The organism is Streptomyces sp. NPDC001904 (genome assembly GCF_040297005.1).
Classification (GTDB): Bacteria; Actinomycetota; Actinomycetes; order Streptomycetales; family Streptomycetaceae; genus Streptomyces.
The window spans coordinates 115,344-519,740 of record NZ_JBEOYI010000003.1; the positions used below are offsets into that span (position 1 = coordinate 115,344).

Sequence of the window (404,397 nt, forward strand, 5' to 3'; positions counted from 1 at the left end):
CTGTGCTGCTTCGGACAAGGTGGCGGCCTCTCTCGCTCTTTTCCGTGAACGCAGGTTCTCACCTCACGCACCTCGGCCAAATATCCCATATCTAGGTCGCACATCTTGTTGGTTTTGACCTATAATGCACTATTTGCGGCTCGATAACGCGGAAACATGGGATGTTACGTTGGTGCGCATGCCGCAGACTGCCGACCAGACAACCGCCACCGCATCCGCGACCCCGGCCACCGACAACCCCGCACCGCCCGTCGCGGGACTGCTCGCCGCGGGCATCCTGCTGATCGCCATGAATCTGCGGCCGGGCGTCGTCGCGGTCTCGCCCGAGCTGGACGCGATACGCGCCTCCACGGGCCTGAGCGGTTCCATGGCGGGCCTGCTGACCACCCTGCCGATCCTGTGCTTCGGGATCCTCGCCCCCTTCGCCGCGAAGCTGGCCCGCCGGATCGGCATGACGCGGGCGCTCGGCGCGATGATGATGCTGCTCACGGCGGGCATCGCCCTGCGCCTCGCACCCGGGCTGCCCGCCCTGTTCGCCGGGACGGCCCTGATCGGTGCGGCGATCTCGCTCTCCAACGTCCTGGTGCCGAGCATCATCAAGCGCCATTTCCACCGGCACACCGGCCTGATGATGGGCCTGTACTCGGTCGCCCTGTTCTGCGGCGCCGCCCTCGCCGCCGGGGTCACGGTGCCGCTGGGCGACGCGCTCGGGCTCGGCTGGCGCGGCGCGATCGGCGTCTGGGCCGTCCTGTCCGCCCTCGCCCTGCTGCTGTGGGTGCCGCAACTGCGCCGCCCCGACGTCCCGCCCGCGGCGGCGGCCACGGCGTCCACCGCCCGTACGCCCCTGCGGCGTTCACCACTGGCCTGGCAGGTCACCCTCACCATGGGTCTGCAGTCGCTCCAGTACTACGCGTGCGCCGCCTGGATCCCCGCGATGCTCACCAGTGAGGGCATGTCGACCGCGGAAGCGGGCTGGATGCTGTCCCTGATGAGCCTCGTCGGCATCGCCGGCTCGCTCGCCTTCACCGCGCTCGTGGGGCGCCTGCGCAACCAGGTCCCGTTCGCCGTCGTCGGCACGCTCCTCTTCCTCGGCTCCCTCATCGGCCTGATCGTGGCGCCGGTCGGCGGCGCGTACGCGTGGATGCTGATGCAGGGCTTCGGCTCGGGCCTGCTGATCAGCACGGCGCTCGCGGTGATCGTGCTGCGCTCCCCCGACGCCGCGCGGGCCGCGGAGATGTCCGGCATGGCGCAGGGCGTCGGCTATCTCCTCGCGGCGGCCGGTCCGTTCCTGCTGGGCGCGCTGCACGACGCGACCGGCGGCTGGACGGTGCCGCTGACGCTGCTCGCGGTGCTGTGCGTGCCGATGGGCATCGCCGGAGTGGGCGCCGGCCGGGTCCGCCACCTCGACGCCTGACCGCCGAGGGCCGCGCGAGCGCCACGTGGAGGGGGCTTTGCCGCTGCTCCCACCGTGCGGGGGATAGGATTTGCGGCCAGGGTTCCGCAGGAGCCGTGCACGCACAGGTGTGGCCGGTGAGGCTCGATTTCGGGGGTGCGCCGATGGAGTTCGACGTGAGGACCGGCCCGTGGGGCATGAGCCGGGTGCCGCGGTGACGCCCGTGGAGGGGCCCGCCTCCGGCGGTGCTCCGGCGCCCGCCGCCGCCAAGCCCCCGCTGCCGATCCGCTACCCGGACGCCTCGCGGCCGAACCCGGGCCGCCGCCGGCCCGCCTCGGCCGCACGCGCGAAGTCCGGCGGGGGCGCGGCCCCGGCGTCCGTACCGCCGCCGGCTCCCGCGCCGGAGAGCGACGACGCGCCCGCCGGCCCCCTCGACGCGGCGCCGGAACCCGATCCGGTCAGCCCTTTCGACGCCCGGCCCGAGCCCACGACGACTGACGCCGCGTCAGCACCCGTACGGCCCGCACCGGCACAGCCGGACACGGCGACGATCACGTTCTCGACGCAGGCACTCGCACCGCCGGTGGACGCCGAGCCGACGCCCGTACCGTCACCCGACCCCTCAGCCGCCCCTCCCACACCTCCCGGACAGCCCCCGGCGCCCGTGCCCCACAGCGCGGTACCCGCGGTGCGCCCGCGCACGGCCGCCCCCGCGGTCCCCTTCCCCGCGCCCGAATCCGTGCCCACCGTCGATCCGCGGCTGACGCAGGCCGTCGGTCGGCCCGTGCACGGGGACTCCGTGGCGCGGCGGACCGGACAGTCGATCCGGCGGCTCGCCGCGCCCAAGGCGCAGGCGGGCGGCGCGGAGGCGCGTCTCGCACGGGAGTTGCAGGTGCCTCTCACGTCGGGGCGGGTCGTCGCCGTGACCTCGATCCGCGGCGGAGTCGGCAAGACGACGACAGCCGCGCTGGTCGCCAGGACGCTCCAGCGCGAACGGCAGGACCCGGTCCTCGCCCTGGAGGCGGACGCCGCGCTCGGCACGCTCGCCGTGCGGCTCGGCGCGCCGACGGTGCGCTGGTCCATCACGGAGCTGGCGCAGATCCTGACGCCGGAGATGCATCTGCTCGACATCACCGGGTATCTGGTGCCGCTGCCGGACGGCGGCTGGCTGCTGCCCGCGAGCCAGGGCCGGGTGGGTCCCCCGCTGGACATCCCCACGTACCGCACCGTGACGCTGGCCCTGCGCCGCCACTTCGCGGTGACCGTCGCGGACTGCGAGACGCTGCCCGGCGAGGTCGCGCGGACCGCGATGGACACCGCGCACGCCCGTGTCGTCGTCGCGCCGATGACGGTCGAGGGCGTCGGCGGCACCCGGGTGGTGCTCGACTGGCTGTCCGGGCTGCCGCACTCCGCGCTGTCCTCCACGGTCGTGGCGCTCACCTCGGGCACGCCCGACCAGAACCTCGATCTCGGCACCGCCATGGGACACCTGCGGGAGACCGGCGTCGGGGTGGTCCACCTGCCCTACGACCGCCACCTCGCCGCAGGCGGCCCGATCCGCGAGGAACTGCTCTCCACGGCGACCCGCCGGGCGACCGCCCAACTCGCCGCCGAGGCGCTCCACCGGGCGGCACGGGCCCGGTGACCACCCCGCGTCCGCTGCCCCCGCAGAGCCTCGTCACGTCTCACACTTCGGCGCGGGCCAGCAGCCGGGCGGCGGTCTGCGCGAAGGCCCGGACAGTGCGCGGGCGCAGCCGGCCGAGCCCGGGAAACCCGGGGTCCACGAACGCCGTATCGAACAGCACCTGGATCAACTGATCCTTTCTGACTCCGAGTCGATGCGCGAGGACAGCGAGGTCCAGGCCCGATGAGGGTGCCGACGAGCCGATGACGAGCACCAGTGCCTCCTCCACCAGTTCCTCGTGGCCGCGCGCCCGCAGCTCGGTCAGGAGCTGTCCGCTCCACTCCGAGGCGGCCGCTCCGTACATGCAGCACATGACGAGCGAGTCGGTCAGCTCCAGGACGGGTTCGACCCACTCTCCGAGGCGGCGCGCGCCCCAGTCGGTGAGCACCGCCGAGTAGTGCGGTGCGGCGGCGCCGACAAGACGCGCGTACTCCTGGGCGTGCGTGGGGCTCGGGGTGAAGTGCCCGACGCGGTGGGCGACGACCTCGAGGCCGGTCGGCAGCCGGGTGGTGAGGGCGCTGACCGCGTCGTACGAGGCGCCCGGGGGCAGCGACCCGGCATCCCGGAACGTCGCGGGGTTGCGGCCGCCGGGCAGGTAGGTGGCGAGGGCGCCGGCCTCCGGGGCGCCGTCGAGGGCGAGCACCGGGCGGCGGCGCACGGCCGCGATCAGGGAGCCGAGCGTGATGGTGGCCGTGGAGCGGCCGCTGTACGGATGCGCGCCGATGAGGGTGATCCGCGGCCCGTGGCCGAGCGGGATGCGCAGGGCCGCGATGAGTTCGTCGTCCTTCGCCGTGCCGAAGCCGCGCCACATGTTGCGCAGTCCGGGCCCGCGCGGCCGGTCACCGGTCCCCTGCTGGGGGGCCTCGCCGGGCTGCGGTTCCTCCAGCGGTACGCGCACCAGCGGCAGGTCGGCGTGGACGACTCCGCTGCTGTCGCTGAGGGTGAGGTAGCGGGCCAGCAGGTCGGCGACGTCGCCCGCGCGGGGCCTGTTCTCCGGATCGTCGTCGAGGCAGCGCCCGATGACGCGGCGCAGCGACTCCCAGGTGTCGCCCTGCCACAGCTCCATGTCGGTCGACAGGCCGGGGCGGTTCAGGCGCGGCCTGCTGCCGATGAGCTGGAGCAGTTCGCCGAGCGCGCGGATGTTGTCGGCCCGGGCGTGCGGCCGGCCGGCGCCGTGGTGCTCGCCGTCGATGACGCAGTCCGACAGGTCGCACAGGATCACCGACCGACGGCGCACCAGGACGTTCTCGGGGTTCAACCGCTGGGGGACCACGCCGTTGAGGTGGCAGATGCTCAGCGCGCTGGCCAGTTGGTGGCTGACGGCGAGGCTCTGGAGCAGGTCGAAGGGCGGGTGGCCGTCCTCCAGGGCCCGGCCGAACACCTCGCTCAGCCGGGGCGGCTGAGCGCCGGGCGCGTCGTCGTCGGCGAACAGTTCCATGGCGAGCCACGGTGGTTGCGCGTCGAGTCCGGTGGCGAGTAGTCGCGGCGCGTGCCGTCCGGCGAGCCGGCGCAGCGCCTCCGACTCGGCGCGCAGCAGCCGGTCGGCGTCCGGCCGTGCGTCGGGGCGCGAGGTGCGCACGACGAGATGGCCGCCCTCTTCGTCGCGGGCGAGGTAGGCGATGGTGCGGCGGCCCCGGCGCCGGCCGAGGAGTTCGTACGGGCCGATACGGCCGGGGTCGTCGCCGGTCAGCGCGGACCAGTCGTCGGTGGTGCCGGTAGCCCGGTCGGACAGGTCCCCGGCGCCGGTCTCCGCGAGTCGTCGGGCGCCCACACCGAACCGCCGCAGCAGTCGCTGCTCCACGGTGCTGAACGCGCGATGCGCGGCGGGGATCACGGCGATGCCGTCGGGCTGGACGAGCCAGGCGGGGAAGTCGGCGTTGCGTCCGGCGAGTTGTTCGAGCTGGCTGCCGATGCGGCGGCCGGTGCGCAGGAGTTCGGCGTGCGGCACCGAGTCCAGGAGGACCTGCCGGGCCTCCTCGGTGAACTCGAAGACGCGGTGCTTGGGGAGCGGGTCGGACACAGGGGCCGGGTGCGGCCGGACCAGCCCGCCGAGGAACACCTCGGCCAGATGGGAGGTCCTGGCGTGCCACGGCACGGCCTGCTGCACGAGGTGCATGACGGGGACGGAGACGGGGGCGACCGCCGCGAGATGGGCGGCGAGCCGGTACGCCTCGGGGGTCGCCGAGTCGCGGAAGTGCTGGACGCTCTCCCTGTCCTGCGCGCCGGGGTGTCCGCCGGAACCCGCCGGCGACAGGAGCGGCAGTTCGACGGTGGTGCCGGGCGAGGCGAGCAGCGCCGCCCAGTCGGCGAGGGATTCGGCGGTGGGTTCGAGGACCGGTACGGGGACGTCGTCGAACGGGGCCAGGTCGCGGGGCAGGATCCGGTCGGTGACGATCCACGAGGTGTTGGCGCCACCGATCCGCCGCGTGGTGGCCTGCCAGCGCTCGGCGCGGATCCCGGACGACTCCCACAGAGGCGGCGGCAGGGTGTGCAGAAGAGCGACGGGGCCGCGCCGGGCCCAGGTGGCGAGGGTGCGGTGCAGGGCGCCGCTGCGCCAGGCGGCGCCCATGCCGTCGCTGACGGCGAGGACGAGGGTGCGTCCCGAAAGGTCGAGCAGGGAGGCCGGGGACACGGTGGGGCTGCGCCGGGCGAACGGTCTGGTGTGCAGCCGGGGCGAGGTGGCCGACCTGCTGTCGAGGCCGAGGACACGCACGGAGGCGAAGGCGCCGAGGCGCAGCATCAGTGTCTTCAGCTCGGCGGTGATCTTGTGCCACAGCAGCATGGAAACACCGTCGTCGACGACGAGGACGAGGCTGAGCCAGCGCTCGCGCGCGGGCCGCAGTACGACGTCGGGCAGCAGCGTCTCGGCGAGCGCGGCGGCGGTGCGGGCCTCGTCGATCTCCATGCGGTGTCGGCTCGGGTGCCGACGGCGCAGCGGGCGAAGAGCGCGGCCCACCGCGAGCTCGTCAAGGAACGCGCCGCTCTCCGGGATGCGCAGCGGGCGGGCCCTGCGCTGTTCATCGGTCCGTCCGCCGAAGGTCCGGGTGCGGCGGGGCGGCAGCAGGTCGGGAGTGGGCAACGGCCGTGCGGCGGCGAACAGTTCACGCTCGGCGTGCGGTGCGGGTGCGGTGGCCGGCCCGCTCTCGGGCACGCTCGGCACGACCGGAACGGGCGGGGCGGCCTGCCGGTCGGGTTCCTCGGCGGGCGGGGGCGCGACGTGCCGGCGCAGCGGTGCCTGCTCGGCCGGCAGGCGGCCGGCGAGCCAGAGCACGTCGAGTGCCTGCTGCACGTCGAGGTCGACGCCGGCTCCGGACAGTACGCGCAGCGCCTCCGCAAGCCGGTCGCCGAGCACCGGGTTCTCAGTCACCGCGGCACACCGTCAGACCGTGCCGGTCAGCTGATGGAGCACGGCGTCGAGCAGGCCGCGGGCGTCGATGTCGACGCCGCCACCGCGCAGGAACACCGCGTTCAGGAGCTGGTCGGTGGCGAGTTCGTGGGCGGCGCGCCGGTCCAGGAACTGGCGCAGGATCTCCTCGGCCGACTCGAGGGCGCCGGGTCCGAGGTGAGCCTCGACGATGGCGCGCAGGCGGTCCTCGTCGGGGACGGGCAGGTCGAGGCGGATGCAGCGGCGCAGGAAGGCGGGCGGGAAGTCCCGTTCGCCGTTGCTGGTGATGACGACGACCGGGAACTCCGCGCACTGCACCTGCCCATGACGGACCGTCACGGTCTCGCGGTGGTCGGCGGTGTGCACCTCGACGCTCTCGATGTCCTCAGGGAGCCGGACCAGTTCGGGGATCTCGAAGACGCCGTCCTCGAAGACGGTCAAGAGGTCGTTGGGCAGGTCCACGTCGCCCTTGTCCATCTCGTCGATGAGCAGTGCCCGCGGCCGCCGCCCCGGCACGAGCGCGGTGCCCAGCGGACCGAGCCGGATGAACGTACCGATGGAGGGTTCCGCCTCGCCCCGGTCCCGGCTGAGCGTCGTCTCGCGCAGCCGGCCGATGGCGTCGTACTGGTAGAGCGCGTCCTGGACCGACGAGCGGCTGTTGACGGGCCAGCGCAGCAGTTCCCCCAGGCCGAGTTCGGCGCTGACGGCGTAGGCGAGGGACGACTTGCCGGTGCCCGCGGGGCCGGTGACGAGGAGCGGCCTGCGCAGGTGCAGGGCCGCGTTCACGACATCGGCGTGCTCCTTGCTGATCAGGTACGGCAGGGGCGTGGCGCCCGACGGTTCGCCGCTCTCGGGGGTGAAACGGCGCCACGGCGGGGCGGGCGGCAGGGTGACGGTGCGCTGTGAGCCGTCGCCGCGGAACAGCCGCCAGTCTGCATCGGGTTGCGTGCTCATGGGTGGGGTGATCCTCTCGCGGTGTCATTCGGACGCGGTGGCATACGGACACAGACGTACGAGGGTGGGCGAAGGTTGACCCCGGGGTCCCCCGGCCCCCGGCTCCCCCGACTTCATTCCCTGTCCCGTCGTGGTCTCACCCCGGCCCCTCGCCCGGTTCGGACAGATGCAGCCGCGGCATCGTGCGATCGGCATCGGCCCAGGCGAGGACCGGGCGGCCCGGGTGGTCGGCGGGGGTGCTGACGGTCTTGGCCCGGTAGGCGCGCACGCCGTCGGGCAGGTCGCGGGTCTCGACGCAGTCGATCTGTTCCAGGGCGTGCGAGCCGTGCCCGGGCCCCCGGTCCCACACCACGACCGGGACGCCGACGGCGAGACACACCTGGACGATCTCGTCGCGGACCGTGTCGGAGACGTCGACACAGACCCGTACGGCGTCGGTCTCGTCCATCAGCCGGCCGTAGATCTTGCGCTTGTCCAGGCCGTCGCCGCTGAATCTGAGGGTGGTGCCCTGGTCGAGCCGCTGCCAGCGGCGGCGCCACTCGGGCAGGAACCGCTCGTGTTTGCGGAGCAGTTCGGGGCAGTGCACGACGAGCGGGAACTCGGCACCGAGCACTCCGGGCACCAGGTCGTCGGGGCCGCTGCCCTCCCATTCGTCGACCGGCAGATTGAGCCCGGCCCGGTCCACGAGCGCCTCCACCATGGGGCGCCGGTCGTCGGTGCCGGAGAGGTCCAGCGACTCCAGGACGTGCAGCAGTTCGCGGGCCGCCTCGGCGCCGGTGTACGAGGCGGTGGAGTCGGTGGACAGCTGGCGCGGGCCCGCGCCCTCGTCGTACCAGGTGCGCAGCCGGAACCGCTCGCGGCCGGCCTGTGTGATCTCCACGAGGAGCCGCGCCCGGTCGGAGCGGCTCCGCAGTTCCACGGCCCATTCCTCGCCGTCCGCCCGACGCTCCAGGAGGGCCGCGCGCGGAATGCCGAGGCGGGTGGCGACAGCGCCGGTCCACAGCCGCAGGCCGACCTGTTCGGTGGGGCTGTAGGTGGCGGCCAGGTATTCGACGACCCGGAGCAGGCCGGGCACCCGCGGTTCGCCCTCGGCGGACCGGCTGTCGCCGTCGAGCGGTTCGAGCTGGTCGACGAGGGCGTCGAGGGTGCCGCCGTCGAGGCGTCCGGCGGCCTTGGGCAGGGCTCCGCGCACGGCCTCGCCCAGCCGGCGGGCCGCCTGAGGACCGAGCGTCAGCAGGTGGCGGTGGAGCTGGGTGTGCTCACGCTCGGACAGCAGCCGGGGCCCCGGCGCCATCCGGCCCGCGTCGAGGGCCTCGTCGGCGGCCCGCGGATCGCGGCGGCGCAGGGTGTGGCTGAAGGCGGCCAGGGCGCGAGGGGAGGTGAGCAGGAAGCCGACGAACTGAGCGACGGTGGGCGCCGTGATGGTGCTGCGCGGCACCATGCCGCAGGTGCGGGCGAGGTCGACGGCGGCCCCGAGCCGGGTCTCGGGTGAGGGGAAGGTGCTGTTCAGCGCGTCGGTGAGGAGGATGAACGCGGTGTCGTGCGGATCCGGCTCCGCCTCGGGCCGGGTGTCGATGGCGCCCACGGCCCGCAGTTCGCTCTCGATCCGCTGCCAGGGGATGGCCCAGCTGCGCCGACTGTCCGAGTGCAGGAAGGCCGCGGCGACCAGGCCGGTCCAGGCGGAGTGCCCCTCCGCCCACAGCGGGCCGCCGCTGTAGGCGGGGCCGATGGCCATGCCGGTCGGCGCACCGTCGACCCAGCCGAACCGGCCGTCGTAGGAGGTCACACAGCCGTCGGCGAAGGTGGCTCCGTGCGCGCCGCCGTGCCAGGCGCGGACTGCCTGGCCCTGCTCCATCGCCCGGCGCCGTGGCGGCTTCGGCAGCTGCCGTCCGTCGGTGTCGAGGCGCAGCACAGCGAGGTCGCCGAGCCAGTCGGGGTCCACGCCGGGGCGTACCGGGCCGCCGTCGTCCGTACGGCGCGGCGGGATCCAGTAGGCGACGTGGGCCTCGTACATCTGCCAGGAGCCGGTGAGCAGCCCGATCCTGACCGACCGGTGGCCCGGCGAAGAGACCTCGAACTGGGGCCGCTCCAAGGCGTCGTTGACGACGTGCGCGCAGGTGAGCACCAGGTGCGGGGCGAGCAGGACACCGGCGCCGACGGCCTTGTCGCCCTGGACCGCCTTGACCGCGACCTTGGCGTGGTGCGCGCCCCGAACGGACGCTCCGTCGTCCGGCAGGAACCAGCTCATGGGTCAGCCCGACGACGGTGCGGGTGCCCAGGTCGCGGTCACGTTCAGATGGGCCTGTCCGGTGGCTCCGACGATACCCAGCTTGAGGTCGCCGCCGATCTGGAGGCCGAAGCTGACGCTGATCTCCGAAGGTGGCACGGGCGTGCCGGTGACGACGCCGTGCACCTCTTCGATGAGTGTGCCGAGCGGGCGCAGCGCCTGGTGCAGGGCGCCGGTGGCCAGCGCGGCCACGGCCTGCCCGCCCCGCGAGACGGCCACCGCCGCTCCCATGCCGTCGGGCAGGTCGGGGGCGTCCGGGTCCGGCGTCCGGCCGCCGACCGCGACGACGGTCGGTTCGGCGAGCAGGAAGCGGACCGGTGTGCCGTCCTCAAGTTCCAGGGTCGGCAATTCCGTTGAGGGAGCCATGCGCCTCATTGTGCCGACAGGGGACGGTGCCGGGGAGCGGATGGGGCGGCACGGTTACTAGATCGATGCCTTTGCCTCCGGAGTGTGCCTCCGGCTCAACACCCCTGCGACGTCGGCTCGATGGTCACCTTCGCCCGCCGGTCGGCGATCCGCACGTCGCTGTACTCGGTGTGCGGCACCCGGAACCAGACGTCGTCCTTGCCGGTCGTGACCTGAGCGCCGGACACGTCGTCGAGCCGCACGCACCAGTGCTCGCGGCGCACGACGCGGGTGTACCTCTCGGTGCCGCGGCGCACCTTGTGGCAGTCGCGGTCGGTCTCGGTCGTGTACCAGGTCCTGGTGCGGCCCTTACTGCGCTTGGTGTGCTTGACCCGGTGGGTGTCGGTCTCGCACTTCCTGACGTAGTGCGGCCGGGTGGAGGTGGCGGTCCTGCGGGTGACGTGGCGTTCGATGTCGCGCACGCCGGTGACCTTGGTGCTCTTCGCCTTGCGGGGCGTCTGCTGGTCGACCGTGACGCTGCCCGTCCTGCCGCTGCCCGACGACGGGGACGCCTCGCCGGTGTCACCGCCGCCGCACGCGGTGAGCGTGACGACGAGCGCCAGGGTGAGTCCGGCCAGTGCGGGGCGCCGCTTCACGGACGTAGCTCCTCTTCCTGTACACGTCAGGTCCGCGGAAGCGTATCCGATCATGGGCGACGGCCCCGCACCAGGTCCGTCAGGCGTACGTCTCGAACTCGGCGACCTTCGGGGTCCCGGTGGCGCCGGTGATCTCGAAGGTGATCTTCTTCAGGGAGGCGGCCGGGAAGGAGACGGTGCCCGCGCCGCTGCCGGTCTTCAGGACCGCTCCGGTGTCGGCGTTCAGCAGCCGCCAGGTTCCGATGGCGCCGGTGGCGCCGGCGGCCTCGCGGATGCGGACGGAGGAGACGGTGGTGGCCGAGCCCCACTTGACGGACACCGCGCCGGTCGTGCCGGACGGCGACCAGTAGGTGCTCGGGTCTCCGTCCCGTACGTTGCCGTAGCTGGTGCCGGACGCCTTGCCGGTGCCGTCGGCGCCCGCGGCGAGGCTGAGATTGGTGCCGCCGGGCTCGGTCGGCTCCGGCGTGGTCGGGCTCGCCGTCGGGGTGGCGGTCGGGTCCGGGCTCTGCGGGGAGCAGCTGCCGTCCGACACCTTGAGACCGGTGCCCGCGCCGGCCGTCCGGGTCACCACGTCGGGCACGCAGTTCGCGGCGTCGAGGGTGTACGCGTACGGGACGGAGACCGTGGTGTTGGAGACCGGGTCGGGCCCGGCCGGGTCGGTGTCGTCACCCGGCGACGACCAGGTCACGTTGTCGAAGATGTTGCCGCTGACCTGCCAGTATCCGGCCAGGTCGGTGTAGAAGGTGCCGAGGACGTCCTTGGAGTCCTTGAAGTAGTTGTTGTCGACCTTGGCCTTGGCGCCGACGCGGGAGTTGATGCCCGACTCGTTCAGGCTCACGTAGTAGTTGTTGTAGATGTGGGCCGTGCCGCCGCGCAGCAGGGGTGCGCGCGAGTCGATGTTCTCGTACAGGTTGTGGTGGAAGGTGATGAAGCTGCTGTCGATGTCGCTGTCGCTGGAGTTGATCAGGCCGCCGCGGCCCGAGTTGCGCAGCGTGCTGTACGACAGGGTGACGTAGCGGGTGTTGGCCTTCAGGTCGAAGAGTCCGTCGTAGCCGTCGGACTCGCCGCCGGAGGCGAGGAGGTCGACGTGGTCGACCCAGACGTTGTGGACGTCGTTCTCCATGCCGATGGCGTCGCCGCCGTTGGAGGTGGGGCTGCCGGACTTCTTGACGTTCCGGACGGTCACGTTCTGGATGATGATGTTGCTGGACTCCCGTACGTGGATGCCCAGTTGGTCGAAGACGGCGCCGTTGCCGACACCGACGAGGGTGACGTTGCTGATCTGCTTGAGCTCGATCACACCGGCGGCGGTGTTGCAGCTGTCGCCGGACACCTTGGCGGTGTTGGCGTGGTTGATGGTGCCTTCGACCTCGATGGTGATCGGGGTGTCGCTCGCGGCCCGGCCGCACAGGGCCTCGTGGATCTGGGTTCCGGTGGTGGCCCTGACCGTCGTCCCGCCGGCGCCGCCGGTGGTGCCGCCGTTCTGGGTGGCGTAGCCGGAGGCGCTGCCGGCCGCGGCCGCCGATGCCGAGGGCATCGACAGGACCGCTCCGGTGGCGGCGGCCACGCCCATGGCGGCCGCCACCGCGTAGATCTTCCGTGCGACTCGTCGTCTCATGCTGGTGTCCCTGTTCCTACTCGGATTCCGGATGGTGCTCCTGGGCGCCGGGGTCGGCACCGCGGGATGGAGCAGCTGTGCCGGATCCGGAAGCGGCAAGGCGCTTCCACGGGACGGATCGTCACAGAAACAAAGCGCGGAGAAAGCGCTTTCTGGCGGCGAGAATAGGGGCCCGCCGTGCCGCCCGCAAGGTGCCGGACGCACGTCGCCGCCCTCGCGGCTCGGGCGATCTACGCCCGGCTCGACGGTCCGAACTCGGCCATCGCGGCCCCCACCATGGCTTCCAGGCGGTCGTGGTGCGCGCCGCGCCAGTACACCCGGGCGCACAGGTCGCACTGCGCGAAGACGTCGTAAGCGGCCCGGGTGCCGCCCTGGAGCCGGTCGGCGACCTCCTCCTTGCGGGCTTCGGACAGGGTGCCGTTGCAGGCGGCGCAGCGCGTCCAGGGGCGGAGTTCGGGCGCGAACCTGCCGAGGACGTCGCGGAGTTGGTCGTCGGGACGGTCGCTGTAGACGTAGGCGCCCGCCCACAGCTCGCGGCGGCGCAGCAGTCCCCGGTCACGGCTGAGCATGACCCGCTGTTCGGCGGCGGAGCGGGCGGCGAGTGCCGGGTCGCCGATGTCGACGGCCTCGTACGCGGTGTCGACGCCGAGCAGCCGCATGCGGCGGGCGAGGGTGCCGAGGTGGACGTCGAGGAGGAAGCGGAGCGGGGCGCCGGGCACCTCCTGCGGCCGGGTCACGGCGCGCACCTCGGCCCGCTCCCCCGCCGCCGGGATGTGCGCGGCGCCCGTCTCGGCGCCGTCCACGAGCAGCGTGCCGACCTCGGTGAGCGGCACCCCCAGCGACTCGACGACGTGCCCGAGCGTGGAGACGCCGTCGACCGCGAGCGGGGCCGGTGCTCCGCCCCGGAAGGCTCGCGGCACGAAAAGGCCCAGTTCGGGGGCGACTTGGACGAGGATCTCCGGACCGTTCATCGGCACAGAATGCCACGTTGACGCGAAGAGGGGTTCCGGGCGGCGGGTTGCGGGACAGATAGGCGTACGGAGCACACGCACGCCCCGGCCGGGGATCCGAGAGAAGGCGAGCACCCATGACCGAGCATCCGCGCGGCCTGCCGTCCATGTTCCTGGACAGCAGCACCTCGTCGTTCACCCGCTTCGTCGAGCACGTCGCCCCGCACACCCTGCCGTGGAACCGCGGCACGGGACCGGTGCACGACGTGCCGCACGGCACCACCGTGCTCGCGCTGACCTTCGACGGCGGCGTCCTGATGGCCGGTGACCGCCGGGCCACCATGGGCAACGTCATCGCCCAGCGCGACCTGGAGAAGGTGAGCCGGGCGGACGACCACACGGCGGTGGCGTTCGCCGGGACGGTCGGACTCGCCAAGGAACTCGTCCGGCTCTTCCAGCTGGAACTCGCGCACTACGAGAAGCTGGAGCGCCGCTCGCTCACCCTCAACGGCAAGGCGCAGCGGCTGGCCGCGATGATCCGCGACCATCTCGCGGAGGCGATGCAGGGCCTGGTCGTGGTCCCGTTGCTCGCCGGGTACGACACGGCACGGGGGGTGGGCCGCGTCTTCAGTTTCGATGTCACCGGCGGCCCGTACGAGGCGGTCGGCTTCCACTCGGACGGGTCCGGATCCCCTTATGCGCGCGGGGCGTTGAAGAAGCTGTACCGGCCGGGTCTGTCCGCGGCGGACGCCACGACGGTGGCCGTCCAGGCGCTGTACGACGCTGCGGACGACGACTCGGCGACCGGTGGCCCCGATCTGAGCCGGCACATCTATCCGTCGGTCGCCCTGGTCACCGAGGAGGGCTACCGGCAGGTGCCGGAGGCGGAGGTGCGCGCCGTGGCGGCGTCGGTCGTGGCGGCCCGGTCGGGGGCGCCGGAAGGTCCGAGGGCGCCGCTGCTCTGAACGGGGGCGGCGGGCCGATGCGCGCAACTCCCCTGCGGAATCGCGGGGACCGGCATCCATTCCGAGCTCCTGGCCAGGGGCGGGGTGTACGCCGGTCTTCGGCCGGCCGCCCGAGCGGTTCCCGTTTCGGGGCGCGTACGTGCCCGCGCGTGCGACGGCGGCTTCGGCGATCACTTCCCTCACCGGGCCGCTTCGTCCGGGGCGACGGGCAGGACCGCCGTCGCCCCAGTCGCGCGCGGGACGACTCCGACGCCCGGCGGCATGCGGTCGGTCGATCGGGCACAAGGCCGACGTCCGGGCCGCCCCGGTCCGTGCAGCCCGGTGAGAGGATGCGGGGCCGAGGGAGAGGAGCCGGGGCGGATGGGGCGCGCGGAACGGGAGGTTGTCGCGGGTGGTGTGCGGCTGCACGCGGCGGCGCGGTCGCTGCTGGACGATCACGAGCGGGCGGTGCGGGCCGCGCGGGAGGCGCTGGCGCCGCTCCTCGACGACGAAGTGACGCAGACGCTCGACGCGATGCCGGTGTCCCGGCTCCAGGAGGCGACCGAGGGCAGGCTGCGCCTCGACCCCGTCGAGGCGAGCGGGCTGCGCACGGTCCGGCAGGTGCTCGACGCCGGGCCCGGACGGCTCCAGCAGATCCCCGGCGTGGGACGCGTGACGTCCGTCCATCTCCTCGGCGCGGCGCGGCGCCTCGCGGACGCCGTGCGCGAGAGCGCCGCCGTGCACATCGACGTGGACCGGCCCGAACCGCGCACGACGGCGCTCGTCGCCGCCCTGCACGTCCTGGTGGCGGCGGGCCCGGACGGGCGGCGGGCCGTGACCGAGGCCGGCGCCCTCGCCCGGCGGCTCGGCCCGCTCCTGGAGACGGCGCGGCCCGTCGCCGGCCGGCTGCGGATGCTGGTCGCCGGACGGGACGGGCGGACCCGGGCGCTGGCGGCCGTGGCCGAGGTGCGCGGGACCACCGAGGAGGCGGCGCGGGCGGGCACCGGTGAGCTGCTGGCCCAGGCGTCCGTGGACCTGCTGCGCGGGCCCGCGTCCGAGGCGGCCGCCTGGGTCGACTTCGAGCTGCGCGCCGCCGAGTACTACGGGGTGCTCGGGGAGATCGCCGGGCAGGCCCCCGACACAGCCGCCGCCGAGGGGTTCCTGCCCGCCGGCATCGCCGACGAGGTGCGCACGCAGCAGCTCACCGACACCGGGCTCCGGGTGTCGCTGCGCGGCTACCAGACGTTCGGCGCGCGCTTCGTGCTGGCCCGGCGCCGGGTGGTCCTCGGCGACGAGATGGGCCTGGGCAAGACCGTGCAGGCACTCGCCGTGCTCACCCATCTCGCCGCCGAGGGGCAGAGCCACTTCATGGTGGTGTGCCCGGCCGGGGTCCTGGTCAACTGGACGCGGGAGATCGAGACGCGCAGCCGGCTGCGCGCCGTCCCGCTGCACGGGCCGGGACGGCAGGACGCGTTCGCCGACTGGAAGGGGCGCGGCGGTGTCGCCGTCACCACCTTCGACGCCCTGCGCGGATTCCCCGTGCCCGGCGGCGGCGAGCTCGGCATGCTGGTCGTCGACGAGGCGCACGCCGTGAAGAACCCGCGGACCCTGCGCGCGCAGGCGGTCGCCGGGTGGGCGGCGCGCTGCGAGCGGGTCCTGCTGATGACCGGCACCCCGATGGAGAACCGGGTCACGGAGTTCCGCAGCCTGGTGCGGATGCTGGACCCCGGGCTCGCGGACCGGCTCGACACGGAGGCCGGGCTCTCCGGTTCGGTGGCCTTCCGCACCGCGGTCGCCCCCGTCTATCTGCGCCGCAACCAGGACGACGTCCTGACCGAGCTGCCCAGCCTCCAGCACACCGACGAGTGGGAGGAGCTGAGCGCGTCGGACGCGCGGGCCTACCGCGAGGCCGTGGCCGCGGGGAACTTCATGGCGATGCGCCGCGCCGCCTACGCCCGCCCCGAGGGGTCCGCCAAGCTCCAGCGGCTGCGCGAGCTCGTGCGGGAGGCGGGTGAGAACGGCGCCAAGGTGGTGGTGTTCTCCTACTTCCGCGATGTGCTGGACGCGGTGCACGACGCCCTGGAGGCCGACAACGACGCCGAGGGCGCCGAACCCCCCGGCGGCGGACCGGTGTTCGGCCCGCTGACCGGAGGCGTGCCGCCCGCGCGCCGGCAGGCGCTCGTCGACGCGTTCTCGGCCGCGCCCGGGCCCGCCGTGCTGGTGGCGCAGATCCAGGCGGCGGGGATCGGGCTCAACATCCAGGCCGCGTCCGTGGTGATCCTGTGCGAGCCGCAGATCAAGCCGACCCTGGAGCACCAGGCCGTCGCACGGGCGCACCGGATCGGCCAGGTCCGCTCGGTGCGGGTGCACCGGCTGCTCGCGCCGGGCGGTGTCGACGAGCGCATGGTGCGGATCCTCACCACCAAGGACCGGCTGTTCGACGCGTACGCCCGGCGCAGCGCCACGGCGGAGGCGAGCCCGGACGCGTTCGACGTGTCGGACGCGGAGCTGGCCCGGCGGATCGTGGCGGAGGAACGGGCCCGCCTCGGCGTGCGCGACGAGACCTAGCCGTCGCGGGCGCGGCGTCCGCTCACGCTCCGCTGTCGCCCGCGAGACGCCGCGCGCTCCGGCGCACCGGCACCCGCGGGCGACGACCCAGTTCACGCCCCGTTCCCCGAACGACCATGCCTCCGGCACCTCTTACGAGTGATAACTGCCCGTGATGGTGAACCGGGGCGCCGTCGGTCCGCATCATCACCCATGTCCGCATCCGCACCACCTGCCCGTACGGCAGGGCCGACGAGGGGGAGACCATGGGATCCGACCGGGGGCACGGGGTCACGCACCGTGACGACCCGCACGACGCGCAGCTGAGCGGTCTGTTGACACGCAGGAGACAGGCCCTGGGGCTGACCGTGGAGCAGGCGGCTCGCGCCACGGGCCTGGCGGAGCACCGCTACACCGCGCTGGAGCGGGGTGCGGGGCACGGCATCGACCTCGGCGGCCTCAAGCGCGTGGCGGGCGGTCTCGGTCTGACCGGGCAGCCGCGCGAAACCTTCCTGCTGCTCGCGGCGGACCCGGACGTCACCGCGTACGACCTCGTGGAGCGGCGCCGACCCAGCATCGAGGAGCTGGCCCACATCGACCTGATGGAGCCCAACCCGGCGCTGATCACGGACCACGCGTGGAACGTGCTGGCGGCGAACGCGTCGGTGGCGCGGCTCCTCACCGACCCGGCCGAGGCGCCGGACGGGGACCGCAATCTCGTGCTGTGGACGCTCACCGACGGCGCGGAGCGGCGGTTCGCCGACATCGACGAGGTCCGCGCGGACGCCGTCGCCCGGGTCCGCGGGGCCCTCGCCCAGATCCCGGCCGACGCCCCCTTGCAGGCGCTCGCGGGCCGGATCACCGCCGATCCGTTGGGGGCGAGGCTCTGGCGCTCGCGCTCACCCCGGCTGCCGGCCGAGGCGTCGGCGCGGCGGTTGCGGCATCCGCTGTACGGCGAGGCGTCGGTCCTGGTGACGACGTCACGGCTGCCCGGCGGGCTGCAGTTGATCGTGCATCACGCGGCGCATCTCATCCAGAGCCCGGCGCCCCGTTGATCGGGGAGATTTCCGGTTTGCCGTCGCGACCAGCCACGACGGTGGCGCGCCTGGCGGACGGGCACGAGGGAACCGGTGCTACTTGACGCGCATCTCGCACCGCATCCGGCGGTCGTGCCCCACCTCGCGCACGGGACCCGTCAGGGTGAGCGGCACCGTGTGGTGGACGTGTTCGGCGGAGGCGGCGATACGCAGTTCGAGGGCGCCGGGTTCGACGGTGCGGCGGCCGTCGGCGCCGGTGTACGCGGCGAGGTCGGCCGGGAAGGTGGCCCGGACCTCGGCGCTCGCCCCGGCGTCGAGCGGCACCCGGGCATAGCCGACGAGCCGCACCTCGGGGCGGGCGACGGTGCCCACGGGGTCGTGCAGGTAGAGCTGGACGACCTCGGTGCCGGGCCGGTCGCCGGTGTTGCGGACGGTGAGCCGGAGCGTCGTCTCGCCGTCGGTGGCGAGTTCGGGGCTGTCGCAGTGCGGCGCGTCCCAGCTGAACGTCGTGTACGACAGACCGTGGCCGAAGGGGTGCAGCGGTGTCGGGTCCACGGTGCTGGGATCGCCGTGCCGGCCGAGCGGCGGTGCCAGATACGGGGCGGGCTGCCCGCCGGGACGGCGCGGTACGCCGACGGGGAGCCGTCCGGACGGGTCGACGCGACCGCTCAGCACACCGGCGACGGCGGCGCCGCCCTCCTGACCGGGGAAGAACGCCTGCACGACGGCGGCGGCCCGGTCCGCCCAGCGCCCGAGCGCGTAGGGCCGGCCGCTGAGCACGACGACGACCGTGGGTGTCCCTGAGGCCAGCGCGTCATCGATGATCTCCCCCTGACCGTAGGGGAGTTCGAGGTCGGCCGCGTCGCAGCCCTCCCCCGAGGAGCCGCGCCCGAACAGCCCCGACCGGTCGCCGACCACGGCGAGGCAGATGTCCGCGTCCGCCGGATCGGCGACGAACTCGGCGCCGGGCAGCTCCGCGCGCAACGCCTCGGCGAGGGTCAAAACTGCGACACCCGCCGGAAGTTCGGGGTGGTGGACGCCGACGTGGCGGGGGAACGTGTAGCAGCCGAGCATCGCCGCCTGCTCGTCGGCGAGCGGGCCGACGACGGCGAGGCGCGGGGTGCTGGGCAGCGGCAGGATCCCGGAGTCGTTGGCGAGCAGCACCACCGACTCCTCGGCGAGGCGCCGGGCGATGTCCCGCATGTGCGGCGGGTCGAGGTCGACGGGGGTGTCGCCGGAGACCGGTTCCCAGTCCGGGTCGAGCAGGCCGAGTTCGCACTTCTGGGTCAGGACACGCAGCGCGGCCCGGTCGAGGAGCGCGTCGGCGGGCCGGTCGCTGATGTCGACGCAGCGGGCGGCGGGCAGTTCCACGTCCACACCGGCCGTGAGGGCGAGCCGGGCGGCGTCCGACGCCGACTCCGCGACGCGGTGCGCGGACTCGAGGAACGACAGGCCGAAGTAGTCGGAGACCACCGTGCCGGTGAACCCCCAGGTCTCGCGCAGGAGTTGGGTGAGCAGCTCGGTGTTGGCGTGGCCGGGGACGCCGTCGATGTCGTTGTAGGCGGGCATCACGGACCGGGCGCCGCCGTCACGGACCGCCATCTCGAACGGCGGCAGCAGGACGTCGGCGAGCTCGCGGGGTCCGACCGACGCGGGCGCGTGGTTGCGGGCGGCGCGCGAGGCCGAGTAGGCGGCGAAGTGCTTGAGGGTGGCGACGATGCCGGCGGCCTCCAGACCGCGGACGTAGGCGGTGCCGATGGTGCCGACGAGGTAGGGGTCCTCGCCGATGGACTCCTCGGTGCGGCCCCAGCGCGGATCCCGGACGACGTCGAGGACGGGGGCGAGCCCCTGGTGGACACCGACCGCGCGCATCGACGTACCGATCGCCTGCGCCATGTCGGTGACCAGGGCGGGATCGAAGGTGGCGCCCCACGCCAGCGGGGTCGGGAAGACGGTCGCCCGCCAGGCGGTGAATCCGGTGAGGCATTCCTCGTGGGCGAGGGCGGGCAGGGCGAAGCGGTTCCCCGCGCGGATCGTGCGCTGGAGCGCGGCGAGCCGGGCGGCGCCCTCGGCCGGTTCGACGGGCACGGTGCCGAAGGGGCGGGTCAGATGCCCGAGCCCGTACGGCAGGAGACCGTCGAGGGCCGCGCTGCGGTCGGCGTAGGCGTGCTGTCCGGGGGCGACCTCGACGGCGTCGCCGTCCGGTTCGGTGCCGAGCCACACGCTGGACAGCTGGGCGGCCTTCTCCTCGGGGGTCATCCGGGCGAGCAGGTCCGCCGCCCGGACGTGGGCGGGCAGTGCGGTGTCCTGCCAGGGCTCGACCATGGAACTCCTCAGGTACGGGATGTGCGGAAAGCGGCGGCCTGCGGCGGGGGTCAGCCCTTGGTCGCGCCCATCGTGATGCCGCCGATCAACTGCCGTTCGGCGACGGCGTAGAAGGCGAGCGCGGGCACCATGGACAGGACGAGGTAGGCGAAGACGCGGGCGGTGTCGGCCGAGTACTGGCCCTGGAACTGCTGGACGCCGACGGGGATCGTCCACCAGGTGGGTTCGCTGAACACCAGCAGCGGCAGCAGGAAGTTGTTCCAGCTGGTCACCACGGCCAGGACGGAGACGGTGCCGAGCGCCGGCCGGGCCATCGGCAGCAGGATCCGCCAGAAGAAGCCCAACGCCGAGCAGCCGTCGAGGGTGGCCGCCTCCTCCAGTTCGCCGGGGATCTCCCGGAAGAAGTTGCGCAGAATGACGATGGTCATGGGCAGGCCGAACGCGGCCTGCGGCAGGATCACGCCCCACGGGTTGTCGAGCAGCCCGAAGGTGCGCAGCAGCACGAACAGCGGCAGGATCGCGACGGCGAACGGGAACATCAGGCCGACGGTGAACAGCGTGAAGAGGAACTCGCGCCCGCGGAAGACGAACCGGGCGAGGGCGAACGCGGCGAGGGCCGCCACGGCGACCGTCAGGGCCGTCGTGCCGACGGCGATCAGCGTCGACGAACCGAGTGCCCGCCAGAACGCGCGGTCCTCGAGGATCGACGTGTAGTTGTGGACCACCCACGGCGAGGGCAGGCCGAAGGTGTTCCCGGAGAGCTGGTCGGTGGACTTGAACCCGGAGACAAGCGCGTAGAGCAGCGGCGTGATCATGACGACGCCGATCACCCACACGGTCACGTAGAGCGGGACCGAGCGCAGCCTGCGCCGCCGCGCGGCGGCCCGTGCGGTGAGTGTGATCCCGGGGGCCGACCGTGTCGGCTGCGTCGCCTGCGTCACCTGTGGCGTCTGTGGCGTTTTACCCGTCTCTGTCGTCATCGGGCACCTCGCATGTTCGTGAGGGCTCCTTCGGTGTCGCGGCGCAGCACATAGCGCTGGTAGAAGACCGCGAAGACGAGGCTGATGAGGAACATGACGAGGGAGATCGCGCTGGCGTAACCCATCTGGTAGCGCTTGAAGCCGTACTGGAACATGGTGACCGCCATCGTCTCGGAGTGGTGGTCGGGCCCGCCCTGGGTGGCGACCCACACCAGGTCGAAGAGCTGGATCGCGCCGATCACCGACAGGAAGACGCTCATCCTGAGCGTGGGACCGAGCAGCGGCAGGGTGACGTTGCGGAAGCGCTGCCAGGCGTTCGCGCCGTCGATGCGGGCAGCCTCGGTGAGTTCGGGCGGGACGCCTTGCAGTCCGGCCAGGTAGAGCATCATGTGGAAGCCGAAGTACTTCCAGGTCATGACCAGGAAGAGGGTGGCCATGACGGTGTTCTGGCCGGAGAACCACAGCCCGCCGACGCCGTCGAGGCCGATCGTGCCGAGCACCTTGTCGGCGAGTCCGCTGTCCGGCGCGAAGATCATGCTGAACAGGACGCCGGTGATGACCTCCGACAGCACGTAGGGGGCGAAGAACAGCATCCGGTAGACGGCGCGGCCGCGCAGCTTCTGGTTGAGGAGCACGGCCATGGCGAGCGCGAACGGCAGTTGCAGGCCGAGCGAGAGCAGGACCAGCAGCAGTCCGCGCCACAGGTCGCCGAGGAAGACCGGGTCCTGGAAGAGGCGGCTGAAGTTGCCCAGGCCCGCGAAGTCCGAGGGCGAGCCGAATCCGCCCCAGTTGAACAGGGAGACGTATCCCGCGTACAGGATCGGGAGCATCACGAAGACGGCGAAGAGGATCAGGCCGGGGACGGTGAACAGGAAGGCGGTCAGCCAGTCGCGCGCCCGCCGGGCCAGGGGCCGCCGGTTCCCCTCCTGACCGGCCGGCGGCACCTTGCTCACGGCGGGGCGCGGGCCCTCGGTGCGGGACGAGGAAGTCATCGTCATCTACTGGCTCTTGGCGACCTGGGTGATGGAGCGGGTCACCTGCTCCGGGGATCTGGAGCCCGCGATGAGGGCGGCCACCGAGTCGTTGACCTCCTGGCCGACGGCCGGCGGGTAGGCCTGGTCGAGATAGAGCTGGAAGCCGGTGGCGGCGTTCAGCAGGTCGGAGACGGCCTTGAGGTTGGGGTCGGTGAGGGCGTCCTGGGCGGCCTTGTTCACCGGGATCACTCCGGCGCCCTTGACCAGCTCGCGGTTGGTGCCGGCGCTGACGAAGAACTTCAGGAAGTCGACGGCCTCCTTCGGGCCGCCCTTGCGCAGCGCGTAGCCGCCGCCTCCGCCGAACACGTCGGTGGCCTTCCCCTTGCCGCCGTCGACCGACGGGAACGGGAAGAAGCCGAGGTCGTCGCCGATGCCCTTGCCCTCGGCCTCCTGCGTACTGGGGGCCCACTGGCCCATCAGCTCCATCGCCGCCCGGGCGTTTCCCATGGTGGCGGCCTGGCCGGTCGGGCCCGCGTACGCGGCGCCGAGGAACCCCTTCTGGAACGGCTTCAGTTCGGCCAGTTCCTCGAGGTGTTCGCCTGCCTTCACGAAGTCGTCGCCGGTGAAGTCCTTGGCGTCGGCGGCCTTCTGCATGCCGTCGATCCCGGCGATCCGGATCGCCAGATAGGCCCAGTAGTACATGCCGGGCCACTTCTCCTTGCCGGCGAGGGCGATCGGGGTGACGCCCGCGGTCTTCAGCCTGCGCACGGCGTCGAGGAACTCGGTCCAGGTCCCGGGCGGGCCGTCGATCTTCGCCTTCTCGAAGAGCGCCTTGTTGTACCAGAAGCCGACGGCGCCGATGTCGTTCGGGACGGCGTACGTCCTGCCGTCGAACTCGTAGGCCGCCCGCGCGGCGGGCACGAGTTCGTCGATCCAGTCCTTGACCTGGTCGGTGACGTCCTCGGTGAGACCGGCGTCGATCTGCTGCTTGAGCACCCCGCCGCCCCAGGTGTTGTACAGGTCGGGCAGCTTGCCGGAGCTGACCAGGGCCGTCATCTTCGACTTGAAGGCGTCGTTCTCCAGGGTCACGACCTTGATCCTGACCTTGGGGTGCGCCTTCTCGAACGCCTTGGCCTGCGCGGCCCACAGGCTCTTGCCGGGGTCGTTGGTCTGGATGTGCCACCACTCGAAGACGGTCCGGCCCTGGCTGTCGGTGCCGCCGGAGTCGGAGCCCCCGCAGGCCGTGAGCACGGCCGTGCCCAGTCCGGCGACGGAGACCACGCCGAGGAACCGGCGGCGGGAGAACGAGGACGAGGACGACGGAGCAGTGGCTGGCATGGCACACCTTCCGGAAGCGATCCGAAAATTATCGGGAGATGGCCACGGAAGTTACGGGCATGCGACGGGGGTGTCAACGCCCTTGACGAAAAGGGCCGTTGACACCCCCGGAGTCCCTCGCCACGGAGGGCGGCGCCTCAAGTGGCGCGCGGGGCCGCCGTGCTGGCCCTGACCACGAGTTCCGTCGCCAGTTCCACGCGCGGCGAGGCGGGTTCGACGGAGCGCGCCAGGTCGAGCACCGCGCGGGCCGCCAGCTTGCCCATGTCGGAGAGGGGTTGGCGGACCGTGGTGAGCGGCGGCGAGCACCAGCGGACCTCCGGCAGGTCGTCGAAGCCGACGACGCTCAGGTCCTCGGGCACGCGCAGACCGCGCCGGCGCAGCGCCTCGATCGCGCCGAGCGCCATCTGGTCGCTGGACGCGAAGACCGCGGTGGGCGGGTCGGCCAGGCCGAGGAGGTGGTCGGCGCCGGTGAACCCGGACTCGTGGTAGAAGTCGCCGGGCACGATCAGTTCGTCGTCCACCGGTACGCCCGCGACGTCGAGCGCGGCGCGGTAGCCGTCGAGCCTGGCCCGTGAGCACAGCAGCCGCGGCGGGCCCGCGATGAAGCCGATCCTGCGGTGCCCGAGCGCCAGCAGATGCTCGGTCGCGGCCATGCCGCCCGCCCAGTTGGTCGCGCCGATCGTCGGCATCTCCGAGGTGGGCGACCCGGCCGGGTCGATGACCACCAACGGCACACCCAGGCGCCGCAGTTCGTCGTGCAGTCCCGGTTCGAGCACGGACGTCACGAGGATCACGCCGTCCGAGGCGCGGGCCCGCAGATTGGTCATCCACTGGCGCGCGTCGCCCGCCCGGTCGTGGATCGCGGAGACGACCGTGCCCACGCCCTGCTCGTGCGCGACCTCCTCCACGCCCCGGATGATCTCGACGGCCCAGGGGCTGTCCAGGTCGTTGAAGACCAGGTCGAGCAGGGCCGCGCGGTCGCCGGGCGCGGGCGGGCGGCGCCGGTAGCCGTGCCGGTGCAGCAGGTCCTCGACGCGGGCCCGGGTGGCGGGCGAGACGTCGGAACGTCCGTTCACGACACGGGAGACGGTGGGCACGGACACCCCGGCCTCCCGTGCGATGTCGGTGATCGTCACCTTGGCCGGCCCGTCCGGGCGCCGCGTGGCTGTCCTGCGCTGAGCGCCTTCCCCGGCCACGTTCCCCACCTCCGTCGACAACTCCGCCCGGAAGAGGCTCCGGGCGCCTTGCGGAGAACCGTAGGACACGCGGCGGACGGGCGGCTGCACACGGCGACGACGCTACCGGAAGTGTTCCAAAAGTTCTCGGCCAGTGTGCCGACGCCGGAATGTCCGGCTTCCGGTTAGCGTTGGCCGATATTGGCATCGGCCGATATCGGAACGTCCCGCGGCGGAAGGCGGCCCACAGTGCACGGCGAGTACAAGATCCCCGGCGGCAAGCTGGTCGTGGTCGATGTGGAGGTGGCCGACGGTGTCCTGAGCGAGGTGCGGGTCGCCGGCGACTTCTTCCTGGAGCCCGACGAGGCGCTGCCCGCGATCGACGCCGCGCTGACCGGCGCCCCGGCCGACGCGGACACGGCGGCGCTGGCCGCCCGGATCGACGCGGCGCTGCCCGCCGGGACGGTCATGCTCGGCCTGACCACCGAGGGTGTCGCCACCGCCGTGCGGCGCGCGCTCGCCCGCGCCACGGACTGGCGGGACTTCGACTGGCAGCTGATCCACGACGCCCCGCAGTCCCCCGTGCTGCACATGGCCCTGGACGAGGTGATGGTCGAGCAGGTCGCGCTCGGGCACCGTCCGCCGACGCTGCGGGTCTGGGAGTGGGACCGCCCGGCGGTGATCATCGGCAGTTTCCAGTCGCTGCGCAACGAGGTGGACCAGGAGGGTGTGGCGCGGCACGGGGTGGACGTCGTGCGCCGGATCTCGGGCGGCGGCGCGATGTTCGCCGAGCCTACGTCCACGATCACGTACTCGCTGGCCGTGCCCGAGTCGCTGGTCTCCGGGCTCTCCTTCCAGGACAGTTACGCCTATCTCGACGACTGGGTGCTCGGCGCACTCGCCGACATGGGCATCAAGGCCTGGTACCAGCCGCTGAACGACATCGCGACGGACGTCGGCAAGGTCGCGGGCGCCGCGCAGAAGCGGGTGGCCGCCGGGCAGGGCGCGGTGCTGCACCACGTGACCATGTCCTACGACATCGACGCCGACAAGATGGTCGAGGTGCTGCGCATCGGCCGCGAGAAGCTCTCCGACAAGGGCACGAAGAGCGCCAAGAAGCGCGTCGACCCCCTGCGCCGGCAGACCGGGCTGCCGCGCGAGGAGGTCATCGCCCGCATGATCGACTCGTTCCGGGGGCGGTACGGGCTGACCGACGGCGAGGTCACCGGGGCCGAGCTGGCGCGGGCCGAGGAACTGGTGCGCACGAAGTTCGGCACCCCGGAGTGGACCGCGCGGGTGCCGTAGCGCCTGCCGCCCCGGGCGGGAGATGAACGAGCGGGTACGCGACCCGCTACATGCAACCCACCGGCTCGTCCCTCCCCGGCCAGCGCTCCACGGCGCCGTCGGCGTCGCGCACGTACGCCCGCGACTTGTCCGGTGCCAGCCACAGTTCCCGGCCGTCGTGGCGGTAGCCGGTGTCGACGGCGTCGGCGGGCAGCGGCACGTCATTCGCGTACGTCGTCGTCAGTCCGTCGAGATCGGCCAGTTTCCGCTCGGGGTCACGAAGGAACTGCCGTCCGCGCAGGCGCCCGTCGTCGCCGCGGCCGAGGGTCAGGAACTCCACGGACTGCCAGTCGCAGTGCTCGGCGCCCATCCAGCCGACGACCTTCGCGGTGGACACGGCCCTCCCCCGCGTGTCCTGCCACACCATGACCGACAGCCGCGCCCGCTCGCGGGCCCGGTACTCCGACGGGTCGCACGCCGCGTGCGTCTCCGCGAACCAGCCGCGCCGGTCCTCGGCCACGATCACGGCCGCCCGGGTGCGGCCCGCGACGTCGTACGAGTACAGGACGCGGTGCCCGCTGCGAGCCTCCACCCGGTAGCCGCGGTCGGGCATCTCGTAGAAGCCGTCCGCCGCCTGCCGGGCCAGGGCCTCGGCCGCCGATCCGGCCCCGTCGTCACCCGACCCCTCGTCGGCGAACGCCCCCGCCTCGTGGGGTCGGCCCGTGCACTCCAGTGTCAGCAGGGCCGCGCCGCCGCCCTCCAGGGGGCTGTCCTCGCCGACCCGTTCGGGTGTCTTCGCCTTCAGCGGACCGCTGTACGGCGTCGCGGGCGCCGCCGGCTTCGCCACGATCAGCCCGTCGGGCACCTCGGTGCCGCACGCCGTGAGCGCCAGCAGGCCGACGGCGGCCGGAACCGCCCGGCGCAGTGCATTGCGCATCGTCGTACCACCCTCCCCGCACGGCGCCCGGTGCGCCGTCCCGCCCTGGGACGCGGGAGGGAGCCGGAACGTTCAGCCCGTCACGGGCGGACCTGGATCACGGCGTGCGTCCCCGCGGTGCGCCAGGCGCCGTCCGGGGCCGCCGCGTCGAGCGCCCGCTCCGCATCCGCGTCGAGCCCCACGATCACCTGCGACTTCAGGGTGCGCAGCGCGGCCACCGGACCGGGGAAGTACGCGGTGCGCCCGGCGAACGGCGTGGTCGGGGGCCAGAGCCGGTCGCCCACCAGGCGGCGGTAGTTGAGATCTCCCTTGAAGAGGGTGACGGTCGCGCGGGCGAAGTCGGCCCGCAGGTCGTCGGGCATGTCCGCGTAGGGCAGCGGCGCGCAGGAGAACGGGTGGGCGCGCACCTCGAGCACCCCGTCGCGCATCGCCGTCCAGAGCCGGGTGCCCGCCGCGTGCGCCGCGGTGTGGGCCTCGACCGCGGTCAGATGGCGCAGCGCGTCGAGGACGTCGGCGGTCGTGGCGTCGGAGACGTAGTACGGGTACGGCTTGACGTGGAGGACGACGCGGGCGGCCCGGCCGTGGTGCAACAGGTGGTCGGCGAGCAGCAGATCGGGGACGAGTTCGCGGCCCGCGTTGTCGGCGACCAGGTACACCGTGTTCGGGGCCCCGGCGGGCAGCAGCCGCCACAGGGCGGCGGAGTCGTCGACGATCACCGGTGACTCGGTCCCGCCGTCGCCCGGCGTCCCGGCTCCCATCCGGAAGCCGAGGTCGGCGCGGTTGCCCCACAGGGAGCCGTGCAGCAGCGCGGCCGCCTGTTCGTCGAGCGGCCGTGCGGCGATCCGGTCCAGGGCGGCGCGCTCCGCGTCGGCCTCGGCGGTGTGCAGCTCGGCCAGTTTGAAGGGGCGGAACGGATCGACGCCCTGCCACGGCCCCGGGCCGAAGTAGCCGACGGCGTCGAGGAGTCTGCGGTAGAAGTAGCTCTCGGCCCACAGGAACGGCGTCTGGAGCCAGGGCCGGCCGATGTGCTCCGGCGCGCCCCAGACGTCCCACCACGCCCGCCCGGGCGCGTCGGCGGCGAGGGGCCCGATCGCTCCCCCGGTGCTCTCGCGCAGCAGCGCGTCCAGGGCGCGGCGCTGCTCGGGCGGGTACGGGAAGGCGTCGAGCAGCCGTCGGACCAATGCCGGGTTCCGATCGAGGAACACGCCGCGGGGGAAGGAGCCGGGCTCGTCGCTCACGACGACCGGGGCGTCGGGGGTGGGATCGGGCAGCATGCGGCCTCGTCGTACGTCGTCCTGGGCGGGTGGTGGAACGCCGATGCTACGGGCCCTCCACCAGCTCGCGGAGGCGATCGAGGTCGGCGGCGACCGTGTCCGCGTCCCGCTCGAAGTCGGCGTCGCTCGTTCCCGGCTGCCGGCGGAGGGTGAAGACGACCTCGCTCTCGTCACCGTCGGGGATCACCCGGACCGGGTTGTGGAAGGTCTCCCCGGACGGCAGCGTGACGTGGTGATCGAGGACGCCCAGGTCGTTGCGCGGCACGAAGCTCACGACGACCCGTCCCAGCGGGGAGGAGTCGGCGACCCACTGGCCGTCGACCTCCTCGATCGAGGCGCCGAGGCCATGGGCCCACGCGGGGAGGTTCAGCGGGTCCGCCGCGTAGGCGTAGACCTCGTCGGCCGTGCGGTGGATGTGCACGCCGAGGTGGCGTGACGTTCTGTCGGCGCTGTTCATGGGGCGATGCTAAGGGACCGTCCGCGCTGTCTTCTTGAACGAATCGGACCGGGGCGCGCCGGACGCCCCGGGAAGCGTCGAGTACCGTCCTGGGAGAGAACGCGCAGGTGAGTGAGTTGCGCTGAACAGCCCGGGGGGGCCATGAACAGGAAAAGTGCCCAGGACACGCACGTGGCGGCGCACGGGATCACGCACGGGGTCGAGGGGCAGCCCGACTGCTGGACGCGCGCCGCCGAGCTGGCCGTGCGGCACCGCGCGGTGCTGCCGCGGCGCGGCGAGCGGGTCGCGGTCGTCGGGTCCGGGGCGTCGTACGCGATGGCCCAGGCGTACGCGGCGCTGCGCGAGGCGGAGGGACACGGCGAGACCGACGCGTTCAGCGCGTCGGCGTTCCTGTACGGCCGTGAGTACGACCGCATCGTGGCCCTCACCCGCACCGGTACGGCGCCGGTGATGCAGCGGCTGCTCGGCAAGGTGCACGACAGCGTGCCCAGCGTCGCGATCACCGCTTCGCCCGACGCGCCCGGCATCGCCGACCACACGCTGCGCCTGGACTTCGCCGACGAGCCGCGGGAGGCGATCGCCACCCTCTTTCCCACCACCGTGCTCGCCCTGCTCCGGGCTCACCTGGGCGAGAACCTGGACGACGCCACCGACGACGCCTACGAGGCGATCGAGGAGTCACTGCCCCAAGTGCTGCTCGGGGCACGGCAGTTCACCTTCCTCGGCTCCGGCTGGACGTACGGCATCGCGGAGGCGGCCGCACAGCTGATGCGGGACAACGCGGGCACCTGGGCGCAGGCCTACCAGGAGCCGGAGTACCGCCCGCGGCCCGCCGGGCCGGGGCAGGAACAGGGCGAGGTCACGTGGGTGTTCGGCGACGTGCCCGAGCAGCTCGCCCAGGCGGTGCGCGAGGCCGGCGGCACGCTGGTGTCGTCCGCCCGTGACCCGCTGGCCGAACTGGTCCGGGTGCAGCGGCTCGCGGTCGCCGGAGTGGCGCGGCCCGCGACCTGAGCCGGAGGCGTCAGCTCAGGGGGTGGCCCACGATGCTGTACGTGACGGCAGGGACGTCCTGCGTCGCGTAGAAGTGGCCGACGCGGGCGTCGAAGCGGGCGCTGTCCCCCGCCTCCAGGTGGTGGCGCACGTCGTCGACGATCAGGTCCACCCGGCCGGACACGACCATCACGTACTCGACGGAACCGGCGCCGTGCGAGCTGAGCTGGCTCTGCGAGTGCGGGTGGAGGCGGGAGCGGTAGATCTCCGTACGGCCGTGGCCGGGGGCGGCGAACAGGAGGTTCACGCTCGTCTCGCCGTCGGGCTCGTCGAGTTCGCCGGCCCGCACGATGTGCGGGGGCAGCAGGGAACGTCGCAGCAGGTCCGCCGGGTCGGTGCCCAGCGCCGCCGCGATCCGGTGGAGCACGTCGAGGGTCGGATTGGCCTCGGCGCGCTCGATCTGGGAGAGCAGCCCCTTGCTGACGCCGGTCGCGGCCGACAGCTCGCGCAGGCTCCAGCCTCCGGCCAGGCGGCGCCTGTTGAGGTTCACCGACAGGGCGTCCCGCGCCCCGTCGGACGCGGCCGCCGCCGGGGCACCGGCCGCCTCGGCGGGGACGGCGGGCGTCGTGGGAACCGTGGGCACCGTTTCTCCTCGGCAACTGGCCTGCACGCCGGGGCCGTACAGGGAACATGTGCTGGTCAGCGTCAGTCTAGGGGGTCCGGCGACGGTTGTTCAGCCGGCTGCGGCGAGCATCCTCCGGGTCCACGCGTGGCGGGGCCGGTCCAGGACCTCGGCGGCCGTTCCGTGCTCCACGAGTTCCCCGCGGTACATCACGGCGACGTCGTCGGCGATCTGCCGGACCACGCCGAGGTCATGGGTGATGAACAGCACCGCGAACCCTTGTGCGCGGCGCAGATCGGCCAGCAGGTTGAGGAGTTGGGCCTGCACCGAAACATCGAGGGCGGCGACCGCCTCGTCGCAGATCAGCAGCTCCGGGCGGACAGCCAACGCCCGGGCGACGGCGACGCGTTGGCGTTCACCGCCGGAGAGCACGCCCGGTCTGCGGTCGGCGTAGTGGCCGGGCAGGCCGACCTGGGCGAGGAGTTCGGCGATCAGGGCGGTCGCCTGCTCGGCGCGGGCGCGGCGGCCGGTCGCGTCCAGCCGCCCGGCGGCGGACAGTGCCTCGCGCAGGGTGGTGCCGACGGTGCGCAGCGGGTTGAGGGAGGAGTACGGGTCCTGGAAGACGATCTGCACCCGGGAGGCGAGCGCGGCCCGCTCGGCACCGGCCGGGCGGCGGCCGGGGGTCAGCGGGACGCCGCCGACCTCGGCGGCGCCCGAGGAGAAGGTCTCCAGGCCGACGGCGATCCTGGCCAGGGTGGTCTTGCCCGATCCGGATTCGCCGACGAGGGCGGTGACCCGGCCGCGCGCCACGCTCAGGGAGACGTCACGGACGGCGGTGTGCCGCTGCCCGCCCGAGCCGAAGGTGCGGTGCACGCCCTGGAGCCGCAGGGCCGGGCTGTCGTCGGCGGGTGCGCCGGTGCGCGCCTCCGCGAGGGCGGTGGCCTGCGGGCGGGGCGCGGCGAGCCGGTCACCGAGTTCCGCGGCGCGGACACAGGCGTTCTGCCTTCCGCCGGATTCCTCGGGCCACAGGCGCGCCGGGGTGGTGCGGCAGACGGGGGCCGCGTGGGCGCAGCGGTCGGCGAAGGGGCAGCCTGCGCCCCGGCCGCCGGGAGCGGGCACGGATCCCGGAATGACGGGCAGCCGCTCGTAGCGCTCGCGAACGGACGGCTCCGCAAGCAACAGACCCTGTGTGTAAGGGTGTTGGGGATCCGCGCCGAGTTCGGCGGAGCGGCCCTGCTCCAGAACGGAGCCCGCGTACAGCACGTAGACCCGGTCGCAGGAGGAGAAGGCGACCCGCAGGTCGTGGGTGATCAGGACGAGGCCCATGCCCCGGTCGCGCTGGAGGCCGCGCAGCAGATCGAGGACGGCCTGCTGGTTGGCGGCGTCGAGGGCGGTGGTGGGCTCGTCGGCGATGAGCAGTTCGGGGTCGCCGGCCAGGGCGGCCGCGGCGGCGACGCGCTGGCGCATGCCGCCGGACAGTTCGTGCGGGTAGCGGTCGGCGGTCTCGGGGCCGAGGCCCACCTCGGCCAGGCGCGCGGCGACCTCGGCGCGCCGGGCCGCGCTCCGGGCCCGGCGTCCGGTGGCTCCGATGAGGGCGGGCAGGTCGGGGCGGAGCCCGTCGGCGATCTGCCGGCCGCAGGTCAGCTGCGGGTGCAGCATCGTGAACGGGTCCTGCATGAGCAGCGTGACGCGGCGTCCGCGCAGTGCGTGCCGGGCCCGCTCGGGCAGGTGCCGGACCTCCTCGCCGCCCAGCCGTACGCTGCCGCCCGCGACGGCGGTGCCCTCGGGCAGCAGGCCCACCACGGCGCGTGCGGTGAGGGACTTGCCGCTGCCGGACTCGCCGACGACGGCGACGCTCTCGCCCGGCCCGACGCGCAGGTCGATCCCGTCGAGGAGGGTGACGGGGTCGCCGGGACCGGCGGTGGCGATCACGCGCAGGCCGCGGACGTCCAGCAGGGGGCCGCCTCCGGTGGCGGTGGTCCGGCCGGGATCCGTCGCCTCGGACGGCTGAGACATCAGGACCTCCGGTCGGAGAAGATTTCGAAGAGCCGGTCGCCGAGCAGGTTCAGCACCACGGCGGAGACGACGATGGCGAGCGCGGGAGCGAGCGCGGCGGACGGGTTGTCGTAGAGCAGCGTGCGGTTCTCGGCGAGCATCCGGCCCCAGTCGGGAGCCCCGGGCGGCACGCCCAGGCCGAGGAAGGACAGGGACGACAGGGCGACGATGGCGCCGGCGAAGTTCAGCATGGTGTTCGCGACGACCACCGGGAGCACGTTGGGCCAGATGTGCCGGACCATCACGGTGGTGCGGGACAGTCCGAGGGTCTCGGCCGCCTCCACGTACGCGCGGTGGCGCTGTTCCAGGACCGCGGACCGGACGAGGCGGACGTCGCCCGGCGAGGTCAGCACCACCAGGACGGTGACGGCCAGCAGATAGCCCCCGCCGCCGATGCCCGCCACGACCAGCGTGACCAGGAGGGCGGGCAGGGCGAGGAGCAGATCGGCCCAGCGGCGCACGAGGACGTCGGTGAGGCCGCCGAGATACCCGGCGGTCAGGCCGAGGACATTGCCGATGACCATCGATCCGAGGGCGACGAGGGCGGCTCCGGCGAGCGTCGAGCGCGCGCCCGCGACGACCATCTGCGCGATGTCCCGGCCGAGTTCGTCGGTGCCGAGCGGGTGCGCGCCGTCCGGCATGGCGGCGCCGGTCAGCAGGTCCTGCGCCGCGAAGTCGGGGAAGATCCACTGCCCGGCGATCGCGGCGAGGGCGAGCAGCAGCACGACCGCCGCGCACACGAGGGTGAGCGGCGCGGGCCTGCGGCGCCGGCGGCGGACGGGTGTGCGGGGGGCTTCGGTGAGGGTGTCGGTGGTCATGCCTGCCTCTTCGCGCGGCGGGGCGCCGTCGGTGCGGGACGCAGCCGCGGGTCGGCCAACGGGTGGAGGAGATCGGTGGCGAGGTTGGCCAGACAGATCAGTGCGGCGATCAGCAGCGCCTCGGCCTGGACGACCGGCACGTCCCGGAACGTCACCGACGAGACGAGCAGTTGTCCGAGCCCCGGCAGGGCGTAGACCTGCTCGACCATCACGGTGCCCGCCAGCAGGTAGGCGAGGACCAGGCCGATGCCGGTGGTGACGGGTACGACGGTGCCGCGCAGGACGTAGCGGGTGAGGACGGTGCGGGTGCGGACGCCGCGGGCGCGCGCGAAGGTCACGTGCTCCCGGTCGAGTTCGCGGATCACCGCCGTGCGGGTCAGTTTGAGCAGCACACCCGTGACGGCGAGGCCCAGGGTGACGGCGGGCAGGACCAGGTGGAGCAGCCGGTCGCCCGCGCCGCCGTCGCCGGTGCCGTAGGCGGGGAACCAGCCGAGGAGCAGCGAGAACACGTAGATGAGGACCAGTCCCCCGGCGAACGCGGGCGTGGACAGGGCGACGACACCGAGGCTCTGCGCCACCCGGTCGCTCGTGCGACGGGCGCGCAGCCCGGCGAGCACGCCGAGGGGAAGTCCCACGAGGAGTGCCACGGCGAAGCCCAGCAGGACGAGTTCGACGGTGAGCGCGAGCCGGTCGCCGAGCACCGCGGAGACGTCGGCGCCGGTGCGGATGGAGACCCCGAGGTCACCGCGGACGGCGTCGAGCAGCCAGTGTCCGTACTGTGCGGCCAGCGGTTCGTCGAGCCGGTACCGGGCGCGTACGGCGGCCAGCGCGTCCGGGGTGGCGTTGCGGGCGCCGAGCAGGGTGCGGGCCGGGTCGCCGGGCGCGAGCCGCACCAGGGCGAACACGGCAACGGACAGCACGGCGAGCAGCGCCGCGGTCCCGGCGAGCCGGCGGGCCACGTAGCGCCAGGGCAGTGCCGTGCCGAGCCGCTCGCGCAGCCGGGGCGCGGGCAGCGGCCTGCCGTCGAACGACGCGCCGGTGGCGGGGAGTTCTGCGGTCACGGGGTCCGGTCCTTCGCAGGGTGGGCGGTGTCCTCGCCGACGACGTGGCGGGCGAGCCAGGCCTCGGCGCGGGCCGCCGCGTCGAGGAGGTGCGCGGGGTCGGTGAACTCGTGGCCCTCGCCGGGGTAGACGTGCAGTTCGACGGGGGCCGCGCCGCCCCGGCTCCAGGCCCGGTACAGCTCGTGGGCCTGGGAGACGGGGGTGACCCGGTCGCGTTCGCCGTGCAGCACCAGGACGGGGATGTCGGGTGCCGGGCGGAAGACGGGCGAGTTCGCGACGAGCGCGGCGCGGCCCTCGGGTGTCCGGGCGTCGCCGATGCCGTAGGTGTGCTCGTAGCCGCCGCCGATGTTCGAGGTGTGGGCGAAGCTGAGCCAGTCGGTCGGCGCGGAGACCACGACGGCGGCGCGGAAGGCGCCGCTGCGGGCGGCCGTGGCGGCGAGGTGTCCGCCGTAGCTGTGGCCGAGCACGGCGGCTCTGCCGGGTGCGGCCTCGCCGCGCTCGACGGCGGCGGTGACGCCGGTCAGCAGGTCGTCGAGGTCGCCGCGGCCGAGGTCGCCGACGACGCCGAGGGCGTGGTCGAGTCCGTAGCCGCTGCTGCCGCGCACGTTGGGCAGCAGGACCAGCCAGCCCGCCGCGGCGAGCGCGGGGGCGAGGCCGAGGACGTCGCCGGGGGCGTGTCCCGCGGACCACTGCCAGGACGGACCGCCGTGCACCAGGACGGCCAGGGGGCGGGGGCCCGTCCGGCCCATGCCGGGGGCCGGGGTGCCGGGCGCGTCGAGCAGGAGACCGTGCACGGGGCGGCCGTCGGCCGAGGTCCAGGAGGTCTCGCGGGTGCGGACCGGGGCGAGTGCGGTGTGCGCCGCGGCGTGCGGGTTGAGCCCGGTGACGGGACGCCAGGACCACGCGTCGGGACCGGCGGTGGCCGCCACGACGGCCTGAGGCGGGCGGCCGGGGGCGTCGAGGACGGCCGCGGCGAGCGTGCCGTCGGCGCTGAGCGCGAGCGCGGGCTGGAAGGCCGGCCCGCCGAGCACGGCCTGTTCCTGCCACACGGTCGTGACGTCGGCGCCGCCGTCGGCGGCGGGGTCGAGGCGGACGCGTGCGATCCGGCTACCGGTTCCGGCCCAGCCCGCCAGCAGGAGCCGGTCCGCCGCGTGCGGGTCGGGGAGCAGCCAGGTGGCGTCCTCGGCGGCGGTCGGGCGGGTGACGGTGCCGTCGGCGAGGTCCACGAGGACCGGTCGCCCCGCGACGATGGAGATCCCCTCGACGACGACGGCGCGCCGGCCGTCCGGGGTCAGGGCGGGGGCGGCCAACTGCCCTTGCGGTGCGTAGAGGGTGCGGGTGCTGCCGTCGGTGAGGTCGACGTGGGCGAGCCGGCCGCGGTAGTAGCCGCTCGGCAGGTTCTCCGGCGAGACGGTCGCGACCGCGCGGGGGCCGCCGCGCCAGGCGACGTTCCACACGGTGAGGCCGGGCGGGCCCGCCTCGCGCAGAACGACGGTCTCCGGCTGGGCGGGCAGCGCGGCGTGCAGCAGCCGTCGGCGTCCGGCGTCGGGCCGGAAGGACTCGGGGGCGGGGTTCCGGCCCAGCCGTACCGGAAGCCCGAGGTGCATGCCGTCGCGCTCGGCGCCGTCGTCGGCGACCAGCAGCAGCACCTCGCTCCCGTCGTCGGCGACGAGCAGGTCCTCGGTCTCGCCGGGGATCGACGCGAGCGTCGTCGTACGGCCGTCGAGGGTGTCCCAGAGGGTCAGCGCGGGCAGTGCGGCCGGGGTGTCGGACCCGGTGACGAGCAGCAGGGTGCGGGAGTCGGGCAGCCAGCGCGGGAACTGTCCGGCGAGGGTGCCGCCCGTCTCGCGTCCGTCGGCCTCCACGAGGCGGACGTGGGTGCCGCCGGATCCTGCGACCGTCACCGCCACCTGCCGCCCGTCGGGGCTCGGCCGCGCCTCCAGCGGATGGTCGAGGTCGAGCACCGCCTCCAGCACGCGCCGCACCGCGGCTGCCGCGGGCCGTTCACGGACGGGCCGTTCGCGGACGGGAGAGGGGGCGGGGCGGGGCATGCTCGTTCCGTTCGTGGTGCCGGATGGGGTGCGTGTGCCGGGCGCGGGAGGGGGTGAGGAGTGCACCCGGCACACGCGGTCGAGGGGGCGGTCCGGCCGTCGGGCCGGGGCTCGGACGGTCGGTCAGGCGGTCTTCTTGACGCGGGCCGCCCAGGGTCCGACGAGGGCGAACGCTCCGGGCTCCTCGAGCACGTACTCGGGCGCGAGGGCCGTGGCCGTCTGCGCCCACCACAGCGGCAGGTACGGCAGTTCGGGCGCCGCGTCCTGGAGCGCGCCGAGGAGCAGGCGGCCGCGCTCGGCCTTGTCGGTCTCGGTCCTGGCGCGGGCCAGCGCGTCGTCGACGTCGGCGTTCTCGAAGTGCGGCAGGTTCGTCGCCGAGGCCGCGCTCGCGAGGTAGGAGTCCGTCAGCTCGGCCGGGTCGCCGGTCACGGGGAAGTACCACAGGAACTGCAGCGGCTTCTTGCCCGGCACCAGATCGGCGATCCACTGCTCCAGCGTGACCTCCTTGACCTTGAGCGTGATGCCCAGCTCCTTGAGCGCGTCGGCGAGGGCGAGCGCCGCCTTGCCGAGTTGCGGGCCGCTGTTGGGGTACGAGAGGTCGAGGCTGAAGCCGTCCTTGTGCCGCGACTTGGCCAGCTCGGCCCGGGCGGCCTCGATGCTGTGGTCGAAGGCGGGCAGCGCCGCGTAACCGCGCTTAACCTTGCCCTCGTCGAGCAGGTCGCCCCACATCTGCGGGGACACGAGCGTCGAGGCGACCTCGGCCTTGCCGTGCAGGATGCCGCGGACCATGCCGGACCGGTCGGCGGCGTACGCGAACGCGCGGCGCACGTGCACGTCGTCGAAGGGGGCCTTGGCGGTGTCGAAGGCCAGCGCGACGACGGAACGGTCGCCGGTGTAGGTGACCTCGGCCGTCGACTCCCAGCTGCGGGCCTCGTCGGAGGGCAGGTTCAGGGCTCCGTCGACGGAACCGGACTTCATGGCCACGAGACGGGTGCCCGCGTCGGGGATGAACGACAGCTTCAGCGTCCGCACCGAGGGGGTGTCGCCCCACCAGGCGCCGTTGCGCTCCAGTTGTACGTGGTCGTCGGGCACGAAGGAGGTCACCTTGTAGGCGCCGGTGCCGAGGAGCAGGGTCTTGGCGGTGCCGACCTTGCCCTTGTTCTCGGCCAGGAACGCCTTGCTGCTGATGAGCAGGGTGCCGGGTGTCGGCGTCCAGGCGAACGCGGCGTCCGCCGCCTTGAGCCTGATCGTGATCTCGCGGTCGCCGGTGGCCTTCACCGAGGCCACGTTCGCCCAGGCGTAGGCGAGGGCGCTGCCCTCGGCGCGGGCGGCCTCGATGGAGGCGATGACGTCGTCGGTGGTGACCTCGGCGCCGTCGGAGAACGCGGCGCCGGAGCGCAGTGTGTAGACGTACGTCTTGGCGTCGGGCTGCTTCCAGGACGCGGCGAGCCCGGGCTCCAGCTCTCCGGTGGGGCCCACCGCGAGCAGGGACTCCTGGACGAGCGCGGCCACCAGGTAGTTGAGAATGCCGGCCTCACGGCTGATGTCCAGGCTGGAGAGCGACGAGGGCAGCGCCAGGGTGAGCTTCTCGACGGGCGTGTCCGTGCCCCGGGCGGCCGTCCCGCGGGCGCCGCCGTCCTTGCGCTGGGGCGAACACGCGGAGACGACCACGGACGCGGCGAGCACACCGGCGCCCGCTCCCGCCACCCGCAGCACTCCACGCCTGCTGAACCGTCCGCCCACCTCGGAGTTCACCGTGTCCACCTATCGCCACTGACTCGCGCGTCCACTGCGCGAGCCCATCTGGGCGTGGACGGTATACGCAGGGCTTGGGGGATGTCAAAGGTCGGCTTATCGACTTCAGAGGGGCCGACGGAGGGGGCCAGCAGACGGGCGGGTGGGCGCGGATGGGCGGGCAGCAAAAAGCCCCGGCCGGGAGTGATCCCGGCCGGGGCCTGTCGAAAACTGAGTACTGCTGGTGTCCGAGGGGGGACTTGAACCCCCACGCCCGATAAAGGGCACTAGCACCTCAAGCTAGCGCGTCTGCCATTCCGCCACCCGGACAAGGTGTCGGCGCTCACGGGGCGTTGCCCGCGGCGACACGGACAACGATACCAAGACTTCGGAGCACCTCTCACCTGCATAAACACCCACCCTGGAGGGCTTCGGCGCAAACGCAGAAGTGCCGACCGGAATCTCTTCCGATCGGCACTCCCGGCCGCTGTCGCGGCTCTGTGTGTCCGAGGGGGGACTTGAACCCCCACGCCCGATAAAGGGCACTAGCACCTCAAGCTAGCGCGTCTGCCATTCCGCCACCCGGACAAGGTGTCGGCGCTCGCGAGGCGTTGCCCGCGGCGACATGGACAACAATACCAAGACTTCGGGGCGCCCTTCACCCGTGTATCCGCCCACCGGGAGCCCGCCCGGCACCCCTTTACCGTGTGTGATCACTTGGTCGCGTCAGCGCACGGAAAGGGGCTTCGACCTCGGGTTTCGTCGTCGGTGGGCGGATCTCCCGCTAGGCCGCCGGCCGAGTGGTCACGGCATCAGGTGGTAGTCGGGGAAGTTCCCCGGCAACCGCTCCCCCGCCGGCCCCTGCGTGACGGCGCGCACCAGCAGCTCCCCGCCGACGAACGCGCCGCGCCAGGACGCCCCGAAACCGCCGAACAGCTCGTCCCGGTCGCCGCGCGAGCGGGGCTTGCCGTGGCCGACCTTGAAGGCGCGGATCTGCGGGGCGAGCCGCTCGTAGGTCTCCTCGTCGTCGGTGGAGAGGGTCGCGACCAGGGCGCCGTTCGACGCGTTCATCGCCGCGAGCAACTCCGCCTCCGTGTCGACCAGCACGATGGTGTCGACCGGGCCGAAGGGTTCGGCGTGGTGCAGCGGTGAGGACGGGGGCGGGCCGAGGAGTGTCACCGGGTGGACGTAGGCGCTGGTGTCCTGGCCGGGCAGGAAGCGGTCCGGGTCGGGAGCGGCGCGGTGCAGCGGCACGGCCCCGCGGTCGATCGCCTCGCCGACCTGGTCGGTGAGTTCCTTGGCCTTGGCCGTGTTGATGAGCGGGCCGAAGTCGAGCTGCGGGTAGGGGTCCTCGGCGTTCTCGACGGCGAGCGGGTGTCCGACGCGCAGGGTGCGTACCGCGGGCAGGTACGCGGCGAGGAACGCGTCGAAGGCGTCACGCTGCACGACGAACCGCGGGTAGGCGGTGCAGCGCTGCTTGCCGTAGTCGAAGAGCTTGGGGATCACGGCCGCCAGCCCGTCCCAGTCCGTGTGGTTCCAGATGCCCCAGGTGTTGAGTCCTTCCTGTTCGAGGATGTGCCGCTTGCCGAGGTCGGCGACGGCCGTGGCCACGGCGGCGCCGGTGTCGCGTCCGCCGACGAAGGAGACGCAGCCGATCTCGGGCGCCCGCACCAGCGCCTGGGAGAGCTGCCCGCCGCTGCCGCTGACGAGCGTGACGGGAATCCCCTCGCGGGCGGCGAGGGCGCAGGCCAGGGTCAGACAGGAGACACCGCCGTCGGTCGGGGTCTTGGCGATGACCGCGTTCCCTGCCAGTGCCTGCACCAGCATGGCGTGAACGAGCACGCTCATCGGATAGTTCCAGCTGGCGATGTTGGAGACCGGTCCGGCCAACGGCGTGCGGTCACCGAGGAGTTCGTCGATGCCGTCGACGTACCAGCGCACTCCGTCGATGGCCCGGTCCACGTCGGCCCGGGCGAGCCGCCACGGCTTTCCGATCTCCCAGACGAGGAGCAGGGCGAGCAGGTCGCGGTGCTGGGTGAGGGCGTCGAGGGTGGCGGCGACGCGGGCGCGGCGCTCGGGCAGCGGGACGTGCCGCCAGGCGCGGTGCTGGTCGAGGGAGGCGCGTACGGCCTGGTGGGCGGTGTCGGCGTCGAGGCGCGGCGGGCCGACGACGGGGCTGCCGTCGACGGGGGTGGTGGCGGGCAGCGTACGGCCGTCGGCCTGCCATTCGCCGTTCCAGAAGTTGAGGACACGGTCGTCACGGAAGGCCTCGGGGGCCGCGCCGAGGCAGCGCTGCCAGGCGTCGTTCCAGGACGTTCCTGCTTTGAGGGTGGTTGCCATTGCGTTCGGTCTCCGCTCACGGTGCACAGTCGGGGCGGGCGTCTTGCTGGCTGTTGGTGCTGTGGACGGGAGGTGCCCGCTGGGCACCTCCCGTATGCCAAGGACCGTACGGGGAACGGCGGCCGGCACGTATGAATCGCGTCACTCGCCGTCGGCGAGGCGTTCCGTCACGAGCCGGGCCGTCTCGGTCGGTGTCGAACCGACCCGTACACCGGCCTCTTCCAGCGCCTCCTTCTTGGCCTGAGCGGTGCCGGAGGAGCCGGAGACGATGGCCCCGGCGTGCCCCATGGTCCTGCCTTCGGGGGCGGTGAACCCGGCGATGTAGGCGACGACGGGCTTGGTGACGTGGTCGCGGATGTACGCCGCCGCCCGCTCCTCGGCGTCACCCCCGATCTCCCCGATGAGGACGACCAGTTCGGTCTCCGGATCGTTCTGGAACGCGCCGAGGCAGTCGATGTGGCTGGTGCCGACGACGGGGTCGCCGCCGATGCCGACACATGTCGAGAAGCCGATGTCCCGGAGTTCGTACATGAGTTGGTAGGTGAGGGTGCCGGACTTGGAGACGAGTCCGATCCGGCCGGGTTTGGTGATGTCGGCGGGGATGATGCCCGCGTTGGACCCGCCCGGTGTGATCAGGCCCGGGCAGTTGGGCCCGATGACGCGGGTGCCCTTGCTCCGGGCGTACGCGTGGAAGGCGACGGAGTCGTGCACCGGGATGCCCTCGGTGATGACGACGGCGAGGGGGATGCGGGCGTCGGCGGCCTCGACGACGGCGGCCTTGGCGAAGGCGGGCGGCACGAAGATGACGGTGACGTCGGCGCCGGTACGGGCGACGCCGTCCGCGACGCTGCCGAACACGGGGACGGTGCGGTCGTCGAAGTCGACGGTGCGGCCGGCCTTGCGGGGGTTGACTCCGCCGACCACGTTCGTGCCCGCGGCGAGCATGCGGCGGGTGTGCTTCATGCCTTCGGCACCCGTCATGCCCTGGACGAGGACCCTGCTCTCCTTGGTGAGATAGATGGCCATGTCCCGGCTCCTCAGTCGGTGTCGGTCGCGAGTTCGGCGGCGCGGCGCGCGGCGCCGTCCATGGTGGTCGCCTGCTGGATCAGCGGGTGGGCGCGGGCGTCGAGGACGGCACGGCCGCGGGCGGCGTTGTTGCCGTCGAGCCGGACGACGAGCGGCTTGGTCAACCGGACGCTGTCCAGGGCACGGACGATGCCGTCGGCGACCGCGTCGCAGGCGGTGATGCCGCCGAAGACGTTCACGAGGACGGATCTCACGGACGGGTCGGAGAGGATGACGTCGAGTCCGTCGGCCATCGTGCGGGCCGAGGCGCCGCCGCCGATGTCGAGGAAGTTGGCGGGGCGGGCGCCGCATCCGGCGACGACGTCGAGGGTGGACATGACCAGTCCGGCGCCGTTGCCGATGATGCCGACCTCGCCGTCCAGCTTCACGTAGTTCAGGCCCTTGGCGGCGGCCTCCGCCTCCAGGGGGTCGTGATGCGTGGCCTCCTGCGCGCCCCAACGCTTGCGCCGGAAGCGGGCGTTGTCGTCGAGGGTGACCTTGCCGTCGAGCGCGAGGATCTGCCCCTGCGCGGTGCGCACCAGGGGGTTCACCTCCACCAGGACGGCGTCCTCGCGGGTGAGGACGTTCCAGAGGCGTACGAGGACGTCGACGGTCTGCGGTGGCAGGCCGGCGGCTGCGGCGATCCGGGCGGCCGTGGCCGTGGTGACGCCCTCCGCCGGGTCGACCGGGATCCGGGCGACGGCCTCGGGCCGTGCGGCGGCGACCTCCTCGATCTCCGTGCCGCCCTCGGCGGACGCGATGGCGAGGAAGGTGCCGGCGGCACGGTCGAGCACGTAGGAGACGTAGAACTCGTCCGCTATGTCGACCGGTTGGGCCAGCATCACCGTGCCGACGGTGTGGCCCTTGATGTCCATCCCGAGGATCTGGCGTGCGGTGAGCTCGGCGGCGGCCGGGTCGGCGGCCATCCTGACGCCGCCCGCCTTGCCCCGTCCACCGGTCTTGACCTGGGCTTTGACGACGACGCGCCCGCCGAGCCCGCGGGCGATCCCGCGCGCTTCCTTCGGGGAGTCGGTGATCTCCGCGCGCGGCACCACGATGCCGTGTTCCGCGAAGAGTTCCCTTGCCTGGTGTTCGTACAGGTCCATTTCGGCTCCTGATCTGAAAGTGCCGCACGCCCCCTGGACACCACCCACCGGATGCGGGATAACAAGGTTCATACAGTATTCGTCGACTGTATGCAATGTACGAGCGACGCACGAGAGCCGTGCTCCAGCCGTGCAGAACCTCGGCCGAAGCGGCTCGCCAATCCCCTACGAAGGGACGGGATTTCGCCATGCCCCAGTCGTCCACCGCGGACAACGGCCAGGAGCAGATCTCCGGAGGTCATCTGGTCGCCAAGGCACTGAAGGCCGAGGGGGTGGAGGTCATCTACACCCTGTGCGGCGGCCACATCATCGACATCTACGACGGTTGCGTCGACGAGGGCATCGAGGTCGTCGACGTACGCCACGAACAGGTCGCCGCCCACGCGGCGGACGGATACGCGCGGATCACCGGCAAGCCGGGATGCGCGGTGGTCACGGCTGGCCCCGGCACCACGGACGCCGTCACCGGTGTCGCGAACGCCTTCCGCGCGGAGTCACCGATGCTGCTCATCGGCGGTCAGGGAGCGCACACGCAGCACAAGATGGGCTCGCTGCAGGACCTGCCGCACGTCGACATGATGACGCCGATCACCAAGTTCGCGGCGACGGTGCCGGACACCGCGCGCGCGGCCGACATGGTGTCCATGGCGTTCCGCGAGTGTTATCACGGGGCGCCCGGGCCCTCCTTCCTGGAGATACCCCGTGACGTGCTCGACGCCAGGGTGTCGGTGGACAAGGCGCGCGTCCCGAAGGCGGGTCACTATCGCGCCTCCACCAGGTCGGCCGGCGATCCGGAGGCGGTCGAGAAACTCGCCGACCTGCTGGTGCACGCCGAGAAGCCGGCGATCCTGCTCGGCAGCCAGGTGTGGACGACGCGCGGCACACAGGCCGCCATCGAGCTGGTGCGCGCACTGAACGTGCCCGCCTACATGAACGGTGCGGGCCGCGGCACCCTGCCGCCCGGCGACCCGCACCACTTCCAGCTGTCGCGCCGCTACGCGTTCTCCAACGCCGACCTCATCGTCATCGTCGGCACACCCTTCGACTTCCGGATGGGCTACGGCAAGCGGCTGTCGCCGGACGCGACCGTCGTCCAGATCGACCTCGACTACCGCACCGTCGGCAAGAACCGCGACATCGACCTCGGGATCGTCGGCGACGCCGGCCTGGTCCTGAAGTCCGTCACCGAGGCCGCCTCGGGACGGATCAACGGGGGTGCCACCCGGCGCAAGGAATGGCTCGACGAGCTGCGCGCCGCCGAGCAGACCGCCATCGAGAAGCGGCTGCCGAACCTGCGCTCCGACGCCTCCCCCATCCATCCGTACCGCCTGGTCAGCGAGATCAACGACTTCCTCACCGAGGACTCGATCTACATCGGCGACGGGGGCGACATCGTCACCTTCTCCGGTCAGGTCGTCCAGCCCAAGTCGCCCGGACACTGGATGGATCCGGGACCGCTCGGCACCCTCGGTGTCGGCATCCCGTTCGTCCTCGCCGCCAAGCAGGCGCGGCCCGACAAGGAGGTCGTGGCGCTCTTCGGCGACGGCGCGTTCTCCCTCACGGGCTGGGACTTCGAGACGCTCGTGCGCTACGACCTGCCCTTCGTCGGGATCGTCGGCAACAACTCCTCGATGAACCAGATCCGGTACGGCCAGAAGGCCAAGTACGGCGACGCGCGCGAGCGGGTCGGCAACACCCTCGGCGACGTCCACTACGACAAGTTCGCCCAGATGCTGGGCGGTTACGGCGAAGAGGTCCGCGACCCGGCCGACATCGGTCCGGCGCTGCGCCGCGCGCGCGAGTCGGGCAAGCCGTCCCTGATCAACGTCTGGGTCGATCCGGACGCGTACGCCCCCGGAACCATGAACCAGACGATGTACAAGTGAGGTGAGTCCCTCGTGACCAAGGCCCTCGAAGGCATCCGCGTCCTCGACATGACCCACGTCCAGTCGGGCCCCTCCGCCACCCAGCTCCTCGCGTGGCTCGGCGCCGACGTCATCAAGCTGGAGGCACCGACCGGGGACATCACGCGCAAGCAGTTGCGCGATATTCCGGACGTCGACTCCCTGTACTTCACCATGCTCAACTGCAACAAGCGGAGCATCACCCTCAACACCAAGTCCGATCGCGGCAAGGAACTCCTGACCGAGCTGATCCGCCGGTCGGACGTCATGGTCGAGAACTTCGGGCCGGGCGCCGTGGACCGCATGGGCTTCACCTGGGACCGCATCCAGGAGATCAACCCGCGGATCGTCTACGCCTCCATCAAGGGCTTCGGTGAAGGCCCGTACACCAACTTCAAGGCGTACGAGGTCGTCGCCCAGGCGATGGGCGGATCGATGTCCACCACCGGCTTCGAGGACGGACCCCCGCTCGCCACCGGCGCGCAGATCGGCGACTCGGGCACCGGCGTCCACGCCGTGGCCGGCATCCTGGCCGCCCTGTTCCAGCGGGAGAACACCGGGCGCGGGCAGCGGGTGAACGTCGCCATGCAGCACGCGGTCCTCAACCTGTGCCGGGTCAAGCTGCGCGACCAGCAGCGGCTCGCACACGGGCCGCTCGCCGAGTATCCGAACGACGACTTCGGCGACGAGGTGCCCCGCTCCGGCAACGCGTCGGGCGGCGGTCAGCCCGGCTGGGCCGTGAAGTGCGCGCCGGGCGGGCCCAACGACTACGTGTACGTCATCGTGCAGCCGGTCGGCTGGGAGCCGCTCACCCGGCTCATCGGGCGCCCGGAACTCGCCGACGATCCCGAGTGGGCGACTCCGGAGGCGCGGCTGCCGCAGCTCACCAAGATGTTCCAGCTGATCGAGGAGTGGTCCTCGACGCTGCCCAAGTGGGGCGTCCTGGAGCAGCTCAACGCCCACAACATCCCCTGCGGGCCGATCCTGTCCACCAAGGAGATCATCGAGGACGCCTCCCTGGCGGCCAACGAGATGGTCGTCGAGGTGCCGCATCCGCAGCGCGGGACCTTCACCACCGTCGGCTCCCCGCTCAAGCTCTCCGACTCCCCCGTGGACGTCAGCAGTTCGCCTCTGCTCGGTGAGCACAACGAAGAGGTCTTCATCGGCGAACTCGGCCTCGGTGACGAGGAGCTGCGCCTGCTCAAGTCGAACGGGGTGATCTGATTGATGGCCGAGGACAGGACGCTCACGGTGCGGGCGCTGGTCGACACGGTGCGGGCCGAGGGACGCACGGCGCTCACCGCGCCCGAGGGCAAGGTGATCGCCGACGCGTACGGGATAGCCGTCCCCGGCGAGGAGCTGGCGGCCGATGTCGACGAGGCGGTGGCGGCAGCCGCCCGCTTCGGCAAACCGGTGGTGCTGAAGATCGTCTCCCCCGACATCCTGCACAAGACCGACGCGGGCGGCGTCGTGGTGGGGGTGGAGGGCGCTGCCGACGTCCGGGCCGCGTTCCACCGGATCATCGACAACGCGCGCGCGTACGCGCCGGACGCCCGGATCGAGGGCATCCAGGTGCAGGAGATGCTGCCGACCGGCAACGACACCCAGGAGGTCATCGTCGGGGCGGTCACCGACCCGACGTTCGGCAAGGTCGTCGCCTTCGGGCTCGGCGGTGTGCTGGTCGAGGTCCTGAAGGACGTCACGTTCCGGCTCGCGCCCGTCGACGCCGACGAGGCCGTCGGGATGCTCGACTCCATCAGGGCGGCCGAGGTGCTGCGCGGAGTGCGCGGTGCCCGGGGCGTCGACCGGTGGGCGCTCGCCGAGCAGATCCGCCGGGTCTCCCGGCTGGTCGACGACTTCCCCGAGATCGCGGAGGTCGATCTCAACCCGGTGATCGCGACGCCCGAGGGCGCGGTCGCGGCGGACATCCGGGTGATCCTCTCCGAGGGCACGGCCGCACGGCGGCGCACCTACACGCGCGAGCAGATCCTGACCAGCATGCGGCGTCTCATGCAGCCGCGGTCGGTGGCCGTGATCGGGGCCTCCAACGAGCAGGGGAAGATCGGCAATTCGGTGATGCGCAACCTCGTCGACGGCGGCTTCTCCGGGGAGATCCATCCGGTGAACCCCAGGGCCGATGACATCCTGGGCCGCAAGGCGTACAAGAGTGTCACGGACGTCCCCGGTGAGGTGGATGTGGCGGTCTTCGCGATCCCCGCCAAGTTCGTGGCAGCGGCCTTGGAGGAGGTGGGGCGCAAGGGTGTCCCGAACGCGGTGCTGATCCCTTCCGGCTTCGCGGAGACCGGTGAACAGGCGCTCCAGGACGAGATCGTGGCGATCGCGGAGCGGCACGGCGTACGGCTCCTGGGGCCGAACATCTACGGCTACTACTCGACGTGGCAGGACCTGTGCGCCACGTTCTGCACCCCGTACGACGTGAAGGGCGGGGTCGCTCTGACCTCGCAGTCCGGGGGCATCGGGATGGCGATCCTCGGCTTCGCGCGCACCACCAGGACCGGTGTGTCGGCGATCGTGGGCCTCGGCAACAAGTCGGACCTGGACGAGGACGACTTCCTCACCTGGTTCGGCGAGGACCCGCACACCCAGTGCATCGCGATGCATCTGGAGGACCTGAAGGACGGGCGCGCCTTCGTGGAGGCCGCTCGGGCGACGGTGCCCAGGAAGCCCGTGGTCGTCCTGAAGGCGGGCCGTACGGCGGCCGGTGCGAAGGCCGCCGGGTCGCACACGGGCGCGCTCGCGGGCGACGACGCCGTGTACGACGACATCCTCCGGCAGGCCGGCGTCATCCGGGCGCCCGGGCTGAACGACATGCTGGAGTACGCGCGGGCCCTGCCCGTGCTGCCCACACCGCAGGGCGACAACGTCGTGATCATCACCGGCGCGGGCGGCTCCGGGGTCCTGCTCTCGGACGCGGTGACGGACAACGGACTTCACCTCATGGAGATCCCGGACGATCTGGACGCCGCCTTCCGGGCCTTCATCCCGCCCTTCGGCGCCGCGGGCAATCCCGTCGACATCACGGGCGGCGAACCCCCGTCGACGTACGAGGCGACGATCCGGCTCGGTCTGGAGGATCCGCGCATTCACGCGCTCGTGCTCGGCTACTGGCACACCATCGTCACCCCTCCCATGGTCTTTGCGGAGGTAACGGCCCGGGTCGTGGCGGAGTTCCGGGAGCGCGGCGTCGAGAAGCCGGTGGTCGCCTCGCTGGCCGGGGACGTCGAGGTCGAGGAGGCGTGCCAGTACCTGTTCGAGCGGGGCGTGGTCGCCTACCCGTACACGACCGAGAAGCCGGTCGCGGTGCTCGGGGCCAAGTACCGGTGGGCCCGCGCGGCGGGGCTGATGGGGGGCGGTCGATGAGGTGACCCGTGGTGGGTCCGCCGGCGGTGCGCGTCGGGCGGACCCAGGACCCGTGCGCGCACGAAAGCAATGTGGACAGGGGGCGCTGGCCAGATCTTTCGACGCAAGGGGTGCGACCGTCATGACGACCACCGACCTATCCTCGTCCGGCCCCGTCAGGGAGGTGAGGGACGAGAACGGCCGCCTCTACCGGATCGGACAGACCGATCGGGACATCCTGGGGCGACCACGATGGACCATGGTGCTCTTTCCCTGGATGGGGGTGCTGGGCATCAGTTCCTCGGAGTACGCGTTCACGTCGGCCGAGGACACCCTGCACGAGGCCCACCTGTGGGACAGCGGGCACATCTTCTGGCTGATGGGTGTCTGGATCTTCTTCCAGGCTGCCGTGGCCTTCCCCGCCGGGCAGTTGCGGGAGAGCGGAAGGCTCCCGGCCCGGTACGCGATGATGCTGGGCGCGTGCGGCACGTTGTGCGGCTATCTGTCCCTGGCCTTCGCGCCGCATGTGACCGTCGCCTATCTCGGCTTCGGTGTGTTCAGCGGTATCGGGGCCGGCCTGGTGTACGCGACCAGCGTCAACATGGTCGGCAAGTGGTACCCGGAGCGCAAGGGTGGCAAGACGGGTCTGGTCAACGGCGGTTTCGCCTACGGCTCGGTGCCCTTCGTGTTCGTCTTCACGTCCTTGATGGACCTGTCGAACTACCAGGGCGTCCTGGTCATGGTCGGTGTGATCTGCTGCGCCGTGGTGGCCTTCGCCGGCTGGTTCCTGAAGGACCCGCCCAAGTACTGGTGGCCCGCGCACGTGGACCCGCTGAAGGTGACCGACGACCCGCGTGTGCGGCGTGCGCTGAGGAAGAATCCGCCCGCCGTGCACCAGTACACCCCGCGCGAGGCGGCCCGCCGGCCCGTGCTGTGGATGATGTGGTTCTGCCTGCTGTGCACCGCCGGAATCAACATCTACGGCATCGCCATGCAGGTTCCGTTCGGCAAGGAGATGGGGTTCGCCGGCGGCATCGTGGCCACCGCGATGTCGCTCAAGGCCATCGTGAACGGGACCGGCCGCGGCGTGATCGGCTGGATCTCGGACCGCGCCGGGCGTCGCAACACATTGGTCATCGTCTGTCTCGTCCTGGGGACGGCGCAGTTCGGTGTGTTCGTCTCCGGAAACATGGGCTCGATGCCCTTCTTCCTGTTCTGCTCGATGGTCTCCGGATTCGGCGGTGGAGCGATCTTCCCCTTGTTCGCGGCCATGACCGCCGATTTCTTCGGCGAGAACAACAATGCCTCCAATTACGGCATGGTCTACAGCTCGAAGCTGATCTCCGGCCTGGTGGGTGCGGGCGGCGGGGCCTTCCTCGTCGACGCCTGGGGATATGGCGGCGCCTTCGCGTTCGCCGGTTCCATCGGACTCGGCTCGGCCGTGCTCGCACTCTTCCTCAAGGCGCCCGGCAGGCCCACACCCCGGAGGCAGCGCCGGATCGTACCCAACCCGCAACCGCTCGGTGAGGAGATGGCTTGATATGACGGCGGAGCCCATCGCCGCAGGAGATTCGAGATCGTCGACCGGTGCCACGTATCGAGAGATCACCGATGAGAACGGCCGCGTCTACCGCGTCGGAGAGACGGACCGCGACATCCTCGGCCATTCACGGAAATTCATGGTGTACCTGCCATGGGTCGCGATGATGGCCATCAGCGTTTCCGAGTACGCGTACGGCTCGGCGGAGGACACCCTGTCCGCCGCGCACGGCTGGACCCAGTCGAACACCTTCTGGATCCTGAGCGTCTGGGTGTTCTTCCAGGCCGGCATCGCCTTTCCGGCAGGGTGGCTGCGGGAGAAGAACATCCTGCCCGCCAAACGGGCCGTCATGATCGGCGCGTTCATGTGCATGATCGGCTTCATCGCACTGTCGCACATGAACGATGTGTGGCTCGCGATCCTGGGGTTCGGCGTCATCGGCGGACTGGGCTCCGGCCTCGTCTATTCGACCTGTATCAACATGGTCGGCAAATGGTTCCCGGAGCGGAAGGGCGGAAAGACCGGTTTCGTCAACGGTGGCTTCGCCTACGGTTCGCTGCCCTTCATCTTCATCTTCAACTACGCCTTCGACACCTCCAACTACCACCGTGTGCTGGACATGATCGGCGCGTACGTCCTGGTGGTCGTTCTGGTCTGTGCGTTCTTCTTCCGGGACCCGCCGAAGAACTGGTGGCCCCACGACGTCGATCCGCTCGACAAGTCCGGAACGAGCAAGCGGGCCAGGTCGCTGGCGAAGAATCCGCCCGCGGTGCGCCAGTTCACCCCGATGGAGGCCGTCAGGACCGGAATGCTGCCGATCATGTGGTTGAGCCTGGTGCTCACCGCGGGTGTGTCCATCTTCGGCATCTCGTTCCAGGTGGACTTCGCCAAGGAGGTCGGTTTCGGACCGTTGGTCGCCGCCTCCTCGATGGGTGTCATGGCGGTCATCAACGGCATCGGCCGAGCCGTCGTCGGCTGGCTGTCGGACATCTGGGGGCGCAAGAGGAGCCTGGTCTTCGTGATCGTCGTGCTGGGTCTCGCCCAGTTCGGCGTCATCTGGGCCGGTGACATCAAGAGCGAGTGGCTGTTCCTGTTCTTCGCGTTCCTGTCCGGCTTCGGCGGCGGCGCGTTCTACCCGATGTTCGCGGCCCTGACCCCGGACTACTTCGGCGAGAACTACAACGCCACCAACTACGGGCTCGTCTACAGCGGCAAGCTGATCAGCGGCCTGTTCGGAGGCGGGCTCGGCTCGATGGTGGTCGCCGCGTGGGGCTACAACGGGGCCTACGCGCTGGCCGGTGGGATATCCATGGTGGCGGCCGCCTTCGCGCTGTTGCTGCGCCAGCCGGGGCGCAAGGAGGTGGAGCCGGCCGTGACCCGCGGCTGAGTCGGACACCGCACGGCAGAGGGCCCGGCGATTCGGCCGGGCCCTCTGCGCGCCTCTCACGCGCGTGGTGCGGCGATCACTTCTTGCGCAGGGCCGCCAGGTTGCCGTAGCCGATCTTCGCGTGCTTCAGGGACTGGCCGGGGTCCGTGCCGGACGGCGCGTTGTCCTGCTCGACCATGGGGTTGTGGTAGTTCTTCGCGCCGACCCGGCTGAAGAACGTCTTGTAGTCGATGACTCCGGTGCCGAAGGGCACCATGTCGTAGCCCTCGCCACTGGTGTCGTTGCGCGTTCCGTCCTTGGCGTGGAAGAGCGGGTAGCGCTTGGTGTGGCTGCGGACCAGGGCCGCCGGGTCGAAGACCTTCTTCCGCTGGGACCCGTCGTGCGCCGTGTAGGTGTGGAACTTGTACTGGGCGACGTGGGCCCAGTAGATGTCCATCTCCAGCCACACGGTCTTCGGGTCGGTGACCTTGAGGAAGTGCTCCAGCTTGCGGGTGCCGGAGCTGCGCGTCGGCCGGCCCTGCGCGTCCAGCGGTCCGCCGTCCAGGAGGAAGCCGTAGGCAGCGTCGTGGTTGTGGGTGTAGAGCTTGATCCCGGCACGGCGGGCGATCTCACCCAGGGCGTTCCACTTGTCGGCGGCGACGTCCCAGTCCGCCTTGTACGAGCTGCCGGTGGGGTCACCTCCGGTGCCCATGTGGTCCATGCCGAGGATGTTCGCGATCTCCAGATGCTTCTTGAAGGTGTCGAGGTCGGGCTGGGTGAACGGCCAGGACGACGGGATGAAGCCGTGGTTCCCCTGCGCGCGCAGTCCGTACTCGTCGAGCCAGGAGCGCAGCAGTCTGGCGCCCTCGACCGATTCGAGGTTGGCGCCGCCCGGGGCGTTCGCGTGCTGGCCGTAGCCCGCGAACTCGACCTGGCGGTAGCCGTAGCGGGCCAGTTCCTTGAAGACCTCGCGGAATCCGGAGGGCAGTTCGGAGGCGAGCGGGTCGCGGCCGGTGGCGTCGCGCACGGTGTAGAGGATGATGCCGCGCTTGTCGGCCGGCACCAGCTCCTGGCCCCGGCCGTGTCCGTGGCCGTGGTCCTCGTGCCGGGGCTGGGCGAAGGAGGGCGCGGCGCCGAAGACGGGGGCGGCGATCGCGCCCGCGCCGACGGCGGTGCAGGTGCTGAGGAAGCGGCGCCGGTCGATGCCGAGGCGTCGTCTGAGGGCGTCGTCGGTGGCGGGAGCGGCAGGAGTGGCAGGGACGTCGTGGAAGTCGGTCACGGGTGCCTCTTTCCGTTTCTCGTGCGGGACGGGTGCGGATGCGCCGGGCGCTCTTTCGCTGTGCGGGTCGGACGCCACTGGCGTGTTGTCGGTGGCGTGTGCTTCACTCTCTGTAATCGCTCCTCTGCGGGTGGGGCTGGGGAGGGCGTATGCCTCAGCCCAGGCCTGCCAGTTCCAGGAGCAGGGACTTCACTGCGGTCGCGGGGACGCGGCCGGGGAACGCATGGGGGGTGGAGCTGATGAGGACAGGTCCGTCGTCACTGTCGGTGTCTGCGGGAAGGCGGCCGTGGCTGCCGCGAATAGGTGACGGGTCGAGCGGGACGACCGCCATCCGGTAGCGCAGGCCGAGCTTCTTGCGTGCGAGCGCGCTCGCGGCCTTCACCTTGACGTAGGGGTCGTGGGGGTCCATGAACAGTTCGACCGGGTCGTAGCCGGGTTTGCGGTGGATCTCGACGAGCTGCGCGAAGTCGGGCGCGCGGGCGTCGTCGAGCCAGTAGTAGTACGTGAACCAGGCATCGGGTTCCGCGACGGCGACGAGCTCCCCGGACCGCGGGTGGTCGAGGTGATGGGCCTTCTTGCCCTCGTCGTCGAGGAGTTGGTCGATGCCCGGCAGGCCGTCGAGGGCCGCACGGGTGGCGTCGAGGTCCTCGGGGCGGCGCACGTAGATGTGGGCGATCTGGTGGTCGGCGACGGCGAAGGCGCGTGAGGCCATCGGGTCGAGGTACTCCATGCCGTCCTGCGTGTGCACTTCGAGCAGGCCGGCCCGGCGCAGCACCCGGTTGATGTCGATGGCTCGTTCGACGCGGGTGATGCCGTACTCGGACAGGGCGACGACGGTGCGGCCCTCGGCTTTGGCGTCGTCGAGCAGCGGGGCGAGGGCGGTGTCGAGTTCGGCGGCCGCCCGGTGGGCGCGGGGGTCGTCGGGGCCGAAGCGCTGCAGATCGTAGTCGAGATGAGGGAGGTAGCACAGGGTCAGGTCCGGGTGGCGGGTGGCCATGACGTGACGGGTGGCGTCGATGATCCACTGGCTGGAGACGAGGTCGGCGCCCGGACCCCAGAAGTGGAAGAGGGGGAACGTGCCGAATTTCTCGGTGAGTTCGTCGTGCAGGGCCGGGGGCCGGGTGTAGCAGTCGGGTTCCTTGCGGCCGTCGGCGTAGTAGACGGGACGGGGGGTGATGGTGATGTCGGTGTCGGCGCCCATGGCGTACCACCAGCAGATGTTGGCGACCGTGTAGCCGGGGTGGGCGCGGCGGGCGGCGTCCCAGAGTTTGTCGCCGGCGACGAGGCCGTTGTGCTGGCGCCAGAGCAGGACATCGCCGAGTTCGCGGAAGTACCAGCCGTTGCCGACGATGCCGTGCTCGCTGGGCATGGTGCCGGTGAGGAACGTGGACTGGGCGGCGCAGGTCACCGCGGGCAGCACGGTGCCCAGGGCCGCACGGGTGCCGGACTGTCCGAGGGCCTTGAGGTGCGGCATGTGGTCGAGCAGCCGCGGGGTGAGGCCGACGACGTCCAGGACGAGGAGGGGCGTCGGCTGGGAGGGCGTGTCCGTCATGGCAGTTCCTTCAGGCCGAGGTCCGTCAACAGGTCGCGGGCGAGGGTGAGTTCGGCGGCAATGCCGTCGGCGAGCTGGGGGCGGGCCCGGGGACGCAGCTGGGGCGGGAGCGCCTGCCAGGTGTAGGTCTCGACCTCCAGGTGGCGGGTGAGCGGGTGCGGGCCGCCGACGAGGTGGGTCAGCGTGTCCTTGAGGACGTCGAGTGTGGAGGTGAGCGGGGCGGCGGGAGCCGCGTGCAGGGGGACGTGGAAGTGGGCGCGCCAGGCGGAGCCGTCCGGCAGTGCGGCGCCGTCGAGGGCGGGGCCGAGGTCGTCGGTGCCGCGCAGTCCCTGGGCGGTGAGGGTGCGGGTCTGGTGCAGGAAGCGGGGCTCGTCGAAGGCGGCGAGCGCTTCGCGCACCGCGGGTGTCCGGGGCTGTTCGGCGTGCAGGGCGGCGGAGAGCTGGGATTTGACGACAGGGAGACGTGCGGCGGCGAGGCCGTCCAGCGCGGTCTTCGGGTCTTCGAAGGAGGTGGCGAGGTGGCAGGTGTCGAGGCAGAGGCCGATGCGGTCGGGCCGGCCGACGGCGGTGAGCGGGGCGATGGCGTCGGCGGTGGTCTCGACGACGCAGCCCGGTTCGGGTTCGAGGCCGATCCGGATGGATCGTCCGGTGAGTTCTTCGAGGGCGTCGAGGCGTTCGGCGAGGGTGACGAGCGCGGTACGGGCGGTGTCGGCGCGCGGGGTGTCGTAGGCGGTGCGCCAGGCCAGCGGGAGAGTGGAGATGGTGCCCTCGGTGACGTCGGCGGGCAGCAGTTGGGCGAGGAGGCGGGCCAGGTCGCTGGTGTGGGCGAGGCGTTCCGGGTCGGCCCAGTCGGGCCGGTAGACGCGGTACTTGACCTCTTCGGCGCCGAAGCCCTCGTAGGGGAAGCCGTTGAGGGTGACGACTTCGAGGCCGCGCCGTTCGAGTTCGGTGCGCAGTCCGCGCAGTGCCGCCGGGTCGGTGATCAGGGAGCGGGCGGCGTCCTTGGCGAGCCACAGGCCGATGCCGAGCCGGTCGCGGCCGAGGCGGCGGCGGACCGGTTCGCAGTGGTCGCGGAACTGCGCGAGGACGCCGTCCAGGGTCTCGGCGGGATGCACGTTCGTGCAGTAGGCGAGGTGGACGGTGGAACCGTCGGGGTGGCGGAAGCGCATGGGTCACGCTCCGCCGCGGAGGATGGAGTTGCCCTCGTGCGTGGGCGACGGTGGTTCGGTGGCGTCGAGCTGGAGTCGGCCGCTGAGCGCGTAGAAGGCGACGGGGTTGCGCCACAGGACCAGGTCGACGTCGTCGTCGCCGAAGCCGGCCTTGAGCATCGCCTCGCCGACCCGCCGGGTCTTGAGCGGGTCGCTCTTGCCCCAGTCAGCGGCGGAGTTGACCAGGACCTTCTCGGTTCCGTATGTGCGCAGGATCTCGACCATGCGGTCCTCGTCCATCTTGGTGTCCGGATAGACGGAGAAGCCGAGCCAGCTCCCGGCCTCCTTGGCGTCCTTGACCGTGGTCTCGTTGAGGTGGTCGATCAGGACCCGGTCGACCGGCAGCGCGGACTCCCGGACGACGTCGAGGGTGCGGTGCAGGCCGGTGAGTTTGTCGCGGTGCGGGGTGTGCACGAGGGCGGGCAGTTCGTGGTCGGCTGCGAGTTGGAGCTGGGTGGCGAGGGCGGTGTCCTCGGCGGGGGTCATCGAGTCGTAGCCGATCTCGCCGACGGCGACGACACCGTCCTTGACGAGATAGCGCGGAAGGGCGTCGAGGACCGGGGTGCAGCGGGGGTCGTTGGCCTCTTTGGGGTTGAGGGCGATCGTGCAGTGGTGGGCGATGCCGTACTGCGCGGCCCGGAAGGGCTCCCAGCCGAGGAGCGCGTCGAAGTAGTCGAAGAAGGACGCGGGCGAGGTGCGCGGCTGGCCGAGCCAGAAGGCGGGTTCGACGAGGGCGCGCACGCCCGCCTCGTACATGGCCTCGTAGTCGTCGGTGGTGCGCGACGTCATGTGGATGTGGGGGTCGAAGATGCGCATCAGGACTCCTTCGCCGTGGGGGCTGCCGGGGAGGTCAGGGCGAGGACCCGGGGCAGGTCCGTGGGGACGGGCCGGCCTGCGGCCGTGCGTTCCTGCGCGAAGTCCCCCAGCATGCGGGCGAGTTCGGCGTCGCCTCGGGCACGTTCGCGCAGTGCGGCCACGGTGTCGGTGGGCACTCCGGTGAACAGGCATTTGAGGACGGCGTGCCGCCACGCGTGCGCGGGCAGGTGCTCGGCGGCGTACGGGCCGACGGCGGCGGCGACCAGACGGGTGTCGTTGGTGCGCAGGGCGTCCTCGACGAGGGGCAGGCCCTCGGGTCCCGGGACGAGCTGGGGCAGGGCGTGCAGGACGGCACGGCGTTCGGCGGCGGTGCCCTGCGCGTACAGACGGGTGAGGGTGGCGGTGCCGGCACGGGCTGCGTGCAGCAGCAGGACGCGGGCGGTGTCGGCGTGGTCCTGGCCGGTGCGCCGGCCTGCTTCGGCGAACCGCGCCTCCCAGAGCGTGGGTTGTGCGTCGTCGGCTGCGGGGTCAGTGGCCGCGGCTTCGTCGAGGGCCTGGTCGAGCCAGGCGCGGGCGGCCCCGGGCAGTGCGGTGTCGAGGTGGGCCCGGAGGGTGGCGATGGTGGTGGTCGGTCCGCTCATGCGCTGCCGCCTCCTTGCGCCGCGGCTCGGAGGAACGAGAGGGATTCGGCGGCGAGGCGCGGGCCCGCATGGGAGTGGCGGGGCAGTTCCACGACGGTCAGGCCCTGGTAGCCGGTGGCCGCGAGCGCGTCGAGGAGGGGCGGGAAGTCGATCTCGCCCTCCCCGAAGGGCAGGTGTTCGTGGGCACCGCGGCGCATGTCCTCGATCTGGACGTGGCGCAGCCAGGGCGCCGCCGCGCGCACGCAGTCGGCGGGAGGTTCGGGCTCCAGGCACTGGCAGTGGCCGAGGTCGAGGGTGAGGCCGAGCGCGTCGGGGCTGCCGAGGGCGCGGCGCAGGTGGTGGAAGTCGGCGAGCGTGGCGAGGAGATGTCCGGGCTCGGGTTCGATGGCGAGCGGGATCCCGGCGCCGTCGGCCGCGTGCAGGACGGGGTCGAGGGCGTCGGCGAGGCGCTTCCATGCCGTGTCCCGGTCGGTGTCGTCCGGGGTGATGCCGCTGAAGCAGTGCACGGCGTGCGCGCCCAGGTCGGCGGCGACCTGGATCGCGCGGAGGAGCAGGCGGACCCGGGCGGCGCGGGCGTCCGGGTCGGGGTCGAGGAGGGAGGGGCCGTGTTTGCGGCGTGGATCGAGGACGTAGCGGGCGCCGGTCTCGACGGTGGCCGTGAGGTGGTGGCGGTGCAGGGTGCGGGCGACCTGGCGGGTGCGGGCCGCGAGGTCGGGGGCCAGGGGGTCGAGGTGCATGTGGTCGAGGGTGAGCCCGACGCCGTCGTAGCCGAGGTCGGCCAGGAGGGCGAGGGCGTCGTCGAGGCGGAGGTCGGTGAGGCCGTTGGTGCCGTAGCCCCAGCGTGGGGTGGCGGACTGCGCGGTGTGGGTCATGTGACGCTCACCTTCTTCGCGAAGCGCCGGGCGAGGGGGGCGAGGGCGGCGGTGAGGAGGGCCGCTGCCGGGGCTCCGGCACGGGCCGTCAGGGCTGCCTGGAGCGGGATCATCGCGCGGATGCCGGCGCCCACGGCGCGCTGGGTCAGGGGTGGCGAGGGGTTCAGCGCGGCATGGAGGAGAGGGCGGGCGGCGGTCAGGGCGTACGCGGTGGGACCCGGTAGGCCGAGGGGGGCTGCCGCGCCTCGGCCTACCGGGGTTCTGAGGAGGGCGCCGGCCAGGGTGGCGGTGGTGGCCAGGGCCGCTGCCGGGGCGAGAACGTTGCCGCCCGTCGTCTCGTGGCGGGACACGGCGGTGACGGCCGTGGTGTGGACGGTCATGGTGAGCGCCGCGCCGGTGGCCGAGCCCAGGGGCCTCGCTCCGTCGTTGTGGGAGGCGCCCGCTCCGAGCAGGACGTCGAGGCCGCGGGCCGCGCCCATGGCGACCGGGCCTGCGGGAGTGCGTTTCAGGCCGAGGTCGTACGCCCAGACGGTGGCGGCCAGCGCGGTCGAGATCGCGGCGGGCAGTCGCCCTGCCCGGGCGGCGAGTCCCACGCCCGCCGCGGTGAACGCTCCTGCCGCCAGCAGGGCGGCGCCGGGGCGGATGCGGCCGGAGGGAATGGGCCGGTGGGGCCGGTCGACGGCGTCCTCCGCGCGGTCCGCCCAGTCGTTGAGGGCCATGCCCGCCTCGTACAGACACAGGGAGGAGCCGATGGCCAGGAAGGTGCCGCGGCTGGGGCGCGCGTTCACTGCGGCGGCGCCCACGAGGGCGTCGCCAGGGACGGTGAACAGGGCGGGGAGGCGTAGGAGTTCGGCCCACGCGCGCAGGGCCGTCCGGCTCATCGGGCGTCTCGCAGGCGGTCCGCGAAGTCCACCAGTGCGGCGTACTGCTCGCCGAGTGCGGCTTCCGCCCCGGGGTCGGGGTCCTTGAAGTAGAAGCCCAGTTCCGGGCGCGGTCCGGTGAGTCCGGTGGCGTGCGCGCGCAGCAGGAGCCGGGCCAGGTCGATGACGAGGGGCGCGGCGAGCGCGGAGTCGCAGCCCTGCCAGGTGGTCTGAAGCACCATGCGGGCGCCGAGGAAGCCGTCGAAGGCGATGTGGTCCCAGGCGGTCTTCCAGTCGCCGAGGGCGGGGACGTCGTCGATGTGGACCTGGCCCTGTGGGGCGGCGCCGAGGGTGTCGGCGAGGACGCGTTCCTTGCCCGCGTTCTTGGCGGCGGCCGCAGCGGGGTCCGCGAGGGCGGCGCCGTCGCCGCCACCGAGGAGGTTCGTGCCGGACCAGGCGCGGACGGCGAGGGCCCGGTGCAGGAACATCGGGCCGAGCACGGAGCGCAGGAGGGTCTGCCCCGTCTTGCCGTCGCGGCCCGCGTAGGGGACGGCGGCTGCTGCGGCGGCGTCTGCCAGGGCGGGGTGGTGCAGGCCCGACGAGGGGGTGAAGTTGGCGTAGGCGCAGCCGGCCCGCAGAGCGGCGGCCGCGTAGAGGGAGCTGGGCGGCAGGGTGTCGCCGGTGGGGACGGGTTCGGTGGAGGCGACGTTCACGACGACGGCGCCGGCGAGGTGCTGGTCGCGGACGAAGGCAACGATGTCGGCGGCGAACGCGTCGATCAGCTCGTCCTGCGAGCGGGGATCGTCGTGGCCGGTCAGCGGGCCACCGGGCCTGATCTCCCGGTCGGCGGTGGCGAGTTCGGTGTGGACGGCGGCGGGCAGGCCGTGCGGCAGGACGCCGCCGTCGGCGAGGTGCTCGGCGCGTTTGGGCAGCGGGCAGTCGACGGTGTCGTGACCGCCGAAGACGAGGGACGACAGCGGCGGGAGGCCGCAGGAGAGGAAGGGGGTGGTCTCGGTGACCATGCCGGTCGGCGGGTGGAGTCCGGCGGCGACGGCGGCACAGCCGGCGATCGCGGTCGTGGCGACGGAGCCGCGTGCCCCGATGAGCCAGACACCGAAGCGGGGGGTGGGGGTGGGGAGGGACGGTTCGGCGGACATGGGCAGCCTCCTTGTCGTACGCGAACCGGGGGTGGTGCGAGAACCGGCCGGAGTGTGCGGGGTTCTGCGCCCGGGCGAGTGCCGGGCGAGGCGGCGGGCGGAGGTCCGGCGTCCTCCGCCCGCCGCCGTTCGGGGTGCCCTAGTCGGGCAGTTCCTTGAGCTGGATGTTCCGGTAGGAGACCTGGTCGTCGGCGCCGTGGTTCTGGATGCCGATGTAGCCGTCGGTCAGGCTCCGCTCGGGGTCCTTGTTGGTGAAGTCGTTGATCTTGACTCCGTTGAGGAACACCTGGAGGCGTTCGCCCTGGACCTTGATCTCGTAGGAGTTCCACTGGCCGGGCGGGCGCAGGACCGCGTCACGGGCCTTGATGTTCGCCGCCTTGAAGGTGTAGATCGACCCCGTGGTGCGGTCGGGGGCGTCGGTGGCGTCGATCTGGATCTCGTAGCCCTTGTTCACCGCGGACCAGGGGTCGTCGGAGGCGGGGAAGCCCACGAAGACACCGGAGTTGTCGTCGCCCCGCATCTTCCAGTCCAGCTTGAGGGAGTACGACTTCAGCTCCTTGGCCTGGTACCAGAGCAGGCCCATGCCGCCCTCGGACTCCAGGGTGCCGTCCTTGACGTTGAACTTGCCGGGGCCCGCCTGCTTCCAGCCGTCCAGGGACTGGCCGTTGAAGATCGGCCGGTGGTCCTTGTTGGGCTTGCAGTCCGCCTTGGCCTGGCCGGTGGCGTACTTCAGGCCGCCGAGCAGGTGGGTGCGGAAGGCGTCGTCGGCGTAGGACTCCTTGGTGTGGCCGAGGCCGGTGTAGAAGGAGCGGCCGCCGCCGTAGCTCTGGCACCAGGCGATCGGGTGGTCGCCCTTCATGTTTCCGCCCGAGTAGGTGGTCTCGTCGAGGGTGGCCAGGACGTGGACCTTGTCGCGCGGGTTGGTGCGGTAGTTGTACAGCTCGTCGGTGCGCTCCCAGGCGTCGTCGAGGTGGGCCGTCGCCGGGTTGGTCTTGTCCTCGACGCGCACGGTGGCCTTCTGGATGGCCGGGTGCGAGTCGAAGTAGGCGCCGACGAGGCCGCCGTAGTACGACCAGTCGTACTCGGTGTCGGCGGCGGCGTGGATGCCCATGTAGCCGCCGCCCTTGGCGATGTACTCCTCGAACGCCTTCTGCTGGGCGTCGTTCAGGACGTCACCCGTGGTGGACATGAAGACCACCGCGTCGTAGCGGGCGAGGTTGTTGGTGGTGAACTGGGCGGCCGACTCGGTGGCGTCGACGGTGATGTCGCTCGCCGAGCCGAGCTCCTTCAGGGCGGCGATGCCCTCGGGGATCGCGTCGTGGCGGAAGCCGGCCGTCTTGGAGAAGACGAGGACCCGCTTGGCGCCCTTCACGGGGGCGTCGCTGGAGATCTCGAAGTCGTCGACGTCGTAGAGCGCGCCGTCACCGCCCTTGAAGACGAGGTACAGGTCGGTGGTCTTCTTCGGGACGTTCTTCAGCGCGACGTCGACGTTCTGGAAGGTGTCCCAGCTGCCGGTGACCGGGACGGTCGTGGAGCCCAGCAGGGTGCCGGTCGGCGAGCCGGTGCGCACCTCCAGGAAGCCGCCCGCACCGGCGGACGAGACCCGGGCGGTGAGCTTCTTGGCCCCCGTGAGGTTGTAGGGGGTGAAGGAGATCCAGTCGCCGTCGTTGATGTCGCCGACGGTCTTGCCGCCGTTGGCCGAGGTCTTGCTCTGCTGTGTGGTGCCCTGCTGCTTGCCGTAGTGCTCGGCCTGGCGGTGGCGCGGCTGGAGCTGGACCTGGTCGTGCGTGGTCAGCGCGGTCTGGCCGCCGCCCCCGCCGTCGGTGTACTCGGCGTCGAGCACGCCGTAGATGTTGGCGTTCGGGTCGTGCTCGGAGTCCGCGGGCACGGTGATGGTGCCTTCGCAGCCCTTGACCGAGGTCAGCTCGTGGGCGTGGTTGTCATGGCCCAGGAGGTAGCGCACGGTGACCTTGGAGCAGTCGATCGTGCCGTCCTCGGGGTCGCTGACGGCGACCTTGAAGGGGATCGTGTCGCCGAACTTGAACAGCGAGCCGTTCGCCGGGGACTGGAACTTCACGCTGGGCGCCGTGTTGCCGACGACCACGCGGACGTTGGCCGAGCCGGTGCGGCCGGTGCCGTCGTCGCCCGTGACCGTCACCGTGTACGTGCCGTCCTTGCGGTACGTGTGACTCGGGTTCGCGCCGGTCCCCTTGGAGCCGTCGCCGAAGTCCCAGCTGTAGGTGATGGGGTCGTCGTCGGCGTCGGTGCCGGTCGCCGTGAACGTGGTGCGCAGCGGCGACTGGCCGGACGTCTTGCTGGCCTTGGCCTCGACGATCGGCGAGTGGCCGCCGGTGGCGTTCTCGATGCGGTACAGCGCCGAGTTCTCGTCGCCGCCGAACCAGGAGAGGCCGTAGTCGAGGACGTACAGGGCGCCGTCGGGGCCGAAGGCGCTGTCCATGACCTGGGTGCCGGTCCACGGGAAGTCGTTGATCTTCGAGACCTTGCCGTCGCCGTCCTGCTCGATCCGCTTGATCCACTGGCGGCCGAACTCGCCGGCGAAGAAGTCGCCGTCGTACTCCTCGGGGAACTTCACCGGGGAGTCCAGGTCCGCGTCGTAGCGGTAGACGGGACCGGCCATGGGCGACTCGGAGCCGGAGCCGAACTCGGGGACGCTGCCGCCGTCGTACGGGATCCAGGCGGCCTGGGCCGGGGGCAGGTCGGTGATGCCGGTGTTGTGCGGCGAGGTGTTCTTCGGCGCGGCGCAGTCGAAGGTCTCGCCGGAGGCCTTGGTGGCGAAGTCGTAGTCGACGTAGGCGTCGTTGTCACCGGTGCAGTACGGCCAGCCGAAGTTGCCCGCCTTGGTGATCTTGGCGAACTCGACCTGGCCGGCGGGACCGCGCTTGGGGTCGGCCGCTCCGGCGTCGGGACCGTAGTCGCCGACGTAGACGGTGCCGGTGGGCTTGTCGACGCTGATGCGGAACGGGTTGCGGAAGCCCATCGCGTAGATCTCGGGGCGGGTCTTCTCGGTGCCCGGCGCGAAGAGGTTGCCCTCGGGGATGTCGTACGTTCCGTCGGCCTTCACCTTGATGCGGAGGACCTTGCCGCGCAGGTCGTTGGTGTTGCCGGAGCTGCGCTGCGCGTCGAAGGCGGGGTTGCGGTCGGCCCGCTCGTCGATCGGGGTGTAGCCGTCGGAGGCGAAGGGGTTGGTGTCGTCGCCGGTCGACAGGTACAGGTTGCCGTCGGCGTCGAAGTCGATGTCGCCGCCGACGTGGCAGCAGGTGCCGCGCGAGGTCTTGACCTCGATGATGTTCTTCTCGCTGGCCTTGTCGAGGGTGCCGTCCTCCTTGAGGACGAAGCGGGCCAGCCGGTTCACGCCGTCGAACTTGGCGAAGTCGGCGGCCGTGCCGGTCTCCGGAGCGTCCCCGCTCGGGGTGGAGAGCGGCGGCGCGTAGTAGAGGTAGATGAACCGGTTGTCCTTGAAGCCCGGGTCGACGCCGACGCCCTGGAGGCCCTCCTCGTCGTGGCTGTACACGTCGAGCTTGCCGGCGACGGAGGTGCTGCCGCCCTCGTCGGTCAGGCGCAGGGTGCCGTCGCGCGAGGTGTGCAGGACGCTGCGGTCCGGGAGCACGGCCAGCGACATGGGCTCGCCGGTCTCGTCGGCTCCCTTGGCCAGGGTGACCTGCTGGAAGTCCGATGCGGCGGCGGGCTCGTCGGGGTGGTCCGGGTGGGCGCTCGCCGTTCCGGGCACGGCCAGCGCCAGGGACGAGCCGATCAGTACCGATCCGGTGAGCAGGGCGAGGCCGGTGCGGAGCCTGGAGTGCCGGGTGGGCCCGTTGCGGGTTCTGCTGCGGGTTCTGCTTGTGCTGCTGTGCACGAAAGTCCCTCCGGGAACGGGGTGGGCCGTATGGGATGGGTGCGTAGACGTGCGGTGCGGGCGCCGGGGTGCGCCGTCACCCCGGAAGGTTCATCTAGGCCATGTACACGGCAGGAAGTTAGCCGCGTTTGTCTTTGCCGGATAGACCTTGTGCGCGGATTCGTTTTGCTTTCTCCTGCGCCTGGACAAAGGAGGTTTCGGGCAGGCTTCAGCGACTGCACGGCCGTTGTGGCTGGTCGCGCAGTTCCCCGCGCCCCTTACGGGGCGCTAGTTGCCGAAAGCCGCGTCGAAAGAGGCGGTCGGCGGCTCGAAATCGAGCCGCTTCAGAAACGTCAGAGCCTCGGGGGCGCCCTGGAGGCGGTCCATGCCCGCGTCCTCCCACTCCACCGAGATCGGGCCCTCGTACGCGACCGAGCGGAGCATCCGGAACACGTCCTCCCAGGGCACGTCGCCGTGTCCGGCCGAGACGAAGTCCCAGCCGCGGCGCGGGTCGCCCCACGGCAGGTGGGAGCCGAGACGGCCGTTGCGGCCGTCGAGCCGCCGGCGGGCCTCCTTGCAGTCCACGTGGTAGATGCGGTCGCGGAAGTCCCACAGGAAGCCGACCGGGTCGAGGTCCTGCCACACGAAGTGCGAGGGGTCGAAGTTGAGGCCGAAGGCCGGGCGGTGGTCGACCGCTTCGAGCGCCTTCTGCGTGGTCCAGTAGTCGTACGCGATCTCACTCGGGTGGACCTCGTGGGCGAAGCGGACCCCCTCGGTGTCGAAGACGTCCAGGATCGGGTTCCAGCGCGTCGCGAAGTCCTCGTAGCCGCGCTCGATCATCGCCTCGGGAGCGGGCGGGAACATGGCGACCAGGTGCCAGATCGACGACCCGGTGAAGCCGATGACCGTGTCGACGCCGAAGGCCGCCGCCGCGCGGGCGGTGTCCTTGATCTCGGCGGCGGCTCGCTGCCGGACGCCCTCGGCGTCGCCGTCGCCCCAGATGCGGGCGGGCAGGATCGCCTGGTGGCGTTCGTCGATGATGGCGTCGCAGACGGCCTGGCCGACGAGGTGGTTGGAGATCGCCCAGCACTTGAGCCCGTACTTGTCGAGCAGCGCGTGGCGGCCGTCGAGATATCCGGGATCGCTCAGCGCCTTGTCGACCTCGAAGTGATCGCCCCAGCAGGCGAGTTCGAGGCCGTCGTAGCCGAAGTCGCGGGCCAGGCGACAGACCTCCTCCAGGGGCAGGTCCGCCCACTGACCGGTGAACAGGGTGAACTGGCGTGGCACGGGTGGGCCTCCTCAGACCGGTACGGGGGTGTAGACCGAGTTCTTCGCCGCGCTCTCCTCGACGGCGGCCAGCACGCGCTGCACCTGGAGCCCGTCGGCGAACGACGGGGCGGGCCGGGCGCCTTCGGCGATGGCCCGCACCAGGTCGTGGGCCTGGTGCACGAAGGTGTGCTCGTAGCCGAGACCGTGGCCCGGCGGCCACCACGCCTCCAGGTAGGGGTGCTCGGGTTCGGTGACGAGGATGCGGCGGAAGCCCGCGCTGACACCGGGTTCGGTCTGGTCGTGGAAGAAGAGTTCGTTCAGGCGCTCCAGGTCGAAGGCGAGCGAGCCGCGCTCGCCGTTGAGTTCGACCTTGAGGGCGTTCTTGCGGCCGGTCGCGAAGCGGGTCGCTTCGAAGGAGGCGAGGGCGCCGGAGGCGAAGCGGCCGGTGAAGAGTGCCGCGTCGTCGACGGTGACCTGACCGAGGCCCGACTCCCCTCCCCCGGGGCCGCCGGCCGCCGAGAGACCGGTCGAGGCACCGGCCAGGAGGGGGCGCTCACGGACGAACGTCTCGGTGAGCGCCGACACCCCGGCCACCGGCTCGCCCGCGAGGAACTGGGCGAGATCCACGGCGTGCGCGCCCAGGTCGCCGAGGGCGCCCGAGCCCGCGTACGGCTTCTGCAGCCGCCAGGTTAGCGGGAACGAGGGATCGACGAGCCAGTCCTGGAGATAGCTGACCCGCACGTGCCGCAGCGTGCCGAGGCGCCCCTCGGCGATCATGCGGCGGGCCAGGGCGATGGCCGGGACCCGGCGGTAGTTGAATCCGGTCATCGCCACCTGACCGCGCCGCTCGGCACGTTCGGCGGCCTCCGTCATCGCCTGCGCCTCCTCGACGGAGTTGGCGAGCGGCTTCTCGCACAGCACGTGCTTGCCCGCCTCCAGCGCGGCGATGGCGATCTCCGCGTGGCTGTCGCCGGGCGTGCACACATCGACGAGGTCGACGTCGTCGCGGGCGATCAGCGCCCGCCAGTCCGTCTCCGCCGCGGCCCAGCCGAGCCGGTCGGCCGCGGTGCGCACGGCCTGTCCGTCGCGGCCGCAGACCGCGGCGAGGCGCGGGGCGAGCGGCAGGTCGAAGACGCGGCCCACGGTGCGCCACCCCTGGGAGTGGGCGGCGCCCATGAACGCGTAGCCGACCATGCCGACGCCGAGGACGGGCTTCGGGTCGCCGGGCGTCGCCGGCTTCATCTCCGTGTCGTCGTCACCGCCCGGTTCACGGGCCGTCGTGCCGGTGCTGCTTCCTGCCATGCCGAAGTCCTCCTCGTCCACGCCGGGTTCGCCTGATGCGCCGTGCCCGCGGGCCGCATCACTTGAAGCCGGTGGACATGTACTTGTCGATGTTCGACTCGTCGACGACGGCCGAGTACAGGGTCACGTGGGCCGGGATCTCGAACTCGGCCATGCCGCCGATCCCCTTCCCCTGGCCGAGGGCGCGGGCGAGGTCGATGGCGGACGCGGCCATCGTGGGCGGGTACAGGACGGTCGCCTTCAGCACGCCGCGCCCGCTCTTGATCGCCTCGAACGCGGAGAGGGCGCCCGCGCCGCCGACCATCAGGAAGTCGTCGCGGCCGGCCTGCTCGATGGCGCGCAGGGCGCCGACGCCCTGGTCGTCGTCGTGGTTCCACAGGGCGTCGAAGTTCTTCTGCGCCTGGAGCAGCTGGGACATCTTGGCCTGCCCCGACTCGACCGTGAAGTCGGCCGCCTGGCGGGCCACCTTCTTGATGTTCGGGTAGTTCTTCAGGGCATCGTCGAAGCCCTGGGTGCGCTGCTTGGTCAGTTCGAGGTTGTCGAGGCCGGCGAGCTCGACGACCTTGGCGTTCTTCTTGTCCTTGAGCTTCTCGCCGATGTAGTTGCCGGCCGACAGGCCCATGCCGTAGTTGTCTCCGCCGATCCAGCAGCGGTACGCCTGCGGGGTGTTGAAGATCCGGTCGAGGTTCACGACGGGGATCCCCGCGCGCATCGCCTTCAGGCCGACCTGGGTCAGCGCCTTGCCGTCGGCGGGCAGCACGACGAGGACATCGACCTTTTTGTTGATGAGGGTCTCGACCTGGCCGATCTGGGCGGCCGTGTCGTTCGAGCCCTCGGTCGCCTCGAGCGTGACGTCGGAGTACTTCTTGGCCCGCTCCTTGGCGTTGTCGTTGATCGCGTTGAGCCAGCCGTGGTCGGCCTGCGGGCCCGCGAACCCGATGGTGACCTGCTTGCCCGGCTTGCTGTCCGCGACCGGCTGGTCCGCGGGCTTGCTGCCGCCGTCGCTCTTGTCGCTCGGCTCGTTGCTGGTGCAGGCCGTGAGCAGCCCGCCCGCGGTGACCGCGGCGGCCGCTCCGAACAGGAGGCTTCTGCGGCTCGACACGCTTGTCGGCTCTGGCATGGCGTCGTCCCTTCCCGGACTCATGAGGTGGTGTTGGCCGTACGTCGCTGGAGCAGCACCGCGGCGACGATGATCGCGCCCTTGGCGATCTGCTGCGTCGCGGTCTCCAGGTTGTTCAGCGCGAAGATGTTCTGGATCGTGATGAAGATCAGGACGCCGAGGACGGAGCCGACGATGCTGCCGCGGCCGCCGGTGAGCAGGGTGCCGCCGATGATGGCGGCGGCGATGGCGTCGAGTTCGTACAGGTTTCCGTTGGTGTTCTGGCCCGATCCCGCGAGGACGAGAAGCAGGAACGCGGCGATGCCGCAGCACAGGCCGGACAGCAGGTACAGGTACAGGCGCTGCCGGCGTACGTCGATGCCCGCCAGCCGGGCCGCCTCGGGGTTGCCGCCGACCGCGACGGAGCGGCGGCCGAACGTGGTGCGGTTCAGGACGAGCCAGCCGATGACGGTGACCGCGGCGAAGACGAGGACCAGCGGCGGGATGCCGAGGAGGTAGGAGTCGCGCTCACCCAGCTTCAGCACCGAGTCCACGGTGATCATCTGCGTCTTGCCGTCGGTGATCTGGAGCGCGAGGCCGCGGCCGGACGCCAGCATGGCCAGGGTGGCGATGAAGGGGACGATGCCGCCGTACGCGACGAGGAGGCCGTTCACCAGGCCGCAGCCGACGCCGACGAGGATCGCCGTGAACAGGATGCCGACGAAGCCGTACTCCTGGGTCGCCACGGTGGAGGCCCACACACTGGCGAGCGCCACGATCGCGCCGACGGAGAGGTCGATGCCGCCGGAGATGATCACGAAGGTCATGCCGACGGTGACGACGCCGATGACGGAGGCCTGGGTCAGGATCAGCTGGACGTTGTCGCCGTCCAGGAAGCTGTCGGGCTGGGTGACTCCGCCGATGACGATCAGAGCGGCCAGGACGCCGAGCAGGGACAGGGTGCGGATGTCCATGCGGAGGGCGCCCAGGGTGCGGGGGCGCGTGGTGGCGGCGGCACGTTTCGGCTCCGCCGGGCGGGTGGGTGAGGCGGGCTGCGTCATGGTGCCGGGTCCCTTCTTGTGGGGTGCGGCTCGGGGGTGGGGTGTCGGGTGCCGGGTGCGGGTGGGGTGGGGCTGGTCGCGCAGTTCCCCGCGCCCCTTGCGGGGGCGGGCTGTCCGTTGTCGGGTGCGCGTTGTACGTGGTTGCTCGCGCAGTTCCCCGCGCCCCTTGCAGGGGCGGGCCGTCCGTTGTCGGGTGCGGGTCGTGCGTGGTTGCTCGCGCCGTTCCCCGCGCCCCTTGCAGGGGCGGGCCGTCCGTTGTCGGATGCGGGTCGTGCGTGGTTGCTCGCGCCGTTCCCCGCGCCCCTTGCAGGGGCGGGCCGGCCGTTGTCGGATGCGGGTCGTGCGTGGTTGCTCGCGCCGTTCCCCGCGCCCCTTGCAGGGGCGGGCCGGCCGTTGTCGGATGCGCGTTGTACGTGGTTGCTCGCGCCCCCTGCGGGGGCGGGGCGTGCGTGGTTGCTCGGGCGCCCTGCGGGGCGTCTCACGTCGGTGCGCCCTCCATCACCAGGTCCAGGACACGGTGCTCGGTCAGGTCGCGGGCCGGGGCCTCGTGGACGACCGTTCCTTCGCGCAGGACCAGGACGCGGTCGGCCAGGCCCAGGACTTCGGGGACCTCGCTGGAGACCAGCAGGACGCCGAGGCCCTCGTCGGCCAGGCGGCGGATCACGGCGTAGAGCTCGGCGCGGGCGCCGACGTCGACACCGCGGGTGGGCTCGTCGAGGAGGAGGACCTTGCAGCCGCGCAGCAGCCAGCGGGCGAGAACGGCCTTCTGCTGGTTGCCGCCGGACAGGGTGCGGACGGGGACCGAGGGGTTGTCCGGGCGGAGATGGAGCTCGCGGGTGGCCTCCAGCGCCGCCGTGCGCTCTCCGCGCCGGTCGAGCCAACCGCCGCGCGCGAAGCGGGACATGGAGGAGACGGAGACGTTGCGCGTCACCGATTCCAGCATCAGCAGGGCCTGCGCCTTGCGTTCCTCGGGGGCAAGGCCGAGGCCCGCGCGGACCGCGGCCCGGACACTGCCGGTCCGCAACTCTCGTCCGTCGACTGTGACCTGACCGGACGTCGGTTTCCGGGCACCGTAGATCGTCTCCAGGATCTCGGAGCGGCCGGAGCCGACCAGACCGGCCAGACCGACGATCTCGCCGGGGCGCACGTCGAGGTCGAGGGGCGCGAACTCGCCTGCGCGGGAGAGGTTCCGCGCCCTCAGGACCGGCTCGGCGGTGGCGGCCGCGGCCGGCCTGTCCGGGAAGACGTACTCCACGGTGCGGCCCGTCATGAGGGCGACCACGTCGCGGGTCGGGGTGTCCTTGGCCGGGAGTCCGTCGGCGACCGCGCGGCCGTCCTTGAGGACCGTGACCCGGTCGCCGATGCGGCGGATCTCCTCCAGGCGGTGCGAGATGTAGACGACGGCGACGCCGTCCGCGGTGAGGTTCGCGACGATGCGGAAGAGGTTGTCGACCTCGTCGGGGTCGAGCGCGGCCGACGGCTCGTCCATGACGATCAGGCGGACGTCGTGGGAGAGGGCGCGGGCCATGGAGACGATCTGCTGCCCGGCCGCCGGCAGATCGCCGACCAGGGTGCCCGGGTCTATCTCGCCGTGTCCGAGCCGCTTGAGCAGAGCGGCTGTCGAGGCCTTCGCGTCGCGGCGGCGCACGACGAACCCGCCTGCCGTCGGCTCGTGGCCGAGATGGACGTTCTCCGCCACCGACAGGTGCTGGACCAGGTCCAGCTCCTGGTAGATGGTGGCGATGCCCAGCCGCATCGCGGCGATCGGCGAGCGCAGAGTAACCGTATCTCCGCGCCAGGTGATGGTTCCCTCGTCGGGCTGGTGGGCGCCGGCGAGGACCTTGATGAGGGTGGACTTGCCCGCGCCGTTCTGGCCGAGCAGGCAGTGCACTTCGCCCGCGCGGACCTCCAGGTCCACGCCGTCGAGGGCGCGGACACCGGGGAACGACTTGGTGATGCCGGACATGGTGAGCAGCGGCAGTTCTGATGCCGGTGGTTCCTGTGGTGCCTGAGATGCCGATGGTGCCGTGGGTGCCATGGCGGTTCCCCCATGAACGGGTGCGGGCCGGGTTCAGGGCAGAGCAGGGCGGAACAGGGTGCGACGGAACGACGTGCGGCGGAGCAGGGTGCGGCAGGGCAGGGCGGAGCAGAGCGCTGTACTGGGGTGCCGGTCCCGCGCGGAGTGTGCGGGGAGATGTCTACGCGGGTGAGAACAGATGGTCGCTGATCAGACGGGCGCCGCCGATGACTCCGGCGGTGGGGCCCAACTCCCCCAGGACGATGGGGAGATTGCCGGTGGCCAGCGGAAGTGACTGGCGGTAGACCTGGGTGCGCAGCGCGGCGAGGAGGGTGTGACCGAGTCCGGTGACACCGCCGCCGATGACGACCAGGCCGGGGTTGAAGAAGCTGACGAGCGAGGCGATGACCTGGCCGGTGCGGTTGCCGCCCTCGCGGATCAGATCGAGGGAGGTGCCGTCACCGGTGGCCGCCGCGACCGCGACGTCGGACGCGCTGAGCCGGCCCGCCGCCTCCAGCCGGGTGGCCAGTTCGGGTGAGCGGCCGTCGCGGGCGGCCTCCTCGGCGTCGCGGGCGAGCGCCGCGCCGCTGAAGTAGGCCTCCAGGCAGCCCTTGTTGCCGCAGGCGCACTGGCGGCCGTCGGGCTCGACCTGGATGTGGCCGATGTCGCCCGCGGAGCCGGTCGTACCGCGGTAGACCTCGCCGCCGACGACGATGCCGCAGCCGATGCCGGTGCCGATCTTGACGCAGAGGAAGTCGCGGGCAGTGCGGGCGACGCCCGCGTGCTGCTCGCCCATCGCCATCAGGTTCACGTCGTTGTCGACCATCACCGGGCAGCCCAGGTCCTGACTGAGTGCCTCGCGGACCGGGAAACCGTCCCAGCCCGGCATGATCGGCGGGGCGACCGGGACACCCTCGGGGAAACGGACCGGGCCGGGCACGCCGATGCCCGCCCCGTCGAATCCCTCGGCGAGTCCGGACGCCTTCAACTTGGCCGCCATGGCGAGGACTTGTTCGAAGACCGCGACCGGTCCCTCGCGGACGTCCATGGGCTGGTTGATGTGCCCGAGCACCTCCAACTCGGCGTTGGTGACCGCGACATCGACGGAGGTCGCTCCGATGTCGACGCCGAGGAAGCGGAGTTCGGGGGCGAGCCGGATGTTGTGGGAGCGACGGCCGCCGCGCGATGCGGCGAGTCCGTCGGCGACCACGAGTCCGGTCTCCAGGAGCCGGTCCACCTCGACGGCCAGCTTCGACCGTGAGAGGTCGACCTGATCGCCCAGCTGGGCACGGGAGTTGGGCCCACCGTCACGCAGCAGTCGCAGCAGTCGCGCCTGGTGCGCGTTCGCGGGCCGAGCCGTCATGCGCCTCACGTGCCCCTCCCCGCTTCTTCGGGCTCCGTCGGACCGTCGCTCGTGTCCGCCGGCGTCGTGCCCGGCAGCTCCGTCCGGCTTTCGATGGGGAACGTAGCAGTGGCTGCCGGGAGTGGGAAGAAGTTGCGCAGTAATTACCCGCGACTTTTTCCCGTCACAGGACAAAGCCCGGTCGAGAACAGGCCGGAGAGGGCCGGGGTCGGGGTGGAGGATCTTCGCCGGGTGCGGGTCACCCGCGCACGGTTCCCCGCACTCCCGGCCGAACGTCAGTCGCGGTCCCGGTGGTGGTAGGTCTCCCGGGTGTGCTCCGTGTGGGTGCGCATGACCGCCGTCGCCCCCGACTCGTCGCGGGCCGAGATCGCCGCGATGAGTTCGCGGTGTTCGATCCAGGACTGCTTCCCGCGCTGCCGGGCGACCGGCTGGTAGTACCAGCGGACCCGGCGGTCGACCTGGCCGGCCAGTTCGGCGAGGACGACGTTGCCCGCCAGCTCCATGACCTTCGCGTGGAACTCGGCGTTCGTCGCGACGACCAGGTCCACGTCCCCCTCGGCCACGGCCCGCTCGCCCTTGGCGCACAGGTCCTCGAGGGCGGTGATCCCGGCCTTGCCCGCGTTGGCCGCCGCCAGTCGGGCGGCCTCGGTCTCCAACAGCGTACGGACCGCGAGGAGTTGGTCGGCCTCCTCCTCCGTGGGCTCGTGCACGAAGGCGCCCTGGGCCGGGCGCAGGTCCACCCAGCCCTCGGTGTTCAACCGCTGCAGGGCCTCACGCACCGGCTGGCGGGAGACGCCCAGATGTCCCGCGAGCTCGCTCTCGACCAGGTGCTGACCGGGCTGCAGCGCGCGCGTGGTGATGAGCTCCAGCAAAGCCTCGTAGACCCGCTCGCGCAGCGGTCCGGGGCGCTCCAGCTTGGGCACGGCCCCCTGCGGCAGTCCTGTGGACAACATCGCGGTCCCCCTCCTGGGCTTCAGACCATGGCTTCACACCATCCGGCGGGCCCGGTTCCGACGGATTGTCTTTGGAATACAGTTTACCGAGCACAATCGCTACGGCCAGGGACAGTTGGCCTCGTCACATCCGGGCGCCCCGAGTACCCCTGAAACCCGTACGTCAAGGGCAGCGCACGACCTGTCCCGCATAGGAGAGGTTCCCGCCGAAGCCGAAGAGCAGCGCGGGCGCCCCGCTCTCCAGCTCACCGCGCTCGACCAGCTTGGACAGGGCCATCGGGATGCTCGCGGCGGAGGTGTTGCCGGAGTCGACGACGTCCCGGGCGATCACCGCGTTCACGGCGCCGATCTTCTCCGCGAGGGGTTCGATGATGCGCAGGTTCGCCTGGTGCAGGACGACGGCGGCCAGTTCGGCCGGGGCGAGTCCGGCCCGCTCGCAGGCCTCGCGGGCCAGCGGCGGCAGGGAGCGGGTGGCCCAGCGGTAGACGGACTGGCCCTCCTGGGCGAAGCGGGCGGGTTCGCCCTCGATCCGGACCGCGTTGCCCATCTCCGGGACCGAGCCCCACAGGACCGGGCCGATGCCGGGCTCCGTCCCGTCCGCACACGGCTCGATCACGACGGCACCCGCGCCGTCGCCGGTCAGCACGCACGTGGTGCGGTCGGTCCAGTCGGTGACGGCGGACATCTTGTCGGCGCCGACGACCAGGGCGCGCCGGGCGGCCCCGGCCCGCAGCGTGTGGTCGGCGGTGGCGAGGGCGTGCGTGAAACCGGCGCACACGACGTTCAGGTCGAGGGCGGCCGGGGACGGGACGCCGAGGCGGTGGGCGACGCGGGCCGCCGTGTTGGGCGAGCGGTCGACGGCGGTGGACGTCGCGACGACGACCAGGTCCACGGCGTCGGCGGTCAGGCCCGCCGCGGCCAGCGCCTTGGCGGCGGCGTGCGCGGCGAGCTCGTCGACCGGTTCGTCGGGGCCCGCGATGTGCCGGGTGCGGATGCCGACGCGCGAGCGGATCCACTCGTCGTTGGTGTCGACCATGCCCGCGAGGTCCTCGTTGGTCAGGATCCTGGCGGGCTGATAGTGGCCGATGCCGACGATGCGCGAACCGTTCATGGAGGGTCCCCTCATGTGCCTTGCCCGCGGGCCCTGTGTCCCCGTCCGAGCTGCGGACATTCCAGTCTGGTCAGCGACCGGCGAGTAACCGGTGACGTATGCGACAGGAATGCGGGGCAAGGCTTGGAGAGTTCCGACCGATTCAGCCCGTGAACAGCTGCGTGGCCTTTTGCACCAGTTCGTACAGACCGTAGGCGAGCGGGGCGCCCACCCACAGCCAGGCGACGGCGATGAGGGTCCGGCGCCTAGGCGGATTGCTGCTGGTCGCGGGCGGTGGCTGCGTCATCGGAGGACTCCCTGGGGGCGGGTACGTGGTGGTGACGGGCGTGGACCGGGCGGACGAGTTCGTTGGCGACGAAGCCGACGACGAGCAGGCCGATCATGATGAAGAGCGACAGCCCGTAGAGAGACGCGCCGTGCTTGCCCGCGCTCTCCTGGGTGTCGGCGATCCGGTTGACGATGAGCGGGCCGAGGACGCCGGCCGTGGACCAGGCCGTCAGCAGGCGGCCGTGGATGGCGCCCACCTGGTAGGTGCCGAAGAGGTCCTTCAGGTAGGCGGGGACGGTCGCGAAGCCGCCTCCGTAGAAGGAGAGGATCACGAGGGCGCAGAGCACGAAGAGGGGCTTGGACGTGTCGCCCCACAGGGCGATGAGGAGGTACATCAGGGCGCCCGCGCCGAGGTACAGGCGGTACACGTTCTTGCGGCCGACGAGGTCCGAGGTGGAGGACCAGCCGATGCGGCCCGCCATGTTCGCGGCGGAGAGCAGGGCGACGAAGCCCGCGGCGGCCGACGCCGACACCGGGGTGCTGGAGTCCTGGAAGAAGTCGGTGATCATGGGCGCCGCCTTTTCCAGGATGCCGATCCCGGCGGTGACGTTCATGCACAGGACGATCCAGAGGCACCAGAACTGGGGAGTGCGGATCGCCTGGTTCGCCGACACCTGCGGGCCCGTGGGGGCTGGTCGCGCAGTTCCCCGCGCCCCTGAGGGGGCGCCTCCCGGCACCCTGATCAGCAGCACGCCCAGCGACATGAAGACCGCGTACACCACGCCGTGCACCAGGAACGCCAGCTCCAGGCCGCCGTTGCCCGAGCCGAACGACTCCAGCATCTGGGCGCTCCACGGGGACGCGATGAGCGCGCCGCCGCCGAAGCCCATGATCGCGATGCCGGTGGCCATGCCGGGGCGGTCGGGGAACCACTTGATGAGCGTGGAGACCGGCGAGATGTACCCGATGCCGAGTCCGATGCCGCCGACGAAGCCGTAGCCGAGGACGATCAGCCAGAACTGCTCGAGTCCCGCGCCCAGCGCGGAGATCAGGAAGCCGGACGAGAAGCAGCCGAGGGCGACGCCCATCGCCCAGCGCGGTCCGTTGCGTTCGACGAGCGTGCCGCCGAACGCGGCGGACAGCCCGAGCATCACGATGGCCAGCTGGAACGGCAGCGCGCTCTGCGTGCCGCTCACGTGCAGGGCGTCCTCGACGGCGGGTTTGAAGACGCTCCAGGCATAGGCCTGGCCGATGGACAGATGGACCGCGAGGGCGGCCGGGGGGACGAGCCAGCGGCTCCAGCCGGGGGGTGCTACAGGGGGCCTCATGATCCAGAACCGTAGGCAGGACAAGGGGAGTTAGGAAGAGGGCGTACGGGATTGGTCGACCGTATGCAATGAACCTGCACATCCGTGCGCGGAGCCTTGTCGGCCCAACTTCCATACTGTAGACAATATTCCATCGGCTCCATCGATGAGTTCCCTGAGATTCGGCTCCTCCGGACCGCCACCGCCCGTGCGAGCGGAGCGGATCCGGCACCCTCGACCGAACGGAGCGCTCCAGTGAAAGTCGCAGTCCTCGGCGCCGGAGCGATCGGCGCCTATGTCGGAGCCGCCCTGCACCGCGCGGGCGCCGATGTCCATCTCGTGGCCCGCGGACCGCACTTGGCGGCCATGCGGCGGGACGGTGTCCGGGTCAGCAGCCCGCGCGGCGACTTCACCGCCCGGGTGCACGCCACCGACGACCCCGCCGGCATCGGCCCGGTCGACCACGTCTTCCTGGGCCTGAAGGCCACCTCGTACGCGGCGTGCGGGCCGCTGATCGAGCCGCTTCTGCACGATCGTACGTCGGTGATCGCGGCGCAGAACGGCATCCCGTGGTGGTACTTCCACGGGCACGGCGGCCCGCACGACGGGCACCGGCTCGACAGCGTCGATCCGCAGGGCGCGGTCAGTGCGGTGCTCGCGCCCGAGCGGGCGATCGGCTGCGTGGTGTACGCCGCGACGGAGCTGGCGGCACCGGGCGTCGTCCGGCATCTCGAAGGCACCCGGTTCTCCGTCGGGGAGCCGGACCGGAGCGCATCGGCGCGGTGCGCGGAGTTCAGCGCCGCGATGAGGGCCGGTGGCCTGAAGTGTCCCGTCGAACCCGATCTGCGCGCCGACATCTGGATCAAGCTGCTCGGCAACATCTCGTTCAACCCGATCAGTGCCCTGACGCGCGCCACGATGCGGCAGATGTGCCGGCACGGCGGCACCCGCCGGGTCGTCGAGATCATGATGGCCGAGACGCTGGCCGTCGCCGCGGCCCTCGGCTGCCGGCCGGACATCTCCGTCGAGCGCCGCCTCGCCGGCGCCGAACGGGTCGGCGACCACCGCACCTCCACCCTCCAGGACCTGGAGCGCGGAAAACCGCTCGAACTGGACGTGCTGCTGGCCGCGGTGGTGGAGCTGGCCGGCCTCACCGGCGTCGAGGTGCCGACCCTGCGCACCGTGCACGCCCTCTCGGATCTGCTCGCCCACGGCCTGAGGAGGGACGCCGCATGAAGCAGAGTCGCCGCGACCGCACCCCGAAGAACTACACCCGGCTCACCCGGCCGCTGCTGCGCGAGACGCCGGGCGACCGTGGCTCCCCCTTCCGGACCGCGACGTGGGACGAGGCGCTGGACGCAGCGGCGGCCGGGTTCCGGCGGGCGCGGGCCGCACACGGTCCGGACTCCTTCGCGATGCTGTCCTGCGCCCGCGCCACGAACGAGATGAACTTCGTGGCGCAGAAGTTCACCCGGGTCGTGATGGGCACCAACAACGTCGACTCCTGCAACCGGACCTGTCACGCGCCGAGCGTGGCCGGTCTCTCCGCCGTCTTCGGCTCGGGCGGCGGCACGTCCTCGTACGAGGAGGTCGAGCACACGGACCTCGTCGTGATGTGGGGCTCCAACGCCCGTTTCGCCCACCCGATCTTCTTCCAGCACGTCCTGCGGGGCATCCGCAACGGCGCCCGGATGTACGCCGTCGACCCGCGCCGCACCTCGACCGCCGAGTGGGCGGAGAGCTGGCTCGGTCTCAACGTCGGTACGGACATCGCGCTGGCGCACGCCGTCGCCCGCGAGATCATCGCCGCCGATCTGCACAACAAGGCGTTCGTTGAACGGGCGACGACCGGGTTCGAGGAGTTCAAGGCGCTGGTGGAGCCGTGGACGCCGAGCCTCGCGGAGAAGGTCACCGGCGTCCCGGCCGCGGCCGTCAAGGACCTCGCGCACGCCTACGCGACCGCCGAACGCGCCCAGCTGTGCTGGACGTTGGGGATCACCGAGCACCACAACGGGACCGACAACGTCCGCGCGCTGATCAACCTCGCGCTGCTGACCGGGCACGTCGGCCGGTACGGCGCCGGGGTGCAGCCGCTGCGCGGGCAGAACAACGTGCAGGGCGGCGGCGACATGGGCGCCATCCCCAACCGGCTGCCCGGCTTCCAGGACATCCTCGACGACGGGCACCGGCTGAAGTTCGAGCGGGCCTGGGACACCGTCATCCAGCCGCGCTACGGCATGACGCTCACCGACATGTTCGAGGCGATGGAGCACGGCTCCCTGCACGCCGTGTACTGCATCGGGGAGAACCCGGCCCAGTCGGAGGCCGACAGCGAGCAGGCGGCGCGCCGGCTCGCCGCGCTCGACCATCTGGTGGTGCAGGACATCTTCCTGACCAGGACCGCGGAGATGGCAGACGTCGTACTGCCCGCCACCGCCGCGTGGGCGGAGACCGAGGGCACCACGACCAACAGCGAGCGGCGGGTGCAGCGGGTGCGGGCCGCGCTGCGGGCGCCGGGTGAGGCGCGTGAGGACATCGGCATCATCTGCGACGTGGCCGCGCGGCTCGGCCACGACTGGAAGTACCCGGACGCGGAGACGGTCTGGAACGAGCTGCGGGCCCTGTCCCCCGACCACTTCGGGATGACCTACGACCGGCTCGACGCGCACCAGGGACTGCAGTGGCCGTGCCCGGACGTCGACGACGTGCCGTCCTCCTACCTGCACGGGCGGCTGTGGGAGGCCGACCCGGAGCGGAGGGGCCGCCGCGCGCCGTTCGGGCTCGTCGAGCACGATCCGCCGGTCGACCTGACCGACGAGTCGTACCCGATCCGGCTGACCACCGGCCGCCGCCTCGACTCGTACAACACCGGTGTGCAGAGCGGGAGTTTCGCCTCGCCGCTGCGCCGCGGCGAGTACGTCGAGCTGTGTCCGGAGGACGCCGAGCGGTACGGGGTCGTGGTCGGTGAGCAGGTCCGGGTGTCGTCCCGGCGCGGTGTGGTGACCGCGCCGGTCTGGATCGATCCGGGGCTCCGTCCCGGGCTCGCCTTCATGACCATGCACTTCCCCGACGAGGTGGACACCAACGCGCTGACGATCGAGGCCAACTGCCCGATCGCCGGGACGGCGGAGTTCAAGGCGTCGGCGATCCGGATCGAGAAGCCGGCCGCACCGGAAGTGAGGGGCTGACCGTGGATCTGCGCTTCGGGGACAGCAAACCGACGGACGAGGAGCGGGCGGCGGTCGACGCGCTGCTCGGCCCGCCGACCTCCGCGTGGGAGGCGCCCTCCGGCGAGTGGGCCGACCGGCCGGACGCCGACCTGCGGTGGGCCAGGGGTGGGCGTGCGGCACGGGACCGGCGCGATCTGCTGCTGCCGGGGCTGCACGCCGTCAACGACCGGGTGGGGTGGATCAGCGAGGGCGCGCTCGCCTATCTGTGCCGGCGGTTGACGGTGCCGCCGTCGGAGGCGTACGGGGTGGCGACGTTCTACTCCCTGTTCTCCGTGCGGCCGCGGCCCGCCACGGTGCTGCACGTGTGTACCGATCTGGCGTGCGCGCGGATGGGGGGTGCCGATCTTTGTACGTCGTTGAAGGCGCGGGGCGGGGTTGTCGTCGAGGAGTCGCCCTGTCTCGGGGTGTGCGAGCGGGCGCCTGTCGCTCTGCGCGTGGCGGCCGGAAACCCTGGTTCCGCCGAGCATGTGTCGCTGCCGCGGGGCTCCGCTCCTCAATCGCCGGAGGGGCTTGATTTTGCTGAGCTTGAAGAAGCGAAGCTGCCCCAGGCCGGTGATCCCGGGCTGATCCTTCTCCGGCGGGTCGGGGTCGTCGATCCCGCCGGCCTCGACGACTACCGGGCCCACGGCGGGTACACCGCCCTGCGGCGCGCCTTCGCGCTCGGGCCCGCCGGGGTGATCCGGGAGGTCACGGACGCCGGGCTCGTCGGGCGGGGCGGGGCCGCGTTCCCGACGGGGCGCAAGTGGCAGGCCACGGCCGCGCAGCCGGACGGGCCGCACTACCTCGTGTGCAACGCCGACGAGTCCGAGCCCGGCACCTTCAAGGACCGGGTGGTGATGGAGGGCGACCCGTACGCGCTCGTCGAGGCGATGACGATCGCCGCGTACGCGACCGGCGCCCACCACGGCTATCTGTACCTGCGCGGCGAGTACCCGCGTGCCCTCGCCCGGATGACCCACGCCGTCGAACAGGCCCGTGCGCGCGGCCTGTTGGGCGACGACGTGCTCGGGCAGGGGTTCGCCTTCGACATCGAGATCCGGCGCGGCGCGGGCGCGTACATCTGCGGTGAGGAGACGGCTCTGTTCAACTCCATCGAGGGGTACCGGGGCGAACCGCGCACCAAACCGCCGTTCCCGGTGGAGAAGGGGCTGTTCGGGAAGCCGACGGCGGCGAACAACGTCGAGACGCTCGTCAATGTCCTGCCGATCCTGACTCTGGGCGCCGAGGCGTACGCGGCCATCGGCACCGGCCGCTCCACCGGGCCCAAGCTGTTCTGCGTCTCCGGCGCCGTCGCCCGCCCCGGCGTCTACGAACTGCCCTTCGGCGCCACCCTCGGCGAGCTGCTCGCCCTCGCCGGGACGCCGGACCCGCTGCGGGCGATCCTGCTCGGCGGTGCGGCGGGCGGCTTCGTGCGCCCCGACGAGCTGGACATCCCGCTGACCTTCGAGGGCACCCGGGAGGCGGGCACCACGCTCGGCTCGGGTGTCGTCATGGCCTTCGACCACGCGCTTCCGCTGCCCAGGATCCTGCTGCGCATCGCCCAGTTCTTCCGCGAGGAGTCGTGCGGGCAGTGCGTGCCGTGCCGGGTGGGCACGGTGCGCCAGCAGGAGGCGCTGCACCGGATCGCCGAGAAGCGGGGCATCGACGCCGAGGACGACCTCGCACTGCTGCGTGAGGTGGGGCGGACCATGAAGGACGCCTCGATCTGCGGTCTCGGCCAGACCGCCTGGAACGCCATCGAGTCCGCCGTCGACCGTCTGGGGGCGTACGCATCATGACGACCGTGCCGCTGGGGATCCCCCGGCGCCTGCTGGAGTTCACCCTCGACGGGGAGCCGGTGCGCGCGCCCGAGGAGAGCACGCTCCTCGACGCGTGCCGCGCCGCCGGGAAGGACGTCCCGACCCTGTGCCAGGGCGACACCCTCACCCCCAAGAACGCCTGCCGGGTGTGCGTCGTCGAGGTGGAGGGCGCACGGACCCTGGCGCCCGCCTGCTCGCGCCGGGCCGAGCCGGGCATGGAGGTCCGCACGGACACCGAGCGGGTCAGGCACAGCCGCAAGGTCGTCCTCGAACTCCTCGCGTCGAGTGTGGATCTGTCGACAACTCCCCATGTCGCCGGCTGGCTGAAGGAGTACGAGGCGAAGCCCGGCCGGTTCGGTCCGGACGCGGCCCGCCTCGGCGAGGAGCCCCGGGTCGACAACGACCTCTATGTGCGCGACTACGACAAGTGCATCCTCTGCTACAAGTGCGTCGACGCCTGCGGCGAGCAGTGGCAGAACTCCTTCGCGATCTCCGTCGCCGGGCGTGGTTTCGACGCCCGGATCGCCGTCGAGCACGATGCCCCGCTGACCGCCTCCGCCTGTGTGTACTGCGGGAACTGCGTCGAGGTCTGCCCGACGGGCGCGCTGTCGTTCAAGTCGGAGTTCGACATGCGCGCGGCCGGCACCTGGGACGAGGCGGCGCAGACGGAGACGACGACGGTGTGCGCGTACTGCGGAGTCGGCTGCAACCTCACGCTCCATGTGCAGGACAATGAGATCGTGAAGGTCACCTCGCCGCACGACAACCCGGTGACCCACGGCAACCTCTGCATCAAGGGCCGCTTCGGCTACCAGCACGTACAGAACCGGGACTGATCAAGACATGGGACGAGTCACGGAACGGCGCAAGGTCATCCGGGTCAGGGGCGGGCTGGTCTCGTCCCGGCCGGACACACTGGTCGCCGAGGAACCCCTGGAGATCCGGCTGAACGGCAAGCCGCTCGCCATCACCATGCGCACGCCGGGCGACGATTTCGCGCTCGCGGCCGGTTTCCTGGTCAGCGAGGGGGTGCTGGCCGGCGCCGACGATCTCCAGAACATCGTGTACTGCGCGGGCGCGACCCAGGACGGCTCGAACACGTACAACGTGGTGGATGTCCGGACGGCCCCCGGGGTCGTGCTGCCCGACATCACGCTCGAACGCAATGTGTACACGACCTCGTCGTGCGGGCTGTGCGGCAAGGCCAGTCTGGACGCGGTGCGCACGACGGCCCGCTTCCCGATCGACGACACTCCCCCGGTGCGGCTCACGCCCGGCCTGCTGGCCTCGCTCCCCGACCGGCTGCGCGAGGCGCAGCGGGTGTTCGACCGGACCGGGGGGCTGCACGCGGCGGCCCTCTTCGACGAGGCGGGCACGCTCGTCGACATAAGGGAGGACGTCGGGCGGCACAACGCCGTCGACAAGCTGGTCGGACGCGCCCTGCAGAACGGCGATCTGCCGCTGTCCCGGTCGGTCCTGCTGGTCTCCGGCCGCGCCTCCTTCGAGCTGGCGCAGAAGGCGGTCATGGCGGGCATCCCGGTGCTCGCGGCGGTCTCGGCGCCGTCCTCGCTCGCCGTGGACCTGGCCGCCGAGACCGGACTCACGCTGGTCGGCTTCCTGCGCGGCGCCAACATGAACGTGTACGCGGGTGAACACCGGCTCGACCTGCGGGTTCCGGCCGCGTCGAGCTGACGCGGAGCCCGTGGCACGAAGGACGGGGTCCCGGTGCGACGGGGAGCGCCCCCTGCGTCGGCCGGGCCCCGTCTTTGGGCGTGCCCGGTCCGATGCCCCTCGTTTGTCACTCGTTCGGGGAAGCGGCCAATCCGGACGGCGGAGGGCGCCGGATTACTGGCGACGGGGACAGAGCGTCCTCGCTGACCAGAACTCTGAGGGATCGTCATGCAGACTCGAGTACGCCGTGCCGCCGTCGCAGTCGCCGCCGCGGCCATGCTTCCGCTGGCCCTGACCGCCTGCTCGGACAGCGACTCCAAGGACAAGGCCTCCAGCTCCTCCTCGGCGGCCTCCGGCTCGTCGGACAAGGCCAGTCCCTCCGGGGGCGCGTCGGCCATGAGCGAGCCGTTCGGTCCGGCCTGTTCCTCCGTCCCCAAGGAGGGCTCCGGCTCCTTCGACGGTATGGCCAAGGACCCGGTCGCCACCGCCGCCTCGAACAACCCGGCCCTGTCCACGCTGGTCACCGCCGTGAAGAAGGCCGGCCTGGTCGACACGCTGAACAACGCCCAGAACATCACCGTGTTCGCCCCGACCAACGACGCCTTCGCCAAGATCCCGAAGGCCGACCTGGACAAGGTCCTCAACGACAAGGCCCAGCTCACCAAGATCCTGACGTACCACGTGGTGGGCCAGAAGCTGGCGCCGAAGGACCTGGAGAAGGGCTCGTTCCCCACGCTGGAGAAGTCGAAGCTGACGACCGCCGGCTCCGGCGAGTCCTACAAGGTCAACGGCACGGCCAACGTGGTCTGCGGCAACGTGAAGACCGCGAACGCCAACGTCTACATCATCGATTCGGTCCTGATGCCGAAGAGCTGACGCCGACGCCTGCCCCGGCCGTCCCGGCCGGGGTGCGGCCCGGTGCCCCGTCTGCCTCGGTCTCCTTCAGATCCTCGGGGTCCTTGGCGCGGCGCTTGGCGAGGACCGCGCAGACCATCAGCTGCATCTGGTGGAAGAGCATCAGCGGCAGCACGGCGAGCGAGGCGTGGGCGCCGAACAGGACGCTCGCCATGGGCAGTCCGGAGGCCAGCGACTTCTTCGACCCGGCGAACTGGATCGCGATGCGGTCGCCGCGGTCGAAGCCGAGCGCCTTCGCTCCGTACCAGGTCACCACCAGCATCACGGCGAGCAGCACCGCCTCGACGGCGAGCAGCCCGGCCAGCCGGACGGCGCTGACCTGGTGCCAGATGCCCTGGACCATGCCCTCGCTGAACGCCGTGTAGACGACGAGCAGGATGGAGCCGCGGTCCACGTAGCCGAGCACCTTCTTGTGGCGGGTGAGGAACCCGCCGACCCAGCGGCGCAGCAACTGGCCCGCGACGAACGGCACCAGCAGTTGCAGCACGATCTTCACCAGGGAGTCCGCCGAGAAGCCGCCGCCGCTGTTGCCGAGCAGGGCCGCCGCCAGCAGCGGGGTGATCACGATGCCGGCGAGCGAGGAGAAGGAGCCCGCGCAGATCGCCGCCGGGACGTTGCCGCGCGCGATCGAGGTGAACGCGATCGAGGACTGGATCGTCGACGGCACGAGGGTGAGGAAGAGCAGGCCCTCGTAGAGGTTCTGCGGCAGCAGCGCCGGAACGAGACCGCGGGCGGCGAGGCCCAGCAGCGGGAACAGGACGAAGGTGCAGGCCAGGACCGTGATGTGGAGCCGCCAGTGGCGCAGGCCGTCCATCGCCTCACGGGTCGACAGGCGTGCCCCGTAGAGGAAGAAGAGGAAGGCGACGGCGGCGGTCGAGGCGCCGGACGCCACGTCGGCCGCGGCACCGCGAGCGGGGAGCAGGGCGGCGACGCCCACGGTCCCGATCAACGCCAGGATGTAGGGGTCGATCGGCATCCAGGACGGCCAGCTCAGGCGTTTCATTGGTTCCTTGCTCTCGGTTCATGTCGTGCCCTCTCCATCCTCCACCCCTCCCGCTTGATCGGGAATCCGGTATACCGCTCTGACTGTGATCGTGCTCCGTGATGAGCGCGGGTAGGGTCGGACCATGTACGACCCCGGGCAGCTGAGGACGTTTCTGGCCGTCGCGCAGACGCTGAGCTTCACGCAGGCCGCGCGCCGGCTCGGCCTGCGGCAGTCGACGGTGAGCCAGCACGTGCGCCGCCTGGAGGACGCGACGGCGCGGACCCTGTTCACCCGGGACACGCACTCCGTGGAACTCACCCCGGACGGGGAAGCGATGCTCGGGTTCGCGCGCCGGATCCTGGAGGTGCACGAACAGGCCGCCGCCTTCTTCACGGGGACCCGGCTGCGCGGGCGGCTGCGGTTCGGCGCGTCGGAGGACTTCGTGCTGACCCGGCTGCCGGAGATCCTGGAGGCATTCCGGGTCGAACACCCCGAGGTGGACCTGGAGTTGACCGTCGAGCTGTCCGGGACCCTGCACGAGCAGCTGGACGCGGGCAAGCTCGATCTGGTCCTCGCCAAGCGGCGGCCCGAGGACCCGGGCGGGCAGTCCGTGTGGCACGACCGGCTGGTGTGGATCGGCTCGGAGCGGCTGCGCATCGATCCCGAGCGGCCGGTGCCGTTGATCGTGTATCCCCCGCCGGGCATCTCCCGGGCGCTCGCCCTGGAAGCCCTGGAGCGGCACGGGCGGGCGTGGCGCATCGCCTGTACGAGCGGTTCGCTGAACGGGCTGATCGCGGCGGCCCGGGCCGGGCTCGGGGTGATGGCGCACTCCCGGGGACTCATCCCGCCGGGCCTCGTGCGGGTGCCCGATCGGGCGGGCTTGCCGGAGCTCGGCGAGGTCGATTTCGTGGTGCGGGGGGCCGCCGAGCGGGGGCCGGGGGCCGTGCTGGCCCAGGCGATCCTGGGCGGCGGGGAGCGGTTGCACCGGGCTGCCGGGTAGGCGTCGGCTGTTCGACTGCGGGTCGGTAGGGGCCGGTCGACCCGCTACCACCTGGCCGGAGGCCGATAGGTCAACTGCTTCACGCGCCGCAGGTAAGGCGCCGTCTCCACATGCTCCACCCCCTCCAGCCGCCCCAGCTTCCCGCTCACGTACCGGTAGAAATCAGCCGTGTCACGGGCCAGCGCCGTGGCCACCAGATTGGACGGACCGGCGGTGGCGGCCGCGTGGGCGATCTCGGGGTGGTCGGCCAGCGCCCGGCCGACGTCGTCGAGGTGGCGCGGCGCCGCGGTGATCCAGAGCATCGCGGTGACCCCGTAGCCGAGCCGCTGGGTGTCGTACTCGACGTCGATGAAGAGCGCCCCGGACGCCAGCAGCCGGCTCAGCCGTCGTTTGACCGCCGACTCGGAGCGGCCCGTGGCGCGCTGCAGTTCGGGATAGGTGGCGCGGCCGTCGCGGCGCAGGGCGGCCAGCAGCGGGGCGTCCTCCGGGGTGAGCGACACCGGCTCCGGCGCGGTGGGCGCCGCGGGACGCAGCGCCGCGATCCGGTCCGGGGCGAGCGGGCCGTACTTGCGCAGCCAGCCCTCGGGCCCGCCGAAGAAGCGGTGCAGCACCTGGTGCGCCCGGATCTCCACGATGTGCGGGGTGCGCGGCAGCTTGCCGAGGAGCAGGTCCTCGTGGTCGCCGGGGGTGCGCGGCACCGTGCCGCAGACGATCTCGGTGCCGCCCGAGGTCAGGCCGATCCAGGAGGTGTCGGGGCGGCGGGCCAGCGCGGCGGCGATGGTCTCGGCCCCTTCCGGGGCGCACCGCAGCCGCAGCATCCAGTTGTCCCGTCCGAGGACCTGGCTGTCCTGGAGGCCGACGACGCGCAGGCCGCCGTCCGCGACGAGTCTGCGGTAGCGGCGGGCCACGGTCTGGTCGGAGACGCCGAGCACCTCCGCGATCCGGCTGAACGGCGCCCGTCCGTCCGCCTCCAGGGCCTGGAGGATACCGAGGTCCAGGTCGTCGAACGGGGTGGATTCCATGGTTCGGCCTCGCCTCGGTGTCGGATTCCGTCGCTTCGGGGCGGATGATCACGACGGTCGGCCGCCCCCGGCTCATCGTACGGAGCACTACGACCTCCGATGAGAACCACGACGAAAGGTGACCACCACCATGCGTACCTGGGGGCCCCTGACAGCGGTCTGCCTCAGCACTTTCATGCTGCTGCTCGACGTGACGATCGCCGTCGTCGCACTGCCGGACATGGCGGGCGCGCTGCACGCCTCGCTCAGTGATCTGCAATGGGTGATGGACGGCTATGCGCTGGCGCTGGCCGCCCTGCTGCTCGGCACCGGAGCCGCCGCCGACATCCTCGGTCGGCGGCGCGTGCACGTGGTCGGGGTGGTCGTCTTCGCGGCCGCCTCCCTGGTGTGCGGGCTCGCGGGCGGTCCCGCGACGCTCGTGGCGGCCCGGGTCGTGCAGGGGCTGGGCGCGGCCGCGATGTTCGCGACGACCCTGCCGCTCATCGGCGCCGTCTACCAGGGGCGGCAGCGCTCCGTGGCGCTCGGCGCGTTCGGCGCGGTCAGCGGTGGGGCGGCGGCGATCGGGCCGGTCCTCGGCGGACTGCTCACCGAGGGGCCGGGGTGGCGGTGGATCTTCTGGGTCAATCTGCCGGTGAGCGTCGCGGCGGTGTGGCTGACGCTGCGCCACGTGCCCGAGTCGCGCGGGCCGAAGGAGCGGCGGATCGACTGGTGGGGAACGGCGGCGTTCGCGGCGTTCGCGGGCACGGCGACGTACGGCGTGATCCGGGCGGGCGAGCGGGGCTGGGGCGATCGGGGGGCCACCGTCTCCTTCCTCGCCGCCGCCGTGGCGCTGGTCTGCTTCGTGGTCGTCGAGCGGCGCTGCGCCCATCCCATGCTGGACCTCGGGCTGCTGCGCCGGCCCGCCTTCGTGGGCGTGATGGTGGGCGCCTTCGCGTTCAACGCGGCCGCGTTCGGCGTGCTGCCGTACACCTCGCTGTGGCTGCAGACGCTGCTGGGGATGAGCCCGGTCCACGCCGGTCTGGTCTTCCTGTCCCTGTCGGGGGCCTCGATGGTGGTGGCGATCATCGGGGGCAGACTGCTGCACGGGGTGCCGGCCCGGATCACGGTGGGCGGCGGGCTGCTCCTCATCGGCGTCGGGACCTGCTGCCAGGCCGTGCTCGGCACCGGGTCGACCTGGACCGCGCTGATCCCCGGACTGCTGCTCGCCGGGGTGGGCGTGGGCCTGGTCTCGCCCGGGATCGCGGGCGCCGCGCTCGCCACCGTGGAGCCCCGGCGGGCCGGGATGGCGGGCGGCTCCCTCAACACCTTCCGGCAGCTGGGGTACGCGCTGGGCATCGCCGTCTTCGGCACGGTCGTCATCTCCCGGATGCAGGACACGCTGCCGAGCGGGGCGGCACACGCGCTCGCGGGCGGCGGAGCGGACGGGCTGCGCGGGCAGGTGTCGCGGCGGGCGCTGCACACGGCGTTCGCGCACGGGCTCAACTCCGCGTCGGTGCTGGCCGGTTGTGTGGCGATCGGCGCGGGATTCCTGGTGCTCGTCCTGGTACGGTCCCCCCAGGCGCCGATAGTGGAACCGACCGCTCCGTCCAAAAACACGGCCCCCGCGCCACGGTGATCCCGGTGTCCTCCCCGTACAGATTCGGTGGAGACGGATGGGAGACCGATGACGAACCGTGAAGAGCGCCGGGAGATTACGCCACCGAAACTTACTGAAAGGTAAGTAATCTGTCCCGCCGCTTCCCTTGTGGCCGCATTTAAACGGCTGACCTGTGCATATTCCGCGCGCCCCCGGTGAGACGAACCCTCTCCCGCCGGGGCGCGCGGTCCGGTACCGTCGCCGACGCTGTGCGGAGCGCCACTAGGAGCAACATTGCGTGAGTTCACCACCCCCGCTCTGGCGTCGGCACCGCCGGTGGGCGGCCTGGCCGACGCCGTGTTCGACCATGCGCTGGACGACCCGGACCATGTCGCCTTCGGGCGCAAGGACGCCGAGGGCCAGTGGCGCGACGTGACGTCGGCCGAGTTCCGGGACCAGATCCTGGCGCTGGCCAAGGGCCTGCTCGCGCAGGGCATCAGATTCGGCGACCGGGTCGCCATCATGTCCCGTACGCGCTACGAGTGGACGCTGTTCGACTTCGCGCTGTGGACCATCGGTGCCCAGGTCGTCCCGATCTACTCGACGTCCTCGGCCGAGCAGGTCTTCTGGACGCTGTACGACGCCCAGGTGGCGGCGGCCGTCGTGGAGCACGAGGACCACGCGATGACCATCGCCACGGTCATCGACAAGCTTCCCCATCTGCACCGGCTGTGGCAGCTGGACGGCGGCGCGGTGGAGGAGGTCAGCGCGTCCGGCACGCACATCGACGACGAGACGGTGCACCGGCACCGCAAGGCGGTGACCCCGGACTCCACCGCCACGATCATCTACACGTCGGGCACGACGGGCCGCCCCAAGGGCTGTGTCATCTCGCACGCGAACTTCATGTTCGAGGCGGACACCATGGTGGCGCGCTGGGAGCCGGTGTTCGCCTCCAAGCGGGAGCGGGTGGCGTCCACCCTGCTGTTCCTGCCGCTGGCGCACGTCTTCGGGCGGATGGTGCAGGTGGCGGCGGTGCGCGGCGGCGTGAAGATGGGACACCAGCCGCAGCTGAACGCGGCCGCGCTCCTGCCCGACCTCCAGGCCTTCCGTCCCACGTTCATCCTCGCGGTCCCGTACATCTTCGAGAAGGTCTTCAACGCCGCCCGCAGAAAGGCCGAGAAGGAGGGCAGATCGGGCGCCTTCGACAAGGCCGTCGAGTGTGCCGTGAAGTACGCGGACGCGCAGGAGGCGAAGGCGTTCGGCACGGGTTCGGGCCCGTCCGCGTCGCTGCGCATGCAGCACTCCCTCTTCGACAAGCTCGTCTACTCCAAGGTGCGCGAGGCGATGGGCGGCCGGATCCGGCACGCCATGTCCGGCGGCAGCGGCATGGACCGCAGACTCGGGCTGTTCTTCGCCGGCGCGGGCGTCGCGATCTACGAGGGGTACGGGCTGACCGAGTCGACGGCCGCGGCCACCGCCAATCCGCCGGAGCAGACCCGCTACGGCACGGTCGGCCAGGCGATCCCGGGCACCACCGTGCACATCGCCGACGACGGTGAGGTGTGGCTGAACGGCGGCAATGTCTTCCAGGGCTATCTCAACGACCCGAAGGCGACCGACAGCACCCTGCACGACGGCTGGCTCGCCACCGGCGACCTGGGCATGCTCGACGAGGACGGCTATCTGACCATCACCGGCCGCAAGAAGGAGATCCTCGTGACCTCCGGCGGCAAGAGCGTCTCGCCGCAGCAGCTGGAGGAGCGGGTGCGCGACCATCCGCTGGTCGCCCAGTGCATCGTCGTCGGCAACGACCGTCCGTACGTGGCCGCGCTCGTCACGCTCGACGCCGAGGCCGTCGAACACTGGCTCGGCATGCGCGGCAAGCAGATGATGCACCCGGCGGAGCTGGTGCGCGAGCCGGACCTGGAGATGGAGGTGCGGCGTGCGGTCGTGGCCGCGAACACGCTGGTCTCGCAGGCCGAGTCGATCCGCACCTTCCGGATCCTGGCCCACCAGTTCAGCGAGGAGCACGGCCTGCTCACGCCGTCCCTGAAGCTGAAGCGCAAGGCCATCGAGACCGCCTACGCGGCGGAGGTCGAGGCGCTCTACCGGGGCTGACCTCCGGCAGGCACCGATCCGGACCTTCCCGTACGTTCGTCAGTGAGGCACCCGGAACCTGCGGAAGGCCGAACGATGAGCAGCGCACCCCCCGCGACCCCCAGCGGCGGCTACGGGCCGTCCGGCGGCGAGCCCTCGCACGAGCCCTACCACCACCCCACGGCGGGCTGGGGAGCGGCGAAGTCCGTGGGAAAGGTGCTGGCGAAGGCGAAGGAGCCGGTCAGCAGCGCGCGGATCATGACGACCATGAACCATCCGGACCGCGGTTTCGACTGCCCGGGGTGCGCCTGGCCCGACGACCAGCACGGGCTGACGCTCGACCTGTGCGAGAACGGCATCAAGCACTCCACCTGGGAGATGACGCCGAAGCGCGCGGGCGCCGAGTTCTTCGCCCGGCACACGGTGACCGAGCTGGCCGAGTGGCCGGATCACGACCTGGAGGACCAGGGGCGGCTGGTCGGCCCGCTGGCGTACGACGCGGAAACCGACCACTACGTGCCGGTGTCGTGGGAGACCGCCTTCGCACTCGTCGGCGAGACGCTGCGCGGCCTCGACTCCCCGGACCGGGCGCTGTTCTACACCTCGGGCCGGCTGAGCAACGAGGCGACGTTCCTCTACCAGCTCTTCGCCCGCGAGTTCGGCACCAACAACCTGCCGGACTGCTCGAACATGTGCCACGAGGCGAGCGGCCGGGCGCTGACCGCGGCGCTCGGCACCGGCAAGGGCACCGTCGACCTGAACGACCTCGACCAGGCGGACGCGCTGTTCGTGATGGGCGTGAACGCCGCGTCGAACGTCCCCCGCATGATCACCACGCTCGCCCACGCCTACGACCGCGGGGCACAGATCGTGCACATCAATCCGCTGGTGGAGGCGGCGGCGGGCCGCACGATCGTGCCGCACGAGTTCGCCGCGATGGCCACCTTCAGGGCGACCAGGACCGGCACCCTGAACCTCCAGCCGCGCATCGGCGGCGACCTGGCCCTGCTGCGCGGTATCGCCAAGCACGTCCTGGAGCGCGCCGAGCGGGACCCGAAGGCGGTCGACCGGGAGTTCCTCGACCGCTTCACCGAGGGCTTCGAGGCCTACCGCGACCTGTGCGCGGGGACCGAGTGGGCGGACCTGGAGGCGGCGAGCGGCCTGACCCGCGACGCCATGGAACAGGCCGCCGAGGTCTATCTCGGCTCCTGCCGTACGGTGATCAGCTGGTGTCTCGGCATCACGCAGCAGGAGCACGGCGTCGACACGGTCCGGGAGATCGTGAACCTCTTGCTGCTGCGCGGCAACATCGGGCGGGAGGGCGCGGGCCCCTGCCCCATCCGCGGGCACAGCAACGTCCAGGGCAACCGCACCTGCGGCATCGACCACCGCCCGAAGAAGGAGTTCCTGGACCGGCTCGCCGAGGCGTGCGGCATCGACCCGCCGCGCGAGCCGGGCCTGGACACGGTGCGCGGCATCGAGGCGATGCACGCCGGTGAGGCGACGGTGTTCGTCGGCATGGGCGGCAACTTCGTGCGGGCCGCCCCGGACCCCACGTACACCGAAGAGGCCCTGCGCGCCTGCGAGTTGACCGTCCAGGTGTCCACCAAGCTGAACCGCTCGCACCTGGTGCACGGGCGCAGGGCGCTGATCCTGCCCTGCCTGGGCCGCACCGAGAAGGACCTCCAGGAGGGCGGGCCGCAGGCGGTCTCGGTCGAGGACTCGATGAGCATGGTGCACCTGTCGCGGGGCATGAAGCGGCCCGCGTCGTCGCATCTGCTCTCCGAGCCCGCGATCATCGCCCGGATGGCGCGGGCCGTGCTGCCCGGCTCCGCGACGCCGTGGGAGGAGTACACCGGCGACTACGACCGGATCCGCGACACCATGCAGCGTGCGCTCGACGGGTTCGAGGACTTCAACCGGCGGGTGCGCGGGCCGCACGGGTTCCGGCTGCGCCAGCCGGCCCGGGAGCGGATCTTCCAGACGCCGTCCGGCCGCGCCGAGTTCTCGCTCGCGGCGCTGCCGGATCCCAGCCCCGGCGAGGGCCTGCTGACCCTGGCGACGGTCCGCTCGCACGACCAGTGGAACACCACGATCTACTCCTCCGACGACCGCTACCGGGGTGTGCGCAACCTGCGCACGCTGGTCTTCCTCAACGCGGACGACATGCGGGAACGCGGCCTCGCGGACATGGACCTCGTCGACATCACCTCGGTGGCCCGGGACGGCTCGCGGCGGTCGGTGCGCGGGTACCGCGCGGTGCCGTACGACGTGCCGCGCGGCTGCGCCGTGGGCTACATGCCGGAGCTCAACGTCCTGTGCGCGATCGGCGACTTCAGCCCGCAGAGCGACCAGCCGCTGATGAAGCATCTGGCGGTGGAGGTGCGACCGCACTGCATCTGACGGTTCATCAAATTGCGGCGTCCCGGTTATTGACGGTTCGTCAGGTCGGACACAGAATCACCCTCACTTCGACGGAGGGGGCCCGACCGTGTCGCGACCGATCCGCGCCATCACCGCCACCGTGGCGGCACTCCTGCTCGCCACCGCCTGCAACTCCACCGCCACCAGCTCCTCGCCGGACGGCAAGGGCACGTCGGTACGGGGAGTGAGCGACGACGCCGTCAAGGTAGGCGGCATCGTCTCGATGACGACCGCGAGCGGGTACAGCAAGAAGGACACCGATCTGGGCGCGAAGGCCCGCTTCGACCGCGCCAACGCGGAGGGCGGGGTCAACGGCCGGAAGATCGACTACCTGGGCGCGGAGGACGACGGCCAGGACCCGGCGAAGAACCTGGCCGCGGCCCGCAAACTGGTCCAGCGGGACAAGGTGTTCGCGATCGCGCCGATGAGCTCGGTGACGTTCTCCGGGGCGGACTTCCTGCAGAAGCAGAAGGTGCCGACGTTCGGCTGGGGCACCCTGCCGTCGTTCTGCGGGCCGACCTACATCTACGGCTTCGGCGGCTGCATGGTGCCGATGCCGGGCGGCACCATCTCGCAGACCTGGCCGGAGGGCCTCAAGCACGTCACCGACGGCTCGAAGGGGAAGACGGTCGCGATCCTCGCCAACGACAACGACGCGGGCACCTTCGCCATCCGCACCTACCGGCAGTCGTTCGCGTCGGCGGGCTACAAGGTGACGTACGCCAAGGCCTCGGTGCCCGCGACGTCCGTGCCGAGCGACTGGTCCGCGTACACGAAGGAGCTGCTGCGCAGCGACGGCGGCAAGGCGCCGGACGTGGTCGTCTCCGTCATGCAGACCCCGTACAACATCGGGCTGTTCACCGCCGTCAAGCGCACCGGCTTCACGGGCGTGCTCACCGATCCGACGGACTACGACCCGGGGCTGCTCGCCAAGAGCGCGACGAAGCAGGCGCTCGACGGGGTGCACGTGCTGCTGTCCTTCGAGCCGTTCGAGTCCGACTCGCAGAAGATGAAGCAGTTCAAGGCCGACATCGAGAAGGCCGCGGGCAAGAAGGTTCCGCTGAACATGCACATGGTCACCGGATACATGAGCGCCGACCTCCTCCTCGCCGTCGCGCAGAGGGCCGGCAAGGACCTGACCGTGGCGTCGTTCCAGAAGGCGGCGGACGGGTTCTCCGACTCGGGGACGCTCGTGGGGAGCCGCCGGCTGCCCGCCGGGCAGAAGGAGTCGTTCGGCTGCGGCGCGCTGGTGCAGCTCAAGGGCGGGGCGTACACGGTGTCGTCGCCGTTCAAGTGCTACGCCCCGATCCCGTTCAAGTAGGTCCGCCTGAAGGGCTTCTCGCATGACCGACCTGCTTGCCTTCGTCCTGAGCGGGCTCGTGTCGGGCGCGCTGTACGCGCTGCTCGCCACCGGACTCGTGCTCTCCTACTCGGCGTCGGGCCTGTTCAACTTCGCGCACGGCGCCACCGCCTATCTCTGCGCGCTCGCCCTCTACGAGCTGCACTCGGGCTTCGGCTGGCCCGCGGTGCCCACCGCGCTGCTGCTCGTGCTGGTCATGGCCCCCGCGCTCGGCTGGGGGCTCGACCGGCTGATGTTCCGCAGACTGGCCCGGGTCGGGGAGACCGCGCAGATCGTCGCCACCATCGGGCTGCTCGTGGCGCTGCCCGCGCTCGGCCTGTGGGTCGTCGAGCTCCTCGACGACGCGGGCGCGGCCGTGCTGCCCGCCGAGAACCAGTTCGGGCTGCCCGGGGTCGGTCCGAGTCCGGCGAAGAACTGGCCGCTCGTGAACGGCGTCGGCATCGACTCCGATCAGCTGATCACGTGGGTGACGACCGCCGTCGTCGCGCTGGGCCTGTGGGTCCTGCTGCGCCGCACGACGCTGGGGCTCCGGCTGCGGGCCACGGTCGACAACCGCACGCTGGTCGAGCTGCGCGGATTGAGCGCCGACCGTCTCTCGTCGGTGGCGTGGATGCTGTCGTCGGGCCTCGCGGGGCTGGCCGGCGTGCTCGCCACTCCCCTGCTCGGCCTCTCCGCGCACGACTTCACGCTCTTCCTGTTCGTGTCGGCGACGGCCGCGGTGCTGGGCCGGTTCCTGTCCGTGCCGGTGGCCTTCGCCGGCGGGCTCGGGCTCGGGGTGCTGCAGAACCTGGTCGCCGGGTACGCCTCGTTCGCCGAGAAGATCACCGGATTCCGGACCGCGGTGCCGTTCCTGATCCTGTTCGCCGGGCTGCTGCTGCTCACCCGGCGGCAGCGCACGGCGGGCACGGCCGCGGTGGACGCGCCGCCCGTGGACTATCTGGCGGGCAGGCCGTGGGCGCGGCGGTGGGGGCCGTGGGCGGTGGCCGGCGCACTGCTGGGCGTCGCCTTCTACACCGTCACGACACCCTTCTGGAGCGGGATCCTCGCCCAAGGGCTCGCGATCTCCCTGGTGTTCATGTCGTTCACCGTGGTCACCGGGCTCGGCGCGATGGTCTCGCTCGCGCAGGCCACGTTCGTGACGGGCGCCGCCCTGGTGGCCGGGCTGCTGATGAGCCACGGGGTGCCGTTCCTCGGGGCGGCGCTGATCGGGACGTGCGCGGCGGCCGCGCTCGGCGCCCTGGTGGCGCTCCCCGCGCTGCGGCTCGGCGGGCGGTCACTGGCCCTGGCGACGCTCGCCCTCGCCTTCCTCGCCGACCAAGTGCTGTTCCAGACGGGCTGGTTGCGCAACGGCGACACCGGGTGGGAGGTGCCCCGGGCCGTCCTCGGACCGGTCGACCTGAGCGACGACCGGGCGATGGGTGTGGCGATGCTGGTGCTGTGCGCGGCGGCCGTGGCGGGGCTCAGCGCGCTGCGCGGCTCGCGGGCCGGACGGGCGATGCTCGCGGTGCGCTCGGCACCGGCGGCGGCGATGGCGTCGGGGGTGTCCGTCGTCCGCACCAAGCTGCTGCTGTTCACCCTCTCGGCGGGGCTCGCCGGGTTCGGCGGCGTGATGTACGCGTCGTACAACACCCGCATCACCGCGACCGACTTCACGGCGATGACCGGCCTGATCTGGCTCGCGGTGGTGGTCGCGGCCGGGGTGCGACGGCCGCAGTTCGCGGTGGTCGCCGGGCTCACCTTCGCCGTCGTCCCGCATCTCGTCAGCGACTACGTGACCGATTCGGCGCAGCTCCCGGTGATCCTGTTCGGCCTGGCCGGTCTCGCGCTCGCCAACGATCCGGACGGGTACTGCGCGGCGTTCTCCGTGCGCAGGCACCGGCGCCGCGCGAGCGTCACGGTGACACCGGAGCCGGTCTCCGACGCCGGCCCGGACCCGGAGGCCGCCCTCCAACTCGTCGGCGTACAGGCCGGATACGACGGCGCGCCGGTCCTCCGGGGCGTCGGCCTCACCGTCCGCCCTGGAGAGATCGTGGCGCTGCTCGGGCCGAACGGCTCCGGGAAGTCGACAACCTGCAAGGTGGCGGCCGGACTGCTCGCCCCGGTCCACGGGCAGGTGTACGTCGCCGGCGTCGCGGCCGGACGGCAGGGGGCGGTGCGCCGGGCGCGGGCCGGAGTGGTCCTGGCGCCGGAGGGCCGCGGCATCTTCCCGTCCCTGACGGTCGACGAGAACCTGGCCCTGCGACTGCCCCGCAAGCAGGACCGGTCGGCGGTGTACGAGCGCTTCGCCGCTCTGGCCGGGCGGCGCGCGGTCGCGGCCGGATCGCTCTCCGGCGGCGAACAGCAGCTGCTCGCACTGGCGCCGCTGCTGCACGCCCCGCCGCGCGTCCTCATCGCGGACGAGCCCTCGCTCGGCCTCGCACCCCGCGTGGTCGACGAGGTGTACCGGCTTCTCGCCGAACTCCGCGACGCGGGCACCGGGCTGCTGCTCGTGGAGGAGAAGGCGTCGGAGATCCTCGGCGTCGCGGACACCGTGGCGTATCTCGCACAGGGCCGGGTCACCTGGTGCGGGCCGCGCGCACAGGTCGAGACGGAGCGGCTCACGGACGCCTACCTCGGGATCGCCGCGGCCAGGGAGGCGGAGCGCTCATGAGTCACGTACTGGAGGTGGAGGGCGTCGGCGTGCGGTTCGGCGGCGTACGCGCCCTCGACGGCGTGGACCTGCGCCTCGCGGCCGGTGAGGTGTGCGGACTGATCGGGCCGAACGGCGCGGGCAAGACGACGTTCTTCGACGTCGTCTCGGGGATCCGGCGGCCGGACGCGGGCCGGGTGCTGCTCGACGGTGCGGACATCACCCGCCGCTCCCCCGTGTGGCGGGCGCGGCACGGGATGCGCCGCACGTTCCAGCGCCAGCAGCTGTTCGGGCAGCTCACCGTCGCGGACCAGCTGCTCGTCGCGCAGGAGTGGCGGCGCGGCGGCGCGGACGCCGGGCATGCCCGGAAGCTGCTGGAGGCGTGCGGGCTCACCGACGTCGCCGGCGCGTGGGCGGGCACGCTGCCGGTCGGCCGGGCCCGCATGGTGGAGCTGGCGCGGGCCGCCGCGGACCGGCCTCGCGTGCTGCTCCTGGACGAGCCGGCCTCGGGCATGACGGCCGGGGAACGGGAGCTGCTCGCGTCCGTGGTGCGCGGCCTCGCCGAGGAGTCCGGGTGCGCGGTGCTGCTCGTCGAGCACAACGTGGCGTTCGTGATGGAGCTGTGCGCGCGGGTCGTGGTCCTCGACCTGGGCGCGGTGCTCGCCGAGGGCACCCCGGAGGCGGTCCGGGCGGACCGCAGGGTGCGCGACGCGTATCTGGGGGCACAGGAGAATCACTCCCCGGTCAAGAGGTGATCCCGCGCAGGAATGCGCGTGGGCCCGTGATCGTTGACCATGGGAGTACGACTGTTGACTCACAACGCTAAGGAACGACACCTCGTGAGCAAGGTTCCCCCGATCATCCTGAACAACGGCGTCGAGATGCCCCAGCTCGGCTTCGGCGTGTGGCAGGTGCCGGACGACGAGGCCGAGCGCGCCGTCGCCACGGCGCTTCAGGCCGGGTACCGGAGCATCGACACCGCCGCGATCTACGGCAACGAAGAGGGCACCGGCAAGGCGATCGCCGCGTCGGGCGTGCCCCGCGAGGAGCTCTTCGTCACCACCAAGCTGTGGAACGCGGACCAGGGCCACGACGCCACGCTCCGCGCCTTCGACCAGTCCCTCGACAAGCTCGGCCTCGACTACGTGGACCTGTACCTGATCCACTGGCCGCTGCCGTCCAAGGACCTGTACGTGGACACGTACAAGGCGTTCGAGAAGATCTACGCGGACGGCCGCGCCAAGGCCATCGGCGTGTCGAACTTCCTGCCCGAGCACCTGGACCGGCTGACCGCCGAGACCTCGGTCATCCCCGCGGTCAACCAGATCGAGCTGCACCCCCACCTCCAGCAGCGCGTCTCGCGCGAGCGCCACGCGGAGCTGGGCATCGCCACCGAGGCGTGGTCCCCGCTCGGCCAGGGCAAGGGCCTCCTGGAGGTTCCGGCCATCGTCGCGATCGCCCAGAAGCACGGCCGCACCCCGGCCCAGGTCGTCCTGCGCTGGCACATCCAGCTGGGCAACGTGGTGATCCCGAAGTCCGTGACCCCGTCGCGCATCGCGGAGAACATCGACGTCTTCGGCTTCGAGCTGGACACCGAGGACCTCGGCGCGATCTCCGCGCTCAACGAGGACCGGCGGCTCGGCCCGAACCCGGCGGAGTTCGACGTCAGCTGACCTCCCGCCGTGGACATCCGGGGCCCCGGCACGAGCACCGCGTGTGCTCGTGCCGGGGCCCCGCCGCCGTTTCAGCCCTTCACGGCGGTGTGCACCGTGTGCGCCACCAGCAGGAACACGTCCTCGCGGCGGTACAGGCCCAGCTCGTCCTCCGGGTCGAGCAGGCGGTCGAGGGCCGCGATGTCGTCGGCGGCGAGTGCCTCCTCGTAGACACCGCGGCGCCGCTGCCACATGTCGACCAGCATCTCGCGGCCGGCCGCCGACAGGGGCGCCGGAAGGTCGAGCAGGAACGTGCGGGACTGCGCGCCCTTGAGCCCGGCGGCGGTCAGGAGGGCCGGCCAGTCCTCGACGTGCTGCTCGGCGCCGGGCAGCGAGCGGCGCATCTCGTCGAACCACTCGTCCTCGATGGCGTCCGCCCGCGTCTCCAGGCCGGGGCGGCCGAAGCCGAAGTCGCGGGGCAGGCTGCGCAGCGGCAGACCGCCCTCGACGAGGGCGAGGGTCCCGCCGGGGGTGAGGCGGTCGGCGAGCGCGGCGATCGCGGCGCGCTGGTCGCCGACGTGGTGCAGGGACCGCGCGGCCCAGATCAGGTCGGCGTCGGGCAGCTCGTCCACCGCGTCGGGCAGCTCCACCCGCAGGGTGCCGGTGCGGTCGGCGAGACCGGCCGCGGCAAACCGCTCGGTGGCCCGGGCGAGCAGGGCCTCCTCCGGGTCGGCGGCGATGATGCGCGCCTGCGGGAACGCCTCGGCGAGTTGCAGCGAGACCGCGCCGGGGCCCGCGCCCGCGTCGACGATCAGGCCGGTGCCGCCGGGCCGCGACGCGCGCAGCCAGGACAGGGCCTCGGTGTAGAGGGGGGCGTAGACCTCCGCGCCGCGCTCCAGGTGCGGGATCATCTGGGACCAGTCCATGTCCTGGGTGCCGTGCTTGTGCGCGTGACCGTGCCCGTGTCCGTGGCCCTGCTCGTGTCCGTGGTCGTGGCCGTGTGCCATGTGTGCGTCTCCGCCCTTCGTCCCGCTGTGGTGCCGGTGGTGCCCGTGGTGCCCGTGGTGCCCGTGGTGCCCGTGGTGCCCGTGGTGCCCGTGGTGCTTCCAGCGTGCGCGGGCCCCGCCGCGACAGGCAAGCCGAGTTGCCGAATGCGCAAAGCGGGGCCCGCGGCCGGCCTACTGGACCGGCGGGTAGGCGTTCTTCAGCAGCTCCTGGAACTGGGCGGAGAACCAGTGCCCGGACACCGGCGCGTTCGGCAGCGCCCCGGACAGGTGGTTGTTGTTGCGTGGGTTACCGGTGTACGTGGGGTCGCACATCCGGTCGAATCCCTTGCCCTCGTCGTTGTCGATCGCGGTGCTGGAACCGTCCGACTCCCCCGGCGGCTTCATCCACACGTACGCGTCGATGCCGGTGGCGGGGTTGGCCTGCGGGCGTTCGCCGAGTCCGGCTCCGGACTGGTTGCACCAGTTCCCGAGGTGGATGCGGCGGTCGTAGCGGCCCCCGTCGACATAGGTGTCCACGCTCGTCCTGGCGCCCGGTCCGGTGGGCCTGGCCGAGCCGCCCCAGCCGTTGCGGGAGGTGTCGATCAGCATGCCGAGGTTCTGGTCGAAGCCGAGGGAGACCAGCTTGGTCCGCATGGCCTGGGCGTACGACAGCTCGTCGGTGTAGCGGTTCCAGTCGACCCACTTCGACTGGCGGACCGAGACGCCGTTGACCGAGTCGTCGATGCCGAAGTGGTCCTCCTTGAGGGCGCTGTAGTTCGCCGTGTTCACGATGAAGCCGTGGACGTCGGACAGCTGCGCGCCGTTGCTCGACGCGGTGGTCCTGAACAGTTCCGCGGAGGCCCCGAAGTTGTCGTCCCAGCCGAGCCAGCCGTGGTGGCCCGCGTCGATGTAGTTGTAGACGTTCGGGATGGCGCCGAGCTTGTCGAGGGCGTACCCGACGCCCTTCTGGTAGTTGCCGTTGGCCTTCATGACGTCGCAGTTGGGGGTGGCCGTGGCACGCCCGCTGACGTTGGTGACGAGGTTGGGCAGCGAGTCGATCTCGATCGTCGTGACGATGCGCAGGCCCGCGTACTTGGGGTCGGCGAGGATCGCGGCGATCGGGTCGATGAAGTCGCTCTTGTACTTGTCGATGTCGTTCGGACCGAGTTCGCCGTTGGAGGCGAGCGCGGCGCAGTCGCGGCCGGGGAGGTCGTAGACGACGAGCTGGACGACCTCCTCGTTGCCGCCCTTCTGGGCGAGGGCGGCGTCCAGGTGGTCGCGCAGGCCCATGCCGTCGCCGACGCCGTCGATCGCGGCGATCCGGTCGAGCCAGACTCCGGTGGGCTGGTTCGCCACCGCGCTGCCGCCGGGCTCGGCGGCGGCCTTGGCCTTCCACTCCGGGTTCACGTAGACCTTGGCGCCCGCGTACGGGTTGTCGACGCGGCCGCTCGGGCCGGTCGGGTCCGTGGGATCGGTCGGGTCGGTCGGATCCGTCGGTCCGCTGTCCTCGTTGCAGGTGACGCCGTTCAGCTTGAAGGCGGCGGGCACGGCGTTGGCGCCGCTGTACGTGCCGTTGAAGCCGAAGGAGGTGGAGCCGCCGGTGGCGAGGGTTCCGTTGTAGGACAGGCTCTTGGCGGTGACGGCGGTGCCGGACTGGCTGATGTCCGCGTTCCAGCCGCTGCTGACCTTCTGGCTGCCTGCGAAGGACCAGGTGAGGTTCCAACTGCTCACCGCGGCGCCGTTGTTGGTGACGGACACGGAGGTGGTGAAGCCCGTGTCCCACTGGTTCTGGACCTTGTAGTCCACGGTGCAGGCGGCCGCGGCCGCGCTGTCGGGGGCGGCGACGGCGGTGCCGACGCAGGCGGCGCCGGAGAGGACGAGCGCCGCGGCGAGCGCGGTACTGCCTCTCAGTCTCGTGCGGCTGTTTCCGGTACGGCTCATGGTGTGGGGTGTCCCTTTCCGGTTCTCTTCATGGGTCGGGTGTCGATGGCGCGGGTCAGCCCGTGAGGGCTTGCAGGTGGTTGCGCAGACCGGCCCCGAACGCGGTCGGTGTGCCGTCGTAGTCGCTGATCAGCGAGGGTCCCGAGGCGCAGTCCCAGGTGTTCCAGGTCCAGCCGAGGTACGACAGCCTGCGGTCGTCGAACCACTTCATGACCCGGTCGATGAAGGCGTGGGAGCAGGTGTTCTCGCCGATCTCCCCGGCCACCAGCGGCACTTGGGCCGCGACCGGCGCGAGCTGCTCGTCCCAGCAGCTCTCACTGGCGCAGGTGTTGAAGTTGTAGACGTGGTAGGCGGCGGCGAGATTGCCGGCCGGATCGGTCGGCTTGTGGGCGAGCCACTGCCGCAGGTCGTTGGAGTAGGCGAGGCCGCCGATCAGGATGAGGTTGCCGGCGCCCGCCGTGCGGACGGCGTCGACGAGGTCCTGCATGCCCGCGACCTCGTAACCGATGCCGGGGCAGGTGCCGCCGTCCTTCCAGCAGGCCCATGCCTGGTCCAGGGTGGAGGTGGCACGGTCCGGGTACGGTTCGTTGAAGAGGTCGAAGGCGACCGCCGGGTCGTCCTTGTAGGCGCCGGCCACCGACGACCAGAAGGCGGGGGTGTACTGCGCGTCCGGCATCGGCTTCTGGCAGGTGGCGTGGGTGTCGGAGCAGCCGGCCGAGTTCCCGGTGTACTGGCCGTAGGACCAGTGCAGTTCGAGGATCGGCGTCATGCCGTGCGCCTCGACCTTGGTGACCAGGTCCTTGATCGCTGCCTGGTAATCGGCACCTCCGTACTCGGGTTTGATGTTGTCGAGGCCGAGCCAGCACTCCTCGTTGAGCGGGATGCGGACGGCGTTCGCCTTCCAGTCGGCGATGGCCCGCACCGACGCGTCGTCCACGGGTCCGTCGAAGATCCCGTATCCCTGGACGCACATGAACTCGCCGCCGGAGCGGTTCACGCCGAGGATCCGGCGCGTGGCCCCGCTGGTGGCGTCGACCAGCTTGTTCCCCGACGCCTTCAGGGCCGGGGCGGTGCCGTCACCGGGATCCGTGGGATCGGTCGGATCCGTCGGATCGGTGATGTCCTCGTTGCAGGTGACGCCGTTCAGCTTGAAAGTCCTGGGCACCGTGTTGGCTCCGGACCACGACCCGATGAATCCGGCCGACACGCTGCCGCCCGAGGCGAGCGCGCCGTTCCACGACTCGTTGGCCGCGGTCACCGTCGAGCCGGATTGGGACCACTTGGCGCTCCAGCCCTGGGTGATCTTCTGTCCGTCGGCGAAGTCGAACGACAGGCTCCAACTGTCCTTCGGCGCACCGTTGTTGGTGACCTTCACGGCGCCCTGGAAGCCGCTGTTCCACTGCGAGGTGACGGAATACTCCACCGAGCAGGCGGGTGCGGCCGCGGACGCGGATCCGGTCAGGGGAACGAGCGCGGCCGCCGCGAGTGCGGCGCACGCCCACAGTGACACGTAGCGCGGAGGGTGTCGCATGAGCGACTCCTTGCAGCTCGGGCGCGACGGCGGAAAGCCGGCGCGTCGACTGATGGAATCGCTCCCACTGGTTGCTGGTGGACTGTAGAGAAGGAACTGCCGTCAAGCAACAGAGGCGTTACGGAAAAGTACTGTCGAATTAATTCGACTCTTCAAGTCTCTTGACCCTCATTTGACTCCTCATCATCCTGGGAGCGCTCCCACTGGTTCATAGGTTCACCCCCACCAAGAGAAGGACCAGGGCATGCCCAAGAGACGGGCCCGGCGGCCATGGACCGCTGTCGCGGCGGCACTCGCACTACCGCTCGCTACTCTCGCCGCACTCCCAACCACCGCTGAGGCAGCGGCAGTTGAGTGCAGCGTCGACTACAAGACCAACGACTGGGGATCCGGCTTCACCACCGATCTGACGATCACCAACCGAGGCTCGACGGCGATCGACGGCTGGAACCTCACCTACTCCTACGCCGGTGACCAGAAACTCACCAATGGCTGGAACGGCGCATGGTCGCAATCCGGCAAGAACGTGACGGTCAAGGACGCCGGATACAACGGGAAGATCGCGGCGGGCGCCGCCGCGAGCACCGGGGCGCAATTCACCTACAGCGGCTCGAATTCAGCCCCCACGAATTTCGCGATCAATGGCACGACCTGCGCCGGAGCCCACCAGCCACCGGTCACGGTGCTCACCAGCCCCCAGGCCGGTGCGGTCTACACAGCGGGTGACCCGGTCCCGCTGGCGGCGACCGCGGCGGCGGCCGACGGGGCGGGCATCACCAAGGTCGAGTTCTACGACGACACGACGCTGCTCGGCACCGACACCACGTCCCCGTACGGGCTGGGCGCGGACTCGCTCGCGGCCGGCACGCACTCGCTGTACGCGAAGGCGTACGACGGGAAGGGCGCGTCCGGCGAGTCGACACCGGTCGGCATCACGGTCGCGGCGGGCCCCGCCGTGTCGGTGACTCCCTCCCAACTCGGCGTCCAGCAGGGTAAGTCGGGCACCTTCGACGTGAAGCTGTCCACGAAGCCCTCGGCGAACGTGACCGTCACGACGGCCCGCACGGCCGGCAACACGGGCCTGTCCGTCTCGTCCGGTGCGGGCCTCACCTTCACGCCGTCGAACTGGGACACGGCGCAGAAGGTGACCGTCGCGGCGGACTCCTCCGGCACCGGCGCCGCCACGTTCACGGTCAGCGCGCCCGGCCACACCAAGGCGACGGTCACGGTCACCCAGCTCGCGGCCGGCACGGAGTACGACACGCGGTTCCTCGACCTCTACGGGAAGATCACCGACCCGGCGAACGGCTACTTCTCGCCGGAGGGCATCCCGTACCACTCGGTGGAGACGCTGATCGTCGAGGCGCCGGACCAGGGCCACGAGACGACCTCCGAGGCGTACTCGTACCTGCTGTGGCTCCAGGCCATGTACGGCAAGGTCAGCGGCGACTGGTCCAAGTTCAACGGCGCCTGGGAGATCATGGAGAAGTACATGATCCCCACGCACGCGGACCAGCCGACGAACTCGTTCTACAACGCGTCCAAGCCCGCGACGTACGCGCCCGAGGAGGATCTGCCGTCGCAGTACCCGGCGAAGCTGGACCCGTCGGTGCCCGTCGGCACGGACCCGATCGCGGCCGAGCTGAAGAGCGCGTACGGCACCGACGACGTCTACGGCATGCACTGGCTGCAGGACGTCGACAACACGTACGGCTACGGCAACGAACCCGGGAAGTGCGAGGCGGGCCCGACGGCGACCGGGCCGTCCTACATCAACACCTTCCAGCGCGGCGCGCAGGAGTCGGTGTGGGAGACGGTTCCGCAGCCCACCTGTGACGCCTTCAAGTACGGCGGGAAGAACGGGTACTTGGACCTGTTCACGGGCGACTCGTCGTACGCCAGGCAGTGGAAGTACACCGACGCGCCGGACGCCGACGCGCGCGCCGTGCAGGCCGCGTACTGGGCCGACGTGTGGGCCAAGGAGCAGGGCAAGGGCTCCGCGGTGTCGGCCACCGTCGGCAAGGCCGCGAAGATGGGCGACTACCTGCGCTACGCCATGTTCGACAAGTACTTCAAGAAGGTGGGCGGCTGCACCGGCCCGGCCGGCTGCCCGGCCGGGACCGGCAAGGACGCCTCGCACTATCTGCTGTCCTGGTACTACGCGTGGGGCGGCGCCACCGACACCTCGGCGGGCTGGGCCTGGCGCATCGGCTCCAGCCACACGCACGGCGGGTACCAGAACCCGCTCGCCGCGTACGCCCTCTCCTCCTCCGCCGATCTGAAGCCCAAGTCGGCGACGGGACAGCAGGACTGGGCCAAGTCGCTCGACCGGCAGCTGGAGTTCTACCGCTGGCTGCAGTCGGACGAGGGTGCCATCGCGGGCGGTGCGACGAACAGCTGGCAGGGGCGGTACGCGACGCCTCCGTCCGGCACGCCGACCTTCTACGGCATGTACTACGACGAGGCGCCGGTCTACCACGACCCTCCGTCGAACCAGTGGTTCGGCTTCCAGGCGTGGTCGATGGAGCGCGTCGCCGAGTACTACCAGCAGACGGGCGACGCCGACGCGAAGGCGGTCCTGGACAAGTGGGTCGACTGGGCCCTGTCCGAGACGACGGTCAACCCGGACGGCACCTTCCGGATCCCGTCCACCCTCCAGTGGTCGGGCAAGCCGGACACCTGGAACGCGTCGAGTCCCGGCGCCAACACGTCACTTCACGTCTCCGTCGCCGACTACACGAACGATGTGGGCGTGGCGGCGGCGTACGCGAAGACATTGACGTACTACGCCGCCAGGTCCGGTGACGCGCAGGCGAAGTCGACGGCGAAGGCGCTGCTCGACGGCATGTGGGAGAACGACCGGGACGCGCTCGGCGTCGCGGTGCCCGAGACGCGGGCCGACTACAGCCGGTTCGACGATGCGGTGTACGTGCCGTCCGGCTGGACCGGCACCATGCCGAACGGCGACGCGATCAACTCGTCGTCGACCTTCTCCTCGCTGCGCTCCTTCTACCAGGACGACCCCAACTGGCCGAAGGTCGAGGCCTATCTGGCGGGCGGCGCGGCACCGACGTTCACGTACCACCGGTTCTGGGCCCAGGCGGACATCGCGCTCGCCATGGGTTCGTACGCGGAGCTGCTCGAGTAACGCCCCGCCCTGCAGCGGCTCCGTGCACAGAGGAGCCGGGCGGCCTCCCTCCCCGGAGGCCGCCCGGCCACCGCACGTTCCCTCTCCCCCTCCCCATCCCCCTCCATCCCGGGACCCTCCATGCCACGACCACGTCATGCCCGCAGACCGCGTACGCGTCTCCTGCTGACCTCCGTACTGACCCTCACCGCAGGCTTGTTGACGGGCACTCAGGTGGCCACGGCGGCCGAACCGAGGGCCACCGCGGTCGCCGCCGACACGTACACCTGGAAGAACGCCCGCATCGACGGCGGCGGCTTCGTCCCCGGCATCGTCTTCAACCGCTCCGAGAAGAACCTCGCCTACGCCCGCACCGACATCGGCGGCGCCTACCGCTGGAACCAGGACACCGCGTCCTGGACGCCGCTCCTGGACTCGGTCGGCTGGGACGACTGGGGCCACACGGGCGTGGCCTCCCTCGCCACCGACGCCGTCGATCCGGACAAGGTGTACGCGGCCGTCGGCACGTACACGAACGACTGGGATCCGGGAAACGGCGCGATCCTGCGCTCTGCCGACCGCGGCGCCACCTGGAAGAAGACGGACCTGCCCTTCAAGCTGGGCGGCAACATGCCGGGCCGCGGCATGGGCGAGCGGCTCGCGATCGACCCGCACGACGACAAGGTCCTCTATCTGGGTGCGCCCAGCGGCAAGGGCCTGTGGCGCTCGACGGACGCGGGGGTGACCTGGTCGCAGGTGACGTCCTTCCCGAACGTCGGGAACTACCGGCAGGACCCGTCCGACACCTCCGGCTACGCCTCGGACAACCAGGGCGTGGTCTGGGTGACGTTCGACGAGTCGTCGGCGACGGGCGCGGACCGCACCCGGACGCTCTACGCCGGGGTGGCCGACAAGGACGACTCCGTCTACCGCTCGACGGACGCGGGCGCGACCTGGGAGCGGGTGGCCGGCCAGCCGACCGGCCACCTCCCGCACAAGAGCGTGCTCGACGCCGAGAACGGCTATCTGTACATCGCCTACAGCGACAAGGGCGGGCCGTACGACGGCGGCAAGGGCCAGGTGTGGCGGTACGCGACGAAGACCGGCGCGTGGAAGGACATCAGCCCGGTCGCCGAGGCGGACACCTACTACGGCTTCAGCGGTCTGACGATCGACCGGCAGCACCCCGGCACGGTGATGGTCTCGGGCTACAGCTCCTGGTGGCCGGACACGCTGATCTTCCGCTCCACGGACAGCGGCGGCACCTGGACGAAGGCGTGGGACTACACGTCGTACCCGAACCGCGCGAACCGCTACACGATGGACGTGTCGTCGGTGCCCTGGCTGACGTGGGGTGCGAACCCGTCCCCGCCCGAGCAGACGCCGAAGCTGGGCTGGATGACGGAGGCGCTGGAGATCGACCCGTTCGACTCGGACCGGATGATGTACGGGACGGGCGCGACGGTCTACGGGACCGAGGACCTCGGCAAGTGGGACGCGGGCGGCACGTTCACCATCAAGCCCATGGTCAAGGGGCTCGAGGAGACGGCCGTGAACGACCTGGCCTCGCCACCGTCCGGCGCGCCGCTGCTGTCCGCGCTCGGCGACATCGGCGGCTTCCGGCACACGGACCTGACGAAGGTCCCGTCGATGATGTATACCTCCCCGAACTTCACCTCCAGCACGAGCCTGGACTTCGCGGAGAGCAAACCGGACGTGGTGGTGCGCGCCGGGAACGTCGACTCGGGCGCGCACGTGGCCCTCTCCCAGGACAACGGCGCCAACTGGTACACGGCCGGAACCGACCCGTCGGGCGTCACCGGCGGCGGCACGGTCGCGGTGTCGGCGGACGGCGGGCGGCTCGTGTGGAGCCCGGACGGTGCGGGCGTGCAGACGGGCACGGGGTCGTCGTGGGCGGCGGCGAGCGGGGTGCCGGCGGGCGCGGTCATCGAATCGGACCGGGCCGACGCATCCACCTTCTACGCCTTCAGGTCCGGTACCTTCTACGCGAGTTCGGACGGCGGAAAGACCTTCACGGCAAAGGCCTCCAGCGGGCTGCCGACGGACGGACCGGTCCGCTTCAAGGCGGTGCCGGGCGCGAAGGGTGACATCTGGCTGGCCGGAGGCTCGGCGTCGGGCGCGTACGGGCTGTGGCACTCGACGGACGGCGGCGCCACGTTCACCAAGCTGTCGAACGTGCAGCAGGCCGACACCATCGGCTTCGGCAAGGCCGCGCCCGGCGCGACGTACCGGACCCTGTATGCGAGCGCAAAGATCGGCGGGGTGCGCGGCATCTTCCGCTCGACGGACACGGGCGCCACCTGGACCCGGGTCAACGACGATGCCCACCAGTGGGGTTGGACCGGCGCGGCGATCACCGGTGACCCGCGTGTGTACGGCCGGGTGTACGTGTCGACCAACGGGCGGGGCGTCGTCTACGGCGACACGGCCGACGTCCCCGGCGACGGCGGCGGCTCCCCCGGCACGCCGACGGCAGCCTGCACGGTCACGTACAAGGTGACGAACGAGTGGTCGGGCGGCTTCCAGGCGGACGTGACCCTGACCAACACCGGCTCGGCCGCCTGGAACGGCTGGTCCCTCGACTGGACCTTCGCCGACGGCCAGAAGGTCTCCCAGCTGTGGAACGCGTCGTACACCCAGGCCGGCACGGCGGTCACGGCGAAGAACGCGAGCTGGAACGGGACGGTGGTGGCCGGGAGTTCGGTGGCGTTCGGGTTCACGGGGTCACGGCCGGGGGCGGCGAACGGGAAACCGACGGCCTTCCGGCTGGACGGCCAGAACTGTTCGGTCGCCTGACGGCTCCGGAGCCGCCGGAACAGTGGGCGGGGCGCGCACCGCCAGCGATGCGCGCCCCGCGCCGACACTCTCGTGCGTCTACTCTGCCCACACAGGTGGGTCTTCTCCTTCTGCCTCGGCAGTCTGGCACTCCGCAATGCGCTGCCTGAGGGTTTCGCTCTTCTCGAAGCCGTGAGGCAGGTCGGTCGACCGGAAGATATCGGCTTGGGCGAGTTGGTCGACTTCGATCCCCTCCGCCCATTCCAGGTTCACGTTGCTCAGATCCACCGCGAACAGATCCGCGTCCTTGAGGTCCGCCCCGTCGAGGACCGCTCCGCCGAGCAGGGCGGAGCACAGTTCCGCCCTCTGCAACTGCGCATGCGACACATTGGCCCCTCGCAGGTTCGCCCCCGCCAGTCTCGCTTCGGCGAGGTTCGCCTCGGACAGATTCGCCACGGCCAGCAGGGAGTCCCTCAGGTCGCCAAGTCCTAGGCGGGCAGTGCTGAGATCTGCCTCCATGAGGTTGGCTCCGCGGAGCGAAGCCTCTTCGAGGTCGGCGTGGCGCAGAGTGGCGCTGTGCAGATGGGCGCCGTCGAGATTCGCCCGCCTCAGGACGGCATCGCCGAGGGTCGCCCCGCGGAGATCTGCCTTCACGAACACGGCGCTGTCGGCGACGGCCGGGGTCGGTTCGCTCTCCCGCTCCCCGTCACCCACGGCAGGATGCGGGTGCGACAGCTTGTCCCTCACGTGAGTTCCGCCTGCTGCTCGTCCCGCTTCTGGGTCTCGCGCAACGTCGTCTCGAACTGCTTCTGATTCTCGGCGACTTGTTGCTGAGCGTGCTCGAACTGCTGCCTTTCGAGCAGGTGCTTCTTGCGGGTGTAGTAGAGCCCGGCCGCGGTGAAGCCGCCCACCGCGACCGCCACGAGCATGGTGCGGAAGCCCGTGACGATGGCTCCGGCACTGGAGACGAGCTCACCGTGCTCCCTGAGGTGGCGGCCTTCGATCCACCAGGGTCCCCAGACGAGGAGCACGATGAAGGCGGCGGTGCCCGTGGCGGCTGTCACCCACGCCCATCGTGGGTGGCGTTCCCGCCACGGCACGAGTGTCTCGGCGTCTCCGTCGTCATGCTCGGCATGATCTCTCCCTGCGGCGTGCGGCATGCGCCGGACGGGTTTGTTCAGAGGGAGAGTTGAGCTTGCTCGATCGGGGCCGCCGACGAGGCCCTACTGACTGCGGCTCGGCAGTTCGAGACACTCGGGCATGACACCAGAAGAACGGAACGGTCTCCTCAGGGAGTTTCGCCGCTACATCGACACCGCAACCGGCGCGCACGAGAACCCGATGCAGGCCGAGACGCGCGCTGTGTTCGCCACATCAGCCGTCGCGGTCTCACTCCTCCTGGCCGCCGACTCCATGGCCGAGCTGGCGAGCAAGCTTCCACCACCGCAGGAGGGGTGACGGGCGCAGACCACCGAGGGCGCACCTTGGAGGGCCACTGCCCGTCGGCTCTGGCTCTCCTCTGCGACCACTGTATGCATGAGCCTGAGGGGGATGCGCCGTCTGTTCCTCACAGCAGAGGAGTTGGCACTAGCGGGACCGGACTTCGAACTCGTTCGGCATTCACACTTTCATCACAACTTCGTCACTGAACCCTCATGCCCCGTGCATCCACACCTACCGTCATGGGTCACCGCACATCCCATGGGGGTCTCATGTCGTACAACCAGCCGCCACCGCATGCGCCGTTCCACGGCCCCGTTCCCCCGGGGCCGGTCATGCCGGGGCCCGGCTTTCAACCGCCGACCGGCCCGAAGTGGGCGAAGAAGCGCTTCGTCATTCCTTCCCTGGTCCTCGCCCTGGTCATCGGTGTGGGTATCGGCGCGTCCGGGGGCGGCAACGAGAAGGCTTCCGCCGACGCGAAGCCTGCGCCGACCGTCACCGTCACCGAAGCGGCCGGGGAGAAGGGCGGGAAGGCCGAGCCTGCTCCGACGGTGACGGTCACCAAGACCGCTGAGCCCAAAACCGAGGCGCCCGCGGAGAAGCCTGCCGCAGACAAGGTGCCTTCGGGGAAGGTCGTGTTCAAGGTGTGGGGGTCGGCACCGTCAGGAGTGTCGACGACCTACGGCAGCGACAGCGACAACCGCAATGGGGCCGGGCTTCCGATGACGAAGACTCTGTCTGTCGAGGATGACGCGCTCTACTTCCACGTCTCGGCGCAGTTGCAGGGCGGCGGCGACATCAACTGCTCTGTCACAGTGGACGGTCACACGAAGAAGGGACATGCGTCAGGCGGGTACAACATCTGCATGGCGCAGGTGAACAGCGACTTCTCTGGCGGATGGAACTAGGGCGCGTATCCAGTTGTGATCGATCTGCACGCACCGAGCTTGATCTGCCCGGTCGGCGTCGAACGACGCGCCGTCCGGGTCGGCGCCGGGCCGGCGCTCAGTTGCCGTCCGCGTACAACTCCGTCAGAGCCTTCGCCGTCGCCGTCAGGCGCCTCCGCAGCTGGACCGGTTCGAGGACCTCGATCGCCGATCCGAGCCTGAGGAAGTCGTCGTGCGCGTGCCCGATCGACTCGATGGGCAGCACGGCCCGGGTCCAGCCGTCGCTCTCGGTGCGGCCCGTGGCGCGGGCGGCCCGCGCGGCGGGGCCGGTGAGGCGGTCGGCCGCGCCGGGCGCCAGACGCACGACGGCGTCCCCGGAATGCAGACGGTGGTGGAAGTCGTCCTGGTAGGTCCGCCAGTAGGCGGCCAGGTCGAACCCCTCGGGGGCCATGAACTCCTCGTCGGTGACCTGCACTTCCAGGATCTGGTCCACGCGGTAGGTCCGTGGTGGGCCGCTTCCCGCGGACGCCACCACGTACCAGCGGCCCGCCTTGAGGACCAGCCCGTACGGCTCCAACGTCCGCTCCACGTCGGTGGGTTCGCGCCAGCGGCGGTAGACGACCCGGAGGACCCGCCGGTCCCAGACGGCGGACGCCACGGTCGGCAGGTGCTCTGTCGCCTCCTCCTCGGCGTACCAGCCGGGCGCGTCCAGAAGGAAGCGTGCGCTGATCCGGTCGGCGTGCGAACGCAGTTCGGCGGGGAGCGCGGCCCGCACCTTGAGCTGGGCGGCGGCGAGCACCGGGCCGAGCCCGAGGTCGGCGGCCGGTCCCGGCGCCCCGGACAGGAAGAGGGCCTCGGCCTCGTCCGTGGTCAGCCCCGTGAGCCGGGTGCGGTAGCCGTCGAGGAGGCGGTAGCCGCCGGCGTGCCCCGCGTCCCCGTACAGCGGGACACCCGCGGCGTGCAGCGCCTCGATGTCCCGGTAGACGGTGCGGACGGAGACCTCCAGCTCGGCCGCCAGCTGTCCGGCCGTCATCAGGCCCCTGGTCTGCAGCAGGAGCAGGATCGAGAGGAGCCTGCCGGCTTTCATGTGGACTTCACTGACACAGGATGTCAGTGAAGCGGCCTTAGCGTCCCGCCATGGCCTTCGAGGAGAAACTGCTGACCGTGCCGCCGCCCGTCGAGGTGGCGGGCCGTCGTATCAAGCGCTACCACGTGACCGCCGACCCGAACGGCATCGCGCCCGATGTAGAGGAGGCGGCGTACGCGATCCTGCCGTCGCTGCTTCCGGAGCCGGACGGCACGCCGCCCGCCACGTTCGTCGTGCTGCACCGGGGCGGCGACGACGGCGCGTACCTCAACGCGTACAGCTGGGTGTGGGACAACGTCCTGCACTTCCGGGGCGCCGCCGCGGGTCAGCCGGTGCTCGGCTGCCCGGACCGCGACCCGGCCCACTTCGTCCTGACGGAGTCGTCGGACCGGCCGTGGATCGGCTGCGTGTGGGAGCTGCCGCCCCTGCTGCACGAACGGGACGCCTGGGTGCGGCACTTGCTGACCCCCGAGCGGCCCGACCTCGACGCCTACCTGCACGACTCGCTGCCCGCGGGCACGACCGGAGGACGTTCATGAGCACCGCCCACGACTTCGACTTCTTCTTCGGTGAGTGGGACGTCGCCCACCGTCGGCGCCGCGCCTTCCTCGACCCCGACAGCGGCTGGGACGAGTTCGGCGCGACGAGCAGCTGCCGCCCTCTGTTCGGCGGGGCGGCGAACATCGACGAGATGGTGGTACCTGCGCAGGGCTGGACAGGTCTGACCCTGCGCCTGTTCGACCCGGTGACCCGGCTGTGGTCCCTGCACTGGTCGACCGACCGCACGGGCCGCCTCTTCCCACCGGTGACCGGGCAGTTCGCGAAGGACGGGTACGGCGAGTTCTTCGGCGACGACACCCACGACGGGAAGGACGTGCGGGTGCGTTTCGCCTGGTCGGGGATCAGCGCGACGACGGCCCGCTGGGAGCAGGCGTTCTCCGTCGACGAGGGTGCGACATGGCTGGCGAACTGGTCGATGGACTTCACCCGGCGCACCGCCGAGGTGGCGGGAGCACGCGAACTCCCTTGACTTCGCGTGCGCTTCAAGACGTTGACTCCCCTCTCGTGGCCCGGCGCGCACTCGGTGGCCGGACCTTCCGACAAGGGGGAACTCCCATGAAGTACCGCACGATCGGCGGCGACCCGGCGCATCGCCGCGAGGTCAGTGTGCTCAGCCTCGGCGCCATGCTGCTGGGCACGGTCACCGACGAGAAGACGTCGTTCGCGATCCTCGACCGGTACGTGGAGGCGGGCGGCACGTTCATCGACACGTCCGACAACTACGCGTTCTGGGTCGACGGCACGGTCGGCGGCGAGAGCGAGACGCTGCTCGGCAACTGGCGGCGCAGCCGGGGCATCGGTGACGAGGTCGTCATCGCCACCAAGCTGGGCGCGGCTCCGCTGGCGCCGGGCACCGGCTACATCGACAATCCCGAGGGGCTGTCGGCGGCGGCGATCCGCTCGGCCGTGGAGGGCAGCAAGGCCCGGCTCGGCGTCGAGCGCCTCGATGTGCTGTACGCGCACATCCCGGACCCGAAGGCCGAACTCCACGAGACTGTAAGCGAGTTCGGGGCGCTGGTGCGGGAGGGGACGGTGGGCCTGCTCGGGGTCTCCAACCACTGGGCCTGGCAGGTGGAGCGGGCGCGGGCGATCGCGCGCGGCGAGGGGCTGGCCGGGTACGAGGTGCTGCAGTACCAGCACAGCTATCTGCGGCACCGGACCGATCTGCCGAGCGAGCTGTCGCCGGACGGGGTGTGCGCGACCGCCGACGGCAATCTGCTGAGCATGGTGCGGGCCGAGCGGGACCTCGCGCTCGTCGCCTATTCACCGCTGCTGGGCGGCGCGTACGTGCGCGAGGACAAGCCGCTGGGCGCCGGGTACGACCACGGCGGCCGGGAGGCGCGGCTCACCGCGTTGCGGGAGGTCGCCAAGTCGTCCGGCGCGACGGTCAACCAGGTCGTCCTGGCCTGGATGCTGGGCGCAGACGTGCCCGCGATACCGCTGGTCGGCGCCTCGTCGGTCGCCCAGCTGGAGGAGAGCCTGGGCGCGGTGGACCTGGAGCTGACCGAGGAGGAGCGGGCACGCCTGGACTCCGCCTGAGTCGCCGCCTGAGTCGCCGCCTGAGCCCTCGGTCTCCGGGGTCCCTTGCCCCTCCTCACCTAAGGTGTCACCATTGGTCCGAAATTGGTTCGCGATCGACCGACGGCACGACGGAGGACGTATGGGGACGGGCACGAGGCGGGCGGGCGGAGCGCTCGCGATCGGTGCGGCGGTCGCGGGCCTGGGTGCGGGTGCGAGCTGGCTGTGGCGGAACCAGGCGACCGTCGCGTTCTCCCGGCCGGTCAACGAGTGGGCGTTCACGCACATGTCCGCGGTGCTGCCCACCGAGTCGGTGCCGCGGGCGTCGGTACCGCGGCCCCTGCCGTTCGAGCCGGGCCTGCGCGGATTCACGTACGAGCACGAAGGCGCGCGGCGCACCCTGGCGGAGCTGCACGCGCGCACCCACACGACCGGGTTCGCCGTGCTGCACCGCGGTGCGCTGGTGCACGAGGAGTACCCGGGCCGGTTCGCCTCGCCGCGGGCCAGGTTCCAGCTGTTCTCACTGACCAAGTCGGTGACGTCGCTGCTCATCGGGATCGCGCTGGAGGAAGGGACGGTCAAGGCACTGGACGACAAGGTCGTCTCGTACCTTCCGGAGCTGGCGGGCAGCGCGTACGACGGACCGACGGTCGAGGATCTGCTGCACATGAGCAGCGGGGTGGAGTTCGTGGAGGACTACGCCGATCCCGAGTCGTCGTTCGCCCGGTTCGAGCAGGCGGTGTCGGGCGGCGGCTCGCTGCTCGGCCTGGTGCGCTCGCTGCCCCGCGCCGCGGAGCCCGGCGCCACCTTCAACTACTCGACGGTGGACTCCCAGGTCCTCGGCTGGGTCCTGGAGGCGGCGACCGGCACGACCCTCGCGCAGTACGCGCACAGCCGCCTGTGGAGCCGGATCGGCACGGAGCGGGACGCGTACTACTTCCTGACCCGGGGCCGCCCGCGCACCGCGCTCGGCGGCGGTTCGCTGAACGCGGCGGTGCGGGACATGGCCCGGGTGGGACTGGTGATGGCGCGCGGCGGCGAGCTGGACGGACGGCGGATCGTGCCCGCCGCCTGGGTCGAGCGCAGCCGCGGCGCCGGCCTCGCGCACCTGGCGCCCGGGGCCCTGGGGCCGGACCTCCCCCGGCACTACGGGTACGCGAACCAGTGGTGGACGCTCGACGGTGAACGCCGGTCGTTCACCGGGATCGGCATCCACGGGCAGTACCTGTGGGTCGACCCCGACGCCGATGTCGTCGTGGTGAAGACCAGCGCCTGGAACACGGCGGAGGACGAGGACAAGGACGCGGAGACGGTGGCGGCGCTGACCGCGCTGGTCGCCCGTCTCGAGGCGGGCGCCTGAGCACCGGGGCGGCGGACGCCGGTCGATAGGATGACGGACATGAGCGCATCCCGGGCGAAAGCCGCACCACAGGCCGCGGCCCGGCGCGGCCGCCCGCCGTCCACCTCGCTCAATCAGGGCGTGATCCTGGACGCCGCCCTCGCCCTCGTCGACCGGGAGGGCCCCGACGCCCTGACGCTGCGCCGCCTCGGTGCGGACCTGGGCGCCAATCACACGGCGGTGCTGCGGCACTTCGCGGGCAAGGACGAGATCCTGCTCGGGCTCGCGGAGCGGCTGGTCCAGGAGGCGATGGACGGCTTCGCCCCGTCCGGTGGCTGGCGGCACACGCTGGAGTCGCTGGCCCGCCGGATGCGGGCGGCCTGTCTCGCCCATCCGCGGGTGGCCGTGCTGGTCGCCACCCGGGTCGCACGGCGCGACGCGGAGTTCCACGGCGCGGACGTGGTCGTGGGCGCTCTGCGCTCGGCCGGTTTCGGGGACCGGGACGCGGCCCGCTACTACCGCTCGCTGGTCGACACCGCTCTCGCCCTGGCCGCGTACGAGGCCTCGGTCGTCGCGCTGGGCAGCGCCTCCCGGGAGGGCGACCGGCTGGCGTGGCGGCGCGAGTACCTGGCCGTCTCGCCGGACCGCTATCCGGATCTGGCCGCGGTCGCCCCGCACCTGGCCGCCGCCGACGAGGACGACCAGTTCGAGACGACCCTCGCGCTGCTCCTGGACGCCGTGGAGCTGCGGGCCGCGCGGCTCTGACCCGACCCGCGGCTCAGGAGACGCCGTGACCGGGCGCCAACTCCTCCACCCTGCGGGCCAGTTCGAAGTCCTTCGCGGTGACGGCGCCGCCCGCGTCGTGGGTGTGCACGGCGAGGGCCACCGTGTTGTAGCCGAGGGTGAGGTCGGAGTGGTGGTTCAGCTCCTCCTGGGTCTGGGCGATGTGCACGACCAGGGCGGTCGCCGCGAAGTGGCTGCCCAGGCGGTAGGTGCGGGTGATCCGGGCGCCGTCGAGCGACCAGCCGGGCAGCTCGGCGAGGCGGTCCTCGATCTCCTTCTGGGAAAGCGGCTCTGTAGGCATGCCTCCAGCCTGCCATCCCTTGCCGTTACGGTCTCCCCATGACGACCAGGACGACGGTGGCGCGGCGCGGGAACACGTCCGAAGTGGGCCGGCTGCTGCGCGGCTGGCGCGAGCGGCGGCGGGTCAGCCAGCTGGACCTGGCGCTGCGCGCCGACTCCTCCGCGCGGCACATCAGCTTCGTGGAGACGGGCCGCTCGCGCCCCAGCGAGGAGTTCCTGCTCCGGCTGGCCGAGCACCTGGACGTACCGGTGCGGGAGCGCAACGCGCTTCTGCTGGCGGCCGGTTACGCGCCGCGCTTCGCCGAGACGTCCCTCGACGACCCGTCGCTGGGCGCGCTGCGCGCGGGTCTCGACCAGCTGTTGCGCGGCTACGAGCCGTATCCGGCGCTGATCGTCGACGCGACGTACGACGTGGTCGCGGCGAACCGCGGTGTCGCGCTGCTGCTGGAGTCCCTGCCCGAGCACCTGCTGGCGGCCGAGCCGATGAACGCGATGCGGCTCACGCTCCACCCGGAGGGGCTCGCGCCGCGGATCCGGAATCTGCGCGCCTGGCGCGGGCACCTTCTCGCGCAGATGGAGCGGCAGATCGCGCTGGCCCGCTCCCCGGCGCTGCGCGCGCTGTACGACGAGGTGGCCGCCTATCCGGTGCCGGAGCGGGACGGGGATCCCGGGCCGGCGGACGGCGTCCCGTACTTCGCGCTGCCGATGATCATCGAGCACGACGGGCAGGTGCTGTCGTTCGTGTCGTCCATCTCGACGTTCAACACACCGATGGACGTCACCGTCGCCGAGCTGGCCGTCGAGACCCTGCTCCCGGCAGACCCGGCGACGGTCAAATATCTCCGGCGCAACGCCGGCTGACCGTGCGCGCGCCCTGACCCGTCCGGCCCAGTGCCGGGGACACCCGGCCCGGATCCGGCCTCCCCGGCAACCCGTACGGACCTCAGCGCATGTGCTCCCGCCGCCCCGCCCCTACCGTGCGAAGGACGGATACCGAGGGAGCAGACGGTGACTGACACGACGGGCGCCCCGGCCGAGCCGGACGTGGCGCTGCTGAAGGCCGGCCGGTTCTTCCGGCGTGGGAAGGCCGCCGAGGACCTGCACAGCGTGCGGATCGAGGGCGGCAGGGACGGGGACGTCTTCTACCGGGACCGGTGGAGCCACGACAAGGTCGTGAACTCCACGCACGGCGTGAACTGCACCGGCTCGTGCCGGTGGAAGGTGTACGTCAAGGACGGCATCATCACCTGGGAGACCCAGCAGACGGACTACCCGAGCGTGGGCCCCGACCGTCCCGAGTACGAGCCGCGCGGCTGTCCGCGCGGGGCGGCGTTCTCCTGGTACACGTACTCGCCGACGCGGGTGCGCTACCCGTACATCAGGGGCGTGCTCCTGGAGCTGTACCGGGAGGCGAAGGCGCGGCTGCGGGATCCCGTGCTCGCCTGGGCCGACATCCAGGGGGACCCCGAGCGCCGCCGGAGGTACCAGCAGGCGCGCGGCAAGGGCGGCCTGGTGCGGGCCACCTGGGACGAGGCCGTCGAGATCGTCGCCGCCGCGCACGTCCACACCATCAAGACGTACGGGCCCGACCGCGTCGCCGGCTTCTCCCCCATCCCCGCGATGTCGATGGTGTCGCACGCGGCGGGCGCCCGGTTCATGTCGCTGATCGGCGCGCCGATGCTGTCGTTCTACGACTGGTACGCGGATCTGCCCGTCGCCTCTCCGCAGGTGTTCGGTGACCAGACGGACGTCCCCGAGTCGGGCGACTGGTGGGACGCGGCGTACCTGATGATGTGGGGCTCGAACGTCCCGGTCACCCGGACCCCGGACGCGCACTGGATGGCGGAGGCCCGCTATCGCGGCCAGAAGGTCGTCGCCGTGTCGCCGGACTACGCGGACAACACCAAGTTCGCCGACGAGTGGCTGCACCCGCACCCGGGGACCGACGGGGCGCTCGCCCTCGCCATGGGGCACGTCATCCTCAAGGAGTTCTTCGTCGACCGTGAGACGCCGTTCTTCACGGACTACGTCAAGAAGTTCACCGACCTGCCGTTCCTCGTGACGCTGGACGAGCACGACGGCGCCTTCGTCCCGTCGAAGTTCCTGCGCGCCGCCGACCTCGGTCAGGGCGGCGAGGGCGCCGAGTGGAAGACGGCGGTGCTCGACGAGACGACCGGGCAGCCCGTCGTCCCGAACGGCTCGCTCGGTTTCCGCTGGACCGAGTCGGGCGCGGGCAAGTGGAATCTCGAACTGGGCAACATCAAGCCGCAGTTGAGCCTGCACGGCAGCGATGTGGCGAGCGGCGTCGAGGTGCTGCTGCCGCGCTTCGACACCGACGGCGGCACACACGGGCAGGGGCGCGGCGACACCGTGCGGCGCGGCGTGCCCGCGACGCGCCTCGGCGGCCCCGACGGACCACTCGTCACCACCGTCTTCGATCTGCTGCTCGCCCAGTACGGCGTCGGGCGCGACGGTCTGCCCGGCCAGTGGCCCTCGTCGTACGAGGACGGGGACTCCCCCGGCACGCCCGGCTGGCAGGAGGCGCACACCTCGGTGCCCGCCGCGAAGTGCGTGAAGATCGCCCGGGAGTTCGCGCAGACGGCGGAGAAGTCGCGCGGCCGCTGCATGATCCTCATGGGCGCCGGCACCAACCACTGGTTCCACTCGGAGACCATCTACCGGGGCTTCCTCGCGCTGCTCCAGCTCACCGGCTGCCAGGGCAGGAACGGCGGCGGCTGGGCGCACTACGTGGGTCAGGAGAAGTGCCGCCCGGTGACGGGCTGGGCCTCGCTGGCCTCCGCCAACGACTGGTCGCGGCCGCCCCGGCAGATGATCGGCGCCGCGTACTGGTTCCTCAACACCGACCAGTGGCGCTACGACAAGTTCGGCGCCGACGTGCTCGCCTCACCGCTCGGCAAGGGCGCCTTCGAGGGCATGACGGGCGCCGACTGCCTCTCCCTGTCGGCCCGTTCGGGCTGGATGCCGTCCTATCCGACGTTCGACCGCAACTCGCTCGACCTGGGCGAGCAGAGCGTCGAGGACACCGTCGCCGAACTCAAGGCGGGCAGCCTCAAGTTCGCCTGCGAGGATCCGGACGCGCCCGAGAACTGGCCGCGCGTCCTGACCCTGTGGCGGGCCAATCTGCTCGGCTCGTCCGCGAAGGGCGCCGAGTACTTCACCAAGCACCTCCTCGGCACCCACTCCTCCCTGCGTGCCGAGGAGGCCTCACCCGACGAGCGGCCCACGACGGTCACCTGGCGGGACGAGGCGCCGGAGGGCAAGCTCGACCTGCTGCTCTCCCTCGACTTCCGGCAGACGTCGTCGACGCTGCTGTCCGACGTGGTGCTGCCCGCCGCGACCTGGTACGAGAAGCACGACCTGTCCTCGACGGACATGCACCCCTACGTGCACTCGTTCACCCCGGCCGTGGACCCGCCGTGGCAGGCCCGCACCGACTTCGACACGTTCAAGGCGCTCGCGGAGAAGCTGAGCACGCTGGCCGCCGACCATCTGGACACCCGCAAGGACCTGGTGGCGGCGCCGCTCCAGCACGACACCCCGGGCGAGATCGCGCAGCCCGGCGGGGTCGTCCTGGACTGGCGCAAGGGCGAGTGCGAGCCGGTGCCCGGCAAGACGCTGCCGAACCTGGTCGTCGTCGAGCGGGACTACACGGCGATCGGCGCGAAGTTCGGCTCGCTGGGCCCGCTCGTCGAGCAACTGGGCCTGCCCGCCAAGGGCATCACGCTCAAGCCCGACCAGGAGGTCGAGGAGCTGCGCGAGCGCAACGGCGTGGTGCGCGGCGGGCCCGCCGACGGGCGGCCCCTCCTCGACACGGCGGTGAAGGCCGCGAACACCATCCTCGCCCTGTCCGGCACCACCAACGGGCGGCTGGCCACCCAGGGCTTCCACACCCTCGAAGCCCGTACCGGGCAGGGCATGGCGCACCTGTCCGCCGAGCACGAGGGCAAGCGCGTCACGTACGCGGACACCCAGGCCGCCCCGGTGCCGGTGATCACGTCGCCGGAGTGGTCGGGCAGCGAGTCGGGCGGGCGCCGCTACACCGCGTTCACCCTCAACACCGAGCACCTGAAGCCCTGGCACACGCTCACCGGCCGCCAGCACTTCTTCATCGACCACGACTGGATGCACGAGCTGGGCGAGGCGCTGCCCGTCTACCGGCCGCCGCTGGACATGAACCGGCTGTTCGGCGAGCCGAACCTCGGGCCCGACGGCGAGAAGGAGGTGACGGTCCGTTACCTCACGCCGCACAACAAGTGGTCGATCCACTCCGAGTACCAGGACAACCTGTTCATGCTCGCCCTGTCCCGCGGCGGGCAGTCGATCTGGATGTCGCCGCAGGACGCCGACTCCATCGGCGTCAAGGACAACGACTGGATCGAGGCGGTCAACCGCAACGGTGTGGTCGTGGCCCGCGCGATCGTCTCGCACCGGATGCCGGCCGGCACGGTCTACATGCACCACGCGCAGGAGCGCACGGTCAACGTGCCGAAGGCCGAGACGACCGGCAAGCGCGGCGGAATCCACAACTCGCTCACCCGGCTGATCCTCAAGCCGTCCCATCTCATCGGCGGTTACGCGCAATTGAGCTGGGCGTTCAACTACCTCGGCCCGACGGGCAACCAGCGAGACGAAGTCACCGTCATCCGGCGCCGCTCGCAGAAGGTGGAGTACTGAACCCATGCGCATCATGGCTCAGATCGCGATGGTCATGAACCTCGACAAGTGCATCGGCTGCCACACCTGCTCGGTCACCTGCAAGCAGGCGTGGACCAACCGCAACGGCATGGAGTACGTCTGGTTCAACAACGTCGAGACCCGCCCGGGGCAGGGCTATCCGCGCCGCTACGAGGACCAGGAGAGGTGGCGCGGCGGCTGGGAGCTGAACAAGAAGGGCGCCCTGCAGCTGAAGGGCGGCGGCCGCTTCAAGAAGCTGCTCGGCATCTTCTCCAACCCCAAGCTGCCGGAGATCAAGGACTACTACGAGCCCTGGACGTACGACTACAAGAACCTCACCGACGCCCCGCTCGGCGACGACTACCCGGTGGCGCAGCCCCGCTCCCAGATCACCGGCAAGCCGATGAAGATCGAGTGGTCCTCGAACTGGGACGACAACCTGGGCGGCGCGACGCAGTACGGCGACCTCGACCCGATGGTGGAGAAGACCCGCCAACAGGCCGCGGACAAGGTGAAGTTCGCCTTCGAGCAGACCTTCATGTTCTATCTGCCGCGGATCTGCGAGCACTGCCTGAACCCCTCGTGCGTGGCGTCCTGCCCGTCCGGCGCGATGTACAAGCGCGAGGAGGACGGCATCGTCCTGGTCGACCAGGACCACTGCCGCGGCTGGCGGATGTGCGTGACGGGATGCCCGTACAAGAAGGTCTACTTCAACCACCGCACCGGCAAGGCCGAGAAGTGCACGATGTGCTACCCGCGCCTGGAGGTCGGGCTGCCGACGGTCTGCTCGGAGACGTGCGTGGGCCGGCTGCGCTATCTCGGCGTCATCCTCTACGACGCCGACAAGGTGACCGAGGCGGCACAGACCAAGGACGAACACGCGCTGTACGAAGCACAGTTGGGCGTCTTCCTGGATCCGGAGGACCCGGAGGTGCGGCGCGCGGCCGAGCAGGCGGACATCCCCCACGACTGGATCGAGGCGGCCCGCCGCTCACCGGTGCACGCGCTCATCAGCAAGTACAAGGTGGCGCTCCCGCTGCACCCGGAGTACCGGACGATGCCGATGGTCTGGTACATCCCGCCGCTCTCCCCCGTCGTCGACGCGCTCACCGAGACCGGTCACGACGGGGAGGACGTGGCGAACCTGTTCGGCGCCATCGACACCCTGCGCATCCCCCTCGAATACCTGGCGGAGATCTTCACCGCCGGTGACGTGGCGCCCGTGCGCTCCTCCCTGGAGAAGCTGGCGGCGATGCGGTCCCACATGCGGGCCATCAACCTCGGCGACCGGCCCGACCCCGCGATCTCCGAACAGGTCGGCATGTCGGCGGCGGAGATCGAGGAGATGTACCGGCTCCTCGCCATCGCCAAGTACGAGGACCGCTACGTCATCCCGACCGCGGCCATCGGCGACGCGCAGCGTCTGGAGGAGTCCGCGCTGCCGGACTCCTGCTCGCTCGACTACGAGGACGGCCCCGGCATGGGGGGCGAGGGCCCCTTCGGCGGCGACTCCGGTTCCACGACCGGCGGCCGCAAGCTGCTGCCCGTCGTGTCCGTGGAGAGCTTCCACCTCACCAAGAACCGCCAGACCAGCGACGACCCGGAGGACACCTGATGACCGACCGGACCTCTCTGTTGTTCCAGGCGGCCGCGCTCTGTCTCACCTACCCGGACGAGGAGCTGTACGAGCGGCTGCCGCTGGTGCGCGCCGCCGCCCCGGAGCTCGCGCCGTTCGTCGACCACGCCGAGGCCACCGCGCTCCCGGAGCTGGCCGCGCACTACGTGCAGGTCTTCGACTTCAAGAACCGGCACAGCCTGTACCTCACCTGGTGGCGCGACGGCGACACGCGCAGGCGCGGGATGTCGCTGGTGGAGATGAAGGAGATCTACCGCGAGCACGGCCTGGAGTTCACCGGCGAGGAACTGCCGGACTATCTCCCCGCGGTCCTCGAGTTCTCCGCGCAGGCGGGCTCGTTCCTCCTGGAGGAGCACCGCAGCGGCATCGAGCTGCTCCGCCTCGCCCTCACCGAGCACGGCACCCCGTACGCGACCGTGCTCTCCGCGGTGTGCCGGGCGCTGCCGGGCGCCTCGCCCAAGGACCGGGCGGCGGCCCTCGCGCTCGCCCGCTCCGGCCCGCCCCGCGAGGAGGTCGGCCTCGAACCCTTCGCGACCCTGCCGCTGATGGTGAAGGAGCACGCCCCGTGACCACCCTGATCTGGGGCGTCCTGCCCTATGTCGCCGTCGTTCTGCTCGTCGTGGGCACGATCTGGCGCTACCGCTACGACAAGTTCGGCTGGACGACCCGCTCGTCCCAGGTCTACGAGTCGAAGCTGCTGAACATCGCCTCGCCCGTCTTCCACTACGGCATCCTGTTCGTCCTCGCGGGCCATCTCGTCGGGCTGTTCATCCCGATGTCGTGGACCGAGAAGGTGGGCGTCAGCGAGCACACGTACCACATGTTCTCGCTGATCGGCGGCACGTTCGCGGGCGTCCTGACGGTCTGCGGGATCTTCATGCTGCTGTTCCGGCGCCGCTTCAAGGCGCCGGTGTTCCGTGCCACCACGCGCAACGACAAGCTCATGTACCTCGTGCTGCTCGCCGCCATCGTGCTCGGCATGACCGCCAAGCTCACCCACGCCTCGGGCGACGGCTACAACTACCGCGAGTCGATCGGGCCGTGGTCCCGCAGCCTGTTCACCCTCAGTCCCGACATCGATCTGATGCACGGGGTTCCGGTGCTCTACCAGATTCACGCGGTAGTGGGCATGTCACTGATTGCGCTGGTACCGTTCACCCGGCTCGTGCACATGTTCAGCGCGCCGGTGCAGTACCTGTTCCGTCCGTACGTGGTCTACCGCAGCCGCGACCCGCGGCGCCTGGCCGCCAGGCCGGAGCGACGGGGGTGGGAGCGCACCGGCTCCTGATTCCTGATTCCTTGGGGGCGTGGAGAGGTGAGTGAACGTCGGCCCGCCCCCACCGTGGGCCAGGTCGTCCTCGGCAGACGCCTGCGCGACCTGCGGGAGACGGTGGGGCTCAAGCGGGACGAGGCGGCCCGCGCGCTGCGGGTCACCGCGGCGACGATCCGCCGGATGGAGACCGCCGAGGTCGCGCTGAAGATCCCGTACGTACAGATGCTGCTGGAGCTGTACGGGGTTCCCGAGCAGGAGATCGAGGCGTTCGTCGCGCTCGCCGAGGAGGCGAACCTGCCCGGCTGGTGGCAGCGCTACCACGACGTCCTGCCGGACTGGTTCAGCCTGTACGTCAGTCTCGAAGGAGCGGCGGAGATGATCCGCTCCTACGAGCCGCACTTCGTGCCGGGGCTGCTGCAGACCGAGGAGTACGCGCGGGCGGTCTTCGACGCCGGCACGGTGGGCCGCTCCACTCCGGCCGACATCGAGCGGCACGTGGCGCTGCGCATGGCCCGCCAGTCGCTGCTGACCCGGGAGGACGCCCCGCACCTGTGGGTCGTCATGGACGAGACGGCGCTGCGCCGGCCGCCCGGTGACGCGGCGCTGCTCCGCGGCCAGCTGGACCGCCTGATCGAGACGGCCCGGCTCCCCCATGTGACGCTCCAGATAGCCGAGTTCGCGACGGGCCCGCACCCGGCGACCTTCGGTCCGTTCACCCTGTTCCGGTTCCCGGTCCGCGAGCTGCCCGACATGGTCTTCAGCGAGTACGTGACCGGCGCCCTGTACCTGGACTCCCGGGAGGAGGTCGGCGCGCACCTGGAGGTCCTGGACCATCTGGCCGCGCAGGCGGCCGGCGCGGAGCGGACGCTGGAGCTGCTGCGGAAGATGCGGGCCGAGCTGTAGTTCCGGCGAGAGTTCAGGCCGCACCCCCTTCCTCGCCTTTCCCGTCGTCGACGATCTCGGCATCGACCACGTCGTCGGACGGCGCCCGGGACGCGTCCCCCTCCTCCGGAGAACCGCCGGAGGCACGCGCGTACATGGCCTGTCCGACCTTCTGACTGACGGTGGCCAGCTTCCGCACGCCGTCGCGGAGGGCCTGCGTGTCCGGCGGCTCGGCGGCCAAGGCTTCTTTCAGCTCCTCGACGGCGGCATCGACCTCTCCCCGTACCTCCGCAGGAACCCGGTCGGCGTTGTCCCGCAGGAACCGCTCCGTCGAATAGACGAGCTGCTCGGCCTCGTTGCGGGTCTCGGCCGCCTCGCGCCGCTTGCGGTCCTCGTCGGCGTGCGCCTCGGCCTCCCGCATCATGCGGTCGATCTCGTCCTTGGGCAGGGCCGATCCCCCGGTCACGGTCATCTTCTGCTCGCGGCCCGTCGCGAGGTCCTTCGCCGATACGTGCATGATCCCGTCGGCGTCGATGTCGAAGGTGACCTCGATCTGCGGGACACCGCGCGGCGCGGGCGGCAGCCCGGTCAGGTCGAAGACGCCGAGCTTCTTGTTGTAGGCGGCGATGTCGCGCTCGCCCTGGAAGACCTGGATGCCGACGGAGGGCTGGTTGTCGGCGGCGGTGGTGAAGGTCTCCGAACGGCGGGTGGGAATGGTCGTGTTGCGCTCGATGAGCCGGGTCATGACGCCGCCCTTGGTCTCGATGCCCAGGGACAGGGGTGTCACGTCGAGGAGCAGTACGTCCTTCACGTCGCCCCGGATGACACCGGCCTGGAGCGTGGCGCCGACGGCGACGACCTCGTCGGGGTTCACGCCCTTGTGCGGGTCCTTGCCGGTCAGTTCCCGCACCAGTTCGGTGACGGCGGGCATCCGGGTGGAGCCGCCGACGAGGATCACGTGATCGATGGCGGACAGCTCGATGCCCGCGTCCTTCACCGCCTGGTGGAAGGGCTTCTTGCACCGGTCGAGCAGATCGGCGGTGAGCTCCTGGAACCGGGCGCGGGTCAGCTTCTCCTCGAGGTGCAGCGGACCGTCCGCGGAGGCCGTGATGTAGGGCAGGTTCACCGTCGTCTCGCTGGACGAGGACAGTTCGATCTTCGCCTTCTCGGCGCCTTCGCGCAGCCGTTGCACGGCCATCTTGTCGCTGCCGAGGTCGATGCCGTACGCGTTCTTGAACTGCCGGACGAGGTGCTCGACGACGCGCTGGTCCCAGTCGTCGCCGCCCAGCCGGGTGTCGCCGTTGGTGGCCTTGACCTCGATGACGCCTTCGCCGATCTCCAGGAGCGAGACGTCGAAGGTGCCGCCGCCGAGGTCGAAGACGAGGACCGTCTGCTCGTCGCCCTTGTCGAGTCCGTAGGCGAGGGCGGCGGCGGTCGGCTCGTTGATGATGCGGAGCACCTTCAGACCGGCGATTCCCCCGGCTTCCTTGGTGGCCTGCCGCTGGGTGTCGTCGAAATAGGCGGGCACGGTGATGACGGCGTCGGTGACGTCCTCGCCGAGGTAGGCCTCGGCGTCGCGCTTGAGCTTCTGCAGGACGCGGGCGGACAGTTCCTGAGCGCTGTACCGGCGTCCGTCGACGGCGCCGGTCTCCGGGTAGTGCCAACCGCCGTCGCCCATGTGGCGTTTGACGGAGCGTGCGGTGCGCTCGACGTTGGTGACGGCCTGCCGCTTGGCGACCTCCCCCACCAGCACGTCCTTGTTCTTCGCGAAGGCGACCACGGAAGGGGTGGTCCGGGCGCCCTCCGCGTTGGCGACGACGGTGGGTTCACCGCCCTCCAGCACGGCCACCACCGAGTTCGTCGTGCCGAGATCGATACCGACCGCACGCCCCATGACGCGCCTCCTGTCCCCTGGCGTGGCCCGCTCATGTCGTCCTGCTGTTCAGCACAGAACGTGAGCGGGCCTACGTCAAGGGACCGGGCGGTCAGGCTCGGGAGACCTGCCCGTTCGCGAAGTAGGCACGCAGTCGGGCGTCGAGCGCAGGCACGTCGTACGGGGTGCCTGCGTCGCGGAGCGAGCGGGTGGCCAGCGCGCCCGCGGCAACGCTCATCCGGGCCGCCACCGGATCGGTGTCGGTGGCTCCGCCGTCGCGGGCGAAGCGGCAGAACTCGCCGATGATGCTCTCGTCGGCGCCGCCGTGCGAGCCGGAGGCGTCCGGGACGCGGTGGACGACGTCGGCGTCGGCACGGTAGCCGCTCGGGCCGGTGTTCCAGACGCGTACTTCGTCGCCGGGCCGGTCGCCGAAGTTCTCCAGGCGGCCCTCGGTGCCGATGACGGTGTAGTTGCGGAAGTAGTCCGGGCTGAAGTGGCACTGCTGGTAGGCGGCGATGACGCCGTTGTCCAGGCGCATGTTCATCACCGACACGTCCTCGACGTCCACCACGTGGTGCAGGTCCTTGCGTGCGGTGGGCGGCCAGTCGAACTCCCGGAGCCAGCCGTCGGGGCGCGGGGTGTCCGGCGCCCGGCGCGGCAGGTCGCCGTAGACCATCAGGTCGCCGAGGGCGTTGACGCGGGTGGTGTAGCCGCCGGCCAGCCAGTGCACGACGTCGATGTCGTGCGCGGCCTTCTGGAGCAGCAGCCCCGTGGTGCGGCGCCGGTCGGCGTGCCAGTCCTTGAAGTAGTAGTCGCCGCCGTAGCTGACGAAGTGCCGTACCCAGACGGTCTTCGGCTCACCGATGTCGCCGCGCGCGATGATGTCGCGCATGGTGCGCACGACACCCATGTGGCGCATGTTGTGGCCCACGTAGAGGCGGGTGCCGGTCTCGTACGCGGTGCGCAGGATCGTGTCGCAGCTCTCGACCGAGATGCCGAGCGGCTTCTCCACGTAGACGGGCTTGCCCGCGCGCAGCGCTTCGCAGGCGATGGCCTCGTGGGTGTCGTCGGGGGTGGCGACGATGACGGCGTCGACGTCGGGGCTGTCGAGGAGGCTGCGGTGGTCCTCCACCGCCACGGCCCCCTCGTACCACTCGGGGACCCTGGCCCGTACCGCCGGGTCGAGGTCGGCGGCGGCCGCCACCACCGAGCCCCGGCCGGGGCGGTGGGCGGCGGTCGCGAGGTTGCGGCGCAGGCCGAGGCCGATGACGCCGATACGGAGGTCGTCGCTCACTTGGTGCCCTTCGTGATGGCCTGCTCGTACTCGTGTCGCATGGCGTCGCCCGCGGTGCGCCGCCACTTGGGCAGGACTTCTTTCCGGAATGAGGAGAGGGACTTGCGGCCCGCGACGATGTCCTTGATGGCCGTGTTCACCTCGTCGCTGGCCGACGCACCCTTCTGCGCGAAGGTGTCGGAGAAGTAGCCGGTGGTCGGGTTGGCCCTGGCTATCTTCATCAGCTCGGTCTGCGCCTGGTGGATGGAGCGCGTGACGTCGGGCTTGTTCGGCAGGTAGAGGCTCTCCGGAGCGTTGCCGAAGAAGGTGATGGCCTGCCGGGTGGTGAGCACCTCGGCATTGCCCTTCTGCGTCAGCGACACGTCGCCGCTCGCGGACCGCTTGTGGTGGGTGCCCTCCAGCCCGTTGTCGAGGAAGAGCCGCTCCTCGGTGCCCATGGGCGCGCTGAGGTAGTCGAGCACCTTGAGCAGGGTGGGGATACGGGACTTGGGGACGTTGTTGTTGATGGCGGTGAAGCCGACGGAGCCGTAGCCGAAGCCCCACGTGGGCGTCATGCCCTGCTCGGCGGCGAAGGGCACGACGACCTTCTCCGGCCAGTCGTACATGGCGCTGTCGTTGAGGAAGCCGGGGAAGGACTGCACGTGCAGGCCGAGGAAGCCGCCCTCCATCTTCTCCAGGGTGGTGGTGAGGTTGGGGTCCGGCCAGAAGAGCTGTGCGCGCCGGCACTTGAGGGCGAACTCGATGCCGGCCATGAACTCGTCCGTCTCGAACGAGTGGGTCAGCCGGCCGCCGTCGAGGCGCCAGCCGTTGGGGGCGCCGTGCCAGTAGGCGAACTGCTGGGCGTGGTTCACGTACGCGGGCTCCAGCACGTACTTCTTGCGCCTGGTGTCCAAGAGGTCCTTCGCCTTGTCGAGGAAGTCCTGCGCGCTGTCGAACCGCGGGCCGCCGACCGGCTTCCAGAAGTCCTCGTTGGCGACGTAGACCTGGCCCATGCGGCCGTACGGGACCGCATAGCCCCAGATCCGGCCGTTGATGACGGCCGTTTTCCAGGCGTACTCGGGGATGTTGGCGAGGTTCGGGTACTTCTTGACGGCGTCGCCCGACAGGTACGGCGTCAGGTCGTGGAACTTCGCGCGGAGCAGGTCGGGGACGTTCTTCAGACCCTGGTTCGGCGGGAACCACATCAGGTCCGGCAGATCGCCGCCCGCGACGGTGGCGTTGAACTTCTCGCGGTAGACGCTGTCCGCGCCGAGGCCGTTGACGATGGTCAGGCGCAGCTCGGAGCCGAGGCGCTTGTTCAGCTCCTGCCAGTACGCGTTGCGGTTCATGGCCGGCGCCGGGGTCGTGAAGGTCTCCGTCAGGCAGGTGATCGCCTTGCCGTCGCCCGGCGCCTCGGTCACGCTCTTGACCAGGTCCTTCGGGTAACGCAGATAGGCCGGGTCCAGTCCTTGGGCGTTGCCCGCGAGGTCGGGGGCGGGCACCTTCGCCGGTACGTACGTGGGCAGCTTCAGCGTGGCGGACGCCTCCGCCCCGCCCGACTGCACGCCGCCGTCGCCGCACGCGGTGAGCAGGCCGCCGCCCGCGACGGTCAGTCCGGCGGCACCGGCGGCGCCGAGAAACCCTCTGCGATCGAGATTGCGGGAAGGCATGGTTCTCCTAGGGTGCGGTGAACGAGGGGAAGAGGAGCGCGAGGTGACGAGACGTCAGGCGGGTCAGGCCTTGACCGCTCCGGTGAGCACGCCCTTGACGAAGTACTTCTGCAGGAAGGGGTAGACCGCGACGATCGGCAGCACGGCGAGGATGAGCACCGCCATGGACAGCGCCGTGGTGGCCGGCAGGACGCTCACGCCGAGCGCCTTGGCGTTGAAGGTGTCGCCCTGGATGACGTACGAGCGCAGGATGACCTGCAGAGGCAGCTTGTTGGAGTCGTTGATGTAGAGCATCGCGTTGAAGAAGCTGTTCCAGTACGTGACGGCGTAGAACATGCCGACCACCGCGATGACCGCCTTGGACAGCGGCAGCACGATCCGGCACATGATCGTGAGTTCTCCCGCGCCGTCGAGCCGGGCCGCTTCGTGCAGTTCGTCGGGGATGCCCTGGAAGAAGGCCCGTACGACGATGACGTTGAAGGCGTTGAGCATGATCGGCAGGATCATGGCGCCGTAGGAGTCGATGAGGCCGAGCTCCTGGACCACCAGGTAGCTGGGGATGACGCCGGGCGTGAAGAGGAACGTGCCGACGACCACGAGCAGCAGTGGCTTGCCGCCGAACGTCTTCGGCCGGGACAGGCCGTACGCCAGACAGACCGTGCACAGCAGGCTCAGGGCGGTGCCGATGACGGTGACGCCGACGCTGACGAGTGCGGCCCGGGTGACGACACCGCCGGCCAGGACCACCCGGTACGCCTCCAGGGTCGGGTGCTGCGGGAAGAGCACGTAGCCGCCGTTCGCGGCGAGTTCGGCCTTGCTGGAGAGGCTGGTGCCGATCGCGAGCAGGAACGGGTAGCCGACGGCCACGATCATCGCGAGGATGACGATGAGCTTCAGGGCCTGTCCGGCGGGGCTCGGCCGTTCCATCCAGGCCGGCCGGTCCGGGCGGCGCCCGCCGCGCAGGAAGCGCGGGGCGAAGGTGGTGCTCACTGGTAGACCCCCTGCTCGCCGAGTCGGTGGGCGACCTTGTTGGCGACCACGATCAGGACGAATCCGATGACGCCCTTCATCAGGCCCGCGGCCGTCGACATGCCCCAGTCGCCGTCCACGACACCGTGGAAGTAGACGTAGGTGTCGAGCACTTCGGAGGCGTCCGCCCCGACCATGTCCCGCTGGAGCAGGACCTGTTCGAAGCCGACGGAGAGGATGTCGCCGAGGCGCAGGATGAGCAGCATGACCATCACGGGACGGATGCCCGGCAGGGTCACGTGCCACATGCGGCGCAGCCATCCGGCGCCGTCCATGGCCGCCGATTCGTAGAGCCCGGGGTCGATGGAGGCCATCGCGGCCAGGAAGATGATGGCTCCCCAGCCCGCGTCCTTCCAGATGGACTCCGAGGTCAGGAGCAGCATGAACGTGTCGGGGTTGTTCATGATGTTGCCGACGTGCACCCCGTGGTCGTTCAGCACGCTGCTGATGGTGCCGACGCCCCCGAACATCTGCTGGAAGAAGCTGACCACGACGACCCACGACAGGAAGTGCGGCAGGTAGACGATGGTCTGCATCAGGCGCCGGGTCCTGGTGCTGATCAGCGAGTTGAGGAACAGCGCGAGCAGGATCGGCGCGGGGAAGTAGAGCAGGAGCTGGACGGTGCTGATCTGGAGGGTGTTCCACACCGCCGTCCAGAACTCGGGCTCCTGGACCAGGGCCTGGAAGTTGTCCATGCCGACCCAGAGGCTGTGCATGAAGCCCAGGTACGGCTGGTAGTCCTGGAAGGCCGTGATGTTGCCGGCCAGCGGCAGGTAGAAGAAGACGGCGAAGTACACGATGCCGGGCACGCACAGGAGCAGCAGCGTCCTGTCGCGCCGCAGCCGCTGTCGGACCGTGGGCTTGCGCGCGCCCGACCCGGTATCGGAGTCCTGCAGTGCGTCTGGTGGGTCGGCCGGCCGGGACATGGCCTGGCCGGGCGATGTGGTCGCGGGCGACGTCACATACACCTCCGGCATCGAGGGTGGCGGGGTGGGGCCGCGGGGCGTCGACACCGGCCCACGAGGCTGGCTGAATCTTGCACCACCCGAGCCGACTGTGACAATAGGTGCTTGAAATAGCCTCCAATCTTGCAGTTTCAATCACGGGACTTTTTCCGGCGCGGCTCCGGCACGCCGACGCCCCGGACCCGAGGGATGGGTCCGGGGCGCGGTCGAGCCCGGCTGATGGTGCGTCAGGCGGTCAGTTCAGCTTGGCCGTGAGGGTGATCGTCGTGCCGGTGAGCGCCTGGCTCACCGGGCAGTTCTTCTTGGCGTCCTCGGCCGCCGCCTGGAAGTCCTGCTCGTCCAGGCCGGGGACGGTGCCCTCCACGACGAGGTGGATGCCGGTGATGCCCTCGCCCGGCTGGAACGTCACGTCGGCCGACGTGACCAGGCGGGTGGGCGGGGTGCCGGCGCCGGACAGGCCGTGCGAGAGCGCCATCGAGAAGCAGGACGAGTGCGCGGCCGCGATCAGCTCTTCGGGGCTCGTCTTGCCGTTCGCCTGCTCGGCGCGGGACGGCCACGACACCGGCTGGTCGCCGATGCCGGACGAGTCGAAGGTGACGGTGCCGGTGCCCTTGAGCAGGTCGCCTTCCCACACGGTGTGCGCGGAGCGCGTGGTAGCCACGTTGGTTCCTTTCGGTGTCCGATCTGGTGTGCCCTCATCCGACCACAGATCCTGCGCTGAGGCTGGTTGCGCGGGTTTGTCGGTCGGCTGCGGTCGGTGGGGCCGGCCGCGCGGATTGTCGGTCGGCTGCGGGCCGGTGGGGCTTCTCGCGCAGTTCCCCGCGCCCCTGAGGCAGGCGCTTCGCGCCGCCTCCCCTTGAGGCTGCGCTGAGCGCGCCTCTCTCGCCGGTGGGCCTCGACACCGCTGATGAGACGGCGCACGAAGTGCGCGTCTCAGGGGCGCGGGGAACTGCGCGACCAGCCACGACGCGAGCCGCGCGTGGCGGACTAGCCAGGGCTGTCCAGGGGGGTGGGAGCCGCGCGGTCAGCCACCAGCGGGGATGACAGCGGGACCTGCGGGCCGTGGCTCTCGCGCAGCCAGCGGCGCAGCACGCGGTGGATCTGCTCGGCGCCGACGAGTTCGGCACCGTCCTCGACCGGCTCGGACAGGGTGAGCGGCGACAGCAGGAAGGGCCGGCCCTGCGCGCCGCCGAGACCGCCGTGCGAGCCGATCTGTTCCTCGAAGGCGAGCACCTCGCCCTCGAGCGGGTCGTACATGGAGTTGACCATGATGTCGGCGGTGTGCGGGAAGGAGTGGGTGCGGCGCACGGCGTCGGCGGCGCCGGGCCCGAAGTCGGCGAGCGGCCCCTGCCCGTCGGTCAGCTCGGCGACCGCCACCTCGGCACCCTGCGCGCCGAGCACGAGACCGTCGTGCTCCTCGCTGCGGACGAGGAGGAATCCGATGCCGGGATGGTTGGCGAGGGTCGCGAGCAGCGCCGGATGGCGGGCGTCGATCTCCTCCTTGCTCATCCGGTGGGGGACGTCGGGGAAGGAGACGAGACCCAGGTTCCCGGAGGCGAGCACGACGGGCTCGCTGTGCTTGTCGCCGCGCCCGGCACCGGCGCCCTCCTCGACCGGCCGGTGCAGCGCGGCCCGCACCGCCGACCGGGCCTCGGCGCCGGAGCGGGTGCGTCGTGCCCTGCGCGGCACGGGCAGCCCGCAGCCGGCGCGGACCAGGTCCTGGAGGGTGAGTCCGTAGCGGGAGCGGAAGGTCTCGCCGGGGCTCTGACCGTGGTCGGACAGCAGGACGATGCGGTACGGGCGCGGCGCGTGCTCGGCGACCTTGGCGAGCAGCGCGAGGGACCGGTCGAGGCGCGTCAGCACCTGCTGGGCGTCGCGGCTGAAGGGACCGGAGTGATGGGCCACTTCGTCGTAGGCGACCAGGTCGGCGTAGACCGCGCTGCGCCCGGCGAGCATGTCGCCGATGACCGCCGCGACGACGACGTCCCGCTCGACGACGGTCGCGAACGCCCGGATGAACGGATACAGCCCGCCCCGGGAGACGCGCGGGCGGCGCTCGCGGATCAGGGCGTGCGTGGACTGGCCGATCTCGCGGCCGACCTCGGCGCAGAAGGACAGGGCGGTGCGGACGGCGTTCGCGGGGTCGGAGAAGTAGGCGAAGTATCCGGCGCGGGAACGGTTCTCCTTGCCGCGCCGGGCGGCCACGGACAGCACCAGGGCGACCTGTTCGGCGCCGCCGCTGAAGAGGTTGCCGCGGCTCGCTCCGTCGACGGTGAGCAGGCCGCCGTCGCCGGTGCGCTCGATGGCGCGGCGCTGCAGTTCGGCGGCGCTGGTCGGCCGGTTGGAGACCTGGATCTCGCCGGTGTCCTTCTCGTACCAGCGGAAGGCGGGCACGTCCTCGTTCGAGCCGTGCAGGATGCCGAGCTGGCTGGCGCCGGTCTGGCTGGACCAGTCCGTGCGCCAGGGGGTGAGGCGGTGCCCGCCGTCGCGCAGCCAGCCGCCCACCGTCGGCATCACGTCGTCGCGGGCCATGCGGCGCAGCACCTCGTGGCCGACGCCGTCGAGCTGGAGGAAGAGGGTGCCGGGGGTGGGCGGGCAGGCTCCGGCACCGTCGGCCCTGCGCCGTCTGCGGGCGGCGAGCCGGTAGAGGCGGCGGCGGTAGGCGTCGTCGTCCCGTACGGCGAGGGCACCGCCGGTGGCGGAGGCGACGGCCGACATGACGGCGGCCACGACGACGGCGGTCTCCGGGCCGACCTCTCCCCGGTTCTCCGGGACGAGCTTGAGGGCGAAGAGGAGCAGCGCGCCGTTGAGGAAGAAGACGACGAGGCCGAGCACGAGGGCCGGGACCAGCAGCAGGGCCCGGACCAGGAGGGGCCAGACGAGCGCCGAGAGCACGGCGAACGCACCGGCGGCCCAGGCCGCGGTGAGCGCGACCCGGGTGAGGCTGTCGCCGTTGTCCGACTGGAGCTGGAAGTCCGGCAGGAGCCCCGCGAGGATCATCATCGTGAGAGTGCTCGCCACCCAGACGGTCAGCGACCGCCAGCCCTGGCTCGCCGCTCGCCGCCACCGGCCTCCGGCCACGGTCCCGCTCCCCTCACCCTGTGCGTGCACATCTTGTTCCGAGTAAGGGTTTCATACCATTTGCGACTAGCAGCCGTCGTATCCGGCCGTGGGCATCGACAGGCGGCGGTGCACCCGTGCCTTCATGTCGGCGTCGTAGTGCGGCTCCGCGAGCCCCGCCCGCTCCAGGGGTACCCCACGCCGCACGCACTCCGCGGAGAAGGCGTCCACCGAGCGCAGCGCCACCCGCAGCACCCGGTCGCTGGGCGCGACGAACGCGTCGACCAGGCCCGCGTCGACGTCCGCCCAGAGTGCCTCGTGGTCGGCGCGCAGCGCGTGCACCAGGAGCTGCCGCGTGACGACATAGCCCCGGTCGGCGGCCCAGCGGGAGCACATCGCGTACTGGCTGCGCGAGTCCACCAGGAAGGGGTCCGCGTCCAGCTGCTCCAGCGGGGTCAGGCCGGCGATGGCCATGACCCGTACCGCTGCCCCCTGCTCCGTGCCCATGGTGTCCCCCTCACCTCGTGCTTTCGCCGACGACCCTACTCCTGCACGTAGGCTCGGGGCAGTCGCACGAAGGAGGCAAGGGGTGCCGGTGGAGATCACCTGGTGGGGTCATGCCACCTGCACGGTCGAGGACAGGGGCACGCGCGTCCTCACGGATCCGCTCTTCGCGCGCCGCCTCGCGCATCTGCGGCGGCGCCGCGGCGCTCCCCCGCCGCCCAGCGCGGCCCTCGCCGACCTGGTCCTCGTCTCCCATCTGCACGCCGACCACCTGCACGTTCCGTCGCTGGCCCGGCTCGCGCCGGGGACCCGCGTCGTGGTGCCGCGGGACGCGGTCCGCTCCGTGCCGGGGCTGCGGCGGCTGCGCACGCTGAAGATCATCGAGGTGGACGCGGGCGACCGGATCGAGGCGGGGAACGTCGTCGTACGCGCCGTGCCCGCCGACCACGACGGACGGCGGCTGCCCGTCGGCCCGCAGCGCTCCCCCGCGCTCGGCTACCTCGTGGAGGGCGACGCGCGGACGTACTTCGCGGGCGACACCGGGCTCTTCGAGAACATGGGCGACGCCGTGGGCGAGGTGGACGTGGCGCTGCTGCCGGTCGGCGGCTGGGGCCCGTATCTGGGCGCGCACCACCTCGATCCGGCGCGGGCCGCCGAGGCGCTGGCCCGGATCGCGCCGCGCGCCGCGGTGCCGGTGCACTACGGGACGTACTGGCCGATCGGGATGGACGCGGTGCGGCCGCACGAGTTCCACACGCCCGGTGACGAGTTCGTCCGCCAGGCCGCACTGCGCGCGCCCGGCGTGGCGGTGCACCGGCTCGGCCACGGCGAGAGCGTCCGGCCGGAGGTGGCGGACCGGTGATCCTCGCGGCGACGGCGGTCGTGACGCCGGAGTCCACGCAGCAGGCCGTGGGCTATCCCACCCTCTTCCTGCTCGTCGCCATCGGCGCGCTGGTGCCGGTGGTGCCCACGGGCGCACTGGTGAGTTCCGCGGCGGTGGTGGCCTTCCACCAGACGCTGCCCTTCGCACTGCTGCTGGTGTTCGGGGTGGCGGCGCTCGCCGCGTTCCTCGGGGACCTCGCCCTGTACTGGCTCGGGCGGCGCGGCATGCACTCGAAGAACGGGTCGAAGTGGCTGGAGGCCATCCGCTCGCGGGCGCCGGAGGAGCGGCTCGCCCAGGCGCAGGACAAGCTGGCCGACCACGGGGTGATGGTGCTCGTGCTGTCCCGGCTGGTGCCGGCCGGCCGGATCCCGGTGATGCTGGCGTGTCTGCTGGCGAAGATGCCGCTGCGGCAGTTCGCGCGCGGCGACATCCCGGCGTGCCTGGCCTGGGCGGCGACGTACCAGGTGATCGGGATCCTCGGCGGTTCGCTGTTCGACGAGCCGTGGGAGGGCGTGGTCGCGGCGATCGGGCTGACCGTGCTGGTCAGCGCGGTCCCGACGGTGTGGCGGAAGGTGCGTGGGCCGTCGTCAGGCAGCCAGCACGCGTGAGCCGCCGACGGGGAGGTCCCACAGGTCGGTGCACGGCAGGCCCGCCTTCTCCCAGGCGGCGCGCAGCCGGGTGAGCGGCTCCAGGACGGGCTCGGCGGACAGCAGGAACGTCGCCCAGTGCATGGGCGCCATGAAGCGGGCGCCCACGTCCCGCGCCGCCTGCACCGCGTCCTCCGGCGAGCAGTGCACGTCCTCGAGCCACCAGCGCGGGTCGTACGCGCCGATGGGCATCAGGGCGAGGTCGATGCCCGGATAGCGCAGGCCGATCTCGCGGAACCAGTGGCCGTAGCCGGTGTCGCCCGCGAAGTAGAGGCGCTGCCCGTCGCGGTCGGTGAGGACCCAGCCGCCCCACAGGCTGCGGCAGGTGTCGGTGAGGGTGCGCTTGGACCAGTGGTGGGCCGGTACGAAGTCGAAGCGGACGCCCCGCAGTTCCGCGGCCTCCCACCAGTCGAGCTCGGTCACGCGGGTGAAGCGGCGGCGGGTGAACCAGCGGCCGAGCCCCGCGGGGACGAGGACGGGCGTGTCGCGCGGGAGTCTGCGCAGGGTGGGCCAGTCCAGGTGGTCGTAGTGGTTGTGGCTGATGACGACCGCGTCGACGGGCGGCAGGGCGCTCCAGGCGACGCCGACCGGGGTGATCCTGGCCGGGGTGCCGAGGATCTTGCGGGACCAGACCGGGTCGGTGAGCACGGTCAGGCCGCCGATGCGCACCACCCAGCTGGCGTGGCCGGCCCAGGTGACGGCGACGGTGCGGGTGTCGACGTCCGGCAGCGGACCGGGGGCGAACGGCAGGCTCGGGATGTCGGCGAGGCTCTCGGCGGGCGGCCGCACCTTGCCCTCGCGGGCGAACCGGGCGAAGGCCCGCAGGCCGGGCAGCGGTGCGGTGAGGCGGTCGGCGAACGACTTGGGCCAGCGGCGCGGCACGTCCGCGATCTCTCCGCCGCCGAGCGGCCGCGGCTCGACGAGGGGTCTGGCGGGCGCGGTCTCGGCCCGCCGCCCCGCGCTCTCGTCGGCCGTCGCTCCGGTCGCCTGCGTCATCGCTCGGACTCCCATCCTTCGCCGGCCGCACCCGTGCCCTCCGGGCCCGCGCGGTCACCGAAGTCGCACAACTCGTCGAGCACCGACTCGACCATGCTCAACGCCCTTGCCACGTGCGGCAATTCCAGGGGGTCCGGTGAGGTGAGGGACGCCCTGCGCTCGTCGGGGGTCGAGCCGAGCAGCGGTCCCGTGCCGAGGCGGCAGCGCAGCGCCCCCAGGTCGTCGCCGAAGCGGTGGCCGCCGGGCACGGGCAGGCCGAGCCGGAAGGTGAGGTCGTCCTCCAGGTCCTGGGCGTCCGTGACCCCGTGGGCGGACAGGCGGGGGCGCAGCGGCTCCAGGTCGACGTACAGGTGGCGGCCCGCCCGTGGCGGCCGGGACAGGCCGCCGGCGGCGAGCACGATGTCGTGCAGGGCCGTGGCCACCCGGCCGTGCAGGGCGACGGCGGCGGCCCGGCGGGCGGTGACCTCGACGCCCTCGTCCAGGACGTACGTGGCCGCTGCCGCGACCGGCGCCGACAGGCTCGCGCCGGTCGCCGTGAGGATGTCGAGGACGCGGGCGGCGAGCCGGTCGCCCTCGGGGGTGGGCGGGAACCGGGCACAGGCCGCGGGCAGGGACGGCGGCAGATAGCCGCCGGTGAGATCGGTGAGGACGGTGACCTGGGCGGGGAACATCTCGGCGGGGCTGAACAGCAGGGTGTCCTGGCCCGGGTGCAGGGTGTCGCGCCAGGTCTCGTCGCTGACGACGTGCAGTCCCTCCCCGACCGCGGCCTCCACGGCCTCGTGCAGCACTTCGGGCGGTGGCACGGTCGCCGTCGGGTCGTCGGCCGGCGCGACCACGAGCAGCCGGGGGTCACCGCCCTCGGCTCTGACCCGGCGGACGGTCTCCAGCAGGGCGTACGGGTCGGGGACGCCGCCGCACTCGGCGGGCGTCGGCACGGAGAACACCTCGCGGTCCAGGAGCCGGGTCTGCGGGGTCCACCAGGCGGGGCACGGGCGCGGCACCAGGACGTCGCCGCCGAGCGCGGCGGTGAGCGCGAGCAGCAGCGGGGCGCCGCCCGGGGCCGCGACGACCTGGGCGCGGCCCGGGCGCAGGCCCCGGCGTTCGCCGTGGCCGCGGGCCGCTTCCAGCAGGGCGGGTGGGCCGCCGGGCGGTTCGGGGTGGGCGCGGGCCGCGGAGGCGGCGACCACCGCGGCGAGTTCGGGGAGCACCGGCAGTCCGGGGTCGGGCAGCGGCGGCCCGTAGCGCACGGGGCCGCGTCCTTCGCCGGGGTGCGCTGGCCGCATCGTGCCTCCGTGCCGTGTCCGTCGCGGTGACCTTCCTGCCCCCAGCCTCACATTCCGAGCCCACCTTCGCGCGCCGTCGTCCGTCCGCGGCCCCGGTGGGGGCTGGTCGCGCAGTTCCCCGCGCCCCTGAAGGCATGCGCTGCGCGCAGCCTTCCCCTGAGGCTGCGGCTCAGCCGCGCCTCTCTTGAAAGATGCCGCACGAAGTGCGCATCTCAGGGGCGCGGGGAACTGCGCGGCCAGCCACGACGATGGAGGAACCCGGCGACGGATCCGCACCCCCACGGCGCCTCACCGGGTCAGCGCCGCGAACTCCCGCTCGAGCCCCCGCCCCCGCCGCTCGACGACAGCGGACGCGACCTCGGTCAGTTTCCGGTTCGCCGCCTGCGAGATGCGGCGCAGCACGGCGAACGCGGCGTCCGCGTCGCACCCCAGCGCATGCATGACGATCCCGCACGCCTGATCGACGACGGGCCGGCTGCGCAGCGCGGCGCCCAGCTGGTCCAGTTCCGCGAGGGCCGCCCGGTAGGAGCGGTCGCGGACCATGCAGGTGGCGGCGAGGTCCCCGAGGGCGCGCACCGGGCCGTGCGGAGCGTCGACGAGGGTGCCGGGGCGGAAGCTGTACAGGCTGAGCGTGACGGTGAGATCCGCGCTGCGGAACGGGAGGGTCACGCTGGAGCGCACGCCGGAGTCGAGCGCGACCGCCCGGTAGCGCGGCCAGCGCCGGTCCCGCAACAGGTCGGTGGCGCCGACCGGGGTGCCGCGCTCCTCGGCGACGGGTATGGGCCCCTTGCCCGACCGCAGCTGCACGGAGACCAGCGCGGTCAGGTCGGGATGGGTGGCGGCGGCGGGCCGCTCACCGGCGCCGTCCCACGCGGTCGCGACGGCCCCGCAGCAGTTGGCCGTGCAGCGCACGGCCTCCTCCGCGAGCTCGGACAGACGCCGGGCCGGCAGTCCCGGCTCGGGCGCCTCGGGGACGAACCGCAGAGCCTCTTCGTTCCGGTCGGCCTCGCGCATCGGAGAACGCCTCCTCACCGGTTCGGCTTCCCGCACCCGGCCCCGGGAAACAGCTCTCCGGGATAGGTTCTCGGCATGGCGCGGACGGACGAGTTCGGTGAGGAGCTGGCGGACTTCGTACGCAGGGTAGGGGAGTTGAAAGCGGCACGTTCCGTGTCGGCCGACGACCTGCCCGCCGTCCTGGACGCCGCGCTCTTCGAACTCGACCACGCGGTCAGCTCGTTGCTGCCCCGGTACGGGCAACTGGCCTCGGAGGGCGGCGGATCCGGCGGGCGCCCGGTCTCCACCGACCGGCAGGAACAGCAGTTGCTGCGCGCCGTGTTCCAGCGGCTTCCGCTGCCGGTGGCGCTCGTGGACCGGGAGTGCGTGGTGCGCCGTCTCAACTTCGCGGCGACGAACTTCACCGGGGTGCGTGCCGGGTACGCGAGCGGCCGGCCGCTCACCGGGCTGCTCGCGCACGCGGACCGGGCCGCGTTCCGCTCGCAGGTCGCGGCGGTGGCCCGGGGCGAGGGGGACCGCGGGATGACCGTGCATCTCCAGCAGCGTGCGCACGAGCCGGTCCGGGCGACCCTGACGGGCCTGCGCCCGGGCAACGAGCCGCGCGCCACCGTCCTCGTACTGCTCCAGCCCGCCGACGGCGGCTCCGTGACCGTCCGGCACGGCGACGACGGCTCCTCCGTGCCGGTCCCCGACCTCACCGAGACCAGCCGCCATCAGGCGGTGGTGGACCTGCTGGACGCGATGACGCGGGAGTTGCTGGACGCCCCGGCCGGCGATCCGCCCGGGGTGCTGCGGCGTGCCGCCCGGGTCCTGCACGCCCGGTTCGCGGACTGGGTGGTGGCCGACGCGGGAGCCGCCCGCCTCACCCGGGCCCGTGTGCTGGGCGCCGACGACGCGGCGGTGCGGGACATCGCCGCGCAGGATCCGGCCACCGCCCCGCTCGTCGTGGAGGCCGCCCGCGGCGGGGCGCCCGCGCTGCTGGTGCGCCCGGAGGATCCGCTGGCCCTGGGCACGGACGCGTCCGGTGCCCCGGTCCTGGTCCGTGCCGACGTCACCTCGCTGCTGTGCGTTCCGCTGATCCCGTCCCCCGGCGAACCGGTCGAGGGCGTGCTCACCCTGTTCCGGTCCGCGGGGCGCCCGGCGTTCTCGATGGCGGAGGCGCAGGCGCTGGACGTGATGTCCCGGCACATCGCGCTGGCGATGCGCCGATGACCGGCACGGTCGCGTCCGCCCGACGGCCGCCCGGTACGCGCTAGGCGGCGTCGGCGAGGACCTGGTCGCGCAGCCGGTCGCAGCACCGGCTGATCAGCCGGGACACGTGCATCTGCGAGATGCCCAGCTGCTCGGCGATGCGGCTCTGCGTCATGTCGCCGAAGAACCGCATGTACAGGATCCGCTGCTCCCGTTCGGGCAGCTCGGCGATCCGCGGCTTGACGGCCTCCCGGTCGACGACGGTGTCGAGCGCGGGGTCGACGGCGCCCAGCGCGTCGGCCAGCGAGTAGCCGTCGTCGCTGCCCGGCAGCTCCGCGTCGAGGGAGAGCGCGGAGAAGCTCTCCAGGGCTTCGAGACCGGAGCGGACCTCGTCCTCGGTCAGTCCGGCGCGCTCGGCGATCTCGCCCAGTGTCGGCGCCCGCCCCGAGATGGTCTGGGACAGTTCGTGCTGCGCGGACCGGACGCGATTACGCAGGTCCTGGACCCGACGCGGTACGTGGAGGGTCCACATGTGGTCCCGAAAATGGCGCTTGATCTCGCCGGTGACCGTGGGGACGGCGTAGCTCTCGAAGGCGTTGCCGCGCTCCGGGTCGTACCGGTCGACGGCCTTGACCAGGCCGAGCGCGGCCACCTGCCGCAGGTCGTCGAGGGACTCGCCGCGGTTGCGGAAGCGGCCCGCGAGCCGGTCGGCCATCGGCAGCCAGGCCTCCACGACCGTACGGCGCAGCTCGGTGCGCTCGGGGCCGTCGGGCAGGTCGCAGAGCCGGGTGAAGGCCTCGGCGGTGTCGGGCGCGTCGTCGTGCGGGTGCCGCTGCCCCGGCCTGGCCGGGTGCACGGATGCGTCGGTGGACGTACGCATGGTCGCAACTCCCTGGATGGTGCGTCGGGGTGCCTTGGCGGTGGTCACCGTGGGAGTCACGCCCCGGAACGGAGTCGGACACACCCGGGGCGGGTCCAGCGTGCGGCTGGCCCGGGGCGGATACGCGGCGCGCACCCGTCCGTCCCACGGACGTGCCTCCTGTCCGAAGCACTCACTTTCGCCTGCCCCTGCCCTGCCCGGACAAACACGGCCCCGTGCGCGCGGATCCCGCCGGGCGACCCGGACCGGGCGAAGCGGGAGGTGTCAGCGGTGGGCACTCGGGTACGCGACCGCGCACCGCCCAGACACAGGAGGGACAGATGCAGCGAGGCAGCGACCGGCTCAGCGCGCACCGCGACGACGAGATGAAGCACGAGTTGCAGGGGCTCTTGCGGTCCGGACATCCCACGCGGACCGCCGAATGGCACGATCCGGAGCCGGTGGCCGACGACGATCCCGAAGTGGCGGGCGGCCCGGTGCTGCCCGGTCAGGGTCCCGGCCGGCTCGAAGCGCTCCGGCTGGAACTCGGGCGGCTGCTCGGCCGTACGTCGTTCCCGGCGGCGCCGGAGCCGCTCGCGCGGACGCTGCGCGAGCGGTCCGCGCCGGACGGACTCGTCGACCGGGTGGCCGCGCTGCCACCGGACGCGACGTTCGGTACGGCGTCGGAGCTGGCCAGGGCCCTCATCGCCGATCAGGAATCCGGCCGCCAGGAGTGAAAGGCTCCCGACCGGGTACCGCGGCCGGGGTCACGGACCAGCCCGACGGAGCAGAGAGGCCGGGGCCATGGCCGATGTGGTCAGGGACGTCATGACACCGGGCGTCGTCGCGGTACGCCCCGACGCCTCGCTCGTGGAGGCCGCGCAGCTGATGCGGGCCCAGGGCATCGGTGATGTCCTGGTGGCGGACGAGGCGGGACTCGTCGGAGTGCTCACGGACCGGGACATCACGGTGCGCGCCGTGGCCGACGGCGCGGACCCGCTGACCGTCAGCGCCGAGGCCGTCTGCACTCCGCGCCCCGTGGCGGTCGGCCCGGACGACCCGGTGTCGGCCGCGGTGACCCTGATGCGGGAGCACTCGGTGCGCCGCCTTCCGGTCGTCGAGAACGGCCGGGCGGTCGGCATGGTGAGCCTGGGCGACCTGGGGGACCGCTCCCCCGGGCCCGCCCGGCGCACCGCACGCACCGCGCAGAAAGATCCATTCGTACAAGGGAGTTGAGCAACTGATGCGCATCGCGTTCCTGGTGGCACCCGAGGGCGTCGAGCAGGTGGAGCTGACCGACCCCTGGCAGGCCGTGCGGGACGCGGGCGGCGAGCCCGTGCTCGTGTCGACGCGCCACGGCGAGGTGCAGGCGTTCCACCACCTCGACAAGGCGGACACCTTCCCGGTCGAGAAGACCGTCGCCGATCTCGCCGCGACCGGCGCCGAGGGCTTCGACGCGCTGGTGCTGCCGGGCGGGGTGGCCAACCCCGACCAGCTGCGCACCGACCCGGACGCGGTGGCCTTCGTCCGGGACTTCTTCACGCGGGGCCTGCCCGTCGCGGCGATCTGCCACGCCGCATGGACGCTGGTCGAGGCCGACGTGGTGCGCGGCCGCACGCTGACGTCGTGGCCGAGCCTGGCCACCGACATCCGCAACGCGGGCGGCACCTGGGTCGACGAGCAGGTCAAGATCTGCACCGCCGGCCCGAACGTGCTGGTCACCAGCCGCCTACCGGACGACCTCAAGGCGTTCGACGCGGCACTGCTCGAACAGGTCAGCGGCGTCTGAGCCACGGCCGTCAGCGGCGCCTGGGGATCCAGAGGGAGTCGCCGTCCACCGCGCGCAGCGTGGTGGACGGGACCTGGCCGTACGTGGCCCGGTACTGCTCGGCGAACCGCCCCAGGTGCCCGAATCCCCAGCGGTGGGCGATGTCGCTGACCGACGCCGAGCGCGGGTCCGCGGCGAGCAGATCGGCGTGGGCCCGCTCCAGGCGGACCGAGCGCAGATACGCCATCGGCGGCATCCCCACGTAGCGGGCGAACGCCTCCTGGAGCCACCGCACGCCGACCCGCGCCTCGCGGGCGAGTTCCGTGGTGGTGAAGGGGTGTTCGGGGCGTTCGCGCATCGCGTCCATGGCGCGTTTGACCGGGGCGGGGCGCAGTCCTCCGACGGGCCGCTCCATCGCCTCGCGCCAGGGATGGTCGGCGCTCAGCAGCAGGCCGTTGACGACGGCGTCCCGCAACGGCGCCGCCACCAGAGGGTGTTGGAGCAGATGGACGTCCTCGTGGAGGTCGTCCACGAGCGTGCCGATGAGCCGCGACCAGGCCCGGCCGCGTCCGCGTGTCAGGTCCAGGCCGGGGTCGAGGACGAGCGGCCCGCGCAGCGGCCGGCCCGTCAGTTCTTCCACCCGCCGCTCCAGCAGCTGCCGTTCGATCTTCAGGGCGACGATCCGGCCCTCGCCGGTCCACTGGTCCACGGACGTGTTGCCGACCGGCTGGAACACGGCGGCCGCGCCGGGCAGGGTGTGCTGTCCGGGCCCGCTCGCCTGGTGCCAGGAGAAGGCGGCGCCGACCGGGATGTTCACGTGGTAGGAGCCCAACTCCCCGCAGCGCACCCGGACATCGGCGCCGCATCTGAGGTCGCCGACGGTCAGCCCGCCGAGTTCGAGCACGTCGAACGCGGCGTCGAACCGTTCGGGCCGGGACAGCACGTCCAGCCGGTTGCTGTAGAAAGCGGTCTTGATCGCTTCCATGGCCTGGTCGACGTCTTCCGTCCGCAAGGACGTTCTCGCCACCCTGACTCCCTGTGATGACCTGTCATGACGCGTCGTGCACGCGGGGATCCCGTGCTCCGGTTCGTCCGCCGACCCAGCAGCGTACGACCGCCGCAGGTCTCTGGCGACGACGCCTGCAACGGGCACCGGTCCCCCACCGCCCCCCTATCGTCCCGCATGCCGGACCGTGTGAGGTGACAACCCCCCTTTCACCCGTGCGGGTCGCCTCCCGACTGCCCTGAGGCACGCGGGGTACTCGCTCCCGAACGCGGCATTCCGCTCCACCGCGCACACGATCTCCGGGAGACAGACATGGACCTCGCGTTCCTCACGCCGCTGTGCGACCGGCCCGGACCCTGGGCGTCCGTGTACGTCGACGCGGCCCGCCACCGTGCCTGCACCGCCGAGGAGCGCACGCTGGAGTCGCTGGGGGTGCAGCGGGCGCTCGCCGGCGCCGGGGCCGACGAGGCCACCTGCCACGCGGTGCGGATGGCCTTCGACGAGCTGCGGCACGCTTCCGAGCCGGTCGGGCGGGCGATCTTCGCCACCGGCGGCGAGGTGGTCCTCGATCCGCCGCTGCGGACGGCGCCGCCGGGTACGTCGGTGCGCTGGGCGGCGCTGCCGCACACCGCTCCCCTGCTGGACCTGGCCGGGGCGGACCCGCTGTGCCTGGTCGCGCGCATCGACCGGGACGGGGTGACCCTCGCGCTGTGGCCGGACCACCGCCACGAGACGGAGCGGCACGTTCCGCTCCGGGCGGCGGACGGCTGGGAGCACGGGGCCGCCGAGGTCGCCGAGGCCGCCGAGGCGATCGTGCGCCGTCAGGACGGGACCGGGGCCGACCTCGTGGTCCTGATCGGCGACGAAGCCGAATGCGCCGCCGTGCGCGAGCGGCTGCCCGCGGCGCTGCGGGAGCGGGCGCTGCGGGCCGGCCCCGGCGCGGGCGGCGGGCGGCTCGACGTGGCGCTGCCCCGGGCCCGCGCCGCCCACGAGGCGGAGCTGTTCGCCGCCGCGCGCAGCCGCGGCGAGGAGGCCGCGGAGGGCGTGCCCGCGCTGGTCGACGCGGCGCGCGAGCACCGCATCTCGCAGCTGCTGATCCGGGCCGACGGGCCCGACGCGCAGCGGCCGGTCTGGGTCGGCGCCGAGCCCGACCAGGTCGGGGTGGAGCGGGACGAGCCCGCGGTGCTCGGGGCGCGGGACGCGGTGCCCGCGCGGGCCGACGACGCGCTGCTGCGGTACGCGGCCGCCGCGGGGGCCGAGGCGGTGTCGGTGGCGGGCACGGACCCGGCCGCCGGACCGGCCGGCGGCCTGGGGGCGCTGCTCCGCTGGGACGGCTGAGCGGCACCGTGCACCCAGGCCCTAGCGGGCGCGCTCCACCCGGCGCTCGTCCCAGACGGGCTCCGTGGTCTCGCGGACCTTGCCGTCCGAGCCGAAGACCAGGTAGCGGTCGAAGGCACGGGCGAACCAGCGGTCGTGGGTGACCGAGAGGACCGTGCCGTCGAAGGACTCCAGGCCCTCCTGGAGCGCTTCGGCGGACTCCAGGTCGAGGTTGTCCGTGGGCTCGTCCAGGAGCAGGGCGGTGGCGCCCTCCAGTTCGAGGAGCAGGATCTGGAAGCGGGCCTGCTGGCCGCCCGACAGCCGCTCGAAGTTCTGTTCGGCCTGGGCCGTCAGCTCGTAGCGGCGCAGCAGGGACATCGCGGCGCCGCGGTCCTTCGCGTGGTCGCGCCAGAGGATGTCGAGCAGCGGGCGGCCCTGGAGTTCGGGGTGGGCGTGGGTCTGCGCGAAGTGGCCGGGGACCACGCGCGCGCCCAGCTTCCACGCGCCGGTGTGCGCCACCGAGTCGTCGCCGGCCAGCAGGCGCAGGAAGTGGGACTTGCCCGAGCCGTTCGAGCCGAGGACCGCCACGCGTTCGCCGTAGAAGACCTCCAGGTCGAAGGGTTTCATCAGGCCGGTCAGCTCCAGGCCCTGGCAGGTCACGGCGCGCACGCCGGTGCGGCCGCCCTTCAGGCGCATGGTGATGTCCTGCTCGCGCGGCGGCTCCGGCGGCGGGCCCGCCTCCTCGAACTTGCGCAGCCGGGTCTGCGCGGCCGCGTAGCGGGAGGCCATCTCGTGGCTGACCGCGGCGGCCTGCCGGAGGTTGATCACGAGCTTCTTGAGCTGGGCGTGCTTCTCGTCCCAGCGGCGGCGCAGCTCCTCGAAGCGGGCGAAGCGCTCGCGGCGGGCCTCGTGGTAGGTGGCGAAGCCGCCGCCGTGCACCCACGCGTCGGCGCCGCCGGGGCCGGGCTCGACGCTGACGATCTTCTCGGCGGAGCGGGCGAGCAGCTCACGGTCGTGGGAGACGAAGAGAACCGTCTTGCGGGTCTCGCGGAGCTTCTCCTCCAGCCAGCGCTTGCCGGGGACGTCGAGGTAGTTGTCCGGCTCGTCGAGGAGCAGGACCTCGTCCTGGCCGCGCAGCAGCGCCTCCAGGACCAGGCGCTTCTGCTCGCCGCCGGAGAGCGTGCTCACCGCACGGAACTGCGCCTTGTCGTAGGGGACGCCGAGCGCGGCCATGGTGCACATGTCCCAGAGCGTCTCCGCCTCGTAGCCCTGGACCTCGGCCCAGTCGGCGAGCGCCTGGGCGTAGCTCATCTGGGCAGCCTCGTCGTCGACCGTCATGATCGCGTGCTCGGCCTCGTCGACCGCCCGGGCGGCCTCGCGGAGCCGGGGCTGGGCGACGGAGACGAGCAGGTCACGGACGGTGGTCTCGTCGCGGACCGAGCCGACGAACTGGCGCATCACGCCGAGACCGCCGCCGACCGTGACGGAGCCGCCGTGCGGCTGGAGCTCGCCGGAGATCAGGCGGAGCAGGGTGGTCTTGCCCGCGCCGTTCGGTCCGACCAGGGCGACGACCGCGCCCTCGCCGACCCGGAAGGAGACGTCGCCGAGCAGCGCCCGCCCGTCCGGCAAGTAGTACTCGAGGTGCGCGGCTTCCAGATGTCCCATGATCCCGCATTGTGGACGCCCGTGCGGGTGACGGGCAAATGAATTGGCAGGCCGGAGCCGGGTGCGGGACCCGGCACGGGGTAACCGTCGTGACATGTGTGCCGACTTCTTCGCCGACCTCATCTCGCCCACGCCGAACGTGACCAAGCCCGGCCCGTCCCTGCGGGGGCGGCTCGCCGCGCTGGACCGGCGCGTGTTCGAGTTCGCCGCCGGCTCGAACTGGCCCGGTGCCGAGCGGGTCCTGCCCCGGCTCAGCCGGGCCGCCAACCACGGTGTCCTCTGGTTCGCGATCGGCGGCGCCCTCGCCGTGAGCGGTTCGCCGAAGGCCCGCCGGGCCGCCGTCCGCGGTGTCGCCTCGCTGGCCGTGGCGTCGGCGACCATCAACACGCTCGGGAAGCGGTCGGTGCGCCGCGCCCGGCCGGTCCTCGACCCGGTCCCGCTGGCCAGGCGGCTGAAGCGGCAGCCGTTCACCACGTCGTTCCCCTCGGGGCACTCGGCGTCGGCCGCCGCCTTCGCGACGGGGGTGGCGCTGGAGTCGCGGGGGCTCGGCGCGGCCGTCGCGCCCCTCGCGTTCTCCGTGGCCGCCTCCCGTGTCTACACCGGCGCCCACTTCCCGGGCGACGTGCTGGTGGGCGCCGCGCTCGGGGTGGGTGCCGCCTATGCCGTACGAGGTCTGGTGCCGACGCGCGACCAGATGCCGTCACCGGGGCGACCGCTGGTCGACGACGTGCCGGTGCTGCCGGGCGGCGAGGGACTGGTGATGGTGGTGAACACGAAAGCGGGGACGCCGGAGAAGGTGAAGGTGCTGCGCGACGCGCTGCCCGCGGCGGAGTTCGTGGAGTTCACCGGCGGCGATCTCGTCCCGGTCCTCCAGAAGGCCGCGTCGCACGCCCGCGCGCTCGGCATCTCCGGCGGTGACGGCTCGGTGAACACGGCGGCGCGGGTGGCCCTGGAGCACGGGCTGCCGCTGGCGGTGCTGCCCGGCGGCACCCTCAACCACTTCGCGTACGACCTCGGCGTGGAGGACGCGGGCGACCTGGTGCGGGCCGTCCAGGGCGGGGACGCGGTAGCGGTCGACGTGGGGCGCTTCCACTCGGCGGAGACCTCGGGGATCTTCCTCAACACCTTCAGCCTGGGTGCCTACCCGGAGCTGGTGCACGAGCGCGAACGCTGGTCGGCGCGGGTGGGCGGGCGGCTGGCCGACGTGCTGGCCGCCGTGCACGTGCTGCGGCGCGACCACCCGCTGAACGTCCGCATCGGCGGCAGCGACCGGAAGCTGTGGCTGCTGTTCGCGGGCAACTGCACCTACCGCCGGATGGGCCTGACGGCGGGCCGGCGCGCGTCCCTGGCGGACGGGCTGCTGGACGTGCGCACCGTCGGCGGCGGCCGGCTGCCCGGCTTCCGCCTGCTCGCGGCGGCCCTGTCGGGCCCGCTGTCCCGCTCGCCGTTCCACACGGCGACCCGGATGACCCGGCTGCGGGTGGACGGGATCACGCCGGGCACCCCGCTCGCCTTCGACGGTGAGGTGAGCCCGTGCGGACCGGTGCTGACCATCGAGAAGGAGCACGAGGCGCTGCGCGTGTACCGCCCGCTGACCATACTGTGAGACACGGGTCTCATCATCCGGTTGCCCGGCGTACGGTGAACGCATCGCCCGGGGCGTCCGCCCCGGGCGGCAGCCACACCGTTTCACCCCAACCGTGAAGGGATCGGGCCATGTCGCAGGAGACCGCCGTGTACACCCACGGCCACCACGAGTCCGTGCTGCGTTCGCACACCTGGCGCACCGCCGCCAACTCGGCGGCCTACCTCCTCGGCTCGGGCGTGCTCCGGCCGGACCTGAGCGTCCTGGACATCGGCTGCGGGCCGGGCACCATCACCGCCGATCTCGCCGAGCTGGTGCCCCAGGGGCGGGTGATCGGCGCCGACATGGCCGAGGGCATCGTGGCGCAGGCCCGGGCGACGGCGGCCGAACGGGGCCTGACGAACACGGAGTTCACCACCGCCGACGTGCACGCGCTGCAGTGGGACGACGACACGTTCGACGTGGTGCACGCGCACCAGGTGCTGCAGCACGTCGGCGATCCGGTGCAGGCGCTGCGGGAGATGCGGCGGGTCGTGAAGCCGGGCGGGATCGTCGCGGCCCGGGACTCCGACTACTCGGTGTTCTCCTGGTATCCGCGGCTGCCCGGCATGGACGACTGGCTGGATCTGTACCGCCGGGTCGCCCGGGCCAATGGCGGGGAGCCGGACGCCGGCCGCTTCCTCAAGTCGTGGGCCATGGAAGCCGGATTCGCCCAGCAGGACATCGCGTGCTCGGTGGGCGCGTGGTGCTACGCGACCCCGGACGAGATCGCCTGGTGGAGCGGTCTGTGGGCGGACCGGACCGTCGCCTCCGCGTACGCCGACCGTGCCACGGAGGGCGGGCACGCGACCGCCGACGAGCTGGCCGCGGTCTCCGCCACCTGGCGGGAGTGGGGTACGCATGCGGACGCCTGGTTCGCCGTACCGCACGGGGAGATCCTGGCGCGCAAGTAGGCGCACTTCAGGGAGTGTTCGGGGCCCGGAGGACCGGCGCCCCTGCGGTCCGGGGCCGGTGTACGGGCCCCGGACCGCAGGTCGTGACGGGCCTGCCGGAGCATCAGGGCGCCACGTGCCGCTCCACCAGCAGGGCGACGGCGGCCACGAGGGACCCGGCGTCGATCCCGGCCGCCCTCAACTGCTCCTTCGGTGCAGCGGACCCGGGCATCCCCCGTACTCCCAGCCGCACGAGCCGGGGCGCCGGGCTCCCGTCCGAGAAGGCCTGGGCGACGGCGTCCCCGAGGCCGCCCTCCTCACGGTGGTCCTCCACGGTGACCAGGCACCCGGTGGCCCGCGCGGCCTCCCGCAGCGCCTCCCGGTCCACCGGCTTCACCGAGTACGCGTCGATCACCCGCACCGGGATCCCGGCCGCCGCCAGCTCGTCGGCCGCGGCCAGCGCCTCGTGCACGGTGGTCCCGGCGGCGACGAGCGTGACCCGGTCGTGGTCCGAGGAGCGCAGCACCTTGGACCCGCCCACCGGGAACTCCTCGTCCGGCCCGTAGACGACCGGTCCCGCCCCGCGCGACGTCCGCAGGTAGCGCACCCCGCTCAGATCGGCCATGTGCCCGACGAGCCGCGCCGTCTGGTTGGCGTCGCAGGGGCAGAGCACCGTCGACCCGTGCACGGCGCGGAACATCGCCAGGTCCTCCAGGCCCATCTGGGAGGGCCCGTCCTGCCCGATGGCGACACCCGCGTGCGAGCCGACGAGATTGATCCCGGCCCCGCTGACCGCGGCCATCCGCACGAAGTCGTGCGCCCGGGTCAGGAACGCGCCGAACGTGACCGCGAACGGCACCCAGCCGCGCGCCGCGAGCCCCACGCCGGCCCCGACGAGCTGCTGCTCGGCGATGTAGCACTCGAAGTACCGGTCGGGATGCTCCTTGGCGAAGAGCTCGGCGCGGGTCGAGTCGCCGACCTCGCCGTCGAGCGTGACGACGTCCCCGCGGGCGGAGCCCAGCGCGGCGAGGGCCTCGCCGAAGGCGTCGCGGGTGGCCACCTCGTCGCCGACCTCGTAGCGCGGCAGGTCGAGACGGCCGCTGCGCACGGCGTGCAACGCCCGTGCGGCGGGCGGCGCCTGGACCTGCACGCGGATGCCCCGGTCACCGCCCAGTTCGGCGACGGCCGCGGCGGCGTCCGGCAGCGGTTTGCCGTGCATCCCCTCCCGGTCCTCGACGGAGCGCACCCCCTTGCCCTTGACGGTGCGGGCGAGGATCGCGGTGGGCCGCCCGGTGGTGGCGGCGGCCTCGGCGTAGGCGTGGCCGATCCGGGCGCTGTCGTGCCCGTCGATCTCGATGGTGCGCCAGCCGAACGCGCGGAAGCGGCGCGCGTAGGCGTCCAGGTCGTGGCCGTGCCGGGTCGGTCCGCGCTGGCCTAGCCGGTTCACGTCGACGATCACGGTGAGGTTGTCGAGCTGCTCGTGACCGGCGTGCTCGGCGGCCTCCCACACCGAGCCCTCGGCGAGTTCGCTGTCGCCGCACAGGACGTAGACGCGGTAGCCGACGCGGTCGAGCCGTTTGCCGGACAGGGCTATACCGACGCCGACCGGCAGGCCCTGCCCGAGCGAGCCGGTGGCGGTCTCCACCCACGGCAGCCGCCGGGGCGTCGGATGCCCTTCGAGACGGCTGCCGAGGGCACGGAAGGTGAGCAGTTCGGCGTCGTCGATGACCCCGGCCGCCTTGTACGCCGCGTACAGCAGGGGCGACGCATGTCCCTTGGAGAGGATGAAGCGGTCGTTGCCCGGATGGGCGGGGCGTTCGAAGTCGTAGCGGAAGTGGCCTGCCAGAAGGACGGCCAGCAGATCGGCCGCGGACATCGACGACGTGGGATGCCCGGATCCGGCGGCGTCGGCCGCACGGACCGAGTCGACCCTCAACTGCCGCGCCAGGTCCTGCATCTCGGTCGCGGTACGGGCGGGTGCGGGCGTGCGCGTGGTCACGGTGCTCCTCCATCGGGCGGGTTGCTTGACGGGGCGTGGGGCGGGGACTCGGCGGGGGCGTCGGGCATCCGCGCGAGTTCGGGTGACGCCGTGTCGAGGGGGACGGACCAGGACCGCACGAGCCCCAACTGGACTGCCTGGCGGGGCAGTACGGCGTCGAGGAGCCAGTCGGCGGCGACCCGGACGCGGTTGCCGGGCAGCGCGGCGAGGTGGTAGCCGCGGGTGACGGCGGCCGCGAGCGGGCCGGAGAGCGGGACGCCGAACGGATTGGCGGCGGCCGCGGCGCCGCCGAGGTCGACGGTGAACCCGAGGTCCTTGTGCCGGTAGGCGTGGCGCTGCCCGCGGCCGAGGGATGCGGCGACGTTGATCCCGGCGGTCCGCCCCTGCCGCCAGGCGTGCTGCGCGGTCATCGGGGTGTACTCCCCCGGCCGCGCGAGGTCGGGGACGGCGGCCGCGTCCCCGCAGGCGAAGACCTCGGGGTGCCCGGGCACCGTCAGATACGGGTCGACGAGCAGCCGGCCGTGCTCCAGCGGCCTGCCGAGGCCGGCGACGAGCGGATCGGGGCGTACGCCGACGCACCACACCAGGGTGCGGGTGCCGACGAACCGCCCGTCGTCGAGGAGCACGCCGTCCGCGGTGGCCTCCTTCACCGAGGTCTCCGTACGCACCTCGACGCCCCGCTCGCGCAGCACGCGTCCCGCGGTGCGCGACAGGTGCTCGTCGAGTTCGGGGAGCAGGCGCGGCGCGATGTCGAGCAGGATCCAGCGCGGCCGCACCCCGTGGGGCAGCGGCCGTTTCCGCACCAGGGCGTCGGTCAGCAGCACGCCCTGCGCGGCGACTTCGGTGCCGGTGTAGCCACCGCCGACCACGACGAAGGTGCAGCGCGCCCGGCAGGCCTCGGCGTCGGGCGCGGCGGCGGCCAGCTCGATCTGCCGGGTCACGTGGTCGCGCAGGTAGAGCGCCTCGGGCATGCCGCGGAAGCCGTGCGCGTGCTCGGCCACGCCGGGGACCGGGAGCAGCTTGTTCACGCTGCCGACGGCCAGGACGAGGCGGTCGTACGCGAGCGTCCCGCGCCCGCCCTCGGGATCGGTGTACGAGACGGTCCGCCGGTCGAGATCCACCCCGTCGGCCTCGCCGAGCACGAGGCGGGCGCGCGGCAGCGTCCCGGACAGCGAGACCGTCACCCGGCGCGGCTCCAGCGTTCCGGCGGCGACCTGCGGCAACAGTGGCAGATACAGGAAGTAGTCGGTCGGATTGAGCAGGGTGACCTCGGCCGCGCGCCGGGCCACCCGGGTCAGCACGCGGGCGGCACGGTACCCGGCGAACCCGGCACCGACGATCAGGACACGGTCCAAGCGATCCATGGCGCGCGGGTACCCTTCCCGCGCACCCCGTAACGGCCGCGAAATCGCCGCGCGGCAGCGCTGCCGAATAGCCACCGAAGAGCCACGGAGGAAGCCCCGTGAACACCGAACCCGAACCCGCCCCCGCGACCGCAGAGACCCGCCAGGACCGGCTCGACCGGGGCATGGAGACGCTGAACCGGATCAGCGGCGACTCCGGCCGCCGCGTCCTGGACTCCCTCGCCGACGTCAGTCCCGAGCTCGCCCACCAGATCGTCGCCTGGGGCTTCGGCGAGATCTACAGCCGCCCCGCGCTGCCGCCCCGCGACCGCCAGCTGGTCACCCTGGGCATCCTGACGGCCCTCGGCGGCTGCGAACCGCAGTTGGAGGTGCACGTCAACGCCGCTCTCAACGTCGGGCTGACCCCCGAGGAGATCGTCGAGGCGCTGCTCCACGCGGCGGGCTACGCCGGTTTCCCCCGGGCGCTCAACGCGACCTTCGTCGCCAAGAAGGTCTTCGGCGAGCGCGGCCTGCTGCCCGTGGACCAGACGTAGTCGGCCAAGCCGATTGCCGGTCAACGGAGTTGGTGGCGCGTGCGCGGCAATCATGAAATCGTGGCAAGCCCGAAGAGAGCCGGTCGGAGAGGTGGCACGGGCCAAGCCATGGAGATCCTGGGCACCACGCTGCGCGTCTGCGTCGCCGATCCGGCGATGCTGGAGTCGACGGTCACGTTCTACGAGCGCCTGACGGGCAGCAGAGCGATGCGATTCGAGCGTGGCGGCGTCTCGGTGGCCGCGGTCGGCTGCTTCCTGCTGATGAGCGGTCCCGCGACGGAGCTGGACGTGCTGCGCAAGGTGGCGGCCACGATCGCGGTGCCCGATGTCGACGAGGCGTACGCCCTGCTCACCGCGTCCGGCGCGAAGGTCCTCGCGGGCCCGGTGCCGAGCCCGGGAGGCCGCAATCTCATCGCGCTGCACCCCGACGGATCCGTCTTCGAGTACGTCGACCGGCAGGCGCCCGCCGAAGGGTGAGGGCGGCCCGGCCCACGTATCCTCGGCCGGAGCACGACGGGTGAGGACGCTGGGACGGTGGAACGGTGCAGGTGACGGCGAGCGGTGGCGGAACACCCGCGGGACAGCCGGTGGGACAGCCGGTGGGACAGGGGCGTACGTCCCTGAGCGCGCAGGCGCGCGAAGCGCTCCGGCAGCGCATCGTCGACCGCCGGTACCCGATGGGGGCACGCCTCGTCGAGCGCGAGGTCGCCCAGGAGCTGGAGATGTCCCGCGTCCCGGTGCGCGAGGCCCTGCGCGCGCTCGTCGCCGAGGGGCTGCTCGAACTGCTGCCGCACAGCGGTGTCCGGGTCCGCAGCCTGGAGCGGGACGACGTACGGCATCTGTACGAGGTGTGGGAACCCCTGGCCGTCCAGGCGTCGCGGCTCGCGGCCCGCGCCGTGGCGGACGCGGCACCCGGACGTCCGCCGGGCCTCGACACGCTGCTGGGATGCCTGGAGCGGGCCGAGCGGGCGGCGGACGACGCCGAGGGCACGCAGGAGGTGGCCGCGCACACGGCGTTCCACGAGGAGGTCGTGGCCCTCGCCGGCAATCCGCTGCTGTCCCGCACGATGGATCAGCTGAGCTGGCAGCTGCAGCTGGTGTTCGGGCTGCGCGCGGAACCGGCGCACATGCGGGCCCAGCACACGGACATGTACCAGCGCATCGCGGCGGGCGACGCGGAGTCGGCCGCCGCGAGCACCCTGCTCCATGTCCGCGACAGCCGCGCGGTGGCCTTCAAGTCCCTCTTCGGCGAAGAGGCCTAGGATCCGTCCGGGGTCCCCGGGCGCATCCGGAAGTCGTGGCGTGCCGGAAGCGGTTCGCCCGGTGCCACCGTCTCCCACAGCGCGCCGATCGACTCCGCGCCCTCCCGCAGGTCCGCCACCTCGAACCCGGCGTCGAAGGCGGTCCGCGCCCCCGCCATGTCCCCTTCGTCGGCGAGCAGTTGGGCCTCGATCAGCCTGAATCGGCCCTGCTCGCGCGTGCTCTCGTGCAGCCGGGTCCACACCGCGCGGGCCGCCTCCACCCGTCCCACCGCCAGGAGCGCCGCGATCGCCTCGCGCCCCAGGGCCGCGGTGGCGGCCACCCACGTCTCCCCGTCGTGCCGCCGCTCCGCGCACAGGTCGTCGAAGGCGGCCGCGTACCGGTCGGCGGCGCGCTCGGGATGTCCGCCCTCCTCGTCGGCGACGGCCAGGCAGCGCAGCAACGGCCATTCGGACGGGGCCAGTTCGAGGGCACGCTCCCAACTGCGCACGGCCTGCGCCCGGTCCCCCGCGTGCCACTGGGCGACGCCGAGGTGGTACTCGGACAGCGGGCGGGCCGGTGCCGTCTCCAGCATGTCGCGCCAGGCCGGGGCCACGAGGGTCGGTCCCGGCGGGCCGACCCGGCGCTGCTCGGGAAAGTCCCCGCTGTCCAGCAGCTCGCGCCAGGGGACCTGCGCCTCGCCCAGCGTCGATTCGTCGAACGGAGTGCCCGGCAACTTCCAGCCGGTGCGCAGCAGTTCGAGCGCACCCCAGCCGGATCCGACGGCCAGCCGTTCGCCCGGTTCGGCGTCGGCGACCGCGGTCCGCCACGCCTCGTGGGCGGCGTCGACGTCGGCCCGTGGCAGCGCCTCCGCCAGGCGCCGCTCGACCTCGTCGGTCACGGCGCCCCACTCCCCGGCCGGCTCGTGCGAGGTGCTGAGCGGGCCGTACGCCTCCAGCCAGCTGAACTCGCCCTCGGCCTCGAGGCGTACGTGCTCCAGCTGGGTGCGGGCGAGCCCGGCCTGGATCTCCGCGTAGCCGCCGGTACCGGGTTCGGTCAGCCACTCCTGCCAGCGCCGGCCGCCCGGTCCCGAGCCCCACACGAACAGCTTCCGGCCGCGCAGCAGATCGGTCGACGTCTGCACGAGCCCGTGTCCGGTGTCGTCGAGGGCGGCGATCCAGCGGCGCCGCCCGTCGGGCACCTCGTAGAAGTAGTCGGCGGGGTAGCCGCTGTTCAGCGGCCGGGTGCGGTCCACGCCGTCGTGGTCGGGGACCGGCACGGTGCGCAGCGTGCGCTCGTACCCGAAGTGCCAGGCCTCGTCCGCGGGCACGACCACCCGGCGCTCCTCCGGTACGGCGATGTTGGACCACCAGTACACGGGTGCGGCCTTCTCGTGCGGGTTGCGCACGCGCACGCCCACGTACAGGAAGTCGGAGTCGTCGGGCAGCCACAGGTCCACCTGGAACGGCAGGTCGCGCAGCCGCTCCCACTCCCACAGGCGCAGCATCTCACCGCCGTCGGGGGCGGTGACGCGCGCGGCGTGCAGGGGTGCGCAGGACAGGGCGGTGTGGCCGGTCGCGCCGATGTTCCATTCGATGCCGCCGGAGAACCAGGCGCCGTTCAGCGCGAAGTTGGCGGGCTGCAGCACCGGGTTGCGGTAGAGGAGTTCGCGCTCGCTCGGCTTGTGGAACAGGGAGGCGACGCGGCCGCCGAGGCCGGGGAGCACGGTGACCCGCAGCCGTTCGTTCTCGATCACGATCGCGTCGAGGTCGAGCGGGGCCCGCGCGCGCCCGTACCCGTCGCGTATCCGCTCGGGCAGCACGCTGCGCAGCGGCCGGTAGCCGACCTGCCTGGCCATGTCGAGCGGCAGGCCCGCCCTGGTCCGCTCGTCGAGTTCGTGCGTCTCGTCGAGGGGCCGCAGCGGCGGCAGCGGGTTCACGGGGCCCACCGGCGCGCCCGGCAGCGTCAGCACCTCACGGCGGATCTCGGTCATGGGGGAGCCTCTCGTCGCCAGGGGGCGCCGCCCGCCCCGATGACCATGGAACAGCGTCATCGGCGAGCTGGCCAGGGGCTGCTCCGGTCAGGATTGCGCAAAGGCCGCCGGCGCCGATATTCCGGGCGCCCCGCCCGCTGATCGACGTACGCTGACGGCTTCCGGACGCCCGGGCGAGATCCCGGCACCCGCCACCCGAGGAGCACGACCCGTCATGGCCGAGAACCACACCTACCGCGTCATCGTCCGCGCCACCTTCGACGGCCTCACCGCCGACGCCAGGGAGCGGCTGCTCGCCGAGGTGGCCGAGCACGAGGGCATCGCGGGGATGCGCTTCGGGCCCGAGGGTTCACTCGCGTACGACCGCACGCTCAAGGCCTTCTCCCTGCGCTACGTCATCGAGTCCGACCCGGACGACGGCGACGAGATGGCGGGTGCGCTCGCGGAGGAGAAGGCCGAGGAGTACCTGCGGGAACGCGGTTACGGGCACGGCGGGCTGCGGTGGACGGTGACCGACATGGACACCATGAAGGTCAACCGGAAGTCGCGGCGGTAGCGGCCCCGGGACCGCGCACCATCTCCGCGGTGATCGCCCACCGCTCGTGGTCGCGCCAGGCCCCGTCGATGAAGAGGAAGTCCGGCGAGAACCCTTCGAGCCGGAACCCGGCGCGGCGGGCCAGCGCGATCGAGGCCGTGTTCGCCGACTGCGCGTTGATCTCCAGGCGGTGCAGGCCGAGCGGTCCGAACGCGTGCCGGACCACGAGGGCGAGCCCCTCGGACATCAGCCCGCGCCCGGCGGCGTGCGCGAAGGCGCCGTAGCCGAGGGCGCCGCTTCGGAAGCCGCCCTGCACCACGTTGTTGATGTTGATGAACCCGGCGATGGCCCCGCCGTCCCGCTCGCACACCAGGAACCCGTGCTTGGCCGGATCGTCGATGAGCCCGCCCGCGTAGCGCGCGTAGGCGTCGGTGCTGTCGGGCGGGAAGAGCCAGGGCCGGTGCAGTGCGCGGCTCTCGCGCGAGCGTGCGACGAACTCGTCGGCGTCGGTGAGGGCGAAGGGGCGGATGCCCACCCGAGCGCCTTCGGCGGCAAAGGAATGATCATCGGTCATCGGCCCAGCCTACGAAGCGGCTAGACGGTGGCCGCCCGGGGACACTTCTCGCCGTTCTTGACGACACCGACGCGCACCCCTTCGTCGCCGATGGTGCGGCCCACGGCCGGGTACTGGCTGCACACCTTCCAGCTCATCGGCCACAGCACGTGCCGCTTCTGGCCGCTGACGTCCTTCACGTCGACCCGGGTGCGGTAGTCGACCGTCGAGAAGACGTGCATCAGGCCGCGCCCGCGCAGCTCCGGCATCCGCTGGCCGTCGGCCGCGACGGCGGCGCCCGCCGACACGGTGAGGGCGAGGGCCGCCCCCGCGGTCACGGTCGCCACGCGTCGCCGCACGGCCCGGGTCATCACCTGCGCGGTCACCTGCGTCCCCGCCGCGCCACGAAGTAGCCGCCGCAGATCCCGCCGATGACCGCGGTGATCAGCAGGGCCAGGTACAGCGGCATGGACACCTCGGGGATGATCATGCGGATCTTCACGTGCCGGGTGTTCTCGAAGATGAAGACCAGCAGGAGGACGAAGAGGACCAGCATCCCGATCCTCGCCGGCGTGAACGCACTGGAGCCCCCGCTCTTCGCGGTGCTCGCGGTGTCCTTCGGGCTCATCGGTCGTCCTTCCGTCGGTGTCCCCGGAGGCCGTCGCCGCCTCCCCGCCCAGCATGTGCGGGGAGGCGGCCATCCCGCACCGGCCGAGGGCCCGTACGGGTGACGGACCGCCCGGGCGGTCTACGGAACGACCGGCAGCTCCACCGTCCCGGTGTCCTCGGGGGCGCTGGTGACGGTGACCGGCTTGATGCCCTTGTTGCCGCCGTACGCGTCGTCGCTCGCGGCGATCACGAACTGGATGCGGTGCCCCTGCTCGTAGCGGTGCACGATGCCGGGGAGGGTGACGGTGAAGGGGCGGGTGACGTCGGGGACCCGCACGGGCGCGACGAGCCGGTGCACGAGTGTCTTCGTGCCGTCGGGCGCGACGTCGTAGAGCTTCGCGAAGAGGACGAGCTTGTCGGCGGCGTCGCCGGAGTTCTGGACCCGTTCGGTCTTCGGGGAGATCACCTTGAGGGTGGCCTTCGGGGAACCGACGACGTCGGTGGCCGCGGTCAACGGCTCGGTGGTCCAGTCGAGGTAGGTGCCCCTGGTGTCGCGCGGGGCCGGGTCGGGCAGGCCGATCGTCCCGGCGAGCGAGGACTCGGAGTGGCTGGTGGGGATGAGCCAGTTGCGGTACTCGCGGCTGCCGCGGGCGACCTTGGCGCGGTTGTCGACCAGCTTGCCGTCGCCGGACAGGTACAGCTTCCGGGTCGGCGCGGGGACCGCGGAGGCGGTGCCGTAGGTGTGGTCCGGGTCGCCGATCCAGTCGCGGTAGTAGGCGAAGGCGGGTCCGGTGTCGACGCCCTGCTTCTGCTGGAGGTACCGGTCGAACCAGGCGAGGACGCGCCGCCCGACGTAACTCGTCTCCAGGTTGCCCTCGGACAGGTTCAGCTCGCCACTGGCCGGATCGGTGAGCCCGCCGCTGTGCCCCCACGACTGCCAGATCATCTTCGCCGTCGTGCCCTGCTCGCGAAGGGTGTCGTACGTGGCCGTGGCCTCGTTCAGATTGAACAGGGTGTCCGTCTGGCCCTGGACGAGCAGGGTGGGCGCCTGGACGCTCTTCAGGTACGTCACCGGGGAGACGCTGCGCGCGTAGGCGAGCAGGGCCGCCGTCTTGTCGGCCGGGTACGCGCCGGAGTTGAGGGTGCGGATCGTCTCGCAGGCGTCGTCGACGAAGTGCAGACAGGTCAGCTTGTTGATGCGGGACGGGTCGAGGGACGGCGAGAGCAGCGGCTGGCCCTCGCCGATCAGGTAGAAGCCGTTGGTCCACTGCCACTTGAAGACGCCGGGCACGGAACGGTCCGCGGCGTTCTGCGGGTCGAGCGAGTAGGCGAGGTCGTTCCACGTGATGAGCGGGACGAGCGCGTCGACCCGGTGGTCGACGGAGGCCGTCGCCAGCTGGACGGCGCCCCCGTAGGAGCCGCCGATCATGCCGACCCGCGGGTCACCCTTCTTGTCGGTCGTCACGTAGTCGACGGTGGTGCCGTCGTCGGCGGCGCGGGTGCCGGCCAGGAAGTCGACGAGGGCGGAGGCGGCCTTGCCGTCGATGCGCGGGTCGTCGAGGGAGACCAGGCAGCCGGACTTGCCGAAGCCGAGCCCCGAGTAGGCGAGTCCGACGTAGCCGCGCTGGGCGAAGGCCTTGGCGGTGTCGCCGGTGCTGTCGGACTTGTTGCCGCCGAAGCCGTTGGTGGTGAGCACGGCGGGTGCCGGGTGCGCGGCGTCGGCTCCGGCGGGCCGGTAGAGGTCGGCGTCCACGGTGCAGGTGCGGTCACCGGTGTCGACGGTGAACTTCAGCGCGGAGACGGTGTACGGGCCGTCGGTCACGGTCGGCGGCGCCGCGTGGGCCGGGGCGGTGGTCAGGGTCAGCGCGGCGATGGCGCCGGCGCTGACACTGGCTAGCAGGGTGGCGCGGGATCTTGGCACGGTGTGACGACCTCCACGGTGACGTTTTACCGACCGGTAAGTACGCGGGCGGGGTCATCGTGTGACGCGTGTCAGTTACCGGTCAATCCACGTGCACCGGGATTTTCTGTGAAGGGGCGTCCGGTAGTTGGGCGCGTGACGGGTGAGCGGTGGCTGGTCGCGCAGTTCCCCGCGCCCCTGAAACGAGCTCCGCTCGTCCAGGGGAGGCTGCGCGAAGCGCATGCCCCAAGGGGCGCGAGATCAGCTCAGAGCCGGCTCGTCCAGGGTCAGAACGCCGGCCCCGGCATCCAACACACCGGCCACCCCGAACGGAACGGTCAGCGCATCGTCCCCGTGACCGAACCCGAACGCGTCGACCACGGGAACCCCGAGCCCCCCGAGCCGGTCGGTGAGCAGCGCGTCCAGACCCGGATCGTCGCACTCGGCCCAGGACCCGAGCAGCACCCCGGAGACCCCCTCGAACCAGCCCGCGCGCAGCAGTTGGGTCAGATACCGGTCGAGGCGGTACGTCTCCTCGCCCACGTCCTCCAGGCACAACAGCCCGCCCCGGGCCGAGCGCCGGGCGAACGGCGCTCCCAGGTCGGCGGCGAGCAGCGACAGGCATCCGCCGAGCGTGACCCCCCGGGCGACGCCGGGCACCAGAACCCGGCCCCCGCCCGGAGCGGCGACGACCCGAACCGTCTCCGGCTCGAACAGCGTCGCCCGCAGATGCTCTTGCGCGCGGGCGCTCTTGAGGAAGTCGGCGGCGGCCACCATCGGCCCGTGCAGCGTGCTCACCCCGAGCCGCACCGCGAACGCCTCGTGCAGCGCGGTGATGTCGCTGTACCCGACGAACACCTTGGGCCGCGCGGCCCGCATCGCCGTCCAGTCGAGCAGGTCGACCATCCGCTGGGCGCCGTAGCCACCCCGGGCGCAGAGCACCGCGTCCACCTCGGGATCGCACCAGGCACGCTGGAGGTCGGCGGCGCGGTCGGCGTCGGTCCCCGCGAGGTAGTCGAACCGGTCGTCCACGTCGAGGACGTGGGGCGCGAGGACCGGCTCCAGATCCCAGCCGCGCAGGATGTCGAGACCGGCCTGGACCCGGTCCTCGGGAACCGGCCCGCTCGGCGCGACGACGGCGACCCGGGCGCCGGGGGTGAGGCGGGCCGGGCGTGTCAGGGGCTGGGTCACTTGGTCAGCTCCAGGGCCGGGATCCCCGTCGGGTGCAGGCCGAACACCTGCGCGTACAGGGAGAGTTCGGCCTCCAGGGCGCGGACCATGGTGTCGGAGCGCCGGAACCCGTGGCCCTCGCCCTCGAAGGTGAGGTACGCGTGCGGGACGCGCCGCCCCTCGCTCTCCATCCGGGCGAGGAACCGCTCGCACTGGATGGGCGGGCAGATCACGTCGTCGAGGCCCTGGAGGAGCAGGAAGGGGGCGGTGAGCCGATCGGCGTGCTCGGACGGGGAGCGCTCGGCGTACCGCGCGGGGACGGCGGCGAGCGGGCCGATCAGCGTCTCCAGGTAGCGGGACTCGAAGTCGTGGGTCTCGCCCTCGGCCCAGCCGGTGAGGTCCAGGATCGGATAGCTGATGGTGCCGCAGGCGTAGACGTCCGTACTGGTCAGGGAGGCGGCGCTGGTCCAGCCGCCGGCGCTGCCGCCGCGGATGGCGAGCCGGCCGCGGTCGGCGGTGCCCTCGTCGGCGAGGGCGAGCGCGACCGCCGCGCAGTCCTCGACGTCGACGACGCCCCACTGCTCGCGCAGCCGGTTGCGGTACTCCCGGCCGTATCCGGTCGAGCCGCCGTAGTTGACCTCGGCGACGCCGATGCCGCGCGAGGTGAAGTAGGCGATCTCCAGGTCGAGGACGAGGGGCGCGTGTCCGGTGGGGCCGCCGTGCGCCCAGACCACGTACGGCGGGAGTTCGTCGTCGGGGGCGGCGTGGGTGGGGCTGTGCGGCGGGTAGATGTGGGCGTGGATGTCGCGGCCGTCGGGGCCCTCGAAGGTGCGGATCTGGGGCTCGGGATAGTAGGCAGGGTCGACGGGGTCGGCGTGCGCGGAGCCGATCACGCGGGTGCGTCCGGTGCTGGTGTCCAGCTCGACGACCTCGGTTCCGGTGCGCGGGCTCGCGGCGACGCCGATGACCCGGGTGCCGTGCACGGCGAGCGACGAGGCCCAGGCGGTCCAGGGGCCCGCGGCGTCGACGACTTCGCCGGTCGCGGGGTCGAGGATGCCAAGCGAGGTGGCGCCGACGCCGTGCACGACGGCGATCAGACCGGCGTCGAGCGGCTTGAACCAGCTCAGGCCGATCTTCCACAGCGGGCCGCCGAACTCCTCCTCGCGGGGGCACAGTCCGTGGGTGGTGGAGAGCAGCGCGGGCGTGCCGGGGGTGGCGCCGGGGGCGGGCCCGGCGGCGATCTCCATGCGGTACAGGTTCCACCAGCCGCCGCGGTCGCTGGAGAACAGCAGGGCGCCGTCGGGCGCCCACTCCACCTGGCAGACGGATTCCTCGGTGCCGCCCGCGACGCTCCGCGCGGGACCGAACGTGCCGTCGTCGGTGACCTCCGCGAGCAGCAGGTCGGTGCCGTCCCACGGCATCCGCGGGTGGTCCCAGGCCAGCCACGCGGCGCGCCGGCCGTCGGGCGAGAGCCGGGCGCCGGTGACGAACCGGTGAGCCCGGTGAGCATCGTCGGTGAGTTCGCGCACCGCGCCGCGGTCCTCGGCCGCCGAGCCGTCGAGCGGCACGGCGGCGATCACGCGTCGCACGTCGCTCGGGCCCTGCCCGGTGAACTCCTCCAGGACGCACCAGACCTCGCCCCGGTCGAGGTGGAGCTGCGGGTCGACCCAGCGCAGTCCGCCGCCGATGTCGGAGACCGGGGTGAGCGGGCGCGGGGCCCGCTCGGGCACGGCGGGCTCGTACGCGTACATCCGCTGGTCGGCGAAGTCGACGAAGACGAGCAGGGGTCCCTCGGGGCGCTCGGCGCCGGCCCAGGGGCGGCCGCCGTACTCGATGACACGGCTGCGCACGTTCCACGGCGCGGGCAGCACGGACTCCTCGGCGCCGTCCGGCCTGCGCCGCACCAGCGCTCTGCGGCCGCCCTCGGCCGGCCGCGGCTCGGTCCACCAGGCCTCGTCGCCGACGAACCCGACGTACTCGGGCTGCCCGTCGTGCGCGGCGGCCAGCGCCGCGTCCAGCGGCGACGGCCAGGAGCCGTACGCCTGGGTCTGCACCATGTCGTCCCCGCCCCCCATTGGTTCTGAGGCCCCCATGTTCTTCGCGTCCGCCATCTTTTCCTAGTCCGTCTTCTGTTCTTCGGGCTTCTGTTCCACGGGTTCAGGCCGTCCGCAGGAACCGGTCGAGGACGCGCACGCCGAAGTGCAGTGCCTCCACCGGGACCCGCTCGTCGACGCCGTGGAAGAGCGCCTGGTAGTCGAAGCCCTCGGGGAGCTTGAGCGGGGCGAATCCGTAGCCGGTGATGCCGAGCCGGGAGAACTGCTTGGCGTCCGTACCGCCCGACATGCAGTACGGGACGACGTGGCCCTCGGGGGCGAACGCCTCGACCGCGGCACGCATCGTGCGGTAGGTGGGCGAGTCCACCGGTGCCTGGAGGGCCACCTCCCGGTGGTGGTACTCCCAGTCGACGTCCGGTCCGGTGAGCAGGTCGAGGGTGGCCCGGAACTCGTCCTCGGTGCCCGGCAGATAGCGGCCGTCGACGTGTGCGGTGGCCTCGCCGGGAATCACGTTGATCTTGTATCCGGCGGACAGCATCGTCGGGTTGCTGCTGTTGCGCACGGTCGGCGCGACGAGGTCGGCGGCCGGTCCGAGCGCGGTGAGCAGCGCGTCCATGTCGAAGCCGGGCGCGTCGAAGTCCGGCGCGGAGATGTCGTACACGGCGGCCATCTCGGCGAGGGCGGCGCGCACGGTCGGGGTGAGCCGCAGGGGCCACTGGTGGTCGCCGATGCGGGCGACGGCGGCGGCGAGCCGGGAGACCGCGTTGGCCCGGTTCACCTTGGAGCCGTGGCCGGCCTTGCCGCGTGCGGTGAGCTTGAGCCAGCCGGTGCCGCGCTCCCCCGCCGCGATCGGATAGAGCTGCGTGCCCCGTCCGTCGTGGAAGGTGAAGGCGCCGGACTCGCTGATGCCCTCGGTGCAGCCCTCGAAGAGGTCGGCGTGCCGATCGGCGAGGAAGCCGGAGCCGTCCTCGGCGCTGGCCTCCTCGTCCGCGGTGAAGGCGATGACGATGTCGCGCCGCGGCCGGAATCCGACGCGGGCCCATTGCCGTACGGTCGCGAGGATCATCGCGTCCATGTTCTTCATGTCGACCGCGCCGCGGCCCCAGACCACGCCGTCGCGGACCTCCCCGGAGAACGGGTGGACGCTCCAGTCGACGGCCTCGGCCGGTACGACGTCCAGGTGGCCGTGGACCAGCAGGGCGTCGGCGGTCGGGTCGGTGCCCTCGATCCGGGCGACGACATTGCCGCGGCCGGGGGTGCGCTCCAGGATCGTCGGGCGCAGGCCCGCCTCGGCCAGCTTGGCGGCCGCGTACTCGGCGGCGGGGCGCTCCCGGCAGTCGCCGCCGCCGCGGTTCGTGGTGTCGATGCGGATCAGCTCGGAGGTGAAGGTGACGACCTCGTCGAGGGCCTGCTGGTCCACTTCGGCGATCGTCCCGGTCCCTGCGGTCTGCTCAGCCATACTGTTCCTCCACCGCGGCCGAGGCGATCGTGGTGACCGCCTTGAAGGTGCGGATGCCCTCGTACATGGTCTCGTGGGTGTACTCGATCCTGCGCTCGCCGACGCGCTCCACGCCCGGCACGACGGTCGACGCCATGGCGAGGTGCTCGGCGTCGAACTCGACCTCGACGGTGAACGGGCCGCCCCGCACCGGCTCGTGGCGCACCGCCAGGGAGGCGGCGTCCTCGGCGGCGGCCCTGATGTCGGCGGCCGTCCGCGCCGGGGTGCGGCACACCGCCGCGTACCGCGAGACGTGGTCCTTGACGGCGACCTTGCGGGCCTCGGGCGCGTAGCCGAGCGCGTCGTCGCAGGCGTGGTCGTCGCCGGTGACGAGGACGACGGGGACGCCGTACTCGGCCACCACGTGCGCGTTCAGCAAGCCTTCGCTCGCGCGCACGTCGTTCACCCACACGCCCGTGATCTGGTTCGCCAGGTAGGTGTGGGCGAGGACGCCCTCCATGCCGGCGCCCGCGTGATAGCCGATGAACGCGATGCCGTCGACGTCGCCGTGCTGGACGCCCTCCACCATGGAGAGCGACTTGTGACGGCCCGTCAGCATCTCGGCGCGCTCGTCGAGCTGCTCCAGCAGCAGATTGCGCATCGTCCAGTGCGCTTCGTTGATGAGCACCTCGTCGGCGCCGCCGTCGAAGAAGCCGAGCACCGCCGCGTTCACGTCCGAGGTGAACATCGAGCGGCAGCGCTCCCACTGCGGTGTGCCCGGCAGGACGTCGGCGGGCCAGGTCACACCCGTCGCGCCCTCCATGTCGGCGCTGATGAGGATCTTCATGCCCTGCACCGTACGCGGATCCGGGCGCGGCTCACCAGACCTGTGGATAACTCCCAGGGGTATAGACCAATGTCTCACCCATGAGGCGGTGTTGTGCCTCGTCAGAAGCCCGGCCGGCCCCCGGGGACCCGGCGGCCGGCGTCCGAAGCGCCCCGTAAGGGGCGCCGGCTAATCCTCGTGGCCCAGCTGAAGATCGCGCTCGGTGCGGCCGCCGCCCGCGACCTGGAGAACCGTGGCCACCGGCGGATATCCGGCGGCGATGACCGTGTACTCCCCCGACGACAGATCGACGAAGCGGAAGGTGCCGTCCGGGCCCGTGGTCAGGGTGTCGACGACATTGCCCGCGGCGTCGAGCAGGGTGACCCGGGCGTCCTCCACCACGCGCCCGCCCCCCGCGCGCACCGTGCCGCGCAGCACCGCGCCGCCGGCCAGTTCCACGTCCTGCCGGGTCTCCCGGGAGGCCATGACGGTGACGGGAAGCGCGGCGGGCCGGTAGGCGGGAGCGCTGGCCGCCAGCGTGTACTCCCCCGCGACCAGGTCGGTGATGACGTAGCCGCCCTCACGGCCGCTGCGGGTGGTGGAGACGACCTCGCCGTGCACGTTCGTCAGCGTGACGGTCGCGTCCCGTACGGGCGTGCCGTCCGCGGTGAGGACGGAGCCCGCGAGCCGGCCGGCGCCGCCGAGGACGACGTCGAGTTCGACGGGACGCTCGCCGACGGTCACCGTGACGGCCTGCGGCTGGTGGCCGCCGGCCGCCGCGATCAGGACGTAGGAGCCGGCGCCGGGCGTCGACAGGGCATAGCGGCCGTCCTCGCCGCTGGCGCCCCGCCCGATCTGGGTGCCGCCGACGTCGATGAGGGTGAGTGCCGCGCGCGGCACGACCGTGCCGTCGGGGTGCTGCACGGTGCCGCACACCGGGACACCGGCGGCGTACGTCAGGGCACGCTCCTGCGCGGGGACGACGGGCTGCGGGGACGGGGAGGGGGCGGCACTGGACAACAGCGGGGTCTCCTTGAGGAAGAAGGCGAGGACCAGGCCCAGGAGCAGGACCGGCACCAGGTAGAGGAAGATCCGGGGCATCGCGTCGGCGTACGCCTCGATGTACGGGGTGCGCAGCGCCGGGGGCATCGCGTGCACGAGCTGCGGAGTGATGGACTCGGCGTCGGGCAGGTCGCCGCCGCGCGGCAGCCGGTCGGCGAGCGCGTCGCCGAGCCGGTTGGCGAAGAGCGTGCCGAAGATCGCGGCGCCGACGCTGCCGCCGATCTGCCGGAAGTAGTTGTTGGCGCTGGTCGCCGTGCCGAGGTCGGACGCGCGGACCGAGTTCTGCACGGCGAGCACCAGCACCGGCATGATCAGGCCGATTCCGGCGCCGAGCACGGCCATGTAGACGCTGTACTCCAGGCGCGGGGTGTCGACTTCGAGGCGGGACAGCAGGAACATGCCGAGGGTCGACAGGGCGCCGCCGAGGACCGGGTAGATCTTGTAGCGGCCGGTGTGGCTGATGAGCTGGCCGGAGATGATCGAGGCGCCGACGACGCCGCCCATCATGGGGAGCATCAGCAGGCCGGACTCGGTTGCGGTGGCGCCGTCGACCATCTGCAGGAAGGTCGGCAGATAGCTGGCCGCGCCGAAGAGCGCGACGCCGACGACCATGCCGACCAGGCCGCTGAGGTTGAAGACCGAGTCGCGGAACAGCCGCAGCGGGATCAGGGGTTCGGCCGCGTACTTCTCGGCGACGACGAACAGCGCGCAGGAGACGACGGCCCCGGCACCGAGCCCGATGATGACCTTGTCGCCCCACGCGTACTCCGTGCCGCCCCAACTGGTCAGCAGGACCAGGCAGGTCGACGCGGCGGCGAGCAGCAGTGCGCCGAGGACGTCGAGGCGGGCCCGCTTCGTGGGCTTGGGGAGCTTGAGGACCACGGCCGTCACGGCGAGGGTGACGAGCCCGAAGGGGACGTTGATGTAGAAGCACCAGCGCCACGAGAGGTGGTCGGTGAAGTAGCCGCCGAGCAGCGGGCCCGCGACGGAGGCGAGGCCGAAGGCGGCGCCGATCAGGCCCATGTAGCGGCCGCGTTCGCGGGGCGGGACGATGTCGCCCATGATCGCCTGGACGCCGATCATGAGGCCGCCCGCGCCGACGCCCTGGACGGCGCGGTACGCGATGAGCTGGTCCATGTTCTGCGCGCGGCCCGCGAGCGCGGAGCCGATGACGAAGACGGCGATGGCGAACTGGAAGACGCCCTTGCGGCCGAAGAGGTCGCCGAGCTTGCCGTAGATCGGCAGGCCGATGGTGGAGGTCAGCAGGTAGGCGGTGATCGCCCAGGACATCTTGTCGAGGCCGTGCAGCTCACCGACGATCTTCGGCAGCGCGGTGGCGACGATCATCTGGTCGAGCGCGGCGAGCAGCAGGGCCAGCATCAGCCCGACGAAGACCATGCGCACCCGGCTCGGGCTGAGCCCGTGGGCGGGCAACTGCGGCGCGGCCTCGGCCGGTCGGACCTCCGTCCGGGATTCCGTCGGGAGATCGGTCACCGGCGGCTCGGGGGCGGCACGCCGCTCCCCGGCCGCCTCGGTCACCAGCGTCGTCGTGCCCACCTGCAGCTCCCCTCGTCACTCTTGCGCGCCCATTTCTCGCATTGCGCGACAACGGGGAGCAAGCGCGACGAATCGCTGTTCAGGCGGGCCTGATGGACGTATGCGCCGGTCGGAGCCCTACGGCGTACAACCGGCGCGAAACGAGAACCACTCGAATCGGTGAGCACCGCACGGACATGCGGGGCGCCCGCCGCGGCGGGCGCGCCGGCAGGAGTTCCGGCGGACGCGCCGACGGGTGGGCTACTTCTCGACCTCGGCGGCCAGGTTGGCGAGGAGGGCGTCGTAGATGCGGCCGAGCCCCTTGGGGGCGAAGGTCTTCTCGAAGAAGCCGCCGATGCCGCCCGCGCCGTTCCAGACCGTCGAGACGACGACGCGGGACTTGCCCTCGCCGGCGGGGGTGACGCGCCAGGTCGTCACCATCGACGAGTTCCGGTCCGTCTCGACGAGCTCGCCCTCGGTCGGCTCGCTCACGTCGAGCAGGCAGTCACGGACGCGCTTGCTGGTGGCCTGGAGCTTCCAGTGCACGACGGTGCCCTCGCCGTCGCCGCCCTTCTGGACGTCGTACTCGCTGAAGTGCTCGGGCAGCAGCTTCTGACGGGTGCCGTTGTAGTCGGCGAGGGCGTCGAACACGTCGTCCGGCTTCGCGGTGACGACCCGCTCCGTGGTGGCCTCGACCTGCGCCATGACTCTTCCTCCAGCACTTGGTTCTTCCGGGTCCTGCACGAGTGGTGCCAAGCCAACCACCCCGCCCGCCAGCCGCCAAAATCGGGGTTCGCACGATCAAGGGAACATGTGTTCTATTCTGTGGCCAGTGCTACCGAGGAGGCGTCATGCGCTGGGAGAACCTCACCGGACTCAGGGACGAGCCCATGGACCACGGGCGGGCCGGGGACGCCGCGCTCTTCGGTGCGGACGCGGTCGTGACCCGCACCGTCGACACCCCGGAGTTCAGTGGTGTGACGTTCCACGAGATCCGGGCCCGGTCCATCGTGAACCGGGTGCCGGGCGCGTCCCGGATGCCGTTCGAGTGGACCGTCAATCCGTACCGGGGCTGCACCCACGCCTGCGTCTACTGCTTCGCGCGCAACACGCACAGCTACCTGGACCTGGACACCGGGCTCGGCTTCGACAGCCAGATCGTGGTGAAGGTGAACGCGCCGGAGCTGCTGCGCCGCCATCTCGCCTCGCGCCGCTGGCACGGCGAGCACATCGCGATGGGCACCAACGTCGACTGCTACCAGCGGGCCGAGGGACGCTACCGGCTGATGCCCGGGATCCTGGAGGCGCTGCGGGACTACGCCAACCCGTTCAGCATCCTGACGAAGGGCACGCTGATCCTGCGCGATCTGCCGCTGCTGCGGCAGGCGGCCGAGGTGACCGACGTCGGGATCTCCGTCTCGGTGGGCTTCGTGGACCAGGAGTTGTGGCGCACCGTCGAGCCGGGCACGCCCGCTCCCGAGCGCCGGCTCGATGTCGTACGCGCCCTCGCGGACGCCGGGATCGGGTGCGGGGTGCTGATGGCGCCGGTGATCCCGTTCCTCGGCGACCACCCGGACCAGCTGCGGGCGACGGTGCGGGCGATCGCGCGGGCGGGCGCGACCTCCGTCACCCCGCTCGTGCTGCATCTGCGGCCGGGGGCACGGGAGTGGTTCATGGGCTGGCTGGCGCAGCACCACCCCCACCTCGTACGGCGCTACGAGCGGCTGTACGCGGAGGGCTCCTACGCGCCGAAGTGGTACCAGCGGCGGGTGACCCGGCAGGTGCACGAGCTGGCCGAGGAGTTCGGCATCGGGCCCTCGCGAGCGGCGGCGCGGCGGCGGATCCCGGAGCGGGAGGCGCCCACCGAGGCGGAGACCGGCCCCACCCAGCTGTCTCTCCTCTGACATCTCTGACGCCGGGTCACCCACCCATGGGCGTCCGGGGCCTGGGTGCAATCGGGTCAAGTTCCGCAGAACGGATTCTTCTGGGCGGGGTTTCCGGGAACATGCAGCCGGGAGCCGTGGATTCGCGGCCTTGCCCCTCTCCGCCTCGGGAGGCCCCATGAAGAAACGCGCAGGAGCCCTGTGCGGGATCGCCGCCCTGGCGGCAGCCGCGATCGTCACGCCCGCCGCCGACGCCGCACCCGCCCCGGCGACGCCGCACATCACCTGGAAGAAGTGCGGCACCCCGGACCAGCCCACTTTGCAGTGCGGGTCGTTGAAGGTGCCGCTCGACCACGCCAACGCCTACGGGCAGTGGATCAGCATCGCCCTGTCACGGATCCCGCACACGGCGAAGACCTCGCAGGGTCCGCTGCTGGTCAATCCGGGCGGCCCCGGCGGCAGCGGGCTCTCGCTCGCCGGGTTCGTGGCGACGAGCCTGCCGAAGAAGGTCGCCGCGCAGTACGACGTGATCGGGTTCGACCCGCGCGGGGTCGGCAAGAGCGAACCGGCGCTCGACTGCGAGCCCGGCCACTTCGACCCGGTGCGGCCGTCGAGCGTGCCGACGACGCGGGCGATCGAGCGGACCAACACCAAGCGCGCGGCCGCCTTCGCCCAGGCCTGCGAGTCCAAGTACCACGATGTGCTGCCGTACATCGACACGGTGAGCACCGCCAAGGACATGGACCTGATCCGGGCGGCCCTCGGCGCGCGGAAGATCAACTACTTCGGTTACTCGTACGGCACCTACCTGGGCGCGGTCTACGCGAAGCACTTCCCGGAGCGGGTGCGGCGGCTCGTCCTCGACTCGATCGTCGACCCGGACGGCGCCTGGTACCGGGACAACCTCGACCAGGACCTCGCCTTCAACACCCGGCACCAGGCCTTCATGGCGTGGGTCGCCAAGTACGACGCGACGTACCGGCTCGGCAAGGACCCGGCGAAGGTCGAGGCCAAGTGGTACGCGATGCGCGACGCGGTCACGAAGAAGCCGGCCGGCGGCACGGTCGGCGCGGGCGAGCTGGAGGACACGTTCCTGCCGGGCGCCTACTACAACGGCTACTGGCCCCATCTCGCGGAGGCGTTCTCCGCGTACGTGACCAAGAAGGACGCTGACGCGCTGGTCGGCGCGTACGAGAACTTCGGCGCGGTCGACGCCGCGGGCGACAACGGCTACAGCGTCTACACGGCCGTGCAGTGCCGGGACGCCGCGTGGCCGCGCGACTGGCGCCGGTGGCACCGGGACAACGCGGCGATGAGCACGAAGGCGCCGTTCTCCACCTGGAACAACGCCTGGTACAACGCGCCGTGCGCGTCCTGGCCGGTCCCGCCGCTGGAGCGGGCCGACGTCGGCAACGACGCCCTGCCGCCGGTGCTGCTGTTCCAGGCGACGGACGACGCGGCGACCCCGTACGAGGGCGGCGTGCGCGTCCATCAACTCCTGCGCGGCTCCAGCCTGGTGGTGGAGCAGGGCGGCGGCAATCACGGGATCACGCTCAGCGGCAGCACCTGTCTGGACGGGTACCTGTCCGCGTATCTGGCGACCGGGAAGGTGCCGCGCGGCCACGGCATCGCCGACGCGGTGTGCCGGAAGCTGCCGGACCCGAAGCCGCTGGCGACCCGGGAGACCGCACCCCGGGGCGCGACGAGCGGCGCGGCGCTGCACCGGCTGCTCGGGTTCCGGACCCGCTGACCGGGAGCGTGGACGGCGGGTGAGGAGGGGCCCGTGGCGCGAGTGGGCCCTATCCCCGGGGCAGCCTGGCCAGGGCCGCCTCCGCCGCCATCGCGAGCCTCGGATGCGTGGCCGCCTCCTTGAGTACCTCGCGGGCCCGCGGGTCCGCGAGGCTGCCCAGGCCCTCCACGCAGGCCAGGGCCACCTTGCGGTACGGGTCGTGCGGGGCGAGGCGGCGGCGCAGGGTGGTGATCAGGGCCGGGGCGGACTCGGGGGCGCGCAGCTGGGTCAGCAGGCGGACCGGGTGCAGGGCGTAGGCCACGCGCAGCTCGTTCGTGGCGAGGGCCGCCGCGGCGCGGGCCGTGCGCGGGTCGCCGAGGACGGCGAGGGCGTGCGCGGCACCGGCGCAGCGCTCGGGATCGCGGTGATTGAGCAGCAGGATCAGGGACTCGAAGGCGCGGCGGTCACCCGCTGTGCCGAGCCGGTGGGCGGCGAACTCACGTGCCCACAGAGGCTGTTCGGGCGCCGTGAGGACCGCGGCCAGCGCGTCCGGGTCGTCCGTGGCGGCGAGCTGCTCGAAGGCGGGGGTGCCGCCGGATTCCTTCCGGATGCGCTCTGTCACCGTTCGCGACTCTTCGTCCATGTGTCGAGGCTACGTCCCCCCGGGCCTGCGGCGACATAGATCACACAGACTCGTCAACGACGAGGGCTGGCGCGCTCGTTACTCGCCGGTTAATCTCATGTGAGCGGGGCACACTTCCCGCAGCACACCTCTCGGTGGCCTGGTGACGCAGCCGCCGCGAGTGTTCGTCGGTTCGGTACGACACGGCTTGGGACAGGGCCGGTCGGTTCCACCTCCGCGCCGCGCGTGGGCTCTTCGCGCGTGGCTCTCCTCACACGAGTCCGGGCATCCGCATCGCCCGCTCAGCTCCCGTACGCCGCACGCCCGTTGGCGTGGCCGTGTGCGCCCCTCGTCGTCACCCTCACTTCCTGGAGTCCCCGGATGGACGCTCCTCTGTCCCGTACCGCCCTTTTCCCGACGGTCGCCGTCGTCGGCCTCGGCACCATGGGCACCGGCATCGCCGAGGTCCTGGCCCGCGCAGGCCGCGAGGTCATCGGCATCGACATCAGCGAGGCCGCCACCGCGCAGGCCGTCGCCTCCCTGGAGGCCTCCACGGCGCGTGCGGTGCGCCGGGAGCACCTCACCGAGCAGGACCGGGCCGACCTCCTCGCGCGGTTCCGTACGTTCACCGATCTGCAGGCCGCGGCCGACGCCGACCTCGTGATCGAGGTGGCCCCGGAGTCGTACGAGATCAAGCAGCAGATCTTCCGCGAACTGGACGGGATCGTCCGCCCCGACGCCATCCTCGCGACCGGGACCAACGCGCTGTCCGTGACCCGGCTCGCCGCCGACTCCGCGCGCCCCGAGCGCGTCCTGGGCCTGCACTTCTTCAACCCGGCGCCCGCGATGAAGCTCGTCGAGGTCGTCTCGTCCGTGCTCACCGCGCCGGCCGCCGTGGCCGCCGTCACCGACCTGGCGCTCGAACTGGGCAAGGAGCCGGTGGCCGTCGGCGACCGGCCGGGCTTCGTGGCCGACGGGCTGCTGTTCGGCTACCTCAACCAGGCCGCCGCGATGTACGAGGCCAAGTACGCCTCCCGCGAGGACATCGACGCCGCGATGCGGCTCGGCTGCGGGCTGCCGATGGGGCCGCTCGCCCTGCTCGACCTGATCGGCATCGACACCGCCCGGACCGTCCTCGACGCCATGTACGCGGAGTCCCGGGACCGGCTGCACGCCCCCGCGCCGATCCTCAAGCAGCTCAGCGAGGCCGGTCTGACCGGGCGCAAGACGGGCCGCGGCTTCTACACGTACGAGGAGCCGGGCAGCTCCGTGGTGGTGCGGGACGCGCTGACGCCGCTGACCGACGCCCTCGCCGCGCCCTTCCGCACCGTCGAGTCCGTCGGTGTCGCGGGCTCGGGGACCATGGCCTCCGGGATCGCCGAGGTGTTCGCGAAGGCCGGGTACGCGGTCGTGCTCGCCGCCCGCAGCGAGGAGAAGGCGCAGGCGGCCAAGGCCCGGATCGGCAAGTCCCTGAAGCGCTCTGTCGACAAGGGCCGGATGACGGCCGAGGCCGCCGAGGCGACGCTGGCCCTGATCACCCCGGCCGGTTCCTACGACGCCTTCGCCGACGTCGACCTCGCGCTCGAGGCCGTCGCCGAGGACCTGGAGATCAAGCAGCAGCTGTTCGCCACGTTCGACAAGGTGTGCAAGCCGGGCGCGATCCTGGCGACGACCACCTCCTCGCTGCCGGTGGTCGCCTGCGCCCGGGCCACCTCGCGGCCGCAGGACGTGATCGGGATGCACTTCTTCAACCCGGCGCCCGCGATGAAGCTCGTCGAGGTCGTGCGGACCGTGCTGACGGCCGAGGACGTGCACGCGACCGTCCGCGATCTGACCCTGAAGGTGCGCAAGCACCCCGTGGACTGCGGGGACCGCGCCGGATTCATCGTGAACGCTTTGCTGTTCCCGTACCTGAACAACGCGGTCAAGATGGTGCAGGAGCACTACGCGTCGCTCGACGACATCGACGCCGCGATGAAGCTCGGCGGCGGCTACCCGATGGGTCCGTTCGAACTCCTCGACGTGGTGGGCCTGGACGTCTCGCTCGCGATCGAGAAGGTGCTGCACCGCGAGTTCCGCGACCCGGGCCTCGCGCCCGCGCCGCTCCTGGAGCACCTGGTGGCCGCGGGCTGCCTCGGCCGCAAGACCGGCCGTGGCTTCCGCGAATATGCCCGGCGCTGAGCCGGGAGCGGAGTCGGGGGCCGGTTGGGGCGGGCTGCTCGGAGCATCGGGCGGCCCGTCAACCGGGGAGCGTTTTGGAACGTACATGCAGTACGTTCGGGTCATGACGCCCGCTGCCAAGGCCGACCGGTCCTCCCGTACATCCGCCACGAGCGCCGTTGCCGGCGGCTCGGAGGCTCCGGAGAGCGCGGCGAGCAGCCGGGCCGCGGCGCAGCGGCTCAAGATGCGCCGCGAGCTGGCGGCGGCGGCGATGGAGCTCTTCGCCACCAAGGGGTACGAGGCGACGACGGTCGACGAGATCGCGGCGGCGGCCGGGGTCGCCCGCCGCACCTTCTTCCGGCACTTCCGCTCCAAGGAAGAGGCGATCTTCCCGGACCACGACGACACCCTGGTGCGCGCCGAGGCCGTGCTGAACGCGGCACCGCCGCACGAGCACCCGCTGGACACGGTGTGCCGCGGCATCAAGGAAGTCATGAAGATGTACGCCTCGTCGCCGACGGTGGCCGTCGAGCGGTACCGGCTGACCCGCGAGGTGCCGACGCTGCGCGAGGCCGAGATCGCCTCGGTCGCGCGGTACGAGCGGCTCTTCACGCGCTATCTCCTCGGGCACTTCGACGAGGAGGCGCATCACGACGGCAACGACGACCCGCTGCTCGCCGAGGTCGCCGCGTCCGCCGTCGTGACCGCCCACAACCACGTGCTGCGGCGCTGGCTGCGGGCCGGTGGGCAGGGTGACGTGGAGACTCAGCTGGACCACGCCTTCGCCATCGTGCGGCGCACGTTCGGTACCGGGATCGGCGCCGGCCGCACCCCCGCCGCCGAGGCCGTCCCGGCCGCGCAGGTGTCCCACTCCGGCGAGGTCCTGGTGACGGTGGCCCGCACCGACGCGCCCCTCTCCGAGGTCATGCGCACCATCGAGGAAGCTCTGCGCGACCGGTAGGGGGGTCGTCGTCCGACTGACGGCCGGTGGCCGCTTCTCGCGCAGTTCCCCGCGCCCCTGAGGCAGGCGCTTCGCGCCGCCTTCCCCTCAGGCTGCGGCTTCGCGCGCCTCTGTTGATGAGATGGCGCACGCAGTGCGCATCTCAGGGGCGCGGGGAACTGCGCGACCAGCCCCCACCGGGCCCGCGGACGAAGACGAGACCTCAAGGCGTCTGACATGGCACGCAGTGCCACGTCAGACGCCTTTCGCATACCCCGACCCACGCTCACCGCACCCCCGTGATCGATCATCGATCCCCCGGACCAGCCACAACCCCACTCTGACCTCGAATGATCGATCATCGCTCGCCTGAAGCGTAAAGATTTCATCTGAGCGAAACCAATGGCACGCAGTGCCTTGCCAGCTGTCACGGTGTGCCATACGTTGAAGGTGTCCGGGCGGCCGGCGGACGGAGAACTTCCGGAAGCCGACTGTCCCCGCGAGCCACGGCCCGCGCGCCCGGACGCCTGCGTCACAGGCACCCTTCCGCGCCACACCAAGCGCTGCCGGAGCACCACCCCGCCGAACCGACGGCACACCCCTCATCAGCACCACCGCAGCCCCTGTACAGCCACACCCCGACCAGCGTTCCCTCAACGCTCTTCGCCGGAGGCAACACCGTGAAGGACATCCTGGACGCGATTCAGTCGCGGACCGCCACGTCTGCCGACTTCGCCGCTCTGCCGATCCCCGACTCGTACCGCGCGATCACCGTGCACAAGGACGAGACGGAGATGTTCGAAGGACTCACCACGCGCGAGAAGGACCCGCGCAAGTCGATCCACCTGGACGAGGTCCCGGTGCCCGAGCTCGGTCCGGGCGAGGCGCTCGTGGCCGTCATGGCCTCCTCCGTGAACTACAACTCGGTGTGGACCTCGATCTTCGAGCCGCTCTCCACCTTCGGGTTCCTGGAGCGCTACGGCCGCACGAACGACCTGGCCAAGCGGCACGACCTGCCGTACCACATCATCGGCTCCGACCTCGCGGGCGTCGTCCTGCGCACCGGCCCGGGCGTCAACACCTGGCAGCCCGGTGACGAGGTCGTCGCCCACTGCCTCAGCGTCGAGCTGGAGTCCTCGGACGGCCACAACGACACGATGCTCGACCCCGAGCAGCGCATCTGGGGCTTCGAGACCAACTTCGGCGGCCTCGCCGAGATCGCGCTCGTCAAGTCCAACCAGCTGATGCCGAAGCCGGGCCACCTCAGCTGGGAGGAGGCGGCCGCTCCCGGCCTCGTGAACTCGACCGCCTACCGCCAGCTGGTCTCCCGCAACGGCGCCGGCATGAAGCAGGGCGACAACGTCCTGATCTGGGGCGCGAGCGGCGGCCTCGGCAGTTACGCGACGCAGTTCGCGCTGGCCGGCGGCGCCAACCCGATCTGTGTCGTCTCCAGCGACCAGAAGGCGGACATCTGCCGCTCGATGGGCGCCGAGGCGATCATCGACCGCAGCGCCGAGGGCTACAAGTTCTGGAAGGACGACCAGACCCAGGACCCCAAGGAGTGGAAGCGCTTCGGCAAGCGCATCCGCGACCTGACCGGCGGCGAGGACATCGACATCGTCTTCGAGCACCCCGGCCGCGAGACCTTCGGCGCCTCCGTCTTCGTCACCCGCAAGGGCGGCACCATCACCACCTGCGCCTCCACCTCGGGCTACATGCACGAGTACGACAACCGCTACCTGTGGATGTCGCTGAAGCGGATCATCGGCTCCCACTTCGCCAACTACCGCGAGGCGTGGGAGGCCAACCGCCTGATCGCCAAGGGCAAGATCCACCCGACCCTGTCGAAGGTGTACTCCCTCGAGGACACCGGCCAGGCCGCACACGACGTGCACCGCAACGCCCACCAGGGCAAGGTCGGCGTGCTCTGCCTGGCCCCCGAGGAGGGCCTGGGCGTGCGCGACCACGCCAAGCGTGCCCAGCACATCGACGCCATCAACCGCTTCCGCAACATCTGAACCGACGGAGGTTCACCGGCTCATGACTGAGCGTCAGAAGGACCGGCCGTGGCTGATGCGCACCTATGCCGGTCACTCCACGGCCGAGGCGTCCAACGAGCTGTACCGCCGCAACCTCGCCAAGGGCCAGACGGGTCTGTCGGTCGCGTTCGACCTGCCGACCCAGACCGGGTACGACCCCGACCACGTCCTCGCCCGCGGCGAGGTCGGCCGGGTCGGCGTCCCGGTGTCCCACCTCGGTGACATGCGGCGCCTGTTCCAGGACATCCCCCTGGAGCAGATGAACACCTCGATGACCATCAACGCCACGGCCATGTGGCTTCTGGCGCTCTACCAGGTCGTCGCCGAGGAGCAGGGCGTGGACATCGCCACGCTCCAGGGCACCACGCAGAACGACATCGTCAAGGAGTACCTGTCGCGGGGCACCCACGTGTTCCCGCCGGGACCCTCGCTCCGGCTGACGACCGACATGATCGCCTACACGGTGTCGAACATCCCCAAGTGGAACCCGATCAACATCTGCTCGTACCACCTTCAGGAGGCGGGGGCCACACCGGTCCAGGAGATCGCGTACGCGATGTCCACCGCCATTGCCGTTCTCGATGCCGTACGCGACTCAGGGCAGGTCCCCGCCGAGAAGTTCGGGGACGTCGTGGCCCGTATCTCCTTCTTTGTGAACGCGGGAGTCCGCTTCATCGAGGAGATGTGCAAGATGCGGGCGTTCGGGCGGATCTGGGACAGGATCACGCGCGAGCGGTACGGCATCGAGAACGCGAAGCAGCGCCGCTTCCGGTACGGGGTGCAGGTCAACTCCCTGGGGCTGACGGAAGCCCAGCCCGAGAACAACGTCCAGCGGATCGTCCTGGAGATGCTGGCCGTGACGCTGTCGAAGGACGCGCGCGCCCGCGCCGTCCAGCTCCCGGCCTGGAACGAGGCGCTGGGCCTGCCCCGGCCCTGGGACCAGCAGTGGTCGCTGCGCATCCAGCAGGTCCTCGCCCACGAGAGCGACCTCCTGGAGTACGAGGACATCTTCGCGGGCTCGCACGTCATCGAGAAGAAGGTCGACGAGCTGGTCGCCGAGTCCTTCGCCGAGATCGACCGGATCCAGGAGATGGGCGGCGCGATGGCCGCCGTCGAATCGGGCTATCTGAAGTCCCAGCTGGTCTCCTCGCACGCCGAGCGCAGGGCGCGGATCGAGGCCGGCGAGGAGAAGATCATCGGTGTGAACTGCTACGAGGGCACCGAGCCGAACCCGCTCACCGCCGACCTGGACACCGCCATCATGACGGTGGACCACGGGGTCGAGGCGGGCGTGATCGCGGCCATCGACCAGTGGCGCACCACCCGTCAGGAGTCGACGGACCGCCAGGGCATGGGCGACCCGTTCCACTACCCGACCACCCAGCAGGCCCTCGACCGCCTCAAGGAGGCCGCCGAGGGGACGGAGAACCTCATGGAGGCCACCCTCGAGTGCGCCCGCGCCGGGGTCACGACCGGCGAGTGGGCCGGGGCGCTGCGCGAGGTGTTCGGCGAGTTCCGGGCGCCCACGGGCGTCTCGTCGGCGCCGGTCGCGGTGACCGCGGAGGAGGGCACCCCTCTCGCCCTCGTCCGCGAGAAGGTCCGCCGCACCGGGGACGAGCTGGGCGGCAAGCTCCGGCTGCTGGTCGGCAAGCCGGGACTGGACGGCCACTCCAACGGCGCCGAGCAGATCGCCGTCCGCGCCCGCGACGCCGGGTTCGAGGTGGTCTACCAGGGCATCCGCCTCACCCCCGACCAGATCGTGTCCGCCGCGCTCGCCGAGGACGTGCACTGTGTCGGCCTGTCGATCCTCTCCGGGTCGCACGCCGAGCTGGTGCCCGACGTCCTGGAACGGCTGCGCGAGGCGGGCGCCACCGACATCCCCGTGATCGTCGGCGGCATCATTCCGAACGCCGACGCCGAGGAGCTGAAGCGGGCGGGTGTCGCCGCCGTCTTCACCCCCAAGGACTTCGGCATCACGGAGATCATCGGCCGTATCGTCGACGAGATCCGGAAAGCGAACCACCTCGACCCGTTGGAGGTCCCCGCATGACCAGCCCCGTGAACCGCCTTCGGCCGCGTCGCTCCTGCCTCGCGGTCCCGGGAAGCAACCCGCGCTTCCTGGAGAAGGCCCAGGGTCTGCCGGCCGACCAGGTCTTCCTCGACCTGGAGGACGCCTGCGCGCCGCTCGCCAAGCCGGAGGCGCGGCACACCATCGTCAAGTTCCTGAACGAGGGCGACTGGACGGGCAAGACGCGCGTCGTGCGGGTCAACGACTGGACGACCGAGTGGACCTACCGCGACGTCGTGACCGTCGTGGAGGGCGCGGGCCAGAACCTCGACTGCATCATGCTGCCGAAGGTGCAGACGGCCGACCAGGTGGTCGCGCTCGACCTGCTGCTGACCCAGATCGAGAAGACGATGGGCTTCGAGGTCGGCAAGATCGGCATCGAGGCGCAGATCGAGAACGCCCGGGGCCTGAACAACGTCAACGCGATCGCGGAGGCCTCCCCGCGCGTCGAGACGATCATCTTCGGCCCGGCCGACTTCATGGCGTCCATCAACATGAAGTCGCTGGTCGTCGGCGAGCAGCCGCCCGGCTACGGCGCCGACGCCTACCACTACATCCTGATGAAGATCCTGATGGCGGCCCGCGCCAACGACCTCCAGGCGATCGACGGCCCCTACCTCCAGATCCGCAACGTGGACGGCTACCGCGAGGTCGCCCAGCGCGCCGCGGCGCTCGGCTTCGACGGCAAGTGGGTGCTGCACCCCGGCCAGGTCGAGGCGTCGAACGAGATCTTCTCGCCGTCCCAGGAGGACTTCGACCACGCCGAGCTGATCCTGGACGCGTACGACTACTACACGTCCGAGGCGGGCGGCAAGAAGGGCTCGGCGATGCTCGGCGACGAGATGATCGACGAGGCCAGCCGGAAGATGGCGCTGGTCATCTCCGGGAAGGGACGCGCGGCCGGCATGCGGCGCACGTCGAAGTTCGAAGCCCCGGAGGCGTGACGACCATGCAATTCGGCCGCACCTACGAAGAGTTCACCGTCGGGGACGTCTACAAGCACTGGCCCGGGAAGACGGTCACGGAGTACGACGACCACCTCTTCTGTCTCCTGACCATGAACCACCACCCGCTCCACCTGGACAGCAACTACGCCGAGAGCACGACGGACTTCGGGAAGAACGTCGTCGTCGGCAACTACGTCTACTCGCTGCTCCTCGGCATGTCCGTGCCGGACGTCTCGGGCAAGGCGATCGCCAACCTGGAGATCGAGTCGCTCAAGCACGTGGCGCCGACCTTCCACGGCGACACCATCTACGGCGAGACGACGGTCCTCGACAAGACGCCCTCGAGGTCCAAGTCGGACCGCGGCATCGTCCACGTGGAGACCAAGGGCTACAAGCAGGACGGCACGCTGGTCTGCGTGTTCCGCCGCAAGGTGATGGTGCCCACCGAGACGTACATCAAGGAGCGCGGCGGCGAGCAGCCCGGCCGCCCGGAACTTCGGGAGAGCAAGTAACCATGAGCCGACTCGCCCAGACCCACGGCCTGAACGACGTGCAGCAGGAGATCCTCTCCACCGTCCGGGACTTCGTGGACAAGGAGATCATCCCGGTCGCGACCGAGCTGGAGCACCGCGACGAGTACCCGCAGGAGATCGTCGACGGGCTCAAGGAGCTGGGCCTGTTCGGTCTCATGATCCCCGAGGAGTACGGGGGTCTGGGCGAGTCGCTGCTCACGTACGCGCTGTGCGTGGAGGAGATAGCGCGTGGCTGGATGTCGGTCTCCGGCATCATCAACACGCACTTCATCGTCGCCTACATGCTGAAGCAGCACGGAACGCAGGAGCAGAAGGAGCACTTCCTGCCGCGGATGGCGCTCGGCGAGGTGCGTGGCGCGTTCTCGATGTCCGAGCCGGGCCTCGGTTCCGATGTGTCGGCGATCACGTCGAAGGCGGTCAAGGACGGCGACGAATACGTCCTGAACGGCCAGAAGATGTGGCTCACCAACGGCGGGACGTCAACGCTTGTGGCCGTTCTCACGCGAAGTGACGAAGGTCATCCCGAGGGCACGGCCCCGCACAAGTCGATGACGACCTTCCTGGTGGAGAAGGAGCCCGGGTTCGGTGAGGTCCGGCCGGGCCTGACCATCCCCGGGAAGATCGACAAGATGGGTTACAAGGGGGTCGACACCACCGAACTCATCATGGACGGGCTACGTATTCCAGCCAATCGTGTGCTGGGGGGCTCCACCGGCCGAGGGTTTTACCAAATGATGGACGGTGTCGAAGTCGGCCGCGTTAATGTGGCGGCGCGTGGCTGCGGCGTCGCTCAGCGTGCATTCGAGCTGGGTGTCGCTTACGCCCAGCAACGACACACTTTCGGAAAGCCCATCGCTCAGCACCAGGCGATCCAGTTCAAGCTGGCCGAGATGGCTACCAAGGTGGAAGCCGCCCATGCGATGATGGTGAATGCAGCACGCAAAAAGGACTCGGGGGAACGAAACGACCTCGAAGCGGGAATGGCGAAGTACCTGGCCTCCGAATACTGCAAAGAAGTCGTGGAGGACGCGTTCCGTATTCATGGCGGGTACGGGTTCTCGAAGGAGTACGAGATCGAGCGCCTGTACCGCGAGGCTCCGATGCTGTTGATCGGCGAAGGTACCGCCGAGATCCAGAAAATGATCATTGGACGCCGTCTGCTCGAGGAGTACAGGTTCCAGGGCTGAGTCCTTCCGATGTGTCCTAGTTGGGGGTATTTTCTTCGCGAAGAAGATCACACCCCGTAGGCGCTCTTCGGCCGAGCCTCACTGCCTGATGTCGCTTCCTGGCTTGCCCAGTTGTGGCTCGCAACCGATACCATCCCGGGAAAAGCCGCCGTCCCCCCGTAACCAGCGCGGCCTCATCCGCTACGAAGGTCATCCATGCCCCACAGCCAAACCTCTGCACCACGCGACGGCTTCCTCGGTGGTCGCCTTGCGCGCGGAGCATCGCCGTGGCTTCTTCCGACCGTCGCCACGGCCGCACTGAGCCTGGCGCGCTCGCGTCGTTCCAAGAAGGCCGCAGCACTCGCCGTCCCGACCACCGCTCTGGCGGCCGGCATGCTGTGGTTCTTCCGCGACCCCGAGCGCGAGATCGCCCCGGGCCGGGTCATCTCCCCGGCCGACGGTGTGGTGCAGAGCATCATGCCGTGGAAGGACGGTCGCACCCGTGTCGCGATCTTCATGAGCCCGCTGAACGTGCACGTGAACCGCGCTCCCCTCGCGGGCACGGTGACGTCGGTCGAGCACATCCCCGGTGGCTTCGTTCCCGCCTTCAACAAGGAGAGCGAGAACAACGAGCGGGTGGTGTGGCACTTCGACACCGAGCTCGGTGACATCGAGATGATCCAGATCGCCGGTGCCGTCGCCCGCCGTATCGTTCCCTACATCCCTCAGGGCACGAAGGTCGAGCAGGGCGAGCGCATCGGGCTGATCCGCTTCGGGTCGCGCGTCGACATCTACCTTCCCGAAGGGGTCGAGGTCGACGTCGAGGTCGGCCAGAAGACGACAGCGGGGGTGACTCGCATTGACCGTGACTGATTCCGAGGCCCAGACCTGGGCAGGTGACGCCGCCGACGGCGGTGACGATGCGGAGGAGATGCCGCTCTCACTGCGTCTGTCGATAGCGGACACCCTGACGCTCGGCAACGCCACGTGCGGCTTCATGGCGGTCTACTTCACGACGACCGGCATCCTGATCCCGCACATCCAGGGCAGCAACGACTCCGGCATGGCCCGGCACTCCGCCGCGACCGCCGTGATCCTGATGCTGGCCGCCGCGATCTTCGACCTGTTCGACGGTCTGGTGGCCCGCAAGCTGCGTTCGTCGCCGATGGGCGCGGAGCTGGACAACCTCTCCGACCTCATCAGCTTCGGCCTGGCGCCCGCCTACTTCGTGCTCGTCTACGGCATGGTCGCCGACGACGCGCACCAGAGAGTGGCGGCGGTGGGGGCCATCGTGGTCCTCCTGGCGGTCGTCCTGCGCCTCGCGCGCTTCTCGTGCGTGACGGTGAAGGACGGCACGTTCCAGGGCATGCCGTCGCCGTTCGGCGCGCTGACGGTCGTCTCGATCGTCCTGCTGGAGCTGCCCTTCGTGGCGACGCTCCTCGCGATCATCGGCACGGCGTGGCTGATGGTGAGCCGGGTCGAGTACCCGAAGCCGCGCGGCCGCCTCGCCGTCGCGATGCTGTCGTGGATCGTGCTGAGCATGGCGCTGCTCGCGGCCTGGGCGTTCGACGCCCCCGGCGGCCAGCTGCTGCTCCAGACCGGCTGTGCGCTGCAGCTGGTGCTCGGCGCGGTCATCCCGCTGTTCGCCACGGCCCGCCGGGTGAACAACTTCCGCGACAACCGTCGCGAGGCGCGGGCGACGCAGCTGCCGTAGTCCCGCGGACGCATGAGGAAGGGCCCCGAACCGACCGGTTCGGGGCCCTTCCTCGTGCGCGGCCGGGGTCAGCCGGCCGACGGGGCGTAGTCCTTGGCCTCCTCGGCCTCGCCCGCCTCACGGACGACCTTCATGCCGCCGACGGCCGTCTTGTCGGGCTGGAGGATGACCGACTGGCGCGAGGACGGGGCGTCGGGGTCGGTGAAGTCCTGTGCGGTGCCGAAGCCGTTGTCGAAGGACTTCAGGGTCAGCAGCGCCTTGTCGACTCCCTCCCGGGTCAGGTCCTTGTCGGCGCAGGCCTTCTTCAGGGCGTCGCCGAACGCGGACGCGGCGGTCCAGCCGGCGACGACGCCGTTGTCCAAGGAGTCCTTCGGGTACGCCTTCCGGTAGTCGGCGACGAGCTTCTTCGCCTCCGGGGTGTCGGCGCCGATCGGCAGCGACGGCGAGGCGACCCAGTAGTTCTTCATCAGGGCCGGGCCGGCCTGGGTGGCGAGCAGCTGGGGCGCGAACGCGGAGTTGTTGCCGATGATGGGCGCGGCCAGCTTCGCCGCCGCCGCGACCCCGACGAGCGAGGCCGCCTGGCGCGGGCCCGCGCTGATCACGATGCCCTTGACGCCGGCCTTCTTCAGGGCGGCGACCTGGGCGGTCATGTCGTTGTCGGTGGGCTTGATCTTCTGCTCGACGACGGTGAGCCCGGCCTTGTCGGCGATGAACTTGGAACCCTTGAGGGCGTTCTCGCCGTAGTCGCCCTCGAAGTAGACGTGCCCGAGCTTGTCGCCCTTCTTGAGGCCCTTCTCCTTGATCAGGAAGTCGACGGCGTTGATGGTCTCGTAGTCGTACGTCGATCCGATGACGCGGACGTAGGGATCGCCGAGCAGATTCGCCGACCAGGCCTGCGGCAGGACGAGGGCCTTGTCCTGGCCTATGCGCTTCTCGACCGCGGCGACGAACGGCGAGCCGATGAACTGGGTGAAGCCGAGCACGTCCGGCTCCAGCTCGGTGTAGCCGGCGACGGCCTTCTGCGGGTCGTAGCCGTGGTCGCGCACGGTCAGCTTGAGCTGGTAGCCGCAGATGCCGCCGGAGGCGTTGGTCTGCTTCACGTACAGCTGCTGCGCCTGGGTGACGCTCTTGCCGAGCGTGGCGTAGACGCCGGTCATGTCGGTGAGGACGCCCAGATTGATCGTCTTGCCGGAGATGCCCTGGCCGGTCTTCACCCCGCCCGCGCTCTGCTTGTCGCCTTCGTTGTCGTCCTTCGCCTTGGAACTGCAGGCCGCCGTGAGGGCCAGCAGCCCCGCCACGGCTGTCGCCGTGAGGGTGCGGGTACGGGTGTTCATGCGTCCTCCTGAGGGTGTTTCCGGGCGCGCCGGGCGGCGATCCGGACCAGGCCACCGGGCAGAAAAAGGACCACTGCCACGACGGCGGCGCCGTAGAGGTAGCGGGATGCCTCGCCGGGGGCGATGCCGCCGGTGCCGGGAGCCGAGACGAGGGGCAGTGCGTCGCTGTAGCGGGTGAGGAGCTGGGGCAGCAGCGAGACGAACGCGGCGCCGACGACCGCGCCCGCCACCGAGCCGAGACCGCCGATGACGATCATGGCGAGGTATTCGAGGGAGAGCGTGATGCCGAAGTAGTCGGGGACGGTGCGCTGGAAGACCAGGGCGAGCAGTACCCCGGCGAGGCCCGCGTACATCGAGGAGAGCACGAAGACGGCTCCCCGGTAGCGGGCGACGGGCACGCCGAGGACTCCGGCGGCGATGCGGTGGTCGCGGAGGGCGTTCATGGCCCGTCCCGGGCGTCCGCGCAGCACGCCGCGGGCGAAGAGCCCGCAGCCGAGCAGGAGTACGAGCCCGAGGTACCAGAGCTTCTCGGCGGAGCCGAACGGCACGCCGGCGAGGGTGAGTTCGCTGTCGTCGAAGGAGAGGCCGAAGAGGTTCATGACGGGCACGTCGCGGCCGTTGGCGCCGCCGGTGAGGTCCTCGGCGTTGAACAGCACGTGCTGCCCGATGAAGATCAGCGCGAGGGTGGCGATGCCGAGGTACGCGCCCTGGAGCCGTCCCGCGATGGGGCTGAACAGGCCGCCCGCCACCCCCGCGAGGAGCACGGCGAGCACGGCGGCGAGCCAGGGCGGCAGCCCGAGTCCTTCGACGGTCTGTCCCTCCTCCCCCGCGAACACGCAGTAGCCGTACGCGCCGACGGCGAGGAAGAAGGCGTGGCCCATGGAGAGCTGGCCGGTGGCGCCGGTGAGCAGGTTGAGGCCGATGGCGCCGATCGCGGCGGCCATAGCGAACAGTCCCGCCTGGAGCCAGAACCGGTCCACGTAGAACGGCAGGGCGACCAGGACGAGAGCGAGGACGCCTGCCACATAGATACGGCGGCGCGCGCGGAGCCCGCGGGACGGTGCGGCGGGGGTGGCCCGGGCCGGGGCGAGCGTGTCAGACACGGGCGAGCTCCTTGGTGCCGAAGAGTCCGGAGGGCCGCAGCAGGAGGATCGCCGTCATCACGAGGTACGGGGCGAGGTCGCCGAGTCCCCGTCCCATGAAGGCGAGTTCGCTCTGGTAGCCGGTGGCGAGGGACTCGGTGACGCCGACGATCAGGCCGCCGACGAGGGCGCCGGTGGTGGAGTCGAGGCCGCCGAGGATGGCGGCGGGGAAGGCCTTCAGGGCGGCGAGCGAGGTGGCCCGTTCCAGGCCCGGGGTGGGGAAGACGGTCAGGAACAGCGCGGCGACGGCGGCGAGGGCGCCCGCCACGGCCCACGCGCCGAGCGACACCCTGCCGAGCCGTACGCCCATCAGCGCGGCCGTCTCGCTCTTCTCGGCGGCGGCCCGCATCGCGACGCCCCAGGAGGTGTAGCGGAAGGTGAGCAGGAAGGCCGTGATGAGCAGGGCCGCGGCGACGAACGCGGCGATGCGGGTGTGGGCGATCGAGATGCCGCCGACGGTGAGCACGGCGTCGCCCCACGGGTCGCCGAGGGTGAGCACGTCGGTGCCGAGGCGGCGGGTGAGTTCGGTGGTGAGCAGGATGTCGACGCCGATGGTGACGATGGCGAGGACGCTGTGGTCGTGGCCGCGGTAGCGGCGCATGACGAGGAACTCGACGGCGGCGCCGACGACCGCGGCGGCGGCGATGCCGACGCCGAGCGCGGGCCAGAAGCCGATGTCGTCGTGGAGCGAGGCGGTGACGTAGCCACCGGCGAGGAGCAGCGAGGCGTGCGCGAAGTTCACGACCTCGGTGGCGCGGAAGATCACCACGAAGCCGAGGGCGATCAGGGCGTAGACGGAGCCCATCGAGACGCCGTTGAGAAGCAGTTCGAGGAAGGAGCTCATGCGGCGCTCTCCGGTTCTTCGGGCGCGCCCAGGTACGCCTGGATCACCGCCGGGTCGTTCTGGACGGTCGCCGGGGGTCCCCCGGCGATCCGCTTTCCGAAGTCGAGGACGGTGACCTCGTCGGCGAGGCGCATGACCACTCCCATGTCGTGTTCCACCAGGACGATCGAGATGCCGAGGCTGTCGCGGACGCCCGCGATCACGGCGGCGGTGCGGCGCCGCTCGTCGGCCGTCATGCCGGCGACGGGCTCGTCGAGGAGCAGCACCTTCGGTTCCATGCACAGGGCGCGGGCCAGCTCGGCGAGTTTCTGCGCGCCGTAGGGCAACGCGCCCGTGTACGTGTCGAGTTGGTCGGCGATGCCGACGAACTCGGCGATCTCCCGGACGCGTTCGCGGTGCGCCCGTTCCTCGCGGACGGCTGCGGGCAGCCGCAGCCCCGCCGCGACGAACCCGGCCCGGGTCAGCCGGTGCCGCCCGAGCAGCAGGCTGTCGGCGACCGTGGTGCGCGGCGGCAGCGCGAGGTTCTGGAAGGTCCGGGCGACGCCGAGAGCGGCGATCCGGTGCGGGGGCAGCCCGGTGAGCTGCGTGTCGCCGAGGTGGACGGTGCCGGAGGTGGCCCGGTACACCCCGGACAGGACGTTGAACGTGGTGGACTTCCCGGCGCCGTTGGGTCCGATGACGGCGTGCACGGTGCCGGGTTCGACGGTGAACCCGATCCCGTCGAGCGCGGTGAGCCCGGCGAACCGCACGGTCAAGTCCCGCACGTGGAGCGGCAGTACATCACTCATCGGCCGGCACCTCCCCAGGCCCGCAGCACGGGCGCTTCCCGGACCGCGCCGGAGGCATCGGCGACGGCGTCCTCGTCGACCACCCCGAGATACCGCCGCCGCACCTCGTCCGACCCGGCCAGCTCGTCGGCGGGCCCGTGCAGCGCGACCTCCCCGACATCGAGCACGTACGCGTAGGAGGCCAGGCGCAGCGCCAGCGCGGCGTTCTGTTCGACGAGGAGCACCGAGACCCCTTGAGCGTTGATCTCGCGGATGGTGTCGGCGATGCGGGCCGCCATGAGCGGGGCGAGCCCGAGCGACGGCTCGTCGAGGAGCAGCAGTCTCGGCTCGGCCATGAGGGCGCGGCCGACGGCCAGCATCTGCTGTTCGCCGCCGGAGAGCAGCCCGGCCCGCTGCTGGGCCCGGTCGGCGAGGACCGGGAAGAGGTCGTGCACGCGGCGCAGCGCCGCCGCCTTCGCGGCCCGCGAGCCGGTCGATCCGAGGGCTCCGGCGCGCAGGTTGTCCGCGACGGTCATCCGCGCGAACACCTGCCGTCCCTCGGGCACTTGGCAGACCCCGGCGGCGACGATCCGGTCGGGCGTGAGCCCGCTGACGCGCCGCCCGCCGAACCGCACCTCGCCCGACGTCACGGCGCCGCCGTGGAAGTCGAGGGTGCGCGAGATCGCCCGCAGCAGCGTGGACTTGCCCGCGCCGTTGCCGCCGAGCACGGCGACGACGGCGCCCTGCGGCACGTTCAAGGTCACGTCGCGCAGGGCGCGTACGGGTCCGTAGCCGACGGATACGCCGTCGACGGCGAGCCCGGCTGCTTCATCTGCATCGGTCGCATCGGTCACTGTGTGTGTCCCTCCCTGGACCGGTACGGGACCGGTGGCGCTCACGACAGCACCGCGCGGGCGGCCCGTCCACGGGCTGCCGGTGAAACGCTGCGCAGGCCCAGCGCCCGCCCGTCCCCGTTGTGCGCGCGCACAAGACCCCGTGTCAGGGGCCTGCCGGACAGCCGCCCGTGATGGCATCCTCCGCATCAGCGAACGAGTCCTTTGCCGTCGCTTTACGGGCTGTTGGGGAGGGACGATGGGCGGACGCAGGAACCGCACCGGACAGGACTGGAAGCTGCTCAGGGAGGCGTGCACGACCCTTCTCGACCGGGTGCCCGAGCTGGTCGACGAGCATCTGCGGCAGCTGTTCGCATACTCGGACGTGTACGCACGGGTGCTGCCGTACGACGTTCAGTGGCGGGAGGCCGAGGAGGCCGTCCGGATCGGCGTCGAGACGATCACGGCGCCGCGGGACGCGCCGCGCCGGGATCTGGCGTACGCGGAGGAGGCGGGCCGGCGCCGGGCGGGCCAGGGCCTGCCGCTCGACCTGCTCGTGCACGCGTACCGCAACGCGGGCTATCTGGTCTGGGACGCGCTGATGGAGAGCGCGGGCGGCGAGCCCGAGCGGCTGAAGGCCCTGATGCGGTCGGCGACCATGGTGTGGGCGGCGGTGGACGCGCAGGCCGCGGCGGCCTCGGAGGCGTACCGGGCGACGGAGCTCGAACTGCGCCGCCGCACCGACGAGCAGATGCAGGCGCTGCTCGACGCGCTCCTCGAGGGCCGTCCGGCGCCGGGGCTCGCCGCGCGGGCCGCGGCCGGGCTCGATCTTCCCGAGCACGGCCCGTACGCCGTGGTGGTGCTGCGGGTGGAACGCCGGGACAGCCGGGAGACGTTCCACCGCCGGGTCCAGGACCCGGACTTCCGGTTCGTGTGGCGGATGCGGGCCGACTGCGAGGTGGGCGTGGTGGCGCTCGGCGCGGGCCGCACCCTCGACGATGTGGCGGTGCTGCTCGACGGGCGGTGCCCGGGGCCCGGGGGGCTGAGCCCGGTCGTGCGCGGGCTCGGCGAACTGGGGCATGCGCGGCGGCTCGCCGAACTCGCCCTGCGCACCTGTCCGCCGGACACCACGGGCGTCGTGCGGCTCGACCATCGCATGCCGACGGCACTGGTGGTGAGCCAGCCGGACCTGGCGCAGCGCCTCGTCGCCGGTGTCTTCGGCGAACTCCTCACGCTGGAACCGGCCGATCGTGCCGTGCTGCTGGAGACGCTGGACGCGTGGCTGGCCTGCGAGGGTTCCGCCGGGCGGGCGGCCGGTCGTCTGTACTGCCATCGGAACACGGTCTTCAACCGGTTGCGGAGGCTTGAGCAGTTGACGGCGCGGTCGTTGTCACGGCCGCGGGATCTCATGGAGATGACCTTGGCGCTGGATGCGTACCGGTTGTCGTCGGGGGCCGGGACGTCTTAGGGGGTGCCGGGTCGGGTGCGCCACCGTCGTGGCTGGTCGCGCAGTTCCCCGCGCCCCTGAGGCAGGCGCTTCGCGCCGCCTCTTCGGACGAGATGGCGCACGAAGTGCGCATCTCAGGGGCGCGGGGAACTGCGCGACCAGCCCCCACCGGCCCGCGGACGAACGGCACACCCCAGGGCGCGCCCGCGCGGGCGAAGGGCGGGTGACGGCTCAGCGCAGGAAATCGTCGGCGATGCGCTCGGCCAGGTTCTCCAGGATGGGACCGGCCTCGGCGATGCACCGGGCCACATCGGGCTCCAGCTCCGTCAAGGCGTAGGCCCGACGGATCCCGGCCCGCCCCAGCGCCTCCGGCGCAAGAGCGAGCCGCCCGCAGACGGCGACGACCTCGACACCGGCGGCCCGCGCCGCCGAGGCGACCCCGGCGGGCGCCTTCCCGTGCAGGGTCTGCTCGTCGAGCGACCCCTCACCGGTGATCACCAGCGTGGCACCGGCCAGCGCGGGCGCGAACCCCAGCACATCGAGCATGACCTCGATGCCGGGCCGGAAGCGCGCCCCGAGCCCGACCAGAGCGCCGTAACCGATACCCCCGGCGGCCCCGGCCCCCGGCGCCTCGGCATGCTCCAGCGCGGCGGCACCCACCGACTCCGAGAGCACCTTCGCGTAGTGGCCCAGCGCGGCGTCCAGCTCGGCGACGTCCTCCGGCGAGGCCCCCTTCTGCGGCCCGTACACGGCGGGCGCGCCCTTGGGACCGGTCAGCGGATTGTCGACGTCGCTGGCGAGGACGATGTCCACGTCGGCCAGGCGCGGGTCGAGGCCGGAGAGATCGGCGGAGGCGAGCCCGGCGAGCGCACCGCCGCCGGGACCGACCGGCGCACCGGAGCCGTCGAGGAACCGTGCGCCGAGCGCGGCCAGCATCCCCGCGCCGCCGTCCGTCGTGGCGCTGCCCCCGACGCCGAAGACGATCGTGCGGACCCCCGCGTCGAGCGCGGCCGCGATGACCTCGCCGGATCCGTACGTCGTGGCCGTCAGCGGCGCGAACTCGCCCTCGGGCAGCAACTGAAGCCCGGACGCCTCCGCCATCTCCACCACGGCCGTGCCGTCGCGCAGCGCCCACGCGGCCGTCACCTGCTCGCCGAGCGGCCCCGTGACCCGCGCCTCGCGGCGCTCGAATCCGGCCGCGACCGCCGCCGCGACGGTGCCGTCCCCGCCGTCCGCGACCGGCACGGACGCGACGGTCACCTCGGGCGCCACCCGGCGCAGACCGGCCGTCACACGCTGTGCGACCTGCACCGCGGTGAGCGACCCCTTGAACTTGTCCGCCGCGATCAACACGTGCCGCGCGGCCTGTGCAGCGTCCGCCACCTTGCTCCCCTTGCTGTTCGGGCCTTGCTCGCGTCAAGGCAGTCGCGCCGCTGCGACCTTAACCGCAGGAGGGGTCCGCTGCCCATGGTCGTCCGGCCAGCGGAACGGTCCGCATGATCCTTATCTGCTGTTATTGCAGGACATACCGGGGCGTCACGAGCAGCTGAACGATCGATCAAGCGGCCCCGCACGACGTCCGTCCCCGCGCGGGAGGGACGCCGTGCGGCGAAACGGGTACACCGCAGTCATGACGCAAACGAGCCCCCCGCTCCCCGAGCCCGTCCTCGCCGACCGCGTGCTCGGCGGCTGGCTCGGCCGGATCGCGGGCAACATGCTCGGCAAGCCGGTCGAGCAGGGCGAGGTGTGGACCCGCGAGCGCATCGACCGCTACCTGCGCCAGGCCGAGGCCCTGCCGCTCACCGACTACCTGCCCGAACCTCCGTCGCGGGAGATGGAGTCGGCGCTGCGCTCCGAGTGGCGGGCCTGCGTCCGGGGACGCATCCACGGCAGCTGCCGGGACGACGACGTGGACTACGCGGTGCTGGGTCTGCACCTGCTGGAGACCCACGGTTCCGCCTTCACGACGGAACAGGTGGGCGAGTTGTGGCTGTTGCGGCTGCCCTACCTCCAGACGTTCACGGCGGAGCGCGCGGCCTACCGCAATCTCGTCAACGGACTGAAGCCGCCGCTGACCGCCACGTACGACAATCCCTGCCAGGAGTGGATCGGCGCCCTGATCCGCGCGGACGTCTTCGGCTGGACCTGCCCGGGCGCCCCGCGCCGCGCCGCCTCCCTGGCCCGCCGCGACGCGGTCCTGTCGCACACGGGCAACGGCGTGTACGGGGCGATGTGGGCGGCGGCCCTGGTGGCGGCCGCGTTCACGGCGCCGGCGCCGCGGGCCGCCCTCGACGCGGCGCTCACGGTGATCCCGGCGAGCAGCCGTCTGGCGCGTGTCGTGCGCCGGGTCATCTCGCTCCACGAGTCGCGGCTGACCTGGGAGCAGACGCTGGCCACGGTCGAGGAGGAGACCGCGGGGCTCGGCTGGATCCACACCGTGCCGAACGCCGCGGTGATCACGGCCGGGCTCCTGTACGGCGACGGCGACTTCACGCGCACCGTGACCCTGACGGTGCGCGGCGGTCTCGACACGGACTCCAACGGCGCGACGGCCGGTTCGGTCGCCGGGGTGCTGTGCGGGGCGGACGCGATCCCCGCGCGGTGGACCGAGCCGCTGGAGGACCGGGTGCGCAGCGCGGTCTTCGGGTTCGACGGCGCACGGATCAGTGAACTGGCGCGGCGGACGGCCGCGTTGGCGGAGACCTGAGGGGGCGCGTCGTTCCGGGAGCGGGGGCGGCGGGTTCTAGAGTGAACCGATGACAACCCTCGACTACGCCACCTACATCGCCGGACTCCCGCGGGTCCTGGCCGGCGCCGCCGTTCTGTTCCGCGACAGCGAGGAGCGGATCCTGCTGGTCGAACCGAACTACCGGGACGGCTGGGCACTGCCCGGCGGCACCGTGGAGTCGGACACCGGGGAGAGCCCGCGGCAGGGCGCGCGCCGCGAGACGCTGGAGGAGATCGGGCTCGACGTCGCGCCGGGGCGGCTGCTCGCCGTGGACTGGGTGCCCGGCACCGGGCGGCCGCCGCTGGTGGCGTACCTGTACGACGGCGGCGTGCTGGCCGCCGAGCAGATCGAGGCGATCCGGCTCCAGGAGGAGGAGCTGCTCTCGTGGCGGTTCGTGGCCCGCGACGACCTGGACGCATATCTGCTGGGGTCGCTCGGGCGGCGGGTGCGTTCGGCGCTCGGCGTGCTCGACCGGGGCGCCGGGGCCGTGGAGCTGGAGTGCGGCGAGCCCGTCACGGGTTGATACATCCCCTGAATTCCCCTACCGCCCTTTTTCGGATCGCCGATCTACGCGCGTTGACAAGTCGTACGCGTCCGGGTGAGCCTGGCCGGAACAGCTTTTCCATCCGGAGCAAAGGGGCTCAAGACGGTGGCCAGGAAGATCATCCTCGACTGCGACCCGGGGCACGACGACGCGGTCGCGATGCTGCTCGCGCACGGCAATCCCGACATCGATCTGGTCGCGGTGACCACGGTCGTCGGCAACCAGACCCTGGAGAAGGTGACCCGCAACGCGCTGTCGGTCGCGGCGATCGCCGGGATCACCGGGGTGCCGTTCGCCGCCGGCTGCCCGCGGCCCCTGGTCCGTGAGATCGAGACGGCGCCGGAGATCCACGGCGAGACCGGGCTCGACGGGCCCGAGCTGCCCGCGCCCGCCTTCGCGCTCGACCGGCGGCACGCCGTCGACCTCATCATCGACACCGTGATGAGCCACGAGCCGGGCGAGATCACCCTCGTGCCGACGGCCGGCCTGACGAACATCGCGCTCGCCGCCCGCAAGGAGCCCCGCATCGTCGAGCGGGTCCGTGAGGTCGTGCTGATGGGCGGCGGCTTCCACGAGGGGAACTGGAGCGCGGTCGCCGAGTTCAACATCGTGATCGACCCCGAGGCCGCACACATCGTCTTCAACGAGAAGTGGCCGCTGACCATGGTCGGCCTCGACCTCACCCACCAGGCCCTGGCGACCCCGGCCGTCGAGGAGCGGATCCGGGCGGTCGGCACGAAGCCCGCCGCGTTCGTCCTCGAACTGCTCGACTTCTTCCGCGAGGCCTACCGCGAGAACCAGGGCTTCGAGCACCCGCCGGTGCACGACCCGTGCGCGGTCGCGTACGTCATCGACCCGAGCGTCATGACCGTACGGAAGGCGCCCGTCGACATCGAGCTGCGCGGCGCGCTCACCCTCGGCATGACCGTCACCGACCTGCGCTCCCCCGCACCCGCCGACTGCCACACCCAGGTCGCGGTGGAGCTGGACCACGGCCGATTCTGGGATCTCGTCGTGGACGCCCTCGTCCGCATCGGAGAGCCCACCGGCGGGACCACGGACGAGACGGCCGGAGAGACCGGAGTGAGCACCGCGTGAACGTCGCCGCCTCCCCCCACACCCCGGCCGGCGGCTCCGGCGCGGGACGCCCGGTCCGGATCGGCGCGCTCATGGTGGCGCTGCTCGCGGCCAGCTTCGCCTTCCAGCTGAACGCCTCGATGCTCAGCCCGGCGCTGGCGACGATGGCGGACGAGCTGCACACCACCGCGTCGGCGGTCGGCGTCACCCAGACGGCCTTCTTCACGGCCGCCGCCCTGTTCTCGCTGTTCCTGCCGCGCCTGGGCGACCTGATCGGCCGCCGCAAGGTGCTCACCGGGATGATGGTCCTGATGGCCGTCGGCTGCGTCGTCTCGGCGCTCGCCGGGTCCGTCGGCATGCTCGCCGTCGGCCGCGTCGTCCAGGGCGCCTCGGGTCCGACCATCCCGCTCGCGCTGATCATGCTGCGCGTCGAGGTCCCCGACCCGAAGAAGTACGGCACGCTCATGGGCGTCGTCACGGCCGTCAACGGCGGCATCGCCGGCGTCGACTCCTTCGCGGGCGGCTCGCTGGCCGAGCACGCCGGATACGCGTCGATCTTCTGGGTCATGACCGGCTTCGCGCTCGTCGCGGCCCTGCTCGTCCACCTCTTCGCCCCGGAGTCGCGCGCCGAGCTGCGCCCGCCGATGGACTGGCCGGGCGTCGCGCTCCTCGTCGTCTCGGTCGGCGCCCTGCTGATCGCGTTCAACGAGGCGGGCAAGCTGGGCGACGCGAACTGGCCGCTCGCCGTCGGCCTGCTGGTCCTCGCCGGGCTCGCCTTCTGGGCGTTCTGGCGGATGGAGACCCGCGCCGCGCACCCCCTCGTCACCACGGGCCTGCTCAAGCGCCGGGCCACCTGGTCGCTGCTCCTGTCGACGATGCTCACCATGACCGGCGTCTTCGCGATCATGAACGGCCTGCTGCCGGGCTTCGCGCAGGACACCTCGGTCGGTCTCGGCCTGGGCGCCGAGGGCGCCACCTGGTGGACGCTCACCCCGTACGCGCTCGCGGGCCTCGCCATGGGCCCGGTCTCCGGGCGGCTCGCGGCGACGTACGGCTACGGCCGGATCCTGCGCGCCGGGCTGATCGCCACGGCCGTCGCCACCGTCCTCGCCCTGGTGACCCTGCGCACGGACTCCGCCGGGCTGCTGCTGGCCGTGTCGATCCTGCTGGGCATCACCTACGCGGGCACGGTCAACATCATGCTGAACGGCTTCGGCATCGTGCTCTCCCCGAAGGAGAACCCCGGCTTCCTGCCGGGCCTGAACGCGGGCTGCTTCAACCTGGGCGCGGGCCTGAGCTTCGTCGTCCTGTACGCGGCCATGGACGCGGTCGCCCCGTCCGGCTCGACGTCGGTCGGCGGCTACAGCGCGGGCGTGATCGCGGGGCTGGTCCTCATCGTGGCGGCCCTGCTCGTCTCGACGCTGATCCCGAAGCCGGTCGACGCGGAGGCGACGGGCTGACCTACCCTCGGCGTCATGACCACGTCGCAGCCGCTCGTCGCGATCCTCACCGGCGCCGGAATCAGCACCGACTCCGGTATCCCCGACTACCGGGGGCCGAACGGGGTGTGGCGCAAGGATCCCGACGCCGAGAAGCTCGTCACGTACGACTACTACATGAACGACCCGGAGATCCGGCGCCGCGCCTGGCAGGTGCGGCGCGGCGGGGGCACCCTCGCCGCCGAGCCGAACGCCGCCCACCGCGCGATCGCGGACCTGGACCGCTCCGGCGTCCCCGTGCGGGTCGTCACGCAGAACGTCGACGGGCTGCACCAGCGCGCCGGGCTTCCCGCCCGCAAGGTGCTGGAACTGCACGGCTCGGCTCGGGAGTTCGTGTGCACGGGGTGCGGGGAGCGCGGGCCGATGGAGGCGGCGCTGGCCCGCGTGGAGGCGGGTGAGGACGATCCGGGGTGCCTGGTCTGCGGCTCGGTCCTGAAGTCGGCGACCGTCATGTTCGGCGAGAACCTGGACCCGGTGGTGCTCGCCGAGGCGGTCGCGGTCACCAAGGCGTGCGAGGTGTTCTTCGCGGTCGGCTCGTCGCTCCAGGTGCATCCGGCCGCGGGCCTCGCGGGTCTCGCGGCCGAGCACGGCGCCCGTCTGGTGGTGGTGAACGCCGAGCCGACCCCGTACGACGACGTGGCCGACGAGGTCGTACGGGAGCCGATCGGGACGGCGCTGCCGCGGCTGCTGTCCCACGTGCGGCGCGGCCCCGGGGGCGCGGTCTAGAAGAGCGCGGTGCCCCGCTCGAAGTCGAGCAGGCGGCGCTTGCGGTCGAGGCCGCCGCCGTAGCCGGTCAGGTCGCCGTTCGCGCCGATGACACGGTGGCAGGGGACGATGACGCCGACCGGGTTCTTGCCGTTGGCGAGGCCGACGGCGCGCGAGGCGTTGGGCTTGCCGAGGGCGGTGGCCAGTTCGCCGTAGGTGCGGGTCTCGCCGTACGGGATCCGCTGGAGCTCGGCCCAGACGGACCGCTGGAACGGCGTGCCGGCCAGGGCGAGCGGCAGGTCGAACGTGGTCAGCTCGCTCTGGAAATAGGCGTTCAGCTGGTCGATGACGGCGCCGAAGGGACGCTCGTCGCGGACGCCGAAGGTCTCCTCGGCGGGGCGGTGGCGCTGGTCGGTCATGTAGAGGCCGCAGAGGGTGCCGTCGGCGGCGACGAGCGTGAGCGGCCCGTACGGGCTGTCGACGACGGTGTGCTGTTTCCGGGTGGACACGATGGACATGACGTACATCCCTTACGCGGGGAGGAAGTTGATCGGGTGGTCGTCGGTGGCCCACAGGTACTGGGTCGCGTACGCCCGCCAGGGGCGCCAGGCCGCGGCCCGTGCGGTGAGCGCCGCCGGGGTGTGGGGCAGGCCCAACTGCTGTGCGGCGCGCCGCATTCCGAGGTCGCTGGGCAGGAAGGCGTCGGGGTCGCCGAGGGCGCGCATCGCGATGGCCTCGACGGTCCAGGGCCCGAAGCCGGGCAGCGCGGCGAGCCGGGCGCGCGCCGCGTCCCAGTCGGACTCGGGGCCCAGCGTCAGCTCCCCGTCGGCGAGTTGCCGTACGAGCGTGAGGAGCGTGGCGCGCCGGCTGCGGGGCAGCGCGAGGGTCTCCGGGTCGAGCGAGGCGAGGGCGGCCGGGGCCGGGAAGAGGTGGGTGAGCCCGCCCTCCGGGTCCTCGACCGGCTCTCCGTGGGCGAGGACGAGACGGGCGGCGTGGGTGCGGGCGGCGGCCGTGGAGACCTGCTGCCCGAGCACGGCCCGCACGGCGAACTCGGCCTCGTCGACGGTGCGCGGCACCCGGCGGCCCGGCGCCTTGTCGACGAGCGGGGCGAGCAGCGGGTCGGTGCGCAGCCGGTCGTCGACGGCGACCGGGTCGGCGTCGAGATCCAGCATGCGGCGGCAGCGGCTGATCGCCACGGTGAGGTCGCGCTGGTCGGTGAGGACGAGCCGGCAGCCGATGTGGTCGGGGCCGGGAGTGAGGCTCACGATGCCGTGCCCGTACGGCAGCCGGAGGGTGCGCCGGTAGGCCCCGTCGCGCCACTCCTCGACGCCCGGCACGGCGGTCGCGGCGAGGTGGCCGAAGAGGTTGTCGGGGTTGAGGGGCTTGCGGAACGGCAGCCGCAGGGTGAGCGCGCCGGGGGTGCTCGTCCGGCTGTGCGGCGCGCGGGTGCGCAGTTCGCTCGGGGTGAGGGCGTAGACCTCACGGACGGTGTCGTTGAAGGCGCGGACGGAGGAGAAACCGGCGGCGAACGCGATGTCGGCCATGGGCATGCCGGTCGTCTCGACGAGCAGTCGCGCGGTCTGGGCGCGCTGCGCGCGGGCGAGGGCGAGCGGGCCCGCGCCCAGCTCGGCGAGGAGCTGGCGCTCGATCTGCCGCTCGCTGTACCCGAGCAGCCGGGCGAGCCCCGGTACGCCGTCGCGGTCGACGACGCCGTCCCCGATGAGGCGCATCGCGCGGGCGGTGAGGTCGGCGCGCCGGTTCCACTCCGGGGAGCCCGGGCTGGTGTCGGGCCTGCACCGCTTGCAGGCCCGGAATCCGGCCTGCTGGCAGGCGGCGGCGCTGGCGTAGAACTCCATGTTGCGGGGCTTGGGCGGCACGACCGGGCAGCCGGGCCGGCAGTAGATGCGGGTGGTCTTGACGGCGGTGAAGAACACCCCGTCGAACCGGGTGTCCTTGGCCTGCACAGCCCGCACACACCGCTCGAAGTCGGTGTGCATGGCGACGGCCCGAGCCTGTTCGGTGGACATGTCTCAAGCATCGACCATGGTGAGGGTCTTGGCTGGCGGAAATCCGACATGGACGTGAAGCGCCCCGTCAGGGGCGTGGGGGAACTGCGCGACCAGCCACGACGAGAGCCGCGCCCGCCGACAGAACAGGCCCCCGCAACGGCGCCTGGGCGCCCTGAACCCCAGCCCCGTCAGCCCAGGAACTCCGCAAAAGCAGCCCGGGCCCCCTCGTCGAACACCACGAACCGCACCTCCCGCACAGACCCGGGCGGAGCCCCCCGCACGGCCTCGACAGCGATCCGTGCCCCGTCCTCCACCGGCCAGCGATAGATCCCCGTGGAGATCGCCGGAAACGCCACGCTCCGGACCTGGAGCTGCTCGGCGACCTTCAGCGACTCCCGGTAGCAGGAGGCGAGCAGCTCGGAGCGGTCCTCGGTCGGGGACCAGCGCGGGCCGACGGTGTGGATGACGTACCGCGCCGGGAGCCGCCCGGCGGTGGTGGCGACGGCCCGGCCGGCGGGCAGGCCCTTGCCGTAGTGGGAGGCGCGGAGCCTGCGGCACTCGGCGAGGATCTCGGGCCCGCCGCGGCGGTGGATGGCGCCGTCCACTCCCCCGCCGCCGAGCAGCGACGAGTTCGCGGCGTTCACCACGGCGTCCACGTCCTGCTCGGTGATGTCGCCCCGGACGAGGACGAGCCGGGGCCCCTCGGGCGTACTCATGTCGCGCGCAGCCTGCGCCAGACGGCCTTGGCCGCGTTGTGCCCCGACATGCCGTGCACGCCGGGGCCGGGCGGCGACGCGGACGAGCAGATGAAGACGGCGGGGTGCGGGGTCGTGTACGGGGACAGCGACAGCTTGGGCCGCAGCAGCAGCTGGAGTCCGCTGGCGGCTCCGCTGGCGATGTCACCGCCCACATAGTTGGCGTTGCGGACGGCGAGCTCCGGCGGGCCCGCCGTGGCGCGGGCGAGCACCAGGTCCCTGAAGCCCGGTGCGAACCGCTCCAGTTGGCGCTCGACGGCGTCCGTCAGGTCACCGTCCCAGCCGTTGGGCACGTGCCCGTACGCCCAGAAGGTGTGCTTGCCCTCGGGGGCGCGCGTCGGGTCGACGACGGTCGGCTGGACGGTGATGAGGAACGGCGACTCGGGCGCCCGGCCCTCGCGCGACGCGGCGCGCAGGGCCTTGGCGATGTCACGGCGGTACGGTCCCACCTGGACGGTCCCGGCCGTGCGGGCCTCCTCGGCGGTCCACGGCACCGGGCCGTCGAGCGCGTAGTCGACCTTGAAGACGCTGGAGCCGTAGCGGAAGCGGTCGTAGTAGCGGCCGAGGCCCGCGATCCGGGCCAGGGCGGTGGGTGAGGTGTCGAAGATGTAGGCGCGGGCGGGCGGCAGGTCGTCGAGCCGCTTCACCTCGTAGTCGGTGTGGATCGCGCCGCCGAGGTCCTTCAGGTATCCGGCGAGCGCGTCGGAGATCGCCTGGGAGCCGCCCCGGGCGAGCGGCCAGCCGCGCGCGTGGGCGGCGAGCGCGAAGACGAGGCCGATGGCGGAGGTGGCGAAGCCGCCGAGCGGGGCGATGACGTGCGCGACGAGGCCCGCGAAGAGGGCGGCGGCCCGGTCGTCGCGGAAGCGGCGGGTCAGCCAGGTCGACGGCTGGAGGCCGACGAGGCCGAAGCGGGCGAGGGTGACCGGGTCGCGCGGCAGCGCGCTGAGCGGCAGCGACATGAAGTCGCGGACGAGGGTGTCCCAGTGCGGCAGCAGCGGCTCGACGAGACGGCGGTACGTGCCCGCGTCGCGCGGCCCGAAGGAGGCGGCGGTCTCGGCGACTGAGCGGGACAGCACGGCCGCGGTCCCGTCGGGGAACGGGTGTGCCATGGGCAGTGGGGCGTGCACCCACTCCAGGCCGTACCGCTCCAGCGGCATCGCCCGGAACGCCGGGGAGTTGATGCCCAGGGGGTGGGAGGCGGAGCACGGGTCGTGGCGGAAGCCGGGCAGCGTCAGCTCCTCGGTGCGCGCGCCGCCGCCCACGGTGTCCTTGGCCTCGAACAGGGCGACGGAGAATCCGCGCCTGGCCAGTTCGACGGCAGCGGTCAGCCCGTTGGGCCCCGCACCCACCACGACGGCGTCGAGCATCGACGGCACCTTCGGACTCCTTCGTCAGCCGATGGCCACTGCTCGGACAGGATATGCCGGGCCACCGACAACGCCGGGTGCGGGTGGCGTGCCGCGAGGGTCGCGCTGGTCAGGCTCCTTCGGCCAGCAGCCCCTTGATCCGCTCCGCGGTGGCCGCGTCCCGTGCCGCCGTGAAGGGCAGCGCGTTGCCCCCGGTGATGCGGAACGGGAGGCCGTCGCGCGTGAGGTGGGCGCCGCCCGCCTCCTTGACCAGGAGCAGTCCGGCCGCGTGGTCCCAGGCCAGCTCCCAGCTGAAGGCGAGGGCGTCGAGGGCGCCGCGGGCGACGGCCAGGTACTCCAGGCCGGCCGAGCCGCAGGGACGCGGGGCGATGCCGTCCGTGCGCAGGCCGAGCAGGGCCCGCTTCTGCGCGTCGGTGGTGTAGTCGGGGTGCGAGGTGGCGGTGCGGAGGTCCTGGCCCGGCTCGGGTGAACCGGCGTGCAGCACCCGGCCGTTGAGCCGTGCGCCCCGGCCGCGGACGGCGACGGCGAACTCGTCGAGCGCGGGCGCCCAGGTCCAGGAGGCGAGCACCACGCCGTCGAGCACGAGCGCGACGAGGGTGCAGAAGCCGGGGTCGCCGTGGACGAACTGGCGGGTGCCGTCGACCGGGTCGACGATCCAGACGGGGGCGGTGCCGCGTATCTGCTCGTAGCGCGCGGGGTCCGCGGCGACGGCCTCCTCGCCGACGACGACGGAGCCGGGGAGCAGGGCGGGCAGTTCTCGGGTGAGGTGTTCCTCGGCCCGCTTGTCGGCGACGGTCACGAGGTCGTGCGGGGCGCTCTTCTCCTCGATCTCGTGGGAGGCGAGCTGCCGGAAGCGCGGGGTGATCTCGGTGGCGGCCGCGGCGCGGACGATCCGCTCCACGTCGGTCAGGAGCTGGTCGGTGACCTTGCTGGTCAGAAAGTCGTCGATGCTTTCCGTCGTTGTCTCGATCATGCCTCCATGAGAACACGCCCCACTGACAACGCGTACCGAGGAGGTGAACGAGGGGTGGACTCACCGTGAAATCGGCGGTCCCACCCCTCGTGGCCCGCGGCGCCGGTCAGCGGCCGACGGCGTACCCCTGCATCCCGCGCGGGTTCGCCGCCGCGAGAAGGACGCCGGTGCGCGGGTCGCGGGCGACCGCGCACAGGCGGCCCTCGGACCAGGCGTCGCCGACGGTCACGTCGTGGCCGCGGCGGCGCAGCTCGGCGATGACGTCCTCGGCCATGCGGGACTCGACGGTCACCGATCCCGGGCGCATGCCGCGCGGGAAGAAGGAGCCGGGGAAGGAGTCGTTGTGCCAGTTCGGGGCGTCGATGGCGCCTTGCAGGTCGAGCCCGCCGCGGACCTCTCCGCCCAGCGCCACGGCCAGGAAGAAGTGCAGCTGCCACTGGTCCTGCTGGTCGCCGCCCGGGGTGCCGAACGCCATGACGGGGACGCCGTCCTTCAGGGCCAGGGACGGGGTGAGCGTGGTGCGGGGGCGGCGGCCGGGGGTGAGCGAGTTGGGCAGGCCCTCGTCGAGCCAGGCCATCTGGAGGCGCGTACCGAGCGGGAAGCCGAGTTCGGGCACGACCGGGTTGGACTGGAGCCAGCCGCCGGAGGGGGTGGCGGCGACCAGGTTGCCCCAGCGGTCGACGATGTCCAGGTGGCAGGTGTCGCCACGGGTGCCGCCGTCCTTGGCCACGGTGGGCTCTCCGGCACCCGCGCCCGCGACGCCCATCGCGTCGAAGCCCGCCTCGCCGGAGGCGACCGCGTGGGCGTGCGCGCTCAGCCGGGGCTCGGCGCCGAGGGGGCTGCCGGGGCGCAGGTCGTGGGAGGCCTTCTCGGGGTCGATCAGGGTGCGGCGGGCGGCGTTGTAGTCGTCCGACAGCAGCGCGTCCACGGGGACCTGCTCGGCGTCGCCGTACCAGGCCTCGCGGTCGGCCATGGCGAGCTTGCAGCCCTCTATGAGCAGGTGGACGTAGTCGGCCGACCCGTAGGCGGGCAGTTCCGGCGGGAGCAGGGCGAGCTGCTGGAGGAAGGCGGGGCCCTGGCTCCAGCCGCCGGCCTTGCACAGGGTCCAGCCGTTCCAGTCGTAGGTGGCCGGGGCCTCGTAGGTCGCCTCCCAGGAGGCCAGGTCCGCGAGGGTCAGGGTGCCGGTGTGGCGCTCGCCGCTGGTGTCCATGGTCGGCCGCTGCGACTGGCGGACCAGCGCCTCGGCGATGAAGCCCTCGCGCCAGATGCGGCGGGCCTCCTCGATCTGCGCGACGCGGTCGGAACCGGCGGCCTCGGCCTCGGCCGTCAGCCGCTTCCAGGTGGCGGCGAGCTGCCGGTTGCGCAGCAGTTCGCCGGGGCGGGGCGCCTTGCCGTCGACGAGATAGACCTCGGCGGACGAGGGCCACTCGGTCTCGAACAGCTCGCGCACCGTCTCGACGGTCTGGCCGACGCGCTCGACGGGGGCGTGGCCGTCCTCCGCGTAGCCGACGGCGTACTTGAGGACGTCGGCGAGGGACTTGGTGCCGTGGTCCTTCAGGAGCAGCATCCAGGCGTCGAAGGCGCCGGGCACGGCGGCGGCGAGCGGGCCGGTGCCCGGGACCAGGTCGAGGCCGAGCGCCTTGTAGTGCGCGACGGTGGCTCCGGCGGGGGCCACGCCCTGGCCGCACAGCACGCGGACCTCGCCGCCCTCCGGCGCGATGATCATCGGCACCTCGCCGGCCGGGCCGTTCAGGTGCGGCTCGACGACGTGCAGGACGAAGCCCGCGGCGACGGCCGCGTCGTAGGCGTTGCCGCCGTCCTCCAGGACCGCCATCGCGGACTGGGAGGCGAGGTAGTGCGTGGAGGACACCATGCCGAAGGTGCCCTGGAGGGTCGGCCGGGTGGTGAACAAGAAGGCTCCTAGCGGGTGGCGGTGCGGGTGTTCGGGATCGTACGAGAGGCCGCGTCCGGGGATGTGCCGTCGTCGGCGACCAGGTGGCAGGAGACCTCGCGGCCGCCGGCAGCGCTTTCGAAGGTCCGCAGGGCCGGTACCTCGGTGCGGCAGCGGTCCACGGCGAGCGGGCAGCGGGTGTGGAAGCGGCAGCCGGGCGGCGGGGCGAGCGGGCTGGGCAGTTCGCCGCTGAGGACGATGCGTTCCCGGGTGCGCTGGGTGACCGGGTCCGGGACCGGCGCGGCCGAGAGGAGCGCCTGCGTGTAGGGGTGCTTGGGGTCGGCGAACAGCTCGCGGGTGGGGGCCTGTTCGACGATCTGGCCGAGGTACATGACGGCGATCCGGTCGGCCAGGTACTCGACGGCGGCCAGGTCGTGCGTGATGAACAGGCAGCCGAAGCCGCGGTCGCGCTGGAGGTCGGCGAGCAGGTTGAGGACGGAGGCCTGCACGGAGACGTCGAGCGCGGAGGTCGGCTCGTCGGCGACCAGCAGATCGGGGTCGACGGACAGGGCGCGGGCGATGGAGATGCGCTGGCGCTGGCCGCCGGAGAGTTCGTGCGGGTGCCGGTCGGCGTGCTCGGGGCGCAGTCCCACCTGGGCGAGAAGTTCCCGTACGCGCGCGTGGGCGGCCTCTTTGTTCTTGGCGATGCCGTGCAGGCGCAGCGGTTCGGCGACGATCTCGCCGACGGTCATCCGCGGGTCGAGCGAGGAGGACGGGTCCTGGAAGACCAGGTGGAAGTCCTTGCGCAGGGGGCGCAGGGCGCGCCGCGACAGGGTGGTCACATCGGTGCCGTTGATGCGGACGGTGCCGCCGGTGGGCTCGTCGAGGCGGACGGCGCAGCGGCCCACGGTCGACTTGCCGCTGCCGGACTCGCCGACGAGGCCGACGACCTCGCCGCGCCCGACGGTGAGGGTGACGCCGTCGGCGGCGCGCACGGTGCCGCCCGCGCCCGCGAAGTGGCGTTCGAGGCCGGTGAGTTCCAGCACGGGGGCGGTGCTCATGAGGCGGTCTCCTGGAGGGTGTGCGGGTGCCAGCAGGCGGCGCGGTGCGCGGCGTCCGCCCCGGCGTCGGCGACGACGGCCTTGAAGCCGGGGCGCGCGCCCGTGCAGGTGTCGTCGGCGCGGGCGCAGCGCGGCGCGAACGTGCAGGCGTCGGGCTGTGCGTCGAGGCTCGGCACCAGTCCGGGGATCTCGGGCAGCCGGTCCTTCGGGGTGCCGGGGCGCAGGACGGCGGAGAGCAGCCCGCGGGTGTAGGGGTGCCGGGGCGCCGCGAACAGCTCGTCGGCCGGTGCCTGTTCGACGGGACGGCCCGCGTACATGACGAGGACGCGGTCGGCGATGTCGGCGACGACGCCGAGGTCGTGGGTGATGAGGACGATGGCGGTGCCCAGCCGTTCGCGCAGCGACTTCAGGACGTCGAGGATGCCCGCCTGCACGGTCACGTCGAGGGCCGTGGTCGGTTCGTCGGCGATGAGCACCGACGGGTCGCAGGCGACCGCGATGGCGATCATCACGCGCTGGCGCATGCCGCCGGAGAGCTGGTGCGGGTACTCGTCGACGCGCTGGGCCGGAGCCGGGATGCCGACCAGGTCGAGGAGTTCCACGGCACGCGCGCGTGCCTCCTGCCTGCTCAGCCCCTGGTGGCGGCGGAGCACTTCGCCGATCTGCCGGCCGATGGTGAGCACCGGGTTCAGGGACGTCATCGGCTCCTGGAAGATCATCGCGATGTCCTTGCCGCGGATCCTCCCGTACGCCTTGTCGTCGGCGCCCGCCAGTTCCCGCTCGCCGAGCCGGATCGAGCCGGAGACGTGCGCGGTGGGCGGCAGCAGTCCCATGACGGCCATCGAGGTGACGGACTTGCCGCAGCCGGACTCGCCGACGACGGCGAGGACCTCACCGGCGTGCAGGTCGTAGGAGAGGTGGTCGACGGCGTGCACGGTGCGGGTGTCGGACACGAAGGAGACCGACAGGTCCCGCACGCTCAGAACCGGCTGGGTCATCGGGTGGCTCCACGGGGGTCGAGGACGTCGCGCAGGCCGTCGCCGAGCAGGTTGAACGCCAGGGTCGCGGCGACCACGGCGAGGCCGGGGAAGACCGCCATCCAGGGCGCGGGCGCGAGGAAGGACTGGGCGGAGGAGAGCATCACGCCGAGGGAGGGCTCGGGCGGCTGGACGCCGAGGCCGAGGAAGCTGAGCAGGGCCTCGCCGATGATGGCGGCGGGGATGCCGACGGTGGCCTGCACGGTGAGCGCGGACGTCGCGTTGGGCAGGATGTGCCGGAACAGGACGGTGGCGTCGCCGCCGCCGTTGGCGACGGCCGCGGCCACGTAGTCGACGTGCTTGAGGCGCAGCGTCTCGGCGCGGGTGATGCGGATGACGGCCGGGATCTGCGAGATGCCGATCGCGATCGTCGCGTTGGTCAGCGACGGGCCGAGGACGGCGGCGAGGCCGACGGCGAGCACCAGGAACGGGAAGGCGAGCATGGTGTCGGTGACCCGGGACACGACGCTGTCCGCGATCTTCCCGTAGTAGCCGGCGAGCAGGCCGAGGGGGACGCCGACGAGGAAGGCGAGGACCACGGCGAGCACGCCGACCTGCATCGAGGCCCGCGCTCCGTAGACGACCCGGGAGAGCTGGTCGCGGCCGAGGTCGTCGGTGCCCAGCCAGTGGGTCCAGCTCGGCGCGCCGAGCACGTGGTCGAAGTCGGGCCGCGCCGGGTCGTAGGGGGCGACGAGCGGGGCGAGCAGCGCGGCGAGGACGAAGACCAGCGCGATGACGGCGCCGGTCATGGCCAGCTTGTTCCTGCGCAGTGCGCGCAGCTTGGCGTTCCCGGTGGCCCGGGCGCGCAGTCCCGTGAGAGCGAGCGTGGTCACCGGGCACCTCCGAGCCGGATGCGCGGGTCGATGACCGAGTACGCCACGTCGACCAGCAGGTTGATGAAGATGTACGCGAACGAGGTGACGAGGACGACGCCCTGGAGGGTCGCGTAGTCACGGGTGAAGACGGCATCGATGGTGAGCTTGCCGAAGCCGGGGAGGACGAAGATCTGCTCGGTGACGACCGCGCCGGAGATCAGGTGGCCCAGTTGGAGGCCGAGCACGGTCACGACGGTGACGAGGGAGTTGCGCAGGGCGTGCCCGCCGACGACCTCCCGGCGGGAGAGTCCCTTGGCGCGTGCCGTGCGGACGTAGTCGGCGGAGAGCGAGTCGAGCATGGCGGCGCGGGTCTGCCGCATGACGACGGCGGCGAGCCCGGAGCCGAGCACGATCGCGGGCAGCACCATGCGCCGCAGGTTGTCGACGGGGTCGGTGCCGAAGGGGACGTAGCCGGAGGCCGCGAAGACGGGGACGGCGATGGCGAACGCGAGCACCAGGACGATGCCGAGCCAGAACGTCGGGATCGAAAGGCCCAGCAGGGCTAGGGCGTTGGCGATCCACTCGGCGGGCCTGCCGCGCCGTACGGCGGCGACGATTCCGGCGCCGATCCCGAGGACGATGGCCAACAACAGTGCGAGGGCGGCGAGTTCGAGGGTGACGGGCAGCGCTTCGCCGATGGCGTCGGCGACCGGCAGGCCGGTGCGCGAGGAGGTGCCGAGGTCGCCCTGGAGGGCGTGGCCGATGAAACGCCCGTACTGGACGACGATGTTGTCGTCGAGGCCGTACTCGCTGCGGATCGCGGCGAGCGCCTCGGGGCTGCGCTCCTCACCGGCGAGGGCGAGCGCCGGGTCGCCGGGCAGGGCGCGGATGCCGGTGAAGACGACGATCGAGACGAGGAAGAGGGTGATGAGGGACTGCCGGACGCGGGTCAGGACGTACTTGGCCATCGGGTGACCGGCGAGCGGTCCGGGCTTCTTCAGGGACATCTGGGCGGTCGTCACTTGGCGTACCCCGCATCCTTCACGCGGATCAGGCCGTCGCCGTAGACGTGGATGCCCGCGACGTCCTTCCCTGCGACGACGTAGTTCTTCTGGCGGTAGAGGTAGATGAGGGCGTGCGCGGCGTTCACCCGGCGGGTCAACTCGGCGTAGATCCGGTTGCGTTCGCCGGTGTCGGACTCGGTGCGGCCGCGCGCGATGAGGGCGTCGACCTTCGGGTCGCCGTAGCCGTAGGCGTTCATGGCGCCCCGTGTCTGCAGGAAGCTGGCGATGTTGCCGTCGGGGTCGAGCCGCCCGGACCAGCCGCTGTTGAAGGCCTGGTACTGGCCCGCGTCGGTCTCCTCCAGCATCGTCGCGTACTCGGTGGGCCGCAGCGTGACGGCGAAGCCGGCGTCCTTGGCCATGGCCTGGATGACCTGGCCGATGCGGCTCCACTCGGGGGTGGTGGAGGTCTTCAGCTCGATGTGCACCGGCGTCTTCACCCCCGCCCGCTTCAGCAGTTTCCTGGCGGCGGCCACATCGCGCTCGGGGCACCGCGACGCGCGTACGCCGGGCGCGATCGCCGACTCCGGGGAGACGGGCCCGCAGGCGGGCTCGTACATGCCCTGGAAGACGACCTTGTTGATGAGGTCGCGGTCGATGGCCAGGTCGAAGGCCTCGCGGACGCGGACGTCGCCGGCGAGCGGGCTGTCGATCGTGCCGGGCTTCGCGCCGAGGCCCTTGACGTTGCCGACGTTGATGCCGATGCCCTGGTAGCCGAGCGAGGGCGAGTTGAACAGCTGGAGCTTCGCGTCGGTCAGTGCGCTCTTCACGTCGACGGGGCCCATCTGGTCGCCGACCTGGACGTCGCCGGAGCGCAGGTTGGCGAGGCGGACACTGCCGTCGGGGATCGGCTTGTAGATCACCTTGTCCAGATGGACGGCGTCGGCGTCGTAGTAGTGCGCGTCCTTGGTCAGGACGATGCGGTCGCCGCCGACGCGCTCGGAGAAGGCGAACGGGCCGACGCACGAGGGGTGGTTGGTGAAGTTCTTGCCGTACTTCTTGAGCGCGGTCGGCGACATCACCATGCCGGCGCGGTCGGCGAGGACGGCGGTCAGCGGCACGTAGGCCTGCTTGAGGGTGAGCTTCACGCTGTACGCGCCGGTGGCCTGCGCCGACTTCAGCGGCGCGAGTTCGGTGGCGCGCGCGGAGCCCGGGAGGTCGCGGTGGCGCAGCAGCGAGGTGACGACGGCGTCCGCGTCCAGCTTGGTGCCGTCGCTGAACGTGGCGTCCTTGCGGACGTCGAAGGTGACGGTGCGGCCGTCGGCGGAGACCTTCGGCCGGGCCGTCGCGAGCTGCGGGACGATCTCGCCGTCGGCGTCGGTGTCGTAGAGCTTCTCGCACATGCCCGCGAAGACGGTGCGGCCCACGAGGGTCTGGGCGAGGGTCGGGTCCAGCTTGTCGGGGTCCGCGTTGAGCGCGACCGTGAGGGTGCCGCCGTCGCGTACGGGGCGGTCGTCGGTCATGCGCTCCCCGCCGACGTCGGTGGCCGAGGACTGCAGGGAGCCGCAGCCCGCCGTCAGGGACATCACCAAGGCAACTGCCGTGCAGGCAACCGCTGTTCGGCGCACGAGGGCATACCTCCGCCAGGGAAGGGGATCCGCAGGGGCCCATGACGGATCACGGGACGCCTGTGGGCGATCAAGGAATACCGCAGAACGTATTTCGCATACAGTCCGCAGGACAAGGGGGTTGTCCGGATGCCGGACCGCTTTCTGTGAAGATTGAATGAGTGGACCCGACATCCAGGGAGAAGAAGTCCGAGAACGGACAGGGCCCGGGCCGAGTCCATCGACTCGGCCCGGGCCCGGGCGGCTCAGCGGGGGTGGCGGGTCAGCTGTCCACCCAGCCGTGCTTGCGTCCGCTCTGCACCAGCTCGCGGCGGATCGTCAGGATCTGCTCGCCCGTCAGGGAGGGGGCGGCGCGCAGCAGCAGCTCGGTGACCTCGTTGGTGAACTCGTCGACGCGCAGCACGTCGCAGAGCACGTCGTCGCCGTCGGCCGAGCCGTGCCGGCCGCCCGCCACCGGCACGGACGCGCCCTCGGCGAGCTGGACCGAGGACGCCTTCGGGCCGCGGTCGCCGTCCTCGATGTCGAAATCGACCTTCAGCCCGATGCGCAGATAGGACTCGGGGATGAGGAGGTCGTTCACATGCAGGAAGACGTCCTCACCGCCGTCGTCCGGAGCGATGAACCCGTAACCACGCGCCCCGTCGAAGCGCACCACACGACCAGCGACCACCCTGACCCCCAACCACCACGGCGGACCCGGCGTCCGCGCCCTCAGCAACCTTCGTTTCGGATCCTAGCGGGCGGCTCTCAGCGCTCGTGCCAGGCCGTCGTGCCGAGTCGTCCGGTGCTGCCGAGGTCGAGCGGCGGCTCGGGGGTGACCGTCCGGGCGGCGCCGGCGATGCCCGGATCGACCGTCACACGGTCGACGGTGACGGGCGGGTTCGTCGTGTCGGCGTAGGTGTTGCGCCAGGCCAGGACGGAGATCGCGCTCTCGCCGCGGCGAAGTGTGAGGCGGTGCGGTCCGGGGTCCGCCACCGCGTCGGTGACCTGTCGGGTGCCCCGGAGGACGCGGACGCTCTCGATGGGGGTGCCGTCGGACTCGGCCAGCCGCAGTCGCGGATACCCGGAGAGCGCGACCGTGCCCGTGCCGCAGTTGGTGAGGGTGAGCCGGAGGGCCCGCAGCCCCAGGGCGGCGTCGGCCGCACCCGCCGTGATCCGCACCCCGGAGCCGGGGCAGGGGCCGGTCGGCGCGGCGGTCGTGGGCGGCGCGGTCCGGACCGTGCCGTACTGCGGCGCGCTGGGGTCGAGCTTGTCGAGGTGCACCCGGCCGAGGTCCGTGCCGCTGCTCGACGGCGAGGCGGCAGGCCCCGCGGGCGCGGCGTCGCCGGACGTCTGTGTGCCGCACCCCGTCACGAGCAGCGCGGCGGCGGTGAACCCAGCGGCGCGCGTGAGGACGGCCCTCCCCCTGATCATCATGGGCCGATCCTAGGCGGCTCCTTCCCCGGCGCCCCGGGCGCGTGCGGTCACCAGGCCCGATTCGTAGGCGAACACGACGAGTTGCGCCCGGTCCCGGGCGCCCAGCTTGGTCATGGCGCGGCTGATGTGCGTCTTGGCGGTGAACGGGCTGATCACCATGTGCGCGGCGATCTCCTCGTTGGTGAGGCCGCGGGCGGCGAGCGCGGTGACCTCGCGCTCGCGCGGGGTGAGGTGTTCGAGGCCGGGGGCCGTCGCCCGGTCCGGTGGCCGTGCGACGAACTCGCCGATGAGGCGGCGGGTGACGGACGGCGACAGCAGGGCGTCGCCGCGTGCCACGACCGCGACACCGGCCAGCAGGTCGTCGGGCTCGCTGTCCTTGAGCAGAAATCCGGAGGCGCCCGCGCGCAGCGCCTCGAAGACGTATTCGTCGAAGGCGTAGTTGGTGAGCATGACGACGCGCACGGCGGCAAGGGCCGGGTCGGCGGCGATCCGGCGCGTCGCCCCGATCCCGCTCTCGCCCGGCATCTGGACGTCCATGAGCACGACGTCCGGCACGGTCTCCCGCACGAGCGCGACCCCGGCCGCGGCGTCCCCGGCCTCCCCGACGACCTCGATCCCGTCCTCGGCGTCGAGCAGCGCCCGGAATCCGGCCCGCATCAGCGCCTGGTCGTCGACGAGCGCGACCCGGACGACAGGGCCGGCCGGGCGGTGCGGCGCGGTGTCGGTCACGGGGCGGCCCCGAGCGGCGTGCGGTGCGGGGCGGCGCTCCCGGTCCCGGACGGGACCGGGCCGTCGGCGCCGCCGGGATCCGTCGGCAGCACCGCGCGTATCTCGAACCCTCCCCCGGCGCGCGGTCCCGCCGTCAGCGTGCCGCCGCCCGCCGTGACGCGCTCCCGCATGCCGGTCAGGCCGGTGCCCTCGGCCGCCGGGCGGTCCTGGTCCGCCGTGCCCTCGTCCGTCACCCGCACGGTCACCTCGGTCTCCCCGTAGGCCAGCCGCACGTCGGTGCGGGCGGCGCCGCCCGCGTGCCGTGCCACGTTCGTCAGGGCTTCCTGCACGATGCGGTAGACCGTGCGGTCGAGGTGCGGCGGCAGGGTTCGCTCGCGGCCGGTGACGGTGAGCGTGACGGGGATCCCGGCCGAGCGGGCGCGCTCCACGAGCAGCGCCGGGGTGCCGGTGGGCTCGTCGGTGCGCAGCACGTCGAGCGTCGCCCGCAGTTCGCGCATCGCCTCACCGCTGGCCTCCTGGATGGCGAGCAGCGCGGGAGGTATCTCCTCGCCGCGCTTGCGGGCCAGGTGCACCGCGACCCCGGCCTGGAGCTTGACGATGGAGATGTTGTGGGTGAGGGAGTCGTGCAACTCCCGTGCGATGCGCAGTCGTTCCTCTCCCGCGCGGCGCAGTGCGGCCTCCTCGCGGGTGCGCTCGGCCTCCAGCGCGCGCTGTTCGGTCTGATGGAGGTACGCCTGCCAGTTCTTGTCGGCGAGGCCGGTGACGACCGCGCACAGGAACCACCCCGCGAGCAGCATCGCCCGGCCGGTGGCCCCGTCGGCGGCCAGGGCGTCCCGCGTGATGTACACGGCGAGGAATCCCCCGGCGACGGCCGCGCCGAGCGCCCGGTGCCCCGCGCGGGAGGCGGTGTGCACGGCCGCGATCACCGGCAGCGCGGCCAGCGGCCCGGGGTGCGCGGCCACGACGTACGCCGTGGTCGGGGCGGCCGACCCGAGCAGCACGGTGCGGGGCGCGTGCCGATGGGCGGCCAGGATCGCGGCGGCCGCCGCCATCAGCGCGTACCCCGCCGGTGGTGCGCCGTCGCCGAGCGCGGCCCCGAGGACCACCACCGTGCCGATGACGACGGCCAGTGCCGCGTCGGCCGCGTACGTCCGCATCCCGATCCCCCTCGTCAGGCCCCGCTCCCGCTCACGTCCCCCTGCTCGTTCCGAGGCTAGAGGCCGCCACCGACATCGGCGTCCGCCGCGAGGACGGGAGCGGCGGTCCGCCTACTCCCCGGGGAGTAGGCGGGGTTGGGCTCCGGCGTACGACGCCGGGGGCCGGGGCGCGGGGCGAGTCTGGGACCCGTTCCGCAGCAGCCGCACCGCATCCTCCAGGAGTCCTCATGTCCGGCCCCTACCGCTACACCGAACCGCCCTCCCCCAAGTCCGCCACCGGCACCACGGCGGCCGTCTACGCGCAGGCCGACGCCGACTTCGGCATCCCGAAGCCCGCCACCCTGGTCGTGCTCGCGTCGGCGCCCGAACTGCTCGCGCCCACCTGGTCGCTGCTGCGCGAGTCGCTGATCGCGGGCAGCGGTTCGCGCGCCGACCGGGAGCTGGTCGCGGCCGGTGTGTCGCAGGCGAACCGGTGCCCGTTCTGCGTGGACGCGCACGCCGTGCTGCTGCACGCGCACGGCGACCCGGCGCTCGGTGAGGCGGTGGCCCGCGGCACGGATCCGGGTGACGAGCGGGCGGCGCGGATCCTCCGGTGGGGCCGGGACACCCGGGTCCCCGGCGCGCCCGCTCTCGCGCCGCCGCCGTTCCCGCGCGCGGACCTCGCGGCGCAGCTCGGCACCGCGCTCGCCTTCCACTTCATCAACCGGATCGTGTCCGCCCTGCTGACCGAGAACCTGCTGCCCGCGGGCGCCCAGCGCTGGCGGGCGGTGCGCGCCCTCGCGGGCCGCGGTGTCTCCGGTGTCGTCCGGGCCGCGCACGCTCCGGGCAGGTCCCTGCCGCTGCTCGACGCGCTGGAGCCCGGGCCCGGCTGGGCGGCAGGCAGCCCGGTCGGGCCCGCCTACGCGGCGCTGCGCACGGCCGCCACGAAGGGCGCCGGGCTGCTCGACGACGCCGACCTCGGCCTCGTGCAGCAGACCGTCGCGCGCTGGGACGGCACGCATCCGCCCGCCGTGTGGCCCGGGCTGCCGGACCGCGAGGAACGACCCGGCGCACGCCTGGCGCTGCTCGCCGCGCTGGCGCCGTACCGGATCACGGACGCGGACGTCGCGGCGTGGCGGGTGCCGCCGTACACCGATCACTGCCTGGTGCATCTCGTCGCGTACGGGGCGTTCGCCGCCGTGGACCGGATCGAGTCCGCGCTGCCCGCCGCCCTCGTCGGCCGCTTGGAGACCCGATGACCGTCACCGCCAATCACCGGCAGGCCCACGCCTGGAACGGTCCGCTCGGCCGGCACTGGGCCGCGCAGGCCCGGCGGTTCGACGCGCTGCTCGGCGAGGCCGACGAGGCCCTGTTCGCCGCCGCGGCGATCGGCCCCGGCGACCGGGTCCTCGACATCGGGTGCGGGGCGGGCGCGACGACCCGCGCCGCGGCCCGGCTCGCGGCGCCGGGGCACGCGGTCGGCGTGGACATCTCCGCCCCGCTGGTGGACCGGGCGCGGGCCCGCACCGCCGAGGAAGGGGTGCCGGGCGCGTCGTTCGAGCTGGGGGACGCGCAGGCGCACCCGTTCCCGCCGGGCGGCTTCGACGTGGCGATCAGCCGCGGCGGGGTGATGTTCTTCGAGGACGAGGCGGCGGCGTTCGCGAACGTGGCGCGGGCGCTGCGCCCGCGCGGACGGCTCGTCTTCGTCTGCCCGCGCCGGCCGGGCCCGGACTCCGAGGAGGGCGCGGCGCTGGCCCTGTTCGCCCGGCACCTCGCCGAGGGCACCGAGGGCCCGGCGGCGCCGGACCCCGACGTCCACGCGGCGTATGCCGCGCACTCGGCGATGGCGTCGCTGTCCGAGCCGTACCGGGTCCATGCGGCGCTGCACCGCTCCTTCACCGGGATCGCGGTCAATCCGCTGGACGTCCACACCCACTGGGGTGATTCGCCCGCCGACGCGGTCGACTTCCTGCTGTCGCGCGCGCCCCGGCGCCGCGTGCCCGCCGCGACGCGCGCCGTGCTGGAGGACACGCTCCGGCCGTACGCGACCCCGCGCGGAGTGCGGACGCGGGCGGGGGTGTGGCTGGTGTCGGCCGTACGCCGGGACGATGCCCGAGCGTGATGCTCAGGTGACAGAAGTAGCGGTACCGGTCGCACAGCAACCCGTGTGAGACTGGCTTCCCCCACCCCACCCCCGACGTAAGGGACGTACACCGTGCGTTCTCTCCCGCTCCCGGTCACCCTGGCCGTCCGGCTGCTGCCCGTCGGCATCCTCGCCTGTGTCGGCTGGGCCTGGTCCACCGGCCCGATGTCCGAACCCGCGGCCAAGGACACGCACGACGCGGCGCCGCAGGCTTCGGACGCCCCGTCGAGCCCCAGCGCGAGCGTGGCGGCGAAGTCGTACGCGAAGCCGCCCGCGCCCTGCGGCACCGTCGCGGCCAAGACGGTCTCCTCGCTGGTGCCGGGGGCGAAGACGGCCGGCAAGGAGCTGTCGGCGACGGACGAATCGGTTCGCCGCGGCTGCTCCTGGAGCGCGCTGAAGGGGTACGACTACCGCTGGCTCGACGTGTCCTTCGAGGTGAAGGGCTCCGACACGCTGGCGCAGCAGGCGTACAAGGACGACAACAGCGACTCGAAGGCCAGTTCGCTCGCCGGCCTCGGGGACGAGGCCCGGGTCACGAGCTCGCTCACCACGAAGGACAAGCAGGACACCCGCGAGTCCGTGGTGACGGTCCGCAAGGGCAATGTGCTGGTGACCGTCACCTACAACGGCAGCGACTTCGAGTCCAAGGGCGCGCCGGCGAACGACACCATGATCAAGGGGGCCCGGAAGGCGGCCGGGGACGCGGTGGCCGGCCTGGGTTCCGCGGGCTGACCGACCGTCCCGCACCCCGCGGAGGACTGCCTCTCACGCCGCCCTCCTCCCGTCTGTGCGTCCCACGTAACCCCTGTCGTCGGGCGTCGGAGACAGCCGCGTAACGGACCCTTCGTACGGTCGGAACCGGACGGCCGAGCACATCGGCGCGGAACGATCATGAAGGGGCGGGGTGCCTGTGGCCGCGCCGGACTCGCGGGAGAGCAGTGCGGAGCAGGTGCGGACGGTGTGCTCGTACTGCGGTGTGGGCTGCGGTCTCGTCCTCGACATCGGGGTGGGAGCGGACGGCCGCCGTACGGTACTGAGGGCGTCCGGCGACAAGAAGCATCCGGCGAACCGCGGCCGGCTGTGCACGAAGGGCGCGACCACCGCCGATCTGCTCGCCGCCCCCGGCCGCCTGACGACCGCACTGGTGCGCCCGGCGCGCGACGCGGCCCAGGCGCCGGTCGCCGTGGACACGGCGGTGCGGGAGACGGCGCGGCGGCTGCGCGCCGTCGTCGACACGCACGGCCCCGACGCGCTCGCCTTCTACGTGTCGGGCCAGATGAGCCTGGAGGCGCAGTACTTGGCGAACAAGCTCGCCAAGGGGTTCGTGCGCACGAACCAGATCGAGTCCAACTCCCGGCTGTGCATGGCCAGTGCGGGCACCGGCTACAAGCTGTCGCTCGGGGCGGACGGGCCGCCCGGCTCGTACGAGGATCTCGACCGGGCGGATGTCTTCCTCGTCATCGGCTCCAACATGGCCGACTGCCACCCGGTGCTGTTCCTGCGGATGATGGATCGGGTGAAGGCGGGCGCGAAGCTGATCGTCGTCGATCCCCGGCGCACCGCGACCGCCGCCAAGGCCGACCTCTTCCTGCAACCGCGGCCGGGCACGGACCTTGCGCTGCTCAACGGCCTGCTCCACCTGCTGCACGAGAACGGCCACACGGATCCGGACTTCATCGCCCGGCACACCGAGGGCTGGGAGGAGCTGGTGCCGTTCCTCGCCGGCTACTCCCCCGCCGCCGTCGCCGAGGTGACCGGGCTCGCCGAGGACGACCTGCGGACGGCGGCCCGGCTGATCGGCGAGGCGGGCGAGTGGACGAGCTGCTGGACGATGGGGCTCAACCAGTCCACGCACGGCACCTGGAACACCAACGCGCTGATCAATCTCCATCTGGCGACGGGCGCGATCTGCCGTCCGGGCAGCGGACCGTTCTCGCTGACCGGGCAGCCGAACGCGATGGGCGGCCGCGAGATGGGCTACATGGGGCCCGGTCTGCCGGGCCAGCGGTCCGTACTCGTCGACGCGGAGCGGGAGTTCGTCGAGGACCTGTGGGAGCTCGACCGCGGCACGCTGCGCGCCGACGGCGTCGGCCGGGGCACCGTGGAGATGTTCCGGAGGATGGCCGACGGCGACATCAAGGCGTGCTGGATCATCTGCACCAACCCGGTGGCGTCCGTCGCCAACCGCCGCACGGTCATCGAGGGCCTGGAGGCGGCGGAATTCGTCGTCGCGCAGGACGTGTTCGCCGAGACGGAGACGAACGCGTACGCCGACGTGGTGCTGCCCGGCGCCCTGTGGACGGAGACCGAGGGCGTCCTCGTCAACAGCGAGCGCGGCCTCACGCTCGCCCGGGCCGCCGTCGATCCGCCCGGCGAGGCGCGGGCGGACTGGGAGCTGATCGCGGCCGTCGCCCGGGAGATGGGGTACGCGGACGGGTTCTCGTACACGAGCGCCGAGGAGATCTTCGAGGAGCTCAAGCGGGCCTGGAACCCGGCGACGGGCTGGGACCTGCGCGGGGTGAGCCACGAGCGGCTGCGCGCGACGCCCGTGCAGTGGCCCGCCGCGCGCGCGGACGGGCCCGAGCGCAATCCGATCCGCTACGTCGACGAGGACGGCGTGCCGACGTTCCCGACGGCGAGCGGACGTGCCGCCTTCCACGCCCGGCCGCACATACCGGCGGCGGAGATGCCGGACGACGACTACCCGTTCACGCTGAACACCGGTCGGCTGCAGCACCAGTGGCACACGCTCACCAAGACGGCGAAGGTGGCCAAGCTCAACAGGCTGAACCCCGGGCCGTTCGTCGAACTGCACCCGCTCGACGCGGAGTCGCTCGGGGTGCGGGACGGCGACGCGGTGGAGGTCGCCTCGCGGCGCGGCCGGGCGGTGCTCCCCGCGGTCGTCACCGACCGCGTGCGGCAGGGCTGCTGCTTCGCGCCGTTCCACTGGAACGACCTGTTCGGCGAGTACCTGAGCGTCAACGCCGTCACGAACGACGCCGTCGACCCGCTGTCGTTCCAGCCCGAGCTCAAGGTGTGCGCGGTGTCGCTCACGAAGGTGGCGGCGGCCCCGCCCGCCGAGACGCCACGGCCCGAAGCGGCCTCCTCCGTCGGGCCGTTCGGCCTGGAGACCGCACCGCCCCCGGTGCTCTCCGCGCAGGAGCGGCAGTATCTGGTCGGCTTCCTCGCGGGGATCCCGTCCGGAACGCCGGGAGTGCCGGTGCTGCCGTCGTCGGCGCCGTTCAGCGCCGAGCACGCTCTGTGGGTGAACGGGGTGCTCGCGGGGATGTACTCGCGTGCACCCGAGCCGGCCGCATCGGTGTCCCGTCAGCAGATAGTCGTCCTGTGGGCGTCGCAGACGGGGAACGCCGAGGACTTCGCGGGCGTCACCGAGCGCCGGCTCACCGCCGCCGGGCACGCTGTCTCCCTCGTCGGCATGGACCGGGCCGATCTCGGCGCCCTCCCGGCCGGCGCAGATCTGCTTCTGATCACCAGCACTTTCGGCGACGGCGACGCTCCCGACAACGGCGCCGGGCTCTGGGAGACGCTGGCCGCACCCGACGTCCCGCGCCTGGAGGGCCGCCGCTACGCCGTGCTCGCCCTCGGCGACTCCTCCTACGACGACTTCTGCGGACACGGCCGCCGGCTCGACCGACGGCTCGGCGAGCTGGGCGCGCTGCCGCTCGCGCCCCGCACGGACTGCGAGCCCGACTACGAGGACTCGGCGCACGCCTGGCTCGACCACGTCCTCGCGGCACTCTCCGCCCCGCCGGAACCCGCCCCGGCAGTGGCCGCCGCCCCCAGGACCGGCGCGCGGCGACCGGCCCGGCCCGTCCCGGTCACCGCGCGCCTCACCGGCAACCGCCTGCTGAGCGGACCCGGTTCGGGCAAGGAGGTGCGCCGGTTCACCTTCGACACGCGGGACAGCGAGACCCCGTTCACGTACGAGGCCGGGGACGCGCTCGGTGTCCGGCCGCTCAACTCCCCCGACCTGGTGGCGCAGTGGCTGACGGTCACCGCCCTCACCGCGCACACCGAGGTCACCCTGAAGGACATCGGCCGCGCCCCGCTCGACGAGGCCCTGCTGCGCCATCTGGACATCACCCGCATCACCCCGGACCTGCTGCGCTTCGTCACCGAACGGGCCCGCGATCCAAGGGAGTTGAAGAAGCTGCTGCGGCCGGACAACAGGGACGGACTCGCCCGGTGGTCGTGGGGGCGGCAGGCGATCGACGTCGTCGCCGAGCACGCGGTGAAGGCCGACGCCCAGGAGTGGGCCGACGTCCTCGGCCGCCTCCAGCCGCGCCTGTACTCCATCTCGTCGAGCCCACTCACCGATCCGCGGCTGGTCTCCCTGACGGTCTCCGTCGTGCGCTACGAGAACGCCGAAGGCCGGCCGCGGCAAGGGGTGTGCTCCCCGTTCCTCGCCGACGCCGCGCCCGGCACCGCCGTCCCGGTCCACGTGAAGGCGGCCCCGGCCTTCCGCCCGCCGGCCGACTCCGCGACCCCGACGGTGATGGTCGGCCCGGGCACCGGGGTGGCGCCCTTCCTGGGCTTCCTCGACCAGCGCCGGGTGCTCGGCCACCGCGGGCCCAACTGGCTCTTCTTCGGCGAGCAGCACCGCGCCACCGACTTCTACTACGAGCAGGAGCTGGCCGCGCACCTCGCCGACGGCACCCTCACCCGCCTGGACACCGCGTTCTCCCGCGACCAGCGCGCCAAGGTGTACGTGCAGGACCGGATGCGCGAGCACGGACCGCAGTTGTGGTCGTGGCTGCAGGACGGCGCCCGGTTCTACGTCTGCGGCGACGCCTCGCGCATGGCCAAGGACGTCGACCGGGCACTGCGCGACATCGCGGTGGCCCACGGCGGGCTCGACGAGGCGGGGGCGACGGCGTACGTGAAACAGCTCGCGGCCGACAAGCGGTACGTCCGCGACGTCTACTGAGACTGCCTGGAGTCCCCAACTCGGCTACCTCCAGGGCCCGTTGGAGGAGCGGACGATGAAGGTGTGCGCCAGACGATGATCGGCGATGAGAGGCGCAGCCAGCCCGGTGACGAGCGGCGACGCGCACCAGGACGACATCAGCGAGCGGATCGTCTACGTCGCCGGGGTCGGACGCAAGGAGTAACGGCCACGGGAACCGTCATGTGACCGCCTGCAGCTCCGCGCGCGCGGTCCGCCGGGCCGCGGCCCGGTCGGGGTCGAGCGCGGGGACGGCCGCGAGGAGTGCCTTGGTGTACGTCTCCCGGGGGTGGGCGTACACCTGCTCCACCGGTCCTTCCTCCACGATCCGGCCGTGCCGCATCACGGCGACCCGGTCGCTGACCTGCCGTACGACGGCGAGGTCGTGCGCGATGAAGACGAGGGACAGACCCAGCTCCTGCTGCAACTCGGCCAGCAGCGAGGTGACATGGGCCTGCGTGGTCACGTCGAGGGCGGACACGGCCTCGTCGCAGACGATGAGGTCGGGCTCGGCGGCGAGGGCCCGGGCGATGCCGACGCGCTGGCGCTGGCCGCCGCTGAACTCGTGCGGATAGCGGTCGTAGTGAGCGGGGTCGAGACCGACCCGGCGCAGCAGCCCGGCGACCCGGGCGCGGACGGCGGCCTCGTCGCGCTGTCCGCCCGCCCGGAGCGGGTCGGCGACCGACTCCCCGATGGAGCGGCGCGGGTTGAGCGAGGAGACGGGGTCCTGGAAGACCATCTGGACCTTGGCCCGGCGGGTGAGATCGCCGGAGGTGGGGTCGAGCAGTCCGACGAGGATGCGGCCGAGGGTGGTCTTGCCGCTGCCGCTCTCCCCGACGACGCCGAGGGTCTCGCCGCGGTGGACGGTGAGCGAGACCCCGTCGACGGCGGCGTGCGCGGCCGCGCCCCGGCCGAAAACGTGCCGGATCCCGGTCGCCTCGACGAGCGGCTCCCCCGTGTCGCCGGGCGGCGCAGGCCGCTCGTCCCGCGGTGCGTCGCCGTCCGGGATGCGCGGTACGGCCGACAGCAGTGCCCGCGTGTACGGCTCGCGCGGGGCTCCGAGGACCTCGCGCACCGGGCCCCGCTCGACCGCCCGCCCGTGCTGCATGACGAGCACGTCGTCGACCGACTCGGCGGCGACGCCCACGTCGTGCGTGACCAGGATCAGGCCCATGCCGGTCTCCTGGCGGAGCTGGTGCAGCAGGTCGAGGATCTGGGCCTGCACGGTGACGTCCAGGGCGGTCGTCGGCTCGTCGGCGATGAGCAGCCGGGGTTCGCAGGCCAGGGCCATCGCGATCAGGGCCCGCTGCCGCATGCCGCCGGAGAACTCGTGCGGCCTGGACCGGGCGCGCCGCGCCGCGTCGGGGATCCTGACCCGGTCGAGGACCTCGACCGCGCGGGCCCGCGCCGCCCGCCGGGAGACCCGGTGGTGGACCCGGTACACCTGGGCGATCTGGTCGCCGACCCCGTAGTACGGGTCCAGCGAGGACAGCGGGTCCTGGAAGACCATCGCCGCCCTCGCGCCCCGCAGGGCCCGCAGCTGTGCGTCGTCGGCGGCGTTCACGTCGACGCCGGCGACCTCGACGCGGCCGGTGACCCGGGCGCCGGTCCCGCGGTGCAGGCCCAGCAGGGCGTACGCCGAGGCGCTCTTGCCGGAGCCCGACTCGCCGACGACGCCGAGCGCGCCGCCGGGTTCGAGAGTGAACGAGAGGTTCTCCACGGCCCGTACGTCGCCGAAGGAGATGGAGAGGTCGGTGACTGAGACGAGGCTCATGCGAGCACCACCCGTCGGTCGGCCAGCGCCTGGAGGACATCGGCGACGGCGTTGGCGAGGACGACGAAGAACCCGGTGACGAGCACCAGGCCGACGACGACCGGAAGGTCCACGTTCTTGACGGCGTCGACGAGTTCGCGGCAGATCCCCGGGATCCCGAAGAGGGACTCGGTGAGGACGGCGCCGCCGAACATGGCACCGACGTCGAGGGCGCCGAGCGCGATCACCGGGGCGAGCGCGCCGCGCAGCGCGTGCCGGCGCACCAGGACCCGCTCGGCGACCCCGTAGGCGCGGAAGGTGCGCACATGGTCCTCGGCGAGGGTCTCCAGCATCGCCGCGCGGGTCATGCGGGCGTACGGCGCCGCGGAGACCAGGGCCAGCGAGATCCAGGGCAGCAGCAGGTTCCACGCCCATTGTTCGGGATCGTCGGTGAGCGGCACGTAGTCCGGGAACGGCAGGATCTGCAGCGCGGTGACCAGGACGATGATGAGCAGCAGGCCGATGACGAAGACCGGGGTCGCCATGCCGGCCAGGGTGATCCAGGTGAGGATCCGCTCGGTCGGCCGGCCGCGCCGCCACACCGAGAGGATGCCGGTGCCGACGCCGAGCAGCACCCACAGCACGGCGCCGCCGAGGACGAGCGAGGCGGTGGCCGGGAGCTTGGCGAGGATCAGCTGGGTGACCTGCTGGTCGCTCTGGTAGGAGAGGCCGAGGCAGGGCGCGGGGCAGTGCAGCACGCCGGTGCCGGTGGAGTAGTCGCGGCCGGCGAAGAGTGCCTCGACGAAGTGCGCGTACTGCAGGTACAGCGGATCACCGAGGTGCAACTGGGCGCTGACCTGGGCCACTTGCGCGGGCGAGCAGCGCGGACCGCAGGCGATCTGGGCGACGTTGCCCGGGGCGACGTAGAAGGCCGCGTAGACGACGACGCTCAGTGCGAAGAGCACGAAGACCGCGCCCGCGGCGCGCCGGAGCAGGAATCCGGTCATGCGTCCGCCTCCTTCTTGCGGCCGGTGCCGATCCGCAGCCGGGACGCGGCGCGCGGGTCGAGTGCGGTGCGGACGCCCTCGCCGAGGACGGTCAGCGCCAGCACGGTGACGAAGAGCAGCACGGCGGGGATCAGCAGATAGGTGGGCGCCGCCTGGTACCAGGTGTCGGCGTCGCTGAGCATCTGCCCCCAGGACGGTGTGGGCGGTTTGATGCCGACGCCGAGGAACGACAGGGCGGCCTCGACGACGATGTTCGACGGGAAGAGCAGGACGGCGTAGGTGATGACGGGCGCGCCGAGCGCGGGCAGCAGTTCGCGGCGGGCGACCTGCCAGGAGCTCCAGCCGCTGAGCCGGGCGGCGGCGACGTGGTCGCGCGACTTGAGCGACAGCGTCTGGGCCCGGACGATCTTGGAGATGCCCGACCAGCCGATGAGCCCGACCACCACGGCGATGAGCACGGGGCGCGGGAACCCGGCGGGGACGACAGCGAGCGCGCCGAGCGCGATGACCATGATGGGCAGCGCGACCACGACGTCGGTGATGCGGCTGAGGACCTGGTCGACGTACCGGTTGCCGAGACCGGCCGCGAGGCCGATGCCGGTGCCGATGACGACCTGCAGCAGGGTCGCGGCGAGCGCGACGCCGAGCGAGACCCGCGCTCCGTACACGACTCGGGCGAACAGGTCGCGGCCGGTGAGGGGTTCGACGCCGAGCCAGTGCTCGCCGCTGATCCCGCCGAACGAACCGAGGGGCACGCCGCCGCTCGCGGAGTCGACGAGGGCGGGGTGGTACGTGGTCGGGTTCTGCCCTTCGAGGGCGCTGAGCAGCGGCGCGGCGAGAGCCACGACGACCAGGAGGGCGACGATCGCGGCGGCGATCAGGGCGGAGCGGCGGGCGCGCAGCCGCCGCCAGAAGGGACGGCCCCCGGAGGCGGGGGCGGCCTCGGCCGCCCCCGCCTCGTCGGCCTTCTCCGCTTCCGTGAGAAGTGCTTCGGACATGGTTACTTGACCGCTGCCTGGGAGACGTCGAGCACACCGGTCCAGTCGCTGATGACGACGTTCTTGACGTCGGCGCCGTACAGGCGCTTGTAGACCGGGTGGAACAGCGGCACGGTCAGCGCCTGCTCACCGACCTTCTCGTCGAGCGCGCCCCACCGCTGTGCGGCGGCCTTCAGGTCGGTCAGCTTGTTGATCTCGTCGATCTCCTTGTTGACCGAGGAGTCGTCCAGCTGGGCCGAGTTGAAGTTGTAGCCGTTCTTGACGATCTGCCGTCCGTCGAAGATCGGCGCGAAGAACGGGCCGCCCGACGGCCAGTCCGCTCCCCAGGCGCTGAGGAAGAAGCCGGGCTCGCTCTTCACGTTGTAGATCGTGTCGGAGTACTTGGTGTCCTCCAGGCCCTGGAGCTTCACGGTGATGCCCGCCTTCGCCAGTGCCTCCTGGACCGCGGTGGCTATCTCGGGGCTGGTGGAGAAGTTCTTGGCGTTGGAGTGCGTGAGGGTGACGGTCAGGCCCTTGGCGTAACCGGCCTCCTTCAGCAGTTCCCTGGCCTTGGCCGCGTCGCCGTTCTTCCCGGCCGGGAAGTGGTCGTACGGGGTGTACCCGAAGGACTTCTGGTCCGGCAGGAACGTCGTGGCGGGCTCGGCGAGCGAGGAGCCGCCGGCCGCGTTGACCACGGAGGACCGGTCGATCGCGTAGGCGATGGCCTGGCGCACCTTCGGGTTGTCGAACGGCTTCACCTTCGGGTTGAAGGCGAGGTAGTTGGTGTAGCCGAAGTGGCCGGTGCCGACGCGGGCGGCGAGGTCCTTGTCGCCGCTGACCTTGGCGAGTTCGGCGGGGCCGAGGTTGGTGTCGGTGGTGACGGCGGCGGCGTCGGCGCCGCGCGAGGCGGAGAGCCGCTGGTTGATGACGGCGGAGTCGAGCCCGGACCGCACGTCGATCCTGTCGGGGTAGGCCTTGCGCTCCTTGTCGGTGGCGGCCGACCAGTACGGGTTGCGCTCCAGGACGAGCCGCTCGCCGTCGCCCTCGTTCTCGACGACCTTGTACGGGCCGGAGGACAGCGGGTGCTCCTCGTACTTGGTCCCCTTGTCCTTGGCCCGGGGCACCGGGGTCGTCTGGGTCTGCGTGGCGAGGTAGGGGAACTCGCCCTCGCTCTTGTCGAGATGGAAGACGACGGTCTTCTCGTCGGGTGTCTCGATCGAGTCGAGGCCCTTCTTGTCCTTGTACGGACCCTGGTAGTCGGCTCCGCCGATCAGCCAGTCGCGCAGGTAGGGCGCGCCGCCGGACAGCTCACCGGCGAACGATCTCTCGATCCCGTACTTGATGTCGGCACTCGTGATCTTCGTGCCGTCCTCGTACTTCAGCCCGTCCTTGAGGTGGTACGTCCACACGGTGGCGTTCTTGCTGGGCGTGCCCAGGTCGGTCGCCAGGTCGGGCACCACCTTGGCGCCGGCCGCGCCGTCCTCGCGGTTGCGCGTGGTGAGCGTACGGAAGACGAGGGAGGGGATGTTGCCGCCGCCGGAGGTGTAGAGCCGCGCGGGGTCGAAGTCCTCCTGGGGAATGCTGTTGAGGACGGTGAGGGTGCCGCCCTTCTTGGGCGCGCCCGCGGCACCGGAGCCGGAGGCCTTGCCGTCCTGGGGGCCGCACGCGGCCGCGCCCACAGCCACGACGGAGACGGCCAGGGCCGCTGTCAGGCGGCGCGATATGACGGACGGTTGGCGCATGGGAGGTGACCTCTCGGAAGTCTGGCTGCGGGGATGTTGCGCGCAGGCAGCGGCGAGAGCGATCACACGGGAACGACCGGAGGATGAGACGACCGACCGGAATACGGGATGCTGACGTGCCTGCGAGGGATTTCGCGCGCTCGGGCGGGCGTCAGCAACAGTGCACGTCGGAGACACAGTGCCGGGTCACACCGATGAGAGCCAGCTCAATGGCGGCTTGCTCAGGGGTGACGGCGCTGCGGGACATGTCGAGGAATATGGCGCAACGCCGAGAGGGAGTCAACAATTATCGAGACAGGCGTCCCACATAGCGGACGCCCGACCGGCTTAGGCGGTCCCGGCCGCCGCCTCGGCCCGCACTCGGAGCCGCGCGGACGGGAAGCGACCTTCCCCGTCCCACGCGTCACCGCACCCCCAAATCCCCTTCCTGCCGACGGTTTTGACGACCCGCGCGGAATCCGGGCCGCCGCATCGGCAGCTTCCCGGGCGACACGGCGACACGGGGCGGACGTGTGCCATGTCACACACGGAGGCCGCGCCCTAGACCCGCTGCCGCCCGCCCGCCATCAGCGCGACGTACACGATCAGCGAGGTCCCGAGTCCCACGGCCCAGCCGTAGTCGGCCAGCGGCTTCAGGAACGGGACGATGCCGTCCACCGGGAACGGCCCGGCCTTGTCGCCCTTCGCGTCGAGCGTCGAGTACGACCCGCCGACGGCGAGCAGGCCGCCGACCGCGAAGGCCACGACGGCCCGCCAGTTCCAGCCGCCCGAGTACCAGTACCGGCCGCCCTCCACATACAGGTCGGCCAGGTGCAGCACGGTCCTGCGGACGATCCAGTAGTCCGCGATGAGGATGCCGGCGACCGTGCCGAGCAGCCCGCCCACGACGCCGAGCCACGTGAAGATGTAGAGCTCGGGCGTCGAGGTGAGCTTCCACGGCATCACCAGGACACCCACGACGCCCGTGATGATGGCGCCGGTGCGGAAGTTGATGACCTTCGGCGCGAGGTTCGCGAGGTCGTACGCGGGTGAGACGACATTAGCGGCGATATTGACCGAAATCGTCGCCACGAACACGGTGATGAGCGCGAACAGCAGCCCGAAGACATTGTCGGTCTTTCCGGCCAGCGCGACCGGGTCCCAGATGGGGACGCCGTACACCTTCTCGGAGCCGGCCGTCACCAGCACCGACATGAGGGCGAAGAGCGTCATGGTCGTGGGAAGACCCAGAGTCTGCCCGAGGACCTGCGCTCTCTGTCCCTTCCCGAACCGCGTGAAGTCCGGGATGTTCAGCGACAGCGTCGACCAGAAGCCGATCATGCCCATCAGGCCGGGGAAGAAGACCTTCCAGAAGTCCGGGCCCCAGCCGACCTTCGACGGTTCGTGCAGCAGCGGGCCGAACCCGCCTGCCTTGTTCGCTATCCAGATCAGCAGTACCAGCGCGCCGACGAGGACGAACGGCGCCGCCCAGTTCTCGAAGCGGCGCAGGGTGTCCATCCCTCGGTAGATGATGGCCAGTTCGAGGACCCAGAAGATGACGAAGCACAGCCACAGGGTCCACGGGTAGCCGCCGATCCTCCCGGCGTCCGCCCAGCCGCCGAACAGCTTCCCCAGCAGCACGAAGATGCCCTGGCCGCCGATCCACGTCTGGATGCCGAACCAGCAGCAGGCCACCGCCGCCCGCACCATGGCCGGCAGGTTCGCGCCCCGCACCCCGAACGAGGCCCGCGCGAGGACCGGGAAGGGGATGCCGTACTTGGGCCCCGCGTGCCCGGTGAGCAGCATCGGCAGCAGCACGATGACGTTGGCGAGGGCGATGGTCAGCACCGCCTGCTTCCAGTCCATGCCGAGCGCCACCAGCCCCGAGGCCAGTGTCCAGGACGGGATGCAGTGGGCCATGCCGATCCACAGGGCCACGAAGTTGTACGTCGTCCAGCGGCGCTCGGCGAGCGGTACCGGGCGCAGATCGTCATTGGCGTAGCGGCTGCCCGCCGGGTAGGCGTCGGCGGGCAGTTCCACCGCGGGGTGCGGTGATGGGGCCGTGTCGGTCATGAGGCAGTCCGTTCTAGGGAGGTGAACGAGAAAGAGCGGCCGTGCGGAAGCCGTGAACTGCCGTGCTGTGTGGGGAGGTGGAGCGTGGGGGTAAGGGGACGGGCGCTGTCATGCGGTCAGCGCGGGGATGATGTCCTGCCCGTACGCGTCGATGGCCTTCTCCTTCGCGTCGTGCATCGCGTACAGCGCGAACTGGTCCACGCCCAGCTCGCGCAGCGCGCGCAGCTTCTCGATCTGCGCGGACGCCGGGCCGATGAGACAGAACCGGTCGACGATCTCGTCCGGCACGAACCGGGTGTCGGGGTTCCCGGAGCGGCCGTGGTGCGCGTAGTCGTAGCCCTCGCGGGACTTGATGTAGTCCGTCAGCTCGTCCGGCACCATGCCGGAGTGCGCACCGTACTTGGACACCAGGTCGGCGACGTGGTTGCCGACCATGCCGCCGAACCAGCGGCACTGCTCGCGGGCGTGGGCGAGGGCCTCGGGCGAGTCGTCGTCCGTCACGTACGCGGGCGCGGCGACGCAGATCTTCACGTCCGACGGGTCCCGGCCGGCCGCGACAGCCGCGTCCCGCACCGCCTGGACCATCCACCGGGTCAGGAACGGATCGGCGAGCTGCAGGATGAAGCCGTCGGCCTCCTCGCCGGTCATCTTCAGCGCCTTCGGGCCGTACGCGGCCATCCACACGGGAAGTTCGGCGCCGGGACGCACCCACGGGAACTGCACCACGGCGCCGCCGCCGAGGTCGGCCTCGTCGCCGCGGGCGAGCGCGCGGATGACCTTCATCGCGCCGCTGATGCGCGCGAGGGTGTTCGGGGCGCGGCCCGCGACGCGCATGGCGGAGTCGCCGCGGCCGATGCCGCACACGGTGCGGTTGCCGTACATGTCGTTGAGGGTCGCGAACGTGGAGGCGGTGACCTCCCAGGTCCGGGTGCCGGGGTTGGTCACCATCGGGCCGACGATCAGCCGCTCGGTCTCGGCGAGGATCCGGCTGTAGATGACGAACGGCTCCTGCCAGAGCACGCACGAGTCGAACGTCCACCCGTACGTGAACCCGGCGCCCTCCGCCCGCTTCATCAGCTCCACGACCCCGGAGGCCGGCGGGTCGGTCTGCAGAACGAGTCCGAAGTCCATGATGTGATCCCTCGCTTGCTCAGATCAGGTTCAGTTCAGGTACTGACAGGTGGAGCGCGGGGTGTACGTGCCGTGTCCGGCGCGGCCCGTGAACTCCCGTTCGGTGATGACGAGTTCGCCGCGCGAGAGGACCGTCTCCACACGTCCGGTCAGGTGCTTTCCCTCGTACGCGGAGTAGTCGACGTTCATGTGGTGGGTCTCGGCGCTGACGGTCTGCTCGGCGTGCGGGTCGTAGATGACGATGTCCGCGTCGGCGCCGGGCGCGATGGTGCCCTTCTTCGGGTACAGGCCGAACATCCGGGCCGGGGTCGCGCAGGCGATCTCGATCCAGCGGCGGCGGCTGATGTGCCCGTCGACGACGGCCTGGTGCAGGAGGTCCATCCGGTTCTCGACGCCGGGCATGCCGTTGGGGATCTTCGAGAAGTCGCCGCGGCCCAGCTCCTTCTGGCCGGTGAAGCAGAACGGGCAGTGATCGGTGGAGACCACCTGGAGGTCGTTGGTGCGCAGGCCGCGCCAGAGCGCCGCCTGGTGGTCCCTGGGGCGCAGCGGGGTGCTGCACACGTACTTCGCGCCCTCGAAGTCGGGCTCGGCGAGGTTGTCGGTGGACAGGAACAGGTACTGCGGGCAGGTCTCGCCGAAGACGTTCAGGCCCTCGTCGCGGGCGCGCGCCAGCTCGGCGAGGGCTTCCTGCGCGGAGACGTGGACGACGTACAGCGGCGCCCCGGCCACCTGGGCCAGCTTGATCGCGCGGTGGGTCGCCTCGGCCTCCAGGAGGGCCTTCCTGACCTCGCCGTGGAAGCGGGGGTCGGTCTCGCCGCGGGCGAGGGCCTGCTCGACGAGGACGTCGATCGCGATGCCGTTCTCGGCGTGCATCATGATCAGCCCGCCGTTCTCGGCGGCCCGCTGCATGGCGCGCAGGATCTGGCCGTCGTCGCTGTAGAAGACGCCCGGGTAGGCCATGAACTGCTTGAAGGAGGTGACTCCCTCCCCCACCAGCAGGTCCATCTCCTTCAGCGTGTCCTCGTTCACGTCGGAGACGATCATGTGGAAGCCGTAGTCGACGGCGCACTGCCCGTCCGCCTTGGCGTGCCAGGCGTCCAGGCCCTCGCGCAGACTGTGGCCCACGCTCTGGATCGCGAAGTCGACGATGGTGGTGGTGCCGCCCCAGGCGGCGGCCCGCGTCCCCGTCTCGAAGGTGTCCGCGGCGAACGTGCCGCCGAACGGCATCTCCATGTGGGTGTGCGCGTCGACGCCGCCCGGGATGACGTACTTCTGGCTCGCGTCGATGGTGCGCGCGTCCGTCCAGGACGCGGCGGTGTCGCTGCCGCTGGCCGCGAGGGCCGCGACGCGGCCGTCCTCGACGAGGACGTCGGCGTGCATCTCGTCGGCGGCGGTGACGACGAGACCACCGCGGATGACGGTACGGACGGCGCTCATGTTCTCCTCCAGAAGTGCGGCGGTCTTACGGGCGGGTCAGGGGCTCGTACGCCTGCGGGGCACGGTCCCGGTAGAACTGCCAGCGGTCGCGGACCTCGCGCAGTTTGGCCAGTTCAAGGTCGCGCACGACGAGTTCGGGCGCCTTGTCGTCGGCGACCTCTCCGACGAACTGGCCCTCGGGGTCGACGAAGTAGGACGTTCCGTAGAAGTCGTTGTCGCCGTACTCCTCGACGCCGACGCGGTTGATGGCGCCGACGAAGTACTCGTTGGCGACGGCCGCCGCCGGCTGCTCCAGCTGCCACAGGTAGCGGGACAGGCCGCGCGAGGTGGCCGACGGGTTGAAGACGATCTGGGCGCCTTCGAGTCCGAGCGCGCGCCAGCCCTCGGGGAAGTGGCGGTCGTAGCAGATATAGACGCCGATCTTGCCGACGGCGGTGTCGAAGACGGGCCAGCCGCTGTTGCCCGGGCGGAAGTAGAACTTCTCCCAGAAGCCCTTCACCTGCGGGATGTGCGTCTTGCGGTACTTGCCGAGGTAGCTGCCGTCGGCGTCGATGACGGCGGCGGTGTTGTACAGGACGCCCGGCTGCTCCTCCTCGTACATGGGCAGGACGAGGACGATGCCGTGCTCACGGGCCAGGTCCTGGAAGCGGCGGACGATGGGACCGTCGGGGACGGCCTCGGCGTAGGCGTAGAACTCGGGGTCCTGCACCTGGCAGAAGTACGGGCCGTAGAACAGCTCCTGGAAGCACAGGACCTGGGCGCCCTGCGCGGCGGCGTCACGAACGGCCTGCTCGTGCACCTTGATCATGGATTCCTTGTCGCCGGTCCATGCGGTCTGGAAGATCGCGGCGCGGATCACGGGGCTCATCAGGGCCTCCAGCGTGGCGGGATGCTCAGCGGGTCCCCCGACCCGCTTGGGTGTGCCCACGACGATAGGAAGGCGGGGTGCCGCCGCCGAGTTGCACCGTGTCACGTCCGCCGCCGCGTGTCGTTGCACCGTGTCACGCCTGCTGTGCGTCGTGCGCGAGGAGCGCGATGTGGACGGACGCGGCCTGTTCGAAGTCGTCGAGGTCGATGCCGAGCAGGGTCTCGATGGCTTCGAGGCGGCGGTAGAGGGCGGGGCGGCTCATGTGGTGGAGCTGGGCGGTGCGGGACTTGTTGCGGCCGGTGGCCAGGTAGGTGCGCAGGACCGGCAGCAGGGCGTCGGTGTCGTCCGCGCACAGCAGGCCGTCCAGTTCCCGCTCCGCGAACGCCTGGACGCGCGGGTCGTCGCGCAGCAGCCGCATCAGGCCGCGCAGCCGTACGTCGCCGAGGCGGACGACGGCGGGCAGCCCTGATGACGATGCTGCCCCGGCGACGGCGTCGGCGACGTGCAGGGCCTCCTGGAGGGCCGCGGGCACCTCGTCCCAGGTGGTGCGGTCGGGTCCGGCGGCGATCACCGCGGGCTCGCCGGTCTCGGCGTGCAGCCGGGCGGCGAAGTGGGCGGTGAGTGACTGCGCGGCCTGGTCGCGGGCGAGGCTGAGGAGGACGGCCGTGGCACCGTCGGCGACCTCGGCCACCAGCGCGGACAGGCCGAGCAGCCGTACCACGCGGTCGAGTTGGGCCGCGCCGCGGTCGCGGACGACGAGCGGGACGAAGGTACGGCGGTTCACGGGGAGGCCCGCCGCCCGGGCGCGCGGCAGGAAGTGGCGGGCCGGGGCGGTGCCCGAGATCAGGTCGGCCAGCAGGCACCGCGCGGACTGCTCCTCCCAGGTCGCGGACCCCGCGCCGGCGAGCATCCGGTGCAGGACCAGTGCCTCGGCGGCGCGGTCGGCGAGGAGACGGCCGGTGGCGCCGTCGCCGCGGTAGCCGCACAGGACGACCGAGCCCCAGCGTTCGCCGCGTCCGCCGAGGTCGGCGCGGAGCCAGCCCTCGCCGTCGACGCCGCCCGGCTGGCGGGCGATCCGCTCCCAGTCGCGCAGCACGTCGTCGACGGCGGGACGCTCGCCCGCGGTGGCCAGGACACGGTGGGCGAGGTTGGTGACGAGCACCGGGCAGGCGCTGTGCGCGGCGACCTCGTCGAGCAGGGCCTGGAGCGGGGCGCCCGCCGTGATCAGCCCGGTGAGGGCGGTACGGATGCCCTCGGAGAGGCTGACGGCCGCGAACTTCCGCCGCACCAGGCGGGACTGGACCTCCTCGGTGAGTTCGGCGAAGGGGAAGGGGCGGTGCAGGACGACCATGGGCAGGCCGTAGCGCTCGGCGGCGCGGCGCATGTCCTCCGGCGGGGACGGGAAGGCCCGGCCGAGGCCGAGGACCAGGGCCGAGGCCTCCGCGCGGTGCAGGGACTCGATGTACGCGGTCTGCGTGTGCGCGTCGCCGGTGAGGAGGACGCCGGTGGTGAGGATCATCTCGCCGCCGGTGAGCATGACGCCGACGTCGGCGGCCTCCGCCACGTGGACCCAGCGGACGGCGCGGTCGAGGTGGTGCGCCGCCGCGACCACCTCCGGTTCGCCGGCCGCGATGCGTTCCAGGGCGAGTATCTGGCGGACGGACAGGGCGTGTTCGGTGCCGGGTGCGGTGGTCGGCATCGGGCCTCCTCGCCGTGGGGGTTCTGTTGACGGCCGAGTGCGGGTTCGTCGTGGCTGGTCGCGCAGTTCCCCGCGCCCCTACGGGGCTTCTCGCAACGCCCCTTCCAAGATCGCGGCGCCTTCCTCTGCCTCCGCGACTGTCAAGGACAGCGGCGGTGCGATGCGCAGGACGCTCGTGTTGTGGCCGCCGCCCTTGCCGATCAGCAAGCCCGCCTCGCGGCAGGACTCCAGGACCGCGGTCGCCGCCTCGGGGGACGCCTCGTCCGTGCCCGGCCGTGCCAGCTCGACGCCGATCATCAGGCCCCGGCCGCGCACGTCCCGTACGGCGGGGACCTGCGCGGCGATGGCCCGCAGCCGTTCGATGAGGAGGCCGCCGACGCGGCGGGCGTTGCCCTGGAGGTCGTGTTCCAGGAGGTAGGAGAGGTTGGCGAGGCCGGCGGCCATGGTGACCGGGGAGCCGCCGAAGGTGGAGATGGAGTTGGCGTCGAGGCAGTTCATGACGTCGGCGCGGGCGACGACACCGCCGATCGACATGCCGTTGCCGATGCCCTTGGCGAAGGTGAGGAGGTCGGGCGGGCCGGCCTGGTCGTGCGCCTGCCAGCCCCAGAAGTGGTCGCCGGTGCGGCCCCAGCCGGTCTGCACCTCGTCGGAGATCCACAGGATGCCGTGCTCCCGCAGCACCTCGCGGAAGCGGGCGTACAGGCCGTCGGGCGGGGAGGTGAACCCGCCGACGCCCTGGATCGGCTCGGCGATCAGGGCCGCCACGTCCCCGCGGGTCTGGCCGAGCATGTCGCGCAGGTCGGCGACGCAGGCGTCGGTGAACTCGGCGTCGGACAGCGCCGCGTACGGGCCGCGGCTGCGGACGCCCCCGTGGACGTAGAGGGTCTGCAGCGGGGACAGGCTCGTCGGCGACCAGCCCTTGTTGCCGGTGATGCCGATCGCCGAGAAGGAGCGGCCGTGGTAGCTGTTGCGCATCGCCAGGATCTGGTTCGAGCGGCGGTACGCGGTGGCGAGCATCAGCGCCGTGTCGTTGGCCTCCGTGCCCGACGTGGTGAAGAAGACCCGGGCGTCCGGGATGCCGGACAACTGGGCGACGCGCTCGGCGAGTTCGACCATCGGCCGGTCGAGGTAGAGGGTCGACGAGTGGATGATCCGGGACGCCTGCTCGGTGACGGCCTTCGTCACCTCGGGCAGGGCGTGCGCGGTCATCGTGGTGAGGATGCCGCCGAAGAAGTCGAGGTACCTGCGTCCCTCGGCGTCCCAGACGTGGCGGCCCTCGCCGTGCGTCAGCTCGATCGGATCGGCGTAGTAGAGGGCCAGCCAGTCCGGCAGGACGGCGCGATGACGGGCGTGCAGGGAGGTGGTGTTCACGGGTGCGGCGTCCCTTCGTCGATCACGGCTCGGGCGGGGTGCGCGGGTTCGTCGGGGGCTCGGGTCAGGGCTGGACGAGGCCCTCGTAGGCGTCGGGGCGGCGGTCGCGGTAGAACGCCCACTGCTGCCGTACCTCGTCGATGAGGCCGAGGTCCAGATCCCGGACGAGAAGCTCCTCGGTCTTGTCGCTCGCGGCGTCGCCGACGAGCTGTCCGCGCGGGTCGACGAAGTAGGAGGTGCCGTAGAAGTCGTTGTCCCCGTACTCCTCGACGCCGACGCGGTTGATGGCGGCGACGAAGTACTCGTTGGCGACGGCCGCCGCGGGCTGCTCCAGCTGCCACAGGTAGGCGGAGAGTCCGCGCGAGGTGGCCGAGGGGTTGTAGACCAGCTGGGCGCCGTTCAGCCCCAACTGCCGCCAGCCCTCCGGGAAGTGGCGGTCGTAGCAGATGTAGACGCCGATCCGGCCGACGGCGGTGTCGAAGACCGGCCAGCCCAGGTTCCCCGGCTTGAAGTAGTACTTCTCCCAGAAGCCCTTGACCTGCGGGATGTGGTGCTTGCGGTACTTGCCGAGGTAGCTGCCGTCGGCGTCGATCACGGCGGCGGTGTTGAAGTAGAAGCCGGACTGCTCGACCTCGAAGACGGGGACCACGACGACCATGCCGGTCTCGCGGGCGAGGGCCTGCATCCGGGTCACGGTCGGGCCGTCGGGGACGGGCTCGGCCCAGCGGTAGTGCTCCGCCTCCTGGACCTGGCAGAAGTAGGGGGCGTTGAAGACTTCCTGGAACCCGATGATCTTCGCGCCCTGCCGGGCCGCCTCGCGGGCGTGCTCCTCATGCTTGGCGATCATGGATTCGGTGTCGCCCGTCCAGGTGGCCTGGACGAGTGCGGCGCGTACGACGGGGGCCATGAGCCGCTCCTTTGCCTGATCCTCTACGCCCGTAGACCGGGTCGTAGAGGGACGAACGTAAGCCCACCCGGGAGGCTTGCCAAGACCATCGTCGTTAACCCGCTGGATCGATCTCGTTTCTCAGCCGGGCGGGTCAGCGGCGTGGGGCCCCGCGGGTGGCGTCCGGCTCAGGCGGCGTGCCCCGCCAGGCGCAGCGCGTGCAGCACGTCGCGGTGGCGCTCGTCGGTGACGGCGCGGGCCGCGTCGAGCACCAGCGGGACGAGGCGGCCGGGGTCGCACAGCGCGCTGCGGGCCGCCTCCTCGGGGGTGCGGGTGCGTACATAGGCGTCGAGCAGGATCCGGGCCTCGCGCCGCCGTCCGTCGGCGTCGAGTCCGGCGACCGCCGCCCCGATCACCTCGGGCGGACGGCCCACGCCCTGCCGCAGCACCTGGTGTCCGTCGGCACCGCGCCCCGCCGCGGCGAGCGCGTCGGCGGCGTCGACCAGCCGGGCCGGAGGCAGCGACGCGGCCTCCCACAGCAGCGTGGCCCAGTCGGCGTCGAGCCCGGCCCGGTGCAGTTCGGCGGCGAGCAACGGGAGGCGGGCAGCGGGCCAGTTCGCGGCCTCCACGAGGAGGATGTGCGCCTCGCCGCTGCGCGCGGCGGCGCGCAGTTCGAGCAGGGTGCCGACGGTGGCGGCGATGTCCTCGTGGGCGGCGGCGTCGAGGGACCGCGGGGTGCGCGGCGCGGGCGCGGTCTCGTCCTGTGCCCCGGCGAAGCGGGCGCCGGTGGCTGTCGCCGGGGCCGCCGGGAGCGGCGCGTCCGGGGCAGGGCGCTCCTCCGTCTCCACGTCGAGGCCCGCGAAGCGGGCGCTGCCCCGGGGGCGGCGCTTCTTGGACTTGGCGGGCCCGGCCGGCTCGGCGGCGGGCCGGGAAGCCTCCGCGGCCCCGGTGGCGGGCCCGGCCGAGCCGTCGGATGCGGCCGTCCGGGGTGGGGCCTGCGGCTCCGGTTCCACCACGACTCGGCCCAACTCCTGGAGCCGGTAACGGAGTTCCGTGATGCGTGCCGTCGCCCGGTCGTGGTCGTCCCGCGCCCAGGCGAGGTCCCGCCGGGCCGACTCGGCCTGTTCGTATGTGGTGGCGGAGTCGAGGAGGCGGCCCAGGTCGCGGCGGCGCTCGGTGGCGTGGCGCTGCTCGCGGGTCATGGCGTCGAGGTGGGCGAGCAGCGCGTCCCGGCCGCCGGGGGCCGCGTCATGGGCGCGGACGGCCGCGCGGTGCAGGGTGCGGGCGCCGGCCGCCTCGTGGTCGGCGCGGTCCGGGCCGTACTGCGCGGCGACGTCCTGGAGCAGCGCCTCGACCACGTCCCAGGGCGGCACCTCGGCCCCGTCGAGGCAGGCGCGCAGCCCCTCGGGGTCACGCTGCCAGAAGACGCCGAACCAGCCGGCCCCCTGATCGATCCGGGTCACGAGTCCGCGCAGGTATGCCGCGAACTCCCTGCGGGGCGTTGCCAGTTGCCCCACGTCCGTCGTTTCCGTCACGTGCGCCCCGCCGATCCTCGCGCCCCCTGGAGCCTGTCGCTCCGGAAGGAAACACCCGGCGTGTTACGGGGCGGCTACGCGGACTTTTCAGGCGGGCACCAGCGCGCAGTGCACCACCAGCTCGTCCATGGACAGGCCCAGCTCGCGGGCGACGGCGGCGATGGTGAAGAACGCCGGGGTCGGCGCACGCCCGGTCTCGATCTTGCGCAGCGTCTCGACGGAGACGCCCGCTCCCGCGGCGACCTCCGTCATGCTGCGCTCGCGCCGCGCCTCGCGCAGCAGCCGGCCGAGCCGCTCGCCGCGCTCGCGCTCTTCAGGGGTCAAGGGGGTTCGGACCATGACGAGAGTCTACCTGAGATCCGATTCCTATACCGGATTTCTGTACCGGATAGAAATACCGGTATAGTTATTGGCATGGTGGAACTCAAGACGGACACACAGATCGACGCGATGCGTGAGGCGGGCCGCGTCGTGGCCCAGGCACTGACCGCGGTGCGCGACCACGCCGCCGTGGGCGTGAGCCTGCTGGAGCTGGACGAGGTGGCACGCGAGGTGCTGGACAAGGCCGGGGCGGGTTCGCCCTTCCTGCACTATCAGCCCACGTTCGCGACGACCCCGTTCCCGGCGGTGATCTGCGCGTCCGTGAACGACGCGATCGTGCACGGCATCCCGACGGCCGACCGGCTGCGCGACGGCGACCTGGTCTCGATCGACTGCGGCGCCCTGCTCGACGGCTGGGCCGGCGACTCCGCCATCAGCTTCGTCGTGGGCCGGGCGCGCCCCGAGGACGTGACCCTCGTCGAGACCGCCGAGCGGGCCCTGGCCGCGGGCATCGGGGCGGCCGTCGTGGGCAACCGCATCGGCGACATCGCGCACGCCGTCGGCCGGCTCTGCCGCACCGCCGGATACGGCATCCCGCAGGACTTCGGCGGGCACGGCATCGGCCGCCGGATGCACGAGGACCCGGGCGTGCCGAACGAAGGACGGCAGGGCCGCGGCATGGTGCTGCGCCACGGCATGGTCCTCGCCATCGAGCCGATGCTGATCGGCGGCGGCAAGGACGACTACCACGAGGCGCCGGACGGCTGGACCCTGCGCACGAACGACGGCTCGCGCGCCGCCCACGCCGAGCACACCGTGGCGATCACCGACGCGGGGCCGCGCATCCTGACGACGCTCTAGGCCGGACAGGACCTAGGCAGCAGGCGGGACGAACGGGCGGTCCTGCCGGTCGAGCACGTCCACCACGTAGAGGACGGCCGCGTGCGGGGGCTGGGCGAGGCCGCCCCGGGTCGCGGTGAAGCCGGGCCAGTAGTCGGCCGGTACGGCGATCTGGAGGCGGCTGCCGACACGGACGCCCCTCAGCGCCTCGTACATCCCGGGCAGCGCGGCCCGCCGGCCGACGACCATGCCGCTGGGACCGCTCGTTCCGTACGAGCAGCGGAACGGCCCGGTCCTCCCCCACTGCCAGCCCGAGTAGTTCACGACGGCGACATCGCCGTCCTGCACGACCGGTCCCCGGCCCTCGGCGACGGTACGGACGTGCAGCCTGCGCGGCGCGGCCCCGCCCCAGTCGGCGACCCGGGGCGGGGCGCCGTCGGGAAAGTCCACGACCGGCGTCCCCTCGCTCGCCGCCCCGGAACCCGGCGTGCCGCCCTCGGTGACGGGCACCCGCTGGTCGAGGTCGTAGCCGCCGATCAGGTCGAACACGGCGATCGTGGGGCCGGTGCTCCTCTCCGCGGGGGTCACCGTGAGCACCCGGCTGCCGCCCCTGCGGCCGACCAGGGCCCGTTCCCAGGTGCGCGCGGCACCGGCGCCGTCGAGACGCACCGTCCGCGGCTGGGTCAGGCTCCAGGACGACACGAGTCCCTTCGCGCCCTCCCAGCTCGTCATCTCCACATCGGTGACGGCGACCTGCCCCTTCCGCACCTCGGGGCCGGTGCCGTCGCGCAGCACCGTGGTCCGGGCCTCCTCCGGCGCGGGCAGGTCCGGGACGGTGATGGTGGGCCGGATGCCGAGGGCGCCCGTGACCCGGGGGACGTCATCCGGTTCCTGAGCGGCGCAGGCGACTGCCGCGAGGGCGGTCAGAGCGAGGGCGGCGCCGGTGCGCACGGCCGTCTTCGAGGGCACGGGTGACCTCCTGTGGGGTGGGGTTGCCGCTCCGGAGCCTCCCCGTGCCGGGCGCCGCGACGGCGCACCCGTGGGCCGACACACCGGTCGGCGTACGCCCCACGGGTGTACGCCGACCGGCCGGAACCCCTCACGGTGCCCACCGTGGCGATCCGGCCCGCGGCGCATCGCCCCCGCCGTCCCCGCGCCCTCACCCGGACGGCGCCACGAGTCCCAATTCGTAGGCGATGATGACCAGTTGCACCCGGTCGCGGGCGTCCAGCTTGGTGAACAGACGGGCCACGTGCGACTTGGTCGTGGCCATGCTGATGACGAGTTCGTCGGCGATCTCCTGGTTCGAGCGGCCGAGCCCGACCAGGGTGAGCACTTCGCGCTCGCGCTCCGTGATCCCCTGGACGGAGCGCGGCGGCCGGGCCGCGACGGGCCCCGGCCGCCCCACGAAGTCCGCGATGAGCCGCCGGGTCACCCCGGGCGCGATGAGCGCGTCCCCGGCCGCCACCACGCGCACGGCGGCCAGGATGTCCTCCAGCTGCATGTCCTTGAGGGCGAAGCCGCCCGCCCCGGCCCGCAGCGCCCCGTACACGTAGTCGTCCTCGTCGAAGGTGGTCAGGACGAGGACCCGGCTGCCGCTGTCGCCCGCCGTGATCCGCCGGGTCGCCTCGATGCCGTCCATGCCGGGCATCCGCAGGTCCATGACGACCACGTCGGGCCGGAGCGACGCGGCCAGTTCGACGGCCCGCGCGCCGTCGCCCGCCTCGCCGGCCACTTCCAGGTCCTCGGTCTCGCCGATCAGGACGCTCAGCCCGGAGCGGATCAGCGGCTGGTCGTCGACGAGGAGCACGCGTACGGTCATCGGCCGGCCTCCGGCAGCGGTATGCGGGCCGTCACCCGGAAGCCGCCCTCCGGCCCCGGCTCCGCGCTGAACTCGCCGTGCAGCAGGCTGACCCGCTCCCGCATCCCTGTGATCCCCATGCCGGGGACGGTAGCCGAGCCGCCGGTGCCCGCGTCGTCGATCTCCAGGACGAGCGCGTCGGCGCTCCACCGGACGTCGACGCGGCAGGCGTCGACGTGCGCGTGCTTGACGACGTTGGTGAGGGACTCCTGGACGATGCGGTACGCGGCCAGCTCGATGTCCGACGGCAGCGGCCGCTCGGGGCCGGTGCGCACGACGTCGACCCTGACGCCCGCGTCCCGGCCGGTGGCGGCGGCGAGCGCGTCGAGGTCGCCGAGCCCGGCGGCCGGAGCGAGCGGCGCGGTGCCGTCCGGGTCGGCCTCGCGCAGCGCGACGAGGGTGCGGCGCAGTCCGGCGAGAGTCTCCCTGCTGGTGTCCTCGATCGCCGACAAGGCCTCGCGCGCCTCGCGGGGACGCGTCTCCACGACCCGGGCGGCGACTCCGGACTGGATCGCGATGACGCCGATGCTGTGGGAGACCATGTCGTGCAACTCCCTTGCGATGCGCAGCCGTTCGGCGGTGACGGCTTCGGTGACCGCCTGGGTGCGCAGCGCGTCGGCGTGGGCGCGGCGCTCCCCCGCGAGCAGTCCGACCATGCAGGCGACGAGGAGGGCGAGCACGGCGACGACGGCACCGCCGATCATGTTCTCGGGCCGGACCAGAAAGCCGATCCCGGCGGCCTGGACGACCAGGGAGACGGCGATCCCGGTGTACCACTGCCACCTCGGCCGGGTGGCGATCAGATAGCCGAGCGCCACATCGGCCGCCCCGAACGCCAGCAGGGTCACCTCCCGCGAACCGCCCCAGTACCCGCCGGTCGGCTGGGCGAACGCGGCGACCAGCGTCCCGAGGAGGATCACCGCAAGGCCCGTCAGCGGCGTCCGGCGCACCACTCCCGCGAGCAGCACCGCCGACAGGGCGACGCCGAGGGCGCGCACCTCGGGCGCGACGAACGAGAAGCCGAACAGGGCCAGGGCGACGGCCGGCGGGTAGAGGGCGAGGCCGCCCCAGGCGGCGCCGCGGGAGGTGGAGGTCGTGTTCACACCGGTGAGCCTACGAAGACGGGGCCACGCACACATCGGCCCACGGGATGCATCCCGTGGGCCGATGTCCGCCGCGTGTGTCACGGACCGTCACTTGCCGGGGGTGACCACCATCGCGGAGCCCCCGCCGCGCCGCACCTTCTCGGCGGCGGCGAGCCACTTGCCGCCCGGGAGCCGCTGCACACCGGTGGCGGCCCCGATCTCCGGGTTCGGCTTGAAGGAGTGCCCGATGGCTTCGAGCTCGCCGCGCAACGCGCTGTCGTACAGGCCGGGTTCGAGTTCGGTCTGCGCGGCGTTGCGCTGACTGGCGCGCGGTGCCGCGATGGCGTCGACGAGGGGCAGCCCGCGGTCGAGGAACCCGGTGAGCGTCTGCAGCACGGTGGTGATGATGGTGGCGCCGCCGGGTGAACCGACGGCGACGACCGGCCGGTCGTGCCGGTCGAGCACGATCGTCGGGGAGATCGACGAGCGCGGCCGCTTGCCGGGGCCCGGCAGGTTCGGGTCGTGCACGTCGGGGCTGGCCGGCGCGAAGGAGAAGTCGGTCAGCTCGTTGTTGAGCAGGAAGCCGCGGCCCGGCACGGTGATGCCGCTGCCGCCGGTCTGCTCGATGGTGAGGGTGTAGGAGACGACGTTGCCCCACTTGTCGGCGGTGGTGAGGTGCGTGGTGTTCTCGCCCTCGTACGTCGTCGGCGCCGCCTTGTCACCGGCCTTGCCGCACTTGCCCGGATGCCGGGGATCGCCGGGTGTGACCGGGCTGGTGAGCACCGCGTCGTCCTTGATGAGGCAGGCCCGCGAGTCGGCGTACTTCTGCGACAGCAGTTGCCGGGTGGGGACGTCCTCGAAGGCCGGGTCGCCGACCCAGCGGCCCCGGTCGGCGAACGCGATCCGGCTGGCCTCGATGTAGTGGTGCAGGTACTGGACGGCGGACGCCTTCGAAAGGTCCGTACGCTCCAGGATGTTGAGTGCTTCGCCGACGGTGGTGCCGCCGGACGACGACGGCGCGATCGAGTAGACGCCGAGCCCGCGGTACGAGGTCTTCGACGGGGCCTGGAACCTGGCGCGGTACGCCTTGAGGTCCTTCGTGGACAGCTTGCCGGGGCGGGCCACGTAGTCCGACCCCGCGTCGACCGGCGGCTTGGCGACCGTCCTGACGATGTCGTCGCCGATGTCGCCCCGGTAGACGGCGCCCATTCCCTCGCGGCTCAACTGCGCGTAGGTGCGCGCCAGATCGGGGTTCTTGAAGGTGGATCCGACGACCGGGAGCCGCCCGTCCGGCAGGAACAGCTTCGCCGTGTCGGGGAAGTCGCGGAAGCGGGCCTCGTTCGACGCGGTCTGCGAGCGGAAGGTGTCGTCGACGGTGAAGCCGTCGCGGGCCAGTTTCTCGGCGGGCTTCAGGACCGTGCCGAGCCGTCGGCTGCCCCAGGCGTCGAGCGCCGACTGCCAGGTGGCCGGGGTGCCGGGCGTGCCCACGCTCAGCCCGCTCGTCACGGCGTCGGTGAAGGCGAGCGGCTTGCCGTTCTCCAGGAAGAGATCGGAGCCTGCGGTGAGCGGCGCGGTCTCCCGGCCGTCGATCGTCCGGACCTCGCGGGACTTGGCGTCGTAGTAGACGAAGTAGCCGCCACCGCCCACGCCCGACGAGTAGGGCTCCGTGACGCCGAGGGCGGCGGCGGTGGCGACGGCGGCGTCCACCGCGTTGCCCCCGTTGCGCAGGACCTCGATGCCCGCGGCCGAGGCGTCCGCGTCGACGCTGGCTACGGCGCCGCCGTAGCCGACGGCCACCGGCTGCTTCGTCGGGACGGCGGACGCGGCTCCGGCGGAGGGCGGCGCGGCCGCGCCGACGGCCACCATGCTCGCCGCCACCGCGCACAACGACAGATTCCGCCCAACTGAACGTCTCATCGGTACCTCCGGTCAACAGCGGTTCGCGCAGCGTAACTTGACTTCCGCTACCCGTCAGGACCCTCTCGAACACCGGTGCGTCGGTTGGCTAGAGTGCGCCCCCATGACTGACGACGTGCGCACCATCGTCCTCGGCCTGATCGCGGCGGGCCTCTGCGTCTCGCTGGGCTGGGTCGCCCGCACCCATCTCTGGCGGCGCAGGCTCCGCCGCAAGCAGACCTTCTTCGGACTGCCCGCCAACTCCGAGTCCCTGCTGGTGGTGAACCGGGACGCGGGCGGCCCCGAGCTGACGGTCAAGCGGCACGACGTCTTCGCCCTCCTCGAACTCTCCGCCGTCATCAAGGACTGCGGCGCCCACGCGCAGATCGTCGCCCACGACACGGCCCAGCAGGGCTTCGGCGAGCGCACGGAGTTCTGTGTCGGAGGGCCGGGGTCCAACCGGCGGATGGCGGCGCACATGGTGAGTCTGCTGCCCGGGATCCGGGTGAACACCGATCCCGAGCCGGGCCCGGACCGCGGCGCCTTCCAGATCGGCACCGAGCGCCACCGCCTGGAGCCCGGCAGAGCCGAGTACGTGATCCTGGCCCGGCTCACCGCCGGGGAGGCGGGGGACGCCGGCCTGGCCAGACCGGTGTTCCTGTGCTGTGGGCAGCTGCCCATCACCCATCAGGCCGCGACCCGCTATCTGGCCCGGCACCACGAGCGCCTTGCGCGCAAGTACGGCGGCGGGTCGTTCGTGCTGCTGCTGAAGGTCGTCAACTCGGGGGCCTACGGCCCGGACGTCGTCGAGCTGGTGGCGGATGTCACGAAGGCGGCGCAGACTCCGCTGCCCGCACCGGCGGTGCCGCCGCGCAGTTCCCACCGCGCGGAGAAGTAGCGCGGCCGCTGTGCGGTCCCGGCGGCCCACGGACCAAGGGAGCGGTGCCCCTGTCGCGTACGAATGCGACAGGGGCCCGCTCGGCCTCGGCAAGCAGGCCCGCTTCCGTCCGGCGCAGCTGACCTTCTCCCCGTACGCGCGGGGAGTGATCTCCGGCTGTCGCTGGGCGGAAACCGCCGATGCTCTGGCTACTGCCTGCCCGGCAGCAGCGTCCCTGGTTCGGCCGGCGCGACATCGGCGGCCTCGGTCTTGGGACTGCGCCGCTGCCGCCTGGCCACCCACTGGGCGAACCACGACAACAGCATGCACATCCCGATGTAGATCGGAGAGATCACCATCACCACAGGGATGAAGGGCAAATCGTAGTCGAGGTTCGACGCGATCAGCTTCCCGGCGTGGAGGAACTCCTCATAGGTGATCAGATAGCCGAGCGAGGTGTCCTTCAGGGCGACCACGAGCTGGCTGATGATGGCGGGCAGCATGGCCCGTACGGCCTGCGGTACGAGCACGTGCGCCATGACCTGCGTCTTGCGCATCCCGAGCGCGTAGGCGGCCTCTCGCTGGCCGCGCTCCACGGAGTTGATGCCGGAGCGGAAGACCTCGGCGAGGACGGAGCCGTTGTACAGGGTCAGGCCCGCGACCAGGGCGGGCAGCGGCTCGACCTTGAGGGCCACGTAGATGAAGAAGATCATCACGAGGACCGGCATGGCGCGGAAGAACTCCACGCACAGCGTGGCGAGCCAGCGCACCGGCTTGTGGTCGGACAGCCGTCCGACGGCGAGCACGGTGCCGAGCACGAGGGAGAGCACGGCCGAGAGGGCGAACGCCTTCAGCGTGTTGCCGAGGCCGCGGAGCAGCAGTTCCTGGATGCCCTTGTACTCGAAGGGCGACCACTTCGTGGCCGTGAACTGGTCGGTGTCGAAGAGCAGGTACAGCAGCCAGGCGACGAGCCCGAGCACGACGAGGGTGGAGATGAGCCCGTACACCTTGTGGCGGCGCTCGGTGTTCGGCCCGGGAATGTCGTACAGGGCGGTGGCGGAGTGGTCGAGTGCTTTCATCGGGCGACTCCCCAGCGCTTTTCCAGGACGTTGAAGAGCGCGCTGATGGCGAGCGTGATGATGAGGTAGCCGAGCGCGATCCAGACGAACGTCCAGATGATGTTGTAGCCGAGTTCGCTGAGCGTCTTGTACGTGCCGAGCAGTTCGACGACGCTGAACGCACCGGCGATGGCCGAGTTCTTGGCGAGCGCGATCAGCGTGGAGCCGACCGGCGGGATCACCGACCGGAAGGCCTGCGGCAGGATCACGGTGGTCAGCGTCTGCCCGAAGGTCATGCCGAGGCTGCGGGCGGCCTCGCCCTGTCCCCGGGGCACCGTGTTGATGCCGGAGCGCAGCGCCTCGCAGATGAACGCGGAGGTGTAGCAGCCCAGCGCGAGCACCGCGAACAGCTGGAAGGGCAGCACCAGGCCGAAGCGCGGCAGGCCGAGCAGCACCGCGAAGAACAGCAGGGTCAGCGGGGTGTTGCGCAGGACGGTCACCCAGGCGGTGCCGAAGACGCGGAAGGAGCCGACGGGCGCGACGCGGAACGACGCCATCACGAAGCCGAGCACCAGCGCGAGGACCGAGGCGTAGACGGTGAGCTCGACGGTACCGAGGAAGCCCTTCCAGTACGTCGAGAAGTTGTCGGTCAGGACATTCATGGGACGCCTCCTCAGTTCGCCGGGTAGCGGTCGACGGGCGGTGGCTTCGGCGCGGCCTCGCCGGACAGGCCGAGCGTGGCCTCGAACGCCTTCTTCCAGTCCCCGTTCTTCTCGCGGGCCTCCAGGGCGTCGTCCATGGCGAACCGGAGCGCGGTGTCGCTCTTGGGCAGGCCGATGCCGTAGGGCTCCTCGGAGAACGGCTTCCCGGCGATCTTGAGCTCGTCGGGCGCCTTGGCGGCGAAGCCGAGCAGGATCGCGTCGTCGGTGGTGACCGCGTCGACCTGGTAGGTCAGCAGGTTGTCGACACAGATGGAGTAGGTGTCGTAGGCGACGAGGTCGGCCTTCGGGTAGTCGGCCTGGATGCGCTGGTACGGGGTCGAACCGGCCGCCGAGCAGACCCGCTTGCCCGCGAGGTCCTGGGGTCCGCGGATGTCGTCCTCGTCGGTGCGCACGAGCAGGGACTGGCCGGCCATGTAGTAGGGCCCGGCGAAGCCGACGAGCTTCTTGCGGTTGTCGTTGATGGTGTAGGTGCCGACGTAGTAGTCGATCTGCCCGTTCTGCAGGGCGGTCTCGCGGTTGGCGGAGGCGATCGTCTTGAAGCGGATCCGCGCCGGGTCGAGCCCGAGCGAGGCCGACATCATCTTGGCGATCTCGATGTCGAAGCCGGAGTAGACGCCGTTGGCGGGGTTCTTCTCACCGAGGTAGGGCTGGTCCTCCTTGGCGCCGACCACGAAGTGGCCGCGGCTCTTCGCCCGCTTCCACGTCTTCGAGTCGGGCAGGGAGAACCCCTGGGCGATCTGGTACTTGGGGAGTTCTTCGGCGGAGGGGCCCTTGGTGGGCGGGCTGCCGTCCTTGCCGCAGGCGGTGGCGGCCGAGGCCGTCACCAGGAGCGCGGCGAGCAGCCGGAGCGACTTGGCGATCATGTGGTGCTGCACTCCCCCGTCAGTGCTTGAGGATCTTGGAGAGGAAGTCGCGGGCGCGCTCGCTCTCCGGGTGGGTGAAGAACTCCTCGGGGGCGCGGTCCTCGACGATCTTTCCGTCGGCCATGAAGACGACGCGGTCGGCGGCGGTGCGCGCGAAGCCCATCTCGTGGGTGACCACGACCATCGTCATGCCGTCGCGAGCCAGCTGCTGCATGACCTCCAGGACCTCGTTGATCATCTCGGGGTCGAGGGCCGAGGTCGGCTCGTCGAAGAGCAGGGCCTTGGGGTCCATGGCGAGTGCGCGGGCGATGGCCACGCGCTGCTGCTGGCCGCCGGAGAGCTGTGCGGGGAACTTGTCGGCGTGCGCGGCGAGCCCGACCCGGTCGAGGAGTTCGCGGGAGCGCCGGTCGGCCTCGTCCTTCTTCCGCTTTCTGACCTTGACCTGGGCCAGCGAGACGTTCTGGAGGACGGTCTTGTGCGCGAAGAGGTTGAACGACTGGAAGACCATGCCCACTTCGGCCCTGAGCTGCGCGAGCGCCTTGCCCTCCGCGGGCAGCGGCCGGCCGTCGAGTCTGATGGTGCCCGATTCGATGGTCTCCAGCCGGTTGATCGTCCGGCAGAGCGTCGACTTGCCCGACCCCGAAGGGCCGATGACGACGACCACCTCCCCCTTGCCGACGGTGAGCTCGATGTCCTGGAGGACATGCAGCTCCCCGTAGTACTTGTTCACGTCACGCAGCTCGATCAACGGATCGACGGCCATGGCAGTCCCTGCCCACTCATCGCTGTGTCGGTCCGCGCAAACTACCCACGCCGATTTGGGACTTAATGGACGACACGCCCGTATGAGCATTAACCGTATTTGCTGCTCAGCCACATGGTCAGGACTCGGCGGCCTCCGCGTAGAACTGCGACAGCTCGGGCGCCCCGCTCTCGGCCCAGTCGTGCCCCGCCTCGACCACGTCGATCTCCCGGCCGGACGCCAGGCGCACCACCGGCTGCCCGTTGGGCCAGATCACCCAGGCCGCGCCGGCGACATGGTGGACCATGATCGTGCCCAGATAGAGGCCCGCGTCATTGCCGAGCCAGTGCAGTACGTCCTCGTCCTCCCGCCAGCGCGGCACGAGTTGGTCCAGGGCCGCCAACGAGGCGACGGAGTCGTCGAGTTCCACTCCGGCCTCCTCCGCCTGGGCGCGCAACAGCTCGCATTCGCCGAGCAGTTCGGCGACACCCTCGGCGTCGACACCCTCGGCACCCTCGGCACCCTCGGCACCCTCGGCACCCTCGGCACCCGGACCGAACACGACGATGGGGGTGTTCCCGTGCCTCTTGCGCCACTGGTCCACGAAAGGGATCTTCATACCGACCAGCGTCGCATTCGGCGCCGTCGGCGCACCACAGGCGCGCGGGCCAAGGTGTCCGGCCGTTCGCGGGGAGTTCACCGCCACGTCGGCCGCACCTCATTGACGCGTCCCTGACGCATCTTTACGTTCGGGGCGCACCAGTCACGGCACGCACACCGACGGAAGGGAGCCGGCCGTGCGCCGACGCACCTGGGGAACAGCCGTCCTGCTGGCCGTCTGCGCGGGGCTGGCCCCCGCCACGACGGCGCGGGCGGCACCGCACGGACCCGGGCCGCTCCCGCTGGAGCGGCTCTTCGACAACCGGGCCGTGAGCGACGACGCCACGCCCGGCGAGGCGGACTTCGACGGTGCGGGCGCTTCGCTGTCCGCGCAGGACCTCGCCGCGTCGGGCTGGACTCCCGGCCGCGGCCTGGGAGTTGACGGCGCGCGTCTCACCTGGCCGCGCTCGGCGGGGAAGGGGCTCGACAACGTCGTCGCGGACGGGCAGCGGGTCCGGGTGCCCGGCCGCGGCGACGCGCTCGCCTTCCTGGTCGCGGGCACCGGCGGCGACGCGACGGGCGCGGGCGTCGTGCGGTACGCGGACGGCTCACGGTCCGCGTACACGCTGACCGCGCCGGACTGGCGGACGGGACCGCTCGCGACGAAGACGGTCGCGCTGGCGCACCGGAACACCCCGGAAGGTCAACTGGCCGAAAAGACACGGCTGTTCGTGGTGAGCGTGCCGGTGCGGGCCGGGCGGGACATCGCGTCCGTGGACCTGCCGCGGGCCACGGGCGCCGCACTCCATGTGTTCGCCCTGTCCGTGCGCGCGCAGCCGCGGGGATGGACGGGGAGCTGGTCGGCGTCGCCCGCCGGGTACACGGTGGTGGGCCCGTGGAGCGACAGCACGGTGCGGCTCGTGGTGCACACCAGCGCGGGCGGGCCCCGGGTGCGGATCCGCCTGGAGAACACCTTCGCGCCGTCGCCCGTACGGATCGCGAGCGCGTCGGTGGCGGTGCAGGAGTCGGGGGCCGCGGCGAGGAGCACGCCGGTGCCGCTGCGGTTCCGGGGCGCGTCCGGCACCCAACTCCCGGCCGGGACACAGATGTTCAGCGACCCGGTCGACTTCGACGTACCGGCCGCCGCGAACCTCCTGGTGAGTTTCCATCTGCCGGATCCGGTGGTCTCGGCGCCCGTGCACAGCCAGGCCCTCCAGACCGGCTACGTCAGCGGGCCCGGAGACCACGCGAGCGAGGCGGCCGGGTCGGCGTACACGTCCACGATCGCGTACTGGCCGCTGCTCACCGGGGTCGACGTGGGCGGTGGTCCAGGGTCGGTGGTGCTGCTCGGGGACTCCATCACCGACGGCGTGAAGTCGACGCAGGACGCCAACCACCGGTGGCCCGACGTGCTGGCCGCACGGCTCCTCGGACAGTCGAAGGTGCCGCGCTACGGGGTGCTGAACCAGGGGATCTCGGCGAACAAGGTCGTCACGGACCGGTACCCCGGTGACGGGATTTCCACGGACACCGGCGGGGTGAGCGCCCTGCACCGGCTGGACCGGGACGTGCTGGCGCAGACGTCGGCCCGTACCGTCGTGGTGTTCCAGGGGATCAACGACCTGCGCTGGGGTGCCACGGCGGAGCAGGTCGGGGCCGGGCTGCGGGAGATCGTGCGGCGGGCCCACGCCCGCGGGCTGAAGGTGATCGGGGCGACGATCACGCCCTGCGAGGGCGAGGTGCTGTGCCCGGCCGCCGTCGACGCCGAGCGGGTCGCCGTGAACACGTATCTGCGCGGGCCGGACTCGCCCTTCGACGGGCTGGCCGACTTCGACGCCGTGGTGCGCGACCCGGCGCATCCCGCCCGGATGCTGCCCGCCTACGACAGCGGGGACCATCTGCATCCGGGCGACTCGGGCCTCGCGGCCCTGGCCGACTCGGTCGACCTGCGGATGCTGGTGCCGTGACGCGCTACGCGGCGGCGGGGCCCGGCTTCTGGACGAGCAGGGTTCCCTGCCGGCCCTGGGTCGCGCGCTCGAAGTCGTCCGGCTCGCGGACCAGGCGGGCCTGGACGACGAATCCGGCCGCTTCGAGGTGCCTCTCGACCTCCTCGGGCGAGCGCCAGTAGACGTCGAGCGAGAGGTCGTGGCCGTAGGCGTGATCGAGATGGCGGATCAGGTCGCCGATCTTGTAGCCGACCAGGAGGTGGCCGCCGGGGGCGAGGACGCGGTGGAACTCGGCGAAGATCGTCGGGAGTACCTCCGGCGGCGTGTGCACCGTCGAGTACCAGGAGACGATGCCGCTCAGCGCGTCGTCGGGGAGGTCGAGGCCCGTCATCGAGCCCTCCTCGAACCGCAGGTCCGGGTAGGCGCGGCGGGCCTCGGCGATCATCTTCGGCGACAGGTCGACGCCGAACGCGGTCAGCCCGAGGTCCCTCAGATGAGCCGTCGCGTGGCCGGGCCCGCAGCCGAGGTCGGCCACCGGGCCGGCGCCGCCGCCGGCCCGCACGAGGTCGGCGAAGGCGCCGAACATCGCGACCCCGTACGGATCGCGGCCGAACAGCGGCGGGATGATCTCGGCATAGGCGCCCGCGGCGGTGTCGTAGGCGAGCCGGGTGGACCGCAAGTAGGCCGTCTGGTCAGTGGTCATGGTCGGCGACGCTAGCGGCGGCCACTGACAACGGCCCCGGCCGACGGAAAGGATCCGGTCAGACGTCGAGGTCCACCACGACCGGCGCGTGGTCGGAGGCGCCCTTGCCCTTGCGCTCCTCGCGGTCCACGTACGCGTCCGAGACCGCCTTCGCGAACGGCTCGTTCCCGTAGACCAGGTCGATGCGCATGCCCCGGTTCTTCGGGAAGCCGAGGGCGCGGTAGTCCCAGTACGTGAAGGGGCGGTCGTACTTGAGCGGGCGCGGCACGACGTCGGTGAGGCCCGTCTCGCGCAGCGAGGCGAGGGCGGCGCGCTCGGGCGGGGTGACGTGGGTGAGGCCGTCGAAGGCGGCGAGGTCCCAGACGTCCTCGTCCGTCGGTGCCACGTTGTAGTCGCCCAGGACGGCGAAGGGGCGGCCGCCCGCGGCGTCGCCCGCGACGGCCGCCTTCAGCGCCTCGAACCACTGGAGCTTGTACGCGTAGTGCGGGTGGTCGACCTCCCGGCCGTTCGGCACGTACACCGACCAGACGCGGACCGGGCCGCAGGTCGCGGAGACGGCGCGGGGCTCCTGCGTGCCCTCGTAGCCCGGGTCGCCGGGCAGGCCCTTGACCACGTCGTCGAGGCCGACGCGGGAGAGCAGCGCCACCCCGTTCCACCGGCCTGTCGCGTTCACCGCCGACTCGTAGCCCAGCTCGCGCAGCGCGTCCGCGGGGAACTGCTCCTCCGAGCACTTGGTCTCCTGGACGCACAGCACGTCCGTGCCGCTGCTCTCCAGCCAGGCCAGCAGGCGCGGGAGGCGCGCGGTGATCGAGTTCACGTTCCACGTAGCGATGCGCATGTCCCACAACCTACCGGGCGGGTCCGACAACGGGCCCGCGCGACCGCGGGCCGCCGCCCGATATAGACAGGTAATCTTGCAAGTTTTCCTGTTAGACAGTTAGCCTGCCGAACATGAGTGACAGCACCCCCACCTCCCTCTCCCTCGACGAGCGCACCGCCCTCGTCCTCATCGACCTCCAGCAGGGCATCCTCGGCCTGCCGACCGTGCACCCCTCCGGTGACGTCCTGAAGAACGCCGTCCGGCTCGCCGACGCCTTCCGCGCCAAGGAGCTGCCGGTCGTGCGGGTGCGGGTCGGCTGGTCGCAGGACGGCGGCGACCTTCCGGTCAGCCGGGCCGTGACGCCCGGCCCGGCGCAGGCGCCGCCGGCCGCGTTCTCCGAGTTCCCCGACGAGCTCGGCCCGCTCGGCGACGACATCGTGATCACCAAGCGCCACTGGGGCGCCTTCACCGGCACCGAGCTGGACCTCCAGCTGCGCCGGCGCGGGGTCACCCAGATCGTGCTCTGCGGCATCTCCACGTCGATCGGCGTCGAGTCGACCGCCCGCTCCGCGTTCGAGCTGAGCTACCACCTGGTGGTCGTGGACGACGCGACGACCGACACCGACGCCGCGTCCCACGCGCACAGCTTCGGGAAGATCTTCCCGCGCATCGCCGAGCTGGGCTCGACCGACGACGTGCTCGCGCTCCTCGGCGAGTAGCGGCGGTTCACACCTGCGCCGAGGCGCCCGGCGCCAGGCGCAGGTGTTCCGTGCCGCCGAGCGCGCCGATCTGGTTGTCGTAGATCGGCCGCGCGAGATCGGTGAGCAGCGCGTCGTGAATGTCGTACGCGCGCGCGGGCTTGACCTCGCGGACGTACTCGATGACCTCGGCGATCTTGTTCCAGGGCGCCATGACGGGCAGCATCAGCGTCTCGACCGGCTGGTCGGGGACGGTGAGGGCGTCGCCGGGGTGGAAGACCGTACCGCCGTCGATCAGATAGCCGACGTTCGTGATCCGCGGGATGTCCGGGTGGATGACCGCGTGCAGCTCGCCGTGGACCTGGACGTCGAACCCGGCGGCCGTGAACGTGTCGCCGTGGCCGACCGTGTGGACGCGGCCGGGAAAGGCCGCCGAGATCTTCTCCGCGACCGACTTCAGGGTCCAGATCTCCGCGGCGGGGTCGGCCTCGAGCCCCGCGCGCAGGCGCTCCTCGTTGAAGTGGTCCGGGTGCTCGTGCGTCACCAGGATCGCCTCGGCACCGATCGCCGCGTCCTCCTCCGTGAAGGTGCCGGGGTCGATGACGAGCGTGCGGCCGTCCTTCTCCAGACGGACACAGGCATGGGTCTTCTTCGTGAGCTTCATGCTCCCATCCTGCTCCCGGCACACCGGTGCCGGGCAACCGGACGGCGGTCACTCCTGCGGAGTGGTCTCCTCCCGTATGACCTGCTGGGCCACCTTGAACGCGGAGTTCGCGGCCGGCACGCCGCAGTAGACCGCCGCCTGGAGCAGGATCTCCTTGATCTCGGCCGCGGTGAGACCGTTGCGGAGGGCGGCGCGGGTGTGGAAGGCCAGCTCGTCGAGGTGCCCGCCCGCGACCAGCGCCGTGAGGGTCACCGCCGAGCGCATCCGGCGGTCGAGGCCGGGGCGGCTCCAGATCTCGCCCCACGCGTAGCGCGTGATGAACTCCTGGAAGTCGCCCGAGAACTCGTCGGCGGAGGCCAGCGCCCGGTCGACGTGGGCGTCGCCCAGGACCTCGCGGCGCACCTTGAGACCCACGTCGCGCGGATCGGGACGGACCGCTGCCTCGGGCTGCCGGATCGCGGCCGTGATCTCGGCGACCGGGGCCACCGGCGGGGGCGACGGCGCGAGGACCGGCTTGACCGGAGCGGCCTGGATGGCGTGCTGGCCGGTCTCGAAGCCGGGCAGCCACGCGGAGGTGAAGTGCCGCACGAGGAGGTCCGTCACCGCGGCCGGCTGCTCGACGGGGGCCAGATGGGAGGCGCCGGGGACGACGGCGAGCCGCGCGTCCGGGATGCCGGCGACGAGCGTGCGGGCCTCGGCGGGCCCGGTGACCTGGTCGTCCGAACCGACCAGCACCAGCGTCGGGACGCCGACCGCGCCCAGTTCCGCACGGATGTCGAAGGCGGCGAGGGCCTCGCAGGAGGCGATGTAGCAGCCCGGGTCGGTGGTGCGGACCATCTGCACGGCCCAGTCGGTGATGGCGGGCTGCGCGGCGGCGAACCCGGCCGTGAACCAGCGTTCCGGCGACGTCCGGGCGATGGGGTCGAGGCCGTTGCTGCGGACGATGACGCCGCGCTGCCGGAACTCGTCGGCGGTGCCGAAGCGGGGCGAGGCGGCTATCAGTCCCAGCGACGCGACGCGCTCGGGGTGGCGCAGCGCCAGCTCCGCGCCGATCGCGCCGCCCAGCGAGCAGCCCGCGTACCCGAACCGCTGCACGCCCACCTCGTCGAGCGTGGCCAGCACCCGCTCGGCCAGCTCGGCGACGGAACCGGCCGGGTGGGCGGGGGCGCCGCCGTGTCCCGGCAGGTCGAACCGGAACACCCTCCAGTGCTTGACCAGCTCCGGGATCTGCCGGTCCCACATGTGCCATGTAGCGCCGAGGGAGGTTCCCATGACGAGCACCGGGGCGTCTTTTGGCCCGTCAAAGCGATATTGCAGGGTCTCAACTTTCTTCTCACTCACCCGCTCACGCTCCCACATCTCACATTCGCTCCGTGAGCGGGGCCGGAGCGACCGCCAGTTCTCCCCATATATCAGCGGCCGGTCGCAGATCCTCCACATCCGGCTTCACGTACCACTGCTTGGTGGTGCGGACGTCGGTGTGTCCGGCCCAGCGGGCAAGCAGATGGTCCGGCACACCCTTGTTCGCCAGGTACGTGAAGCAGCTCGCGCGGGCATCGTACAAACGCACCCGGCGCAACGCGTTCTCGGCCATGACCGTGTACGCCCGCTCCCGCAACTGGCGCCCGTTGAGTGCCCTGCCTAGCCCGTCCACGAGCACGTATCCGCTGTCCTCGTACCTCTCACCCGCATCGAGCTTCTCGGCAACCTGCCGGGCCTGGAAAGCGGCAAGAGCCTCGCCCACCAGGTCAGGCAGGGGGAGCTGACGCTCCCCGGCAATCGACTTCGTATCCTTTTCGACCACGACCTTGTTGCCCATCAACGTCCGGGTCCGGTGGACGATCAGGGTGGCTCCGCCGAGGTCGACGTCGCTCCAGCGCATTCCGCAGATCTCCGCCGGCCGCAGTCCCATCAGGGACAGGAGGAAGGCGGCATACAGACGGTCGCCCTTGACCGCATCCACGAAGGCACGCACCTCATGGATGTTCCAGGGCGGGATCATGGTTTTCGCCCGCCGCTCCGCCTTCCGGTAATTACGGGGGACCTTCACCTCCGTGGCGACGTTCACCTCGACAAGGCGCTGAGCCACCGCCCGGTCGAGCGCTTCCCTCAACCGCGCCAGTGACATCTCGACCGAGGTCACCCCCAGGCCGGTGGCCGCCTTGCCACTTCGTACCCGGCCCTCGTGCAGCGCCCACTTCATCCACGCCTCGACATCGTCCTCGGTAAGTTCCTGGAGCCGGATGTGCCCGAGCCTTCCGCGAAGACGCCCCAGAGTCATGGTGTAGCTGCAGACGGTGCTCTCCTCCAAGTCCTCCGCCTTCCTGGCCAGCCACTCATCGAGCCACTCGTCCAGCGTCCTCACATCGAATGAGACGGCCGCTGCCTCGTGGCGGCGGTGTGTGATGTGCGCGTACTCGGCCTTCGCCTCCCGCAACGTCCCAAACGTGCGGGTCACCTGGCGCCGCTTCCCAGTCAAGGGATGAGCCCCTACATCGACCACAAACCGGTACCGGACCCTCCCCTTCGCATCAGGGGAAAGCTTCTTGATCGGAACAGACACGATTTTCACACTCCTTGAGAGGCACGGAACGCGAGCACTGACACGGGCCACACCGCCTCCCAACGCTTGCCGCGCAGTAACGCGTCACGAGCCGAAGACGCCGCCGCAACCTGGGGGCCTCGGTGCGAGCCCGGCCGAATGCAAGCAACTCCTATCGTCGTCACGATCGCCGGTTTGGCTAACCGGCACTCTCGGTCTATGTTCCGCACCAGAGCGGGAGGGCTACACCCGTCACACCCGGGCAAAGACGGAAATCTGACCCGCTCCGCAGGGTTAGTCAGTTCAGATGTGACTCGATCGTGCGACACCCCCAAGCCCTCGACGAACTCGTCGCGTCAATGCGCCCGGCCCGCGAGCACAAGTACAAGCGCCAGAGCATCCCCGCAGGCGCGGGGTCGACGGTCTGAGCGCCGGCCTGTGGCGCAACGTGGACGGAGGATCCCCGCAGGCGCGGGGTCGACAGCGCGCCGACGGTGTCCCTCTCCTTGCCGAGCGGAGGATCCCCGCAGGCACGGGGTGCGGCCTTCGCTGCGAGTCCTTTGCGGGACATGCCCGCGGAGGATCCCCGCAGGCGCGGGGTCGACTTCTTCAGCAGGCCGATGTCCTGCTCGAGTACCGGAGGATTCCCGCAGGCGCGGGCTCGACGACCCGATGGAGGCTCGATGGGTGCGTATGGACGGAGGATCCCCGCAGGCGCGGGGTCGACTCGGCGAGGTCGCGGGCGTACGCGGCTCCCGTCGGAGGATCCCCGCAGGCGCGGGGTCGACACGGCGAGGTCGCGGGCGTACGCGGCTCCCGTCGGAGGATCACCGCAGGCGCGGGGTCGACACGGCGAGGTCGCGGGCGTACGCGGCTCCCGTCGGAGGATCCCCGCAGGCGCGGGGTCGACACGGCGAGGTCGCGGGCGTACGCGGCTCCCGTCGGAGGATCCCCGCAGGCGCGGGGTCGACACGGCGCCGAGCCGGTCGAACTGCATGTTCATCGGAGGATCCCCGCAGGCGCGGGGTCGACGGCAGGTACAGCGGGTGGCGCTGGTGCCCGTGCGGAGGATCCCCGCAGGCGCGGGGTCGACACGCCCACCGCCTGAGCAGACAGCGCGGATAGCGGAGGATCCCCGCAGGCGCGAGGTCGACATCCCCGCTGACCAGCGCTACACCGGCAACTACGGAGGATCCCCGCAGGCGCGGGGTCGACGCCGAGGCGACCGGGCTCATCGGCGACAAGCGCGGAGGATCCCCGCAGGCGCGGGGTCGACTTGGGCTTGATGGAGCGGACGGTGGGCTGCCTCGGAGGATCCCCGCAGGCGCGGGGTCGACGTAGGGCCAGTTTGCTGCCGACACGCGCTCAACGGAGGATCCCCGCAGGCGCGGGGTCGACGCCGAGGCGACCGGGCTCATCGGCGACAAGCGCGGAGGATCCCCGCAGGCGCGGGGTCGACACGCCGATGTGCTCGATCCGGCCGATGTACACGGGAGGATCCCCGCAGGCGCGGGGTCGACGACGTCCCCGGGGTCTGCTCCCGGGGACGTCGCGGAGGATCCCCGCAGGCGCGGGGTCGACGCTCCGGTCGCTGCCCGGCGGTCACCGGCGGGCGGAGGATCCCCGCAGGCGCGGGGTCGACAAGCCGGACGGCAGCAAGGGCACCGAGCCCGGCGGAGGATCCCCGCAGGCGCCGGGTCGACATCTGACGCGTGGCCGCGATCTCCACATCGAGAGGAGGATCCCCGCAGGCGCGGGGTCGACCCCCACCGGCCGCTTGAGTCGAACTATTCGCGGGGAGGATCCCCGCAGGCGCGGGGTCGACTCATCCGGTGCCGGAGCGGCCGGGATGGCGAGCGGAGGATCCCCGCAGGCGCGGGGTCGACCCGGCAAGCTCCGCGGCCCGGTCGGGCCACCGCGGAGGATCCCCGCAGGCGCGGGGTCGACCTGACGGAAGACCCGGATACGGATCACGGCCTCGGAGGATCCCCGCAGGCGCGGGGTCGACGACAGGAGACGAACCGTGACCCAGCACACCGACGGAGGATCCCCGCAGGCGCGGGGTCGACGACTGGCCCGCCCACGACCTGCGCATGCCCGGCGGAGGATCCCCGCAGGCGCGGGGTCGACTCCAGCGCTGCCGTCTTACCGCTGGTGATGTCCGGAGGATCCCCGCAGGCGCGGGGTCGACTGCGGGGTGCGGGAGTTGCGGCCGCGTGCCGACGGAGGATCCCCGCAGGCGCGGGGTCGACGAAACGTTTCCCTGTCGAAATGCGTGATATCAGGGAGAATCCCCGCAGGCGCGGGGTCGACTCCTGCTCGGCCGCCGCGCGCTCCTCGGCGATCGGAGGATCCCCGCAGGCGCGGGGTCGACAGGTCGGCTTCAACGACGCCGGCGGCGTCCTGCGGAGGATCCCCGCAGGCGCGGGGTCGACGCCCTCGATCGACGGGCCGCCGTGCACGGTCACCGGAGGATCCCCGCAGGCGCGGGGTCGACCGCGTGTCCGGCTTGCCCGACTCGTGTCCGGGAGGAGGATCCCCGCAGGCGCGGGGTCGACTAACGGATGCACCCTGACCTAGTCATTCACCCAGGAGGATCCCCGCAGGCGCGGGGTCGACGCTGCCGCTTCGACCTCGGGGTGATGTACGGCCGGAGGATCCCCGCAGGCGCGGGGTCGACGAGCAGGCCGGCGGCCTGGCGATCGTCAACCTCGGAGGATCCCCGCAGGCGCGGGGTCGACTCCAGCTCGAGCTGGCCGGCTATCGCAGCAAACGGAGGATCCCCGCAGGCGCGGGGTCGACCCACCGAGTTCGGTCGTTGAGCACGAGTACCCCGGAGGATCCCCGCAGGCGCGGGGTCGACTGCCGGCAGATCCAGATGGCGACGGCTGGCCGGGGAGGATCCCCGCAGGCGCGGGGTCGACGTCTTGCGCAGCGCACGCGCCGTCAGCCCCGGCGGAGGATCCCCGCAGGCGCGGGGTCGACTTCCGGCCGTCCATGCGGATCGCGGACAGCTGCGGAGGATCCCCGCAGGCGCGGGGTCGACACTTCCTGAGCTGCAGCTTCATTGGGCATGTGGGCTGTTTTCGTTTAGTTGTGTTCTGGGGCGGGCGGAGAGGATGAGTCCGTCAAAGTCCACGGGCTGCCAACGGTCACGGCCTGCGGTGCGGACTGCCCAGCCTTGTTCGTTGGCAGCGGGTTCGACGAGGATGACTTGGCCGTCACCGATGCGGGTAGCTAGGAGTTCCCAAAGACGGTCTCGGATGCGCCGGTTGGGATTACCGATGAACACGCCAGCGCTAGCTTCGACCATCCAGCGCGTTAGGTGTCCGCGAAGACCTTCCGGGGCGGCGATGAGGATGATGACGGTCATGAAGTCGCTTCGCTGTCCGGAGTGACGAGGGTGGGTCCTATGACCGCGATGTGGTTTTCGGTTATCCCGTGGGTCGAGAGATCCGCGTGGCCGGAGTAGTTAGTGCCGCCCGGAACGGCGCCAAGGTGTTCGTCCCACAGGAGATTGGCTTGTGTGTCCTCGGTGTGGGCTTCGTCGGCGTTGAGAAGGGTCTTGATGTCGGTGACGATCCTGGCGACAAGCTTGTCTCGAGCGATGAGGTCGCGCAGTCCCAGTCGTGCGTCGCGTTCCTCCGTGAGCCCCCGGGCGGCAAGATCGAAGGCGAGAGGGATCGTGTACTGGGCCTTGTACAAGTCTGCGATGTCAAGGACGAAGGAGGTGGCTTTGCCGGTGTGGACGAATCCCAGTCCGGGGCTGAGGCCAAGTCCGGTGATGACGGCGTGGCAGATGCCGTAGAGGGCTGCGTTGGCGGCGGACAGGAGACGGTTGAGGTCGTCTCCAGCAGCGTGGGCGTCGCCGGCCTTGTATTCTCGGCCGTTCCAGGTAACACCAGTGCGCTTGGCTTGGGCACGGTAGATCTTGCGGACGCGGGTGCCCTCGCGACCTCTGAGCTGCTGCATGGTGAGGGCACTTACGTCTTCGCCGGGAAAGCGCATGCTGTACATGGCGCGGGCGACGGCAAGGCGTTCCTTGGGACGGGTGACGAGCCATGCTTGCCGGTGCAGGAGTCCGGCTCCTCTGCTGGGGCCGAGCCCTGACGCGTACATCCGAACGCCTTGTTCGCCGACCCAGCACACGGTGGTTCCGGAGTCGGCGAGCAGGCGGATGGCTCCGTGGGTGACACGTGTGCCGGGGCCCAGGAGCATGACGGCCACCATGGCGGCGGGGACTTTGACGGTTTGTTGTCTGTTGATGATGACGACGGCGTTCTCGTCGCGGTCCAGGTGGCTGCGTTCGACGTAGACGCTGGAGACTCGGTCGGTGAGACGGTGCAGGTCTTGGGGGTCGGCCTTCCACCAGATGTCGGGCACTGGCGTTCAGGTCCTGTTCGGGATCGGGGCGAGGGTGAGAAGTCCGCACCCGTACGCCTTGGAGGGACCGATGCCGGTCAGGAGGCGTTCGGTGAACAGGGCGGGGTCGGTGATGCGCAGGTGCCCTTCGAAGGTCACGGCGTTGATGACGACGTGGGCTTCCTTGGGTGTGATGGTGCCCTTGGTGAAGGTCCGGCGATGGCGTGTGGTGATGCGGACCTCTCGCGGAACTTCGCCGTCGGCGGTTCGGGTGCTGTCCAGGTGGAGGGCGGGCGCGATGTCGAATCCCCAGCGTGCTGTGCGGGTGAGGAACCAGGTGAGCTGAGCTGCGGCGGTGCGGTGGCCAAGTCGAAGGCCGCGTCTTTCGCCGGCGTCGAGGCGTTGTTGCTGGCGTGGTGTGGCTTTGACGGGGTGCCTGGTGTTCTGGACGGGATTGGCTGTGAGCCGGAAGGCGAAGCTGCGGCCCTGTGCGACCTGCTGGAGGAGCGGGGTGTAGTCGCGTATGGCGTAGTGCTCTCCGTCGGCGTCGGGCCATCCGGCGTTCTCGACGAGGTGGGTCCAGTCCGGCTTGCCGGTGGTGAGGACGAACAGCTGCGGACGGTAGGGGTTGTCGCTGTCCAGGCGCCACAGAGTGCGCTCGTCCGCGGGGAGACCGGGCAGGCCGCCTTGGACGGCGCCGCGCAGGGCGCGGGGGCTGGCGAGGAGTTTGCGGCTTTCCGCGCGCAGGGGGTTGATGCGGATGCGGGAGAGGTAGGGCATGTCGGTCACCAGCCCAGGAGGGCGAAGGGGTCGTGGCCGCCGGTGGCCGGGGGCCGTGTGGGATCGGGGGCGAGGCCGGTGGGCACGGTGAGGTAGGTGTGCCGGACACGGCGAGTGGTGTAGGAGCGGCTGGTGGGGGCGAAGGACAGGGGCAGGTCGTCGCGGTCCTCGTCGCCGGTCGGGTCGTCGAGCGTGGCGGGCAGGTCGACGTGGGCGGCGTTGTCGTTGATCCGTCCCCAACGGGCGCGTACCGTCCGGCTGGCCTGCCAGGGCTCTTGTTGCAGCACGTCTTGCAGGGGGCCGGTGCGCCGGCCGAGCACGAGGGGCTGCGTGGGCACGCAGGAGCGGCGGCCAAGGGCGAGGGGGAACGCGGGGTGGCGTAGGGCGTGTTCGAGGGTGGTGATGAGGTCGTAGGGGCCTTCTACGGCGGCCAGGAATACGGCGTCCTGAAGGTAGAAGCGCTGGGTGACGTGCGTGTGTTTCGCGGGTGTGGTGGGCTTTTGCAGGCCCTTGGCCGTGACTGCGGCGGACAGCAGCGGTCTGCCGCGGTGGTCGCTGACGGTGTGAAAATCGCGCAGCACGGTTCCGGGCTGGTCGATGCGTATGCCCAGACTGAGTCCGGCCAGGTCGTCCAGGGCTGCCTGGCGTGGGCGGCCGGCTGCTGCGGCGAGCAGGCCGACAACGCCCGACTTGGTGGGCTCGGGCCGGGTCTCGCGCCGGTTGAAGACGCTGCGGTCGCCCCAGGACTGGAGCGGGCCAGCGAGCCGCAGCAGCAGGGCGGAGGTGCTGCTGTGGTCGCTCACGCGCCCGCTCCCAGGGAAGCGGTGAGGCGGGTGCGCAGGGTGGAGCGAAGCTCGGCGAAGGCGACGGGGCTTCCGAAGGCGTGGGTGAGAGCTTCGGCGGTGTCCTTGGTGGCAGGTTCGCGGGAGGTGAAGGTGTGGCTGGTAGCGGCGTAGAGGGGCTGGTCGCCCCAGATCTGGGTGGCGGTGAGGTGTTCCTCGGCGAGACGGCGGGCGGAGTTGGCCTGGATGCCGGCTTCGGACGCGATGGGCTGTTCGTAGGCGGAGACGAGGTTGACCGGTTGGTCGGTGCGGACGACGACGGCCACGAGACTGGGCCGGGTGCGGTGGGCGAACGCGTTCTGGTATCCGGTGGGTGCGGAGAGGGCGAAGCTGTCGACGAAACGGTCGAGGGCGTCGAGAGCGGCTTCGCTGTCTCCGCCGAGGTTGTCAATGAGCTGGGCCAGGCCGACGGTCGCGTAGCGGTAGAGAGTGGCGGAGTTGAAGCCGATGGTGCCGATCATGCCAGCGCCGGTCTCGTCCTTCTCGTTCTGGTCGTCGACGGCGGTGAAGTAGTCGAACTCCAACTGCGTCTCGTGGGTGGACAGGGCATGCGCCACCTGCACGGCGGCATCGACGTTGAGTTTGGGGATGTCGGCGACCATGCGGCCGAACAGCGCGACGGCGACGGGGTGTCCGCTGTGGAAGGTGTCCGCGACGGGCAGCTCCTTGACCGCTTCGCCCAGCGCTTTGTCGTCCAGGGCAGCGAGTTCGGTGGCCTTGTCGGCTACCAGGGCGGCTGCGGCGTCGAGCTGGGCGTTGCCGTAGAAGAGGAGGTAGGCGGTGTCGCCCGCCTTCTTGCCCTGACTCAGGCCGAGTTGGGCCAGCAGGGCGGTGGCGATCCGATCGGCACCGTCGCGGTCCAGGCCGCTGGTCCGGGCAATGCGGGTGGCCAGTTCATGGGTGATGCGCTTCGTGCGGGTGGCACGGTCGGGAGTGGGGACCTGGTCGTCGAAGTGACGCCGAGTGGCCCGCTTCCACGCCTGGGAGGAGACCCTGGAGCGGCGTACTCCGCCGTAGATCGCTTCCTTGGGGTTTCCCTGGTCGTCTCGGTTGAGGTTGGCCGGCGGCACGGTCTGAATCACGTGAACGTCGATATAGAGGCGCTGGGGCATGGGCTACTCCCGGTCAGGTCAAAGGGATGGTCGAAGAGACGCGTCCGTAGGGACGACGTGCCGTAGAGAAGGGCGCTGGAGAGCAGGTTGGGATGGCGGGACGGCGTCAGGGCCCGGGTGACGGATCCGCAGAGGGCTGGGTCCAGCCGTAATAGTCCAGCCCCCAGCGGCGGCGCACGCGGGAGCGGGCATCGGGCCGTCGCCAGGCATGGAGGTCGGCGGCGAGCCAGTTGTAGTCGAGAGGCTGCTTGATGTCTTTGAGCTGGGTGACCAGTCCCCGCAGGCGCATTTGCAGCGCTGCCGCGGAGGTGGCGGAGAATGCCTGCTGGAAGCGGGCGTCGACCGCCTCGTCGCTGGTGCGCTCATGGTGTCGCAGTTCGCGCATGGCCCGGCCCAGGCCGATCTTGTCGCGGTGCATCGACCGCTCCTGGCTCTGCTGGTGGAGGCCATACAGCGCGAGGGCGATGTGTTCCGCCTCTTGTTCGGCCGATACTTCGCCCCTGCGAGCGGCGAAGTCGTCAACGGGACACGTGTAGAAGCGAAACATCTCCAGGACCGTGCCGACAGGGCGGCCCAGGCCACGGCGCAGGACAGCGAGTTCCTCCCCGGAGGGGCGACGTGTGGCAGCTAGGCCGCCCGGACGGCGCCAGTTGCCGTCCGCGGCGAGGTCACGCTGCCAGATTCTCTGCTTGGTGCGGTCTTCTTCGGTCATGGCCGGTCCAGTCATGGTCAGGGAGTACCGGGTGTCACACAGGCCGTGTGGAGGGCGGGGCGGGCAGCACATGCCGCCCCGCAGTCAGCGATGGGCACGTGTGGGGGGGAAGCGTTTGGTCAATTTCAGACGCGCGGTGTTGCGGCACGCTCGGCGGAGGCCCGGTGGAGGATCTCGCGCCGCCGCCTTCGGAAGGCGGCCTCCGCCGTCGAGGCGCGATAGGTTCGCTCGGCTTTCCCCTCGCCCTGCGAGAGACGCCTGCCCGCGAACGCGCCCACGGGCACTGCCTGCAGGAGATGCTCGGCGATCTCCTCACTTCGGTGCCAGGCGAGCTGTTCCCAGGCCAGTTGCCCGGCTTCGATCCGTTCAAGGTCTTCCACCTCGCGCAGGCCGGCCAGGAGGCGGCGCACCAGGGGATCCAGGGCGTGCAGGACGAGTTCGCCAGGGCGTTGCCCCTTGTCCCAGGGGATCGGGTCGGATCCCAGGGCACGGCGCAGGTCGGCCGAGAGCAGGTTGAGGGCGGTGGCCAACTGCTCGGCCTGGTCGGCGACTTCCAGGAGGGCGGCGCGGATGTCGCTGTCCGCGTCGAGCGCGGCAAGCGGTAGCGGCAGCGCATCGAAGAGGACATCGTCGATGACGGCCGACTGATTGCCGTACACGACACCGAAGAGTTCCACGCGCAGCGGATAGCCGGCTGCGAGTTCACCGGTCACCGCACCGGCTTGGTCCAGGACCTTGCTCGTGGCGAAGCCGCTGGTCTTCTGCCCGGCATCGCGGGAGGGCCGCTCAGGCGCCAGGAGCGCGTCGAGTCCGCGCCAAGCCGCCTTGCCGGGTTGAAGACGCAGCGGGCGCCGCTGCTGCATGGTGTGATCCTTCTTCTTTCGAGTGCCCCGCCCGCCGGTCGGCTCCACTCGCCACATCGTGTGTGGCTCGATCGTGGGCGTGTGCGGCATCCGGTCCCCGCCGGCGACCACCACTCGCGTCACCCGCAGGCCCTCGTCGGTCCTCTCAGGGACCAGCCGGATACGACGCGACTGCCAGGTCCACAGATCCAGCAGTCCTTCGGGGGCCCGCTCCTGCCATTGCGGAGTACCTGCTGGGTGTGTGGTGGCAGGCTCTCGCCGTCGCCACTGCGGGAGATCGGCCGCCACGGGGGCCGAGCCGACGGGCAGGTTCAGCAACAGAGTCTCGAACAGGGTCGTGCCGAGCAGCAGGGTCACCCCCATCTGGCCAAGCGGCCCAATGGGGTTGCCCATCGTCTTGCCCTTACTCACCCGCGGATCCCCGACAGCGCCCGTTTTGATGGCCGCGGTGTCCCAGCACTGGGTGTGCAGCAGCCAGTGGGCCGCCTGCGCGGGGCTGAGAGAGAAAACGCTCCCTTCGGTCCGAGAGGCGAAGAGGGGCACGTTGTTGCCCGTCGAGGCGGTCGCGACGATCAGGCCGGCGTTCTTCGTCTCCCCCGTGGCCGTCTGCAACTCGCCGACCTGCGCGAAGGGCTGAACAGGATCGAAGAGGTCAAACGCGCCTTGATACGTATCCAGGTATGCCGCGAGCTTCACGCGTTGCTCTGTCGTCCAGCGGCCGGCGGTGAACCAGTCCATCCACTCGTGCTCGTCGGCCGGCCGGCCCAGCGCGTCAACGATCACGGGCAGCAGCACCTGTCGCAGCACTGCCGGTCTCTGCGTGGGGCTCTCCACCAGCAGATCCCCGAAGACGTGGGCATCCATGAGCGCCGTACGTAGAGACTGCTCACGTGCCGAACCGCCGGAGATCGACGGTAAGCGCAGCCAGGGTTCATCGGTCAGAAGAAAGCCATGAACCATCAGTCCCCCTTTGAACTGAATCTTCTATGTTTAAGCTAGCAGCAGAAGCCAGGACGCCACCCCCAAAACACTTGAATCGGGTTTACGGTGGTGGCAGTTGACCCTGCGAGCCCACTTCGAGGCGAGGCCGCAGGGATGATCCCCTTCTCTGTTTGCGCAGGGGAAAGGGACCTTCCTTGACCCCGCCCCACGCGGGGATTCTCACTTCACCAGACGGCCCGGATACTCAACCTCCCGGCCCGGTGGCACCGCGGTTACCCCGGCGGACCCTCAACCCCAGCTCGTCGTCGTAGGAGAGGGCGGAGTCACCCAGGACTGCTCCGCCGGACGCGTCCAGTACCAATGCGCGGGCCCTGCGCAGCCACACATGCCCATACCAGCCGGGCAACGGCGCCAACTGCAGTGCAGCTGTGCTGAGTTGCGCTGGCAGGCGCACCACGGACCCCAACACATCGTCCAACACCTGCGCAGCCACATCACCGTTGACGCCCAGGCTCCGGCCTGACAACGTCCGGTAGACACCCTCGTCATCATCACGGGTTACCAGCACGACCTCGACGGACTCGTCACCGTCACGCACAGTCGCGCGCAACGAGTCCTCGTCGCTGCCCGCGCTGGCTCCGCCGAAGTGCAGGCCCGCCAACGTCGGCAGCTCTCGCTCACCGCGCAGCGTCAGCAAAAAGTCCTGCGCACTCTCGGCGCGGATCCGGTGGCGGTTCTCCTGCTCCTTTGCGGCCGCCTCACCCGCTGATCGCCACGACTCGGGAAGCAGCGCGGCATCCATCCCGTACACCTGCGACACCAGCCGGGGTACATCCCGCGGAACGTTCCATGTCCCACCTTCTGCAGGCAACACCGCAGCCGTCCGCAGCAGTAGATGACGCCCGTAGATCATCTCGCTTGCGAATGTCACAGCCGGCTCACGGCCCGGACGCGGCTGATATCCGGTGACGAACACCTGCGGCGCACGGAGTCCCTCGGGCCGCCAGGTCTCCTGGTGGCGATGCACCCGCCCGATCCGCTGCAGCAGCAAGTCAACCGGGGCGAGATCAGCAACCAAGAGGTCGGCGTCGACGTCGAAGGACTGCTCGGCCAACTGCGTCGCCACCACAACGAGCCGCCCACCGTCCTGCCGTCGTGGTGTGTCCGGACCCAGCAGCCGCAGGCTCTCCTCCGTCAGCCCAGCACGTCGGGCCACCGTGAGCCGGGCATGCAACAGCCGCACTTCTTCCGGGCCGAAGCGTCCGCGCAATTCTTCGTACAGGCTTTGCGCCCGCGCCACAGTGTTGCGGATGACGAGCGCGGTTCCGCCAGCACCGAGTTCCCGCTCCAGAAGATCCCCCACCGCGGCGTCCGCCGTACCCTGAGCCGCCTCCCGCTCCACAGCAGAGGAACCCGCACCAGGCAGAATTTCGGGCATCGAGCGCACAATGACACCGAATTCGTCCCGCCAGCTACTCGTCGCCTGCGCATGAAAGGAAGCCTGCCCCGCAGCAGCGGACGTCCACGCAGCGGTCACCGCCGGGTACCCCGACGGCGGCGGGACCTGCGTCTTCACTTCCTCCCGCGAGACCGCACCGGCCAGATACGCCTCACACAGGGCATGCCGCTGCGCGGGGGCCAACGTCGCGGACAGCAAAATGACCGGCACCCGAGCTTGCCCCAGCCAGCGCAACGCCTCCTGCAAGAACTGGCTCATATACACATCGCACGCGTGCACCTCGTCCAAAATGACGACCTTGCCGACCAGACCCGCCATACGCAGCATCACATGACGGGTACGCGTCGCCGCATACAGAAGCTGATCAACGGTACCGACCACGAACGGTGCAAGTAGCCCCAGCTTCGGCCCCAGAAACCACTCCGAAAGCGCCTGCGACTCGGACCAGCAGCACGACGACTCTGCCTCGACGCCGTAGGGGTCGGCGCTCATTCCGTACTCGTCCACTCCACGGAACGCGCGGCCTGCCTTCGTCTCCACCCCTTCACGGAGAGCCTTCCACTCCCGGTTGAAAGCCCGCTTACCGTGCAGCAGCATCACGCGAGACGCCAGCGGGCCCTCGATCCTTTCGACCCAGCGACGAACGCGAGCGAACATGGGGTCGCTGGTGCCCTGGGTCGGCATCCCGACAAAGACCCCATCTGCGCCGAACCGGGACGCGAGGACCTCTGCCGCTGCCAAAGCAGCTTCCGTCTTGCCCTCACCCATCGGCGCCTCGATCACCAGGAGCCCCGGGGCGGCCATCCGCCGAGCCGCTTCCAGCACCATCACCTGCGAAGGACGCGGCGCGCACCCGAACCGATCCTGGAACGTCTCAGGCCCCGGCACTCCCAAAGACGCCGCCGTCCAGCCACCCTGCAGCCCCAACTCATCCCACGCAGCAACTGCACGGCCGCGCGCAGCCTCCATACTCACCGCCGCCAGATCGTCCACCCCGACGAAATGCCGCTCATCACTGGCAATCCAGTCAGCCATCACCACCAGCCCGCTGAGCTGCAACTGCACGGCTCGCGAGGGAACCTTAACCGGCTCCACCGCACGCAGCCCACCGAGTCCGACCTCGCGAGTGAACTCCTCGACCACGGCCTCCTGAACCTGCCTCCACCCGCCTCTCCCCCGCAACTGCCCCTTCGCCGCCTTCGGCTCCTGCACATCGCGCAGCGAAGGAAACGCACCATGGTGCCCGGCCACCAGCGGCCACACCCAGTCCACCTGTCGCACATTCCACCCAGCAGTGACCAGCAGCTCCCGCAGCACCAGCCCGCCGGCCCAGTCATGGCGCCAACGCCTGCGCTGCTTCGCTCCCGCATCAGCCGCTTTCTCATGCCACGTCAGCCCCGCCCGGCGGACAGCTTCCGCACCCTCAGGCCACAGCCCCTGATGCTTCGGAGTCGCCTTCCCGCAATCGTGAACGCCGCACACCCAAACGAACAGGTGCCGTCCACGGCCCGCACCACCCGCAACCTCGTCCAGCGCCGCCCGCGTCGACGGCGCGATAAAACGCTCCCACAGCAACTCCGCCACCGCCGCAGTGTCCAGGAGGTGCGCCATCAACAGACTCGTCCTGCCACCCGCCCGCTCCCTGGACTTGCCCCACAGAGCCGCCAATGCGGCTACCACCAAAGGCTCGTAGCGTTTCCCTAACTCAGCAATATCCACCTTGTCCCGCCCTATTGATGCCCCGCGAATACCGAGACTCAGACACTAGGGGGCAGCACTGACAACACACCCTGAGCCGCAGTAAGGCGCCGATCTATATCCGACCGACCCAACATCGTCGCACCCCACGTGGTACCGCAGGCTCGAGCGCTACCTTGAGGCGCCCGCCAGCCACGAGACGTACGTGACATCTCCGCTGGCGAAATGTCGACCGACGCGGGTCTGAAGCTAGCTGGTGAAAGCTTGAGCACCCCGCGCGCAGGGTCGGCATCGTCCACTCGTAGCCGGGCATCTCGTCCTGCGGAGCATCCCCGCAGGCGCGGGGTCGACGGCCATGGAGGCCACGCCGAAGTCGGCGTCCCACGGAGCATTCCCGCAGGCGCGGGGTCGACGGAGCACGATGGCGGATGCGCCGGCGCCGGCGCCGCGGCGGAGCATCCCCGCAGGCGCGGGGTCGACTCGCGCACGCCCCCGATGCGCTCGGGTGCGCTCGGAGCATTCCCGCAGGCGCGGGGTCGACATCGCCACGAAGGTCACCGACCTCGCCAACACCGGAGCATCCCCGCAGGCGCGGGGTCGACCGGTCTTGCCAGCCCCCGGCCCGCGCCGGGTCCGGAGCATCCCCGCAGGCGCGGGGTCGACCAGGCCGGGCAGGGCGGCGGCCGTGGCTCCCACGGAGCATCCCCGCAGGCGCGGGGTCGACAAGACGTTCCCGGCGACAGTCCCGGCGAGCGGCGGAGCATCCCCGCAGGCGCGGGGTCGACGCAGCCTGACGGCATGTGCCCAACTCAACCCGAGGAGCATCCCCGCAGGCGCGGGGTCGACAGCTGCGGACGCCGCGGCTGATGCCTGAGGAGAGGAGCATCCCCGCAGGCGCGGGGTCGACTCGCCGATGACACCGCGGGCGGTGCGTTCGCTCGGAGCATCCCCGCAGGCGCGGGGTCGACCCGGGCAGTCGGTGGTCGATCTGGTGCTCGCCCGGAGCATCCCCGCAGGCGCGGGGTCGACAACTCCCGCGACGGCTGGGACAACCACACCATCGGAGCATCCCCGCAGGCGCGGGGTCGACTGCCACCAGCGTTCGGCGGGGTGTGCGGCCTGCGGAGCATCCCCGCAGGCGCGGGGTCGACGGCCTGTTCGGTGAGGGCCTTCTGGCAGTCGGCGGAGCATCCCCGCAGGCGCGGTGTCGACGAGGAGACAGAATCGCTCAACGCCGACCTGGTCGGAGCATCCCCGCAGGCGCGGGGTCGACATGTGGTTGTCGCCGGAGACGGCGGGCCCGTACGGAGCATCCCCGCAGGCGCGGGGTCGACTGGTAGATCCCGGACTGGGTCTCCTCGGCAATAGGAGCATCCCCGCAGGCGCGGGGTCGACGCCGCCGCCGCGTCGGGCCGCACCTTCACCACCGGAGCATCCCCGCAGGCGCGGGGTCGACACTAACTGACCTGCAGTTTTCGGTGACCTTCCGGGTGTTTTCATTCACTTGGCTGTGCCCGCCGGGCAACCATATCCGCCCTCCAGTCGGCAACCTTGAACCCCGCGGTGATACACGGGCATGCATCGCTCGGAACCCTAGCCGGTACACAGATCAACGGTTGATCACGCATCTGCGCCAAGACATCGCGCACGCCTGAGATGTACTTCACGGTGATATGCGGCGAGTCCGCGGTGGCGGACAGATTCCCACGTTCATGGAGTGAGCGTGGCGCCCGCTGACATGCCAACAGAACAGCTGCCCGCCGGTCGGCTCAGCCCTGAGCTCACCGGAAGCAAGTTACACAAGATCATCATTGGGCGCTCTAACTGTTGGCTCCGTGGACGGTCCCTGGATGTCCGGCGGTGATCAGTCGGTAGATCTCGCGGGCCGCGTATCGTTTCAAGCAGCGGACGATCTCGCGACGGGGCTTGCCCTCGGCCACACGTCGCTCGTAGTACGCCTGGGTACGCGGATCCCAGCGCAACCGGGTCAGCACGATGCGGTGGAGGGCAGCGTTCGACTGTCTGTTGCCGCCACGGTTGAGCCGGCGGTGCTATCGGCTGCCCGAGGAGTATTCGACCGGGCTCGCCCCGCACAACGCGGCGAACGACGCCTCGCCGCGCATCCGCTCGCTGTTGTCACCCAGGGCCGTCAACAGAACCGCCGCGCTGTGCGAGCCGACGCCGACAGCATCGAGCAGGCGCGGATGGTGCTTCCCGATCAACTCAGACAGGCGCTGTTCCAGTACTCGGGCCTGCTCATACAACTGCTCGATGCGTTCAGCCAGCACCCGCACCGTGAACCGGGTGGCCCGCACGATCGGATCTACTCCCTCGCCGCCTTTGCTCAACTGCATCCAGGAAAGGGTGAGACGACGGCGCGACAGACTCCGCAATGCCTCCCGGAGAGCCGGATCGGCCATGACCAGGATCGCCTTGATCTGGTTCACAGCCTTCCGCTTGGCCTTCACCGCAGAGTCCTTGGCCATCAGATACGTACGCACCATTTCGACCGGGCCATCGCCGGACTTCGCTGGGGCCCGGGCGCGGCCACTCAAATACAGACCGCGCAGCAGCGACTGCATCACCCTCGTCGGACTCGCTTTGTCGACGTCGGGCCGAACGCCCAGGACCAGGAGCCTCCAACACCGCGACGCCCTGAGACAGCAGATAGCGAGAGAGCGCCGCCCCGTAATTGCCGGAGCACCCCACCGGCCAGTCCACTCGGCAAGTTGTCGATAGCCATCCGCCGTGGTCGTAAAGCGCTCAACAGCCATAACACGGCCCGTCATTGAGACGACAGCCGCCACGCGTACATCACGATGGGGGTCGACCCCGATAACTACCTCATCCGCGTCCACCGCGCGGCCCACCACTCGAAGAGGGCTGACGACTCGATAGTTCATCCCCTGTCGGAAGCCGGGCAGCAGCGTTACCGCCGGCCCGGAGAGCGGTCACCAGTGGCACGGTGCAGAAGACACTCACATTCCAGTAATCTAGACACGCTCGCCCGGCCCAGCCTCTGAGCCCACTGCCCCGTCCCGCGGCGACACAGGATGATTAGGACACGTCGGTCAGCGACGTCAGGAGCCAGTCCGCGGCACTGCAGCAGCGGTCGGTGGAATGCTCCCCAACCACCGCCCGCCCTCACACCATTGACGCCTGCCGACCTGAAGATCGTGACAGCGCCCCCGCAGCTGCGCGCCGCAGAGTCCCCTGCAGCGCGTTTCGAAGCGCCGCACGCGAACAACGGCCAACGGCTCGCAGTCGCGACCACCTGACCGTCGAGCGCGCTCCGAGGGCGCAACCGTGGGGTACGAGAGCGCACCGGCAATCACCAAACCTTCGAGCCAAGGCGCATCTCACAAGCAAAGGACTACGACCCGGTACGACAGGAGCAGTTCCCGTGCCGGATGTCCCGCATCGGCCGCAGCCAGCGAGTCGTCGCCGCATCCTTGCTCCGGCGCTCGACAACGGCGAGCCAAAGCACAACGGAGCACCCGGGGTATACCGCAGACCCTTTCAACCAGTCAGGCGCAGAGGCCCTGCCGGTGCTCCGGCGGGGCCTCTGCGTGTCACGGGCGAATCACCAACCCCATAGACGCCCCCCGACCCAACGACCACGAACTGGACATAGAAGTTCGAATTGGACTGGCTGGACGCCCTGAGACGGTTCTGCCTACCTGTGCCAGGTCGTGCCCAGTGAGGGACCCAAGATGAGGACGGGCGCGTCATCCGGCCCGTCGAAGCGGTATTGAAGGGTGTTCTTCGGCGTCTCACTCACCCGCCCGACCCTCTCATCCGTCACCGAAAGTCACTGCGCCGGGGTGGGCCTGGCCGGACTTGTGCCGCTCCGGCGCTCCCGTACGTGACCGGCCGCCGGGCGAGTATCGCTCAGCAGGTCGCCCGTCCGACAGACTTCCCACCTCACTGCCACCTGTCCCCCACAACTCCTTGCAGGCCATCCCCAGGAGTGGCGGCTTTGCGCAGATTCTCTGCCCCTCACCGAATCCGCAGATCCGCCCACGGGCGTAGAGAACTGGCCATCCTCACCGTCGACGCTCCTTCGGGCCGGGCCGGACGGTGGAGGAATCGGCACCCGTCCGTTCATCCGGGCCTCCCCGGCCCGTCAGGAAGTCCAGGGAATGCGATACCTCTCTTGTCACATCCGTTACTCCCACCTCAATAGCACCAGCATTCACAGAAAAAGTTGACCGGCCCTTTAGCCACTTTGAAGAATGCGGCCGATCATGCGCACCCCGCGCTTTCCGGCCAGCCACGGCGCAGTCTTGTAGGCCGTTCGTTTCGCTGGCTACGATCCCGCTCGTTTCGCTTTCTACACATCCTGCACAACTACTTCGGCTTGTGAGGAACGTGCGTGGAGTCGTTCACCCAGGCGGGAGCGCCGGACCGGCGCGGTGAGTTAGCGCGGCCCCGGCTGTTCCGGGGTCGCCGCTCCGCCTCCGGTTCCGCCCGCCCGCCGCGGAAGGCGACTGACCGGGACTTCCGCCTCTTCTGGTGGGCCAACGCCGCCGACGCGCTCGGCACCCAGGCGTCGGGGGTCGTCCTCCCGCTGCTCCTGCTGAGCCTCGGCCACTCCCCGCAGACCGCCGGGCTCGTCGCCGGGCTCTCGGTCGGTTCCGGCCTGCTCCTCGGGCCGCTCGCCGCCGTGCCCGCCGACCGCGGAGCCCGCAAGACCATCATGTTCTGGTCCGCGCTCGTCGCCGCCCTCGCCATGGGGTCCGTCGCCCTCGCCCTGTTCCTGGGCCGGCTCACCCTGGCGCACCTGCTGGCCGCCGTTGCGGTGGAACGTTTCTGCACCGCCTGTCACGACGCCGCGTCGCGCGGCACCGTCGTCCTCCTGTGCCCGCCCGACGGCCAGCCCCGCGCCGTGGCACGCCTCGCCGCGGCCGATCAGGGCGCCCTCGTGGTCGGCCCCGTTCTCGGCGGCGCCGCCTACCAACTCCTGCGCGCCCTGCCCTTCCTGGCCGACGCCCTGTCCTACGCCTTCGCGGCCCTGTGCGTCCGCGCGATGCGCACGGACCTGAAGGCCTCGGCGGCGCACTCCGGCGACGGACTGCTGCGCGAGGCCGCCGCCGGGCTGCGCCTGGTGCGCGGCCACCCTCTGCTGCGTCTCGTCCTCGTCTGGATCGCACTGGTCAACGGAGTCGCCGTGACGCTGTACTACTGCACCCTCTTCGCCCTGGAACGGTCGGACAGCGGTGCGCTCCCGATCGGCCTCGTCCTCGCCGTGACCGGCGCCGCGGGACTCGCCGGATCCCTCGCCGCGCCCCGGGCGGCGGTCCGCCTCGGTGCCGCCCGCGTCCTCGTCGCGGCGACCTGGCTGCTGGTCCCGCTCACCGCCGCCCTCGCCCTCGCCGACGGGCCCTGGTCCTACGGGATCCTGCTCGGCGCACTCAGCCTCCTCATACCGCTGCCCGCGATCGTGCTGCAGTCCCGCGCCCTGCTCGCCACCCGGCCCGAACTCCAGGCCAGGGCGGGCGCCGTGCTCGCGACCGTCTCCGGCACCGCCGCGGCGCTCGCCCCCGCCCTCGCCGGTCTGCTGACCGACGGGGCGGCCGCGGCCGCGCCCGCCCTGGGCTGCGCCGCCCTGCTCACCCTGCTCGCCCTGCACACGACACGGCGTGCCGGACTGGTCGGGGCGGCCGCGTGAGCCGCTTCCAGGTCTACCGCGCCCAGCTGCCGGAGGTGTGCCCCACCGACGCGCTCCGCATGGTGTTCACCGCCGACGCCGAGGGCCGCTGCGAGGTCTTCACCTGGGACGCCGCCGCCCGCCGGGCCCGGCAGGTCACCGACCGGCCCCGGGGCACCCTGCACGGCGCGATCGACGCCGACGCCCACGTGTGGTGGTTCGCCGAGGACGCCCACGGCCGGGGCCACTGGCGGTTCCAGCCCTTCGACGGCGGCCCCGACGGGCCCGGCCTGACCGGGGCACCCGACGGCACCGCCCGCGGTCTCGCCGTCACCGCCACGGGCACCGTGGCCGTCGGCATCGGCCTGCCCGCCCGCACCGAGCTGCACATCGGGACGCGCGGCGGCCCGGCTCGCGAGGTGACCGGCGTCGACGGCCCCGCCTCCCTCGCGGGACTGGCCCCCCGGGGCGACCTGCTGGCCCTCGCCCGCGCCGCCGGCTCACCCCGCGCCGTCACCCTGCTCACACCCGACGGCACGGAGACCGCCGTCCTGCCCGGCGACGGTCCGCACGGCAGGCTGTGGAGCCTCGGCTTCAGCCCCGCCGCCGACGCCCCCGCCACCCTGCTCCTCGCCCGCGAGCAGGAGGACCGCTACGTCCTCGCCACCTGGACGGCCGCGACCGGAGTCGTCACCCACGAGTGGAGCGCCCTGGACACCCAGTTCACCGCCCGCTGGTACCCTGACGGCGGCGGCGTCCTGGTCCGCCAGGACCGCCACGGCCGCTCGCTGCTGCACCGCGCCGACCTCGTCCGGCGCACCCTCGACCGCGTCCCCACCCCTGCCGGGGCCCTCCTCGACGCGGCCCCCCGCCCGGGCGGCGACCTGCACACGCTGTGGACCGACACCACCCACCCGCCCCGCATGGTCTCCACCGCCGGCACCGCGCTGCCGCCGCTCGGCACCGTCGAGGGGCACGTCCCAGCGATCCAACGCGACGTGCACACCCCCGGACCCGACGGGCCCGTGCACACCCTGCTCAGCCTCCCCGAGGACCGGCCCGGCCCGCACCCCGCCGTGTTCCTCGTCCACGGCGGCCCCGCCGACCACGACCGCGACGCCTACGACGGAACCGTGCACTCCCTCGTCGCCTCCGGCTTCGCCGTCGCCCGGGTCAACTACCGCGGCTCCACCGGTTACGGCCCCCGCTGGCAGCGCGCCTACCGGAACGGCGTCGGCCACACCCAGGTCGACGACCTCGCCGCCGTGCACGCGGACCTCACCCGGCGCCGCCTGATCCGCCCCGACGCCACCGGCCTGTGGGGCACCTCCTGGGGCGGCTACCTCGTCCTCCTCGCCCTCGGCACCCGGCCGGGACTGTGGCGGGCCGGCATCGCCGTGAAGCCCGTGGCCGACTACGCCGCCGCGCACGCCGCCGCCACGCCCGCCGTGCGCGCCCTGGACGAGCGGCTGTTCGGCGGCACCCCCCGGCAGGTGCCGCACGCCTACGCCCACAGCTCGCCGATCCGCTACGCCCACCGCGTCCGTGACCCGCTCCTGGTCGTCGCCGCCGCCCACGACGCCAAGTGCCCCCCGGAGCAGATCCGTTCCTACCTCGCCGCCCTCGCCGCGACCGGCGCCGACCACGAGGCCCTGTGGCTCGACACCGGACACGACGGCTACGACGGCGCCGACCACGTCCACGTACTGCGCCGCTCGGTGCACTTCCTCGACCAGCGGCTGCGCGGCACCACCCGCACCACCCCACCCAGACGCCCCGCCGCACCAGGAGCGGGGTCAACGCACCATCCCGTAGATCACTGACACGAAGGAGAAGCCCATGCAGAAGGACGTCATCCACAACGACCCGCTGGCCGAGGACGAGACGAACCGCAAGCCGAGCGTCGGCATCACGGTCACCGTCCCGTTCCGCAACGCCGAGGACGGCGACGACACCGTCGAGGACTAGTCCTCCACCGGCCGGTCCCGCAGCCCGGGGCCGGCCGGCCCTTACCACCGTCAGGAGGAACCGCCCATGCGCGTACTGCTGGTCAACATGCCCTGGTCACCGATCGACCTGCCGTCGCTGGCACTGGGCATTCTCAAGAGGAGCGTCGACGAGCGGGTGCCCGGCGCGAGCGCCGAGGTCCTGCACGCCAACCTCATGTTCACGGACTGGATCACCGAACGCACCGAGTTCACCGGTGACGACTACGAGTACTACGCCCTGTCCTCGTACTTCATGGGCTGCGGCGACTGGGTCTTCTCCTCCGCGCTGTACGCCGATCCGGACTGGCGCGCGGACGAGTTCACCCGCACGATGACCGGGAAGCTCAAGTCCGCCCGCATGAGGATGACCCACGAACTGCACCGCATCGCGCCCGAGTTCGTCGAGATGATCGCCCGGCGCATCGTCGAGAGCGCCCCGGACGTCGTCGGTTTCACCTCGACGTTCCAGCAGAACACCGCCGCGCTCGCCGCCGCCCGCCGTGTCAAGGAACTCGCCCCGCACATCGTCACGGTCATGGGCGGCGCCAACTGCGACGGCGAACAGGGCGCCACCGTGCACCGCAACTTCCCCTTCGTGGACCACGTCGTGCGCGGCGAGGGCGAGGCCGCCTTCCCCGAACTCCTCACCGCGCTGACCGAGGGCGGGGACCTGGACACCATCACCGGCCTGTGCCACCGCGACGCGGACGGCCGCAGCGTCGCCAACCCCATGGCCACACGGCCGCTGCCGCCCGCCGCGATCCTGCCGCCCGACTACAGCGGCTACTTCGAACGCCTCGCCTCCTCGGTCGCCCGCAACTGGGTCGAGCCGAAACTGGTGGTCGAGGGCGCGCGCGGCTGCTGGTGGGGCGAGAAGCACCACTGCACGTTCTGCGGGCTCAACGGCTCCTTCATGGAGTTCCGCTCCAAGAGCCCCGACACCTTCTACGACGAGATCATGGAACTGGCCCGCCGCCACCGGGTCCTGGACATGTACGTCGTCGACAACATCCTCGACATGCGCTACCTCACCACCGTGCTGCCCCGCATCATCGAGAGCGGCTACGACCTGCGCCTGCACATCGAGATCAAGGCCAACATGAAGCGCAGCCAGCTGCGCACCCTCGCCGACGCCGGGCTCATCTACGTCCAGCCCGGCATCGAGAGCCTCAACAGCCGGGTCCTGGACCTGATGGACAAGGGCGTCAGCGGCTGCCAGAACGTCCGGATGCTCCGCGACGGCGCCGAGACCGGCCTCTCCGTCGCCTGGAACTACCTGCACGGCTTTCCCGGGGAGAGCGCCGAGGACTACGACCCCGTCATCGCGCAGCTCCCCGCGCTCGAACACCTCGACCCGCCGGTCGACCTCTCGGCCCGCATCGCCATCGAACGCTTCAGCCCCTACTTCGAGCGGCCCGAACTGGGCTTCACCGGGCTGCGCCCCGAGGCCCACTACCGCTTCACCTACGACCTGCCCGAGGAAGAGCTCTACGGCATGGCGTACGTCTTCGAAGCGCCCGCCCGCGGCATCGCCGAGCCCACCGTCGGCGCCCTCAACTCGGCGCTCGCCGAATGGAAGAAGCACCACACCGACGCCCGCCTCACCCACGACGACCACGGCGACCGCATCGTCCTGGTGAGCCGCCGCCGCGCCTTCACCTGGCGCGCCATGGAGCTGACCGACCCCTTCGAGCTGGCCGTCTTCCGCCTCCTCGACCAGCCCCACGCCGTCCAGGCCCTCACCCGCAAGGCCGCCGGCCGCCTGCCCGACGCCGCCTGCGACGAGGCCCGCGTCCAGGCCCTGCTCGACTCCTGGCTCGCCCTCGGCATCGTCTTCACCGACGGCGGCCAGTACGTCCACATCGCCCCGGCGGCCGTCAACGAGGACCTGCTGCGCCTGGACTTCATGCGGCACGCGCACACCGTCGTGCCCGAGCCGTCCGGCCCGCAGGACGCCCTCGACGCCCGGGACGGTGCCGCCGTCCCCGAACCGGCCTGACCCCGCCCCGACGCGACCGGAGGAGACCGCACATGACCACCACCCTCACCACGCCCACCGTCCTGGCCTGGCGCGACTACGACCCTGACGCGTGCGCCCTGCCGGGCATGTCCCTGGGCGAGGTGCCGCTGCCCGGACCGGCCCGCGGCCAGGCCGAACGCCTGTGGAAGCTCGGCGCACGCCGGGTGCGCCTGCCCGCCCCCGTCGACCTCACGGACGGCGCCGATCCGGCGGCGGCCCTGTACGGCCTGTCCCTGGTCCGCGACCTGACGGCACGGGCCGTGATGGTCGAGTGGGAGCTGCGCCTCGACCCGGGGGCGGCGGATACCTGGCGGCGGCTCAACCATCTCCAGCCGCCCACCGCCCTGCACGGGCCCGACGACGCCGAGGACTCCCTGCGCACCTGGCGGCGCGGCCACTACCTGTGCAAGTGCCTGTGGCGCCAGGGCCCCGGCTTCATCCAGATACGCGACCGCCGCTGGGGAGAGCTGCGCCGCTTCACCGCCGACGAACCCGGCTACGACACGGCGATCGACCGGCTGGACTACGGCGCTCCGCGCGCCGACGTCCCCGCCGACGTCCTCGACGAGTTCCGGTCCGAGCAACTCGTCCTCGAAGTGGGGACGTTCGCGTGGTGGGTGCCGTACCGGGTCAGCCGCTGGCTCCAGCAGTCGATCGCCATCTGACCGGTCGATGAGGGGCAGGGCGGGCCGTCGGCCCGCCCTGCCCCGTGTCCACGTCCCGATCCCGCACGGCAGAGGTGGATCAGGTCTCCTGGCCGGTGGAGGCGAGGACGATCTCCCGGACGGTCACGTTCTGGGGCTGGCGATAGGCGTACCGGATGGACTCCGCCACGACCTGGGGGTCCAGCGCCCCGCCGGCGGACTCCTTCCACGCCTCGTAGTCCGTCCTGATCTGTTCGTTGCTGGTGTGGGAGAGCAGTTCGGTCTCCACGGCGCCCGGCGCGATGGTCACGACCCTGATCCCGGCCGATGCCACCTCCGCCCGCAGGCTCTCGGACAAGGCGTGCACCGCGAACTTCGTCGCGCAGTAGGCGGTGTGGTCGGGGAAGGTCTTGCGGCCGGCGATGGAGCTGATGTTGATGATCGTCCCGCCGCGGCGGGCGAGCATGCCGGGGAGCACGGCACGCACGCCGTACAGCACTCCCTTGATGTTGAGGTCGATCATCCGGTCCCACTCCTCGACCGGCTGATCAGCCATGTGCCCCAGCAGCATGGCGCCCGCGTTGTTGACGATCGCGTCGGCGGGCCCGAACTCCTGCTCCGCCTCGGCCACCGCCTGCTCCACCTGGGCGCGCTCGGTGACATCGACCTTTCGGCACAGGGCCCGCGGCAGATCCAGAGCCTCCAGCCGCTCCGTTCGCCGGGCGATCAGGAGCAGCGGGTGACCGTCGGCCGACAGCAGCCGGGCGGTGGCCGCGCCGATCCCGGAGCTGGCACCGGTGAGAACGATCAGGGGTTTGGACATGGCCGGTCCTCACAGGAGCAGGTGAGCAGTACACATCGTCTCGATTCACCACAACACGCTTGAGCGACTCGCGCACCGCGAGCCGCGTTCCTCACCGGTTTCCGCCGGGCGCCCCGTCGAGGAGATGCGTGCGCCCGAACACGCCGGCCGCCGCGCGGGCCGTCGGGGTGCCGGTGTCGAGGTCCGCGCCGGCGGCCAGGAGGGCGGTGACCACCTCGTCCTCGCCCTTGAACAGGGCGCCCGCGAGCGGGCTCTGGCCGCGGGCGTTGGTCCGGTCCGGGTCCGCGCCCCGCGCCAGCAGGGCCCGGACCGTGTCGGCGTGGCCGTGGTAGGCGGCCAGCATCACGAGGGTGTTGCCGGCCGGGTCCGTCACGTCCGCGGGCAGGCCGTGCTCCAGGAACTCGACGAGCCGGCCGGTGTCCCCCACGCGCGCGAGGTCCATGGCGATGTCCACGACGCGTGCCGTCTGCTCCGCCGTCAGCGCGGCGCTGTTCATCGGTCTCCGCTCACTGGTCCACGTGCATCGGTCCGGGCGGGCGGTTCAGAGCCGGCCCTCGGCCAGCGCCTGGATCGCCTTCCGGACGCCCTCGCCGTAGGCGGGATCGGCCTGGGCGCAGTTGCCGATGTGCCGCTCGACGGTCTGCGGGGACGCTCCGTCGATCGCGCGGGCCGTGTTGGCGAAGAGCGCCTGCTGCTGCTCGGGGGTCATGAGACGGAACAGGTTGCCGGGCTGCTCGAAGTAGTTGTCGTCGTCCGCCCGGAAGTCGAACCGGTCGGCGACCGAGCCCACGGCCTGCTGCGGCTCCCGGTACGCGGGCTGCTCCTGCCAGCGTCCGTAGGCGTTGGGCTCGATGCTCGGCGTGGCGCCCTGGTTGCCGTCGACGCGCAACTGGCCGTCGCGGTGGAAGGAGTTCGCCGGGTTCTTCGGGGCGTTGACCGGGATCTGGTGGTGGTTCACACCGAGGCGGTAGCGCTGGGCGTCGCCGTAGGAGAACAGCCGGCCCTGGAGCATCTTGTCGGGGGAGAAACCGATGCCGGGCACCACGTTGGCCGGGTTGAAGGCGGCCTGCTCCACGTCCGCGAAGTAGTTCTCCGGGTTGCGGTTCAGCTCCCACTCGCCGACCTCGATCAGCGGGTAGTCCTTCTTCGACCAGACCTTGGTGAGGTCGAAGGGGTGGAAGCGGTAGTGCTCCGCGTCGGCCTCCGGCATGACCTGGATGTACAGCTTCCACTTCGGGAAGTCGCCGGTCTCGACGGCGTCGAACAGGTCCCGCTGGTGCGACTCGCGGTCCTTGCCGACCAGCGCCTCCGCCTCGGCGTCGGTGAGGTTCTCGATGCCCTGCTGGGTGCGGTGGTGGAACTTCACCCAGAACCGCTCGCCGTCGGCGTTGACCAGGCTGTACGTGTGCGAGCCGAAGCCGTGCATGTGCCGGTAGGAGGCGGGGATGCCACGGTCCGACATCACGATGGTGACCTGGTGCAGCGCCTCGGGCAGGTTGGTCCAGAAGTCCCAGTTGTTCTCGGCGTCGCGCAGGTTCGTGCGCGGGTCGCGCTTCACCGCGTGGTTGAGGTCGGGGAACTTCAGCGCGTCCCGGAAGAAGAAGACCGGGGTGTTGTTGCCGACCAGGTCCCAGACGCCCTCGTCCGTGTAGAACTTCAGGGCGAAGCCGCGGATGTCGCGCTCGGCGTCGGCGGCGCCCCGCTCACCGGCGACGGTCGAGAACCGCGCGAACATCTCCGTCTTCTTGCCGACCTCGGAGAAGACCTTCGCGGAGGTGTAGCGGGTGATGTCCTGCGTGATCGTGAGCGTGCCGAAGGCGCCCGAGCCCTTGGCGTGCATCCGGCGCTCCGGGATGACCTCGCGGTCGAAGTGGGCCAGCTTCTCCAGGAACCAGACGTCCTGGAGGAGCATCGGGCCGCGCGCGCCGGCGGTCAGGGAGTTCTGGTTGTCGGGTACCGGTGCGCCGGCGACCGTGGTCAGCGGCTTCTGGTTGTTCTCGGGCAAGGCTCGCTCTCCGCTCCTCGTGGCTGTCACGGCAGGTGTGACCACGCGGCGGCATCCGCGTGTGCACCTGCATGGATGACCTCCGGCCCCGGTTTCGAAACCGGGGCCGGACCCGCCCGATCGATCATGGACGCGGAGTGCCCGGTCTCCGGGACGTCACTTCTTGAGGAAGTCCAGCAGGTCCTGGTTGAACTTCTGCTTGTCGCCCGGGACGAGCGCGATGCCGTGCGAGCCGCCCTCGTAGACCTTGAGCGTCGCGTCCGGGATGATCTCGGCGGACTTGCGGCCGGTGGCGTCGATCGGGACGACCTGGTCGTCGTCGCCGTGCACGATCAGGGTCGGCACGTCGAACTTCTTGAGGTCGTCGGTGAAGTCGGTGGCCGCGAAGGCGTCCACGCAGGCGACGCCGCCCTGGATGGTCTCCTGCATGGCCATGTACCAGAAGGCGTCCTTGTTGCCCTGGGTGACCTTGTTGCCCTCGCGGTTGGCGCTGAAGAAGCCGACCGCGGTGTCCTTCCAGAACTGGGAGCGCTCATTGACGATGCCGGCCTTGATGTCGTCGAACACGCCCTGCGGCACGCCCTCGGGGTTGTCCGGGCCCTGGAGCATCAGGGGCGGGATCGCCGACAGCAGGACGGCGGAGCGGATCCGGGAGGTGCCGTGGCGGCCGATGTAGCGGGACAGCTCGCCGCCGCCCATCGAGTGCGCGACCAGCGTGACGTCGTTCAGGTCGAGGCCGGTGATGAGGTCGTGGAGGTCGTCGGCGAACGTGTCCCAGTCGTAGCCGTCCCACACCGGGGTGGAGCGGCCGTGGCCGCGGCGGTCGTGGGCGATGCCCCGGTATCCGGCGTCGGCGACCGCCTTCAGCTGGTCCTGCCAGGCGTCGCCGTTGAGCGGCCAGCCATGGATGAACACCACGGGCCGCCCCTGGCCCCAGTCCTTGTAGAAGATGTCCACGCCGTCGCGAGTGGTGCAGATGGGCATGATCGTTCTCCGTCGTCGGGAGGAAGGCCGAGCGTGTGCTCGGGCGGGGCGGCAGAGCGCACGTCCCCGGAGGTCCGGCCGGCGCGGAACGCGCGCGGCCGACCCCATCCATCCTGAACGCCCGCGCCGAACTCGCAACGCGAGCCGCCGACGGCCGCCGAGTTGCGACGGACAGGGGCTCCGCGAGGATGAAAAGGGCCGGTCGTACTGTTCAGACAACAGTGGGTGGAGCGCCGCCACGGGCGACTCCACGAGCCTTTGAGAAGGAGCTTTTCATGCCGGGCGCGACGGACAAGGCAGTACTCGCGGGTGGCTGTTTCTGGGGGATGGAGGACCTGATCCGGAAGTTGCCGGGGGTGCTCTCGACGCGCGTCGGCTACACCGGCGGCGACACCCCGAACGCCACGTACCGCAACCACGGCGACCACGCCGAGGCGATCGAGATCGTCTACGACCCGGCGCGGACCACCTACCGGGACCTCCTGGAGTTCTTCTTCCAGATCCACGACCCCAGCACGAAGGACCGCCAGGGCAACGACCTCGGGCGCAGCTACCGCTCGGCGATCTACTACGCCGACGACGCGCAGCGCCAGGTCGCCCTGGACACCATCGCGGACGTGGACGCCAGCGGGCTGTGGCCCGGCAAGGTCGTCACCGAGGTGGAGCCGCTGGGCGACTTCTGGGAGGCCGAGCCGGAGCACCAGGACTACCTGGAGCGCTACCCCGACGGCTACACCTGCCACTTCCCGCGGCCGAACTGGAAGCTGCCCAAGCGGACCGAGGCGGGGAGCACGTCATGAGCGAGAACGACGCCTTCGCCGACGACGTCTACCAGCCGGACGGCTCCGAGGTGCAGGACGACGAAGGGCTGCTCGACGCGGCGGACACCCTCCTGGAGGGGGTCGAGGACCCGCTGGACGAGGGGTACTCGCCGCCCGAGCGGTTCGAGGGCCACTACGAGAACGGCATCGAGCCCGAGAGCCTGGACGAACGGCTCGCGGAGGAGGTGCCGGACGTCGCGCCGCTCCCGGGCGACGGGCTCGGTGACGCCGACGACACCGACGGCGAACTGCTCGACTCCGAGGTCGGCGACGCCAGGTCGGGGCGGCTCGTCGCCGAGGAGATGGACCTGGACGGCGCCGCCGAGGAGTCGCTGACGGCAGCCGACGCCGGTCTGGACGGCGCCGGGGCCTCCGCCGAGGAGGCCGCCGTGCACATCGTCGACGACGAGACCGGCTGAGCGGCACGGGCCGTCCGCACGGACGGGCGGCCCGGCCGGGTCAGGGCTCGGTGGTCGAGACGACGAAGACCATCGGATGGTCCGGGTTCGACAGGTTCACCACGATGCTCTGCGTCGGCATCGGGTCCCGCTGGCTGTGGATCAGGCCGTACCAGGGGCCGGGTCCGGTGAAGTCCCACCCGGCGACGTTCCGGTCGCGGGCGCCGATCGTGACGTCGCCCTTCTCCAGGTCGTCGACGGTGTACTCCTCGTCGACGCCCTTGAGGAACGTGTCGAGCCCGCCCCTGCTGGTGAGGAACTGCGTGTACAGGCGGCTGACCTTGTAGTTGTTCGTCTCGTAGTAGGCGACGTTGCGCGAGTAGTGCGGGATCGGCGTCTCGTACAGCCGCCGCTGCACCTTCGAGGGCCAGCCGATGGTCAGGCCGGTCGCCGAGTACTTCGCCTCCTTGTCCTTGCCGCTGTCCCGGCTCTGGTTCGCGGAGATCACCAGGTATCCGGCGGGGATGCCGATGAGCAGCACGATGATCAGGAGGGTGAGCGCGCGGCGGCGGATCACGTGGCCGCGCGGCTCCTCCGGCGGGCACGTCTCCTCGTACGGGGACGGAGGCTGGCGGGGCACGGTCATGGCTGGCTTTCCTGTCACTGTTCTGCGGCCCGGCGCTCTACTGGGGGCCCTCGGCGCCCGACGCGGTGTCGCGGGCCTGGGCGTAGCGCTCGTACCGTTCGTAGCGCTCGACGCGGCGGCGCTTGGCGCGGCGGAACCGGCGGGCGACGAGGCGGGCCAGGTCGGCGGCGCCCACCATGCCGGCCTCGGGGCCGAGCTGGGCGCGTGCGATACGGGCCTCGGGGCGGTAGCCGCGGCCGGTCAGCTGGCGCTTGAAGGCGTCGCGGGCCGGGGCGATGAGCAGGTCGTCGGCGGCGCTGACGCCACCGCCGATCACGAAGCACGACGGGTCGAGGGCGGCCGCGAGATTGGCGATGCCCACGCCGAGCCACTGGCCGATGTCCTGGAGCAGTTCGACGCACATGGCGTCGCCCTCGCGGGCCAGCTCGGTGATGAGCGGGCCGCTGATCTCCGGCACGTTGCCCTGGACCCGCTCGATGATGTTGTACGCGACCGGGGAGTCGGCCGCCGCGAGTTCGCGGGCCTCTCTGACCAGGGCGTTTCCCGAGCTGTACTGCTCCCAGCAGCCGCGGTTGCCGCACGGGCAGCGATGACCGCCGGGCACGACCTGCATGTGGCCGAACTCGCCGGCGACGCCGAACTTGCCGCGCTTGACCTGGCCGTCCTCCAGGATCGCGCCGCCGATGCCGGTGCCGAGGGTGATCATGACGAGGTGGTCCTCGCCGCGTCCGGCGCCGAACCGCCACTCCGCCCAGGCGGCCGTGTTCGCGTCGTTGTCGACCAGCACGGGGACCGCGAGGCGGCCCGCGAGGCGGTCGCGCAGGGGTTCGTTGCGCCAGGACAGGTGCGGGGCGAACAGGACGCGGTTGCGGTCCGCGTCGACCCAGCCGGCCGCGCCGATGCCCACCGCGTGCACGTCGTGCCGGTCGGACAGGTCCAGGACCAGCTCACAGATCGTGTCCTCGACGACCTTCGGGCTCTTCGACTTGTCCGGGGTCTCCGTGCGCAGCGTCTCCAGGATGGTGCCGTCCGCGTCGACGACACCCGCCATCACCTTGGTGCCGCCGATGTCGATGCCCACGGTGGGGACGCGGGGGGCGGTCAGGTGCGAGCGGCGTTCCCTGGTGCCGACCGTCCGCAGGACGGTGGCCCGTGCGCTGCCACGGTGTGCGAGGTCGCGGTAGGTGCTCATTGCGGCGATTCTGCCTCACGTCCCGGGTCCGTCGCATGCCGGGTTTGCGGTGTCGCGGGCCGTCCTGCACGTGCGGCCCGGTGGGTGGCGACGCACCCGCGGACGACGATCCGGCGTCGGACTACTTCTCGGCGCCGTCAGCCGAATGCCCGCCCAGGTGCGTCGGCACAGGCGCCCGCTCCAGCTCATGGCGGAGATCATCCAGCTCGCTGCCGCCGGCCATCTGCCGGGTCAGCTCGTCGAGGGTGATCTCGTCGCGGGTGTGGCTGCCGAACATGCCACCCCGCTTGAGCAGGATGAACCGGTCACCCACCAGGTACGCGTGGTGCGGGTTGTGGGTGATCAGGACCACGCCGAGCCCCGCGTCCCGCGCCGCGGCCACGTACTTGAGCACGACTCCGGACTGCTTCACGCCGAGCGCCGCCGTGGGCTCGTCGAGCACGAGGACCTTGGCGCCGAAGTACACGGCCCGGGCGATCGCGACGCACTGGCGCTCACCGCCGGACAGCGTGCCGATGGGCTGGTCGACGTCGCGCAGGTCGATGCCCATGCGCGCCAGTTCCTCGTGCGTGGTGCGGCGCATGAGGTCGACGTCCATGCGCTTGAACGGGGCGGTGCCCTTCGTCGGCTCCGAGCCGAGGAAGAAGTTGCGCCACACCGGCATCAGCGGCACGACCGCCAGGTCCTGGTAGACGGTGGCGATGCCGTGGTCCAGGGCCTCGCGCGGGTTGGCGAACTTCGTCGGCTCGCCGTCGACGGAGAAGGTGCCCGCGTCGTGCTGGTGCAGCCCCGCGATGATCTTGATGAGGGTGGACTTGCCGGCGCCGTTGTCGCCGAGGACGCAGGAGATCTCCCCCGCGTTCACGACGAGCGAGACGTCCTCCAGGGCCCGGATGTTGCCGTAGTACTTGCTGACGCCGTTCAGCTCTACGAGAGGAGTGGTCTCCACGAGAGGAGTGGTCATTTGCTCGCCTCCGCGCGCTTGCGGACCCAGTGGTTGAGGAGGGTCGCGAGGAGCAGCATCGCCCCGAGGAAGAACTTGAACCAGTCCGAGTTCCACTCGGCGAACACGATGCCCTTGCTGGTCATGCCGAAGATCAGCGCGCCGATGGCCGCGCCGACCGCGGAACCGTATCCGCCGGTGATCAGACAGCCGCCGATGACGGCCGCGACGATGTAGATCAGCTCGTTGCCCACGCCCTCGCCGGACTGCACGACGTCGTAGGAGAAGAGCAGGTGCTGGCCGGAGATCCAGGCGCCGAACGCGACGCCCATGTAGAGGCCGACCTTCGTCTTGTTGACCGGGACGCCGACGGCCCGGGCGGCGTCCACGTCGCCGCCGACCGCGAAGATCCAGTTGCCGACGCGGGTGCGGAGCAGGATCCAGGTCGCGACCAGGACCAGGAGCAGCCACCAGAGGATCGTGATCTTGAAGTCGACGCCGCCGATGGTGAGCGTCGAGGCGAAGACGTCCTTGCCGGACGTGAAGCCCTGCATGTCGGCGATCGACTTGGTCGACACGGTGCCGCTGATCAGCTTGGTGAAGCCCAGGTTCATGCCCGTGAGCATCAGGAAGGTGCCGAGCGTGATGATGAAGCTGGGCAGCTTGGTGCGGGTCAGCATGATGCCGTTGAAGGCGCCGATGGCGAGGGTGACGAGGAGCGAGACCCCGACACCGACCCAGGTGTTCGCCGTCATCTGGTAGCTGAACATCGACGAGACCAGCGCCGACGACGTCACGAGGACGCCCGCCGACAGGTCGAACTCGCCGCCGATCATCAGCAGCGCGACCGGCACCGCCATGATGCCGAGCACGGAGGCCGCGTAGAGGACGGTCGCCAGGCTGGTCGCCCGCAGGAAGCTGTCCGCGGCGACCGCGAAGAAGACGAAGACGGCGATCGCGCCGACGACCGACCCCAGCTCGGGACGGCCCAGCAGCTTCTTCCAGGGCGAGGTCTTCAGGAGCCGTTCGTCGAGCTGCGGCTCGGGCTGTTTCTCCGGAGCTGTGGTGGTCATCGCGTCCCCCTCTTCGCGTACTCCGCCAGCTTCGCGGCCTGCTCCTTGGTGACGATCTGCGGGCCCGTGAGCACCGGCTTGCCGCCGCCGAGCGTGTCGGCGTTGTACTTGTACAGCCACAGCAGGTCCACGGCCTCGTAGCCCTGGAGGTAGGGCTGCTGGTCGACGGCGAAGCCGAGACTGCCGTCCTGGAGGCCCTGGGCCACCTTCTCATTCAGGTCGAACGTGTCGACCTCGGCCTTGCTGCCCGCGTCCTGCCCGGCCTTGACGGCGGTGGCGGCGAACGGCGCGCCGAGCGTGACGACCGAGTCGATGGACTTGTCGGCCTGGAGCTTGGCCTCGATGGAGGACTGCACGTCGGGCATGTTGGTGCCGTCGACGTAGAGGTTGGTCATCTTCCCGTCGAAGGTCGACTCGGCGCCCGCGCAGCGCTGCTCGTGGCCGACGTTGCCCTGCTCGTGCAGGACGCACAGGGCCTTCTTCTTGCCCCGCTTGTTCAGCTCGTCGCCGACGGCCTCGCCCGCGATCGTCTCGTCCTGCCCGATGTGGGTGAGGGCGCCGAACTTCTTGGAATCGGCGGAGCCCGAGTTCACGGTGATGACCGGGATGCCGGCCTTCTGGGCGCGGGCCACGGCCGCCTTCATGGCGTCGGGCTTGGCGAGCGTGACGATGATGCCGTCGACCTTCTTGTCGACGGCGGCGTCCACGAGCTGCGCCTGCTGGTTGCCCTCGTCACTGTGCGAGTAGAGGAAGTTGATGTTGTCCTTGACGGCCGCCTGCTTGGCGCCGTTCTGGACGATGTCCCAGAAGGTGTCCCCGTCGCCCGAATGGGTGATCATGGAGAAGGTCCACCTGGGGGTGTTCACCGCGGCCTTCCCCTGAGCCTGCTGGGCTTTCCTGGCGTCTTCCGCCCGCTTGCCGCCCGTGCTGCTGCATCCCGTCAGTGCGAGGCCGAGAGCCCCCGCAACCGCGATGCTCACCCAGGTCCGAAACCGTGCCACGAGGCCGTGCCCTTCTTGGTCTGCTGCGTTGTACACCGGGACCGGGCGCGCCCGACGGCGGCCGATCCCAGAGGGCCGTTTACCGGTCCATGGGGACCTCTTTGCGGTCCCAAACGCACAAGTATGGGTCACGGGGATCATCCATCGATTCACCGGGTACCGCGCGCGGTGTACTTCTCCAGTTTCGGCACGTCCTTCCCGGTGACAAGTGCGGGGCCGGTGAGGACCGACCGACCGCCTCCGAGAACGTTCGCGTTGTACTTGTACAGCCACAGCAGGTCGACGGCCTCGTAGCCCTGGAGGTAGGGCTGCTGGTCGACGGCGAAGGAGACCTCCTTGGCCTTCAGCCGCCGGACGACCTCGGCGTTCAGGTCGAAGGTGGCGATCTCGGCCTTGCTTCCCGCGTCCTGCTTCGCCTTCACCGTGCGCGCGGCGATGGGCGCGCCGAGCGCCACGACCGCGTCGATGGACGGGTCGGCCTGGAGCTTGGCCTCGATGGCGGCCTGGGAGTCGGGGGCGTTGGTCCCGTCGACGTTGAGGTTCTCGACCGTGCCCTTGAAGGTCTTCTTCACGCCGTCGCAGCGCTGCTCCAGGGAGACGTTGCCCTGCTCGTGGATGACGCACAGGGTCTTCTTGCGGCCCTCCTCGGTCAGCCTGGTGCCGACGGCCTCGCCGGCCACCGACTCCTCCTGGCCGATGTGGGCGAGCGCACCGAACTTCTCCGCGTACTCGGATCCCGAGTTGATCGACACGACCGGGATGCCGGCCGCCTTCGCCTTCGCCAGCACCGACTCCATGGCCTGCGGCTTGGCGAGCGTGACGACGATCCCGTCGACCTTCTTGTCGATCGCGGCCTGGACCAGCTGGGCCTGGCCCTGGGCCTCCTTGTCGTTCGAGTAGAGGAAGGTCACGTTGTCCTTCTCGGCCGCGGCCTTGGCGCCGCTGCGCACGATGTCCCAGAAGGTGTCGCCCTCGCCGGAGTGCGTGACCATCGCGATCTTGAGGCGGGGCGTGTCGACGGCCTTGCCGCCGCCTCCGCCGCCCCCGTCGTCCTCGGACTTCTTGCCGCCGGAACCGCTGCACCCGGCGGCGAGGGCGACCACCGCGACAAGGGCCGCGGCCGTACGGGCTGTACGCGTCGTGAGCATGGTGGAGCCACCTCTCCTCCGGCCGCCCGGTGCGGCTGGAGGAGTTTGTAGCGGGCTCCTACCGCAGCGTCAATGACTTTGTCAGAACATTAGGACTTCGTACGGGTATGAGCACTGCTCGGCGCAACTCCTAGGGGCGCACGAGGAGTTGGAACTCGAAGGAGTAGCGGGAGGCCCGGTAGATGTGGGAGGCGAACTCGACCGCGCGGCCCTTGTCGTCGAACGTCGTGCGCTGCATGGTCAGCAGCGGCGTCCCCTCCGGCTCGCCGAGCAGGTCGCCCTCGACGGCGGTGGCCGCCCGGGCGCCGACGGTCTGCCGGGCGCTGTGCAGGGTGATCCCGGCGGCCCGCATCAGCCGGTACAGGCCGGTGGACTCGAGGCGGGCGTCGTCGAGCGGCAGCAGGCCGGTGGGCAGGTGGTTGCACAGGTACGCGACCGGCTCGCCGTGGGCCAGGCGCAGCCGGTCGAAGCGGTGCACCTGCTCGCCCTCGCCGACCGTGAGCGCGGCGGCCACCTCCGCGGACGCGGGCACCAGGACATTGCCGAGGACCCGGGTCTCCGGGCGCTGACCCGCCGCCTCCAGGTCGTCGTAGAGGCTGCTCAGTTCGAGGGGGCGCTTGACCTGGCTGTGCACGACCTGCGTCCCCACGCCGCGGCGCCGCACCAGCAGTCCCTTGTCGACCAGCGACTGGATGGCCTGGCGGACCGTGGGACGGGACAGGCCGAGGCGGCCGGCCAGCTCGATCTCGTTGCCGAGCAGGCTGCCGGGGGTGAGCGCGCCGCGCTCGATCGCCGCCTCCAGCTGCTGGGACAGCTGGAAGTAGAGCGGGACCGGGCTGCCACGGTCGACGCTCAGCTCCAGCTGGACGGCGGGATCGGCTCCAGGTTTGGCCACGGGCCGAGCGTAGCGGCGGGAGATGTTGACGGGAAGTCCGGAAGTCCGGTTGTCCGGACAAAGAGGGGCGCACGTGCCGCACCCGCCCCACCGGGCTTTGTCAGGACAAAGGATTGACAGCATCTGGGCGGCACGGCACGTTGGGACGCATGCGCATCGGACTCATCGGTACGGGCCGGATCGGCACCTTTCACGCGGGCGTCCTCGAGCGGTACCGGGAGGTGGGTTCACTCCTCGTCACCGACGTGGCGCCGGAGCGGGCCGTCGCCCTCGCCGACCGGATCGGGGCGACGGCGGCGCCGAGCGTCGACGAGCTGTTCACCTGGGGCGTCGACGCGCTGGTCATCACCGCGGCGACGGCGGCGCACGCCGAGCTGATCGGGCGGGCGGCACGGGCCGGTCTGCCGGTCTTCTGCGAGAAGCCGATCGCGCTCGACCTGCCCGGGACGCTGGCCGCCCTCGCCGAGGTGGAGGCGGCCGGGACGGTGCTCCAGCTCGGCTTCCAGCGACGCTTCGACGCCGGTTACGCAAACGCCCGGGAGACCGTGCGGGCGGGCCGGCTCGGGCGGCTGCACACCGTACGGGCGATGACCTCCGACCCGGCGCCGCCGCCGGCCGCGTATCTGCCGCTGTCGGGCGGGCTGTACCGGGACTGCCTCGTGCACGACTTCGACGCGCTGCGCTGGGTGACCGGGCGGGAGGTCGTCGAGGTGTACGCGGCCGGGTCCGACGCGGGGCCCGCCATGTTCCGGGAGGCCGGTGACGTGGACACCGCGGCGGTCGTCCTCACGCTGGACGACGGCACCCTCGCCACCGCCACGGCCACGCGGTGCAACGGGGCCGGGTACGACGTGCGGATGGAGCTGTCCGGCGAGCGGGACACGGTCGTGGTCGGGCTCGACGACCGCACGCCCATCGCGTCGACCGAGCCGTCGGGGCCGCCTGCCGCGGACAAGCCCTGGCCGGGCTTCCTCGAGCGGTTCGCACCCGCGTACGAGGCGGAGCTGAAGGCGTTCGTGGATGTGGTGCGCGGGGCCCGGGACAATCCGTGCGACGGGTGGGAGGCGCTGGCCGCGCTCCGGGTGGCGGAGGCCTGTGAGGTGTCACGGCGCGAGCGGCGCGTGGTGCGGGTCGACGAGATCGCCGGGGGGCGGTGAGGGACTCCCGTGCCGGGTGCGCGTGGGTGGGTGGCTGGTCGCGCGGTTCCCCGCGCCCCTGACGCCCGGCGGGTACGAAAGTCGCAGGGCGCTGGACCTTCGGCCGATGTGGGTGCCGATCGGCCCGCCTAGCGTCGAAGCATGACCGGTCAACCCCTTCCCCGGCATCGGCTGCTGTTCGCGTTCGGGCTGTTCCTGCTGGCGCCGCTCGTCGGTGAGTTCCTGCTGGGGAACCAGCCGATCACCCAGCTGCCCGGGCTCGTGCTGTTCGCTCCCCTGTACGGCGGCGGCGCGCTGCTGATCCGGGAGGTCGCGCGGCGCGCCGGGCGCGGCTGGCCGACGATGATCGTGCTCGCGGCCGCGTACGCCCTGGTCGAGGAGGGGCCCGTCGACCAGATGCTGTGGAACCCGCACTACGGCGGCTTCGACATCGGGGCCGCCTACTCCGCGACCCACGTGCCGCTGCTCGGTACCAGCGTCCAGTTGCTCCAGGACGTCCTGGCGATGCACACCGTCTGGAGCATCTGCGTCCCGATCGCACTCGTGGAGACGTTCTGCCGGGACCGTACGCGACCGTGGCTGGGCGGCTTCGGGCTCACGACGACCGCGCTGGTGTTCGGGGCGGGCGCCGCCTTCCTGGGATACGCGCAGGCAGAGTCGGAGCACTTCGTCGCGTCGGCCGGGCAGTTCGCGGGGGCCGGGGCCGCGATCGCCGCGCTGATCGTGCTCGCCTTCGTCGTCGGGCGGCGGCCGGGGCCGCGCCGGGACGCGGACGCGCCCGCGCCGCTGACGGTGGGCGTCACGGCGTTCGCCGTGTCCGGCGCGTACTGGGCCCGCGACCTGCTGCCCGACGAAGCCGTGCCCGCCTGGGTGCTGGTCGGCGCGTGGTGCCTGCTCGCGGGCGGGGCCGTGGTGCTGTTCGGCCGCTGGGCGCGTGGCCGCGGCTGGGACGCCCGGCACCGGCTCGCACTGGGGGGCGGGGCGCTGCTCACCTATGCCTGGGTGGGCTTCGAGCACGGCTGGGAGATGGGGGTGCCGCACACCCTGAGCGTGTCCGGCAATGTCGTGTTCGCCTGCGGGGCGCTGCTGCTGCTCGCCCTCGCGGCCCGCACCCTGCGCCGGCGCGCGGTGGCGGAGCCGCACCACGGTGTCCCGGTGGCTACACGGTGAGCACCGTCCCCTGCGCCACCGCACACACCTCTCGCGCCCGGCATCGTCGATGGCGGTCGGGCCGGATGTCCGGCTCCAGGGGCACGGGCAGCGGTGCGCGTGGCACGGCCGCTACCAGCGCACCCGCAGTGTACGAACCCCGCGCATCAGCAGTCCCGGCAGCCAGCCGTCCGGTTCGCCGTCCAGGGCCAGGTCCGGGCAGCGGTCGAGGAGGGAGCGCAGGGCGATCCGGCCCTCCAGGCGGGCGAGCGGCGCGCCCAGGCAGAAGTGGATGCCGTGCCCGAAGGCGAGATGCCCGCGCGGCGCGCGGCGGATGTCGAAGCGGCCGGGGTCGGGGAAGCGGTCCGGGTCGCGGTCCGCGTCGCCGATCGCGATCAGGACGGGGTCGCCCGCGGGGATCACCCTGCCGCCGATCTCGATCGGCTCGGCCGCGAAGCGGTGGGTGGTCGTCTCGACCGGGCCGTCGTAGCGCAGCATCTCCTCCACGGCGCCGTCGAGGAGGGTCATGTCGGCGCGCAGCGCGGCGAGTTGGTCGGGGTGGCCGAGCAGGGCGCGGACGCCGTTGCCGATCAGATTGACCGTGGTCTCGTGGCCGGCCACGAGCAGCAGGAAGGCCATGCCGCGCAGCTCCGCCGGGGACAGCCGGTCGCCGTCCTCCGCCGTCGTGCGGATCAGCGCGCTCAGGAGGTCGTCGGCGGGCGCCGCGCAGCGCTTGTCCTCGATCAGCTCGTCCAGGAATCCGGCGATCTCGACGTGGGCGGCGTACGCCTCCTCGTCGGAGGTCGGCGCCACCACCTGCGTCGACATCCGGCGGAACCGGCCGCGGTCGATGTCGGGCACGCCGAGCAGCTCGCAGATGACGACGAGGGGAAGCGGGAAGGCGAGCGACGCGATCAGGTCGGCGGAGCCGCGCGGCACCATGTCGTCGAGCAGTTCGTCGGTGATCTTCTGGATGCGCGGGGCCAGCGCCGCCACCCGGCCGGGGGTGAACTCGCGGGTGACGAGCGAGCGCAGCCTGCCGTGCTCCGGCGGGTCGGCGAACAGCAGGTGCGGGCCGATGAGGTCGTCCGCCATGTCCCACGGCGGCGTCTTGACCAGGCGCGGATCGGTGAACGCGGCGCGCGCCGCCTGGTGCCCGACGATCAGCCACAGCTCCTCGGCCGGACCGGGGCCCGGCGTGCGCACGTGGTGGACCGGGCCACGGGCCCGCAGCTTCTCGTAGACGGGGTACGGGTCGGCGTAGAACCCCGCACGGCCGCCGTCCGCGCGCTCGTTGAACTCGTTCAGATCGACGATCTCACCCATGCCGCTCCCCTCCGGTCGACATCAGTTCAACTCGCGCCGCTCACGATCGGTTCCCGACGGGTGCCGCCCTTCTCCAGGAACCGGGCGAGCGGCAGCGTCGCCGCGCCGACGGTGACGGCGTCCGGGCCGAGCCGGCCCAGCTCCACGGTGGTCTGCGCGAAGGGATGCCGCAGGGCGTACGCGGCGGCGGCGCGGCGCACGGGTTCGATCAGGCGCGGGCCGAGCAGCAGGCCCGCCCAGCCGCCGACGACGATCCGCTCGGGGTTGAAGAGGTTCACGAGGTCGGCGATGCCCGCGCCGAGGAACTCGGCCGTCTCGTCCAGGACGCCATCGGCGGAGGGGTCTTCGAGGAGTTCGGCGAGCGCGCCCTCCTCGTCCGGGGACGACCAGCTGCCGCCGGTCTCCCGCCACCGTTCGAGCAGCGCCTCCGCGCCGACGTACGCCTCCAGGCAGCCGCGCGCGCCGCACCGGCACGCCCGCCCGCCGACCTGGAGCACGGTGTGGCCCCACTCCCCCGCGCTGGACGAGGAGCCCTGGTAGGGCACGCCGTCGGCGATGACGCAGGCGCCGACGCCGGAGCCGATGAGGGTGATCACGGCGTTGCGCGCGCCGCGGCCGGCGCCGAACCACATCTCGGCGCGGCCGAGCGTCTTGGCGCCGTTGTCGACGAACAGGGGCAGTTCGGCGAGGAGTTCGCCCTGTGCGCGCAGCATGGCCTCCAGCGGGACCGCGTCCCAGCCGATGGTCTGGCCGTGCACCACCGCGCCCTCGGCTCCCGAGGCGTCGACGATGCCGGGCACGCCGATCCCGACGCCGATGAGCGAGGCCGGGGCGGCGCCCGCCTCGGCGATGACCCGGGTCAGCCCGTCCGCGATGAGCGACACCACGCCCTCGGCGTCGTAGCGTCCGTCCGGCAGTGGCGCCTCCACGCGCGCGAGTTCCTTGAGGGAGAGGTCGAACAGCTCCACCCGGACCCGGGTCTCGCCGACGTCCACGCCCGCCAGGTGGCCGCTGCCGGGCGCGACCCGCAGCAGGGTGCGCGGGCGGCCGCCGTCGGAGTCCACGGACCCGGCCTCCTCGACCAGGCCCTCGGCGACCAGTTCGGAGACCACGTTGCTGATGGAGCCCGAGCTGAGGCCGGTCAGCGGGACCAGTTCCTGTCTGCTGAGAGGTCCCTCGAAGTAGAGCTTGCTCAGCACGGTCGCCCGGTTGTTGCGGCGCAGATCGCGCACCGTACGCCGACGTGGTCCTGGCATCCCTGGCTCCCGCCCCTTCACCCGACAGCACCCAGCTCGTCGATCACGGTGTGAATTTACCCCGGCCGCGGCCCGGTTCAGGCTTCGTCCAGCAGCCCCGCGTCGTGGACGAGCAGCGCGATCTGTACACGGTTGTTGAGATCGAGCTTGGTCATGACCCGTGAGACGTGGGTCTTGACGGTGGGCACGCTCATGTAAAGGGTCGCGGCGATCTGCGCGTTGGACTTGCCGCGGCCCACCTCGAGCGCCACCTCCCTTTCCCGCTCGGCGAGTTCGCCGACGCGGGCGCGGGCCCCGGCCGTGCGCGCCTCGCGCCCGGAGGCGGCGGCGTGCGTCATCAGCTGGCGGGTCACGGCGGGCGACAGGACCGGGTCACCGCCCGCGACGCTGCGCACGGCGCCGAGGATGTCCGCGGGCGAGGCGTCCTTGAGCACGAAACCGGCGGCGCCCGCGCGCAGCGCCCGCAGCACCTGCTCGTCGGCGTGGAACGTGGTGAGGACGACGACCTCGGGGGCGTCCTCGCGGGCCCGCAGCCGCTCGGTGGCGGCGAGTCCGTCGAGGACCGGCATGCGGATGTCCATCAGGACGACGTCGGGCCGGAGCGCGGCGGCGCGGGTCAGCGCCTCCTCGCCGTCGGCCGCCTCTCCGACGATCTCGACGTCGTCGGCGCCGCCCAGCATGAACCGCAGGCCCGAGCGGACCAGGGGATCGTCGTCGACGAGCAGCAAGCGGATCGCGTTCATGGCTCCCACCGTAGTCACGCGCCCCCGGTGCGCGGCCGGGTCAGCCGCTCCACGGCAGCCAGGCCCGCAGCAGGAAGCCGCCGTCGGCGGCCGGTCCGTGGTCGAGCCGGCCGCCGGCGAGGGTCGCCCGCTCGGTCAGTCCGATCAGGCCCTGTCCCGAGCCGGGCACGTGCGGTACGTCGCCGGGCGGCGCGGGATTGCGGACGGCGATGGTGAGGCCGTCGCCCGCGGCGCCGGTGACCGTGACGGCGACCTCGGCGCCGGGGGCGTGCTTGCGGGCGTTGGTCAGGCCCTCCTGGGCGATGCGGTAGGCGGTGCGGCCGGTGGACGCGGGGACGTCCTTGGGGTCGGGGACGCGGTTGTCGAGCGTCACGGCCATGCCGGCCTCGCGGGACTCCGCGACCAGGGTGTCGAGGGCGACGAGGGTGGGCTGCGGGCGGCCCGACTCCTCCGCGTGGTCGGCGGCCCGCAGCACGCCGATGATCTCGCGGAGGTCCTGCAGCGCCTCGTGGGCACTCTCCCGGATGACGCCGGCGGCGCGGGCGATCTCCGGCCGGGGCGCGTCGGGCCGGAACTCCAGGGCGCCCGCGTGCACGCTGAGCAGGGTGAGCCGGTGGGCGAGGACGTCGTGCATCTCGCGGGCGATGGCCTCGCGGGCCAGCCGCTGGGCGTTCTCGGCGCGCAGGACCGCCTCGTTCTCGGCGCGCACCGCCCGGTCCCGCAGCGACATCAGCAGCTGGCGCCGGGAGCGGACGAACATGCCCCAGCCGACCACGGCGATCGTGATGATCACGGTGAACGTGACGGCCGCGGCCCACGAGGTGTCGGGCTCGGGCCGCAGCCAGAAGAAGAACGGGACGAGCACGAGATTGGCGCCCGCGACCCAGGCGATGTACCGGAACGGGCGGTGCACGGCGAGCGTGAACAGCGCGATCATGGAGGCGCCGCCCGCGCTGTTGGACAGGAAGCCGACCGGGAGCATCGCGAGGGCGAGGCCGAGGGGCCAGCGTCTGCGCAGCCAGACGGCGGCGCACGCGAGCGCGCCGAACGCCTGGTCGATCCAGGCCAGGGCCATCGGGGTGTGCGGGTCGTCCCAGACCTGCTCGGCCCCGAGCACGCCGATGAAGACGGCGGCCAGGAAGCAGCCGAAGTCGACGATCCAGTCGCGGGCGGTGCGGCGTCTGCGGCCGGGGCGGCCGTCGGGGTCGAGGTCGAGCTCGTCGGCGACGGCCGAGGGCAGCCAGCGCCGCCACCGCGGCGACGGCTCGTCCGCCGGTCCCGCGTTCGCCGGCGTCTGCTGGTCCTGCATGGCCTCCATGGTCGACAAATCTACGCACGATGGGCGGCGGGCACCGCTTCGTACGGTGGCAGGGGGACCAAAGTCGGTCGGCCGGGGACTTTGGTCGCGGGCCGCCGGGCCGTTCGACGACTTGTGGCAAGCCGGTCCCGCCCCGCGGCCGATGTGCGTGGAGGGTCCGCGGGGCGAGAGTTCCCGGCATGAACGACAAGCAGGTACGGACGGTGCTGGGCATCGCCGGGACCCTCGCCCTGGTCCAGGGCGCCATCGGGCTGGTCCACGCGTTCACGGGCCGGCTCGACTGGGGCCTGATCGGCCGGATCCCCTTCCTCGACGGCCGCGAGGTGTACGGGAGCATCGCGCTGGTGGTGCTCGCGATCGCCCTGTTCGCGGCCGCCGACAGCCGGAAGGAGCCCTAGGTCCGGGTCAGTGGATCAGCAGGAGTGGTCGACCAGGTCGAACGAGGCGTAGTGGTCGGCCGTGTAGTAGTCCTCCTGGCTCGCCTCACCGGTGACGATGCGGCGCGCGCCGCGGTCGGACGAGCCCGGGGTGATGACCGTGTACTCGTGGTAGTAGCCGGTGGACTGCGACGGCAGGACGCCCTCGCGGTTCTGGAACACGACCCCGTCCTGTGAGTACGGGAACGGGCCGCCCGCCTCGATCAGGTCCAGGGTGTCGTGCGCCTGGGAGGGCAGGGCGGAGTAGCAGATGTCCCCGACCGCGGCCGCGGACAGCGGGGACAGCTGGGCGGGGGCCGAGGCGACGGTGGGGGCGGCCTGGGCGGCGACGGCGGCGGGGCCACCGATGAGGAGGGCGGCGGCAACGGCCGCGGCACTGAGGAAGCGTGGGGTCTTCATGCGTTCAATTGACGCGCGTAGCACTACGCGCGTCAATCCCAACTGCCGCATGTTTTCCGGCCGTTAACCTGCGGAGCGGCGGCCCCATCCGGTTCCGGCCAGGACGAGGACCGCTCCCACGACACCCGCAACGCCCAGCTTCTCCCCGCCCAGGGTGATTCCGACGGCGGCCGCCCAGAGGGGTTCGGTGCCGAGCAGCAGGCTCACGCGGGAGGGGGAGGTACGGCGAACGGCCCACATCTGCACGAAGAACGCGAACAGCGTGCAGCAGACGGACAGGAACAGCAGCCCGGCCCAGTCGGCGGGCTCGAAGGCGGCCGCCGCGTCCCAGGGTGCGGCGCCGGTACCGGGGACCGCGCAGAGCAGGGCGAACACCACGACGGCGGTGCCGAGTTGGACCGTCGTCAGTGGCAGCGCGTCGGCGCCCCGCACGGCGCGCATGCGGGCCATGGCGAGGACGTGCACGGTGCGGGCGAGGGCCGCGAGGAGCATCAGCAGATCACCGGCCGAGGGTGACGAGAAACCGCCGCCCTGGGTGAGCAGGACGACGCCCAGGACGGAGGTGCCGGCCGCCGCCAGGAACGTACGGGACGGCCGGGTCCTGGTGAGCGCGGACTCCGCGAGCGGCGTGAAGATCATGGTGAGGCTGATGATGAGGCCCGCGTTGGTCGCCGAGGTGTGGACGACCCCGTACGTCTCCAGGAGGAAGATCCCGCTGAGGATCAGGCCGAGCACTGCGGCTCCGCGCCACTGGGCGGGGCTCAACGCGCGCAGCGCCCGCAGGCCCGCGCCCGCGAGGACGGGCAGCACGATGCCGAAGCGCAGGACGAGGACGGCGAGCACGGTCGACTGGGTGGTGACGCCCTTGGCGGCGAGGTAGCTGGCGCCCCAGACGACGGCGACGGCGAGCACGGGGACGTCGGTGAGCCAGGCGCGGGGGCGGGGCGCGGGCAGGGCGATGCTGCTCAAGGGGTCTCCGGGAGGGCGGGTCCGTGCGGAGACGTCGGTGGCTCGCGCGAGGGGGCGCTCACCGTATCCAGGGCGTGATCACGGTGGCTAGAGGTCGCGCGCCGGGGCCGGTCCGCCGGTGATTCGGCGTCCGTTTGCCGCCAGCTTTCGTCGCCGTACGCGGCTGTACTCGACGCACGACAACAGCTCGCTACGGAGGCGGACATGAACGGCAAGGTGGCTCTGGTGACCGGCGGCTCGCGCGGGATCGGCGCGGCGACGGCGGTGCGGCTGGCCGCGGACGGATTCGACGTGGCCGTCACCTACGCGCGGGGCAAGGAGGCGGCCGAGGAGGTCGTCCGCCGGATCGAGGCGCTGGGCCGGCGCGGCCTCGCGCTGCGGGCGGACTCCGGTGACGCGCGGGAGGCGGCCGACGCCGTGGCCGTCACGGCGGACCGGTTCGGGCGGCTCGACGTGCTCGTCAACAACGTGGGCGTGGGGGTGCTCGGCCCGCTGGAGGGCCTCGCGCCGGAGGACGTGGACCGGGTGCTCGCCGTGAACACCCGCGGCGTCTTCCTCACCACCCGGGCCGCGGCCCGGGTGCTCGGCGAGGGCGGCCGCGTCATCACGATCGGCACCTGCATGACGCAGCGGGTGCCGGGCCCCGGCGGGACGCTGTACGCGATGAGCAAGTCGGCGCTGATCGGCCTGACGAAGGCGCTGGCCCGGGAACTCGGTGGGCGCGGCATCACCGCGAACATCGTGCACCCGGGCCCGATCGACACCGACATGAACCCGGCGGACGGGCCGCACGCGGACGGGCAGGCCGGGATGACGGCGCTCGGCCGCTTCGGCACGGTGGACGAAGTGGCGGGCGCCGTCGCCTACTTGGCGGGCCCGGCGGCGGCGTACGTCACCGGCGCTGAGCTGGCGGTGGACGGCGGGCACGCCGCGTGACGGGCGGGTGTGCGGGGCGCATCGGCGCCCCGCACCTCGCTACTGCGCGCCCGACTCGGCGTGCCGTGCGGCGAGCCGGTCGGTGCCCTGCTCGGTCAGCGAGCCGAAGAGGCGCAGCCGGGAGATGCCGCCGTCCGGGTAGATGTCGATCCGCGCGTGCGTGCCGACCGCCGGGGCGTCGAGCACGAAGCGGTGGTTGGTGTCGGGCTGGAGGCGGGTGCGGGGCAGGACCTCGGTCCACTCGCCCTCCTCGCCGTCCTTGACCGCGACGGAGGCCCAGCCGGCGCTGTTGCCCTTGAGGTAGGCCGTGTCGATCTCCAGGGCGCGGATCTCGGACTGGGCGGCGAGCTGGTAGCGGATCCAGTCGTTGCCCTGGTCGCGGCGGCGCCGGGTCTCCCAGCCGTCGTCCATCTTGCGGGAGTAGCCCGGCTGGATGGTGTTGGAGGCGGGCGAGTAGAAGAGGTTCGAGGCGTCCTCGGCGCGGCCGCCGTTGGCGAGGGCGACGACGTCGAACGTGCCGAGCGTGGCGAGCCACTTCGGGTCCGGCACGACCTCGCCGTAGACGCGCAGGCGGGCGATGCCGCCGTCGGGGTGCTGGTTGACGCGCAGATGCGTGAAGCGCTGCTCGGCGTCGACGGCGAACCCGTTCGCCGCGTGGCCGCCGACGGCCGTACGCGGTACGAGCGTCGTCCACTTCACGTCGTCGGCGAGCAGTTCCTCCGGGGTGGGCGCGCCCGCGACGGAGGTGGCCTCAACGCTGACCGCCTGCGGGTAGTTGCCGCGGAAGTGGGCGGTGTCGACGACGATGCCGCGGATCACGCCGGGCGCGCCGAGCCGGACGAGCGCCCAGTCGTGGTCGTCGGCGGTGGGCCACGGGTGGTCGGCGCCCGTGCCGCGGCGACGGCGGGTCTCCCAGCCGTCCATGACCTTGCCCTTGTGGCCGAAGTGCTCCGGGTCGAACTCGGCGCGACCGGGCACGAGCAGGTTCTCGCGCTGGGCGAAGAACTCGTCGTTGGCGGCGATCACTCCGGCGCCGAGGGCTCGCGCGGCGAGGTCGACGAAGCGGGTGAACGGGAAGTCCGCGGTGCGGTAGTCGGCGTACGGGTCGCCGCCGCCGTAGGGGCTGGCGTCGCCGGTGAAGCTGGGTATCCCGGAGTTCGCGGACATGGTGGTCACTTGTTCCTTTCGTCGCGCACGAGCAGCTTGCCCTGCGGGGCGGTGAACTCGCCGTCGGCGACGATGCGTTCGCCGCGCAGCCAGGTCGACTTCACTACGCCGTGCAGCGTCTTGCCCGCGTACGCGGTGACGCGGTTGCGGTGCTGGAGTTCCGCCGGGTCGACGGTGAACGTCTCCTCGGGGGCGAGGACGGCGAAGTCGGCGTCGCGACCGGCGGCGATGGCGCCCTTGCGGTCGTCGAGGCCGACGAGGGCCGAGGTCCGCTCGGACATCCAGCGGACCACGTCCTCCAGGGAGTGGCCGCGCGAGCGGGCCGCGGTCCAGATGGCCGACAGGCTGAGCTGGAGTCCGGAGATCCCGCCCCACGCGGTGGCGAAGTCGTCGGTCTTCAGGTCGGCGGTGGACGGCGAGTGGTCGGTGACGATGCAGTCGATCGTGCCGTCGGCGAGCGCCTGCCACAGCAGGTCCTGGTTGGCGGCCTCACGGATGGGCGGGCAGCACTTGAACTCGCTGGCGCCGTCCGGGACTTCCTCCGCGGTGAGCGTGAGGTAGTGCGGACAGGTCTCGACGGTGACCTTGACGCCCTCGGCCTTGGCGGCGGCGATCAGCGGCAGCGCGTCGGACGAGGACAGGTGCAGGATGTGGATGCGGGCGCCGATCCGCTTCGCGGTGTCGATGAGCCCCTTGATCGCGACATCCTCGGAGACCCGGGGACGGGTGGCGAGGTAGTCGTCGTACTTCGGGCCGCTGTTGTGCGGGGCGACATCCAGCTCGTGGGGGTCCTCGGCGTGCACGATGAGCAGGCCGCCGAAGCCGGCGATCTCGGCCATGGAGGCGGTGAGCTGCTCGCCGTTCAGGTGCGGGAACTCGTCCACGCCGGAGGGCGACAGGAAGCACTTGAAGCCGAAGACTCCGGCGTCGTGCAGCGGGCGCAGGTCCTTGACGTTGTCGGGCAGCGCGCCGCCCCAGAAGCCGACGTCGATGTGCGCCTTGCTCGCCGCGACCTCCTTCTTCGTACGGAGGTTGTCGACGGTCGTCGTCGGCGGCAGGGAGTTGAGCGGCATGTCGACGAGCGTGGTGATGCCGCCGGCCGCGGCCGCGCGGGTCGCGGTCCAGAAGCCCTCCCACTCGGTGCGCCCCGGGTCGTTCACGTGGACGTGGGTGTCGACGATGCCGGGCAGCAGCACGTCGTCGCCGAAGTCCTCGATCCTGGCGCCCGCCGGTACCTCCGCGTCGTGCGCGAGCACCGCGGCGATCTTCCCCTGGGCCACGGCGACCGACGCGGGCCGCGTACCGTCGGGGGTGATGACGCGGGTCGAGCGCAGCACCAGTTCGACTTCGACGTCCGACACCCTGGACCTCCCGTACATGAGTTCAACGTTCTGTTGAAGGAGTTTTCACTCCGACTTCGGGAACCGTCAAGGCTCTAGACGTTTCCACAAAGTGAAATTATGATTCCGGTAGGCAGAACGTAGCTACCGACGAACTTCGAGGTCAAGAGATCACCGGCCGGGAATCGGTCGGTAGGCTGCACCATCGCCTGCTTGTCCTCGAAAGGAACGCGCCGTGCCGACGTCCGACGCCAGCACCACCGACACCGCAAAGACCACACCCAGCGGCGGTGTCCAGTCCCTGGAGCGCGCCTTCGACCTCCTGGAGCGGATGGCCGACGCCGGCGGCGAGGTGGGCCTGAGCGAACTCTCCGCGAGCAGCGGCCTGCCCCTGCCGACGATCCACCGGCTGATGCGCACGCTGGTCGCCTGCGGTTACGTACGTCAGCAGCCCAACCGCCGGTACGCGCTCGGCCCGCGACTGATCCGGCTCGGCGAGTCGGCGTCCCGGCTGCTCGGCACGTGGGCGCGGCCGTATCTGGCCCGCCTCGTGGAGGAGACCGGCGAGACGGCGAACATGGCGCTGCTCGACGGGGACGAGATCGTGTACGTCGCCCAGGTGCCGTCGAAGCACTCCATGCGGATGTTCACCGAGGTCGGGCGGCGGGTGCTGCCGCACTCGACCGGCGTGGGCAAGGCGCTGCTCGCGTACACCCCGGCGGACGAGGTGCGCGCGCTTCTCGGGCGGACCGGGATGCCCGCCGCGACCGAGAAGACGATCACCACGCCGGACGGTTTCCTGGACGCGCTGGAGGAGGTGCGGCAGGTCGGGTACGCCGTCGACGACAACGAGCAGGAGATCGGGGTGCGGTGTCTTGCCGTGTCCGTGCCCGATTCGCCCACGGCTGCGGCCATCTCCATCTCGGGGCCTGCGGGGCGCGTCACCGAGGCCGCGACGGAGAAGATCGTGCCGGTGCTGCAGCAGGTGGCGCGGGAGCTGTCGGCGGCGCTGGCCAGTTCCGGGAACGCGTCGTAGGGGTTCGGATCTCGTCGCCGGGCGCGGCTCACGTCGTGGCTGGTCGCGCAGTTCCCCGCGCCCCTGAGGCATGCGCTCCGCGCAGCCTCCCCTGAGCGAGCGGAGCTCGCTTCAGGGGCGCGGGGAACTGCGCGAGAAGCCCCACCGGGCCGCGGACGAAGTACCACCCAGGGGCGCGGGGAACTGCGCGACCAGCCCCCGCCGGCCGTCAGCCGACCACGGTTCTGCTCTCGGCAGAGGCCAGGCGGCCGTCCACCATCTCGACGACCCGGTCGGCGACGCCCAGATGCCCCCGGTCGTGAGTGACCAGCACCGTCGCGACCCCCCGCGCCCGGGTGAGCCCGGCCAAAAGCTCCAACACCTCGGCCCCCCGTTCATGATCTAGCGCGCTGGTCGGCTCGTCGACGAGGAGGACCTTCGGCTCGTTCATGAGGGCCCGCGCGATATTGACCCGCTGCCGCTGCCCGCCGGACAGCTGATGCGGCCGCCGGTGGGCCTGTGCGCCCAACCCCACCGCCTCCAGCAGCTCCCCGGCCCGCGCCCGCACCCCGCCACGCTCGCGCCGCCCGCCGAGGTGGGCCATCACCCGAAGCTGCTCCAGCGCGGTGAGCGACGGCAGCAGGTTCGGCTGCTGGAAGACGATCCCGACGGCCCGGCGCCGCAGTTCGGCGGCGGCCGCGCGGCCGAGCCCGGTCGCCTCGGCCCCGTCGACGAGGACGCGCCCGCTGTCCGGGGTGACGAGCGTCGCCGCCACGGCGAGCAGGCTGGACTTGCCGGACCCCGACGGCCCGACGACGGCCGTGAGCCCGCCCGCGGGAACTTCCAGGTTCACCCGGTCCAGGGCGGTCAGCCGCCCGTCCCCGTCCGGATACGTCAGCGTGATGTCGTCGAGCAGCAGGGTCATCGGGCACTTCCGAGCGCGGTGAGGGGATCGACGGCGGTGATCCGCCGGACGGACAGGGCGGCGCCGACGGCACCGAGGACGGTCATCACGACGGCCGGGCCGATCGTGGTCAGCGGCTCCATCACGAACGGCACGCTGTCCGGCACGAACGCCCCGATGAGGGCGGCGAGCCCGGTACCGAGTGCGGTGCCGCCGACCAGCATGACGACGGCCTGGCCGAGCGCGTCCCGCAGCAGGTGCCCGGTGGACGAGCCCAGCGCCTTCAGCACGGCGATGTCGCCGCTGCGCTGGATGGTCCAGACGGTGAAGAACGCGCCGATGACGAGCGCCGAGATGACGAAGAGGAAGCCGCGCATCAGTTGCAGCGAACCGTTCTCGGCCTGGTAGGACCCTATGGCTTCGAGGGCGCCGTCGACGGTGGTGGTGTCGGTCCCGGCGGCCCGGTCGGCGGCGGCGAGATCGGCGTCCGGCGCGGTGGACAGGGCGACGACCGTGGCGCCGCCGGAGCGGGTGAGCCGCTGCCAGTCGGCGAGGTCGGCCCAGACGACGGGCGTGTGGCTGTACGAGGCGTCGCCGGAGACGGCGGAAACGGTGAGCTTCCCGGCGCCGAGCGCGATCGTGCCGCCGGTGCGCACCCCGAGCTCCCGTGCGGCCTTCTGCGACAGGACGGCGGTTCCGGGCGCGGTGGCGTCGGGCGCGAGTCCCGAGCCGGGCCGCACCCCGAACGCGGAGACCGCGGCGGTCCTGCTGCCCGCCTCCGCATTGAGCGTGCGGATGCCGATGGGCTCGGCGCCGCGCACGCCCGGCCGCGCGGCCAGGTCCCGCCACTGCTTCTCGGTGACGGCCGAGCCGGTGAAGGACACCGACTGGCCGTCGGCGGGCCGCGCGAACGCGATGTGGTCGGCCGGCAGCCCTGTCAGCGCGGACGTGTTGTCCCGCGCGAGCCCGGCGGTCAGCCCCGACAACAGCCCCACCAGCAGGGTGATCAGTACGATCACGGCGCCCATCAGGGCGAACCTGCCCCGGGCGAACCGTAGGTCTCTCCATGCGACGAACATGCCGTCCACAGTGCGGCCCGGCGGCCCGCCCGGGCATCGCGCCACAGCACACTTCACCCGAATCGAAGGACGCAGCCGCCTTTCAACCTTTCGGTTGACCGCTTCGAGGGATTGCCTCCGTACGCTGGTGAACGGTATGGATCCACGCTCGCTCACCCCCGCCCTGCGCGTCCTGCGCCTGTGTCTGCACCTGCTCACGGCGGGGCTGCTCGCCCTCGTCGTCGTGCGTGCGCTGACCGGGCGGACGGACGAGCCGGCGGCCGCGGTGGTGACGGTGGCCGCGGCGATGGGCGCCGTCTACGCGGCCGGGCCGCTGATCCCGGCCGTCCGCTCGACCCGCGCGGGCGCCGCCTGCTGGCTCACCGTGCTCGGCGCGGTGTGGGCGGTGCTGCTCGTCCTCTCCCCCGACGGTCTGTGGCTGGCCTTCCCCCTCTACTTCCTCCTCGTCCATCTGCTGCCCGCCCGCTGGGGCGTGCCGGCCGTGGCGGTGGCGGCGGGCGCGGCCATCGCCTCGTACGTCGGCCATGGCGCTCCGCTCAACGCGGGCGCGTTCATAGGGCCGCTGATCGGCGCCGCCGTCGCCGTCGCGACCGTGCTCGGCTACCAGGCCCTGTACCGGGAGAGCGAGAGCAGGCGGCGGCTCATCGAGGAGCTGATCGCGACCCGCGCCGAACTCGCCGCCGCCGAGCGCACCGCGGGCACCCTCGCCGAGCGCGAACGGCTCGCCCGCGAGATCCACGACACCCTCGCGCAGGGCCTGTCCTCGATCCAGCTGCTGCTGCGCGCGGCCGGGCGCGACCTGCCCGTGGACTCCCCCGCCGCCGACCACATCGAGCAGGCCAGGGCGACCGCCCAGGACAATCTGGCCGAGGCGCGCCGTTTCGTACGGGCGCTCAGCCCGCCCGACCTCGACCACGGCTCGCTGGCCGGCGCCCTGGAACGGCTCTGCGCGACCGCCCCCGGCGTCAGTGCCCGCTTCACGACGAGCGGCACCCCGCTCGCGCTCCCCACCCCGTACGAGGTGGCGCTGCTGCGGATCGCCCAGTCGGCACTCGGCAACACGGTGCGGCACGCGCACGCGCGCCGCGCGGAGATCACCCTCAGCTTCATGGAGACCTCGGTGGCCCTGGACGTGGTGGACGACGGCGACGGATTCGACCCGGAGCGGGCCGTCACGGGCGACGGCGGCGAGGGCGGCTTCGGGCTGCCCGCGATGCGGGCGCGGGTGCGGGCGCTCGGCGGCACGTTCACCGTCGAGTCGGCGCCCGGCCAGGGGACGGCCGTCGCCGTCACCCTGCCGCTGCCGCTGTCCGCCGGGAGTTCCGCGTGATCCGGCTGCTGCTCGCCGACGACCATCCCGTCGTGCGGGCCGGGCTGCGGGCCGTCCTCGACGCGGAGCCCGACTTCGAGATCGTCGCGGAGGCGGCGTCCGCCGAGCGGGCGGTGGCGCTGGCCGCTTCGGAGCGGGTCGACGTGGTGCTGATGGACCTGCAGTTCGGGCCCGGGATGCACGGAGCGGAGGCGACGGCGCTGATCGCGGCGGCCGACGGCGGGCCGCGGGTGCTGGTGCTCACCACGTACGACACCGACGCGGACATCCTGGCGGCGGTGGAGGCCGGGGCCTCCGGGTATCTGCTGAAGGACGCGCCGCCGGAGGAGCTGGCGGCGGCCGTGCGGACCGCCGCCGCGGGGCGCTCCGCGCTGGCCCCGGCCGTGGCGCTCCGTCTGATGGACCGGATGCGGGCGCCCGCGGAGTCGCTGAGCAAGCGGGAGCTGGAGGTGTTGCAGCTGGTGCGGGACGGGCTGTCGAACGCCGAGATCGCCCGTCAGTTGTTCCTGAGCCAGGCCACCGTGAAGTCCCACCTGGTCCACGTGTACGCCAAGCTGGGCGTGGACTCGCGCACCTCGGCGGTGGCCGCCGCCATCAGCAGGGGTCTGGTCCGGCCCCGCTAGGGCGTGTGCGCGGGTCAGCTGTGGCCGGTCGCGCAGTTCCCCGCGCCTTTGGCGGGGCGCAGGAGCGCCCTCAGTTCGGCTCGGGGGACCTTGCGGAGCGGGACCGTCAGGATCGGGCACCAGGCGTGCCGACGGGTGTACCGGTGCACCGGGCCCCGGTGGCCGCCGATCACCAGGAGGTCGTCCGGGCCGGCGGCCAGGCCGACCAGCACCGGCCCGGGACGCCCCCGCACCACCCGGAGGGTCACGTCCAGGTCGGGCGGCAGGCCTCCCACCGCCTCCTCGATGGCGCGGGCCAGGGTGGCGCGGGCCTCGGCGTGCCAGTGGCGGGCCCAGGCACGGTCGGGCCAGCGGGAGTAGAGCTTCTCCCCCTCGGGCGGCTCCCAGGCCACGACGGCGACCAGCGCGCGGCCCGATCCGCGGGCCTGGCCCACCGCGGAGCGCACGGCGGCGAGGCTCGCCGGGGAGCCGCTCACCCCGACCACCACGCGGCCGGCCCTGAATCCGTCGTCGTACATCGCACGCCTCCTCCGCACGCCCAGGCCACTTCTCCTCGGCCACCTCCCGAGTCTGTACGCTGATTGGCCTGGACAGCAGGGCCAATATCGGAGATGTGGCATGGCAGATGGAGGAGTGGTCCGCACCATGGACAGTCTCGGCAGCCGCCGGCTCGCCGAGCTGGTGGCCGGAAGCACGGCCGGGCGGCGCCCCGGCTACCGCGCGCTCGCGCAGGGCGTACGGACACTGCTGCTCGACGGGCGGATCCCGCTGCGCACCCGGCTGCCCGCGGAGCGCGAGTTCGCGGCGGCGCTCGGGGTCAGCCGGGCCACCGTCACGGCCGCCTACGACCTGCTGCGGGAGAGCGGCTACGCGCACAGCAGGCGCGGCTCGGGGACCTGGACGGAGCTGCCGGACGGCGCGCGGCCGACCGGTGTCCCCGCTTTGGCCGCCGGGGACGGGGTGATCGACCTGGCGATCGCGGCGCCGGGTGCGGTGGCCGAGGAGCTGACGGCCGCCTACGCCGAGGCGGCGCCGGACGTGGCACGGCACGCGGCGACCCCGGGCTACCACCCGTTCGGCCTGCCGGAGCTGCGGGCCGCGATCGCCGACCGCTACACACGGCGCGGACTGCCGACGCTGCCGGACCAGATCCTGGTCACGAGCGGCGCCCAGCAGGCCGTCTCGCTCACGCTCACGCTCCTGGGCAGGCCCGGCGACCGGATCGCGGTCGAGAACCCGTCCTACGCCAACGCCCTGTCCGTGATCCGGCGCCTCGGTCTGCGGACCGCACCCGTGCCGGTGACCGAGGACGGCTGGGACACCGACCTGTTCGGCGCGACGCTGCGGCAGGCGGCGCCCCGGCTCGGGTACCTCATCCCGGACTTCCAGAACCCGACGGGCCGCCTGATGCCGGCCGGGCAGCGACAGCAGGTGATCGCCGCCGCGCGGGCCACCGGCACCTGGCTGGTCGTGGACGAGACGGTCGCGGACATCGGGCTCGACACCCCGACGCCCCCGCCGTTCGCGTCGCTGGCCGGGGCGGGCGGCGGCGAGCAGATCGTCACCGTCGGCTCGTTGAGCAAGGGTCACTGGAGCGGGCTGCGGGTGGGCTGGGTGCGCGCGGGCACCCGGCTGATCACCGAGCTGACGGCGTTGCGGGTGACCGCCGACATGTCGGGATCGGTGCTCGATCAGCTGGTCGCGGGGCGGCTCATCGACCGCGAGGCCGAGGTGCTGCGCCGCCGGCTGCCGGTGCTGCGCGCGCAGCGCGACCATCTGGCGGCCGCGCTGGCGCGCGAGTTCCCTTCCTGGCGGTGGGCGTTGCCGCCCGGCGGGATGTCGCTCTGGGTCGACCTGGGCCGCCCCGTCGCCTCCGCGCTGTCCCGGGCCGCGCTGCGGCGCGGGGTGCGGATCGAGGGCGGGTCACGGTTCGGCGCGGACCCCGGGACGTTCGAGCACCGGCTGCGTTTCCCCTACACACAGCCGGTGGACGTGCTCGACGAGGCGGTGCGCCGGATCGCGGCGGCCGCCGACCAGTGGTCCGGCGGGCTCGGCGGCGCGGGCGACGAGCCTGGACGGCCGCACTGGGTGGCGTGAGCCCCTCAGTTCCCCGACGGCGGCGCGGTGCCGAACAGCTCTACGGCGCCGCGCACTTGGGACAGCGCCCCGGACAGCGCGCTCACCGAGCCGATCGCCCCCGCGACCAGCAGCAGCGACCGGCGCAGCCGCGGGACCTCGGGCCGGCCGCCGCCCGCCATGGCGTCGAGCGCCGCGAGCTCGTCCTCGGCGATCCCCCGGTCGGCGAACTCGACCGGATGCGCGGCGAGTTCACGACGCAGCCGGGACACGGCCGTGCGCAGCTCCGCCACCCGCGGATCCTCGTCGCTGCCCGTCACAACTCTCTGCTCCATGCTCCGCAACACAGCACTCCCCCTCGCACCTCATTGTGCGTCTCCCGCTGTCCCGCGCTCCACGGTGGTCAGTCGTGCAACTCGGTTGTGTGGCCGACCAGTTAACGCCACGGGGCCCGCCCGCGCCAGTCCGTTGTGTAAGACAACTTCACCCGTGCGAGCCGATCCGCGCCGCGGGCCGGAGCCGCCGACGGCGTCGGTGTGCGGTATGCAGGGATCATGACGACGAAAGACACGGGTCCGGTCGCGGGACTGCTGCTCGCGGCCGGGGGCGGGCGCCGGCTCGGCGGCCGCCCGAAGGCCCTGCTGACCAAGGACGGCCGCCCTCTGGTGGAGCACGCCGTACAGACCCTGCGCGCGGGGGGATGCGGGCCGCTGCACGTGGTACTCGGGGCGGCGGCAGCCGATGTGCGGGAGCGGGCCGTGCTCGACGGGTGCGCGCTGGTCGACAACCCCGGGTGGGCGGACGGCATGGGGTCGTCGCTGCGGGCGGGCCTCGCATCGCTCACCGCGACGGACGCGGCGGCCGCCCTCGTCCTGCTCGTCGACCAGCCGGGCATCGGGGCCGCCGCGGTGGCCCGGGTCCGGGAGGCGTTCCGCTCGCCCGCGTCCCTGGTGGCGGCCGCGTACGACGGTGAGCGCGGGCATCCGGTGCTCTTCGGCCGTGACCACTGGGCCGGGATCGCCGCGAGTGCGAGCGGCGACCGCGGGGCACGCGCCTATCTCAAGGAGCACGCGGCGGCGGTGGAACTGGTGGAGTGCGGGGACATCGCCGAGGCGTACGACATCGACACGGAGGCCGACCTCCGGCACCTTCGGTGAAGGGGGTGGCACTCAGCGCCACGGTCTGTCGACTCAGAGAATCTCGACATCAACAAACCATTGAACTTCCACAATGAGGAAACTAGTATCCACTGATCAGAAGGGCAGGTCCCCCGAAGCGGGGCCAGCAGCCGTACCCAGGCGCGCCCGGCACCCCGTGCCGACGCCCGCGCCCGCTCGCTGAAGGAAGTGACAGTTCATGTCCGCACCAGCGCCGTCCCCGCTGGCCATCGTCGACGCCGCGCCCCTGCCCCGGCAGGACGAGGTGCTCACCGACGCGGCCCTCGCCTTCGTGGCCGAGCTGCACCGGCTGTTCACGCCCCGGCGTGACGAGCTCCTCGCCCGCCGCGCCGAGCGCCGCGCCGAGATCGCCCGCACCTCCACGCTCGACTTCCGCCCGGAGACCGCCTCGATCCGCGAGGACGACACCTGGAAGGTCGCCGAGGCCCCGGCCGCGCTGAACGACCGCCGTGTCGAGATCACCGGCCCCACCGACCGCAAGATGACGATCAACGCGCTGAACTCGGGCGCCAGGGTCTGGCTCGCCGACTTCGAGGACGCGTCGGCGCCGACCTGGGAGAACGTCATCGGGGGTCAGCTGAACCTGACCTCCGCCTACAACCGCTCGATCGACTTCACCGACGAGCGCACCGGCAAGTCGTACGCGCTGAAGTCCGCCGACGAGCTCGCCACGGTCGTCATGCGCCCGCGCGGCTGGCACCTGAACGAGCGCCACCTCGTCGACGCCGACGGCAAGGCCGTCCCGGGCGCCCTGGTCGACTTCGGCCTCTACTTCTTCCACAACGCCAAGCGCCTCATCGAGCTCGGCAAGGGCCCGTACTTCTACCTCCCGAAGACGGAGTCGTACCTGGAGGCCCGCCTCTGGAACGAGATCTTCGTCTTCGCCCAGGACTACGTCGGCATCCCGCAGGGCACCGTCCGCGCCACCGTCCTCATCGAGACGATCACGGCCGCGTACGAGATGGAGGAGATCCTCTACGAGCTGCGCGACCACGCCTCCGGCCTGAACGCGGGCCGCTGGGACTACCTCTTCTCCATCGTCAAGAACTTCCGTGACGGCGGCCAGAAGTTCGTCCTCCCGGACCGCAACCTGGTGACGATGACGGCCCCCTTCATGCGGGCGTACACCGAACTCCTCGTCCGTACGTGCCACAAGCGCGGCGCGCACGCGATCGGCGGCATGGCGGCCTTCATCCCGTCCCGCAAGGACGCCGAGGTCAACAAGGTGGCCTTCGAGAAGGTCCGCGCCGACAAGGACCGCGAGGCCGGTGACGGGTTCGACGGTTCCTGGGTCGCGCACCCGGACCTCGTGCCGATCGCCATGGAGTCCTTCGACAAGGTCCTCGGGGAGAAGCCGAACCAGAAGGAGCGCCTGCGCGAGGACGTCTCCGTCGCCGCCGGTGACCTGATCGCCATCGACTCGCTCGACGCCCGGCCCACCTACGACGGCCTGGTCAACGCCGTCCAGGTCGGCATCCGCTACATCGAGGCCTGGCTGCGCGGCCTCGGCGCCGTCGCGATCTTCAACCTCATGGAGGACGCGGCCACCGCCGAGATCTCGCGCTCGCAGATCTGGCAGTGGATCAACGCGGGGGTCGTCTTCGACGACGGTCGGACCGTCACCGCCGACCTGGCCCGCACGGTCGCCGCCGAGGAACTGGCGAACATCAAGGCCGAGATCGGCGAGGAGGCCTTCGCGGCCGGCAAGTGGCAGCAGGCCCACGACCTGCTGCTCCAGGTCTCCCTGGACGCCGACTACGCCGACTTCCTGACCCTCCCGGCCTACGAGCAGCTCGGCTGACACGCCGAGTCCGGCCGAGCACGGCCGGTCACACAGTTCCCCGCGCCCCTGAGGCGAGCTTCGCTCACCCAGGGGCGTCAGGGTGTCAGGGGGAGGCTGCGCGCAGCGCATGCCTCAGGGGCGCGGGGAACTGCGCGACCAGCCCCCACCGGCCGTCGGCCGACGAACAACGGCCCCGCCTCATCCCAGATGAACTGACCAGTCCTGCTCAGCCCCCGGCTTGCCGTGCAGATCGGGCACCCGCTTCAACCACGCGGGCCGCCCCTTCTCCATGGCGGCCGCGCGCCGCGCATCGGCAGCGGCCAGCTCGTCCCGGGAAGGAAAGTCCGTCGGCAGCCAGGACGCCGAACTCCGAGCCCGGGCCAGCAAGTACGACACGTACGCGTCCCGCGCCTCCCCCGGCGACGCGAAGTCGGAGGTGAGCCAGGCGTCCGGCACCAGCGCCAGCACCTCGCGCAGCAACCCCTCCGTCACCTTCGGGGAAAGCTCGGCGTCGGCGGCGCGGGTGTCGGGGCCGTACCCGCCCAGCGCGTGGTGCTTGAAGTCGTAGGCACGCTCGGGCGCGGCACCCTCCCAGCGGTGGTGGAAGACGAGCGCCGCGCCGTGGTCGATGAGCCACAGCTTCGGCGGAGCCGTGCCGAAGGTCGGCCAGACCATCAGGTTCGAACTGTGCACGGTGCGGTCGACGTTGACGGTGAACGCGTCGAGCCACACGATGCGGCCCGCTTCGAGCGGGTCGACGGCGAACACCTCGGCGATCTCGGGCGTGAAGTCCGCCGCGCCCGGCAGGTAGTCCATGCCGAGGTTGAGCCCGGCGCTCGCGCGCAGCAGGTCCTGGACCTCCTGGTGCGGTTCGTCGGCGGCGACGGCCGGGTCGAAGCGGGCGAGGACCAGTTCGGGGAAGCGCAGCCCCAGCCGGCGCGCCAGCTCCCCGACGACGATCTCGGCGACCAGCGCCTTGACCCCCTGCGCGGACCCGGTGAACTTCAGCACGTACGTGCCCAGGTCGTCGGCCTCCACGACCCCGGGGACCGACCCGCCGGCGTGCAGCGGGGTGACGTAGCGGGTCGCCGTGACTTCTCTCAACATGGTCCAAGGCTCCATGGATCAAATGCCCAGCATTTCACGGCGCGCCGGGGGCGCCCGTCATCGCGGGTGCGCCTCGCTCATCCGGCGCGCCAGTTCGGCCAGACGGTGGCGCTGGGCCTTGGCCGCCTGACCGATCACGAGGGGCCGCAGCGGCCTCGGGAAGACCACCTGGACCGTCTCGCGCACCCGGGCGCCCTCGGGGGTGTCGGTCAGGTCCACCGTCGCCGTGAGCCGGACACCGCCGGGGCTGTGGACGTCGCTCACGATCCGGCGGCCGGTGCGCGGGAACGTCATCGACACGCGGATCGGGTTGTCCCAGCGCTGCGGCCCCAGCCGGAACCGCTCGACCGCGACGTACCGCACCTCTTCCGGCAGGGTCGTCACCTCTCGGACCGCGACGACCAGCGGTGCCAGGCCGACGTAGTTGTCGGGCAGCTCCAGGTGCGCGAAGACCCGGGCCGCCGTGGCGGCGACGGTGACGCTGCGGCTGAACTCCTCCGTGGCCATGAGCACATCATGACGCAGGGCCTTCAGGAATGGCGTGTTTCTCATTAGCATCCGACGATGCGCCGGATCATCGCAGTGCTCATCGGATTCATGCTCGGTCTCGCGGCACTCCAGCCCGCCGCGCACGCCGCGGAACCGGGTGCCCCCACGGCCCACTCCGTGGAGACCGCTCCGGCGACCGGAGCGCTCTTCTACCCGAGCGTGCTGGGTGCGGTCCCCCGGCTCGGCGGGCCGCACTTCTGCTCGGCGGGCATCGTCCACTCGCCGTCACGCGACCTGCTGGTGACCGCGGCCCACTGCGTCTTCGGCGGCGGCGCCACCATCGAGTTCGCGCCCCTGCTGCACGACAGCGAACTCCCCGGCGGCGTCTGGTCGGTGACCGACATCTACATCGACCCGGCGTGGAAGAAGTCGTTCGACCCCCGCCACGACGTCGCCTTCCTGCGCGTCGCGCCGCAGGGCGGCAAGAAGATCGAGGACGTGGTGCCGGGAGCGCCCCTCGGCACGCCGCGGGCACAGGAGCCGGTCACGGTCAGCGGATATCCGATGGGCAGCCGGGGCCGTCCCCTCACCTGCACCGCCCCGCTGGAGAACGTCGACGACTACTCCGGCATCCACTGCGGCGGGTTCGGCAGCGGGACGAGCGGGGGCACCTGGCTCCAGAACGGACAGCTGGTCGGCGTGATCGGCGGTCTCGAACAGGGCGGATGCGCACCGGACGTGGAGTACAGCACCCCCTTCGGGAGCGATGTCCGGGCACTGTTCGCGCGGGCGGTCGACGGCGGCAAGGGCGATCTGGTGCCGATCGGCTTCACGGCGAACGCCTGCTGAGCGAGCCGTAGCGGTAGGAGAGCGATCCGTCCCGCTCAGAAGTCGACCGGGTCGCGGACGATCGGGCACGTCATGCAGTGGCCGCCGCCGCGGCCCCGGCCCAGTTCGGCGCCGACGATGGTGATGACCTCGACCCCGGCCTTGCGCAGCAGCGTGTTGGTCTGGGTGTTGCGGTCGTAGGTGAAGACGACGCCGGGTTCGACGGCGACGGCGTTGTTGCCGCTGTCCCACTGCTGGCGCTCGGAGGCGTAGACGTCGCCACCGGTCTCGATGACCCGGAGGCCTCCGGCGATCCCGAGCGCCTTCCCGACCACGTCGACGAACGGGGTCGAGCCCTCGTCGGTGATGTCAAGGCCGGGCGCCCGGTCGGCGGGGCGCAGTGTGAACGTGTGCACCGAGTCCATGATCTTCGGGTAGAGGGTGACGATGTCGCGGTCGGCGAAGGTGAAGACGGTGTCGAGGTGCATCGCGGAGCGCAGCCGGGGCATGCCCGCCACGATGACCCGCTCGGCCGCGCCCCGCTCGAACAGGGCGGTCGCGACCTGGGTGATGGCCTGACGGGAGGTCCGTTCGCTCATGCCCATCAGCACCACGCCGTTGCCGACCGGCATGATGTCGCCGCCTTCGAAGGTGGCCTGCGCCCACTCCTTCTCGGGGTCGCCCCACCACACCGTCGAGCCCACGAAGTCCGGGTGGAAGAGGTAGACCGCCTTCATCAGGAGCGTCTCGTCGTGGCGGGCGGGCCAGTAGAGCGGGTTGAGGGTGAGGCCGCCGTACAGCCAGCAGGTGGTGTCGCGGGTGTAGAGGGTGTTGGGCAGCGGCGGCATCAGGTACTCGCGCACGCCCGCCGTCTCCCGGGCCAGCGCCACGTACGGGGAGCGGAAGTCGTCCGGCAGGTCGGTGGTGGCCAGACCGCCGATCAGGTACTCGGCGAGGCGGCGCGGCTCCAGGCTCTCCAGGAACGCGCGGGTGTCGTCGATGAGGCCGACGCCGACCTGGTTCGCCACGATCTTGCGGTCCAGGAGCCAGCTCTTCGCCTCGGGGATCGCCATGGTCTGCGCGAGCAGGTCGTGCAGCTCGACGACCTCGACCCCGCGCCGGGTCAGTTTGTTGACGAAGTCGGCGTGGTCGCGCTGGGCGTTCTCGACCCACATGACGTCGTCGAAGAGCAGGTCGTCGGCGTTGGTCGGGGTGAGCCTGCGGTGCGCGAGGCCGGGCGCGCACACCAGCACCTTGCGCAGCCGGCCCACCTCGGAGTGCACGCCGTACGCGGCGGAAGCGGTGGTCGTGCGGTTCTCGGTCACGGTCTGCCTTCCGGTGGTCGAGCCGGTGGTGGTCGAGCGGGTGGAGGGGTTCACAGGCTGATCCAGCCGGCCGCGAGGGCGACGACGCCGAGCACGGCGCCGGCGACGGAGACGGCCAGGATGATCAGCTCACGGGCGGAGAAGACGCGTCGGCCCTGCTCACGGCGGGCCATGACGAAGAGGATGGTGGCGGGCGCGTAGAAGATGAACGAGACGAGGACGAACTTGAGCCCGGCCGCGTACAGCAGGAACGCCGTGTAGACGGTGGCGAGGGCGGCCACCACGAGGTCGGAGGAGAAGCCGGTGCCGCCGCCGACGGTACGGGGATCGGGCCGCAGCGCGATCTTCAGGGCGAACGCGGCGGCCAGCAGGAACGGGATCAGCGTCAGTGAACTGGTCAGATCCAGCGCGAAGTTGAAGGCGTCGTCGGAGAACAGCGTGATGACCAGGACGATCTGGGACAGGATCGTCGTCATCAGCAGCGCGGGCACCGGCACGTCGTCGGCGGTCGCGCGGCCCAGGAAACGGGGCATGTCCTCGTCCTGGGCGGCGACGTACAACACCTCGGCGGCCATCAGGGTCCAGGCGAGATAGGCGCCGAGCACCGAGATGATCAGGCCGACGCTGACGAAGACCTCGCCCCAGGTGCCGACCGCCTCCTGGAGCACCCCGGCCATCGACGGCTGGCGCAGCTCGGCGATCTCGCTCATCGGCAGGATCCCGTACGACACGATCGTGACCGAGGCGAAGATCGCGAAGACGCTGAGGAAGCCGAGGATCGTGGCCCGGCCGACGTCCTCGCGGCGCTTGGCGTGCCGCGAGTACACACTGGCGCCCTCGACGCCGAGGAAGACGAAGACGGTGGCGAGCATGGTGCCGCGGACCTGGTCGAAGAGCGAGCCCGCGTAGTCGGCGCCTCCCCAGTTCTCGGCGAAGACGTGCGGCTTGAAGAAGAACAGCGCCAGGATCACGAAGACCACGATCGGGACGAGCTTGGCGACCGTGACGATCCGGTTGATCGTCGCGGCCTCCTTCACACCGCGGCGGATGAGCAGGAAGAACGCCCACAGGCCCACCGAGGACAGCACGATCGCGAGGAACGTGTCGCCGTCGCCGAGCGCCGGGGCGATCGCGCCCACCGTGGACATGATCAGCACCCAGTACGTCACGTTGCCGACGCAGGCGCTGGCCCAGTAGCCGAACGCTGCGAAGAAGCCGAGGTACTCGCCGAACCCGGCCTTGGCGTACGCGTACACCCCCGCGTCGAGGTCCGGCCTGCGCAGCGCCAGGCGCTGGAAGACGAAGGCCAGCATCAGCATGCCCGCGCCCGCGACCACCCAGGCGATGAGCGCGCCCGCGACCCCCGTCTCGTCCGCGAACCGGCGGGGCAGCGAGAAGACCCCCGCGCCGACCATCGAGCCGACGACCATCGTCGTCAGCGTGAACAGCGTCAGCTTGGCGGTCCGGGGGGTGGTGTCCCGGGCGGTACCCCCGGTGGGGTTCCCGCTGGAGTCCACTGCCTGATCCATACGCTTCAGTCTTCTACCGAGATGCTGGATCCTGCACCTTTTCTACCTCCTCTCGCCCTTTTCCCGTCCTGCTTTCGAATAGCCGGATACGTCAATGTGTGAGCAGCATGATGTGTTATGCACTCCTCACTCACTCCCGCGGTCCTCGCGGAGCTGCGCAGGCAGCGCCCCTATCCGGCGGTGTCCCTGGTGATGCCGACCCATCGGCGACGGCCCGAGAACGCCCAGGATCCGGTCCGGCTGAACAATCTCGTGGCCGAGGCCGAGCGGCGGCTCGACGCGGACCCGGCGGTGACCGCCGAGCGCCGCGCGGACGTGCTCGCGCAGCTACGGGAGGCCGTCGCCGAGACCGACCTCGCGCACGCGGGGGACGGCCTGCTGGTCTTCGCCGCCCCCGGTGAGCACCAGGTCTGGGCCGTCGACCGGCCGGTCCCCGAGCGCGTCGTGATCGCCGACACCTTCCTCACCCGCAACCTGGTGGCCGCCGACGCCGCCGCGCGCCCGTACCGGGTGCTGTCCGTCGCCGCCGACCGGATCACCCTGTGGGCCGGCCGGGGCGAGCGCGTGAGCCGGGACACCGGTCACGGCTTCCCGCTGGAGCGCGATCTGGAGGACCCGGACGCGGAGCGCAAGGAGCGGGTCGGCGATCTGCCGAGCACCTTCCGGGACGAGCAGGCGCGCCAGTTCTTCCGGGACGCGGACGACGCCCTCGGCGCGCTGCCGGCCGCCGAGCGGCGTCCGCTGTACGTCACCGGGGAGCCGGCCGCGCTGTCCCTGCTGGACGAGGTCGGCGACGCCGCGCGCGGGGCGGTCCAGGTGCCGGTCGGCGGGCTGGCGCACGGCACGCCCGACGCGGTCGCCAAGGCCGTCGCCCCGGCGCGCGAGGAGGACGCCCGGCGGGCGGTCGCCGAGGCGCTGGCGGGCCTGGACCGGGCCCGCGGCGGACACACGTACGCGGCCGGGATCGACGAGGTCTGGCAGAAGGCGTCGGACGCGCGGATCCACCGGCTCGTGGTGGAGGAGAACTTCCGGACCACCGTGCGGGCCGGCGAGGGGCATCTGGAGCCCGCGCGGGACGACGACCTGGACGCGGTCCACGACATCGTCGACGAGATCGTGGAATCCACCCTGGAGACCGGCGGCGAGGTGGTCTTCGTCCCGGACGGCACCCTCGACGAGGCCGGGCACATCGCCGCCGTCCTGCGCTTCTGACGCGGGCACGGCACCGACAGGACAGAGAGAGGAAAGGAACCGGTCATGAGGACACCCAGGACAGCCCGTCGCACGGGCGTCGCCCTCGCCGTGTGCACGGCCGCCGGCGTTCTGGCGCTGGCGGCGTGCAGCGACGACGGCGGCGACTCCGGCGCGGCGAGCACCAGCCCCCGCGCGAGCGCCCCGAACACGTCGGACTTTTCGGGCGAGCCGCCGTCGGCCCTGGCCTCCAGCGCCGCGTCGAAGAAGGCGGAGGTGAAGGAGTCGGCGTCACGGGCGGCCGCATCGGCGTCCCAGCGCGCCCACGACTTCGAGGCGTCGGTCTCGGCCGAAGTGGAGCGCAACCGCCAGGAGTTCACGCGCGAGCTGGACAAGGCGGACGGCAAGGGCAATGCCATGGACAGCGTCTCCCTGACCGGCAAGCCGCTGGCGGAGACGGACAACGTGCGCGCGCTCGTGGTCAACATCACCAACAAGACCGACCAGAAGGCCTCGTACGCGGTGCGGGTCGACTTCAGCGACGCGGACGGCAAGGTGGTGGAGTCGACGGTGGTCGGGGCCAAGGACCTCGACCCGGGCGACAAGGCCCAGCCGCTCGCCATCAGCACCGAGCCGCCGGAGCCGCATCTCACGGCGAAGGTCGCGCAGGCACAGCGCTACTGACGGAGCGGCACCCGCGCCGGCCGCTCCGCCTGCTCGTTTTGGTCCCGGGACCCTTCGGTTCATAAGATCCGCCGATGATCATCAGACAACGGCTGGCGGCAGGGCTGTGCGCCCTGCTCGCCGCCCTGACAGCCGGCGGCCTCGCGCCCACAGCGGCGTACGCGGACGAGACCGACAGCAAACCCGCCCCGCAGGTCGAACTCGTCCTGGACGTCAGCGGATCCATGCGCGCCCGCGACATCGACGGCGGCTCGCGGATGGCCGCGGCGAAGCAGGCCTTCAACGAGGTCCTCGACGCGACCCCCGAAGAGGTGGAACTCGGGATCAGGACGCTGGGCGCCGATTACCCCGGCGACGACCGGAAGACGGGCTGCAAGGACACTCGCCAGCTCTACCCCGTCGGCCCGTTGGACCGCACCGACGCGAAGACGGCCGTGGCCACGCTGCAGCCCACCGGCTGGACCCCGATCGGACCCGCGCTGCTCAAGGCAGCCGACGACTTCGGCTCCGGAGACGGCACCAAGCGCATCGTCCTGATCAGCGACGGCGAGGACACCTGCCAGCCGCTCGACCCGTGCGAGGTGGCGCGCGAGATCGCCGCCAAGGGCATCGGCCTGACCATCGACACGCTCGGCCTGGTCGCCGACGCCAAGACCCGTGCGCAGCTGTCGTGCATCGCCGACGCCACCGGCGGCACGTACACCGCGGTGCGCCACAAGAACCAGCTCTCCCAGAAGGTCGGCCAGTTGGTCGACCGGGCGGCCGATCCGGTCGTCAACCCGGTGGCCGTCGACGGCGCCGGGCAGTGCGCCGACGCGCCGCAGCTCAAGCCCGGTCTGTACAGCGACCGGGAGAAGTTCGGCGAGCACCGCTTCTACCGCGTCGACGTCGACCCCGGGCAGGAGCTGCGCGCCTCGGTGAGCGTGGCGGCCGACCGGGCCGTCGACCAGGACTACGGCGTGCTGCTGCGCGCGGTCACCACGCACGGCCGGGAGATCGTCCGCGGCCAGGAGGCGGGCGACGGCCGCACGGACGCGATCTCGACGGGCCTGCGCTATCCGAGGCCGGAGGCCGACGACGACGACACGAACCCGGAGACGGTCTGCCTCCAGGTCTCGAACTCCTACTCCGCGCCCGCCTCGGTGAAGACGAGCCCCGGCCTGCCGGTCGAGCTGACCGTCGACCTCGTGGACGGCCCCGACCAGGCGTCCGACGTGGCCGCGTTCGGGCTCGGCAACGGCTGGTGGCTGCTGGTCGCGCTGGTCGTGGTCGGTTTCCTCGCGGGTGTCGTCTGGGGCTGGCTCTCGCGCTGGCGTGTCGCCGTCTGGAGGACGAACTGATGCGACGTACAAGGCTGTTGACGGGCGCCCTGCTGGGCGCCGCGACCGCGCTGCTGGCGCTGCCCGGACCGGTCTCCGCGGACGACGACACGTCCGGGAAGGCGCCGGCCCAGGCGGGGACGTCGTTCCGTACGGCGGCGCAGATGCAGCAGGACCAGAAGGCGACGACGAGCGCGTCCACGGGCGACTACCTGTACTGGTCGTACCCGGCCGACGCGGGGCAGCGTCCCACGGTGCGGGCCAGTGTCGACCTGTCGACCGCGCAGGCGCGGCACGGGGCGCAGACCTGGCGGATCGACGTGTACGACGGGCTGCGGCGCCGTCAGTCGTGCATGTACGGCATGCAGGCGCGCACGGTGCCCGCGGAGGCGAAGAGCGTGGAGCTCGGCTGCACGCTGCGGCCGGTGCGGGCCTGGTCGGAGGCGTGGGCCAATGACCCGCTGCCCGGCACGTACTTCGTCCGTCTGACGGTGACCTCGCTCGCCGACGCCGATCTGGGCCAGCCGGTGCGGGCCTCGGTCGAGGCGCACTCGAAGGACATCGGGTCGTCGGGGGCGGTGGACGGCACGCTGTCCGCTCCGCTGGTCCCGGGGACGACGGCCTCGGCCGAGAAGGCCGCTCCGGTGGACGGGTGGTCCTCCGGGTGGTGGACGGGTCGCTGGGTGTGGACGGCGGCCGGTGCCGTGCTGGCGGCGCTCGCGGGTATCGGGGGTTACGCCCTGACGCGCGGCTCGGGACGCCCGGTGGGCGCTCCGTAGGAACACCGCGGCCTCGTTGCGCGCCTGCGGGTGCGCGGGGGCTGGTCGCGCAGTTCCCCGCGCCCCTGGGTAGTTCTTCGCGTGCGGCCCGGTGGCCGCTTCTCGCGCAGTTCCCCGCGCCCCTGAGATGCGCACTTCGTGCGCCATCTCATCGAAAGAGGCGCGCGTAGCGCTGCCTCAGGAGAAGGCTGCGCGTCAGCGCATGCCTTCAGGGGCGCGGGGAACTGCGCGACCAGCCACGACGAGAGCCGCACCCGGCAACGCAGGAGCTCAGCCGCCCTCGGCGAGGAGCCGCTTGGCCAGCGCGCCGTCCCCCGAGACCTCAACCCGCCCGGCCCGTGCGGCGGCGACGAGCCCGATCTCACCCCGGGCAACGGCCCCGCACACCTCGGCGTCCAACGTCAGCCGCACATCGGCCACCCCCTCCCCAGGGGAACCGTCCCCGTACACCGGCTCCCCGCCCACCCGCAGGTGGAACTCCCCTTCATCCACCCGCACCTCGACGACCCCCGCCTCCCCGAGCCCCTCCAGCTGCCGCAACAGCGGCAGCGCCAGCCAGTGCGCCCGCACCGCGTCGGTCGGCCGCCGCTCGGCGAGATCGGCCGCGCCCCACTCCCCCAGCGCCTGCAGCACGGGCAGCAACGCCCGCCCGCGCGGGGTGAGTTCATACACGTGCACCGAGGCGGGAGCACCGAGCCGGCGCCGCCCGGCGAGCCCGTCGCGCTCCATGTCCTTCAGGCGCGTGGCCAGCATGTCCGTACTGACGCCGGGAAGATCGGCGTGCAGATCGGTGTAGCGGCGCGGCCCGGCGAGGAGTTCGCGCACGATCAGGAGGGTCCAGCGGTCCCCGACGGAGTCGAGAGCGCGGGCCGCTGCGCAGTACTGGTCGTAGCTTCGGCGTGGCATGGCTCGCAGTCTATGCAAGTTGTTGGACTTTCCAAGCGTCCACTTGGTAAAACCAAGTAACAACGGTTCAGCACAGTGACACCTGGTCCGCCTGGAGGGCAAGCGCATGGAGTTCCGGCAGTCGAGCAAGCTGAGCGAGGTCTGCTACGAGATCCGCGGCCCGGTGATCGAGCACGCCAACGCGCTGGAGGAGGCGGGCCACAGCGTCCTGCGCCTGAACACCGGAAACCCCGCGCTCTTCGGCTTCGAGGCGCCCGAGGAGATCGTCCAGGACATGATCCGGATGCTTCCGCAGGCGCACGGCTACACCGACTCGCGCGGCATCCTCTCGGCCCGCCGCGCCGTCGCCCAGCGCTATCAGACGCTCGGCCTGGAGGTCGACGTCGAGGACGTCTTCCTGGGCAACGGCGTCTCGGAGCTGGTCTCCATGGCCGTACAGGCACTGATCGAGGACGGCGACGAAGTCCTCATCCCCGCGCCGGACTTCCCGCTCTGGACGGCGGTCACGACGCTCTCCGGCGGCAAGGCCGTGCACTACCTGTGCGACGAGCAGGCCGAGTGGTACCCCGACCTGGCCGACATGGAGTCGAAGATCACCGACCGCACCAGGGCGGTCGTCATCATCAACCCCAACAACCCCACCGGCGCCGTCTACCCCAAGGAGATCATCGAGGGCATCCTCGACCTCGCCCGGCGCCACGGCCTGATGGTGTTCGCCGATGAGATCTACGACCAGATCCTGTACGACGACGCCGTCCACCACAGCGCCGCCGCCCTCGCCCCCGACCTGGTCGTCCTCACCTTCTGCGGGCTGTCGAAGACGTACCGCGTGGCGGGCTTCCGCTCCGGCTGGCTGGTGATCACCGGCCCGAAGCAGCACGCGAAGAACTATCTGGAGGGCCTGACGATGCTGGCCTCCATGCGGCTGTGCCCGAACGCGCCGGCCCAGTACGCCATCCAGGCCGCGCTCGGCGGCCGTCAGTCGATCCATGAACTCACCGCGCCCGGCGGCCGGTTGCGCGAGCAGCGCGACAAGGCGTGGGAGAAGCTCAACGAGATCCCGGGCGTCAGCTGCGTCAAGCCGAAGGGCTCGCTCTACGCGTTCCCGCGCCTGGACCCGAAGGTGCATCCCCTCGTCGACGACGAGAAGTTCGTCCTCGATCTGCTGCTGCGCGAGAAGATCCAGGTCGTGCAGGGCACGGGCTTCAACTGGCCGCGCCCCGACCACTTCCGGATCCTCACCCTCCCCTACGCTGATGATCTCGACGCCGCGATCAGCCGGATCGGGCGCTTCCTGAGCGGATACCGTCAGTGACCTCCTGCACCACCTGCCCGTATCCGAGCCACACCCAGTTCGCCTCGCCGGACCTCGTCGGGCCCATCGTGAACGGTGAGTTCGACCGGGCCCTCGACCCCGCGTGGGCCGCGTCGGGCGCGGCGACGGTCGAGGACTACGCGCGCTGGTGCGGGCACCTGTGCGGGGCGACCTGCCTGCGGATGGCACTCGGCGCCGGGGCGCCTTCCCTCTTCCAACTCCGAGACGGAGCAGTGCAGTCCGGCGCGTACACGGTGGACGGCGACGGGGAGATCCACGGCATGATCTACGCACCGGCCGTGACGTACCTGCGCCAGGCACACGGCGTGGACGCGGCGGTGCACCGGGAGCTGACGGCGGACGGCATCGGCGCGCTGCTCGACGCGGGCCGGCTGGTCATCGCCTCCGTCCACTACGCGATCCGCCGCCCGCACGAGCCGGCACCCGGCCGCGGCGGGCATCTGGTCCTGGTCACCGCCCGCACCGCGGACGGAGCGGGCTACCACTTCCACAACCCCTCCGGCACGGACGCGGCGACGCGCACCGCGTCGCTGCCGGTGGAGCGGTTCGCGGAGTTCTTCGCGGGCCGCGGCATGTCGCTCGTCCCCGGACGCGCGACGGCGCCGGAGGCGTAGCCTGCCCCCGGCGGGTCGGCGTACGGACGGAGGAGTGCGGAACGGTGGACGCGGCTCTGATAGCGGTGCTCGGCACCCTGCTCGGCTCGGTGGTCACGCACTTCTTCCAGGGGCGGGCGACGGTGCGCAGCGCGGAGCTGGCGCGGGCCGAGCAGATGCGGCAGGAACGGATCTCCAGTTACAGCGCGTTCGCGGGGGCACTGCTCGACTATCGGCGCAGCCAGAACGACCGCTGGTTCCGGTCGCACGAGAACGCGCCGGACGCCGTCGTGGACGCCTCCCGGTTCACGTCGTACGAGGCACGGATCGCCGCTCGTTCCGCGCTCACCCGCGTCCAGTTGGTCTGCGACGACGCACGGTTGCGCCAACTCGCGGAGCAGGCTTTCGAGTTCGCCAACTGTCTGCACGAGGCGGCCGAGGCGGACGACCGTGACCGGCGCTCCCGCCAGTCGAAGCAGATGCTGGACGCGTTCGTGTCGGCGGCGGCCCCGACCGTGCGCTGAGCGCGTACGGGCGCTCCGGCGTGGGCACCTCTTCCCCATGACGGACAAGCCGCTGCTGCTGCTCGACGTGGACGGCCCGCTCAACCCGTACAAGGACCGGTTCGCCCGGCTGCGCGGCTACCGCGCGCACCGGCTGAAGCCGTCCGGCTGGCTCTCGCGGCAGGAACCGGGGTCGCGCCGGTACCGGCGGGGGCTGCGCGTGGTGCTGCACCCGGGGCACGGGGCGCTGCTGCGGGCGCTGCCCTACGAGCTGGCCTGGGCCACGACCTGGATGCACGAGGCGAACGAGATGATCGCGCCCGCGGTCGGGCTGCCGCGGGACCTGCCGGTGATCGAGTGGCCGCGGCTGTTCGCGACCGATCCGGACGGTCTGTACTGGAAGACGCGCACGCTCGTGGAGTGGGCGGCCGGGCGGCCCTTCGCCTGGGTCGACGACATGCTGACCGAGGCCGACGTGGCGTACGTGGCCGAGCACCACGGGGCACCCGCACTGCTGCTCACCATCCATCCCCGGCGCGGCCTGCGGACCGCCGACTTCGCGCGACTGCGTTCCTGGGCCGGGGAGTTGGAGCGCTCCTAGCGGACGGGACCTGGCTCAGCGGCCCAGGAGCGAGTCCAGGGCCGTCACCGGGTCGCCGGCCGGGTCGCCGCGGGGCCACCAGTCGTCGCGGCCCGGGTCGGATTCGTAGCCGTACCACAGGCCGTCGCGGCCGAGGCGGAGCTGGAGCGACGGTGTGGAGAGGTGGTTGCGGCGGGGGCGGAACTCCGGGTGGCCCTGGGCGAGCAGCGCCGGGCGGGCCCGGTCGAAGGGACCGGCGGGCGGGTCCCACTCCTCCTCCAGGACCGAGAGCCCCTCGAGGCCGCCCTGGCGCCAGGCGGCGACCGCGCGGGCCAGGTCGGCGGGGGTGCGCCCGGTGCCGCGGGAGAGCGAGGCGTAGAGCGCGCGGGTGGCGGCGGTGAGTCCGGAACCGGGATGTCCCGCGGCGACGCGGACGGCGTCCTGCCAGGGGGTGAGCCCGGCGATCGGGTCGCTGCCGGTGGTGAGCAGGGCGTGCGCGCGGGCGCCCGCCTCGGTGGCGAGCAGGTCGAGGGCGAGCGGGTCGGGGCCCTGCGGATGCTGGGGGTAGGAGGGCGGCCGCTCCGGGTATGCCGGGGCGGGGAACTCCGGCGGCGGGGGCGGGAGTTCGGCGCGGGCCGTGAAGGCGTCCCGGGCGGGGACCGTGTCGACACCGGGAGCCGTCGCCCTGGTTCGCTCCGCCGCCGTGTGCGTGGCGTTGCGCCGGGTCAGGGCCGTGAGCAGTTCCTGCTCGCCGCGCCCACGCAGCAGGAACAGGACGAAGGGGTCCTCGTCGAGGAGCCGGGCCGTCTGGTAGCAGAGGGCCGCCGCGTGCTTGCACGGGTGGGCGCGGTCCGGGCAGGTGCACTCGGGGGTCAGGTCGTCGGCGGTCGGCAGGAGGTCGACGACGGCGGCGAGCGCGTGCGGCACGTCCTTGTCGAGCAGCGAGGCCATGTGGTCGGGGCGGGCGGCGGCCGTGTCGAGGAAGCGGTCCCAGGCTTCGTCCGAGAGGGGGCGCAGGCGCAGCTCGGCCCGGTAGGGGCGGGGCCGGGAACCGTGCACGTAGGCGACGGCGCGTCCCGGCGTGACGGTGATCGCGTCGACGTGGCCGCGGTCGGCGTAGGTACGGCCGCGGGCGAGGCGGGCCGGGTCGAGGGCGGTGTCCTCCAGGGCGTCCACCCAGGCGTTCCCCCACCAGGTCAGCGCCGCGTCGCCGCTCTGCGCGCGCGGGGGCAGGGGCGGAAACGTGCGCCGGCCGTCGGTGTGCCGGGCCTGCGCCTGCTCGGCGGCCCCGGCCCGGCCGGGGATGTGGGCGCTGTGCCGCCCGGTGTCGCCGCGTCTCATGCGGGCCCCCTCCTCAAGGACACGAGGTCGCTCAGCTCGCGGTCGGTCAGTTCGGTGAGCGCCGCGTCCCCGGAGCCGAGGACGGCGTCCGCGAGGGACCGCTTGACCGCGAGCAGTTCGGCGATCCGGTCCTCGACGGTGCCCTCGGTGATGAGCCGGTGCACCTGCACGGGCTGGGTCTGGCCGATGCGGTAGGCGCGGTCGGTGGCCTGCTCCTCCACCGCCGGGTTCCACCAGCGGTCGAAGTGGATGACATGGCCCGCGCGCGTGAGGTTGAGTCCGGTGCCCGCCGCCTTCAGGGACAGCAGGAAGACGGGGACGTCACCGGACTGGAAGCGGTCCACCATGCGCTCGCGCTCGGCGACCGGGGTGCCGCCGTGCAGCAGTTGGTGCGGGATCGCACGGGTGGTCAGATGGGTGGACAGCAGCTGGGCCATGGACACGTACTGGGTGAAGACGAGCACCGAGCCGCCCGAGCCGTCCTCCGCGACGATCGTGTCCAGCAGCTCGTCCAGGAGGGCGAGCTTGCCGGAGCGTCCGACCAGCCGCGGGCGGGTCTGCTCGCCCTCCTTCAGGTACTGGGCGGGGTGGTTGCACACCTGCTTCAGGGAGGTGAGCAGCTTCATGACGAGGCCGCGGCGGCCGATGCCCTCGGCGGCCTCGATCTGCGCCATGGACTCGCGGACGACCGCTTCGTAGAGCGAGGCCTGTTCCCGGGTGAGCGGCGCCGGGTGGTCGGACTCGGTCTTGGGCGGCAGCTCGGGGACGATGCCGGGGTCGGACTTCTTGCGGCGCAGGATGAAGGGGCGCACCAGCCGGGACAGACGCTCGATCGCCTCGGGGTTCACGCCGCCTTGTCCCTGAAGGGGGACCTCGCCCTCGACGGCGCGCGCGTGCCGAGCGCGGAAGGCCTTGAGCGGGCCGAGCAGGCCGGGTGTGGTCCAGTCGAGCAGCGCCCACAGCTCGGACAGGTTGTTCTCCACGGGGGTGCCGGTGAGGGCCACGCGCGCGGGGCTGTCGATGGTGCGCAGGGCTTTCGCCGTCGCCGAGTTGGGATTCTTGACGTGCTGTGCCTCGTCGGCGACGACCATGCCCCAGTCGTGCGCGGCGAGTTCGGCGGCGCGGGTGCGCAGGGTGCCGTACGTGGTGAGGACGAAGCCGCCGGTGCCGTCGTCGAGGCTGCGGTCGGCTCCGTGGAAGCGGCGGACGGGGACGCCGGGCGCGAACTTCTCGATCTCGCGCTGCCAGTTGCCGAGCAGCGACGCGGGGCAGACCACGAGGGTGGGCTGCGGCCGGTCGCGGCGCAGGTGCAGCGCGATGAGGGTGACCGTCTTGCCGAGGCCCATGTCGTCGGCGAGGCAGCCGCCGAGCCCGAGCGAGGTCATGAGGTCGAGCCAGGCGAGGCCGCGCAGCTGGTAGTCGCGCAGGGTGGCGCGCAGGGCGGGCGGCGGCTCGACCGTGTCGAGGCCCCGGGTGAGGCGGTCGCGGAGCTCGGCGAGGCGTCCGGTGGGCACGGCGGCGACCCGCTCGCCGTCGACCTCGGCCTCGCCGGTGAGGGCGACCGCGAGGGCGTCGACGGGCTGGAGCAGGCCCAGCTCCCGCTTGCGCGCCTTGCGGACGAGGTCGGGGTCGACGACCACCCACTGGTCGCGCAGCCGGACGACGGCCCGGTGCGACTCGGCGAGCCGGTCCATCTCACGCTCGGTCAGCGGGTCCCCGTCGAGCGCCAGCTGCCAGTTGAACGCCATCAGCTCGTCGGCGTCGAAGAACGTCGTGCCGTCGGTCGCGGACCCGGGTGCGGTCTGTGCGCGCACCACGGCGGTGGCGGTCAGCGAGCGGGCCAGCTCGCGCGGCCAGTGCAGGGTGACGCCGGCCTTGGCGAGCCGGCCCGCGCCGGGCCCGAGCAGGTCGATCAGCTCGCTCTCGGCGAGGGCCAGCACATCGGGCACGTCCTGCTCCAGGAGGCGCCCGAGCGGCGGCCAGGCGGCGACGGCCCGGCGCACCGCGAGCACGGCGTCGATCCGGGCGCGCGGCCCGAAGTGGTCGTCGGCGTCGCCCGCCCACAGGTGTGCGGCGTCGACCACGCGTGTGGGGTCGGCGAGGCTGTGCACCTGGACGATGGCGGTCCCCGCGCGACGGACTTCGGGGGCGGGCGGGGCACCGGATTCCGCGTCCGGGCCCGTGTCCGCGCCTGCGGCTGGATCCGGGCCCGGAGCGGTGTCGTCCGCGTCGAAGAAGTCCTTGTGCGACAGGTCGAGCCGGAGCGAGATCTTCACGCCCGCGTCGAGTCCGGCGGCCGCCTCCACCGCCCAGGGCCGCGCCTGCGGAAGGTGCTGGGCAGCGGCGGCGGCGAACGGGGCGCCCGCCGCGTGCGCCGCCGCGGGAGTGCGCGGCAGCGCGTCGGCCACGGCGTCCAGGAACGCCCGCACCAGCGCCTGCGGCTCCGGCACCTGGACGGGTCTGCGGCCCGCTACCGGGACCGCGAACCCCTCCGGCGGCAGAGCGGCGGCGATCCCCCTGAGCTGGGCGATGTCGTCCTCGTCGAGCGGGCCCGCGCGCCAGGCGTCGTGGTCGGACGCGGTGAGCCCGGGCAGCAGCCGGCCGCGGGCGACCAGATGCAGCGCGTGCGCGGCCGCCGCGCCCCAGGCCGCGGCGGCGGGGTGGGCACCCGGGGTGCGGCGGGCCCGCACGAGGAGCGGCAGCGCGTCGACGACGGGCAGGACGAGCGCGGGGACCTGACGGCTGCGCACGCCCGCCCCGTGCGGCCGCACCACGGCGATCTCCGCGTCGGCGCCCGGCGGGCCCGCCGGGTCGTCCGGCGACCAGAACGCGATCCGGCCCTCGCGCGGCAGCGGAGCGGGCAGGAAGACGGCGGCGGCGCGCATGACGGCGCCCGGCAGGTCCGGCACGGCGACCCGGCCTCCCCTCTCTGCTCTCGTCGGACTCGTCCGCCCCACTGGGGCCGCTGGGTCCACTCGATGTCGACTCGATCCGTTCGATCTCTGAAACCTTACGGGCCGGGTCCGACAATCCCCGCTGCCTGCGGTGACGCGCGCCCCGGGTACGGTTCCAGCAAGAATGTCCCTTGCATGTCCTGTGAACCTTTCCGGACCCTGACAGAACGGTGCGCGTCTTGGGTGATCTGCTCCTTGTCCGGCACGGTGAGACCGAGTGGGCCCTGACGGGCCAGCACACCGGGCTGACCGACCTCCCGCTGACCGAGAACGGCCGGGAGGAGGCGCGCCGGGTCGCACCGCTCGTCGGCAGTTACCACGTGGGCGCCGTCTTCGTCAGTCCGCTGCAGCGCGCGCGGGAGACCGCCGAGCTCGCCGGGCTCTCCCGCGTCACCGTCGACCACGACCTGGTCGAATGGGACTACGGCGCCTACGAGGGTGTGACCACCCGGGAGATCCAGCGCACGCGGCCCGACTGGTTCCTCTTCGACGACGGAGTGCCGACGGGGCCTCCTGAGCATCCCGGCGAGACCCCCGAGGAGGTGGGGGCGCGGGCGGACCGGATGCTGTCCAAGGTCGACGCCGCGCTCGCCAACAACGAGGGCAGTGTGGTGCTCGTCTCGCACGGCCATTTCCTGCGGGTGCTGACCGCGCGCCGGCTGGGCCTGCCGCCGTCGGGCGGCGCCCACTTCCTGCTGGCGACCGGCACGGTGAGCCGGCTGACCTTCGAGCACGGCCGTCCCGTGATCTCGGGGTGGAACCTGCGGCCCTGAGGGCGTTGTCAGACCCGTCGTGCACCATCGTCGGCAAGGAGTCGGCCAGGAGGCCGCAGCCGACGATCCTCCGGAGACGGGGTGTGCCATGACCAGACCGCCGACCGCCGCGCAGCGGCGCGTCATCGAAGCCGCCGAGCCGGAGACGGGCCGGCTCACCGGCACCGCGGCCCAGCTCGCGCGGCTCGTCGCGCTGCGCCTCGCGTTCCGGCACCCGAGGCCGCCGCACGACCACTTCCTGACGCCGGCGGGCCACCGGATCCGGGAGGCCGCCGACGCCCCGGCGGCGCCCGCGCCGCGCCCGGAGCCCGATGCGGAGCCCGCCGCGCCGGGCGGGGTCTTCGCGGCGCGGCTCGGCGGCGAGCCGGACGCCGTCGCCACGCCCGCGCGGGCGCGCGAGGTGCGCACCGCCTGGCAGGGGCTGCTGGAGATACGCCGGATGACGCATCCGGACGGCGCGACCGACCGGCCCTGCGCATGGGAGCGGGGCCGTCTCACGCACTCCGCCGCGCTCGCCCTGGAGGCGGCGGGCTGCGTCCCGGCGACGGGGACGGCGCCCGGCTATCGCGTGACGGACACCCCGCAGCCCGAGGCCGTCGCCGTCCGGCACCCCGAGCCCGCCGCCCTCGCGGCGTGCGCGCAGGCGCTCCGGCGAGCAGGCTGGCAGGTGAGCGAGCACGCGCAGACCCGCGGGGGCCGCTGGCTGCTGGCGTCTCCGCGCCGGGCCTGAGCACCCCGCCCCCGTGCGGAATGCCGTGCCGCACCGCCCTGTTGAACCCGTCGACCGGACCTGAGCAAGCGCTCAGATCCGGTCCACCGATCGGCATCCCCCGGATCCCCGGTCCGCCGGTCGGCACCACCCGGATCATCGAGAGGACCATCGTGGCAGAGCCGTTTTCCGTTCGGGTCGAGGTGCGCGGGTACGAGACCGACGCGCAGGGCCACCTCAACCAGGCGGTGTACCTGCAGTACGCGGAGCACGCCCGGTGGGAGCTGCTGCGGCGCACCGGCATCGACCAGCGCGACCTGCTCGCCCGGGGCGTGGGTCCCGTCGTCCTGGAGACGAACATCCGCTACCTGCGGGAGCTGCACGCCGGTGACGCCGTGGACGTGGAGTGCGTCTTCGAGTGGGGCGAGGGCAAGACGTTCCGGGTGCACCAGGCGATCAGGAAGACCGACGGCACCCTGTCGGCCGAGATCACCGCCGTGGGCGGCGTGCTGGACCTGGAGCGGCGCAAGCTGCTGGCGGACCCGAAGGAGGCCTTCAAGGAACTGGCGAAGGACCCCGCTCCTCTCGGCCTGTAGACGACCCCGCCAGACCCGGCCAGAACCGGCCAGAACCTGCCGGACCCCACCCGACCCGACCGGACCTCACCGGCCCCCGCCGCGCACCGACGGCCGCCCAGCGCGCACGCCTCTCCGTGCGCGCGGGCCGCCGCCCGACGGCCACCCCTCCCTCTCCTCACGCCCGGCACGGCGCCAACTGCCCCCACCCAAGGCTGTCTTGACGGGTATACGTCACTCCAAATTTCTGGTAGGAAACCTTCCTAACAGTCGACGGAACGACGAACTCCCCTCTGGAGGACCCGTGTCCAGCCCCCACATACGCACCGCACGCCCCTCCCGTCGCACCATGCTCACCCTCCTCGGCGCCACGATCGTCGCGGCGCCGCTTCTGACCACTCAGCTCGCCGGCGCGTCCACCGTCGCCGCCGCCGGGCTCGACGATCCGGCGAAAAAGGAGATCGCCATGAAGCTGGTGTCGAGCGCGGAGAACTCCTCGCTCGACTGGAAGGCCCAGTACAAGTACATCGAGGACATCGGCGACGGCCGCGGCTACACCGCCGGGATCATCGGCTTCTGCTCCGGCACCGGCGACATGCTCGACCTGGTCGAGCTGTACACGCAGCGCAAGCCCGGCAACGTCCTCGCCAAGTACCTGCCCGCGCTGCGGAACGTGGACGGCAGCGACTCGCACGACGGCCTGGACCCGAACTTCCCGAAGGACTGGGCGAAGGCGGCCCAGGACTCGGCGTTCCAGCAGGCGCAGAACGACGAGCGCGACCGGGTGTACTTCAACCCGGCGGTCAAGCAGGGCAAGGCCGACGGGGTCGGCACGCTCGGGCAGTTCGCGTACTACGACGCCATCGTGATGCACGGCGACGGCGGCGACCCGACGAGCTTCTCCGGCATCCGCAAGCGCGCGCTCGGCAAGGCGAAGCCGCCCGCGCAGGGCGGCAACGAGACCACCTGGCTGAACGCGTTCCTCGACGCGCGCGTGTGGGCGATGAAGCAGGAGGAGGCGCACAGCGACACCAGCCGCGTCGACACCGCCCAGCGCGTGTTCCTGAAGAAGGGCAACCTCAACCTGGACCCGCCGCTGGACTGGAAGGTGTACGGGGACAGCTTCGACATCGGATGACCGGAGGCCGGGCTGCCCGCGGTACCTCCCCGTGAACGTGCCGCGCCGCCCCCGGTTCTCGGGGGCGGCGTCGGCCGTGCGGGGCGGCGGGGGGTCAGTGGGCCGCGGCGGACGTGGTGCGCTGCTCCGCGATCGCCCCTCCCGACTCCATCGGGGCCGTCACGTCGTCCGCGTCGCGGCTGCGCCCCAGGTGGTTGAAGACCAGGTTGAGCAGGACGGCGGCGACACAGCCGGTGGAGATGCCCGAGTCCAGGATGATCTTCGCGCGCTCCGGGAACGCGTGGTAGAACTCCGGCGCCGCGATGGGAATGAGGCCCACGGCGAGCGAGACGGCGACGATCAGGACGTTGTTGTCCTTCTCCAGCCGCGCCTTGACCAGGGTCTGGATGCCGCTGGCGGCGACCGAGCCGAACAGGACGACGCCCGCGCCGCCGAGGACCGGGCGGGGCACCACCGCGATCAGGGACGCGGCCATCGGGCACAGACCCATCAGGACGAGGAAGCCGCCGCCGACCGCGACCACGAAGCGGCTGCGGATCCTGGTCATCGCCACCAGGCCGATGTTCTGCGCGAAGGCGCTGCACATGAAGCCGTTGAAGACCGGGCTGATCGCCGTGCCGAGGGTGTCGGCACGCAGTCCGGCCGCGATCGTCTTCTCATCGGCGGGACGGTCCACGATCTCGCCGAGCGCGAGCATGTCCGCCGTCGACTCCGTCATCGACACGATCATGACAACGATCATCGACACGATGGCCGCGCCGGCGAACTGCGGGGCACCGAAGTGGAACGGGGTCGGGAAGCCGACGACGTCCGCGTCACCGATCGGCGAGAAGTCCGTGACGCCGAACGGGATGGCGACGACCGTGCCGACGACCAGGCCGAGCAGGACCGCGATCTGCTTGACGAAGCCGGTGGTGAAGCGGCGCAGCAGCAGCACGATGACGAGCGTGATCCCGGCGAGGGCCAGGTTCTTCATCGAGCCGTAGTCGGACGCCTTGGCGTTGGGTCCCTGCGCCCAGCCGAAGGCGACCGGCATCAGCGAGATGCCGATGAGCGTGATGACCGTACCCGTGACGACCGGCGGGAAGAAACGAATCGCCTTGGAGAAGAAGGGCGCGGCGATGAAGCCGAGGAGGCCCGCGACGATCACCGCGCCGAAGATGATCGGCAGGGCGTCGTCCTTGTCCTTCGTCGAGTCGACGACGGCGAGCATCGGGGCCACGCCCGCGAACGTCACGCCGTTGACGAAGGGCAGCCGGGCGCCGATCTTCCAGATGCCGAGGGTCTGGAGGAAGGTGGCGAGGCCCGCCGTGAAGAGGCAGGCGCCGGTCAGGAAGGTGAGCTCCTTCGCGGAGAGGCCTATGTAGGCGCCGACGATGAGCGGGGGCGCGACCACGCCCGCGTACATGGCGGCCACGTGCTGCAGACCGGTCGTCGCCATCTTGAGCGGGGGCAGGGTCTCGTCGACCGGATGTTTGGTATGGACCGCCGTGCCCTCTGCGGACGCTGCGGGCTTGTCGGGAGTGGTGCCTTGCTTGGTGAACCTGGGCTTCGTCGCCACTGCGGCTCCTCCGGTTGTTTTCCAGTCCCGGCAGGCCGCCGGCACTTTTCGCTTCTGGGAGGTGGTGCAAGGAAAAAATTGATGAACTCGGTTGAGCTCGTATGAAGTTGTGGTGCGCCCAGGCATTACTGACCGCCCCGGGTACGTGAAGCTGGGGCCACGTTCCGGGGCGGCACCCGAACTGCCCGCTCGGCAGCTCGGGTCCGGCCGGGGACCGTCCTCCCCGGCCGGAGATCAGGGGTTGTCGAACCGTCAGGCCTGCGCGGCGATCCGCGCCAGGCGACGCGCCTCGTCCCGCGTGGAGCGGGCGATGGCGTCCTCGTCGACGTGCAGGAGGCGGCTGTCCTCCACCACCGGTACGCCGTTCACGAGGGAGAGGGTGACCGGGGCGGCCGCGCCGAAGACGAGCGCGGTGACCGGGTCGAGGATGGAGGAGTGGGCGAGGGTGTCCATCTTCCACAGCACGAGGTCGGCGAGCTTGCCGGTCTCCAGCGAACCGATCTCCGCCGCCCGGCCGAGGACCTGGGCGCCGCCGTAGGTGCCGAGGCGCAGCGCCTGACGGGCGTTCAGGGCGGCCTCGCGGTGGGCGCCGAGACGGTTGATCAGGAGCGCGTTGCGCAGTTCGGTGTGGAGTTCGCCGGACTCGTTGGAGGCGGTGCCGTCGACGCCGAGGCCGACCGGGACACCGGCGGCGAGCATGTCGGGGACGCGGGCGATGCCGGCGGCGAGCCGGGCGTTGGACGACGGGCAGTGCGCGACACCCGTCTTCGTCCGGCCGAACGCGGCGATGTCGGAGTCGTTCATGTGGACGCTGTGCGCCATCCACACGTCCTCACCGAGCCAGCCCGTCGACTCGAAGTAGTCGGTGGGGCCCATGCCGAACAGCTCGTGGCAGAACTTCTCCTCCTCCACCGTCTCGCTGCCGTGGGTGTGCAGCCGTACACCGAGGCGGCGCGCCAACTCGGCACCCTGCTTGAGGAGTTCGGTGGACACGGAGAAGGGCGAACAGGGCGCGACGGCCACCTGGGTCATCGCGCCGAAGGAGGCGTCGTGGTGCTTCTTGACGGTCTCCTCGGTCGCCGCGAGGGCGCCTTCGAGGGTCTCGACGGCGAAGTCCGGCGGCAGGCCGCCGTCCTTCTCGCTGCGGTCCATGGAACCGCGGGCCAGGGTGAAGCGCACGCCCATCTCGGAGGCGGCACGGATGATCGACCCGGAGAGGTCGCCCGAGCCCTGCGGGAACACGTAGTGGTGGTCCATCGCGGTGGTCACGCCGCCGCGGGCCATCATCGCGAGGGAGCCCTGCGCGGCCGCGTACGTCATCTGCTCGTCGATGCGCGCCCAGGTCGGGTACAGCGCCACCAGCCAGTTGAACAGGTTGTGGTCCGTCGCCAGACCGCGGGTGATCCACTGGTAGAAGTGGTGGTGCGTGTTGACGAGGCCGGGCGTGGCGAGGTGGCCGGTGCCGTCGATGCGGCGCACGCCGTTCTCCAGGCCCTCGGGCGCACTGCCCGCGCCGATGGACTCGATGACGTTGCCCGCGACGACGATGTGTCCCGAGACGTACTCGGTGTCGTGCGCGTCGACCGTCGCGATGGCGACGTTCTCGATGACGATGCGGTCCACCGGGGAACCCGTAGCTGCAGCCGTAGAAGGTGCCATGGTGCTTCCTTCATTTCTTGAGTGGCGATTGGGCACGGCAGGACCCTAGGAGGATTTGAGTGCCGCAGCCGCGCTGGCGCTGCTACGGGTGCCGAGATGGTGGAAGAACAGGTTCAGCGATACGGCGACGAGCGCGCCGGCGCTGATGCCGGAGCCGAGCACGGTCTGCGCCCAGGCGGGGAAGTCGGCGTAGAAGGTGGGCGCGGCGAGCGGGATGATGCCCGCGCCGAGCGAGACGGCCACCAGGATGATGTTGGAGCTGTCGTCGAGGCCCGCCTCGGACAGCGTGCGGATGCCGCTGACGGCGATGGAGCCGAAGAGGACGATGCCCGCGCCGCCGAGGACCGGCATGGGGACCATCGAGACGACCGCGCCGAGCACCGGGAAGGCGCCGAGGATCAGCAGGGCGCCGCCCGCGACGGCGACGACGTACCGGCTGCGCACCTTGGTGAGCGAGACGACGCCGACGTTCTGCGCGAAGGCGGAGGTGGGGAAGCCGCCGAAGACGGGGCCGAGGAAGGTGGCGATGCCGTCGGTGCGCAGGCCGCGCGTGATGGTCCGCCCGTCGCAGCCGCGCTCGCAGATCTCGCCGATGGCGAGCATGCCGGCACTGGACTCGGTCATCAGGACGAGCATGACGAGGCAGAGCGAGATGATCGCGGCGGGCTGGAACTCGGGAGTGCCGAAGGCGAACGGCGTCGGCAGGGCGGCGACCGGCGCCGACTTGAGGGAGCTGAAGTCCGCCATGCCGAACGGGATCGCGGCGAGTGTTCCGATCAACAGACCGAAGAGCAGGGCGACTTGCTTGACGAAGCCCTTGCCGAAGCGCTGGATCAGCAGGATGACGACGAGGGTGAAGGCGGCGAGCGCGAGATAGCGCATGTCGCCGTAGTCGGCGGCGGTCTTGTCGCCGCCCTGGGCCCAGCCGACGGGCACGGGCATCAGGGTCACGCCGATGAGGGTGATGACGACGCCGGTGACGAGGGGCGGGAAGAAGCGCAGGAGCCGTCCGAAGAAGGGTCCGATGGCGAGGCAGAAGACGCCCGCGACCATCACCGCCCCGTAGATGGCGGGGAGCTGGTCGCCCTGGGCGTTGGTCTCGGCGATGGCGAGCATGGGTGCGATGCCCGCCGAGGACGCGGCGTTGACGAAGGGCAGCCGGTTGCCGACGAAGCCCTTGACGCCGAGCGTCTGGAGCAGGGTGGCCACTCCGGCGATGAGCAGTGACGCGGCGATCAGCCGCGTCTGGCCGGCGGTGTCGAGGTGGACGGCCTGGCCGATGATGAGCGGAGGGGTGACGACGCCGGCGTACATGGCGGCGATGTGCTGGAGCGCGGCGGGGACGAGCCGCGAGGCGTGGAGCTTTTCGTCCACCGGGTGCACCTTGGTGACTGGAACGGTGCCGTCCGGCAGGGGGGTGGAACACGGGCCTTCAGCCGGCCCCTTTGCGGGCGTTGCCATGTTGTTCCCTCCGGGAGGGGGTGCCCCCGCCTACTGCGGGTGAGCGGGGGCACGCCTCACAAGGACTCACAAGGACATGACGATGACCTCAGAGGTTGGTCATGTCGGTCGGGATGCGCTGCTCGGCGCCGTCCCGCAGGATGGTGGCCTCGATCAGGCCGTAGGGACGGTCGGCGGCCCAGTACACGGCCCCGTCCTTCGCGTCGTTCTCCAGGCCGAAGGCCGACAGGTCCTGGCGGAAGTGGTGCTTGTTCGGCGCGGAGAAGCGGATCTCGTCGATCTCGCTGCGGTTGTTGATGACCCGCGAACCCATCTGGAAGAGGGTCTGCTGCAGCGACAGCGAGTACGTCTCGACGAAGGCCTGGAGGATGTGCTTCTTGGCCTGCTCGTAGGACTTGTTCCACTGCGGCGTGCGCTCGCCCTCGGCGCCCGTCCAGTTGTGCCGCCACCACGTGGACAGCGACGTGGCGAGGATGCGGTCGTAGTCCTCCTGCAGCGTCGTGTACTTGTCCTTGATGTAGCCCCAGAACTCGGAGTTCGTGGTGTTCATGACGGTCAGGTCCTTGAGACCGGACAGCACCTCGAACTTCTCGCCGTCGTACGTGACCTGCACCAGGCGCACTTCCTGGCCCTTGCGGACGAAGGAGTGCTGGACCTCGTCGGCACCGATGAAGTTGGAGCCCGCGTCGGAGCCGGCGATGCGCTCCCAGGAGTACTCCTCGATGCGGATGCGCGACCGGTGGATCGACGGCTGGCTGTCGACGAAGTGCCGGGCCAGCTCGATGCCGTACTGCTCGGCCGACTCGATGCCGTGTTCCTTGGCGAAGGCGAAGCAGGTGTTCTTGGTGGTGTCGGTCGGCAGGCAGTTGGCGTTCGACCCGGTGAGGTGGACGTCGGAGAGGTCACCGCTGAGGGCGACCGAGACGTTCAGGTCCTTGATGTGGTGAGTGTCGCCGTCCCGCGTGATCTTTACGACTCGGTTCTCGGCCTTGCCGTACTGGTTCTGTCCCAGGATCGTGGGCATGTCTGCTAGCTCCCTCGGTAAACGGAGTAGCCGAACGGGTTGAGCAGCAGCGGTACGTGGTAGTGCTCGCCCGGCACGACGGCGAACGTGATCGCCACCTCCGGGAAGAACGCTCCGGTCGCACCGCTGTCCCGATTCGCGGGGGCGTCCTGCTGCGCATCGGCTTGCTTCTTGTCGAAATACTCTTCCGTCTCGAAGTCGAGACGGACGTGAGTGGTGCCCTCCGGCAGTGCCGGAAGGTCCTTGCAGCGCCCGTCCGCATCGGCGGCCGAACCGCCGAGTGCCACCCAGGCGGCGCCCGAACCGGCGCGTGCCGCAAGGGAGATGGCGACGCCCTCGGCGGGGCGTCCGATGCTGGTGTCCAGGATGTGCGTGGACACCGACGCCGTGGTCTCGGTGCTCATCAGGCGTTGTCCCCTTCTTCTGCGAGGCGGGTGAGGCGGATGCGGTTGATCTTGCCCAGTTCGGTGCGGACGATCTCCCGCTCCTGGTCGGGCGTGTTCGCGATGCGCGCCTTGAGCGCCCCGAGCATCTGTTCGCCGGTGGCTCCGGTGGCACAGATGAGGAAGACATGTCCGAACCGGTCCTGGTAGGCCAGGTTCAGTTCGAGCATCTCCGCCTTGAGCTCCTCGGAGGCCCCCGCCATGCCGCGCTGCTCGCGCGAGGAGGTCGGGTCGCCGGGCTTCGGGCGGCCGATCGGCGGGTGCCCCGCCATCGCCTCGGCGAGGTCGTCGGCGGTCAGCTCGGCCGTCGCGGCGTCACTGGCCTCGAAAAGGGCCTCTACGGTGGCGAAGGGGCGCTGGGCGAGCAGCTTGCTCCCCCACGCCGATGAAGCACACACCTCGTGGAGCTCGGCCTGGGCCGTGCTCTCGTCCGAGGTGTTGAACCGGGTAAGCCCCCGGTTCGTGCCTGTGGTACCTGAAGTCACGGGATGCCTCCGTGGCCTTGTGCTGGACGGGCTGCGGATAGCTAACGCCCTCGGAAACACCGCGTCAACACTTTGTTGAAAACTTGGAGTGACAAAAACCGCCGTCCGATAGTCGGACGGCGGTTCGGGAAGCGAAGAATCCGTGCAGGTCAGGTGGCCTTCTCGCGGTTGAGGTAGTTGTAGACGGTGAAGCGCGAGACACCGAGGGCGCCGGCCACGGTCTCCACCCCGTGCCGCACGGAGAACGCGCCGCGGGCCTCCAGGGCCCGTACGACCTCCTGCTTCTCCCTGCGGTCGAGGTCCGCCAGCGGCTTGCCCTCCTTGCGCTCCATGGCGGCCAGGATGTGATCGAGGGAGTCGGCCAGCTGGGGCAGCCGGACGGCCAGCACGTCCACGCCCTCCCAGCTCAGCACGACGTCGTCCTTGCCGGCCTCCTGCGGCGGCATCATCTCGCCCCCCATGGCGTCGACGAGCGGCTTGACCGCCCGGACGAAGGGGTGGGAGGCGTCATCGACGAGACCGGTCACTTATCGCCCTCCCCGGACTCGCCGCCGTTCGCGCGGGACTCGTCACCGATCACGTTCACCTGGAGCGAGACCCGGGTGGCGCCGGCCGCGAGCGCCTTGCGCAGCAGCGCGTCGACGGCGGTCAGCACCCTGCCGGACTCCCCCTCGGCCGTGTTGCCGAACGGGCCGACGTCGACCGCGTCCAGGTCGGCCCCCTCCAGCACGTCCCGGGCGACCACCGCGTGCGGCGGCGCCTCGTCGAGGTCGAAGGGCTCGGTCGTGAACTCCACTCTCAATCGCACGGGCTCAACCTAACGCCGTCGGCGGTTTTTCCGGCAGCCCCTCTTGACAGCGATCGCCCCTCGGAGGCAGTCTTCCATCAAGCAGAAACGAACTTCCGCAATACGGAACAACTTACGGAAGGGAGCGCCGACCCTCATGGGATTCGCAGACCAGCGCTTCAACGTCAACCTGTCGATCCTCTTCACGGAACTCCCGCTCCTGGAGCGTCCCGCGGCCGCCGCCGCGGCGGGCTTCACCGCGGTCGAGCTGTGGTGGCCCTGGGTCGACGCCCCCACCCCCGCGCAGTCGGAGCTCGACGCCCTGCGCACCGCGATCACGGAGGCCGGCGTCCAGCTGACCGGCCTGAACTTCTACGCGGGCCAGCTGCCGGGACCCGACCGGGGCGCCCTGTCGATCCCCGGCGAGGAGAGCGAGAAGTTCCGCGCGAACATCGACGTCGCCGCCGACTTCGCGCAGTCCCTCGGCTGCAAGGCGCTCAACGCCCTCTACGGCAACCGCGTGGACGGTGTCGACGAGGCGACGCAGGACGCGCTCGCACTGGAGAACCTGGTGCTGGCGGCCCGCGCAGCCGACCGCGTCGGCGCGGTCCTGCTCATCGAGGCGCTCAACGCGCCGGAGTCGCCGAAGTGCCCGATCGTGAGCGCCCCCAAGGCGATCGAGATCGTCGACAAGGTGAACGCGGCGACCGGCCTCGGCAACGCCAAGTTCCTGATGGACCTGTACCACCTGTCGATGAACGGCGAGGACCTGCCGCAGGTCATCAGCGCCTACGCCGACAGGACGGCGCACGTGCAGATCGCCGACAACCCGGGCCGCGGCGCGCCGGGCACCGGCTCGCTGCCCCTGGAGGAGCTGCTCGACCAGCTCAAGAAGGCCGGTTACGAGGGCTACGTCGGCCTGGAGTACAAGCCGGGCGACCGGCCGAGCGCCGAGGCCTTCGACTGGCTGCCGCGCGAGCACCGCGCCGCCTGAGCGTCCGCGGTCGCGCCACCTCAGCCGACTCATCGGCGTACCACCGTTTTCAGAGCCTCTGGAGTGTCACCCTCATGAGCAACAACCTCCCCAAGGTCGCGTGGATCGGTCTCGGCATCATGGGTTCGCCCATGTCGGAGAACCTGATCAAGGCCGGTTACGACGTCACGGGCTTCACCCTGGAGCAGGACAAGCTGGACCGTCTCTCGGCGGCCGGCGGCACGGCCGTGAAGTCGATCGCCGAGGCCGTCAAGGACGCCGACGTCATCGTCACGATGGTGCCCGCCTCCCCGCAGGTCGAGGCGATCTCCTACGGCCCCGAGGGCATCCTGGAGAACGCCCGGTCGGGCGCGCTGATCGTCGACATGTCGTCGATCACCCCGCAGACCTCGGTCGACCTCGCGAAGAACGCCGAGGAGAAGGGCATCCGCGTCATCGACGCCCCCGTCTCCGGCGGCGAGGCCGGCGCCATCGAGGCCGTGCTGTCCATCATGGTCGGCGGTGAGCAGGCCGACTTCGACGAGGCCAAGCCGCTCCTGGAGGCCCTCGGCAAGACCATCGTGCTGTGCGGTCCGCACGGCTCGGGCCAGACCGTGAAGGCCGCGAACCAGCTGATCGTCGCCGTGAACATCCAGGCGTGCGCCGAGGCCGTGGTCTTCCTGGAGAAGTCCGGCGTGGACCTGACGGCCGCGCTCGACGTCCTCAACGGCGGGCTCGCCGGCTCCACCGTGCTGACCCGCAAGAAGGACAACTTCCTGAACAGGGACTTCAAGCCGGGCTTCCGCATCGACCTGCACCACAAGGACATGGGCATCGTCACCGACGCCGCCCGCAATGTCGGCGCGGCCCTGCCGGTCGGCGCCGTGGTCGCCCAGCTGGTCGCCTCGCTGCGCGCCCAGGGCGACGGCGGCCTCGACCACTCGGCCCTGCTGCGCGCCGTCGAGCGCCTCTCCGGCGACCAGGTCGCGTAGAACCGCACCACCCCACAGACTTCCGGGCCGTGGCGGCGCTGACACCTGTCCTGTCGCGCCCAGGCGCCGCCGCGGCCCGGAACCACTCATGCCCAATTGTTCAACAAAATGTTGAACAAGCTCGGCCGATAACTTCAACAAACTGTTGACGTAGCAGTTCAGGGGTACCTACGCTCCCCACACACCATCAGCCGACGTCAGCAGCCACTGCACGGAAGGTCGCCTCGAACCCATGCCGAAAACGCCGAATCGTGTGCTCACGACCGAGTCCGGCGCGCCTGTCGCCGACAACCAGAACTCCGCCACCGCAGGCGTCGGCGGCCCGATCCTGCTCCAGGACCAGCACCTCCTGGAGAAGCTCGCCCGCTTCAACCGCGAGCGCATCCCGGAGCGCGTGGTGCACGCCCGCGGCTCCGGCGCCTACGGCCACTTCGAGGTGACCGACGACGTCACCGGCTTCACCCACGCCGACTTCCTGAACACGATCGGCAAGCGCACCGAGGTCTTCCTGCGCTTCTCGACCGTCGCCGACAATCTCGGCGGCGCGGACGCCGTCCGTGACCCGCGCGGCTTCGCGCTGAAGTTCTACACCGAAGAGGGCAACTACGACCTCGTCGGCAACAACACCCCGGTGTTCTTCATCAAGGACCCGCTGAAGTTCCCCGACTTCATCCACTCCCAGAAGCGCGACCCCTTCACGGGCAAGCAGGAGCCGGAGAACGTCTGGGACTTCTGGGCGCACGCCCCCGAGGCCACGCACCAGGTGACCTGGCTGATGGGCGACCGCGGCATCCCGGCCTCGTACCGGCACATGAACGGCTACGGCTCGCACACCTACCAGTGGACGAACGAGCAGGGCGAAGCCTTCTTCGTGAAGTACCACTTCAAGACCAACCAGGGCATCCGCTCGCTCTCCGCCGAGCAGGCTCAGGAGATCGTCGGCAAGGACGCCAACTCGCACCAGACGGACCTGTTGCAGGCCATCGAGCGCGGTGTGCACCCGTCCTGGACGCTCTACGTGCAGATCATGCCCGCGGCCGAGGCGGCGGACTACCGCTTCAACCCGTTCGACCTCACCAAGGTGTGGCCGCACAAGGACTACCCGCTGCAGCGCGTGGGCCGCCTGGTCCTCGACCGCAACCCGGACAACGTCTTCGCCGAGGTCGAGCAGGCCGCGTTCTCCCCGAACAACTTCGTGCCCGGCATCGGTCCCTCCCCGGACAAGATGCTCCAGGGCCGCCTGTTCGCCTACGCGGACGCGCACCGCTACCGCCTGGGCGTCAACCACACCCAGCTCCCGGTGAACGCGCCGAAGGCGACCGAGGCGAACAACTACGGCCGGGACGGCGTCATGGCGGCCAACGCCTACGGCCGCACCCGCAAGAACTACGAGCCGAACTCCTTCGACGGCCCCGTCGAGACCGGCCGCCCGCTGGCCGCGCCGTACGCCGTCGCCGGGTACACGGGCACGCACGAGGCCCCGGCCCACACCAAGGACGACGACTTCTTCCAGGCGGGCGAGCTGTACCGCCTGATGTCGGAGGACGAGAAGGGGCGTCTGGTGGCGAACATCGCCGGCGGGCTCTCCCAGGTCTCGCACGACGACATCGTGGAGAAGAACCTCGCCCACTTCCACGCCGCCGACCCGGACTACGGCAAGCGCGTGGAGGAGGCGGTCCGCGCCCTGCGCGAGGACTGAGCCGCACTGCGGCAGCACACAGACTGCGTACGGGACTGATGGGAGGTCAGCTCCGTACGCGCAGACCCGAACCGCTTCGGGACCCGGATGAGGGGTGGTCCCGGGGCGGTGCGGGCGGACGAGGACCGCGGCGGCCGTGCGAGCCAGTGCGGTGGTGAAGGTTCCCGGCCCCCTGTCGACCTGAGGCAGGGCGTCCCCGGAGCCGTCGTACAGCCGCCGCGGTCCCAGCCACAGCAGACTCCGTCCGGTGGCGCGCATGCATGTCTCGCCAGTCGCGCGCCGTCGGACGGCCACCACTTCCCAGACGAGAGCCCCCGGGTACGACGGTCCGTGCCCGGGGGCTCTTCGCTGCGTTCCCTCACATGCTGACGCGGCAGTACAGCCGGTGACCCGACGCCCGCGCCTCGCGCGCCAGCTCGGCGAACGACTCGACCAGCGCCGTCAGCTCGTCCTCGCGCTCGTCCCCGTCGAACTCCTCGGTGCGGCCCCAGGCCACCGCGGCCGACCGCAGCGCCTCCGGCTCCGCGCCGGCCAGCGCGTCCCGCACACCGTCCGTCAGCGTCGTCACGACGACCGCGCAGTCCCCCTCCTGCGCGACGAGGGCGCACTGGCGCGGCTGGGCCCGCACCTCCTCGTAGCCGCGGCCGGTCAGCAGCGCTTCCAGATTGGCGATCATCACGGCCGGGTCGATGCCGTTGCCGCACACCGCGCCGGGCACCTCTCCGGCGTCCAGCTGCTCCGCCGCCGACTCGTCGTCGACTGCGCTGAAGTAGTCCATCCATGCACCCATGCGGCACTCCCCGCGGATCTTCGGCCGATGCCATGAACGGTAGGGCACCGCACCCACGACACAAGCGGGCGGGCCACCGGTGGGTACCGGTGGCCCGCCCGGGGCCTTGTGGGCTCTTCTGCCGCGTCAGACCTTCAGCGGCCGGATCGACGTGGGCGCGTGGCCCGGCTCCGTCGCGATCTCCTCGAACTCCTTGACCGCGCTGATGTCGGCCGTGGGGCTCATCGAGATGTTGGTGACGCGCTCCAGGATCGCCTCGACGACGACCGGCACGCGGTGGTCCTCGGCGAGCTTCTTGGCCCGCTCCAGCGCCTCGCCCAGCTCGCTGGGGTCGGTGACCCGGATCGCCTTGCAGCCCAGGCCCTCGGCGACCTTGACGTGGTCGACGCCGTAGACGCCGAGCTCCGGGCTGTTCTGGTTCTCGAACTCCAGGTTGACCTGGAAGTTGATGTCGAGGCCGATCTGCGCCTGGCGGATCAGGCCCAGGTAGGCGTTGTTCACCAGGACGTGGACGTACGGGATGCGGTGCTGGGCACCGACCGCCAGCTCCTCGATCATGAACTGGAAGTCGTAGTCGCCGGAGAGGGCGACGACCTGGGTGTCCGGGTCGGCCTTGGCGACGCCGAGCGCGGCCGGGATGGTCCAGCCCAGCGGGCCCGCCTGGCCGCAGTTGATCCAGTGGCGCGGCTTGTAGACGTGCAGCATCTGGGCGCCGGCGATCTGCGAGAGACCGATCGTGGTGACATACCGGGTGTCCTTGCCGAACGCCTTGTTCATCTCCTCGTAGACGCGCTGCGGCTTCATGGGGATGTTGTCGAAGTGCGTCCGGCGCAGGAGGGTCTCCTTGCGCTCCAGGTGGGAGGCGACCCAGGCGGAGCGGTCGGGCAGCCGGCCGGCCGCCTTCAGCTCCTTGGCGACCTCGACGAACAGCTCCAGGGCGGCCTTGGCGTCGGAGGTGATCCCGTAGTCCGGCGCGAAGATCTTGCCGATCTGGGTCGGCTCGATGTCGACGTGGACGAACTTGCGGCCCTGGGTGTACACGTCCAGCTTGTAGCCGGTGTGACGGTTGGCCCAGCGGTTGCCGATGCCGAGGACGAAGTCCGACTCCAGGAACGTGGCGTTGCCGTAGCGGTGGCCCGTCTGCTGGCCGACCATGCCCGCGTTCAGGTCGTGGTCGTCCGGGATGGTGCCCCAGCCCATGAGGGTGGGCACGACGGGAGTGTTGGTGATCTCGGCGAACTCGACGAGCAGGTCGCTCGCGTCGGCGTTGATGATGCCGCCGCCCGCCACGATCAGCGGCCGCTCGGACTCCAGGAGGAAGCCGATCGCCTTCTCGATCTGGGCGCGGGTCGCGGCCGGCTTGTAGACCGGCAGCGGCTCGTACGTCTCCGGGTCGAAGTCGATCTCGGTCTGCTGGACGTCGATCGGCAGGTCGATGAGGACCGGACCGGGACGGCCCGAGCGCATCAGGTGGAAGGCCTGCTGGAAGACGCCGGGGACCTGAGCGGCCTCCAGGACCGTGACGGCCATCTTCGCGACCGGCTTGGCGATCGAGGAGATGTCGACGGCCTGGAAGTCCTCCTTGTGGATCAGGTGCGTGGGCGCCTGGCCCGTGATGCACAGGATCGGGATGGAGTCGCCGATCGCGGAGTACAGGCCGGTGATCATGTCGGTGCCGGCCGGGCCGGACGTGCCGATGCAGACACCGATGTTCCCCGGGTTCGCCCGGGTGTAGCCCTCGGCCATGTGCGAGGCGCCCTCGACGTGGCGGGCGAGCGTGTGGTCGATGCCACCGCTCTCCTTGAGCTCCTTGTAGAAGGGGTTGATGGCGGCACCGGGCACGCCGAACGCGTTGCTGACGCCCTCGCGCTTGAGGATCTCAACGGCCGCGCGGGCGGCGGTCATTCGAGCCATGAGTGCTCCCGACTCCTGCGGTGACTGGCGGTCACTGACTTGTCTGCTTGTTCTTCGGATGTCGGATTCGCGCTCCCGTCGCGCCCCGCGGCGAGCTCTGAAGTCCGTACTGCATTTCCGTATTGTGGAAACTAGCTTCTGCTATATGGAAGCAATGTAGAGGGGGGCCAGGAAGGCCGTCAAGGTGGATGATGAGACGCGAACGATCCGGAATCCTTCGGCCCACTAGGGGGTGTGATGGCCGAGCCCGTGCGCGTGCGCTGCCCGGCCTGCCCGCGCGAGCACACGTACGTGCCCACGGCGCTGCCGTGCGCGTGCGGTGCGCCGGTGGCCCCGCCGCTGGTGCGCGGCGCCGCCGCCGAGGAGGTCAGCGACCACACCTGGGACGACGACTGGGTCACCCTGCGGTGCCCGGTGTGCGGCCGCCGCGACCGCTGGCCGCGGCCCGAACTGGGCTGCGACTGCGGCGCCCTGCTGCGCCTGCCGGTCCAGGACGACCAGGCGCCGCCGCCCCAGCACATACCGCTGCCGCGGACGGCGACACCGCCGCGGCCCGCGTTCCAGCCCGTCGGCATCCGCACCGCGCGCGACGCGGTGACCGCCGTCGCGCTGTATCTGCGCTGGCTGGGCTACCCGGACGTGCGCCGCGCCGACCAGCGCCCGCCGTCCGGCATCGGGCTCGCCGCGCGCGGGCTCGTGGCCCAGCTGGAGCCCTCGGTCCGGCCCGCGACGGTGCGCGACGTGGAGTGCCTGTGGCTCCAGTCGATGACCGAGTCGGCGGCCTGCGTCTACTTCTCCCTCGCCGGTTACGTGGACGAGGCCCGCACCCGCGCGGACGAGCTGCTGGTCCCCCTGTTCGTGCTCGACCTGACCGGTGAGCCGCAGCCGGTGAACAGCCCGGCGGACGAGATGATCGCGGGCGGCTCCTAGGTCCCGGGACCGCGGACGATCACCTGTCGCATACTGACGCCATGATCATTCGTAGCGCCGAGGCGGCCGAACTGCCCCGCCTGCAAGAGCTGGAGAGGGCCGCGGGTGAGCTGTTCCGCCCGCTCGGCATGGACGCCGTCGCCGACGACGAGCCGCCCACCCTCGCCGAACTGGAGCGCTACCGCGCCGCGGGCCACGCCTGGGTGGCCGCCGACGCATCCGGCAGGGTGCTCGCGTACCTCGTCGGCGAGACGGTCGACGGTGCCTTCCACATCGAGCAGGTCACCGTCCACCCGGACACCGCCCGGCGCGGGGTCGGCCGGGCCCTGATCGCGCACGCCGCCGACCACGCCCACCGCAAGGGCCTGGCGGGGCTGACCCTGACCACCTTCACCGAGGTGCCGTGGAACGCCCCGTACTACGAGCGGCTGGGCTTCCGCCGCCTGACCGGCGCCGCGCTCACCCCGGGCCTGCGCCGGATCCGCGCGGCCGAGGCGGAGCACGGCCTGGACCGCTGGCCCCGGGTGTGCATGCGGCGCGACGGCTGAGCCACACGGCTCACTCCGGCCGGAACTCCTCGCGGAGTTCGACCTTGCGGACCTTGCCGCTGACCGTCATCGGGAACGCGTCGAGGAGCCGCAGCCGGCTCGGCACCTTGTAGTGCGCGAGCCGGTCGCGGCAGTACGCGCGCAGCTCGTCCAGGGTGAGGGGATCCGCCGGGTCCCGCAGGATCACGCAGGCCAGGACCTCTTCCCCGTACTTCTCGTGCGGCACCCCGACCACCTGGACGTCGGCGACCTTCGGGTGCCCGTACAGGAACTCCTCGATCTCGCGCGGGTAGATGTTCTCGCCGCCGCGGATGATCATGTCCTTGATGCGGCCGACGATCTGCGCGTACCCGTCCTCGCGCAGCACCGCGAGGTCCCCGGTGTGCATCCACCGTCCGGCGTCGACGACCTCGGCGGTCTTCTCCGGCTCTCCCCAGTAGCCGAGCATGACGCTGTAGCCGCGGGTGCACAGCTCGCCGGGTTCGCCGCGCGGCAGGGTGACGCCGGTGACCGGGTCGACGACCTTGACCTCGATGTGCGGCAGGACGCGGCCGACGGTGCCGGTGCGGCGCTCCAGGTCGTCGTCGCGGCGGGTCTGCAGCGAGACGGGCGAGGTCTCGGTCATGCCGTAGCAGATGGAGACCTCGGCCATGTGCATCTCGGCGACGACCCGCTTCATCACCTCGACGGGACAGGGCGAGCCCGCCATGATCCCGGTGCGCAGGCTGGACAGGTCGTAGCCGGCGAAGTCCGGCAGGTTCAGCTCGGCGATGAACATGGTCGGGACGCCGTACAGCGAGGTGCACCGCTCCTCCTGCACGGCCCGCAGCGTCGCCGCGGGCTCGAACGACGGGGCGGGGATGACGATGCAGGCGCCGTGCGAGGTGGCCCCCAGATTGCCCATCACCATCCCGAAGCAGTGGTAGAAGGGCACGGGCAGGCACACCCGGTCCTGCTCGCTGTAGCCGACCGTCTCACCCACCCAGAAGCCGTTGTTGAGGATGTTGTGGTGGGAGAGCGTGGCGCCCTTCGGGAAGCCGGTCGTGCCCGAGGTGTACTGGATGTTGACCGGGTCGTCGCAGGACAACTCGGCCGCACGCTGGGCCAGTTGTCCGGCCGTCACCGCCTGTGCGCCTCCGACGAGCGCGTCCCAGCTGTGGTCGCCGATGAAGACGCGCTCGCGCAGTTGCGGACACTCGGGCGCGACCCGGCGCACCAGCTCGCGGTAGTCGGTGCCCTTGTGCCCGGGTGACGCGATGAGCACGCTGACGCCCGACTGCCGCAGCACGTAGCCCAGTTCGTGCGCCCGGTAGGCCGGGTTGATGTTCACCATGATCGCGCCGATACGCGCGGTCGCGTACTGGACGAGCACCCACTCCGGGCAGTTGACCGCCCAGATGCCGACCCTGTCCCCCTTGGCGACGCCCCGCGCAAGCAGCCCGCGCGCCAACTCGTCGACGTCCGCGCCGAACCGGCCGTACGTCCAGCGGCGCCCGCTCGGCACGTCGACGAGTGCCTCGCGCTCGGGCCAGGCGTCGACGGCGCGCTGGAGGTTGGCGCCGATGGTGTCGCCGAGCAGGGGCGTCGCACTGGTGCCGTGCGCGTACGAGAGTGCGGTCGAGGGGGCGGTCACCGGCGGTCCTCCTTGGGTACTCGGCGGGCGGACCCCGCGCGGGTCCGCCCGGTGAGCAACTTAACCGGGCCCGCCACGAGTTCGTACCCCCTCGTCACCGGGCATTTCGGCGCGCTGCCCGGGCCGGTCCGCACGCGTGGAGCAGGCCGTCGGAGATCGTCTACGCTCGCCGGCATGGACACTTCCGCGGACATCCTCGCCGTGACCCGTCTCATCACCCAGTACGCGGAACTGGTCGACACCGGGGACTTCGCCGGCGTCGGCGCGCTGCTCGCCGACGCCGTGTTCATCGGCAGCGGCCCGCCCGTCGAGGGCGCCGAGGCCGTCGAGCGCATGCTCCGGGAGAGCGTGATCCTCTACGAGGACGGCACACCCCGCACCCACCACGTGACGACCAACATCGCCGTCGACGTGGACGACGCGCCCGGCACCGCTTCCGCCCGCTCCTACGTCACCGTCTTCCAGGAGCTGCCCGGACTGCCGTTGCAGCCCGTGGCCGCGGGCCGCTACCGCGACCGCTTCGCCCGGCGCCACGGGCGGTGGCGGTTCGTCGAACGCCGGGTGCACATCCACCTGGTGGGAGACGTGAGCCGCCACCTCCGCGGCTGACGAACGGCCGTACCCACGCGGTGCCTGCTAGGGTTTATGTGATCTGTTGTATGCGAACAGTCTGTGAGCGAGGAGTGGCAGTCGTGGCGGGTGACGACGACATCTCCGGGTGAGACCCGGTTCTGACAGGCCACCGGAGGGCGCTGAGAGAGCGCTGTGCCGGAGTGGCCGGTTGGTCGTACCCCTTTTTCCCACGCCGCCCAGGGCAGAGGTCTGTCTGCCCGCACTTCCGCGAGGTCACTTCCATGTCCGACGCCTCCATCGTCTGCTCGAACCTCTCCTTCGCCTGGCCCGACGACACCCCCGTCTTCCAGGACCTCTCCTTCACCGTCGCTCCGGGCCGCACCGGTCTGGTGGCCCCGAACGGCTCCGGCAAGAGCACCCTGCTCAAGCTGATCGCGGGCGAGCTGAAGCCCACGGCGGGCTCCGTCTCGGTCGACGGCACGCTCGGCCATCTCCCGCAGAACCTGCCGCTGACCGGCGGCCTCACGGTCTCCGAGGTGCTCGGGGTCGCCCCGATCGTCCGGGCCATCGACGCCGTCGAGTCGGGCGACGTCAGCGAGGAGCACTTCACCACCATCGGCGACGACTGGGACATCGAGGAGCGCACCCGTGCCCAGCTCGACCGGCTCGGTCTGGCCGGGCTCGCCCTGGACCGGAGCCTGAGCACGCTCAGCGGCGGCCAGATCGTCTCGCTGGGCCTCGCCGCCCAGCTGCTGAAGCGGCCCGACGTGCTGCTGCTCGACGAGCCGACCAACAACCTCGACCTCGAGGCACGGCACAAGCTCTACGACGTGCTGTCGGACTTCACCGGCTGTCTGCTGCTGGTCAGCCACGACCGGGCGCTGCTCGACCGCATGGAACGCATCGCCGAACTCGGCGGCGGTGAACTGCGCCTGTACGGCGGCAACTTCACCGAGTACGAGGAGGCGGTGCGCGCCGAGCAGGAGGTCGCCGAGAAGAACGTCCGCAACGCCGCGCAGGAACTCAAGCGCGAGAAGCGGGAGATGCAGCAGGCCCGCGAGCGCGCCGAGCGGCGACAGAGCAACGCGGCCAAGAACCTCAAGAGCGCCGGACTGCCCAAGATCTTCGCCGGGACCATGAAGCGCGGCGCGCAGGAGGCCGCCGGCCGGTCCGGCACGATGCACGCCTCCCGGGTCAGCGAGGCGAAGGCCCGCCTCGACGAGGCCGGGCGGGCCGTGCGCGACGAGCAGCGCCTCACCCTGGAGCTGCCGGACACCCAGGTGCCCGCCGGGCGGAACCTCTTCATCGGCGAGGGGCTCCAGGCCCGGCACGCCGGCCGGCCGGTGTTCGCCGACGGCGGCATCGACCTGACCGTGCGCGGCCCCGAGCGGATCGCGCTGACCGGGCCCAACGGCGCGGGCAAGAGCACGCTGCTGCGGATGATCACCGGCGACCTCGCCCCGGACAGCGGGGAGGCCAAGCGGGGCGACGGCCGGATCGCGTACCTGTCGCAGCGTCTCGATCTGCTGGACCCCGAGCTGACGGTGGCGGAGAACTTCGCGGCGTTCGCGCCCGAGCGGCCCGAGGCGGAGCGGATGAACCTGCTGGCCCGCTTCCTCTTCCGGGGCGCCCGTGCGCATCTGCCGGTCGGGGTGCTGTCCGGCGGCGAGCGGCTGCGCGCCACGCTGGCCTGTGTGCTGTGCGCGGAGCCCGCCCCGCACCTGCTGCTGCTCGACGAACCGACCAACAACCTCGACCTGGTCAGCGCGGGCCAGCTGGAGAGCGCGCTGAACTCCTACCAGGGCGCGTTCATGGTGGTCAGCCACGACGAGCGGTTCCTGACCGAGATCGGGGTGAACCGCTGGCTGCGCGTGGCCGACGGCACGCTCCAGGAGAGCGGCGGCCCCGAGGGGTGACCCGTCGGTGTGCTCCCGGGGCTCTGCCGAAAGGCAGAGCCCGCCCTCGGCCCTGAGGACCACAGCGGTGTGCCCTCGCGGCGTCAATACTGGAGTGCGTGCCCCCCATCAGCGGTTTCCGTCATCCCGTCCCCCTGGACGGCACCTCCTCGGTGCGACCGGGTCGCGGCCGGGTCCTCGCGGAGACCGCCGGTGCGGCCGCGGCCTCCCTGGTGCTCCTCTGGGGCGTCCTGAGCTTCTCCGAGCCTCCGCACCCGGGGTTCCAGCTCGGGGCGGTCCTGCTCGCGGCGGCACTCTTCGGCCTGCGCCGGCGGCTGCCCCTGACCGTGCTGATGGCTCTCGCCGTGCTGGCCGGGGCCGCCCCGGTCACCGGGCCGGTGACCGCGGCGGCCGCGTACACCGTGGCCCTGGACACGGTGCGCTCCCGCGACCGGACGCGGGCCCTCGCCGGCGGGAGCCTGCTCGTGGTGGCGACCGCGACCGCCACCGCCTCCGCCCTCGGCACCGGCCGTGCCTCCCACGGACCTGCTCAGGGGCTGGTGCTGGCGGTCACCGCCGTCGTCGTGCCCGGACTGATCGGGACGGTCGCCGGGCAGCAGGCGCGACTGCTGCGGGCCATGCGCGAGCGGGGCGACGCGGCCGAACGGGCCCGGCGCTCCGCGGACGGCGAGGCCCGTGCCCGTGAGCGGTCCCGGATCGCGGCCGAGATGCACGATCTCCTGGGCCACCGGCTCAGCCTGATCTCGCTGCACGCGGGCGGGCTCGAAATGGCTCTGGGACGGTCCGCGCCGGAGCTGCGCGACGAGGCCGTCCTAGTCCGCCGCACCACCCGCGACGCGATGCGCGAGCTGCGTCAGGCACTCGGCGTCCTCGGCCCGCTCGGCCGGGACACCGGCCCGGACGCGCTGACCGACGCCACCGGTACCCGCGCCGGCCTCGCGACGCTGGTGGCGGCGTCCCGGGACGGCGGCGTACGCGTGGACCTGGAGTGGACGGGCCCCGATCTCGACGGGTGCCCCGCGGCCGTACGCCGGGCCGTGCACCGGGTGGTCCGGGAAGCACTCACCAACGTGCACCGTTACGCGCCGGACTCCTCCGTCACCGTGCGGGTCGCGCACGAGGACGGGACGGTGCGGGTGACCGTCCGCAACGGCGCCCCGGCCACGGCCCCGGACGCACCGGCCGGGCTCGGTACCGGACGAGGTCTGACCGGGTTGCGCGAGCGGGTCGGGCTGCTGGGCGGCGTACTGGAGGCGGGCCGGCTGCCGTCCGGCGGGTTCCAGGTGCGCGCGACCGTCCCGGCGACACCGGACGGGACCGTCTCGGCGACCTCGGACGAGACCGCGCCGGACACGGCCGACACCGGTACGGACACGGCGTCCGCCGCCGTGGACGGTCCGGCGGCGCTCGCCCGCACTCCGCGACGGACCGGGCGCCGGGTCCTCGCCCTTGGCGCGGCGGCCCTGTGGGTGACGATGGCCGCCGGAATCGTCATGGTGTACGGCCTGCCGCGCGGCGTGACCCCGCCGCCCGTACCGCGCCTGGGCATGACCTACGGGCAGCTGAAGGGCGTCTACGACGACCCGGGCACACGGGCCGCGGCCACCGGACACGAACCGTCGCGTCCCGCGGGGGCGGCCGGCTGCGTGTACCGCCACGGAAGTCTGGAGGGTCCGCGGGACGTGCTGCGGATCGACCGCTACTGCTTCGACGGGGCCCGCCGTCTCATCGCCATCGACCATTTCACCGTGCCGTCCGTGACGGACCGTCCGCCCTGGGAGGCCCCGTGAGCGGCAGCGCGCCCGCGATCCGTGTCCTGCTCGCCGACGACGAGGCGATGATCCGGCACGGCGTACGCCTGATCCTCAAGCACAGCGACGGCATCGAGGTGGTCGCCGAGGCCCCGGACGGGGTCCGCGCGGTCGCGGAGGCCGCCGAGCACCGGCCGGACGTGGTGCTGCTGGACATCCGGATGCCCGGCGGCGACGGACTGGCCGCGATCCGGTCCCTGCTGGCCCTGGATCCGGCGCCGCGGGTGGTCATGCTGACGACCTTCGGCGACGAGCCGAACGTGCTGCGTGCGCTGCGCGACGGCGCCTGCGGCTTCATCCTCAAGGACGAGGGACCGCAGGAGCTGATCAGCGCGCTCCGGGCGGCCGCCGCCGGGGACGCGGTGCTCTCCCCCGGTGTCACCGGATCCGTGATCGCCCGCATGCTGCGCGGCGTCTCCCCCGCGCTCGGCCACCCGGATTCCGAGGACGAACGGATCGCCCGGCTCACCGCGCGCGAACGGCAGGTCCTGGCGATGCTCGGCGAAGGCCTGTCGAACCAGGACCTCGCCGAGCGCCTGGGCATCGGCGTCGGCACGGTGAAGACGCATGTGAGAGCGGTCCTGGAGAAGACCGGTTCCGCCAGCCGCGTGCAGGCGGCGCTGCTCGCTCATCGGGCGGACCTGCGCCCCTGACGCCTGCGTTCCCGTCGCCGTCGGCGGAGTCTGCCGAAAGGCAGGGAGACGGCCCTCCTCTCTCTCCTTCTGAAGAGCTCGACTACCGCCTCTGGGGCGATGTTTACGCAGGTGGAAGCCTTGAGGATGGGGATGTTCCGGTTCGCCCCGCGTCGTGCGAGCGGCCTACGTCCCCCTTCGGAGTTCCCATGTCACCCATGCTCACCGTCCCCGCCGGGGAACCGGCCGCCCGCGCCACCGACCTCACGAAGGTGTACGGGAAGGGCGACACCCGGGTCACCGCCCTCGACGCGGTGTCCGTGGACTTCGCGCGCGGCCGGTTCACCGCCGTGATGGGCCCGTCCGGCTCGGGCAAGTCGACGCTGATGCACTGCATGGCGGGGCTGGACTCCCTCAGTTCGGGCTCGGCGCGCATCGGCGGCGTGGAACTCGCCTCGCTGACCGACCGCGAACTCACCGCGCTGCGCCGGGAGAAGGTCGGCTTCGTGTTCCAGGGCTTCAACCTGCTGCCCACCCAGACGGCGCTGGAGAACATGACGCTGCCCCTGCGTCTGGCGGGCCGGAAGCCGGATGCCGCGTGGCTCGACACGGTGGTGGCGACCGTCGGACTCGCCGACCGGCTCGCCCACCGGCCGGCCCAGTTGTCCGGCGGCCAGCAGCAGCGCGTCGCGGTCGCCCGCGCCCTGGTGTCCCGCCCGGACATCGTGTTCGCCGACGAGCCCACCGGCAACCTCGACTCCCGCTCGGGCGCGGAAGTGCTGGGCTTCCTGCGGGACTCCGTACGGGACTTGGGCCAGACCGTCGTGATGGTCACCCACGACCCGGTCGCCGCCGCCCACGCCGATCGCGTGGTGTTCCTGTCCGACGGACGTCTCGTGGACGAGCTGCACGAGCCCGGCGCCGACGCGGTGCTCGACCGGATGCTCGCCTTCGAGACGCCGGCCGCACCCACGCACTGACGCGCGCGGAGCAGGCACCCGCCCGGGCCGGCCACCGGCGACGGCGCCCCCTCCTTCACTCCGCTCCCCCGCATCCCTCTTCTCCCGAAAGCCCACCATGCTGCGAACAGCGCTGCGCAACGTCCTCGCGCACAAGGCACGCCTGGCCATGACCGTCCTCGCGGTCTGTCTCGGTGTCGCGTTCATCTCCGGTTCTCTCGTCTTCGCCGACTCCACCACGGCCGCCCACCGCGCCGCCGTCTCCCAGGACTTCCACGACCTCGACGTGACCGTCACCCCGGCGGCGGAACCGGGCGCCACCGTCCGGGAACAGTACGGTGCCCTCGACGACACCCTGGTGCGCGAGCTGGCCGCCGTCGACGGCGTCGCCTCCGTCCGCCCGGACGCGAGCGGCTCGGTCACGCTCGCCGCGAAGGACGGCACGCCCCTGCGGGCCGACGACATGATGGGCAGGTTCGGCGCCGCCTACGTCCCCCGTGCGGACGGCACGGACCCGCGCTACCCGCTGACGGCCGGCCGCGCACCCGCCGACAGCCGTGAAGTGGCCCTGGACCGGGGCACGGCGAAGGCCGCCGGATACTCCCTCGGCGACACCGTCACCCTCGCCGTCGACGGGCCCGTCCTCAGGAAGCGCCTGGTGGGACTGGTGTCCACCACGGACAGCCGGGTCAACGCCGGAGGCACCCTCGCCGTGTTCGACAAGGCCACCGCGCAGAGGATGTTCGCCGTCCCCGGCCACTACAGCGGCATCGACCTGACCGCCGCGCCGGGCACCGACCAGTTCCGGCTCCGGGACCGGGTCGGCGCGCTGCTGCCCGCCGGCCGCGCCGAGGCCGTCACCGCGTCCGCCCAGGCCGACCAGCAGGCCGTGTTCGTCGCGGCCAGGACCAGCAGCTACGAGCGTCTTCCGCTGCTCTTCGCCGTGGTCTCCCTGTTCATCGGCTCGTTCCTGATCGTCAACACCTTCACGATGCTGGTGTCCCGCAGGATCCACGAGATCGCACTGCTCCGGGCCATCGGTGCCACCCGTCGCCAGGTCGTCGGCTCGGTCCTCGCCGAAGCGGCCCTGGTCGGACTGGTCGCCTCCGCCCTCGGTTTCGTCCTCGGCCTGGGCGTCGCCGAGCTGCTGCCCAGTCTGCTGGACACCTCCGACGACCTCATGCCCGACGGCCCGCTGGTCATCGGCGCGACACCGGTCCTCGCCGCGCTCGCCGTGGGTGTCGGCGTGACCGTGGCCGCCGCCTGGCTGCCGGCCCGGCGCGCCGCCCGGATCGCGCCGGTCGAGGCGATGCGCAGCGCCCGACAGCCGCCCTCCGCCACGGTGTCCCGGATCCGCTGCGTCGTCGGCGTGGTCCTGCTCGCCGCGGGTGCGGGCCTGCTGTTGTCCCTCGACGACGCGACCAGCGCCAGTGACGAGAACGTGCAGGACGCGCTGTTCGGCGGCGGCCTCCTCGTCCTGGGGCTCCTCGTCCTCGCACCGCTGCTCGCGGCTCCGGTGATCCGCCTGCTCGGCCGTCCGCTCGCCCCCTTCGGCGCGGTCGGCGACCTGGCCCGGCAGAACACGCTGCGCGACCCGCGGCGCACCGCCGCCACCGCGGCCGCCCTCATGATCAGCACGGCGCTGGTCGCCTCGCTCGCGGTCATCGACCAGTCCTCGAACAAGGCCCTGGACGCCCAGGCGGCCGCCGGGCTGAGCGCCGACTACGTGATCAGCACCCACAGCAGCGGTGCCGCGGTCGATTCCGCCGCCGTCGAGCGGCTCGCCGCCCTGCCCGGCGTGCGGACCGTGTCCGCCGTCGCGGACTCCAGCCTGGCCTACGGCTCCGTCGCGAACATCTCGGGCGTCGACCCCGGCACCGTGGACGACGTGCTGAACCTGCGCTTCCTGAGCGGTTCCCTGAAGGACCTCGGCCCCGGCCGGATCGCGGTGTCCGAAAGCTTCGCCCACGAGCAGCGGATCACCACCGGCCGGCAGATCCGGACGCACATCGGCCCCGGCACGGACGACAACGACCGGCCGTACACCGTCGTCGGCGTCTATCGGGACAACCCCACCGCCCAGGACGTCCTCGGCGACCGCGCGGACGTCCAGAAGGGGGCGCTGCTCCGCGATTCCGTGCAGCGCGTCCTGGTGCGCACCACCGGCGACGCCGTCTCCGGCGCCCTGGAGAAGAGGCTGCGCGCCGCCGTCGGCCACAGCCCGTTGCTGAAGGTCCAGAGCCGCGACCAGCTCGTCCGGGAACAGGCCGGCACCGCCGGGAGCCTGATGGCCATGGTCTTCGGTCTGCTCGCCGTCGGCGTCCTGATCTCCGCCCTCGGCATGGTCAACACCCTCGCCATGTCGGTCACCGAACGCACCCGCGAGATCGGCGTGCTGCGCGCCATCGGGACGGACCGCTCGGACATCCGCCGCATGATCCGTCTCGAATCCCTCTGCATCGCGGCCTTCGGCACCCTGCTCGGGCTGGCCGGTGGCCTGTTCGGAGCGTGGAGGATCAGCGGTCTGCTCAACGGCGCGATCCCTCAGTACTCCTTCTCCCCGCCCTGGGCCTCGCTCGCGGTCATCACCCTCGTGTCCCTCGCGGTCGGCACGATCGCGTCCGCGCTCCCGGCCCGCCGGGCGGCCGCGCTCAGTCCGCTCCAGGCGGTCGCCCAGGCGTAGCGGGGCGCGCTGCCCCGTCCGTCCCGCGTTCCGCGCGCGCCCGGAACTCGTCCCGGAATCCCACCGCGAGCGCCAGGACCACGGCCGCCAGGGCGAACGCCACGGTGAGGGTGTTCAACCAGGTGTAGGGGCCGGCGCCCGCGATCTCGCTCCCGTCGTCCAGGAGGCAGCGGAAGCCGAGCGGCAGGTAGGACGGTTCGTGTCCGGTGAGGTGGGCCGACGCGGCGGGGGCGAGCGAACGGCAGGGCTCGGCCGGGGCCGAGCCCGCGCCGGACTCCGCCTCGTGGGCGTCCCACTGGACCGCGCCGAGCCCCACCACGTACACGAGCAGGGCCGCTGCCGCCGCCATGGCGGCACACCAGAGCATCAGGTCCCTGGCCCAGTCCGGGCGGCGGCCGGGCAGCACGACCGAGACCAGCTTGATCAGCACGGCGACGGCCCAGACCGGGACGGCGAGCAGAGCGCCGTACATCAACAGAACGAACATGCCTGCGCCACCGCCGCCTTCGAACGTTCCCCGGCCCTGTACGACGGCTTCGCCGTCCCGTACGAGACGCCGGGACGCGCTCCCCGGTTCCCGCGCGACCCGAACCGGGTCGAGGTCAAGCTCCCCGACACCGTCCCCGTCATCGTCTGACGGACGGAGTCCGGCGGGCCCGCGGTCGGTGACCGCGGGCCCGCTCGTCCGTGCGCTGCGCCTGTTCCCTTGCCGGTTACTTCCCGAGGGTGAAGGTGTCGACGTCGAAGAGTGAGCCCGCTCCCCCGCTGAACGTCAGGAACGTCGGCCCGGTCGGCGTGCCTGTCAGCGTCGTCGACACCGTCGTGAAGGTCTCCCAGCCGCCGGTGTTGGGGACGGCCACCGATCCCACGACCGGACCGGTCGCGGAGCCCGAGCGGATCTGGAGGGTGCCGCCCGCTCCGGCCGAGGAGACCCGCGCCGAGAAGGTGCGGGCCCCGTCGAGCGAAGCCTGTCCGTAGCCCGCCCAGTCGCCGTTCTCGATGTAGCCGAGCGTCCTTCCGCCGCTCGCCGGGCCGTGGTCGGCGACCTGGACGCCCTGCGAGGACGTGTACGCCTCACCCTCGTAGGTCGTGCTGGGGGGCGTGCTCCCCAGCTCCTTGATCCGGATGTTGCGGAAGGAGATGTCGTCGCCGGCGGCGTGGTTCTGGATGCCGATGTATCCCTGTTGAAGGGAGCGGACCGGGTCCGTGTTGGTGAAGTCGTTGATCCTGACTCCGTTGAGGAAGACCTGGAGCCGCTCCCCCTCCACGCGGATCTCGTACGTGTTCCAGCTCCCCGGCGGGTTCAGCGCACCGTCCCGGGCCGCGATGTCGGCGGACCGGAAACCGTAGACCGATCCGGTGGTGCGGTCGGCGCTGTCGGTGGCGTCGATCTGGATCTCGTACCCCTGCTGGACCGCCGAGTTGGGGTCGCCGGAGGCCGGGAAGCCCACGAAGACACCGGAGTTGTCGTCGCCCGGCATCCGCCAGTCCAGCTTGAGCGAGTACGACGTGAACTGCTTCGCCTGGTACCAGTACAGGCCCATGCCGCCCTGCGACGACAGGGTCGCGTCGGCGGAGGTGAACCCGCCGGGGCCGGCCTGGGACCAGCCCGCGGTGGAGCCGTCGTACAGGGGTGTGTACCCGGTCTCGGGACGGCAGTCGGCCTTGGCGTACCCGGCCGCGTACCGGATGCCGCCGAGCAGCAGCGTGCGGAAGGCGGGGTCCGCGTACGACTCCTGGGTGTGGCCGAGCCCGGTGTAGAAGGAGCGGCCGGTTCCCTGCGGATGGCACCACGTGATGGGGTGGTCGCCCGCCATCTCGCCGCCGGAGTAGCTGCTTTCGTCGAGACTCTGCAGGACGTGGGCGGTGGAGCGCGGGTTGGTGCGGTAGTTGTACCACTCGTCGGTGCGGCTCCAGGTGCGGCCCAGGTGCGCGGTGGCGGCGTGCGCCCGGTCCTCGGTCTTCACCGTGGCCTGCTGGATGGCGGGATGGGACTTGAACCAGGCGCCGGCCAGCTGCTGGTAGTAGGGCCAGTCGTACTCGGTGTCGGCGGCCGCGTGGACGCCGAGGAATCCGCCGCCGCCGTCGACGTAGCCCTGGAGCGCCGTCTGCTGGGCGGAGTTGAGGACGTCGCCGGTGGTGGAGAGGAAGACGACGGCCTTGAACCCCGACAGGTTGGCGGTGGTGAACGCGCCCGCGTCCTCGGTGGCGGTGACCGTGAAGTTGTTGGCCGCTCCCAGGTCGCGCAGGGCCTGGGTCCCGGCCGGTATGGAGTCGTGCCGGAAGCCGGCGGTCTTGCTGAAGACCAGCACCCGGTAGGCGGGATCGGCCGCCCTGGCCTGCTGGGCGGGGCTCAGGAGCGAGCCCGCGACGCCCAGGGCGAGGGCGACGGCCGCGACGGCGGCCCGTGGTCGTGCGCGGAGCCGGTGGAACATCACTGTCTCCCTTCGTCGTGGGTCACTTGGTGAGGGTGAGCGTGTCGATGTCGAAGAGCGAGCCGGATCCTCCGGTGAACGTGAGGAACAGCGCTCCGGAACTCGTGGTCCCCGTCAGCGCCGTGGAGACCGTGGCGAAGGTCTCCCAGCCGCCGGTGTTGGCGACGGCGACCGAACCGAGCACGGGGCCGGTCGCGGAGCCGGACCGGATCTGGATCGTGCCTCCGGCCCCGGCCGAGGAGACCTTCGCGGAGAAGGTCTTGGTCCCTGCGGTCGGTACGGAGGCGTAGCCGGCCCAGTCGCCGTTCTCGATGTAGCCGAGCGTCTTGCCGCCGCTGGCCGGGGCGTGGTCGGCGATCTGGACGCCCTGCGAGGAGGAGTACGACTCGCCCTCGACGGTCTGGCCCGCGCTCGCGGTGGTGAAGGTGAAGGCGTCGAGGTCGAAGAGGTTGCCCTGGCCCGTCGGTCCCTTGAAGACGAGGAACAGCTCGGTGGTGCCGGCCGGCGCTCCGCTCAGGTTCGCGCTGACGTCGGCGAAGTTCTCCCAGCCGCCGGTCGGTGCGACGGTCGCGCTGCCGAGCAGGGTGCCCGTCGCCGAGCCCGCGCGGACCTCGAGGGTTCCGCCCGCGCCGCCGGAGGAGACCCGCGCGGTGATCCTGCTCGCGTTGGCGAGCACGTACGGCTTGAAGGAGATCCAGTCGCCGTTGTCGGTGTAGCCGACGGTGTTCCCGCCCTCCGCGGTGCCGTGCGGCGCGATCTGCACGCCGGACTGGGCGGAGAAGTGCTCGCCCTGGCGGTGGCGCGGCTGGAGGACGCGGGTGCTGTGCGTGGTCAGGCCCGCGGCGTCGGTGTACTCGGCGTCGAAGACCCCGTAGATGTTGGCGGCGCTGTCGTGCTCACCGTCGGTCGGCACGGCGATGCTGCCGGTGCAGCCCGTGGCCTGGGTGATCTGGTGGCGGTGCTCGTCGTGTCCGAGGAGGTAGGTGACCTTGACCTTGGAGCAGTCGACGGTGCCGTCCTCGGGATCGCTCACGGCGACCCGGAAGGGCACGGTGTCACCGAAGGAGAACAGCGCGCCGTCCCCCGGTGTCTGGAGCGTGACGGTCGGCGCGGTGTTACCGGAGGTCACCACGAGGCTGGCCGTGCCGGTGAGTCCTTCCGGGTCCCGCACGGTGAGCGTGGGACGGAAGGTGCCCTTGGTGGTGTACGTGTGGCTGGGGTTGGCCGCGGTGGAGCTGGTTCCGTCGCCGAAGTCCCACGCGTAGGTCAGGGCCTTGCCCTCCGGGTCGGAGCTGCCCGCCGAGGAGAACGCGACGGTGAGCGGGACGGCACCGGAGACCTTGTCGGCCGCCGCCTTGGCGATCGGATTGCGGTTGCTGCCGGCCAGGTACTCGATGCGGTAGAGGGCCTGGTTGTTGGCGCCGGTGCCGTAGTCGAGCACGTAGAGCGCGCCGTCGGGGCCGAAGGCCTGGTCCATGACCTGGGTGCCGGTCCAGGGGAAGTTCTCGATCGTGCCGGGTGATCCGTCGGCCTTGACCTCGATCGCCTTGATCCACTTGCGGCCGTACTCGCCCGCGAAGAACTTCCCGTCGAGCGACTGCGGGAACTTCACGGCGGAGTTGAGGTTCGCGTCGTACCGGTAGACGGGTCCGCCCATCGGCGACTCGGAGCCGCTGCCGAACTCGGGCGGCGACCCGGCGTCGCCCGCGTACCTGATCCAGGCGGGCTTGGCGGCGGGCAGCGTGGCCTGTCCGGTGTTGCGGAAGGAGTTGTTGGCCGGGCCGCTCGCGCAGGCGTACTTGCCCGCGGACGGGCCGCTGGGGAACGTGTACTCGCCGTACGTCTCGCTGGCCGTGTTCGTGCCCGTGCAGTACGGCCATCCGTAGTTGCCCGGGGCGGTGATCCGGTTGAACTCGACCTGCCCGCTGGGGCCGCGGGTGGCGTCGGTGGCGCCGGCGTCGGGGCCGTAGTCGCCGAGGTAGACGGTGCCGGTGGCCTTGTCGACGGACATCCGGAACGGGTTGCGGAAGCCCATCGCGTAGATCTCGGGGCGCGTCTTCGCGGTGCCCGGCGCGAAGAGGTTGCCGGAGGGGACGGTGTAGCCGCCGGCCGCCGTGGGCTTGATGCGCAGGACCTTGCCGCGCAGGTCGTTGGTGTTGCCCGAGCTGCGCTGGGCGTCGAACTGCGGGTTGCGGTCGGTGCGTTCGTCGATGGGCGCGTACCCGGCCGAGTCGAACGGGTTGGTGTCGTCGCCGGTCGTCAGGTACAGGTTCCCGGCGGCGTCGAAGTCGATGTCGCCGCCCACGTGACAGCACTGGCCCCGGTCGTTGTCGACCTCCAGGAGGACCTTCTCGCTGGCCATGTCGAGGGTGCCGTCGGTCTTCAGCGTGAAGCGGGAGAGGTTCAGGTGCCCCTTCCAGGCCGCGAAGTCGGCGGCGGTGCCGGTGGTCGGCGCGTCCCCGGCCGGGGTGCTGAGCTTGGGCGAGTAGTACAGGTAGAGGTAGCGGTTCGAGGCGAAGCCGGGGTCGGCCGCCACGCCCTGGAGCCCCTCCTCGTCGTGGGTGTACACGTCGAGCTTCCCGGCGGTCTTGGTGTTGCCCGCCGCGTCCGTGTACCGCAGCGTGCCGTCGCGGGCCGTGTGGACGACGGCGCGGTCGGGCAGCACCGCGAGGGACATCGCCTCACCCAGTTCGGCCGCGCCGACGGCGAGCTGGACCTGCTGGTAGTCGCCCGCGGGGATGGCGGCGGGTGCAGCCGCGACGTCGGGGCGGGCCGCGGGCTGGGCGACCGCGGGACCGGCCAGGCTGCCGCCTCCCGCCACCAGCCCGAGTGCGAGGAACCAGCGGAGCAGTGCGCGTCGGGGGCGCGTACGTCCGGGGCGCGTACGTCCGAGGTCGGTACCTCTGAGATCAGTACCTCTGAGGCCGGTGCGTCTGAGGCCGGTGCGTCTCAGGTGCGTACGTCTGGGGCTTGCGGACATGAGCTTCCTTCCTGACCGTGCGGGGATACGCACCTGAAGAAGGCATGACAATGTCAACTCCGGGCGCGTGCGGGAGGAATGCCTCTCAGGGGGTGACGAGCTGTCATTCCCGGGAGGAGGTGCCGATCCGTGCGGAGGATCTCGGGGCGATGCAGTCCGTGCGAATTTCGCATGCTGGCAACGCCCTCCTAGTTTGTCAAGGGACAACACAAATGCCCGTGCGGGACGCCGAATACGTGCATCGACCAGCTACGGGCGCTTGCGTGCGGCACGAGTGCGGGCGCCTGCTGAGCGCGCGCAGGAGAGAGGACTGTTTCTCGCGGTCCCGTTCCCCGCGCGCGTACGCCGGCGCGTCGTGGGAACTCGTCACAAGCGGCTCTCCGTCCTCAGCCCTTGCGCGGAGAGCCGCTCAGCCGGGGTGTTGAAGCTCACCCACCCGTCCTGAAATACCGGGGCCGCCGTCCAGCCGCCGTGACGTGCTGGACGGCGGCTCGGGTCATGGTGTCGCCCGGCGCGACCCCGGGTCAGTTGACGCCGCGCTCCCGCCCCGCCCAGTACGGCTCGCGCAGCTTGAACTTCTGGATCTTGCCGGTGGCCGTGCGCGGGATGGCGTCCCGGAACTCCACGGTCGTGGGCGCCTTGTATCCCGCCACCCGCTCCTTGCAGTACGCGATGATCTCGGCCTCGGTCACCGTCGCGCCGTCCACGAGCACCACCAGGGCCTTGATGGTCTCGCCCCACTTGGGGTCCGGCACGCCGATGACCGCGACCTCGGCCACCTCGGGGTGGCTGAAGACGGTGTCCTCGACCTCGATCGACGACACGTTCTCCCCGCCGGTGATGATGACGTCCTTCTTGCGGTCCGAGATCGTCAGATGGCCGTCCGCCGGGTCGATGGTGCCGCCGTCCCCGGTGTGGAACCAGTCGTCCTCCAGGGCCGCGGCGGTCTCCTCCGGCTTCTCCCAGTAGCCGTCGAGCACGACGTTCGACCGGGCCAGCACCTCGCCGGAGTCGGCGACGCGCAGCTTCACGCCCAGCGCGGGCACACCGGCCCGCGACTGGCGCCGGGCCCGCTCCTCGGCGGGCAACAGGGACTCCTCCGGCCGCGCGCGGTTGAACGTCAGCACCGGGGACGTCTCGGTGAGACCGTAGATCTGCGTGAACTCCCAGCCCAGCTCCTGCTCCACCCGCTGGATCATGCGGCTCGGCGGCGGGGCGCCCGCGCACACGATCCGCACCCGGTCGCGTCCGGGGATCGCGCCGTCCCAGCCGGCCGCCGCGTCGAGGACCGCGTTCCACACCGCGGGCGCGCCGCACATCAGCGTCACCCCGTGCTCGTCCACGCGCCGCAGGATCTCGGTCCCGTCGACCTTGCGGAGCACGACCTGCTTCATGCCGAGCCCGGCGGCGACGAACGGCATGCCCCAGCCGTTGCAGTGGAACATCGGCAGGGTGTGCATGTACACGTCCTGCTCCCAGGCCCGGGTGTGCAGGCCGAAGGTCAGGCCGTTCACCCAGATGTTGCGGTGGGTGAGCTGGACGCCCTTGGGGCGCGCGGTCGTTCCCGACGTGTAGTTGATGGTGGCGGTGGCGTCCTCGTCGGGGGCCGACCAGGGGCGCGGCTCCACTCCGAAGCGCATCAGCTCGGTCTCGGTCTGCTCGCCGAGGACGAACCGGTGGGCCGCCTCGGCCTTCGCGCTGATCTCCTCCACCTCGGGGTCGACGAGCAGCACCGACGCGCCGCTCTGCCGCACCACGTACTCGATCTCCTCGGCCTTCAGCCGGAAGTTGACCGGTACGGCGATCCGGCCGCTCATCGGCACCGCGAACAGCAGTTCCAGGAGGCGGGACGAGTTGTGGCTGAGCACGGCGACGCGCTCGCCCTCGCCGACACCGAGCGCGTCCAGACCCGCCTGCCACGCCCGTACCCGCTCACCGAGCCGTCCGTACGTCGATGTCGGCACGGGCGCGCTCGGCTGGTCGGGTTCGTCGATCACCCCGGGACTCCGGGCGAAGCCCAGCTCGGCCCGGTCCAAGAAGTCGCTGATCGTCATCGGAACACGCATCGTTCTCTCCCGCTCCCTGGGTGTCCGCGGCGCCGCGGACCCGGCCCTTGCCGACCGTGTCTGACATCGTGTAGTCCGTGACGCGGATCTCACCACCCCCGAACGGGGGTGAACAGAGCACAGCAGGGAGATCGAGGGTGAGCGCGGACATCTCCGAGGACGTGGAGCTGCGGACGGCGCTGGTGCGGCTGCGCCGGGGCACCGAGCTGCCGGTCGCGTTCGGCGGGCTGACAGCGGGCCCGGGACACGTGCGCATCGGCGAGCTGAGCGGCGCGGCGACCCACTCGCTGCGCGGTCTCGCGGTGGCCACGGGCAACGGGCTCGGCGGCAAGGCCCTCTCCCTGGCCCGGGCCTGCGCCGTCACGGACTACCCCGACTCGCGGCACATCAGCCACGAGTACGACACCGCCGTCGCGGCCGAGGGCCTGCGCTCGGTCCTCGCGGTGCCCGTCGTCGTACGGCGCCGGGTGCGGGGCGTGCTGTACGGGGCGCTGCGCACCGCCCAGCCGCTGGGCGACCGGGTGCTGACCGCGGCGCTCGCGGCGGCCCGTGACGTGGAGCAGGCGCTGGTGGTGCGCGACGAGGCGCACGAGCTGCTGTCCGCGGCGACCGCACCGGCGACCGAGGGAACCGGCGCGTGGGAGGAGGTCCGCGAGGCGCACGGTGCGCTGCGCGCGCTCGCCCCGAGGATCGTCGATCCGGCCCTGCGGGCCGAACTCCTCGCGGTGTGCGGCCGGTTGGCGTCCGCCGGGGCGCCGCCGGAGCGGGAGACGGCTCTGACGCTCGCGCCCCGCGAGGTCGATGTGCTGGCGTGTGTGGCGGCGGGCGCGACGAACGCGGTGGCCGCCGAGCGGCTCGGCCTGCGCCCCGAGACCGTCAAGGGGTATCTGCGTTCGGCGATGCGCAGGCTGGGGGCGCACACCCGGGGTGAGGCGGTGGCGCAGGCGCGGCGGGCGGGGCTGCTGCCGTAGTCAGCCGTCGCGGTCGGCGGGGCCCGGTCCGGCCCGATTGTCGGTGCCGTGGTCTTCAATGGCGTACGAGGGGATGGTGGGATGGCGTCCCGGAGCCGGCGTGGACGGATGGGGGTGGGCGTGTGGTGTCGACGGACAGGTGTCTGGCGTTCGCGGCGATGTCGCTGCTGGTGATCGTGATCCCGGGGCCGAGCGTGCTGTTCGTGATCGGGCGGGCGCTCGCGCACGGCAGACGCACGGCGGTGGCAACGGCGCTGGGCAATCTCGTCGGCTCGTATCTGCTGGTGGTGGCGGTGGCCCTCGGCGTCGGTTCGCTGGTGGAGCGGTCTGCGGCGCTGTTCGTGGCGGTGAAGCTCGCGGGCGCGGCGTATCTGGTCTACCTGGGCGTCCAGGCGTTCCGGCACCGGCACGCCATGAAGGTGGCGGACCTGCGCGGCCCGGCGGGTCCCGCGAAGGGCACCGGACGGACGGTGGCCGACGGGATTCTGGTGGGCGTCACCAATCCGAAGGGGATCGTGTTCTTCGCGGCGGTGCTCCCGCAGTTCGTGAACCACGACGCGGGGCACGTGCCGCTCCAGATGCTGCTGCTCGGCCTGATACCGATCGGCATCGGCCTGGTCACGGACACGCTGTGGGGGCTGACGGCGTCGGCGGCGCGCGACTGGTTCGCGCGCTCGGACCGTCGTCTGTCGATGATCGGCGGGACGGGTGGTTTCGCGCTGATAGGTCTCGGGGTGACGGTGGCGGCGACGGGCCGCGCCGACTGAGTGCTTCGGCGCCTGCGGCTCAGGTGCGGACGGTGCCGAAGTCGACGGTGACCGGGCCGGGTGCCTCCAGGACGGCGGCGGTGCGCTCCGCCTCGGCGACGAGTTCCTCGCGCTGGGCGCGGGTGAGCGGGCGGAAGGGTTCGAGGGTGAGCACGCTGCCCGTGCCGTCGCCGGTGGCTCTCTTCGGCTCCTTCAGGGTCCAAAGGCCGGCGAGCATCCCGTCGACGAGGAAGGTCAAGTAGGCGGTGTTCACCTGCCAGTTGCGGCCCCGGTCGGCCTCGTCGATGACGCGGGTGCGGTCGGCGTGCGAGAGGAGGAGGTTGTCGAACTCGGCGAGCAGCCGGGGCGGTGCCGGGGTGTCCTCGTCGGGGCGCGGGGCGTCGGGCAGGTCGAAGAGCTCCACGCCGTGCTCGTCGCGGAACGTCACCAGCTCGGGCCGCAGCCGATCGAAGGCCTCCTTGGTGCGGGTGAGGCCGGCCCACTGCTGGAAGTCCTTCACGGAGGCGGGTCCGAAAGCGCCGAGGTAGCGCAGGATCGTGGCGTCGGGGGCGGGGGTGGCCGCGGTGGGCAGGTCGAACCAGTGCTCGGCGGTGGTCAGGCGCACGCCGCCGCTGCGCCGCCACAGGCCGCGCGGGGTGACCTGGACGAGCGGCAGACCGGCGCGGGCCGCGATCATCAGGGCCTGCGGGTCGGCGTCCGGCCACTCGTCGAGGAGCAGGTGACGGATCTCCTTCGGGGTGCGCGGCTCCTGTTCGACGTACGGACGGGTCAGGGCGTTGAGCCGGTCGAGGTCGACCCCGTCGAGGCCCTTGCGGAACAGGCGCAGTTCGCGCTCCCGGGCGGGCTGCACCAGGGGGCGCAGTGTCATGCAGTCCTCGGCGGTGTGCAGGTGGATCGTGGAGCGCATCGTGACGATGCGGGCCACGCGCCGCGCGGCGAGGGCGTCGGAGAGGGCGGCGGGCGTGAAACCGTCGAGGCGGGCGGCGAGCGCGAGGTAGGGCGGGCGGACCTCCTGCGCCTGGAGTCCGACGAGGTGGGCGACGGCCTCCTCGGTCTTCATCGGGCTGCGGCGGAGCAGGAGTTGCCGCTCCAGGGTGGCCCGGCCGAGGGCGCGCGCGGTGATCGGCTTCGTCGTCATGAGGGGACGGTAGCGGGCCATGAGGTCAGCTGCTGTCCGCGATGCCGCTGCCCCCGCGGGTGGGTTTCGCTGGTTACGCTGCCCGGGACCCTCGCACCACCGGAAGGAGGCGGCGATGCCGCGACGGCAGGATGGACGCCGCTACACCTGGCGCCGGGGCGTGGACCCGCGCCCGCCGGCCGGATCGCCCGCCACGCCCGGCGCGGAACCCGCCGCCGCGCAGGACCCGCCGCCCGACAGCGTGGTGCACGCGGCGCTGTACCGGGACGGGGTGCGGGTGGCGAGTCCCGCGTCGCTCACGGACACGTACCGCCAGTTGCGCGAGGAGCCGCGGACGACGGCGTGGATCGGTCTGGCCCGCCCCACGGAGACGGAGCTCAAGTCCCTCGCGGCCGAGTTCGACCTGCATGAACTCGCCGTCGAGGACGCGTTGGAGGCACATCAGCGGCCCAAGCTGGAGCGGTACGGCGAGACGCTCTTCGTGGTGCTGCGCGCGGCCCGCTATCTCGACGCCTCCGAGGAGGTCGACTTCGGCGAGCTGCACGTGTTCGTCGGCGCGGACTTCGTGATCACGGTCCGGCACGGCGCGGCACCGGACCTGTCGGCGGTGCGCCGCCGCATGGAGAACTCCCCCGACCTCCTCAGGCTCGGCCCCGAGGCGATCCTGTACGCGATCCTCGACGCGGTCGTCGACGGCTACGCCCCGGTCGTGGACGGTGTCCAGAACGACATCGACGAGATCGAGACGGAGGTCTTCTCCGGCGCCCCCGAGGTCTCCCGCCGCATCTACGAACTCTCCCGCGAAATGGTCGAGTTCCAGCGCGCCACCCGCCCCCTGGTCGGCATGCTGCACGGCCTGATGGCGGGCTTCGCCAAGTACGGCACGGACGAGGAACTGCAGAGCTACCTGCGCGACGTGGCCGACCACGTCACCCACACCAGCGAACGCGTCGACGCCTTCCGCCAGGCGCTCGCCGACATCCTGACGGTGAACGCGACCCTGGTGACCCAGCAGCAGAACGCGGAGATGCGGGCGCTTGCGGAGGCGGGGTTCGAGCAGAACGAGGAGATCAAGAAGATTTCGGCTTGGGCCGCAATTCTCTTTGCACCCACACTCGTGGGAACCATCTACGGCATGAACTTCGAGCGGATGCCCGAGTTGAGCTGGAGCCTCGGATATCCCTTCGCGATCGGCTTGATGGGGGTTGTCTGTACCGGTTTGTACGTTATTTTCAAGCGGCGGGACTGGCTCTAGAGAGGGACCGACCCACTCGCGCCGCGCACATGGTTTACTTCTGCGGCTCCTTCACAAACCACCGATTTGGGGCGCTGGGGAGCCCCTGGGGAGAAGTGATGCGGGTGATCTCCTCGCCCTGCCAGAACTATGCCTCTGACCTGGCCTTTTGACTGCTTCTCGATGCTGGGGAGAATCCGGGGGGAATCGAATGCCACTCCAAGTCGTCCAACCGGCGCAGCAAACCCGCCCGGCCTCCCTGTTCGCCGAGGTCGGCCGAGCGACTGCCCACACCGAACTCGGTGTGATTCACACCCGGCAGCAGAAGCGCCCCGGAGATCACCTATGGGACACCGCGGCCGGGCCATCAGACTCCCCGGAGCATCCCCGATCACAGGGCAAAAGCCGCCGCACCCCAGAGGGCTCCCTAGAAGCGGGATCCGCAACCCTTGAGCACACACCACTGACGATAATTTCCCCATTTCCCACATGGAATGATTCGACGGAGTTCAGCAAGTAATCAACCTTACCCGCAGACCCGCTATCAATCTCACCAGCAACCCTGTCAAGACCGTAGAAAATCAGCCACTGAACATCCGATCCTGGCGACTCCCGCGATTCCACATCGCGAAACCAGCGCTCGATCAGGGCTCGATCTTGCAGAATCAGTTCGTATCGATGCCCGCCGGGATGTGGAGACCGCTGCAGCAATCGCTGGGTCGCAAAAACAGACACTTCAGCCTCATCCACCATGAGCCTGAGAACATTATCGCTCATCGCACCCTCGTGAAATCCGTTCCGGGAATCGACGACTTGAAAGTCGGAATACTGTCAGGCGCATACAGGGAAAGTTCTATTTCCGTTTCATCCTGGAAATCTTTCCGTATCTTTCCTAGCGTGTCGCGAACCCGCCGACCATTGCGCCCCTGCAGTACTACAGGGTTGATCGACACAAGCGTCAGCCGTAACTCCGATGGGCGTGCACGAATTGTGAACCAGGATAGGCGTCTTACCGGCGAGTACATATAGGTGTGCGTTCGCTTGGTGAAGGCCTTGTTGCTCTGGACGGTGACGGTGCTGCCGTCGTCGGTGAGCAGGGTCATGCCTGGAGTGAGGATGCCCGCCTCTACCCATGCCGGCGCCGAGTGCACCGTGTGGGAGACCTCGGCCCGCGGCGGCTCCAGCGACCACCCCGCCGGCGACCCGGTGAGGATCACCATCAAGCCGGGCTACGGCAAGAACACCGTGGAGACGGCGCGGATCACGAACTCCTTCGAGTTCGGTGCCCTGCAACTGGTCAAGTCGGTCGACGGGGATGCCGCGCAGTACGCCGACGGCCGCGCCTTCGAGGTCGAGGTCTCCTGCGCCCTGCCGGACGCCGCGGGCAAGCCCACCGGACGCGTCCTGCACAAGACCTACGAGGTCACCGCGGACGAGCCGGTCACCATCAAGCCGCTTCCCGTCAACTCCCGGTGCTGGGCCGAGGAGGTGGACACCGGCGGCGCCGAGAAGGCGGTCGTCGACCACGGCAGCGCCGACAACCCGGCCGTGATCTCGGCCGCCAGCGACGCCACCATCACGGTCACCAACACCTTTCCGGCCGGCGAGATCGTCGTCACCAAGCACGTCGTGAACGGCGGCGCCGGACCGTACGCCTTCAAGCTGGCCTGCACCACCGGCCAGGGCGATGTGCCGCTGGCCGGCGAAGACAGCGCGTTCGAGCTGAACGACGGCGAGAGCCGCACCGTCAGCGTCCCGAAGGGCGCCGAGTGCACGGTGACCGAGACGGATGTGCCGAGCGGTGACACGGTCACCTACAAGACGTCCGACGGCGGTACCGACGGGAAGGTCGTGGTGGACGGGTCCGCCTCGGTCGACGTGACCAACACCTTCCCCGAGACGCCCGACACCCCTGACCATCCGGGCGGCCACGGTGACAAGGGCAACCTGGCCGACACCGGGACCACCGACTGGACGCTCCTAGGGGCGCTGCTCATGGTGCTTGCCCTCGCGGCCGGGTTCGCGGTCCGCAAGGTAGCCCGCGGCAGCCGCCGCTGATCCCACGGCAGCACGGGAAGGCCCCGGGCGAGGAGTCTCGCCCGGGGTCTTCCCGTGTCGTGGGACGTCAGCCGCGCAACGCCGACGCGAAGATGCCGGGCAGCCGGGAGACCTTCGGGTCGACGGTGTAGGCGGTGAGGCGGCGCATCGTGGTCAGGCCCGTCCGGTTGGTGACGTAGTACGGCGGACGCGGGGACAGTGACGGTGCGCCGGTGAACAGGCCACGCGGCGACGGTGCGAACGGAGCCCGCAGCACGGTCTTCTCGACGTCCTCGATCATGAACGCGTTGTGCACGAAGCCGATGCCGCTGCCGATGTCCTGGCGGGTGTGGCCGGGGAACGCGCCCCAGGGCGTGTAGCCGAGCAGGAAGCCGAAGGCGGACCAGCAGTTGACGCCGAGGGTGCCGTAGCGCAGGGCGGCGATCGCCTCGTCGACGGCGGCACGGTGGGCGCGCTCCGTCCTCGGGTGGACGAGCAGGGTCGCACCGAGGGTGCCGGGGAGCCGGTCGTTGGCGAACTCGGTCGCCGCGCGCAGGAATTGCGGGGCGTCGGCGGCGGGCAGGCGGACGACGCCGAGAGCGCTGGCGAACACCTCGACGGTGAGCATCGGGTCGTCGGGGTCGGTGATGTCGGGGACGAGGACGCGGCAGGTGTCGTCGCCGATCAGCTCGGCGTCGGGGTGTGCTCCGGCGATGGTGGCGCGGCGGCTTTCGGCGCCCGGGTAGTAGTCGGGGCGCGGCGGCAGTTCGCGCAGCACCTTGCGGATCTCGGCGAGCAGCTTCCCGGTGCCGTCCCAGTCGCGGGGTACGACGAGGATCTGGGTGGCGACGCAGTTGTGTCCGGAGTTGTTGAGCTTGCTGGTGACGATGTGCTCGGCCTGGAAGCGCAGGTCGGCGTCGGTCCAGGGGCCCGGCGTGACGATGCACGGGCTGACGCCGCCGAGTTCGCTGGTGAACGGCTTGTCGTTGAGCGGGGCGTCGGTGCGCCTGCGTTCCTCGGCCTGCTCGTCGGTGCCCCACACGATGGCGTCGTGGGTGCGGTCGGAGCCGGTGACGTGGATGGTGTCGACGCCGTCGTGCGTGGTGAGGTAGGCACCCTCGGCGGGGCCGCCGTCGACGAAGCGGACCCAGCCCCGCTCGACGAACTCGGCGAAGACCCGCTCGAAGTGCGGGCGGAGATAGGCGTTGACCGGGTTCATCTTGGCGAGGACGACCTCGCCGTCCACGTACAGCTTGTGGACGATGTCGAGCGGGGTGATCGCGGCGACGTTGCCCGCGCCGAGCACGAGGGCGACGGCGCTCTCTGCGGGGCGCCCCCGGTACTCGCCGGCCGCCCGGGCGAGTACCTGGTCGGGGGTGGTGCCGGGGCGGGTCCACACCTGGGCGGTGAAGCCGTTGAGCAGCAGCCGGTCGGCGGCCGTGGCGGGGAACACGTCCACCACCGTGCGGCCCTCGTGGTGGCGGACGGCCTTCACGTCGATGGGGTCCGCTCCGGCGGCCAGGCGCCGCAGCACGTGCAGATAGGCGCTGATCGTCTGGGCCAGCGCCCAGGGCGCGGTTGTCCAGTCCTCTGCGGCCCAGGCGGACTCGGCGGCGTAGCCCTTGGCTCGGGCGGCGTCGGCGACCATCGCGGGGGCGCCTTCGGCGACCTTCGGGAGCATGCGTTCCAGCAGGGCTGTGCGCTCCGCGAGGGTGGTGGCGGTCCAGGACGCGGCGTTCTCGCGCAGGTCGCCCACGGCACGGTCGAGCGGGCTGGTGTCGAGGACGGAAGCGGCGGTCACAGGTCAACTCCATTGAGGTGAGGGATCGTCGGGTGTCGGGCGGTACAGGTGGGGGGGGTGGGGAGGTGCACATTTACAGGGACGGGAGCAACTGCGCGAGTAGCGCCCACCTGCGGCAGTCGGCATTGCGCGAAACCCCGTGAATCAGCGGCGCAACCGGGCCGCATCGCGCCCCGGATCGATCAGCGTGAACGCGGCCACCGCGCCGAGCGCAACGAGCCCGCCCGACAGGAGCACGGCATGCTGATACCCGGAGTCCCCCTCGGCATCGACGAGCGTGCCGACGACGGCGGGCGCGAGCAGCCCCGCCACGGTGACGACCGCGTTCATCAGGCCGAGGGCGCCTCCGCTGCGCCCGGGCGGGGCGATCTCGGCGACGGTGGTCGCGGCGACGGTCGCGTACGCCCCGCTGAATCCGAGGCCCACGGAGATCAGCACGGTCTGCGCCAGGACGTTGCCGACCCATGGGACGGCAAGCAGGCATGCGGCGCCGACGACCAGCAGCCACGCGCCGACTCGACCCCGCGCCGTCTTGCTGCCGGCGCCGCGCCGCATCAGCCGACCGGTGAGCCACACCTGCCCGAACAGGACGACCGCACCGACCGCCCAGGGTGCGACGACCAGGGTGGCCGAGGTGCCGGCCGAGTAGTCGAGGGCGTTGCGCAGGTAGGACGGCAGCCAGACCAGCATCAGGGCCACGGTCCAGTAACTCGTGAAGTAGGCGATCGTGCTGCCGATCCAGGTACGGCTGGCGAAGATCCGGCGGTAGGGAATCTTCACCGCCACCTCCTCGTCGGCCGCCGGCGTCGGGCGGCCGTGGGGGCTGTCCGTGCCGAACACCGCCCAGGCCGCCGCCCATACCGTCCCCACCACGGCCAGCACCCACAGCGCGGTCCGCCAGCCGTGGTGCTGGATCACCCAGGACAGCGTGGGCGCGGAGACGATCACGCCGAGCGTGATGCCGACGGTGATGAGGGCGCCGGGCAGGTTCCGCCGGTCGTTCGGGAACCAGGCCAGGGTGGCCTGTTGGGCGACGGGGAAGGCGGGCCCCTCCGCCGCGCCGAGGAACACCCGCGACCCTACGAGCACGGCGAGCCCGCCACCGACCGCCGCCGGTACCTGCGCTACGGACCAGAGCACGGCCATGACAAGGATGAGCAGCTTCGGCGAGACCCGGTCGGCGGCCATCCCGACGGCGATCGCAGAGACGGAGAAGAGCAGAAAGAACGCGCTGTTGGCGAGGCCGAACTGAGTGGCGTTCAGGTGCAGGTCCGCGCGGATCTCATCCGCTGCGAGGCCGAGGACGGACTTGTCGGCGAAGTTGACCATCATGAAGACCACGAGCAGTGCGGTCACCGTCCAGGCCCGCCGCCCGTGACCGGCGTCGCCGTCGACCTGCCCCGGAACCAGGGTCGGCGCCGCGGTCACGAGAGGGGGACCCCGGCGATGGCGATGCGCTCCATCACCCGGCGCTGCGGGAAGTAGTCGTTGACCGCGTAGTGCTGGACGGCGATGTTGTCCCAGATCGCGATCGAGTCGGCCTCCCAGTGGAAGCGGATCTGGAACTCGGGGATGCGCGCCTGGAGGACGAGGATGTCGAGGAGTTCGCGGCTCTCCTCGTCGCTGACGCCCTTGATGAAACGGGTGAAGGGCTCATTCACGTACAGCGTCTTGCGCCCGGTGCGCGGGTGCCGGGCGACGACCGGGTGCTCGACCTGTGGCCAGCTCCGGCGGAAGGCGGCCTTCTGCTCGTCGTTCATGAGCGCGCCCCAACTGGCCTCCCAGTCGTGCACGGCGGTGAGGTTCTCGATGCGCGCCTTGAGGTCGTCGGGCAGGTTGTCGTACGCGGCCGCCATGTCGGCCCACATGGTGTCGCCGCCCGCGGCCGGGACCTCGACGGCGCGCAGCACGGCGCCGAGCGACGGGTTCGCCATGAACGAGTGGTCGCTGTGCCAGATGTTCTTGTTCCCGGCCGCCTTGGCGTCCTTGGCGAGCCGGGAGATGCCTGCGGTGTCGGTCTTCCCGAAGAACGGGTTCGGCTCCGGCGGGCCCCAGACGGCCGACAGTGCCATGTGCTGCGCGGAGTCGAAGCCGTGCTGCCCCCGGAAGAAGATCACCTTCCACTCCAGGAGTGCCTGGCGCAGTTCCTCGGCGAGTGCGTCGGTGATCGGCCGCGTCAGGTCCACGCCTCCGATGACCGCGCCGAAGTGCGGGGTGAGCGGGCTGATGTCGAGCAGCTCGTACGTGAACTGCTCGGCACCCGGCGCCAGCCGGTCCAGGTCACGGCGGCCGTAGTGCATCAGGGGCTTGTCGAGGACCGGCTTGGGATCGGCGACGGGGGCGGAGGCGATGTCGTGCATGGGTGGAACTCCCCACAGCGAGACGGGTGACGCTATTACGTAACCGGCAGTATCGATATTGCGGCGCGACAGGGCAAGGGGTCCGAGACCATTGCCTTCGAAGAGACGCCGCCGATCCACGTCAACGGACGGGAGCACGCGCTGCCGAGCACTCCGGTGGACGTTCAGATTCCCCTGGCCGAGAACCATCGGGGTGCCGAGCTCGAGGTGGGCGCGGTCCGCCGATCGCGCAGGACTGCTAGACAGTCGGCATGACCTCTCACCGCCTGCTGCTTCCCCGCTCCGAACCGGCCGCGATCGGGATATCCTCGGCCTCGATCTCCGCCATGCTGGACCGACTCGAAGCCCGGTCGGGCGAGACCCACTCGCTCATGGTGGTGCACGCCGGTCACGTCGTCGCCGAGGGCTGGTGGGCCCCCTACTCGGCCGAGCGTCCGCACCTTCTCTACTCGCTGACCAAATCGTTCACGTCCATTGCGGTGGGCCTCGCGATCGGCGACGGGCTGCTCTCGCTCGATGACCGCATCGTGGACGTGCTTTCCGGGCGTGTACCGGCCGATGCGTCGGAACAAAGCCGTCGGATCACCGTGCACCATCTGCTGTCCATGTCGGCCGGGCATGGAAGCGACAGCCTCACTGAGGCGTGGGCGAGGGAACCCGGCGATCTGGTGAAGGGCTTCTTGAGCCTGCCGTTCACCCACCCCGAGGGCACACGACACGTCTACGACAATTCGACCACGTACGTCCTGGCCCGGATGGTGGAACAGGTCACGGGCGTGGAACTTGCCGCCTACCTGGACGAGCGGCTGTTCACACCGATGGGCATCGACCACGCCGAGTGGGACCGAGTGGCCAGTGGCGCTACCTTCGGCTTCCACGGACTGCACCTGACGACCGAGGCCGTCGCCGCCTTCGGTGAGCTCCTGCGATGCAACGGCGTATGGAGGGGCCAAGAGCTCGTCCCGTGCGACTGGGTGCACCAAGCGACCCGCCGGCACACGGCCGGCGAAGGGGTCCTCAACGGGGCAGACCAGACGGACTTCTCCTACGGCTACGGCTACCAGTTCTGGATGGCACGGCGCGGTTACCACGGCCAGGGTTCCTACGGGCAGCAGTGCGTGGTGATCCCCTCTCACGACCTCGTCGTCGCCGTGACCGCCCAGGGTGAAGCCCAGGAGGTGCTCGACGCCGTGTGGGAATGCCTGCTGCCGGGCGTGGGGCACACGGCGAGCGTCCGGGACGACGAGGCTCTGGCCGAGCGGCTGCAACACCTGGCACTCCCGGTGGTCCCGGGCTCGGTCGGTGACGAGCGCACCGTCACCGCGACCCTGGACGCATCGCCGGCGGACTCGGCCCTTCCCGACGGAACCAAGGTCACCGTGCACCCGATCAACGGAGGATGGCGGGTGCAGTTCGCATCGATCTTCGACGTGGAGGTCGGCCACGGTGAATGGCGCGAGTGCGCCCCTCTCGGCCGGCCCATCGTGGCGAGCGGCTCCTGGCAGGGCGACACCTACGTCGCCAGCCTCTACGTCATCACCACCCCGCACCAGGTACGGCTCACCGTCGACGCCAATGCGGGCACCGCGACAGCGACGTGGAGCACCCCGCCCCTGACCGGCCCGAACCTGGAACTGCACGTGCGGTCTCCCCTGATGACCAGACCGGACGTCGCCTAGAACGGCCCACAGGGGGGCTTTCCGGCAGCTCTTCTCCGCGTATGTGCAGTGCCTCGCTGCGCCGGGCGATCCGGTCGAGGCCCAGTTGGTGGGTGCCTGCGGTTCGCAGCATCAACTCCCGCAGCGCACGGTGGGCCAGACGGCGAGCCCAGATTCCACAGGACCAGCAACCCGCACGGAACGGATCAGATGTCCGAGGCGCACAGGCTAGGCGCCGACCGCCCGCCCGATCAGGTCGGCCACCGACTCCACCAGCGCCTCGTCCGGCATCCGCTGCTCGGCGACCATACGGAACACCAGCGACGAGGCGACCAGTGTCGTGGCGGCGGTCAGGTCGGCGTCGGCGCGCACGTCGCCGCGCGCGAGACCGCGCTCCAGGACGTGCCGGGTCTCACTCGTCACCCGCTGCGTGTACGCGTGGAACGCCTCGCGCACCGCGCCCTCCTCCGCGGAGGCGCCGATCACCCCGGCGAGCAGCCGGTCGATGCCGGGTCGCCGGTACGCCTCCATGCGCGCGGTGAGCACCGCGCGCAGCTCGGCACGGAAGTCACCCATGTCAGGGACGGTGAGCGGCCCGATCCGCGACTCGGCCGCAGCGATGACGAGGTCCTGCTTGGTGGGCCAGCGCCGGTAGACGGCCGGCTTACTGACCCCGGCGCGGGCCGCGACGGCGTCCATGGTCAGCGCGCCCATGCCGTGCTCGGCGACGAGTTCCACCACGGCGTCGAGCACGGCACCGGTGACGTGCTCCTGCCGCGGCCGTCCGGGCCCTCTTCGCGCCTGCCCCTGTTGCACTGCCATGCGGCCGACCTTACGCGGGCGCCTCCGCGAGCGCGGCACGCAGGACGTGCTTGGTGACCTTCCCGGACGGGGTGCGCGGCAGCGCGTCCCGCAGCACCAGTTCGCGCGGCATCTTGTAGCGGGCGATGCGCGGCTCCAGCCAGTCCCGTACGCCGTCGAGGTCGAGGTTCGCTCCGGCGCGGGGCACCACGACCGCCACCACGGTCTCGCCCCACTGCGGGTGCGGGCGGCCGACGAGCGTCCACGACGGCCAGCCTCGCCCCGCAGTGGCGCAGTTGGCGGGCGACCTCCGCGCGGCGAACAGGAAAGCAGGTGTAGCAGGGCACTGAGGTGCATCAGGTTCTCCCGACGGGTCGGGGTTCTATATTTTAGAACTAACGTGCAGAACATGAGACTTCAACGTCGCGAACAGCGAAGGGTTCACACCACATGCGGAACGTTGGATTCCTGACCATCGGTCAAGCACCGCGCCACGACATCTCCGAGGCGATCGAGAGGGCCCTGCCCGAGAGCTCAGCCGTGCGGCACGCCGGGGCCCTCGACGGACTCGGCCGGACGGAAATCGCCGACCGGTTCGCTGTCGCCTCGGGTCGGCCGACCCTGATCACGCGTCTGACCAGCGGAGACGTTGTCACGCTCGACGAAGCCGCCATGCAGGAGGCACTACAGGAGAGCATCGACACCCTGGACAGCGAGGGAGTCGACGCGATCGTGCTGCTGTGCACCGGGGACTTCCCCTCGCTGCGGTCGCAGCGAGCCCTGCTCATCGAGCCGGACGTCCTGGTGACGTCGTACGTGAGCGCCGTCCTGCGCGGCCTGCCCGTGGGCGTGATCGTGCCGCTGCCCGAACAGGTTCCGGCGGCCCGCGACAAGTGGCAGGGCGTCAGCCCTCCGCCCGAGTTCGCCACGGCGTCCCCCTACGCCGACGATGACGCGGAGCTGCTGACGGCGGCGAAGAAGCTCGTCGAGCACGGGGCGCGTGCGCTCGTCCTGGACTGCATGGGCTACGCGGACCGGCACCGGAAGGCGCTGCGTGAGGGCGGTGTCGCCGTGCCCGTCCTCACGTCGAGCGGGATCACCGGGGCGCTGACGGGCCCCCTGCTGACATAGAGGGGCCGGGCGTGATGTTCAGCCCTCAGCCGCCGTCGACGAAGCGCAGCCAGTAGGGGTCGCCGACCCGCTTGCCGACACGCAGGGCCGCGTCCCGCACGGCCCTGCCCAGCCGGGTGGCCGCCTCTTCGGTCAAGTCCGGTGCGGGCAGGGCGATTCCGATCCCGAAGATCTGCCCCGTATCGCTGTCCAGGACGGCGGCCGAGATGCCGCCGACGTTGGGCACCCACTCGCCGCGGGAGAGGTCCCAGCCGTCGACGCGGACCCGGGCGAGGGTGGCGAGGAGTTCCTTGCGGGTGGTGGGGGCCGTTCCGGTGGAGTGTTCCAGGCGGGCGTCGACGAGTCGCATGACCTGCTCGTCGTCGAGGCGGGCGAGCAGCCCGCGGCCCATCGAGGTGGCGTAGAGCGGAGCCCGGGTACCTGCGGGGGTGTACGCCTGCAGGGCGCCGGCCGCACCGATGCGCATGTGCAGGACGAGCGACTCGGTGCCGTCGAGGACGTCCACGTATCCGGTGTAGCCGGTGTCGGCGACGAGCCGGGCGGCCTCCTCCTCCAGGAGCGACACGGTGCCGCGCGAGGCTCGGAAGTGGTACGAGGCTTCCATGATCAGGCCGCCGGGGCGATAGGCGCGGGTCGCCGGGTCGCGGTCGAGGAAGCCGTACTCGGCCATCATGCTCAGCGTCCGCGACACCGAACTCTTGGGCAGCCCGAGTTCGGCTGCGACGTCGGTCACGGTGACATCGCGCTGCAGGTGCGCCATCAGGCGCAGCACGTCCCGTGCGTTGGCGAGTGTGCTCACCGTGTTCTGACCTCCCCGTCGGTTCCGGGTCCGATCGTATGCGTCTTCGAGGGTCCGTCCCCACCCGCCTTCTCGCAGGCCGACGCACCGGCTCCGGACGGTTCACATCGTGAGAACACCCCGAGGGGCCTTGACGGCCGCCCCGCCCCTTGTGGATGATCCAGATATTAGGATCTGGTTCCAGATTCTAGAACAAAGGTAGGTGCTGAAGAAGGCGCCGCTCGTTCGTCCGTCAGGAGCACCGTCCATGAGCACCGACGCCGCGCAGTCGGATTCGCCCGACATCCGGGGTCCAGAGGGCGCGGGCGCCCCGCGCCATCCCCGAGCCCTCGCCCCCGGCAACCTGGCTCTCACCCTGGTGCTCAGCGTGTTCGGGGCCATCGTCGGCGTGCAGCTGATGGCCACCCTCGGTGTCACTCCCAGTACGTCGCTGGTGGGTGCGCTGGCCGCGATGACGCTGGCCCGCATCCCGCTCGTGGCCTTCCGCAGGTTCCGCTCCGTGCACGCCCAGAACCTGGCGCAGACGAGCATCTCCTCGGCCACCTTCGGCGCGGCAAACAGCCTGTTCCTGCCGATCGGCATCCCGTTCCTGTTCGGCTTCGACGACATGATCGTCCCGATGCTGATCGGCGTCTCCGCCGCGATGCTGGTCGATGCCTGGCTGCTGTACCGGATGTACGACACCCCGGCCTTCCCGGCGAGCAACCCCTGGCCTCCGGGCCTGGCCGCCGCGGAGGCCATCAAGGCGGGCGACGAGGGCGGCAGCCGCGCCAGAGTGCTTGGGCTCGGTCTGGTCACGGGGCTGGTCGGGGCCGTGTTCGCGCTGCCGATGTCCGCGTTCGGTGTCGCCCTGATCGGCGGCCTCGCCGCGATGGCCGCGTTCGGCGCGGGCCTGCTGATCATCAGTTACGCGGGGCCGCTGTTCGGCCTCGACCTGAACGCCATGTACCTGCCGCACGGCATGATGATCGGCGCGGGTCTGGTCGCCCTGGCTCAGGTCGGCCGTTCGATCCTCGCGGCCCGCCGCGGCACCGTCCCGAACACGTCCGCGCCCGCTTCCACCTCCACCTCTGTGGCTCAGGAGAGCGCCCGTCGCCTCGGCTCGTCGATGCGGATCGGTTTCGGCGCCTACCTCGTCATCTCCGTCCTGCTCGCGCTCGGCACCGGGGCCGCCACGCACATGAGCGCGGGCATGCTGGTCGGGTTCATCGTCTACGCGACGATCGCCGCGTTCCTGCACGAGCTGCTTGTCGGCATCGCATCCATGCACTCCGGCTGGTTCCCGGCCTTCGCGATCGCCCTGATCACGCTGCTGATCGGCATTCTCATCGGCTTCCCGCCCGAGGCGCTCGTCGTCCTGTCCGGCTTCACCGCGGCCACCGGCCCGGCTTTCGCCGACATGGGGTACGACCTCAAGGCCGGCTATCTGCTGCGCGGCGAGAACGCCGACCCCGTCTTCGAACTGGAGGGCCGTCGCGAGCAGTTGATCGCGGCGATGATCGGCTTCGTGGTCGCCATCGTCGTCGTCCTCGTCTCGTACCAGATGTTCTTCGACAACGGGAAGACCGCGCCGATCGACGCCGCGTACGTCGCTGCCATCAAGGCGGGCCCGTCCGTGGAGACCGCGAAGCACCTGGCGCTGTGGGCGATCCCCGGAGCGCTGATCCAGCTCGTCGGCGGCCCGAAGCGACAGCTCGGCATCATGCTCGCCACCGGCCTCCTGATCACCACCCCGATGGCCGGATGGATGGTCGTCGCGGGTCTCGCCGTCCGCGTGCTCGCGCCCCGCCTCCTGGGTCGGAAGGCCAAGGACAACCTTGAGATCTTCGCCGGCGGCGCCATCGCGGGCGACGCCCTCTACTCGTTCGGCAACGGCGTTTTCACCGCCGCCAAATAGGCGGCCCCGCGGTCCACAGCGAAATGGCAGCCCAGCGGATGCCGCACCACGCACCACTCGCACGACAGGCACCACCCGCACCACCCGCACCACTCCAAGGAGCCCCCATGAAGCGACAGTTGACCCCCGAAGACATCAAGGCCGCGGTCTACGGCGGAGCCATTCTCGGCGGAGGCGGCGGCGGCTTCGTCGAACGGGGCCTGCGCACCGCCGAACTCGCCCTCCAGGTCGGCACGCCGGAGCTGTGGACCGCCGACGAGTTCGGCCCCGACGAGCTGACCGCGACCGTCGCCCTGGTCGGCGCCCCCGCGGCGCCGGACCCGCAGGTCCTGCCCACGCACCTGCTGCGCGCCCTGGAACTGCTGCGCCGTGACCTGCCGCGCCCGCTCGCCGCGCTCCACACGAACGAGAACGGCGCCGAGACCACGATCAACGGCTGGTTCCACTCGGCGATGACCGGCCTGCCCGTCATCGACCTCGCCTGCAACGGACGCGCTCACCCCACCAGCACCATGGGCGCGATGGGCCTGCACCAGCGCGACGGCTACCGCTCCCACCAGGGCTACGCGGGCGGCAAGCCGTACACGTACGTGGAAGGCTCCGTCACCGGCCGCCTCACGGGCACGTCGAACGTCGTCCGTCGCGCCTCCATCGACTCGGGCGGCTGGGTCGGCGTCGCCCGCAACCCCGTAGAGGTCGGCTACGCCGTGGCGAACGGCGCCCCGGGCGCCATCACCTTCGCCATCGAGCTGGGCCGCCGCTTCCTGGCCGACGGCCCGGCCGGCGCGGCCGAGCACCTCGGCGGCGAGATAGCCGTGACCGGCACGGTGCGCGAGTACCGCTGCGAGCAGCGCGAGGGCCTGGACGTCGGCATCGCCGTCCTCGACGACACGGCCGGCACGACCCTGCACTTCGTCAACGAGTACATGGCGCTGGACCTGGGCGGCGAACGCCGGGCCTCGTTCCCCGACCTGATCACGACGTTCGACGGGACCGGGCAGCCGCTCGCCTCCGCGGACGTCGCCGTCGGCAAGGAGGTCAGCGTCCTGGTCACCCCAGCCGCGAACCTTCTCCTGTCACCCACGATGTACATGCCCGAGCAGTACACGCAGCTGGAGGACATGCTGGGCATCGCCTTCGCCCCGGCCGCGAAGGTCCTCGCCGATGCCTGACCACTCCCCCGCCATCGCCCGCCCCGACCTCGTACAGGACTTCTGCGACAGCCAGTGGGACACCGAGCTGCTCCCCCTGATCGAGGAACACATCCGCGTCCCGGCGGTCAGTCCGGCGTACGACGCCGAGTGGGAGGCCCGCGGTCTGCTCGACACGGTCGCCGAATCGGCGGCAGCGTGGCTGCGCGCAGTGGACGACCTGCCGGGTCTGCGCGTGGAGGTGCTGCGTGCACCCGGCCGCACCCCGCTCGTCTTCTTCGAGGCACCCGGCACGGGAGCCGAACAGGACGAGACGGTCCTGTTCTACGGGCATCTCGACAAGCAGCCGGAGGGTGACGGCTGGACCGAGGGCCGCTCGGCGTGGGAGCCGGCCTTCGACGGCACACGCCTGTACGGCCGTGGCGGCGCCGACGACGGGTACGCGCTGCCCGCCGCCGTGACCGCCCTGCGCGCGCTGGCGGCGCAGGGCGCGGCCCGGCCGCGCTGCGTCGGCGTGTTCGAGACGGGCGAGGAGTCGGGCAGCCCGGACCTGGACCACTGGTTCGCCGAACTCGCCCCGCGCATCGGCACGGTCGGCCTGGTGCTGTGCCTGGACTCGGGCGCGGGCGACTACGAACGGCTGTGGCTGGTCACGTCCCTGCGTGGGGCCTGCGGCGGCACACTCGAGGTACGGGTCCTGGACGAGGGGGCACACTCCGGCGACGCGGGCGGCGTGGTCCCGTCGACGTTCCGGGTGCTGCGCCGTCTGCTCGACCGCGTCGAGGACAGCGCGACCGGTGCACTGCGTCTTCAGGCGCTCCACTGCGAAGTGCCCGAGCAGCGGCGGCACCAAGTACGCGACGCGGCACGGCTCCTCGGCGATCAGGTGACGCGACGCTTCGCCTGGCACGCCGACGCGTCCCCGGTGACCGACGACCCGCAGGAGCTGCTCCTGAACCGGGCCTGGCGCCCCGCCCTGGAGGTCACCGGTGCGGACGGACTGCCGCCGGTCGACTCGGCGGGCAACGTGCTGCGCCCGTACACCCGGGTCAAGTTGTCCCTGCGACTGCCCCCGCTGGTGGACAGCGCGGCGGCTCTGACCGAGCTCGCCCGCGTACTGGAAGCGGACCCGCCGTACGGGACGTCGGTGCGGTTCACACCGGACCGTGTCCTCGCCGACGGCTGGCACGCCCCGGCCGTGCAGCCGTGGTTGGAGGAGGCCTTGTCGGCCGCGAGCCGCGCCTGCTTCGACGGGGCGGACGTCGCCCACATCGGGCAGGGCGGCACGATCCCGCTGATGGGGAAGCTGGCCCGGCAGTTCCCGCACTCCCAGTTCCTGGCGTGCGGCGTGCTGGGCCCCGGCGCGAACGCGCACGGTCCGAACGAGTCGCTCCACGTCCCCTACGCCCGCCGGCTGACGGCATGTCTGGCCCTCGCCTTGAACGCGCACGCGCTTGCGTAGCGTCTGCTGCGGCGTGGATCGCCGGATCAGGTCGCTCCGGCACGGGAACCTCTGAGTCGGCGGTTCAGCCAGCGGAGGGAGCGGTGGCCGTCCGGCATACCGCGAGGACAGCGGTGTCGTCGCGTGTGCGGCCGGCGGACCACCTCTGCACGTCGGTCATCAGGAGATCGATGGCGGTGTCCGGATCGTTCCAGTGGCCGCGCCCCATCAGGCGTTCGGCCGGATCATAGAAGTCGCCGTTGGCGTCGCGGGCTTCGGTGACACCGTCGGTGATCAGCAGCAGAACGGCTCCTTGGGGCAGCGGGTGCGCATCCGGGACGGTGCGCCGACCGTTCAGCGCGCCCATCCCGAGAGGGAGGTCGGGCTCGGAGGGTTCCAGGGCGCGGGCCCTGTCGCCGTACAGGAGATACGGAGCGGGATGACCACGGTTGAGGAGCCGCAGGGTCGTGCCGTCCGGTGTGATCTCACCGAGCAGGGCTGTCGTGAATCCTTCCAGGTGGCATTCAGCGTCGGCATGCGCGGCTTCCCTCAGCAGGGAGTGCTCCACGCGCTCCGCGAGTTGCGGCAGTGAGAGCGCCTCGTGGGCGGCTTCCCTGAAAGCGCCGATCACCACGGATGCGGTGCACACGGCGCCCATGCCCTTGCCGCGCACGTCTCCGATCAGCAATCGGGTGCCGAACCGGGTCTGCTGGACCGCGTACACGTCGCCGCCGATGTGCGCCTCACGTTGCGCGGCCCGGTAACGGACGGCGAGGGACAGCTGGCCCACGTGCTTGGGGGGCGTGGGCAGGATGGCCCGTTGGGCCTCCTCGGCCACGGCGCTGACCGCGTGCATGCGCCGCCGGTGCCGGGCGAGCATCCGGTTGAGATACAGCCCGATCATGCCGCCCAGAGGCACACCGGCCTCGATGTCGAGCGGCCTGAGGCGGGTGAACCCGTGTTTCGCGGCCAGCAGAGCGTCCGCAGTGAGCGCGAGCGCGGTGAGCAGCGATGCGCTGCGGAGCGAAAGGGTCGCGCCTGCCGCCACACAGGACATCGCGGCCAGCGGGCCTGCGGAAGTGGCCTCGTGAAACGGCAGGTTGGAGAGAACCGCGGCGACCAGCAGGATGGCGGGGAGCCATCCCGCGTGTCCGGACCGCAGACGGCGACGCGTCCCGCCGAGCGCCTGCTGCGGGCTCACGCGCTGATGAGAGCGTCGATCACGGCTCGCGGCGGATATGGATGGAGCGGGCACGCGTCGGGGCCGGGAGAGGGGGTTCCGTGCGGCTGTTCCTCGTCATCGAGTGCTGCCACCGCCCTCACGGTCTCGGCGATACGGGCCGAGGCGCACTCGCCACCGGACGGCTCCCCTGCGTCGGCCGGTCGGTCCGCGTGCCCAGCCGGTGCGCCAAGTCGGCGGCGGACGGCTGCGGCCAGGTCGTGGGGAGTGGTCAGCTGGGCCCGCGGCCCCCAGGATTCCGCCGTCGCCGGGGCCGTGTGGATGCCCAGAAGCGAACGCCCGAGGATCGACACAGCCTCATGGACGGTGGCCGAGTCGGTCACCACGAGGGCCGCGTGATGTGCCATGGCCAGGAAGGACGGCCTGTCCGCGTCGTCGACGACGCGCAGTCTGGTCAGCAGTGGCTCGAGCCCGTGACGGGCGATCGTGGTTCTGGTCCTTCGGCACAGAGGAAGGACGACCTGGTATCCGCTGTCCTGGGCGTCACCGAGTGCGCTGAGCACGGTGCTCAGCAGCGGTGGATGTTCTGTCGTCCCGAGATTGTCGAGGGCGGCCAGTACGAAGCTGTCCCGGTACAGGCCGAGGGCGTCGATGAGCTCGGCGCTGCGTGCGGGCGACGGCAGATGACGGACGACGGATTCCCGCACCGAACAAACGATGAGCGTGATCCGACCGGGATCGCAACCCTCGTCGATGAGCTGGGTGACGTCCTCGGGAGTCGTGACGCACAGGGCATCGGCGACCCGGTCGATCTGGGCGCGCCGCTGGTGCGCAGCCTCGTCCAATTCGCTGCCGTGCACTCCGGCGCCGATGTGGATGACAGGGATGCCGGCGTCGTGCGCGGCCAGCGCTCCTGCGGCGGCACGGGCGCCGGCGCCCGTGACGACGACCGCGGCAGGACGGTGTACGTGGAAGGCAGCGCCGAGCCGGCCCCGATGATGGCCCAGGGATGCATCGGGGCTCGCGTCGCTGAAGGTGTCGCGCGGCAGGTGCAGCAGCGCAGCGGTGTCGCCGAGCCGGTGCATCACCGGAGTGAGCCGGGCGATGTCGGACCGGTCGCCCGCGACGAAGGCGACACGGCCGTCGAGGCGTGACAGGGACGACGGACGCGGCTCACGAGAGATGCTGCTGGGCATGTTCTTCTCCTCCACGGACTTCCGAATCGAGCGCGTGGCACTGGCGCTCCGTGAATGAGAATGCAGGACCCGAATGCCCCATTACAGACACTTATGTCTGAAGCAACCCAACGAAAGTCCGGGACCGTCCTCCCGCGCAGGTGGCGACAGGCGGTGTGCTCACACCGTCGGCCGCCGCTCCGTCCCCTCAGGCGTGAGCCCGATCTGGTGAGCCAGCAGCGCGGCCTGGGTCCTGTTGTCCACCCTGAGCTCGGCCAGCACCCGCGACACATAGCCCTTGACCGTGCCTTCTGCCATGAACAGCGTCGCCGCGATACAGGCGTTGTTCGCACCGCTGCCCAGAAGCGCGAGCACCTGCTGTTCCCGGCCACCGAGCCGGTCCACCCGCCTGCGGGCCTCGGCCACCTCCGGGGTGTCCCGTCCCACCGTCCGCTCGATCATCAACCGCATGATCTCCGGCGGAACCACGGGGTCACCCTGGGCGACGGTGAGCACCGAACGGATCAGCTCACCGATGCGCGCGCTCTTGAGAGAGAACCCGTCCGCCCCGGCCCGGAAGGCCTCAGCCACCTTCTCCTGGTCACCGAGTGCCGTCAGCATCAGAACGCGGGGGCGGGGCGAAAGGTCCTGCAGACGGCGGGTGGCGGCGATCCCGGAGACCTTGGGCATGTTCACGTCCATCACGACCACGTCGGGGCGAAGCCGCACCGCCAGCTGGACAGCCTCGGCGCCGTCGCTCGCCTCGCCGATCACCCGGATCTCCTCAGAGGTGTCGAGGAGCGCCTTGATTCCGGCCCTGACCAGCGGCTCATCGTCCACCAGAAGCACGTTGACCGGCATGGTCTCTTCCTGTCACCTAGGCGTCACTCTTCATCGTCTCCGGATGCGGAAGAGCGCGCATGTCGTATCCCAGGCGTACGGGTGTCTCACACAGGCGTCACCAGGGGGACCGTCGATCGCACTTCGAAGCCTTGATCCGGTGTCGGACGCCCCACCAGCTCGCCGCCGAGCCGGGCCGCCATCTCTGCCAGATCCTTCAGGCCGCTGCCGCCGCCCCGCGCGTGGGCGCCCGGCGCCCGAGTGGGGGCGGTGTTGCGCACGCTGACGTGCACGAGGGTCTCGTCGCTTGCCACGATGACCAGAACGGTGGCGCCGGGCGCATGCTTGACGGCATTCGTCAGCCCCTCCTGGGCCACCCGGAAGCAGTACTCAGCCACGGCGGGCGCCAGCAGCCGGCTCTCGAAGCCGTGCTGGTCGAGGCGGACGTCGGCGCCACTTCGCCGGGCGTCGTCGACGAGCCGCTCGATGCGCCGCACGTCGGGAGGTGAGGATGGCTTCTCGTCGGGCTCCTTGAGCGTCTTCACCATGCTGTGCAGCTCGTGGATGGCCTTTTGCCCCCTCCCCACCAGTTCCTCCGCGGCGGTCCGGGTCGCCTCGTCCGGTGCCTTGGCGACCAGGAGATTCGCCTGGAGGACCATCAGCGTCACTTGATGACCGACATGGTCGTGCGCGTCCCGCGCGATCTGCCGACGGGCCCGTTCCGCCCGGTCCGCCGCCGCCTCCTCGCCCCTGCGCACGGCGTCCTCGCGGTCGAGACGTGCTCGGAACGCCGACAGCAGCTCACCGACCCGGAACGTGCGGACGACGGCCCCGGCCGAGGCCGGGCCCAGCACACTCATCAACGAGTACCTCAAGGTGAGCACCATGAGCTGCCAGACCGGTGTGCTCAAGTGCTGGTCAACGACGAACACGACGACACAGAGGCGGATCACGACGACGAGCATCGCGGCCCAGGACGCGTAACGCAGCGGACGGTAGCGCCCCATCGCGTAGACGCCGAAGCGCAACAACGCGTCGTCCGAGGTCAACGCAAGGACGACCAGACCCGCGATCGCCGGCACCTCCGGCCAACGGCGGCGGACCAGCAGGGAGAGCGTCCCGAGCAGGGCGACGGCGAGCGGCCAGTTGAACCCCGGGTTCCAAGGATCGTCCGGACGGATCAGCACCCGGGGGAGACTCAGCACGAAGACGACACCGATCGCGATCCAGTCGCCGGTCCGGCTCCCGAGGACACGCCCCACCCGGGACCAGCGGGCGTACTGCCGGGCATCGGCGGGCAGCAGATCGCCCCGTGGTTCGACCATGGCCTCACCATGCCCCGCCGCGCGCCCGCCGCGGTCGAGGCTCACGTGCACGCGGCGCGTCATCTACCCGATCAGGTGGAGATGGCTGGCGCCCTCATAGCCCCGGCGACAGCGCGAGGCGAGCACATGCAGATCGGTGAGGTAACGGAACGGACCGAGCTGTCTCTGCGCACCATCCAGCACCCTACGTTGTCAACGGTCAGCACTCTGGTCTCAAGGGCGTGCGTGAGCGCCGGCGGCCGGGCTCCCCCTCAGGAGTCCGGCCGCCGCGTTCACGGGAGTGTCGGTTCAGTTCCTTCAGCACGAGCCGGCAGGGCGGTCCCGCTTCACGAGGTTGGTGTATCCGGTGGTGCCGTCGAGCCACAGAACGCGTTGGCCCTCGTCGGCCGCCGGGTAGACCTGGTCGCCGCGATTGCAGGAGACGCGCTGCGCGCCGCCCTTGCCGTCGGGTGCGACCTGGTACAGCTTCGGAAGCGTGGCGTTGTCCCACGACGTGGCCGGCGGCAGCGTCAGGACGGTTACCGCGTCGTCGGAAGCCGTCAGTTGGTACGCGTACAGTGCGCCCGCGCCGGCCTCCGGGACGATGGTGGTGCGATGGGTACCGTCCGTGTCGGCGCGCATCACGGCGGCCTGGCCGGAGTCGGTGCCGTCGCCGTCCTCGACCCAGAAGACGCCGTCATCGGTGAAGGCGGTCTGGCCGATGCCGATGACGGCGTTCTTGTCGACCGGCATCAGCTGCGTCTTTCCGGTGGCGGTGTCATAGACCTCGACACCCAGCTTGTAGCCGTCGGACTCGCCCCACAGCTTCGCGTAGGCGATCTTGCCGTCGTGCACCGAGGTCAGCGCCGTGACGGTGACCGGATTGGGCGCGAGGTCCTTGACGTCGCCGGTCTTGATGTCGACGTAGCGGGCCTGCTCGAACCCGGTCCTCGGGTTCACGTAGGTGTACACGACGATGTCCCCGTCGATCTTGACGGACGTGACATCGGTGCCGATCGCGTCGACGGTCTTGTCGAGGCCGCCGCCGATCGGGCGGACGTGTATCCGCACCGCGTCGTACGCGTACTCGGCCCACGCCACGTTCTTGCCGTCCGTAGCGGCGTAGACGTTGTAGTTGCCGTTGTTCGGGCTCAGCTGCTGCGGGGTGCCCTTGCCACTGGTGTTGCCGGCCCACACCGAGTACGGCTCGCTGCCTTCCTCGTTGGAGCGCGACACGGCGTACTTGCCGCCGCCCGCGGCGACGCCGGTACCGGACACGTTGTCCTTGGCCAGGATCGTGTCGGTGTCCACGCCGAGCGCCTTCTCCCAGCCCGGTGCGATGCCGTGGGCGTCGAAGGAGCGCTTGACGACCTTCAGCTGGGCCTTGGTGGCGCCCAGCTCGGTCGCGGCGGCGATGACCGCGGCGCGGCCCTCGGTGAATCCGTCCAGGGGCGTCATGTACGCGGACAGGGCGCGATAGACGATCTGGTCGGCGAAGTCACCGCCGAGGCCCTGGCGCATGTCCCACAGGGCGCCGGAGAAGATGGTCGAGTTGAGGTGCACGCCGCCGTTGTCACCGCGGTAGCTGACGCCGATGAAGTCCTTGGCCGTGGTGTGACCGTCGTTCAGGTCGCGCAGGGCACACTCACGCGGGCTGAGGGTGGTGCACAGGTCCTCGCCGAGGAGACCCGAGTCCGGGTCGTCCATCGACTGCCCGTTGGCCTCCAGGTCGATGGCGTTGCCGAAGTAGTCCGAGATCGCCTCGTTCATCGCGCCGGACTGGCCCGCGTAGACGAGGTTCGCCGTGTGCTGGGTGACGGCGTGCGTCATCTCGTGGCCGACGACGTCGGTGTCCGCGGAGAAGGTGCGGAAGTCGCCGCCGCCCTTTCCGTACACCATCTTGGCGCCGTCCCAGAAGGCGTTGTCGTACGACTGACCGTTCGCGGTGACACCGACGATCGAGTACATGAACCCGTCCTTGCCGTCGAGTCCCTGACGGCCGAAGTGGTTCTTGTAGTACGAGTACACCTTGTTGGCGGCCCAATGGGCGTCGACCACACCTGAGTCGGTGTAGTCCGCGCCGAGGTCCGGAGTGTCCGATTTGACGATCTTGGCGGCGGCCGGCCAGGCGCCGGAAGCAGTGGAGACGTCGGCTCCGTTGGCGTCCCAGGTCTGCAACAGGGGGCCGACGTACGGCTTGGCGGCGTCCCGGAAGCCGTAGTCGTACATCTGGTAGGTGCCGTCGGTGCCCTTGTACAGGTTGAGGTCGACCTTCTGGCCGTTGTAGCGGACGCCGGAGCCCTTGACGACGAACGGCGGTGCGGCCGTCGGAGCGGCGTCGTCCGGGGCCGCCGCGGTCTTGCCCGTGACGCCGGCGGAAGCGTCGGTCGAGCCGAACGTCTGGATGCCGCTGTACTGCATGACCGGGAAGCCGGAGTGGGCGTCGATGTACACCTCCTGCTCGACGGCCGTGCCGTCCGCCGGGTCGGTGCCCGTGACGGTGATGTGGCGGGTCAGGACGCCCGTGCCCTGCGGCAGGATCGTCACAGCCACGGCCTTGCCGCGCAGGGGTGTGCTGTCGGGCTTCTCCCCCTTGGCCGGGGCGCGCAGCGGGGCACCGCCCAGTTGCGTGGTGACGGCGCCGATCGCGCGCTGGACGGCGGTCTTCTCCGAGACCTTCGGGGTGACCGTGTCGAGTTGCAGCTTGGTGAAATAGTTCCCGGAGGTGCCGGTGACGGTGCGCTTGCCGCCCTTCTTTGTCATGCGGACCACGTACTGGCCGCCGAGGACGTCGACACCCTTGTACTTCTGCTGGAGGCGGACGGTCTCCTTGCCGCCCCGGCTGTCGGTGGAGACCGTCGACAGGTCCTTCGCCGACGTGTCGGCGATGTGATAGCGGCCCTTCTTGGCCTTGAGGTGTCCGCGGGCGGCGTCGGCGGCGCTGCCGGCAGCAGGAGCGTCCTCGTCGAGCCCGGTCACCAGTGACGGGGTGTCGGTCTCGTCTCCCGCCGTGGTGGACAAGGCTGCCGCCGGTGTGGTGTCCGCGTGGGCAGCTGTCATACCGGCGACGAGCAGCCCGGCCGCGGCGAGTACAGCCGCCACTCCCTGGCCGACGGCTATGCCACCCGGCCTGTCTGCTCTGTTTCTGCGCGCTGGAGTCCGCACGACTGATCCCTTCGCTGTATGGGCGGATGGACGGAATCGAATGCGGACATGGAAAGGCCGGAGCAGACCTGGGAACAATGCGTTTCCGGTGCTCACTTGTGTACGTGGCCACTTGTGTGGCCTGCACATCCAGGTGAGAATCGGCGCCGTGGCTCTGACCGAAGTCGATGCGCAGTGGGAGGCTCTCGGTCTCAAAGCCGACGAACTCCAGGTCTACGAAGCTTTGTTGACGCTGCCTCCACACCAGTCCCGTAGTGCGCTCGGCCGAACACTCGGGCTGACCACACGCCGCGTCACGGCCGCTCTCGACCAGCTCGCCGGCCACGGCTTCACCCGGCCCGCCGACGGTCCCGGCCTGCCGCATCCCATACCTCCAGCTACCGCGCTGCGCAGCCTCCTCCATCGACACCGAGCCCAACTGATGCGCAGATCAGCAGATTTGGAGGAACTGACCGGTTCGGTCGACCGGATCTCCGCGCGCCTTCTCAGCACGGTGCAGAACCCCCGAACGATCGGCATCGAGACCGTGCGCGGCGGGCTCGCCATCGCCGAGCGCGTTGCCGCCCTGGTGGTGTCGGCGCGCGAGGAAGTGGCCCTGATCGACCGCCCGCCCTACGCCTCCAGTCAGCCCGACGGCATGCCGACACCGCTGGACGTCGCCGCTCCGGTACGGCGCGGGGCACGCGTGCGCGTGGTCGTCGACCGGGAAGGGCTGAGCTTCCCGGGCCGGGCCCGCGGCCTCAACGAGCTGTCCGAGCAGGGCGTTCAGATCCGGGTGGGTACCGATCTCCCCACCAAGCTGATCACGGTCGACCGGCGCATCACCCTGCTCCCACCCACCGACGCGGCCGATCCGACCGCCTCTGCACTGGTGGTCAGCGACTCACTCCTGGGCAACGCCCTGGTGCCGCTGTTCGACGCGCTGTGGGAGCGTGCCGTGCCGATCGGAGCCGTATCCGACGCCGAGATCACGGAAGAGGACCGCGAGGTACTGACACTGCTCTCCTCGGGCCTCAAGGACGAAGCGATCGCCCGCCGCCTCGGCGTCCATGTCCACACAGTGCGCCGCCGCATCTCGCGCCTCATGCTGACTCTGGAGGCAGAGACGCGCTTCCAGGCCGGTGTGCAGGCCCTGCGCCGAGGCTGGCTGACGGTGGAGACTCCCACGGCGGACAGAACTTGACTGCTTCGCCCCGCCGGTCACATCGGCCCGCGGGCGCATCCGGGTAGAGGGCGACGCTCTTCGTCGACCTCACTGATGCGACCGGTCGTGGAGGGGCGAGCGCAGCCGTTCGCCCGGAACCAGGGAGTGCCTTCCGATCATCTGATCGTTGGTTCGGTCGTGAGAGGTGGAGAGATTTCGAACCAGTGCTGCCGCTTGCGGGCCGGGCTCGTGGCCGGTGGCGGGATCACCGCCAGATGCTGAAAGGCATCGTGTTCAAGTTCCGCACCGGCCTGCCGTGGAGGGATCCGCCCGAGCGGTTCGGGCCGTGGCAGACCGCTCACGGCTTGCCCGCTGGGCCGCCGACGGCACCTTCGAGCGCCTGCCGGCCATGGCACAGACACGGGTCGATGGCGACTGGCTGGTCGCCATCCACTCCACGCTCGGATGGACAGCACCGTAGTAACCGCGGCGTTCACGATGATCGGAGTGCTCGCCGGTGTCGCCGGCACGTACTTCGCACCGGTGATGGCGGAGCGAAGACGTCAGCGCGGCGACCAGGCCGCACGAGACGAGGATCGAGCTGAAGCCCAGCTCGCGCGCTACGTCGCTGCGCGGACGACCGTCGACGTCCTGATCGACCTGCTTGATCGTGCTCACTACGACTTGCAGCTCAGCCGATTCGATCCAGAGCGATTCGACGAGAAGTACAGCGAGCTGTCGAACCAGTTGCGCGCCCAACAGGCCGAATTGATCCACTTGGGCGTGCCGGTCCGAGCGGGTAACTATCAGATCGGCAGCACCAATGTGTTTCGGACTCTGTTCAAAGCATCGCAGTTGACTCTCTACGCCGCCGTGCTCCCAGGAGGATTGGAACCGCGTCGCTTTACCGTGATGCAGGAGGCGCTCGCGCAGTGCCGCGAGCAACGCGACATATGGTCCCTCAACGTCCTCGACGCGATCGCCAAGCTCCCCGGCTCGCAGCTGGGTGACAGGGAGGTGGACCGCATGCCGCGACTTCGGCGGCCCAGTACACGTGACCCCGCCTCTGACAGCGGTCAGCCGGATTGATCCACGAGCCGACGGCGGTGCCCAGCCCGACCATGCGGTGCCCGCGAACTGCTCGCCGGCACCCTCGAACAGCTCGGCTACGCACGCGGAGAACGGCACCTGGCGCACCTTCTACCTCTCCGGCACCACCGAACTGCGCGAGGGCCGGTTCGGCACCCCCACTGTCACGGCATCGGCCGACATCGCCGCTCACCTCACTCCCACGACGCTCTTCGACGCCCTTTCCATCCAGGTCGACGGACCCTTGGCGTGGGACAAGAACCTCACCGTCGACGTCCACCTCACCGACGTGGACGAGCGCTACCGGCTGCGCCTGGTCAACCGGGCGCTCAGCCATACAGCCGCTCCTCAGAAGACGGAGCCGGCGAGGCGAGGTCGGCCGTTCAGGTGTCCTGGCCGGGAGGGCATTCCCGAGCTACCGTGAGCGATATGAATTGCCCGCAATGCAACAAATATTGAGATAGGTGATACTTCACACACCATCCACGACGGCTGGAAAGAGGGAAGTCATGGACGACTATCCGCTTCTGGATCTCTTCCTCACGATGCTGTTCTTCTTTCTATGGATCATGTGGTTCTTCCTGCTCTTCCGGGTCATCACGGACGTCTTCCGTGACGACGAGTTGAGCGGCTGGGGGAAGGCGGGGTGGATGATCTTCTGCCTCGTGCTCCCCTTTCTGGGCGTCTTCGTCTACGTCATCGTGCGCGGACGCGGGATGGGACGGCGTGACGCCAAGCAGGCCAGGGAGAGGGAGTCCGCCTTCCAGGACTACATCCGCAAGACAGCAGCAGAGGGAACCGCACAGTCCTCCGGTACCGACGAACTCTCTCGGCTCGCCGACCTGCACCGGAGCGGCGCGCTGACCGACGAGGAGTTCGACCGGGCCAAGACGAAGCTGCTCGCCTGAGTGCGAGCACCGTTCACCTTCTCAGGGTCGGCGCGATGGACGTCATGGTGTCAGGACCCGCAGATCACGTGGTGAGCCTCACTGGCTGCGGCTGCAAATCGCGCCGCAGCCGTAGCCGCAGGGAAAGGTCACGCGTTTCCCGGAGCTGAATGGTTCCGCCCCGGGAAGGTCAATCCCCTCGGCGCCGCCTGTCGTGGTCCATGATCTCCAACGTGAGATCGGCTGAGACGGATATGGCGCGTGCGGGCGGCGGAAGTTGGGGGGCGCCGCCACGGCGGCTGCTGATCGCGGCTGGACTGGCACTGGCAGTCCTCGGACCTACTTTGCACAACGCCACCCTGGTACGTGCGGGCGCTGATCTCGGCATGGGCGACGGCGCTCGTGGCTGGGCCCAGGTGCTGGTCGTGTGCGCCTCGCTCGCAGGAGTCTTCAGCGCCGGCTGGGCTGCGGATCGGCTTGGGGCGCGGTGCCTGGTCGTCTGGTCATTGTTCCTTTCTGCCGCGGGCGGGCTCCTTGTCGTCGCTGCCTGGGACGCGTGGTCCTATCAAGCGGGGCTGGTGCTGGAGAGTGCCGGGGTCATGGGAGCGGTGGCCGGATTCCTGGCAGCCGTGCCGGCCGTGAATCTGACGGGACGGCTGAGCTACGCCGTAGGGGCCGTGTTCGCCATGCTCGCCGCAGCGCTGGTCGCGGCCGTCGTACTGGCGCTGATCGCTGACTCGGTCGGGGGCTGGCGTGCGGTGGAAGCCGTGCTGCCTCTCGCCTCGGTCAGTCTGGTCCTGCCTGCTGCGCGTCTGCTGCCGGTGGCGCCGGCGGCCAGACCGGCCCAGCCGCTACCTCTCTTCTGGCCCGGCTCGGTGGTGGTGATCGTTCTCGGCGGGGTCCTGCAGGCGAACCCTCTGCGCTACTGGCAGGACTTCGAGATTCTGGTCCTGCTGGTGGCCACACTGGCCGTGCTGGGACTCATGTGTCTTCCCGTACTTCCCTGGCGGGGTAGGCCCTGGCGGGCGAAATCCGGAGCTGCACCCGAGGGCTGGGGTGACGTGGGTGCCGTCCTGATGGCCGGTGGTGCGTGGGGGTTCGCGCAGTCCGCGCTGGCGACGGTGCTCCTCGTGCTCCTGGCCGAGCGGGGCATGGGGCAGGACGAGAGCCTGGTCGCGTGGGCCGGTTTCGGGATCGGGTTCGTCGCCGCGGGCGCGTACGGAGCGAAGCATGCCGTCAGAGCGCGTGTCAGTGCCACACTGGGGCTGACCCTCGCGGCAGTAAGTACTGCTCTGCTGTCCGCGCTCGCCCACGGACACGGTGGAGGAGTCACCGCCCTCGCAGCGCTGCTGACAGCCTTGGCCGGATTCGGGGTCGCACTGGCGCAGATCCCCTACTCCACTCGGTTCCTCGCCGGTCTGCCCTCGCGTGCGAGAGGCAAGGTAGCTGCGGTGTACCCGGCTTCGGTGGTACTCGGAGGCGCGGCAGTCACCGGAATCCCCTATGAATCGGCTCTCGCGCAAGCTGCCGAAGGTGCCAGTTTCGACGACCTGCTGTGGATGACGGTCAGTGTTCTGGTGCTCGCTTCTGTCGTGCTGGGCCGCTCGGTGGTCGCCTTGGCGGTTGCGGGTGCCGCGGCCGCTCAGTACTTGCTCGTCGTGGCCTTGAGTGACGACGTCGACGCCAGGCGTCCGTGGGCCATCGCCGCGTATCTGCTCGTCGGCTCCATCACCGGGCTGATGGTGTGGGCCCGTGGCCGGCAGCGTGCACAGCTGGCCCGGTCCGTGGCGGCGGCGACGGCGCTCCAGGAGGCAGTACTGCGTCCGTTGCCTGCGCAGGTAGGCGGCCTGGAACTCGGCGGGTTGTATCGTCCGGCGACCGCAGGTGTCGGCGTAGGAGGGGACTTCTACGACGTGGCGAGCACGGATTTCGGTACCCGGATCCTCATCGGTGACGTGCGCGGGAAGGGCCTGGGTGCCGTGCAGACCGTCGCGGACGTCCTCGGGTGTTTCCGAAGCCAGGCCCACGAGACGGTCCAGCTGAGTGAGCTCGCTGCGCGCCTGGACCGCCATCTGGCACGTGCCGCTCTGGCTCGCGATGACGCCGAACTCTTCGCCACCGCACTGCTGCTGGAGTACCGCGAAGGCGAACCGCATGTCTGGATGCTGAACTGCGGCCATCTCGCCCCGGCCACCTTCGGTGCGGACCGCCGCGTTCAGGACATCGAACTGCCGACGGCGTTGCCTCTGGGCCTGGGAGTACTCGGCTTACCGAGCACGCAGGCCACGGCCGTACCCATTCCCGCCGGCACGGTCCTGCTGCTCTACACCGACGGACTCAGTGAAGCCCGCGATGCCTCCGGCGTCTTCTACCCGCTGGCCGAGCGCCTTCCTGCCCTCCCCCACAGCTCCATGGGGGATCTCCTGCGCCAGTTGGTGAGTGATGTCGAGCAGTGGACGCACCGCCTTGGCGACGACATCGCTCTCATCACCGTCACCCGCGCCAACCCTCAACCGCCCGGCGCTCGGCAGGCAGGCCGTTCCGCATAGAGAACCGGCCGGGCCTCAAAGGCGAAGCCGAGGAGCTGCCCAAGGGCTTGAACGCGCTCTGGTCCCCACCACACCTCATGGTGATCATGGAAACGCCCGTACCCGTGGCGGACCGGTCGGCTGCTCTCGCGAAAAGCGACGAGGACGCGGAGAACGTACCGCCACGGTCGACTCTCTTCCTGGAGGACACCCGCTGTGAACGTCCCCGCTCTCGGCCCGCTGACCGATGCCACGCCGGATCCGCATCCGGAGTTCCGCAACTACGTCGAGATCATCCTTGCCGGTCTGTCCGACGCTCCCGGCCACGACGTGCTCGTCAGCGGGACCCGTGGGGAACACCGGATGGGGGCGGACGAGTTCCGCTCCCTGGTGTACCGGCTGGCCCGCGCGCTGCGGGAGCGGGGCGTGGAGCGCGGCAAGACCGTGACGATGCTGTGCGGGAACCTGCCCGAGACCATCGCGGTGCGCTACGCCGTGAACCTGCTGGGCGCCCATTTCAACCACCTGTACAGCCGGCTGGGAACCGACGTGCAGGCGCAGATGATGTCCGACGTCGAGACGTACGCGTTCGTCGTCGACCCTCGGCTCGCAGACCGCGCGGCGGACCTGCTCAAGGCCGTAACGCCCATCGACCAGGTACTGACGCTCGGCCGCGAGGACGGCTCGAACGGGCGCACCGCGGCCGGTCTCGGCGAGGACCTCCTGGAGCTGGCCACGGGGCAGTCGGACGCGGCGGTCCCGAGCGTCGCGGAACCGGATGGCCTTTGCTTCATACGCCACTCCGGAGGGACCACCGGTCACCCCAAGGGAGTGCGCAGCACCTTCGGCAGAATGCAGCACGGTGTGGTGCAGACACAGCGGTTGTTCAGCGGCACGGGCCGTCGGGATCTCGTGTGTTCGCCGTTGTCTCACGCGGCCGGATTCATCGCGGACGGCACCTTGTCGGCAGGCGGAACGGTCGTCCTGCACTACAGCTTCGAACCGGCCGACGTCCTCGCCACGATCGCCCGGGAGCGCATCACGAACATGATGCTGCTGCCTCCGTTGCTCTACCAAGTCCTCGACCACCCCGCCGCCGAGTCCACCGACACCTCCAGCCTTCAGCAGATCACCTACGGCGGCACACCCTGCTCCCCGGTCCGCATCGCCGAGGCGGTGCGCCGGTTCGGCCGGGTGCTGCAGCAGGGCTACGGGCAGTTCGAGGCCGGCGCCGTCAGCTTCCTTCCCGCCGCCGAACACGACCCTGACCGCCCGGACATCCTGCGCACCGCCGGCCGGCCCGTACCGGGAGTCGACATCGAGATACGCGACGCTGACGGCTACGCACTGCCCGTGGGCCGGGTGGGAGAGATCTGCGTCCGTTCCGACGGGATGTTCGAGGGCTACTGGAAGAACCCCGAGCTGACCGCCGAGGTCCTGCGCAACGGCTGGGTGCACACCGGCGACCTGGGCAGACTCGACGAGCGCGGATACCTGAGCGTGGTCGACAGGATCAAGGACATGATCGCCGTGGTCGGCGGCCATGTGTACACCACCGAACTGGAGGACTTCCTCAACACTCACCCCGCCGTGCGCAGTTCAGCCGTCTACGGCGTCAAGGGCGACGGCGGGTACGAACACATCCACGCCACCGTCGTGCTCGCTCCCGGCACGATCGTGACCGAGAAGGAACTGAAGCAGACGGTCCGCGACGCACGCGGCGAGATGTACGTCCCCGACCACATCGACTTCGCCGACGCACTGCCCCTCACGGACGCGGGCAAGCCCGACAAGAAGAAACTCCGCCGCGCAGCGACCGTCACCGCTGATCGGCTGCGCTGACTGCCACGTGACATGGCCGCCCTGGCCCGGCCGGGGCGGCCGCCGGTCACACGCCGCGTCACGGAGCCACTCGACGAGGTGGCCCGGAAGCTGTCCGGGGAATTACGCATCCCATGCGCGTAGGGGTGCGGAGGGCACCCGCTTCTGCCTCGGCCTCCGCTCGCGCGTCACCGAGGCTGGAGCTGGCGCTGACGATCAGGAAAGCGATGGTCAGCACGTACAGCGAGGCGACGGTACCGCAGGCTGCTGCCACGATGGGCATGCCCTGGGTGCCAGTGCGGGGCCCCACGTACCAGTGCCACAGCAGGGTCAGCGCTGCCCCGCACCGGAACGCCGCAAGGGCGACGAGGGCCCACAGCAGAGACATGCCGCTCCGTTCCCGCGCGTCCAGCCGCTCGGCACGTCAGGTGGGGCCGGGGTTCAGGAGCCCAGGATCCGTGCCTTCTCCCGGGCGAACTCCTCATCGGTCAGCAGCCCTTGGGCCCGCAGGTCCGCCAGAGCGGTCAGCTGGCCGACCCGGTCCTGGCCGTTCCCGGCAGGAGCGGGGGCCGGCGGTGGTGCGGCTGAGGCTTGGTACTGCGCTGCCTCATAGGCCGGCGCCTGCCGCTGTGCGTCCCGCTCGGCGAGTCGACGGTTGACTCGGCCCGAGACGGCGCTGGCCGTTCCTGAGATCACCGCGGTGCGTGCCATGGTTCCCAGCAGGCCGGGTCGTCCGAAACGTTGAGGCATGAGCTTGTTCCTTCGCGGTCTGAACGGTTCAGTCGGCGACGAGAGCGGTGACAGCGGCCTCGACCGTGTCCCGAGGGATGCGTTCCAGCATCAGGACCTCACCGTTGGAGGCCCGGATCGCCGCTCCGAGCCGTGCGGCCCAGGAGTTCTCCCACACGACGACTGCGGCCGATGAACCGGCAGGCAGACCGTCCGCGATGGTGCGCAGGTCCGCGTCGCTGAGGAGGTCGAACTGGACGTCGGCCATCCGCCCGAACTCCTCGGCCACCTCCGGGTCGGTCAGCTCGACGACGGCGGTCGAGCCGTCCTCGTCCTTGCGGACGAAGGTGATGTCCAGGACGCGGACCGTTCCGTTCTCCTGGACGTCCCTCAGCGCCGGGACGATCTCGCCGTTGAAGCGGCTGCCTTCGAAGCCGATCACGGCGACGTCCACCGGCCCGACGGCATCGAGTTCCTGAGTCACAAGGTCCCACCTTCCCTCGCGGATCACTGCGGGTGACGGTGGTGCGAGTATCTCTTCAGAGGTTTCCCTCCGCATTCCGTGCGCCCTCCACAGGCGCCAGGACGCTCATCCGGGTGAATTGGGCGGCCCGGAGGCACATGTGCGCTTCCCGCCTCGCGCATGGCGGGAAGGCACCTTGCATGCCGGTCCCGCTGCTGCACCGTCTCGCCAGCGCCGTCGTACGCCGCGCTTGGGCGTTCGCCGAGCGGTACGGGCCGGTCTGCACGCAATATCCGGGGCGTCACCGCTTCGCAAGGCTCGGGGAGGGAGTATGCCTGGCGTTCCCTCCCGGGGCTGTCTTCGGCGAGCAGGCGATCGCGATCGGCGCCCACACGCTGGTCGGCGCCCAAGTAAGCATCTGTGCGGGTTACGGCCCCGGGCAGGACCTGGGAGGCCGACTCGTGGTGCGGATCGGCACCGGTTGCTCGATCGGGCGGGGCAGTCACGTCGTGGCCCACCGATCCGTCGAGATCGGCGACGACGTGTTCCTGGCCCCCTACGTGTACGTCACGGATCAGAACCACGGTTACGCGGACCCTGACCGCCCCATCGGACGGCAGGACCCGGTCGAGGCGCCCGTATTCATCGGGGACGGATGCTGGCTCGGCACCGGCACTGTCGTGCTGCCCGGCGCCCGGCTCGGCCGCAACGTCGTGGTGGCCGCGGGCGCCGTGGTGCGCGGGGTCTTCCCCGACCACTGCGTTGTCGCGGGCGTGCCCGCGCGGATCGTGCGCCACCTCGTGCCGGGCGACGGCTGGCGCAGAACCCCGAACCCGACCCTGCAACCGACAATCACCCCAGACACAACCGAGCGAGGCACAGTGAAGAAGCCGCCCGAGGGCGACATCCCCATCATGATCGTCGGCGACTCGATCAGCCATGGCAGCAGCGGTGACTGGACGTGGCGCTACTTCTTCTGGAAACACCTGAAGAACCACGGACTGAGCATCGACCTTGTCGGCCCGAAGGACACCCTCGACAACATCCGGACGGCCGAGGTCGGGGACGACGACGTCACCTACGCCGATCCTGAGTTCGATCGCGACCACGACGCCCAGTGGGGCCGCCCCTACGTCCAGGAGAAGGACGTCATCGAGGAGAAGGTCGCCGAGTACGAACCGGAGTACCTGCTGGTGCTGCTCGGCATCAACGATCTCTTCTGGTACGGCGTCCAGCCGGAGCAGTTCGCGGCCAACTTGCACGAGTTCCTCGACAACGCCCGGCGGCCCGCACCGGATCTGAAGGTCGTCATCGGAACGGTCCTGGAAACACGCAAGGCCCTGGACGAACCGGAGTTCGCCGCATTGGTCGAGGCCACGAACCGACAGCTGCGCGCGGTGGCCGCCGAGCACCATGCCTGCGTCGCCGAGACAGCGGCCGAGTTCCGGGCCGCCGAGCACACCTGGGACGGCACCCACCCCAATCCGAACGGCGAAGTACGCATTGCCGCCGCGTTCGCCGACCAGCTGGCCGCCACGCACGGACTGGGTGCCCCCTACCCACGCCCCTACCCCGTGCTCGACGGAATCGACCCGGCAACGAAGGCACCTGTCGACTGAAATTCGGTCGCAGTGGCTCTCGGGAGCAGCAGGCTGACAAGTCGTCATCCTCAGTCGCGACTGGTGTGACCCGGCGTGTTCACACGCCTTCCTTCGATCTCGCTGCCCTCGGCTGGGCTCCGGACCAGGCACATAGGCACACGCGGTACGGGACACGTCCGCCCAAGGGGAGGTGTCCCCGCCGGGCGGCATCGTCGACCGGCGCTCGCCACATGAGAAGCCATCTGATGGGAAAAGGCTCATTCTCCCCGGGACGACGGGACCGTTCCCGGTGACACGCACCGGGGATGGGCCCGCCGCCCGTTCGTTCAGGAAGCCCGGATCGCCCGGTCGATCTCCGCGCCGGTACGCGCCACGCGTCCCTGAGGGAGGCGGGCAGAAGCTCGCGGTCCTCGTCCTGCTGGAAGGGCGGCCAAGAGATTCATGACCCCGCCCCCTCCGAAGCGGCGGCCGGCCCTCCCAGACCCGGGCGGGCCAGGGCGCGGTCGTGGACGCGGCTCAGGAGCAGCAGGGCGCAGGTGGCGCCGATCAGCGCGCAGAACATGTCCCACTGGGTGTCCCAGACGTCTCCCTGGGTGCCCAGGAAGGCGTCGGCGGCGTCGCCTCCGGTGACGGCCGCGAGCCACTCCAGCATCTCGAAGACGGCGCTGAAGGCCAGACAGGCGCAGATGGTGAGCGGGGCGAGCCAGCGGCTGCCGCGCAACGGGGAGGTACGGACGAGGAGTTCACGTACCAGGACGGCGGGGACGAAGCCCTGCATGAGGTGGCCGAAGCGGTCGTAGGGGTTGCGGTTCCATCCGAGCCAGTCGCGTACCCAGTCCCCTGCGGGCACCTCCGCGTAGGTGTAGTGGCCGCCCACGATGAGGACTAGGGCGTGCGCCGCGAGCAGCCCGCACAGCAGTCCGCTCAACGGGAAACGGTGGCGCAGCAGGATCGCCAGCGGCAGTCCCGCCATCACCCATACCGTCTCCAGCAGCCAGGTCGTCGGATCGGCCGCGCCGAACCGCGACACGACGAGCGCGACGGTCACCGTGACGGCGAGGGCAGCCGGCAGACGGCGATGGGGCAGCAGGCTCACGGCCGGCGTCGGGGCGGGGGCGCGGTGGGTGGCGGTCATCGCCTGCTCCTCAGGTTTCGGTGCGGGCCACCACTCTCGGGCTCAGCCCCGACCGCCCTCATGAGTACGGCTACTCAGACCGCCCCGTCGTACCTCCTCGATCGGGATGAGTGATGGCGGCATCGACCGCCTGATCCCGCTCGCCGCGTGCCGCCGTCGGGGCGGTATGCGGAGAAGTGGTCCAGGCACGCGCTGTGCGTCGCCGCTCCGGGTACAGGTACGTCAGCCAGTCGTCGTCCGAGCCAGTGCGGAACAAGGAGCACCGTTCATGCGTCTCTACGCCCAGACCCCAGCGCGCCGCAGTCGCCAGCTCTTCGCCGATCTGATCGCACTGCTCCTGATCGTGCTCACCGTGAAGTTCGCGCTGGCCGTGCGGGACGCCATCCTGACGCTGACCGAACCCGGCCGGCAGGCACAAAGTGCGGGTGACAGCCTCGCCTCGCACCTCGACGACGCCGGTGACGCGGCGTCGAAGGTTCCGCTCGTGGGCGACTCGCTCAAGAAGCCTCTGCAGTCCGCAGCCGACGCGGGGACCAGCCTCTCGGACGCCGGCCAGTCATTGCAGGACACCGTGGGCCAGATCGCCGATCTGACGACGCTCGCGCTGATCGTGCTGCCGACCGTCCTCATCCTGCTGCTCTGGCTCGTGCCGCGCCTGCTGTGGATGCGACGCTCCGCCTCCACCCGCCGCCTGCTGGACTCCCCCGGCGGCGCCGACCTGCTCGCCCTGCGCGCGCTCACCGGCCCGCGCCGTCCACTGGCCGCGCTTCCGCAGCCGTCCGGCGGCCTGGCGGACGCGTGGCGGCGCGGCGACCCGGACGTCATTGCCGACCTGTCGACTCTGACCCTCCGCCGCGCGGGTCTGCGGCCCTAGGGCGTGTGTCGAAAGTCCTGTCGTCCGCCCGGAGGGCGGGCCCCGCGGTGTCTGGTGCGTGCGATCGCAAGGCGCCGGAGCGCCCTCATAGCGGAGCTATGCGGGCGTTTCGGC

At 71.5% G+C, this 404,397-nt stretch carries 336 protein-coding genes, 2 tRNA genes, 2 pseudogenes and 2 CRISPR repeat arrays (1 of these 342 cut by a window edge); of the genes and pseudogenes, 138 read left to right on the plus strand and 202 right to left on the minus strand.

The features are described from left to right. On the minus strand, positions 1-18 hold the beginning of the coding sequence (locus ABT127_RS05385; protein ID WP_351444810.1) for a FadR/GntR family transcriptional regulator. Its footprint begins 672 nt before the window's first position; only the first 18 of its 690 coding nucleotides appear in the window; its start codon is at positions 16-18; its stop codon lies beyond the left edge, outside the window. A 160-nt stretch (positions 19-178) separates the two neighbouring features. On the opposite strand from ABT127_RS05385, the gene ABT127_RS05390 reads away from it, so the two are divergent. Then, positions 179-1,414, plus strand: a complete 1,236-nt coding sequence (locus ABT127_RS05390) for a CynX/NimT family MFS transporter (RefSeq protein WP_351444812.1) — start codon at positions 179-181, stop codon at positions 1,412-1,414. 169 nt (positions 1,415-1,583) lie between these two features. Next, a complete protein-coding gene (locus ABT127_RS05395) occupies positions 1,584-3,038 on the plus strand; it encodes a CpaE/TadZ family protein (RefSeq protein ID WP_351444813.1) in 1,455 nt (484 codons plus the stop codon). Positions 3,039-3,078: 40 nt separating this feature from the next. Here ABT127_RS05395 and ABT127_RS05400 read toward each other — a convergent pair whose 3' ends face one another. From ABT127_RS05400 to ABT127_RS05430, 7 genes are all read right to left on the minus strand, one after another. Beyond that, positions 3,079-6,444, minus strand: coding sequence for an SAV_2336 N-terminal domain-related protein (locus ABT127_RS05400; RefSeq protein ID WP_351444815.1), 3,366 nt, complete (start codon positions 6,442-6,444; stop codon positions 3,079-3,081). 12 nt (positions 6,445-6,456) lie between these two features. Further along, on the minus strand, positions 6,457-7,416 hold the full coding sequence (locus ABT127_RS05405) for an AAA family ATPase (RefSeq protein ID WP_351444817.1): 960 nt from the start codon (positions 7,414-7,416) through the stop codon (positions 6,457-6,459). A gap of 136 nt (positions 7,417-7,552) precedes the next feature. After that, positions 7,553-9,664, minus strand: a complete 2,112-nt coding sequence (locus ABT127_RS05410; RefSeq protein ID WP_351444819.1) for a VMAP-C domain-containing protein — start codon at positions 9,662-9,664, stop codon at positions 7,553-7,555. Positions 9,665-9,667: 3 nt separating this feature from the next. After that, a complete protein-coding gene (locus tag ABT127_RS05415; protein WP_351444821.1) occupies positions 9,668-10,069 on the minus strand; it encodes a CU044_2847 family protein in 402 nt (133 codons plus the stop codon). A gap of 95 nt (positions 10,070-10,164) precedes the next feature. Then, on the minus strand, positions 10,165-10,704 hold the full coding sequence (locus ABT127_RS05420; RefSeq protein WP_351444823.1) for a hypothetical protein: 540 nt from the start codon (positions 10,702-10,704) through the stop codon (positions 10,165-10,167). A gap of 79 nt (positions 10,705-10,783) precedes the next feature. Continuing rightward, positions 10,784-12,322, minus strand: coding sequence for a pectate lyase family protein (locus ABT127_RS05425; RefSeq protein WP_351444825.1), 1,539 nt, complete (start codon positions 12,320-12,322; stop codon positions 10,784-10,786). A 230-nt stretch (positions 12,323-12,552) separates the two neighbouring features. Next, positions 12,553-13,293, minus strand: a complete 741-nt coding sequence (locus ABT127_RS05430; protein WP_351444827.1) for a Mut7-C RNAse domain-containing protein — start codon at positions 13,291-13,293, stop codon at positions 12,553-12,555. 116 nt (positions 13,294-13,409) lie between these two features. Here ABT127_RS05430 and prcB point away from each other — a divergent pair, with 116 nt between their 5' ends. From prcB to ABT127_RS05445, 3 genes are all read left to right on the plus strand, one after another. Next, complete coding sequence (prcB, locus tag ABT127_RS05435) at positions 13,410-14,237, plus strand: proteasome subunit beta (protein ID WP_351444829.1); 828 nt, start codon at positions 13,410-13,412, stop codon at positions 14,235-14,237. A 360-nt stretch (positions 14,238-14,597) separates the two neighbouring features. Continuing rightward, entirely contained in the window at positions 14,598-16,784 is a 2,187-nt protein-coding gene (locus tag ABT127_RS05440) for a DEAD/DEAH box helicase (protein WP_351444831.1), read from the plus strand. Positions 16,785-17,029: 245 nt separating this feature from the next. Continuing rightward, the gene (locus ABT127_RS05445) at positions 17,030-17,818 is read left to right on the plus strand and encodes a helix-turn-helix transcriptional regulator (RefSeq protein WP_351444833.1); all 789 of its coding nucleotides are present in this window, start codon (positions 17,030-17,032) and stop codon (positions 17,816-17,818) included. Between the two features lie 78 nt (positions 17,819-17,896). Here ABT127_RS05445 and ABT127_RS05450 read toward each other — a convergent pair whose 3' ends face one another. The 5 genes from ABT127_RS05450 to ABT127_RS05470 form a co-directional block, all read right to left on the minus strand. Next, the gene (locus tag ABT127_RS05450) at positions 17,897-20,125 is read right to left on the minus strand and encodes a glycoside hydrolase family 3 N-terminal domain-containing protein (protein WP_351444835.1); all 2,229 of its coding nucleotides are present in this window, start codon (positions 20,123-20,125) and stop codon (positions 17,897-17,899) included. Between the two features lie 50 nt (positions 20,126-20,175). Beyond that, a complete protein-coding gene (locus ABT127_RS05455) occupies positions 20,176-20,940 on the minus strand; it encodes a carbohydrate ABC transporter permease (RefSeq protein ID WP_351445409.1) in 765 nt (254 codons plus the stop codon). A gap of 161 nt (positions 20,941-21,101) precedes the next feature. Further along, positions 21,102-22,097 (minus strand): carbohydrate ABC transporter permease, encoded by a 996-nt coding sequence (locus tag ABT127_RS05460; protein WP_351445411.1) that lies wholly within the window; start codon positions 22,095-22,097, stop codon positions 21,102-21,104. A 6-nt stretch (positions 22,098-22,103) separates the two neighbouring features. Further along, the gene (locus tag ABT127_RS05465) at positions 22,104-23,417 is read right to left on the minus strand and encodes an extracellular solute-binding protein (protein ID WP_351444837.1); all 1,314 of its coding nucleotides are present in this window, start codon (positions 23,415-23,417) and stop codon (positions 22,104-22,106) included. Positions 23,418-23,554: 137 nt separating this feature from the next. Then, positions 23,555-24,613: a LacI family DNA-binding transcriptional regulator gene (locus ABT127_RS05470; RefSeq protein ID WP_351444839.1), complete on the minus strand. Its 1,059-nt coding sequence runs from the start codon at positions 24,611-24,613 to the stop codon at positions 23,555-23,557. Between the two features lie 228 nt (positions 24,614-24,841). Between ABT127_RS05470 and lplAB the strand changes: the two genes are divergently transcribed. Then, the gene (lplAB, locus tag ABT127_RS05475; protein ID WP_351444841.1) at positions 24,842-25,897 is read left to right on the plus strand and encodes a lipoate-protein ligase LplAB; all 1,056 of its coding nucleotides are present in this window, start codon (positions 24,842-24,844) and stop codon (positions 25,895-25,897) included. A gap of 46 nt (positions 25,898-25,943) precedes the next feature. Here the strand turns inward: lplAB and ABT127_RS05480 are convergent, their stop codons facing one another. The 3 genes from ABT127_RS05480 to ABT127_RS05490 form a co-directional block, all read right to left on the minus strand. Further along, positions 25,944-26,813: a hypothetical protein gene (locus tag ABT127_RS05480; RefSeq protein WP_351444843.1), complete on the minus strand. Its 870-nt coding sequence runs from the start codon at positions 26,811-26,813 to the stop codon at positions 25,944-25,946. A gap of 80 nt (positions 26,814-26,893) precedes the next feature. Beyond that, positions 26,894-28,087, minus strand: a complete 1,194-nt coding sequence (locus ABT127_RS05485) for a damage-control phosphatase ARMT1 family protein (protein ID WP_351444845.1) — start codon at positions 28,085-28,087, stop codon at positions 26,894-26,896. A 46-nt stretch (positions 28,088-28,133) separates the two neighbouring features. Next, positions 28,134-28,544 carry an SRPBCC family protein gene (locus tag ABT127_RS05490; RefSeq protein ID WP_351444846.1) on the minus strand — a complete coding sequence of 137 codons (411 nt, stop codon included), beginning with the start codon at positions 28,542-28,544 and terminating at the stop codon, positions 28,134-28,136. A 141-nt stretch (positions 28,545-28,685) separates the two neighbouring features. Between ABT127_RS05490 and ABT127_RS05495 the strand changes: the two genes are divergently transcribed. Beyond that, complete coding sequence (locus ABT127_RS05495; protein WP_351444848.1) at positions 28,686-29,555, plus strand: SIS domain-containing protein; 870 nt, start codon at positions 28,686-28,688, stop codon at positions 29,553-29,555. 10 nt (positions 29,556-29,565) lie between these two features. On the opposite strand, the gene ABT127_RS05500 is transcribed toward ABT127_RS05495, so the two are convergent. From ABT127_RS05500 to sucC, 11 genes are all read right to left on the minus strand, one after another. Further along, on the minus strand, positions 29,566-30,177 hold the full coding sequence (locus ABT127_RS05500) for a helix-turn-helix domain-containing protein (RefSeq protein ID WP_351444850.1): 612 nt from the start codon (positions 30,175-30,177) through the stop codon (positions 29,566-29,568). Positions 30,178-30,267: 90 nt separating this feature from the next. Then, on the minus strand, positions 30,268-32,172 hold the full coding sequence (locus tag ABT127_RS05505) for an ABC transporter ATP-binding protein (RefSeq protein WP_351444852.1): 1,905 nt from the start codon (positions 32,170-32,172) through the stop codon (positions 30,268-30,270). Next, complete coding sequence (locus tag ABT127_RS05510) at positions 32,172-33,029, minus strand: ABC transporter permease (protein ID WP_351444854.1); 858 nt, start codon at positions 33,027-33,029, stop codon at positions 32,172-32,174. Before ABT127_RS05510 ends, ABT127_RS05505 begins: the two co-directional genes overlap by 1 nt. After that, positions 33,026-34,090 (minus strand): ABC transporter permease, encoded by a 1,065-nt coding sequence (locus tag ABT127_RS05515; RefSeq protein WP_351444856.1) that lies wholly within the window; start codon positions 34,088-34,090, stop codon positions 33,026-33,028. The genes ABT127_RS05510 and ABT127_RS05515 overlap by 4 nt, the downstream gene beginning before the upstream one ends. Beyond that, positions 34,087-36,141 (minus strand): prolyl oligopeptidase family serine peptidase, encoded by a 2,055-nt coding sequence (locus tag ABT127_RS05520; RefSeq protein ID WP_351444858.1) that lies wholly within the window; start codon positions 36,139-36,141, stop codon positions 34,087-34,089. Before ABT127_RS05520 ends, ABT127_RS05515 begins: the two co-directional genes overlap by 4 nt. Before the next feature lie 123 nt (positions 36,142-36,264). Next, a complete protein-coding gene (locus tag ABT127_RS05525) occupies positions 36,265-37,896 on the minus strand; it encodes an ABC transporter substrate-binding protein (protein ID WP_351444859.1) in 1,632 nt (543 codons plus the stop codon). A gap of 221 nt (positions 37,897-38,117) precedes the next feature. Then, positions 38,118-38,205: transfer RNA gene (locus ABT127_RS05530), tRNA-Leu, on the minus strand. A gap of 173 nt (positions 38,206-38,378) precedes the next feature. Then, positions 38,379-38,463 (minus strand) — tRNA-Leu (locus tag ABT127_RS05535). Between the two features lie 216 nt (positions 38,464-38,679). After that, positions 38,680-40,215 (minus strand): aldehyde dehydrogenase family protein, encoded by a 1,536-nt coding sequence (locus tag ABT127_RS05540; RefSeq protein ID WP_351444861.1) that lies wholly within the window; start codon positions 40,213-40,215, stop codon positions 38,680-38,682. Positions 40,216-40,356: 141 nt separating this feature from the next. Continuing rightward, positions 40,357-41,241 carry a succinate--CoA ligase subunit alpha gene (sucD, locus tag ABT127_RS05545; protein WP_351444863.1) on the minus strand — a complete coding sequence of 295 codons (885 nt, stop codon included), beginning with the start codon at positions 41,239-41,241 and terminating at the stop codon, positions 40,357-40,359. Positions 41,242-41,252: 11 nt separating this feature from the next. Beyond that, entirely contained in the window at positions 41,253-42,386 is a 1,134-nt protein-coding gene (gene sucC, locus ABT127_RS05550; RefSeq protein WP_351444865.1) for an ADP-forming succinate--CoA ligase subunit beta, read from the minus strand. 188 nt (positions 42,387-42,574) lie between these two features. Here sucC and ABT127_RS05555 point away from each other — a divergent pair, with 188 nt between their 5' ends. The 5 genes from ABT127_RS05555 (at position 42,575) to ABT127_RS05575 (ending at position 50,577) form a co-directional block, all read left to right on the plus strand. Further along, on the plus strand, positions 42,575-44,272 hold the full coding sequence (locus ABT127_RS05555; protein ID WP_351444867.1) for a thiamine pyrophosphate-binding protein: 1,698 nt from the start codon (positions 42,575-42,577) through the stop codon (positions 44,270-44,272). A gap of 12 nt (positions 44,273-44,284) precedes the next feature. Continuing rightward, positions 44,285-45,514 (plus strand): formyl-CoA transferase, encoded by a 1,230-nt coding sequence (frc, locus tag ABT127_RS05560; protein WP_351444869.1) that lies wholly within the window; start codon positions 44,285-44,287, stop codon positions 45,512-45,514. 3 nt (positions 45,515-45,517) lie between these two features. Beyond that, entirely contained in the window at positions 45,518-47,671 is a 2,154-nt protein-coding gene (locus tag ABT127_RS05565) for an acetate--CoA ligase family protein (RefSeq protein ID WP_351444870.1), read from the plus strand. 121 nt (positions 47,672-47,792) lie between these two features. Continuing rightward, the gene (locus tag ABT127_RS05570; RefSeq protein WP_351444872.1) at positions 47,793-49,190 is read left to right on the plus strand and encodes an OFA family MFS transporter; all 1,398 of its coding nucleotides are present in this window, start codon (positions 47,793-47,795) and stop codon (positions 49,188-49,190) included. Between the two features lies 1 nt (position 49,191). Continuing rightward, positions 49,192-50,577 (plus strand): OFA family MFS transporter, encoded by a 1,386-nt coding sequence (locus tag ABT127_RS05575; protein WP_351444874.1) that lies wholly within the window; start codon positions 49,192-49,194, stop codon positions 50,575-50,577. Between the two features lie 76 nt (positions 50,578-50,653). Here ABT127_RS05575 and ABT127_RS05580 read toward each other — a convergent pair whose 3' ends face one another. The 19 genes from ABT127_RS05580 to ABT127_RS05670 all read right to left on the minus strand — a co-directional run bounded on the left by ABT127_RS05580 (position 50,654) and on the right by ABT127_RS05670 (position 74,564). Continuing rightward, on the minus strand, positions 50,654-51,835 hold the full coding sequence (locus tag ABT127_RS05580) for a sugar phosphate isomerase/epimerase family protein (protein WP_351444875.1): 1,182 nt from the start codon (positions 51,833-51,835) through the stop codon (positions 50,654-50,656). Between the two features lie 154 nt (positions 51,836-51,989). Then, on the minus strand, positions 51,990-53,387 hold the full coding sequence (locus ABT127_RS05585; protein WP_351444877.1) for an alkaline phosphatase family protein: 1,398 nt from the start codon (positions 53,385-53,387) through the stop codon (positions 51,990-51,992). Continuing rightward, complete coding sequence (eboE, locus tag ABT127_RS05590; RefSeq protein ID WP_351444879.1) at positions 53,384-54,556, minus strand: metabolite traffic protein EboE; 1,173 nt, start codon at positions 54,554-54,556, stop codon at positions 53,384-53,386. Before eboE ends, ABT127_RS05585 begins: the two co-directional genes overlap by 4 nt. Before the next feature lie 3 nt (positions 54,557-54,559). Further along, positions 54,560-55,411, minus strand: coding sequence for a TatD family hydrolase (locus ABT127_RS05595; RefSeq protein ID WP_351444881.1), 852 nt, complete (start codon positions 55,409-55,411; stop codon positions 54,560-54,562). Beyond that, on the minus strand, positions 55,411-56,052 hold the full coding sequence (locus tag ABT127_RS05600) for an EboA domain-containing protein (RefSeq protein ID WP_351444882.1): 642 nt from the start codon (positions 56,050-56,052) through the stop codon (positions 55,411-55,413). Before ABT127_RS05600 ends, ABT127_RS05595 begins: the two co-directional genes overlap by 1 nt. Beyond that, on the minus strand, positions 56,049-56,924 hold the full coding sequence (locus ABT127_RS05605; RefSeq protein WP_351444884.1) for a sugar phosphate isomerase/epimerase family protein: 876 nt from the start codon (positions 56,922-56,924) through the stop codon (positions 56,049-56,051). Before ABT127_RS05605 ends, ABT127_RS05600 begins: the two co-directional genes overlap by 4 nt. Beyond that, positions 56,921-57,805, minus strand: a complete 885-nt coding sequence (locus ABT127_RS05610) for an SCO3242 family prenyltransferase (RefSeq protein WP_351444885.1) — start codon at positions 57,803-57,805, stop codon at positions 56,921-56,923. Before ABT127_RS05610 ends, ABT127_RS05605 begins: the two co-directional genes overlap by 4 nt. Next, positions 57,802-58,941 carry an inositol-3-phosphate synthase gene (locus ABT127_RS05615; protein WP_351444886.1) on the minus strand — a complete coding sequence of 380 codons (1,140 nt, stop codon included), beginning with the start codon at positions 58,939-58,941 and terminating at the stop codon, positions 57,802-57,804. Before ABT127_RS05615 ends, ABT127_RS05610 begins: the two co-directional genes overlap by 4 nt. Positions 58,942-59,080: 139 nt before the next feature. After that, on the minus strand, positions 59,081-62,734 hold the full coding sequence (locus ABT127_RS05620) for a ThuA domain-containing protein (protein ID WP_502971646.1): 3,654 nt from the start codon (positions 62,732-62,734) through the stop codon (positions 59,081-59,083). 348 nt (positions 62,735-63,082) lie between these two features. Continuing rightward, entirely contained in the window at positions 63,083-64,081 is a 999-nt protein-coding gene (locus ABT127_RS05625) for a sugar phosphate isomerase/epimerase family protein (RefSeq protein WP_351444890.1), read from the minus strand. Between the two features lie 12 nt (positions 64,082-64,093). Further along, on the minus strand, positions 64,094-65,305 hold the full coding sequence (locus tag ABT127_RS05630) for a Gfo/Idh/MocA family protein (protein WP_351445413.1): 1,212 nt from the start codon (positions 65,303-65,305) through the stop codon (positions 64,094-64,096). 118 nt (positions 65,306-65,423) lie between these two features. Next, on the minus strand, positions 65,424-66,485 hold the full coding sequence (locus ABT127_RS05635; protein ID WP_351444891.1) for a substrate-binding domain-containing protein: 1,062 nt from the start codon (positions 66,483-66,485) through the stop codon (positions 65,424-65,426). Positions 66,486-66,505: 20 nt separating this feature from the next. Then, entirely contained in the window at positions 66,506-67,525 is a 1,020-nt protein-coding gene (locus ABT127_RS05640) for an ABC transporter permease (RefSeq protein ID WP_351444893.1), read from the minus strand. 478 nt (positions 67,526-68,003) lie between these two features. Continuing rightward, entirely contained in the window at positions 68,004-69,491 is a 1,488-nt protein-coding gene (locus ABT127_RS05645; protein WP_351444894.1) for a sugar ABC transporter ATP-binding protein, read from the minus strand. 232 nt (positions 69,492-69,723) lie between these two features. Next, positions 69,724-70,905, minus strand: a complete 1,182-nt coding sequence (locus ABT127_RS05650) for an ROK family transcriptional regulator (RefSeq protein WP_351444896.1) — start codon at positions 70,903-70,905, stop codon at positions 69,724-69,726. 275 nt (positions 70,906-71,180) lie between these two features. Then, positions 71,181-71,858 carry a GntR family transcriptional regulator gene (locus tag ABT127_RS05655; protein ID WP_351444898.1) on the minus strand — a complete coding sequence of 226 codons (678 nt, stop codon included), beginning with the start codon at positions 71,856-71,858 and terminating at the stop codon, positions 71,181-71,183. A gap of 163 nt (positions 71,859-72,021) precedes the next feature. After that, positions 72,022-72,969 carry a beta-ketoacyl-ACP synthase III gene (locus ABT127_RS05660; protein WP_351444899.1) on the minus strand — a complete coding sequence of 316 codons (948 nt, stop codon included), beginning with the start codon at positions 72,967-72,969 and terminating at the stop codon, positions 72,022-72,024. Between the two features lie 142 nt (positions 72,970-73,111). Continuing rightward, entirely contained in the window at positions 73,112-73,255 is a 144-nt protein-coding gene (locus ABT127_RS05665) for an MFS transporter small subunit (RefSeq protein ID WP_351444901.1), read from the minus strand. Beyond that, a complete protein-coding gene (locus ABT127_RS05670) occupies positions 73,215-74,564 on the minus strand; it encodes an OFA family MFS transporter (protein ID WP_351444903.1) in 1,350 nt (449 codons plus the stop codon). The genes ABT127_RS05665 and ABT127_RS05670 overlap by 41 nt, the downstream gene beginning before the upstream one ends. A gap of 234 nt (positions 74,565-74,798) precedes the next feature. Here ABT127_RS05670 and ABT127_RS05675 point away from each other — a divergent pair, with 234 nt between their 5' ends. The 6 genes from ABT127_RS05675 to ABT127_RS05700 all read left to right on the plus strand — a co-directional run bounded on the left by ABT127_RS05675 (position 74,799) and on the right by ABT127_RS05700 (position 82,119). Further along, on the plus strand, positions 74,799-75,779 hold the full coding sequence (locus tag ABT127_RS05675) for a 2-dehydropantoate 2-reductase (protein ID WP_351444904.1): 981 nt from the start codon (positions 74,799-74,801) through the stop codon (positions 75,777-75,779). After that, positions 75,776-77,731 carry a molybdopterin oxidoreductase family protein gene (locus ABT127_RS05680; RefSeq protein ID WP_351444906.1) on the plus strand — a complete coding sequence of 652 codons (1,956 nt, stop codon included), beginning with the start codon at positions 75,776-75,778 and terminating at the stop codon, positions 77,729-77,731. The genes ABT127_RS05675 and ABT127_RS05680 overlap by 4 nt, the downstream gene beginning before the upstream one ends. A 2-nt stretch (positions 77,732-77,733) precedes the next feature. Further along, positions 77,734-79,551: an NADH-ubiquinone oxidoreductase-F iron-sulfur binding region domain-containing protein gene (locus tag ABT127_RS05685; RefSeq protein WP_351444908.1), complete on the plus strand. Its 1,818-nt coding sequence runs from the start codon at positions 77,734-77,736 to the stop codon at positions 79,549-79,551. Beyond that, entirely contained in the window at positions 79,548-80,408 is an 861-nt protein-coding gene (locus tag ABT127_RS05690) for a 2Fe-2S iron-sulfur cluster-binding protein (protein ID WP_351444910.1), read from the plus strand. Before ABT127_RS05685 ends, ABT127_RS05690 begins: the two co-directional genes overlap by 4 nt. Positions 80,409-80,415: 7 nt before the next feature. Further along, the gene (fdhD, locus tag ABT127_RS05695) at positions 80,416-81,264 is read left to right on the plus strand and encodes a formate dehydrogenase accessory sulfurtransferase FdhD (protein WP_351444912.1); all 849 of its coding nucleotides are present in this window, start codon (positions 80,416-80,418) and stop codon (positions 81,262-81,264) included. Between the two features lie 207 nt (positions 81,265-81,471). After that, on the plus strand, positions 81,472-82,119 hold the full coding sequence (locus ABT127_RS05700) for a fasciclin domain-containing protein (RefSeq protein ID WP_351444913.1): 648 nt from the start codon (positions 81,472-81,474) through the stop codon (positions 82,117-82,119). On the opposite strand, the gene ABT127_RS05705 is transcribed toward ABT127_RS05700, so the two are convergent. Beyond that, the gene (locus ABT127_RS05705) at positions 82,088-83,161 is read right to left on the minus strand and encodes a bile acid:sodium symporter family protein (RefSeq protein WP_351444915.1); all 1,074 of its coding nucleotides are present in this window, start codon (positions 83,159-83,161) and stop codon (positions 82,088-82,090) included. The genes ABT127_RS05700 and ABT127_RS05705 overlap by 32 nt on opposite strands. A 124-nt stretch (positions 83,162-83,285) precedes the next feature. Here ABT127_RS05705 and ABT127_RS05710 point away from each other — a divergent pair, with 124 nt between their 5' ends. Further along, a complete protein-coding gene (locus tag ABT127_RS05710; RefSeq protein WP_351444917.1) occupies positions 83,286-84,143 on the plus strand; it encodes a LysR substrate-binding domain-containing protein in 858 nt (285 codons plus the stop codon). A 44-nt stretch (positions 84,144-84,187) separates the two neighbouring features. Here ABT127_RS05710 and ABT127_RS05715 read toward each other — a convergent pair whose 3' ends face one another. Next, positions 84,188-85,165: an Lrp/AsnC family transcriptional regulator gene (locus tag ABT127_RS05715; protein ID WP_351444919.1), complete on the minus strand. Its 978-nt coding sequence runs from the start codon at positions 85,163-85,165 to the stop codon at positions 84,188-84,190. 130 nt (positions 85,166-85,295) lie between these two features. Between ABT127_RS05715 and ABT127_RS05720 the strand changes: the two genes are divergently transcribed. From ABT127_RS05720 to ABT127_RS05750, 7 genes are all read left to right on the plus strand, one after another. Next, the gene (locus ABT127_RS05720) at positions 85,296-86,780 is read left to right on the plus strand and encodes an MFS transporter (protein WP_351444921.1); all 1,485 of its coding nucleotides are present in this window, start codon (positions 85,296-85,298) and stop codon (positions 86,778-86,780) included. 255 nt (positions 86,781-87,035) lie between these two features. Further along, positions 87,036-88,862, plus strand: coding sequence for an AMP-dependent synthetase/ligase (locus ABT127_RS05725; protein WP_351444923.1), 1,827 nt, complete (start codon positions 87,036-87,038; stop codon positions 88,860-88,862). Between the two features lie 75 nt (positions 88,863-88,937). Continuing rightward, complete coding sequence (locus tag ABT127_RS05730; protein ID WP_351444925.1) at positions 88,938-91,244, plus strand: FdhF/YdeP family oxidoreductase; 2,307 nt, start codon at positions 88,938-88,940, stop codon at positions 91,242-91,244. 88 nt (positions 91,245-91,332) lie between these two features. Then, entirely contained in the window at positions 91,333-92,586 is a 1,254-nt protein-coding gene (locus tag ABT127_RS05735) for an ABC transporter substrate-binding protein (RefSeq protein WP_351444927.1), read from the plus strand. 22 nt (positions 92,587-92,608) lie between these two features. Next, positions 92,609-95,275: an ABC transporter permease subunit gene (locus ABT127_RS05740; protein ID WP_351444929.1), complete on the plus strand. Its 2,667-nt coding sequence runs from the start codon at positions 92,609-92,611 to the stop codon at positions 95,273-95,275. Next, positions 95,272-96,009, plus strand: a complete 738-nt coding sequence (locus tag ABT127_RS05745; RefSeq protein ID WP_351444931.1) for an ABC transporter ATP-binding protein — start codon at positions 95,272-95,274, stop codon at positions 96,007-96,009. Before ABT127_RS05740 ends, ABT127_RS05745 begins: the two co-directional genes overlap by 4 nt. A gap of 39 nt (positions 96,010-96,048) precedes the next feature. Then, positions 96,049-96,927: an aldo/keto reductase gene (locus ABT127_RS05750; RefSeq protein WP_351444933.1), complete on the plus strand. Its 879-nt coding sequence runs from the start codon at positions 96,049-96,051 to the stop codon at positions 96,925-96,927. A 71-nt stretch (positions 96,928-96,998) separates the two neighbouring features. Here ABT127_RS05750 and ABT127_RS05755 read toward each other — a convergent pair whose 3' ends face one another. From ABT127_RS05755 to ABT127_RS05765, 3 genes are all read right to left on the minus strand, one after another. Beyond that, positions 96,999-97,913, minus strand: a complete 915-nt coding sequence (locus ABT127_RS05755) for a class I SAM-dependent methyltransferase (RefSeq protein WP_351444935.1) — start codon at positions 97,911-97,913, stop codon at positions 96,999-97,001. 171 nt (positions 97,914-98,084) lie between these two features. After that, positions 98,085-99,833 (minus strand): glycoside hydrolase family 6 protein, encoded by a 1,749-nt coding sequence (locus ABT127_RS05760; protein WP_351444937.1) that lies wholly within the window; start codon positions 99,831-99,833, stop codon positions 98,085-98,087. A 55-nt stretch (positions 99,834-99,888) separates the two neighbouring features. Next, a complete protein-coding gene (locus tag ABT127_RS05765; RefSeq protein ID WP_351444939.1) occupies positions 99,889-101,364 on the minus strand; it encodes a cellulose binding domain-containing protein in 1,476 nt (491 codons plus the stop codon). 244 nt (positions 101,365-101,608) lie between these two features. Here ABT127_RS05765 and ABT127_RS05770 point away from each other — a divergent pair, with 244 nt between their 5' ends. Beyond that, positions 101,609-104,512: a glycoside hydrolase family 48 protein gene (locus ABT127_RS05770; RefSeq protein ID WP_351444941.1), complete on the plus strand. Its 2,904-nt coding sequence runs from the start codon at positions 101,609-101,611 to the stop codon at positions 104,510-104,512. Positions 104,513-104,632: 120 nt separating this feature from the next. After that, the gene (locus tag ABT127_RS05775; protein ID WP_351444943.1) at positions 104,633-107,308 is read left to right on the plus strand and encodes a cellulose binding domain-containing protein; all 2,676 of its coding nucleotides are present in this window, start codon (positions 104,633-104,635) and stop codon (positions 107,306-107,308) included. A 78-nt stretch (positions 107,309-107,386) separates the two neighbouring features. On the opposite strand, the gene ABT127_RS05780 is transcribed toward ABT127_RS05775, so the two are convergent. Together ABT127_RS05780 and ABT127_RS05785 are read right to left on the minus strand one after the other, a co-directional pair. Then, positions 107,387-108,034 (minus strand): pentapeptide repeat-containing protein, encoded by a 648-nt coding sequence (locus ABT127_RS05780; protein ID WP_351444945.1) that lies wholly within the window; start codon positions 108,032-108,034, stop codon positions 107,387-107,389. After that, the gene (locus ABT127_RS05785) at positions 108,031-108,351 is read right to left on the minus strand and encodes a hypothetical protein (protein ID WP_351444947.1); all 321 of its coding nucleotides are present in this window, start codon (positions 108,349-108,351) and stop codon (positions 108,031-108,033) included. The genes ABT127_RS05780 and ABT127_RS05785 overlap by 4 nt, the downstream gene beginning before the upstream one ends. Positions 108,352-108,547: 196 nt before the next feature. Here ABT127_RS05785 and ABT127_RS05790 point away from each other — a divergent pair, with 196 nt between their 5' ends. Both ABT127_RS05790 and ABT127_RS05795 read left to right on the plus strand, forming a co-directional pair. Continuing rightward, positions 108,548-108,745, plus strand: a complete 198-nt coding sequence (locus ABT127_RS05790) for a hypothetical protein (protein WP_351444949.1) — start codon at positions 108,548-108,550, stop codon at positions 108,743-108,745. A 254-nt stretch (positions 108,746-108,999) separates the two neighbouring features. Then, positions 109,000-109,635 (plus strand): hypothetical protein, encoded by a 636-nt coding sequence (locus tag ABT127_RS05795; RefSeq protein ID WP_351444950.1) that lies wholly within the window; start codon positions 109,000-109,002, stop codon positions 109,633-109,635. 97 nt (positions 109,636-109,732) lie between these two features. On the opposite strand, the gene ABT127_RS05800 is transcribed toward ABT127_RS05795, so the two are convergent. Next, positions 109,733-110,701 carry a helix-turn-helix transcriptional regulator gene (locus ABT127_RS05800; RefSeq protein WP_351444952.1) on the minus strand — a complete coding sequence of 323 codons (969 nt, stop codon included), beginning with the start codon at positions 110,699-110,701 and terminating at the stop codon, positions 109,733-109,735. Positions 110,702-110,751: 50 nt separating this feature from the next. On the opposite strand from ABT127_RS05800, the gene ABT127_RS05805 reads away from it, so the two are divergent. From ABT127_RS05805 to ABT127_RS05825, 5 genes are all read left to right on the plus strand, one after another. After that, positions 110,752-111,240: a hypothetical protein gene (locus ABT127_RS05805; protein ID WP_351444954.1), complete on the plus strand. Its 489-nt coding sequence runs from the start codon at positions 110,752-110,754 to the stop codon at positions 111,238-111,240. Continuing rightward, complete coding sequence (locus ABT127_RS05810) at positions 111,237-111,731, plus strand: hypothetical protein (RefSeq protein WP_351444956.1); 495 nt, start codon at positions 111,237-111,239, stop codon at positions 111,729-111,731. Before ABT127_RS05805 ends, ABT127_RS05810 begins: the two co-directional genes overlap by 4 nt. 86 nt (positions 111,732-111,817) lie before the next feature. Next, the gene (locus ABT127_RS05815; protein ID WP_351444958.1) at positions 111,818-112,801 is read left to right on the plus strand and encodes an aldo/keto reductase; all 984 of its coding nucleotides are present in this window, start codon (positions 111,818-111,820) and stop codon (positions 112,799-112,801) included. Positions 112,802-112,922: 121 nt separating this feature from the next. Continuing rightward, positions 112,923-114,140 (plus strand): serine hydrolase domain-containing protein, encoded by a 1,218-nt coding sequence (locus ABT127_RS05820; protein WP_351444960.1) that lies wholly within the window; start codon positions 112,923-112,925, stop codon positions 114,138-114,140. A 39-nt stretch (positions 114,141-114,179) separates the two neighbouring features. Further along, positions 114,180-114,884: a TetR/AcrR family transcriptional regulator gene (locus ABT127_RS05825; RefSeq protein WP_351444962.1), complete on the plus strand. Its 705-nt coding sequence runs from the start codon at positions 114,180-114,182 to the stop codon at positions 114,882-114,884. Between the two features lie 13 nt (positions 114,885-114,897). Here the strand turns inward: ABT127_RS05825 and ABT127_RS05830 are convergent, their stop codons facing one another. Further along, positions 114,898-115,203 (minus strand): 4a-hydroxytetrahydrobiopterin dehydratase, encoded by a 306-nt coding sequence (locus tag ABT127_RS05830; RefSeq protein WP_351444964.1) that lies wholly within the window; start codon positions 115,201-115,203, stop codon positions 114,898-114,900. A gap of 38 nt (positions 115,204-115,241) precedes the next feature. Between ABT127_RS05830 and ABT127_RS05835 the strand changes: the two genes are divergently transcribed. The 6 genes from ABT127_RS05835 (at position 115,242) to ABT127_RS05860 (ending at position 123,709) form a co-directional block, all read left to right on the plus strand. Next, a complete protein-coding gene (locus ABT127_RS05835; RefSeq protein ID WP_351444966.1) occupies positions 115,242-116,063 on the plus strand; it encodes a helix-turn-helix domain-containing protein in 822 nt (273 codons plus the stop codon). 147 nt (positions 116,064-116,210) lie between these two features. Beyond that, entirely contained in the window at positions 116,211-119,897 is a 3,687-nt protein-coding gene (locus ABT127_RS05840; protein WP_351444968.1) for a nitrate reductase subunit alpha, read from the plus strand. A gap of 4 nt (positions 119,898-119,901) precedes the next feature. Next, entirely contained in the window at positions 119,902-121,512 is a 1,611-nt protein-coding gene (narH, locus tag ABT127_RS05845; protein ID WP_351444970.1) for a nitrate reductase subunit beta, read from the plus strand. Beyond that, positions 121,512-122,102, plus strand: coding sequence for a nitrate reductase molybdenum cofactor assembly chaperone (gene narJ / locus ABT127_RS05850; protein WP_351444971.1), 591 nt, complete (start codon positions 121,512-121,514; stop codon positions 122,100-122,102). The genes narH and narJ overlap by 1 nt, the downstream gene beginning before the upstream one ends. After that, positions 122,099-122,821: a respiratory nitrate reductase subunit gamma gene (narI, locus tag ABT127_RS05855; RefSeq protein WP_351444973.1), complete on the plus strand. Its 723-nt coding sequence runs from the start codon at positions 122,099-122,101 to the stop codon at positions 122,819-122,821. Before narJ ends, narI begins: the two co-directional genes overlap by 4 nt. 27 nt (positions 122,822-122,848) lie before the next feature. Beyond that, on the plus strand, positions 122,849-123,709 hold the full coding sequence (locus ABT127_RS05860) for a Sco1979 family transcriptional regulator (protein ID WP_351444975.1): 861 nt from the start codon (positions 122,849-122,851) through the stop codon (positions 123,707-123,709). A gap of 13 nt (positions 123,710-123,722) precedes the next feature. Here ABT127_RS05860 and dnaK read toward each other — a convergent pair whose 3' ends face one another. From dnaK to ABT127_RS05900, 8 genes are all read right to left on the minus strand, one after another. Then, positions 123,723-125,582 carry a molecular chaperone DnaK gene (gene dnaK / locus ABT127_RS05865; RefSeq protein ID WP_351444977.1) on the minus strand — a complete coding sequence of 620 codons (1,860 nt, stop codon included), beginning with the start codon at positions 125,580-125,582 and terminating at the stop codon, positions 123,723-123,725. 91 nt (positions 125,583-125,673) lie between these two features. Next, on the minus strand, positions 125,674-126,855 hold the full coding sequence (locus tag ABT127_RS05870; protein WP_351444979.1) for a Gfo/Idh/MocA family protein: 1,182 nt from the start codon (positions 126,853-126,855) through the stop codon (positions 125,674-125,676). Next, positions 126,852-128,504, minus strand: coding sequence for a twin-arginine translocation signal domain-containing protein (locus ABT127_RS05875; RefSeq protein ID WP_351444981.1), 1,653 nt, complete (start codon positions 128,502-128,504; stop codon positions 126,852-126,854). Before ABT127_RS05875 ends, ABT127_RS05870 begins: the two co-directional genes overlap by 4 nt. Positions 128,505-128,567: 63 nt before the next feature. Then, positions 128,568-129,494, minus strand: a complete 927-nt coding sequence (locus ABT127_RS05880; protein WP_351444983.1) for a carbohydrate ABC transporter permease — start codon at positions 129,492-129,494, stop codon at positions 128,568-128,570. Then, positions 129,491-130,459 carry an ABC transporter permease gene (locus ABT127_RS05885; RefSeq protein WP_351445415.1) on the minus strand — a complete coding sequence of 323 codons (969 nt, stop codon included), beginning with the start codon at positions 130,457-130,459 and terminating at the stop codon, positions 129,491-129,493. Before ABT127_RS05885 ends, ABT127_RS05880 begins: the two co-directional genes overlap by 4 nt. 274 nt (positions 130,460-130,733) lie before the next feature. After that, entirely contained in the window at positions 130,734-131,159 is a 426-nt protein-coding gene (locus tag ABT127_RS05890; RefSeq protein ID WP_351444985.1) for an OsmC family protein, read from the minus strand. 326 nt (positions 131,160-131,485) lie between these two features. Then, positions 131,486-133,579, minus strand: a complete 2,094-nt coding sequence (locus tag ABT127_RS05895) for a phage holin family protein (RefSeq protein ID WP_351444987.1) — start codon at positions 133,577-133,579, stop codon at positions 131,486-131,488. 66 nt (positions 133,580-133,645) lie between these two features. Continuing rightward, positions 133,646-134,065 carry a hypothetical protein gene (locus tag ABT127_RS05900; RefSeq protein WP_351444989.1) on the minus strand — a complete coding sequence of 140 codons (420 nt, stop codon included), beginning with the start codon at positions 134,063-134,065 and terminating at the stop codon, positions 133,646-133,648. A gap of 82 nt (positions 134,066-134,147) precedes the next feature. On the opposite strand from ABT127_RS05900, the gene ABT127_RS05905 reads away from it, so the two are divergent. Together ABT127_RS05905 and ABT127_RS05910 are read left to right on the plus strand one after the other, a co-directional pair. Next, a complete protein-coding gene (locus tag ABT127_RS05905; RefSeq protein WP_351444991.1) occupies positions 134,148-134,924 on the plus strand; it encodes an MBL fold metallo-hydrolase in 777 nt (258 codons plus the stop codon). Further along, the gene (locus ABT127_RS05910; RefSeq protein ID WP_351445417.1) at positions 134,924-135,553 is read left to right on the plus strand and encodes a DedA family protein; all 630 of its coding nucleotides are present in this window, start codon (positions 134,924-134,926) and stop codon (positions 135,551-135,553) included. The genes ABT127_RS05905 and ABT127_RS05910 overlap by 1 nt, the downstream gene beginning before the upstream one ends. On the opposite strand, the gene ABT127_RS05915 is transcribed toward ABT127_RS05910, so the two are convergent. From ABT127_RS05915 to ABT127_RS05925, 3 genes are all read right to left on the minus strand, one after another. Beyond that, positions 135,533-136,588, minus strand: coding sequence for an MBL fold metallo-hydrolase (locus ABT127_RS05915; protein WP_351444993.1), 1,056 nt, complete (start codon positions 136,586-136,588; stop codon positions 135,533-135,535). The two genes, ABT127_RS05910 and ABT127_RS05915, sit on opposite strands and share 21 nt — an antisense overlap. Continuing rightward, positions 136,585-137,871 carry an aminotransferase class I/II-fold pyridoxal phosphate-dependent enzyme gene (locus ABT127_RS05920; protein ID WP_351444995.1) on the minus strand — a complete coding sequence of 429 codons (1,287 nt, stop codon included), beginning with the start codon at positions 137,869-137,871 and terminating at the stop codon, positions 136,585-136,587. The genes ABT127_RS05915 and ABT127_RS05920 overlap by 4 nt, the downstream gene beginning before the upstream one ends. A gap of 288 nt (positions 137,872-138,159) precedes the next feature. Next, positions 138,160-138,885 carry an ANTAR domain-containing response regulator gene (locus ABT127_RS05925; RefSeq protein ID WP_351444997.1) on the minus strand — a complete coding sequence of 242 codons (726 nt, stop codon included), beginning with the start codon at positions 138,883-138,885 and terminating at the stop codon, positions 138,160-138,162. A 75-nt stretch (positions 138,886-138,960) separates the two neighbouring features. Here ABT127_RS05925 and ABT127_RS05930 point away from each other — a divergent pair, with 75 nt between their 5' ends. Then, on the plus strand, positions 138,961-140,097 hold the full coding sequence (locus ABT127_RS05930; protein ID WP_351444999.1) for a PAS domain-containing protein: 1,137 nt from the start codon (positions 138,961-138,963) through the stop codon (positions 140,095-140,097). A gap of 40 nt (positions 140,098-140,137) precedes the next feature. Here the strand turns inward: ABT127_RS05930 and ABT127_RS05935 are convergent, their stop codons facing one another. Further along, positions 140,138-140,956 carry an RNA polymerase sigma factor SigF gene (locus tag ABT127_RS05935; RefSeq protein ID WP_351445001.1) on the minus strand — a complete coding sequence of 273 codons (819 nt, stop codon included), beginning with the start codon at positions 140,954-140,956 and terminating at the stop codon, positions 140,138-140,140. A gap of 320 nt (positions 140,957-141,276) precedes the next feature. On the opposite strand from ABT127_RS05935, the gene ABT127_RS05940 reads away from it, so the two are divergent. The 3 genes from ABT127_RS05940 (at position 141,277) to ABT127_RS05950 (ending at position 142,724) form a co-directional block, all read left to right on the plus strand. Continuing rightward, positions 141,277-141,672: a DUF2795 domain-containing protein gene (locus ABT127_RS05940; RefSeq protein WP_351445003.1), complete on the plus strand. Its 396-nt coding sequence runs from the start codon at positions 141,277-141,279 to the stop codon at positions 141,670-141,672. A 67-nt stretch (positions 141,673-141,739) separates the two neighbouring features. Next, positions 141,740-142,171, plus strand: coding sequence for a CBS domain-containing protein (locus ABT127_RS05945; protein ID WP_351445005.1), 432 nt, complete (start codon positions 141,740-141,742; stop codon positions 142,169-142,171). Between the two features lie 7 nt (positions 142,172-142,178). Continuing rightward, a complete protein-coding gene (locus tag ABT127_RS05950) occupies positions 142,179-142,724 on the plus strand; it encodes a type 1 glutamine amidotransferase domain-containing protein (protein ID WP_351445007.1) in 546 nt (181 codons plus the stop codon). A gap of 10 nt (positions 142,725-142,734) precedes the next feature. Here ABT127_RS05950 and ABT127_RS05955 read toward each other — a convergent pair whose 3' ends face one another. Next, positions 142,735-143,730 carry an AraC family transcriptional regulator gene (locus ABT127_RS05955; RefSeq protein WP_351445009.1) on the minus strand — a complete coding sequence of 332 codons (996 nt, stop codon included), beginning with the start codon at positions 143,728-143,730 and terminating at the stop codon, positions 142,735-142,737. 291 nt (positions 143,731-144,021) lie between these two features. Between ABT127_RS05955 and ABT127_RS05960 the strand changes: the two genes are divergently transcribed. Continuing rightward, positions 144,022-145,047: a baeRF10 domain-containing protein gene (locus tag ABT127_RS05960; protein ID WP_351445010.1), complete on the plus strand. Its 1,026-nt coding sequence runs from the start codon at positions 144,022-144,024 to the stop codon at positions 145,045-145,047. A 21-nt stretch (positions 145,048-145,068) separates the two neighbouring features. Here ABT127_RS05960 and ABT127_RS05965 read toward each other — a convergent pair whose 3' ends face one another. Continuing rightward, entirely contained in the window at positions 145,069-146,691 is a 1,623-nt protein-coding gene (locus ABT127_RS05965) for an ABC-F family ATP-binding cassette domain-containing protein (protein ID WP_351445011.1), read from the minus strand. 94 nt (positions 146,692-146,785) lie between these two features. Between ABT127_RS05965 and ABT127_RS05970 the strand changes: the two genes are divergently transcribed. Both ABT127_RS05970 and ABT127_RS05975 read left to right on the plus strand, forming a co-directional pair. Beyond that, the gene (locus ABT127_RS05970; protein ID WP_351445012.1) at positions 146,786-148,297 is read left to right on the plus strand and encodes a bifunctional phosphatase PAP2/diacylglycerol kinase family protein; all 1,512 of its coding nucleotides are present in this window, start codon (positions 146,786-146,788) and stop codon (positions 148,295-148,297) included. Between the two features lie 110 nt (positions 148,298-148,407). After that, complete coding sequence (locus tag ABT127_RS05975; protein ID WP_351445013.1) at positions 148,408-149,229, plus strand: class I SAM-dependent methyltransferase; 822 nt, start codon at positions 148,408-148,410, stop codon at positions 149,227-149,229. Between the two features lie 103 nt (positions 149,230-149,332). Here the strand turns inward: ABT127_RS05975 and ABT127_RS05980 are convergent, their stop codons facing one another. Both ABT127_RS05980 and ABT127_RS05985 read right to left on the minus strand, forming a co-directional pair. Beyond that, the gene (locus ABT127_RS05980) at positions 149,333-151,207 is read right to left on the minus strand and encodes a transketolase (protein WP_351445015.1); all 1,875 of its coding nucleotides are present in this window, start codon (positions 151,205-151,207) and stop codon (positions 149,333-149,335) included. After that, positions 151,204-152,571 (minus strand): NAD(P)/FAD-dependent oxidoreductase, encoded by a 1,368-nt coding sequence (locus ABT127_RS05985; RefSeq protein WP_351445017.1) that lies wholly within the window; start codon positions 152,569-152,571, stop codon positions 151,204-151,206. The genes ABT127_RS05980 and ABT127_RS05985 overlap by 4 nt, the downstream gene beginning before the upstream one ends. Positions 152,572-152,735: 164 nt before the next feature. Between ABT127_RS05985 and ABT127_RS05990 the strand changes: the two genes are divergently transcribed. From ABT127_RS05990 to ABT127_RS06000, 3 genes are all read left to right on the plus strand, one after another. Then, a complete protein-coding gene (locus ABT127_RS05990; RefSeq protein WP_351445419.1) occupies positions 152,736-153,104 on the plus strand; it encodes a carboxymuconolactone decarboxylase family protein in 369 nt (122 codons plus the stop codon). 108 nt (positions 153,105-153,212) lie between these two features. Beyond that, entirely contained in the window at positions 153,213-153,581 is a 369-nt protein-coding gene (locus tag ABT127_RS05995) for a VOC family protein (protein ID WP_351445019.1), read from the plus strand. Positions 153,582-153,691: 110 nt separating this feature from the next. Further along, positions 153,692-154,366, plus strand: a complete 675-nt coding sequence (locus ABT127_RS06000; protein ID WP_351445020.1) for a GntR family transcriptional regulator — start codon at positions 153,692-153,694, stop codon at positions 154,364-154,366. On the opposite strand, the gene ABT127_RS06005 is transcribed toward ABT127_RS06000, so the two are convergent. Then, positions 154,363-156,336, minus strand: coding sequence for a DUF5107 domain-containing protein (locus tag ABT127_RS06005; protein ID WP_351445022.1), 1,974 nt, complete (start codon positions 156,334-156,336; stop codon positions 154,363-154,365). The two genes, ABT127_RS06000 and ABT127_RS06005, sit on opposite strands and share 4 nt — an antisense overlap. 214 nt (positions 156,337-156,550) lie before the next feature. On the opposite strand from ABT127_RS06005, the gene ABT127_RS06010 reads away from it, so the two are divergent. Beyond that, complete coding sequence (locus tag ABT127_RS06010; RefSeq protein WP_351445024.1) at positions 156,551-156,892, plus strand: DUF6204 family protein; 342 nt, start codon at positions 156,551-156,553, stop codon at positions 156,890-156,892. Here ABT127_RS06010 and ABT127_RS06015 read toward each other — a convergent pair. The 10 genes from ABT127_RS06015 to ABT127_RS06060 form a co-directional block, all read right to left on the minus strand. After that, complete coding sequence (locus ABT127_RS06015) at positions 156,870-157,445, minus strand: GNAT family N-acetyltransferase (RefSeq protein WP_351445026.1); 576 nt, start codon at positions 157,443-157,445, stop codon at positions 156,870-156,872. The two genes, ABT127_RS06010 and ABT127_RS06015, sit on opposite strands and share 23 nt — an antisense overlap. Positions 157,446-157,465: 20 nt before the next feature. Continuing rightward, entirely contained in the window at positions 157,466-157,810 is a 345-nt protein-coding gene (locus ABT127_RS06020) for a hypothetical protein (protein ID WP_351445028.1), read from the minus strand. Next, on the minus strand, positions 157,807-158,052 hold the full coding sequence (locus ABT127_RS06025; protein WP_351445030.1) for a LapA family protein: 246 nt from the start codon (positions 158,050-158,052) through the stop codon (positions 157,807-157,809). The genes ABT127_RS06020 and ABT127_RS06025 overlap by 4 nt, the downstream gene beginning before the upstream one ends. Before the next feature lie 120 nt (positions 158,053-158,172). Further along, positions 158,173-159,954: a CocE/NonD family hydrolase gene (locus tag ABT127_RS06030; RefSeq protein WP_502971640.1), complete on the minus strand. Its 1,782-nt coding sequence runs from the start codon at positions 159,952-159,954 to the stop codon at positions 158,173-158,175. Positions 159,955-160,194: 240 nt separating this feature from the next. Further along, positions 160,195-161,124, minus strand: coding sequence for a S66 peptidase family protein (locus tag ABT127_RS06035; protein ID WP_351445032.1), 930 nt, complete (start codon positions 161,122-161,124; stop codon positions 160,195-160,197). Further along, positions 161,121-163,160 (minus strand): prolyl oligopeptidase family serine peptidase, encoded by a 2,040-nt coding sequence (locus ABT127_RS06040; RefSeq protein ID WP_351445034.1) that lies wholly within the window; start codon positions 163,158-163,160, stop codon positions 161,121-161,123. Before ABT127_RS06040 ends, ABT127_RS06035 begins: the two co-directional genes overlap by 4 nt. Before the next feature lie 100 nt (positions 163,161-163,260). Further along, positions 163,261-164,616: a M20/M25/M40 family metallo-hydrolase gene (locus ABT127_RS06045; RefSeq protein WP_351445036.1), complete on the minus strand. Its 1,356-nt coding sequence runs from the start codon at positions 164,614-164,616 to the stop codon at positions 163,261-163,263. Further along, complete coding sequence (locus tag ABT127_RS06050) at positions 164,609-165,442, minus strand: M55 family metallopeptidase (protein ID WP_351445038.1); 834 nt, start codon at positions 165,440-165,442, stop codon at positions 164,609-164,611. Before ABT127_RS06050 ends, ABT127_RS06045 begins: the two co-directional genes overlap by 8 nt. Before the next feature lie 168 nt (positions 165,443-165,610). Next, positions 165,611-168,040 carry an MFS transporter gene (locus ABT127_RS06055; protein WP_351445040.1) on the minus strand — a complete coding sequence of 810 codons (2,430 nt, stop codon included), beginning with the start codon at positions 168,038-168,040 and terminating at the stop codon, positions 165,611-165,613. Positions 168,041-168,280: 240 nt separating this feature from the next. Further along, complete coding sequence (locus tag ABT127_RS06060; RefSeq protein ID WP_351445042.1) at positions 168,281-168,724, minus strand: SRPBCC family protein; 444 nt, start codon at positions 168,722-168,724, stop codon at positions 168,281-168,283. A gap of 146 nt (positions 168,725-168,870) precedes the next feature. Here ABT127_RS06060 and ABT127_RS06065 point away from each other — a divergent pair, with 146 nt between their 5' ends. Together ABT127_RS06065 and ABT127_RS06070 are read left to right on the plus strand one after the other, a co-directional pair. Then, positions 168,871-169,923, plus strand: a complete 1,053-nt coding sequence (locus ABT127_RS06065) for an Rv2578c family radical SAM protein (protein ID WP_351445044.1) — start codon at positions 168,871-168,873, stop codon at positions 169,921-169,923. 157 nt (positions 169,924-170,080) lie between these two features. Further along, a complete protein-coding gene (locus ABT127_RS06070) occupies positions 170,081-171,652 on the plus strand; it encodes an alpha/beta hydrolase (RefSeq protein WP_351445046.1) in 1,572 nt (523 codons plus the stop codon). Positions 171,653-171,701: 49 nt separating this feature from the next. On the opposite strand, the gene ABT127_RS06075 is transcribed toward ABT127_RS06070, so the two are convergent. Then, complete coding sequence (locus tag ABT127_RS06075) at positions 171,702-172,274, minus strand: adenylosuccinate lyase (RefSeq protein WP_351445048.1); 573 nt, start codon at positions 172,272-172,274, stop codon at positions 171,702-171,704. A gap of 360 nt (positions 172,275-172,634) precedes the next feature. On the opposite strand from ABT127_RS06075, the gene ABT127_RS06080 reads away from it, so the two are divergent. From ABT127_RS06080 to pssA, 9 genes are all read left to right on the plus strand, one after another. Continuing rightward, the gene (locus ABT127_RS06080) at positions 172,635-174,434 is read left to right on the plus strand and encodes a 3-hydroxyacyl-CoA dehydrogenase family protein (RefSeq protein WP_351445050.1); all 1,800 of its coding nucleotides are present in this window, start codon (positions 172,635-172,637) and stop codon (positions 174,432-174,434) included. A gap of 85 nt (positions 174,435-174,519) precedes the next feature. Continuing rightward, positions 174,520-175,374 carry a TetR family transcriptional regulator gene (locus ABT127_RS06085; protein ID WP_351445052.1) on the plus strand — a complete coding sequence of 285 codons (855 nt, stop codon included), beginning with the start codon at positions 174,520-174,522 and terminating at the stop codon, positions 175,372-175,374. A gap of 659 nt (positions 175,375-176,033) precedes the next feature. Continuing rightward, the gene (ccrA, locus tag ABT127_RS06090) at positions 176,034-177,371 is read left to right on the plus strand and encodes a crotonyl-CoA carboxylase/reductase (RefSeq protein ID WP_351445054.1); all 1,338 of its coding nucleotides are present in this window, start codon (positions 176,034-176,036) and stop codon (positions 177,369-177,371) included. 22 nt (positions 177,372-177,393) lie between these two features. Next, entirely contained in the window at positions 177,394-179,442 is a 2,049-nt protein-coding gene (locus tag ABT127_RS06095; protein WP_351445056.1) for an ethylmalonyl-CoA mutase, read from the plus strand. Then, complete coding sequence (locus tag ABT127_RS06100; RefSeq protein WP_351445058.1) at positions 179,439-180,404, plus strand: HpcH/HpaI aldolase/citrate lyase family protein; 966 nt, start codon at positions 179,439-179,441, stop codon at positions 180,402-180,404. The genes ABT127_RS06095 and ABT127_RS06100 overlap by 4 nt, the downstream gene beginning before the upstream one ends. 5 nt (positions 180,405-180,409) lie before the next feature. Further along, positions 180,410-180,919 carry a MaoC family dehydratase gene (locus ABT127_RS06105; RefSeq protein ID WP_351445423.1) on the plus strand — a complete coding sequence of 170 codons (510 nt, stop codon included), beginning with the start codon at positions 180,410-180,412 and terminating at the stop codon, positions 180,917-180,919. A gap of 2 nt (positions 180,920-180,921) precedes the next feature. Beyond that, positions 180,922-182,127 carry an acyl-CoA dehydrogenase family protein gene (locus ABT127_RS06110; protein ID WP_351445060.1) on the plus strand — a complete coding sequence of 402 codons (1,206 nt, stop codon included), beginning with the start codon at positions 180,922-180,924 and terminating at the stop codon, positions 182,125-182,127. Positions 182,128-182,322: 195 nt separating this feature from the next. Further along, complete coding sequence (locus ABT127_RS06115) at positions 182,323-182,979, plus strand: phosphatidylserine decarboxylase (protein WP_078506431.1); 657 nt, start codon at positions 182,323-182,325, stop codon at positions 182,977-182,979. Between the two features lie 58 nt (positions 182,980-183,037). Then, positions 183,038-183,820: a CDP-diacylglycerol--serine O-phosphatidyltransferase gene (gene pssA, locus ABT127_RS06120; RefSeq protein WP_351445425.1), complete on the plus strand. Its 783-nt coding sequence runs from the start codon at positions 183,038-183,040 to the stop codon at positions 183,818-183,820. 68 nt (positions 183,821-183,888) lie between these two features. Here the strand turns inward: pssA and ABT127_RS06125 are convergent, their stop codons facing one another. From ABT127_RS06125 to ABT127_RS06145, 5 genes are read right to left on the minus strand one after another with little or no spacing between them, the layout of a single operon-like run. Further along, positions 183,889-185,154 carry an ABC transporter substrate-binding protein gene (locus ABT127_RS06125; protein WP_351445062.1) on the minus strand — a complete coding sequence of 422 codons (1,266 nt, stop codon included), beginning with the start codon at positions 185,152-185,154 and terminating at the stop codon, positions 183,889-183,891. Further along, positions 185,151-186,257: a branched-chain amino acid ABC transporter permease gene (locus tag ABT127_RS06130; RefSeq protein ID WP_502971641.1), complete on the minus strand. Its 1,107-nt coding sequence runs from the start codon at positions 186,255-186,257 to the stop codon at positions 185,151-185,153. Before ABT127_RS06130 ends, ABT127_RS06125 begins: the two co-directional genes overlap by 4 nt. Beyond that, positions 186,250-187,140: a branched-chain amino acid ABC transporter permease gene (locus ABT127_RS06135; protein ID WP_351445063.1), complete on the minus strand. Its 891-nt coding sequence runs from the start codon at positions 187,138-187,140 to the stop codon at positions 186,250-186,252. The genes ABT127_RS06130 and ABT127_RS06135 overlap by 8 nt, the downstream gene beginning before the upstream one ends. Further along, entirely contained in the window at positions 187,137-187,928 is a 792-nt protein-coding gene (locus ABT127_RS06140; protein WP_351445065.1) for an ABC transporter ATP-binding protein, read from the minus strand. The genes ABT127_RS06135 and ABT127_RS06140 overlap by 4 nt, the downstream gene beginning before the upstream one ends. Beyond that, positions 187,925-188,761 carry an ABC transporter ATP-binding protein gene (locus tag ABT127_RS06145; RefSeq protein WP_351445067.1) on the minus strand — a complete coding sequence of 279 codons (837 nt, stop codon included), beginning with the start codon at positions 188,759-188,761 and terminating at the stop codon, positions 187,925-187,927. Before ABT127_RS06145 ends, ABT127_RS06140 begins: the two co-directional genes overlap by 4 nt. 238 nt (positions 188,762-188,999) lie before the next feature. Between ABT127_RS06145 and ABT127_RS06150 the strand changes: the two genes are divergently transcribed. Then, positions 189,000-190,208, plus strand: coding sequence for a PucR family transcriptional regulator (locus ABT127_RS06150; RefSeq protein ID WP_351445069.1), 1,209 nt, complete (start codon positions 189,000-189,002; stop codon positions 190,206-190,208). A gap of 210 nt (positions 190,209-190,418) precedes the next feature. Here the strand turns inward: ABT127_RS06150 and ABT127_RS06155 are convergent, their stop codons facing one another. After that, on the minus strand, positions 190,419-191,570 hold the full coding sequence (locus ABT127_RS06155) for a glycerate kinase (protein ID WP_351445071.1): 1,152 nt from the start codon (positions 191,568-191,570) through the stop codon (positions 190,419-190,421). Positions 191,571-191,817: 247 nt separating this feature from the next. Between ABT127_RS06155 and ABT127_RS06160 the strand changes: the two genes are divergently transcribed. The 5 genes from ABT127_RS06160 to ABT127_RS06180 all read left to right on the plus strand — a co-directional run bounded on the left by ABT127_RS06160 (position 191,818) and on the right by ABT127_RS06180 (position 196,761). After that, a complete protein-coding gene (locus ABT127_RS06160) occupies positions 191,818-192,894 on the plus strand; it encodes an ADP-ribosylglycohydrolase family protein (RefSeq protein WP_351445073.1) in 1,077 nt (358 codons plus the stop codon). A gap of 49 nt (positions 192,895-192,943) precedes the next feature. Further along, the gene (locus ABT127_RS06165) at positions 192,944-193,438 is read left to right on the plus strand and encodes an NUDIX domain-containing protein (RefSeq protein WP_351445075.1); all 495 of its coding nucleotides are present in this window, start codon (positions 192,944-192,946) and stop codon (positions 193,436-193,438) included. A 126-nt stretch (positions 193,439-193,564) separates the two neighbouring features. Next, positions 193,565-194,557, plus strand: a complete 993-nt coding sequence (gene uriH / locus ABT127_RS06170; RefSeq protein ID WP_351445077.1) for a uridine-preferring nucleoside hydrolase UriH — start codon at positions 193,565-193,567, stop codon at positions 194,555-194,557. Then, positions 194,554-195,996, plus strand: a complete 1,443-nt coding sequence (gene uriT, locus ABT127_RS06175) for a uridine transporter UriT (protein ID WP_351445079.1) — start codon at positions 194,554-194,556, stop codon at positions 195,994-195,996. The genes uriH and uriT overlap by 4 nt, the downstream gene beginning before the upstream one ends. Positions 195,997-196,011: 15 nt before the next feature. Beyond that, entirely contained in the window at positions 196,012-196,761 is a 750-nt protein-coding gene (locus tag ABT127_RS06180; protein WP_351445081.1) for an SIR2 family NAD-dependent protein deacylase, read from the plus strand. Here ABT127_RS06180 and ABT127_RS06185 read toward each other — a convergent pair. The 15 genes from ABT127_RS06185 to ABT127_RS06255 all read right to left on the minus strand — a co-directional run bounded on the left by ABT127_RS06185 (position 196,758) and on the right by ABT127_RS06255 (position 212,579). Beyond that, positions 196,758-197,258: a methylated-DNA--[protein]-cysteine S-methyltransferase gene (locus tag ABT127_RS06185; protein ID WP_351445082.1), complete on the minus strand. Its 501-nt coding sequence runs from the start codon at positions 197,256-197,258 to the stop codon at positions 196,758-196,760. The genes ABT127_RS06180 and ABT127_RS06185 overlap by 4 nt on opposite strands. Positions 197,259-197,270: 12 nt before the next feature. Next, positions 197,271-198,737: an AlkA N-terminal domain-containing protein gene (locus ABT127_RS06190; protein ID WP_351445429.1), complete on the minus strand. Its 1,467-nt coding sequence runs from the start codon at positions 198,735-198,737 to the stop codon at positions 197,271-197,273. Between the two features lie 200 nt (positions 198,738-198,937). Further along, positions 198,938-199,465, minus strand: coding sequence for an O-acetyl-ADP-ribose deacetylase (locus tag ABT127_RS06195; protein ID WP_351445084.1), 528 nt, complete (start codon positions 199,463-199,465; stop codon positions 198,938-198,940). Continuing rightward, positions 199,462-200,880, minus strand: a complete 1,419-nt coding sequence (locus ABT127_RS06200) for a phytoene desaturase family protein (protein ID WP_351445086.1) — start codon at positions 200,878-200,880, stop codon at positions 199,462-199,464. The genes ABT127_RS06195 and ABT127_RS06200 overlap by 4 nt, the downstream gene beginning before the upstream one ends. Positions 200,881-200,980: 100 nt before the next feature. Beyond that, complete coding sequence (locus ABT127_RS06205) at positions 200,981-201,844, minus strand: inositol monophosphatase family protein (RefSeq protein ID WP_351445088.1); 864 nt, start codon at positions 201,842-201,844, stop codon at positions 200,981-200,983. A gap of 106 nt (positions 201,845-201,950) precedes the next feature. Further along, a complete protein-coding gene (locus tag ABT127_RS06210; protein ID WP_351445090.1) occupies positions 201,951-203,756 on the minus strand; it encodes a gamma-glutamyltransferase family protein in 1,806 nt (601 codons plus the stop codon). An 8-nt stretch (positions 203,757-203,764) separates the two neighbouring features. Then, on the minus strand, positions 203,765-204,796 hold the full coding sequence (locus tag ABT127_RS06215) for an ABC transporter ATP-binding protein (protein ID WP_351445092.1): 1,032 nt from the start codon (positions 204,794-204,796) through the stop codon (positions 203,765-203,767). After that, complete coding sequence (locus ABT127_RS06220) at positions 204,793-205,794, minus strand: ABC transporter ATP-binding protein (protein WP_351445094.1); 1,002 nt, start codon at positions 205,792-205,794, stop codon at positions 204,793-204,795. Before ABT127_RS06220 ends, ABT127_RS06215 begins: the two co-directional genes overlap by 4 nt. Continuing rightward, complete coding sequence (locus ABT127_RS06225) at positions 205,791-206,612, minus strand: ABC transporter permease (protein ID WP_502971648.1); 822 nt, start codon at positions 206,610-206,612, stop codon at positions 205,791-205,793. Before ABT127_RS06225 ends, ABT127_RS06220 begins: the two co-directional genes overlap by 4 nt. A 50-nt stretch (positions 206,613-206,662) precedes the next feature. After that, entirely contained in the window at positions 206,663-207,616 is a 954-nt protein-coding gene (locus ABT127_RS06230) for an ABC transporter permease (protein WP_351445431.1), read from the minus strand. Between the two features lie 50 nt (positions 207,617-207,666). Continuing rightward, on the minus strand, positions 207,667-209,235 hold the full coding sequence (locus tag ABT127_RS06235; protein WP_351445098.1) for an ABC transporter substrate-binding protein: 1,569 nt from the start codon (positions 209,233-209,235) through the stop codon (positions 207,667-207,669). Between the two features lie 304 nt (positions 209,236-209,539). Next, positions 209,540-209,932, minus strand: coding sequence for a cold-shock protein (locus tag ABT127_RS06240; protein WP_351445100.1), 393 nt, complete (start codon positions 209,930-209,932; stop codon positions 209,540-209,542). A gap of 92 nt (positions 209,933-210,024) precedes the next feature. Then, a complete protein-coding gene (locus ABT127_RS06245; RefSeq protein WP_351445102.1) occupies positions 210,025-210,693 on the minus strand; it encodes a DUF4232 domain-containing protein in 669 nt (222 codons plus the stop codon). Between the two features lie 9 nt (positions 210,694-210,702). Continuing rightward, entirely contained in the window at positions 210,703-211,422 is a 720-nt protein-coding gene (locus tag ABT127_RS06250; RefSeq protein ID WP_351445104.1) for a response regulator, read from the minus strand. Next, positions 211,419-212,579, minus strand: coding sequence for a sensor histidine kinase (locus ABT127_RS06255; RefSeq protein WP_351445106.1), 1,161 nt, complete (start codon positions 212,577-212,579; stop codon positions 211,419-211,421). Before ABT127_RS06255 ends, ABT127_RS06250 begins: the two co-directional genes overlap by 4 nt. A 227-nt stretch (positions 212,580-212,806) precedes the next feature. On the opposite strand from ABT127_RS06255, the gene ABT127_RS06260 reads away from it, so the two are divergent. The 4 genes from ABT127_RS06260 (at position 212,807) to ABT127_RS06275 (ending at position 219,649) form a co-directional block, all read left to right on the plus strand. After that, positions 212,807-213,817 (plus strand): carboxymuconolactone decarboxylase family protein, encoded by a 1,011-nt coding sequence (locus tag ABT127_RS06260; RefSeq protein WP_351445108.1) that lies wholly within the window; start codon positions 212,807-212,809, stop codon positions 213,815-213,817. Then, a complete protein-coding gene (locus ABT127_RS06265; RefSeq protein WP_351445110.1) occupies positions 213,814-214,680 on the plus strand; it encodes a class I SAM-dependent methyltransferase in 867 nt (288 codons plus the stop codon). The genes ABT127_RS06260 and ABT127_RS06265 overlap by 4 nt, the downstream gene beginning before the upstream one ends. Before the next feature lie 93 nt (positions 214,681-214,773). Further along, complete coding sequence (locus ABT127_RS06270; protein WP_351445112.1) at positions 214,774-215,433, plus strand: hypothetical protein; 660 nt, start codon at positions 214,774-214,776, stop codon at positions 215,431-215,433. A gap of 178 nt (positions 215,434-215,611) precedes the next feature. Beyond that, positions 215,612-219,649 carry a bifunctional nitrate reductase/sulfite reductase flavoprotein subunit alpha gene (locus ABT127_RS06275; RefSeq protein ID WP_351445113.1) on the plus strand — a complete coding sequence of 1,346 codons (4,038 nt, stop codon included), beginning with the start codon at positions 215,612-215,614 and terminating at the stop codon, positions 219,647-219,649. A 199-nt stretch (positions 219,650-219,848) separates the two neighbouring features. Here the strand turns inward: ABT127_RS06275 and ABT127_RS06280 are convergent, their stop codons facing one another. The 14 genes from ABT127_RS06280 to ABT127_RS06345 form a co-directional block, all read right to left on the minus strand. Beyond that, positions 219,849-221,441 carry a dipeptide ABC transporter ATP-binding protein gene (locus ABT127_RS06280; RefSeq protein WP_351445115.1) on the minus strand — a complete coding sequence of 531 codons (1,593 nt, stop codon included), beginning with the start codon at positions 221,439-221,441 and terminating at the stop codon, positions 219,849-219,851. Next, entirely contained in the window at positions 221,438-222,427 is a 990-nt protein-coding gene (locus ABT127_RS06285) for an ABC transporter permease (protein ID WP_351445117.1), read from the minus strand. The genes ABT127_RS06280 and ABT127_RS06285 overlap by 4 nt, the downstream gene beginning before the upstream one ends. Beyond that, positions 222,424-223,425, minus strand: a complete 1,002-nt coding sequence (locus ABT127_RS06290; protein WP_351445119.1) for an ABC transporter permease — start codon at positions 223,423-223,425, stop codon at positions 222,424-222,426. Before ABT127_RS06290 ends, ABT127_RS06285 begins: the two co-directional genes overlap by 4 nt. A gap of 2 nt (positions 223,426-223,427) precedes the next feature. Next, positions 223,428-225,146, minus strand: a complete 1,719-nt coding sequence (locus ABT127_RS06295) for an ABC transporter substrate-binding protein (RefSeq protein ID WP_351445121.1) — start codon at positions 225,144-225,146, stop codon at positions 223,428-223,430. 151 nt (positions 225,147-225,297) lie between these two features. After that, positions 225,298-225,393: an Ms4533A family Cys-rich leader peptide gene (locus ABT127_RS06300; RefSeq protein WP_351445122.1), complete on the minus strand. Its 96-nt coding sequence runs from the start codon at positions 225,391-225,393 to the stop codon at positions 225,298-225,300. 293 nt (positions 225,394-225,686) lie between these two features. After that, positions 225,687-227,198, minus strand: a complete 1,512-nt coding sequence (locus tag ABT127_RS06305) for an NCS1 family nucleobase:cation symporter-1 (protein WP_351445124.1) — start codon at positions 227,196-227,198, stop codon at positions 225,687-225,689. 108 nt (positions 227,199-227,306) lie between these two features. Continuing rightward, the gene (locus tag ABT127_RS06310) at positions 227,307-228,329 is read right to left on the minus strand and encodes a TIGR03842 family LLM class F420-dependent oxidoreductase (RefSeq protein ID WP_351445125.1); all 1,023 of its coding nucleotides are present in this window, start codon (positions 228,327-228,329) and stop codon (positions 227,307-227,309) included. Between the two features lie 30 nt (positions 228,330-228,359). Beyond that, on the minus strand, positions 228,360-229,766 hold the full coding sequence (hydA, locus tag ABT127_RS06315; protein WP_351445126.1) for a dihydropyrimidinase: 1,407 nt from the start codon (positions 229,764-229,766) through the stop codon (positions 228,360-228,362). Positions 229,767-229,791: 25 nt separating this feature from the next. Further along, entirely contained in the window at positions 229,792-230,634 is an 843-nt protein-coding gene (locus ABT127_RS06320; RefSeq protein ID WP_351445127.1) for a nitrilase-related carbon-nitrogen hydrolase, read from the minus strand. A 133-nt stretch (positions 230,635-230,767) separates the two neighbouring features. Next, on the minus strand, positions 230,768-232,333 hold the full coding sequence (locus tag ABT127_RS06325) for a PucR family transcriptional regulator (protein ID WP_351445129.1): 1,566 nt from the start codon (positions 232,331-232,333) through the stop codon (positions 230,768-230,770). A 78-nt stretch (positions 232,334-232,411) separates the two neighbouring features. Continuing rightward, positions 232,412-233,704, minus strand: a complete 1,293-nt coding sequence (locus ABT127_RS06330; RefSeq protein ID WP_351445130.1) for an aspartate aminotransferase family protein — start codon at positions 233,702-233,704, stop codon at positions 232,412-232,414. A 64-nt stretch (positions 233,705-233,768) separates the two neighbouring features. Continuing rightward, positions 233,769-234,611: a nitrilase-related carbon-nitrogen hydrolase gene (locus ABT127_RS06335; protein ID WP_351445132.1), complete on the minus strand. Its 843-nt coding sequence runs from the start codon at positions 234,609-234,611 to the stop codon at positions 233,769-233,771. Between the two features lie 167 nt (positions 234,612-234,778). Continuing rightward, the gene (locus tag ABT127_RS06340; protein WP_351445134.1) at positions 234,779-236,125 is read right to left on the minus strand and encodes a hypothetical protein; all 1,347 of its coding nucleotides are present in this window, start codon (positions 236,123-236,125) and stop codon (positions 234,779-234,781) included. A gap of 87 nt (positions 236,126-236,212) precedes the next feature. Next, positions 236,213-236,464, minus strand: a complete 252-nt coding sequence (locus ABT127_RS06345) for a helix-turn-helix domain-containing protein (protein ID WP_351445136.1) — start codon at positions 236,462-236,464, stop codon at positions 236,213-236,215. A 75-nt stretch (positions 236,465-236,539) separates the two neighbouring features. Here ABT127_RS06345 and map point away from each other — a divergent pair, with 75 nt between their 5' ends. Beyond that, the gene (gene map, locus ABT127_RS06350; RefSeq protein WP_351445138.1) at positions 236,540-237,307 is read left to right on the plus strand and encodes a type I methionyl aminopeptidase; all 768 of its coding nucleotides are present in this window, start codon (positions 236,540-236,542) and stop codon (positions 237,305-237,307) included. Positions 237,308-237,319: 12 nt separating this feature from the next. Here map and ABT127_RS06355 read toward each other — a convergent pair whose 3' ends face one another. From ABT127_RS06355 to ggt, 4 genes are all read right to left on the minus strand, one after another. Further along, positions 237,320-238,255, minus strand: a complete 936-nt coding sequence (locus ABT127_RS06355; protein ID WP_351445140.1) for an FKBP-type peptidyl-prolyl cis-trans isomerase — start codon at positions 238,253-238,255, stop codon at positions 237,320-237,322. A gap of 190 nt (positions 238,256-238,445) precedes the next feature. After that, positions 238,446-239,108 carry a response regulator gene (locus ABT127_RS06360; RefSeq protein WP_351445142.1) on the minus strand — a complete coding sequence of 221 codons (663 nt, stop codon included), beginning with the start codon at positions 239,106-239,108 and terminating at the stop codon, positions 238,446-238,448. Then, complete coding sequence (locus tag ABT127_RS06365; protein ID WP_351445144.1) at positions 239,105-240,250, minus strand: sensor histidine kinase; 1,146 nt, start codon at positions 240,248-240,250, stop codon at positions 239,105-239,107. Before ABT127_RS06365 ends, ABT127_RS06360 begins: the two co-directional genes overlap by 4 nt. A gap of 90 nt (positions 240,251-240,340) precedes the next feature. Next, positions 240,341-242,149, minus strand: a complete 1,809-nt coding sequence (ggt, locus tag ABT127_RS06370; protein WP_351445146.1) for a gamma-glutamyltransferase — start codon at positions 242,147-242,149, stop codon at positions 240,341-240,343. A gap of 103 nt (positions 242,150-242,252) precedes the next feature. On the opposite strand from ggt, the gene ABT127_RS06375 reads away from it, so the two are divergent. Next, on the plus strand, positions 242,253-243,026 hold the full coding sequence (locus tag ABT127_RS06375; protein WP_351445148.1) for a hypothetical protein: 774 nt from the start codon (positions 242,253-242,255) through the stop codon (positions 243,024-243,026). Between the two features lie 188 nt (positions 243,027-243,214). On the opposite strand, the gene ABT127_RS06380 is transcribed toward ABT127_RS06375, so the two are convergent. The 5 genes from ABT127_RS06380 to ABT127_RS06400 all read right to left on the minus strand — a co-directional run bounded on the left by ABT127_RS06380 (position 243,215) and on the right by ABT127_RS06400 (position 247,009). Beyond that, positions 243,215-244,084, minus strand: coding sequence for an amino acid ABC transporter permease (locus tag ABT127_RS06380; protein ID WP_351445150.1), 870 nt, complete (start codon positions 244,082-244,084; stop codon positions 243,215-243,217). Next, complete coding sequence (locus ABT127_RS06385; RefSeq protein ID WP_351445152.1) at positions 244,081-244,725, minus strand: amino acid ABC transporter permease; 645 nt, start codon at positions 244,723-244,725, stop codon at positions 244,081-244,083. Before ABT127_RS06385 ends, ABT127_RS06380 begins: the two co-directional genes overlap by 4 nt. Positions 244,726-244,736: 11 nt before the next feature. Then, a complete protein-coding gene (locus ABT127_RS06390; protein ID WP_351445154.1) occupies positions 244,737-245,648 on the minus strand; it encodes a glutamate ABC transporter substrate-binding protein in 912 nt (303 codons plus the stop codon). A 19-nt stretch (positions 245,649-245,667) separates the two neighbouring features. Continuing rightward, positions 245,668-246,411 carry an amino acid ABC transporter ATP-binding protein gene (locus ABT127_RS06395; RefSeq protein ID WP_351445156.1) on the minus strand — a complete coding sequence of 248 codons (744 nt, stop codon included), beginning with the start codon at positions 246,409-246,411 and terminating at the stop codon, positions 245,668-245,670. Between the two features lie 118 nt (positions 246,412-246,529). Continuing rightward, positions 246,530-247,009 carry a DUF6278 family protein gene (locus ABT127_RS06400; protein ID WP_351445158.1) on the minus strand — a complete coding sequence of 160 codons (480 nt, stop codon included), beginning with the start codon at positions 247,007-247,009 and terminating at the stop codon, positions 246,530-246,532. Between the two features lie 178 nt (positions 247,010-247,187). On the opposite strand from ABT127_RS06400, the gene ABT127_RS06405 reads away from it, so the two are divergent. After that, positions 247,188-248,957 (plus strand): SGNH/GDSL hydrolase family protein, encoded by a 1,770-nt coding sequence (locus tag ABT127_RS06405; RefSeq protein WP_351445160.1) that lies wholly within the window; start codon positions 247,188-247,190, stop codon positions 248,955-248,957. Between the two features lie 4 nt (positions 248,958-248,961). On the opposite strand, the gene ABT127_RS06410 is transcribed toward ABT127_RS06405, so the two are convergent. Together ABT127_RS06410 and ABT127_RS06415 are read right to left on the minus strand one after the other, a co-directional pair. Beyond that, positions 248,962-249,639, minus strand: coding sequence for a class I SAM-dependent DNA methyltransferase (locus ABT127_RS06410; protein WP_351445162.1), 678 nt, complete (start codon positions 249,637-249,639; stop codon positions 248,962-248,964). A gap of 58 nt (positions 249,640-249,697) precedes the next feature. Further along, the gene (locus tag ABT127_RS06415; RefSeq protein ID WP_351445164.1) at positions 249,698-250,477 is read right to left on the minus strand and encodes an exodeoxyribonuclease III; all 780 of its coding nucleotides are present in this window, start codon (positions 250,475-250,477) and stop codon (positions 249,698-249,700) included. A 113-nt stretch (positions 250,478-250,590) separates the two neighbouring features. On the opposite strand from ABT127_RS06415, the gene ABT127_RS06420 reads away from it, so the two are divergent. After that, complete coding sequence (locus ABT127_RS06420) at positions 250,591-251,178, plus strand: hydrolase (protein WP_351445166.1); 588 nt, start codon at positions 250,591-250,593, stop codon at positions 251,176-251,178. Positions 251,179-251,185: 7 nt separating this feature from the next. Here the strand turns inward: ABT127_RS06420 and ABT127_RS06425 are convergent, their stop codons facing one another. From ABT127_RS06425 to ABT127_RS06480, 12 genes are all read right to left on the minus strand, one after another. Continuing rightward, positions 251,186-251,821 carry an MBL fold metallo-hydrolase gene (locus ABT127_RS06425; protein ID WP_351445168.1) on the minus strand — a complete coding sequence of 212 codons (636 nt, stop codon included), beginning with the start codon at positions 251,819-251,821 and terminating at the stop codon, positions 251,186-251,188. A 48-nt stretch (positions 251,822-251,869) separates the two neighbouring features. Then, on the minus strand, positions 251,870-253,180 hold the full coding sequence (gene pcaDC, locus ABT127_RS06430; protein WP_502971642.1) for a bifunctional 3-oxoadipate enol-lactonase/4-carboxymuconolactone decarboxylase PcaDC: 1,311 nt from the start codon (positions 253,178-253,180) through the stop codon (positions 251,870-251,872). Position 253,181: 1 nt separating this feature from the next. Beyond that, positions 253,182-254,384, minus strand: a complete 1,203-nt coding sequence (locus ABT127_RS06435) for a site-specific integrase (protein WP_351445171.1) — start codon at positions 254,382-254,384, stop codon at positions 253,182-253,184. A gap of 371 nt (positions 254,385-254,755) precedes the next feature. Beyond that, a CRISPR array of direct repeats spans positions 254,756-257,409; the repeat unit is 29 nt; unit sequence CGGAGGATCCCCGCAGGCGCGGGGTCGAC. 18 nt (positions 257,410-257,427) lie between these two features. Next, positions 257,428-257,736 (minus strand): type I-E CRISPR-associated endoribonuclease Cas2e, encoded by a 309-nt coding sequence (gene cas2e, locus ABT127_RS06440; RefSeq protein WP_351445173.1) that lies wholly within the window; start codon positions 257,734-257,736, stop codon positions 257,428-257,430. Continuing rightward, positions 257,733-258,746, minus strand: a complete 1,014-nt coding sequence (cas1e, locus tag ABT127_RS06445; protein WP_351445175.1) for a type I-E CRISPR-associated endonuclease Cas1e — start codon at positions 258,744-258,746, stop codon at positions 257,733-257,735. Before cas1e ends, cas2e begins: the two co-directional genes overlap by 4 nt. Before the next feature lie 6 nt (positions 258,747-258,752). Then, positions 258,753-259,505 (minus strand): type I-E CRISPR-associated protein Cas6/Cse3/CasE, encoded by a 753-nt coding sequence (cas6e, locus tag ABT127_RS06450; protein ID WP_351445433.1) that lies wholly within the window; start codon positions 259,503-259,505, stop codon positions 258,753-258,755. A 5-nt stretch (positions 259,506-259,510) separates the two neighbouring features. Next, positions 259,511-260,308, minus strand: coding sequence for a type I-E CRISPR-associated protein Cas5/CasD (cas5e, locus tag ABT127_RS06455; protein WP_351445177.1), 798 nt, complete (start codon positions 260,306-260,308; stop codon positions 259,511-259,513). After that, entirely contained in the window at positions 260,305-261,459 is a 1,155-nt protein-coding gene (cas7e, locus tag ABT127_RS06460) for a type I-E CRISPR-associated protein Cas7/Cse4/CasC (RefSeq protein ID WP_351445179.1), read from the minus strand. The genes cas5e and cas7e overlap by 4 nt, the downstream gene beginning before the upstream one ends. A 106-nt stretch (positions 261,460-261,565) precedes the next feature. Continuing rightward, entirely contained in the window at positions 261,566-262,171 is a 606-nt protein-coding gene (gene casB / locus ABT127_RS06465) for a type I-E CRISPR-associated protein Cse2/CasB (RefSeq protein WP_351445181.1), read from the minus strand. 125 nt (positions 262,172-262,296) lie between these two features. Then, positions 262,297-263,994, minus strand: coding sequence for a type I-E CRISPR-associated protein Cse1/CasA (gene casA, locus ABT127_RS06470; RefSeq protein ID WP_351445183.1), 1,698 nt, complete (start codon positions 263,992-263,994; stop codon positions 262,297-262,299). 226 nt (positions 263,995-264,220) lie between these two features. Beyond that, on the minus strand, positions 264,221-267,154 hold the full coding sequence (cas3, locus tag ABT127_RS06475; protein ID WP_351445185.1) for a CRISPR-associated helicase Cas3': 2,934 nt from the start codon (positions 267,152-267,154) through the stop codon (positions 264,221-264,223). A gap of 301 nt (positions 267,155-267,455) precedes the next feature. Next, positions 267,456-268,589: direct repeats of the CRISPR family, unit length 29 nt; unit sequence CGGAGCATCCCCGCAGGCGCGGGGTCGAC. A gap of 595 nt (positions 268,590-269,184) precedes the next feature. Then, positions 269,185-269,715 carry a transposase gene (locus ABT127_RS06480; protein WP_351445187.1) on the minus strand — a complete coding sequence of 177 codons (531 nt, stop codon included), beginning with the start codon at positions 269,713-269,715 and terminating at the stop codon, positions 269,185-269,187. 1,793 nt (positions 269,716-271,508) lie between these two features. Here ABT127_RS06480 and ABT127_RS06490 point away from each other — a divergent pair. The 5 genes from ABT127_RS06490 to ABT127_RS06510 all read left to right on the plus strand — a co-directional run bounded on the left by ABT127_RS06490 (position 271,509) and on the right by ABT127_RS06510 (position 277,456). Next, positions 271,509-272,804: an MFS transporter gene (locus ABT127_RS06490; RefSeq protein WP_351445189.1), complete on the plus strand. Its 1,296-nt coding sequence runs from the start codon at positions 271,509-271,511 to the stop codon at positions 272,802-272,804. Then, on the plus strand, positions 272,801-274,606 hold the full coding sequence (locus tag ABT127_RS06495) for a S9 family peptidase (RefSeq protein ID WP_351445191.1): 1,806 nt from the start codon (positions 272,801-272,803) through the stop codon (positions 274,604-274,606). Before ABT127_RS06490 ends, ABT127_RS06495 begins: the two co-directional genes overlap by 4 nt. 16 nt (positions 274,607-274,622) lie before the next feature. Beyond that, a complete protein-coding gene (locus ABT127_RS06500; protein WP_256359348.1) occupies positions 274,623-274,751 on the plus strand; it encodes a hypothetical protein in 129 nt (42 codons plus the stop codon). Positions 274,752-274,817: 66 nt separating this feature from the next. Continuing rightward, positions 274,818-276,770: a RiPP maturation radical SAM C-methyltransferase gene (locus tag ABT127_RS06505; RefSeq protein WP_351445193.1), complete on the plus strand. Its 1,953-nt coding sequence runs from the start codon at positions 274,818-274,820 to the stop codon at positions 276,768-276,770. A gap of 32 nt (positions 276,771-276,802) precedes the next feature. Continuing rightward, positions 276,803-277,456 carry a DUF5825 family protein gene (locus ABT127_RS06510; protein ID WP_351445195.1) on the plus strand — a complete coding sequence of 218 codons (654 nt, stop codon included), beginning with the start codon at positions 276,803-276,805 and terminating at the stop codon, positions 277,454-277,456. Between the two features lie 79 nt (positions 277,457-277,535). Here the strand turns inward: ABT127_RS06510 and ABT127_RS06515 are convergent, their stop codons facing one another. From ABT127_RS06515 to ABT127_RS06530, 4 genes are all read right to left on the minus strand, one after another. Beyond that, entirely contained in the window at positions 277,536-278,258 is a 723-nt protein-coding gene (locus ABT127_RS06515; protein WP_351445197.1) for an SDR family oxidoreductase, read from the minus strand. 91 nt (positions 278,259-278,349) lie between these two features. Next, on the minus strand, positions 278,350-278,754 hold the full coding sequence (locus ABT127_RS06520; RefSeq protein WP_351445199.1) for an ankyrin repeat domain-containing protein: 405 nt from the start codon (positions 278,752-278,754) through the stop codon (positions 278,350-278,352). A 45-nt stretch (positions 278,755-278,799) separates the two neighbouring features. Further along, a complete protein-coding gene (locus ABT127_RS06525; protein ID WP_351445201.1) occupies positions 278,800-280,263 on the minus strand; it encodes a catalase in 1,464 nt (487 codons plus the stop codon). 156 nt (positions 280,264-280,419) lie between these two features. Next, entirely contained in the window at positions 280,420-281,247 is an 828-nt protein-coding gene (locus ABT127_RS06530) for an alpha/beta fold hydrolase (protein ID WP_351445203.1), read from the minus strand. Between the two features lie 275 nt (positions 281,248-281,522). Here ABT127_RS06530 and msrA point away from each other — a divergent pair, with 275 nt between their 5' ends. Continuing rightward, the gene (gene msrA / locus ABT127_RS06535) at positions 281,523-282,047 is read left to right on the plus strand and encodes a peptide-methionine (S)-S-oxide reductase MsrA (RefSeq protein ID WP_351445205.1); all 525 of its coding nucleotides are present in this window, start codon (positions 281,523-281,525) and stop codon (positions 282,045-282,047) included. Beyond that, a complete protein-coding gene (locus ABT127_RS06540; RefSeq protein WP_351445207.1) occupies positions 282,044-282,487 on the plus strand; it encodes a DUF5709 domain-containing protein in 444 nt (147 codons plus the stop codon). Before msrA ends, ABT127_RS06540 begins: the two co-directional genes overlap by 4 nt. Before the next feature lie 40 nt (positions 282,488-282,527). Here the strand turns inward: ABT127_RS06540 and ABT127_RS06545 are convergent, their stop codons facing one another. From ABT127_RS06545 to ABT127_RS06575, 7 genes are all read right to left on the minus strand, one after another. Next, positions 282,528-283,112: a sugar kinase gene (locus ABT127_RS06545; RefSeq protein WP_351445209.1), complete on the minus strand. Its 585-nt coding sequence runs from the start codon at positions 283,110-283,112 to the stop codon at positions 282,528-282,530. 37 nt (positions 283,113-283,149) lie between these two features. Beyond that, complete coding sequence (locus ABT127_RS06550; protein ID WP_351445211.1) at positions 283,150-284,304, minus strand: ROK family glucokinase; 1,155 nt, start codon at positions 284,302-284,304, stop codon at positions 283,150-283,152. Between the two features lie 121 nt (positions 284,305-284,425). Further along, the gene (locus tag ABT127_RS06555) at positions 284,426-285,268 is read right to left on the minus strand and encodes an ATP-binding cassette domain-containing protein (protein WP_351445213.1); all 843 of its coding nucleotides are present in this window, start codon (positions 285,266-285,268) and stop codon (positions 284,426-284,428) included. Beyond that, positions 285,265-286,320: an ABC transporter permease gene (locus tag ABT127_RS06560; protein ID WP_351445215.1), complete on the minus strand. Its 1,056-nt coding sequence runs from the start codon at positions 286,318-286,320 to the stop codon at positions 285,265-285,267. The genes ABT127_RS06555 and ABT127_RS06560 overlap by 4 nt, the downstream gene beginning before the upstream one ends. Next, on the minus strand, positions 286,317-287,321 hold the full coding sequence (locus ABT127_RS06565; protein WP_351445217.1) for a sugar ABC transporter substrate-binding protein: 1,005 nt from the start codon (positions 287,319-287,321) through the stop codon (positions 286,317-286,319). The genes ABT127_RS06560 and ABT127_RS06565 overlap by 4 nt, the downstream gene beginning before the upstream one ends. 149 nt (positions 287,322-287,470) lie before the next feature. Further along, positions 287,471-288,469 (minus strand): sugar ABC transporter substrate-binding protein, encoded by a 999-nt coding sequence (locus ABT127_RS06570; RefSeq protein WP_351445219.1) that lies wholly within the window; start codon positions 288,467-288,469, stop codon positions 287,471-287,473. Between the two features lie 130 nt (positions 288,470-288,599). Further along, a complete protein-coding gene (locus tag ABT127_RS06575) occupies positions 288,600-289,364 on the minus strand; it encodes a GntR family transcriptional regulator (RefSeq protein WP_351445221.1) in 765 nt (254 codons plus the stop codon). A 149-nt stretch (positions 289,365-289,513) separates the two neighbouring features. Here ABT127_RS06575 and ABT127_RS06580 point away from each other — a divergent pair, with 149 nt between their 5' ends. Both ABT127_RS06580 and ABT127_RS06585 read left to right on the plus strand, forming a co-directional pair. Further along, positions 289,514-290,521, plus strand: a complete 1,008-nt coding sequence (locus ABT127_RS06580) for a Gfo/Idh/MocA family protein (RefSeq protein WP_351445223.1) — start codon at positions 289,514-289,516, stop codon at positions 290,519-290,521. A 141-nt stretch (positions 290,522-290,662) separates the two neighbouring features. Further along, positions 290,663-291,691 (plus strand): AF_0692 family protein, encoded by a 1,029-nt coding sequence (locus ABT127_RS06585; protein ID WP_351445225.1) that lies wholly within the window; start codon positions 290,663-290,665, stop codon positions 291,689-291,691. A gap of 111 nt (positions 291,692-291,802) precedes the next feature. Here ABT127_RS06585 and ABT127_RS06590 read toward each other — a convergent pair whose 3' ends face one another. From ABT127_RS06590 to ABT127_RS06605, 4 genes are all read right to left on the minus strand, one after another. Beyond that, the gene (locus ABT127_RS06590) at positions 291,803-292,996 is read right to left on the minus strand and encodes a cytochrome P450 family protein (protein WP_351445227.1); all 1,194 of its coding nucleotides are present in this window, start codon (positions 292,994-292,996) and stop codon (positions 291,803-291,805) included. 26 nt (positions 292,997-293,022) lie between these two features. Then, positions 293,023-294,252 (minus strand): ROK family transcriptional regulator, encoded by a 1,230-nt coding sequence (locus ABT127_RS06595; RefSeq protein WP_351445229.1) that lies wholly within the window; start codon positions 294,250-294,252, stop codon positions 293,023-293,025. A gap of 77 nt (positions 294,253-294,329) precedes the next feature. Beyond that, positions 294,330-294,995 (minus strand): response regulator, encoded by a 666-nt coding sequence (locus ABT127_RS06600; RefSeq protein WP_351445231.1) that lies wholly within the window; start codon positions 294,993-294,995, stop codon positions 294,330-294,332. A gap of 40 nt (positions 294,996-295,035) precedes the next feature. Beyond that, positions 295,036-296,304, minus strand: coding sequence for a sensor histidine kinase (locus ABT127_RS06605; RefSeq protein WP_351445435.1), 1,269 nt, complete (start codon positions 296,302-296,304; stop codon positions 295,036-295,038). 188 nt (positions 296,305-296,492) lie between these two features. Between ABT127_RS06605 and ABT127_RS06610 the strand changes: the two genes are divergently transcribed. Continuing rightward, positions 296,493-296,711 carry a hypothetical protein gene (locus ABT127_RS06610; protein ID WP_351445233.1) on the plus strand — a complete coding sequence of 73 codons (219 nt, stop codon included), beginning with the start codon at positions 296,493-296,495 and terminating at the stop codon, positions 296,709-296,711. Between the two features lie 15 nt (positions 296,712-296,726). On the opposite strand, the gene ABT127_RS06615 is transcribed toward ABT127_RS06610, so the two are convergent. Next, a complete protein-coding gene (locus ABT127_RS06615; protein ID WP_351445235.1) occupies positions 296,727-297,149 on the minus strand; it encodes a ribonuclease in 423 nt (140 codons plus the stop codon). A 63-nt stretch (positions 297,150-297,212) separates the two neighbouring features. Then, complete coding sequence (locus ABT127_RS06620) at positions 297,213-298,118, minus strand: DMT family transporter (RefSeq protein WP_351445236.1); 906 nt, start codon at positions 298,116-298,118, stop codon at positions 297,213-297,215. A gap of 204 nt (positions 298,119-298,322) precedes the next feature. Between ABT127_RS06620 and ABT127_RS06625 the strand changes: the two genes are divergently transcribed. After that, a complete protein-coding gene (locus ABT127_RS06625) occupies positions 298,323-299,054 on the plus strand; it encodes an SDR family oxidoreductase (protein WP_351445238.1) in 732 nt (243 codons plus the stop codon). 39 nt (positions 299,055-299,093) lie between these two features. Here ABT127_RS06625 and alc read toward each other — a convergent pair whose 3' ends face one another. Both alc and allB read right to left on the minus strand, forming a co-directional pair. Next, positions 299,094-300,221, minus strand: coding sequence for an allantoicase (gene alc, locus ABT127_RS06630; RefSeq protein ID WP_351445240.1), 1,128 nt, complete (start codon positions 300,219-300,221; stop codon positions 299,094-299,096). 5 nt (positions 300,222-300,226) lie between these two features. Further along, positions 300,227-301,582 (minus strand): allantoinase AllB, encoded by a 1,356-nt coding sequence (gene allB / locus ABT127_RS06635; protein ID WP_351445242.1) that lies wholly within the window; start codon positions 301,580-301,582, stop codon positions 300,227-300,229. A gap of 214 nt (positions 301,583-301,796) precedes the next feature. Between allB and ABT127_RS06640 the strand changes: the two genes are divergently transcribed. After that, positions 301,797-302,597 carry an IclR family transcriptional regulator gene (locus tag ABT127_RS06640; protein WP_351445244.1) on the plus strand — a complete coding sequence of 267 codons (801 nt, stop codon included), beginning with the start codon at positions 301,797-301,799 and terminating at the stop codon, positions 302,595-302,597. A 208-nt stretch (positions 302,598-302,805) separates the two neighbouring features. On the opposite strand, the gene ABT127_RS06645 is transcribed toward ABT127_RS06640, so the two are convergent. Together ABT127_RS06645 and ABT127_RS06650 are read right to left on the minus strand one after the other, a co-directional pair. Beyond that, positions 302,806-303,501, minus strand: coding sequence for an ABC transporter ATP-binding protein (locus tag ABT127_RS06645; protein ID WP_351445246.1), 696 nt, complete (start codon positions 303,499-303,501; stop codon positions 302,806-302,808). Next, positions 303,498-304,559 (minus strand): ABC transporter permease, encoded by a 1,062-nt coding sequence (locus ABT127_RS06650; RefSeq protein WP_351445248.1) that lies wholly within the window; start codon positions 304,557-304,559, stop codon positions 303,498-303,500. The genes ABT127_RS06645 and ABT127_RS06650 overlap by 4 nt, the downstream gene beginning before the upstream one ends. A gap of 136 nt (positions 304,560-304,695) precedes the next feature. On the opposite strand from ABT127_RS06650, the gene ABT127_RS06655 reads away from it, so the two are divergent. Together ABT127_RS06655 and ABT127_RS06660 are read left to right on the plus strand one after the other, a co-directional pair. Beyond that, positions 304,696-305,889, plus strand: a complete 1,194-nt coding sequence (locus ABT127_RS06655; RefSeq protein WP_351445250.1) for a sensor histidine kinase — start codon at positions 304,696-304,698, stop codon at positions 305,887-305,889. Then, positions 305,886-306,512: a response regulator gene (locus ABT127_RS06660; protein WP_351445252.1), complete on the plus strand. Its 627-nt coding sequence runs from the start codon at positions 305,886-305,888 to the stop codon at positions 306,510-306,512. The genes ABT127_RS06655 and ABT127_RS06660 overlap by 4 nt, the downstream gene beginning before the upstream one ends. A 14-nt stretch (positions 306,513-306,526) precedes the next feature. Here the strand turns inward: ABT127_RS06660 and ABT127_RS06665 are convergent, their stop codons facing one another. Continuing rightward, positions 306,527-307,030, minus strand: a complete 504-nt coding sequence (locus ABT127_RS06665; RefSeq protein ID WP_351445254.1) for a universal stress protein — start codon at positions 307,028-307,030, stop codon at positions 306,527-306,529. A gap of 100 nt (positions 307,031-307,130) precedes the next feature. Between ABT127_RS06665 and yczR the strand changes: the two genes are divergently transcribed. Beyond that, positions 307,131-308,609 carry a MocR-like transcription factor YczR gene (yczR, locus tag ABT127_RS06670; RefSeq protein WP_351445256.1) on the plus strand — a complete coding sequence of 493 codons (1,479 nt, stop codon included), beginning with the start codon at positions 307,131-307,133 and terminating at the stop codon, positions 308,607-308,609. A 5-nt stretch (positions 308,610-308,614) separates the two neighbouring features. Here the strand turns inward: yczR and ABT127_RS06675 are convergent, their stop codons facing one another. After that, on the minus strand, positions 308,615-308,935 hold the full coding sequence (locus tag ABT127_RS06675; RefSeq protein ID WP_351445258.1) for a DUF5955 family protein: 321 nt from the start codon (positions 308,933-308,935) through the stop codon (positions 308,615-308,617). Positions 308,936-309,142: 207 nt separating this feature from the next. Here ABT127_RS06675 and ABT127_RS06680 point away from each other — a divergent pair, with 207 nt between their 5' ends. Both ABT127_RS06680 and aceB read left to right on the plus strand, forming a co-directional pair. Then, positions 309,143-309,745 (plus strand): nucleotidyltransferase family protein, encoded by a 603-nt coding sequence (locus ABT127_RS06680; RefSeq protein ID WP_351445260.1) that lies wholly within the window; start codon positions 309,143-309,145, stop codon positions 309,743-309,745. 199 nt (positions 309,746-309,944) lie between these two features. Then, positions 309,945-311,567 carry a malate synthase A gene (gene aceB / locus ABT127_RS06685; protein WP_351445262.1) on the plus strand — a complete coding sequence of 541 codons (1,623 nt, stop codon included), beginning with the start codon at positions 309,945-309,947 and terminating at the stop codon, positions 311,565-311,567. A 180-nt stretch (positions 311,568-311,747) separates the two neighbouring features. On the opposite strand, the gene ABT127_RS06690 is transcribed toward aceB, so the two are convergent. Continuing rightward, positions 311,748-312,656, minus strand: a complete 909-nt coding sequence (locus ABT127_RS06690; RefSeq protein WP_351445264.1) for a HipA family kinase — start codon at positions 312,654-312,656, stop codon at positions 311,748-311,750. A gap of 57 nt (positions 312,657-312,713) precedes the next feature. Continuing rightward, positions 312,714-313,163, minus strand: coding sequence for an SRPBCC family protein (locus ABT127_RS06695; protein ID WP_351445266.1), 450 nt, complete (start codon positions 313,161-313,163; stop codon positions 312,714-312,716). Positions 313,164-313,220: 57 nt separating this feature from the next. Between ABT127_RS06695 and ABT127_RS06700 the strand changes: the two genes are divergently transcribed. Beyond that, a complete protein-coding gene (locus tag ABT127_RS06700) occupies positions 313,221-313,994 on the plus strand; it encodes a trypsin-like serine peptidase (protein ID WP_351445268.1) in 774 nt (257 codons plus the stop codon). A 35-nt stretch (positions 313,995-314,029) separates the two neighbouring features. Here ABT127_RS06700 and ABT127_RS06705 read toward each other — a convergent pair whose 3' ends face one another. Further along, positions 314,030-315,298 (minus strand): arginine deiminase, encoded by a 1,269-nt coding sequence (locus ABT127_RS06705; RefSeq protein ID WP_351445437.1) that lies wholly within the window; start codon positions 315,296-315,298, stop codon positions 314,030-314,032. A 50-nt stretch (positions 315,299-315,348) separates the two neighbouring features. Continuing rightward, positions 315,349-316,827: a basic amino acid/polyamine antiporter gene (locus ABT127_RS06710; RefSeq protein WP_351445270.1), complete on the minus strand. Its 1,479-nt coding sequence runs from the start codon at positions 316,825-316,827 to the stop codon at positions 315,349-315,351. A gap of 117 nt (positions 316,828-316,944) precedes the next feature. On the opposite strand from ABT127_RS06710, the gene ABT127_RS06715 reads away from it, so the two are divergent. From ABT127_RS06715 to ABT127_RS06730, 4 genes are all read left to right on the plus strand, one after another. Beyond that, positions 316,945-318,039 carry a baeRF3 domain-containing protein gene (locus ABT127_RS06715; protein ID WP_351445272.1) on the plus strand — a complete coding sequence of 365 codons (1,095 nt, stop codon included), beginning with the start codon at positions 316,945-316,947 and terminating at the stop codon, positions 318,037-318,039. A 45-nt stretch (positions 318,040-318,084) separates the two neighbouring features. Continuing rightward, a complete protein-coding gene (locus ABT127_RS06720) occupies positions 318,085-318,702 on the plus strand; it encodes an FxLYD domain-containing protein (protein WP_351445274.1) in 618 nt (205 codons plus the stop codon). Between the two features lie 74 nt (positions 318,703-318,776). Beyond that, positions 318,777-320,042, plus strand: a complete 1,266-nt coding sequence (locus tag ABT127_RS06725) for a VWA domain-containing protein (protein ID WP_351445275.1) — start codon at positions 318,777-318,779, stop codon at positions 320,040-320,042. Then, entirely contained in the window at positions 320,042-320,800 is a 759-nt protein-coding gene (locus ABT127_RS06730; RefSeq protein WP_351445277.1) for a hypothetical protein, read from the plus strand. The genes ABT127_RS06725 and ABT127_RS06730 overlap by 1 nt, the downstream gene beginning before the upstream one ends. 270 nt (positions 320,801-321,070) lie before the next feature. Here the strand turns inward: ABT127_RS06730 and ABT127_RS06735 are convergent, their stop codons facing one another. Further along, entirely contained in the window at positions 321,071-321,706 is a 636-nt protein-coding gene (locus ABT127_RS06735) for a winged helix-turn-helix transcriptional regulator (protein ID WP_351445279.1), read from the minus strand. Between the two features lie 106 nt (positions 321,707-321,812). On the opposite strand from ABT127_RS06735, the gene ABT127_RS06740 reads away from it, so the two are divergent. From ABT127_RS06740 to ABT127_RS06755, 4 genes are read left to right on the plus strand one after another with little or no spacing between them, the layout of a single operon-like run. Next, a complete protein-coding gene (locus tag ABT127_RS06740) occupies positions 321,813-323,021 on the plus strand; it encodes a pyridoxal phosphate-dependent aminotransferase (protein ID WP_351445281.1) in 1,209 nt (402 codons plus the stop codon). Next, positions 323,018-323,656, plus strand: coding sequence for a peptidase (locus tag ABT127_RS06745; protein WP_351445283.1), 639 nt, complete (start codon positions 323,018-323,020; stop codon positions 323,654-323,656). The genes ABT127_RS06740 and ABT127_RS06745 overlap by 4 nt, the downstream gene beginning before the upstream one ends. Before the next feature lie 44 nt (positions 323,657-323,700). Continuing rightward, complete coding sequence (gene kilB / locus ABT127_RS06750; protein WP_351445285.1) at positions 323,701-324,159, plus strand: plasmid transfer protein KilB; 459 nt, start codon at positions 323,701-323,703, stop codon at positions 324,157-324,159. Between the two features lie 37 nt (positions 324,160-324,196). Next, the gene (locus tag ABT127_RS06755) at positions 324,197-324,739 is read left to right on the plus strand and encodes an HAD domain-containing protein (protein WP_351445287.1); all 543 of its coding nucleotides are present in this window, start codon (positions 324,197-324,199) and stop codon (positions 324,737-324,739) included. A 15-nt stretch (positions 324,740-324,754) separates the two neighbouring features. Here the strand turns inward: ABT127_RS06755 and ABT127_RS06760 are convergent, their stop codons facing one another. Together ABT127_RS06760 and ABT127_RS06765 are read right to left on the minus strand one after the other, a co-directional pair. Continuing rightward, positions 324,755-326,059: an SWIM zinc finger family protein gene (locus tag ABT127_RS06760; protein WP_351445289.1), complete on the minus strand. Its 1,305-nt coding sequence runs from the start codon at positions 326,057-326,059 to the stop codon at positions 324,755-324,757. After that, a complete protein-coding gene (locus tag ABT127_RS06765) occupies positions 326,056-328,944 on the minus strand; it encodes an SCO1167/SCO6262 family helicase (RefSeq protein WP_351445439.1) in 2,889 nt (962 codons plus the stop codon). The genes ABT127_RS06760 and ABT127_RS06765 overlap by 4 nt, the downstream gene beginning before the upstream one ends. Positions 328,945-329,192: 248 nt before the next feature. Between ABT127_RS06765 and ABT127_RS06770 the strand changes: the two genes are divergently transcribed. The 4 genes from ABT127_RS06770 to ABT127_RS06785 all read left to right on the plus strand — a co-directional run bounded on the left by ABT127_RS06770 (position 329,193) and on the right by ABT127_RS06785 (position 332,208). Beyond that, complete coding sequence (locus tag ABT127_RS06770; RefSeq protein WP_351445291.1) at positions 329,193-329,786, plus strand: histidine phosphatase family protein; 594 nt, start codon at positions 329,193-329,195, stop codon at positions 329,784-329,786. A gap of 88 nt (positions 329,787-329,874) precedes the next feature. After that, positions 329,875-330,516 carry a hypothetical protein gene (locus tag ABT127_RS06775; RefSeq protein ID WP_351445293.1) on the plus strand — a complete coding sequence of 214 codons (642 nt, stop codon included), beginning with the start codon at positions 329,875-329,877 and terminating at the stop codon, positions 330,514-330,516. A 152-nt stretch (positions 330,517-330,668) separates the two neighbouring features. Then, complete coding sequence (locus ABT127_RS06780) at positions 330,669-331,091, plus strand: acyl-CoA thioesterase (RefSeq protein WP_351445295.1); 423 nt, start codon at positions 330,669-330,671, stop codon at positions 331,089-331,091. Positions 331,092-331,419: 328 nt separating this feature from the next. Continuing rightward, positions 331,420-332,208, plus strand: a complete 789-nt coding sequence (locus ABT127_RS06785) for a chitosanase (protein WP_351445441.1) — start codon at positions 331,420-331,422, stop codon at positions 332,206-332,208. A gap of 94 nt (positions 332,209-332,302) precedes the next feature. Here ABT127_RS06785 and ABT127_RS06790 read toward each other — a convergent pair whose 3' ends face one another. The 8 genes from ABT127_RS06790 to ABT127_RS06825 form a co-directional block, all read right to left on the minus strand. Next, on the minus strand, positions 332,303-333,649 hold the full coding sequence (locus tag ABT127_RS06790; protein WP_351445443.1) for a nucleobase:cation symporter-2 family protein: 1,347 nt from the start codon (positions 333,647-333,649) through the stop codon (positions 332,303-332,305). 372 nt (positions 333,650-334,021) lie between these two features. After that, positions 334,022-335,428: an 8-oxoguanine deaminase gene (locus ABT127_RS06795; RefSeq protein ID WP_351445297.1), complete on the minus strand. Its 1,407-nt coding sequence runs from the start codon at positions 335,426-335,428 to the stop codon at positions 334,022-334,024. A gap of 45 nt (positions 335,429-335,473) precedes the next feature. Next, a complete protein-coding gene (locus ABT127_RS06800) occupies positions 335,474-336,889 on the minus strand; it encodes a nucleobase:cation symporter-2 family protein (RefSeq protein WP_351445299.1) in 1,416 nt (471 codons plus the stop codon). Between the two features lie 88 nt (positions 336,890-336,977). Continuing rightward, positions 336,978-337,913, minus strand: a complete 936-nt coding sequence (gene pucL, locus ABT127_RS06805; RefSeq protein WP_351445301.1) for a factor-independent urate hydroxylase — start codon at positions 337,911-337,913, stop codon at positions 336,978-336,980. 5 nt (positions 337,914-337,918) lie between these two features. Continuing rightward, positions 337,919-338,317: a hydroxyisourate hydrolase gene (gene uraH / locus ABT127_RS06810; protein ID WP_351445303.1), complete on the minus strand. Its 399-nt coding sequence runs from the start codon at positions 338,315-338,317 to the stop codon at positions 337,919-337,921. Then, positions 338,317-338,841 (minus strand): 2-oxo-4-hydroxy-4-carboxy-5-ureidoimidazoline decarboxylase, encoded by a 525-nt coding sequence (gene uraD / locus ABT127_RS06815; RefSeq protein WP_351445305.1) that lies wholly within the window; start codon positions 338,839-338,841, stop codon positions 338,317-338,319. Before uraD ends, uraH begins: the two co-directional genes overlap by 1 nt. A gap of 149 nt (positions 338,842-338,990) precedes the next feature. Continuing rightward, the gene (locus ABT127_RS06820) at positions 338,991-339,302 is read right to left on the minus strand and encodes a helix-turn-helix domain-containing protein (protein ID WP_502971649.1); all 312 of its coding nucleotides are present in this window, start codon (positions 339,300-339,302) and stop codon (positions 338,991-338,993) included. A gap of 62 nt (positions 339,303-339,364) precedes the next feature. Then, positions 339,365-339,649, minus strand: a complete 285-nt coding sequence (locus ABT127_RS06825) for a YkoF family thiamine-binding protein (protein ID WP_351445309.1) — start codon at positions 339,647-339,649, stop codon at positions 339,365-339,367. Between the two features lie 136 nt (positions 339,650-339,785). On the opposite strand from ABT127_RS06825, the gene ABT127_RS06830 reads away from it, so the two are divergent. The 3 genes from ABT127_RS06830 to ABT127_RS06840 all read left to right on the plus strand — a co-directional run bounded on the left by ABT127_RS06830 (position 339,786) and on the right by ABT127_RS06840 (position 343,292). Further along, positions 339,786-340,622 (plus strand): TIM barrel protein, encoded by an 837-nt coding sequence (locus ABT127_RS06830; RefSeq protein WP_351445311.1) that lies wholly within the window; start codon positions 339,786-339,788, stop codon positions 340,620-340,622. A gap of 74 nt (positions 340,623-340,696) precedes the next feature. Beyond that, positions 340,697-341,593, plus strand: coding sequence for a 2-hydroxy-3-oxopropionate reductase (locus ABT127_RS06835; RefSeq protein WP_351445312.1), 897 nt, complete (start codon positions 340,697-340,699; stop codon positions 341,591-341,593). A 232-nt stretch (positions 341,594-341,825) separates the two neighbouring features. Next, the gene (locus tag ABT127_RS06840) at positions 341,826-343,292 is read left to right on the plus strand and encodes a catalase (protein ID WP_351445314.1); all 1,467 of its coding nucleotides are present in this window, start codon (positions 341,826-341,828) and stop codon (positions 343,290-343,292) included. Positions 343,293-343,650: 358 nt separating this feature from the next. Here the strand turns inward: ABT127_RS06840 and ABT127_RS06845 are convergent, their stop codons facing one another. Next, on the minus strand, positions 343,651-344,082 hold the full coding sequence (locus ABT127_RS06845; RefSeq protein WP_351445316.1) for a hypothetical protein: 432 nt from the start codon (positions 344,080-344,082) through the stop codon (positions 343,651-343,653). 126 nt (positions 344,083-344,208) lie between these two features. Further along, entirely contained in the window at positions 344,209-345,996 is a 1,788-nt protein-coding gene (gene gcl, locus ABT127_RS06850) for a glyoxylate carboligase (protein ID WP_351445318.1), read from the minus strand. A 237-nt stretch (positions 345,997-346,233) separates the two neighbouring features. On the opposite strand from gcl, the gene ABT127_RS06855 reads away from it, so the two are divergent. Both ABT127_RS06855 and ABT127_RS06860 read left to right on the plus strand, forming a co-directional pair. Continuing rightward, positions 346,234-346,926: a hypothetical protein gene (locus ABT127_RS06855; RefSeq protein WP_351445320.1), complete on the plus strand. Its 693-nt coding sequence runs from the start codon at positions 346,234-346,236 to the stop codon at positions 346,924-346,926. A gap of 41 nt (positions 346,927-346,967) precedes the next feature. Further along, positions 346,968-347,474, plus strand: a complete 507-nt coding sequence (locus tag ABT127_RS06860) for a GNAT family N-acetyltransferase (RefSeq protein ID WP_351445322.1) — start codon at positions 346,968-346,970, stop codon at positions 347,472-347,474. Between the two features lie 10 nt (positions 347,475-347,484). Here the strand turns inward: ABT127_RS06860 and ABT127_RS06865 are convergent, their stop codons facing one another. After that, positions 347,485-349,107 (minus strand): AMP-binding protein, encoded by a 1,623-nt coding sequence (locus tag ABT127_RS06865; RefSeq protein ID WP_351445324.1) that lies wholly within the window; start codon positions 349,105-349,107, stop codon positions 347,485-347,487. 174 nt (positions 349,108-349,281) lie between these two features. Between ABT127_RS06865 and ABT127_RS06870 the strand changes: the two genes are divergently transcribed. The 6 genes from ABT127_RS06870 (at position 349,282) to ABT127_RS06895 (ending at position 357,681) form a co-directional block, all read left to right on the plus strand. Further along, a complete protein-coding gene (locus ABT127_RS06870) occupies positions 349,282-349,716 on the plus strand; it encodes a nuclear transport factor 2 family protein (protein WP_351445326.1) in 435 nt (144 codons plus the stop codon). Positions 349,717-349,961: 245 nt separating this feature from the next. After that, positions 349,962-351,596, plus strand: coding sequence for a ribosomal protection-like ABC-F family protein (gene abc-f / locus ABT127_RS06875; RefSeq protein ID WP_351445327.1), 1,635 nt, complete (start codon positions 349,962-349,964; stop codon positions 351,594-351,596). Positions 351,597-351,694: 98 nt separating this feature from the next. Beyond that, entirely contained in the window at positions 351,695-353,386 is a 1,692-nt protein-coding gene (locus ABT127_RS06880) for a sensor histidine kinase (RefSeq protein ID WP_351445329.1), read from the plus strand. Between the two features lie 47 nt (positions 353,387-353,433). After that, positions 353,434-354,060 carry a response regulator gene (locus ABT127_RS06885; RefSeq protein ID WP_502971650.1) on the plus strand — a complete coding sequence of 209 codons (627 nt, stop codon included), beginning with the start codon at positions 353,434-353,436 and terminating at the stop codon, positions 354,058-354,060. 197 nt (positions 354,061-354,257) lie between these two features. Continuing rightward, on the plus strand, positions 354,258-355,019 hold the full coding sequence (locus ABT127_RS06890; protein WP_502971651.1) for an ABC transporter ATP-binding protein: 762 nt from the start codon (positions 354,258-354,260) through the stop codon (positions 355,017-355,019). A gap of 97 nt (positions 355,020-355,116) precedes the next feature. Then, a complete protein-coding gene (locus ABT127_RS06895; RefSeq protein ID WP_351445335.1) occupies positions 355,117-357,681 on the plus strand; it encodes an FtsX-like permease family protein in 2,565 nt (854 codons plus the stop codon). Here the strand turns inward: ABT127_RS06895 and ABT127_RS06900 are convergent. The 4 genes from ABT127_RS06900 to ABT127_RS06915 form a co-directional block, all read right to left on the minus strand. Next, complete coding sequence (locus tag ABT127_RS06900; protein WP_351445337.1) at positions 357,650-358,168, minus strand: hypothetical protein; 519 nt, start codon at positions 358,166-358,168, stop codon at positions 357,650-357,652. The two genes, ABT127_RS06895 and ABT127_RS06900, sit on opposite strands and share 32 nt — an antisense overlap. 226 nt (positions 358,169-358,394) lie before the next feature. Then, the gene (locus tag ABT127_RS06905) at positions 358,395-360,119 is read right to left on the minus strand and encodes a ThuA domain-containing protein (protein ID WP_502971643.1); all 1,725 of its coding nucleotides are present in this window, start codon (positions 360,117-360,119) and stop codon (positions 358,395-358,397) included. A 19-nt stretch (positions 360,120-360,138) separates the two neighbouring features. Next, positions 360,139-362,940, minus strand: coding sequence for a carbohydrate-binding protein (locus ABT127_RS06910; RefSeq protein ID WP_502971652.1), 2,802 nt, complete (start codon positions 362,938-362,940; stop codon positions 360,139-360,141). A 680-nt stretch (positions 362,941-363,620) separates the two neighbouring features. Beyond that, positions 363,621-365,162, minus strand: a complete 1,542-nt coding sequence (locus ABT127_RS06915) for an AMP-binding protein (RefSeq protein WP_351445340.1) — start codon at positions 365,160-365,162, stop codon at positions 363,621-363,623. 137 nt (positions 365,163-365,299) lie between these two features. On the opposite strand from ABT127_RS06915, the gene ABT127_RS06920 reads away from it, so the two are divergent. Both ABT127_RS06920 and ABT127_RS06925 read left to right on the plus strand, forming a co-directional pair. Further along, positions 365,300-366,133, plus strand: a complete 834-nt coding sequence (locus tag ABT127_RS06920) for a response regulator transcription factor (RefSeq protein WP_351445342.1) — start codon at positions 365,300-365,302, stop codon at positions 366,131-366,133. 122 nt (positions 366,134-366,255) lie between these two features. Continuing rightward, on the plus strand, positions 366,256-366,900 hold the full coding sequence (locus ABT127_RS06925) for a LysE family translocator (RefSeq protein ID WP_351445344.1): 645 nt from the start codon (positions 366,256-366,258) through the stop codon (positions 366,898-366,900). 19 nt (positions 366,901-366,919) lie between these two features. Here the strand turns inward: ABT127_RS06925 and ABT127_RS06930 are convergent, their stop codons facing one another. Continuing rightward, on the minus strand, positions 366,920-368,038 hold the full coding sequence (locus ABT127_RS06930; protein ID WP_351445346.1) for a winged helix DNA-binding domain-containing protein: 1,119 nt from the start codon (positions 368,036-368,038) through the stop codon (positions 366,920-366,922). 115 nt (positions 368,039-368,153) lie between these two features. Here ABT127_RS06930 and ABT127_RS06935 point away from each other — a divergent pair, with 115 nt between their 5' ends. Then, positions 368,154-369,293, plus strand: coding sequence for a magnesium and cobalt transport protein CorA (locus ABT127_RS06935; protein WP_351445348.1), 1,140 nt, complete (start codon positions 368,154-368,156; stop codon positions 369,291-369,293). 752 nt (positions 369,294-370,045) lie between these two features. On the opposite strand, the gene ABT127_RS06940 is transcribed toward ABT127_RS06935, so the two are convergent. Further along, a complete protein-coding gene (locus tag ABT127_RS06940; protein WP_351445350.1) occupies positions 370,046-370,375 on the minus strand; it encodes a hypothetical protein in 330 nt (109 codons plus the stop codon). A gap of 13 nt (positions 370,376-370,388) precedes the next feature. Between ABT127_RS06940 and ABT127_RS06945 the strand changes: the two genes are divergently transcribed. Further along, the gene (locus tag ABT127_RS06945; protein WP_351445352.1) at positions 370,389-371,330 is read left to right on the plus strand and encodes a DUF5979 domain-containing protein; all 942 of its coding nucleotides are present in this window, start codon (positions 370,389-370,391) and stop codon (positions 371,328-371,330) included. 67 nt (positions 371,331-371,397) lie between these two features. On the opposite strand, the gene ABT127_RS06950 is transcribed toward ABT127_RS06945, so the two are convergent. From ABT127_RS06950 to ABT127_RS06960, 3 genes are all read right to left on the minus strand, one after another. Beyond that, the gene (locus ABT127_RS06950; RefSeq protein WP_351445353.1) at positions 371,398-373,110 is read right to left on the minus strand and encodes an aldehyde dehydrogenase family protein; all 1,713 of its coding nucleotides are present in this window, start codon (positions 373,108-373,110) and stop codon (positions 371,398-371,400) included. 144 nt (positions 373,111-373,254) lie between these two features. Continuing rightward, complete coding sequence (locus tag ABT127_RS06955; protein ID WP_351445355.1) at positions 373,255-374,538, minus strand: MFS transporter; 1,284 nt, start codon at positions 374,536-374,538, stop codon at positions 373,255-373,257. Next, entirely contained in the window at positions 374,535-375,470 is a 936-nt protein-coding gene (locus tag ABT127_RS06960; protein WP_351445357.1) for a TauD/TfdA dioxygenase family protein, read from the minus strand. Before ABT127_RS06960 ends, ABT127_RS06955 begins: the two co-directional genes overlap by 4 nt. Positions 375,471-375,721: 251 nt before the next feature. Here ABT127_RS06960 and ABT127_RS06965 point away from each other — a divergent pair, with 251 nt between their 5' ends. After that, positions 375,722-377,149, plus strand: a complete 1,428-nt coding sequence (locus ABT127_RS06965) for a serine hydrolase domain-containing protein (protein WP_351445359.1) — start codon at positions 375,722-375,724, stop codon at positions 377,147-377,149. Between the two features lie 207 nt (positions 377,150-377,356). Here the strand turns inward: ABT127_RS06965 and ABT127_RS06970 are convergent, their stop codons facing one another. Both ABT127_RS06970 and ABT127_RS06975 read right to left on the minus strand, forming a co-directional pair. Next, on the minus strand, positions 377,357-377,950 hold the full coding sequence (locus ABT127_RS06970) for a TetR/AcrR family transcriptional regulator (RefSeq protein ID WP_351445361.1): 594 nt from the start codon (positions 377,948-377,950) through the stop codon (positions 377,357-377,359). A 10-nt stretch (positions 377,951-377,960) separates the two neighbouring features. After that, positions 377,961-378,188 (minus strand): annotated as a pseudogene (locus tag ABT127_RS06975) (AMP-binding enzyme); the annotation flags it as partial. A 191-nt stretch (positions 378,189-378,379) separates the two neighbouring features. Between ABT127_RS06975 and ABT127_RS06980 the strand changes: the two are divergent. Further along, complete coding sequence (locus ABT127_RS06980) at positions 378,380-379,060, plus strand: AroM family protein (RefSeq protein ID WP_351445363.1); 681 nt, start codon at positions 378,380-378,382, stop codon at positions 379,058-379,060. Between the two features lie 25 nt (positions 379,061-379,085). Here the strand turns inward: ABT127_RS06980 and ABT127_RS06985 are convergent, their stop codons facing one another. Beyond that, entirely contained in the window at positions 379,086-379,859 is a 774-nt protein-coding gene (locus tag ABT127_RS06985; RefSeq protein ID WP_351445365.1) for an IclR family transcriptional regulator, read from the minus strand. A 247-nt stretch (positions 379,860-380,106) separates the two neighbouring features. Between ABT127_RS06985 and ABT127_RS06990 the strand changes: the two genes are divergently transcribed. From ABT127_RS06990 to ABT127_RS07000, 3 genes are all read left to right on the plus strand, one after another. Further along, entirely contained in the window at positions 380,107-381,756 is a 1,650-nt protein-coding gene (locus ABT127_RS06990; RefSeq protein ID WP_351445367.1) for an OPT/YSL family transporter, read from the plus strand. 107 nt (positions 381,757-381,863) lie between these two features. After that, positions 381,864-382,928, plus strand: a complete 1,065-nt coding sequence (locus ABT127_RS06995; RefSeq protein WP_351445368.1) for an S-methyl thiohydantoin desulfurase domain-containing protein — start codon at positions 381,864-381,866, stop codon at positions 382,926-382,928. Next, positions 382,921-384,369, plus strand: coding sequence for a M20/M25/M40 family metallo-hydrolase (locus tag ABT127_RS07000; RefSeq protein WP_351445370.1), 1,449 nt, complete (start codon positions 382,921-382,923; stop codon positions 384,367-384,369). The genes ABT127_RS06995 and ABT127_RS07000 overlap by 8 nt, the downstream gene beginning before the upstream one ends. A gap of 64 nt (positions 384,370-384,433) precedes the next feature. Here ABT127_RS07000 and ABT127_RS07005 read toward each other — a convergent pair whose 3' ends face one another. From ABT127_RS07005 to ABT127_RS07025, 5 genes are all read right to left on the minus strand, one after another. Then, positions 384,434-385,549 carry a PP2C family protein-serine/threonine phosphatase gene (locus ABT127_RS07005; protein ID WP_351445372.1) on the minus strand — a complete coding sequence of 372 codons (1,116 nt, stop codon included), beginning with the start codon at positions 385,547-385,549 and terminating at the stop codon, positions 384,434-384,436. Beyond that, the gene (locus ABT127_RS07010) at positions 385,546-386,724 is read right to left on the minus strand and encodes a UDP-N-acetylglucosamine 2-epimerase (RefSeq protein ID WP_351445374.1); all 1,179 of its coding nucleotides are present in this window, start codon (positions 386,722-386,724) and stop codon (positions 385,546-385,548) included. Before ABT127_RS07010 ends, ABT127_RS07005 begins: the two co-directional genes overlap by 4 nt. Before the next feature lie 159 nt (positions 386,725-386,883). Beyond that, the gene (locus ABT127_RS07015; RefSeq protein ID WP_351445376.1) at positions 386,884-387,564 is read right to left on the minus strand and encodes a response regulator; all 681 of its coding nucleotides are present in this window, start codon (positions 387,562-387,564) and stop codon (positions 386,884-386,886) included. 86 nt (positions 387,565-387,650) lie between these two features. Further along, positions 387,651-388,868 carry a sensor histidine kinase gene (locus ABT127_RS07020; RefSeq protein WP_351445378.1) on the minus strand — a complete coding sequence of 406 codons (1,218 nt, stop codon included), beginning with the start codon at positions 388,866-388,868 and terminating at the stop codon, positions 387,651-387,653. 297 nt (positions 388,869-389,165) lie between these two features. After that, positions 389,166-391,907, minus strand: a complete 2,742-nt coding sequence (locus ABT127_RS07025; RefSeq protein WP_351445380.1) for a M4 family metallopeptidase — start codon at positions 391,905-391,907, stop codon at positions 389,166-389,168. A 253-nt stretch (positions 391,908-392,160) separates the two neighbouring features. Here ABT127_RS07025 and ABT127_RS07030 point away from each other — a divergent pair, with 253 nt between their 5' ends. From ABT127_RS07030 to ABT127_RS07060, 7 genes and pseudogenes are all read left to right on the plus strand, one after another. Next, positions 392,161-393,195 (plus strand): helix-turn-helix transcriptional regulator, encoded by a 1,035-nt coding sequence (locus tag ABT127_RS07030; RefSeq protein ID WP_351445382.1) that lies wholly within the window; start codon positions 392,161-392,163, stop codon positions 393,193-393,195. A 173-nt stretch (positions 393,196-393,368) separates the two neighbouring features. Beyond that, positions 393,369-393,506: pseudogene (locus tag ABT127_RS07035) on the plus strand (transposase); the annotation flags it as partial. Positions 393,507-393,621: 115 nt separating this feature from the next. Beyond that, positions 393,622-394,245 (plus strand): hypothetical protein, encoded by a 624-nt coding sequence (locus ABT127_RS07040; protein WP_351445384.1) that lies wholly within the window; start codon positions 393,622-393,624, stop codon positions 394,243-394,245. Positions 394,246-394,282: 37 nt separating this feature from the next. After that, the gene (locus ABT127_RS07045) at positions 394,283-394,669 is read left to right on the plus strand and encodes an alkyl sulfatase C-terminal domain-containing protein (protein ID WP_351445386.1); all 387 of its coding nucleotides are present in this window, start codon (positions 394,283-394,285) and stop codon (positions 394,667-394,669) included. Positions 394,670-394,754: 85 nt separating this feature from the next. Further along, positions 394,755-395,153, plus strand: coding sequence for an SHOCT domain-containing protein (locus ABT127_RS07050; RefSeq protein ID WP_351445388.1), 399 nt, complete (start codon positions 394,755-394,757; stop codon positions 395,151-395,153). Positions 395,154-395,353: 200 nt separating this feature from the next. Next, entirely contained in the window at positions 395,354-397,681 is a 2,328-nt protein-coding gene (locus ABT127_RS07055; RefSeq protein WP_351445390.1) for a SpoIIE family protein phosphatase, read from the plus strand. A 195-nt stretch (positions 397,682-397,876) separates the two neighbouring features. Continuing rightward, entirely contained in the window at positions 397,877-399,502 is a 1,626-nt protein-coding gene (locus ABT127_RS07060) for an AMP-binding protein (RefSeq protein ID WP_351445392.1), read from the plus strand. 420 nt (positions 399,503-399,922) lie between these two features. Here ABT127_RS07060 and ABT127_RS07065 read toward each other — a convergent pair whose 3' ends face one another. After that, positions 399,923-400,231, minus strand: coding sequence for an SHOCT domain-containing protein (locus ABT127_RS07065; RefSeq protein WP_351445394.1), 309 nt, complete (start codon positions 400,229-400,231; stop codon positions 399,923-399,925). A gap of 28 nt (positions 400,232-400,259) precedes the next feature. After that, the gene (locus tag ABT127_RS07070) at positions 400,260-400,694 is read right to left on the minus strand and encodes a DUF6325 family protein (RefSeq protein ID WP_351445396.1); all 435 of its coding nucleotides are present in this window, start codon (positions 400,692-400,694) and stop codon (positions 400,260-400,262) included. A gap of 179 nt (positions 400,695-400,873) precedes the next feature. Here ABT127_RS07070 and ABT127_RS07075 point away from each other — a divergent pair, with 179 nt between their 5' ends. Continuing rightward, positions 400,874-402,292 carry a GDSL-type esterase/lipase family protein gene (locus tag ABT127_RS07075; protein WP_351445398.1) on the plus strand — a complete coding sequence of 473 codons (1,419 nt, stop codon included), beginning with the start codon at positions 400,874-400,876 and terminating at the stop codon, positions 402,290-402,292. A 421-nt stretch (positions 402,293-402,713) separates the two neighbouring features. Here ABT127_RS07075 and ABT127_RS07080 read toward each other — a convergent pair whose 3' ends face one another. Then, the gene (locus ABT127_RS07080; protein ID WP_351445400.1) at positions 402,714-403,409 is read right to left on the minus strand and encodes a DUF2238 domain-containing protein; all 696 of its coding nucleotides are present in this window, start codon (positions 403,407-403,409) and stop codon (positions 402,714-402,716) included. A 268-nt stretch (positions 403,410-403,677) separates the two neighbouring features. Between ABT127_RS07080 and ABT127_RS07085 the strand changes: the two genes are divergently transcribed. Further along, complete coding sequence (locus tag ABT127_RS07085) at positions 403,678-404,283, plus strand: hypothetical protein (RefSeq protein ID WP_351445401.1); 606 nt, start codon at positions 403,678-403,680, stop codon at positions 404,281-404,283. The last annotated feature ends 114 nt before the right edge of the window (positions 404,284-404,397 follow it).

What these genes read in the sequence shown, in the direction of transcription:
- ABT127_RS05390 (WP_351444812.1), top strand. Translation starts at nt 179, where the DNA reads ATGCCGCAGACTGCCGACCAGACAACCGCCACCGCATCCGCGACCCCG.
- ABT127_RS05405 (WP_351444817.1), bottom strand. Translation starts at nt 7,416, where the DNA reads ATGAGCACGCAACCCGATGCAGACTGGCGGCTGTTCCGCGGCGACGGC.
- ABT127_RS05410 (WP_351444819.1), bottom strand. Translation starts at nt 9,664, where the DNA reads ATGAGCTGGTTCCTGCCGGACGACGGAGCGTCCGTTCGGGGCGCGCAC.
- ABT127_RS05415 (WP_351444821.1), bottom strand. Translation starts at nt 10,069, where the DNA reads ATGGCTCCCTCAACGGAATTGCCGACCCTGGAACTTGAGGACGGCACA.
- ABT127_RS05425 (WP_351444825.1), bottom strand. Translation starts at nt 12,322, where the DNA reads ATGAGACGACGAGTCGCACGGAAGATCTACGCGGTGGCGGCCGCCATG.
- ABT127_RS05430 (WP_351444827.1), bottom strand. Translation starts at nt 13,293, where the DNA reads ATGAACGGTCCGGAGATCCTCGTCCAAGTCGCCCCCGAACTGGGCCTT.
- prcB (WP_351444829.1), top strand. Translation starts at nt 13,410, where the DNA reads ATGACCGAGCATCCGCGCGGCCTGCCGTCCATGTTCCTGGACAGCAGC.
- ABT127_RS05440 (WP_351444831.1), top strand. Translation starts at nt 14,598, where the DNA reads ATGGGGCGCGCGGAACGGGAGGTTGTCGCGGGTGGTGTGCGGCTGCAC.
- ABT127_RS05445 (WP_351444833.1), top strand. Translation starts at nt 17,030, where the DNA reads ATGGGATCCGACCGGGGGCACGGGGTCACGCACCGTGACGACCCGCAC.
- ABT127_RS05450 (WP_351444835.1), bottom strand. Translation starts at nt 20,125, where the DNA reads ATGGTCGAGCCCTGGCAGGACACCGCACTGCCCGCCCACGTCCGGGCG.
- ABT127_RS05455 (WP_351445409.1), bottom strand. Translation starts at nt 20,940, where the DNA reads ATGATCACGCCGCTGCTCTACGCGCTTGTCTCCGGGTTCAAGTCCACC.
- ABT127_RS05460 (WP_351445411.1), bottom strand. Translation starts at nt 22,097, where the DNA reads ATGACTTCCTCGTCCCGCACCGAGGGCCCGCGCCCCGCCGTGAGCAAG.
- ABT127_RS05465 (WP_351444837.1), bottom strand. Translation starts at nt 23,417, where the DNA reads ATGCCAGCCACTGCTCCGTCGTCCTCGTCCTCGTTCTCCCGCCGCCGG.
- ABT127_RS05480 (WP_351444843.1), bottom strand. Translation starts at nt 26,813, where the DNA reads ATGCGCAATGCACTGCGCCGGGCGGTTCCGGCCGCCGTCGGCCTGCTG.
- ABT127_RS05485 (WP_351444845.1), bottom strand. Translation starts at nt 28,087, where the DNA reads ATGCTGCCCGATCCCACCCCCGACGCCCCGGTCGTCGTGAGCGACGAG.
- ABT127_RS05490 (WP_351444846.1), bottom strand. Translation starts at nt 28,544, where the DNA reads ATGAACAGCGCCGACAGAACGTCACGCCACCTCGGCGTGCACATCCAC.
- ABT127_RS05495 (WP_351444848.1), top strand. Translation starts at nt 28,686, where the DNA reads ATGAACAGGAAAAGTGCCCAGGACACGCACGTGGCGGCGCACGGGATC.
- ABT127_RS05505 (WP_351444852.1), bottom strand. Translation starts at nt 32,172, where the DNA reads ATGTCTCAGCCGTCCGAGGCGACGGATCCCGGCCGGACCACCGCCACC.
- ABT127_RS05510 (WP_351444854.1), bottom strand. Translation starts at nt 33,029, where the DNA reads ATGACCACCGACACCCTCACCGAAGCCCCCCGCACACCCGTCCGCCGC.
- ABT127_RS05520 (WP_351444858.1), bottom strand. Translation starts at nt 36,141, where the DNA reads ATGCCCCGCCCCGCCCCCTCTCCCGTCCGCGAACGGCCCGTCCGTGAA.
- ABT127_RS05540 (WP_351444861.1), bottom strand. Translation starts at nt 40,215, where the DNA reads ATGGCAACCACCCTCAAAGCAGGAACGTCCTGGAACGACGCCTGGCAG.
- sucD (WP_351444863.1), bottom strand. Translation starts at nt 41,241, where the DNA reads ATGGCCATCTATCTCACCAAGGAGAGCAGGGTCCTCGTCCAGGGCATG.
- sucC (WP_351444865.1), bottom strand. Translation starts at nt 42,386, where the DNA reads ATGGACCTGTACGAACACCAGGCAAGGGAACTCTTCGCGGAACACGGC.
- ABT127_RS05555 (WP_351444867.1), top strand. Translation starts at nt 42,575, where the DNA reads ATGCCCCAGTCGTCCACCGCGGACAACGGCCAGGAGCAGATCTCCGGA.
- ABT127_RS05565 (WP_351444870.1), top strand. Translation starts at nt 45,518, where the DNA reads ATGGCCGAGGACAGGACGCTCACGGTGCGGGCGCTGGTCGACACGGTG.
- ABT127_RS05570 (WP_351444872.1), top strand. Translation starts at nt 47,793, where the DNA reads ATGACGACCACCGACCTATCCTCGTCCGGCCCCGTCAGGGAGGTGAGG.
- ABT127_RS05575 (WP_351444874.1), top strand. Translation starts at nt 49,192, where the DNA reads ATGACGGCGGAGCCCATCGCCGCAGGAGATTCGAGATCGTCGACCGGT.
- ABT127_RS05585 (WP_351444877.1), bottom strand. Translation starts at nt 53,387, where the DNA reads ATGACGGACACGCCCTCCCAGCCGACGCCCCTCCTCGTCCTGGACGTC.
- eboE (WP_351444879.1), bottom strand. Translation starts at nt 54,556, where the DNA reads ATGCGCTTCCGCCACCCCGACGGTTCCACCGTCCACCTCGCCTACTGC.
- ABT127_RS05595 (WP_351444881.1), bottom strand. Translation starts at nt 55,411, where the DNA reads ATGCGCATCTTCGACCCCCACATCCACATGACGTCGCGCACCACCGAC.
- ABT127_RS05600 (WP_351444882.1), bottom strand. Translation starts at nt 56,052, where the DNA reads ATGAGCGGACCGACCACCACCATCGCCACCCTCCGGGCCCACCTCGAC.
- ABT127_RS05605 (WP_351444884.1), bottom strand. Translation starts at nt 56,924, where the DNA reads ATGACCCACACCGCGCAGTCCGCCACCCCACGCTGGGGCTACGGCACC.
- ABT127_RS05610 (WP_351444885.1), bottom strand. Translation starts at nt 57,805, where the DNA reads ATGAGCCGGACGGCCCTGCGCGCGTGGGCCGAACTCCTACGCCTCCCC.
- ABT127_RS05615 (WP_351444886.1), bottom strand. Translation starts at nt 58,941, where the DNA reads ATGTCCGCCGAACCGTCCCTCCCCACCCCCACCCCCCGCTTCGGTGTC.
- ABT127_RS05630 (WP_351445413.1), bottom strand. Translation starts at nt 65,305, where the DNA reads ATGAAGCCGGCGACGCCCGGCGACCCGAAGCCCGTCCTCGGCGTCGGC.
- ABT127_RS05635 (WP_351444891.1), bottom strand. Translation starts at nt 66,485, where the DNA reads ATGCCAGAGCCGACAAGCGTGTCGAGCCGCAGAAGCCTCCTGTTCGGA.
- ABT127_RS05640 (WP_351444893.1), bottom strand. Translation starts at nt 67,525, where the DNA reads ATGACGCAGCCCGCCTCACCCACCCGCCCGGCGGAGCCGAAACGTGCC.
- ABT127_RS05645 (WP_351444894.1), bottom strand. Translation starts at nt 69,491, where the DNA reads ATGTCCGGCATCACCAAGTCGTTCCCCGGTGTCCGCGCCCTCGACGGC.
- ABT127_RS05650 (WP_351444896.1), bottom strand. Translation starts at nt 70,905, where the DNA reads ATGACGGCTCGGCCCGCGAACGCGCACCAGGCGCGACTGCTGCGACTG.
- ABT127_RS05655 (WP_351444898.1), bottom strand. Translation starts at nt 71,858, where the DNA reads ATGTTGTCCACAGGACTGCCGCAGGGGGCCGTGCCCAAGCTGGAGCGC.
- ABT127_RS05660 (WP_351444899.1), bottom strand. Translation starts at nt 72,969, where the DNA reads ATGAACGGTTCGCGCATCGTCGGCATCGGCCACTATCAGCCCGCCAGG.
- ABT127_RS05665 (WP_351444901.1), bottom strand. Translation starts at nt 73,255, where the DNA reads ATGACGCAGCCACCGCCCGCGACCAGCAGCAATCCGCCTAGGCGCCGG.
- ABT127_RS05670 (WP_351444903.1), bottom strand. Translation starts at nt 74,564, where the DNA reads ATGAGGCCCCCTGTAGCACCCCCCGGCTGGAGCCGCTGGCTCGTCCCC.
- ABT127_RS05680 (WP_351444906.1), top strand. Translation starts at nt 75,776, where the DNA reads ATGAAGCAGAGTCGCCGCGACCGCACCCCGAAGAACTACACCCGGCTC.
- ABT127_RS05690 (WP_351444910.1), top strand. Translation starts at nt 79,548, where the DNA reads ATGACGACCGTGCCGCTGGGGATCCCCCGGCGCCTGCTGGAGTTCACC.
- fdhD (WP_351444912.1), top strand. Translation starts at nt 80,416, where the DNA reads ATGGGACGAGTCACGGAACGGCGCAAGGTCATCCGGGTCAGGGGCGGG.
- ABT127_RS05700 (WP_351444913.1), top strand. Translation starts at nt 81,472, where the DNA reads ATGCAGACTCGAGTACGCCGTGCCGCCGTCGCAGTCGCCGCCGCGGCC.
- ABT127_RS05705 (WP_351444915.1), bottom strand. Translation starts at nt 83,161, where the DNA reads ATGAAACGCCTGAGCTGGCCGTCCTGGATGCCGATCGACCCCTACATC.
- ABT127_RS05710 (WP_351444917.1), top strand. Translation starts at nt 83,286, where the DNA reads ATGTACGACCCCGGGCAGCTGAGGACGTTTCTGGCCGTCGCGCAGACG.
- ABT127_RS05715 (WP_351444919.1), bottom strand. Translation starts at nt 85,165, where the DNA reads ATGGAATCCACCCCGTTCGACGACCTGGACCTCGGTATCCTCCAGGCC.
- ABT127_RS05720 (WP_351444921.1), top strand. Translation starts at nt 85,296, where the DNA reads ATGCGTACCTGGGGGCCCCTGACAGCGGTCTGCCTCAGCACTTTCATG.
- ABT127_RS05730 (WP_351444925.1), top strand. Translation starts at nt 88,938, where the DNA reads ATGAGCAGCGCACCCCCCGCGACCCCCAGCGGCGGCTACGGGCCGTCC.
- ABT127_RS05740 (WP_351444929.1), top strand. Translation starts at nt 92,609, where the DNA reads ATGACCGACCTGCTTGCCTTCGTCCTGAGCGGGCTCGTGTCGGGCGCG.
- ABT127_RS05745 (WP_351444931.1), top strand. Translation starts at nt 95,272, where the DNA reads ATGAGTCACGTACTGGAGGTGGAGGGCGTCGGCGTGCGGTTCGGCGGC.
- ABT127_RS05750 (WP_351444933.1), top strand. Translation starts at nt 96,049, where the DNA reads ATGGGAGTACGACTGTTGACTCACAACGCTAAGGAACGACACCTCGTG.
- ABT127_RS05755 (WP_351444935.1), bottom strand. Translation starts at nt 97,913, where the DNA reads ATGGCACACGGCCACGACCACGGACACGAGCAGGGCCACGGACACGGG.
- ABT127_RS05760 (WP_351444937.1), bottom strand. Translation starts at nt 99,833, where the DNA reads ATGAGCCGTACCGGAAACAGCCGCACGAGACTGAGAGGCAGTACCGCG.
- ABT127_RS05765 (WP_351444939.1), bottom strand. Translation starts at nt 101,364, where the DNA reads ATGCGACACCCTCCGCGCTACGTGTCACTGTGGGCGTGCGCCGCACTC.
- ABT127_RS05770 (WP_351444941.1), top strand. Translation starts at nt 101,609, where the DNA reads ATGCCCAAGAGACGGGCCCGGCGGCCATGGACCGCTGTCGCGGCGGCA.
- ABT127_RS05775 (WP_351444943.1), top strand. Translation starts at nt 104,633, where the DNA reads ATGCCACGACCACGTCATGCCCGCAGACCGCGTACGCGTCTCCTGCTG.
- ABT127_RS05790 (WP_351444949.1), top strand. Translation starts at nt 108,548, where the DNA reads ATGACACCAGAAGAACGGAACGGTCTCCTCAGGGAGTTTCGCCGCTAC.
- ABT127_RS05795 (WP_351444950.1), top strand. Translation starts at nt 109,000, where the DNA reads ATGTCGTACAACCAGCCGCCACCGCATGCGCCGTTCCACGGCCCCGTT.
- ABT127_RS05800 (WP_351444952.1), bottom strand. Translation starts at nt 110,701, where the DNA reads ATGAAAGCCGGCAGGCTCCTCTCGATCCTGCTCCTGCTGCAGACCAGG.
- ABT127_RS05805 (WP_351444954.1), top strand. Translation starts at nt 110,752, where the DNA reads ATGGCCTTCGAGGAGAAACTGCTGACCGTGCCGCCGCCCGTCGAGGTG.
- ABT127_RS05810 (WP_351444956.1), top strand. Translation starts at nt 111,237, where the DNA reads ATGAGCACCGCCCACGACTTCGACTTCTTCTTCGGTGAGTGGGACGTC.
- ABT127_RS05815 (WP_351444958.1), top strand. Translation starts at nt 111,818, where the DNA reads ATGAAGTACCGCACGATCGGCGGCGACCCGGCGCATCGCCGCGAGGTC.
- ABT127_RS05820 (WP_351444960.1), top strand. Translation starts at nt 112,923, where the DNA reads ATGGGGACGGGCACGAGGCGGGCGGGCGGAGCGCTCGCGATCGGTGCG.
- ABT127_RS05825 (WP_351444962.1), top strand. Translation starts at nt 114,180, where the DNA reads ATGAGCGCATCCCGGGCGAAAGCCGCACCACAGGCCGCGGCCCGGCGC.
- ABT127_RS05830 (WP_351444964.1), bottom strand. Translation starts at nt 115,203, where the DNA reads ATGCCTACAGAGCCGCTTTCCCAGAAGGAGATCGAGGACCGCCTCGCC.
- ABT127_RS05835 (WP_351444966.1), top strand. Translation starts at nt 115,242, where the DNA reads ATGACGACCAGGACGACGGTGGCGCGGCGCGGGAACACGTCCGAAGTG.
- narH (WP_351444970.1), top strand. Translation starts at nt 119,902, where the DNA reads ATGCGCATCATGGCTCAGATCGCGATGGTCATGAACCTCGACAAGTGC.
- narJ (WP_351444971.1), top strand. Translation starts at nt 121,512, where the DNA reads ATGACCGACCGGACCTCTCTGTTGTTCCAGGCGGCCGCGCTCTGTCTC.
- dnaK (WP_351444977.1), bottom strand. Translation starts at nt 125,582, where the DNA reads ATGGGGCGTGCGGTCGGTATCGATCTCGGCACGACGAACTCGGTGGTG.
- ABT127_RS05875 (WP_351444981.1), bottom strand. Translation starts at nt 128,504, where the DNA reads ATGCCTTCCCGCAATCTCGATCGCAGAGGGTTTCTCGGCGCCGCCGGT.
- ABT127_RS05885 (WP_351445415.1), bottom strand. Translation starts at nt 130,459, where the DNA reads ATGTCCCGGCCGGCCGACCCACCAGACGCACTGCAGGACTCCGATACC.
- ABT127_RS05900 (WP_351444989.1), bottom strand. Translation starts at nt 134,065, where the DNA reads ATGGGCACGGAGCAGGGGGCAGCGGTACGGGTCATGGCCATCGCCGGC.
- ABT127_RS05915 (WP_351444993.1), bottom strand. Translation starts at nt 136,588, where the DNA reads ATGACGCAGGCGACCGGAGCGACGGCCGACGAGAGCGCGGGGCGGCGG.
- ABT127_RS05920 (WP_351444995.1), bottom strand. Translation starts at nt 137,871, where the DNA reads ATGCGGCCAGCGCACCCCGGCGAAGGACGCGGCCCCGTGCGCTACGGG.
- ABT127_RS05925 (WP_351444997.1), bottom strand. Translation starts at nt 138,885, where the DNA reads ATGCGCGAGGCCGACCGGAACGAAGAGGCTCTGCGGTTCGTCCCCGAG.
- ABT127_RS05930 (WP_351444999.1), top strand. Translation starts at nt 138,961, where the DNA reads ATGGCGCGGACGGACGAGTTCGGTGAGGAGCTGGCGGACTTCGTACGC.
- ABT127_RS05935 (WP_351445001.1), bottom strand. Translation starts at nt 140,956, where the DNA reads ATGCGTACGTCCACCGACGCATCCGTGCACCCGGCCAGGCCGGGGCAG.
- ABT127_RS05940 (WP_351445003.1), top strand. Translation starts at nt 141,277, where the DNA reads ATGCAGCGAGGCAGCGACCGGCTCAGCGCGCACCGCGACGACGAGATG.
- ABT127_RS05945 (WP_351445005.1), top strand. Translation starts at nt 141,740, where the DNA reads ATGGCCGATGTGGTCAGGGACGTCATGACACCGGGCGTCGTCGCGGTA.
- ABT127_RS05950 (WP_351445007.1), top strand. Translation starts at nt 142,179, where the DNA reads ATGCGCATCGCGTTCCTGGTGGCACCCGAGGGCGTCGAGCAGGTGGAG.
- ABT127_RS05960 (WP_351445010.1), top strand. Translation starts at nt 144,022, where the DNA reads ATGGACCTCGCGTTCCTCACGCCGCTGTGCGACCGGCCCGGACCCTGG.
- ABT127_RS05965 (WP_351445011.1), bottom strand. Translation starts at nt 146,691, where the DNA reads ATGGGACATCTGGAAGCCGCGCACCTCGAGTACTACTTGCCGGACGGG.
- ABT127_RS05970 (WP_351445012.1), top strand. Translation starts at nt 146,786, where the DNA reads ATGTGTGCCGACTTCTTCGCCGACCTCATCTCGCCCACGCCGAACGTG.
- ABT127_RS05975 (WP_351445013.1), top strand. Translation starts at nt 148,408, where the DNA reads ATGTCGCAGGAGACCGCCGTGTACACCCACGGCCACCACGAGTCCGTG.
- ABT127_RS05985 (WP_351445017.1), bottom strand. Translation starts at nt 152,571, where the DNA reads ATGGATCGCTTGGACCGTGTCCTGATCGTCGGTGCCGGGTTCGCCGGG.
- ABT127_RS05990 (WP_351445419.1), top strand. Translation starts at nt 152,736, where the DNA reads ATGGAGACGCTGAACCGGATCAGCGGCGACTCCGGCCGCCGCGTCCTG.
- ABT127_RS05995 (WP_351445019.1), top strand. Translation starts at nt 153,213, where the DNA reads ATGGAGATCCTGGGCACCACGCTGCGCGTCTGCGTCGCCGATCCGGCG.
- ABT127_RS06005 (WP_351445022.1), bottom strand. Translation starts at nt 156,336, where the DNA reads ATGACCGAGATCCGCCGTGAGGTGCTGACGCTGCCGGGCGCGCCGGTG.
- ABT127_RS06010 (WP_351445024.1), top strand. Translation starts at nt 156,551, where the DNA reads ATGGCCGAGAACCACACCTACCGCGTCATCGTCCGCGCCACCTTCGAC.
- ABT127_RS06015 (WP_351445026.1), bottom strand. Translation starts at nt 157,445, where the DNA reads ATGACCGATGATCATTCCTTTGCCGCCGAAGGCGCTCGGGTGGGCATC.
- ABT127_RS06025 (WP_351445030.1), bottom strand. Translation starts at nt 158,052, where the DNA reads ATGAGCCCGAAGGACACCGCGAGCACCGCGAAGAGCGGGGGCTCCAGT.
- ABT127_RS06040 (WP_351445034.1), bottom strand. Translation starts at nt 163,160, where the DNA reads ATGGTGCAGACCCAGGCGTACGGCTCCTGGCCGTCGCCGCTGGACGCG.
- ABT127_RS06045 (WP_351445036.1), bottom strand. Translation starts at nt 164,616, where the DNA reads ATGGCTGAGCAGACCGCAGGGACCGGGACGATCGCCGAAGTGGACCAG.
- ABT127_RS06050 (WP_351445038.1), bottom strand. Translation starts at nt 165,442, where the DNA reads ATGAAGATCCTCATCAGCGCCGACATGGAGGGCGCGACGGGTGTGACC.
- ABT127_RS06060 (WP_351445042.1), bottom strand. Translation starts at nt 168,724, where the DNA reads ATGGCGCAGGTCGAGGCCACCACGGAGCGGGTCGTCACCGCGAAGCCG.
- ABT127_RS06065 (WP_351445044.1), top strand. Translation starts at nt 168,871, where the DNA reads ATGCGCTGGGAGAACCTCACCGGACTCAGGGACGAGCCCATGGACCAC.
- ABT127_RS06070 (WP_351445046.1), top strand. Translation starts at nt 170,081, where the DNA reads ATGAAGAAACGCGCAGGAGCCCTGTGCGGGATCGCCGCCCTGGCGGCA.
- ABT127_RS06075 (WP_351445048.1), bottom strand. Translation starts at nt 172,274, where the DNA reads ATGGACGAAGAGTCGCGAACGGTGACAGAGCGCATCCGGAAGGAATCC.
- ABT127_RS06080 (WP_351445050.1), top strand. Translation starts at nt 172,635, where the DNA reads ATGGACGCTCCTCTGTCCCGTACCGCCCTTTTCCCGACGGTCGCCGTC.
- ABT127_RS06085 (WP_351445052.1), top strand. Translation starts at nt 174,520, where the DNA reads ATGCAGTACGTTCGGGTCATGACGCCCGCTGCCAAGGCCGACCGGTCC.
- ABT127_RS06095 (WP_351445056.1), top strand. Translation starts at nt 177,394, where the DNA reads ATGACTGAGCGTCAGAAGGACCGGCCGTGGCTGATGCGCACCTATGCC.
- ABT127_RS06100 (WP_351445058.1), top strand. Translation starts at nt 179,439, where the DNA reads ATGACCAGCCCCGTGAACCGCCTTCGGCCGCGTCGCTCCTGCCTCGCG.
- ABT127_RS06105 (WP_351445423.1), top strand. Translation starts at nt 180,410, where the DNA reads ATGCAATTCGGCCGCACCTACGAAGAGTTCACCGTCGGGGACGTCTAC.
- ABT127_RS06110 (WP_351445060.1), top strand. Translation starts at nt 180,922, where the DNA reads ATGAGCCGACTCGCCCAGACCCACGGCCTGAACGACGTGCAGCAGGAG.
- ABT127_RS06115 (WP_078506431.1), top strand. Translation starts at nt 182,323, where the DNA reads ATGCCCCACAGCCAAACCTCTGCACCACGCGACGGCTTCCTCGGTGGT.
- pssA (WP_351445425.1), top strand. Translation starts at nt 183,038, where the DNA reads ATGCCGCTCTCACTGCGTCTGTCGATAGCGGACACCCTGACGCTCGGC.
- ABT127_RS06125 (WP_351445062.1), bottom strand. Translation starts at nt 185,154, where the DNA reads ATGAACACCCGTACCCGCACCCTCACGGCGACAGCCGTGGCGGGGCTG.
- ABT127_RS06135 (WP_351445063.1), bottom strand. Translation starts at nt 187,140, where the DNA reads ATGAGCTCCTTCCTCGAACTGCTTCTCAACGGCGTCTCGATGGGCTCC.
- ABT127_RS06140 (WP_351445065.1), bottom strand. Translation starts at nt 187,928, where the DNA reads ATGAGTGATGTACTGCCGCTCCACGTGCGGGACTTGACCGTGCGGTTC.
- ABT127_RS06150 (WP_351445069.1), top strand. Translation starts at nt 189,000, where the DNA reads ATGGGCGGACGCAGGAACCGCACCGGACAGGACTGGAAGCTGCTCAGG.
- ABT127_RS06160 (WP_351445073.1), top strand. Translation starts at nt 191,818, where the DNA reads ATGACGCAAACGAGCCCCCCGCTCCCCGAGCCCGTCCTCGCCGACCGC.
- ABT127_RS06165 (WP_351445075.1), top strand. Translation starts at nt 192,944, where the DNA reads ATGACAACCCTCGACTACGCCACCTACATCGCCGGACTCCCGCGGGTC.
- ABT127_RS06180 (WP_351445081.1), top strand. Translation starts at nt 196,012, where the DNA reads ATGACCACGTCGCAGCCGCTCGTCGCGATCCTCACCGGCGCCGGAATC.
- ABT127_RS06185 (WP_351445082.1), bottom strand. Translation starts at nt 197,258, where the DNA reads ATGTCCATCGTGTCCACCCGGAAACAGCACACCGTCGTCGACAGCCCG.
- ABT127_RS06190 (WP_351445429.1), bottom strand. Translation starts at nt 198,737, where the DNA reads ATGCACACCGACTTCGAGCGGTGTGTGCGGGCTGTGCAGGCCAAGGAC.
- ABT127_RS06195 (WP_351445084.1), bottom strand. Translation starts at nt 199,465, where the DNA reads ATGAGTACGCCCGAGGGGCCCCGGCTCGTCCTCGTCCGGGGCGACATC.
- ABT127_RS06205 (WP_351445088.1), bottom strand. Translation starts at nt 201,844, where the DNA reads ATGATCGAGACAACGACGGAAAGCATCGACGACTTTCTGACCAGCAAG.
- ABT127_RS06215 (WP_351445092.1), bottom strand. Translation starts at nt 204,796, where the DNA reads ATGAGCACCGCCCCCGTGCTGGAACTCACCGGCCTCGAACGCCACTTC.
- ABT127_RS06220 (WP_351445094.1), bottom strand. Translation starts at nt 205,794, where the DNA reads ATGACCCAGCCGGTTCTGAGCGTGCGGGACCTGTCGGTCTCCTTCGTG.
- ABT127_RS06230 (WP_351445431.1), bottom strand. Translation starts at nt 207,616, where the DNA reads ATGGCCAAGTACGTCCTGACCCGCGTCCGGCAGTCCCTCATCACCCTC.
- ABT127_RS06235 (WP_351445098.1), bottom strand. Translation starts at nt 209,235, where the DNA reads ATGTCCCTGACGGCGGGCTGCGGCTCCCTGCAGTCCTCGGCCACCGAC.
- ABT127_RS06245 (WP_351445102.1), bottom strand. Translation starts at nt 210,693, where the DNA reads ATGATGATCAGGGGGAGGGCCGTCCTCACGCGCGCCGCTGGGTTCACC.
- ABT127_RS06255 (WP_351445106.1), bottom strand. Translation starts at nt 212,579, where the DNA reads ATGCGGACGTACGCGGCCGACGCGGCACTGGCCGTCGTCATCGGCACG.
- ABT127_RS06260 (WP_351445108.1), top strand. Translation starts at nt 212,807, where the DNA reads ATGTCCGGCCCCTACCGCTACACCGAACCGCCCTCCCCCAAGTCCGCC.
- ABT127_RS06265 (WP_351445110.1), top strand. Translation starts at nt 213,814, where the DNA reads ATGACCGTCACCGCCAATCACCGGCAGGCCCACGCCTGGAACGGTCCG.
- ABT127_RS06280 (WP_351445115.1), bottom strand. Translation starts at nt 221,441, where the DNA reads ATGAGCCTCGTCTCAGTCACCGACCTCTCCATCTCCTTCGGCGACGTA.
- ABT127_RS06285 (WP_351445117.1), bottom strand. Translation starts at nt 222,427, where the DNA reads ATGACCGGATTCCTGCTCCGGCGCGCCGCGGGCGCGGTCTTCGTGCTC.
- ABT127_RS06290 (WP_351445119.1), bottom strand. Translation starts at nt 223,425, where the DNA reads ATGTCCGAAGCACTTCTCACGGAAGCGGAGAAGGCCGACGAGGCGGGG.
- ABT127_RS06295 (WP_351445121.1), bottom strand. Translation starts at nt 225,146, where the DNA reads ATGCGCCAACCGTCCGTCATATCGCGCCGCCTGACAGCGGCCCTGGCC.
- ABT127_RS06300 (WP_351445122.1), bottom strand. Translation starts at nt 225,393, where the DNA reads ATGTCCCGCAGCGCCGTCACCCCTGAGCAAGCCGCCATTGAGCTGGCT.
- ABT127_RS06305 (WP_351445124.1), bottom strand. Translation starts at nt 227,198, where the DNA reads ATGACCGACACGGCCCCATCACCGCACCCCGCGGTGGAACTGCCCGCC.
- ABT127_RS06310 (WP_351445125.1), bottom strand. Translation starts at nt 228,329, where the DNA reads ATGGACTTCGGACTCGTTCTGCAGACCGACCCGCCGGCCTCCGGGGTC.
- hydA (WP_351445126.1), bottom strand. Translation starts at nt 229,766, where the DNA reads ATGAGCGCCGTCCGTACCGTCATCCGCGGTGGTCTCGTCGTCACCGCC.
- ABT127_RS06320 (WP_351445127.1), bottom strand. Translation starts at nt 230,634, where the DNA reads ATGAGCCCCGTGATCCGCGCCGCGATCTTCCAGACCGCATGGACCGGC.
- ABT127_RS06325 (WP_351445129.1), bottom strand. Translation starts at nt 232,333, where the DNA reads ATGCCGACCACCGCACCCGGCACCGAACACGCCCTGTCCGTCCGCCAG.
- ABT127_RS06335 (WP_351445132.1), bottom strand. Translation starts at nt 234,611, where the DNA reads ATGGCCCCCGTCGTACGCGCCGCACTCGTCCAGGCCACCTGGACGGGC.
- ABT127_RS06345 (WP_351445136.1), bottom strand. Translation starts at nt 236,464, where the DNA reads ATGGTCCGAACCCCCTTGACCCCTGAAGAGCGCGAGCGCGGCGAGCGG.
- map (WP_351445138.1), top strand. Translation starts at nt 236,540, where the DNA reads ATGGTGGAACTCAAGACGGACACACAGATCGACGCGATGCGTGAGGCG.
- ABT127_RS06360 (WP_351445142.1), bottom strand. Translation starts at nt 239,108, where the DNA reads ATGACCGTACGCGTGCTCCTCGTCGACGACCAGCCGCTGATCCGCTCC.
- ggt (WP_351445146.1), bottom strand. Translation starts at nt 242,149, where the DNA reads ATGAGACGTTCAGTTGGGCGGAATCTGTCGTTGTGCGCGGTGGCGGCG.
- ABT127_RS06375 (WP_351445148.1), top strand. Translation starts at nt 242,253, where the DNA reads ATGACTGACGACGTGCGCACCATCGTCCTCGGCCTGATCGCGGCGGGC.
- ABT127_RS06380 (WP_351445150.1), bottom strand. Translation starts at nt 244,084, where the DNA reads ATGAAAGCACTCGACCACTCCGCCACCGCCCTGTACGACATTCCCGGG.
- ABT127_RS06385 (WP_351445152.1), bottom strand. Translation starts at nt 244,725, where the DNA reads ATGAATGTCCTGACCGACAACTTCTCGACGTACTGGAAGGGCTTCCTC.
- ABT127_RS06390 (WP_351445154.1), bottom strand. Translation starts at nt 245,648, where the DNA reads ATGATCGCCAAGTCGCTCCGGCTGCTCGCCGCGCTCCTGGTGACGGCC.
- ABT127_RS06395 (WP_351445156.1), bottom strand. Translation starts at nt 246,411, where the DNA reads ATGGCCGTCGATCCGTTGATCGAGCTGCGTGACGTGAACAAGTACTAC.
- ABT127_RS06400 (WP_351445158.1), bottom strand. Translation starts at nt 247,009, where the DNA reads ATGAAGATCCCTTTCGTGGACCAGTGGCGCAAGAGGCACGGGAACACC.
- ABT127_RS06410 (WP_351445162.1), bottom strand. Translation starts at nt 249,639, where the DNA reads ATGACCACTGACCAGACGGCCTACTTGCGGTCCACCCGGCTCGCCTAC.
- ABT127_RS06415 (WP_351445164.1), bottom strand. Translation starts at nt 250,477, where the DNA reads ATGCGCATCGCTACGTGGAACGTGAACTCGATCACCGCGCGCCTCCCG.
- ABT127_RS06420 (WP_351445166.1), top strand. Translation starts at nt 250,591, where the DNA reads ATGAGTGACAGCACCCCCACCTCCCTCTCCCTCGACGAGCGCACCGCC.
- ABT127_RS06425 (WP_351445168.1), bottom strand. Translation starts at nt 251,821, where the DNA reads ATGAAGCTCACGAAGAAGACCCATGCCTGTGTCCGTCTGGAGAAGGAC.
- pcaDC (WP_502971642.1), bottom strand. Translation starts at nt 253,180, where the DNA reads ATGTGGGAGCGTGAGCGGGTGAGTGAGAAGAAAGTTGAGACCCTGCAA.
- cas2e (WP_351445173.1), bottom strand. Translation starts at nt 257,736, where the DNA reads ATGACCGTCATCATCCTCATCGCCGCCCCGGAAGGTCTTCGCGGACAC.
- cas6e (WP_351445433.1), bottom strand. Translation starts at nt 259,505, where the DNA reads ATGCCCTACCTCTCCCGCATCCGCATCAACCCCCTGCGCGCGGAAAGC.
- cas7e (WP_351445179.1), bottom strand. Translation starts at nt 261,459, where the DNA reads ATGCCCCAGCGCCTCTATATCGACGTTCACGTGATTCAGACCGTGCCG.
- casB (WP_351445181.1), bottom strand. Translation starts at nt 262,171, where the DNA reads ATGACCGAAGAAGACCGCACCAAGCAGAGAATCTGGCAGCGTGACCTC.
- casA (WP_351445183.1), bottom strand. Translation starts at nt 263,994, where the DNA reads ATGGTTCATGGCTTTCTTCTGACCGATGAACCCTGGCTGCGCTTACCG.
- ABT127_RS06480 (WP_351445187.1), bottom strand. Translation starts at nt 269,715, where the DNA reads ATGCAGTCGCTGCTGCGCGGTCTGTATTTGAGTGGCCGCGCCCGGGCC.
- ABT127_RS06500 (WP_256359348.1), top strand. Translation starts at nt 274,623, where the DNA reads ATGCAGAAGGACGTCATCCACAACGACCCGCTGGCCGAGGACGAGACG.
- ABT127_RS06505 (WP_351445193.1), top strand. Translation starts at nt 274,818, where the DNA reads ATGCGCGTACTGCTGGTCAACATGCCCTGGTCACCGATCGACCTGCCG.
- ABT127_RS06510 (WP_351445195.1), top strand. Translation starts at nt 276,803, where the DNA reads ATGACCACCACCCTCACCACGCCCACCGTCCTGGCCTGGCGCGACTAC.
- ABT127_RS06515 (WP_351445197.1), bottom strand. Translation starts at nt 278,258, where the DNA reads ATGTCCAAACCCCTGATCGTTCTCACCGGTGCCAGCTCCGGGATCGGC.
- ABT127_RS06520 (WP_351445199.1), bottom strand. Translation starts at nt 278,754, where the DNA reads ATGAACAGCGCCGCGCTGACGGCGGAGCAGACGGCACGCGTCGTGGAC.
- ABT127_RS06530 (WP_351445203.1), bottom strand. Translation starts at nt 281,247, where the DNA reads ATGCCCATCTGCACCACTCGCGACGGCGTGGACATCTTCTACAAGGAC.
- msrA (WP_351445205.1), top strand. Translation starts at nt 281,523, where the DNA reads ATGCCGGGCGCGACGGACAAGGCAGTACTCGCGGGTGGCTGTTTCTGG.
- ABT127_RS06540 (WP_351445207.1), top strand. Translation starts at nt 282,044, where the DNA reads ATGAGCGAGAACGACGCCTTCGCCGACGACGTCTACCAGCCGGACGGC.
- ABT127_RS06545 (WP_351445209.1), bottom strand. Translation starts at nt 283,112, where the DNA reads ATGACCGTGCCCCGCCAGCCTCCGTCCCCGTACGAGGAGACGTGCCCG.
- ABT127_RS06550 (WP_351445211.1), bottom strand. Translation starts at nt 284,304, where the DNA reads ATGAGCACCTACCGCGACCTCGCACACCGTGGCAGCGCACGGGCCACC.
- ABT127_RS06555 (WP_351445213.1), bottom strand. Translation starts at nt 285,268, where the DNA reads ATGACCACTCCTCTCGTGGAGACCACTCCTCTCGTAGAGCTGAACGGC.
- ABT127_RS06560 (WP_351445215.1), bottom strand. Translation starts at nt 286,320, where the DNA reads ATGACCACCACAGCTCCGGAGAAACAGCCCGAGCCGCAGCTCGACGAA.
- ABT127_RS06570 (WP_351445219.1), bottom strand. Translation starts at nt 288,469, where the DNA reads ATGCTCACGACGCGTACAGCCCGTACGGCCGCGGCCCTTGTCGCGGTG.
- ABT127_RS06580 (WP_351445223.1), top strand. Translation starts at nt 289,514, where the DNA reads ATGCGCATCGGACTCATCGGTACGGGCCGGATCGGCACCTTTCACGCG.
- ABT127_RS06585 (WP_351445225.1), top strand. Translation starts at nt 290,663, where the DNA reads ATGACCGGTCAACCCCTTCCCCGGCATCGGCTGCTGTTCGCGTTCGGG.
- ABT127_RS06590 (WP_351445227.1), bottom strand. Translation starts at nt 292,996, where the DNA reads ATGGGTGAGATCGTCGATCTGAACGAGTTCAACGAGCGCGCGGACGGC.
- ABT127_RS06595 (WP_351445229.1), bottom strand. Translation starts at nt 294,252, where the DNA reads ATGCCAGGACCACGTCGGCGTACGGTGCGCGATCTGCGCCGCAACAAC.
- ABT127_RS06600 (WP_351445231.1), bottom strand. Translation starts at nt 294,995, where the DNA reads ATGAACGCGATCCGCTTGCTGCTCGTCGACGACGATCCCCTGGTCCGC.
- ABT127_RS06605 (WP_351445435.1), bottom strand. Translation starts at nt 296,304, where the DNA reads ATGCAGGACCAGCAGACGCCGGCGAACGCGGGACCGGCGGACGAGCCG.
- ABT127_RS06610 (WP_351445233.1), top strand. Translation starts at nt 296,493, where the DNA reads ATGAACGACAAGCAGGTACGGACGGTGCTGGGCATCGCCGGGACCCTC.
- ABT127_RS06615 (WP_351445235.1), bottom strand. Translation starts at nt 297,149, where the DNA reads ATGAAGACCCCACGCTTCCTCAGTGCCGCGGCCGTTGCCGCCGCCCTC.
- ABT127_RS06625 (WP_351445238.1), top strand. Translation starts at nt 298,323, where the DNA reads ATGAACGGCAAGGTGGCTCTGGTGACCGGCGGCTCGCGCGGGATCGGC.
- alc (WP_351445240.1), bottom strand. Translation starts at nt 300,221, where the DNA reads ATGTCCGCGAACTCCGGGATACCCAGCTTCACCGGCGACGCCAGCCCC.
- ABT127_RS06645 (WP_351445246.1), bottom strand. Translation starts at nt 303,501, where the DNA reads ATGACCCTGCTGCTCGACGACATCACGCTGACGTATCCGGACGGGGAC.
- ABT127_RS06650 (WP_351445248.1), bottom strand. Translation starts at nt 304,559, where the DNA reads ATGTTCGTCGCATGGAGAGACCTACGGTTCGCCCGGGGCAGGTTCGCC.
- ABT127_RS06655 (WP_351445250.1), top strand. Translation starts at nt 304,696, where the DNA reads ATGGATCCACGCTCGCTCACCCCCGCCCTGCGCGTCCTGCGCCTGTGT.
- ABT127_RS06665 (WP_351445254.1), bottom strand. Translation starts at nt 307,030, where the DNA reads ATGTACGACGACGGATTCAGGGCCGGCCGCGTGGTGGTCGGGGTGAGC.
- yczR (WP_351445256.1), top strand. Translation starts at nt 307,131, where the DNA reads ATGGCAGATGGAGGAGTGGTCCGCACCATGGACAGTCTCGGCAGCCGC.
- ABT127_RS06680 (WP_351445260.1), top strand. Translation starts at nt 309,143, where the DNA reads ATGACGACGAAAGACACGGGTCCGGTCGCGGGACTGCTGCTCGCGGCC.
- aceB (WP_351445262.1), top strand. Translation starts at nt 309,945, where the DNA reads ATGTCCGCACCAGCGCCGTCCCCGCTGGCCATCGTCGACGCCGCGCCC.
- ABT127_RS06690 (WP_351445264.1), bottom strand. Translation starts at nt 312,656, where the DNA reads ATGTTGAGAGAAGTCACGGCGACCCGCTACGTCACCCCGCTGCACGCC.
- ABT127_RS06695 (WP_351445266.1), bottom strand. Translation starts at nt 313,163, where the DNA reads ATGGCCACGGAGGAGTTCAGCCGCAGCGTCACCGTCGCCGCCACGGCG.
- ABT127_RS06700 (WP_351445268.1), top strand. Translation starts at nt 313,221, where the DNA reads ATGCGCCGGATCATCGCAGTGCTCATCGGATTCATGCTCGGTCTCGCG.
- ABT127_RS06710 (WP_351445270.1), bottom strand. Translation starts at nt 316,827, where the DNA reads ATGGATCAGGCAGTGGACTCCAGCGGGAACCCCACCGGGGGTACCGCC.
- ABT127_RS06715 (WP_351445272.1), top strand. Translation starts at nt 316,945, where the DNA reads ATGCACTCCTCACTCACTCCCGCGGTCCTCGCGGAGCTGCGCAGGCAG.
- ABT127_RS06720 (WP_351445274.1), top strand. Translation starts at nt 318,085, where the DNA reads ATGAGGACACCCAGGACAGCCCGTCGCACGGGCGTCGCCCTCGCCGTG.
- ABT127_RS06725 (WP_351445275.1), top strand. Translation starts at nt 318,777, where the DNA reads ATGATCATCAGACAACGGCTGGCGGCAGGGCTGTGCGCCCTGCTCGCC.
- ABT127_RS06730 (WP_351445277.1), top strand. Translation starts at nt 320,042, where the DNA reads ATGCGACGTACAAGGCTGTTGACGGGCGCCCTGCTGGGCGCCGCGACC.
- ABT127_RS06735 (WP_351445279.1), bottom strand. Translation starts at nt 321,706, where the DNA reads ATGCCACGCCGAAGCTACGACCAGTACTGCGCAGCGGCCCGCGCTCTC.
- ABT127_RS06740 (WP_351445281.1), top strand. Translation starts at nt 321,813, where the DNA reads ATGGAGTTCCGGCAGTCGAGCAAGCTGAGCGAGGTCTGCTACGAGATC.
- ABT127_RS06755 (WP_351445287.1), top strand. Translation starts at nt 324,197, where the DNA reads ATGACGGACAAGCCGCTGCTGCTGCTCGACGTGGACGGCCCGCTCAAC.
- ABT127_RS06760 (WP_351445289.1), bottom strand. Translation starts at nt 326,059, where the DNA reads ATGAGACGCGGCGACACCGGGCGGCACAGCGCCCACATCCCCGGCCGG.
- ABT127_RS06765 (WP_351445439.1), bottom strand. Translation starts at nt 328,944, where the DNA reads ATGCGCGCCGCCGCCGTCTTCCTGCCCGCTCCGCTGCCGCGCGAGGGC.
- ABT127_RS06775 (WP_351445293.1), top strand. Translation starts at nt 329,875, where the DNA reads ATGACCAGACCGCCGACCGCCGCGCAGCGGCGCGTCATCGAAGCCGCC.
- ABT127_RS06785 (WP_351445441.1), top strand. Translation starts at nt 331,420, where the DNA reads ATGCTCACCCTCCTCGGCGCCACGATCGTCGCGGCGCCGCTTCTGACC.
- ABT127_RS06790 (WP_351445443.1), bottom strand. Translation starts at nt 333,649, where the DNA reads ATGGCGACGACCGGTCTGCAGCACGTGGCCGCCATGTACGCGGGCGTG.
- ABT127_RS06795 (WP_351445297.1), bottom strand. Translation starts at nt 335,428, where the DNA reads ATGGCACCTTCTACGGCTGCAGCTACGGGTTCCCCGGTGGACCGCATC.
- ABT127_RS06800 (WP_351445299.1), bottom strand. Translation starts at nt 336,889, where the DNA reads ATGGCAACGCCCGCAAAGGGGCCGGCTGAAGGCCCGTGTTCCACCCCC.
- pucL (WP_351445301.1), bottom strand. Translation starts at nt 337,913, where the DNA reads ATGCCCACGATCCTGGGACAGAACCAGTACGGCAAGGCCGAGAACCGA.
- uraH (WP_351445303.1), bottom strand. Translation starts at nt 338,317, where the DNA reads ATGAGCACCGAGACCACGGCGTCGGTGTCCACGCACATCCTGGACACC.
- ABT127_RS06820 (WP_502971649.1), bottom strand. Translation starts at nt 339,302, where the DNA reads ATGGGGGGCGAGATGATGCCGCCGCAGGAGGCCGGCAAGGACGACGTC.
- ABT127_RS06830 (WP_351445311.1), top strand. Translation starts at nt 339,786, where the DNA reads ATGGGATTCGCAGACCAGCGCTTCAACGTCAACCTGTCGATCCTCTTC.
- ABT127_RS06835 (WP_351445312.1), top strand. Translation starts at nt 340,697, where the DNA reads ATGAGCAACAACCTCCCCAAGGTCGCGTGGATCGGTCTCGGCATCATG.
- ABT127_RS06840 (WP_351445314.1), top strand. Translation starts at nt 341,826, where the DNA reads ATGCCGAAAACGCCGAATCGTGTGCTCACGACCGAGTCCGGCGCGCCT.
- ABT127_RS06845 (WP_351445316.1), bottom strand. Translation starts at nt 344,082, where the DNA reads ATGGGTGCATGGATGGACTACTTCAGCGCAGTCGACGACGAGTCGGCG.
- gcl (WP_351445318.1), bottom strand. Translation starts at nt 345,996, where the DNA reads ATGGCTCGAATGACCGCCGCCCGCGCGGCCGTTGAGATCCTCAAGCGC.
- ABT127_RS06855 (WP_351445320.1), top strand. Translation starts at nt 346,234, where the DNA reads ATGGCCGAGCCCGTGCGCGTGCGCTGCCCGGCCTGCCCGCGCGAGCAC.
- ABT127_RS06860 (WP_351445322.1), top strand. Translation starts at nt 346,968, where the DNA reads ATGATCATTCGTAGCGCCGAGGCGGCCGAACTGCCCCGCCTGCAAGAG.
- ABT127_RS06870 (WP_351445326.1), top strand. Translation starts at nt 349,282, where the DNA reads ATGGACACTTCCGCGGACATCCTCGCCGTGACCCGTCTCATCACCCAG.
- abc-f (WP_351445327.1), top strand. Translation starts at nt 349,962, where the DNA reads ATGTCCGACGCCTCCATCGTCTGCTCGAACCTCTCCTTCGCCTGGCCC.
- ABT127_RS06885 (WP_502971650.1), top strand. Translation starts at nt 353,434, where the DNA reads ATGATCCGGCACGGCGTACGCCTGATCCTCAAGCACAGCGACGGCATC.
- ABT127_RS06890 (WP_502971651.1), top strand. Translation starts at nt 354,258, where the DNA reads ATGCTCACCGTCCCCGCCGGGGAACCGGCCGCCCGCGCCACCGACCTC.
- ABT127_RS06895 (WP_351445335.1), top strand. Translation starts at nt 355,117, where the DNA reads ATGCTGCGAACAGCGCTGCGCAACGTCCTCGCGCACAAGGCACGCCTG.
- ABT127_RS06900 (WP_351445337.1), bottom strand. Translation starts at nt 358,168, where the DNA reads ATGTTCGTTCTGTTGATGTACGGCGCTCTGCTCGCCGTCCCGGTCTGG.
- ABT127_RS06915 (WP_351445340.1), bottom strand. Translation starts at nt 365,162, where the DNA reads ATGCGTGTTCCGATGACGATCAGCGACTTCTTGGACCGGGCCGAGCTG.
- ABT127_RS06930 (WP_351445346.1), bottom strand. Translation starts at nt 368,038, where the DNA reads ATGACGACGAAGCCGATCACCGCGCGCGCCCTCGGCCGGGCCACCCTG.
- ABT127_RS06935 (WP_351445348.1), top strand. Translation starts at nt 368,154, where the DNA reads ATGCCGCGACGGCAGGATGGACGCCGCTACACCTGGCGCCGGGGCGTG.
- ABT127_RS06940 (WP_351445350.1), bottom strand. Translation starts at nt 370,375, where the DNA reads ATGACCCTGCTCACCGACGACGGCAGCACCGTCACCGTCCAGAGCAAC.
- ABT127_RS06945 (WP_351445352.1), top strand. Translation starts at nt 370,389, where the DNA reads ATGCCCGCCTCTACCCATGCCGGCGCCGAGTGCACCGTGTGGGAGACC.
- ABT127_RS06960 (WP_351445357.1), bottom strand. Translation starts at nt 375,470, where the DNA reads ATGCACGACATCGCCTCCGCCCCCGTCGCCGATCCCAAGCCGGTCCTC.
- ABT127_RS06965 (WP_351445359.1), top strand. Translation starts at nt 375,722, where the DNA reads ATGACCTCTCACCGCCTGCTGCTTCCCCGCTCCGAACCGGCCGCGATC.
- ABT127_RS06970 (WP_351445361.1), bottom strand. Translation starts at nt 377,950, where the DNA reads ATGGCAGTGCAACAGGGGCAGGCGCGAAGAGGGCCCGGACGGCCGCGG.
- ABT127_RS06980 (WP_351445363.1), top strand. Translation starts at nt 378,380, where the DNA reads ATGCGGAACGTTGGATTCCTGACCATCGGTCAAGCACCGCGCCACGAC.
- ABT127_RS06990 (WP_351445367.1), top strand. Translation starts at nt 380,107, where the DNA reads ATGAGCACCGACGCCGCGCAGTCGGATTCGCCCGACATCCGGGGTCCA.
- ABT127_RS06995 (WP_351445368.1), top strand. Translation starts at nt 381,864, where the DNA reads ATGAAGCGACAGTTGACCCCCGAAGACATCAAGGCCGCGGTCTACGGC.
- ABT127_RS07000 (WP_351445370.1), top strand. Translation starts at nt 382,921, where the DNA reads ATGCCTGACCACTCCCCCGCCATCGCCCGCCCCGACCTCGTACAGGAC.
- ABT127_RS07010 (WP_351445374.1), bottom strand. Translation starts at nt 386,724, where the DNA reads ATGCCCAGCAGCATCTCTCGTGAGCCGCGTCCGTCGTCCCTGTCACGC.
- ABT127_RS07015 (WP_351445376.1), bottom strand. Translation starts at nt 387,564, where the DNA reads ATGCCGGTCAACGTGCTTCTGGTGGACGATGAGCCGCTGGTCAGGGCC.
- ABT127_RS07020 (WP_351445378.1), bottom strand. Translation starts at nt 388,868, where the DNA reads ATGGTCGAACCACGGGGCGATCTGCTGCCCGCCGATGCCCGGCAGTAC.
- ABT127_RS07025 (WP_351445380.1), bottom strand. Translation starts at nt 391,907, where the DNA reads ATGACAGCTGCCCACGCGGACACCACACCGGCGGCAGCCTTGTCCACC.
- ABT127_RS07040 (WP_351445384.1), top strand. Translation starts at nt 393,622, where the DNA reads ATGGACAGCACCGTAGTAACCGCGGCGTTCACGATGATCGGAGTGCTC.
- ABT127_RS07050 (WP_351445388.1), top strand. Translation starts at nt 394,755, where the DNA reads ATGGACGACTATCCGCTTCTGGATCTCTTCCTCACGATGCTGTTCTTC.
- ABT127_RS07055 (WP_351445390.1), top strand. Translation starts at nt 395,354, where the DNA reads ATGATCTCCAACGTGAGATCGGCTGAGACGGATATGGCGCGTGCGGGC.
- ABT127_RS07065 (WP_351445394.1), bottom strand. Translation starts at nt 400,231, where the DNA reads ATGCCTCAACGTTTCGGACGACCCGGCCTGCTGGGAACCATGGCACGC.
- ABT127_RS07075 (WP_351445398.1), top strand. Translation starts at nt 400,874, where the DNA reads ATGCCGGTCCCGCTGCTGCACCGTCTCGCCAGCGCCGTCGTACGCCGC.
- ABT127_RS07080 (WP_351445400.1), bottom strand. Translation starts at nt 403,409, where the DNA reads ATGACCGCCACCCACCGCGCCCCCGCCCCGACGCCGGCCGTGAGCCTG.
- ABT127_RS07085 (WP_351445401.1), top strand. Translation starts at nt 403,678, where the DNA reads ATGCGTCTCTACGCCCAGACCCCAGCGCGCCGCAGTCGCCAGCTCTTC.